The organism is Sneathiella sp., from assembly GCF_002694385.1.
Lineage (GTDB): Bacteria > Pseudomonadota > Alphaproteobacteria > Sneathiellales > Sneathiellaceae > Sneathiella.
Map to the genome: position 1 here is coordinate 1 of NZ_NZMB01000005.1, position 461,373 is coordinate 461,373.

The 461,373-nt window shown below is 57.2% G+C and carries 407 protein-coding genes, 2 tRNA genes, 1 other RNA gene and 10 pseudogenes (1 of these 420 only partly in view); 297 read left to right on the plus strand and 123 right to left on the minus strand.

Annotated elements, in window-relative coordinates:
- Positions 1-285 precede the first annotated feature (285 nt).
- From fabI to CMN55_RS01375, 12 genes are all read left to right on the plus strand, one after another.
- Positions 286-1,059: an enoyl-ACP reductase FabI gene (gene fabI / locus CMN55_RS01320; RefSeq protein WP_293947730.1), complete on the plus strand. Its 774-nt coding sequence runs from the start codon at positions 286-288 to the stop codon at positions 1,057-1,059.
- A 1,180-nt stretch (positions 1,060-2,239) separates the two neighbouring features.
- Complete coding sequence (locus CMN55_RS01325) at positions 2,240-3,451, plus strand: CaiB/BaiF CoA transferase family protein (RefSeq protein ID WP_293947731.1); 1,212 nt, start codon at positions 2,240-2,242, stop codon at positions 3,449-3,451.
- Complete coding sequence (locus tag CMN55_RS01330) at positions 3,448-4,293, plus strand: IclR family transcriptional regulator (protein ID WP_293947732.1); 846 nt, start codon at positions 3,448-3,450, stop codon at positions 4,291-4,293. The genes CMN55_RS01325 and CMN55_RS01330 overlap by 4 nt, the downstream gene beginning before the upstream one ends.
- Positions 4,294-4,582: 289 nt before the next feature.
- Positions 4,583-5,731 carry a TAXI family TRAP transporter solute-binding subunit gene (locus CMN55_RS01335; protein WP_459253635.1) on the plus strand — a complete coding sequence of 383 codons (1,149 nt, stop codon included), beginning with the start codon at positions 4,583-4,585 and terminating at the stop codon, positions 5,729-5,731.
- Positions 5,732-5,820: 89 nt separating this feature from the next.
- Positions 5,821-7,821 (plus strand): TRAP transporter permease, encoded by a 2,001-nt coding sequence (locus tag CMN55_RS01340; protein WP_293947734.1) that lies wholly within the window; start codon positions 5,821-5,823, stop codon positions 7,819-7,821.
- A gap of 133 nt (positions 7,822-7,954) precedes the next feature.
- A complete protein-coding gene (locus CMN55_RS01345) occupies positions 7,955-9,223 on the plus strand; it encodes a serine hydrolase domain-containing protein (protein WP_293947735.1) in 1,269 nt (422 codons plus the stop codon).
- 410 nt (positions 9,224-9,633) lie between these two features.
- Positions 9,634-10,257: a TetR/AcrR family transcriptional regulator gene (locus CMN55_RS01350; RefSeq protein ID WP_293947736.1), complete on the plus strand. Its 624-nt coding sequence runs from the start codon at positions 9,634-9,636 to the stop codon at positions 10,255-10,257.
- Between the two features lie 336 nt (positions 10,258-10,593).
- The gene (locus tag CMN55_RS01355) at positions 10,594-11,685 is read left to right on the plus strand and encodes an ABC transporter permease (protein ID WP_293947737.1); all 1,092 of its coding nucleotides are present in this window, start codon (positions 10,594-10,596) and stop codon (positions 11,683-11,685) included.
- A gap of 38 nt (positions 11,686-11,723) precedes the next feature.
- A complete protein-coding gene (locus tag CMN55_RS01360; RefSeq protein WP_293947738.1) occupies positions 11,724-12,713 on the plus strand; it encodes a sugar ABC transporter substrate-binding protein in 990 nt (329 codons plus the stop codon).
- Between the two features lie 88 nt (positions 12,714-12,801).
- Positions 12,802-14,943, plus strand: a complete 2,142-nt coding sequence (locus CMN55_RS01365; protein ID WP_293947739.1) for an ABC transporter permease — start codon at positions 12,802-12,804, stop codon at positions 14,941-14,943.
- 2 nt (positions 14,944-14,945) lie between these two features.
- Positions 14,946-16,010 (plus strand): SMP-30/gluconolactonase/LRE family protein, encoded by a 1,065-nt coding sequence (locus tag CMN55_RS01370; RefSeq protein WP_293947740.1) that lies wholly within the window; start codon positions 14,946-14,948, stop codon positions 16,008-16,010.
- Positions 16,007-17,506: a sugar ABC transporter ATP-binding protein gene (locus CMN55_RS01375; RefSeq protein ID WP_293947741.1), complete on the plus strand. Its 1,500-nt coding sequence runs from the start codon at positions 16,007-16,009 to the stop codon at positions 17,504-17,506. Before CMN55_RS01370 ends, CMN55_RS01375 begins: the two co-directional genes overlap by 4 nt.
- A gap of 77 nt (positions 17,507-17,583) precedes the next feature.
- Here the strand turns inward: CMN55_RS01375 and CMN55_RS01380 are convergent, their stop codons facing one another.
- From CMN55_RS01380 to CMN55_RS01405, 8 genes and pseudogenes are all read right to left on the minus strand, one after another.
- Positions 17,584-18,534 carry a hydroxymethylglutaryl-CoA lyase gene (locus CMN55_RS01380; protein WP_293947742.1) on the minus strand — a complete coding sequence of 317 codons (951 nt, stop codon included), beginning with the start codon at positions 18,532-18,534 and terminating at the stop codon, positions 17,584-17,586.
- Entirely contained in the window at positions 18,531-20,546 is a 2,016-nt protein-coding gene (locus CMN55_RS01385) for an acetyl/propionyl/methylcrotonyl-CoA carboxylase subunit alpha (RefSeq protein WP_293947743.1), read from the minus strand. Before CMN55_RS01385 ends, CMN55_RS01380 begins: the two co-directional genes overlap by 4 nt.
- Before the next feature lie 11 nt (positions 20,547-20,557).
- Positions 20,558-22,165, minus strand: coding sequence for an acyl-CoA carboxylase subunit beta (locus CMN55_RS01390; RefSeq protein ID WP_293947744.1), 1,608 nt, complete (start codon positions 22,163-22,165; stop codon positions 20,558-20,560).
- Positions 22,166-22,246: 81 nt separating this feature from the next.
- Positions 22,247-23,407, minus strand: a complete 1,161-nt coding sequence (locus CMN55_RS01395) for an acyl-CoA dehydrogenase family protein (RefSeq protein WP_293947745.1) — start codon at positions 23,405-23,407, stop codon at positions 22,247-22,249.
- A 154-nt stretch (positions 23,408-23,561) separates the two neighbouring features.
- Positions 23,562-24,218, minus strand: coding sequence for an enoyl-CoA hydratase/isomerase family protein (locus tag CMN55_RS01400; protein WP_293947746.1), 657 nt, complete (start codon positions 24,216-24,218; stop codon positions 23,562-23,564).
- Positions 24,215-24,448 (minus strand): acyl-CoA dehydrogenase family protein, encoded by a 234-nt coding sequence (locus CMN55_RS16950; protein WP_366931933.1) that lies wholly within the window; start codon positions 24,446-24,448, stop codon positions 24,215-24,217. Before CMN55_RS16950 ends, CMN55_RS01400 begins: the two co-directional genes overlap by 4 nt.
- A pseudogene (locus tag CMN55_RS16955) lies at positions 24,339-25,415 on the minus strand (acyl-CoA dehydrogenase family protein). The gene CMN55_RS16950 and the pseudogene CMN55_RS16955 overlap by 110 nt, the downstream one beginning before the upstream one ends.
- 305 nt (positions 25,416-25,720) lie before the next feature.
- Positions 25,721-26,485 (minus strand): glucose 1-dehydrogenase, encoded by a 765-nt coding sequence (locus CMN55_RS01405; protein WP_293947747.1) that lies wholly within the window; start codon positions 26,483-26,485, stop codon positions 25,721-25,723.
- A 588-nt stretch (positions 26,486-27,073) separates the two neighbouring features.
- Here CMN55_RS01405 and CMN55_RS01410 point away from each other — a divergent pair.
- The 8 genes from CMN55_RS01410 (at position 27,074) to CMN55_RS01445 (ending at position 36,179) form a co-directional block, all read left to right on the plus strand.
- The gene (locus tag CMN55_RS01410) at positions 27,074-27,964 is read left to right on the plus strand and encodes an SDR family oxidoreductase (protein WP_293947748.1); all 891 of its coding nucleotides are present in this window, start codon (positions 27,074-27,076) and stop codon (positions 27,962-27,964) included.
- A 51-nt stretch (positions 27,965-28,015) separates the two neighbouring features.
- Positions 28,016-28,807: an ABC transporter ATP-binding protein gene (locus CMN55_RS01415; protein ID WP_293947749.1), complete on the plus strand. Its 792-nt coding sequence runs from the start codon at positions 28,016-28,018 to the stop codon at positions 28,805-28,807.
- 4 nt (positions 28,808-28,811) lie between these two features.
- A complete protein-coding gene (locus CMN55_RS01420; RefSeq protein ID WP_293947750.1) occupies positions 28,812-30,737 on the plus strand; it encodes an AMP-dependent synthetase/ligase in 1,926 nt (641 codons plus the stop codon).
- A complete protein-coding gene (locus CMN55_RS01425) occupies positions 30,738-31,625 on the plus strand; it encodes a branched-chain amino acid ABC transporter permease (RefSeq protein WP_293947751.1) in 888 nt (295 codons plus the stop codon).
- A gap of 3 nt (positions 31,626-31,628) precedes the next feature.
- Positions 31,629-32,702: a branched-chain amino acid ABC transporter permease gene (locus CMN55_RS01430; RefSeq protein WP_293947752.1), complete on the plus strand. Its 1,074-nt coding sequence runs from the start codon at positions 31,629-31,631 to the stop codon at positions 32,700-32,702.
- Positions 32,703-32,710: 8 nt separating this feature from the next.
- Positions 32,711-33,535, plus strand: coding sequence for an ABC transporter ATP-binding protein (locus CMN55_RS01435; protein ID WP_293947753.1), 825 nt, complete (start codon positions 32,711-32,713; stop codon positions 33,533-33,535).
- Positions 33,536-33,573: 38 nt separating this feature from the next.
- A complete protein-coding gene (locus CMN55_RS01440) occupies positions 33,574-34,836 on the plus strand; it encodes an ABC transporter substrate-binding protein (protein ID WP_293947754.1) in 1,263 nt (420 codons plus the stop codon).
- A 146-nt stretch (positions 34,837-34,982) separates the two neighbouring features.
- Positions 34,983-36,179, plus strand: a complete 1,197-nt coding sequence (locus tag CMN55_RS01445; protein WP_293947755.1) for a phenylacetate--CoA ligase family protein — start codon at positions 34,983-34,985, stop codon at positions 36,177-36,179.
- Positions 36,180-36,240: 61 nt separating this feature from the next.
- Here the strand turns inward: CMN55_RS01445 and CMN55_RS01450 are convergent, their stop codons facing one another.
- Positions 36,241-36,660, minus strand: a complete 420-nt coding sequence (locus CMN55_RS01450) for a carboxymuconolactone decarboxylase family protein (RefSeq protein WP_293947756.1) — start codon at positions 36,658-36,660, stop codon at positions 36,241-36,243.
- A gap of 110 nt (positions 36,661-36,770) precedes the next feature.
- Positions 36,771-37,388, minus strand: a complete 618-nt coding sequence (locus CMN55_RS01455; protein WP_293947757.1) for a TetR/AcrR family transcriptional regulator — start codon at positions 37,386-37,388, stop codon at positions 36,771-36,773.
- A gap of 202 nt (positions 37,389-37,590) precedes the next feature.
- On the opposite strand from CMN55_RS01455, the gene CMN55_RS01460 reads away from it, so the two are divergent.
- The 15 genes and pseudogenes from CMN55_RS01460 (at position 37,591) to CMN55_RS16980 (ending at position 52,598) form a co-directional block, all read left to right on the plus strand.
- Positions 37,591-39,150 (plus strand): long-chain-fatty-acid--CoA ligase, encoded by a 1,560-nt coding sequence (locus CMN55_RS01460; protein ID WP_293947758.1) that lies wholly within the window; start codon positions 37,591-37,593, stop codon positions 39,148-39,150.
- A 29-nt stretch (positions 39,151-39,179) separates the two neighbouring features.
- A pseudogene (locus tag CMN55_RS16960) lies at positions 39,180-40,362 on the plus strand (lipid-transfer protein).
- A 65-nt stretch (positions 40,363-40,427) separates the two neighbouring features.
- A complete protein-coding gene (locus CMN55_RS16965; protein ID WP_366931934.1) occupies positions 40,428-40,871 on the plus strand; it encodes a MaoC family dehydratase N-terminal domain-containing protein in 444 nt (147 codons plus the stop codon).
- An 11-nt stretch (positions 40,872-40,882) separates the two neighbouring features.
- Complete coding sequence (locus tag CMN55_RS01465) at positions 40,883-41,302, plus strand: MaoC family dehydratase (RefSeq protein ID WP_293947759.1); 420 nt, start codon at positions 40,883-40,885, stop codon at positions 41,300-41,302.
- Between the two features lie 35 nt (positions 41,303-41,337).
- Entirely contained in the window at positions 41,338-42,162 is an 825-nt protein-coding gene (locus CMN55_RS01470; RefSeq protein WP_293947760.1) for an SDR family NAD(P)-dependent oxidoreductase, read from the plus strand.
- A 15-nt stretch (positions 42,163-42,177) separates the two neighbouring features.
- Complete coding sequence (locus CMN55_RS01475; RefSeq protein ID WP_293947761.1) at positions 42,178-42,942, plus strand: enoyl-CoA hydratase-related protein; 765 nt, start codon at positions 42,178-42,180, stop codon at positions 42,940-42,942.
- 284 nt (positions 42,943-43,226) lie between these two features.
- Positions 43,227-44,394, plus strand: a pseudogene (locus CMN55_RS01480) (acyl-CoA dehydrogenase family protein).
- Positions 44,395-44,466: 72 nt separating this feature from the next.
- Positions 44,467-46,017 (plus strand): annotated as a pseudogene (locus CMN55_RS01485) (class I adenylate-forming enzyme family protein).
- 164 nt (positions 46,018-46,181) lie between these two features.
- On the plus strand, positions 46,182-47,231 hold the full coding sequence (locus CMN55_RS01490) for a TRAP transporter substrate-binding protein (protein WP_293947763.1): 1,050 nt from the start codon (positions 46,182-46,184) through the stop codon (positions 47,229-47,231).
- Between the two features lie 8 nt (positions 47,232-47,239).
- A complete protein-coding gene (locus CMN55_RS01495; protein ID WP_293947764.1) occupies positions 47,240-47,758 on the plus strand; it encodes a TRAP transporter small permease in 519 nt (172 codons plus the stop codon).
- Entirely contained in the window at positions 47,751-49,064 is a 1,314-nt protein-coding gene (locus tag CMN55_RS01500) for a TRAP transporter large permease (RefSeq protein ID WP_293947765.1), read from the plus strand. The genes CMN55_RS01495 and CMN55_RS01500 overlap by 8 nt, the downstream gene beginning before the upstream one ends.
- Positions 49,065-49,149: 85 nt before the next feature.
- Complete coding sequence (locus tag CMN55_RS01505) at positions 49,150-49,956, plus strand: enoyl-CoA hydratase/isomerase family protein (RefSeq protein ID WP_459253636.1); 807 nt, start codon at positions 49,150-49,152, stop codon at positions 49,954-49,956.
- Between the two features lie 22 nt (positions 49,957-49,978).
- Positions 49,979-50,773: an SDR family NAD(P)-dependent oxidoreductase gene (locus tag CMN55_RS16970; protein WP_366931935.1), complete on the plus strand. Its 795-nt coding sequence runs from the start codon at positions 49,979-49,981 to the stop codon at positions 50,771-50,773.
- A 100-nt stretch (positions 50,774-50,873) separates the two neighbouring features.
- A complete protein-coding gene (locus CMN55_RS17425) occupies positions 50,874-51,455 on the plus strand; it encodes a TetR/AcrR family transcriptional regulator (protein WP_459253632.1) in 582 nt (193 codons plus the stop codon).
- 51 nt (positions 51,456-51,506) lie between these two features.
- Complete coding sequence (locus tag CMN55_RS16980) at positions 51,507-52,598, plus strand: CaiB/BaiF CoA transferase family protein (protein ID WP_366931936.1); 1,092 nt, start codon at positions 51,507-51,509, stop codon at positions 52,596-52,598.
- Between the two features lie 58 nt (positions 52,599-52,656).
- Here the strand turns inward: CMN55_RS16980 and CMN55_RS16985 are convergent, their stop codons facing one another.
- From CMN55_RS16985 to CMN55_RS01530, 6 genes are all read right to left on the minus strand, one after another.
- Positions 52,657-52,875 (minus strand): formate dehydrogenase subunit delta, encoded by a 219-nt coding sequence (locus CMN55_RS16985; protein ID WP_366931937.1) that lies wholly within the window; start codon positions 52,873-52,875, stop codon positions 52,657-52,659.
- Positions 52,865-53,686, minus strand: a complete 822-nt coding sequence (gene fdhD, locus CMN55_RS01510; RefSeq protein WP_293947767.1) for a formate dehydrogenase accessory sulfurtransferase FdhD — start codon at positions 53,684-53,686, stop codon at positions 52,865-52,867. Before fdhD ends, CMN55_RS16985 begins: the two co-directional genes overlap by 11 nt.
- Before the next feature lie 2 nt (positions 53,687-53,688).
- The gene (gene fdhF, locus CMN55_RS01515; protein ID WP_366931938.1) at positions 53,689-56,574 is read right to left on the minus strand and encodes a formate dehydrogenase subunit alpha; all 2,886 of its coding nucleotides are present in this window, start codon (positions 56,572-56,574) and stop codon (positions 53,689-53,691) included.
- Positions 56,571-58,088, minus strand: coding sequence for a formate dehydrogenase beta subunit (locus CMN55_RS01520; RefSeq protein WP_293947769.1), 1,518 nt, complete (start codon positions 58,086-58,088; stop codon positions 56,571-56,573). Before CMN55_RS01520 ends, fdhF begins: the two co-directional genes overlap by 4 nt.
- On the minus strand, positions 58,085-58,561 hold the full coding sequence (locus CMN55_RS01525; protein WP_293947770.1) for a formate dehydrogenase subunit gamma: 477 nt from the start codon (positions 58,559-58,561) through the stop codon (positions 58,085-58,087). Before CMN55_RS01525 ends, CMN55_RS01520 begins: the two co-directional genes overlap by 4 nt.
- A gap of 90 nt (positions 58,562-58,651) precedes the next feature.
- Positions 58,652-59,539 (minus strand): LysR family transcriptional regulator, encoded by an 888-nt coding sequence (locus tag CMN55_RS01530; protein WP_293947771.1) that lies wholly within the window; start codon positions 59,537-59,539, stop codon positions 58,652-58,654.
- A gap of 530 nt (positions 59,540-60,069) precedes the next feature.
- Here CMN55_RS01530 and CMN55_RS01535 point away from each other — a divergent pair.
- From CMN55_RS01535 to CMN55_RS01545, 3 genes are read left to right on the plus strand one after another with little or no spacing between them, the layout of a single operon-like run.
- On the plus strand, positions 60,070-60,831 hold the full coding sequence (locus CMN55_RS01535; protein ID WP_293947772.1) for an SDR family oxidoreductase: 762 nt from the start codon (positions 60,070-60,072) through the stop codon (positions 60,829-60,831).
- An 11-nt stretch (positions 60,832-60,842) separates the two neighbouring features.
- Positions 60,843-62,048, plus strand: coding sequence for an acyl-CoA dehydrogenase family protein (locus tag CMN55_RS01540; RefSeq protein WP_293947773.1), 1,206 nt, complete (start codon positions 60,843-60,845; stop codon positions 62,046-62,048).
- 41 nt (positions 62,049-62,089) lie between these two features.
- Positions 62,090-62,776, plus strand: coding sequence for a TetR/AcrR family transcriptional regulator (locus tag CMN55_RS01545; protein ID WP_293947774.1), 687 nt, complete (start codon positions 62,090-62,092; stop codon positions 62,774-62,776).
- A gap of 135 nt (positions 62,777-62,911) precedes the next feature.
- On the opposite strand, the gene CMN55_RS01550 is transcribed toward CMN55_RS01545, so the two are convergent.
- Together CMN55_RS01550 and CMN55_RS01555 are read right to left on the minus strand one after the other, a co-directional pair.
- Positions 62,912-63,703, minus strand: coding sequence for an enoyl-CoA hydratase/isomerase family protein (locus CMN55_RS01550; protein WP_293947775.1), 792 nt, complete (start codon positions 63,701-63,703; stop codon positions 62,912-62,914).
- A 30-nt stretch (positions 63,704-63,733) separates the two neighbouring features.
- Positions 63,734-65,314 (minus strand): AMP-binding protein, encoded by a 1,581-nt coding sequence (locus tag CMN55_RS01555; protein WP_293947776.1) that lies wholly within the window; start codon positions 65,312-65,314, stop codon positions 63,734-63,736.
- A gap of 463 nt (positions 65,315-65,777) precedes the next feature.
- Here CMN55_RS01555 and dctP (CMN55_RS01560) point away from each other — a divergent pair, with 463 nt between their 5' ends.
- The 9 genes from dctP (CMN55_RS01560) (at position 65,778) to CMN55_RS01600 (ending at position 75,628) form a co-directional block, all read left to right on the plus strand.
- The gene (gene dctP / locus CMN55_RS01560; RefSeq protein WP_293947777.1) at positions 65,778-66,815 is read left to right on the plus strand and encodes a TRAP transporter substrate-binding protein DctP; all 1,038 of its coding nucleotides are present in this window, start codon (positions 65,778-65,780) and stop codon (positions 66,813-66,815) included.
- Between the two features lie 116 nt (positions 66,816-66,931).
- Complete coding sequence (locus CMN55_RS01565) at positions 66,932-67,450, plus strand: TRAP transporter small permease subunit (RefSeq protein WP_293947778.1); 519 nt, start codon at positions 66,932-66,934, stop codon at positions 67,448-67,450.
- Positions 67,447-68,787, plus strand: coding sequence for a TRAP transporter large permease (locus CMN55_RS01570; RefSeq protein ID WP_293947779.1), 1,341 nt, complete (start codon positions 67,447-67,449; stop codon positions 68,785-68,787). The genes CMN55_RS01565 and CMN55_RS01570 overlap by 4 nt, the downstream gene beginning before the upstream one ends.
- A gap of 456 nt (positions 68,788-69,243) precedes the next feature.
- A complete protein-coding gene (locus CMN55_RS01575) occupies positions 69,244-70,005 on the plus strand; it encodes an SDR family NAD(P)-dependent oxidoreductase (protein ID WP_293947780.1) in 762 nt (253 codons plus the stop codon).
- A gap of 11 nt (positions 70,006-70,016) precedes the next feature.
- Positions 70,017-70,796, plus strand: a complete 780-nt coding sequence (locus tag CMN55_RS01580) for an enoyl-CoA hydratase-related protein (protein WP_293947781.1) — start codon at positions 70,017-70,019, stop codon at positions 70,794-70,796.
- A 46-nt stretch (positions 70,797-70,842) separates the two neighbouring features.
- On the plus strand, positions 70,843-71,601 hold the full coding sequence (locus CMN55_RS01585) for an enoyl-CoA hydratase/isomerase family protein (RefSeq protein ID WP_293947782.1): 759 nt from the start codon (positions 70,843-70,845) through the stop codon (positions 71,599-71,601).
- A 142-nt stretch (positions 71,602-71,743) separates the two neighbouring features.
- Entirely contained in the window at positions 71,744-73,906 is a 2,163-nt protein-coding gene (locus CMN55_RS01590) for an oxidoreductase (RefSeq protein ID WP_293947783.1), read from the plus strand.
- A gap of 97 nt (positions 73,907-74,003) precedes the next feature.
- Entirely contained in the window at positions 74,004-75,458 is a 1,455-nt protein-coding gene (locus CMN55_RS01595) for an AMP-binding protein (protein WP_293947784.1), read from the plus strand.
- Entirely contained in the window at positions 75,410-75,628 is a 219-nt protein-coding gene (locus CMN55_RS01600; RefSeq protein ID WP_293948163.1) for a hypothetical protein, read from the plus strand. The genes CMN55_RS01595 and CMN55_RS01600 overlap by 49 nt, the downstream gene beginning before the upstream one ends.
- Before the next feature lie 15 nt (positions 75,629-75,643).
- Here CMN55_RS01600 and CMN55_RS01605 read toward each other — a convergent pair whose 3' ends face one another.
- Entirely contained in the window at positions 75,644-76,144 is a 501-nt protein-coding gene (locus CMN55_RS01605; protein ID WP_293947785.1) for a MarR family winged helix-turn-helix transcriptional regulator, read from the minus strand.
- 179 nt (positions 76,145-76,323) lie between these two features.
- Between CMN55_RS01605 and CMN55_RS01610 the strand changes: the two genes are divergently transcribed.
- The 4 genes from CMN55_RS01610 to CMN55_RS01625 all read left to right on the plus strand — a co-directional run bounded on the left by CMN55_RS01610 (position 76,324) and on the right by CMN55_RS01625 (position 79,891).
- On the plus strand, positions 76,324-77,298 hold the full coding sequence (locus CMN55_RS01610; protein WP_293947786.1) for a type 2 periplasmic-binding domain-containing protein: 975 nt from the start codon (positions 76,324-76,326) through the stop codon (positions 77,296-77,298).
- A 65-nt stretch (positions 77,299-77,363) separates the two neighbouring features.
- A complete protein-coding gene (locus CMN55_RS01615) occupies positions 77,364-77,864 on the plus strand; it encodes a TRAP transporter small permease (RefSeq protein ID WP_293947787.1) in 501 nt (166 codons plus the stop codon).
- Positions 77,861-79,189, plus strand: coding sequence for a TRAP transporter large permease (locus CMN55_RS01620; RefSeq protein WP_293947788.1), 1,329 nt, complete (start codon positions 77,861-77,863; stop codon positions 79,187-79,189). Before CMN55_RS01615 ends, CMN55_RS01620 begins: the two co-directional genes overlap by 4 nt.
- A 9-nt stretch (positions 79,190-79,198) precedes the next feature.
- Positions 79,199-79,891 carry a nitroreductase gene (locus CMN55_RS01625; RefSeq protein WP_293947789.1) on the plus strand — a complete coding sequence of 231 codons (693 nt, stop codon included), beginning with the start codon at positions 79,199-79,201 and terminating at the stop codon, positions 79,889-79,891.
- A 55-nt stretch (positions 79,892-79,946) separates the two neighbouring features.
- Here CMN55_RS01625 and CMN55_RS01630 read toward each other — a convergent pair whose 3' ends face one another.
- Positions 79,947-81,104, minus strand: coding sequence for an acyl-CoA dehydrogenase family protein (locus CMN55_RS01630; protein ID WP_293947790.1), 1,158 nt, complete (start codon positions 81,102-81,104; stop codon positions 79,947-79,949).
- Positions 81,105-81,473: 369 nt separating this feature from the next.
- Here CMN55_RS01630 and CMN55_RS01635 point away from each other — a divergent pair, with 369 nt between their 5' ends.
- From CMN55_RS01635 to CMN55_RS01685, 11 genes are all read left to right on the plus strand, one after another.
- Complete coding sequence (locus tag CMN55_RS01635) at positions 81,474-82,154, plus strand: hypothetical protein (RefSeq protein ID WP_293947791.1); 681 nt, start codon at positions 81,474-81,476, stop codon at positions 82,152-82,154.
- 36 nt (positions 82,155-82,190) lie between these two features.
- Positions 82,191-83,414 carry a hypothetical protein gene (locus tag CMN55_RS01640; RefSeq protein ID WP_293947792.1) on the plus strand — a complete coding sequence of 408 codons (1,224 nt, stop codon included), beginning with the start codon at positions 82,191-82,193 and terminating at the stop codon, positions 83,412-83,414.
- Positions 83,415-83,423: 9 nt separating this feature from the next.
- The gene (locus CMN55_RS01645; RefSeq protein ID WP_293947793.1) at positions 83,424-84,920 is read left to right on the plus strand and encodes a tetratricopeptide repeat protein; all 1,497 of its coding nucleotides are present in this window, start codon (positions 83,424-83,426) and stop codon (positions 84,918-84,920) included.
- Positions 84,907-86,913, plus strand: coding sequence for a PEGA domain-containing protein (locus tag CMN55_RS01650; protein ID WP_293947794.1), 2,007 nt, complete (start codon positions 84,907-84,909; stop codon positions 86,911-86,913). Before CMN55_RS01645 ends, CMN55_RS01650 begins: the two co-directional genes overlap by 14 nt.
- Positions 86,910-87,050, plus strand: a complete 141-nt coding sequence (locus tag CMN55_RS01655; protein ID WP_293947795.1) for a hypothetical protein — start codon at positions 86,910-86,912, stop codon at positions 87,048-87,050. The genes CMN55_RS01650 and CMN55_RS01655 overlap by 4 nt, the downstream gene beginning before the upstream one ends.
- The gene (locus CMN55_RS01660) at positions 87,051-87,824 is read left to right on the plus strand and encodes a MotA/TolQ/ExbB proton channel family protein (RefSeq protein ID WP_293947796.1); all 774 of its coding nucleotides are present in this window, start codon (positions 87,051-87,053) and stop codon (positions 87,822-87,824) included. It begins immediately after the preceding gene.
- Between the two features lie 58 nt (positions 87,825-87,882).
- Positions 87,883-88,902, plus strand: a complete 1,020-nt coding sequence (locus CMN55_RS01665) for a vWA domain-containing protein (protein ID WP_293947797.1) — start codon at positions 87,883-87,885, stop codon at positions 88,900-88,902.
- Positions 88,899-89,852, plus strand: a complete 954-nt coding sequence (locus CMN55_RS01670; protein ID WP_293947798.1) for a hypothetical protein — start codon at positions 88,899-88,901, stop codon at positions 89,850-89,852. Before CMN55_RS01665 ends, CMN55_RS01670 begins: the two co-directional genes overlap by 4 nt.
- Positions 89,853-90,457: 605 nt before the next feature.
- A complete protein-coding gene (locus CMN55_RS01675; RefSeq protein WP_293947799.1) occupies positions 90,458-92,797 on the plus strand; it encodes a TonB-dependent hemoglobin/transferrin/lactoferrin family receptor in 2,340 nt (779 codons plus the stop codon).
- An 80-nt stretch (positions 92,798-92,877) separates the two neighbouring features.
- A complete protein-coding gene (locus tag CMN55_RS01680) occupies positions 92,878-94,602 on the plus strand; it encodes an ABC transporter ATP-binding protein/permease (protein WP_293947800.1) in 1,725 nt (574 codons plus the stop codon).
- Between the two features lie 16 nt (positions 94,603-94,618).
- The gene (locus CMN55_RS01685) at positions 94,619-95,473 is read left to right on the plus strand and encodes a ChaN family lipoprotein (protein WP_293947801.1); all 855 of its coding nucleotides are present in this window, start codon (positions 94,619-94,621) and stop codon (positions 95,471-95,473) included.
- 56 nt (positions 95,474-95,529) lie between these two features.
- On the opposite strand, the gene CMN55_RS01690 is transcribed toward CMN55_RS01685, so the two are convergent.
- The gene (locus tag CMN55_RS01690) at positions 95,530-96,966 is read right to left on the minus strand and encodes a helix-turn-helix domain-containing protein (RefSeq protein WP_293947802.1); all 1,437 of its coding nucleotides are present in this window, start codon (positions 96,964-96,966) and stop codon (positions 95,530-95,532) included.
- Between the two features lie 457 nt (positions 96,967-97,423).
- On the opposite strand from CMN55_RS01690, the gene CMN55_RS01695 reads away from it, so the two are divergent.
- Positions 97,424-99,043 (plus strand): isocitrate lyase, encoded by a 1,620-nt coding sequence (locus CMN55_RS01695; protein WP_293947803.1) that lies wholly within the window; start codon positions 97,424-97,426, stop codon positions 99,041-99,043.
- 80 nt (positions 99,044-99,123) lie between these two features.
- On the opposite strand, the gene CMN55_RS01700 is transcribed toward CMN55_RS01695, so the two are convergent.
- A complete protein-coding gene (locus tag CMN55_RS01700; protein WP_293947804.1) occupies positions 99,124-100,545 on the minus strand; it encodes a short-chain fatty acyl-CoA regulator family protein in 1,422 nt (473 codons plus the stop codon).
- 160 nt (positions 100,546-100,705) lie between these two features.
- Here CMN55_RS01700 and CMN55_RS01705 point away from each other — a divergent pair, with 160 nt between their 5' ends.
- From CMN55_RS01705 to CMN55_RS01740, 8 genes are all read left to right on the plus strand, one after another.
- Positions 100,706-101,161: an acyl-CoA thioesterase gene (locus tag CMN55_RS01705; protein WP_293947805.1), complete on the plus strand. Its 456-nt coding sequence runs from the start codon at positions 100,706-100,708 to the stop codon at positions 101,159-101,161.
- A complete protein-coding gene (locus tag CMN55_RS01710) occupies positions 101,148-102,692 on the plus strand; it encodes an MmgE/PrpD family protein (protein ID WP_293947806.1) in 1,545 nt (514 codons plus the stop codon). Before CMN55_RS01705 ends, CMN55_RS01710 begins: the two co-directional genes overlap by 14 nt.
- A 2-nt stretch (positions 102,693-102,694) precedes the next feature.
- Entirely contained in the window at positions 102,695-103,861 is a 1,167-nt protein-coding gene (gene prpC, locus CMN55_RS01715; RefSeq protein ID WP_293947807.1) for a bifunctional 2-methylcitrate synthase/citrate synthase, read from the plus strand.
- A gap of 10 nt (positions 103,862-103,871) precedes the next feature.
- On the plus strand, positions 103,872-104,783 hold the full coding sequence (gene prpB, locus CMN55_RS01720) for a methylisocitrate lyase (RefSeq protein WP_293947808.1): 912 nt from the start codon (positions 103,872-103,874) through the stop codon (positions 104,781-104,783).
- A 477-nt stretch (positions 104,784-105,260) separates the two neighbouring features.
- Positions 105,261-106,358 (plus strand): TRAP transporter substrate-binding protein DctP, encoded by a 1,098-nt coding sequence (gene dctP, locus CMN55_RS01725; protein ID WP_293947809.1) that lies wholly within the window; start codon positions 105,261-105,263, stop codon positions 106,356-106,358.
- Between the two features lie 31 nt (positions 106,359-106,389).
- Positions 106,390-106,887: a TRAP transporter small permease gene (locus CMN55_RS01730; protein WP_293947810.1), complete on the plus strand. Its 498-nt coding sequence runs from the start codon at positions 106,390-106,392 to the stop codon at positions 106,885-106,887.
- A 2-nt stretch (positions 106,888-106,889) separates the two neighbouring features.
- Positions 106,890-108,209: a TRAP transporter large permease gene (locus CMN55_RS01735; RefSeq protein ID WP_293947811.1), complete on the plus strand. Its 1,320-nt coding sequence runs from the start codon at positions 106,890-106,892 to the stop codon at positions 108,207-108,209.
- Between the two features lie 125 nt (positions 108,210-108,334).
- Positions 108,335-109,288 carry a LysR family transcriptional regulator gene (locus CMN55_RS01740; protein ID WP_293947812.1) on the plus strand — a complete coding sequence of 318 codons (954 nt, stop codon included), beginning with the start codon at positions 108,335-108,337 and terminating at the stop codon, positions 109,286-109,288.
- A gap of 138 nt (positions 109,289-109,426) precedes the next feature.
- On the opposite strand, the gene CMN55_RS01745 is transcribed toward CMN55_RS01740, so the two are convergent.
- The 3 genes from CMN55_RS01745 to CMN55_RS01755 are packed head-to-tail and all read right to left on the minus strand — an operon-like array spanning position 109,427 to position 112,495.
- The gene (locus CMN55_RS01745) at positions 109,427-110,866 is read right to left on the minus strand and encodes an aldehyde dehydrogenase family protein (protein WP_293947813.1); all 1,440 of its coding nucleotides are present in this window, start codon (positions 110,864-110,866) and stop codon (positions 109,427-109,429) included.
- Between the two features lie 26 nt (positions 110,867-110,892).
- Positions 110,893-111,213 (minus strand): 2Fe-2S iron-sulfur cluster-binding protein, encoded by a 321-nt coding sequence (locus CMN55_RS01750; protein ID WP_293947814.1) that lies wholly within the window; start codon positions 111,211-111,213, stop codon positions 110,893-110,895.
- A 37-nt stretch (positions 111,214-111,250) separates the two neighbouring features.
- Entirely contained in the window at positions 111,251-112,495 is a 1,245-nt protein-coding gene (locus CMN55_RS01755; RefSeq protein ID WP_293947815.1) for an NAD(P)/FAD-dependent oxidoreductase, read from the minus strand.
- Positions 112,496-112,650: 155 nt separating this feature from the next.
- On the opposite strand from CMN55_RS01755, the gene CMN55_RS01760 reads away from it, so the two are divergent.
- The 21 genes from CMN55_RS01760 (at position 112,651) to CMN55_RS01860 (ending at position 136,614) form a co-directional block, all read left to right on the plus strand.
- Entirely contained in the window at positions 112,651-113,826 is a 1,176-nt protein-coding gene (locus tag CMN55_RS01760) for a thiolase C-terminal domain-containing protein (protein WP_293947816.1), read from the plus strand.
- Entirely contained in the window at positions 113,826-114,254 is a 429-nt protein-coding gene (locus CMN55_RS01765; protein WP_293947817.1) for a Zn-ribbon domain-containing OB-fold protein, read from the plus strand. Before CMN55_RS01760 ends, CMN55_RS01765 begins: the two co-directional genes overlap by 1 nt.
- Positions 114,255-114,264: 10 nt before the next feature.
- Complete coding sequence (locus CMN55_RS01770; RefSeq protein ID WP_293947818.1) at positions 114,265-115,476, plus strand: CaiB/BaiF CoA transferase family protein; 1,212 nt, start codon at positions 114,265-114,267, stop codon at positions 115,474-115,476.
- A 74-nt stretch (positions 115,477-115,550) separates the two neighbouring features.
- Entirely contained in the window at positions 115,551-116,798 is a 1,248-nt protein-coding gene (locus tag CMN55_RS01775; protein WP_293947819.1) for a cytochrome P450, read from the plus strand.
- Positions 116,799-117,032: 234 nt separating this feature from the next.
- Positions 117,033-117,557 carry a hypothetical protein gene (locus tag CMN55_RS01780; RefSeq protein ID WP_293947820.1) on the plus strand — a complete coding sequence of 175 codons (525 nt, stop codon included), beginning with the start codon at positions 117,033-117,035 and terminating at the stop codon, positions 117,555-117,557.
- A gap of 693 nt (positions 117,558-118,250) precedes the next feature.
- Positions 118,251-118,949 carry a GntR family transcriptional regulator gene (locus CMN55_RS01785; RefSeq protein ID WP_293947821.1) on the plus strand — a complete coding sequence of 233 codons (699 nt, stop codon included), beginning with the start codon at positions 118,251-118,253 and terminating at the stop codon, positions 118,947-118,949.
- 10 nt (positions 118,950-118,959) lie between these two features.
- Positions 118,960-120,246 carry a CaiB/BaiF CoA transferase family protein gene (locus tag CMN55_RS01790; protein WP_293947822.1) on the plus strand — a complete coding sequence of 429 codons (1,287 nt, stop codon included), beginning with the start codon at positions 118,960-118,962 and terminating at the stop codon, positions 120,244-120,246.
- 2 nt (positions 120,247-120,248) lie between these two features.
- Positions 120,249-121,802, plus strand: coding sequence for an acyl-CoA carboxylase subunit beta (locus tag CMN55_RS01795; RefSeq protein WP_293947823.1), 1,554 nt, complete (start codon positions 120,249-120,251; stop codon positions 121,800-121,802).
- 25 nt (positions 121,803-121,827) lie between these two features.
- Positions 121,828-122,049 carry an acyl-CoA carboxylase biotin carboxyl carrier protein subunit gene (locus tag CMN55_RS01800; protein WP_293947824.1) on the plus strand — a complete coding sequence of 74 codons (222 nt, stop codon included), beginning with the start codon at positions 121,828-121,830 and terminating at the stop codon, positions 122,047-122,049.
- Complete coding sequence (locus CMN55_RS01805; RefSeq protein WP_293947825.1) at positions 122,031-123,641, plus strand: acyl-CoA carboxylase subunit beta; 1,611 nt, start codon at positions 122,031-122,033, stop codon at positions 123,639-123,641. The genes CMN55_RS01800 and CMN55_RS01805 overlap by 19 nt, the downstream gene beginning before the upstream one ends.
- Positions 123,642-123,712: 71 nt before the next feature.
- Positions 123,713-124,693 (plus strand): TAXI family TRAP transporter solute-binding subunit, encoded by a 981-nt coding sequence (locus tag CMN55_RS01810; protein WP_293947826.1) that lies wholly within the window; start codon positions 123,713-123,715, stop codon positions 124,691-124,693.
- Between the two features lie 177 nt (positions 124,694-124,870).
- Positions 124,871-126,865, plus strand: a complete 1,995-nt coding sequence (locus CMN55_RS01815; RefSeq protein WP_293947827.1) for a TRAP transporter permease — start codon at positions 124,871-124,873, stop codon at positions 126,863-126,865.
- Positions 126,866-126,904: 39 nt separating this feature from the next.
- Complete coding sequence (locus tag CMN55_RS01820; protein ID WP_293947828.1) at positions 126,905-128,260, plus strand: acetyl-CoA carboxylase biotin carboxylase subunit; 1,356 nt, start codon at positions 126,905-126,907, stop codon at positions 128,258-128,260.
- 357 nt (positions 128,261-128,617) lie between these two features.
- Positions 128,618-129,832: a CaiB/BaiF CoA transferase family protein gene (locus tag CMN55_RS01825; RefSeq protein WP_293947829.1), complete on the plus strand. Its 1,215-nt coding sequence runs from the start codon at positions 128,618-128,620 to the stop codon at positions 129,830-129,832.
- Between the two features lie 5 nt (positions 129,833-129,837).
- A complete protein-coding gene (locus tag CMN55_RS01830) occupies positions 129,838-130,539 on the plus strand; it encodes an enoyl-CoA hydratase/isomerase family protein (protein ID WP_293947830.1) in 702 nt (233 codons plus the stop codon).
- Between the two features lie 39 nt (positions 130,540-130,578).
- On the plus strand, positions 130,579-131,667 hold the full coding sequence (locus CMN55_RS01835) for an aromatic ring-hydroxylating dioxygenase subunit alpha (protein WP_293947831.1): 1,089 nt from the start codon (positions 130,579-130,581) through the stop codon (positions 131,665-131,667).
- 132 nt (positions 131,668-131,799) lie between these two features.
- Complete coding sequence (locus tag CMN55_RS01840; protein ID WP_293947832.1) at positions 131,800-132,864, plus strand: C4-dicarboxylate TRAP transporter substrate-binding protein; 1,065 nt, start codon at positions 131,800-131,802, stop codon at positions 132,862-132,864.
- A gap of 199 nt (positions 132,865-133,063) precedes the next feature.
- Positions 133,064-133,588, plus strand: a complete 525-nt coding sequence (locus CMN55_RS01845; RefSeq protein WP_293947833.1) for a TRAP transporter small permease — start codon at positions 133,064-133,066, stop codon at positions 133,586-133,588.
- 1 nt (position 133,589) lies between these two features.
- A complete protein-coding gene (locus CMN55_RS01850; protein WP_293947834.1) occupies positions 133,590-134,903 on the plus strand; it encodes a TRAP transporter large permease in 1,314 nt (437 codons plus the stop codon).
- A gap of 40 nt (positions 134,904-134,943) precedes the next feature.
- On the plus strand, positions 134,944-135,903 hold the full coding sequence (locus tag CMN55_RS01855) for a PDR/VanB family oxidoreductase (RefSeq protein ID WP_293947835.1): 960 nt from the start codon (positions 134,944-134,946) through the stop codon (positions 135,901-135,903).
- Between the two features lie 18 nt (positions 135,904-135,921).
- Positions 135,922-136,614 (plus strand): hypothetical protein, encoded by a 693-nt coding sequence (locus CMN55_RS01860; protein ID WP_293947836.1) that lies wholly within the window; start codon positions 135,922-135,924, stop codon positions 136,612-136,614.
- Positions 136,615-136,666: 52 nt separating this feature from the next.
- Here the strand turns inward: CMN55_RS01860 and CMN55_RS01865 are convergent, their stop codons facing one another.
- Entirely contained in the window at positions 136,667-137,344 is a 678-nt protein-coding gene (locus CMN55_RS01865; RefSeq protein ID WP_293947837.1) for a GntR family transcriptional regulator, read from the minus strand.
- 716 nt (positions 137,345-138,060) lie between these two features.
- Here CMN55_RS01865 and CMN55_RS01870 point away from each other — a divergent pair.
- The 13 genes from CMN55_RS01870 to CMN55_RS01930 all read left to right on the plus strand — a co-directional run bounded on the left by CMN55_RS01870 (position 138,061) and on the right by CMN55_RS01930 (position 154,011).
- On the plus strand, positions 138,061-139,122 hold the full coding sequence (locus tag CMN55_RS01870) for an amidohydrolase family protein (RefSeq protein ID WP_293947838.1): 1,062 nt from the start codon (positions 138,061-138,063) through the stop codon (positions 139,120-139,122).
- Between the two features lie 48 nt (positions 139,123-139,170).
- Entirely contained in the window at positions 139,171-140,226 is a 1,056-nt protein-coding gene (locus CMN55_RS01875) for an ABC transporter substrate-binding protein (protein ID WP_293947839.1), read from the plus strand.
- Complete coding sequence (locus CMN55_RS01880) at positions 140,223-140,624, plus strand: RidA family protein (RefSeq protein ID WP_293947840.1); 402 nt, start codon at positions 140,223-140,225, stop codon at positions 140,622-140,624. The genes CMN55_RS01875 and CMN55_RS01880 overlap by 4 nt, the downstream gene beginning before the upstream one ends.
- Positions 140,625-140,688: 64 nt before the next feature.
- Positions 140,689-141,972 (plus strand): homogentisate 1,2-dioxygenase, encoded by a 1,284-nt coding sequence (hmgA, locus tag CMN55_RS01885; protein ID WP_293947841.1) that lies wholly within the window; start codon positions 140,689-140,691, stop codon positions 141,970-141,972.
- Entirely contained in the window at positions 141,969-142,823 is an 855-nt protein-coding gene (locus CMN55_RS01890; RefSeq protein WP_293947842.1) for an ABC transporter ATP-binding protein, read from the plus strand. The genes hmgA and CMN55_RS01890 overlap by 4 nt, the downstream gene beginning before the upstream one ends.
- Positions 142,824-142,834: 11 nt before the next feature.
- Entirely contained in the window at positions 142,835-143,683 is an 849-nt protein-coding gene (locus CMN55_RS01895; protein ID WP_293947843.1) for an ABC transporter permease, read from the plus strand.
- Positions 143,684-143,914: 231 nt separating this feature from the next.
- Positions 143,915-144,961 (plus strand): ABC transporter substrate-binding protein, encoded by a 1,047-nt coding sequence (locus CMN55_RS01900; protein ID WP_293947844.1) that lies wholly within the window; start codon positions 143,915-143,917, stop codon positions 144,959-144,961.
- Positions 144,962-144,995: 34 nt separating this feature from the next.
- Positions 144,996-146,324, plus strand: a complete 1,329-nt coding sequence (gene fahA / locus CMN55_RS01905; RefSeq protein WP_293947845.1) for a fumarylacetoacetase — start codon at positions 144,996-144,998, stop codon at positions 146,322-146,324.
- Between the two features lie 12 nt (positions 146,325-146,336).
- Positions 146,337-147,524 carry an FAD-dependent monooxygenase gene (locus CMN55_RS01910; RefSeq protein ID WP_293947846.1) on the plus strand — a complete coding sequence of 396 codons (1,188 nt, stop codon included), beginning with the start codon at positions 146,337-146,339 and terminating at the stop codon, positions 147,522-147,524.
- 129 nt (positions 147,525-147,653) lie between these two features.
- On the plus strand, positions 147,654-148,136 hold the full coding sequence (locus CMN55_RS01915; protein ID WP_293947847.1) for a MarR family winged helix-turn-helix transcriptional regulator: 483 nt from the start codon (positions 147,654-147,656) through the stop codon (positions 148,134-148,136).
- Positions 148,137-148,303: 167 nt separating this feature from the next.
- The gene (locus CMN55_RS01920; RefSeq protein ID WP_293947848.1) at positions 148,304-149,326 is read left to right on the plus strand and encodes a YeiH family protein; all 1,023 of its coding nucleotides are present in this window, start codon (positions 148,304-148,306) and stop codon (positions 149,324-149,326) included.
- 210 nt (positions 149,327-149,536) lie between these two features.
- Entirely contained in the window at positions 149,537-151,258 is a 1,722-nt protein-coding gene (locus tag CMN55_RS01925) for a cation:proton antiporter (protein ID WP_293947849.1), read from the plus strand.
- Positions 151,259-151,299: 41 nt separating this feature from the next.
- Positions 151,300-154,011: a cation-transporting P-type ATPase gene (locus CMN55_RS01930; RefSeq protein ID WP_293947850.1), complete on the plus strand. Its 2,712-nt coding sequence runs from the start codon at positions 151,300-151,302 to the stop codon at positions 154,009-154,011.
- Positions 154,012-154,049: 38 nt separating this feature from the next.
- Here CMN55_RS01930 and CMN55_RS01935 read toward each other — a convergent pair whose 3' ends face one another.
- The 8 genes from CMN55_RS01935 to CMN55_RS01960 all read right to left on the minus strand — a co-directional run bounded on the left by CMN55_RS01935 (position 154,050) and on the right by CMN55_RS01960 (position 162,459).
- Positions 154,050-154,805, minus strand: coding sequence for a sulfite exporter TauE/SafE family protein (locus CMN55_RS01935; RefSeq protein WP_293947851.1), 756 nt, complete (start codon positions 154,803-154,805; stop codon positions 154,050-154,052).
- Positions 154,806-154,986: 181 nt separating this feature from the next.
- Positions 154,987-156,012 (minus strand): LacI family DNA-binding transcriptional regulator, encoded by a 1,026-nt coding sequence (locus CMN55_RS01940; RefSeq protein WP_293947852.1) that lies wholly within the window; start codon positions 156,010-156,012, stop codon positions 154,987-154,989.
- Between the two features lie 132 nt (positions 156,013-156,144).
- A complete protein-coding gene (locus tag CMN55_RS01945) occupies positions 156,145-157,089 on the minus strand; it encodes an NAD(P)-dependent oxidoreductase (protein ID WP_366931939.1) in 945 nt (314 codons plus the stop codon).
- Positions 157,086-158,399 (minus strand): phosphopyruvate hydratase, encoded by a 1,314-nt coding sequence (gene eno / locus CMN55_RS16990; protein WP_366931940.1) that lies wholly within the window; start codon positions 158,397-158,399, stop codon positions 157,086-157,088. The genes CMN55_RS01945 and eno overlap by 4 nt, the downstream gene beginning before the upstream one ends.
- Entirely contained in the window at positions 158,392-159,393 is a 1,002-nt protein-coding gene (locus CMN55_RS16995; protein WP_366931941.1) for a phosphotransferase family protein, read from the minus strand. The genes eno and CMN55_RS16995 overlap by 8 nt, the downstream gene beginning before the upstream one ends.
- A gap of 12 nt (positions 159,394-159,405) precedes the next feature.
- Complete coding sequence (locus CMN55_RS01950; protein ID WP_293947854.1) at positions 159,406-160,749, minus strand: TRAP transporter large permease; 1,344 nt, start codon at positions 160,747-160,749, stop codon at positions 159,406-159,408.
- A gap of 34 nt (positions 160,750-160,783) precedes the next feature.
- Positions 160,784-161,344 carry a TRAP transporter small permease gene (locus tag CMN55_RS01955; RefSeq protein WP_293947855.1) on the minus strand — a complete coding sequence of 187 codons (561 nt, stop codon included), beginning with the start codon at positions 161,342-161,344 and terminating at the stop codon, positions 160,784-160,786.
- On the minus strand, positions 161,344-162,459 hold the full coding sequence (locus tag CMN55_RS01960) for a C4-dicarboxylate TRAP transporter substrate-binding protein (protein WP_293947856.1): 1,116 nt from the start codon (positions 162,457-162,459) through the stop codon (positions 161,344-161,346). The genes CMN55_RS01955 and CMN55_RS01960 overlap by 1 nt, the downstream gene beginning before the upstream one ends.
- 195 nt (positions 162,460-162,654) lie before the next feature.
- On the opposite strand from CMN55_RS01960, the gene CMN55_RS01965 reads away from it, so the two are divergent.
- From CMN55_RS01965 to CMN55_RS01975, 3 genes are all read left to right on the plus strand, one after another.
- A complete protein-coding gene (locus CMN55_RS01965) occupies positions 162,655-163,569 on the plus strand; it encodes a fumarylacetoacetate hydrolase family protein (RefSeq protein ID WP_293947857.1) in 915 nt (304 codons plus the stop codon).
- Between the two features lie 32 nt (positions 163,570-163,601).
- Positions 163,602-164,420, plus strand: a complete 819-nt coding sequence (locus tag CMN55_RS01970) for a polysaccharide deacetylase family protein (protein WP_293947858.1) — start codon at positions 163,602-163,604, stop codon at positions 164,418-164,420.
- 142 nt (positions 164,421-164,562) lie between these two features.
- Positions 164,563-166,116: an acyl-CoA synthetase gene (locus CMN55_RS01975; RefSeq protein ID WP_293947859.1), complete on the plus strand. Its 1,554-nt coding sequence runs from the start codon at positions 164,563-164,565 to the stop codon at positions 166,114-166,116.
- Between the two features lie 51 nt (positions 166,117-166,167).
- Here the strand turns inward: CMN55_RS01975 and CMN55_RS01980 are convergent, their stop codons facing one another.
- From CMN55_RS01980 to CMN55_RS01990, 3 genes are all read right to left on the minus strand, one after another.
- The gene (locus CMN55_RS01980) at positions 166,168-166,950 is read right to left on the minus strand and encodes an enoyl-CoA hydratase-related protein (protein WP_293947860.1); all 783 of its coding nucleotides are present in this window, start codon (positions 166,948-166,950) and stop codon (positions 166,168-166,170) included.
- Positions 166,951-166,991: 41 nt separating this feature from the next.
- On the minus strand, positions 166,992-168,188 hold the full coding sequence (locus tag CMN55_RS01985) for a CaiB/BaiF CoA transferase family protein (protein ID WP_293947861.1): 1,197 nt from the start codon (positions 168,186-168,188) through the stop codon (positions 166,992-166,994).
- Between the two features lie 71 nt (positions 168,189-168,259).
- Positions 168,260-169,078: an IclR family transcriptional regulator gene (locus tag CMN55_RS01990; protein ID WP_293947862.1), complete on the minus strand. Its 819-nt coding sequence runs from the start codon at positions 169,076-169,078 to the stop codon at positions 168,260-168,262.
- Between the two features lie 510 nt (positions 169,079-169,588).
- On the opposite strand from CMN55_RS01990, the gene CMN55_RS01995 reads away from it, so the two are divergent.
- From CMN55_RS01995 to CMN55_RS17000, 4 genes are read left to right on the plus strand one after another with little or no spacing between them, the layout of a single operon-like run.
- Positions 169,589-170,659, plus strand: a complete 1,071-nt coding sequence (locus CMN55_RS01995) for a C4-dicarboxylate TRAP transporter substrate-binding protein (protein WP_293947863.1) — start codon at positions 169,589-169,591, stop codon at positions 170,657-170,659.
- Complete coding sequence (locus tag CMN55_RS02000; RefSeq protein WP_293947864.1) at positions 170,647-171,198, plus strand: TRAP transporter small permease; 552 nt, start codon at positions 170,647-170,649, stop codon at positions 171,196-171,198. Before CMN55_RS01995 ends, CMN55_RS02000 begins: the two co-directional genes overlap by 13 nt.
- 5 nt (positions 171,199-171,203) lie before the next feature.
- The gene (locus CMN55_RS02005; protein ID WP_293947865.1) at positions 171,204-172,544 is read left to right on the plus strand and encodes a TRAP transporter large permease; all 1,341 of its coding nucleotides are present in this window, start codon (positions 171,204-171,206) and stop codon (positions 172,542-172,544) included.
- Between the two features lie 34 nt (positions 172,545-172,578).
- Positions 172,579-173,520 (plus strand): crotonase/enoyl-CoA hydratase family protein, encoded by a 942-nt coding sequence (locus CMN55_RS17000; RefSeq protein ID WP_366931948.1) that lies wholly within the window; start codon positions 172,579-172,581, stop codon positions 173,518-173,520.
- Between the two features lie 27 nt (positions 173,521-173,547).
- Here the strand turns inward: CMN55_RS17000 and CMN55_RS02010 are convergent, their stop codons facing one another.
- The 7 genes and pseudogenes from CMN55_RS02010 to CMN55_RS02035 all read right to left on the minus strand — a co-directional run bounded on the left by CMN55_RS02010 (position 173,548) and on the right by CMN55_RS02035 (position 179,069).
- Entirely contained in the window at positions 173,548-174,705 is a 1,158-nt protein-coding gene (locus tag CMN55_RS02010) for an acyl-CoA dehydrogenase family protein (protein ID WP_366931949.1), read from the minus strand.
- 145 nt (positions 174,706-174,850) lie between these two features.
- Positions 174,851-175,113, minus strand: a pseudogene (locus CMN55_RS17005) (MaoC family dehydratase); the annotation flags it as partial.
- A 4-nt stretch (positions 175,114-175,117) separates the two neighbouring features.
- On the minus strand, positions 175,118-175,504 hold the full coding sequence (locus CMN55_RS02015) for a hypothetical protein (protein ID WP_293947867.1): 387 nt from the start codon (positions 175,502-175,504) through the stop codon (positions 175,118-175,120).
- 8 nt (positions 175,505-175,512) lie between these two features.
- The gene (locus tag CMN55_RS02020; protein ID WP_293947868.1) at positions 175,513-175,914 is read right to left on the minus strand and encodes a Zn-ribbon domain-containing OB-fold protein; all 402 of its coding nucleotides are present in this window, start codon (positions 175,912-175,914) and stop codon (positions 175,513-175,515) included.
- A gap of 2 nt (positions 175,915-175,916) precedes the next feature.
- Positions 175,917-177,068 (minus strand): thiolase family protein, encoded by a 1,152-nt coding sequence (locus tag CMN55_RS02025; protein ID WP_293947869.1) that lies wholly within the window; start codon positions 177,066-177,068, stop codon positions 175,917-175,919.
- A 13-nt stretch (positions 177,069-177,081) separates the two neighbouring features.
- On the minus strand, positions 177,082-177,897 hold the full coding sequence (locus tag CMN55_RS02030) for an enoyl-CoA hydratase/isomerase family protein (RefSeq protein WP_293947870.1): 816 nt from the start codon (positions 177,895-177,897) through the stop codon (positions 177,082-177,084).
- 35 nt (positions 177,898-177,932) lie between these two features.
- Positions 177,933-179,069: an acyl-CoA dehydrogenase family protein gene (locus tag CMN55_RS02035; RefSeq protein WP_293947871.1), complete on the minus strand. Its 1,137-nt coding sequence runs from the start codon at positions 179,067-179,069 to the stop codon at positions 177,933-177,935.
- 185 nt (positions 179,070-179,254) lie between these two features.
- Between CMN55_RS02035 and CMN55_RS02040 the strand changes: the two genes are divergently transcribed.
- The 4 genes from CMN55_RS02040 (at position 179,255) to CMN55_RS02055 (ending at position 183,816) form a co-directional block, all read left to right on the plus strand.
- Positions 179,255-179,788, plus strand: coding sequence for a TRAP transporter small permease (locus CMN55_RS02040; protein WP_293947872.1), 534 nt, complete (start codon positions 179,255-179,257; stop codon positions 179,786-179,788).
- Complete coding sequence (locus tag CMN55_RS02045) at positions 179,781-181,088, plus strand: TRAP transporter large permease (protein ID WP_293947873.1); 1,308 nt, start codon at positions 179,781-179,783, stop codon at positions 181,086-181,088. The genes CMN55_RS02040 and CMN55_RS02045 overlap by 8 nt, the downstream gene beginning before the upstream one ends.
- 115 nt (positions 181,089-181,203) lie before the next feature.
- The gene (locus CMN55_RS02050; protein WP_293947874.1) at positions 181,204-182,343 is read left to right on the plus strand and encodes a C4-dicarboxylate TRAP transporter substrate-binding protein; all 1,140 of its coding nucleotides are present in this window, start codon (positions 181,204-181,206) and stop codon (positions 182,341-182,343) included.
- A gap of 333 nt (positions 182,344-182,676) precedes the next feature.
- Positions 182,677-183,816 (plus strand): C4-dicarboxylate TRAP transporter substrate-binding protein, encoded by a 1,140-nt coding sequence (locus CMN55_RS02055; RefSeq protein WP_293947875.1) that lies wholly within the window; start codon positions 182,677-182,679, stop codon positions 183,814-183,816.
- A 40-nt stretch (positions 183,817-183,856) separates the two neighbouring features.
- On the opposite strand, the gene CMN55_RS02060 is transcribed toward CMN55_RS02055, so the two are convergent.
- A complete protein-coding gene (locus CMN55_RS02060; RefSeq protein WP_293947876.1) occupies positions 183,857-184,651 on the minus strand; it encodes an IclR family transcriptional regulator in 795 nt (264 codons plus the stop codon).
- Between the two features lie 382 nt (positions 184,652-185,033).
- Between CMN55_RS02060 and CMN55_RS02065 the strand changes: the two genes are divergently transcribed.
- The 7 genes from CMN55_RS02065 to CMN55_RS02095 all read left to right on the plus strand — a co-directional run bounded on the left by CMN55_RS02065 (position 185,034) and on the right by CMN55_RS02095 (position 192,178).
- Positions 185,034-186,023, plus strand: a complete 990-nt coding sequence (locus tag CMN55_RS02065; RefSeq protein ID WP_366931950.1) for a thiamine pyrophosphate-dependent dehydrogenase E1 component subunit alpha — start codon at positions 185,034-185,036, stop codon at positions 186,021-186,023.
- Between the two features lie 2 nt (positions 186,024-186,025).
- Positions 186,026-187,000, plus strand: a complete 975-nt coding sequence (locus tag CMN55_RS02070) for an alpha-ketoacid dehydrogenase subunit beta (RefSeq protein ID WP_293947878.1) — start codon at positions 186,026-186,028, stop codon at positions 186,998-187,000.
- A gap of 16 nt (positions 187,001-187,016) precedes the next feature.
- Positions 187,017-187,802 carry an enoyl-CoA hydratase/isomerase family protein gene (locus CMN55_RS02075; protein WP_293947879.1) on the plus strand — a complete coding sequence of 262 codons (786 nt, stop codon included), beginning with the start codon at positions 187,017-187,019 and terminating at the stop codon, positions 187,800-187,802.
- A gap of 2 nt (positions 187,803-187,804) precedes the next feature.
- Complete coding sequence (locus CMN55_RS02080) at positions 187,805-189,037, plus strand: dihydrolipoamide acetyltransferase family protein (RefSeq protein WP_293947880.1); 1,233 nt, start codon at positions 187,805-187,807, stop codon at positions 189,035-189,037.
- 14 nt (positions 189,038-189,051) lie between these two features.
- Entirely contained in the window at positions 189,052-190,224 is a 1,173-nt protein-coding gene (locus CMN55_RS02085) for an acyl-CoA dehydrogenase family protein (RefSeq protein WP_293947881.1), read from the plus strand.
- Positions 190,225-190,253: 29 nt separating this feature from the next.
- The gene (locus tag CMN55_RS02090; RefSeq protein ID WP_293947882.1) at positions 190,254-191,744 is read left to right on the plus strand and encodes an AMP-binding protein; all 1,491 of its coding nucleotides are present in this window, start codon (positions 190,254-190,256) and stop codon (positions 191,742-191,744) included.
- 182 nt (positions 191,745-191,926) lie between these two features.
- On the plus strand, positions 191,927-192,178 hold the full coding sequence (locus CMN55_RS02095; protein WP_293947883.1) for a GlsB/YeaQ/YmgE family stress response membrane protein: 252 nt from the start codon (positions 191,927-191,929) through the stop codon (positions 192,176-192,178).
- A 143-nt stretch (positions 192,179-192,321) separates the two neighbouring features.
- Here CMN55_RS02095 and CMN55_RS02100 read toward each other — a convergent pair whose 3' ends face one another.
- The gene (locus tag CMN55_RS02100) at positions 192,322-193,353 is read right to left on the minus strand and encodes a TRAP transporter substrate-binding protein (RefSeq protein WP_293947884.1); all 1,032 of its coding nucleotides are present in this window, start codon (positions 193,351-193,353) and stop codon (positions 192,322-192,324) included.
- Positions 193,354-193,501: 148 nt separating this feature from the next.
- Between CMN55_RS02100 and CMN55_RS02105 the strand changes: the two genes are divergently transcribed.
- From CMN55_RS02105 to CMN55_RS02140, 8 genes are all read left to right on the plus strand, one after another.
- Positions 193,502-194,305, plus strand: a complete 804-nt coding sequence (locus CMN55_RS02105) for an IclR family transcriptional regulator (protein WP_293947885.1) — start codon at positions 193,502-193,504, stop codon at positions 194,303-194,305.
- Between the two features lie 403 nt (positions 194,306-194,708).
- Positions 194,709-195,590: an HpcH/HpaI aldolase/citrate lyase family protein gene (locus tag CMN55_RS02110; protein ID WP_293947886.1), complete on the plus strand. Its 882-nt coding sequence runs from the start codon at positions 194,709-194,711 to the stop codon at positions 195,588-195,590.
- Positions 195,590-196,861: an acetyl-CoA hydrolase/transferase family protein gene (locus CMN55_RS02115; RefSeq protein WP_293947887.1), complete on the plus strand. Its 1,272-nt coding sequence runs from the start codon at positions 195,590-195,592 to the stop codon at positions 196,859-196,861. Before CMN55_RS02110 ends, CMN55_RS02115 begins: the two co-directional genes overlap by 1 nt.
- 64 nt (positions 196,862-196,925) lie before the next feature.
- Positions 196,926-198,116: a CaiB/BaiF CoA transferase family protein gene (locus CMN55_RS02120; protein WP_293947888.1), complete on the plus strand. Its 1,191-nt coding sequence runs from the start codon at positions 196,926-196,928 to the stop codon at positions 198,114-198,116.
- Between the two features lie 20 nt (positions 198,117-198,136).
- Entirely contained in the window at positions 198,137-198,901 is a 765-nt protein-coding gene (locus CMN55_RS02125) for an enoyl-CoA hydratase/isomerase family protein (protein ID WP_293947889.1), read from the plus strand.
- Between the two features lie 35 nt (positions 198,902-198,936).
- The gene (locus CMN55_RS02130) at positions 198,937-199,464 is read left to right on the plus strand and encodes a TRAP transporter small permease (protein ID WP_293947890.1); all 528 of its coding nucleotides are present in this window, start codon (positions 198,937-198,939) and stop codon (positions 199,462-199,464) included.
- Between the two features lie 9 nt (positions 199,465-199,473).
- Positions 199,474-200,760 carry a TRAP transporter large permease gene (locus CMN55_RS02135; RefSeq protein WP_366931951.1) on the plus strand — a complete coding sequence of 429 codons (1,287 nt, stop codon included), beginning with the start codon at positions 199,474-199,476 and terminating at the stop codon, positions 200,758-200,760.
- A gap of 64 nt (positions 200,761-200,824) precedes the next feature.
- Positions 200,825-201,940 (plus strand): nitronate monooxygenase, encoded by a 1,116-nt coding sequence (locus tag CMN55_RS02140; RefSeq protein WP_293947892.1) that lies wholly within the window; start codon positions 200,825-200,827, stop codon positions 201,938-201,940.
- 144 nt (positions 201,941-202,084) lie between these two features.
- Here CMN55_RS02140 and CMN55_RS02145 read toward each other — a convergent pair whose 3' ends face one another.
- Together CMN55_RS02145 and CMN55_RS02150 are read right to left on the minus strand one after the other, a co-directional pair.
- A complete protein-coding gene (locus CMN55_RS02145) occupies positions 202,085-203,335 on the minus strand; it encodes an acetyl-CoA C-acetyltransferase (protein WP_293947893.1) in 1,251 nt (416 codons plus the stop codon).
- Positions 203,336-203,355: 20 nt separating this feature from the next.
- On the minus strand, positions 203,356-204,132 hold the full coding sequence (locus CMN55_RS02150) for an SDR family NAD(P)-dependent oxidoreductase (protein ID WP_293947894.1): 777 nt from the start codon (positions 204,130-204,132) through the stop codon (positions 203,356-203,358).
- A gap of 302 nt (positions 204,133-204,434) precedes the next feature.
- Between CMN55_RS02150 and CMN55_RS02155 the strand changes: the two genes are divergently transcribed.
- The 16 genes from CMN55_RS02155 to CMN55_RS02230 all read left to right on the plus strand — a co-directional run bounded on the left by CMN55_RS02155 (position 204,435) and on the right by CMN55_RS02230 (position 220,421).
- The gene (locus tag CMN55_RS02155) at positions 204,435-205,718 is read left to right on the plus strand and encodes an acyl-CoA dehydrogenase family protein (RefSeq protein WP_293947895.1); all 1,284 of its coding nucleotides are present in this window, start codon (positions 204,435-204,437) and stop codon (positions 205,716-205,718) included.
- Between the two features lie 23 nt (positions 205,719-205,741).
- On the plus strand, positions 205,742-207,163 hold the full coding sequence (locus CMN55_RS02160; RefSeq protein ID WP_293947896.1) for a phosphotransferase family protein: 1,422 nt from the start codon (positions 205,742-205,744) through the stop codon (positions 207,161-207,163).
- 170 nt (positions 207,164-207,333) lie between these two features.
- Complete coding sequence (gene hemP, locus CMN55_RS02165) at positions 207,334-207,507, plus strand: hemin uptake protein HemP (protein ID WP_293947897.1); 174 nt, start codon at positions 207,334-207,336, stop codon at positions 207,505-207,507.
- An 82-nt stretch (positions 207,508-207,589) separates the two neighbouring features.
- A complete protein-coding gene (locus tag CMN55_RS02170; RefSeq protein WP_293947898.1) occupies positions 207,590-209,623 on the plus strand; it encodes a TonB-dependent hemoglobin/transferrin/lactoferrin family receptor in 2,034 nt (677 codons plus the stop codon).
- A complete protein-coding gene (locus CMN55_RS02175) occupies positions 209,617-210,459 on the plus strand; it encodes an energy transducer TonB (protein ID WP_293947899.1) in 843 nt (280 codons plus the stop codon). Before CMN55_RS02170 ends, CMN55_RS02175 begins: the two co-directional genes overlap by 7 nt.
- Before the next feature lie 32 nt (positions 210,460-210,491).
- Positions 210,492-211,583: a hemin-degrading factor gene (locus CMN55_RS02180; protein ID WP_293947900.1), complete on the plus strand. Its 1,092-nt coding sequence runs from the start codon at positions 210,492-210,494 to the stop codon at positions 211,581-211,583.
- Positions 211,573-212,181, plus strand: a complete 609-nt coding sequence (locus tag CMN55_RS02185) for a MotA/TolQ/ExbB proton channel family protein (RefSeq protein ID WP_293947901.1) — start codon at positions 211,573-211,575, stop codon at positions 212,179-212,181. Before CMN55_RS02180 ends, CMN55_RS02185 begins: the two co-directional genes overlap by 11 nt.
- Entirely contained in the window at positions 212,178-212,609 is a 432-nt protein-coding gene (locus CMN55_RS02190) for an ExbD/TolR family protein (protein WP_293947902.1), read from the plus strand. Before CMN55_RS02185 ends, CMN55_RS02190 begins: the two co-directional genes overlap by 4 nt.
- Complete coding sequence (locus tag CMN55_RS02195) at positions 212,606-213,442, plus strand: heme/hemin ABC transporter substrate-binding protein (RefSeq protein ID WP_293947903.1); 837 nt, start codon at positions 212,606-212,608, stop codon at positions 213,440-213,442. Before CMN55_RS02190 ends, CMN55_RS02195 begins: the two co-directional genes overlap by 4 nt.
- An 86-nt stretch (positions 213,443-213,528) precedes the next feature.
- Entirely contained in the window at positions 213,529-214,482 is a 954-nt protein-coding gene (locus CMN55_RS02200; protein WP_293947904.1) for a FecCD family ABC transporter permease, read from the plus strand.
- On the plus strand, positions 214,479-215,243 hold the full coding sequence (locus CMN55_RS02205; protein ID WP_293947905.1) for a heme ABC transporter ATP-binding protein: 765 nt from the start codon (positions 214,479-214,481) through the stop codon (positions 215,241-215,243). Before CMN55_RS02200 ends, CMN55_RS02205 begins: the two co-directional genes overlap by 4 nt.
- Positions 215,244-215,369: 126 nt before the next feature.
- Complete coding sequence (locus CMN55_RS02210) at positions 215,370-216,614, plus strand: NAD(P)/FAD-dependent oxidoreductase (protein ID WP_366931952.1); 1,245 nt, start codon at positions 215,370-215,372, stop codon at positions 216,612-216,614.
- 10 nt (positions 216,615-216,624) lie between these two features.
- Positions 216,625-217,626 (plus strand): 4-hydroxyproline epimerase, encoded by a 1,002-nt coding sequence (locus tag CMN55_RS02215; protein WP_293947907.1) that lies wholly within the window; start codon positions 216,625-216,627, stop codon positions 217,624-217,626.
- Positions 217,627-217,634: 8 nt separating this feature from the next.
- On the plus strand, positions 217,635-218,738 hold the full coding sequence (locus tag CMN55_RS02220; RefSeq protein ID WP_293947908.1) for a cis-3-hydroxy-L-proline dehydratase: 1,104 nt from the start codon (positions 217,635-217,637) through the stop codon (positions 218,736-218,738).
- A 112-nt stretch (positions 218,739-218,850) separates the two neighbouring features.
- Positions 218,851-219,744 (plus strand): alpha/beta fold hydrolase, encoded by an 894-nt coding sequence (locus tag CMN55_RS02225; RefSeq protein ID WP_293947909.1) that lies wholly within the window; start codon positions 218,851-218,853, stop codon positions 219,742-219,744.
- Positions 219,745-219,746: 2 nt separating this feature from the next.
- Entirely contained in the window at positions 219,747-220,421 is a 675-nt protein-coding gene (locus CMN55_RS02230) for a transglutaminase-like domain-containing protein (protein ID WP_293947910.1), read from the plus strand.
- 6 nt (positions 220,422-220,427) lie between these two features.
- Here the strand turns inward: CMN55_RS02230 and CMN55_RS02235 are convergent, their stop codons facing one another.
- Positions 220,428-221,231, minus strand: coding sequence for a DODA-type extradiol aromatic ring-opening family dioxygenase (locus tag CMN55_RS02235; RefSeq protein WP_293947911.1), 804 nt, complete (start codon positions 221,229-221,231; stop codon positions 220,428-220,430).
- Positions 221,232-221,390: 159 nt separating this feature from the next.
- On the opposite strand from CMN55_RS02235, the gene CMN55_RS02240 reads away from it, so the two are divergent.
- Positions 221,391-223,124, plus strand: a complete 1,734-nt coding sequence (locus CMN55_RS02240) for an AMP-binding protein (protein ID WP_293947912.1) — start codon at positions 221,391-221,393, stop codon at positions 223,122-223,124.
- A gap of 73 nt (positions 223,125-223,197) precedes the next feature.
- Here CMN55_RS02240 and CMN55_RS02245 read toward each other — a convergent pair whose 3' ends face one another.
- The 3 genes from CMN55_RS02245 to CMN55_RS02255 all read right to left on the minus strand — a co-directional run bounded on the left by CMN55_RS02245 (position 223,198) and on the right by CMN55_RS02255 (position 228,636).
- On the minus strand, positions 223,198-224,271 hold the full coding sequence (locus CMN55_RS02245) for a saccharopine dehydrogenase (RefSeq protein WP_293947913.1): 1,074 nt from the start codon (positions 224,269-224,271) through the stop codon (positions 223,198-223,200).
- Between the two features lie 101 nt (positions 224,272-224,372).
- A complete protein-coding gene (locus CMN55_RS02250; protein WP_293947914.1) occupies positions 224,373-225,317 on the minus strand; it encodes a response regulator in 945 nt (314 codons plus the stop codon).
- A complete protein-coding gene (locus tag CMN55_RS02255) occupies positions 225,301-228,636 on the minus strand; it encodes a hybrid sensor histidine kinase/response regulator (protein ID WP_293947915.1) in 3,336 nt (1,111 codons plus the stop codon). The genes CMN55_RS02250 and CMN55_RS02255 overlap by 17 nt, the downstream gene beginning before the upstream one ends.
- A gap of 235 nt (positions 228,637-228,871) precedes the next feature.
- Here CMN55_RS02255 and urtA point away from each other — a divergent pair, with 235 nt between their 5' ends.
- From urtA to CMN55_RS17010, 7 genes are all read left to right on the plus strand, one after another.
- Positions 228,872-230,140, plus strand: a complete 1,269-nt coding sequence (urtA, locus tag CMN55_RS02260) for an urea ABC transporter substrate-binding protein (RefSeq protein ID WP_293947916.1) — start codon at positions 228,872-228,874, stop codon at positions 230,138-230,140.
- A gap of 98 nt (positions 230,141-230,238) precedes the next feature.
- A complete protein-coding gene (gene urtB / locus CMN55_RS02265) occupies positions 230,239-231,165 on the plus strand; it encodes an urea ABC transporter permease subunit UrtB (protein ID WP_293947917.1) in 927 nt (308 codons plus the stop codon).
- Between the two features lie 10 nt (positions 231,166-231,175).
- Entirely contained in the window at positions 231,176-232,318 is a 1,143-nt protein-coding gene (gene urtC, locus CMN55_RS02270; protein ID WP_293947918.1) for an urea ABC transporter permease subunit UrtC, read from the plus strand.
- Positions 232,319-232,329: 11 nt separating this feature from the next.
- Positions 232,330-233,076 carry an urea ABC transporter ATP-binding protein UrtD gene (gene urtD / locus CMN55_RS02275; RefSeq protein WP_293947919.1) on the plus strand — a complete coding sequence of 249 codons (747 nt, stop codon included), beginning with the start codon at positions 232,330-232,332 and terminating at the stop codon, positions 233,074-233,076.
- Between the two features lie 11 nt (positions 233,077-233,087).
- Positions 233,088-233,777 (plus strand): urea ABC transporter ATP-binding subunit UrtE, encoded by a 690-nt coding sequence (gene urtE, locus CMN55_RS02280; RefSeq protein WP_366931953.1) that lies wholly within the window; start codon positions 233,088-233,090, stop codon positions 233,775-233,777.
- Between the two features lie 28 nt (positions 233,778-233,805).
- The gene (gene fmdA, locus CMN55_RS02285) at positions 233,806-235,038 is read left to right on the plus strand and encodes a formamidase (RefSeq protein ID WP_293947921.1); all 1,233 of its coding nucleotides are present in this window, start codon (positions 233,806-233,808) and stop codon (positions 235,036-235,038) included.
- 60 nt (positions 235,039-235,098) lie between these two features.
- A complete protein-coding gene (locus CMN55_RS17010; protein ID WP_366931942.1) occupies positions 235,099-235,434 on the plus strand; it encodes an FmdB family zinc ribbon protein in 336 nt (111 codons plus the stop codon).
- A 17-nt stretch (positions 235,435-235,451) separates the two neighbouring features.
- Here the strand turns inward: CMN55_RS17010 and CMN55_RS02290 are convergent, their stop codons facing one another.
- On the minus strand, positions 235,452-236,483 hold the full coding sequence (locus CMN55_RS02290; RefSeq protein WP_366931943.1) for a lipid A deacylase LpxR family protein: 1,032 nt from the start codon (positions 236,481-236,483) through the stop codon (positions 235,452-235,454).
- A gap of 207 nt (positions 236,484-236,690) precedes the next feature.
- Here CMN55_RS02290 and CMN55_RS02295 point away from each other — a divergent pair, with 207 nt between their 5' ends.
- Positions 236,691-237,506: an enoyl-CoA hydratase/isomerase family protein gene (locus CMN55_RS02295; RefSeq protein WP_293947923.1), complete on the plus strand. Its 816-nt coding sequence runs from the start codon at positions 236,691-236,693 to the stop codon at positions 237,504-237,506.
- Positions 237,507-237,515: 9 nt separating this feature from the next.
- On the opposite strand, the gene CMN55_RS02300 is transcribed toward CMN55_RS02295, so the two are convergent.
- The 7 genes from CMN55_RS02300 to CMN55_RS02330 form a co-directional block, all read right to left on the minus strand.
- Entirely contained in the window at positions 237,516-238,505 is a 990-nt protein-coding gene (locus CMN55_RS02300; RefSeq protein WP_293947924.1) for an NAD(P)H-dependent flavin oxidoreductase, read from the minus strand.
- A gap of 1 nt (position 238,506) precedes the next feature.
- Positions 238,507-240,081, minus strand: a complete 1,575-nt coding sequence (locus CMN55_RS02305) for a class I adenylate-forming enzyme family protein (protein ID WP_293947925.1) — start codon at positions 240,079-240,081, stop codon at positions 238,507-238,509.
- A gap of 116 nt (positions 240,082-240,197) precedes the next feature.
- Entirely contained in the window at positions 240,198-242,435 is a 2,238-nt protein-coding gene (locus CMN55_RS02310; protein WP_293947926.1) for an arylsulfatase, read from the minus strand.
- A 55-nt stretch (positions 242,436-242,490) separates the two neighbouring features.
- Complete coding sequence (locus CMN55_RS02315; protein ID WP_293947927.1) at positions 242,491-243,666, minus strand: acyl-CoA dehydrogenase family protein; 1,176 nt, start codon at positions 243,664-243,666, stop codon at positions 242,491-242,493.
- Positions 243,667-243,693: 27 nt separating this feature from the next.
- Positions 243,694-244,785 (minus strand): NAD(P)H-dependent flavin oxidoreductase, encoded by a 1,092-nt coding sequence (locus tag CMN55_RS02320; RefSeq protein ID WP_293947928.1) that lies wholly within the window; start codon positions 244,783-244,785, stop codon positions 243,694-243,696.
- Between the two features lie 19 nt (positions 244,786-244,804).
- The gene (locus CMN55_RS02325; protein ID WP_293947929.1) at positions 244,805-245,644 is read right to left on the minus strand and encodes an IclR family transcriptional regulator; all 840 of its coding nucleotides are present in this window, start codon (positions 245,642-245,644) and stop codon (positions 244,805-244,807) included.
- A complete protein-coding gene (locus CMN55_RS02330) occupies positions 245,641-246,852 on the minus strand; it encodes a CaiB/BaiF CoA transferase family protein (protein ID WP_293947930.1) in 1,212 nt (403 codons plus the stop codon). Before CMN55_RS02330 ends, CMN55_RS02325 begins: the two co-directional genes overlap by 4 nt.
- A gap of 105 nt (positions 246,853-246,957) precedes the next feature.
- On the opposite strand from CMN55_RS02330, the gene CMN55_RS02335 reads away from it, so the two are divergent.
- From CMN55_RS02335 to CMN55_RS02350, 4 genes are all read left to right on the plus strand, one after another.
- Entirely contained in the window at positions 246,958-248,202 is a 1,245-nt protein-coding gene (locus CMN55_RS02335; RefSeq protein WP_293947931.1) for an acyl-CoA dehydrogenase family protein, read from the plus strand.
- A 13-nt stretch (positions 248,203-248,215) separates the two neighbouring features.
- On the plus strand, positions 248,216-250,117 hold the full coding sequence (locus CMN55_RS02340) for a TRAP transporter permease (RefSeq protein ID WP_293947932.1): 1,902 nt from the start codon (positions 248,216-248,218) through the stop codon (positions 250,115-250,117).
- A gap of 38 nt (positions 250,118-250,155) precedes the next feature.
- Positions 250,156-251,187 carry a TAXI family TRAP transporter solute-binding subunit gene (locus CMN55_RS02345; RefSeq protein ID WP_293947933.1) on the plus strand — a complete coding sequence of 344 codons (1,032 nt, stop codon included), beginning with the start codon at positions 250,156-250,158 and terminating at the stop codon, positions 251,185-251,187.
- Between the two features lie 77 nt (positions 251,188-251,264).
- Positions 251,265-252,245: an NADPH:quinone oxidoreductase family protein gene (locus tag CMN55_RS02350; RefSeq protein WP_293947934.1), complete on the plus strand. Its 981-nt coding sequence runs from the start codon at positions 251,265-251,267 to the stop codon at positions 252,243-252,245.
- A gap of 6 nt (positions 252,246-252,251) precedes the next feature.
- On the opposite strand, the gene CMN55_RS02355 is transcribed toward CMN55_RS02350, so the two are convergent.
- The gene (locus CMN55_RS02355) at positions 252,252-253,967 is read right to left on the minus strand and encodes a flavin-containing monooxygenase (RefSeq protein ID WP_459253633.1); all 1,716 of its coding nucleotides are present in this window, start codon (positions 253,965-253,967) and stop codon (positions 252,252-252,254) included.
- A gap of 161 nt (positions 253,968-254,128) precedes the next feature.
- Between CMN55_RS02355 and CMN55_RS02360 the strand changes: the two genes are divergently transcribed.
- Together CMN55_RS02360 and CMN55_RS02365 are read left to right on the plus strand one after the other, a co-directional pair.
- Positions 254,129-254,830, plus strand: a complete 702-nt coding sequence (locus CMN55_RS02360; RefSeq protein ID WP_293947936.1) for a transglutaminase-like domain-containing protein — start codon at positions 254,129-254,131, stop codon at positions 254,828-254,830.
- 154 nt (positions 254,831-254,984) lie between these two features.
- On the plus strand, positions 254,985-256,337 hold the full coding sequence (locus tag CMN55_RS02365) for a TetR family transcriptional regulator (RefSeq protein WP_293947937.1): 1,353 nt from the start codon (positions 254,985-254,987) through the stop codon (positions 256,335-256,337).
- Between the two features lie 13 nt (positions 256,338-256,350).
- Here CMN55_RS02365 and CMN55_RS02370 read toward each other — a convergent pair whose 3' ends face one another.
- From CMN55_RS02370 to CMN55_RS02420, 11 genes are all read right to left on the minus strand, one after another.
- Positions 256,351-256,869 (minus strand): class I SAM-dependent methyltransferase, encoded by a 519-nt coding sequence (locus CMN55_RS02370; protein WP_293947938.1) that lies wholly within the window; start codon positions 256,867-256,869, stop codon positions 256,351-256,353.
- A 229-nt stretch (positions 256,870-257,098) separates the two neighbouring features.
- Positions 257,099-258,787, minus strand: a complete 1,689-nt coding sequence (locus CMN55_RS02375; RefSeq protein WP_293947939.1) for an N-acyl-D-amino-acid deacylase family protein — start codon at positions 258,785-258,787, stop codon at positions 257,099-257,101.
- A 137-nt stretch (positions 258,788-258,924) separates the two neighbouring features.
- Positions 258,925-259,980 (minus strand): acyl-CoA dehydrogenase family protein, encoded by a 1,056-nt coding sequence (locus CMN55_RS02380; RefSeq protein WP_293947940.1) that lies wholly within the window; start codon positions 259,978-259,980, stop codon positions 258,925-258,927.
- Positions 259,977-261,128 carry an acyl-CoA dehydrogenase family protein gene (locus CMN55_RS02385; RefSeq protein ID WP_293947941.1) on the minus strand — a complete coding sequence of 384 codons (1,152 nt, stop codon included), beginning with the start codon at positions 261,126-261,128 and terminating at the stop codon, positions 259,977-259,979. The genes CMN55_RS02380 and CMN55_RS02385 overlap by 4 nt, the downstream gene beginning before the upstream one ends.
- Before the next feature lie 97 nt (positions 261,129-261,225).
- Positions 261,226-262,779, minus strand: coding sequence for a DHA2 family efflux MFS transporter permease subunit (locus CMN55_RS02390; protein ID WP_293947942.1), 1,554 nt, complete (start codon positions 262,777-262,779; stop codon positions 261,226-261,228).
- Positions 262,776-263,957 carry an HlyD family secretion protein gene (locus tag CMN55_RS02395; RefSeq protein WP_293947943.1) on the minus strand — a complete coding sequence of 394 codons (1,182 nt, stop codon included), beginning with the start codon at positions 263,955-263,957 and terminating at the stop codon, positions 262,776-262,778. Before CMN55_RS02395 ends, CMN55_RS02390 begins: the two co-directional genes overlap by 4 nt.
- Entirely contained in the window at positions 263,957-264,454 is a 498-nt protein-coding gene (locus CMN55_RS02400; RefSeq protein ID WP_293947944.1) for a MarR family winged helix-turn-helix transcriptional regulator, read from the minus strand. The genes CMN55_RS02395 and CMN55_RS02400 overlap by 1 nt, the downstream gene beginning before the upstream one ends.
- A gap of 171 nt (positions 264,455-264,625) precedes the next feature.
- Positions 264,626-266,773, minus strand: a complete 2,148-nt coding sequence (locus CMN55_RS02405; RefSeq protein WP_293947945.1) for a 3-hydroxyacyl-CoA dehydrogenase NAD-binding domain-containing protein — start codon at positions 266,771-266,773, stop codon at positions 264,626-264,628.
- Positions 266,774-266,784: 11 nt separating this feature from the next.
- Positions 266,785-267,993: an acetyl-CoA C-acetyltransferase gene (locus tag CMN55_RS02410; protein WP_293947946.1), complete on the minus strand. Its 1,209-nt coding sequence runs from the start codon at positions 267,991-267,993 to the stop codon at positions 266,785-266,787.
- Between the two features lie 167 nt (positions 267,994-268,160).
- A complete protein-coding gene (locus CMN55_RS02415; RefSeq protein WP_293947947.1) occupies positions 268,161-269,156 on the minus strand; it encodes a 2-dehydropantoate 2-reductase in 996 nt (331 codons plus the stop codon).
- 2 nt (positions 269,157-269,158) lie between these two features.
- Positions 269,159-270,763 carry an AMP-binding protein gene (locus CMN55_RS02420; protein WP_293947948.1) on the minus strand — a complete coding sequence of 535 codons (1,605 nt, stop codon included), beginning with the start codon at positions 270,761-270,763 and terminating at the stop codon, positions 269,159-269,161.
- Between the two features lie 170 nt (positions 270,764-270,933).
- On the opposite strand from CMN55_RS02420, the gene CMN55_RS02425 reads away from it, so the two are divergent.
- From CMN55_RS02425 to CMN55_RS02540, 24 genes are all read left to right on the plus strand, one after another.
- Entirely contained in the window at positions 270,934-272,451 is a 1,518-nt protein-coding gene (locus tag CMN55_RS02425) for a thymidine phosphorylase family protein (protein WP_366931955.1), read from the plus strand.
- Positions 272,448-273,341 (plus strand): ribose-phosphate diphosphokinase, encoded by an 894-nt coding sequence (locus CMN55_RS02430; RefSeq protein ID WP_293947950.1) that lies wholly within the window; start codon positions 272,448-272,450, stop codon positions 273,339-273,341. The genes CMN55_RS02425 and CMN55_RS02430 overlap by 4 nt, the downstream gene beginning before the upstream one ends.
- Entirely contained in the window at positions 273,338-274,921 is a 1,584-nt protein-coding gene (locus CMN55_RS02435; protein WP_293947951.1) for an MBL fold metallo-hydrolase RNA specificity domain-containing protein, read from the plus strand. The genes CMN55_RS02430 and CMN55_RS02435 overlap by 4 nt, the downstream gene beginning before the upstream one ends.
- Before the next feature lie 197 nt (positions 274,922-275,118).
- Complete coding sequence (locus CMN55_RS02440; protein WP_293947952.1) at positions 275,119-276,096, plus strand: HlyD family secretion protein; 978 nt, start codon at positions 275,119-275,121, stop codon at positions 276,094-276,096.
- A complete protein-coding gene (rbbA, locus tag CMN55_RS02445; protein ID WP_293947953.1) occupies positions 276,093-278,837 on the plus strand; it encodes a ribosome-associated ATPase/putative transporter RbbA in 2,745 nt (914 codons plus the stop codon). The genes CMN55_RS02440 and rbbA overlap by 4 nt, the downstream gene beginning before the upstream one ends.
- A gap of 2 nt (positions 278,838-278,839) precedes the next feature.
- Positions 278,840-279,973: an ABC transporter permease gene (locus CMN55_RS02450; protein WP_293947954.1), complete on the plus strand. Its 1,134-nt coding sequence runs from the start codon at positions 278,840-278,842 to the stop codon at positions 279,971-279,973.
- Positions 279,974-280,117: 144 nt separating this feature from the next.
- Positions 280,118-280,525, plus strand: a complete 408-nt coding sequence (locus tag CMN55_RS02455) for a hypothetical protein (RefSeq protein ID WP_293947955.1) — start codon at positions 280,118-280,120, stop codon at positions 280,523-280,525.
- 7 nt (positions 280,526-280,532) lie between these two features.
- On the plus strand, positions 280,533-281,276 hold the full coding sequence (locus CMN55_RS02460) for a beta-ketoacyl synthase chain length factor (protein WP_293947956.1): 744 nt from the start codon (positions 280,533-280,535) through the stop codon (positions 281,274-281,276).
- Positions 281,269-282,042, plus strand: a complete 774-nt coding sequence (locus CMN55_RS02465; RefSeq protein WP_293947957.1) for a lysophospholipid acyltransferase family protein — start codon at positions 281,269-281,271, stop codon at positions 282,040-282,042. The genes CMN55_RS02460 and CMN55_RS02465 overlap by 8 nt, the downstream gene beginning before the upstream one ends.
- The gene (locus CMN55_RS02470) at positions 282,035-282,304 is read left to right on the plus strand and encodes a phosphopantetheine-binding protein (protein WP_293947958.1); all 270 of its coding nucleotides are present in this window, start codon (positions 282,035-282,037) and stop codon (positions 282,302-282,304) included. Before CMN55_RS02465 ends, CMN55_RS02470 begins: the two co-directional genes overlap by 8 nt.
- Positions 282,301-282,546: an acyl carrier protein gene (locus CMN55_RS02475; protein ID WP_293947959.1), complete on the plus strand. Its 246-nt coding sequence runs from the start codon at positions 282,301-282,303 to the stop codon at positions 282,544-282,546. The genes CMN55_RS02470 and CMN55_RS02475 overlap by 4 nt, the downstream gene beginning before the upstream one ends.
- On the plus strand, positions 282,506-283,108 hold the full coding sequence (locus CMN55_RS02480; protein WP_293947960.1) for a COG4648 family protein: 603 nt from the start codon (positions 282,506-282,508) through the stop codon (positions 283,106-283,108). The genes CMN55_RS02475 and CMN55_RS02480 overlap by 41 nt, the downstream gene beginning before the upstream one ends.
- A 3-nt stretch (positions 283,109-283,111) precedes the next feature.
- Positions 283,112-284,479 (plus strand): AMP-binding protein, encoded by a 1,368-nt coding sequence (locus CMN55_RS02485; protein ID WP_293947961.1) that lies wholly within the window; start codon positions 283,112-283,114, stop codon positions 284,477-284,479.
- Positions 284,480-284,491: 12 nt separating this feature from the next.
- Positions 284,492-284,872 (plus strand): ApeI family dehydratase, encoded by a 381-nt coding sequence (locus tag CMN55_RS02490; protein ID WP_293947962.1) that lies wholly within the window; start codon positions 284,492-284,494, stop codon positions 284,870-284,872.
- Complete coding sequence (locus CMN55_RS02495) at positions 284,869-286,575, plus strand: glycosyltransferase family 2 protein (protein ID WP_293947963.1); 1,707 nt, start codon at positions 284,869-284,871, stop codon at positions 286,573-286,575. The genes CMN55_RS02490 and CMN55_RS02495 overlap by 4 nt, the downstream gene beginning before the upstream one ends.
- The gene (locus CMN55_RS02500) at positions 286,572-286,979 is read left to right on the plus strand and encodes an acyl-CoA thioesterase (protein WP_293947964.1); all 408 of its coding nucleotides are present in this window, start codon (positions 286,572-286,574) and stop codon (positions 286,977-286,979) included. Before CMN55_RS02495 ends, CMN55_RS02500 begins: the two co-directional genes overlap by 4 nt.
- The gene (locus CMN55_RS02505) at positions 286,976-287,587 is read left to right on the plus strand and encodes a LolA family protein (RefSeq protein ID WP_293947965.1); all 612 of its coding nucleotides are present in this window, start codon (positions 286,976-286,978) and stop codon (positions 287,585-287,587) included. Before CMN55_RS02500 ends, CMN55_RS02505 begins: the two co-directional genes overlap by 4 nt.
- Positions 287,584-289,908 (plus strand): MMPL family transporter, encoded by a 2,325-nt coding sequence (locus tag CMN55_RS02510; protein WP_293947966.1) that lies wholly within the window; start codon positions 287,584-287,586, stop codon positions 289,906-289,908. The genes CMN55_RS02505 and CMN55_RS02510 overlap by 4 nt, the downstream gene beginning before the upstream one ends.
- 1 nt (position 289,909) lies before the next feature.
- The gene (locus CMN55_RS02515; protein WP_293947967.1) at positions 289,910-291,142 is read left to right on the plus strand and encodes an NAD(P)/FAD-dependent oxidoreductase; all 1,233 of its coding nucleotides are present in this window, start codon (positions 289,910-289,912) and stop codon (positions 291,140-291,142) included.
- A complete protein-coding gene (locus CMN55_RS02520; protein WP_293947968.1) occupies positions 291,133-291,636 on the plus strand; it encodes a DUF3261 domain-containing protein in 504 nt (167 codons plus the stop codon). The genes CMN55_RS02515 and CMN55_RS02520 overlap by 10 nt, the downstream gene beginning before the upstream one ends.
- Positions 291,633-292,808, plus strand: a complete 1,176-nt coding sequence (locus tag CMN55_RS02525; RefSeq protein WP_366931944.1) for a beta-ketoacyl-[acyl-carrier-protein] synthase family protein — start codon at positions 291,633-291,635, stop codon at positions 292,806-292,808. Before CMN55_RS02520 ends, CMN55_RS02525 begins: the two co-directional genes overlap by 4 nt.
- A gap of 3 nt (positions 292,809-292,811) precedes the next feature.
- Complete coding sequence (locus CMN55_RS02530) at positions 292,812-293,231, plus strand: ApeP family dehydratase (RefSeq protein WP_293947970.1); 420 nt, start codon at positions 292,812-292,814, stop codon at positions 293,229-293,231.
- A gap of 18 nt (positions 293,232-293,249) precedes the next feature.
- Positions 293,250-293,975 (plus strand): 3-ketoacyl-ACP reductase FabG2, encoded by a 726-nt coding sequence (locus tag CMN55_RS02535; RefSeq protein ID WP_293947971.1) that lies wholly within the window; start codon positions 293,250-293,252, stop codon positions 293,973-293,975.
- Positions 293,975-295,207, plus strand: coding sequence for a beta-ketoacyl-ACP synthase (locus CMN55_RS02540; protein WP_293947972.1), 1,233 nt, complete (start codon positions 293,975-293,977; stop codon positions 295,205-295,207). The genes CMN55_RS02535 and CMN55_RS02540 overlap by 1 nt, the downstream gene beginning before the upstream one ends.
- Here the strand turns inward: CMN55_RS02540 and CMN55_RS02545 are convergent.
- Positions 295,202-295,567 carry a PilZ domain-containing protein gene (locus CMN55_RS02545; protein ID WP_293947973.1) on the minus strand — a complete coding sequence of 122 codons (366 nt, stop codon included), beginning with the start codon at positions 295,565-295,567 and terminating at the stop codon, positions 295,202-295,204. The two genes, CMN55_RS02540 and CMN55_RS02545, sit on opposite strands and share 6 nt — an antisense overlap.
- A gap of 348 nt (positions 295,568-295,915) precedes the next feature.
- Between CMN55_RS02545 and CMN55_RS02550 the strand changes: the two genes are divergently transcribed.
- The 4 genes from CMN55_RS02550 to CMN55_RS02565 all read left to right on the plus strand — a co-directional run bounded on the left by CMN55_RS02550 (position 295,916) and on the right by CMN55_RS02565 (position 303,738).
- Positions 295,916-297,808, plus strand: a complete 1,893-nt coding sequence (locus CMN55_RS02550) for an autotransporter assembly complex protein TamA (protein ID WP_293947974.1) — start codon at positions 295,916-295,918, stop codon at positions 297,806-297,808.
- Between the two features lie 2,639 nt (positions 297,809-300,447).
- Complete coding sequence (locus CMN55_RS17430) at positions 300,448-302,157, plus strand: translocation/assembly module TamB domain-containing protein (RefSeq protein WP_459253637.1); 1,710 nt, start codon at positions 300,448-300,450, stop codon at positions 302,155-302,157.
- Positions 302,158-302,298: 141 nt separating this feature from the next.
- Positions 302,299-302,856 (plus strand): RT0821/Lpp0805 family surface protein, encoded by a 558-nt coding sequence (locus CMN55_RS02560; RefSeq protein ID WP_293948164.1) that lies wholly within the window; start codon positions 302,299-302,301, stop codon positions 302,854-302,856.
- A gap of 90 nt (positions 302,857-302,946) precedes the next feature.
- Positions 302,947-303,738 (plus strand): enoyl-CoA hydratase-related protein, encoded by a 792-nt coding sequence (locus CMN55_RS02565; protein ID WP_293947976.1) that lies wholly within the window; start codon positions 302,947-302,949, stop codon positions 303,736-303,738.
- 18 nt (positions 303,739-303,756) lie between these two features.
- Here CMN55_RS02565 and CMN55_RS02570 read toward each other — a convergent pair whose 3' ends face one another.
- Entirely contained in the window at positions 303,757-304,167 is a 411-nt protein-coding gene (locus CMN55_RS02570) for a lipocalin-like domain-containing protein (RefSeq protein ID WP_293947977.1), read from the minus strand.
- Between the two features lie 99 nt (positions 304,168-304,266).
- On the opposite strand from CMN55_RS02570, the gene CMN55_RS02575 reads away from it, so the two are divergent.
- Positions 304,267-304,674 (plus strand): VOC family protein, encoded by a 408-nt coding sequence (locus tag CMN55_RS02575; protein WP_293947978.1) that lies wholly within the window; start codon positions 304,267-304,269, stop codon positions 304,672-304,674.
- A gap of 31 nt (positions 304,675-304,705) precedes the next feature.
- Positions 304,706-305,311 carry a DUF2238 domain-containing protein gene (locus CMN55_RS02580; protein ID WP_293947979.1) on the plus strand — a complete coding sequence of 202 codons (606 nt, stop codon included), beginning with the start codon at positions 304,706-304,708 and terminating at the stop codon, positions 305,309-305,311.
- 9 nt (positions 305,312-305,320) lie between these two features.
- Here the strand turns inward: CMN55_RS02580 and CMN55_RS02585 are convergent, their stop codons facing one another.
- Positions 305,321-307,630 carry a mechanosensitive ion channel domain-containing protein gene (locus CMN55_RS02585; RefSeq protein WP_459253634.1) on the minus strand — a complete coding sequence of 770 codons (2,310 nt, stop codon included), beginning with the start codon at positions 307,628-307,630 and terminating at the stop codon, positions 305,321-305,323.
- Between the two features lie 97 nt (positions 307,631-307,727).
- Between CMN55_RS02585 and CMN55_RS17015 the strand changes: the two are divergent.
- Together CMN55_RS17015 and CMN55_RS02590 are read left to right on the plus strand one after the other, a co-directional pair.
- Positions 307,728-307,841: pseudogene (locus CMN55_RS17015) on the plus strand (DUF2238 domain-containing protein); the annotation flags it as partial.
- 19 nt (positions 307,842-307,860) lie between these two features.
- Positions 307,861-308,811, plus strand: coding sequence for a DUF5677 domain-containing protein (locus tag CMN55_RS02590; protein WP_293947981.1), 951 nt, complete (start codon positions 307,861-307,863; stop codon positions 308,809-308,811).
- Between the two features lie 68 nt (positions 308,812-308,879).
- Here CMN55_RS02590 and CMN55_RS02595 read toward each other — a convergent pair whose 3' ends face one another.
- From CMN55_RS02595 to CMN55_RS02605, 3 genes are read right to left on the minus strand one after another with little or no spacing between them, the layout of a single operon-like run.
- Complete coding sequence (locus CMN55_RS02595; protein ID WP_293947982.1) at positions 308,880-309,368, minus strand: GNAT family N-acetyltransferase; 489 nt, start codon at positions 309,366-309,368, stop codon at positions 308,880-308,882.
- On the minus strand, positions 309,365-310,000 hold the full coding sequence (locus CMN55_RS02600; protein WP_293947983.1) for a LysE family translocator: 636 nt from the start codon (positions 309,998-310,000) through the stop codon (positions 309,365-309,367). Before CMN55_RS02600 ends, CMN55_RS02595 begins: the two co-directional genes overlap by 4 nt.
- 1 nt (position 310,001) lies before the next feature.
- Complete coding sequence (locus tag CMN55_RS02605; protein ID WP_293947984.1) at positions 310,002-310,388, minus strand: YybH family protein; 387 nt, start codon at positions 310,386-310,388, stop codon at positions 310,002-310,004.
- 183 nt (positions 310,389-310,571) lie between these two features.
- Here CMN55_RS02605 and CMN55_RS02610 point away from each other — a divergent pair, with 183 nt between their 5' ends.
- The 3 genes from CMN55_RS02610 to CMN55_RS02620 are packed head-to-tail and all read left to right on the plus strand — an operon-like array spanning position 310,572 to position 313,435.
- On the plus strand, positions 310,572-311,615 hold the full coding sequence (locus tag CMN55_RS02610) for a TAXI family TRAP transporter solute-binding subunit (RefSeq protein ID WP_293947985.1): 1,044 nt from the start codon (positions 310,572-310,574) through the stop codon (positions 311,613-311,615).
- Between the two features lie 4 nt (positions 311,616-311,619).
- Positions 311,620-312,609, plus strand: a complete 990-nt coding sequence (locus tag CMN55_RS02615; RefSeq protein ID WP_293947986.1) for a PAS domain S-box protein — start codon at positions 311,620-311,622, stop codon at positions 312,607-312,609.
- Entirely contained in the window at positions 312,602-313,435 is an 834-nt protein-coding gene (locus CMN55_RS02620) for a sensor histidine kinase (protein ID WP_293947987.1), read from the plus strand. The genes CMN55_RS02615 and CMN55_RS02620 overlap by 8 nt, the downstream gene beginning before the upstream one ends.
- A gap of 2 nt (positions 313,436-313,437) precedes the next feature.
- Here the strand turns inward: CMN55_RS02620 and CMN55_RS02625 are convergent, their stop codons facing one another.
- Positions 313,438-314,076: a LysE family translocator gene (locus tag CMN55_RS02625; protein WP_293947988.1), complete on the minus strand. Its 639-nt coding sequence runs from the start codon at positions 314,074-314,076 to the stop codon at positions 313,438-313,440.
- Between the two features lie 130 nt (positions 314,077-314,206).
- Between CMN55_RS02625 and CMN55_RS02630 the strand changes: the two genes are divergently transcribed.
- Entirely contained in the window at positions 314,207-315,592 is a 1,386-nt protein-coding gene (locus tag CMN55_RS02630; RefSeq protein WP_293947989.1) for an aminotransferase-like domain-containing protein, read from the plus strand.
- Between the two features lie 17 nt (positions 315,593-315,609).
- On the opposite strand, the gene CMN55_RS02635 is transcribed toward CMN55_RS02630, so the two are convergent.
- Entirely contained in the window at positions 315,610-316,002 is a 393-nt protein-coding gene (locus CMN55_RS02635; RefSeq protein WP_293947990.1) for a YbaN family protein, read from the minus strand.
- A 296-nt stretch (positions 316,003-316,298) separates the two neighbouring features.
- On the opposite strand from CMN55_RS02635, the gene CMN55_RS02640 reads away from it, so the two are divergent.
- The 3 genes from CMN55_RS02640 to CMN55_RS02650 are packed head-to-tail and all read left to right on the plus strand — an operon-like array spanning position 316,299 to position 321,437.
- Positions 316,299-319,796, plus strand: coding sequence for an indolepyruvate ferredoxin oxidoreductase family protein (locus CMN55_RS02640; RefSeq protein WP_293947991.1), 3,498 nt, complete (start codon positions 316,299-316,301; stop codon positions 319,794-319,796).
- Between the two features lie 58 nt (positions 319,797-319,854).
- Positions 319,855-320,820: an AEC family transporter gene (locus CMN55_RS02645; RefSeq protein WP_293947992.1), complete on the plus strand. Its 966-nt coding sequence runs from the start codon at positions 319,855-319,857 to the stop codon at positions 320,818-320,820.
- 44 nt (positions 320,821-320,864) lie between these two features.
- On the plus strand, positions 320,865-321,437 hold the full coding sequence (locus CMN55_RS02650; RefSeq protein WP_293947993.1) for an AAA family ATPase: 573 nt from the start codon (positions 320,865-320,867) through the stop codon (positions 321,435-321,437).
- Between the two features lie 63 nt (positions 321,438-321,500).
- On the opposite strand, the gene CMN55_RS02655 is transcribed toward CMN55_RS02650, so the two are convergent.
- Positions 321,501-322,484, minus strand: a complete 984-nt coding sequence (locus CMN55_RS02655; RefSeq protein WP_293947994.1) for a hypothetical protein — start codon at positions 322,482-322,484, stop codon at positions 321,501-321,503.
- A gap of 235 nt (positions 322,485-322,719) precedes the next feature.
- On the opposite strand from CMN55_RS02655, the gene ettA reads away from it, so the two are divergent.
- From ettA to CMN55_RS02670, 3 genes are all read left to right on the plus strand, one after another.
- The gene (gene ettA / locus CMN55_RS02660; RefSeq protein WP_293947995.1) at positions 322,720-324,399 is read left to right on the plus strand and encodes an energy-dependent translational throttle protein EttA; all 1,680 of its coding nucleotides are present in this window, start codon (positions 322,720-322,722) and stop codon (positions 324,397-324,399) included.
- Positions 324,400-324,491: 92 nt separating this feature from the next.
- The gene (locus tag CMN55_RS02665) at positions 324,492-325,541 is read left to right on the plus strand and encodes a DUF2157 domain-containing protein (protein ID WP_293947996.1); all 1,050 of its coding nucleotides are present in this window, start codon (positions 324,492-324,494) and stop codon (positions 325,539-325,541) included.
- The gene (locus CMN55_RS02670; protein ID WP_293947997.1) at positions 325,538-326,218 is read left to right on the plus strand and encodes a DUF4824 family protein; all 681 of its coding nucleotides are present in this window, start codon (positions 325,538-325,540) and stop codon (positions 326,216-326,218) included. The genes CMN55_RS02665 and CMN55_RS02670 overlap by 4 nt, the downstream gene beginning before the upstream one ends.
- Here the strand turns inward: CMN55_RS02670 and CMN55_RS02675 are convergent.
- On the minus strand, positions 326,215-326,835 hold the full coding sequence (locus CMN55_RS02675; protein WP_293947998.1) for a glutathione S-transferase family protein: 621 nt from the start codon (positions 326,833-326,835) through the stop codon (positions 326,215-326,217). The genes CMN55_RS02670 and CMN55_RS02675 overlap by 4 nt on opposite strands.
- A gap of 401 nt (positions 326,836-327,236) precedes the next feature.
- Between CMN55_RS02675 and rfbC the strand changes: the two genes are divergently transcribed.
- The 17 genes and pseudogenes from rfbC (at position 327,237) to CMN55_RS02760 (ending at position 343,869) form a co-directional block, all read left to right on the plus strand.
- A complete protein-coding gene (gene rfbC, locus CMN55_RS02680; protein WP_293947999.1) occupies positions 327,237-327,806 on the plus strand; it encodes a dTDP-4-dehydrorhamnose 3,5-epimerase in 570 nt (189 codons plus the stop codon).
- Positions 327,803-328,858, plus strand: a complete 1,056-nt coding sequence (rfbB, locus tag CMN55_RS02685) for a dTDP-glucose 4,6-dehydratase (RefSeq protein ID WP_293948000.1) — start codon at positions 327,803-327,805, stop codon at positions 328,856-328,858. Before rfbC ends, rfbB begins: the two co-directional genes overlap by 4 nt.
- Positions 328,855-329,706 (plus strand): dTDP-4-dehydrorhamnose reductase, encoded by an 852-nt coding sequence (gene rfbD / locus CMN55_RS02690; protein WP_293948001.1) that lies wholly within the window; start codon positions 328,855-328,857, stop codon positions 329,704-329,706. The genes rfbB and rfbD overlap by 4 nt, the downstream gene beginning before the upstream one ends.
- 15 nt (positions 329,707-329,721) lie before the next feature.
- Positions 329,722-330,147: an acyl-CoA thioesterase gene (locus CMN55_RS02695; RefSeq protein ID WP_293948002.1), complete on the plus strand. Its 426-nt coding sequence runs from the start codon at positions 329,722-329,724 to the stop codon at positions 330,145-330,147.
- A gap of 90 nt (positions 330,148-330,237) precedes the next feature.
- The gene (ehuR, locus tag CMN55_RS02700; RefSeq protein ID WP_293948003.1) at positions 330,238-331,629 is read left to right on the plus strand and encodes a MocR-like ectoine utilization transcription factor EhuR; all 1,392 of its coding nucleotides are present in this window, start codon (positions 330,238-330,240) and stop codon (positions 331,627-331,629) included.
- Between the two features lie 243 nt (positions 331,630-331,872).
- On the plus strand, positions 331,873-332,889 hold the full coding sequence (locus CMN55_RS02705) for a TRAP transporter substrate-binding protein (protein ID WP_293948004.1): 1,017 nt from the start codon (positions 331,873-331,875) through the stop codon (positions 332,887-332,889).
- A gap of 118 nt (positions 332,890-333,007) precedes the next feature.
- The gene (locus CMN55_RS02710; protein WP_366931957.1) at positions 333,008-333,550 is read left to right on the plus strand and encodes a TRAP transporter small permease; all 543 of its coding nucleotides are present in this window, start codon (positions 333,008-333,010) and stop codon (positions 333,548-333,550) included.
- Positions 333,551-333,559: 9 nt separating this feature from the next.
- A complete protein-coding gene (locus CMN55_RS02715) occupies positions 333,560-334,843 on the plus strand; it encodes a TRAP transporter large permease (RefSeq protein WP_293948006.1) in 1,284 nt (427 codons plus the stop codon).
- 15 nt (positions 334,844-334,858) lie between these two features.
- Complete coding sequence (locus CMN55_RS02720) at positions 334,859-335,296, plus strand: universal stress protein (RefSeq protein WP_293948007.1); 438 nt, start codon at positions 334,859-334,861, stop codon at positions 335,294-335,296.
- A gap of 60 nt (positions 335,297-335,356) precedes the next feature.
- Positions 335,357-336,118 carry an ectoine utilization protein EutA gene (eutA, locus tag CMN55_RS02725; protein WP_293948008.1) on the plus strand — a complete coding sequence of 254 codons (762 nt, stop codon included), beginning with the start codon at positions 335,357-335,359 and terminating at the stop codon, positions 336,116-336,118.
- A gap of 23 nt (positions 336,119-336,141) precedes the next feature.
- Positions 336,142-337,170, plus strand: a pseudogene (eutB, locus tag CMN55_RS02730) (hydroxyectoine utilization dehydratase EutB).
- A complete protein-coding gene (locus CMN55_RS02735; RefSeq protein WP_293948009.1) occupies positions 337,149-338,141 on the plus strand; it encodes a cyclodeaminase in 993 nt (330 codons plus the stop codon). The pseudogene eutB and the gene CMN55_RS02735 overlap by 22 nt, the downstream one beginning before the upstream one ends.
- Positions 338,142-338,157: 16 nt before the next feature.
- Positions 338,158-339,339, plus strand: a complete 1,182-nt coding sequence (gene doeA, locus CMN55_RS02740) for an ectoine hydrolase DoeA (protein ID WP_293948010.1) — start codon at positions 338,158-338,160, stop codon at positions 339,337-339,339.
- Positions 339,340-339,343: 4 nt separating this feature from the next.
- Positions 339,344-340,333: a N(2)-acetyl-L-2,4-diaminobutanoate deacetylase DoeB gene (gene doeB / locus CMN55_RS02745; protein WP_293948011.1), complete on the plus strand. Its 990-nt coding sequence runs from the start codon at positions 339,344-339,346 to the stop codon at positions 340,331-340,333.
- An 18-nt stretch (positions 340,334-340,351) separates the two neighbouring features.
- Positions 340,352-340,825, plus strand: coding sequence for an Lrp/AsnC family transcriptional regulator (locus tag CMN55_RS02750; RefSeq protein ID WP_293948012.1), 474 nt, complete (start codon positions 340,352-340,354; stop codon positions 340,823-340,825).
- A gap of 155 nt (positions 340,826-340,980) precedes the next feature.
- Positions 340,981-342,471 carry an NAD-dependent succinate-semialdehyde dehydrogenase gene (locus CMN55_RS02755; protein ID WP_293948013.1) on the plus strand — a complete coding sequence of 497 codons (1,491 nt, stop codon included), beginning with the start codon at positions 340,981-340,983 and terminating at the stop codon, positions 342,469-342,471.
- 27 nt (positions 342,472-342,498) lie between these two features.
- Positions 342,499-343,869: an aspartate aminotransferase family protein gene (locus tag CMN55_RS02760; protein ID WP_293948014.1), complete on the plus strand. Its 1,371-nt coding sequence runs from the start codon at positions 342,499-342,501 to the stop codon at positions 343,867-343,869.
- 28 nt (positions 343,870-343,897) lie between these two features.
- Here the strand turns inward: CMN55_RS02760 and CMN55_RS02765 are convergent, their stop codons facing one another.
- Both CMN55_RS02765 and CMN55_RS02770 read right to left on the minus strand, forming a co-directional pair.
- Positions 343,898-344,890, minus strand: a complete 993-nt coding sequence (locus CMN55_RS02765) for a succinylglutamate desuccinylase/aspartoacylase family protein (RefSeq protein ID WP_293948015.1) — start codon at positions 344,888-344,890, stop codon at positions 343,898-343,900.
- Positions 344,891-345,035: 145 nt separating this feature from the next.
- Positions 345,036-345,488 carry an Hsp20 family protein gene (locus tag CMN55_RS02770; RefSeq protein WP_293948016.1) on the minus strand — a complete coding sequence of 151 codons (453 nt, stop codon included), beginning with the start codon at positions 345,486-345,488 and terminating at the stop codon, positions 345,036-345,038.
- A gap of 217 nt (positions 345,489-345,705) precedes the next feature.
- Between CMN55_RS02770 and CMN55_RS02775 the strand changes: the two genes are divergently transcribed.
- Positions 345,706-346,137 carry a DUF1465 family protein gene (locus tag CMN55_RS02775; RefSeq protein ID WP_293948017.1) on the plus strand — a complete coding sequence of 144 codons (432 nt, stop codon included), beginning with the start codon at positions 345,706-345,708 and terminating at the stop codon, positions 346,135-346,137.
- Positions 346,138-346,214: 77 nt separating this feature from the next.
- Here CMN55_RS02775 and rpmE read toward each other — a convergent pair whose 3' ends face one another.
- Positions 346,215-346,436: a 50S ribosomal protein L31 gene (rpmE, locus tag CMN55_RS02780; protein ID WP_293948018.1), complete on the minus strand. Its 222-nt coding sequence runs from the start codon at positions 346,434-346,436 to the stop codon at positions 346,215-346,217.
- A gap of 172 nt (positions 346,437-346,608) precedes the next feature.
- Between rpmE and CMN55_RS02785 the strand changes: the two genes are divergently transcribed.
- The gene (locus CMN55_RS02785) at positions 346,609-348,417 is read left to right on the plus strand and encodes an ABC transporter transmembrane domain-containing protein (RefSeq protein ID WP_293948019.1); all 1,809 of its coding nucleotides are present in this window, start codon (positions 346,609-346,611) and stop codon (positions 348,415-348,417) included.
- Here the strand turns inward: CMN55_RS02785 and CMN55_RS02790 are convergent.
- The 13 genes from CMN55_RS02790 to tkt form a co-directional block, all read right to left on the minus strand.
- Positions 348,406-349,473, minus strand: coding sequence for a glycosyltransferase (locus CMN55_RS02790; protein WP_293948020.1), 1,068 nt, complete (start codon positions 349,471-349,473; stop codon positions 348,406-348,408). The two genes, CMN55_RS02785 and CMN55_RS02790, sit on opposite strands and share 12 nt — an antisense overlap.
- On the minus strand, positions 349,470-350,405 hold the full coding sequence (locus CMN55_RS02795) for a glycosyltransferase family 9 protein (RefSeq protein WP_293948021.1): 936 nt from the start codon (positions 350,403-350,405) through the stop codon (positions 349,470-349,472). The genes CMN55_RS02790 and CMN55_RS02795 overlap by 4 nt, the downstream gene beginning before the upstream one ends.
- 1 nt (position 350,406) lies before the next feature.
- Positions 350,407-351,768, minus strand: a complete 1,362-nt coding sequence (locus CMN55_RS02800) for a peptidoglycan -binding protein (protein WP_293948022.1) — start codon at positions 351,766-351,768, stop codon at positions 350,407-350,409.
- A gap of 32 nt (positions 351,769-351,800) precedes the next feature.
- The gene (locus tag CMN55_RS02805) at positions 351,801-353,000 is read right to left on the minus strand and encodes a flagellar motor protein MotA (protein ID WP_366931958.1); all 1,200 of its coding nucleotides are present in this window, start codon (positions 352,998-353,000) and stop codon (positions 351,801-351,803) included.
- A gap of 2 nt (positions 353,001-353,002) precedes the next feature.
- The gene (locus CMN55_RS02810; protein WP_293948024.1) at positions 353,003-354,034 is read right to left on the minus strand and encodes an OmpA family protein; all 1,032 of its coding nucleotides are present in this window, start codon (positions 354,032-354,034) and stop codon (positions 353,003-353,005) included.
- A 279-nt stretch (positions 354,035-354,313) separates the two neighbouring features.
- A complete protein-coding gene (locus CMN55_RS02815) occupies positions 354,314-355,333 on the minus strand; it encodes an NADPH:quinone oxidoreductase family protein (RefSeq protein WP_293948025.1) in 1,020 nt (339 codons plus the stop codon).
- A gap of 98 nt (positions 355,334-355,431) precedes the next feature.
- Positions 355,432-356,235, minus strand: a complete 804-nt coding sequence (locus CMN55_RS02820; protein WP_293948026.1) for an inositol monophosphatase family protein — start codon at positions 356,233-356,235, stop codon at positions 355,432-355,434.
- Between the two features lie 48 nt (positions 356,236-356,283).
- Entirely contained in the window at positions 356,284-356,847 is a 564-nt protein-coding gene (efp, locus tag CMN55_RS02825) for an elongation factor P (protein ID WP_293948027.1), read from the minus strand.
- Positions 356,848-356,886: 39 nt separating this feature from the next.
- Positions 356,887-357,546 carry a thiamine phosphate synthase gene (gene thiE, locus CMN55_RS02830; RefSeq protein WP_293948028.1) on the minus strand — a complete coding sequence of 220 codons (660 nt, stop codon included), beginning with the start codon at positions 357,544-357,546 and terminating at the stop codon, positions 356,887-356,889.
- A gap of 6 nt (positions 357,547-357,552) precedes the next feature.
- Complete coding sequence (locus CMN55_RS02835) at positions 357,553-358,563, minus strand: class I fructose-bisphosphate aldolase (RefSeq protein ID WP_293948029.1); 1,011 nt, start codon at positions 358,561-358,563, stop codon at positions 357,553-357,555.
- A 25-nt stretch (positions 358,564-358,588) separates the two neighbouring features.
- Entirely contained in the window at positions 358,589-359,782 is a 1,194-nt protein-coding gene (locus tag CMN55_RS02840) for a phosphoglycerate kinase (protein ID WP_366931959.1), read from the minus strand.
- 24 nt (positions 359,783-359,806) lie between these two features.
- Positions 359,807-360,814, minus strand: a complete 1,008-nt coding sequence (gene gap, locus CMN55_RS02845) for a type I glyceraldehyde-3-phosphate dehydrogenase (protein WP_293948031.1) — start codon at positions 360,812-360,814, stop codon at positions 359,807-359,809.
- Positions 360,815-360,882: 68 nt separating this feature from the next.
- Entirely contained in the window at positions 360,883-362,886 is a 2,004-nt protein-coding gene (gene tkt / locus CMN55_RS02850; RefSeq protein ID WP_293948032.1) for a transketolase, read from the minus strand.
- Positions 362,887-363,291: 405 nt separating this feature from the next.
- Between tkt and CMN55_RS02855 the strand changes: the two genes are divergently transcribed.
- The 21 genes and pseudogenes from CMN55_RS02855 to CMN55_RS02960 all read left to right on the plus strand — a co-directional run bounded on the left by CMN55_RS02855 (position 363,292) and on the right by CMN55_RS02960 (position 381,100).
- Complete coding sequence (locus CMN55_RS02855) at positions 363,292-363,555, plus strand: hypothetical protein (RefSeq protein WP_293948033.1); 264 nt, start codon at positions 363,292-363,294, stop codon at positions 363,553-363,555.
- A 1-nt stretch (position 363,556) separates the two neighbouring features.
- Positions 363,557-363,871, plus strand: a complete 315-nt coding sequence (locus CMN55_RS02860; RefSeq protein ID WP_293948034.1) for a cell division protein ZapA — start codon at positions 363,557-363,559, stop codon at positions 363,869-363,871.
- 9 nt (positions 363,872-363,880) lie between these two features.
- A non-coding RNA gene (gene ssrS / locus CMN55_RS02865) (6S RNA) lies at positions 363,881-364,039 on the plus strand.
- Positions 364,040-364,189: 150 nt separating this feature from the next.
- Positions 364,190-365,008, plus strand: a complete 819-nt coding sequence (locus CMN55_RS02870) for a TIGR00282 family metallophosphoesterase (protein ID WP_293948035.1) — start codon at positions 364,190-364,192, stop codon at positions 365,006-365,008.
- A 90-nt stretch (positions 365,009-365,098) separates the two neighbouring features.
- Positions 365,099-365,851: a YebC/PmpR family DNA-binding transcriptional regulator gene (locus CMN55_RS02875; RefSeq protein WP_293948036.1), complete on the plus strand. Its 753-nt coding sequence runs from the start codon at positions 365,099-365,101 to the stop codon at positions 365,849-365,851.
- 28 nt (positions 365,852-365,879) lie between these two features.
- Positions 365,880-366,395 carry a crossover junction endodeoxyribonuclease RuvC gene (gene ruvC / locus CMN55_RS02880; protein ID WP_293948037.1) on the plus strand — a complete coding sequence of 172 codons (516 nt, stop codon included), beginning with the start codon at positions 365,880-365,882 and terminating at the stop codon, positions 366,393-366,395.
- Positions 366,392-367,018 (plus strand): Holliday junction branch migration protein RuvA, encoded by a 627-nt coding sequence (gene ruvA, locus CMN55_RS02885; RefSeq protein ID WP_293948038.1) that lies wholly within the window; start codon positions 366,392-366,394, stop codon positions 367,016-367,018. The genes ruvC and ruvA overlap by 4 nt, the downstream gene beginning before the upstream one ends.
- Positions 367,015-368,062: pseudogene (ruvB, locus tag CMN55_RS17020) on the plus strand (Holliday junction branch migration DNA helicase RuvB). Before ruvA ends, ruvB begins: the two are co-directional and overlap by 4 nt.
- A complete protein-coding gene (gene ybgC, locus CMN55_RS02900; RefSeq protein ID WP_293948040.1) occupies positions 368,055-368,543 on the plus strand; it encodes a tol-pal system-associated acyl-CoA thioesterase in 489 nt (162 codons plus the stop codon). The pseudogene ruvB and the gene ybgC overlap by 8 nt, the downstream one beginning before the upstream one ends.
- Positions 368,544-369,263 carry a protein TolQ gene (gene tolQ, locus CMN55_RS02905; protein WP_293948041.1) on the plus strand — a complete coding sequence of 240 codons (720 nt, stop codon included), beginning with the start codon at positions 368,544-368,546 and terminating at the stop codon, positions 369,261-369,263.
- Between the two features lie 2 nt (positions 369,264-369,265).
- The gene (gene tolR / locus CMN55_RS02910; protein ID WP_293948042.1) at positions 369,266-369,739 is read left to right on the plus strand and encodes a protein TolR; all 474 of its coding nucleotides are present in this window, start codon (positions 369,266-369,268) and stop codon (positions 369,737-369,739) included.
- Positions 369,740-369,757: 18 nt separating this feature from the next.
- Positions 369,758-370,714, plus strand: coding sequence for an energy transducer TonB (locus tag CMN55_RS02915; protein WP_293948043.1), 957 nt, complete (start codon positions 369,758-369,760; stop codon positions 370,712-370,714).
- Between the two features lie 5 nt (positions 370,715-370,719).
- Complete coding sequence (gene tolB, locus CMN55_RS02920; RefSeq protein WP_459253638.1) at positions 370,720-372,069, plus strand: Tol-Pal system beta propeller repeat protein TolB; 1,350 nt, start codon at positions 370,720-370,722, stop codon at positions 372,067-372,069.
- Positions 372,070-372,206: 137 nt separating this feature from the next.
- Positions 372,207-372,743, plus strand: a complete 537-nt coding sequence (gene pal / locus CMN55_RS02925; protein WP_293948045.1) for a peptidoglycan-associated lipoprotein Pal — start codon at positions 372,207-372,209, stop codon at positions 372,741-372,743.
- Positions 372,744-372,930: 187 nt separating this feature from the next.
- The gene (gene ybgF, locus CMN55_RS02930) at positions 372,931-374,019 is read left to right on the plus strand and encodes a tol-pal system protein YbgF (protein WP_293948046.1); all 1,089 of its coding nucleotides are present in this window, start codon (positions 372,931-372,933) and stop codon (positions 374,017-374,019) included.
- A 10-nt stretch (positions 374,020-374,029) separates the two neighbouring features.
- Complete coding sequence (gene tilS, locus CMN55_RS02935; protein WP_293948047.1) at positions 374,030-375,379, plus strand: tRNA lysidine(34) synthetase TilS; 1,350 nt, start codon at positions 374,030-374,032, stop codon at positions 375,377-375,379.
- Between the two features lie 129 nt (positions 375,380-375,508).
- Complete coding sequence (ftsH, locus tag CMN55_RS02940; RefSeq protein ID WP_366931945.1) at positions 375,509-377,434, plus strand: ATP-dependent zinc metalloprotease FtsH; 1,926 nt, start codon at positions 375,509-375,511, stop codon at positions 377,432-377,434.
- 9 nt (positions 377,435-377,443) lie between these two features.
- The gene (gene folP / locus CMN55_RS02945; RefSeq protein ID WP_293948049.1) at positions 377,444-378,334 is read left to right on the plus strand and encodes a dihydropteroate synthase; all 891 of its coding nucleotides are present in this window, start codon (positions 377,444-377,446) and stop codon (positions 378,332-378,334) included.
- 60 nt (positions 378,335-378,394) lie between these two features.
- Positions 378,395-379,744, plus strand: a complete 1,350-nt coding sequence (gene glmM / locus CMN55_RS02950; RefSeq protein ID WP_293948050.1) for a phosphoglucosamine mutase — start codon at positions 378,395-378,397, stop codon at positions 379,742-379,744.
- Positions 379,745-379,767: 23 nt separating this feature from the next.
- A complete protein-coding gene (gene thiD, locus CMN55_RS02955) occupies positions 379,768-380,571 on the plus strand; it encodes a bifunctional hydroxymethylpyrimidine kinase/phosphomethylpyrimidine kinase (protein ID WP_293948051.1) in 804 nt (267 codons plus the stop codon).
- A 40-nt stretch (positions 380,572-380,611) separates the two neighbouring features.
- The gene (locus tag CMN55_RS02960) at positions 380,612-381,100 is read left to right on the plus strand and encodes a DUF2059 domain-containing protein (protein WP_293948052.1); all 489 of its coding nucleotides are present in this window, start codon (positions 380,612-380,614) and stop codon (positions 381,098-381,100) included.
- A gap of 66 nt (positions 381,101-381,166) precedes the next feature.
- Here the strand turns inward: CMN55_RS02960 and CMN55_RS02965 are convergent, their stop codons facing one another.
- Positions 381,167-382,150, minus strand: a complete 984-nt coding sequence (locus tag CMN55_RS02965) for an aldo/keto reductase (protein ID WP_293948053.1) — start codon at positions 382,148-382,150, stop codon at positions 381,167-381,169.
- A gap of 4 nt (positions 382,151-382,154) precedes the next feature.
- The gene (locus CMN55_RS02970; RefSeq protein WP_293948054.1) at positions 382,155-383,294 is read right to left on the minus strand and encodes an aminotransferase class V-fold PLP-dependent enzyme; all 1,140 of its coding nucleotides are present in this window, start codon (positions 383,292-383,294) and stop codon (positions 382,155-382,157) included.
- Between the two features lie 297 nt (positions 383,295-383,591).
- On the opposite strand from CMN55_RS02970, the gene CMN55_RS02975 reads away from it, so the two are divergent.
- The 9 genes from CMN55_RS02975 to CMN55_RS03015 all read left to right on the plus strand — a co-directional run bounded on the left by CMN55_RS02975 (position 383,592) and on the right by CMN55_RS03015 (position 393,254).
- Positions 383,592-384,761 (plus strand): phosphoserine transaminase, encoded by a 1,170-nt coding sequence (locus tag CMN55_RS02975; RefSeq protein ID WP_293948055.1) that lies wholly within the window; start codon positions 383,592-383,594, stop codon positions 384,759-384,761.
- A gap of 21 nt (positions 384,762-384,782) precedes the next feature.
- Positions 384,783-386,360, plus strand: coding sequence for a phosphoglycerate dehydrogenase (gene serA / locus CMN55_RS02980; protein ID WP_293948056.1), 1,578 nt, complete (start codon positions 384,783-384,785; stop codon positions 386,358-386,360).
- 119 nt (positions 386,361-386,479) lie between these two features.
- On the plus strand, positions 386,480-387,619 hold the full coding sequence (locus CMN55_RS02985) for an ATP phosphoribosyltransferase regulatory subunit (RefSeq protein WP_293948057.1): 1,140 nt from the start codon (positions 386,480-386,482) through the stop codon (positions 387,617-387,619).
- A 29-nt stretch (positions 387,620-387,648) separates the two neighbouring features.
- On the plus strand, positions 387,649-388,941 hold the full coding sequence (locus tag CMN55_RS02990; protein WP_293948058.1) for an adenylosuccinate synthase: 1,293 nt from the start codon (positions 387,649-387,651) through the stop codon (positions 388,939-388,941).
- Between the two features lie 39 nt (positions 388,942-388,980).
- Positions 388,981-390,156 (plus strand): YbfB/YjiJ family MFS transporter, encoded by a 1,176-nt coding sequence (locus tag CMN55_RS02995; protein WP_293948059.1) that lies wholly within the window; start codon positions 388,981-388,983, stop codon positions 390,154-390,156.
- 79 nt (positions 390,157-390,235) lie between these two features.
- Positions 390,236-391,339 (plus strand): serine/threonine-protein kinase, encoded by a 1,104-nt coding sequence (locus tag CMN55_RS03000; RefSeq protein ID WP_293948060.1) that lies wholly within the window; start codon positions 390,236-390,238, stop codon positions 391,337-391,339.
- Complete coding sequence (locus tag CMN55_RS03005) at positions 391,305-392,285, plus strand: hypothetical protein (protein WP_293948061.1); 981 nt, start codon at positions 391,305-391,307, stop codon at positions 392,283-392,285. Before CMN55_RS03000 ends, CMN55_RS03005 begins: the two co-directional genes overlap by 35 nt.
- 3 nt (positions 392,286-392,288) lie before the next feature.
- The gene (locus tag CMN55_RS03010) at positions 392,289-392,783 is read left to right on the plus strand and encodes a hypothetical protein (protein ID WP_293948062.1); all 495 of its coding nucleotides are present in this window, start codon (positions 392,289-392,291) and stop codon (positions 392,781-392,783) included.
- A gap of 111 nt (positions 392,784-392,894) precedes the next feature.
- Positions 392,895-393,254, plus strand: coding sequence for a putative quinol monooxygenase (locus CMN55_RS03015; protein WP_293948063.1), 360 nt, complete (start codon positions 392,895-392,897; stop codon positions 393,252-393,254).
- Between the two features lie 70 nt (positions 393,255-393,324).
- Here the strand turns inward: CMN55_RS03015 and rpoH are convergent, their stop codons facing one another.
- Together rpoH and CMN55_RS03025 are read right to left on the minus strand one after the other, a co-directional pair.
- Positions 393,325-394,203: an RNA polymerase sigma factor RpoH gene (gene rpoH, locus CMN55_RS03020; protein WP_293948064.1), complete on the minus strand. Its 879-nt coding sequence runs from the start codon at positions 394,201-394,203 to the stop codon at positions 393,325-393,327.
- 113 nt (positions 394,204-394,316) lie between these two features.
- A complete protein-coding gene (locus CMN55_RS03025; RefSeq protein WP_293948065.1) occupies positions 394,317-395,288 on the minus strand; it encodes an RluA family pseudouridine synthase in 972 nt (323 codons plus the stop codon).
- Positions 395,289-395,330: 42 nt separating this feature from the next.
- Here CMN55_RS03025 and CMN55_RS03030 point away from each other — a divergent pair, with 42 nt between their 5' ends.
- From CMN55_RS03030 to CMN55_RS03040, 3 genes are all read left to right on the plus strand, one after another.
- Positions 395,331-395,735, plus strand: a complete 405-nt coding sequence (locus tag CMN55_RS03030; protein WP_293948066.1) for a hypothetical protein — start codon at positions 395,331-395,333, stop codon at positions 395,733-395,735.
- Positions 395,736-395,780: 45 nt separating this feature from the next.
- A complete protein-coding gene (locus CMN55_RS03035) occupies positions 395,781-396,821 on the plus strand; it encodes a threonine aldolase family protein (RefSeq protein WP_293948067.1) in 1,041 nt (346 codons plus the stop codon).
- A gap of 118 nt (positions 396,822-396,939) precedes the next feature.
- A complete protein-coding gene (locus CMN55_RS03040) occupies positions 396,940-398,130 on the plus strand; it encodes a mechanosensitive ion channel family protein (protein WP_293948068.1) in 1,191 nt (396 codons plus the stop codon).
- A gap of 8 nt (positions 398,131-398,138) precedes the next feature.
- Here the strand turns inward: CMN55_RS03040 and CMN55_RS03045 are convergent, their stop codons facing one another.
- Positions 398,139-398,378: a sulfurtransferase TusA family protein gene (locus tag CMN55_RS03045; protein ID WP_293948069.1), complete on the minus strand. Its 240-nt coding sequence runs from the start codon at positions 398,376-398,378 to the stop codon at positions 398,139-398,141.
- 177 nt (positions 398,379-398,555) lie between these two features.
- Here CMN55_RS03045 and CMN55_RS03050 point away from each other — a divergent pair, with 177 nt between their 5' ends.
- Positions 398,556-399,875 (plus strand): hypothetical protein, encoded by a 1,320-nt coding sequence (locus CMN55_RS03050; RefSeq protein WP_293948070.1) that lies wholly within the window; start codon positions 398,556-398,558, stop codon positions 399,873-399,875.
- A gap of 2 nt (positions 399,876-399,877) precedes the next feature.
- On the opposite strand, the gene rlmD is transcribed toward CMN55_RS03050, so the two are convergent.
- The 6 genes from rlmD to CMN55_RS03080 are packed head-to-tail and all read right to left on the minus strand — an operon-like array spanning position 399,878 to position 405,964.
- Entirely contained in the window at positions 399,878-401,140 is a 1,263-nt protein-coding gene (gene rlmD, locus CMN55_RS03055) for a 23S rRNA (uracil(1939)-C(5))-methyltransferase RlmD (protein WP_293948071.1), read from the minus strand.
- Positions 401,127-401,876, minus strand: a complete 750-nt coding sequence (locus tag CMN55_RS03060; protein WP_293948072.1) for a TlyA family RNA methyltransferase — start codon at positions 401,874-401,876, stop codon at positions 401,127-401,129. Before CMN55_RS03060 ends, rlmD begins: the two co-directional genes overlap by 14 nt.
- Before the next feature lie 9 nt (positions 401,877-401,885).
- On the minus strand, positions 401,886-403,811 hold the full coding sequence (dxs, locus tag CMN55_RS03065; RefSeq protein WP_293948073.1) for a 1-deoxy-D-xylulose-5-phosphate synthase: 1,926 nt from the start codon (positions 403,809-403,811) through the stop codon (positions 401,886-401,888).
- Positions 403,812-403,826: 15 nt separating this feature from the next.
- Complete coding sequence (locus CMN55_RS03070) at positions 403,827-404,717, minus strand: polyprenyl synthetase family protein (RefSeq protein WP_293948074.1); 891 nt, start codon at positions 404,715-404,717, stop codon at positions 403,827-403,829.
- Between the two features lie 31 nt (positions 404,718-404,748).
- The gene (locus CMN55_RS03075) at positions 404,749-405,006 is read right to left on the minus strand and encodes an exodeoxyribonuclease VII small subunit (RefSeq protein WP_293948075.1); all 258 of its coding nucleotides are present in this window, start codon (positions 405,004-405,006) and stop codon (positions 404,749-404,751) included.
- Between the two features lie 31 nt (positions 405,007-405,037).
- Positions 405,038-405,964: a histone deacetylase family protein gene (locus tag CMN55_RS03080; protein ID WP_293948076.1), complete on the minus strand. Its 927-nt coding sequence runs from the start codon at positions 405,962-405,964 to the stop codon at positions 405,038-405,040.
- A 242-nt stretch (positions 405,965-406,206) separates the two neighbouring features.
- Between CMN55_RS03080 and CMN55_RS03085 the strand changes: the two genes are divergently transcribed.
- The 5 genes from CMN55_RS03085 (at position 406,207) to CMN55_RS03105 (ending at position 409,769) form a co-directional block, all read left to right on the plus strand.
- A complete protein-coding gene (locus tag CMN55_RS03085; RefSeq protein WP_293948077.1) occupies positions 406,207-406,944 on the plus strand; it encodes an SDR family NAD(P)-dependent oxidoreductase in 738 nt (245 codons plus the stop codon).
- A 3-nt stretch (positions 406,945-406,947) separates the two neighbouring features.
- Positions 406,948-407,403 (plus strand): class I SAM-dependent methyltransferase, encoded by a 456-nt coding sequence (locus CMN55_RS03090; protein ID WP_293948078.1) that lies wholly within the window; start codon positions 406,948-406,950, stop codon positions 407,401-407,403.
- 157 nt (positions 407,404-407,560) lie between these two features.
- A complete protein-coding gene (locus CMN55_RS03095) occupies positions 407,561-408,238 on the plus strand; it encodes an amino acid ABC transporter permease (protein ID WP_293948079.1) in 678 nt (225 codons plus the stop codon).
- A complete protein-coding gene (locus CMN55_RS03100) occupies positions 408,235-408,942 on the plus strand; it encodes an amino acid ABC transporter permease (RefSeq protein ID WP_293948080.1) in 708 nt (235 codons plus the stop codon). Before CMN55_RS03095 ends, CMN55_RS03100 begins: the two co-directional genes overlap by 4 nt.
- 38 nt (positions 408,943-408,980) lie before the next feature.
- A complete protein-coding gene (locus tag CMN55_RS03105; protein WP_293948081.1) occupies positions 408,981-409,769 on the plus strand; it encodes a transporter substrate-binding domain-containing protein in 789 nt (262 codons plus the stop codon).
- A 73-nt stretch (positions 409,770-409,842) separates the two neighbouring features.
- Here CMN55_RS03105 and CMN55_RS03110 read toward each other — a convergent pair whose 3' ends face one another.
- A complete protein-coding gene (locus CMN55_RS03110; RefSeq protein ID WP_293948082.1) occupies positions 409,843-411,240 on the minus strand; it encodes an aspartate aminotransferase family protein in 1,398 nt (465 codons plus the stop codon).
- 186 nt (positions 411,241-411,426) lie between these two features.
- Here CMN55_RS03110 and CMN55_RS03115 point away from each other — a divergent pair, with 186 nt between their 5' ends.
- Together CMN55_RS03115 and CMN55_RS03120 are read left to right on the plus strand one after the other, a co-directional pair.
- The gene (locus CMN55_RS03115) at positions 411,427-412,323 is read left to right on the plus strand and encodes an alpha/beta hydrolase (RefSeq protein ID WP_293948083.1); all 897 of its coding nucleotides are present in this window, start codon (positions 411,427-411,429) and stop codon (positions 412,321-412,323) included.
- A gap of 76 nt (positions 412,324-412,399) precedes the next feature.
- The gene (locus CMN55_RS03120) at positions 412,400-413,413 is read left to right on the plus strand and encodes a glutathione S-transferase N-terminal domain-containing protein (protein ID WP_293948084.1); all 1,014 of its coding nucleotides are present in this window, start codon (positions 412,400-412,402) and stop codon (positions 413,411-413,413) included.
- Positions 413,414-413,421: 8 nt separating this feature from the next.
- Here CMN55_RS03120 and CMN55_RS03125 read toward each other — a convergent pair whose 3' ends face one another.
- Positions 413,422-414,849 (minus strand): NAD-dependent succinate-semialdehyde dehydrogenase, encoded by a 1,428-nt coding sequence (locus CMN55_RS03125; RefSeq protein ID WP_293948085.1) that lies wholly within the window; start codon positions 414,847-414,849, stop codon positions 413,422-413,424.
- A gap of 372 nt (positions 414,850-415,221) precedes the next feature.
- On the opposite strand from CMN55_RS03125, the gene CMN55_RS03130 reads away from it, so the two are divergent.
- Positions 415,222-416,850 carry a 3-(methylthio)propionyl-CoA ligase gene (locus tag CMN55_RS03130; RefSeq protein ID WP_293948086.1) on the plus strand — a complete coding sequence of 543 codons (1,629 nt, stop codon included), beginning with the start codon at positions 415,222-415,224 and terminating at the stop codon, positions 416,848-416,850.
- Between the two features lie 114 nt (positions 416,851-416,964).
- Here CMN55_RS03130 and CMN55_RS03135 read toward each other — a convergent pair whose 3' ends face one another.
- The gene (locus CMN55_RS03135; protein WP_293948087.1) at positions 416,965-417,378 is read right to left on the minus strand and encodes a DUF1801 domain-containing protein; all 414 of its coding nucleotides are present in this window, start codon (positions 417,376-417,378) and stop codon (positions 416,965-416,967) included.
- Between the two features lie 113 nt (positions 417,379-417,491).
- Here CMN55_RS03135 and CMN55_RS03140 point away from each other — a divergent pair, with 113 nt between their 5' ends.
- The 4 genes from CMN55_RS03140 (at position 417,492) to CMN55_RS03155 (ending at position 422,038) form a co-directional block, all read left to right on the plus strand.
- Positions 417,492-418,502: an NADP-dependent oxidoreductase gene (locus CMN55_RS03140; RefSeq protein ID WP_366931961.1), complete on the plus strand. Its 1,011-nt coding sequence runs from the start codon at positions 417,492-417,494 to the stop codon at positions 418,500-418,502.
- 88 nt (positions 418,503-418,590) lie between these two features.
- Entirely contained in the window at positions 418,591-419,826 is a 1,236-nt protein-coding gene (locus CMN55_RS03145; RefSeq protein WP_293948089.1) for a potassium/proton antiporter, read from the plus strand.
- Positions 419,827-419,939: 113 nt separating this feature from the next.
- Positions 419,940-421,529: a peptide chain release factor 3 gene (locus CMN55_RS03150; protein ID WP_293948090.1), complete on the plus strand. Its 1,590-nt coding sequence runs from the start codon at positions 419,940-419,942 to the stop codon at positions 421,527-421,529.
- A 23-nt stretch (positions 421,530-421,552) separates the two neighbouring features.
- Positions 421,553-422,038, plus strand: coding sequence for a YajQ family cyclic di-GMP-binding protein (locus CMN55_RS03155; RefSeq protein WP_293948091.1), 486 nt, complete (start codon positions 421,553-421,555; stop codon positions 422,036-422,038).
- A 73-nt stretch (positions 422,039-422,111) separates the two neighbouring features.
- Here the strand turns inward: CMN55_RS03155 and CMN55_RS03160 are convergent, their stop codons facing one another.
- Entirely contained in the window at positions 422,112-423,008 is an 897-nt protein-coding gene (locus CMN55_RS03160) for an MBL fold metallo-hydrolase (RefSeq protein WP_293948092.1), read from the minus strand.
- A gap of 214 nt (positions 423,009-423,222) precedes the next feature.
- Between CMN55_RS03160 and CMN55_RS03165 the strand changes: the two genes are divergently transcribed.
- Both CMN55_RS03165 and CMN55_RS03170 read left to right on the plus strand, forming a co-directional pair.
- Positions 423,223-423,390: a hypothetical protein gene (locus CMN55_RS03165; protein ID WP_293948093.1), complete on the plus strand. Its 168-nt coding sequence runs from the start codon at positions 423,223-423,225 to the stop codon at positions 423,388-423,390.
- Between the two features lie 131 nt (positions 423,391-423,521).
- Positions 423,522-424,148, plus strand: a complete 627-nt coding sequence (locus tag CMN55_RS03170) for a peroxiredoxin (RefSeq protein ID WP_293948094.1) — start codon at positions 423,522-423,524, stop codon at positions 424,146-424,148.
- A 43-nt stretch (positions 424,149-424,191) separates the two neighbouring features.
- Here the strand turns inward: CMN55_RS03170 and CMN55_RS03175 are convergent, their stop codons facing one another.
- From CMN55_RS03175 to CMN55_RS03190, 4 genes are all read right to left on the minus strand, one after another.
- Positions 424,192-424,629, minus strand: coding sequence for a hypothetical protein (locus tag CMN55_RS03175; protein WP_293948095.1), 438 nt, complete (start codon positions 424,627-424,629; stop codon positions 424,192-424,194).
- A gap of 496 nt (positions 424,630-425,125) precedes the next feature.
- Complete coding sequence (locus tag CMN55_RS03180) at positions 425,126-426,625, minus strand: alkaline phosphatase D family protein (RefSeq protein ID WP_293948096.1); 1,500 nt, start codon at positions 426,623-426,625, stop codon at positions 425,126-425,128.
- Between the two features lie 128 nt (positions 426,626-426,753).
- Positions 426,754-426,830 (minus strand) — tRNA-Pro (locus tag CMN55_RS03185).
- A gap of 124 nt (positions 426,831-426,954) precedes the next feature.
- A complete protein-coding gene (locus tag CMN55_RS03190) occupies positions 426,955-427,977 on the minus strand; it encodes a polyprenyl synthetase family protein (RefSeq protein ID WP_293948097.1) in 1,023 nt (340 codons plus the stop codon).
- A 122-nt stretch (positions 427,978-428,099) separates the two neighbouring features.
- On the opposite strand from CMN55_RS03190, the gene CMN55_RS03195 reads away from it, so the two are divergent.
- From CMN55_RS03195 to ppdK, 7 genes are all read left to right on the plus strand, one after another.
- A complete protein-coding gene (locus tag CMN55_RS03195; protein WP_293948098.1) occupies positions 428,100-428,318 on the plus strand; it encodes a putative signal transducing protein in 219 nt (72 codons plus the stop codon).
- Positions 428,315-429,124, plus strand: a complete 810-nt coding sequence (locus tag CMN55_RS03200; RefSeq protein ID WP_293948099.1) for a tRNA1(Val) (adenine(37)-N6)-methyltransferase — start codon at positions 428,315-428,317, stop codon at positions 429,122-429,124. The genes CMN55_RS03195 and CMN55_RS03200 overlap by 4 nt, the downstream gene beginning before the upstream one ends.
- Positions 429,125-429,165: 41 nt before the next feature.
- The gene (locus CMN55_RS03205) at positions 429,166-430,032 is read left to right on the plus strand and encodes a S49 family peptidase (protein ID WP_293948100.1); all 867 of its coding nucleotides are present in this window, start codon (positions 429,166-429,168) and stop codon (positions 430,030-430,032) included.
- 46 nt (positions 430,033-430,078) lie between these two features.
- Positions 430,079-430,297 carry a hypothetical protein gene (locus CMN55_RS03210; protein WP_293948101.1) on the plus strand — a complete coding sequence of 73 codons (219 nt, stop codon included), beginning with the start codon at positions 430,079-430,081 and terminating at the stop codon, positions 430,295-430,297.
- 87 nt (positions 430,298-430,384) lie between these two features.
- Positions 430,385-431,278, plus strand: coding sequence for a glycine--tRNA ligase subunit alpha (locus CMN55_RS03215; protein WP_293948102.1), 894 nt, complete (start codon positions 430,385-430,387; stop codon positions 431,276-431,278).
- Between the two features lies 1 nt (position 431,279).
- Positions 431,280-433,337, plus strand: coding sequence for a glycine--tRNA ligase subunit beta (gene glyS, locus CMN55_RS03220; RefSeq protein ID WP_293948103.1), 2,058 nt, complete (start codon positions 431,280-431,282; stop codon positions 433,335-433,337).
- Positions 433,338-433,416: 79 nt separating this feature from the next.
- A complete protein-coding gene (gene ppdK, locus CMN55_RS03225; protein WP_293948104.1) occupies positions 433,417-436,095 on the plus strand; it encodes a pyruvate, phosphate dikinase in 2,679 nt (892 codons plus the stop codon).
- Between the two features lie 52 nt (positions 436,096-436,147).
- Here ppdK and apbC read toward each other — a convergent pair whose 3' ends face one another.
- Entirely contained in the window at positions 436,148-437,269 is a 1,122-nt protein-coding gene (gene apbC, locus CMN55_RS03230; RefSeq protein ID WP_293948105.1) for an iron-sulfur cluster carrier protein ApbC, read from the minus strand.
- Positions 437,270-437,464: 195 nt separating this feature from the next.
- Between apbC and hflK the strand changes: the two genes are divergently transcribed.
- The 4 genes from hflK to CMN55_RS03250 all read left to right on the plus strand — a co-directional run bounded on the left by hflK (position 437,465) and on the right by CMN55_RS03250 (position 441,447).
- The gene (gene hflK, locus CMN55_RS03235; protein WP_293948106.1) at positions 437,465-438,559 is read left to right on the plus strand and encodes an FtsH protease activity modulator HflK; all 1,095 of its coding nucleotides are present in this window, start codon (positions 437,465-437,467) and stop codon (positions 438,557-438,559) included.
- A complete protein-coding gene (gene hflC, locus CMN55_RS03240) occupies positions 438,556-439,440 on the plus strand; it encodes a protease modulator HflC (RefSeq protein WP_293948107.1) in 885 nt (294 codons plus the stop codon). The genes hflK and hflC overlap by 4 nt, the downstream gene beginning before the upstream one ends.
- 59 nt (positions 439,441-439,499) lie before the next feature.
- The gene (locus CMN55_RS03245; RefSeq protein ID WP_293948108.1) at positions 439,500-439,688 is read left to right on the plus strand and encodes a DUF2065 domain-containing protein; all 189 of its coding nucleotides are present in this window, start codon (positions 439,500-439,502) and stop codon (positions 439,686-439,688) included.
- Between the two features lie 259 nt (positions 439,689-439,947).
- A complete protein-coding gene (locus CMN55_RS03250; protein ID WP_293948109.1) occupies positions 439,948-441,447 on the plus strand; it encodes a DegQ family serine endoprotease in 1,500 nt (499 codons plus the stop codon).
- Between the two features lie 91 nt (positions 441,448-441,538).
- On the opposite strand, the gene serB is transcribed toward CMN55_RS03250, so the two are convergent.
- Positions 441,539-442,444 carry a phosphoserine phosphatase SerB gene (gene serB, locus CMN55_RS03255; protein ID WP_293948110.1) on the minus strand — a complete coding sequence of 302 codons (906 nt, stop codon included), beginning with the start codon at positions 442,442-442,444 and terminating at the stop codon, positions 441,539-441,541.
- A gap of 20 nt (positions 442,445-442,464) precedes the next feature.
- On the opposite strand from serB, the gene miaA reads away from it, so the two are divergent.
- The 10 genes from miaA (at position 442,465) to CMN55_RS03305 (ending at position 453,267) form a co-directional block, all read left to right on the plus strand.
- The gene (gene miaA, locus CMN55_RS03260) at positions 442,465-443,439 is read left to right on the plus strand and encodes a tRNA (adenosine(37)-N6)-dimethylallyltransferase MiaA (RefSeq protein ID WP_293948111.1); all 975 of its coding nucleotides are present in this window, start codon (positions 442,465-442,467) and stop codon (positions 443,437-443,439) included.
- Positions 443,440-443,568: 129 nt separating this feature from the next.
- Positions 443,569-445,335 carry an acetolactate synthase 3 large subunit gene (locus CMN55_RS03265; protein WP_293948112.1) on the plus strand — a complete coding sequence of 589 codons (1,767 nt, stop codon included), beginning with the start codon at positions 443,569-443,571 and terminating at the stop codon, positions 445,333-445,335.
- 85 nt (positions 445,336-445,420) lie between these two features.
- Positions 445,421-445,933, plus strand: a complete 513-nt coding sequence (gene ilvN, locus CMN55_RS03270; RefSeq protein WP_293948113.1) for an acetolactate synthase small subunit — start codon at positions 445,421-445,423, stop codon at positions 445,931-445,933.
- A 50-nt stretch (positions 445,934-445,983) separates the two neighbouring features.
- Entirely contained in the window at positions 445,984-447,003 is a 1,020-nt protein-coding gene (ilvC, locus tag CMN55_RS03275) for a ketol-acid reductoisomerase (RefSeq protein WP_293948114.1), read from the plus strand.
- A gap of 441 nt (positions 447,004-447,444) precedes the next feature.
- Complete coding sequence (locus CMN55_RS03280) at positions 447,445-448,485, plus strand: rod shape-determining protein (protein ID WP_293948115.1); 1,041 nt, start codon at positions 447,445-447,447, stop codon at positions 448,483-448,485.
- Positions 448,486-448,532: 47 nt separating this feature from the next.
- A complete protein-coding gene (gene mreC, locus CMN55_RS03285; RefSeq protein WP_293948116.1) occupies positions 448,533-449,441 on the plus strand; it encodes a rod shape-determining protein MreC in 909 nt (302 codons plus the stop codon).
- Complete coding sequence (gene mreD, locus CMN55_RS03290) at positions 449,438-449,953, plus strand: rod shape-determining protein MreD (RefSeq protein ID WP_293948117.1); 516 nt, start codon at positions 449,438-449,440, stop codon at positions 449,951-449,953. Before mreC ends, mreD begins: the two co-directional genes overlap by 4 nt.
- The gene (gene mrdA, locus CMN55_RS03295; RefSeq protein ID WP_293948118.1) at positions 449,953-451,866 is read left to right on the plus strand and encodes a penicillin-binding protein 2; all 1,914 of its coding nucleotides are present in this window, start codon (positions 449,953-449,955) and stop codon (positions 451,864-451,866) included. The genes mreD and mrdA overlap by 1 nt, the downstream gene beginning before the upstream one ends.
- A complete protein-coding gene (rodA, locus tag CMN55_RS03300; protein WP_293948119.1) occupies positions 451,859-452,995 on the plus strand; it encodes a rod shape-determining protein RodA in 1,137 nt (378 codons plus the stop codon). The genes mrdA and rodA overlap by 8 nt, the downstream gene beginning before the upstream one ends.
- A 196-nt stretch (positions 452,996-453,191) precedes the next feature.
- Positions 453,192-453,267 (plus strand) — tRNA-Lys (locus CMN55_RS03305).
- Positions 453,268-453,563: 296 nt separating this feature from the next.
- Here CMN55_RS03305 and CMN55_RS03310 read toward each other — a convergent pair.
- On the minus strand, positions 453,564-453,827 hold the full coding sequence (locus CMN55_RS03310; RefSeq protein WP_293948120.1) for a hypothetical protein: 264 nt from the start codon (positions 453,825-453,827) through the stop codon (positions 453,564-453,566).
- A 381-nt stretch (positions 453,828-454,208) separates the two neighbouring features.
- Between CMN55_RS03310 and CMN55_RS03315 the strand changes: the two genes are divergently transcribed.
- Positions 454,209-455,543 carry a DUF2254 domain-containing protein gene (locus CMN55_RS03315; RefSeq protein ID WP_293948121.1) on the plus strand — a complete coding sequence of 445 codons (1,335 nt, stop codon included), beginning with the start codon at positions 454,209-454,211 and terminating at the stop codon, positions 455,541-455,543.
- Positions 455,540-456,418 (plus strand): annotated as a pseudogene (locus CMN55_RS03320) (ketopantoate reductase family protein); the annotation flags it as partial. The gene CMN55_RS03315 and the pseudogene CMN55_RS03320, both read left to right, overlap by 4 nt.
- A 213-nt stretch (positions 456,419-456,631) precedes the next feature.
- Here CMN55_RS03320 and CMN55_RS17025 read toward each other — a convergent pair.
- Together CMN55_RS17025 and CMN55_RS03325 are read right to left on the minus strand one after the other, a co-directional pair.
- Positions 456,632-456,973, minus strand: a pseudogene (locus CMN55_RS17025) (SRPBCC family protein); the annotation flags it as partial.
- Positions 456,963-457,280, minus strand: a complete 318-nt coding sequence (locus CMN55_RS03325; protein WP_293948122.1) for an ArsR/SmtB family transcription factor — start codon at positions 457,278-457,280, stop codon at positions 456,963-456,965. The gene CMN55_RS03325 and the pseudogene CMN55_RS17025, both read right to left, overlap by 11 nt.
- A 154-nt stretch (positions 457,281-457,434) precedes the next feature.
- On the opposite strand from CMN55_RS03325, the gene CMN55_RS03330 reads away from it, so the two are divergent.
- Positions 457,435-458,634 carry an MFS transporter gene (locus CMN55_RS03330; protein WP_293948123.1) on the plus strand — a complete coding sequence of 400 codons (1,200 nt, stop codon included), beginning with the start codon at positions 457,435-457,437 and terminating at the stop codon, positions 458,632-458,634.
- On the plus strand, positions 458,627-459,679 hold the full coding sequence (locus CMN55_RS03335) for a DUF2332 domain-containing protein (protein WP_293948124.1): 1,053 nt from the start codon (positions 458,627-458,629) through the stop codon (positions 459,677-459,679). The genes CMN55_RS03330 and CMN55_RS03335 overlap by 8 nt, the downstream gene beginning before the upstream one ends.
- Before the next feature lie 7 nt (positions 459,680-459,686).
- Here the strand turns inward: CMN55_RS03335 and CMN55_RS03340 are convergent, their stop codons facing one another.
- Entirely contained in the window at positions 459,687-460,421 is a 735-nt protein-coding gene (locus CMN55_RS03340; RefSeq protein WP_293948125.1) for an SDR family oxidoreductase, read from the minus strand.
- A gap of 160 nt (positions 460,422-460,581) precedes the next feature.
- Between CMN55_RS03340 and CMN55_RS03345 the strand changes: the two genes are divergently transcribed.
- Positions 460,582-461,373: the start of an FAD-dependent oxidoreductase gene (locus tag CMN55_RS03345; RefSeq protein ID WP_293948126.1), read on the plus strand. The gene runs 1,671 nt beyond the window's last position; 792 of the gene's 2,463 nt are visible here — the first part of the coding sequence; it begins with the start codon at positions 460,582-460,584; the stop codon falls past the right edge of the window.

Sequence of the window (461,373 nt, forward strand, 5' to 3'; positions counted from 1 at the left end):
GCCCTTAATGGGCTTCTGTTGATTACCTGGTCGGCGGCTTTCACCTATTTTGCCATTCAGAAAATGTGGGAGACCCATGGCATAGAAACAAAGTTTTTGTGTAAGTGAAACGAAAAACAATAAATAGGAATTGAAAGTTTTGAATTTCAGCAAAAGACTTAGCAACTTTCCGGAAAGCGAAGAAGTCTGGAAGAATACGGTAGGGAAATTAGATACAATTTTTCTCCGTCTAGAAATACGGATTTCACCAATTAATATAACGGTCTTCAAGATATCGAGGGCGAAATGTCAATAGATACACTCGCGGGAAAAAAAGGTTTGATTGTTGGTATCGCAAATGAGAAGTCGATTGCCTGGGGATGTGCCCGCGCTTTTCATGAAGCGGGTGCGGAGTTGGCTATTACGTACCTAAACGAAAAAGCGGAACCCTATGTGCGGCCGCTCGCAGAACAAATTAGTGCGTCGATTATTCACCCACTGGACGTAACTGACGAAACTGAAATGCTGAATCTGTTTCACTTGATTAGCGAAAAATGGGGTCGTCTTGATTTCCTACTCCATGCAATCGCTTACGCACCCTCCGAAGATCTGCACGGGCGTGTAACAGATTCCTCGAAAAACGGATTTCAGACTGCCATGGATATCTCTTGTCATTCCTTCGCTCGCCTAGCCCGTTTTGCTGAGCCGTTAATGAAGGATGGTGGTTGCCTCCTAACCACAACATATTACGGCGGTGAGAAAGTGGTCGAAAACTATGGTGTCATGGGACCTGTCAAAGCTGCGCTGGAAGGAATGGTAAAATACATGGCTTCGGAATTGGGCCAAAAGAGGATTCGCGTCAATGCTTTGTCACCAGGACCTGTGGCCACTCGCGCCGCTGGAGGGATCGCGCATTTCGATGATTTGTTAAAAATGGCGCGCGAGAAATCTCCGGCGCATGAGTTGGTCTGCATCGATTGCATTGGTGCATACGCCCGATTTTTAGTTAGCGATGAAGCGCATCTTGTAACCGGCAGCATTGCTTACATCGATGCCGGTTTCAATATTATGGCACCTTGAATACTGGAATATGCGGATCTGAGATTACCGTGTTACGGTGCTTTCAAACATTCTACAGAGACACAGAACGACAACGAAAAGACGCGGAGATATATTCTACTTAAGACACTATTGGCGGTTCAATACTCATTTTAGGCTGCTAGCGTAGTCAGAGTCTAATGTCAATGCACCGATGTCGCTCGCTGTCAAACGTAATGGATGGCGTTGTGCTTAGGTAACAAAAACAAAAAGCGTTCAAGAATAACTAAATTCTCCGACTTACAGCGGTGTTGCGTTCGCCGTGGACGGTTAGCTCCCATGAAGGACCTGCGATCGGCGAAGGCTAGGAGGATCGTAGAGAATTCGCTCAACATTTGCCGGATTGAAAGAACATTTTGTCATGGCCAACGATGACTTCTGGGGAAAGAATGTATATAATATCCATCCTTTTCCGTATGAATTTATTTAGCGGAAACTTCCTCAATAATTCGGACGGACTAGACGTTATGGTGTAGTTTCGTTTTGGCTGAGAATTTCGATGAATATGGGCTTCTTATGATTGAAACATATTTCCCTGTTTGCTGGTTTTAATTCCCTGCTCTTCAAATTATTTTCCCTGTTATCGTTAATAGGGAGCTTAGATAAAAACTTAATGAAAATAATAAGTTATGTCGTATCTGGGGCCAAAACCGGGCGAAATTGATCAAAAATCCCAGTATTTTCCCTGTTTATCAGGGAAATAGGCGGAGACGGGTTCGCTTCAGACTGCTTCCTCCACCATTCCCCTTTTTTACTCTGCGCTTTCTCATCTTATACACACCCGCCGGGCGCCGGCTGCGGCAGTGCTCGCGGTATGTGTCGAGGCCGCCGGAATGCATCACCCGGCCCATCAGCGGCGCGCCGATGATGGCCTCAAGGCGGCGGGTGGCGGTGATCAGCCCCTGAACCCTGCAGAATGGGGGATCGGCAATATATCCGTGATCAGAGACGACCTAATCAGAGAAAATCCGCCGCAACAGGATATTTATATTCGCGCCCTGTTTCAGCCTGAGGCAATGAAACATCCCCAAAGGGCTGCGCCTGATTTCTCCTGCAATTACCGATGCGGATGCTAAAATGACGAAATATTGTTGCATAAATATGATAATGTTTTAAATAATGAAATAATACATAAATTAATGTCAATTATTTGGAGGTTTCTATGTCGGCGAGCGAAGGGGAGGGGCCGCTGAAAGGGCTGCGTGTACTGGATATCGCAACGATTATTGCGGGCCCGATGGCGGCAACGATGATGGCGGATTTTGGCGCGGAAGTGATCAAGCTTGAACTTCCGGGGGTGGGCGATGGCCTGCGGGGCTTTCCGCCGTTTCGCGAGGGTAAATCGCTCTGGTGGAAAGTGACCAACCGGGGAAAATATTTCGGCACGCTGGATCTGCGAAAGGAGGCCGGGAAAGAGCTCTTCCTGCGCATGGTCGCGAAAAGCGATGTCGTGGTCGAGAATTTCCGCCCCGGAACACTGGAACGTTGGGGGCTCGATGTTGAAACCCTTTGGGCCGCGAACCCGCGCCTGGTGATTTTACGGCTGAGCGGTTTCGGGCAGGATGGTCCCTACAAGGAGATGTCGGGCCTTGCCCGTATCTTTGAAGCCATGGGCGGCCTGACGGAGATTTCGGGCAGCGAGGATGGCCCGCCGATGCATACCGGCTATCCGATCGGGGATCCGATTGGCGGCCTGTTCGGCGCTTTCGCCATCATGGCGGCGCTCTGGCGCGTGGCGCAAAGCGACCGGGAGACGGGGGAGGAAATCGATCTTGCCCTGACGGAGGCGCTGTTCCGTATCATTGAAGTTCTGGCAATCGAATATGACCAGCTTGGCGAGGTGCGGCAAAGAAGCGGCAACCGCAATCTCTATTCCGCGCCCTCTGATGTTTATCTTACTGCTGACAAGCGCTATGTTACGGTTGCGGGCAGCACGGCGCGTACTTTTTCCAACAATGCAAGAGCGATTGACAGGGCAGATTTGATTGATGATCCTCGATTTGCCGATAACGCCTCGCGGGTTACGAATGCCGTCGAGCTGGACCGGATATTCGGAAGCTGGATTGCGTCTCATACTCAGGAAGAAGCCGTTAATGCTTTTCGGGCCACCCATGGTACACTGGCGCCGATTTATTCGGTTGACCAGATATTCACGGACCCGCAATTTGTCGCCCGCCAGGCGATTACTGCGGTAGAGGATGAGGATTTTGGTAGTGTTCGGATGCAGGGCCTTGTCCCGCGCTTTAAACGCCATCCAGGGAAAATCCGCTGGGCAGCCAAGGGTATTGCGGCGGATAATGATCACGTTTTTAAGGAAATTATTGGTCTCGATGATTGGGAAATCGAAGAGTTCAAGGTGAAAGGCGTCATATGAGTAAAGCAGGGCGGAAGTCCAAAGACAAAGCCGTTGATGAATTGTCCGCAGAGTTGGCCGGGGCGATCGATGCCTCGCTGTCATCGACGCTTATTCGCGGGATCGAGATCCTGCAGTGTTTTTCATCGAGCGACAGGGCGCTCTCTAACGCTGAAATTGCCCGTCGTGTTGGACTGAAGCGACCGTCCGTTTCGCGATTATGCAAGACGCTGGCGCATCTTGGATATTTGCGTAAACATCCCAAGGGCGGGTTCCGCTTGACGCCGAGGCTGCTCTCGCTGATCTACCCGGTTCTGTCGGCCATGCCGTGGCGTTACGAGGTGCAGGGCCCCCTGCGTGATCTTGCCGAGCTGTGTTCGGGCAATGCGTCACTCGGCGTGATGTCCGGTGATTCCTTTGTTCATGTCCAGACAGCCGGCATCCCCCCCGGATGGCCGCATATCCCGGATATCGGACAGACAGGCCCGCTGCATCGCTCCGCGCTCGGCTGGTCACTTTTGTCGATGCTGCATGGCCTGGAATTCACAGATAAGTTGGATGAATTGCAGACCCTTCACGGAGAGGAATATGCCCGCTTCGAGGGGGCGATCAATACCGCTGTCGAACAATGCCGAAAAGAAGGGTTTTGCGTTTCCTACGGGGATTGGCGGCCGAATCTGGTGGCGGCCAGTGCCCCGCTTGGCAAGACGGAAGAAGGGCATTATGTGGCCATTGCCTGCGCCTTGCCGCGCTATCGTGTCGTCCCCGGTTATTTCGAAACCGATCTCGGGCCGCGCCTTGCCGAGGCGGCAGAGTCGATCCGTCTGTCAGGCACATTTCAAATGCCGGTGACCGCGGACTGACGGGCTTCCGACCGTCAATCTTCCAATCGAATATTTTCAACTCCGCCCCATAGAGGCGGAGTATGCCTGCTTTTGACCGGGGGAGAGCAACAGCGGGATTGGCTTTTTTTGGGGTCAATTTTTCCAATAATTCAATTATATGAAACAAATAATAAGAAAAATTATAATTTATAAAATTATAATTGAAAATCTGCGCGATTTATGTAAATCATATTTTTAACATTTGCACTTGATACAGCACATGCATTCGCATGAAGCTGATTGCAGCAGGGAGGAAAATATGCGGAAAATGTTATTCGCTGTGGCGATGTGCGCTATTGCACCCGCCGTTCAGGCAGCAGATTTCGACTTGCCGGACCAGATCACCTGGACGGCATATGGCACCGGATCGGCCGGTTATAACCAGGCTGTCGCCATTGGGGCGGCGTTGCAGGAAAAGTCGGAAGTCAATCTGCGGATACTGCCCGCGGGCAATGATATCGGGCGTATGGAACCATTGCGTCAGGGCAAGGTGCAGTTCTCGCTCAACGGGATTGGCGTCTATCTGGCGCAGGAAGGCGTTCTCGCCTTTGGCAACGAGAACTGGGGCCCGCAAAAGATCCGTGTGCTGGCGACAAATTCCGGCGGCGGCATCGCAATGTCGATCGGCGTCGCGCGGGAGGCTTGCGCGGATGCGGGAAAACCGGACTGTGAAGGTTTCACTTACGCTGATGTGAAAGGGCTGCGCGTCGCCTACATCAAGGGAGCGCCTGCGCTCAATACGAACACGACTTCCTGGCTCGCCTATGGCGGGCTTACCTGGGATGATGTTGAGAAAATTGAATTTGGCGGATTTGGCGCCGCCTGGAAAGGCATGGTTGAAGGGACCGTTGATGTGGCCTTTTCGGCGACGAATGCGGGTGTTGTCTATGAAGCCGCGTCCAGTCCCCGGGGCCTCTTCTGGCCGCCGTTTGACCCGAAAGACGAGGCGGCATACAAGCGCCTGACATCCGTCGCGCCCTATTACATCAAGGTACGCGCCACCGTCGGGGCGACTATTGACGATACGGACGGGCGAGATATGGCGGCCTTTCCCTATCCCATCCTCATCGGATATGACACGACCGACGAGGATGTCTCCTACAATATGACGAAAGCGATTTTCGAGCTTCTGCCTGATTATACCGGCAAGGCGCCCGGTATCGGGGGCTGGGCGATGGAATTCCAGCAGTTTGATTGGGTTATTCCATATTCGCAAGGCGCGATCCGCTATTACAAGGAGGCCGGGGTCTGGACCGATGCGGCGCAGGCCCACAACGACAAGTTAATCGCCCGGCAGGAGGCGCTGGCCGCCGCTTGGGAAGATTTAAAGGCAGAAGCGCCGGACAACTGGAATGAGGCGTGGCCGAAAAAGCGGCGTGAAGCCTTGGCGGCTGGCGGGTTCCAGGTCNCCTTCTGAACNTGTTCGAGNCGGGCGGGCTCCGGCGCGACCCGCCTTGAAGATCAAGAATGTAAAAAGCCCTTCCCCTATTTGGCGGATATCGCGGTATGATTGACAGTGACGAAATTGCCGGGCGCAAAAACAAAGCAATTGAAGCCGAACTGGCCGCTGAGACGACGGCCTTTTCCGGTGCGGCCCGCTGGCTGATTGCTCTCGCGACGGTTGGGGCAATTATTGTGGCGATCAATCAGCTGTTCAACTTCCGGATAGGGGGATATGCCATGCTGGAAGGGATGTATCTCTACATCCTTGCCGGTACGTTTCTCGCGATCAGCTTCTTGTGCTTCCGGATCAAAGGCGGCGTCTCGTCGCAAATTCCATGGTATGACTGGGCGCTTGCTCTCCTGGCGCTCGGTATCGCGGGCTACTTCGCGTTCACGCGGAGCGAAAGCCTGGACAATGGCTGGGAATATGCCGCCCCGCAGACCGCGATCTGGTTCTCGATTGCTTTTTACATCCTTATCCTGGAGGCGACACGGCGAACGGGGGGGCTGGTTCTCTTCCTGGTGGTTTTTCTGTTTTCGCTTTATCCCACCTTCGCCGAGGATATGCCAGACCCGTTGAACGGATTCACACAGCCTTTTACTGACGTTATCCCGTTCTTTATGATTTCGGCCGAAGCCTCTTTCGGCATTCCGATGCAGGCCTTCGGTAATCTTGTCATCGGCTTCATCTTATTCGGGGCGGTGCTGCAATATACCGGCGGCGGACGCTTCTTCAACGATCTCGCCATGGCTCTGGTCGGGCAGTATCGGGGCGGTGCGGGCAAGGTATCGATTTTTGCCTCCGGTTTTATGGGGTCGATGTCGGGCTCCGTGATCTCGAATGTCCTGACCACGGGCGTGGTTTCCATACCGGCGATGAAAAATAGCGGATTTTCGGCGCGGTTCGCGGCCGCGACGGAGGCATGCGCGTCCACCGGAGGGGTCCTGATGCCGCCGATTATGGGCGCAACCGCATTCGTAATGGCGTCATGGCTTGGGGTACCCTATGTGGAGATTATGATTGCCGCCGCGATCCCTTCGGCACTTTACTATTTCGGGCTTTTTATCCAAATTGATGCCTATTCGGGCCGACGGGGCCTGAAAGGGCTGATGAAAGCGGAGTTGCCACAGATCAGGGCTGTTTTGGGCCACGGCTGGGTTTACATTTTCGTTTTTGCCTTGCTGATTACTCTTATGGTGGCTTTCAGGTGGGAGACAACGGCGCCTTTTTATGCGGTTGTGCTGCTGCTGATTGTCAACCAGATCAAGAAAGGCTCCAGCTTCACCGTTTCCAGCTTCGTTGACATGATCGTCTCTGTCGGACGGACACTTGCGGAGATTGTGGCGATCCTGCTCGGCATTGGCATGATTGTGGGGGCGTTTCAGGCGACGGGCCTGACCGGACCGCTGGCGAATGAGCTGGTGTATATGGCGGGCAATTCGACGGCCATGCTGCTCGTGATGGGCGCCATCACCTCGTTTATTTTCGGCATGGGGATGACGGTGACGGCCTGCTATATATTCCTTGCCGTCATTCTTGCCCCGGCCCTCGTGCAGGCCGGTCTTAACGAACTTGGCGTTCATCTTTTCATCCTCTATTGGGGCATGGTCAGCTTCATTACGCCGCCGGTCGCGCTCGGGGCTTTTGCGGCTGCGACGCTTGCGGGCGCCAGCCCCATGGGATCAGCCTGGCAGGCAACGCGACTGGGGGCGGTGATCTACATTATCCCGTTCTTCTTTGTGCTTAACCCCGCTCTGATCGGGCAGGGACCCTTACCTGAGGTCCTGCTGTCCGTGGTTTGCGCATTTGTCGGCATATGGTTCATAGCCGCGGCCATGCAGGGATATCTCGCTTGCATCGGAACCATGGGGGCAGGCGTCCTGTCACTGATCATGAGGGGTGCTTTGATGGCGTCCGGCCTGTTGCTCGCGGCGCCATTTGGGGGACTGTTGGCGCTAAACCAGATTGAAATGTCACTCGTCGGCCTTTTGCTGGCGCTCATTCCTGCGGCCTATGCATGGCGCCTCAACCGCCGGAACAAGGAAGAATCAATCGTACTTTAGCGGTCATGCGCTCACGCTTGAGCGTTTCGAGGGGACGGATCGAAAGGGAGGCCCTGCCGCAGGAAGCTGGCGGCAGGAACGGCTGGTTCTGGCCGCCGTAGATAAATTTTGCAACGCAGAGGAGGACATCATCATGAGATTAGCGTTTTATTTCGCACTATGTGCCGTGACATTTCTGGCGACGGGCGCTGTCGCAAAAGAACTGCCCCGTGCCGAACCTGAAGCGGTTGGACTATCTGCCGAACACCTGCGTCAAATCGACTCTGTTTTTGAGGGAAAAATTGGCGCGGGCGAGTTTCCTGGCGCTGTCTTTATGGTGGCCCGTCACGGTAAAATTGTGCATTCGTCGGCGCTTGGTGCCCGTACCGAAGGGGGCGAAGCGATGACGGAAGATACAATTTTCCGTATCTATTCAATGACCAAGCCGATCACTTCTGTGGTTGCGCTGTCGCTCATTGAAGAAGGCAAGCTGGACCTGAGTGCCCCGCTTCATGCCTATTTGCCGGAATATAAGGAGATGAAGGTTGCAACCGGTAGATCCGCCGACGGTAACATCGAAAGCGAACCGGCGGCGCGCCCGATCAGGGTGATAGATCTCATGCGCCATACTGCGGGGCTGACATACGGATTTTTCGGAACCGGTGTGGCGCGCGAGGCGCTGAAGGAAAAGAACCCCGGAAACGGTCAGTATAGCAACCGCGAACTTGCCGAGATCATCGGGACTCTCCCCCTTGAATATCACCCCGGGACAACATGGGAATACAGCCGGGCCACGGATATTTTAGGGGCCGTTATTGAAGTCGTTGACGGCAGGCCGCTCAGTGAGGCTATGAAAGCGCGGGTATTTGATCCGCTTGATATGAAAAATACCGGTTTCTATGTCGAGGATGCGGCAAATTATCCGCGTATCGCTGAGCCAAATGCCGACGACCGGATGATCGGAAATATTGCTGTATTTGATCCGCGAAAATCGCGTGTATTCGAGACGGGTGGCGGCGGGCTGGTCTCGACCAGCCGGGATTATGCGCGGTTCATGCAAATGCTGTTAAACCGCGGTGAGCTTGACGGGGTCCGGATACTGTCGCCCTTTACCGTTGATTATATGCTGACGGATCAGCTTGGTTCCATCGGACCAGGGAAATACTATCTGCCCGGCCAGGGATATGGTTTCGGTCTGGGGGTTGCCGTCCGCAAGGAGGTGGGCGCTTCGCCCTTGATGGGAAGTGTTGGTGACTTTTTCTGGGGCGGCGCTGCCGGTACCTATATGGCGGGCGATCCCGAGGAGGACATGTTTCTGATCTACATGGTGCAGTCGCCGAAAAATGGCACAAAACTGCGGGCGACAATTCGCAATATGACCTATGGCGCAATAACAGAATTGAACAGGAAGTCCGCGCCCTGATCCTCAGCTTGTCATGAATGACCGCCTGATTTTGCTATGGGCAGAAGGGCGAAGGGGGGCGTTACTTGAATATCAAAAAATAAAACCACGACACCCATTATAAAGTCTTCACCTCCCTTGCCACCCCTTAACAGGGGTGGCTTTTTTTATGGCTAGCCAATATACCGGTCCATATATTGACTAATCCAGTAAATGAGGTCCAAAAGGGGAAGCGGGGGTGCAATGGTGATGACAAGCAGGCTATTGCAAATGGATACCCCTGAAGCGGAAGAATTATTTTCTGATCAAAATATTTAATTACCCGCTGTTCAACTTTTTTATGTTAGACATAAATCAGCCGTAAGAAGCATTGATACTGTTTGTATCTTTGGAAATATCATTTCAATTATGGAAAAGATGGGAAAAGCATCTTGAGTAGCCGTGCGGACAGGAATGTATTCGACAAGCGTCGCGACCACGATATCAAGCGAGAAGCGGTTCTGCATATAGCGGCGGAAATGTTCAATAAAAGAGGCTATGCGGCGACATCCCTCGACGAAATTGCAAAGCATTTTGGTATTTCGAAAACGGCCCTTTACTATTATGTGAAGAGCAAGCCGGTGCTGCTTCAGATGTGTTACGAGCTGACACTGAACCTCTGTGAAGAAATCATGCGCGAGGTGCTGGAGAGTGAGGCGACCGGTATTGAGAAAATCGAAGCCTATTTTCGCGGCGTCATAGGCGGAATTCTGAAAACGGGGCCTGTTGCAATCGTCCACGAATTCGCCACCCTGCCGGAAGCGGCATTTGACAGCATTCACAAACGCGCCCGCGGTCTGGACAGTGACCTTGCAAGTATCATAGAGGAGGGGATTGCGGATGGCTCAATCGCTGAAGTCCCGCCCAAACTGACCGAACTTATCCTGATGGGCGCCAATAACTGGATACAGCGCTGGTATAATCCGGATGGCGAGAAAACCACGCAAGAGGTTGCCGACTGCTTTGTATATCTCTTCATCAATGGCCTGAAGGCGCGTTCAAAAGACGATATATAGAGAGCCCCTCGTCTCAATTGCAGAATCCAGCTCTACGGATGCTTGTCGAATAGCACCATAGACACTGGCTGAGACTGCCCAGTTTCAGGTCCAGCGAGAGCGGGCATCACCGCCGCCCGGTTAATCCCGGATTGTATCATCCTACTTTCAGATAATTTATTTTGCCGCCCTTCGTTTGCGCGAAATACGTGCGTTTGTCCTGGCCGCAAAGAAGTAGATGTTGACAACCATATTTCCCACCAGTATTTTTATTTACTGAAGAGTAAGATGCGGTGAAATTGTAAAATAACAAGACATCTTAACGGGCTGGTTATGACAGGAAATCAGCCAAACTGAATGGATACCGGTTTGAAGCAATCGTCCAAATCCGCCCAAACAGGCAATGATCCCCTGCTGCAAAACCCGCGCGGTGAGGAGACGGATTCCTTTCTGCAGCAATGGCAGAATCGGTTCTCTTTTAAACAACATCCCCTGGAATATATTATTCTCGGGATATCACTCCTGGTCATCCTTATCTTTGCGGTGATGATTGACGGGTTTTTCACCTGGGGAAATCTTTCCATTATCGCGCGAAACGCGACCGCGCTCACCATTCTCGGCTGCGGCATGGCGGTTGTTATTATTTCACGCGGGCTGGATCTGTCACAAATTTCAGTCATGGTTGCGGTCTCGGCCGTGTTCGGATTGCTGTTGACCGCCGGTGCCGATTATATGATTGCCCTTCTTGCGGCGTTTTTACTTGCCATTGTCCTTGGCGCCCTGAACGGCTGGTTGATTGCCTATATCGAAATCCCGGCCCTGATGAGTACGCTTGCAACCGCCATGCTGATTGCGGGCTTCTGCCGCTGGGGTTTTTTGCAAGGGGAGTTCCTTGTCCTGATACCGAAAGAATTGCCGGAGGTTATTTTTTTTTCCACCGGGAAACTATCCGTCTTTCCCGTATCCGTCATAATTGGCATCGTTGTCCTGATCGCAACTTATGTGCTGTTGAGCCAGACGGTTTTGGGGCGAATGGTATATGCCATGGGCGATAATTATATCTCGGCCCGGCTGACCGGCCTGTCCGTCCGGACGGCGACCGTTTTCATTTATATATTTTCCGCGATAACCGCCTGTATCGCAGGCATTATCGTCTCCAGCGGCAGCGGAACCGTTGATTTTCGTATCGTGACGAACGGGACGTTGCTGTTTGAAGTCATCATGGTGGTCGTCCTTGGCGGTATCCGCCTTCGGGGCGGTCGGGGCGGCGTTTTCAACCTGCTGATCGGCGTCATACTGATAAGCGTCCTGCATAACGGTATGACGCTTATGAATTTGTCGGGCCAGGTCCAGAATCTGGTCAAGGGCCTGATACTGATCTCGGCTATTGTCATCGATAATTACATCAACCCCAGAGATGCCGAGACCGATACCCAGGGAGATCTTTAAGACAGAACCGGTTCATAACCATAATAGGGAGAATGAGTATGCTAAAATCTGTGAAGCGAAATATTTGCTTAGGCGTTGCGACACTGCTGACGGCCGGATTGATGTCCACCGCGTCAATCGCCAGCGCCGCCTCCGTCTATGAGGGAAAGAAAGTCATCTTCATTCCGATAGCGATGGGGATCACATTGACGGAGGGCTGGTCAAAAGGGATGGAAGAGCAGGCCAAGCTGAACGGCTTTGACTATGAAGTCCGGGATGCCGCCTTCAATATGAAAGCGATGTCTGAAATCTTTGCGAAGGCCATCAACGACAAGCCGGACATCATCGTTGCCCATAACCCGACAGTTCAGCTTCTTGCCCGCCTTATTCGTCAGGCTGAGTCAAACGGGATCAAGGTTTTGCAGATCAACCTGCAATCGAACCAGAAATCAACCGCTTTCGTCGGGGCGAACTGGTCCCGTATCGGCAGGGAGGTCGCCGAGGATATCGTCGCCGCCTGTGGTGAAGGCAGCGGAAAGTCGGGCAAGGTTGCGATTATCCCGGGGCAGCTTACGGCCGCGGACAGCGTGATGATGAACGAGGCGACAATGGCCGTCTTCGAGAAGCATCCTGAAATTGAAGTTGTGTCCAATCAGGCATCCGACTGGGAGCCGGAAAAGGCCCGCCAGATTACCGCGACAGTCTTGCAGCAGAACCCCGATCTCTGCGCCGTTTTCGGGCATTGGGGAATTCACACAATCGGCGCCGGTAACGCCGTCAAGGATGCGGGCAAAGCTGATGATGTGCTGGTCTATGCGACGGGCGGCGGCAATCGCGTGATCTGCAACAATATCGAGGCCGGGGTTATTGATCGCTACTGGAGCTATAACGCCGATGGCCAGGGCCGCGATGCCGGCACCATGCTGCGCCTGATGATGCAGGGGGCCGTGCCGCCGGAAGGGGGCATGCTGGAAGTTGAATCCCCCCTGATCGTTATCAAGAAGGAGAGCTTTCAGCCGCAGCAATGCTGGGATCTGCCCGCAAAATAACACAACAAAAAAGTTTTCCGTTTGGTGGGAGCAACAAAGCCAGGCACATTTTCCAGTGCCTGGCGATTGGGGCGTGAGGAAGGATCAGATGAGTTCCGGCGAAGACAGCAAATTCCTGAGTAGCCTGCATAAAGTCCCGAAACAAAGGAGTGTTTTCTCCTATCGGCGGATCACGTCAGATTTGCTGAACCGCAACTGGATTGAAGGGGCGATCCCCTTCATCACGTTTTTCCTGCTCACCACCGTTATATTGATGACGACAGACGGGTATTTCGCCCCGTCCAACCTCACCACCCTCGCGCAATATTCGTCAGATGCGGCCATCGTGACAATTGCCATGCTGCTCGTCGTTGCCATTGGCGGGATAGACCTGTCTGTTGGCTCGTCATTTGCGTTATCGGCATTTGTCGCCCTTTATTTGTTCCATATTGCGGGGCTGCCGGTGTATCTGGTTTTTCCGCTGACCCTTGCCTGCGGTGCGCTGGTTGGTTTGGTCAATGGATTTCTCACCGGCGTCCTTGGTTGTGGCGCTTTGCTTGCGACACTTGGCACAATGATTACCGTGCGCGGCATTTTTGTCATTGCGTCACAGGAATATCTTGTTGAAATCTCCAGCAGCGCCCGGTTCGACGAGACATGGGAATATATCGGCTATGAGAGTTTCATGGGCGTGCCGGTAAGCTTTCTGGTTCTGGCTGTTGTTGCCGTTGCCATATTTTTAATGTTCAAATACACCCGCTTCGGCTGGCATATCCTGGCCGTCGGCGGGAACCGGAAGGCCGCGCGGCATGCGGGTATCCCGTTAAAGCGCGTTATCCTTTTGTCCTATGTGCTGGGGGGAACTCTTGTCGGGCTTGCCGCCTTTCTGTTTGCCGCCCGCCAGAATAGCGCCGGCTCCGATACCGGTGTCGGACTGGAATTCTTTGTCCTGACAGGTCTGATCCTGGGTCTGGGAGGATTTACGCCGGGTCGGGGCAGCGTCTTCAGCACGCTGCTTGGCTTCGCCACCATATTCATTTTGGGGAATGTGTTGATAAACGCCGGTTTCCGGGGCGATTTTATAAATGGCGTCATGGGATTGATCCTGATCACCGTGCTTGCGATTGACATGAAGTATCGAAAAGAGCGGCACCGCATTCTGGCGCGCGCCTATCTTGATCCCAAACCCATGAAGATGGACCCTGTTCTTGAGATGGGAAAAATGGCGCCGGAGTTCGGCTCTGCAAAGCTGGGTGGCGCAACCCTTCTGGGCGTTGGGGAAGTGGACGGCCCGGAAGATGTCATTCTCGATCGCGCGGGCAACCTTTACTGCGGCACGCGGGATGGCCGGATCATGAAGCTTTTCGCGCCGGATCACACCCGTGTTGAGACTTATGTCAAAACCGGTGGACGCCCGCTCGGCCTCGCATTTGATGCAGAGGAGCGTCTTGTCGTTTGCGTGGCAGGCATGGGGCTGTACCGGATTGCCGGGCCGGGCCAGATAGAACGCCTGACAAGCCAGACAAAACGGAGCTGGACCTCTATAGAGGATGACCGGCAGATCCGCATGGCAGATGATCTCGACATTGCGCCGGATGGACGGATTTATTTCACCGATGCCACCAAGCGCTATGAAATGGAAACATGGGGCCTTGATCTGCTGGAAGGGCGCGGCAATGGCCGTCTCCTCTGCTATAACCCCGCTGACGGAACCACAAAAACAATTTGTGACAATATGGTATTCCCCAACGGGGTGTGCGTGACCCATGACGGGAAGCACTTGCTGGTGGCCAGCACATGGACCTGCGCCATCCTGATATTTGATCTGGCGCGGATGCAGGACGGACCCCGATATTTCCTGCGCGGCCTGCCGGGATATCCGGACAATATCAACCGTGCGTCAGATGGGGGGTACTGGATCGCCCTTGCCGGCATGCGTTCACCAGTCATTGATCTCGCCATGGAAGATCCCGGCTTTCGGATGCGCATGGCGAAACGTGTTCCGCCGACCAATTGGCTGTTCGGCAATCTCAACATTGGCGGCGTGCTGAAATCGGACAGAAATGGCACCATTGTCGATGCCTATTGGGATAAACCGGATGGCCCGCTTTATATGATCACTTCCATGCGGGAGCATCATGGCTCCTTGTTCCTCGGCGGGGTAACCAATAACAAGATCGGGAGGATTGATCTCGATGAAGCTGACAAGAGCTGGAATGGCCCTGACAGCTATTGGCCGAGGGAGACATAATCATGTTCGGGCTGAACAGGAAACAACCGGCACGGATTTCTCTCCTCGATGGTCCGCTGTGTCCGAATGATATGCTGGAACAGGCAGTTGCCCTGCCGATTGACGCGCCGGATGATATCTGTGTGGCGCCGGATGGCTCGCTCCTTGTCAGTAGTGGCAAAAGGGTTCTTCGCCTCAGGGATTGGCAGAGTGACAGCTTAACGGTCATCTCGGAGTTTAACCATGAGGTAACCGCCCTGGCCTGCCGCGCAGATGGCGTGATTGCCGTCGGTCTTAACGGCGGCGGTATCAGGCTGATCACGCAGGAGGGGGATGCGGCGCCCGGCTGGGAAGGTCAGGAGAATGGCGTTCAGGAGGCGACGGCCTGTACCTTCGCCAGTGATGGGACATTGCTGGTGGCTGATGCTGGTGGCATTGACGATCAAGCCTCCCGCCTTCATGACCTTTACAGCGAAACCGGTAACGGTCAGCTCATCCGGATGACGGAGACGGGCGACAGGAGTGTGATCGCCAGCGGATTGCGGCTACCTTATGGCGTCATTGAAACCGCGGCAAAAGAGGTGCTGGTTTGCGAAAGCTGGTCTGCCCGCATCAGCCAGTTGTCATCCGATGCGCCCCCCAAAGCGGTTCTGCAGGATGCGCCGGGATATCCCGCCCGCATCCATGCATTATCCGGCGGTGGCTATATCCTGTCACTGTTCGCGCGGCGGGATCCGTTGATTGAATTTGTGTTGAGCGAACCGGCCTTCATGAACCGCATGAAAGCGGAAATTGATCCCGCGCACTGGATCGCGCCCCGTTTTGCCGCCCGCGCGGACTATAGAGTGCCGATCCAGATGGGCGCGGCGCGCCTGTTCGGGGATATCAAGCCATGGGCCCCGTCGTTTTCCTACGGTCTGGTGGTTATCCTCGACAAAAACTTCCTGCCCCTTGCAAGCGCGCAATCACGCGCGAATGGCACGCGCCACGGCATTACCGCCGCACTGGAATGGCGCGGGGAGCTGATTGCCATCAGTAAGGGTAGTAATGAATTGCTGAAAGTCACTGCAATGGATCAATTGATATGACGGCCTCTTCCTTTCTTAGCTTACGAAATGCCACCAAAACCTATGGCGGCTTTCCGGCCATTAACGCCGTTGATTTTGATCTCCGTCCCAATGAAATTCACGCATTGGTCGGCGAAAATGGCGCCGGAAAATCCACCCTGTGTAAAGTCATTGCCGGTGTTGTCGCGATGGATAGCGGAACCTTCTCCTTCAAGGACGAGCCCTTTGAGCTGAAATCCCCGCGTGACGCTTTTGACAAAGGCATTTCCATGGTGTTTCAGGAGACGAGCCTTGTTCCCCAGTTGACCGTCGCGCAGAATATGGTGCTTGGACGCGAACGAGTGCTGAATTCCGCACGGGCCTTGAGCATTGAATGCCGCCAGCTTCTGCGTTCCCTTAATTTCAATATTGATCCGACGATGAAAGCCGGGGCCCTCGGGGCGGCGCAACGTCAAATGGTCGAGATTGCGCGTGCCGTCTACAACAAGTCCCGTATCATCATTCTTGACGAGCCGACGGCGGCGCTCACCCCGGAAGAAACGGATCATCTTTTCTATCTGATGAATGATCTTCGCCAGAAAGGCGTTGCGATGATCTTTATTTCCCACGCGCTGGAGGAGGCACTCTCCCATGCGGATCGTATCACCGTATTGCGGAACGGAAAGAAGATCGTGACGGATGATGCGCGTTCCTTTGATCGCGCCAGTCTGATCCGGCATATGGTCGGTGAGGAAATCGCCAGTGAAATGGCGGCAAGGCCCAACGTTTCGACGGCAACGCGGGCACGCAAGCCGATCCTGAAAGTTGAAAATATCCGGATGGGGAATATGGTCAACAATATGTCGTTCTCGGTTTTTCCGGGCGAAGTCACCGGTATTGCCGGACTGATCGGATCGGGCCGAAGCGAGGTCGCCAAAGTAATTGTCGGACAGATCAAACGCAATTTTGGCGGCGGGCGTATCTATCTCAACGACAGGGAAATTCGCTATCGTCTCCCCGCCCAGGCGATCCGGGACGGCATTGCCTATGTCACCGAAGACCGGAAAATTGATGGCTTTTTTGAAACCATGGGTGTTTTTGAGAATGTGTCTCTAGGCTGGCTGGCGAAATGGGCGAAAGGGAAGTTCTTTGTCAGCAAAAAAGCGATGAAACCCAAAGTAAAAGAGCTGGAGAAAAAACTAGCCATTCGCGGCATCGGAAAATTTCAAACGGTTCATAAACTTTCCGGGGGTAACCAACAGAAAGTGGTTATCGCAAAAACACTGATTCAGGAACCCAGCCTTGTCATCTTTGATGAACCCACACGCGGGGTTGATGTCGGCGCGATTGCGGAAATACGCGAAATAATCCGGAGTATTGCTGACAGCGGTGCCGGGGTAGTTGTAATCTCGTCTTACCTGCCTGAAATTCTGGATGTTTCTGATCGCATTCTCGTGGCGAAAGGCGGAACAATCGTCGCGGAATTTTCCCGCGATGAAGCGACCGCCGAGAAAATACTGCACGCGGCGATTCACTAATCATACGTCATAAAAACCGTTGTCAGGGCCAAGCGATTACAGGCCCCGATGATATGCCTGACTGAGCCGTGGCGGCGCTAGCGGTATTTGTCGAGGCCGCCGGAATGCATCACCCGGCCCATCAGCGGCGCGCCGATGATGGTTTCGGCGCGGCGGGCGGCGGTGATCAGCTTGTCGAGGTTAATGCCGGTTTCGATGCCGAGTTCATGGCAGAGAAACACCGCATCTTCGGTGCAGACATTGCCCGCCGCACGGCTGCTGCCATGATCGGCGAAGGGGCAGCCGCCGAGCCCGGCGACGGAGCTGTCGAACAGATCCACCCCCATGGACAGCGCCGCATGCAGATTGGCAATCCCAAGGCCGCGGGTATCATGAATATGCATGCCGATGCGCGCCTCCGGCGCAAGGTCGCGCAAAGCCCCGATCATCCGCTTGACGCTGTCCGGATTACCCCAGCCCATGGTATCGGCGAGCATCAGGTCAGGGACGGGGATATCCTCCTCCGCCGCGAGATCGAGGATAAAGCGGAAATCATCGAGAACGCGCTCTTGCGGGATGTTCCCTTCGAAATTGCAGCCAAAGGCCGCCATCACATAAGCCCGCTCGACCGGCCGCCCTTCCTGCTTGTACAATCGCACCCACTCGCGCTGCTTATCCCGCATTTCCGCGGCCGACAGATTGTTGTTCTTGCGGCTGAAACTGTCGGAGGCATAGAACAAAAGCTGCGTCTTGATATCGACATTCGGGGTGCTTTGCGCCTTGCGAAAGCCTTGCTCATTGAGCCAGAGCGCGGTGTATTTGACGCCCTTTTCGCGGCGGATGCGCTGGAACAGCTCCCCCGTATCCTGCATCTGGGGCACATATTTCGGGCTGACGAAGGAGCCGACCTGGATATGCTTAAGGCCCGTCTCGCTGAGCAGGTTGATCAGCTCGATGCGTTCCTCGATAGGATAGATCGTCTTTTCAATCTGAAAGCCTTCGCGCGGGCCCTCTTCATGGAATTCAACGAATTTCGGATAATCAGTCATGTCTCGGCCTCTTCCTTTTCCGCGATTTCAACGAGGACCTGCCCCCGGTCGACCATGGCCCCTTCGGTGACGGAGATATTGCGGGCACGCCCAGCAACGGCTGCCTTGATGGAGATTTCCAGCTTCATGGATTCCAGAATGGCGACGGTATCGCCAATATTCACCTCGTCCCCCTCCGCCACAAGCACCTTGATCATCATGCCCGTGAGCGGGGAGGTGAGCACGCGCTCCGCCCCCGCGTCGCCGGATGCGAAGGCAAGCGGCGGTGCCGCCTCAAAAAGATGGCAGGCGTCGTCCGTTTCGATCTCGATCAGGGCATTACGTATTTTCGCACGCACGGTCAGGCTTTCCCCGGCGTGACTCGCCCGCCAGGCCTCGGAACCGATTTTCTCGACAGACAGGACAAGCGGCGTGTCGTCGGCATCATAGACCGTAAAATGGCCGCCCCTGCGAATGGGCGTCACGCGGAGTTCGCACGCCGTCTCGCCGGGTCTCGCGAGATTGACGCGCTGGCAGGCGTCAGCCAGATCGTCGCCAAGCCCGAGCCGCCAGCCGGTGAAGACATCGCGGTTCCGCCAGGGATTGCCGTCATCGTCCTGCCGTCCCTGCATCACGTATAATACGGCCGCAAGCGCGCCATAGAACGCGGCGCGAGGGTCGGGGGCAAGTTGGGTCAGGGCCTCAAGATGTGCATCGATCCAGCGGGTATGAACGGTCATTGCCGCAAAATCCGTATGCGAGACAAGCGCCGAGAGAAAGGCGCGATTGGTCTCAACGCCCGCTACGGCAGTGCGGCGGAGCGCGCGGGCAAGCTCATTCAGCGCCGTTGCCCGGTCCGGGGCATGGATGATGAGCTTGGCGATCATCGGATCATAAAAGGGGCTGATGGTATCACCTTCCTCCACCCCGCTGTCGAGGCGGATATCGTCAGGGAGTGAAAGATGCGTAATGTCGCCCGTCGAGGGAGCAAAATTTGTGCCCGGATCCTCTGCATAAAGGCGGGCCTCAATGGCATGGCCGGTGCGCATGATATCCTGCTGCGCAAGCGGAAGTCCTCCTCCCTCGGCAATTTTGAGATGGAGGGCAACGAGATCGAGACCGGTGATTGCCTCCGTCACCGGATGCTCCACCTGCAGACGGGGGTTGACCTCAAGGAAGAAATAATCGTCTCCGGCGACGAGAAACTCGACAGTTCCGAGGCCCCGGTAATGGAGGCTTTCCCCGAGCCGGACCGCATCCGCCGCCATTCTCTCCACCAGTTCACGTGGCAAACCGAAGGCGGGGGCCTCCTCAATGACTTTCTGGTGACGGCGTTGCAGGGTGCAGTCACGCTCGAACAGATGCAGGACCTTGCCGTCGCCATCGCCGATGATCTGGATTTCCACATGCCGGGCATGGTCAAGAAAACGCTCAAGGATCAGCCCTTCCGAGCCGAAGGTCGAGCGTGCCTCGCGGAGTGCGCCCTCGATATCCGCGGTGAGCGTCGCCGCGTCGCTGACCAGTCGCTGGCCACGCCCGCCGCCGCCGCCGACCGCCTTCAATAAGACGGGAAGGCCCATGCGCAGGACTTCCGCCTGGATCGCGTCGGGATCGGAAAGGGCGCCCTCGCTCCCCGAGATGACGGGAATGTTTGCCGCAATGGCCGCCTCCTTGGCGCTTGCCTTGTCGCCAAAACGTTCCAGCGTTTCAGGCGTAGGGCCGACAAAAATCATGCCCGCGGCCTCCACGGCCCGGGCGAAATCGGGATTTTCGGACAGAAAGCCATATCCCGGATGGATGGCGTCGGCGCCGCTTCGTTTCGCGGCCTCCAGCACCGCGGCGATATTAAGATAGCTCTCGCTCGCCGGGCCTTTGCCGATCAGGATCGAGCGGCCGATCTCGCGTACATGACGGGCGGTTCTGTCTGCCTCGGAATGCACGGCAACCGGAGTAATGCCGAGGGCGCGGGCCGTTTTCGCAATCCGGCAGGCAATTTCACCACGGTTGGCAATCAGCAGGGTATTGATTTTCATTCTTTTCCCCCTCAGAAGCGGAAGACGCCGAAATTGGTGTCCACCTTCGGCCTGCGGCTCGCGATATCGAGCAGGAGGGCGAGGGTCTCGCGCGTCTCACCCGGTTCGATCACCGAATCAGCCCAGAGGTTGGACGCAAAGTTATAGGGATCCTGAAAGGTTTCATACTCTTTGCGGATCGGCGCCTTGAAGGCTTCTTCTTCCTCTGCCGTCCAGCTCGTTCCTTCGCGATCGTTGATCTGGCTGCGCACCTGGGCGAGGACGCTCGCAGCCTGTTCCGGACCCATGATCGCCGCCCGCCCGCTTGGCCAGATGAACATGGCGTCCGGCTGAAACGGCCGCCCGAGCATGGCGAGATAGCCCGCGCCGTAGGAGCCGCCGGTGATGACGGTGAATTTCGGCACCCGCGCCGAGGACATGGCGGTGATCATCTTCGCGCCCGCCTTGGCGATACCGGCCTGTTCTGCCTCCCGCCCGACCATGAAGCCGTTGACATCGGCAAGGAAGAGGAGGGGGATATCGCGCTGGACGCAGAGATTGATGAAATGCGCCGCTTTCAGCGCCGATTCAACGAAGAGAACGCCGTTGTTCGCAAGCACGCCGACCTCATGGCCGTGAATGCGGCCCCAACCGGTCATCAGCGTATCGCCATAGAGTGGTTTGAACTCATGAAATTCGCTGCCATCAAGCAGTCTCGCCACCACCTCGCGATTGTCGGTCGGTACTTTCGCATCACGGCTGACAATGCCGTAAATTTCCTCAATCGGGTAGGCGGGCGGCTTCGGCGTCGCAGGGGTTTTACGGGGGAGGGGCGGTTCGCCAAGATGCAGGACGATTTCCCGCGTGAGGGCGAGGGCATGAGCATCGTTCTCGGCGAGATGGTCGGTCACGCCGGACACGGAAGAATGCATCTTTCCGCCGCCGAGGGTTTCCGCGTCGACCTTCTCCCCCGTCGCGGCGAAGGTGAGTTCCGGCCCGCCGAGATACATGAAGCCCTGACCGCGCACGATCACTACTTCATCGCAGAGGGAGGGGATATAGGCCCCGCCCGCCGTGCACGGCCCCATGACGATGGCGATCTGCGGGATGCCGTCGCCGGACATGCCGACCTGATTATGAAAGATGGAGCCGAACTGCCCTTCATCGGGAAAGATATTCTCCTGGTCAGGCAGGAATGCGCCGCCGCTATCGACCAGGGTGATGACGGGCAGGCGGTTGTTCCAGGCAATGCGCTGCGCCCGTACATGTTTCTTTGTCGTCATGCCGAAATAGGTGCCGCCCTTGATCGTCGCGTCATTGGCGATGATCATGCAGTGACGGCCGGAAACCATGCCGATCCCCGTGATGATGCCTGCACCCGGCGGCACATCGTTATACTTGCCAAGCCCGGCCAGCTCCCCCAGCTCCAGAAACGGAGTGCCGGGGTCGATCAGCCGCTCGACCCGTTCGCGTGGCAGCATCTTGCCCTTCTCGGTATGACGGGCGCGGACCTTCTCTGGCCCGCCGATGCGCTGCGTGCGCCGCAACGCATGCAGCTCGTCGATCCGGCGGCGATAATGCGCGTCATTCTCGGCGAAATCCGTCGTCGCCGTATTGAGGGTAGTTTTCAGGATCGTCATGATTTGTTCGTATCTTCTCGCAAATGAGGGTGGCGCTTCACGTCCCGAAGGCGCCTGAACCCTGAAATCGTTTGTTTTATTCTAGTAGGAGCGCGGCAGACCCATGACCTTCTCGCCAATGAAGCTGAGGCATAGCTCCCGGTTGACGGGCGCGGTTCGCAAGAGCCGCACAAGCGGATACATCTCGTAGATGCCGGTGTCCTCCATAAAGCCGGATCCGCCATGAGCTTGCAAGGCCGCATCCACGGCTTCAACCCCGGCTTCCGCCGCCGCATATTTCGCCATGTTGGAGGAGCCGCCTGCAGGCAGGCCGTTGTCGAACTCCCACGCCGCGCGCCGTCCCATCAGGCTCGCCATTTCAACATTCGTATAGGCCTTCGCCAGCGGATGCTGCACACCCTGATGCCCGCCAATCGGCTGGCCGAAGACATTGCGTTCGGACGCATAGGCAACGGCTTTGTCAAGGGCGAAACGACCAACGCCGCAGCAGATGGCGGCGACCAGAATACGCTCGGGATTAAGGGTGTCGAACAGGATGGAAAAGCCGTTATCGACTTCGCCGACAACATCCTCGGGGCCGAGATCAACATCATCAAAGAACAGCGTCCATTGTTCCTCCGGCAGGGGGATGGAGATGCGGATGCGCTGCATATCGACGCCCTTCTTCTTGAGATCGACGGCGAAAAGCGTGAAGCCGTCCGTTTTTCTCGCCACCTGATCATGCGGCGTGGTGCGGGCGACGACAAGGCAATAGTCGGATAAATCCGCGCTGGTTATGAAGGTCTTTTCACCACTCAGGGAAAAGCGGTTGCCCTTCTGCTTGGCGATGGTCGTCATCTTCATCGAGTTGGACCCGGCGCCCGCCTCGGTTATGGCGAAGCAGAAGTTGATGTCGCCGCGGCAGGCGGCGGGCAGCAGTTCACGCCGTTGAAACTCCGAACCATGCTTGGCGAGATGCGAGAGCGACATGCAGGGGCCGACAACGATGCTGAGAAGCGGAATGCCGTGATTGGAGGTTCCCTCCATGAACAGGGCCATTTCCGTGAGGCCGAGCCCGGCGCCGCCATATTCCTCCGGCACCATCAANCCGAGGAAACCGTCTTCGGCNATCTTCGCGAACATTTCCTTNGGNAACGCNTTNCGGCGGGCATGNTCCAGCCAGTAGCCATTGTCGAATTTCTGGGCNAGNTGCCCGCCATATTCGTANATCTGCCGCTGCTCGTTANTCAGTGTNAANTCCATTTTCNTGNNCTCCTGCTAGCGGCCTNGNGGCGCCTGATTGAAATTGGGGGTGCGGCGNTTTTCAAAGGCATNCAGNCCNTCCGCNNNNTCNGCGCCCTGAAGNTGACGGACGNCNGCNNCNCGNTCCAGNTCCATNGCGTCGGCGAGCGGCAATTCAATGCCGCGTGCGGGCGAGNNGTTTCATGGCGGCAANGCCGTCCCGNGATCGNGTNGNCAGGGTNGCGGCATAGTCCTGGGCGCGCGCGCTGAGTTCCTCATCCGGNACCANATAATTGACAAGGCCCATATGGACGGCTTCCTCCGCCGTTAGCCAGCGAGCNGAGAACATCAGATCCAGCGCCCGGCGCAGGCCCAGGATGCGCGCCAGCCGCTGACTNCCGCCCCAGCCGGGAATCAGGCCGAACTGCGCATGCTGATCGCCGAATTTGGCGGATTTTGCAGCGAAGCAGATATCGGCGGCGAGNGCCAGCTCCAACCCGCCNGCAAGGCAGAGCCCCTGAACNGCGACGATGACGGGCAGCGGGCTNGCCTCCAGCCGCATCAGGACGTCCATNCCGNAGCCNATGAAATGATCGAGNTTTTCGGTATTGTTGCGGCTGTCTTTCACTTCGGCGAGATCNGCGCCGGTGCAGAAATGCTTGCCGGTGGAGCGGATCAGGATCGCNCGGACCTCCGGGTTCGCCTCGAACGCGGCGCGNGCNNNGTCGATCAGCTCATGNACTTCCAGCGACAGGCAGTTGAATTTTTCGGGGCGGCNNAGCTCGATAATGCCGACGGCCCCNTCGATCANTGTNGTTACGGGAGAGGTCACGCGCCGCCTCCTTTCGCNCGCTTGTCATATTGCAGGGCGACGCGGCCNACNTTNTCGCGGGCGATGACCAGCTTCTGAATCTGNGCGGTGCCATCGCCGATCTGTAACCCGAGCACNTCGTTATAGCGCTGATGAAACGGCAGGTCNGTNGTGTAGCCGTAATGNCCATGCAGGATCAGGCATTGATGGATGATCTCGCAGGCGGTTTTGGGCACATACCANTTGCACATGGCGGCNTCGGCNGTNTGNGCNTTGTCCGCNATCNCGGAGATTCAGNGTATAGTAGCAGAGCTGNCGCATCATGGTGAGCTGGGTTTCCGCTTCGGCNAGCGGNAAGGTCACGCCCTGATANTGGGCGAGGGGAGCGCCAAATGCCTCCCGCTCCTGGATATANGCCCAGGTTTCATCGACCGANGCCTGCGCCGGGGCNATACATTCCAGNCCGATCAGCGCCCGGCTGAAATCAAACCCGGCCATGATNGTNCCGAAGGCCCGNCCTTCCGTCGCCATCAGGCATTCNGNNGGNATAACAACATCGTCNAAGAANACCGATCCNCGNCCGACGGGNTTGGTGCCGATATCNTCNAAATGNGTGCGGNTNATGCCTTTNTCNGTNAGATCGACAAANAANGCNCTGACGCCGTTGGAACCGGTGGTGCCGTCTTCAGTGCGGGCGAAGATGACAGCGGCATCCGCNTGATCGGCGGCGCTCATGGAGGTTTTTTCGCCATTNAGCCGCCAGCCATTGGCCGTTTTNTCGGCTTTCAGCTGNAGACCCGCCGCATCNGAGCCGCCGCGCGGTTCGGTCAGGCCGAGNCCGATGATCTTTTNCCCNGCNATCACCTGCGGCAGCCATTCCTCGGCAATATCCCGCCCGGCNTGCTGCGCGACCATCCCGCCCATCAGGGANGCGAGAAGCTGGATATAGCTGATATTGAANTCGCCATAGGCGATGGCTTCTGTCACGAGACCGGCCGTTGTGTAATCCAGCCCCATGCCGCCGAATTCTTCCGGCAGGTCCGGNCCGATCAGGCCAAGCGNNCCCATTTCCCGCACCAGTTGNCTGTCGAGCNTATGAACCCTGGCGCGCTGNAGATANCTGCCCGTAAGTTTTTCNCGGGCAAANCGCGCCGCCGTATCACGGAACGCCAGTTGATCGCCGGTCGGTAAAAAATTCATGTCTGGCCTCCCTGCCATGAACGGTGGANCNCGTTCTTTTTTAAAAATCCTAACGAATGTTAGAAAATCTGGCAAGTNGGCAATATCGTCTTTTNCTAATTGTCNGAATTCCCGGATAAAGGGANAGGGGCNCTTGCCGGATGNTCNGGACAGNTNGTGCCCGGAAANTGGCGNNCGNGACCGNNAAATGGNAGGAGCGGNGCAGGCGGAGTTGGCGCGGGACTATCAGAGCTAGGGACAGGAAGGGGCGATGANGGNNTTATCCATCATCGCCGGTCGGTTCAGCTTATATGTGCGGATACCGGTGCTTATCCGTGCATGGTCTAGCCGTGCATGGTGAGGCCGCCGGAGACGGAAATCGTCTGGCCGGTAATGAAGCCCGCGTCGTCGGAGGCGAGGAANCAGACGATGCCCGGAAAATCCGANGGCTGCGCCAGCCGCCGCATGGGAATCGCCCGTTTCAGCCCTTCGGCGATTTTGCTGCCGCTTTCNCCGTCGCCGGCAATTTCAGCNAACAGCGGCGTGTCGGTCGGNCCGGGACAGACGACGTTCANCTGTATGCCGGAGCGGGCGAGCTCGCGCGCGGTTGTCTTGGTGAAGGAGATGAGGCCCCCCTTGCAGGCGGAATANACGGCCTCTCCCGAGGAGCCGACTCGCCCGGCATCGGAGCTGATATTAACGACGCGTCCGCCGCCGTTCTTCACCATGCCCGGCAGNACGGCNTGATGCATATGCAGCGGTCCATANAGNTTGATATCAATNACTTTTTTCCAAAGATCGACATCTGTCTGCAGGAAGGGGACAATNTTGTCCCAGCCTGCGTTATTGACGAGNACATCGACGGGCCCGCCCTTTTCGACCTCGGCNACAGCGGCATCGACGGANGCGCGGTCNGTGATATCGACGGTGTAGGCGGTGGCTTTGCCGCCNGCTTTTTCAATCATNGCCGCCGTTTCGCGGCCCCCGGTTTCATTCATGTCGAAAATGGCAACNTCGGCGCCTTCTTCGGCGAANCGNCGGGCAATTTCCCGNCCGATTCCNCTGCCGCTTCCGGTTATAATGACGCGTTTTCCGCTCAGTCCTCTCATGNTGCTCTCCTGTTTCNTTGTTCTTATCACCTAGTTTGTNTGATGTCGCCGGAACGGCGGCACAAAATCGAATGATTGTTAGATTTATCTCATTTGCCTTCCCTCTTGTCTAGGGCGAGGACAAGAATGATGTGNTCGATCCNCCTNATTTTAATCTCTTTGAAGTTGCGNNTGAGAAAATCCGNGCGGGNCCNTGCGGNGATTCTGCNCATGGCGGCCTGATGCGNCCGCCCGGTCCGCTGNGATCTGTCATNGNCCCGCTGCGGGNAGGGGATGCGGGAATGCCNGNANCNGTNATTNACNNNAGAGNNGAGNCGGCNAAGANGNTTGCNGATNACAGTATGTTCATGATTCAGTTGACAGTCCGGGTTGAAAAGGATCAGCTAGTCTTNAGCAAGTGACGTTCAATGATTGGGAGGAATCATGGNAAGGTCAAAAAAAGCTNNGGGCATCGCTCGCGTGGCCNCAAGGCAGTCTGACAGGGCGTTTGTTTTTATTAGTGCGGCGACATATACAGCTTGAAGAAAAATCTAACGGATGTTAGTTTTTTTTAACCAAAGACGNGAAAACATCGTCGGGAGGNNAGCTATGGGAGAGTCGTCATCNCGTGAATTCGGATTTTCCGAATCGCGGTTAAGGGAGAATCNGACAGTCTACAGATCGGACCTGTTCGCGGGGCAGACCGTCATCGTGTCNGGNGCGGGCAGNGGTCTTGGTCGCGCGATTGCGGTCTTGTTCGCGCGCCTCGGCGCCNATCTCGCCATCTGTGGCCGCAACNCGNAAAAGCTTGAGACGGCGGCGGCCTTTCTTTCAAGCTTTGGTGGAAAGGTCATGACGGCGCAGATGAGCATCCGNGACACCGATCAGGTCAACGGCTTCATTGATGATGTCCATGCCCGCTTNGGGCGGCTGGATATTCTGGTCAATAACGCCGGGGGCCAGTATCCGCAGGCGGCCCTTGATTTTACTCCCAAAGGCTGGAATGCCGTGATTGATACAAACCTGAACGGCACCTGGTGGATGATGCAGGCGGCGGCCCGCAAATGGGTGGCGCAAACAAGGCCCGGCGCCATTGTCAATATCACCGCCGATATTTGGCGCGGCATGCCGGGAATTGCCCATACCACGGCGGCGCGCGCCGGGGTGACCTATCTGTCCAAAACGGTCGCGGTGGAATGGGCACCATACGACATTCGCGTAAATTGCGTCGCACCGGGGTGCTGCGAGAGTACCGGCTTCGCCAATTACCCGCCTGAAGGATCAGCGACGTTCCACGAGTCCAACCCGATGCGCCGCGCCGGGGATGAATGGGACATCGCGGAGGCCGTGGTCTATCTGGCGGCGCCATCGGGCAAGTTTATTACCGGGGAAGTTTTGACGGTCGATGGTGGGCAGCAGATGTGGGGAGATCCCTGGCCGACAGGCCGTCCGGCATATTTTGATCTCAATAATCCCCGGGACGGAAAGCCGGAGGAATAGCTGGGACAAGGGGAGGAACGGATATGACTTTTGACAGGGAAAATAAGTAATATGAGTTCTAACAGGGAGAGTGAGCCGTTACTTGAATGCCGATCGGTTGAGCGTCGGTTCGGCGGTCTGGTTGCGGTGACCGGCGTTGATCTTGAAATACAGCGGGGTGAAATTTTCGGCCTGGTCGGCCCGAACGGAAGCGGCAAGACCACGTTGACGAATGCCATCACCGGCTTTTATCCGCCCAACAGCGGCAGCATCAGGCTGAACGGGAAGGATATTACGGGAACGTCGCCGCACAAGGTCGCGCGGCTCGGGGTTGCCCGGACATTTCAGAACCTTGCCCTGTTCAACGGGATGAGCGTTCTCGACAATATTCTGCTCGGCCGTCATATCCATATGCATCCCGGCGTCTTTCGCACGGTTTTATACTGGTGGCTAGCGCGGCCCGAGGAGATGGCCAACCGCGAGGTTGTCGAGGAAATGATTGAGTTTCTGCAACTCGAAAGCATCCGTCATGAACTTGTGGATGGCATTCCGATCGGGCTGAAAAAACGGGTTGAGCTGGCGCGCGCGCTTGTGGCGGAGCCGGATCTGCTCATCCTTGACGAGCCGATGGCGGGCATGAATCAGGAGGAGAAGGAATATATGGCGCGGTTCATTCTGGATGCGCGCGCCGAACGGGGGGTCAGCGTCCTGCTGATCGAGCATCATATGGATGTGATCGTGGGCATCTGCGACCGGATGCTGGCCCTGAATTACGGGGAAATGATTGCAAGCGGCGTGCCGAAGGATGTCATCAAGGATCCGAGGGTGATCAGCGCCTATATTGGAGATGGCCATGGGGAATGACAGGATGACATCACCCGCGGCATCGCTGGACCAGACCGCACTTGCCGGGAAAACACTGCCGCAACTGCTGATGCGGAATGCCACCGAACATGGGGCGGAAATTGCCATGCGCGAGAAGGATCGCGGCATCTGGCAGGAAATGACCTGGGCCGACTATGCCGAGGAGGTGATCAAATGCGCCGCCGGCCTTGACGCGCTTGGCGTTGGTGAGGGGCGGGCCATGCTGGTGCTTGGCGACAACCGTGTCCGGTTATATGCCGGGCTGACGGCGGCAGCCATGGTGCGGGGATTTGCCATGCCCGCCTATTCGGGGGCGACATTGGCGGAGCTGAAGCATTTCGCTGACGAGGCGCCGATGGCGGCCGCGCTGGCGGAGGATCAGGAGCATGTTGACAAGGTGCTGGAACTGCGCGCTGCCGGTTGCGACATTCCCTACATCATCTATGACGAGGAGCGGGGCCTGAACGATTATGAGGCGGCCGGTCTGCTGTCCTGGACCGAGTTGGTGCAAAAGGGAGAGGAAAATCTTGCAAAGAATCCGGATTTGCGGGAGCGGCTGATCCATCAGTCAACCCCGAACGATCCGGCGGTTTTCCTGCATTCCTCCGGCACGACAGGGAATCCGAAAGGCATTGTCCTGAGCCAGCGCAACGTCATTTCCGCAGCCTGGAGCGCCCATGCAGGCGGCAGCTACGGCGAGAAGGAGGATATTCTCGCCTATCTGCCGATGGCCTGGGTGGGCGATTACGCCCTGACCGTCGCGGCGGCCATCACCTATCGCTTTACGGTGAATGTGCCGGAACGTCAGGAAACGGTGCTGCGGGATTTGCGCGAGATCGCGCCGACCTATTATCTGGCCGCGCCGAGAAGCTGGGACAATATTCTGACGACCATCCAGGTCGGTATCGAAAATTCCACCAGGTTCAAGCAATGGCTCTATCATTTCTTTATGGACAAGGCGGTCGCTGCGGAACGGCGCAAGCTTGAAGGAAAAAATGCGGGCGGTTTCGAATGGCTGTGGCGACGCCTCGGGGAATGGACTGTCTTCGGCCCGATTAAGGATCAGTTTGGGTTGAGCCGCGTCGTCCATGCCTTTACCGGCGGCGAGGCGATGGGGGAGGATACCTTCGTTTTCTACCGCGCCCTCGGAATCAAGCTGCGGCAGCTTTATGGCCAGACGGAAAACAGCGCCTTTAACGCCATTCAGTCGGCGGACGAGGTGCAGCTGCATACGGTCGGTCGGCCGCTGCCCGGAATGACAATCAAAATTGCGGAAGACGGGGAAATCCTGATCAAGGGAAGCAGTGTTTTTGCCGGTTATTTCAATAACCCGGCGGCGACGGGCGAGGCTCTCAAGGACGGCTGGCTGCATTCGGGCGATGCCGGTTATCTTGAGGAGGACGGTCATCTGGTCGTGCTGGGCCGTGTTTCGGAAGTGGTGCGCACGGCGGCCGGAGAACGGTTCGTGCCGAACTATATCGAAAACCGGTTGAAGTTCAGCCCCTATATCCGTGATGCCGCCGTTGTCGGCGCGAACCGGGATGAACTGGTGGCCATGGTCTGCATTGATTTTGAGGCGGTCGGCCACTGGGCGGAAGTCAACGGGGTGCCCTATGTGTCCTATGCCGATCTGTCGCAGCGCAAGGAGGTGGCGGCGATATTGAAGGAGGCATTTATCCGCGTGAACGCGGCCCTGCCGGAGACATTGAAGCTGCATCGTTTTGTCAGTCTCCATAAGGAATTCGATCCGGACGACGGGGAGATTACGCGCACGCGCAAACTCCGCCGCAAGGTTGTCGAGGAGCGTTATGCGCCCGTCATCACCGCGCTGTATGACGGATCGAGCGAGGTGCATATGACAGCGATTGTGACTTATGAAACAGGGGAGACGAGCAGCGTGGAACGAACATTGCTTGTATGGGAGGTTTGAATGGACTGGATTTTTCTGGCTGAACTTTCAGTCAACGGCGCGCTGACAGGTCTGTTGTACTCATTGTTCGCGATCGGGCTTGTGCTGGTGTACAAGTCCTCCTCGGTGCCGAACCTGGCGCAAGGGGCGCTGACGATGCTCGGCGCCTATGTCGTGCTGGCGTTTTCGCTGAGCCTCGGCCTGCCATTGTGGGTGGCGATTCCGATCTCGATCGTCATCATGTTCTTCCTCGGCCTCGGGATCGAAAAAGTGGCTCTGCGCCGTCTTGCGGGTCGTCCGATCGTGATGATCCTGATGATGACGCTGGGGATAGATATCTTTATTCGCGGCACGACGATGGCCTTCTGGGGCGGCACGTCGCGGCCGATGGAGCTGGGGGTCAGCTATGATCCCTTCTTCGCGGGGCCGCTGTTGCTGAGCCGCATTCATATGATCGGGGCGGCGGTATCTGTCGTGCTGTTCATCGCGATTGTCTTTTTCTTCCGCAGCCGTCTCGGCATTCGTCTGCGCGCCATTTCCGACGATTACATGGCGTCCTGGTCGGTCGGGATTTCGGTGGAACGCGGGGTTGGGCTGTCCTGGGCGCTGGCCTCGGTCGTTGCTGTGATCACCGGCGTCATCTGGGGCGAAATCCAGAGCGTGGACCAGTCCCTGTCGCTGCTGCTGCTGAAAGGGTTGACGGTGGCGGTTCTCGGCGGGCTCGACAGCCTGTTCGGGGCCGTTCTCGCCGGAATCCTTCTCGGCATTCTCGAAAATGTCGGTGCGGCGTATCTCGACCCTCTGGTCGGCGGCGGCAGCCGCGATCTGGTGGTTGCAATTGTCCTGATTCTCACTGTTATGATCCGCCCGCATGGCCTGTTCGGCCGCCACGATATCGAGAGGGTATAGGCCATGTTCTATCGTCAGGCCGGTATCCGGCATCGTAGCTATGTTTCTGACAGCAAGCTGTTCCCCATTCCGACGGATCGGAACCTGATCTGGTTTCTGATTTTGCTGGGGATTGCGGCGCCGCTGTTCGTCAACAGCCTTTATCTGAACAGCTATGTGCTGCCCTGGCTGGTCTGGACGGCGGCGGCGCTGGGTCTTAATCTGGTGACAGGCTGGGCGGGACAGCTCCATCTCGGCTATGCCGCCATCATGGCGGTGGGGGCCTATTCCGCCGTTCATGCCGCCCGTTTCGGCATCCCTTGGGAAATCGCCCTGCTGATTGCCGGGTTTTCCGCCGCGGCCATCGGCACGCTTTTCTCCTTTGCGGCCATGCGGGTGAAGGGGCTCTATCTTGCGCTCACAACGCTCGCCATGCAATTTGTCATGGACTGGGTTCTCTCGCACGTCCCGGCGATTACGGGGGGGTCTCATGCCTCGCTGCAATCGCCGACCTTCAAGCTGCTGGGCCAGCCGATCACGTCGGATGCGGGGCTTTACTATGTCGCCTTTGGCTGGTGCGTGATCGTGACGGTTTTCATTCTCAACATGCGCCGGACCGGTCTCGGGCGGGCACTGGTTGCCGTGCGGGAAAAGGATTACGCCGCCGCCATTCTGGGGGTCAACAGCTTCTATTACAAGATTATCGCCTTCGCGACCTCATCCTTTATTGCCGGGATAAGCGGCGCCCTACTGGTCGCTACCTTCTTCTTTCTGGCAACGCCGGAACAATTTTCGGTCGCCGTTTCCATTCAGGTGCTGGCAATGGTCATCGTCGGCGGGCTTGCCAGCATTATCGGCAGTTATTTTGGCGTCGCCCTTATTCTGCTGATGCCGGGGATTACCAACAGCCTGTTTTCGGCCTTCGCCGATTATCTGGGGCTGCAGCTCAATCCGGAAACCCTCGCCCATATTCCGACGGCGGTTTATGGCGCGCTGATCATCATCTTCCTGATGGTCGAACCGTTGGGGCTGGGCAAGATTTACAACAATATCCGTGATTACTTCCTGGTCTGGCCGTTTGACCAGATGAAAAAATAGGGTCTGCCATGAACAGTACTAATGAGATAGCGACCGCCAAAGATCCGATCCTGACCCTCAACAGCGTCGAGGTGCTTTATGATTCCGTTCTGCTGGCGATCAAGGGTGTGTCACTGGAGGTTCCGAAAGGCGGCATGGTTGCGTTGCTGGGCGCCAACGGCGCCGGAAAGAGCACGACACTGAAAGCCATCAGCGGGCTTCTAAAGGCGGAGCGTGGCAAGGTCAGCCGCGGCGAAATCAGATTTGATGGCCAGGTTATCGGCGACAGCACGCCGCAGGATCGGGTTGCGCTCGGCATCTGCCATGTGATTGAGGGACGGCGGGTATTCGAGCATCTGACGCCGGATGAAAATCTCGAAGCAGCGGCGCCGATGTCCATGTCCCGACAGACCGTCAAGTCGGAGAAAGAACGCATATATGAGTATTTCCCGCGTCTGGCGGAACGGAAGTCGGCGGAAGCGGGCTATCTTTCCGGCGGGGAGCAGCAGATGCTGGCCATTGGCCGGGCGCTGATGACACAGCCGCGCCTGCTGATGCTCGATGAGCCCAGCCTCGGGCTAGCGCCTTTTCTGGTGGTCGAAATATTTGACATCATTCAGAAAATCAACCGCGAACAGGGGCTTTCGGTTCTGCTGGTCGAGCAGAATGCGGTCGCGGCGCTTAAAATTGTCAGCCATGGCTATCTGATTGAAAACGGCCGGGTCGTGATGCATGACACGGCGGCCGCCCTGAAGGCCAATTCGGATATTCAGGAGTTTTACCTGGGAGGAGGTGAAGCAAAGAATTTTCATGACATCAAGCATTACAGAAGACGCAAGCGCTGGTTGACCTGATCACTCGCGCCTGTCCAGTTACATCAATGGAGGATATAATGGTTTCGATAAGAAAATATGCAAAGGGATTGGCGGCAGGGGCTGTCTTGGGGATTGCGGCGCTTTCCCCGTTCACATCCACGGCGCAGGCTGCTGACCCGATTAAATTCGGCATATGCTATGATCTCAGCAAAGCGTACACTTTCGTGACCCCGCAAGTTGTACAGGGCGCCCGCGACCTGGCCGATTTGATCAATATGAAGGGCGGCATTGATGGCCACCCGCTCGAACTGATTGTTCAGGATCACGGGAATGAGCCGCAGCGCGGTATTGAATGCTATGAAAAGCTGAAGCGCGAAGGCGTGTTCATCTTTGACATGCTGTCAACGCCAGTGTCGCTTGCCGTGCTGCCGCGTGTCATGAATGACAAGAATATTCTTCTGCAGTCTCTCGCCGGTCGCGGTGATGCGATTGACGGCAGCGTATTCACCCAGATTTTCCCGATTGGCGCGACCTATTGGGGGCAGGCTGCCAATGATGTTGAATATATTCGTCAGCAGAATAATGGCTCTTTGGAGGGCGTTAAAGTTGCATTTGTCTATGTCGATTATCCTTTCGGTCAGGAACCGATTGAAATTCTGAAAACCCTGGCGGAAAAAGAAGGTTTCGAGTTGGGCCTGTTCCCCTATCCGCTACCGGGTAGTGATCAGTCATCCGCCTGGACGCAGGTTCGCCGGTTCCAGCCAGATGCCATCATCAGCTGGTCCCTGTCGAAAATGCATGTGGTGGCGTCCCGTGAGATGAAGCGGAACGGCATTCCGATGGAGAAGTATATTTCCGTCAACTGGCTCAATGAAACCGATATTAACAATATTGGTCCGGCGGAGGCCAAAGGGCTGAGGCGCGGCACGAACGTCGCGGGCGGTCAGGATATTCCGATCATCAAGGAAATCATTGCCGAACTTTATGACAAGGGTAAGGGAAATGGTGATCGGGCGACACTGAATGATGTGTATTACAACACTGGCGTTGCTATGTATTCTGTTGCCTTTGAAGGAGCCCGTCTGGCAGTTAAGGAAGGTGGCTGGCCGCTGACAGCGGAAACGATGAAAAAAGGCCTGGAAAGCATCAAGGATTATGATGCCAACGGCCTGTTCGCGCCGGTTACCGTGACGACCGAAGATCATGGCGGCGGCGGCAAGACCCGCATTGAAATGTGGGATGGCGAAAAATGGGTGCCGCAGACAGACTGGATCAGCGCCTATAAGGACATCGTTTGGGATGTTGTGAAAGAAAGTTCCAAGTCTTTCAAGACGGAGTAGTCGGACCGGATTGACCGAAGGAAGTCTTTTTCGGTGAAACGGCAATACTACCGGTTGCAGGAGGATATGGCGCGCCTATCCTCCTGCCGCATCTGTGAAAAGGCGGTTGTGCCATCGCAAGCGCCGGTTATTTTGAGGATGAAATCATGACTTTTTATGATGAGCTGGAAGTTCGTAGCGCCGATGAACGCGCCGCCGCCCAATCCCGGGCCTTGCGGGAAATTCTCTCCGGGCTACAGGGACGAGAGGCTGATCTGGAAAAAGCCGGACAGGTTCGAACCATAGAGGACCTGCCCCAATTGCCGGTCTTTCGTAAGTCTAACCTGAGTGGCCGACAGGCGCAGATGCCGCCTTTCGGAGGCATGTTGGTTACCAACGCAACTCATGTCTTTCAATCGCCCGGACCGATTTACGAGCCGGGGAGAGCCAACGGTGACTGGGCGCGTCTTGGCCGGTTTCTGCATGCCGCCGGGATTGGTGCGGGCGATATCGTGCAAAACTGTTTCGCCTATCATCTGACCCCCGCCGGCATGATGTTCGATAGCGCCGCGCAGGCGATTGGCGCCATGGTTCTGCCTGCGGGGACGGGGCAGACGGATTTGCAGGTACGTGCCGCAAAAGATGTGAAATGCACGGCCTATGCGGGGACGCCGGATTATCTGAAGATTATCTTGGATCGCGCCGATGAGCTGGGCGTCACGCTGCATTTCAAACGTGCCGTTGTCGGCGGTGGCGCCCTGTTCGCCTCCTTGCGGCAGGAATATGCGGATCGAGGAATTCTGTGCCTGCAAAATTATGCGACGGCGGATCTCGGCAATGTTGCCTATGAAACCGATGCTCAGGACGGCATGATTGTGGATGAACATGTGATTGTGGAAATTGTCACGCCCGGCACCGGAAATCCGGTCGCGGCGGGCGAGGTGGGCGAGGTTGTCGTCACCTGCCTGAACCCGGATTATCCGCTCATCCGCTTCGCGACCGGAGATCTGTCGGCAGTCCTGCCGGGGCAGAGCCCCTGCGGACGTACGAATATGCGGATAAAAGGATGGATGGGCCGGGCCGATCAGGCAACCAAAATCAAGGGCATGTTTGTCCGGCCGGAACAGGTGGCGGAACTGGTGAAGCGGTATCCGGAGATAAAAAAGGCGCGGGTCGTTGTCTCCCGTCAGGGGGAAAAGGATGAAGTCTCGGTGCTGCTGGAAGCGGACGATGGGAGTCTTTCCAGAACCCGGGAAGATATATCGGCCATATTGAAATTGTCTGTTGCCGTGGAGGTGGTCGCGCCGGGATCGCTGCCAAATGATGGCAAAGTCATTGATGATCAACGTGTTTATGACAGTTGAGTGAGCCGACCTATCCCAAGGGGGCGACCCGGTATTTTCATATCTTCTGCGGGAGGGGCGGTTATCCGTTTTCCGCGTCTTCTGCGCAGAAAATATCATAGGCAATGTCCATCGCATTTACAAAGGCGGGCATTCCCGCATAGGCGATCATCTGGAAAATAACCTCGCCGATTTCCTCCTGCGAGGCGCCGACATTCCGGGCGGCCGTGATATGGGTACGGAGCTGCTTCTCGGCGCGGGTTGCAGTGAGGGCCGCAATGGCGCAAAGCTCACGCTCCCGCTGCGTCAGCTTCTGCCGTTTATACATCCCGTCATAAAAAAACTCCGCGACCTTGATCGTCAGCTCTTCATCAAAGCCCGCCCATTTCACGAAATTGGATTTTTCCACATCATTCGGGCCGAATAACGCCTCCCGGATTTTATGGAGTTGCAAAATTCTTTCCCTGTTCTTTTCGCTGATTTCTTTGCTGGACCTGATCATTTTCCGGGTTCCTTAATGGTAATGGGCATCTTCCGGCATCATATTGCATATGACTCATTTTCAGGATTATTTTTGGCGGTCGAAACCATGGCCGGACCGCCTATCCAGCGTCAGACTGGCTGTTGCCGGAGGCCGCTTAGAAAAATTTCCATGAATTCATCGGCGATTTTGGCATAGGCCTGCCGATCTCCGGTCAGGTGCCAATGCGGCACCCAGTTGAAGGCGCCGAACAGCGCGGCGGCGGCAATCTTGGGTTCGCAAGGGGCGATGAAGCCCTCTTCCATGCCTTTGCGCAAGAGATCCCGGACCGCATGATCAACCTTGCGGCGGCCGTCGCGCAGGATCTTGCGGCTTTCCTCCGCCAAAACACGGTCCGTGGACAGGACAAGGCAGGCGCCAAATTCATTGGAGATCAGATCCATATAATTTTTCATGATCAGTTCAATGCATTCAAGGGGCGGCAGATCGCGTCTCTGACTGCGTTCAAGAGCGTCATGCAGAAACTCAAGCGCGAGGCGGCTGCATTCGAACAGGATGTCATCCTTGTTCTTCACGTAATAATACAGCGTCCGCTTGGAGACATTGAGTTCCGATGCGATATCATCAAGCGACGTGCGGTCAAAGCCACGTTCATTGAACAGGCGCGCGCCGGTACGCAGCACCGCCATGCGTTTCTGTTCCCGGGGATCATCCTGATCCAGAACCACGTCACTCCATCCGCTGGTCATTCCATAACCTTTCCTGCTGCTGCACGTCACCTAAACAACCCACGCCCTCATTGCAAGCTGCAACAGGAGCAGTATAAACCATTTTCATTGACATGTAACCCACCGGTGGGTTACTTTTTTAAAAACATGAGGAGACCGCCCGAAAGATGTCGTTCCGACGGGCGGATGGATGACTTCAGGGAAATGACAGGGAGATGATTTCATGCAGCTGACATCAGTGATCAGGCGGGTTGCGCAGGTAAATCCGAAAGGGATGGCTACCATCTATAAGGATCGCCAGCAGACCTGGCCCGAATTTGTGACAAGGGTGGCGAAACTCGGCGGAGCGTTACAGACGCTTGGCATGAAACCGGGGGACAGGGTGGCCATGCTGGCGCTCAATTCCGATCGCTATCTGGAGTATTTTTTCGGCGTTCTGTGGGGTGGGGGCGTAATCGTGCCCATGAACCTGCGCTGGTCGGCGCAGGAAAATGCCTACTCAATTGATGATTCCGGGGTCGAAATCATGCTGGTGGATGAGAATTTCGCCACCATGGTGTCGGCTATCCAGGAAAAGACAAGCTCTCTTAAAACCCTGATTTTTGCTGGCGAAGGCGCGGTGCCGGAAGGTATGCATGATTATAGTGCGATTGTTGCGGCGGCGGAACCTGTAGAGGATGCGGGGCGCAGCGGGGAGGATCTGGCCGGGATCTATTATACCGGGGGCACCACGGGATTCCCGAAGGGTGTGATGCTCTCCCATCGCAGCCTCTATGTCAGTAACCTGTCGTCCTGCCGTGAATTCTGCATGCCGGACGGGGCCCGCTATCTCCATGCCGCGCCGATGTTTCATTTGGCGGATGGCGCGGCATCGCTGGCCGCAACATTCGCGGGCGGCACGCATATCATGATCCCCGCCTTTACACCGGAAGCCGCGCTGAAAGCGATTGAGGCACACCGGCCGACAAATGTCCTGCTGGTGCCGACGATGATCCAGATGCTTGTCCGTTCCCCGGATTTTGCGAAATATGACACCACTTCACTGACAGCGATCATGTATGGCGCGTCGGCAATCAGCGAGGCCGTATTGGTCGAGGCGATGACCAAGCTGCCCAACGCGAAATTCGTGCAGGCCTATGGCCAGACGGAGCTGAGCCCTGTCGCGACCATTCTGCCGCCTGAATACCATGTGACGGAAGGGCCGAATGCGGGCAAGCTTCGCTCCGCCGGAAAAGCCGTTGGCTGCTGCGAGCTGAAGATCGTGGATGAGGACGGGAACGAACTGCCGACCGGAACTGTTGGCCAGGTGGCGGTCAAGGGACCGGTCACCATGCTCGGCTATTGGAATAAGCCTGAACAGACGGCGGAAGCCCTGCGCGATGGCTGGGTTTATACGGGCGATGGCGGCTATCTCGATGAAGAGGGCTTNCTGTTTATCGCCGACCGGATGAAAGACATGATTGTCTCGGGCGGGGAGAATGTCTACTCCGCCGAGGTGGAGCAGGCGGTGACCCAGCATCCNGCNGTNGCGGAGTGCGCCACCATTGGCATTCCGCATGAAAAATGGGGNGAAAGCGTNCATTCCATNGTCATTCTGAAGCCGGGNGCGAGTGCGACGGAGAAAGAAATNATTGATCACTGCCATACCATTATCGCCGGNTACAAATGCCCGCGGAGNNTNGANTTCAGANNTGANCCCATGCCGCTNTCCGCGGCNGGAAAGGTCCTGAANCGNGANCTNCGGGCGCCNTANTGGGAAGGCCTGGACCGGAACGTCAACTGAGTTTTNANTGAAATCNGGAANGAANCATTATGGGAAANAGAATTGTTGTTGCNGGCGTCGGCATGACGCCNTTCGTNAAGCCNGGAGAGAATGANGANTACCCTGTCATGGGGGCGAAAGCCATCAATATGGCGCTTCAGGATGCCGGGATCGGNTATGACAAGATCCAGCANGCCTATGCCGGTTACGTTTATGGCGACAGCACCTGCGGCCAGCGGGTGNTNTATGAAGTNGGNATGACGGGCATTCCGATTGTCAANGTNAACAANAANTGCTCGACCGGCTCAACGGCGCTGTTNCTGGCCCGTCAGGCGGTTGAAGCCGGGGTGGTTGACTGCGCGCTTGCCNTCGGNTTTGAGCAGATGGCGCCCGGGGCNCTNGCGGATGTCTGGACCGANCGGCCNAGNCCGCTTGGCAAATTCAATCANCTTGACGGANGANCTGACGCAGGATTTCACNTCGCCCATGGCNATCAAGATGTTTGGCGGGGCCGGNCTCGCGCATCAGNNGAANTATGGCACAAAGGATGAAACCTTCGCCAANATCCGCGCCAAGGCGAGCCGTCATGCNGTNCATAATGAAAAGGCAATTTTCCGCAAGGAGATTTCCGTAGAGGATGTCATGGGCTCCCCGCGCATGACCNCNCTGTTGACCCGNCTNCANTGCTGCCCGCCGACCTGTGGCGCGGCGGCGGCCATCGTCTGCAGTGAAGAATATGCAAAACGGCACGGGATTGATACCGGCGTGGTGATTGCNGGNCAGGCNATGACGACCGATTACAGCTCGACATTTGACATGAACGACATGATGCGGGTGGTTGGATATGACATGACGGCCGCCGCGGCCCGCAAGGTTTATGANCAGGCCGGTGTCGGCCCCGCAGANGTCGANGTNGCAGAGCTNCATGACTGCTTNACNGCCAATGANCTGATCACCTATGANGGGCTTGGNTTNGCAGATGAGGGCGGCGCTGAAAAATTCATCTGGGATGAAGACAATACCTATGGNGGCAAGGTNGTGACNAACCCGTCCGGNGGNCTNCTTTCAAAGGGNCATCCGCTCGGGGCGACCGGCCTTGCGCAATGTTTCGAATTGGTCTCGCAGCTTCGCGGCAATTCCGGNAANCGGCAGGTNGANGGNGCGAGAACGGCGCTTCANCATAACCTCGGCCTTGGCGGNGCCTGTGTCGTCACGATGTATCAGAAAGCATAAAGCTCCTCCCATGGCGTGCCCTGCTTCGGCGGGCACGCCTTTTTTTAGNNTGGAAATANTGAACNATGATTGATCGCAGNCATATCGGGCGTGAATTCGGCGTNCACACGGCAGATATTGANAAGGGCCGTCTCCGATTTTTCGCCAAGGCAACANGGGAAAGCAATCCCGTCTATTTTGATGAAGCGGCCGCGAAAGAGGCAGGCCATCCNACGCTTCCCGCACCGCCCACCTTCCTTTTCTCGATGGACATGGAAGTCCCNGAACCCTTCGGCATTTTGNANGTCATGGANATCGANCTCGGGAAGGTCCTGCATGGCACGCAGGAGTTTACNTANCATAAGCCTGTGTATGCCGGGGATGCCATTTCCTTCCGCTCCGTTGTCACGGATATCTATGAGAAGAAGGGCGGGGCGCTGGAATTTGTCGTNAAAAAGACNAGCGCCACGAACCAGAAGGGCGANCTGGTCGCCGAAATGACNCGCACNCTTGTNGTGCGCAACGGGTGAGGGGGACACACATGAGCACAATAAATTTCGACTCCTTGAATGTTGGCGATCAGATTCCGGGGCTGACAAAGCCGCCGATCACCCGCACGACGCTTGCGCTGTTTGCCGGGGCGTCCGGTGATCACAATCCGATCCATATTGATATCGACTTTGCAAAGGCCGCCGGGATGGAGGATGTCTTCGCCCATGGGATGCTGTCGATGGCCTATCTGGCGCAAACCCTGACAGGTTGGGTGCCGCAATCGGCGCTGCGCGGCTTCAATATCCGCTTTTCCTCCATCACCCATCTTCAGGACCGGATCTCCTGCGAGGGTGAAGTAACTGAAAAATTTGAAGAGGCGGGCGAGAAGCGCCTGCGTGTCACACTCACCGCCGTCAATCAGGACGGGGATGTCAAACTGGCGGGGGATGCGGTAGTCGCCCTTGCCTGAACCAAACATAAAAACACAAGAAGAGAGCTGAACAAATGAGCAAACTGCAGGGAAAAGTCGCCTATGTCACCGGATCGGGGCGCGGTATCGGCCGGTCCGTTGCGCTTAAACTCGCAAGCGAAGGGGCAAAGCTCGTCATCAATGACCTGGACGCCGCACCGGCAGAGGAAACAGTCGCTACCATCAAGTCGATGGGCGGGGATGCCATTGCGGTGCCCGGCAGTGTGACGGAAGAAGGCTTCGCGGAGCGGTTCATCAATAGCGGAATTGAAACCTTCGGGGCGGTGGATGTTATTGTCAATAATGCGGGCTATACTTGGGATGCGCTGGTTCACAAGATGAGCGATGAACAGTTCGATGCCATGCTGGATGTGCATCTGAAGGCGCCCTTCCGGATTATCCGCGCGGCGTCCGGCTTTATTCGCGGCGCGGCGGAAAAAGAGGCGGCGGAGGGACGCGAGGTTTTTCGCAAGATCGTCAATATTTCCTCCATCGCGGGGATTGGCGGAAATGCGGGGCAGATCAACTACTCCTCGGCCAAGTCGGGTATTCTTGGCATGACCAAGACGATGGCAAAGGAATGGGGACGGCACAAGGTCAATGTGAACTGCGTTGCCTTCGGTTTTATTCGCACCCGCCTGACCGAAGCCACAAATGAAAAGAAGACAATTGTCGTGGAGGGCAATGAAGTCGGGATCGGCATTCCGGAAAAACTTGTCGCCGGGATGGAAATGATGATCCCGCTTGGCCGCGCCGGAACGGCGGAGGAGGCCGCGGATGGCGTCTATCTCTTCTGTGCGCCGGAATCCAACTATATCAGCGGCCAGACGCTGATCGTGGGCGGCGGTCTCGTTATCTAGGAGAGGAGGAAAACCATGTCCTATGAAGATATTTCGCTTGAAATCGACGGTGGCATCGCGCGTCTGACTTTCCGTCGCCCCGACAAGCTCAATGCGCTGCGGGAACAGACCGGCGATGAAATGCAGGCTGCGTTTGATGAAATGGAGCAGAATCCGGATGTGCGCGTTGTCCTCCTGACCGGCGAGGGGCGGGCGTTCGGTGCCGGCTATGATCTGACCCGGGTCAAGCCGGGGGAGATCCCGGACATGGCGAAAATCCTGGAGGATAACTATAACCCGCTGACGCGCAAAATGCGGGCGTCCCGCCTGCCGATTGTGAGCGTGGTGAACGGGCCCTGTGCGGGCGCCTCCGTCGGGATCGCGCTCAGCGCCGATATCGTCATTGCCGCCCGCTCGGCTTATTTCTATGAACCCTTTGTCGGCCTCGCTCTTATCCCGGATGCGGGAAATACCCTGTTTTTGCCGCGGATCGTCGGCCGTATCCGGGCGGCCGGGGCGATGCTGCTTGCCGAGAAAATTTCCGCTGAGGAAGCGCTTTCCTGGGGCATGGTCTGGCGCGTCTATGAGGATGCAGAGCTGATGGGGGAGGCGGAGAAAATTGTGCAAAAGCTGGCGGGCTATTCGCCGACATCGGTGTCGCTGATCAAGAAGCTGATTTCTGAGGCGTCAGATCATGGCATGTCACATCAGCTTGACATGGAACGGGATGCGCAAGGAGAGGCCTGCGGCAGTGAGGAAATGCAGGCGGCGATCGCGTCTTTCTTTAAAGGCAAGCCGTAAAGGCAACCCTTTGGAAGGCGAGGCCACAGCAGGTATGCAAGATCGAAAGATCGGATAAATATCTGATGTTGCTCATATTTTTCTGTTGGTGGAAGATTGTTTTCCGCCAATGGAAAGTCTGCGATTTTTATAAAAATAAAAAATGAATCATAAATCATTATTTGTATTGACTCGCCCTGCTCCGCTCCCTAGAGTGGATTGCATACAGGGGATGTCCGGCGAAAACAGTTGCGATAGACAACAGCGTTAGAACGGTTTCGCATCGGATAGTTGATGAGGGAATAATGGAAATTTTTGAATCTCTGCCACAGTTGGCGGAGGATGAATTTGCACTCACGCGCGAAACGGCGCGCCGCTTCTTTGAAGAAGAGGCCGCACCGCATTATGCAGACTGGGAAAAACGCGGATATGTGGACCGTGACCTGTGGAAAAAAGCGGGCGGGCAGGGGCTTCTCTGTTCAATGATTTCCGAGGAATATGGTGGTATTGGTGGCAACTTTCTCCATGCCATGATTGTGGTTGAGGAGTTGGCGCGCAGTGAATGCGCCCTTCCGGGTCTGTTCACTCATTCCGATATTATCGTCCCTTATATCGCCCGCCTCGGAACGGAAGACCAGAAAAAACGCTGGCTTCCCGGTTGCGTCAGCGGTGATGTGATCGCCAGCATCGCGATTACCGAACCCGGCGCCGGTTCCGATATGAGAGGGGTCCGTCTGCGGGCGCGGCGTGATGGCAGCGACTGGATACTGGACGGTCAGAAAACATTCATTACCAATGGCTGGCTCGCCGATCTTATCATCGTGGTGGCNAATACCGATCCTGATGCGGGGTCCGCCAGCAAGAGTCTCTTCCTCGTTGATGCAAAAACTGAAGGGTTCCGGCGCGGCCGATTGCTCGAAAANGTCGGGCAAAAAGCGCAGGACACGGCGGAACTCTTTTTTGATGAGGTGCGNGTNCCGNCGTCCGCCATGCTCGGCGAAGANGGGGGTGGGCTCAAATATCTCATGCAGGAACTNCCGGTTGAGANGTCTGCTGGTNGGNGTNTGGGCGCAGGCCATTGCCGAGCGGGTGTTTGAGCGNACCGTTGACTATGTTTTTGAGCGCAAGGCGTTCGGGCAGANAATCGGAGATTTCCAGACCGCTAAATTNACCCTNTCNGAAGTTCGCACCGANCTGGAGGTCGGGCGCGCCTTCCTCAATGATTGCGTNGCGCGGCTGCTGCAANNGCGGCTCTCCGGNGANACGGCGGCAATGGCNAAATACTGGCTTTCCGATATGCAGGGGCGNGTGATTGACCGCTGTCTCCAGNTNTTCGGTGGCTATGGCTATATGTGGGANTANCCGGTNGCGCGCGCCTATGCGGATGCCCGGGCNCAGCGTATCTATGGCGGCGCCAACGAGATCATGAAAGAGATTATCGCACGCGGCATTCAGCAGCGNAACTGTGGTTAACTCATTGAAATTCAGNCTTAAACGGTATTGATCATGTCCGAGCANTGGAAGAAATACAAGTCACTGGCCGAGATGATCCGGGCACAGGCGGAAAAATCGCCGAACCGGCTGGCGCTGNTTGCCCGTTCGGCANCCGGGCAGGAANAGCGNCTGAGTTATGCGCAGATGGTCTGGCAGGGNGAGAAATTTGCGCANGGTCTGAAGCAGATTGGCGCCTCNGAGCGGGACCATATCGGGATCGCGCTCGATAACAAGTCCGCCTATGAGGCNATTGTCACGCTGCTGGCCTGTGCCTTTGGCGGTATGGTTTGCGTTCCCATCAATGCCCGGTTTGCGGAAGANGANTTTCTTCATGCCCTGACCCTTGCCGACATTCGCTTTGTCGTCTGTGATGGANTTACCGGCCCGCGGATAGAGGNGGTGCGCNNNAAGGCNCCGATGCTGGAGAAAATTCTGCTGGCGGGCGGCGCGCCCGGAGANNGNANNNTTCTATGGAATGATGTTTATGNGCNGGCGCAGAGGACGGAAGCGATCTGGCCNCAGCGGCANCATGAGGATATTTCCGAAATCCTNTTNACCTCCGGCACCACGTCGCGGCCCAAGGCGGCGCAGATGAGCCATCGCAGNGCACTGGCGAGCGCNTATGGTTTTGCAGACGCAATGAGCCTTAGGCAGGGGGATGTGTATCAGAGNTTTTTNCCTTTCTTNACNACGGCCTGNCTGCGCTGTGTGCTGTACCCGAGCTGGTTTGTCGGNGCGACGGCGGTCGTTGATCCGGAATTGAATGTGGCGGATATCCTGGGGCGGATGGAAAGGGAGAGGACGACAACNTATATCGGCGTGCCGTCCTTCTATATTTTCATGCTGGAGAAATATCAGGANCTCAACCGGGATTTGTCCGCCTTGCGGATCATCAATGCCGGTGGNGCGGCCATGCCGGCCGAACTGACGCGGCGCNTNCTTGNGGCNTTTCCCGATCTGGATGTGCGGCANACCTATGGCCAGACAGAGGGCGGNCCNTGCGGNACCGTTCTGGTCGGGGAAGAGGCGCTCGCNCATATCGGCTCCTCCGGCGTTCCNTGGNNNGANACGGANCTGCGGATAGTCGATGACAATGTCNAGGATGTTCNGGCGGGTGCGGTGGGAGAAATTGNCGTGCGCTCCCCGTCGCTTTTCTCGGGNTATTACAAGAATGAAGAAGCGACCCGCGANGCCCTCAAGGATGGCTGGCTGCTCTCCGGCGATCTCGGGAAACGGGATGAGGGCGGNTATCTCTATGTTGTTGATCGCAAGAAAGACATGGTCATTCGCGGCGGGCACAATATCGGTACACAGGAGGTGGAGGCCGTTCTGCTGCGCTANGAAGGNGTTGANGAAGTNGCGGTGATTGGCATTCCGCATGACAAGCTCGGNGANGATCTTCTCGCGGTCATGACAGTNGCACCGGGCGCGCAGGTTGATACAGACAAAATCCGTGAGTTTTGCGCTGACAAGCTGGCGGATTTCAAGATCCCGCGGCGCTTTGAAATTATCGCAGAAATGCCACGCTCTCCGATGGGGAAAATCCTGAAAACGGAGCTGCGGGCGACATACAAGAATTTGGTGATGGCGAAGGCGAGTTGATCGTCATGCCCCGTCATATCGGCCCTTGATCGGCTGTTGGCGGGGGTGTTCAGGAACTGTCAGGGAGGAGAGGTCTTCAAAAGAAACACTGGCACAAAGCCGCCCGGTCAAGAGGCGGTATAAAATGAAATATGAATCAATAAATATCTAACAAGGACGGTAAGATGATTGGGAAACTGAAACAAAATCTGACACTCGGGCTGGCGGCGCTGGCGCTCTGCTCCACGGCGGCTATCGGCACTGTCTCGGCGGAGGAATATCCATCGCTTAATCTGCGGCTGGCGCATTTTGTTCCGTCAAATACGGCGGGCGCGCAGTGGGAGCAATGGTGGGCGGATGAAGTTGAAAAACGTTCGGACGGCAAGATCAAGGTGAAGATTTTCTGGGCCGGAAGCATGGGTGGGCCGAAGGAAATTCTGAAACTCACCGGTACCGGTGCGGTGCAGCTTGGCGCCACGGCGCAAGGGTATTTCACGGCCGAACTGCCGGTTGCCGGTAATGCCTCGCATCTGCGTGTTCATGAAACGCCGCAGCAGGCGGTTGATACCTGGAAGCGCTGGCAGGAAGACCCGCAAACCCAGGCCGATCTTGAAAACAACGGTGTCATCGCGCTGTATCATCAGGGCAGCAACCCCTATCGTCTGTTCTGCACCAAGCCGGTCAAGACTGTTGCCGAATTGAATGGCCTGCGTGTGCGGGTGCCGGGCGCGCCTTACTGGCCGGAATATTTCGCGAAAGTCGGCGTGGTGCCTGTCTCCATCCCCTATAGCGAAATGTATGACGCCCTGCAAAAGGGAACGGTGGATTGTTCTCTTGCGGCTCATGAGCAGGCAATTTCCGGTAAATTCTATGAAGTCGCGAAATATGCGATTGACCTGAATTTCGGTGCGCAGCCGGTCTGGGGCATTTTTGTCAACCGCAAGCTGTTCAACGAATGGCCGGAAAATGTCCAGAAGCTGATGCTGGATGTCAGCAATGAGTTGATGGAAAAAGAGCCGAAGGAAGCTGCGGAACTGGCAGAGAAAACCATCAATGAGGATTTCCCGGCCCATGGCGTCACCTATGTGAAGTTCGAGGAAGCAGCGCAGCTTGACGAGAAAGCGGGTAGCATGATTGATATGTGGTCTGCTGATCTGAAGCAGCGCGGGTTTGGCGATGCTGTTGAACGCCTTCGTCCGGTCCTGACCGAGATGCAAGCAAAATTCCCGGACTGAGTGGGCTTATGAAAAGCTATTTCGAGCCATCTTTGCAGGTTATCTGCGCGCTCGCATTGGCGGTGATGATGTCGGTCGGGGCGATCGACATCATCCTCGGGCTGGCGTTTGATAAATACCTGCCCTTTAAAGTAGAGCTGAGCGGACTGCTGTTTGCGATTATCATCTTCGTCTCTCAGCCTCTGGTCACGATGCGGAATGAACATGTTGTTGTCGATATCATATCCGGCAAACTGACGTCCGGCTGGAAGTTGCTCAGCCTGGCGATTGCAAAGCTGACGGCGATTGGCGTTTTAACGCTTCTCGCCATCGCGGCATGGAGCCTTTTCCAGTCGAGCTGGAATATCAAGGAACGGTCATCCGACTTTCTGCAGATACCGATCTATCCGGTTAAATTCATGATTTTTGCGGGCTTTACTCTCGCGGCGCTGGTTTCTGTGATCCAGCTTGTCCGGCTTTTTATGAAATCTGAAACAGGCCCTTCCGACGCAGAGGAACAGGCCGAAGGGGAGCGGACCAATGGATAGCATCATTTCCGGAGTGATCGCGATTGTGGCGCTGCTGGTCCTGCTGGGCTTCGGCGTACCGATCGCCTGGGCGATGACCGCCGTGGCGATTATCGGGATGTGGTTGGTCATTGATGGCAATTTCGCCATGTCGATGCTGGAAACGTTACCGTATGACACGGGGGTGAATTTTACGCTTGTTGTCATACCGATGTTTATTTTGATGGGCGGATTTTCCTCTCGCGCCGGAATTATCGAAGGGCTGTATGAGGCGGTTCACCGCTTTACCGCCCGCGCCAAGGGAAACCTGATCTATGCCACAATCGTGGCTTCGGCGGGCTTTGCGGCCGCCTCTGGGTCCACTCTCGTTTCCTCTTCGGTTTTTACCCGGATTGCCATGCCGCAGATGTTAAAATTTGGCTATTCGCCGGGGATTTCGGCGGGCAGTATTGCGGCCTCGGGGACGCTGGCGGCGCTTATTCCGCCATCCGTTGGTATTATCCTGATTGCCTCGCTCACAAACCAGTCAGTCGGCGCGCTGCTGATTGCAGGGGTTCTGCCCGGGATTTTGACGGCAGGGGCCTATATTGTCGGCATGCGGTTGTTTCTGATCCGTTATCCGCAATGGGCACCTTCTACGAATGAGAGCTATAGCTGGCGGGACAAATTCGCGGGCCTGCGCATGGTATGGGGGGTTGTCCTGTTGGCGACGCTGATTATCGGCGGGCTGTATAGCGGGTTGTTTTCTCCTTCGGCGGCCGGCGCGGTGGGCGCGGCAGGTGCCCTGTTGATCGGGCTCGGCATGCGGCGCCTGTCGGGTAATGATATCTGGGAATCCTTCAAGGAAGGAACGCTGGTCTCCGGTCGCCTGCTGATGATCTTGATCGGCGGGCTGTTGATGGGGCGGTTGCTTCTCGTCAATGGCTTTACCGATGAAATCAATAATTTTGTCGCCAGCATGGGGGTGAGCCCCATGGAGCTGATGATTTATATTGCGATCATGTTCATCGTGCTGGGAATGTTTGTGGATTCGCTGTCGCTGATTGTCATCACGCTGCCGTTTCTCTTTCCGATATCCCAGTCTCTCGGCATTAACGAAATCTGGTTTGGTATCATTATTCTCAAGCTGATTGAAATTGCGGCGATCACGCCGCCCGTTGGCCTCAACCTTTTCGCGGTGATGGGGGCGGCGCCGGAGTTGAAGGCGAGCGAGATGTATCGCGGTATCGTTCCCTTCCTGATGATAGAGATGGTTGTGCTGATGTTGCTGTTTGCCTTTCCGGAAATCGCCCTTTGGCTGCCGCAGACAATGGCGACAGGCACATAAAAAGTAGAATGTAGCGCGGTATCACCAGAATACCGGCGGAAATGTATGGAGTCAGGTAAAGATGAGCAGTGATAACAAGAATAATATGGAAGAAGCCTATGTCAGAAAGGACTACTCAGCCATAAAATGGCGCCGTCGCGGACGTGTTCTGACGTTGGAAATGAGCCGCCCGGCCGCTTTCAACGCCGTGGATGAGGTTTTGCATGAGGAGCTGTCCCGGGTTTTCCGCGATGCCGATGCGGACCCGGATTCCGATGTCATCATTCTTACCGGAGCGGGGCAGGCTTTCTGCGCCGGGGGGGATGTGAACTGGATGCAGCGGGCCATAGACGAGCCGGAAATGTTCGAGCAAACGGTCACCGAAGCCAAGCAGATTGTGTTTTCCATTCTGGACTGCGAGAAGCCGATCATTTGCCGGATTAATGGCCATGCCATGGGGCTGGGCTGTACGCTGGCGCTGTTCTGTGATGTTACCTTCATGAGCGATGCCGTGAAAATCGGCGATCCGCATGTTCTGATGGGAATGGTCGCCGGGGATGGCGGCGCGGTTATCTGGCCGGCGCTGGTCGGGCTCTCGCGGGCGAAAGAATTTCTTATGACCGGTGATCCGCTGACCGCGGCGGAGGCAAAGGAAATGGGCCTCGTCAATCATGTGTGCAAGGCGGATGAGTTGGATGAAAAGGTCAATACCTTCGCCGACAGGCTGGCAAATGGCCCNNTGAAATCCATNAAATGGACCAAGGTGAGCCTGAATATCCATCTTAAGCAGGTTGCGCATTCNGTGATGGATGCCTGNCTTGCCTATGAAGCCCTCACCAANCAGAGCGCGGATCATCAGGAGGCGGTCAATGCCTTCCGCGAGAAGCGCAAGCCNGTCTATACGGGAAAATAATTNTTTAGGCGAGAATTGAAGAATGGATAAGAGTTCAGGCATAACGCTGGCCGGACGGCGTATTCTGGTGACCGGTGCAGGCGGCGGGATTGGTCTTGCCATNGCGGANAAGCTGNTTGGCGCAGGCGCNCANGTNNTCNTNAANGATATATCGGCAGCNCCGCTTCNGGANGCNAAGGAACGTATNGGTGCGNCGGGNGCTCTTGTCGGAGATGTGTCCGATGANAGCTCNGTCANNAAAATGTTNGCNGAGATGAANGAAATGCTCGGCGGGATCGATGGNCTGGTNAATAANGCCGGNATCGCCGATCCGCTGCGCGGCACCAAGCGCCAGACACTGGCGGATTGGCGCCGGGTTATGGATGTGAATGTNCAGGGGTGTTTTCTGATGNTGCGCGANGCCGCCTCTTACATGCNGCCGGGCAGCGCCATCGTCAATATNGCCTCTGTTGTCGGNCTGGGNGGTTTTGCCGCNTCNAANGGNTATGGCGTCAGCAAGGCGGCCATTGTNATGATGACCAAGACGACGGCGACTGATTTTGCCCGTTTTGGCATNCGNGTGAATGCGGTGGCNCCCGGNGTGATCGANGCGCCNATGGCNTCCGAAATTCTCGGTGGCGGGTCGCTTGGGACGGATCCTTATGTCCGGCGTATNCCCATGGGCCGTCTTGGCAAGCCGGAAGAAATAGGAAATGCCGTACAGTTCTTGTTGTCNGGCATGGCGGAATATATAACCGGGGTNACCTTGCCGGTGGATGGGGGCTGGATGGCGTTTGGCGGCGCNGGAGATGCCTCTCATCAGACCGCAGCCGGATGATCCCGGCGATCCCGAGATGATGTGATGTATAAAGAGGGCCTGTGTGAGGATGNTGAGACCGAAAAGGAAGAATAGACCTTCGCGGGAAGAAAANGCGGTNATGAANNGGGAGGCGCTGATNGACAGCGCCGCCATCTGCATTGGCAAATTCGGCTATAATGATGCGTCGATTGCCAANATCGCNGATGGGGCCGGGCTCGCACATGGAACCTTCTATAATTATTTCGAGGATCGNCAGGATCTGTTCGACCAGCTTTTGCCCATCAAGGGGCAGGAAATCCTCGCCTACATACGCACACAGGTCAGACCGGCCCAAAGCCTTNTNGANATGGAGCGTCTCGGTCTGNTGGCCTTTCAATCNTATGTCCAGAAAAACCCCTGGTTTTTCCGTNTGCTCCATGAAGGGCGNTTNGCNACGCCNAAAGGNCANGCCATNCATATGGANAATCTGTTCAAACCTTTTGTCCGNGCGTTGAAACGCTGGCAGGANAAGGGCGAGTTGAAGGGATATACGGAGGCGCAGCTTGAATCGCTNGCCTTCCTGATGATCGGCGCCCGTGATTATCTGTTTCTGCGNTCGACAGATACGGGAATGGCNTTCAAGCCGCTGGAAGAGGCGCAGCTTGACGCCTATCTGGATTTGCTTCGCNATGGCCTNCTGATCAANCCNGAAGAGGCGTGAGGCCNGNCAAACTAAAACAACAACNGTANATAACAGGGAGNANNACGGATCATGGGACCGTTAAAAGGCATTAAAATTATCGAAATGGCGGGCATNGGGCCGGGGCCGTTCTGCGCCATGATGCTCTCTGACATGGGGGCGGANGTCATCCGNATTGACCGGCCCGGNGGNCATAACCTGCTNGGCCTNGATTATGACATCCTGAACCGGGGCAGGCGATCCATTGCGCTTGATNTNAAAACNCCGGAAGGAGTTGAAACCGTNCTNAANCTTGTTGAAAAGGCGGATGGGCTGATNGAAGGCTTTCGCCCCGGCGTNATGGAAAAACTCGGCCTTGGNCCNGATNTCTGTCAGAAATCCAATCCGAAGCTGGTCTATGGNCGGATGACNGGNTGGGGTCAGGACGGGCCGCTGNCNAAGGCNGCGGGGCATGATATCAATTATGTCGCNCTGACCGGTGCCCTGCATGCGATCGGATCAAANGCAGGCGGGCCCGTCCCGCCGCTTAACCTGATCGGCGATTTTGGTGGNGGCGCCCTNTATCTCGGNTTTGGCATGGTCTGTGGCCTGCTTGAGGCAAAGTNCTCCGGCAAGGGGCAGGTTGTTGACGTGGCAATGACCGATGGGGCNTCGTTGCTGATGGCGGCNATCTATAATCTGCATGGCGCNGGGAAATGGTCCNACANCCGGGANAGCAACCTTCTCGATGGCGGNGCNCATTTTTANGGATGNTATGAATGCGCCGATGGAAAGTGGATATCCGTCGGCTCCATCGAGCCGCAATTTTATGCGGAATTGCTTGAAAAAGCCGAACTTGACGATCCGGCGTTNAAGGGCCAGATGGATACCGGCAACTGGCCTGNCCTGAAAGANAAANTGGCGGATAAATTCCGGACGAAAAGCCGCGATGAATGGTGTGCCCTGATGGAGGGGACAGACATNTGCTTTGCGCCGGTACTTGATTTGCAGGANGCGCCGCANCATCCNCATAACAAGGCGCGGNATACTTTTATCACGCAGGATGGTGTTGTCCAACCGGCNCCGGCCCCGCGNTTCAGNCGGACAAAGCCGGAAATTCAGGCNCCGCCGCCCAANCCCGGCCAGCATACAGAGGACATATTGCGTGACTGGGGTGTTGCCTGACAGCANCCCGGGNGAGGGGGTNNTANCAGNGAAGTGGGTGTAAAANNCNNAAAATGGNTCAGGCNGTNGGCATGCGGATAAGGTCTNTNGCCGCNCATACCAACGGGTCGAGNCCCTGTCCNCCCTGTGCCAAATACNTCAANAGCTGCTGACGCATNCGCGGTTCCCANAANTCATTGATATGGTCAGCCACATTCTGCGCCTGATCCGTATTCGGCTGGCTTTTGAAAAAAGTCGCAATCTGATTGGCCATTCTGACCATCTTGTCATCTTGCATCGGCAGTTCCTGTCAGGATGCGGCCCGGATGGGAATATATCTCGAACTGGCCATCGCGGGCAAAGGCCGCAAGGGTGAGTACGGCCTTTTTTGCGAGATCAAGCGCATGGGCGGTGGGGGCGGAGGCGGCAATCAATACCGGACAGCCGGAGATGACTGTCTTCTGCACCATATCAACGGAGATGCGCGACGTCAGGAGGATGGCGCCGCTTCCTGCCTCCATTCCCTGCCTTGCAAGGGCGCCGATCAGCTTGTCGAGGGCGTTATGCCGTCCGACATCTTCCCGCGCCATCACGATGCCCCGGCCCGGCAGCAGGAAACCGGCCGCATGCAGGGCATGGGTGAGGTCATGGAGCGGCTGAAACTGCCGTAGGCTGTCTGTTGCACGGGCGATGTCATTCTGGCTGAAGGCCGGGCCAATGCCTTCAAGGCGAGGCAGGGGGCGCAGCGCTTGCTCCAAACTATCGATGCCGCAGAGCCCGCAGCCGAGCGGGCCGAGCATATTGCGTCTGCGTTCATGAACGAAATCCAACCGGTCGGCATTCAGAAAAAAGCGTGCCTCCAGCCCCTGTGCGTGGGGGATGATTTCCAATGTCTCGATCTGGTCGGGTGTTTCGATAAAGCCTTCGGTGAGGGCAAAGCCAACTGCAAAATCCTCCAGATCATCGGGCGTTGCCATCATGACAGCGGCGGTGGTGCCGTTGAAGACGAGGGCGACCGGTTTTTCTTCGGGCAGGATGCGGGAAATATCCCGGCGGCCGCCCTCCCGTATTGCCAGGCCCTGAACTTCGGCTGTCGATTGCGCTGCCATGATCATTCCGCTGCGGGAAGAATGCGGCGGGCCCTTGCGGCCTGAGCCTGATACTCTTCCTGCCATTCCGTCGGACCGTTGGAGAGGGATACCTGAACCGCCGTCACCTTGTATTCGGGGCAGTTTGTCGCCCAGTCGGAATAATCGGTGGTGACCACATTGGCCTGTGTATCAGGATGATGAAAGGTGGTGTAGACAACGCCCGGCGACACCCGGTCCGTAATATGGGCATGAAGCGTCGTCTCCCCGGACCGGGAAGCAAGTCTGATGAAATCCCCGTCGCGGATACCGCGTACCTCTGCGTCATGGGGATGAATTTCGAGGATGTCCCTGTCATGCCAGAGTGCGTTTGCCGTCCGCCGGGTCTGGGCCCCGACATTATATTGCGACAGCACCCGACCGGTTGTTAGAAGCAGCGGAAAGCGCGGGCCGGTCTTTTCATCGGTCGCCACATATTCGGTGACAATGAACCGCCCTTTTCCGCGCACAAAACCATCCATATGCATGAGGGGCGTTCCATTGGGCGCGGCTTCGTTGCAAGGCCACTGCACCGATCCCTTCTCATCCAGCAGATCATAGGAAACACCGGCAAAGCTCGGCGTGGTCGCGGCGATTTCATCCATGATCTGGGACGGATGCGTGTAACCCCAGTCTGCCCCCATGGCCTTGGCCAGCATCTGGGTGATTTGCCAGTCCGCATAGCCGTTGCGCGGCTCCATCACCTTGCGGACCCGGTTGATCCGCCGCTCTGCATTGGTGAAGGTGCCGTCCTTCTCCAGGAAAGTGGAGCCGGGCAGGAAGACATGGGCGTAGTTAGATGTTTCGTTCAGAAACAAATCATGGACGATGACACATTCCATGGCGGCAAGACCGGCCGCCACATGTTTTGTATCCGGGTCCGATTGCAGAATATCCTCGCCCTGACAATAAAGGCCTTTGAAGCTTCCTTCGACGGCGGCGTCCAGCATGTTGGGGATGCGCAGGCCCGGCTCCGGGTCGATTTTAACATTCCAGATTTTTTCATATATCGCCCGCACATCATCATTTTTGACATGGCGGTAGCCTGGCAATTCATGGGGGAAAGACCCCATATCGCAGGAGCCCTGGACGTTATTCTGGCCGCGCAGCGGGTTGACGCCGACGCCCGGCCGCCCGATGTTGCCGGTCAGCATAGCGAGATTGGCAATGCCGATGACGGTCGTGGACCCCTGACTATGCTCCGTCACGCCAAGGCCGTAATAGATGGCGCCGTTGCCGCCGGTCGCGAATAATCGGGCGGCGGCGCGCAGGTCGGCGGCGGGAACGCCCGTCAGCAGTTCCGTTGCCTCCGGGCTGTGGCGGGGATCGCGAATGAAATCGAGATAATCCTGAAAAGCATCGGGATCGCAGCGTTCCTTGATAAACGCGTCGTCCATCAGCCCCTCACTGGCAATGACGTGGGCCATGGCTGAAATAACGGCGACATTCGTGCCGGGCCGCAAGGGGAGATGGTAAGCGGCGCCAATGTGCGGTGATTTCACCAGATCAATCCGTCGCGGATCAATGACAATCAGCTTTGCCCCCTGCCGCAGGCGCTTCTTCAGGCGGCTGGCAAAAACGGGGTGGCCGTCCGTCGGGTTGGCGCCGATGACGATGACCACATCGCTCTGTTCAACGGAATCGAAATCCTGCGTTCCGGCGGAAGTGCCAAAGGTCTGTTTCAGCCCNTANCCNGTNGGNGAATGGCAGACGCGGGCGCAGGTATCGGTATTGTTGTTGAGGAAAACGCCNCGCGCNAGCTTNTGCACCAGATANGTTTCCTCATTCGTGCAGCGCGANGAGGTNATCACNCCGATGGCNCGNCGNCCATATNTTTCCTGCANGCCANGNAGCCGGTTTGCCGCGAAGCTGAGCGCCTCCTNCCAACTCACCTCCCGCCAGGGATCGGTGATATTCTCCCGGATCATCGGGTTCAGNATGCGGTCCTGATGCGCGGCGTAGCCATAGGCNAAGCGGCCCTTGACGCAGGAATGCCCGCGGTTGGCCTTGCCCTGCTTNTAGGGCACCATCCGCACCAGTTCATCGCCATTNAGTTCTGCCTTGAANGAGCAGCCGACACCGCAATAGGCGCAGGTCGTGACCACGCTGCGGGANGGGGTGCCAAGTTCAATCACGGATTTTTCCTGNAGNGTNGCCGTCGGGCANGCCTGAACGCAGGCGCCGCAGCTNACGCAATCNGAGGTCATGAAGNTGTCNTCTGCTGTGCCNGCGGAGACCCGGCTCTCAAATCCGCGCCCTTCGATGGTNAGGGCGAAGGTGCCCTGCACTTCNTCGCAGGCCCGCACGCAGCGGGANCAGACAATGCATTTCTCCGGATCATAGGTNAAATAGGGNTTGGAGATGTCGGNGGCCTTATATTCCGGGTTTGGCGCCTCGGCNGTGCCCTTTGCAAAATGNGTTCTGACNGGNTGATANCGCACATCGCGCAGGCCGACCATGCCCGCCATNTCCTGCAATTCGCAATCCCCNTTGGCGGAGCAGGTGAGNCAGTCCAGNGGATGATCNGATATNTATAACTCCATNACGCCCTTGCGGATTTTNTTCACCTTCTGCGANTGGGTGGAGACGACCATTCCCTCACTGACCGGTGTGGTGCAGGAAGAGGGTGTGCCGCGCCGCCCTTCAATCTCCACCACGCAGAGACGGCAGGAGCCNAANGCCTCAACGCTGTCGGTCGCGCAGAGCTTGGGGATNGGNATNCCAGCNTCCATCGCCGCNCGCATGACGGANNTGCCTTCNGNNGCNNTNACCTCAAAACCGTCAATTGTCAGATTAACNGGTTTTCCGATTTTNNNNGGNGTNCCGAGGTCNNGATCATTCAGCGGGGAGANAGGGGAGATATCTGTCATTCTGCGGCCTCCCGCGTGGGGACAAAGTCATCGGGAAAATGGGTNAGGGCNGACATGACGGGAAAGGGNGTGAANCCGCCCAGGGCGCAGAGNGAGCCATCCTTCATGGTCTCGCAAAGATCNGTGAGNAGCGGGATGGCCGCCACCTCGCCCNNNNCGATGCGATCAATCGTCTCCACACCGCGCACTGCGCCGATGCGGCAGGGNGTGCATTTGCCGCAGCTTTCCACGGCGCAGAATTCCATGGCGAAGCGNGCCATTTGCANCATNTCGGCGCTGTCATCAAANACNACNATCCCCGCATGACCGATCAGGCTGTNTTCGCGGTCAAANTCCTCATAGCCGAAGGGGGTATCGAATTTTGAGGGCGGCAGATAGGCNCCGAGGGGGCCGCCNACCTGCACNGCNTTGACNGGNCGNCCCGTCGCCGTNCCGCCGCCNATNTCGTTNACNAGCTCGCCAAGCGGCNTGCCGAAGGCCGTTTCAAACAGGCCGCCATATCGGACATTNCCNGCAANCTGGATCGGCATNGTNCCTTTTGACCGGCCAAGNCCGAAATNCGCATAAAAGGCGGNGCCCTTTTCAAAGATGACNGGNACGGTTGCCAGGCTGATGACATTGTTCACAACCGTCGGGCGACCCATAAAACCTTCCAGCGCGGGNANGGGCGGCTTGGCCCGNACGACNCCGCGCTTGCCTTCCAGTGAATTGAGNAGCGATGTTTCCTCGCCGCAGACATAGGCGCCCGCGCCAACGCGGACTTCCAGATCAAAGGTTTTGCNTGANCCCAGCACATCCGCACCCAGCAGGTGATNTTTCCGGCNAANTTCAACAGCCGCCTGCATNACGCGNANCGCATCGGGATATTCAGAGCGGATATAGACATATCCCTTTGTTGCGCCAACGCCGATCCCGGCGATGATCATNCCTTCNATCAGGGAGAAGGGATCCCCTTCCATCAGCATCCGGTCGGCGAAGGTGCCGCTGTCGCCTTCATCGGCGTTGCAGACGATATATTTCTGCGTGGCCCCGGCCTGCATCACTGTCTGCCATTTAAGGCCGGTCGGAAAGCCCGCCCCGCCACGCCCGCGCAGGCCGCTTTCAGTCACTTCGGCAATGATTTCCTCCCCCGTGAAGGTGAGGGCGCGCCGCAGTCCTATAAGGCCGCCATTCGCCTTGTAATCATCAAGGTCGAGCGGGTCGATAATTCCGCATCGGGCGAAGGTCAGGCGTGTCTGCCGGGCGAGGAAGGGAATCTCTTCCGTGGGGCCAAGGCCTGTCCGCTTTCCATCCAGCAGGGCGGGCACGTCATCGGGGGTTATGGGTCCGAAGGCCTCACGTCCGCAGCCCCGGTCAATTTCGACAAGCGGTTCCAGCCAGATCATCCCGCGGGAGCCGTTGCGGATAAGCTCAATATCAATTGCGCGCTGCGCTGCTTCCTTCCGGATGGCCTCCGCCACCTCATCGGCGCCGAGGGCGCGGGCGGCGCTGTCCATGGGGACATAGATTTTCATTGCGCCGCCTCTTTGAGGGTGGAACTGATCCGGGCCGCCGTCACCCGGCCCATCAGCTTGCCATCGACCGTTGCGGCCGGGGCGCAGGCGCAGAGGCCGAGACAGAAGACCGGCTCCACCGTAACTTCGTTATTCCGGGCGGTTTCATACCAGGCAAGGCCGAGGCTGGACAGGGCTTCTTCGGCAAGCCGGTTGGCGCCCATTGACTGGCAGGCCTCCCCCCGGCAAATCCGGATGAGATGCTTGCCCGCCGGTTTTTCACGGAAATCATGATAGAAGGATATCACGCCATGCAATTCCGCCTTGGTGATATTGAGGGCGGCGGCAATCGGCGCCATAGCCTTATCCGGAATATGGCTATAGCGTTCCTGAAAGGCGTGCAGTATCGGCAACAGGGGACCTTCCAGCGTCATATGCTGATTGATGAGACGACTGATATCGGCATCGTCGGGGGTATGTATCGTTGTATCCATAAAGCAGGACCTCCACCCTACCGGCTTCATTATTGCCTTTCATGATTTGGAATCAATATTGGAATTCCGTTAAACGATAGAAAAATGCTATCAATCTAGCTCCGAAATTCGCCGTGCCTCATTCAGCAATTCCTGAAGGATCGGCGTATGCGGTTCCCGGTAGGGGGCGATCAGCCCGACACTCGGATTGCTGATGCTTTCCGAGAAGGGAATAAGGGCAAGGTCCTTGCCTTCGGTCAGGAAGGTGGCGATATCCGTCGGCAGGACGGTAAGCCAGCCGCCACTTTCCACCGCCGAGATCAGCACAACCGTTGAATTGGATTCGATCAGCGCATCGGCATTGACCCCGGCTTCATGAAAATGCCGGTTGATAATCCGCCGGTTCTGCATGTCGGGCGTCAGCAGGCAGAGTTTCTGGCCTTGCAACTCCTGCCAGCGGACGGAGGCGCGCCCGGCAAAGGGCGATCCGCTCGCGCAGACCAGTCGGTAGCTCTCCCGGTAAAGCGGCTCCGCGCTGACCTTGCCGGTCGGCTCGCTATCCAGATAGGTTATGCCCGCGTCGATATCGAGATTATCCATCATCGCGAGAATCTCGATCGAAGGGCGGGAGAGAAGGGTAAAACGCGCCTTCGGATGGCTTTCGCAAAACCGGGATGTCAGGCGAGCCGCCCAGGTCAATGCGGTCGGGATCACGGCGATGCGCAGTTGCCCGCTCAAACCATGTCGCTTGAACCGCATTTCCTCCTTGAGCTGGCGGGTGTCACTGACAATGCGGCGGGCCCAGTTGAGCGCGCTTTGCCCTTCCGGCGTGAGGCCGCCATAGCGGGAGCCGCGGAAGATAAGCTTGACGCCGAGCTGCTCCTCCAGATTTTTGATGCCGGTCGACAGGGTCGGCTGCGTGATGCCGAGTTGATCGGCGGCCCGCCCGAAATGCCCGACCTTTGCCACAGCGATAAACATTTCCAGCTTGTCGATCATGGGGACTCCTTATGATCTGAATATTATATCAATCCTGCATTCTGTAATAGAAAAAAGCAATGATATGCGGGTTTGCTTTTGCCATTCGCCTCTGCGTCTCCGGCAGTTTTCCGTCTTTGATTCCAGGGCCGATGCGGGCAGCGCCAGACTTTGTTGATACTTATGCCTTTGGCCCTGAGGGGCGTCAGAAAGAATGCGGGTGGGACGGTAAAAACGAGACCTGTGCGTATTATGATGGGGAAAATGATGGACCATGCGGACTGTCTGATCACCGATCCGATCCCGGCTTCATCCCCCTGTCCGGGCAGGTAAAGGCGACGTTCCGGGCGGAATTTTCGCAGACGAGACGCCGTAACAGGCAAATCTGATGGGTTTATTTTGCCATATTTTCAAACATAAGTTTAAAAATATATCATTTCAAAAATGGATTTATCGCTATAAATGATATAGCTTTACTATCTTGATGTTGATATTTTTTGAACACGTGTTAGAAATATAAAAGTGAAAATTTCATTGCGGGAGGAAGTCGGGTGGACAGACAAAAGCTGGTCATGGTTGTTGGGGGATCCCGCGGCATTGGACGGACGGTAAGCGCCCTTCTGGCGCACAGCTACAGCAATGTGGCCATCCTTTATCGTGCGGATCACCGCGCGGCGGAGGAGGCAGCAGAGATGGTCCGGCGGGAAGGGGCCAATCCCGTTCTGCTGCAGGCGGATATCTGTGACGCGGACGCCATTGCGCAGCAGATTGCCGATCTTTCGAAATCAATGGGGTCCCTGGATGCGGTTGTGCATTCGGCCGGGGCCAATTCAGACTGGAAAACGGTGCGGGAGCTGTCGGCGGCTGACTGGCGGCGGGTGATTGATATTGATCTGAATGGTTTCTTCAATGTGATGAACCCGGCACTCAGGATCATGCATGCGCAGCAGCATGGCAGTATCGTCGCGGTGACCTCCATTGCGGCGCGCGCCGGTTCACCCGGGGCGGCGCAGACGGCGGCGGCGAAGGCCGGGGTCGAAGCCATGATCCGGGTCATCGCCAAGGAGGAGGGGCGGTTCGGTATCCGCGCCAATGCCGTCGCCCCCGGCCTGACGGAAACCGATATGGGACAGGATGCCATTGATCACTGGGGCGAGAAGATGACCAGCAAGATCCTGGCCCAGTCCGCCATCCCGCGGATCGGGTTGCCCGAAGAGGTCGCCCGCGTCATCGCCTTTCTCCTGTCGCCCGCGGCCAGCTATGTGACGGGGCGGACCATTCCGGTCGATGGCGGACAATTTATCAGCGCCTGAGCGAGGAAATTATGCGAACGGGAATTGGCGAATATCGGAGTGGCAAGCAATTCGGGCTGACGGAAGAGCAGATCGAGATCTGTGCCCATGCGAGCGAACTTTTCAAGGAAAAACTCTATCCATTACAGCAGAAGATGGACGATGAGGACTGGTGGCCGGAGGAGGCATTCCGCGAGATTGCCGGAATGGGCTATCTTGGCACGACCATTCCGCCGGAATATGGTGGGCAGGGACTTGATTATCTGACCGCGGGGCTGATTTGCGAAACGATGGCCTACTGGAACCCGACGTTCGCCTTCAGCTGGTTGAACTCCGATAATCTCGTCATTGACAATATCTATCGCAATGGCACGGAAGAACAGCGCGAACGCTTCCTGCCGGCCATGTGCCGGGGCGAGATGATCGGCGCACTCGGCATGACCGAACCCGGCGCCGGATCGGACGCTCTTGGGTCCATGAAAACCAATGCCGTCAAAGAAGGCGACAGCTATATCGTCAATGGCTCCAAGATTTACATCACAAACGGACCGATTGCCGATGTGGTGCTGACCTACGTCAGGACAAGCCGGGACATGGGGCGGAGCAAAGGTATATCCGCATTGCTGGTGGAGACCGATCAGCCGGGCTTTCGCGTCGGACGTAAGCTCGACAAGATGGGGTTTCGCGGCAGCCCGACGGGCGAGTTGTTTTATGATGATTGCCATGTGCCGACCGCCAATCTTGTCGGTGAAGAAAATCAGGGACATATCATCATGCATTCGGGCCTTGATCTGGAGCGGGTGATGTCGGCCATGCTGTGCATCGGCCCGGCGCGCCGGGCACTAGACCTTGCCATCGATCATGCCAACCTGCGCGAGCAGTTCGGGCGTCCGATTGCATCATTTCAGATGATCCAGTCGAAAATTGCTGAAATGTATATTGCACTTGAGACAGCGCGCACCTTCGTTTACCGCGTCCTTGATGTTTGCTCCAAGGCACAGGAAGAGGAATACGGGCGCGGGCACATCCATATGCTCGCGTCCGCCGCTCTCTTTCAGGCAGCGAAAGCAGGGACCTTTATCATGGACGAAGCCGTTCAGATCCATGGCGGTTCGGGTTATATGCGCGATACGGAAATCAACCGCCTCTATCGGACGACGAAGGTGATGGAAATCGGCGCGGGTTCGCAGGAAATCCGACGGATTATTGTTGCGTCCGGACTGCTGAAGGGTCATTAAGGGTTGGTGATTGATAACATCAGAGAGTGGTAATCGCGGCATTGGCCAGAAACAAGAGTGTAAAAAGAAAGCAGTCGAAAGCAGATATCTCGCGCGACAAGGTGCTGGCGGCGGCCGTTCGGGTCTTTTCCGAAAAGGGATATGCGGGCGCAACCATGCGGGAGGTCGCGCGCGTTGCGGGTCTGAGTGCGGGGTCGCTTTACTATTATTTCTCGTCAAAAGAATTGATGATGGAAGCCGTCATCAACGTCAGCATCAACAATGTTTCCAAAACCGTGTTGAACGCCATTGCCGTGCAGCCCCCCAGCGCCTCCTATGCCGAGAAGATAAAGGTTGCCATCAAGGCGCATCTGCGCGGCATCCTGTCTTCTGGGGCGAATGCGGTTATTTCGCGATATCTCTGGGTGCAGATTCCCGATGACGTGAAGCAGAAGCATTTCATCGCCCAGTCCGCCTATGAGGAGTTCTGGCTGAACCTGCTGGCCGCGGCGCAAAACGCCGGTGAAATCCGCGCTGATCTGGATGCGCGCCTGACGCGGACCATTCTCCTTAGTGCCATCAACTCGGCGCTGGACTGGTATCGCCCGGATGGAAAGTCCGTCGATGAAATTGCCGATATCTTCTTCAAGATAGTGGAGGGGGGTATCCTGACTCCCGGATTGGCCGCCGACGACATATCCTCGCCGCAAGACCGGCTGCGAGACGATGATTCCGTCATTATAAAATAAAGTCGCCAGCAACGGCGCTTGCGTTCGATTGCGAGGTTAGGGCCTGTCATATGACATCTGAAAATCCGGACGGCCAAATTACGCCGTCCGGTTTTTTATGAAGGGGATGTCAAATGAATAGGAAGGCGCGCCGGGTTATTTCCCCGTGAAGTCCGGGCGGCGTTTTTCGCGCATTGCCTTCAGGGCTTCCCCGTGATCGTCACTGCGGCCCGTGGAAAATTCCGTGGCGAAGCTGGCATCCAGAACGGCCGCCGTGACCTGTTTCAGCCCAGCATTGACGGAAACCTTGGTGGCGCGGATCGCCATGCCTGCGCCGTTCACCAGCTTCTGCGCCCATTTGTCAACCAGCGGGTCGAGCTCTTCTGTCGGGACGGCAAAATTGATCAATCCCATCTCCGCCGCCTGCGGGGCATGGATCATGTCGCCGGTCAGGAGATACTGCTTCGCCCGGGCGTAACCGATAAGCTGTGGCCAGATGACCGCTCCGCCGTCTCCGGCCGACAGCCCGACTTTGACATGCGGATCGGCAATTCTGGCGGCGTTGTCGGCGATGATGATATCGCAGAACAGGGCAACAGTGGCGCCAAGCCCCATGGCGTCACCATTGAGGCGGCAAATGATCGGCTTGTCGAGATCGAGCAGGGAGTTAATCAGCCGTTTTCCTTCATTCAGCGTCGCCTGAAAAAGCTTCGCATCACTGCGGCAGCTATCCAGAAAATCAAGGTCGCCCCCGGCGCTGAACGCCTTCCCCGCGCCGGTCAGGATAACGACATCGGATTCCCGGTCTTCGGCAATATCGGAAAAAACCCGCGATAATTCGGTATGCAGCGGACCATTGGTTGCATTCAACCGGTCCGGGCGGTTCAGGGTAACGCGAAGGATGCGGCCGTTCCGGTCGAACTTGATGTGATTGTATCTGTCGAACATTCTCTCACCTGTTTCTTTGTTGTCTGAGGGTTATTTCGGCGGCGGGGAGGATTGCGCCTCATTCTCTCGCAGCAGGAACTTCTGCACCTTCCCCATGGCATTGCGGGGCAGGGCGGGGAGAAAGGCAACGAAGCGGGGAACCTTGAAGTTGGCCATATTCTCACGGCACCAGGCGATGAATTCCGCCTCATTCAAAGCAGCGCCCTCCCGCAGCACGACGAACGCCTTGGCGACTTCGCCCATGCGCTCATCGGGGACGCCGATAACGGCGACGGAATCAACGGCGGGATGGGTGCCGATGATGGCTTCGATCTCGGCGGGATAGCAATTGAAGCCGCCGACGATAAACATGTCTTTCTTGCGGTCCGTGATCGTCAGATAGCCCTCATCATCAATGATGCCGATATCACCGGTTTTGAACCATCCGTCTTCGGTAAAGCTTTCCGCCGTCCGTTCGGGGTCGTCGAAATAGCCTTTCATGATATTCAGGCCGCGGGCTTCGATTTCACCGGCGGTACCGCGGGCAACTTCACGCCCGTCGGCATCGACGCATCGCATGTCCATATTATCGACAAGCTGTCCGGCCGATGTGGAGATTTTCTCAACGCCGTCTTCCTTGCGGCTCATGGTGACCAGGGCTGTCGTTTCCGTCATGCCATAGGCGCTCAAGACAGTTTCAACGCCAACCGTGTCCCGGAGGGCGCGGATAAGCTCCGGCGGGATCATGCTGCCGCCGAGCACAATGCTGTTGAGGGATCTGATATCGCGCCCGGCCTTTTTATTGGCCTCAAGAAGGGAGGTGAAAATGGTCGGCGGGCCGCCCATGACCGTGATTTTTTCCTCTTCCACGGTTTTTAGCGTTGCATCTACATCGAAGGTCGGCACCGGATACAGGACCGCCCCATTCAGGATGGACACGATAACACCGGCTTTGAAGCCGAAGGAGTGAAACATCGGCGCGATGATGAGATAACGGTCCCCCGGCTTGATGTCGGCGCGATCCGCATAGAATTGATAGGCGCGGACAATCTGCCCCTGCGTGATCATGGCGCCTTTGGGAAAGCCGGTGGTGCCGGATGTGAAAATAACTTCCGCGAGATCGTCCGGAGAGATATTTTCCGCAATCTCCCGGGCCTTTGAAATCTGTTCCGGCGAGGTGGCGGCCAACGCCTGCTCCCATGCGCAGGCCTGATCTTCAAGCCGGACCCCGATAACGGTTTCGAGGGCGGGCAGATCAAGCGATTGCAGGCTGGCGACGAAGTCCGTGCCGAGAAAGTCGGTGGCGGCAATCGCCACCCTGGCGCCTGATTTCCTCAGAATATAGGCGGCCTCGGCCGGTTTCAGGCGGGTGTTGATCGGAACGACAATGACCCCAAGGCACATGGCGCCGAGCGAAGCCTCTATCCAGGCGGGCGAATTGGGCATCCAGATGGCGAGGCGATCCCCTTTGACAAGGCCGGTCCGGGCGAGGGCGCTGGCGGCCCGCAGGACCCGGTCGGTAAGTTGTGCGTAAGTGTCGCGGCGGGATTTGAAAACCAGCGCCAGGCGATCACCATGCTGTTGTGCGGTCCTGAACAAGGCCGATGGTATGGCCATTGCGCTTGTGGTCATGTGTTCCGCGCCTCCCTCACGCTGCTGATTGATATGATTATGAAAGCTGTCTATATTCGGCGTCATAATAAGTCAAACACTTGTTCAAAATTATGTTTGATAATGATAGCATATCTAATGAGAGTTTTCAGCGATATTATCAAAATATATTATGAATTTGTGCGATTTATCAGAAATTAGACCCTGTGATCGGCATGTGGAAAAGCGCAAAAATCACTTGCAATATTTGTACAGTTGTTTATGAACATGTGTTAGAAAAAAGACTAATTTAGGGGGTCCCGGCCGGGGCGGGGCCTGATCGGAAAAAACAGAAGAACCGGCTTTTGCCCGGCCGCCATTGGTGAGCCGCAGAAAATGTCGGGGCGGGCGGCTGATATTGCGGGCGCATTGTCATTCGCCCCGAACCTGTCGGCAGAAGCATGGTCAGGGCGAAGAAAATATTCAGGGCTAAGAGGAGGAGAACATGCCAGAAAAATTGACGAAATATCTATCGGTTCTAATGCTGACAATCGCGGCGACCTTTGCATCCTTTCAGGCGAGCGCCGATGACGGCAAGGTCTACACGCTGAAATATCATCATTCCTATCCGCCAACGCTTGCCTATTACAAGACGACGGGGCAGGGCTTTATCGAGCTGGTGGAACGCTGGAGCAACGGCAGAATCAAGTTCCAGGTTTTTGATGCGGGCGCGCTGGCCTCAGTCCCGGAAATGCTGTCGGCGGTGGACAAGGGGATCATTGATGTCAGCCATTCGTGGGGCGGCTTTTATTCCGGCACGGTGCCCGAAGCGGATGTCGAGGTTGGCCTGCCGCTTGCCTGGCAGGAGCCATGGGAGGCCTATGACGCCTATTATAACCGCGGTCTCGGCGAGGTGGTTTCCGAAGCCTATGAAAGCAAATTCAATGTGAAGCATTTCCCGGCCATCATGGGCCTGAAATACGGCATTTCAACGCGCCAGGACATCAACAGCCTTGATGATCTGAAGGGTCTGAAGATCCGCGCCATTGGCCTGTTCGGGAAAATCGCCACCAATCTTGGGGCGTCTGCGGTGTCCATTCCGGGGGCCGAGATTTTCTCTTCCCTGCAACTCGGCACCATCGACGGCCTGGTCTATGGCGTTGAAGCCGTCGTCGCGCAGAAATTGCAGGGCGAACTTAAAACCACAATTTTTGAACCGAACCTCAACTCGGGCGTCGGCCACTGGCTGATTAACCGCACGACATGGGAGTCGCTGCCCGAAGATTTGCAGCAGGTCATCAATGATGCCGTCCGTTATGGCAATTCGGCGCATGCGCTGGACTATGCGGCGTCCGAGGCGGTGAGCACCGGCGCAATGGAGAAGGCGGGCGTCAAGCTCCTGGCCCTCTCTCCGGAAGATCGCAAGACGTTGCAGGGGGCTGTCCTGCCGCTCTGGGACGAGATTGCGGCCAAATCCGATCTGGCGGCAAAGGCTGTCGAGATTGTCAAACAGCAGCAGCGCGATTACGGTCAGATGCAGTAAAGTAAGCGTCGGCATCGGCCAGTCACGGGTGTGGCTGGCCGGGCTGGCATCTGAAATAAAATCAACCTTCCATCAAAGGCCGCCGGTCATAGGCCGGGCGGCTGTGGTCAGAGGCGATGACATTACTAGGCTGGGCAGAGAAGATTTCAGAGTGGGCCAATAATGTGGCCTCGCTGGCATTGCTGCTGATGACGCTGATCGTGAGTTTCGAAGTCATCTCGCGGTATTTTTTCAACAGCCCGACAATCTGGGCCTGGGATATCAATGTCCAGCTTATGGTCCTGCTTCTGATGCTGGGGCTGTCGGAGGCCTCGCGCAAGGATCTGCATGTGCGGGTGGATGTTCTGGTTGCCAATCTTTCCGCCCGTGTGAAGGCCTTTCTGGATATCCTGTTCGCCCCTGTGTTCCTGTTTATTGCGGTGATGCTGGTCTGGTCCGGCTGGGATTATTTTTCCACCTCCTATTCCCATCTTGAAAAAGCGTCGACCGTTTTTGCGCCGCCGCTCTATCCTGTGAAATTCTTTCTGCCCCTCGGGGGGGCGCTGCTGATCCTCCAGGGGGTGCTGAAGCTGGTCCGTGATATCGGCATCCTGTGCGCCGCCGGTTCCAATCCGGATCAGGGAGAGGCGTCATGAGTGTGGAACTGACGACACTCCTGATTATCCTCAATCTGGTGCTGTTTCTTCTCGCGGGTTTTCCGGTCGCCTTTTCCCTGATCGGCGTGTCGATTATCTGGCTTATATCGCTGCACGGATTGACGGTGTTGTCGATCATCCCGGCGACGATTTTTGACACCGCGACAACGGAAATCTTCATTGCGGCGCCACTGTTTATTTTTATGGCCATCGCGCTGGAGCGGGCCGGTATCGGCACCCTGCTCTATGAGGCGATCCATAGCTGGACAACGGGCATTCCGGGCGGGCTGGCCGTTGGCACCGTCATTGCCTCGACCCTGATTGCGGCCATGACCGGGATTGGCGGGACGGCGGTGCTGGTTCTCGGCGTTCTGGCGGTGCCGGAGATGGTGCGGCGCGGCTATGATATGAAACTTGCCATCGGCGGGCTGCCGCCGGGCGGGGCGCTTGGCGTTCTCATCCCGCCGACGGTGGTGGGCGTGCTGCTGGGCGGCTTCGCCGGGATTCCGATTGGCTCGCTCTTTTTCGGGGCCGCCGTCCCCGGCTTTCTGATCGCGGGGCTGTTTTGCGTCTATATCATTGTCCGCTGCCTGCTCAATCCGGCATTGGCGCCGCGCGTTCCGGTGGCGGAGCGGCCGACATTCCGTGAACGGCTCTATGTGACGCGGCAGATATTTCTTCCCGGATTGTTGATCTTCCTCGTCCTTGGCAGTATCTGGTGGGGGGTCGCCACCCCGTCAGAGGCGGCGGGCGTTGGCGCCTTCGGAACCATTCTGATCGCCCTGTTGCAGCGCAAGCTGACTTTCCGCTCCTTTGCCGAAATATTGCAGACCTCGACGCAGGTGTCGGTGATGGTGATGACATTGCTGGCCGGTGGGGCGCTGTTCTCCCGCTTGCTGCAATTTTCCGGATCGGCGAGGCTGCTGTCTGAATATATCATCGGCATTGATGCCGGGGTTATGGGAACCATCGTGCTGTTCCTTGTGATCATTGTCATTCTCGGGATGTTTATCGACGGGGCGGCCATCATTTTCATCGCTACGCCCATCATGATGCCGGTGATTACGGCGCTCGGCGTGGACAGCGTCTGGTTCGGCGTCATGCTGATGGTCTGTATTGCCATCGGCTATGTGACGCCGCCGTTCGGGATGAACCTCTTTTACCTGCGCGGCATATTGGACCAGATCCGCACCCGCCCGGGGATGGAAGCGGTTGCCCGGGTCTCCGTCACGGATATCTGGGCCGCCTGCCTCCCTTATGTCTTCTTGATGGTCCTGGTCGTGGCGGCCATCCTGATCTGGCCCGAATTGGCGACCTGGCTGCCGAGCCATATGTAGGCCGGATATCGGGGAGACGGGGCCGCGTCCCGGTATCTGCCGCTCTCCGTAGCGGCATTGGGCAACTGCTTCTCACATCACATATTCTGGCCTCTGCCTGTCCTGAAGAAAGCCGCCTGCCGCAGGGGAGGAGGATACAGTCCCCCGGTGCGGCCCAAATTAAGGGGCTGAGAATTGCGGCGGGGGCAATACTGCTTATTGCTGGATGGTCTCATCATGCCCCCTTATGCGGGACTGCCATAGCAGACGATCCCCGCCTATCGTCATGACAAGAATGAATGATGCCCCCGCATTCGGGCCGCATCATGGCGGAATTGTCCGTGCCCCGGATTTTGTCATTCTCTGCTTTTCCGGCCGCGGAAACTCGTCACTCCCGAACAGGGAATAAAAATCCTTGCATTAAAATAAATGACAATATATTTACATAAATATTCAAAACGAGAACATGGAGAGAGCATGTCAAGACTGGCGATCGTAACAGGCGGAGCAGGAGGCATCGGAGCCGCAATCGCGGCGGAACTCGCCGCCCATGGGCACACTGTGGCAATTCTGGATATCAACAAAGAGGCGGCCGAGGCGACGGCAGAAACCATATCCGACGAGGTGGCGCGCAGGGCCGTTTTCGCGGTGGAGGCGGATATCGCCGATGATGCCTCATGCGCGGCGGCGCTCGAAAAAGTGACGGCGCAGGCGGGCCCGGCCTCTATCCTTGTGAACAATGTGGGCTGGGACCGGATCATCGGCTTTCTGGAAACCGACGCCGATTTCTGGGACAAGGTGATTGCGATCAATCTGCGCGGTCCCATCGGGCTGACCCATAAGGTTATCCCGATGATGGTGGCGGGAAAATGGGGGCGGATCATCAATATTGCGTCCGACGCGGGGCGTGTCGGCTCGTCGGGGGAGGCGGTCTATTCCGCCTGCAAGGCCGGGATGATCGGCTTTTCCAAGACCCTCGCCCGTGAATTTGCCCGCGCGAACATCACCTGCAACGCGGTCTGTCCCGGCCCGACGGATACGCCGCTTTTGAATAACCAGCTGGGCGAGGGGGAGGCCGGGCAGAAGATTTATGACGCGTTGAAGCGCGCCATTCCCATGAAACGGCTGGGCCAGCCGGAGGATCTCGCCGGAATGGTTGGATTTCTCGCCAGCGACAAGGCATCCTTTATCACCGGCCAGACCATCAGCGTCTCCGGTGGTTTGACAATGAACGGATAGGAAAAAGAAAAATGGACTATACAGATATCTTATATGAAGAGCGCGATCACGTCGCCCGCATCACCATCAACCGCCCGGACAAGCTGAATGCTTTTCGCCCCCGCACGGTGGATGAGCTGATTGACGCCATCAAGAATGCGGGATGGAACCGCGATATCGGCGTGATCGTCCTGACGGGCGTCGGCAACCGGGCGTTCTGCACGGGCGGTGATCAGTCGGATCATGACGGGCAGTATAGCGGCCGCGGCAGTGTCGGCCTCGCCATCGAGGAATTGCAGGGCACCATCCGCGATGTGCCGGTACCGGTGATTGCCCGGGTTAATGGCTACGCCATTGGCGGCGGCAATGTGCTCGCGACCCTCTGCGATCTGACGATTGCCGCGGAAAGCGCGCAGTTCGGGCAGGTCGGGCCGAAAATGGGATCGGTTGACCCCGGCTTCGGCACGGCGCTGCTGGCGCGCTGCGTGGGGGAGAAGAAGGCGCGGGAGATCTGGTATCTCTGCCGCCGCTACACGGCGCAGGAAGCCTGTGACATGGGCCTCGCCAACAAGGTCGTGCCCGATGCCGAGCTGGATGCCGAGGTCGATAAATGGTGCCAGGAAATCGTCGAGAAAAGCCCGACCGCCATTACGCTCGCCAAACGGTCTTTCAATCTGGACAGTGAAAATATCCGCGGCATATCCATGCTCGGGATGCAGGCGGTCAGTCTCTATTACGATACGGAGGAATCTCGCGAAGGTGTCGATGCCTTCATGAACAAGCGCAAACCCGACTTCCGGTCAAAGCGATAATAGTTGACTAGTAAACTAAATGCAGATGGTTGACTAGGAAACTATTATGACTGCGATGATCACGCTTGAATTCACGCCGCCGGTTGCGACGCTGGTCTTGTCCAGCCCGCCGATGAATGCCCTCTCGCCGGATCTGATCGGGGAGATTGAAACGGCCCTCGATCAGGTGACGGCGCGGGGTGACATCCATATTCTCCGGATTCGGAGTGACGGTAAGGCCTTTTGCGCGGGTGCCGATCTCGGGGTGGTCAGCGCCATTATGGCGGCCGACGATCCGGGGCAGGAGATGGCGCGCTTCGTCGGGGCGTTTCACCGCCTCAACCACCGGCTGGCGGCGCTGGATGCGATCACCATCGCCGAAATTGAGGGGGCCGCCGTCGGCGGCGGGCTGGAACTCGCCCTGGCGTGTGATTTCCGGGTCGCGACGGAGCGGGCCCGGCTCGGCCTGCCCGAAGCGAAACTCGGCCTGATCCCGGCGGCGGGCGGGACATTCCGGTTACGCCAGATCGCTGGACTTCCTCTCGCCCGTCGGCTGATCCTGAAGGGCGACATCATCGGGCCGGAGGAGGCCATGGCGCAGGGCCTGGTGGATGCCGTGCTGCGCGGCACGGAAGAAGACAATCGCGCGGGGTTTGAGGCATTTGCCGCGACGATTGCCGGAAATGGCACGGCCGCCGTCCTCGCCGCCAAGCGATGTCTTGCGGCCCCTCCCGAACACGGGGAGGAGGCGGAGATTGAAGCAATTTCCGATCTGGTCTCTGATCCGGAGACGCGAAAGAGAGTGAACGCCTTTCTCAGGCATTAATATTCCAGCATAGTAAAAGCGCTGACGGCAGCAGTTGTTGACAGCAGAAGCACAGGCAGCGGGCCGCACCGGTGCTGTGCTGACGCGTTGTTGACAAAAAATATAAGACAATATATTTATATAAAAGGGAGGGTGGATCAGCATGTCGAAAACGGGAATGGGATCCGGAACAGGAGCGGAAACGGGACAGGCGCTGGGAGCGAGAGTGGGAGCAGAAACGGGATCCGGAACGAGAGTGGGGGCAGAAACGGGAACGGGAACCGGTCCGGCCGGGGACAATATCGGCAAAAAATTTCCGCATTTATCTTCCCCCTTCAAGATCGGCTCCATGACGCTGGCCAACCGGATGATCATGGGGTCCATGCATACCCGGATGGAAACCATGGACCGCCCGCTTGAGCGGGAGATCGCCTTTTATGAGGCGCGGGCGCGCGGCGGGATCGGGATGATCGTGACCGGCGGTTTTGCGCCGAACAGCGAAGGGCTGATTGACCCGGGCTGCTTCGTCATGAATGCGGAGATTGACCGCGGTTATCATCAGGAACTGACATCCGCCGTCAAGCAGCATGATGTGCGCTTTGTGGCGCAGCTTCTCCATGCCGGGCGCTATGCGAAGATCGACAATTGCGTCGCCCCGTCGGCCATCAAGGCGCCGATCAATCCCCGCACTCCGCGCGGTCTGACAACGGTGGAGGTGTGGCAGACCATCGACGATTTCAGGCGGGCGGCGCTGATGGCGCGCGACTGCGGCTATGAGGGGGTGGAGCTGATGGGTTCGGAAGGCTATCTCCTCAACCAGTTTCTGTCGGCGCGAACCAATCACCGGGACGACGCCTTCGGAGGAAGCTGGGAACACCGCCGACGCTTTCCCCTTGAAATCGTGCGCGCCATCCGCGCCGCCGCCGGGGATGATTTTCCCATCATGTTCCGCATGTCGATGCTGGAACTGGTCGATGGCGGCATGTCACAACGGGAAATCTTCGACCTTGCGCACTGCTTGCAGGCGGCGGGGGTGGACAGCCTGACATCGGGCATCGGCTGGCATGAAGCCCGCGTGCCGACGGTGGCCCAGGTGACGCCGCGCGCCGCCTTTAAGAAAGAAATTGCCGCCGTGAAGGCGGTTGTCGATATCCCCGTCATCGCCACAAACCGCATCAATATGCCCGAGGTTGGCGAAGCCCTGCTGCGGGAGAAGGTGGCCGATGCGGTTTATATGGCGCGGCCGTTGCTGGCGGATGCGGATTATGCCCGGAAGGTTCTGGAAGGCCGGGATCATCTGATCAATACCTGCATTGCCTGTAATCAGGCCTGCCTTGATCATATTTTCGTCAGCAAGGTGCCGACCTGCCTTGTCAATCCGCGCGCCCTGCGGGAGCTGGAATTTCCGGAGGGCGCGACGCAGCACCCGGAAAACATAGCCGTTATCGGCGGCGGGGTCGCGGGCATGGTCTTCGCCATGGAGGCCGCGGCGCGGGGCCATCGCATCACCCTTTTTGAAAAGGCTGCAACGCTCGGCGGGTTGCTGAACCTTGCGCGGGTCATTCCGGGCAAAGGGGAGTTTAACGATTTTATCCGTTATCTGTCTGAACGGCTGGTGGAAACAGGGGTCGATGTCCGGCTTGGCGTCACCGCCGATCCGCCCCGGCTTTCCGGCTATGACAGGGTGGTGCTGGCGACAGGGGTGGTTCCCCGGCAGCTTTCGATAGACGGAATTTCGCATCCGTCGGTCGCAAGCTATGAAGAGGTGCTGAGCGGCAAAGTCACTGCGGGGGCGCGGGTTGCCGTTATTGGCGCGGGCGGCATCGGGTTCGATACGGTCGAATATCTGCTGGGCGATGGCGCAGGGCCCTATGCGAACCGCCCCGATTTTGAGGCGGAATACGGCTTGACGGAAGAGCCGGATGTGAGCGGCGGCTTCCGTCCGGACAGCGCCCGCCCGGGAAGGCCCGCGCGCGAGATTGTCATGCTGCAACGAAGTGAGGGACGGCTTGGCAAGACGCTCTCCATTACGACCGACTGGATCAAACGAGCAAAAATTGCCAAGGCCAATGTCCGGATGCTGGCCGGTGTCGAGTATCGCCGGATTGACGATGCGGGGCTGCATATCACGGTGAACGGCGCGGAGGAGACGCTGGACGTGGATACCATTATCATTTGCGCCGGGCAGATTTCCGACACATCCCTTGAAAAGCCGCTGCGTCAGGCGGGCCTGCCGGTCCATATGATCGGGGGCGCCCTCTTTGCGACGGAACTGGATGCGCAGCGGGCCGTGGATGAGGCGACGCGGCTGGCGTTGTCCCTCTAAGGGAAGGGGGGCCGGGCAGCCATCGTCCGGACAGAGATGAAGTTCAACAAAGGAGCACCCCCGCAGGGGATGCCGCAAAAGGAAAGCAGGGAGCATCATGTATAAATCACATATCGGACGGGCGGTAAATCTCACGCAGGAACGTATCGACGCCATGGTCAATAAAGGCGCCTGGCAGAACCGGCTGATTATTGACTATTTCGATAAATGGGCGGAGGAAACACCGGATAAAGCGGCGATTGTCGCCTATTCGGTGGAAACGGGGGAGCGGCAGGAAATATCCTATGGCGAGTTGCAGGCCCTGTCCTTCCAGATTGCCGCCATGCTGCAATCGCGGGGCGTCGGGCTTGGGGATATCGTTTCCTTCCAGCTTGTCAACCGCATTGAGTTTACGGCGATTACGCTTGCCGCCGTCCGGATCGGCGCCGCCGTCAACCCGCTGATGCCGGTCCTGCGCACGCATGAGCTGACGCATATCCTTGAGACAACGCAATCGCGCGTGCTGGTCGTTGCCGGGTCGTTTCGCGGTTTCAGCTATGAGGAGATGGCCCGCGATCTGCAAACGAAAATCGACACGCTTGAGCATGTCATCGTGCTGGAGGAGGAGGCTGCCTTTCAGCGGCCCGCAACCGGCCGGCCCGACGATCTGGTGAATGCGGTGCGGCCGGACCCGAACGAGCTGTTTGAAGTCATGTTCACCTCCGGCACCACCGGGCGGCCGAAAGGCGTGATGCATACGGCCAACACGCTGTTCGCCAATATCGCGCAGACGGCGGATCGCTTTCGCCTGACGGCGGCGGATGTGATTTTCTGCCCGACGCCGATGGCGCATCAGCTCGGCTTTCTGTTCGGCGTCCTGTCCCCGGCTTATTGCGGGGGGACGGCGGTGCTGCTCGATGCCTGGGTGCCCGATCTGGCCGTCGATATCATGGAGCGGGAAAAGGCGACCCTCTGCATGGGGGCGACGCCTTTCCTGACGGATGTCGCCAATTTCCCGGAGATCAGGACGCGCAATCTCGATGATTTCCGGCTGTTCATTTCTGGCGGCGCGCCGATCCCGTCGGCGCTGGTTACCCGCGCCATTGAAAATCTCAAGGCGGCGGTGATTTCCATCTGGGGCATGACGGAAGTGCTGGCGGTGACAACCGTGAAGATTGACGATCCGGCGGAAAAGGCATCAGGCAGTGACGGCTGTGTCACGCCGCATACGGAAATCCGCATTGTTGACGGCAATGGCGCGATTCAGCCTGTCGGAAAAGAGGGTATTCTGGAAACCCGCGGCGCGACCATCTGTGTCGGCTATCTAAACAGCCGGAAGCCTTTGTCATTCGCGATGGCTGGTTCGATACCGGCGATCTGGCGCGGCTGGATGCGGATGGTTATATCCGCATCACGGGCCGCAAGAAGGATATTATCATCCGCGGTGGGGAGAATATTTCCGTCGCCGAGATCGAGGGGCTGTTGTTCAAGCATCCGTCGATTTCCGCCGTGGCCATCGTGGCGATGCCGGATGAGCGGCTGGGGGAGCGTGCCTGCGCCTATACCTGCGTGACCCCGGGCTGCGAGCTGCGCCTTCAGGATATCACGGCTTTTCTGGCGGAGCAGGGGGTCGCCAAGGTGTATTTCCCCGAACGTCTTGAGGTGATCGAGCAGATGCCGATGACCGTCACCGGGAAAATACAGAAGTTTGAGTTGCGCGAATGGTCGAAGGCGCTGGCATAAGGCCATCGCCGCCCCCTATTTCAGAATGGTCCCGAGATTGCGCTGCAGCTTGTCGATAAAATACTGGAACTGGACGAGTTCTTCAGTTGTGAAGCTGGCGAGCGCGACATCGTAAAACTCGGAGATCCGGCGGATCAGCTGCCTCCAGAGGATCCATCCTTCGGGTGTCAGCTGAACCAGCTTTGCCCGGCCGTCCCGCGGATCGGCAACGCGCTGGCTGATGCCGTGCTGTTCCAGCCGCATCAGCAGGCCGTTCACATTCTGCCGGCTGACCATCAGGAATTTTGATAGTTCATTGACGCTGACGCCTTCCTCATATCCCGGGCGGGCCAGGGCGCCGACGACCGACCATTGCTGGCTGGTCATCTTGAGTTCAGAGGTCCATTTGGTCCCGGCCGTATGCATGATATTTGCCGTTTTAAAAAGGCGAAACAGCAAGCGGTTGCTTAAATGAAATCTTTCATCACTTGCAGGTGTGCGCTTTTGCGGCGGTGCCGTTCCTTCGGATTTCGACATGTTCACTCCATTGAATCTGTCAGGACACTATCGCCATGCCGTGTTTGCGTCCAGCAGAATGTCCCTCTTCGGCGATGTTAAAATTTGAGAATATATGTAAATATATTGACATTAAATGCCATCTTCTGCTAATCCTTTCGTCACAATAAGTGAAATATAACAGCGGAGGGACCATCAGAATGAAACAGTTTGGAAAAATCGCCATACTTGCCCTGATCGGCGGGATGTTATCCACACCGGCGAAGGCGGAGGTGGTCATCACCGGGGCAAGCTGCCTGCCGGAAGGATCCTATTTCTCAGAGCGGTTCGAGAATTTTATTGCCGATCTGAATGAACGGGGCAAGGGCGTCATCCAGATCAATTATATCGGCGGGGCCCCGGCTATCGGCGATCCCTACAGCGTTGGCCTGAAAGTTGCCAAAGGGGCCTATGATATCGCGAACTGCACCGACGCCTATTACCAGAGCGCCCTGCCCATCGCCGACGTCTGGAAGCTGCTGGAAGTGACGCCGACGGAATTGCGGGCGAATGGCGGCTGGGACTATATTACCGAGCTGCATCGCGAGGTTAATCTGGTGCCGATTGCGCGCATGCATTACGGCGTGCCGTTTCATCTCTATCTTGGCCCGGATAACAAGATCGACAAGCCGGACCTGACGGGGCTGCATCTTCGTGTGGCGCCGATTTATACCAACTTCTTCCAGGCGATGGGCGCGACAACCCAGCAGACCAACTCCACCGATATTTTCCCGCTCATGGAAAATGGCACGATCGTTGGCTATGGCTGGCCGATTACGGGGATGCGTCCGGGCTGGGAAACGGTCACCAAATATCGTGTGGACCCCGGCTTTTACGAGGTGGACTTCCAGCTTCTGGTGAACGCGAAGATGTGGGATGGCCTGCCGGAGGAGGCGAGGGAACTCGTTCAGAAAATCGCGCTGGAGCATGAGGCGAAGGCGGGTGAGCAGGATATGGCCGATATCGCCGCCGCACAGAAGAAACAGGTTGAAGAGTTCGGATTTGACATCATCCGGTTTGAAGGTGAAGACGCGGAAAAATGGCTGGCCGGTGCGCGGGATGCAGGCTGGGCCGGCATTGCCAAAATCAATGAAGAACAGGCGGCCAAGCTGCGTAAGCTGTTTGCCAAAGAATAATCATAACGAACAATCTTGCGTCGGGTGAGGCGGGCCTCACCCGGCCTAATCTGGAATGCGTTGCGATGATCAAGTTTATAGACGGTAGTCTTGGTCGGTTTTATGGGGTGATAGCGAATATCACCGGCATTGTGATCGGCCTGTTTGCAATTTTTATCGCCCTTGACCTGACATTGCGCAAGCTGGGCCTGCCCCTGATCGAAGGGTTGCAGGAGATAATTGAATATGCGCTTTACGTGGTTGTCTTTCTGGGCGCGCCCTGGGTGCTCCGGCTGGGGGCGCATATCCGGGTGGATATGCTCTCCGCACTGATCGGAGAGGGGAAATCCAGACTCCTCGATCTCTTCCTCAATCTTCTGGGGTTCGTTATCTGCCTGCTGCTTGTTTATTACGGACTGCGCAATCTTCTGGAAGCCTATGATTTCGGCTCCGCCCAGCGGCAGGTGTTCATTGTCATGGAATGGCATTTGCTGGTGGTGTTTGTTCTTTCCTTTCTCCTCTGCGCCTTTGAGTTTCTGCTTCGCATCTGGCGCGGACATCCCGTATCAGAGGAGGCAAGGCCATGATGATTATGGAATGGTACAGCGCCTTGCTGCTTCTGATCGGGGTGGTGGTTCTTCTGATGTTCGCCGGTTCCTGGGTCGCCTTTGCGTTTTTTGCGGTGAATATTATCGGCGTTTTCATCTTTCTGCGGGGCGAAATCGGGCTGTCAAGCATGCCGATGGAATTTGTCCTCTCCATTACCAAATTCAGCTTCGTTCCTGTCGCGCTGTTTATCCTGATGGGAGAGATCATGTTCCAGACGGGCGTCGCCTACCGCGCGATCCGGGCGATTGACCCGTTGATCCGGCGGCTTCCGGGCAGGCTGTCCATCGTGTCCGTGACATCGGGGACCGTTTTTTCCGCGCTGACCGGATCGACCATCGCCAATACCGCCATCATGGGAAAGGTGATGCTGCCGGAACAGCTGGAAAGGGGCTACAGTCCGACGCTCGCCATGGGGTCCATCATGGCGGTTGGCGGCATTGCCATGCTGATCCCGCCGTCGGCGCTGGCGGTTCTGCTGGCCAGCCTGGCGGAAGGGTCGATCAAGGATCTTCTGCTGGCCGGGGTCGTGCCGGGGTTGCTGATGGCGATCCTCTTTATTGCCTATATCGTCGTTCGCTGCTGGCTTGACCCGTCGTTGTCGCCTGCCGGTTCGGAAGAGGAGGAGATCATTGACAAGCGTCGCGCCTGGCGCGGGTTTTTTACCGATGTGGTGCCGCTGCTTCTGATTTTTGGTGTGGTGGTCGGCAGTATCATTTTCAAGATTGCGACCCCCGAAGAATCGGCGGCGCTTGGCTGTATTGCAGCGGTGATTGCCTGTCTCTGCTATCGGCAGCTGGATCTTAAAACCCTGATGAAAGCGCTGCGGGAGACGGCAAAGGTCAACACGATGATCCTGTTCGTCATCGCAGGATCGGCGACGTTCAGCCAGATATTGCAGATTTCCGGGGCGACGGGCGGATTTTTGCGGATGATCGGCACCTGGGAGCTCAGCACCCTGGCGGCCTTGATGCTGATTATTGCCGTGCTTCTGTTCCTGGGCGCGTTCATGGATCAGGTCAGCATGATGTTGTTGACCCTGCCGTTCTTCCTGCCGCTTGCGGCGGCGAGCGACATCAACCTGCTGGTTCTGCTGATTGTCATGCTGGTGGCGCTGGAGATTGGGTTGCTGACGCCGCCCTTCGGGCTGTTGTTATTCGTCATGCAGGGGGTCGTTCCCCCGTGGATCAAGCTCGGCATGATTTACCGGGCGGCCCTGCCGTTTCTCGGGATCGAACTGTTTGTCCTCGGGGTCATTGTCTTCTGGCCTCTGGCGGCAACCTGGCTTCCTCTCGCCTTCAAATAAGGGATCAAAATGAGCGTTGAAAATCTACCGGGTGATGTCCATTCCGCCCTTACAAGCAGGCGGTCCATTCGCCGCTATCTGCCGACCGATGTGCCGCAGGAGACGCTGGCCAGAATTCTGACAGGGGCGGGTTATGCGCCGAGCGGCCATAACTCGCAACCCTGGAAGGTTTATGTTCTGCGCGGCGCAACAAAGCAGCGGGTGACGGACGGGATCCTGAAGGCCGTCGCGACCGAGCCGGAGGCGGCGCATCAGCCGGAGTATGACTATTACCCGACGGAATGGTTCGATCCATATCTCACACGCCGTCGGCGCGTCGGGCACAGCCTGTACAGCCTGCTCGGGATCGAACGGTCGGACAAGGCGGCGCGTGACCGGCAGATGGCGGAGAATTTCAGCTTTTTCGGCGCCCCCGTCGGGATATTCGTGACCTTCGACAGGCGCCTTGCCACCGGCACTTTCATGGATATCGGCATGTTCCTTCAGAGCATCTTTGTCGGCGCGCGGGGGGAGGGGCTGGATACCTGCGGTCAGGCCGTTTTTACATGGTACCATAAGGTGATACGGGACATTCTGCCGATGCAGGATGAAGAGTTGCTGGCCTGCGGCCTGTCGATGGGCTATGCCGACCTCGCGGCGCCGGAAAACCAGCTTTTCGCGGAAAAGCTGGACCTGTCGGAATATTGCGTCTTTCTTGACTAGCGGTATTTCGACTATCCTCCCGGGGGAGGCCCGCAAGGGCCTCCCTTTTTTTGGCTTAAAGGTCGATTGATTTGCAGATCAGCTCTTTCATGACTTCGTTGGCGCCGCCGTATATCATCTGCACCCGGGCGTCGGCATATTGCCGGGCGACCGGCGTTTCCATCATATAGCCATAGCCGCCATGCAGTTGCAGGCATTCATGGGCGACCAGATTCTGGGTTTCCGTGCCCCAGTATTTGGCCATGGAAGCGGCCGCGGAATCGAGGGTGCCAAGATCCGCCCGGGCAATGCAGTCATTGATAAAGGCGCGCAGCATTTCAGCTTTTGTCTTAAGCTCGGCGAGCTTGAAACGGGTGTTCTGCAAATCCATCAACCGCTGTCCGAACGCCTTGCGCTCGCGCACATAGGCGATGGTTTCCTCCAGGGTGAAATCAATGGCGCCAAGCGCGCCGACGCCAAGCGCCAGCCGCTCCCACGGGAGTTGCTGCATCAGTTGATAGAAGCCCAGCCCCTCGCGTTCGCCGAGCAGGTTTTCAACGGGAATCGGGACATCATCAAAGAACAGCTCGCAGGTATCGCTGCCCATCAGCCCCAGTTTTTCGAAGCGTTCACTGCGGCGCAGGCCGGGCGCATCTCCGGTTTCCAGCATCACAAGAGAGATATCCTTGGAACGCTCACTGTTCCCCGCCTTCGCGGCCACAATCACGAGATCGGCCGTTGTGCCATGGGTGATGAAGGTTTTGGATCCGTTCAGCACATAATGGTCGCCCTGGCGGGTCAGGCGGCTGCGGATGGATTGCAGGTCCGAGCCGCATCCGGGCTCCGTCATGGCGATGGCCGCCACGGCGTCACCGGAGACAAGGCCGGGAATCCAGCGCTGCTTCTGCGCCTTCGTCCCAAAGGCGAGGATGTAATGAATGACGATGCCCTGGACGATATAGGTCCAGCTGGCATTGCCGCTGGCGGCGATTTCATAGAGGACGGTGGCATCAAAGCTCATGTCGCCACCCGCGCCGCCATAAGCGACGGGCACGGACCCGCCCATCAGCCCCTGTGCGCCGGCCTGTTGCCAGAATTCCCGATCAATAAACCCCTGTTTTATATAGCGCGGCATTTCCGGCGTCAGGGTATCTGCGAAAAATTTGCGGGCTGTTTCCGCAATGAGACCATGCTCATCGGTTTTCCAGCTTGCGGTATCCGTGAAGAGTTTCATATGTCGCCTTCTTGTCGTTATGCGGCCTGTTTGTTAGGACTGCATTAAAAATGCTTTTTAAAATAAAGTAAATATATTTACATAAAAACCATTTGTCGGATATGCCCGATCATAACTGTCCGGCGGCGGGCGGACCTGCCTGTTTATTGCGGTGCGGTGCTGGGACCGATCTGATTTCCGGCCCTGAAATAAACAAATAACGACGGATATTCCGCTCAATTGCGTATAACAGATGACAGAGTATCCGGTGACGGGAGAGTGGGATGTCCGGATATCCGGAAGGGGAAGTGTCTTTTCCTCAAATTGACCTTATGTTAGGGTCATATGGACATTCTGGGCATTGGTGTATTTCGATGAAAGTCAGATGCTATGAAGAAAATTCCTTCAGCAATCCTCTATTTCAGTCTGGCAACCCTGCTGGCGGGGGCAGGTTCGGCTGCTGCGCAATCGGCGCCAACGGGCACGGCCGCTGAAGATTGCAAGGAATATGGCGTTGACTACCGGAAAAATGAGGAACTGACCCAGAAGGAAATTCTGGAGCGGATGGATCAGGCGCTTTACAAATCCCTCAATAAATATGATGAGTGTTTGCAGCAATCCAATGCAGCGGCCGCCGCTTCAGGTGGCGGTGGTGGCGGCGCAAGCGGGGGCGGCGATGGCTCCGGCAGTGAAGGCAGCGGCGGGTCAGGTGCCGGGTCCGGCTCGGCCGCATCGGCGGCGGCTTCCGGCATTGCAGGCACAGAGAAAAGCGAATCGACTTCGACTAATAGCGCGAGTGGCGGCTCCGGTACCTCCGGGCAGATGGCAGGCGATGCGGCGCAGGGAAACCAGCAGGGGCAGCAGGGCGACCAGTCCCAGGGCGCGAACAGTCAGGGGCAATCGCCCGTGATAAGCGGCAGCGGCAAGACGCCTGAGGATATTCCTCCGGCGGATAATGATACGGTTTTGCAGCAGAAGGTGCGCGAAGCGGCGATGAATGAACCGGACCCTGAAAAACGGGCCAGACTGTGGAATGAATATCGCAAGCTGAAAGGGATGTCGCAGATTTAGATAATCTGGATTTGGCAGCGAATGGGGAATTTTGATATGACACGAATTATGGTGGGTTGGCTGATCTGCTGCTGTTTCCTGCTGACCAGCTGTGTAACGCCAGGCATGTCGTCGCGCGTGGGGCCGAAGGTGTCCAGCGAGATGATAGAAACGGCCAAGGTTGACCCGCGCGCGGCAAAGCCGAAGCTGGATATCATCATTCCGGCGTTTGATCCCGGCATTCCGGCGGATCCGGATGAGCAGGAAGAAGAGAGAATCTGGCCCGAACTTCGCCGGGCCGAGGCGGTTCGCTTCGCGCTTAAGCTTAAAGAGAAGCTGGAAGCGACGGGACAGTTCGGCGCGGTCCGCGTCACGCCAAGCAGCGAAGCGACGGGTGATTTGTATTTGATGGGTAAGATCATCGAATCGAACGGGCTGGATGTGGAAATCGGCGTTGACGTGTTCGATATCTCCGGTGTGCCGTGGTACAGCGAGGAATATGAGCATGAGGTGCCGAAAAACTTCCATCAGTCCATCCGCAACAAGGACAAGGATCCCTATGATCCGGTTTTTGAAGCGGCGGCACAGGATCTTGTTGAACGGCTGAAATCGACGGATGCCACCGAACTTGCCCTGCTGAAATCCGTGACCGAAATGCGCTTTGGTGCCAATTTTTCGGAGGAAGCCTTCGCCGAATATATGAAGGAGGATAACGGCCGGATCGAGCTTGTCAGCCTGCCGAGTGAGGCCGATCCGATGTTGCAGCGTGTGCGCGCCATTCGGGTCCGCGATCAGCTTTATGTGGATAACCTCCAACAACATTATGAAGCCTTCAATGCCAAGATGTCACCGAGCTATTCCGTCTGGCTGAAGCAAAGCCAGGAAGCGGAAATTGCCCTTGATGAAGCGGAATCCCGGCAGACGACCCAGGTCGTCGGCGGGGCGCTGCTGGCCATTCTGGGCGTTGGCCTGGCCGTTGCCAGCCAGAACAGCGGCAATGCGGGCCGTTCGGCCGGGGCCATGATCGGCGCAGGTGCCGCGGGCGTTGGATCGGTGATGCTGTTCTCCGAAAGTTTCAAATCCGGCAATGAGACGAAATTCCATGCGGAAACTCTCGAAGAGCTGGGCAAATCGCTCGATTCCGAGCTGGCGCCGCAGGTTGTCGAATTTGAAGGCCAGACCAAAGAACTGACGGGAAGTGCCGAGACACAGTTTTCCGAATGGCGCCATTTCCTGAAAGAAATATATGATCAGGAAAAAACGCCCGAAAAACAGTTGTAAGTCGCCGTCATGCTGGAAAAGAAGCTTGAAGAGGCTGCCCGCAAATCCCGTCAGCAGCTCATTATCCTGTTTACATCCGTCGTCATTCTGACGCTCGGCGCGCTGGCGGTTTACGTTATCCTGCAATATGATTTCCGGGCGTCTGCTCCCATGGTCGAAAGCGGCGGGGAGAAGGAAAGCAGTCCCGACAGGCCGGATAAGGGGGAGCAAATAACCGCCCCCGTCGTTCCCGAACAGCCCGTCCCCCCGCCTGCGGCGCCCGGGGAAACAGTTCAGGCGCATAGCCGTGATGAGGTTGTGCAGGCGCTCGGAGTGTATGAGCAGGATTTTGAACCGACCATTTCCGCTGCCGGCTTCGCGGCATGGAACGCGCCCCAGCAGGCCGAATTTACGGCCGCCAAGGACAGGGTGATCACCAGCCTTGCAAATGGTCAGACCGACCGGGCCTTTGATAAGGCGGGTCAGCTGCTCGCCAACGCCGCGACGGCGGTCGATGCGTTTGAGGCGGCCTTTACCGACGCAATGACGGCCGCCGAAGTTGCCTATCATGCCGATGATTATAATGGCGCCTTGGGCGCGGTGAACCGGGCGCTGGCCCTTAAAGGGGAGGATGCGGCGGCGAATACGCTCAAACAGAAAATCAGCAGTCTTCCGGAAATACTTGACCTTATTGAAAAAGCGCGCATCGCCAATGTGGAAAATGATCTTGAGGAAGAGCTGGCTCTCTCCCGGGAAATTCTGCGGCTGGATGACAGCAGGACAGCCTATCGGGAACGGATTTCCGAAATTGAAAGCGCCCTGCGTGAGCGGCAGTATGAACGCGCTCTCGCCATCGCGTTTGATGCCTTGAAGGCGGAGAATATTTCGAAAACCGAAACCGCCTATCAACAGGCGAGCGCCCTTTTCCCGGCGCGGGAAGAGACGAAAAATCTCGCGTCCCAGCTTAAAGAGCTGAAACGCAAGGTTACCTTCCGGGCCTTCGTGAAAGACGGGGATGCGGCCATTAAAAAGGATGACTGGCCGGCCGCCATGGGCTTCTATCAGAACGCCGCGGCGCTTTATCCTGACAATGCGCAGGTGCTGGAAACAATATCATTGATTGAGCAGATCCTCCGTCATGACGCAGAAGTCCGGAGTTTCCTGCAACAGCCGGAGCGGCTGTCGGCAGCCAATATTCGCAGCAAAGCGGAGCAGGCCGTCAAGGATGCCGATCTGTTCGGCACGATGAGCGCCTCGCTCGGCCGCAATGTTGAGGCGCTGGAAACGGCTATTGTCCGGCAGAACAGGGAAATTGACGTCTGGGTCCTGTCCGACAAGCAGACCAGCGTCAGTGTCCGGAGCGTGGGTCAGGTGGGGCAGGTGGATCGGTATAAAATCCGCCTGAAACCCGGGCAGTATATTTTTGAGGGGCGGAGAGAGGGGTATCGGACGAAATCCGTGTCGGTGACCATTACTCCCGAGGACAGTCAGGTTGAGGTAACGGTCATAAGCGATGAGCGAGTTTAAACAACAGATCGAAAAAGCCGCCCGCCGTCAGCGGCTTTTCATGCTTGGCTTTGCCCTGCTTGGTTTCGGCTTCCTGCTTGTCTTTGCAGGCGGCTTTCTGCTGACGAAGGTGACGCCGATACAGGTGACGCCGTCGGAAGCGGCGAGAGACGCCGATGTGTCGGTCAGCAAGGGGCTCGCCGTTTATTTTCAGGGATCGCTCTTTTCCTTCTCCCGCTATCCGGTTGTTGAGGCGAGGGCGCCGGGTTTCGCCGCGGCGGAGCGGGTGATTGAGCCGGCGGAAGAAGGATCGACCGTGCAGATTGCCCTGCGTGAGTTGCCGGCCGAACTGAGGGTGACTGTCACAAATATGGAAGAGCCAATTAACTGGTTCATAAATGGCAGTCCGGTTTCCACCGCCCCATCCCTGACCGCGGAACTCAAGGCCGGAACTTACCTGATCCGCGCGGAGCATCCCTATTTCAGGCCTGAAGAGAAAGAATATGATCTGGCGCGCGGTGATCAAGTGGAAGATGTTCTGACGCTTGAACGGGCATCGGGTGTTGTCCGGCTGGAGGTAACGCCAAAGGATGCCGCCGTCATTTTCAATGGCGTCGCGGTGACGGAACTGCCTGCCGAGATTGAGCTGGAGGCGGGCAAATATGAAGTCAGCGTGACCAAGGATGGCTACGCCCCGATCGAGGATGTCGTTGAGGTAACCTATCAACAGAGCGAGGTGACGCGGAACTACCGGTTGCAGATGAACCCGGCCTATGTGACTGTTTCGGCAAGTCCGGCGGGGGGGCGGCTCACGCTGAATGGCAAGTCGATCAGCGCCGACAAGCGATTGCAGCTTTCCGCCAGCCAGAAATATTACCTGCGCTACGCCAAAGACGGATACGGCTTTCAGGAGCAGGAAATCACCCTCAAACCGGATGAGACGCGCAAGGTCAGCTTCGACCTGTCCCTGAAAATAGGGGAGGTGCAGATCACGTCGGACCCGCCCGCGACCGTCATGATAGATGGCCAGCCTGCGGGGGAGACACCGCTCACGGTGCGTCTGCCTGCGAAGACGCATGAATTTGTCATCTCCCGCCCGGGATATCAGACGGTGCGTAAAACCATGGCGCTGGATGCCGATGCGGTCCGCCGTCTGGATGTGATATTGCAGACCGAGGAGGAAGTGAAGCTGGCGGCGGCAAAACCCGTTTACAGCAACAGCCTCGGCATGGAAATGCGGCTTTTTGAACCGACATCCCTTACGCTGGGCGCCCCCCGCAGCGAAAAAGGGCAGCGCGCTAATGAATTCCTGCGCGATGTGCAACTCACCCGGCACTTCTATGTGTCCGCGACGGAAGTGACAGAGGGGCAGTTCAGCCCGTTCGAAAGCAAGCAGAACAAGGGCGATACTTACCCGGTTACCAATGTTTCCTGGGCGGAAGCGGCCCGTTTTTGCAACTGGCTGAGCGAGAAAGAAGGGCTGCCGCCGTTTTACCGTTTCAACGGCGGCCGATATCAGGGGTTTAATGCGCAATCGACCGGCTACCGGTTACTGAGCGAAGCGGAATGGGAGTGGTTGACGCGCAAGGCCAACCGCAGTCGACAGACGATATTTCCCTGGGGCGATGACGCGGTGATCCCGAAAGGCAGCGGCAATATCGCTGATGAAGCCGCCAAGGGAAAAACACCGTTTTATGTGCCGGGGTACACGGATGGCCACGCCGAAGTCGCGCCGGTCGCCAGCTTCGCCAAAGACAAGAACGGACTGCATGATCTGTTTGGCAATGTGTCCGAATGGGTGCATGATTATTACAGCCTGATACCGCCGCCTGCCGGGCAGGTGCTGCGCGATCCGCTGGGCGGCAGCAGCGGCGAAAATCATCTGTATAAGGGGGCAAGCTGGGCATCAGGCACCCTGTCCGAAATCCGGCCCGCCTATCGTGGTTCCGCTAGTCAGGGGAGCGATAAAATCGGCTTCCGGCTGGCCCGCTATATTTATGGAGAGGCAAAATGAAACGGTTGAAATTCAGACGTCTGATGATCACCCTGCTGGCAATTCTGGGCGGGGCCGTCCTGTTGCAATATGCCTATGCACAGAGCAGCGGGAATATCTCTCTCAATTCTCCAGTCGCATTCCCGGTGGATATCTAGATGAAAAATTTTATTATCGCGACCCTCCTGCTGATCCTCTCCGCCGTTGTGGTGTGGGTGATTTATGAGATTTTCATCACGCCGGAGGCGGAGCGTCTGATCGCGGGGGCGAGAGCCGCCGGAAGCGCCGCGCCACAGGCGCTCCCCGTCATCCTGAAGGATTGGGAGCAGCAGGTTTGTATTACCCTGGCGTTGTGGTGCCTCCTTCTCCTGGGGGCGAAACTCTGGGGTATTTTCAATGATAATCATCTTTATGATATCGACTTTCTCGGCGCCATGCTGGAGGCGAATGAGGGAGAGGATGAGAAGCAGACCCTGCGTAAAACCATGCAGGAGATTGAGCAGCTTCCGGAAAAAATCACCGCATCACCGGTGGTGCAGACCCTGCTGGCCAGTATTCGCCGTTATCTGATGACCGATGATGTGCACAGCACGTCAGAGGCGATCTCGCTGAGTATTGATGGGCTGGCGCTGCGTCAGGAAACCGGAAATACGATGATCCGCTATGTGATCTGGGCTATTCCGTCTTTCGGCTTTATCGGCACGGTTCGCGGCATCGGGGCGGCGTTGACGCAGGCGGATGAGGCGCTGAAAGGCAATATCACCCAGATGACGGACAGTCTGGGCGTTGCGTTTAACTCCACCCTTGTCGCGCTCTGCCTTTCCATTCCGTTGATGCTGCTGCTCCATGCACTGCAACGCTTTCAGGATGGCGAGCTGATCAAGACACAGGAATATTGCGAGAAATTTCTGCTGAACCGCGTCAGCAAATAGGTGCCTCCTGCAAAAACGCCGTGAAACAGAAGGGGTCAGTCTTTCGTTCCTTGACATTATGTCATGCGGGCTGGGGGCGGCTATTCTCATTCTGATCCTGCTGAAGCTGCAACCGAACGAGTCGCCGGTTAATGTGGATGAATTGAAGAAGGAGCTGGAAATCCGCCATCAGAAGGTGGAGGAACGGGAAATCACACTGGAACAGGCGGAGCAGGATCTGGAGCAGCTCAAAAAACAGCTCGCCGCCCTTGCCGGGGAGAGCGATAATCTCACGGAATCCATTGCCGATTTCAAAAGCAGAACGGATGAGAAAATCGCCGAGATCAAGACCGTGACGGAGGAAATTGTCAAGAAGCCGCCGCTCCAGAAAAACGATCCGGTTGAAAATGATCAGGGCGGAGAGGAGGAATATCTCCTCGGCCTCAAGGTGGAGGGGCAGCGCATCGCCTTTCTGATTGATACCAGCGCCTCCATGACCGATGAAAAGCTGCTTGATATCATCGGCCGAAAGATCGGATCGGACGTGGATAAGAAGCGCGGGCCGAAATGGCAGCGGACAATTCGTATCGTCAAATGGCTCGCAAACCGCATTCCGAAATCATCACGCGCGCGTTTCATCGGCTTTAACGAAACGGCCTTCGCCATCGGCCCGAGCGGCTGGTTCACCGGATCCGACGCCAATGCCATTCAGAGTATCTTTCAGCGTATCGAGACAATCGTGCCGACGGGGGCGACAAACCTTGAAGCGGTGCTTGAAACGGTGAATGGCCATTCGGAGGCGCCGACAAATTACTATGTGGTGACGGACGGCTTGCCTACGGCGGGTACATCCAATTTCGCCTCCCTCAATCCTTTCTCAAAATGCAACGCCCTGTTTGGGCAATCAACCACGATTTCAGGCGAGTGCCGTCTCCGGTTGTTCCAGCATACGGTCAAAAAGCACGGGGTGCATCAGGGGCGGCCCGTCAATGTGATCCTGCTGCCGCTGGAGGGCGATCCGAAGGCGGCCCCGGCCTACTGGAACTGGAGCTATGCTACGAACGGGCTGCTGATCAGCCCGGCTGCGAGTTGGCCATGAGAAGACGTCGTAATCGCACATTGGAGATTTTCAGCCTCTCCTTTCTCGACCTGGTGTCCTGCGGTTTCGGCGCGGTGGTGCTGCTGATCCTGATCTCAAAACCGGGGGAGGGGGAATTCAGCGGCGGCATTGATGAAGCGCGGGAGATTATGGGACAGATTACCCGTGCCGAGCGGGTCATCAGCGATCTGGATGAGCAGATTGCGGCGGTTGAGGGTGAGAAGACAGCGAGCCGTAACCTGGTTGGTCAGATGCAGAACACCATCGAGCAGCTGGAGCAGGATAAATCCTCCGCCGAGCAGGCAGAGGCCAAGGCGCGCAATGATCTGGAAGGGCTGGTGCTGGTGGAGGAATCGCTGAACCGGGCGTCCATCCGGCCGAACACAGTGCCGGAAAAGCGCGATGACGAGGTCGGCGGCATTCCCGTCGACAGCGATTATATCATCTTCATTGTCGACACTTCCGGCAGTATGCAGGCCATCTGGCGCAGCGTCATGAAGGTGATGAATGACGTACTCAGCATTCACCCGACGGTGAAGGGCTTCCAGATCATGAATGATAACGGCATTCATCTCATCCCCTCTTACAAGGGGCAATGGATTCCTGATACGCCCGCGCGGCGCAGCGGCATGTTCAATGCCTTTTCAAGCTGGCGCAGCAATTCCAACAGCAGCCCCGTCGAAGGGCTGGAGGTGGCATTGAAGACCTATGCGAAACCGGGTCTTAAACTTGCCATCTATATTATCGGCGATGACTATACGGGACGGACCTATGACGCCGTCATCGAGCGGCTGGAGCAGGATAATACCAACCGGGTGACGGGGAAGCCGCTCGCCCGTATCCATGCCATCGGTTTTGTCGCCCGCGGCACGACGGACCGCTTCGGAACGCTGATGCGCGAAGTCACCCGGAGGAGTGACGGCACCTTCCTCGCCTTGCCCCGTCAGTAACAGCGAAAAGGGCAGGGGGGCACTTCCGGCTTTATCCGGTAGGACCAGAATTTGGTAAGACCAGACCCGGCATGATCTGTGTCGCGCAAAATCCGGCCAGATAAGAAAAGTCAAAGCCCGAAAGGCCGCTTTGGTAATGAGGTCCTTGCCGTGAATACCCGCAATTCAATACTGAATATACTTTCTAAGTATAATCGAAATAAGGTTCTTTTGATTTCCTGAGTGTTTTTTATCTGCTGAATCGGGTGATTCTCTGGCACGCAATAGTGCAAATGATTCGCATTATTAACAATATCCCGGGCGACTACCCTCTCATATAATCTGGCGTGCCCTGACTGTGGACTGCACCCTTCCAATCCTTTCCGGTGGTCGATTTATGGCAAAAATAGGGCAGTTTTTCTGCGGTTCCGCCGTATTTCCCCTTCATTCTGCACAGCTTCACCGGAACATATCTGGAAAGTCAGAGAATAATTTTTGGTAATTTTTCTCAAAAATCCTTGTAATGAGATTGAGAATCATTATTAACAACGGGCATAAATTGCGAATAGTTCTCAATAGCAGAAAGGCCAAGGCTCGAAACAGGGCCGGAAAATGGAGTTTATGTAATGCCAATATCTGTTCGGACGCTTGCCCTGACCTCAGTTTGTTATCTGGCTCTGATAACCGCCGCGCAGGCGCAATCAACAACCACCACATCAGATCCGAATAATCCGGGTCAGACACCTCGGGCAGCAGAGCAGGAGGGGGATGCGGCCGACAAATCCTCCGCCAATGTGACAACCTTGCCGCCGGTGACTGTTACGGCGGACCGCAAACAGAAGACTTTGCTGGAAACTCCGGCCAATGTCTCGACAGTGACGCGGGAGGATCTGGACCGGCGGATGGATAACGTCATCCAGGAAATCTTCCGTTACGAGCCGGGCGTTGAAGTACCGCAGCAAACATCCGGAACAGATCCCTTTGCGAGCGCGGGTGGTATCAGCATTCGCGGCGTTGGCGGGAACCGCACGCAGGTTCTGGTGGATGGCAACCGCACGATTGAGCGTATTACCGACTCCACGCGGGATATTGTGGAATCTTCCAATGTGAAGGCCGTGGAAATCATTCGCGGTCCCGGATCGGTTCTCTGGGGCAGTGATGCCCTTGGCGGGACGGTCAACTTCGTGACCAAAGACCCATCCGATTATCTGATGGGTGGCAAGGATTTTGGCGGATCGGCAAGCTTCAGCTATGGCAGCATCGACGAGGCCTATACGGAATCCGTGACCGGCGCCTTCCGGATCAGCCCGAAACTGGAGGCCATGCTCGCCTTTACGCGACGCGATGGCAAGGAAGCCGACCTCGATAATGCCCGCATTGGCGCGGATGCCCTTCAGAACTGTACGCGTAATCCCGAAGCGACCCCCTGTAACGAATTTGACCCGACCGTCAGCCAGTCAAATAATGTCCTGTCGAAGTTGGTTTATCATGTGTCCGACACCAATCAGCTTCGCCTGACCGGTGAATATTTCACCCGTCAGACACGGGTTGATCAGAATGCGGTTCTGGGATCCGACGGAACGTCCGACATTCATCTTTATCAGCATGAACAGAATGTCGAGCGCTGGCGCCTGTCCGTGGATCAGGACTGGTTGCTTGAAACGCAGGGCTGGCTGGATCGTGTGAAGTGGCAGGTCAGCTATTCGCCCCAGAGTATTGATCGTTATGGCGACCGGTACAGGACGGTTATTGCAAGCGGTGATCAGGAGCGTCGTATCAGCGATCAAGATTATGAAGAGACCTTTATTGAAGCGGATCTTCAGTTTGAATCCTCCTTCGATCTTGGCGCCACCACCCATGTCCTGACCTACGGATTCGATGGTGATTACGCCACAACCGATTATAACCGCGAAGATACCACCTATAACCTGACGACAGGGACCACGACGATTGCGCGGGCGGGCGGGTTCAACTTTGCTGATGCAGATACGACCCGTGCCGACCTGTATCTGCAGGATGAGATTTCCTTCATGGAGGGACGCCTCAGAATTACGCCGGGCGTGCGTTTCTCCAATTATATCATTGATCCCAAGACGGATGGCGATTACCAGCTTGTTCCGGGCGCCGAGCCGGAAAAGAAAACGGCGCATGATCTCCAGTTCAAACTCGGTGCCATCTATGACATTACGGATGTCTATTCGGTCTATGGCCAGTTTGCGCAAGGCTTCAAAATGCCGACCGCGCAACAGCTTTTCCAGTCACTGGATAGCCTGCCAGCTTTCGCGCTGGTTCCAAACCCCAATCTTGAACCAGAATCCGTTGACAGTTATGAGCTTGGTTTCCGGGGCGATTTCGGGAATAAGGGGTATTTCTCGATCAACGGATTTGTCGCCAAATACAAGGACTTTATCCAGAATTTCATAGATGCCAATCCGGTTGATTACGGCCTTCCCTTGGGGACCATGGTGTTGACCTATGACAATGCGGATTCGCTTAACCTCTGGGGTATTGAGGCGAGCGGCGCCTATCAGATCAATGACAATTTCTCAACCCGTGCCGCTCTGTCTTATCAGAAGGGCAAGATCGAGAATGATGGCGTTTCCACCACCTACAACGGTGCGCTTCCCCTGCAGCTTGTCACCGGCATCCGCTATATCGAGCCACAACACGGCTTCGACATCGAACTGGTCGGAACCTTCCAGGCAGGGGCATCTGATGTTGCCAATCCGGCAACCGAATTTCAGCCATCCGGTTATGCCGTATTTGACATCCTGGCGGGATGGAAACCGGTTCCGAACCTGACGCTGCGGGCCGGGCTGATGAATATCTTCGATACCCGTTACTTCGGGCCGGACACGCGTGGCTTCCCGATCAATGGCTCCGATGCCGTGAAACGGACCAACCCGATTGAGTTGCAGACGGCCCCGGGCCGCAGCTTCAAGGTCGGTTTGAGCTACGATTTCTGAGGGGGAACGTGTCCGCGCCCACCCCGACATTCCTGGCTGTCGCCGCGTTCTTTTAAGTATCAGTACCAGAAAGTTTCTACATGAAAGAACTCGGCAGACAGCTGTGGAAGATACTGCGTCTCAGCTTTTTCAATCGCGCCAACAGCCATAATGTATTTCTGTACATTGTGGTTCTGGCGCTTGATCTGGCGCAAATTCCAGTATCCGTCCGTCTGATCCAGTGGACCCGCGATTTTTACGGCGCGCTGGAGGAATTCAACGTGGCAGAGGCGACCCATCAGGTGGGAGTTTATGCCCTGCTGATTGCCGCCTATTCCGGGCTCGCGCTTGCCGGTGAATATCTTCAGAAATTCCTCGTCATGCGCTGGCGGCAGGATCTGACCGGAAATATCCTCACGAACTGGTTTTCGGACAAGATATTCTGGCGGCTCCAGAACGGTTATGGCGTCGAAAAAATCGACAATCCGGATCAGCGCATTGCCGAGGATTGCCGCCTCTTTGTGGAAGAGTTTGTCCGGGAGACGCTGGATCTGATTACCTCCGTGACGGGGTTGTTCACCTATATCGCTGTCCTTTGGTCTCTGTCGAATTTTGCTCTGTCTTTGACAATTTTCGGCTGGGATCTGGAGATTCCCCGCTATATGGTCTGGGCGGCTTTTCTGTATGTGTTTCTGGCCAGCGGTCTGACGCACTGGCTGGGATATCCCCTCAAACGCCTCAACTTTAATCAGCAGCGGCGGGAGGCGGATTTCCGGTATGAATTGGTCAAAACACGAGAGAATGCCGATCCGATTGCACTGTCCGGCTTCGAGAAGACTGAAAGGCGTCGCCTCGATTTCAAGTTTGACGGGATCGTTAATAATTGGCGCAAGCTGATCTTGCGGGAGTTTTACCTTGGCTGTTTCAAGGTCCCTTATTTCCGGACGGTTCTGCGTATCCCGCTGCTGCTCTCACTCCCGGCCTATTTCGCACGGCATGTGAGTTTCGGCGGCATGATGCAGATTGCCTCCGCTTTCCAGAATGTGGTGACAACGCTCTCCTGGTTTATCTTTGCCTATAACCGGCTGGCCGAGCTGGCGGCGACGACTAATCGTCTGGGCCAGCTGATTGAGGCGTTGGAGATTTGCAAAAACGCCACGGCGTCCGAAATCACGGTTACCAATCATGATAGCGATAGGGTGATCGTCAAGGGGCTGGAACTTAAAAGCCCGGCAGAAAAAACACTCGATATTCCGTCTGATTGGGAGTTTACGCCCGGCGAACATGTATGGATTTCCGGACCCTCAGGCCTTGGGAAAAGTACGTTCTTGAAATCGCTTGCGAATATCTGGCCCTATGGGAGAGGCGAGATCCTCATCCCCGAAGGTAAATCCAGCATCTTCATTCCGCAGCGGACGATTCCCAGCAACGCCGGCCTTTTTGAAAGCGCCGTCTATCCGCTGGCGCCGGACCGCATAAGCCCGGAAGAGGTGGCGGAGTATCTGGATATCGTCGGTCTCCCTGACTATGCACAAGCCTTGAAGAATGGCGAAAACCCGAGTGTCGCCGGCTTTTCGGGAGGCGAAATGCAGCGTCTCGCACTGGTTCGTCTGCTGATCGAACGGCCAGACTGGGTGTTTATGGATGAAGCGACGAGCGCCGTCGATATGGCAAGCGAGCATGACATATTCATGCGGCTGCGCGCGCAATTGCCGGAGACAACCTTCGTACTGGTCGCTCACAGAGCCCCCGGCGGTTTTGAAGATCTGCGTCATTATCCGTTGACGCGATCGCCCTTGCCAGAAATAACCAACCCCTCAGCCTGAAAAGGAAAAGAATAAAATGACGAAACAGTACCCACATCCAGCATCAAGCTGGCTTGATCCGAACAGCGGTGAACTGATCTCTCACCCCGCCTTGATGAAGGCGCTGGCGGGAAGCCGCGTTGTTCTGTTGGGGGAGACACATGATCAGTATGATATTCATCGTTGGCAACTTCATGTAACGGTGGCCATCCATGCCTATAACCCCAACATTGCTGTCGGTTTCGAAATGTTTCCGCGCAGCAAGCAGCCCGTGCTCGATGAATGGGTGGCGAACAAGCTGACCGAGGCGGAATTTCTGGAAAAAGTTGACTGGAAAACCGTCTGGGGCTTCCCGCCTGAACTTTATATGCCGATTTTCCGCTTTTGCCGGGAGTTTAGCGTTCCCATGCTGGCGCTTAACTGCTATCGCGCACTGGTAACGCGCGTCGGCAAGGAAGGCTGGGACGCCATCCCGGAAGAGGAGCGGGATGGCCTGACACCGGCCAAACCGGCCACGGCGGCCTATCGCGATTATCTGTTCAATCTTGTGAGCGGCCCGGATGGCGTTTTCCGGCAAGCGGGCGAAGAAGCGGACGCCCGGCGTAATCGGTTTGTGCGGGCGCAGCAGACCTGGGATCGCGCCTTTGCCTGCAATATTGCCGCGGCGCAGACAGGGGATAACCCGCCGCTTGTCATCGGAATTATCGGGCGGGGCCATCTGGAGTTCGGCCATGGAACGCCGTATCAGCTTGATGACCTCGGGGTTGACCGGGTGTCCGTCCTGCTGCCGTCCAATGACGAGGATGGGGGTAGGGAACAGCGGGCTGGCATTGCCCGCGCCTGCTTCCGTCTTCCCCCGGCATCGGAGAGTGAAAACCGGGCAGAGCGTTAGGACGACATGCGTCCCCGCAGGAATGGAGCGTAAAGGGGCGTCAGGCAGTTGCGCCCTTATTCTCCTTCAAACTGGAAAATGGCAAGGCTGCGCTCCCTCTCATTGATGGCGAGCCGCCGGTTGACGGGGGCATGGGCCCGCGAGGAGCAATTGGAGCGTTCACAGAGATAGCAGTTAAGGCCGATGTCCGTTGGCTCCACACGCTCCATATTGATGTTGTCCGAATAGATAAGGCGCGGCGCATAGGCGATGTCGCAGCCCAGACCGATGGCGAATTTCGGCGCAGGCTTGCCATGGGTGCCGCCGGATCTTGTGACGGTGCGGGCGATGGAAAAGTAACTCGCGCCTTCCGGCATCCGGATGACCTGGGTATGAACCTGATCTGGGGATTCAAAGGCCGAATGAATATTCCAGAGCGGGCAGGTTCCGCCGAATTTGGAGAAGGGGAAGCGCCCCGCACTGAAGCGTTTGGAGACATTGCCCGCGCGGTCTATTCTGACAAAGAAAAAAGGAATGCCGCGCGCTTCGGGGCGTTGTAATGTGGACATGCGATGCGCGGCCTGTTCATAGCTGGCGCCAAAGCGATGGCTGATCAACTCGACATCATAGCGTTCGGATTCACAGGCCGCGAGAAACGCCTGATAGGGCATCATCAGGGCGGCGGCGAAATAGTTATACAGGCTGACCCGGGCGAGGGCGAGCGTATCTTCTCCCTGCAAGCCGGACTGCAATAACACGTCTTCGACCAGATCATCATATTCCAGCTTGGCCAGCAGGACCGCCATCTGAAACCGACGGCTGGGTTGTTCCAGCAATTCGGAAAGCAGCAATTCATGGCTGTGCGGCTGATAGCGCCGCAAATACGGTCCCATGACATGGCTCGGCATAATGCGGATCCGGATTTTATGAGTGGCCAGCCGTTCGCTGAAGCGCAGGTTCGGTACGCCCCGGTTGAAGTTTAATACGTCCGCCATCTGTTCGGCCGCCCGATCCAGCGGATCAATATAATTGTGAATTTCATAAAACCACGCCCGCACCTTTTCGACGGGGCGGGAGGATTGCGCCAGCAGGTCAACCTTGTCGCGGTCGGTCAGCGGGTTGTCATCGGCCTGATCCCGAAGCAGGAGCTGGCTGTGCTTTTCATGCAGATGCACCAGTGCCGCCGCAATTTTTGGCGCTGATTCGAGTACAGATTCGATCTCTGCGGGGGTGATTCCCTCTGCCTCCAGAAGCGGATCTTTCAGGATTGAGGCGAAATCGGAAGCAAGCTGCACATTCGTGCTGGGTGCCAGCTCCGATATTTTGACATCAAATACCTCGGCCAGACGCAGTAGTAACTTTGCGGATACAGGACGTTGATTCGCCTCGATAAGAGTGATGTAACTCGGTGAAATATCAAGCTCTGCCGCCATTTGCGCCTGAGTCAGGCCAAGGGACTTTCTGAAGACTTTAACCCTCTGTCCAATAACGAGTTTTTCTTCCCTTTTGGGCATGTGACAAACCTTACATTTGACGGATTAACTTACTTACTGTTGTGACAGGGTGACGCTAATTCTACAAAAAATGGATGCGTTAAAAAATTACATTACTAATCTTACAAAAAATGATCAACCGGATAGGCAAGGATTGGGAAATGAGGGTGTCACGGGACAATGTCAGGATAGGTGAAGGCCGGAGGAAGTCCGTCTTTCGCATGATCTGTCAGATCGGGTCAGCCTTTTTACCGGGCGTCATGAAATATTCAGACGCATTGCCTGTCCGATTGGCGGTGTCCCCGCGGGGGCTTCGTGATATCGGGGACATGGGGTTGGGAGTATCGACGTCCAAGACCTGCCGCCCTTACCGTGAAAAACGAAGCCCCCACACCGTTATGCCTTTCCTTGCGGCGGGTTTCTGACCGGTCGAAATTTCCACTCAAAATTTTATTTCCCCACACAGAAAGGACTATTCATGCAACGCGGTAAGTCATATTCCGAAATCCGTGCCGAAGTTCTGGCGCGTTATCCCTCGGGCCAGACAGCAGGAGGCGTCAGTGTCGATGATATTGTACAGCTCCGCATCCAGAACAGCTTCGATACCCATCTTGATATTGCCCGCGCCATGGCAACGGTGATGCGGGAGGATATGGCAGCCTATGATGTAGATAGCTCGAAATTCACCCAGTCTCTCGGCTGCTGGTCCGGTTTTCATGCGCAGCAGATGATCAAGTCCGTCAAGCGTCTTCGGGGGTCGGCTAAAGGCGTTTATGTCTATCTGTCCGGCTGGATGGTGGCCGGTCTTCGTAACCGCTGGGGTCACCTGCCGGACCAGTCGATGCATGAGAAGACAGCGGTTGCCGAGCTTATCCAGGAGATTTACACCTCCCTCCGCCAAGCGGATGAAGTCGTACTCAATGATCTGTTCAAGGATTTGAAAGCGGCCCGTGCGGCAGGCAATGAACAGGCCGCTCAGAAGGCCATTGAGGCCATCGACAATTTTGAAACCCATGTAGTGCCGATCATTGCGGATATCGACGCTGGTTTTGGCAATGAGCATGCAACCTATCTGCTGGCGAAAGAGCTGATCAAGGCAGGCGCCTGCTGCCTGCAGATTGAAAACCAGGTCTCCGATGCCAAGCAGTGCGGCCATCAGGACGGTAAAGTAACCGTTCCACGCGAAGATTTCATCGACAAGCTGCGTGCCTGCCGCCTGGCGTTTGAGGAACTCGGTGTGGATGACGGTGTGATTGTCGCACGGACAGACAGCCTGGGCGCTGGTTTGACGCAGAAAGTGCCGGTCAGCTTTGAAGCAGGCGATCTTGCCGCAGACTATATTAAATGGCTGAAAACAGAGCCGATCACGGCCACGAATCCCATGCGGGATGGGGAGCTTGCTCTCTTCCAGAATGGTGAATTTGTCCGTCCTGTCCGGCTCGCCAATGGTCTTTTCCCGTTCAAGGAAGGGTCCGGCCGGGATCGTGTGGTGGAAGATTGCATTGCTTCCCTGACGCAGGGCGGGGCCGACCTTCTCTGGATCGAAACCGATACTCCGAATGTGGATGAAATTGCCTCCATGGTGGCAGACGTGCGCAAGGCGGTTCCGAACGCGAAGCTTGCCTATAACAACTCGCCTTCCTTTAACTGGACCCTCAATCTCCGCAAGCAGGTACGGCAGCAGTGGATAGAGGAAGGCAAAATTGCCGCCGATGAATATCCGGATGGTAATGAGTTGATGAAGGCTGACTATGATCAGACGGCGCTTGGTCGTGAGGCGGATGAGCGGCTGCGTGCGTTCCAGGGAGATATTTCTGCCCGCGCAGGCGTTTTCCATAACCTGATTACCCTGCCGACCTTCCATCTGACTGCGAAATCTGTCGACGAACTGTCCCGCGGCTACTTTGGCGAAGATCGGATGCTGGCCTATGTCGGCACTGTTCAGCGCGAAGAAATCCGCCGCGGCATTTCCGCCGTCAAGCATCAGCATGAAGTTGGCTCGGACCTTGGCGATACCTTCAAGGAAATGGTCGGCGGCAGCCGCGCCCTCAAAGCAGGTGGTGAAGCGAACACCATGAACCAGTTCGCCGCTGAATAATCAATATTCCGATATTGCTGTGGGAGGGGCGGGCTTTCGGGCCCGCCTTTCTTTTTTGCTCGCCTTAGGATGCGGAGGCATCATCCTTCCGAATAGGGAGTGAAGCTGCTGCGGTTATGGTCAATGATCAGTGATTTAATGGCGGGTGGGAAGGCCCGCTGCGGACAATGTGGCCGTTCACAAATCTTGCATCCGGCGCCAATGGGCGTACGGGCGCCAGGATCGTCCAGCAATAGTCCCTTTGAATAGACGAGCTTGCGGGCATGCTGAAGGTCGCAGCCAAGCCCGATGGCAAAAGATTTGTCGAGATCGCCATATCCGCCCGTGGAATGTTCGACCGTGCGCGCAATCCAGAGATAGGTGCGCCCGTCCGGCATTTCGGAAAGCTGTGTCAGGATTCGCCCCGGCTGGGTAAAAGCCTCATATACATTCCAGAGGGGGCAGGTGCCGCCAGTGCGGGAAAAATGGAAATTGGTCGCGGACTGCCGTTTGGAGATATTTCCCGCCCGATCAACGCGGATAAAGAAGAAGGGGACACCGCTGGCGCCATCCCGTTGTAAGGTGCTGAGGCGGTGGCAGACAGTTTCAAATCCGACGCCGAAACGATGTTCCAGCAGGCTGATGTCATAGCGGAGTTCTTCCGCCGATTTCAGGAAGGTGCCATAAGGCAGGATCAGCGCCCCGGCAAAGTAGTTAGCGATGCCGATGCGGGCGAGGGTACGGGCCTCGGCGGAACTGAAAAGCGCATGGGAAATTTCCGTATCAATCAATTCACCCAGCTCCAGAAAGGCAATCTGCGTTGCCATCTGGAAGGCCTGCTGGCCAGACGTCATTCGCGCAGAAAGATGCAGGCTGCGGTTGTCCGCCCGGTAATTGCGCTTGGCCTGGGGGGTGCTTTCAAACCTCTCGTAAATGACCCTAATGTCATGGGTCTCGGAAAGATACTGCTTCAGCCGGTCAGCACTATTCCCATGGTATAGATCAAGCTGGTCGGCCATGGCCTCGGCCCGGCGGTCGATGGCATCAATATAGTTGTTGCGGGCGTAGAAAAAGTCGCGAACCTCCTCAAAGGGGGCCGTCATCAGACCCCCGGGATCTCCCTGCCGTTCATCGCCAAGACGCAGGGCGAGGGCGGTGGATTGCTCGCTAGTACGATGCAGGCGTTTATGCAGGCTGACGATGGCACGGCCGATCGCCGGCATCCCGCTTGCCAGTTCTTGTAATTCGGCGATGGCGATTCTCTCGTTTATGGCGGGATCAAACAGGGCTTCGCGCAACTCTCCGATCAGACGCGCATCGGCCTCTTCTGAAAAGAGCTGGATATCAATGCCGAAGGCCGCATTCAGCTTGAGCAGGACCGAGATGGTGAGCGGGCGCTGATTGTTTTCCATCTGGTTAAGATAGCTGAGGGAAATGCCCAGGCTATCGGCAAGCGCCTGCTGCGTGAGTTGCCTTTCTTCCCGCAACTTCTTGATTTTCACACCCATGAACAGCTTTTTCATTTATCCATCTCGTTTCCCGCCAGTAAAAGCCGATGTTTTGTCTTCTCAAACTTTGCAAACTTTGCAATTTCACGACATTTGGCGCACAAAACTATGCATTATCAGTAGTTTACGAAGGTGATGATATGCGTATGTTGCAAATAGTAAAGAGTTAACTGGTGTGAATGAACGGGAATTTCAGGTGACATTACAGGCCGCGCCCACGGGGGAAATCAGCTTTTTCGAGCTGGTTCTGCCCGAGCAGACAAATCATTACGGCACGCTTTACGGGGCCAATGCGCTTGAGATGTTAGGCAAGGCCGCTTTCATCTGTGCCTCTCGTTATGTGCGCCGTGCCGTTGTGATGGCGCGGTCAGAAGCGGTGGATTTTGTCGCGCCGATAAAGCTCGGCAGCCTGCTGGAAATGAAGGCGTTTATCATAACGACAGGGCGCTCGTCGCTGACCGTGGAAGTGAATGCGGTGTCGGAGACCCTTTCCGATGGTGTCCGTATTACAGCGATCCGTGGTCGGTTCATCATGGTGGCTGTCGATGCAAACGGCCAGCCCCGTCCTTTGCCGCAGGATAACTCCGAGATCGTGATTAAAAAGGAAAAAGAAATCAATGAAACGGCATAGCGTTCGTACTTACAAATCCAGTGACATGTTGCCGCGCGAAGACCAGCTTGCCTGGAAAATCGCCGAAGTCGCCAGCGATAATGTTCCGCTTGATAACGACGTGGTGGAGATGATCGGCAACCGCATGATTGATAATGCATCAGTTGCGGTTGCCTCGCTGGCCCGTCGTCCGATCAAAAGCGCGCGGGCTCAGGCGATGTCCCATGAGCGCGGAGTCGGTGCGACCATCTTTGGTCTTGCTTCCAACCGGCGCTTCTCGCCGGAATGGGCCGCCTGGGCCAATGGTGTGGCTGTGCGGGAGCTGGATTATCACGATACATTCCTGGCCGCAGATTATTCCCATCCCGGCGATAATATTCCGCCGATCCTGGCGGTGGCGCAGCATTGCGGCCTGTCGGGGGAAGATCTTATACGCGGCATTGCGACCGGCTATGAAATTCAGATCAATCTGGTAAAGGGCATCTGTCTGCATGAGCATAAGATTGATCATATCGCTCATCTCGGCCCGTCCGCCGCAGCGGGTATCGGCACGGCCCTGAACCTGCCGACAGAAGTCATCTATCAGGCGGTGCAGCAGGCGCTGCATGTGACGACAACGACCCGTCAGTCGCGAAAGGGGGAGATTTCCTCCTGGAAGGCCTATGCCCCGGCTTTTGCGGGAAAAATGGCGGTCGAGGCGGTTGATCGTACCTTGCGCGGAGAAGGCGCCCCATCCCCTGCCTGGGAAGGAGAGGATGGTTTCATTGCCTGGCTGCTGGGTGGCCCGACCGCCGAATATTCCGTGCCACTCCCGGAAGCGGGTGAGGCAAAGCGGGCCATCATGGACAGCTATACCAAAGAATATTCTGCGGAATATCAAAGTCAGGCCCTCATTGATCTGGCGCGGAAAATGGGCGGGACCATTGCCGGGCAGGGGAGGAAACTCAAAGATGTGCAAAGCATCGTGATCCATACGAGTCACCATACCCATTATGTCATTGGGACCGGCGCGAATGATCCACAGAAGATGGATCCGAATGCGAGCCGTGAAACGCTCGATCACTCCATCATGTATATTTTCGCGGTCGCGCTTGAGGATGGCGGCTGGCATCATGAACGATCTTACGCGCCGGAACGGGCACAACGTCCGGAAACGGTTGCCCTCTGGCGCAAGGTCAGCACCCTTGAAGATCCGGAATGGACACGCCGCTATCACAGCCGGGATCCCGAAGAAAAAGCCTTTGGCGGGCGCGTTGTCATCACCTTTGAGGATGGCCGGATCATGGCGGATGAACTGGCGGTTGCCGATGCCCATCCGCTGGGCGCGCGGCCCTTTGCCCGACCGCAATATGTGGAAAAATTCCGCACCCTGGCCGAAGATATCGTCAGCCGGGAAGAGCAGGATCGCTTTCTTGAAACGGTTGAGCGTTTGCCTGTTCTCCGCCCGCGGGAGCTGTCGGGCCTCAATATTGCCGTCGACCCCTCAAAACTCGGCAGTCCGGCGAAACCCGGCATTTTTGATCGTGCGCTCACCAAGGAACAGGGAGAATAGATATGACTTTGCCAAAACCGAAAAAATCCGTATCTCTTTCCGGCGTTGTCGCGGGGAACACCGCGCTCTGCACTGTGGGACGTAGTGGCAATGACCTGCATTATCGCGGATATGATATTCTCGATATCGCGGAAAGCTGCACGTTCGAGGAGATAGCCTATCTGCTGATCCACGGCTCCTTGCCGACGGTTTCCGAACTCAAGTCTTATAATGAGAAGTTGCGCTCTCTGCGGGGTTTGCCGGATGCGGTAAAGCGGTCGCTGGAGTTGTTACCGGCGGCGACCCATCCGATGGATGTCATGCGCGCCGGGGTTTCCACGCTCGGCTGTGTGCTGCCGGAGGCGGCAGATCACAACCATGCCGATGCACGAAATATTGCGGATCGTCTGATTGCATCCTTAGGCTCCATGCTGCTCTACTGGTACCACTTCGCCCATCATGGACGGCGGATTGACCTTGAAACCGATGATGCGTCCGTCGGCGCTCACTTCCTGCATCTGTTGCATGGCAAGGCCCCGTCAGAGTCGCATATTCGGGCGATGCATATCTCTCTCATTTTGTATGCGGAGCATGAATTTAATGCCTCCACCTTTACGGCGCGCTCCATTGCTGGAACGGGGTCCGATTTCTATTCGGCCATTGCCGGGGCCATCGGCGCCTTGCGCGGGCCGAAACATGGCGGTGCCAATGAAGTCGCTTTCGATATTCAGAAACGCTATGCCTCGGCCGATGAGGCGGAGGCGGATATCCGTCGCCGTATGGCTGCGAAAGAGGTGATTATCGGCTTCGGTCACCCGGTCTACACGATTTCTGATCCGCGTAATGTCGTTATCAAACGGGTCGCGCAGGAGCTTTCGCAAGAAGCGGGATCCTTGAAGATGTTCGAAATCGCGAACCGTATTGAAGGCGTTATGGCGGAGACCAAGAAAATGTTCGCCAATCTCGATTGGTTCAGCGCCGTCTCCTACCATATGATGGGCGTCCCCACGGCGATGTTCACGCCGCTGTTCGTGATTTCACGCACAGCGGGGTGGGCCGCTCATATCATCGAGCAACGACAGGATAACAAGATCATTCGCCCGTCAGCCAATTACATCGGCCCTGAAAATCAAGCCTTTGTTCCGCTTGCGGAAAGGGGGCAGGCGGTGATCGGAAGCCACGTCGCATAAGGAGACTCATATGACTTATCTGCAAGCCGAAAACTACCCCGAAAAGCCCGCGGGCGAGCGGTTTAGGGAGCTGGTGGAGCGTGGCGGAATCCTGCAATTGCCGGGTGCGCACAATGGCATGGCGGCACTTCAGGCGAAGGCGGCGGGGTTCGATGCCGTGTATCTTTCCGGTGCGGCGATGACGGCATCCATGGGGTTGCCCGATCTCGGCATCATTACAGTGGATGAAGTGGCCTTTTTTATCCGGCAGATTGCCCGTGCGAGCGGCCTACCCATTCTGGCCGACGGAGATACCGGCTATGGCGAGGTACTGAATGTCATGCATATGATCCGCACTTTCGAGGATGCGGGGGCCGGTGCCGTCCAGATTGAGGATCAGCATCTGCCGAAAAAATGCGGACATCTCAATGACAAACGGCTGGTGGAGCCCACCGAGATGGCGATGAAAGTGGCCGCCGCCGCCAAAGCCCGTCGGCATTTGTATATCATTGCCCGCACTGACGCGGCGGCAAGCGAAGGCATCGACGCGGCTGTTGCTCGCGCCCGGCTTTATCTTGAGGCGGGGGCCGATGCGATTTTCCCCGAAGCCTTGACAAATGCGGAGATGTTCCGTGAGTTTGCCGCAAAAATGCCGGGTGTACCGCTTCTCGCGAATATGACCGAGTTTGGCCGAACGCCGGTATTTACGGCCAGCGAATTTGAAGAGATGGGCTATCGCATGGTGATCTGGCCGGTTTCTTCCTTGCGGGTGGCCAACAAGGCGCAGGAAAAGCTTTACGCCACGATCCGCAGGGATGGGTCGACAGCCGGGATGCTGGATGAGATGCAGACCCGGGCTGAGCTGTATGACCTGATCGGTCTTAATGAATTTGAAGCACTGGATTCCTCTATTGTGAAAAGCGTTGTCCCCGCCGACGCATAGGGAAGTCCGGTTGTTTCAATATGCCCGGGGCGGATTATTGCTGCGCCCCGGGCAACTGCCTTTTTATCCTGGGTTTTATGAAAAGGCGCCGTCGGCCTGTATCAACGGACGATTATCTAAATTTTCATGCCAGTTTTCCTGACATTGTGAACGGTTGCTGAATACGGCTCATTCCTGCCGATGTGACGGACTACGCGATACCTCTAATTGCCCCGCGCAGATTCTCGCATGTTATGACTGCGTATGCCATCTGTTGCGACAATCCCCTCAAAAAAACTCCTTCCACCCCATCAACATGGCTTCCCTTAAAGATGAGGGTCGTATTCTCTCCCTTAACTCCTTGTAGGGGAAGTATAATCCATATTCCGCGTGGATTTGATCAATCCCGAGTCACATTCATATTGCATAAATGATGTTATTGATATATCAATTTAATATAACTCATATTTGAAAACCCGAAGAATGGGGAGGTACCAGATGAAGAATATGCACAAATTTGTGCCGGGGATGTTGTGCGCGGCAGTCTTTTCCGTGGCTGTCGCAATTGGCGGGTCGGCAATGACCGCGAAGCCGGTTCAGGCAGCCGAAACCCTGAAAGTGGGATATTACATTGGCGAAAAACATCCGCTGGTCTCCCATGGCATCAATGTTTTCATGGAAGAGGTGAAGCAGGCCACAAACGGCGAAATCGACTTCCGTGTTTTCCCTGCCGGACAGCTTTTCAAGCCGCGTGATACGGTGCGCAGCCTGCAAACCGGTATTGCCGATATCGGCCTTGTCGTTATGCCGTATCACCGGGAGGAATTCCCGCTGTCGCAGGTTATCAATGTCCCGCATGGCTGGACTCCGTGGGAGCTGACGAACAGCTATATGCGGGCAAGTGTTTCGCCTGGCCTCATCAAGGATGAGTGGGAAAAGAATGGATTGGTGCCGCTGGTTTTCAGCTCAAATGCCGCCTACGAAATTCATACGGCTAAGTTGCCTCTGCCTGATATGGCATCGGTCAAGGGGATGAAGATTCGCTCTTCGGGCGGTGTTTTCGACGATATCGTCACCAGCATTGGCGCCGTTCCCGTCGCCATTAAAACGCCGGAAATTGTCGAGGCGATTGAGCGTGGCACCATTGATGCCACCGTGTATGCTTTCTCCAACTGGGGGAGCTACAAACTTGGCGAGGTGTTGAACCATACCACTGTCAATTCGGGCCTTCCGGGACCGTCCGGTCTGGTTTATGCCATTTCCAAGAAAGTGTTCGACAAGCTGACGCCGGAGCAGCGTCAGGCGGTGCTGGATGCGGGGCGCAAAGCCTCCATCACGGCGCAGACCCAGACGCTGGACATGAATGTCGAGGCTCTGGCGGAACTTAAAGCGAAGGGTTTGAAGACCTATGAGTGGCCTGCGGAAGATGTCGCCGCGCTTAAGAAAACGTTTGAGCCTATCCGTGCCAAATGGGTGAGCGACATGGAAGCCAGCAACCATCCGGGCAAAAAGGTCTTGGAAGAGCTTGAAGCTTTCCATAAGACAGCCGCAGAAGCTCCGGAAGATCTGCCGGCTCATACCCTCGGCGATAGCTGATCCTGCCAGCCGGAAGTATGAGGCGTAAACCGTGAATTTTCGGAACTCTCTGATCAATCTTGGTGATAAGTCCGCAGCCAGCTTTGCCTTAATGGCGAAGCTGGCCATGTGCCTTATCGTCATTGGCATCACCCTGGATGCGACAGGCCGCTATCTTTTCTCATCGCCCATTCTTGGAATGCAGGCAATTGTTGAGGGGATGTTGCAGCCGATTGTCGTGTTCTTTGCAATTGCGCTCGCCGCCCGTCATGACGGCCATATGCGGGTCGATATTATCCGGCTCGAAAAATGGCCGCTCCTGATGCGTCTCAGAGAAGCAATCTTTTCCCTGCTGATCGTTGTCTTCTGGTTACTATGTGGCTGGCAGGCGGGTCTCCGTGCTTATGATGCCTATGTGGAGGGCCAGTGGCCTGTCGGGCAGATAGAAACGCCCGCCGTTATCGCCTATAGCATTGTCGCCCTTGGTTGCTTCATGGCTGCCCTCTGCCACCTTATCCCCCGGCGTCCGTCTCAAGACGGAGGAGAGTAATAGTGTTTCTGGAATATCTTCCTATCCTGCTGCTGTTCATTTTTCTTTTTGCGGGCATGCCGGTTGCTTTTGCTCTGGCCATATCCGGCGCGATCGGCGCTCTTCAGATTCTTGGTTGGAGTGGCGCCATGGGTGCCTTGTCCAATATCCCCTATAGCACGACGGCGAGTTTTACCATTGTTGCCATCGGCATGTTTATCCTGATGGCGGAAATCGCGACCCAGAGCGGTATCACAACCCGGCTTTTCCGGGCTGCGAACAGCCTGGTTGGACATTATCGCGGGGGGCTTGCCGTGGCGACAATGCTGGCCTCGGCTGCCTTCGGCACGCTTTCTGGCTCCAGCATCGCGGCGGCGGCGACCATGTCCCGTATTGCTATTCCTGAGATGCTGAAGCGGGGATACTCGAAAGAATTTGCGGCGGGCACTGTCAGTATTGCGGGCACGCTTGCCATTCTTATTCCGCCCAGCATCCCCCTTATCATTTTCGGGATCATAACGGAAACATCCATTCGCAAACTTCTGATCGCCGGCATGGTGCCTGGTATCATTACCGTTGTGATCTATATGCTGACGATCACGATCTGGACCCGTGCGGATAAAAATGCGGCGCCTGTCATGGAAGTGGCAGCCACTCTCCGAGAACGGTGGGATGCAATACGCTACGTCTGGCCGTTTCTGCTGGTCATCCTGGCGATATTTGCGGCACTTTACACCGGTGCTGTGACAACCACAGAGGCCAGCGCCGTCGGTGTGATGGCGGTGCTGATCATCTGGCTGTTATTGTACCGGATACCGTCTGCCGGACTTGAGCCTTTTACCCTGTCGGGTTTCGGCGACTCGCTCAGCCGGGCGCTCAATTCTACAGTTATGATCCTGGTGCTGCTGATCGGAGCCTATATTTTCTCCTTCTATTTGATCCTGACGGGCGCCAGCAATACGGTGGAAAGCTACATTACCGGTCTGGACTGGCCGCCCCATGCAATTCTGGCGGTCGTGATCTTGCTTTATATCGTGCTCGGCATGTTCATGAGCCAGTTGGAAATCATGATCCTGACGTTGCCTTTTGTATTTCCGATTATCGTCAATCTGGGGTTCGATCCGATCTGGATGGGGATCATTGTCGTGAAAACGATTGAAATCGGGCTGGTCACACCGCCGGTGGGCATGAATGTTTTCGTTGTATCGTCGGCCTCAAAGGAAGTGTCGCCGGCGCAGGGCTTCAAGGGGATCACGCCATTTCTGATCGCTGAATTCGCCGCATTACTGTTGCTGATCATTTTCCCGGAAATCGTGACTTTTGTCCCGAATCTGATGCAATAGAAGGGCGGAATTCCGGATCTGCCTTTCAGTTTTTCTGCTTTGCAGTTAGCCCCGGCGGTTTCCTCTGGTAAGCAGTTGTGTGGCAGGAAAAGTAATGACCAGATATGGTTCTGGAGCGGAGTGTAATGGCGGCAAAAAAAGGCGGCTCGCGCAGCGATCTCGCGCTTATCGCATCGCGGGGATTGATTGATTCGCGGCGGTTATTCTACTTCTATCATGTGGCGAGAAGCGGGCGCTTTACAACGGCCGAGGCATTGCTGGGCGTCGCCCAATCCGCGATCAGCCGCCAGATTCAGGTGCTGGAATCGGACTTGGGCGTTCAACTGCTGGAGCGGACAGGTCATGGCGTGAAGCTGACGCCGCATGGAGAAATTCTGTATCGTCACGCCGCCGAGATACTGGATGAGATGGTCCAGACCATTTCAGAACTGGAAGCGCATTCCAACACGACGATAGAAAAGCTGTGCGTCGCCGGTCCGCCGAGCTTTATGTCGAGCTATATGCCGGACATCATTGCCCGGTTTTCGAAACTGTATCCCGACATCATGCTTTCCGCGGTGGAGGCATCCACGGGCAATGTCTATTTGCATCTGGCCAATGGCGAGGTGGATGTCGCCGTGGTCATACAGACGCCGAAGAACGCCAAGATCAGCCTGCAAAAGCTGATGGAGGAGCCTCTGTTCCTGATTGTCGGTAAAGACCATCCGCTGGCCCTGTCTCCCCAGGTGGCGCGCAAGAAGGTGGAGGATCTGGACATGATCCTTCCGGCTTCCCTGCTGGGGTCCATGGCGATCATCAAGAATTATTTTGATGAGGAAGGAATTTCACTCCGGCCAAGGCTGGAAGTGGACAGCTTGCCTCTGACCCGCCAGCTTGTGGCTCAGGGGCGTATGGCGACCATCTTGCCAAAATCCACCTGTACGGAAGAAATTCGCAAAGGGGAACTCGTCGCTGTACCGCTTGTCCCGGAGCCGAGGCGAACCGTCTATCTCGCAGAACTCAGGGAACGTCAATCCTCTCCGTATCTCCAGCAGTTTATAGATATTGCTATAGAAGTTGTTTCCAAATTAAACAAATAAACCGGTTAAAAATAATTTAATAGAAATTCAAACGGTTGGTTTAAATGCTCTGGAGTATATTTTAGTAAGCAATGGAACAGGGCACGCGCCCTGTTCCACCTGGAGAAAACCGGGCCGCATATGAGCCCGATGAAACTGTTAATTGCCGTGTTTGATGACCACGGTTTTTAGCGTTGCAAAGGCGTATAAGGCCTCGAACCCCTTTTCCCGGCCGTGACCGGATGCCTTCATCCCGCCAAAGGGGAGTTCAACGCCGCCCCCGGCACCGTAATTATTGATAAAGACCTGACCGGATTTTACATTAGCCGACAGGCGCATGGCGCGGCCGATGTCGCGTGTCCAGATGCCTGCGGCCAAGCCATAAGGCGTTCCGTTGGCGATGCGGGCGGCATCCTCTTCATCTTTCATGCGGATGGCGACAAGGACGGGACCGAAAATTTCCTGCTGCGCCAGCGGGTGATCCGGCGGCACATCGCCGATCAGCGTTGGCGTGACATAATACCCATTTTCCGGCGCGTTGGAGCCCATCTTTCCTTGCGCGAGAATGGGTAGCCCGTCTTTTTTCGCGAGTTCGATAAAGCCTTCAATCCGTTCTTTCTGGGCTTTGTTGACGACGGGGCCGAGATCGAGATCCTGATTGCCTGCGCCGACAGTCACTTTTTCGAAACGATTGGCAAGCTCCTGGGTGAAGCTGTCATAGATCGAGGCCTCAATCAGCGCGCGCGATCCGGCGCTACAGGTTTGCCCGGCATTATAGGTGATGCCCCGGACGATGGTTGTGGCCGCATCGTCCATATCCGCATCGGCAAAGACAATCTGCGGTGATTTGCCGCCGAGTTCCAGGGTGACCGGAATGACATTCTTCGCCGCAGCTTCCTGCACCAGCGTGCCCACTTCTGGCGAACCGGTGAAGCTGATGTGGGAGATGCCTGGATGAGAGGTGAGGGCGGCGCCTGCCTCCTCGCCAAGACCGGTGACAACATTGACGCTGCCTGCGGGAAATCCTGCTTCACGGAATAATTCCGCGAGGGCGAGGGCGGAGAGGGAGGTATCTTCCGCCGGTTTCAGCACGATTGCATTGCCAACGGCGAGGGCCGGCGCAATAGAGCGGCCGGTCATCTGCAGCGGATAGTTCCAGGGAACGATGTGTCCGGTCACACCATGAGGTTCATAAATGGTCATGACTGAAAAGCCATTCTGGAACGGGATTGTTTCACCGTGCAGCTTGTCAGCGGCGCCTGCGTAATATTCGAAATAGCGGGCGCAGACGGCGGCATCCGATTTTGCGACGCTGAGAGGTTTGCCTACATCCCGGCTTTCGATAGCCGCAAGTTTGTCGGTGTCGCGGCGGACAAGTTCGGCGAATTTATACATCAGGCGACCGCGTTCCTCGCCCGTCAGGCGGCCCCATTCTCCGTCGATAGCGGCTTGCGCTGCGGTGACGGCGGCATCAATCTCGGTGCGGCCGCCCCGGGCAATTTTGGCGATCTCGGTGCAGTCAGATGGGTTGACCACCGTGATGCTTTCCCGGCTTGCAACCCAGGTTCCGTTAATGAAATGCTTGTGTTCGGGCAACATATACAGCTCTTCCCTTGGTTCTAATTTTAAAGATTTGTATCGCTGGAAAGTTCCAGTTCGATCCCGTCAAAGGCGGGTTCCATGATGATCTGGCATGACAGGCGGGACGCGGGCCGCAGTTCGGCGACAAGCTCCAGCAAGGCTTCCTCATCTTCTGAACGGGGCGGGAGTTTGTCTGCCCAGTCATCGCTGACATAGACATGACAGGTTGCGCAGGAGCAGCACCCACCGCAAAGCGCGGCGATGGTAAGGCCGGAATCCCGGATGGCCTCCATTGCCTTGTCGCCCTCTTTAGCTTCGATATCATGTTGTGTGCCGTTGGTGTCGGTAACTGAAATCCGCATCATTCTTCCTCGATTGTCTGTTGTGTGCGTCGTTTCTGCGTTATGTTGCTGTCGCTGCTTCAATGGCCTGCTTGATGCTGACCGTGGCGTCCGAAAGATAATCCGGTGAGAGGGCGATGTTTTCATTTAATGCTTTTCGTGTCAGGACATGATCAAGCGGGCTGTTCACCGATTCCGAGCCGATAAAGATGCCACTTTTAAAAGAAAAGACTGAAAACTTCCCGTCTGCCGGAGACCCTTTGATTATTTGTGTATCCGCCTCGGAGATCAACCCGGCCATTTGCAGTTTATACTCATACTGATCGCTCCAGAACCAGGGGACCGCCTGATAGGGCGAGGGGGCCTTCATAATGACATATGCGGCATGCCTCCCCTGATCGGTTGCGTTCTGGACAGATTCGATGCGGGTGAGGTGGCGGCCCCCATCTGCCCGAACGCGGCAGCAATCACCGATCGCAAAGATATGCGAATCGGACGTCTGAAGGGCGTCATTCACAAGAATGCCGTCCTCAACCGCGAGCCCGGCCGCTTCGGCAATGCCACAATTTGGCAGGGCGCCGACGCCGATCATCACCAGATCAGCCGGAAACTCTTTGCCACTGGCAAGGCGTATGCCCTTTAGCTGGTTGTTTTCCGAAACTATCTCTGAAACGCCTTCATTGCAAATCACCGTCGCGCCTTTGTCGCGATGCGTCTTTTCAAAGAAATTCGATATCTCCGGGCTGACCGCGCGCATCATGACGCGGGAGCTTGCCTCGATCACGGTGACCTGTTTATCCAGCTCCCGGGCAACGGCAGCGAATTCGAGACCAATAAACCCCCCGCCAATAATCGCAATTTGTCTGGCGCCGCCCAGCAATCGGGCCAGGCAATCAGCGTCGGTGACTGTCCGCAGCATGACGACGCCCGGAAGGTTCGCCCCCGGTATGGATAGCGGGCGGCTGCGGGTGCCGGTCGCAAGGATCAGCCGGTCATAGGAAAGAGCCTTGCCCTCTGCAAGGAGCAGGCATTTTTTCTCCCGGTCAATGCTGCTGACAACCTCTCCAAGATGGAGATCAATGTTCCGCTCCGCCAGAAGCGCGGGTTTGGCAATCTGCAGCGCGTCACGGGTTACATTGCCTTTGAGATAGGCTTTGGAAAGCGGGGGGCGCTGATACGGCAAGAACGCTTCATCCCCGACGAGCGCGATCTTTCCGGTGAAGCCTTCGATGCGCAACGACAGCGCAGCCTGAACTCCGGCCTGACCGGCACCTGCAATAACGATTCTTTCAATTTCAGTCGACATAAGTCTTGATGAACTCTTCTGTTATGAGCGCTGCGACGCATATTTTTAACACATGTGACAGGTCGCTTTCGAGGCTCTTTTTATATTGCATTGATATTACTGATATGCAAGTATGATATTTCAAGAAACAAAATTTTAATGGGTAGCGGGAGTTCATGGGAACATCTAACAGAAAGCCTCATATCGTTGGCGTCGGACAGAGCGAATATACGAAATGGGGTGGTATCAAAGATAGAAGCCAGTTTCAGGTAACAGCGGAAGCGATAGTTTCCGCCGTTCGCGATGCCGGATTAAAAGTAACGGATATTGATGGCTTCACTTCCTTTTCAAATGATACAAATCATGCACCGCTGATGCAGGTTGCTCTTGGCGTGCCGGAGTTGCGCTATTCCGCCATGGTCTGGGGCGGAGGCGGTGGTGGCTCCTGCGGGGCAATATCATTGGCCTGTGCGGCAATCGAATCTGGTCAGGCCGATGTTGTCGTTGCCTATCGCGGCCTGTGTCAGGGGCAGGGGCAGCGCTTCGGCCTTTTTGGCGGAGATCGTCCGCACAGCAGTTTTATTTTCCCCTATGGGCTGTTTGCCCCGGCCCAGATGTTGGCGCCACTGGTTCAGCGGTTCATGCATGACTATCCGATCAAGCCGGAGCATCTGGCGGAGATCGCCCTGAATGCGCGCGCCAATGCCAACCGGAACCCGAATGCGGTGATGGGGGGTAAGGAACTGACGAAGGAACAGTATTTCGCCTCCCGCTGGATTGCCGAACCGCTGCGGCTCTATGACTGCTGCCTTGAAACTGATGGGGCGGCCGCCGTTGTGATCACCACGAAGGAGCGGGCGCGGGATCTGGAGAGTAAATCCGTTGAAATTCTGGCGGCGGCCCATGGCAGCGGTACGGGATGGGGGACGGGTCCTCTTGGCAGTCACAATATGCCGACAGAGACCTATTGTTCCACCAATAACCGGCGGATTGCAAAGGAGCTCTTTGCGAAGGCGGGGCTTACCCCCGCAGATATAGATGTCGCACAGATTTATGATCATTTCTCCGGTCTCGTTCTGATGGCGCTGGAGGATTTCGGCTTCTGCGGCAAGGGCGAGAGCGGGGCCTTTGTTGAGGAAGGAAATATCCGCTGGAAGGGCGGAAAGCTGCCGATCAATACTTCCGGCGGCCAGCTTTCTGAGGCCTATGTTCATGGCGTCAACCTGATGATTGAGGGGGTGCGCCAGCTTCGCGGGCAGTCCACGTCACAGGTTGAGAATGCCGAAACCTGTCTTGTTACGTCCGGCCTCGGTACCTCGCCGTCAGGCGCCATCATTCTGGGGAGGTCATAATGCCCTATTTTCCTGAGACAATGCCGCAACCAACGCCGGTCATGTATGAAGCCGATTTCTGGAACGCCTGCAAGGAGAAGCATCTGCGCTTTCAGTCTTGCGCCGATTGCGGTCAGCTCCGGCATCCGCCAACACCGATCTGTCCGCACTGCCATTCAACGAATATCAAATGGGTCGATGCACCGGAGGAAGCGGAAGTTTTTTCCTTCACCGTTGTCCATCACGCGAGCCATCCGGCGGTAAAGTCAAAGCTCCCCTATGTTGTTGGCATTCTGACTTTCGAGGGGATGGACGGGGTTCGTCTGGTCAGCAATGTGACGGACATTCCGACCGATCAGGTGAAAATCGGCATGAAAGTGAAAATCTGGTGGGATGATATTGGCGATGGGAATTTCGTTCCCCGTTTTCGCCCTGTAGAGAGCAAGTGAGAAACTGTTTATGAGTGATAATAATAGTAATAAAGGCCCGCTTTCCGGCATCCGTGTCCTCGATGTCGGGACCATGATCGCGGGGCCTGTCGTCGGGACATTGCTTGCCGATTTTGGGGCCGAGGTTATCAAGGTGGAGCAGCCGGGAAGCGGCGATCCGCTCCGTGGCGTGGGACCGCAGGTCAATGGGGAAGGGCTCTACTGGCATGTGGAAAACCGCAACAAGAAATCGGTGACGGCCAACCTGCGTGTGCCGGACGGGCAGAAAATCCTGCGCGGTCTTGCCCGGCATGTGGATGTCGTGGTGGAGAATTTCCGTCCCGGGACCATGGACCGCTGGAACATCGGTTATGACGCGCTGGCCAAGGAAAACCCGAACCTGATCATGCTGAGCGTGTCAGGCTTTGGGCAGACGGGGCCCTATTCCCAGCGGCGCGCCTATGACCGGATTGCCCTTGCCATGGGTGGTTTGCTCAATATCACCGGCTATCCGGATCGCCCGCCGGTTCGTCCGGGCACGGCAATGGCGGACTATCAGTCAGCCATTCTGGGCGCCTTTTCAGTGATGGTTGCGATTTACAATCGCGATGCAAAGGGCGGGACGGGGCAGCATATTGACCTGTCGCTATTTGAATCAATCTTCCGTTTTACCGATATTCTCGCGACGGCCTGTGACAAGGTGGGGATGAACCGGCAGCGTAATGGCAATATGCATTTTGCCGCCGCGCCTGGCGATCATTTCGAAACCAGTGACGGGCGCTTCATTGTCATCACGGTGTCCGCCAATTCGGTTTTTGAAAGCCTGGCGAGCGCGATGGAGCGTCCGGACTTACCTAAAGATCCCAAATTCACCAGCCATGCGGCGAGGTGGGAGAATATTGTCGAAATAAACGGCATTGTCCGTGACTGGATAAAGAATACGCCGGTTGAAGAGGTTGCCTCTCGGCTGGACAAATTCAATGTCGCCTATGCCTTTATATATTCTGCGGAAGATATTCTGGCTGATCCGCATTATGCCGCGCGGCAAAGCATGATGGAAATAGAGACGGAAAAAGCAGGTTTAATAAAGATACAGGCGCCGCAACCGAAGTTCAGCGCGACACCGGCTCCGCCACTTAAGGCGGCACCGACGCTTGGTGCAGATACAGATAGCCTGCTCAAATCCCTTCTCGGGATGTCAGAGAGGGAACTTGATGACTTACGCAAGGCAGACATCATTTAACAGTTGGAAGAACTCGCGCTACGGCCTCCCGAAAATACTCCGTAGCGTATTTTTAATAGAACTGGAGAACAGCCATGACAACGGATACATTGGATGTCGATAAGACGGATTTCGTTAATCCGGAATTCACGGAAAATCCGCTGAGTTATCTCAATCGCATCCGCGAGCAGGAGCCCATTCATTGGAACGACCGGCATAAGGCATGGTTCGTGACCCGTTTTGACGATGTGACGGACGGCTTTAAGGATGATCGCCTGTCGGCCAACCGGATCAAGCTTTTCCGGGAGCGGAGACTGAAGGAATCCCAGCGGGATACCATTGGTCGAACCATTGGCATTCTGGAGACCTGGATGGCGTTTCAGGACGAGCCGGAGCATCGTCGTCTGCGCAGTATCGTTCACAAGGCCTTTACGCCTCAGGTAGTGGCGCAGATGGATGCCAGCATCAAGGAACTGGTGCGGAGCCGCGTTGCTGCTGTGGCTGAGAAATTGGAAAAGGACCCGACGACGCCCATTGACCTGATGCAGGAAGTGGCCTTTCAGGTTCCGGGACCTGTGGTGTGCAGTATGCTGGGCGTTTCCGTTGATGATCAGGATAAGTTCATGGCCTGGTCTGAAGAAATCTCGTCGGTGATCGGCGGTTATGTCGCTGACGACAACCGTCTGGAAAAGGCCCATAAGGCGATTGAGGCGCTGGAAGAATATCTGACCGCCGTGATTGAAAGCACCTCATCCGACGAAGATAATCTGATGGCGCGCCTTGTTGCGGCCGAAAGCGAGGGCGACAAGCTATCCCGTGAAGAGGCCATCGGAACGGGTATTCTCGTTCTTTTTGGGGGCAACCGGACGACGGTGGGCATGATCGGCAATGGTCTTCGGGCATTGATACTCAACCCCGATGCGCGGGCGGAATTTGAAGCCAATCCGGCGCTTGTCTCCAATGTGGTGGAGGAAATCATGCGCTGGGAGTCCCATACGAAAGTCACGGTTCGTGTCGTCAAGGAGCCATTTGAATGGCATGGCAAGAAGATGGAAGTCGGACAGCGGATTTTTCTTTCTCCCATGGCGGCTAATCACGATCCATCGGTGTTTGAAGAGCCGGGTAAATTTGACATTTCCCGGGAAAATTCCCGTCGCCATCTGGCGTTCGGGACAGGCATCCATAGCTGTTTGGGTTCCACTCTTGCCCGGATGGAGATGAAAATCGTTTTCTCTGAAATGCTTCCGTTGCTTGGCAAGATGAAAATGGTCAATCCGACAAGCAAATGGGTTCCGGCGATTGTCAACCGCGCGCAGGAGGAAATGCTCGTAGTTGCGAAATAAGCGGGATAGGGGCTGACTTTTCAGTTGGTTATATTAGACGAGCCCTGAAGCCCATGACTTCAGGTGATGCCGTCGGTGCCTTGCTGTATTGGGCGCCGACGGTTTTTTTAATTTATTCCCTGTCCATAGTAAGATGTTTTTATGAAAATGCCTCCATTGAGCAAAAAAGATGTTGCAATTGCGAATGATTATCATTATTAAAATGATATGACGACTTTTAAACATACCCAAACGATGAATTCTGAAAAATCCGTGCCGGACAGCCTGACGGATCTGTCCTGGTCAGAGCAGCTCACATTATGGAGCATGCGCTACTGGTCGGATGGCTTCAGGCAGAATTACTCTCCCTATGAAACGTTGCGGGAAGCCTATTCGCGGACCAGATGTCCGGGGGCATTGATGGCGCTGGATAACTTTTTATCGCTTGTGGTTGCCGGACATAGCCGGGTGATTGATATCCGCTGCCTGTGCTGTGAGGGGATTTCAGAAGACGAATGGTGCCTGTTACAGTCTCTCGCACTTGCCCAGTCCGATTGTGGCGGGCAGATCAAGGAAATGTTGTCGGGTTTTCTTGAGCCGGCAACAGCGCGGGTCGCGCAGTCGGTGATCATAGGCTGGGCAAAGGAGTTGCGAGAGGGCGGGTTGATCTTGCCGCTTCGCTCAAGAGTGCTCGAAACGATCCCATTAACGCATGTGGTCGAGGGGAGGGGGATAACGCTCCGTGTCTATACAAATCCGCAGACAGCGACACTCCACTGAGAATGTCGAGGTCGCGCAGGAAGCGAAATTGGACTGGTGGCGGATGTTGAGTATGAGTGCCGACACCGAGCAGGCCGGATTTGCCGACATGTACTGGCGGGAAGTCTGCAAGGATTTTGAGAAAGTAAATAAGTACCCAAGTTGAATAAGATCCTGCCGGATCAAAATTTTTTACAGGATATTTTTCCTGCTTGCAGGGAAAATTATAGAGACGGGTTCGTCTGGGACTACAACCTCCACCATTCCTTCCCAGGCGGGCCCGGATCTATCTTCTGATCCTCTTCTTTCAGAGCCCAAATATTTCCTTATCCATATCTTCCCCATCACCTCCGGAAAGCTGGTATCGCGTTCGGTTTTCATGACGCGGATGTATGCCAGCCTGACTTTCTGGTGATGCTGTATCTTTCTGGCGCCTAAGTGCTTGCCGTCGGAACGGAGGCTTGTCGCGTATTAGGTGACCGTTTTTCCTTCGAGCGTGGATTGCCGTTCGCTGTCCGCCTCTTGTTGCAAAAATCCTTATATTCTGAACGGGAGAATCAAAGGGTCTGACGGTTTTCAAAAATCAAGATCGTATAAGATAATGTAAAATATGATAAAATTACATATCCAAAATTAAATCAAAATTGCAGAATATATTGTTGACAATATTATCGGCAATTTATATCGTTTTTTCAACAGGGAGAAATAGCCAGCATGAGCGGCAATAATATAACCAAGCTATCGACAGGTGTATCCGGCGTAAAAACCACCGTTTCCGATACGGATCGGCTGGTTGCAGAATTGCGTCGGCGTATTGTGAATAACCAGATGCCGCCCGGGTCCCGTCTCAGGGAATATGAGCTTGCCGAGGAATTCAATGTCTCCCGTTCCCGTGTCCGCGATGCTTTCGGGGTTCTGGAAGAACGCGGTCTGATTGAGCGCATCCCCAACAAGGGCGCGGTTGTCATGCGTCTGGAGGCGGACAGTTTTCTTGAGCTGTTCGACCTGCGTGAGGTTCTAGAAGGGCTGATGGTTCGTCTCGCGACGGAAAATGCGGCGCCGGAATATTGGGATGAACTGATTGACCTGTTTGGCCCTGAACTTGCCCAAGCGGTTGAGAAGAATGATTTTAATGCATATCTCGCTGCCATCGCCAAATTTCGCCAGACCTGCATAAATGCGGCGGGCAGCACCATGCTGGCCGGTGTTCTCGATGATCTATACGACCGAGTTCTTGCAATGACGCGTCGGCTGATGCTGGTGCCGGGACGGGCAAGTGAAGGGTTTCGCCAACACCAGGAAATCCTGCAGGCAATGAAGGCCGGTGATGTCGTTCTTGCCGAAGAGCTCAAGCGCGCGAATATCCGCAGCGCTCGCAGCTGGTTCATGAAATACAGCGATTTCCTGTTGTGAAAGTGCGGTGATGATGAGCAGCAACGCAGAAAGAGGAACAAGGTCGGGGCCGCTCGCGGGAATGCGGGTGATCGAGCTTGGATCGACGGTTGCCGGTCCCTTTTGCGCGCGGCTGATGGCCGACTTCGGCGCCGATGTCATCAAGGTCGAGCAGCCTGAAGGGGATGCCGTCCGTTCCATGGGATCGCGGCGCAACGGTCATTCCCTCTACGCCGCTTCCATTCTTCGCAACAAGCGACTTGTTTCCATCGACATGCGAGAGGAGGAGGGACGCGCGTTGGCCCGCCGACTTTGCGCAGGCGCCGATATTATTGTTGAAAATTTTCGCCCCGGCACACTGGAGCGCTGGGGGCTGGGGTATGATGATCTGAAGGTGGAAAATCCGGGCCTGATCCTTGTCCGTATCAGTGGCTTCGGGCAAACCGGTCCCTATAGTGATCGCGGCGGCTATGGCGTTGTTGGGGAGGCGGTCAGCGGTCTGCGTGAAATTACCGGCGATCCCGACCGGCCGCCCCCGCGCGTCGCTACATCATTGACCGATTACATCACCGGCCTTTATGCGGCTTTTGGTGCGATGATGGCCGTGATTGACCGGCAGAAAACGGGCAAGGGGCAGGTGATAGATGCCTGTCTTTATGAGTCCGCCTTCAGCTTCATGGAGCCGCACGTCCCGGCCTATCAGCAGCTTGGCATTGTCGCCAAGCGCGCGGGGTCGCGTCTCCCAGGCAATACTCCGAATTCCATATATCCGACGCTGGATGGCCGCTTCATTGTCATTGCGGCGGCGTCCGATCCGGTGTTTATCCGCCTCGCCACGGCTGTCGGTCGGCCGGAACTGGCGGATGATCCGCGTTTTAAAACAGCAATCGCCCGGGCCCGGAATGAAGATGAGTGTGACCGCCTTGTCAGTGATTGGACAGCGACCTTGCCGGTCGCGGAAATTGAAGAGAGGCTGCTGGAGGCGAAGGTTCCCGCGTCCCGCATCTTCACAATGGAAGATATTTTCTCCGACCCGCAATTTCAGGATCGCGACATGCTGGTTAATATCACTGATCCATATCTTGGCGAGGTGACTCTGCCGGGGCTGGTGCCGAAGCTTTCTGAAAATCCGGGCCATATCTGGCGGGCGGGCGGTGAGCTCGGGGAAGATACAGAGGCTGTCCTCAAGGATGAGCTTCGGCTCTCGGCCGATGACATTGAAAAGCTGTTCCGAAACAGGACCGTTCGAGGAAGCGGCCCTGTTGTGGGAGAGATGGAAAAGAATGACAAGACGCGGCAGAACGGGCTGACGAAATGAATATGGAACAAAAAACCGAAACGCTGGAAGAACGTATTGATCTGTTGCGGCAGCGCGAAGCCCAGGCGCGCCAAATGGGGGGCGAAGAGAAAATTGCCCGCCGGGACGCCGCCGGGCTGATGAATGCCCGTAGCCGCATTGACGCCCTTCTTGATGCGGGCAGTTTTTCGGAAACCGGTTTGCTTGGTGTTTCCACCTTCTCCGATGCGGATCGGAAAACGACGCCGGGCGATGGCAAGGTCGCCGGTTTCGGGCTGATTGATGGTCGTATGATCGGCATTGTCTCCAATGATTTTACGGTCAAGGGTGCTTCGTCGAGCCTGACGAACATGAAAAAAATCGGCCATGTCAAACGGACCGCAACGGATCGCGGCTTTCCGCTGGTATTTCTTGGCGAATCCTCAGGGGCGCGGATGCCAGACAATATGGGCGCCGAAGGAATGGGCACCATGCTCGGCAATGACCCGCATCAATATGTGCGGGAGAGGGAAACTCCGTGGGTTTCCGCAATTCTGGGACAGTGTTTCGGATCTTCCGCCTGGTATGCCTGCCTCTCCGACTTTGTTGTCATGCGAAAAGGCGCCATCATGGCGGTTGCGAGCCCGGCGCTCGCCTCCCTTGCGATTGGCCAGAAAGTGGAACCGGAAGATCTCGGTGGCTGGAAGCTGCATAGTGAGGAGACCGGCCTCATTGATCGGGTCGCTGAAACGGATGAGGAGGCGCTTGCCGAAATCCGGCAGTTTCTTTCCTATATGCCCTCCCACAACGCGGAGACGCCGCCGGTTGCCGACGTCCCCGCTGGTAGTGACGAGGCGGCGGAGAAGATACTCCAGATCCTGCCTGATAGCCGCAAACGGGGCTATGACGTGCGCAAGATTATCGAATGTATTGTCGATCAGGGAAGCTTCTTCGAAATGAAACCCCGGTTTGGTCGCCCGGGCGTGACCGGGCTTGCCCGACTGGAGGGGCAGGTTGTCGGCATTGTCGCCAATAACCCCATCGTCAAGGCAGGCGCTCTGGATGTCGCAAGCTGCGAGAAAATCACGCGTTTTCTGATAATGTGCGATTCGTTCAACATCCCGATTATCATGCTGGTGGATACGCCGGGCTTTGTGATCGGCATTGAGGGGGAGCGTAAAAAGGCCCCCGGCAAGATCATGAACTTCATGGTCGCTTTGCAGATGTGCACGGTGCCGAAGCTTTCCGTCATCATGCGCAAGAGTTACGGACAGGCTTACCTCAATATGGGCGGCGGGCGAAATTCCGACTCTGTCGCCGTCTGGCCGACAGCCGAAGTCAGCTTTATGGACCCGCAATATGCCACCGATGTGGTGACTTGGGGGAAAGAGGCAAGCGAAGAGGAAACCAGAGACATCCGGGAAGAGATGGAACGCAACAGCAGCTATCTCGGACTGGCAGAAATCTTTGCAGCTCAAAGTGTTATTGCGCCGCAGGACACCCGCAGATACCTTGTCGAGGAACTTAATGTTCAGAAGCTGCGACGTAGCCGCGGAATTGGCCGTCACAGGCTGGCCAACTGGCCGACAACCTATTGAATGCGAAATCTGGAGAAACGCAATAATGACAACGACAAATGTTACTTCTGAAGTCATCGGTTCCGTCTGGAAGGTGGAGATGAATGTGGGCGATACGGTGCAGACCGGCGACGTCATCATGATCCTGGAATCGATGAAAATGGAAATTCCCGTAGAAGCGCCGACAGATGGCAAGATTGCCGACATTCTGGTGAAGCCGGAAGACTCGGTGGATGAGGATCAAATCTTATGCACAATAGAGAGCTGAACACCGAAAAATCTGATTCTGACGGCGGGGCGGAAGCCCCGCTGCATGAGGAGTTACGCTTTCGCCGTCTGGCCGCCCTTGAAATGGGGGGCAAGGAGGCGGTAGATCGCCAACATGCTGCAAGCCGACTCACTGTCCGCGAGCGGTTATCGAAGCTGATAGACGTTAAGAGCTTTCGGGAAATAGGCACTCTCGCCGGTTCTGGCGAATATGATGAAAACAACAAGCTGGTCAAGGTTACCTCGGCTCCGTATGTCGCGGGCCTCGCCCGGATAAATGGACGGCCTGTCGCCATCGGCGGTGAGGATTTCACTGTCCGCGGCGGCACCACATTCGGTTCTGCCCGTCGCAAGGGCGGGCAGGGCGGATTTATCGAAGACCTCGCCCATTATTATAAAATTCCCCTGGTCAATCTGATTGATGGCGCTGGGGGAACGGTGACCTCTGCCAAGCGGCGCGGCTATGTCGCGTTTCCGGGCGTTCATGGATTTGAACGGTCAGTTCAGCTTCTGGGAGAGGTGCCTGTCGTCTCCGCTGTGCTCGGGACTGCTGCGGGGGGGCCAGCGGGACGCGCAATTCTGTCGCATTTTTCAGTCATGGTTCGCGGAACGAGCCAGGTCTTCGCGGCGGGGCCACCGGTTGTGAAGCGATCACTTGGCCGGGATATTGAAAAAGAAGAGCTGGGCGGCGCGGCCGTTGCCGTGGACAAGGCGGGCACCATCCATAATGCCGCCGACAGCGAAGAGGACGCTTTCGAGCAGATGGCGCGTTTCCTGAGCTATCTGCCGCAAAATGTCTGGGAAATGCCGCCGGTCACCGAATGTGACGATCCGGTTGATCGATGCGAGAATGAACTTCGCACCATTGTGCCCGAAAGGCGAACCCAGCCCTACAGCATGCACCGGTTGATCGAGCTGGTTGTTGATAAGGGATCGGTCTTTGAAATCCAGCCGACATATGGAAAAGCGGTGATTACGTCGCTGGCGCGGCTGGATGGCCGTCCCGTCGGGATCATTGCCAATAATCCGAAATTTTACTCCGGCGCCATGGATGCCAATTCCGCGCGCAAGCAGATCCATTTCATGGAACTGTGCGATACCTTTCATATTCCGCTCGTCTTTCTAGTGGATGTGCCGGGTTTCATGGTTGGTCTGAAAGCGGAGCAGGAAGCAACGTTACGCGAAGGCATGCGGGCCGTCTATGTGGCGGGACAGCTTTCCGTGCCGACGCTGACACTGGTGATCCGCAAATGCTACGGCATGGCGGGCATGGCGACCTGTAACAAGAATGATATTGATCTCAAGCTGAGCTGGCCGACGGGGGAATGGGGATCATTGCCGGTGGAAGGCGGCGTCGCGGCGGCGTTCCGCCGGGAAATCGCCAATGCACCGGATCCCAAGGCCAGAGAAAAGGAACTGGAAGAAGAGCTGAATGCCTATTCTTCGCCGTTCCGAACAGCGGAAGCCTTCGCGGTCGAGGAAATCATCGACCCGAGTGAGACCCGTCCAATTCTTTGCGAATTCGTTGAACTGGCCGAGGGGCGGCTCCGGGTCAATCTGGGGCCTAAGGGGAAAGCGGGTGTTTCACCCTGACAATTGCTTCGACATCTATGGCTTTGGGAGAATGCCGGAGGAGCAAATCAATTCTAATGGGGAGATAAACTATGAAAATACGTACAAGTTTGATTGCGCTATGTGTCTCATTTGTCATGGCGGGCGGCGTACAGGCCGCTGACCGGATTGCTTTCGGCACAACCGCGCTTAAATCCGTTCATTACACCTATGCCGCGGCGGCGGCGAAGGCAATCAATGAAAAATCCGCAGATAAGGTGGACATCACCGTCATTTCTACCGGCGGCGCCGTTGATAACCTCAACCGTATTGGTCAGGGGCAGATCAATATGGGGCTTGGCACCTATGCGACGATCTATCAGGCCTATAAAGGGCTCGGCAAGTTTGAGGGCAAGGCCATGCCGAAACTGCGCGGGCTGTGGCTGCATTCCCCGGCATTGCAGGCATGGGTCGTGAGGGAGGATTCCGGTGTTAAGACAGTCAATGATCTGAACGGGAAGCAGTTTATCCCCGGTCAGCGCGGCTCTGCGACCGAACAGCTTGTCATCCAGATGCTGGAAGCCATTGATGTGAAACCGGACCTTTATCGGGCAAGCCTCAGCGATGCGACAGCGGCGGTGAAGGATAATCGGGCAATTGGCTATGCCAAGGCGGGCGGTACGGCCGTTCTTGACGGGACGACGCTGGAGCTGATGGCCTTTACGCCCATCCGTCTCTTGAGCTTCACGGATGAGGAAGTTGCAAAGGTGAAGGAAAAATTCCCCTTCATCAGCTTCCAGAAATATAAGGATAAGGAAGTGCAGGATTTCCCGGCCTTCACCTCTCCGGTTCAGGTTATTGGCCAGTTTGCCCTGTCGGACAGCCTGACGGACGAGCAGGTGATCGCCATCCTCGAAGGTGTGGTGGATAATCCGGAGCCGCAGGTCGCCGCCTTTCCGTCATTTGGCAAGCTGGATGTGATGCAGGATTCTGTCAATCTGATCAGTATTCCTCTGCATAGCGGAGCGGTAAAATTTTACCGCTCTCGCGGTATTGATGTCCCGGACCGTCTTATCCCGCCAGAAATGAAGTAACCAAAGGCTATCCGCAGATGGGTCGGAGGCAGCCGCCACCAGCCCATCTGCGGGGGTGCCTCATTGCAGTATATCGGCCGGAGGTTGGGCTGCCAGGGATGACTTCGTTGTCAGGTGATCGCTGTTTACCAGGCGCCTTCCCATACGAAGCTCATAAAATCAAAAGGGAGCAGTGGGATGAGCTTGGGAGAAGCATTTAAGGAAATTGAGAGTGACCAGGATCAGGGGCTTGACGATCTGCCCAGGATCTATCGTCCTTTGATGTGGATTTTGTGCAGCGGGCTTGTTCTGTTTCATATATATACGGCCGGGTTTGGTCAGATGCCGCCGTTATCTCAACGTACGGTGCATGTTGGTCTTGGGCTGATGATCGTTTTTCTGGGATTTTCCCGGCTTTATTTCGACAAGGGCAGGCAAGGGCGGGTAAAGCTTGTCATAGATGCCGTCTGTGCGATCCTGGCCCTGATCACAACTGCTTATATTCTGATGGAGGAACAGCGGATTACCGAATCTTTCGGGATCGTTGTGTCGCCAACTGAGCTTGTTTTCGGCTCTGTGCTGACCATCCTGTTGATGATTGCGGCCTGGCGCACGACGGGGCCGGCCTTGCCCATTCTGGCGTTGCTGATGCTGTCCTACACTTTGTTCGGGCAGTATATTCCCGGCACCTGGGGGCATCCGGGATTTGCGTTCAAATATCTTCTTGAGCATCTCTATCTGGGGACCGAAGGCATCTGGGGGACAGTGACCGGGCTATCTGCAAACCTGATTGCGATTTTCATTATTTTTGGCGCCTTTCTGATGGCCACGGGCACGGCGCAGACATTTATGGATCTGGCCCTGCTGGTGGCGGGGCGCTTTCCCGGTGGGGCGGCGAAGGTGGCGACAATTTCAAGTGCGATGTTCGGTATGTTGAACGGCGCCGCAGTCGCCAATGTGGCCAGCACCGGAGCCTTTACAATCCCTGCGATGAAGCGCCTTGGCTATAAATCGAAATTCGCGGCGGCGGTAGAGGCAACGGCGTCCTCAGGCGGGCAGATCACGCCGCCCATCATGGGCGCCGGTGCCTTTGTCATGGCCGAGCTGCTATCCGTGCCGTATCTAGACATTGTTTATGCGGCAGCCATTCCAGCGCTGCTTTTCTATGTCTGTGTCTGGATGTCTGTCGATGTAGAGGCGCGACGTGAAAATATGCGGGCCTTCAATGCGGCGGAACTGCCGACCCGGCAGCAAGTGTTGACAATCCCCCGTATGGGATCGCTGGTGCTGACACTTGGTGTGCTGCTGGGCAGTATGTTTATGGGCTATACCCCGACACTTGCCGCTTTCTACGCCATTTGTACAAATGTTGTCGTTTACCTGCTGATTGGCCTGTTTCAGACAAAGGACGTCCTGATACGGCTGGACAATCTGCAAAAGGGTGTGATTTCGGCCGCATTCGGGATTACCGGAATACTGGCGCTGCTGGTGACTTCGCAGATAGCCCTGTCCCTGATTGGTCTGACAGGTGCGGGGATCAAGCTGTCGGAGATGATTGTCAATCTGGGGGGCGGGGACCTTCTCATCGGTGTTCTGCTGGCCATGGGTGTTGCTTTGATCCTCGGCATGGGAATGCCGACAACGGCGGCCTATCTGCTGGCGGCTGCTGTGGCGGCGCCCGCCTTGATCAGCCTTGGGATTGAGCCGTTGATCGCGCATTTTGTTGTTTTTTATTCGGCACTTCTATCCGCTCTGACACCGCCCGTCTGTACAGCAGTCTTTACGGCGGCGGTGATCGCCAAGACAGATTGGTGGTCCGTCTCGCTTGTTTCCATCCGTCTTGCTCTTATGAAATATATGATGCCGTTATTCTTCGTTTTCCGCCCCGCAGTCCTGCTGGAGGCGGAACCGGCGGACATAATCTGGTCGCTCGTGATGGGATTTGTGGCATCGATGTTGATGGCCATAGGAGGCGGTCGTTTCTATCGGCAGAAAATTTCTTTGCCCTTTGCCGGTTTCCTTGTAGTTCTGGGTGGATTGGTTGCCGCTAATCAATGGTGGCTGGACCTGATCGCTATTTTGGTTCTTGTAACACTTATCTTTGTTCATCGACGGGCAGAAGCCGTCCGGGCAAAGGCCAAGGCAGACGCATTTTCACCTGCAGGCGGTTCGGTATCCGGCAACCGGAGTTGATCTTTTCATCAATGCAGGAAAACAAGGAAGAAAAATAAAATGAAGTCTGTTGAAAAGCTGTTGATTGCCAATCGCGGAGAAATCGCCTGCCGGATCATTCGGACATGCCGAATTATGGGAATACCTACCGTCGCCGTCTATTCAGAGGCGGACAGGGAAGCCTTGCATGTCCGCAGCGCCGATGAAGCCTATGAAATTGGGCCCGCGCCGGTCAAGGAAAGCTATCTCAGGATCGAAGCGATTTTGAATGTCATGAAGAAGAGTGGCGCCAATGCCGTGCATCCGGGCTATGGCCTGCTTTCTGAAAATGCCGGTTTCGCGCGGGCGGTGCAGGCGGCTGGACATATCTGGATTGGTCCTGCTCCAGACACGATTGATGCCATGGGGGATAAAGAACGGGCGCGTGAGCTTGCCATCCGGCTTGGTGTGCCGGTGGCGCCCGGCAGTGCCCGCTTCAAGCCCGGTGAGACAATTGATAAAGCAGCCGTCACCCGTGAGATCGGCTACCCGCTTCTGGTGAAGGCCGCGGCCGGTGGTGGGGGCATCGGCATGCGGATCGTCAATGATGAAAATGCTCTGGAAAACCAGATCGAAACGACGCAAAAGCTGGCAGAGCGCACCTTTGGCGACCCGTCGGTCTTTATGGAAAGATACGTCGCCAATGCCCGGCATGTGGAGTTGCAGGTTTTCGGCTTTGGCAATGGGGAGGGTATTCATCTTTTTGATCGTGATTGCAGCATCCAGCGTCGCTTCCAGAAGATAATTGAAGAGGCGCCCGCGCCCGCGCTATCGGACGAAATCCGCCAGAATATGCGCGAAGCGGCTCTCAAGCTGATCCGCCATCAGTCGTATCTTGGGGCGGGGACGGTCGAGTTTATCTATGACTGTGACCGGAACGAGTTTTACTTTCTTGAAATGAACACCCGCATTCAGGTGGAACATGCCGTTACCGAAATGGTGACGGGCGTCGATCTGGTGAAATGCCAGATCGAGGCCGCAACTGGAAACTTCAACAGTGCCCAACAGGAAGGCTTTGCGCTGACCGGACATGCCATCGAGTGCCGTATTTATGCGGAACGGCCCGAGAAGAAATTCATGCCGTCTCCCGGAACCCTCAAAACGCTGCGGTTTCCGGCCCCTGATGACAGCCTACGGATTGATACCGGCGTTGCGGAAGGGGACAAGATTACCCCCTACTATGATCCGATGATCGCAAAAATCATCAGCTATGGCGACAATCGCGACGCTGCAATCGCGAGAATGCGCAAGGCGTTGCAGGAGATGGAGATCGACGGGCCGGGAAATAATGTGGCCTTTTTACTGGATGTTCTGGGCGATCCTGATTTTGCCGCGGTTAATATCACAACCAGCTATGTGGAGAAGCGGCACGCCTGATCTGACGGTCGCATTTTGATGTCTCTATTCATTAAATCGGTTTGAAATATTGAACAAGGCGTCTTCGGGCGCCTTGTTTGCTTGTGTCTAAAGCTGCTGCCCGTAACCTCGGATATTTTGATCCAATTAAATCCGCACGCCGAACCATGCGGGTGACTTTCTCACGTCGTTCGCAAATATTGCTTCCTTTTCCAATCAGTTTTACCGCGTAGCCGCTTGATGCCTGAAATCCGGCGTTATCATGGGGCAGCTTTTTATATATTAGAACTTTTTGAAGCCTGTTGACTCCAATGCATATTGAATTTATCATAAATTCAAATTGAAGAAGAGCGCTGCGCTCGCAACAGGTGAGACTGCATGAATTACCAACAACAAGAAATGCATGAAGCCCAGATGGATGAGAGTGTCCCACTGGCGGGGGTTCGGGTTCTGGAATTCGGGCATTTTGCTGCTGGACCATTCGCAACCATGCTGCTTGCGGACTGGGGGGCGGATGTCGTCAAGGTGGAACCCCCGGGCGGAGAGCCGATGCGTCACTGGCCGCCGGTGGTTGGCGACAGCGGGGCGAGTGAGGGCTTTGGAATGAATTTTGCGGTCCTCAATCGTAATAAACGCTGTATCAACCTGGATTTGAAAACCCCGGAAGGGCTGGGGCAGGCGAAAGATCTCTGCCGGGGGGCGGATATTATTCTTGAAAATTTCCGCCCGGGCGTCCTTGAAGGTCTGGGGCTTGGGTATGAGGAAGTATTGAAGCTGAACCCCAAGGTGGTCTATTGCTCACTGACCGGTTATGGCCAGACGGGGCCGCTGCGGGATAAGGGAGCCTTTGACGTCGCCATTCAGGCTGTCAGCGGCGTGATGAGCGTAACTGGTGAGGAAAACGGGCCGCCCGTCAAATGTGGTGTGGCCCTGGCTGATTATGGGACGGGTGTTTTTGCGGCGCTTTCCTGTGTCACGGCACTCCGCCGGGCGGAGCGGACAGGAAAGCCGGGCCGTATTGATGTTTCCATGCTGTCCTGCATGCTGTCGCTCGCCAATCTGCAAACCAGTGAATATTGGGGCCGGGGAACAGTGCCCAAGCGTCTGGGGTCCCGCCATCCGAAGGCATCCCCCTATCAGGCCTATCTGGCGGCGGACGGCAAGTGGTTCATTCTCGCTGCGGGGAGCGATCGCCTCTGGCATCGCGTTTGCGATGTCATCGGGGCACCGGAACTGGTGGAGGATCCGAGATTTAAGACGGCAGGCACCAGAGCCGAGAACCAGGTGGAGCTTGAGGGGGTGCTTGCGGGCATATTCTCCGAAAGCTCCGCCTCGGTTTGGCTGCAAAAATTCGATGCGGCTCAGGTGCCGGCGGCGCCAATCAATGATTATGCGGAAGCGCTCGCCTCAGAGCATGTGCAGGCCACAAACCTTGTTCATAAAATGACCTTGCCGGATGGCGGTCAGGTGCCGACGGTCGGTAATCCGGTTTCTCTCAGCAATTACGATTTCCATATCTTCCACGATCCGGCAGGGGCGGGGATGCAGGTTGGGGATGTCGTGGCGGAATGGATCGGAAAGGGCGGCCGGTGAGTGCTATGGCGTCAGATACGGTTCAGGTGGAATGGCGGGAGGAAGGCGTCAAATGCCTCTATCTCAATCGGCCAGACATTGCCAACGCCATCAACCAAGATTTGGTCGCCGATCTGGCCCGTGAGATTGTCAAAAGTTATAATGATGAAACAAAATTGCTGGTGATCCGGGGGCGGGGGCGCCACTTTTGTTCCGGTTTCGACCGTTCCATGATGGCACAGGCGCGCAGAGAAGATCATGGCCTGCTGGGTATGGAGATTGAGGCAATGCTGCAAACCGTCGCCAGCGCGCCTTTCGTGACGCTTGCCTATGTAGAGGGCGGGGCCATTGGCGCAGGCGCGGATTTGGTTGTCGCGTGCGATTATCGCACCGCGGCCAGAGATGCCAAATTCGCCTTCCCGGGTTTTAATCTCATGGGCGTCTCGCTTGGCAATAGCCGCCTGTCCCAACGGATCGGCCCGGATGAGGCGATGAAGATGATCCTGCAATCGCGGCGCATCGGCGCGGAGGAGGCATGCCGCCTCGGACTCGTCACGCAGATTCTTGATACGGCAGAGGCGGAGTTGTTCATAGACGAACTCGCAGCTTCGGTGGCGGCAATACCGAAAGCGGTTGTGAAACAAATCAAACAGTCAGTTCAACAGGGAAATAGCAGATCATTCTCAACCGGCGGCTGGCCGGGAGATGGTCGAACTTTCGTGACCTGAATGGTCACTGAATAAAAGCCATAGGAGGAGGCAGTTACAATGAGTGCGCGCGAACCAAAGGCAGTGGATATCATGATCCTCAACGCATGGTACAAGGTCGGCTTTTCCGAAGACTTCAAGGCCGAAGTGCTGCAACGCCATGTGATTTGCGAAAAGGTTCTGGTGTTCTGGAGGACGGCGGAGGGCGAGGTGGTTGGCTTTGATGATCGCTGCTGCCACAAGCGCATGCCGATCTCGGCGGGTCGCTTTCTTGAAGGGGGGCTTGTGGAATGCCCCTATCATGGCCTTGCCTTCAATTCCGAAGGGCAGTGTGTGAAAGTTCCTTCCGCGCCCGGTGCGCCAATCCCGAAACGGGCGCGATTATTGCCTTATAAGGTGATCGAGCAGGATGGCGTTGTCTGGGTCTGGCCGGGCGATGCAGAAAAAATCGGAGATATCCGTCCTCCGGCCACGCCTGAAATCGTATCTCCCGACTGGGAACGGATTACGGGGGAACTGCATATCAAGGGCAATTCAATTTTGATGATCGAAAATGCGCTGGATATCACGCATTTCTATCCGCTGCATGGCAACACAATAGGTCAGAGCGCCGACAGCAATATCGAGTTTGATATGACAACTGGAGAGACCCGTGGATGCGAGAGTGTGACGGTGACGCGACAGGTGGATGATTATCCGCAGTCCGACGACTTTGCCGATATTCTCACCCACAAGATGGCGGACAGCTACAGCATCCAGACCATGGTGGGGCCGGGCATCATCATTGCGGGAAGAACGCTTTGGCCCGCAGGGGGCAGGAAAGACAACAAAGACCCCAAATGCCTGAAAAACTATCATTTCCTGACGCCTATCGACCGGCGTTCACATAAATATACCTATGTTGTCAACATGCCGAAAGGGCAGATGAGCGGACGGGATCCGTCGGTCAGGGCGGTGGACCGGGCGAAGGAATTGCTTAGTGTCGTTTTTGCGGAAGACATCTGGGCCATAGAAATGCAGCAGGAGATGTGCGAGCTGCCGGATGGTGACTATCGTGAGGTTTTGCTGAAATCGGACCTGCCGCTCGCGCAGGGACGTAAAATACTCGATGCGATGTATCAGAAAGAAATAGGCGAGCATTCAATATAAACAAAAACGGCCTCGTTGGGAGGTGGCTCACAGCATCGGGTGCGGGCCCTGTTCTAACTGTGCAGGGTGACGGATCAGGGGACCGGTGCGTGGTCATAGAGATAAAGCGATAAAAAAGATTGGGAGAGACATATGCAGAATAAATTGGCGTCAAATTTTGGCCGTCTTGCGGGCGCGGCGGCTATTGCATTTTCGGTGATGTTTTCCGCCGCCTCCGCGGAGGATTACCCAAAAATGAATATGAAAGTCGCCCATGCTCTGCCGGAGACCTATGTCTGGTCGGAGCAGGTGGATAAATGGTTCTTCAGCGAGCTTGAAAAACGCACCAACGGGCAGGTCACTGCCCAGATTTTCTGGAATGGATCACTGGTCGGGCCGAAACAGGTATTTGATGCCGTGGGCAGTGGCGCCGTGCCGATGGGAGCGGATGCGCAAGGCTATTACCCGGCGGCGCTTCCCCTCAATACCATGCCGAACTCCCTGTTGGGGACATTGACCTATGCAAATTCGAAGCAGGCGTCTACCCTGACACGGGAAGTTTTCGAAAAATTTCCGGAAATGCAGGAGGAATGGAAGGCACTTGGTATCTGGCCGCTCTATTTCAATGCTGTGCCAAGCTTCCGGGTCGCCTGTACCGAACCGGTGGCCAAGGTGGCAGATCTGAAGGGCAAGAAAATCCGTCAGTTCAGCGCCTATCATCCGAAAGTTTGGGAGGCAGTCGATGCTGTCGGAGTGACGGTTCTGCCCGCGGAAATTTATGAAGGATTGCAGCGGGGAAGAATTGACTGCGTTTTCTATAACTATTCGGCGATCGTCAGCCAAAAAATGTATGAGCAGGCCAAATATGTAAGCAAAGCGAGCTTTGGTGCGGGTTCCACCTGGCCTCTGGTCATAAATTATGATCTCTACTTCAACAAATGGCCTGAAAGCCTGCGGAATGTCGTTGCGGAACTGGCTAAGGAGGCGGAGCAGAGAAGCGTCGAGGTTGCCGAAAGGGAAGAGGTCAAGGCACTTGAAGCCATGAAGGAGCGGAATGTCAATCTAGTTGAGTTTTCCGATGAGGAACAGGCCAAGCTGGAAGAAATGCTCCCGGATTTCATTGACATCTGGGTTGAACAGCAAAAGGGAACCGATCGCTACGAAGTCGCCCAGCGGGTCGGTGAATATATTAAAAAGCGCTCGGAAGAGCTGAAATAAAATATCCTGTTTGCCAATCAGGCAGAGGAGCGCCGATGGAGGGAATGTTCCCGGGTTCCGTCCGTCGGCCGTTTTCCTGCGGCCAAAAAGATAGGCAACCAGGGCGTGACGTTTGCAATACGCGACTACGCAATCAATCGGGGCAAATGGCGGGTTGTGAAGCCCTGTTCGTATAAGGTGTTCAAAAGCGGAAGTAGAGATGAAAAACGGATATGGCAATCTGCTGTGGAGTGCGCTGATCATTTCCGGGCTTTGTATGTTCCTCATGCTCTCTGTCAGTACGGCCGATGTTCTCGCCTATCTGCTGATCGGCAGACCCTTTCCCGGAGCCAATGAGATTGTTGAGATTGCGCTGGCGGTCTGTGTTGCCATGGCAATCGTTTATGCACATTATTCACGCAGTCATGTGCAGGTGGATATCATTTCGGAGAGATTTTCACCAAGCTTGCAGCGGATCATGAAGATCATGACCTTCGCCTTATCTACGCTCTGCACCGGATTTCTGGCCTATGGCAGCTGGCTTTTGGCGCTGACCAGCCTGCAGGAAAAAGAAACGGCCATCACGCTTCACAGTTTTCCGATTTATCCCTGGAAGCTCTTGTTTGCGATTGGCCTGACCCTGGCGGCAATTGAAGTATTCAGGCAGTTTATTCTCGCCTGTCTCGGGCGGCCGCACTGGCTGGGTGGTCGCATGAAACCCTCAATGGATGAGGGGGAAAGCTGACATGTCGGAAGCCATTTTTCTGGGGCTTGGCGGTATATTGTCGGTTCTTTTTATCGGCGCGCTTGGCGTGCCGGTCGCCTATGCCCTGATGACCGTGGGGATCGTAGGTATGTGGTATGTCGGCGGTTTCAGTTTTCTTGAAACAACCGTCAAGATGCTGCCCTATGCAATATTGAGCAATTATTCCTTCGCGGTTATTCCAATGTTTCTGCTGATGGGGGCGCTGGCGTCGGCGGCGGAAATCACAACGGAGCTTTATGCTTTCGCCAATCGGCTGCTGGCACGGGTGCGCGGCGGATTGTTGATGGCAACGGTGGTGGCCTCGGCGATTTTTGCGGCCATTTCCGGATCAACCATTGTGAATGCCAGTGTCTTTACCCGTATTGCCCTGCCGGAGATGCGTAAATTCGGGTATGATCTGGGCGTGAGTGCCGGATGTATTGCCGCGGCCGGCACATTTGCCGCGCTTATCCCGCCGTCAATCAGTCTGGTCATTGTCGGTCTGCTGACTGAAGCGTCGATAGGCGCTCTGTTGATTGCGGGTATCCTGCCGGGAATTTTGACGGCCGTTATGTATATCATCGGCATTGGTATTCTTGTCCGGGTCAGACCCGGGCTCGTTCCGACGGAGCGTCCCCCTGTCAGCGGTATATCGCATTTACAGTCGCTGCTCAGCATCGGGCCTGCTATTCTGCTGATGTTTATTGTATTGGGCGGGATATATACCGGGCTGATGTTTCCATCTTCGGCCGGAGCAGTCGGGGCGGCGGGCGCCCTTCTGATCGCCATCATGCGGCGCAAGATCAATTTTGAAAAACTGTGGTATGTCATCCGCTCCTCGGCCGGATCGACAGCAACGCTGTTCTTTATCGTGATTGGCGGGCTATTCTTTTCGCGCTTCCTGACGTTTGGCGGCTTTATCCATGAAGTGACGGCGCTTGTCTCTGACTGGCAGCTCACGCAGGTGCAGTTTTTGATAGCCCTGTCCATTCTGTATCTGATTTTGGGGATGTTTCTGGATACATTGTCGATCCTGCTGGTGACGATCCCCTTTCTTTTCCCCGTGGCGGTAAGTCTCGGAATTGATGAAATCTGGTTTGGTATCCTTGTTGTGAAGCTGATAGAAATTGCGGCGATTACGCCGCCGGTCGGCCTCAACCTGTTTGCGGTGATGGGCGCATCGGAGAAGCGGATCCCGTCGAAGGTCATCATGATCGGTGTTATCCCCTTTATCGTCATTGAGCTGTTTACTCTGGGGCTGATTATTTATTTCCCGGCGATTTCGACCTGGCTTCCTTCACATATGATGAATTGAAAACTGCATTGTAAAAATGAAACGACGTGTATGGGCGTAAATGATGTCGAGAAATAAGCAGGATTTATATGTCCATTCCATCACTTATGAGGCAGAGGAGATTTTCAGGATCGAATTGCGATCTCCTGTCGGTGATAGTCTCGCGGAATTTACAGCGGGAGCGCATATCAATTTGCATCTTGCTGACCGGCTGGTCCGCTCCTATTCCCTTGTGAATAACCCGTCGGAGCGGCATCACTACATTATCGCCGTCCAGAAAGAAAAAGACGGGCGCGGCGGCTCGAAATGGGTTCATGAAACGCTGCGGGTCGGACAGCGGGTAGAGGTCAGCGCGCCGGGAAATGCCTTTCCACTCAATGAGGGCGCCGAGCATACGGTGCTGGTTGCCGGCGGAATCGGCATCACGCCTATCTGGTGCATGATCCAGCGGCTGGAAGCGCTTGGCAAAAGCTGGGAGCTACATTACCGGACAAGGTCACGTCAGCGGGCGGCCTTTCTTGAGGAGGTTTCCTCCGGCCAGCGGTCGGGTCATGTCCATCTGAGTTTCAGCAATGAAACGCCGCGAGCGGGATACGATCTGCAAAGAATTATCGCAGACGCGCCGGAAAAGACAGAGTTTTACTGCTGCGGGCCTGCGGAGATGATTGCCCGTTTTGACGAAGTAGCCGCAGGCATGGATGCGACACGCTTTCATAGGGAGCGGTTCCAGACGGAGGGCGAGGCCAGCGGTGAGGGCGGCTTTGTCGTCAGGGCCGTTAAAAGCAATCTGGATATCCCGGTCAGGGAGGGGCAAACCATCCTGCAAGCCTTGCGGGAGGCAGGGCTGGATCCGCCTTATTCCTGCGAATCCGGGTTATGCGGTGAATGTGAAACACGCGTGATAGCGGGAGAGCCGGATCATCGGGATTATTTCCTGACGGAAGCGGAAAAGAATTCCGGAGAGGTGATCATGATCTGCTGCTCCGGTTCCTGTTCCCCGGTGCTTGAAATCGATCTTTGAAAAAGACGGGAATGACAGATGGCGCCGCGAGAGGGAGTTGCAACATATCTTGAAACGGAACTGAAGGAGGAGACGATCCTAACGATCAGACTTCCGGGTGTCCTAGCTTCCGGGACATCGGATCACATGTTGACTAGACTCTGTCAATTATTGATAGGGCAGTATGAAACTACCGTCAAACTGGTGATTCTGGAATTTATGGGAACTCAAAACGCAGCGGGAGATGGGAAATATTACACCGGCACAACAGACTCAGTTCTGTCGGCAAACAGGCTTGAATTGTTTCATAATATCCTTCTGGATGCGCCTTATTTCTCGGTCGCATCCGTGAGGGGGGATGTGCGCGACCTGAGTGCGGCATTAGCCATTTTCTGTGACTGGCGGCTCCTTGCCGAAGAAGGAAGCTTGAAGTTCACGCTGGCCGGGGAGGGAGATTTGCGAACCGGTGCACGGCTGGCAGAGCTGACGGGCAGCTTTTCAGCTCTCGACAGTCTGATAAGAAGCTGTGCAATCCCGCGTAATCGCACGGTCCGTCTCGGTCTTGCACAATCGGAAGGACCGGAATTGATCGAATTGATTGGCGATCATGCGAAAGGGCGGGACAAGGAAACCATTCGGATCATGCGTCAGGCCGTTCGCAAACCAGTGGGGAGCGATCAATCTATAGCGAGGATTCTTGCCTCTCTCGCCTCGGCGAATGCAAAACAATGAAACGCGCGGAGATTTCCCTTTTGCGATGCTGGCTGTGGTTGGTGAATGATCTTTACTGATAAGGGTTGACCATAAATTTCAGGACATCTTCAGTTGCCCGAACAATATGGTTGCGTGCGGCAATTTCCGCCCGTTCCGGATCTCGTTTTTCAAGGGCATCGATAATTTCCATATGCTCATGCAGGCGGCGCATGGAGATTTCCCGCTTCTCGGCGGAATCACGCCAGATTTCCCATCCCTTCAGCTTGATCCTCGAAAAGGCAATGTCCAGATGTCGCCACTGGGCCTGAACTACCCAGTTGCCGCAGGAATCGGTGATCGCCTTGTGCAGCTTATGGCTGAGCTGGCTATGGATTTCGGTTTCCGCCATTTCGGGATTACTCAGCATAGGCTCAAATCTGGACCGTAGATCCTGAATAACCCCGTTCGGCATGAGTTTCGCCGACAATCTGGCGGCGAGCCCATCGACAATTTCACGCAGCTGGTTGATATTGCGGATCTCGTCAATATTGATCGGACGAATAATGGCGCCGCGTCCATCTATCAGATCGACGAGAAAGTCTCGCTCAAGAGTGCTGAGCGCTTCCCTGACCGGTGTACGGCTAACGCCAAGGTCTCTTGCAAATTCCGATATCTGGACGAGCTCGCCCGGCGCGTATTTTCCTTTGATTATCGCTTTTTTTAGGCGTTCATAGGTGTCGGAACGAACGGCGCCAGATTTGTTTTTCATATATACATCTCGAAAATATCAGACCATGTCAAAAATCGGTTGCTTTGGGTGAGTCTCGGAGAAGCTCGCATGCGGGTATCTCTGCATGTGAAGCATATGTCCGCAGGGAAGTTAATGTTGCCAGACATTTTCCATGCCAAATTGATTGATTTCGATTCCGCCAGTGATCCACTGCCGAAAATAAAAAGCATTTTGAACTCATCCTGAATTAAAGGTTAGCGTCAAACAGTATTCATGTAAAGCATCCACGGGTGAATTGCCGGGCTGTCTCGGGGTTGCCGTTAAAGATTTCGAAAGAGATGCCGGAAGGTGATCTTCTGATAATTGTCTGGCGTCATTTCTGGGCTGGGAATGCGGGATGTGAAGAGAGTGCTGCGTTATTGTCGGCCCAAAATCTATCTGAAAATATACCATCAATATCAATATTATATCCGAATTTTTGTTCGTCAGACGTGACCGGCACGAGGTTTTCCCTGTTTTCAGAAAGCGAAAATCCGGCGCGCTCTCATCGAGACAGTTGCCAGCCGCGGCGCGCCACATCCGGCTTTTTTGGATTCTTACTTGAAAATTATTCTAATTAATGTTTTAATTAGATTCATAATAGTATAAAATGTTACAAATTAGGAACAGATACGGACGGCGGCGGCAACTGTCTCCATCTTTAATAATTCTGAAGGTAGAAAATGATGCGTGTTTTTGATTCCGATGCACATATAATGGAAAATGAACTGGCCTGGCAGTTTCTGCCCGACGAGTTTCATGCCCGGCGCCCTGTTCCGATCGAACTGCCGGAAGATACCTCCTTGACGGTATTTAACGCCGCCTGGCTGATTGATGAGAAAGTCCGCCTGTTCGGCGCGTCACCGCCCATCGGAGCGCGGTCTGTTGGAAAACGATACCCGATTGAATCCCAGACTTTGGAATCCATTCCGGCACGGCTTGCGGATATGGATCGGGCCAATCTTGATATTCAGGTTATCTACCCGACATTCGGCCTGACGAACCTGTGCGAGGATGTGACGCTCGAAGCAGAGCTGATGAAAAGCTATAACAGTTTTGTTGCGGGGCAGGTCAAACAGTCCGGCGGGCGCATGCTCTATGCCGCGATGGTGCCGTTCCGTAATCCCGATGCGGCGGTCAAGGAAATCCAGCGTGTTGCCGAGATGGGCGGCGTTGCTTCCATCTTCATGCGCGGCCTTGAATGGGACCGGCCGATCAGCGATCCGTCCTTCTACCCCATCTATGCAGAGGCCGAAAAACATAATCTGCCGATTGGTGTGCATATTGGCTCCGGTAGCCCTGCGTTACGTGAGATGTTCCGCTATCAGAAGCGCATACCGGGTGAAGAGCCTTTCTGGCCGGGACGGATGAAACGCCTGATCGGGCCTATTGTTGTCCAGTTCGCCTTCTATAATCTGATGGAAACGCCGCTTGCGTCGGAATTTCCCAAGCTCCGTTGGGGCTTTCTGGAGACGACAGGGTCCGATTGGCTGATGGGGGCCGTTGGGGCACTGCGCCGGAAAGGTAACAAGGCGGTGGACAAATTCCTTGATGAAGGCCGTGTCTTTGTCTGCGCGGAGCCGACCGAAGATATCGAGTATATGGCCAGCAAGATCGGCAACGATATTTTTATGGTTTGTACGGATCTGCCGCATTTTGACGATGCCGCTCATGAGAACCCGCTGGAGGAGTTCGGTGCCCGGAACGACATCAGGCCGGAGACCATGGAAAAATTGCTCTGGAGCAATGCATCGCGGTTTTACGACTACGCCGGATAAGGGGGAGCGTTCGGTGTTTCGGGTCAGCAGAGAACAGGGGTAGAGATCATGAGCCAGAAGTCATCGGTTATATGGTACAGCCGCTGCCCTCTGCCGACTGCGACGGGCATTGCCATTGATTCAGGGCATTTGCTGAATGAATTCGAACGGGTAGGCAGAGAGCTGAAATCTATTGCCGAGATGACGACAGAGGCGGAGCGTAACTCCCATTTCTCCCACAATGTTGGGGAGATGTTCCGTCAGGGAGGGAATATTCCTCCCATCTGGTCGCGTTCCCGCGGGGGCAATACGGCACTTGTCGGGATTGCCTGGACAAAAGAGTATCAGTCGTTGCTTGTCCGTTCGGATTCATCTATTGAAAAACCCCGGGATTTGGCGGGTGCAAGGCTTGCCGTGCCAGTCCGCATTCATGAGAAAATCGATTTCTGGCGCGTCATGTGCCTGCGCGGTTATCAGGCCGTGCTTGCCAAGGCCGGACTGACCTTTGATGATGTTGAGCTGGTCATGCTGCCGGTGGAAGACCCCTATATCGAGACAAAGACTGAAGCGGGGGTGAAGGAGCCATCTCTCTGGTCCGGAAAGGCGAGGGCCCAGCGCCAGAGCGAGGAAACGCTCGCCTTTATCCTCGGCAAGGTCGATGTCATCTATACCTCCGGCGCGCTCGGGCTTCAGTTGAAGCATCAGGTCCGTGCCCGCGAACTTGTCAATATGGGGGGCTGGAGTGGGGCCGACAGGCACATTAACAACCAGTCACCCAATATACTGACGGTGGACCGTGATCTGGCGGAACGGGAGCCGGAGATTGTCGGCGCCTTTATTCGCGCTATCAATAACGCCGCCGGATGGGCGATGAAGCATAAAGAGAGCGCCGTTCGGAGCATCGCCAATGATGTGGGCTGCTCGGAAGACTGGATTGCAGCATCATACGGCGAAGAAATCTGGTCCAGCCTGAATGTGGGACTTGCGTCGGAGGCAATCGATGCCATCCGCGCGCAAAAGGATTTCCTGCTGGCGCAGGGCTTTATTAATGATGACTTTTCCATTGATGAATGGATCAATGAAAATCCGATGACATATGCACAATCTGAAAGGCAGGGGATATGAACAAGTTTCTAAATCCGGATAATCTGGCGACGCCGAGCGGCTACAGCCATGTCGCAGTTTCAACCGGTTCCCGGATCATTCATGTTTCTGGCCAGGTGTCCTATGACTCTGCTGGAAACATCGTCGGTGTTGGCGATCTCAAGAAACAGACTGAGCAGGTCTATGAAAATATCGGCCGGGCGCTTGAGGCCGCGGGCGCCACTTTTGCGGATGTGGTGAAGTCGATCATCCTCATCAAGCAGATGACGCCGGAAAAGGTCATCACCGTGCGGGATGTCCGGCAGAATTACCTCACGGATACGCCGCCGACCAGCACCTTGATCTCAGTTGACACGCTGATCAAGCCTGAGCTGCTTGTTGAGATTGAGGTTGTCGCTATCCCGGCGGACGATCGGTAGGCAAGGGTGGCCCCGCTGGAGTGCATAATCCGGCGAGCATCCCGATGAGTATGGAGAGATAAACGTGACAGACTGCATGAGTGGCTTTGGCAATCATTTTTCGTCGGAACTTGTACCGGGAATTCTGGTGCCCCGGCAGAACAACCCGCAGAAAGTCAAAAGCGATCTTTATGCCGAGCAGCTTTCAGGAACCGCCTTCACCGCGCCGCGCGGTGAAAATCGCCGCACCTGGATGTATCGCGCGCTACCCTCAGTCTCTCGCGAAATGGGGCAGGAACGGGTTGCGTTCGAAAATTTTGCCGCGGATGCGGAAATTCTTGATGCGGGGCCGGTCCCCATGCGCTGGAGCCCGCGCCCGGAGCCACACAAGGCATGCGACTTTCTGGACGGGCTGATAACCCTTGGCAAGGATGGCGAGAGCTTTGATTCCACCAGCCTTTCCGTGCACAGCTATGTTCTGAACCAGAGCATGGAGAGGCGCGCGCTCAAAAACCATGACGGTGAACTTCTGATTGTTCCATATGCGGGCGAAATCGATATTGTCACCGAGCTTGGCTCCCTCCATCTGACGCCAACGGATATTGCCTTGATTCCGCGCGGGATGATCTTTCGGGTGGATCTGCTGAAAGGGCCTGCTGCCGGATATATCTGTGAGAATTATGGCAAACCGTTCCGCCTGCCGGATTTGGGACCGATTGGTGCTAACGGGCTTGCCAATCCGAAAGATTTTATAGTTCCCTCTGCCCGCGTCGAGGAGGCCGAGGGCTATGATATTTACAGCAAGTATCGTGACAGGATATGGGTGACGCGAGGCACGCCGACGCCATTTGATGTTTATGGCTGGCAGGGCAATCTGGTGCCTTACAAATTCAATCTGGCGAATTTCGTGACTTTCGGGTCTATTTCGGTAGACAGTCCCGATCCTTCAATCAATACCGTGCTGACGTCTCCCTCCCATGAGCCCGGTACGGCCAGCATTGATTTTGTTGCCTTCTGTCCGCGCTGGCAGGTTATGGAAACAACATTTCGGCCGCCATACTTCCATCGCAACGTGATGAGCGAGTTCATGGGCAGCATCCAGGGGGTTTATGAAGGCAAGGCCACCGGCTTCGTGCCAGGTGGGGCAAGCCTTCATAACCGGATGGTGCCTCATGGTCCTGATGTGGATACATACCGGAACGGCACGACGGCGGATCTTGCGCCACATAAGCTGGACAATACCTATGCCTTCATGTTCGAGAGCCGGTTGCCGATCCTGCCGACGAAATGCGCGGTGGAAGCGGTCTGGCGCCAGAGCGATTACCTGCGCTGCTGGGAAGGTTTTGAGAAAAGGATGACGGTTAAATGAAATCATCGGCGACAGGTATTGAGAGAATATTTCCACATACTGATGCGACAGGGCAAAAGCAGCCTGAACATGCCCGTATCTCGATGGAGTTACGCGGGCTTGGAAAGAAGTTTCTGGTCGGGGCGGGTGAGTTTCAGGCTCTCAAATCAATTGATCTGGATGTGGCTGTTGGGGAGTTTGTCTGTGTTCTTGGCGCATCGGGTTGCGGGAAGACAACGCTTTTACGTATCCTTGGTGGGCTGGAAAAACATACAGAAGGCTCGCTGCGTTTCTATCAGGAAAAATCGGGGCAACCGCCAACCTCTATCGTTTTTCAGGAAGTCTCCATTTTTCCGTGGCTTAGCGTCTGGGATAATGTGGCGTTTGGCCTTCGTGCGCGCCATGCCTCAAAGGCCCTGATAAAGGAGCGTGTGTCCTTCTATATCGAGAAAGTCGGGCTGACCCCTTTCCGCGATCATTATCCACACCAGCTTTCCGGCGGCATGAAGCAGCGTGTGTCCATCGCCCGCGCCTTTGCCAATGACCCGGAAGTGCTGCTGCTGGATGAGCCCTTCTCCGCGCTGGATGAGCGTAACAAGGCAACCCTTCAGGATGAGCTGCTACGGATTTGGGAAGAGACAGGCAAGACAATCGTCTTCGTGACCCATTCCATTGATGAAGCCATCTATCTGGCGGACAGGATCCTTGTGTTCGCAGGACCGCCCGGACATATCACGCAAATTCACCGGCCTGATTTTGTACGTCCGCGAAATCTGACGGCGCTGCGGGCAACCCCGGAATATAAGCGGCTTGTCGGTGCCATCCTGGAAGGGCTGGGAATATCCGGCGAGCCTTCGGATGCCATTGAGTGAAGGGGGACAAGATGAGCATTCAGGAAAATCATAGCGATCAGATTGGCCGGATGGTTGAGATACAGCCGTCAAAAGATATCGGGCAGGCGGAGAGATTCCGGCGGCGGCGGGATCGGTTTCTGACAGTTGTCAGCCCCTTGATACTCTTGCTGATCTGGGAAATCGTCATTCAGCTTGGTCTGCTGGATAGCCGTCTCTTCCCGGCGCCGAGCATGATTGTCGGGACCTTTTACGATCTGGTTGCAAGTGGCGAGCTCTGGCGGCATCTATCGATTTCTCTCATCCGCATTGCCGTTGGCTTTTTCTTCGGCGCCATTGCCGGTGTGACGGTCGGAACCCTGATGGGGGTCATGCCGGTTGTTGGCGCCGTCTTGTCCCCGATTGTCGCGTCCGTTTACCCAATCCCGAAAATTGCGATTTTTCCGTTGATCATGGTGCTGTTTGGCCTTGGGGAAATGAGTAAATTCGTCGTCGTCGCCATTGCGGTCTTCTTCTACATGGTGATCAACACGGTTGCCGGTGTTTCAAATGTGGAGCGGATCTACCGGGATGTCGGGCGGAGCTTTCGGGTCTCCCGTCTGCGATCCGTCTTCCAGATTACTCTCCCGGCGGCCATGCCGATGATTATTGCGGGCCTGCGTGTGAGTGCGGGCGTGTCATTGCTGGTTCTGGTCAGTGCTGAATTTGTTGGCGCGGAAAGCGGGATCGGTTTTCTGGTGTGGAATTCCTGGCAGGTCTTTGATGTTCGTTCGATGTTCGTCGGAATTATTGTCATCGGCTTCCTTGGCTGGGCGTCTTTTACCCTTCTCGATGCGATTGAGCGGGTCTGCCTGCCCTGGGCACCAAAAAACAGGCGATAGAGATGTGATGTCTTCTCTGTTTTCCAAGCAGGCAATAAACCGGTTTGAGAGTGATCTAAATGAAATGGAATTATGATATAAGTATAATAATATCAGAATGTTATAAATATTTTATGACCTAAAATATAAAACCCAGACGGGCTGTGCGGTGTCCGGTGGGAAAAGTTCCGGGTTGCAGCCTGGGACGAACAATAATGACCGCCACGCCCACAACAGAGAAAGGTTTGTTCAATGATGATGAGGAAGATTGCTATTGTTACCGCAACATGCACCGCCATGTTATCGGGCATCATGTCAACGGCCGCGCTAGCGGAAGAACTTGTGCCGGTCAAAGTGGCGGCCCTGCGCAGCATCGCGGCCAGCCCGATTGTGATCGCCAAGGAAAAGGGATATTTTGAAGAGGCCGGTCTTGATGTCGAAATCGTCAATTTCCAGAACACGGCAACCATGGTTGCGCCGCTGAGCGCGGGCCAGATTGACGTCGCCGCCGGTGCGCCGACCCTTGGTTTTTATAATGCCAAACTCAATGGCCTCAAGATGAAGCTGGTTGCCGATCTCGGTCGTAATTCCGCGGGGCATGGTTTCAATGCGCTGGTTGTGCGGAAAGATCTCTATGACTCGGGTAAGGTCAAATCCGTGAAAGATCTGAAAGGTTTGACGGTCGGGTCCGTGTCGCCCAACTCACCAATGGATATCGAGCTTGACCTCGGCCTCAAGCAGGTTGGCATGACGCTGGATGACGTGGAACTGAAAGTTCTATCATTCCCGAATATGCTGGCGGCTCTTGCTTCGCAAAATCTCGATGCGGCAATGCTGGTTGAACCTTTTGTGGCGATCGCAGCCAAGCAGGGCGCGGGTGTACGCATTGCCGGGGCGGATGAAATGAGCCCGGATTTCAATGTGTCCGGTGTGATCTATGGTGAAGCCTATATGAATGACAAGCCGGAAGCGGCGGCGAAATATCTCGAAGCCTATGTGCGGGGTGTTCGTTTCTATCTGGATGCCATTCAGACCAAGGAAGGCAAGGATGAACTGTTCGCCATTGTTGGTGAGTATGCCCGCCTGAAAGATCGGGCCATTCTTGATACCATTGCCTTCCCCGGGTTTGACCGTGATGGCTATTTCAATATTGATACGATCAATCTGACGATGGACTGGTTTGCCGACAAGGGCATGCTGAAAGAAAAGCCGGCCATGAAGGACATGGTAGATTTCAGTTACCTGAATGCGGCGCTTGACAAGATCGGCCGGACGGGTCCGCGGATCGACGTTGAATAATTCATTTAGAATGACTGGGATATAGGGGGCATTTATGCAGTCTCTTGATGAAACACATGACGCCAGTGTTGAAAGCTGGATTGATGAGGCAAATAGGGAGGGCAACCCGTTCCCGTTGCAAAACCTCCCCTATGCCGTGTTTCGTCGAAAGGGTCAGGATGAGGCATTCCGCATTGGCGTGGGTATCGGCAACATGATCCTGGATCTCGCCGCTGTCCGCCGGGCTGACGCCGCCGGAATGCTTCGTTCTGATCTCCCTGAAAGTCTGGATGATCCTACTTTAAACCGTTTTATGTCGGAAGGGCGGGATGTCTGGCAGAGCGCGCGGAAGGCCATCTTCACTCTGTTGAAGCGGGGCGGCCCAGGCGAGGAGGAGTTTAAAAATTGTCTGGTCAGTCAGGAGGCGGTGGAATACGCGCTGCCCATGAGCATTCCGGATTATACGGATTTTTATGCCTCCATTGATCATGCGAGGAATATCGGCAAGCTGTTCCGTCCCGATAATCCGCTGATGCCAAACTATGAATGGGTGCCGATTGCCTATCATGGCCGGTCGTCTTCGATTGTCATCTCGGGAACATCTGTCACGCGGCCACAAGGGCAAATTCGCCCTGATGCCAACCAGCCGCCTTTCATGGCGCCCTCCCGGCGGCTGGATTATGAAATGGAAGTCGGTCTTGTGATTGGCGGTGGTAATGCGCTTGGTGTGCCCGTATCCATTGAGGCCGCGGAGGATCATCTGTTCGGCCTGTGCCTGCTCAACGACTGGTCGGCGCGGGATATTCAGGCATGGGAATATCAGCCGCTGGGCCCGTTTCTTGGCAAGAATTTTGCGTCCAGCATATCCCCCTGGATCGTAACAATGGAAGCATTACGCCCGTTTCGGACAACATCGAGCATCGCAGAAGGGCGCAACATTATCCCCTATCTCAGGACAGAAGATGACGGATGCAATCTCGGTGTTGATATGGAGCTGGAAGTTCTCCTTCAGTCGGAGAAGATGCAGGCAGAAGGCTTGGGGCCCGTCCGGCTTGGTCATAGCAATTTCAGCTATTCCTACTGGACGCCCGCACAGATGATTGCGCACCACACGGTGAATGGCTGCAATCTTCGGCCGGGCGATCTTTTTGGCAGCGGCACCATGTCCGGCCCCGGTGAAGATCAGACCGGCGCCCTTATCGAAACTACGCGGGGCGGTCAGGATCCGGTTGCCATTAGCACAACGGAACACAGAAACTTTCTGGAGGACGGGGACACCGTCATCATGACGGCCTGGTGCCGTCGGGACGGATACCGATCCATCGGCTTCGGAGAATGTACTGGTACAATATTGCCCGCGGCGCAGCCCGTCCGCGGCAACTGAGAGGAGAGTAACGTGAAGATAGCAATTATTGGCGGCGGTCTTGGCGGTTTGTCTGCGGGCCTCGCGCTGCATGGCAAGGGTTTCGATGTCGAGATTTACGAGCAGGCCCCGGAGCTTGGCGAAGTGGGCGCAGGCGTCCAGCTCACACCGAACGGATCACGGTCGCTGATAGCACTTGGCCTTGAGGAGGAGATACTCCGCATAGGAACCGAGACAACAGGTAAGACGATTTATCTCTGGGATACGGCAGAGACCCGCGACTTCATGCGTCTTGGGGAGGAAAATAAATATGGCGCGCCTTATCTGACATTCCATCGCGCCGATCTTCTCGGGCTGTTAAAAGACGCCATGAATGCGCGTAAACCGGGCGCGATCCATCTGAACAAATGCTTCGCCAGTCAGAAACAGCTTGGCGATCAGGTGGAAGTGACGTTTGTAGACGGGACGACGGTTACGGCCGATGTGGTGATCGGCGCCGACGGCATCCATTCGTCCGTCCGCCGCAGTCTTTTCGGGCCGGATCAGGCGGAATTTACCGGCTGTATGGCATGGCGCGGGCTGGTGCCGGCGGATGCGATAGAAAATGAAATAGATATGAAGGGTGGGTCCATGTGGCTCGGCCCGAATGCTCACATCGTTACCTATCCGGTTCGCAAGGGCAAGCTGCTCAACTTTATTGCCATGGTTGATCGGGATGACTGGAAGCTGGATGGCTGGAACCAACAGGGCACGACCGAAGAAGCGATGGAGGATTTTGTCGGATGGAGCGAGAAAGTGCATCTTGTGGTGCAGAATATCAGCACGCCCTTCAAATGGGCACTGATCGTCCGCAAACCGCTGGAAAGCTGGAGCAAGGGCCGCATCACCCTGCTGGGGGATGCCTGCCATTCCACACTGCCGTTCCTCAGCCAGGGCGCCAACATGTCCTTCGAGGATGGCGTTGTGCTGGCCCGCTGTCTTGAGACATCGCGGGACAATGTTGATGTGGCATTCCGCCTTTATGAAAAGGCCCGCAAAGAGCGCACAACAGGTATTGTCGAATTGTCAGCAAAGCAGTTGACGCGAGTCCATAATCCCAAGCTCAAGGAACGGAGCGAGGGACTTGAACATATCGATCGTGAGTATGAACCTGGTCGCGTTGACACCCGGTATCGCTGGATATATGGATATGATGCAGCAACGGTCGATCTTATGAAATAATCCAAATAGTTGTATTATTTCAGGTTAAAAACTTGCCGATTAAACAGGGTTACGGTAGAGGCGGGAAGAAAAATGGATTATGCTTCCCTTGTCGACTTCACCATGCCAGACATTTCGATAAAGGGGCCCATGACAAAAAGAAAGCTAATCCTCGCAAATTTTACGCCCTATCGTGTTTCGCGGCTGGATAATGAAATCAGTGCGGTTTTCCAGCGGATGTATGCGTCGGTTTTCAAGTTGAGTGTTCCCCAATGGCGTATGCTGGCAGCTTCTCATCAGCTTCAGCCGACCACCGTGTCCGAACTGACGCAATATTCGGCCATGGAAAAGATGACAGTCGCGCGGGCAATCACCGACCTTGAAAGCAATGGCCTTGTCAGCCGCAGCGTTGATAAGGAAGATCGGCGGCGAACCCTGATCAAGCTAACAGGGCGGGGAGCGGAAGTATATGATCAAATTTCCGAGCTTGGGCTGCAATTTGAAGATGAACTTCTGTCTGTCCTCAGCGAGGAGGAGATTGAGCGGTTTAAGGATATTACTAGTCGACTTGTTGATAAGATTGCCCTGATGCGCAACGGCAGCGAGGCGATTTTTGCAGAGCCACGCCGATAACCCACTCTGGTTGGGATCGTCGCAAGATCAAATATCTCTGACCAGTCCCGACAACTGCGTCAGCCTTTCAGAACGAATTGGTTGATTATTCCGGTGAAGGCTCACTTCGGCGGGAACATTTATTATGATTTTGTATCTGGATAAAATAAAAGGGGCGGGGGCCTGCTATGACATTTCTATCCGGTCAGAAAAAGCACTTTGGCCAGTTTTATCATAAGGGCGCGGGCCTGTTTCCCGGCCTGATCCTGTGTCTCACCATTGCCGCCGCGGCACAGCTGCTGGCGGAACATTACGCGGCGCCGCAAATGCTGTTTGCCTTGCTGATCGGCATGGCATTTCATTTTCTGGCCGATGAAGTTAAATGCGCCCCCGGCATCCAGTTTTCATCCAAGACATTACTGCGCTTCGGGGTGGCGCTGCTCGGGATGCGCTTGACGGTTACGGATGTGCTGTCCCTCGGTTGGGGCACGATTGGATTGATTGCCGGCGGGGTCGCGCTGACCATTCTTGTTGGCATTCTCCTCTCGCGCCTGCTCGGGCGGCGGGCCCGGTTCGGCCTGCTGACGGGTGGGGCTGTCGCTATTTGCGGGGCATCCGCGGCGCTGGCGATCTCTGCCGTTCTCCCCAAGACGAAAACCAGCGAACGGGACACGATTTTTACCGTTATTGCCGTTACTGCTTTCAGTACGCTTGCGATGATCCTCTATCCGGTACTTGTCAGCTTTCTTGAGCTGGATGATGTTTTCGCAGGTATTTTCCTGGGCGGCACCATTCATGACGTGGCGCAGGTTGTCGGAGCCGGTTATGCCGTCTCACCGGAGGCAGGCGATGTGGCAACCGTGACCAAGTTGATGCGCGTTTCCCTGCTGGTTCCGGTTGTGCTGATCATCTCACTCTGTTTCAAGACACGAGAGGGCGGTAAGTCAGATGCACTGCCTCTTCCGTTGTTTGTTATTGGTTTCTGCTTCTTTGTTGGGCTGAACAGCCTGCAGATCGTTCCCGACATGATCCGGGACGCGCTGATCCTTCTATCCTCCTGGTGTCTGGTCACGGCCATTGCCGCCCTGGGCGTCAGCACTTCGCTAAAGGATATGACGAATATCGGTTATCAGCCTTTGCTGCTGGTTCTGCTGGAAACCGTTTTCATTGCTTCCTGGGTTCTGTTGGGCGAATCCTTCTTCCTCAGTTGAAAATTATTCCACCAAACCGCACGTTACGTTATTCACAGAAAAATTCTGTTATTCTAGCATGGGCATGTGCAGTCATTATCAGACGTCCGGCGGAACAGCTACTCATGTCACTGCCGGGTTCATCTGATCGGCTGCTGTGCAACCCTGCCTTTTCCGGCTGGTACGGAGGGGCGGAGATGCTATAAAATATAATCAGCAAGGGATAGTCGGTTGATCGAAATCGTTGCACAGTCGGTTTTTGGGGAAGTTGCCGCCCTGCTGGTTCTTGCCGCCGTCATCGGGTTTTTTGGTATCATCCTGCGTCAGCCTCTGATTGTCAGCTTTATCGCAGTGGGGCTGATCGCGGGCCCGTCGGGTTTTGATCTTGTCCGCTCCAATGAACAGATCAGCTTGCTATCCGAGCTTGGGATTGCTGTGCTGCTGTTTCTGGTTGGAATCAAGCTTGATGTGCAGTTGATCCGCTCGCTCGGTCTGGTTTCCCTGATGACAGGCATCGGACAGGTAGCATTCACCTCCACCTTTGGGTTCCTGATCGGACTTGCACTCGGCCTTGACGCGATCACGAGCCTTTATGTGGCTGTGGCGCTGACATTCTCCAGTACGATCATTATCGTCAAACTGCTGTCCGATAAACGGGAGATTGATTCACTTCACGGGCAGATCGCGCTCGGTTTTCTGATTGTTCAGGACCTTGTTGTTGTGCTGGCGATGATTGTTTTGTCCGCTATCGGCATTGGGGTGAGTGAAGGGCATAGCAGCGGTAATATTCTGATGGTCCTGATTGCGGGTGTCGCCATGGTCGGGCTGGTGATGCTGTTTGTGCGCTATGTGGCAAACCCGCTGACCGAACGGCTGGCGCGGGCGCCGGAATTGCTGGTCATATTTGCCATGGCGCAAGCCGCGATGTTTGCTGCAATTGGCGATTTCGTAGGGCTTGGCAAGGAAGTCGGCGGCCTGCTGGCGGGGGTGTCGCTTGCCTCGACGCCGTATCGGGAAACCATTGCCGCTCGTCTTGCGCCGCTGCGTGATTTTCTGCTGCTCTTCTTCTTCATCGCGCTTGGTTCGGGATTGGATCTCTCGCTTCTCGGCGCGCATATCTCGGGTGCGATACTCTTTTCCGTCTTTGTATTGATCGGCAATCCGCTCATCGTCCTGATCATCATGGGGGCCATGGGATATCGCAAGCGGACAGGATTCCTTGCAGGCCTGACGGTTGCGCAGATCAGTGAGTTTTCCCTGATCTTCATTGCCATGGGCATTGCGCTCGGGCACATCAGGGAGGAGGCGCTGGGGCTTGTTACGATGGTTGGTCTCGTCACCATTGCCATCTCGACCTATATGATCACCTATTCACATCGGCTTTATAAATTGTTTGAACCGCTACTGGGCGTTTTTGAACGGAAAAATACCTTTCGCGAACCGACCGATTATTCCGGAGCAGGGGAGCAAAAATATGATGTGGTCATATTCGGGCTTGGCCGGTTTGGTACAGCCATCGGCATCCGCCTGAAAAAGCGGGGCGCCCGGGTGCTCGGTGTTGATTTTAATCCTTATGCGGTTCGCCGCTGGCGAGAGCTCGGGCTTGAGACGGAGTTTGGTGATGCAAGTGATCCTGAATTTGTCAGCGGTCTGCCTTTGCGTCAGGCTCAGTGGGTTGTTTCCACTATTCCCCCGCATCCCCGTGGTCTTACGTTCGAAGATACGCAGCTTACCCTGGTCCAGCTTGTGAGGTCTGCAGGGATTTCCGGGCGCGTAGCGGCAACAGCCCTCTCCGCAAAGGATACGGAGGATCTGATCGCAGTGGGGGTTGATATCGTGCTGGAACCTTTTCAGGACGCAGCCGATCGGGCCGTTGACCTCCTGTGTGGTGCGGGTGAGGAGGAACGGACGGAGTTTCCCTTTATTGAAACAGAAGAAAAACAGGCTCCATAGCAATATAAAGGTATATGATACGGAATTCCCACAGGTGATGCATGGCGGACAAGTCGTCAGATTTCAATTTTCATTCTGTCCCGGCGGTGGAGGCTCTGCATAAAGTAGGAGGAGATGTGGCAGGTCTGTCGACGGCTGAAGCCGCCCGGCGACTTGAAAAATATGGTGCTAATCGATTACCCGAACAGGCGCGCCGTCATCCTGTTTTGAGATTTCTGAAGCATTTTCACAATATCCTGATCTATGTGCTGCTGGCCGCAGCGGTGATCACCGCAGCGCTCAATCACATTGCCGATACGCTAGTTATCCTGGCGGTTGTTATCGTCACGGCGATTATCGGTTTCGTGCAGGAGGGTAAGGCGGAAAAGGCAATGGATGCCATCCGCCATATGCTGGCGCTCAAAGCAACGGTAGTACGTGACGGGGCTCGCATGACCGTGGAGGGGGATACGCTCGTTCCGGGGGATATTGTCCTGTTGGAGGCGGGAGACAAGGTGCCTGCGGATTTGCGCCTGTTGCAAATGAAGGGTCTACAAATACAGGAAGCCATTCTGACTGGGGAATCCGTCCCGGTGGACAAGAATCTTGATCCTGTTGCCGCCGCAGTACCACTTGGTGACCGGAGTTGCATGGCCTATAGCGGTACGCTGGTGACCAGTGGAACCGGCCGAGGCATTGTTGTTGGAACGGGGGAGAATACCGAAATTGGTCGGATCAGTGGCATGTTGTCCTCTGTTGAAACATTGACAACGCCTCTGTTGCAGCAGATGAGCGCCTTTGCCAGATGGCTGACCCTGCTTATTCTGCTGGTCGCGGCTATACTTCTCGTGTTTGGCTATTTTGTTGAACATCTCGCGTTCACGGACGTATTCATGGCGGTTGTCAGTCTTTCCGTGGCGGCCATTCCGGAGGGCCTGCCTGCGGTCATGACCATTACACTGGCGGTCGGGGTACAGGCTATGGCGCGGCGCAATGCCATTGTCCGCCGCCTGCCGGCAATTGAAACCATAGGTTCGGTTTCGGTGATCTGCACGGACAAAACGGGCACCCTTACCCGCAATGAAATGATGGTGGTTTCCGTTGTCACCTCGCGTGATTTTTATAAGATTGACGGGACGGGTTATGAGCCGAAAGGGGCGATCCGGCTGCAAGAATGTGACATTGTGCCAGCAGATCATTCAATCCTGTCAGGTCTTGGCCGTTCCGCCGCGCTTTGCAATGACGCCTCTCTTGTGGATCATGATGATATCTGGAGCGTCAATGGCGATCCAATGGAAGGGGCATTGCTGGCGTTTGCGGGAAAGACCGGATTTGATCTTGCCCTTGATGCGAAAGAATGGCAACGCACCGACGTTATCCCTTTTGATGCGAAGCATCGCTTCATGGCGACCCTGAACCATGACCATGGGGGGCATGCGGTCATCACCGTGAAAGGAGCGCCAGAGAAGATATTTTCCATTTGCCGGGAACAATATGCACCGGATGGGTCGGTTGACGCCTTTGATGAAAATTACTGGAATGACCAGGCGGAGAAAATTGCCGCAGAAGGGCAGCGGGTACTTGCCTTTGCCCTGCGTCCCGTGGCGCCAGAGCGGACAGTTCTTGAAATGACCGATGTTGAGGGGGACCTTGTCTTGCTGGCGTTGGTCGGGATGATCGATCCGCCCCGCGCCGAGGCCATTGCCGCTATTGGGGAGTGTCATGAGGCCGGTATTCGCGTGAAAATGATTACAGGGGATCATAAAGGAACAGCCTCAGCCATTGGTCGCCAGATCGGCTTGATGAACCCGGACAGGGTGCTGACCGGGGCGGACCTGGATGTGATGGATGATGCCTCGCTGGCCGCTGCGGTTCTGGAGACCGATATCTTTGCCCGTACCAGCCCGGCGCACAAGCTTCGCCTCGTCATGCAGTTGCAAAGCCATGGCATGATTGTCGCCATGACCGGGGATGGGGCGAATGATGCCCCCGCCCTGAAGCGCGCCGATGCCGGGATCGCCATGGGTCACAAGGGAAGCGACGCAGCGAGGGAGGCGGCGGAACTGGTGCTGGCCGATGATAACTTTGCTTCCATAGCAGCGGCGGTCAAGGAAGGGCGCACCGTTTATGACAATATTAACAAGGTAATCAGCTGGACTCTGCCGACCAATGCCGGGGAAGCGATGACGATTATTGTTGCGCTTCTTTTCGGTATGACACTGCCTATTACGCCGATCCAGATCCTGTGGATCAACCTTATCACCACAGTGACGCTCGGCATTGCGCTCGCGTTCGAGCCGACCGAAGCCAATACCATGCGCCGTCCGCCGCGTCTTAAGAATGAGCCTTTATTGAACGGCACCCTGGCATGGCATATCATATTGGTTTCCGTCCTGTTCGTGGCTGGCGTTTTCGGTATCTATTCCTATGCCATCGAGCGGGGCTACCCGGTGGAGCTGGCCCGGACCCTTGCCCTCAACACATTGGTAGTGATGGAGATTTTTCACCTCTTCTTTATCCGGAATATTCATGGCACATCTTTGACATGGCGCGCTGTGAGAGGCACCAAAGTGATCTGGATAACAGTTGTGACCGTTGCGGCAGCGCAATTTGCGATCACCTATATTCCCATATTGCAGACGCTGCTGGGAACGGTTGCCATTGCTTTCTGGGATGGTGTGATTGTCATCGCGATCGGAGTGATCCTGTTCGCAATTATTGAGCTTGAAAAGCAAATCCGTCTGGGTATCCGCCGCATGCGAAGTGCGCAATGAAGAGGGGGAAAGGCAGCCTCTACGCGGTATCAGCAGCTTCAGACAATATTTTGCCAGAAAAAGACGGCACTCATGGTAAAACCGATCAGGGCGACAATGGCTCGGATAACTGTCCGGGGCAGGGCGCGGGCAATTGGGGCGCCAACATAGCCACCGATGATGGCGGCGATCATCATGATGACTGCCTGATACCATAGCACAAGGCCGCCGACCGCAAATATGACAACGGAAATTGCCGACAGGACGAAGGAAAGACCATTTTTGAGGCCATTCATCTGATGCAGGTCAATCATGCCCCAGAGCGCGAAGATGGCCAGCAGAACAATCCCGAGACCGCCGTTGAAATAGCCGCCATAGACGCAGGCGAAAAACAGGCTGACGGTTTGCAGGCCAGATCCCGAGCGGCTGTGACGGGCGGCCCAGTTGCTGATTTCCTTTCCAAACAGAAAAACGAGGGTTGCGCCCAAAAGAAGAAACGGCACGATCAATGAAAAGGCTTCATTGGAGGAAACAAGCAGAAGAAGCGAGCCGACAAGGCCACCTGCGAGGGTGATCAGTATATGGCTCACAAGTTCGCGCCTGGAGAAGCGGGCGATTTCTTTTCGAAAGCCGAAGGCGCCGCCAAGATAGCCCGGAAAAACGGCAACGGCGCTGGTGGCATTGGCGATGACGGGGGGAACACCGGTAAAGACAAGAGCCGGGAACGTCAGAAAAGTGCCGCCGCCGGCAATTGTATTCAGGATACCGGCGCCAAAGGCGGCAAGGGTGACAAGTATGATATCCGCAAGGGGCATGTCGGTTTTTTTCAGGGCTTCCGTTGACGGGGCGAATGGCGGAATACAGAAGTATTTTGCGATATGCCCGGTTTATACCCTTCAACTCAGAATGTCATTGAATTCTTTTAATGCGTGTCGAAGGAGCCGGGCCTCGTGGAGGTTTTCAGCTCTGCGAAGAGAGTATCCGGCAAAATGACTGCTATCGGTCCAGAGCGGCCGTGCTGCCGCGGATGGTAAGCGTCGCCTTGGCGACGGAGGAATGCTGTTGATTGGTATGTTTGCCGGAATCGATATGATGCAGGAACCATAATCCGCAGGTCGTCGCCAGATCCTCGATCGGCATACAGAGGGTGGTGAGTCCCGGTCCCCACCATTTGAATTCCGGTGCGTCACCAAAGCCGACAAAGGAGAGGTCGTCCGGCACCGAAATTTTCATCTGATGCAGTGTTTCCAGAATGGCCTGGGTGACGCGGATTGTTCCAGTGATGATAGCGGTTGGCGGATTGGGGCGGTTCAGAAGCTCCTGAATGGCGTTGGCGCCATATTGCGTATAGGATGGCGGCCCGAATATCTCGATTGCCTCACTGCGGTCGATGCCCATTTCCTGAAAAGCGCGGCGAAAGCCGGTCCGCCGGGCGCTGCCCGTTGACAATTCCCGCGAACCGCCAATATAGGCAATGCGCCGGTGACCGAGCTCCAGCAGGTGCTTTGTCCCCTCGCACAGGCATTCTTCGTCATTGATGCCGAACCAGGCGGAGTTGTAGTTGTCGATCCGGCGGAGAAGCTGGACATGCGGGAAGTTATTGAGCAGATCCCGGGTCTCCCGCTTGGGCTGGGCGGTCGAGACGATGACAATCCCGGCGGCGCGGGCGCTGATCAGCTCGGTAACATGCCGGGCTTCCGTCTCCGGGTCGTTGGCAATGGAAAGCGCGAGCTGATATCCGTTTGTGCTGCAGCAGTCGGACAGGGCTTCGGCAATGGTAGCATAGAAATGGTTGCGGATATCGGGGAGCATCAGCCCGATCAGGTTGCTTTTTGCGCCGCGCATCTGGCGGGCCGGCAGATTGCCGACGTAGCCAAGACGGCTGGCCACTTCCTTGACACGTGATTTCGTTCTGGCGCTGATCCTCGGGTCATCTGCAAGGGCGCGTCCGACGGTCGAGACAGAGACATTTGCTATCTCCGCCACATCGCGCGCGGTCACCATTCTAAAGGATTGCGTCATATTTCCTGTCGTTCACCTTCAACATATTCTTCGGCTCAGATAGCACATTATTTCAACCAAAAAACAGCGATCTGCCATTATGCATTCAAGATGACACGATTTTCGAAATTTTGCAGCCATTGGCGTTCCGGTTCAGACAATCTTGTTCAGCACCGGCGAGCCATTCTGGATCCGGCGGCAGTTTTCTTCGATGACGACAAGGCTGCGGTCAATCGTTTGTGGTGTCAGCCAGGCAATATGCGGCGTCATGACAACCGTGGGAAAATCCGCCAGCGGTCCGGTATCGATTTTCGGCTCGATCTCGAAAACATCGAGCCCGGCGCCTGCAATCCTCCCCGTCGCGAGGGCGGCGGCCAGCGCGGTTTCATCGATGAGTTCGCCGCGCGCCGTATTGACAACAATCGCCCCGGGTTTGATGCGTCCGATGGTTTTACGGTTGAGAATATGATGGGTTTCGGGTGTTGCGGGAATATGCAGCGAGAGAATATCGCTGCTTTCCAGCAATTCATCAAATGAGCGGGCCCGCGCCGCGGCATTCGTCTTGACGGACCGGCTCCAGTATTGCACGTCGGCGCCAAGGGCCTTGAGCAGCGGCGCCAGCCTTTCGCCAACCGCGCCGTAACCGACAAGGCCGACAGTGCTGCCGTTGATTTCGCCAATGGCTTCCGCNTCGTTCGGGGAAAGCTGCCAGCCGACCCCCGCCCGTGTGGCGGAATTGAACGTCCCAATACGNCGCAACGTCGCCAGCATCAGGGCAAGGGTATGCTCGACCACGGCGGTTGTGTTNGTGCCGGGCATATTGGCGACGGCNATGCCGGCTTTTCTCGCCGCNTCAAGATCAATGGTGTTGACCCCGACACCAATCTTCTGAATGAGNTTCAGTTTTGGNCCCATGGCAATCATNTCNGCTGTCACCGGTTTCAGNCAATGCAGAAACACATCAGTATCAACGATTTCACGGGCGAANCCTTCTTCATCCTGTTCATTGACAACGACNATATCCANCCCTTCAACAGAGGCAAGACGGTTNNTCAGCCGATCACTGGCGGAAAATTGCAATAGGGCCTTCACNCTCACTCTCCTGCGGCACGTTNTGNTATTTCTGTTGCGAAGACCAGCCCGTCGCGTCCGGCAAATCGGGCGCGGGGGCCGAGAGNCTCCTCAATNCTCAGNCATTCGTTCCATTTTGCCATGCGTTCGGAGCGGGCGAAAGANCCGACTTTGAATTGTCCGGCATCCCANCCGGTTGANAGATGCGAAATGATGACATCNTCCGTTTCGCCGGAGCGGGCGGAGACAATNGTGCCGAGCCCGGCGGCCTTGCCNGCTTCAAGNGCCTTNCGGGTTTCNGTGATNGTGCCCGCCTGGTTNGGNTTGATNAGNACGGCNGTCANNGCCNTTNCCNCNGCNGCNNTGNTNACNCGNGCCGCATTGGTNACNAGNTAATCATCGCCAATGATCTGGCANTTGGCNCCNTAAAGCCGTGTGAANNTCTGGAAGCCTTTCGTATCATCCTCGCCAAGCGGATCTTCGACGGACAAAATNGGATAGTCGCTTAACCATTGCCCAAGGATNGCGATCCATNCGTCAGTGTCATATTTCTTGCCACCGAGCGCGAGGGTGTAAATGCCATCCTTGCCGAANTCCGAGGCGGCAATATCAAGCGAGATGCCGANCTGTTCGCCNGCCTTGAAACCGGCCCGTTCAATGGCGGTGACGAGAGTTTCCAGAACTTCNTCNTTCGAGCCGAAGGCGGGCCAGTATCCGCCTTCATCGGCNACGCCCTGGAGGATTCCACGCTCCTTCATAAGCGCTCCGGCGGCAANATAGACTTCCGCCGTCCAGTCAAGCGCTTCGGCAAAGGAGGTNGCGCCGGGGCACATAATCATGAAATCCTGGATATCGACGCGGCGGGCNGCATGGGCGCCGCCGCCAAAGATCTGGATTTCCGGCAGGGGCATNCGGATATCCCGGCCCTGNGCCAGATNCTGCCANAGNGGCAGTTTTTCGGCAGCGGCGCGGGCCTGGAGGACAGCCATGGANGTGGCGACGATTGCATTTCCGCCAAGTCGGCTGCGATTGGGNGTGCCNTCAAGCNGGATCATTGCNTGGTCNATTTCTTCCTGATTGTCCGCATCAAGTCCGATCAGCCGCGCGCCTATCTCTTCATTGACGGCGGNAATTGCNCGCCTGACATCAAGCCCGCCAAATGTTTTCCCGCCGTCGCGGAGATCAACNGCNTCNCCNCTGCCCATNGAGGCACCGGCGGGCGCAATGGCCCGCCCACGTGCGCCGCCGCCNAGNTCAATATCGACTTCGACTGTNGGTCGGCCACGGGAATCCCANACCCGGCGTCCNTAAACAGATTTAATCGTTGTATCAATCATTTGCTAAATTCCTTGCCCATGCGGTGCGAATATCGGCCAGTTGCNTTGGCGGTTCNTTGATAAGGGGCAGGGCTGTTTTCCGGACTTTTTCTTTNTCTGTTTCATTCGTAATATACTCAACNGGTGATTTNCCATCAATNCTTGCGAGGAAAANNGCAGGAAGCAATCTNGCTGTGCGNGCTTCAAGTTTTNTGGCGGCTTCCCACTTCACTTCTTTGAAATAGGCGTCTTTCAANTGGTCAAAGGCGGCGAGAAGATCGTCCNTTTTTCCTGGAACATNNACGCATTTCAANAGCAGATGGTTNAGGCAGAAGGCAAGNTCNAAGGCCGGTTCCCCNTACCANGCGCATTCCGCGTCGAGAAANATGGGNCCGTCCGTATCCATCAGGATATTTTTCGGGCTGACATCGCCATGGACNAGGGNAATCTCAGCGGCAAGCGTGTCTTCAGCGAGNNNGAGCAGCCGATCCGCGACGGNATTATGTATCTTTGCNGTTGCNTTTAAATATGGCTCGACCCGGAGNGCATCNAAGGTTTCNGGCACCCGGAANTTTTCNGCAATNCGNGGCNTNTTTGCCGTTGCCTGATGNATGCGGCCAAGGGCGGCCCCCACCTTCGCCGCAAAGGGGATATCCACNTCTCCGGCCATCAGCCGGTGTTTCCAGGTCGGCCGCTCCACAAATGCCATGGCAAAGAGTGAGGCATCNGCTTCGCAATAGAGAATTTCCGGAACNACNNCGGGACTNATCTGCATGACTTCGCGGATCCAGTTGACCTCATTGNNATTGCGCGAAAGCGGCGCNGCCCAGTGCTGGGAAACCCGAAGCTCGGGCAGCGCACGCTTAAGCACGAAACTGCGTGCCGTTGTGTCAATTCTCCAGATATCGGACGAGATGCCGCCAGTGAGGCGTTCCGCGCGAATGTCGGAACTGCCGCCTGTCAGACCACTCCGGTCAAGGAACTCTCTTGTTTCCTGATCAAGTATGGTTGTCACGACACCCTCTCGTTAAAACATCGTATTTGGCAGAAACAGCGAAATTTCTTCGAAGTTGATGATCAGATACAGCACCACCAGATCCGCAAGGATGAACAGCGCGGCCCCCTTGAATATCTGATTGATCGGCACAGCGTCTCCGACAACTGACTTGATGACAAAGACATTGATGCCGACAGGGGGGGTCACCAGCCCGACCTCGATGAGCTTCACGATGACAATGCCGAACCAGATCAAGTCATACCCCAGATTTTCAATGATCGGAATCGCAAGCGGCAAAGTCAGCAGAAGGATGCCGATGGCGTCCAGGAAAGTGCCCAGCACCAGATACAGCACGCAGATCATTAACAGGACGAGAGCCGGAGAGAAATTCTGGGCATTTGTCCAGGCGACAAGATCACTGGCAATATTGGTGATGCCGACAAAGGAAACCATCAGCTTGGCGCCAATGGCGAGCACGAAGATCACCGCGCATTGAAAGGATGTCTCACGCAGGGCTTCGCAGAAACCTTCCCAATCGAGACGCTTCAGGCCAAAACCGATGAGAATTGTAATGGCAGTCGCGGCGGCGGCCGATTCTGTGGCGGTCAGAAACCCGCTGTAGATACCCCCGATGACGACAATGGCGATGACAGCGATCGGCCAGGTGTTGAGAAGCGCCTTGATCTGTTCGCCAGTCGTTGTGGTGATATGATTTTCGGGCGCCGCACCCGGCCGGATTTTCACCCACATCAGGATCAGGATCACATAGGCAAGGACGCTGACAATGCCGGGCAGAATTCCTGCGACAAACAGCTTGCCGATGGACTGCTCGGTAAAAACGCCATAGAGAACCAGAACCAGAGAAGGCGGGATCAAAGAGCCGAGGGTGCCGCCTGCCGCGACGGAAGCGGTTGCGAGTGGTTTACTGTAACCGAACTTGAGCATTTCGGGGACGGCGATCCGGCCCATCGCGGAGGCGCAGGCCATACTGGATCCGGAGATGGAGGAGAAACCGGCGCAGCCGATCACCGATGCAATCGCAAGGCCGCCGGGCAGGCGGGGGAGCAGAATACGGATGGCGTAGAACAGGTCCGTTGTAAATCGCGCCTTATGCGCCACATGACCCAGCACGATAAACAGCGGAACCATGGTGAAGGTGTAGGTCTTGATAAAAGAAAACGGATCCGTTCCTAGAAACGCCTGCACGGGGCGCATGGCGCGTGCCGGATTGAACGCCCCGCCCGGAGGCCAGGCGAAAATGAAAAACATGCCGATGATGGATACGGCGCAGAGCGCGAAGGCAATGGGTACGCGTAGAAACAGGAGGATCAGCAGCCCCACCAGCACGGCAATCGCAAGGGTAGTCGGGTCCATTGTTATTAATACCTTTCTGGGACGGTTTTTGCGGTTACGAAAGAGGATCAGCGGTGGCGTCCGCATGAATGATGCGGGTTTTCAGGCCGAGATCCTCAAGCAGGTTGAGCAGCAGACGAATGCAGAACAGAGCGAGCGCAATCACGAAAACCAGCTTTGCGGGCCAGACCGGCAGATACAGCTCGCCTTCGTAATACTGACCGCTGTTCCAATCCTTCAGCACACCGATCCAGACACACCAGAGAATCGTGGAAAAGATGATGAGCGCAATCAGATGCGCAAAGGCGTTTAGCGGTTGGAAAAATCTTTCCGGAAGCCAGGAAGTAAAAACCTCGACCTCGATATGCCCTCGGCGCGCTGTCGCATAGGCGAAGGGCAGGGCAACGATGATCGGCATCATGTTTTCCGCCAAGACGACATCATCCGGAATTGGAAGGTTAAAAAAGGTTCTGCCCACAACGGAAAGACAAATCAGGGCGAGCAGAATGATTATCGACAGCATCGAAAATCTCAGAAAGGCGCGTTCGATGCCGCCGAGAAAGCGTTCGACAGGATTTTGTCCTGCCGAACGATCATCAAATTTGTAGCGAACCATCAGCTCTTGCCTTTACCGGCTTCCCACGGATATCCGTTCTTGTCGAAATCAGCCTGATATTTGTCGATCAGCTTTCTGTAGTGATCGGCAACTTCCTGAGCGGGCAGGCCTTTCTTGGTAACGGAGGCAATCCATTCATCCGCCAACTCGGCACCGTATTTCTTGATTTCGTCCAGCATCCCGGCCGGGGGCGCGGAATAGATAACGCCAAACTCGCCACCCGGTGCGGAGAGTTCCGCCTTTGCCTCGACGACGCGCTCAAGATGGTCAGAGACGACACGGGCGTTCAGATCATCGGAGACCCCTCGGATCAGCGCCTTGCGCTCATCGCTGAGATCATCCCAGAAATCCTTGTTCATAATAATGCCATATGCCATGACGAGACCGAAATCGAGTTCGATCACATGCTTGGCGACCTCATACTGGCGGTAGCCCTTGATGGCCAGATGATAGATCTGGTTGCATGCCACCAGGCCGGTCTGAAGTGCCTGATAGACTTCCGTCTGCGGCATGGCGATTGTGGTGGCGCCCATTCGCTTCAGAACATCGGTGTAGGGGCCGCCAGTACGGATTTCCAGACCGTTCAGGTCTTCCAGAGAGTTGATAGGTTCCTTGCAGATAAGCTGCACATTACCGGCATTGAAATTGGCGATATATTGAATGTTGTTCCGGGCGAACTGCTTCTGTACATCCTCGTTGGTTGTCGCCAGTTCATAGATCGCCTGCTGCGCCACCCAGAGATTCGACGGACCAACAAGCAGATTTCCGACTTCATAAAGATCAAGAACACCCGGTGTGTAGGAAGAGACGATCGAGCCCATATCGGCAAGACCTGAGCCGACGATACGAGGAATATCGGCCGGAGCGCCGAGGGAGCCGCCCCAGTGAATATCGAGAACAATATCACCCTTGGAGCGGGTCTCGATCTGCTCCTTGAACCACATGATGTTGTCGCCCATGCCGCCGCGGTTGGCGCCAAAATGCGCGTAGCGGATAGAAATGGGGTCGGCCATCGCGCTGAGCGGTGCGGCGACAAGCGCTGTCGCCGTGGCGACAATGCCCGCAAACAGACATGTCGCCCGCCGTGAAGAATGCCAGAATGCTTTGATTTTCATGATTAAATCTCTCCCTTGATTGATGGTTATGCTATTTTTATGCAATTGATAGCACAAGCGAAAAAAGGCGTCAATTCACAAAATATCCATGATTATATTGAGAGAAAATATAAAATAGTTGACATAATGCGGCTTCAATTGCATAAAAATGCAAACGAAAGCATTATAATAACTGAATAAATCGGGAGTATCACGATGACCGCGCCGACGCGTTATGCGCTTTGTACAATTCAGACGGAATCCGGGGCAAAACCGGCAATTGCAGTGGGGGGCAAGCACTGGTTCCTGACCAAGATTGCGCCGCAGATTGATCTTGGGGCAGGGCTGATGAGCCTGTTCGGTGACTGGCAGAAAAGTGAAAAAGCGCTGTCATCTGTTGCTGATGAGATCGCGGCGGGCAAGCATGGTGATGGTTTCGATGTTGCCGATGACAAGTTTCTGCCGCCGCTGATGTATCCCGGAAAAGTGGTCTGCGCGGGCACCAACTATATTGACCATATTCATGCGGTCGGCCGCACCAGTTTCAGCAAGGAAGAGAATATCCCCGCGATGTTCATGAAGCCGCCGACAACGGCGCTGGTCGGGGGCGGCAAGACGGCGAAGATTCCGGCCGCCTGCACGATGTATGATTGGGAAATCGAACTTGGCGTCGTGATGGGGCAGCGGATATCTGTCGGCACGCCGGTCAGCCGGGAGCTGAATGAGGTTGCTGGTTACATGCTGACGCTTGATATGTCTGCGCGGGATTTTCAACGGAATCCGAAGCATTTTGCGAAATCTGACCTGTTTATGGGCAAGGCATTTGATGCGAGCTGTCCGGCGGGACCATATTTTGTTCCGGCTAAATTTATCAAGGATCCGCAGGATCTTGATATGAAGCTCTGGCGCAATGGAAAGATTGAACAGGATTCGAACACCAAAAACATGATCTGGTCCGTTTACGAACTTCTCCAGACGCTGACCGAGAATGTAACGATGGAGCCGGGGGATCTGTTCCTGACGGGAACACCGGCCGGGACCGGCATTGAGAGCGGTGTCTATGCCGACCGGGGCGACAAGATCGAGGCGGAGATCGCGGGACTAGGTCGTCTCAAGGTGGAAATCTACTGACCGTAGCATCACACTTCCCGGAGGGAGGAAACATGTTGAACCAGTTGAATGGATGGGGGCCAGACGGTAAACGGGCGGCCATCAGCATAACCTTCGATAACATGGGGGAGGCGTCCGAACTTGAACGCGGCCTCGATCCCGTGATGGGGGAAAGTGGCAAGCATTCCTCGCTCGAAATTCTGCCGGACCTGCTGCGTATACTGGAAGGCTCAAAAATCACTTATTTTGTCGAAGGGCTGAACTGCGAAATGTATCCCGATGTGGTCAAGGCCGTGCAGGCCGCGGGCCATGAGATCGGGGTGCATGGCTGGCGGCATGAAAACTGGGGGACGACGGACGCCGCCCGGCGCGGGGATGCTCTTAAACGGTCAACCGATGCCTTCCGGGCTCTCGGTGTGGATGTCAAAGGCTTTCGCCCGCCGGGAGGCAAAGTCGATGCAGCGGCGCTGCGCAAGGAATGTATGGCGGTCGGCCTTAATTTCGCCTCCCCCCTTGGGGAGATCGGGGACGACACGGAAGAGGGCGGTTTTACATCCCTGCCTTTCGCCTGGCAACATGTGGATGCCTATATGCTGCATCCCGGTCTCGGAGCGCTCCGGCAGATGTTCGGGGACCCGGAAGAGCCCGTTTCCCTCGACCAGTGGGGCAGAGTGATTGATGATCTGTTGCAAAAGGTAAAGCGTGAAGGCAGTCATGCAACGCTGATTTTTCATCCTTCCATGCTGGTCACAAGCGAAAAGGCGGTTGATATATTCGCTGGTTTCGTCAAATCTGTCCGGGAGGATGAGGATGTCTGGGCGCCGACCTGCAGTGAGCTGGTGGGCTGGCTTGAACAGAACGGACAAGGCTGAATAGAACAGAAGGCTTTCCTTCTCCCACCCGGCGTCGTATCTTCAGGAAAGCGGTGCCGGGTATTGCGTTCTCGACCGGGTCAAGCAATCTGTCCGCACTGCAAAGAATAAGAAAAAGAACAAGCTGAGGAGTTTTTTCAATATGTCAGGTGCGGGAAATCCGTTGTTGTCTGGCGGTGTGGCCGTCAATGACCGTTTTATATCCTTTGAGGCGATGGATGAGCGTGTAAAACGCGTTGCCGGTGGATTGTCCTCTCTTGGGGTGACGGCGGGCGATTGTGTCGCCCTGCTTCTGCGCAATGATACCCCCTTTCTGGAGGTCAGCTACGGCGCCATGTTGCTGGGTGCCTATGTTGTGCCGATTAACTGGCATTTCATGGCGGATGAGGTGCTTTATATCCTGGATGATTGCGCCGCGAAGGTGCTGGTGGCGCATAGTGACCTGCTTGTGGCGCTGGATGCCGAACTTCCGAAAGGCGTAGCGGTGATTGAGGTGGATACGTCCTTTGATATCGTTGCCCGCCCTGTCGCAGACGGACATCGCCGTGATAAAAATCCGAAAATTCTGGAATATGAACGCTGGATTGGGTCGCAACAGCCTTATGATCGGCCGGCGATTCCGGCGCCACAAAGCATGATTTACACCTCCGGTACAACGGGTCGTCCGAAAGGCGTGCGCCGGGAAGTGCCATCCCCCAAACAGATTGAGGCTGTCGTCAATATGCGGGCGGATGTATACGGGCTTGTCTCCGGTATTCGTGCCCTGCTCGCCGGGCCAATGTATCACGCGGCGCCGAATTCATTTGGCACACGGGCGGGACAGATTGCCGATCTTTTCGTGATTGAACCCTATTTCGATGCGGAACGCTTCCTGCAGATTGTAGAGGCGCAGAAAATCGATACCACTTTCATGGTGCCAACCATGTTTATCCGCCTGCTGCGCCTGCCTGAAGATGTGAGGGCAAAATATGATGTTTCCTCTCTGAAGCATGTCATTCATGCGGGCTCTCCCTGTCCGGGGGATGTAAAAAAGGCAATGATCGACTGGCTGGGGCCGATCGTGCATGAATATTACGGGGGGACGGAATCCGGCGCTGTCACCTTTATAACTGCTGAGGAATCGCTTAAAAAGCCGGGCTCCGTCGGGCGGCCATACGGGGATACCATTATCCGCATTTATGATGATGCGGGGAAAGTCCTCCCCGCCGGGGAGGTTGGTCATATCTATGTCCGCATGCCGGATTATCCGGACTTCACCTATCACAATGCGCCGGAAAAACGCAAAGAGGTTGGCCTCGACGGGCTGATCACCTGCGGGGATATGGGATATCTGGATGAAGACGGGTATCTTTTTATACGGGATCGCAAGAATGACATGGTGATCTCCGGCGGGGTAAATATTTACCCGGCGGAAATCGAGGCTGTGCTGATCCAGCTGCCGGGTGTGAAGGACTGCGCTGTCTTCGGCATCCCGCATCCGGAATTCGGGGAAACTCTGATCGCGTTTATCGAGCCACTGGAAGGGGTGGAGCTTGATATTGGGACCGTGCGCGAACAGATGGGCAAGCAGCTTGCCGGTTACAAGGTGCCGCGGCGCATGGAAATTCGCCACAACCTGCCACGGGAAGACAGCGGCAAGATCTTCAAGAAGCATCTGCGTGCGCCCTTCTGGGCGGAGGCCGGACGCCAGATCTGAACATAAAAAAGCCCGGGAAAACCCGGGCTTTTCGCATTTGTTCTAAAATAATTATTCGCCTTTGAAAACCGCCTGGCGTTTTTCCAGAAAGGCGGCAACACCTTCACGGGAATCATAACAGTCCCGCAGCTCCGCGTTGATTTCCAGCTCCCGGCGGAACTGGGTCTTGAAGTCGTTGTCCACGCTTTCATCAACCGCCTGGCGGGTCATATGCAGGGCATAAGTCGGCCCGTCCGCCAGTTTGGTCGCGAGGGCCTTTGCTTCCGTCATCAGCTTGTTATCATCAAAAACATCGCTGACCAGTCCCCAGTCGAGCGCCTTTTCCGCCGATAGCGGTTCATTCGTCATCATCAGGCGGAGAGAGCGGGAGCGCCCGATTGCCTGTGGCAGCAGATAGGTGGATCCGAGGTCGGGCGCGAGGCCGATGCGGCTGAACACCTGAATGAACTTGGCGGAGCGGGCGGCGAGCAGAATGTCCCCGGCAAGGGCGAGGGAAAATCCGCCGCCTGCGGCCACGCCATTGACTGCCGTAATCACGGGGACGCGGCAGTTGCGAATACCGTTGATGGAATCGAAATAGCAGCCGGTGTAAAGCTCGACGATGTCCGCATCTGCGGGCGGCCGGTTGCGCAGGTCCTGTCCGGCGCAAAAACCACGCCCGGCCCCGGTCAGGATCAGGGCACGGATATCCTTATTTTCGTCAATGATCTTCAGGGCATCCTGAATTTCATACATCAGATCGAAGGTCATCGAGTTTAATGCTTCCGGCCTGTTCAGCGTCAGTGTCGCCACCTTGCCGTCGATTTCAAAAGTGGTGTTCGTAAAGTTTCCCATGTCAAACTCCCGGGACATTCAGTGCGGTTTTTTTAATGTTGTTATTTCGCCTGTAGCGTGACTTTCTTTTCAAGCAGCCGGTCGATTTCATTCTGATCCAGCCCTGCCTCAAGGAGGATTTCAACGCTTTCCTGTCCGAGATGCGGCGGCATTTTGCGGATTTCTGACGGTGTCTTTGAAAAGCGGATCGGCGGGTCGATCATCCGCAACTTGCCTTCCGTCGGATGGTCAACAAATTTCCAGAAACCGGAGGCATTGAGTTGTTCATCATCCAGCAGCATTTCCTTGGTCATGACGGTCTGGACGGGGATATTCTTCTCATCCAGAATCTGCTGCCACTCGGCGCAGGAACGGGTCGCGATAATATCCGCGAGGGTGCCATAAACCGTTTCGGAGTTGGCAATACGGGCCCCGAAAGTCTTGAAGACCGGATCTTCCTTGAGTTCCGGCCGACCGGCAATATCAAAGAGGTCAAACCAGTTGCGATCCGTGTAGGGAAGAACAGCGAGATAGCCGTCCGTTGTCGCATAGGGCTTGCGCATGGTGTTGAGCAGCCGTTCATATCCCATCGGGGCAATCGGCGGCTCGAAGGTCGCGCCATAGAGATGCTCGACCATTGAAAAGTCGACCAGCGCTTCAAACATCGGCACCTCGATGGCCTGTCCGCCCGTGCCGCGTTCCCGCCCGACCAGCGCCGAAAGAATGGCCATGGCAATGTTGTAGGAGGAGGTCTTGTCCGCCATGATTGTCGGAACATAACGCGGCTGGTCGGAGGCGATGGTCATCAGATCGGTAATGCCGGAGGCGGCCTGAATGATATCGTCGTAGGCGGGCTTGTCCGCGAGCGGCCCGTCGGCACGGAACCCGTAAGCGGCGCAATAGATCAGATCCGGAAATTCCTCCTTGAACTTGTCATATTCGAGCCCGAGCTTGCTGCAAACCTTGGGCCGCAGGTTATGGACGAAGACATCCGCTGTCCGGATGATCTTGAACAGGGCTTCCCGGCCGTCCGGCTGGGTGAGGTCCAGTACGATGCTGCGCTTATTACGGTTGGTTGACAGAAAGAGTGATCCCATGCCCGGGTTTCGCTTCGGGCCGGAGGCGCGGGTTGTGTCGCCCTGCGGCGTTTCGACCTTGATAATATCTGCGCCCATATCGCCGAGAATCTGGGTCGCCCAGGGGCCCATGATAACCGTCGTCAGTTCCACCACGCGAATGCCGTCTAACGTGCCTGCCATTTCTTATTTTCCTGTTCGTTTTTTAGTCTGGTGATCATTGTCGGCGACGCGGCCCCATGACCGGGAGTCGTTCAGACCGTGTCGCTGTCTGGAAGTTTTCCGCCCAGAAGCCGAGTAGCCTCCTGAGCGGCTCTTATTACGAGCGCCTCATTTTTTTCCTTGTTCTTTCTCATCCGCTCTGTCGGACCGGCGAGCATCATGGCGGCCAGAACCTCTCCGCTTGCGGAGTAGATCGGGGCCGCCAGCCCGCTGGCGCCGCTTAACCTTTCATCATGCGTTCGGGCAATACCTTCCCGTCGTATGGCTGAAATGGCCGTACGCAATTCGGTTTTGCCCGTCAGGGTCTGCTCCGTAAATCGCTTGCGCGGGCAGTTGGCCAGATAGCTTTCAAACTGTTCCGGCTGAAATCCGGCGAGGAACAGTTTCCCGGCCACCGTGCAATGCAATTCGCGGCGCTCCCCCAAGGTTACTGTGTAGCGGATTGAGTTGGGACTTTCAACTTTATCGAGGAAGGGGACGAGATATTCATCATGCACCAGGCTGGCAATGATGGCGGTTTCCCCGGTTTCCTGGACAAGGTTGACAAGAATGGGGTGCAGAAGAGGAACAAACTCCTGATTTGTCACGACTCTCATGGCAAGCGCAAGGAAGCGCGGGCCGAGAATATAGCGCCCTGTATTGTCCCGTTTGAGGCATTTCTGATCGGTCAGTCCGCCAAGTAATCCAACCAGGCTGGACTTCGGGATAGTTGCGGACTTTGCAATCTCCGACAGTGTGAGCCCGGCGCTGGCATTCGTTAGCGCTTCCAGGATGGCCATGATGCGTTCTATGGACCGCGGCCCCTTGTCCGACGAAGACGCGGCTGTGTTCATTCGGGAGGCATTGTCCATGTCTTTTCCTGATTTAAATATTGCCAACTGATTCCACTCTATCTCAGCCGCCAGGTAAGGGCTGTTCTGCAGGCGAGATTACCATAAAATGTTCGTATATATGAATAATAAAACGAATATATGAACAAAAATTGAAACCGAAAATCCAAGTAACGCCAGTTTTCTGCATTTGTCAAGAATGCGGACCGGTCAGAGAGAACGTCCGCTCACGATAAAAAAATAAATTGACAGCCGGAGCAATTATCATATCATCGTTCGAATATAAGATTAAATGTTCGAATATACGAACAAAAAGACGTTTCGGAAAAAAAAGATACGTCGCGGAGGTGGGTATCCGAAAATTGCCGACTGGACGACGACAAGGGGGCGCCGGGCGCATTATCACTTAAATCAGGGGGCCGCGAGATGCGGTTAAACGCGAAGATATCAATCAAAAAGTCAATCAATGCTTCGCGGCTGTTCAGGGCCACAGCGAGAGAAGATTGGTCCGGGAATAACATGGAGAGGAATATGAAAAAGCTATCCACATTTAATATCCTGCTCAGCGCCGGACTGATCGGTGTTTTGCTGGCGGGGTCGGCGCAGGCTGAGCAAATACTGACCTGGACTGACGGGGCGCCCAATCGCGGCACGCGGGTTGAAGCGACGATCTGGCTTGGAGATCAGCTTGCAGAGCGGACGGATGGGGCGCTCAAGATTGATTATCACTGGGGCGGGGCGTTGATGAACTTCAAAGCCGCGACAAAGGGCATTGGTTCCGGTGCCGCTGACATGGGGCTGATGGTTGGCGCTTATAACCCGACACTGCATCCGGGATATTCGCTGGCGGATCTGCCGATGCCCTATTCCGATCCCTGGGTCGGGAACCGCGCGATTTACGATCTGGTGCAGGGCAATGCCGATTTGCAGGCGGAGTTTCACAAACTGAATCTGCAATATATCACCAATATCACGACCACTCAGATCGAACTCATATGCAAGGACAAGACCGTCAAGTCACTTGAGGATATCAAGGGCCTGAAGGTCCGTGGCACGGGCGTTTACATGAAGGTGTTCGGCGACCTCGGCGCGACCCCGGTCAATATGAGCTCGGCGGAGGCTTATCAGGGCATTTCGACGGGATTGCTCGATTGCACGCAGATCTATGGATATGCGATCCCGGCGTTCAAGCTGGAAGAAGTCGCGAATGAGGTGACCAAGCTGGACTGGGGCGCACTGATGGGCATGGCCTTTGTCATGAACAAGGATGTTTATGATGCCCTGCCAGACGACCAAAAGAAAACTCTGAACCAGCTCGGCTCCGATTTCATTGATCATTATGCGGAAAAAATCATGGAAGGGAATGCCAAGGCATATGAAAATATCGCGGCGGGCAAGGATGGCAACAAGGTCAATATTTCTGATTTGCCGGATGCCGAGAAAGCCAAGCTGGTTGAAGCAAGCGCCCCTTATATCGAAGAATGGCGTGCCGCGGCGAAGGCGTCCGGCCTCGATGCGGACGGTATCTATGACCAGTATATGGCGCTGCTTAAAAAATATGATGATGAGCGCAAGGCCAAGGGATATCCATGGAACCGATAGGCGACAGGGAGGTCGCGGCGGCGGGGCCGCGCTTCCTTTTGAAACTGGAAGGGGCGCTCGTCGCCCTTTCGATTTGTTGCACTTTGCTCATCTGTTTTATCATCACCACAACGATTATTGGCCGGACCCTGTTTGGTATTGCCGTACCCGATGACGTCATCATGGTGCGGGAATTGATGATCGGGGCGGTCGTCCTGCCGCTCGCAAGTGTCGCGGCGCATCGCATGCATATCATGATCGAAGTCTTTACCAGCATGCTGCCGGAGAGTTTTCAACCCTGGCTCAATCTGCTGGGATCTCTGATTGGCAGTATCATGCTCCTGCCCGTCCTCTATGGCGGGTATCTTGGTTTTGTCAGTGTTGTCTCGGAAGGGGCGTATTTTTTTGGCGAACTTGATTTGCCTGAATGGCCTGGTCGTCTGATCTTTCTGCTTGGATACAGCGTTTTTATGCTGCGTCTTTTTGTTTTGAGCTGGCAGGATTTGGCGGCGGCAGTACAGTCCGTTTCCCGCTCATCTTCTCACCGTCATCAGGGATAGTCTTCATGGATCCGACAACCATCAGTCTGATCGGCCTGATCATTACTATTTTGCTGTTTTGCCTGCGGGTGCCAATCGGTTTTGCGCTTGCGGGCCTTGCCATTACCTGCACCTACCTTTTCTACGGTTTCCGCTTCGGTGATGAGTTTCAGGCGGGAAGAGCGCTCCATCCGACACTGACCTTGATATCATCGAATGTGTTCGAGTTTCTGCACTCCTATCCGCTCAGTATGGTGCCGCTGTTCATTGCGCTTGGCCATATTTCCTATCATGCCAAGATCACCACGGATATATATTACGCCGTCCGTGTCTGGCTTGCGCGGGTTCCGGGCGGGCTTGCCATGGCGTCGGCGGTGGGCTGTACTGGTTTTTCGGCCATTACCGGGTCGAGCCTCGCCTGCGCCTCTGCCATGGGGCGCATCTGCATCCCGGAGATGCTGCGCTATAACTACAGTCCGCAGCTTGCCACCTCGACGGTTGCAATCGGGGGCACGCTTGGCGCATTAATCCCGCCCAGTATCCTGTTCATCATGTATGGGCTGTTTACCGAGCAATCCATCAACAAGCTGTTTCTGGCGGGCGTTATTCCGGGGCTGTTGTCGCTTGCCGGCATACTGGTCGTTATCTTCATCTGGTCGAAGCTGAAGCCGGACGCGGCGCCGGTTGTCGATACAACGGTGAGTGCGTCGGAGCGCTGGCGTGCGACATTTCGCGCCTGGCCTGCCTTTACACTGTTTCTGCTGATTATCGGGGGTATCTACGGCGGAATCTTCACGGCGACGGAGGCGGCGGCGGTTTCCATGTTCTTCGCGCTTGTCTATGGCACTCTTAGCCGCCGTTTGTCATGGAAGGATTTTGTCTCCTCCATGAAGGATACGGCCTTGCAGACCGCAACGATTTTCTTCATTGCTGTCTGCGCGAAGATGTTTGTCGCCTTTGTTTCGCTCACCGGCCTCACGCATGAAGTCATCGGATTTATAGATGCCCTTGGTCTGCCCAACTGGGCGATCCTTGTGATGATTGCGTTGGTCTATCTGGTGATGGGGATGTTTCTTGATCCGCTTGGCATCATGCTGCTGACCCTGCCATTTGTCATTCCGTTGATTGAAGGGATGGGGATGGATCTCATCTGGTTCGGCGTCATTGTCGTCAAGCTGCTGGAGATCGGTCTGATCACGCCGCCGGTGGGCCTCAATGTGTTCGTCATCAACGGTGTCGTCAATAACGCCATTGCCGTGCATACGATTTTCCGGGGTGTGATCAATTTCCTGGCCATGGATCTGGTCGTGCTCGGCCTGCTGCTCGCCTTCCCGATTTTATCATTGCTGCTTCCGAGTTCACTCTAAGGGTGGTGGATCTGACAAATCCGGTTTCAAAAAGATAAGGAAAAAGAAAATGAAGGAATTTGAACATATCATTTATGAACCTGTCGATGGTCGGGCCCGGATCACGCTGAACCGGCCGGAAAAACGCAATGCTCTGTCCATTCCTTTGTTGCAGGAGCTGAGCGAGGCTNTGTGGGAGGCGGANAATGATACGGCGGTTCATTGCGTTATTTTGCGGGGNGCNGGCAAGGCATTTTCNGCNGGATATGACCTGACGCCCAATCTNAATGCCCCGGCAAGCGGGGCCGGAAGCGACCGCAAATACCGCGATGGCGGNATATATGCGGATAGTCCGGCGATTGATGATGATATCTGGCGGNTGGAATACAGNCAGCGNCTGCGCATGGTCATTTTCGATATGCACAAGCCCGTGATCGCCCAGATNCANGGNCATTGNCTTGCGGGCGGNGCGGATATCGCCCTGCTNTGCGATATGATCATCGCGGCCGATGANGCNGTGATCGGCTTTCCCCCGGCGCGGGATCTGGGATCGCTGCCCAATCAGATGTGGGTCTANCANTGCGGCCCGCAATGGGCGAANCGGCTCGTTCTCACCGGCGATACCATNACNGGCAAGGAGGCGNCGCAGATCGGTCTTGTCATGAANTCGGTGCCGCCGGAATATCTGGAGCGGGANGTNGANACGCTTGCGGACCGGCTNGCNAAAATCGATGCGGATCTNCTGTCCGCCAACAAGCGGATTGTCAATCTNGGNCTTGAGTTGATGGGNGCGCGCACGCTGCAACGGCTGGCGGCGGAAAATGACGGCCGGGCGCANCTGGCNCGCGGNACACGGTTTTTCCGTAAAACGGCNAAAGAGCAGGGGCTGAAGGCGGCCCTCGCCGATCGGGATGTCGGCTTCGGCGAGGGCAGCGTCCGNGTNAATGGNCCGGAANTNCGNGANGAAAACGGNTTTCTGATNGANCCTTCAGAATAATNANNGNTTTCTCCGGGGGTGCGCAGGTTATTTGCCGGTTGGCANAATNCCCATTTCCTTGCAGATNACCTGCAGCATCACCTCATTNGCGCCGCCGCCGACGGCGGTCTGGCGCGCTTCGCGATAAATGCGGGTGATATAGCTTTCATTCATGAAGCCNTGACCGCCCCAGAACTGNGTCAGNTCNACCGGNATTTCCATGGANANNCGGCCNATCAGATATTTNGCCATACTGGCGAGTTTCGTCACATTCTCNCCGGCGACATATTTCTCCGTCGCCTGATAGAGCAGGGCGCGAACGGATTCGATCTTGGCCTGAAACTCGGCAATCTTGAAATGGATGATCTGNTTATCGAGCAACGGTTTACCGAANGCAACGCGCTGCGACAGATAGGCGATGGTTTCCTCAATCGCCTGNTCCAGAAAACGGATNGAGCGGGCGACAACGAACAGCCGNTCTTCCTGNAACTGCTGCATCTGATAGATAAAGCCTCGGCCTTCTTCGCCAATCAGGTTGCGCTGTGGNACGCGCACATCATCAAANAAGAGGAGGGCNGTATCCGATGATTTATATCCCACCTTGTCGAGCTTCTGGCCGACCGANACNCCCTTGGCTTTCAGGGGAACGATGATCAGNGATTTGTTCCTGTGCGGACCATTNTCGGTGGAGGTGTTGACGAGCAGACAGATCCAGTCACCCTGCACGCCGTTGGTNATCCACATCTTGGAGCCGTTGATGATGTAATCATCGCCNTCNTTNCGGGCNNTGGTCTTGAGGCTGGCAACGTCCGATCCTGCGCCCGCCTCGCTCACNCCGATACAGCCGACNAGATCACCNGCGATGGTGGGGGCGAGATATTCACGCTTCAACTCNTCAGAACCAAAGCTTGTGAGCGCGGGCGTGCACATATTTGTCTGCACACCAATGGCGGAGCAGATNCCCATGGTGCGAAGATTGCCAAGTTCTTCGGCAAAGGCGACTTCATAGGAGAAATCGAGCGCCGATCCGCCATATTCGACCGGNTTGCCGATCCCGAGAAGNCCGGCATCGCCNAGTTTNTTCATNACCTGATGGGCGGGGAAAATNCCTTCTTCCTCCCACTGGTCGATATAGGGGTTGATATGTTCNTCGACAATCCGCCGGGTGACGCGGCGGATTTCNTCATGTTCATGNGTCCAGATCATTGTTGGTGCCTTTATATTGGANAGGTCAAATGAGACAGCGGAAGTTNAGANNTCCAGCCAGCCTTTGATGACCACATCGTCATTCTGGGTTTTGACATANACGTCATAACGGTTCGGGTTATCCGCAGNCTGCNCTCCGCCTGCNGTGACCGTATCGCCATTGCGGACCGGTTTTGAAAAGCGGACATTCATCTTTGCCNNNGCAACGGCNTCTTTNCCGANGGTGCGGGTNGCGGATTGCCAGATCAGCGACAGCGACATGGTGCCATGGGCGATGACATCGCCGAAGGGCGTATTTTTCGCAAATTCCGGGTCCATATGGATGGGGTTGAAGTCATTGGTGATGGCCGCATATTTGGCGATGGCGGCCGGATCGACCGCGAGACTGCTTTCAATGAGTTTTCGCATATTCTCACCCTCCCCAGATGACGCCCATAAGACCTGTGAACAGCAGAGTGCCGTTCTGGTCGCAGGACCGTGTTTCGAAATGGATCCATCTGTTATTCTTGCGCATTTCCTTCTGCTGACAGATCGTCGTGGTGATGATCTTGTCACCAAGTTTCGGGAGTTTATGCACCGTAAATTCCTGCGTACCGTGAATATTGCCCTTTGGTCGTGGCTCTACAGTGGCAAGAAAAGCACGCATGGTGATGGCGGAAATCATGCCGGGGGGCAAATCCGGCAATTGATCCCTGTCATCGGGAAAGAGGTCAAGAAACTGCTCCATCACCTCGTCATTGAAGTGCTGGATATTTTCGCCGATCATCTGGCCCGGCTGTAATGTGTCGAATGTGTACATCCTGATGATTACCCCGCTGCCTTTGCCTGCGGGATTTTCTGATCACCGCGGGTTTCAAAGGTAAGCTCGATATCCATGCCGATATGAACGTCCTGCACATCGCAGTCGATGACATTCATCATCGTACGAACGCCTTCTTCAAGGTCGATGAGCGCCAGGACATAAGGCAGGTCTTCCTTGAAGGCGGGGCTGGGCGCATGGTTGACCACCGTAAAGGTCGCGACTTTCCCGCGACCGCTGGCCTGCCGCCATTTCAAGTCGGAGCCATTGCAGTGTTTGCACAATGCGCGTGGATAGAATTGTGTCTTGCCGCAGGAATTGCATTCCTGAAGCAAAAATTTCTCTTCATTACAGGCTTCCCAGAAGGCAACCGTGTCGGGATTGGGGGTTGGGATCGGTTTCATGGTCATTGTTATTGTCTCCCGAGGATGATGGAACAGTGAGCGGATAGAATACCGCCATCACCATGGACAAAAGCGATTTCGCTATCCTCAACCTGACGGCCTGTGGCCTCCCGCCGAAGCTGACGGACCGCTTCGACCACATGGAACATGCCGCCCGCCGCCCCGGAATGGGCGTAGCTCATCAGGCCGCCATGGGTATTGCAGGGCAGTTTGCCGCCGAGTTTGAGGGCACCGTCCAGGCAGGCCGGTCCAGCTTCGCCTTTTTCGAAGAAACCTATAGATTCCAGCTCGACCAGCAGGGTGATGGTGAAGCTGTCATATATTTCCGCAACATCGACATCTTTTGCCGTAATTCCGGCACGCTCAAAGGCGTTGCGCGCCGCGCTTTTGCATCCGAAGTCGACAAGGGAGGGAGCCGCCATGATATGCTCATGGGTATGGCCCTGGCCGGTGCCCATGATCTCGATTGCCTTCTTGGGGCGGTCGGCGGCAGCATCTGCGGCACTTACCACAATGGCCGCGCCGCCATCGGAAATCAGGCAGCAATCCATAACATGCAGAGGGGAGGCAATGATCCGGCTGTTGACCACATCATTGATGGTGATCGGTTCCTTGCGATGTGCCTTGCTGTTCATGATGGCATATTCACGGGCCGTCACAGCGATGGAAGCGAGATGTTCAGACGTTACGCCATACTCATGCATGTAATTTTGAGCGACCAGCGCATAGGCGGCCGGGACAGACATGCCATAAGGATGTTCGAACTGGGCATGGCCAACTTTGGCAAGGGTGGCAACCGCGCCGCCCTTTGGCATCCCGGTCATACGGTTGTCACCGGTAACCACCAGCACATGTTTGCACATGCCGCTTTCAACAAGAGCCGCCGCCTGCATGACCATGACGCAGGCGGTCGCACCGCCGACTTCAATGGCGGCGTTAAACTTGGGCTGGATATTCATATATTCACAAAAGACCGAGCTCAGCATCAGATGCGGTTCGGTAAAGGAATAGGCGCAGAGAACGCCATCGATATCCGCCTTGGTAAGACCCGCATCGGCAAGGGCGCCGAGCGCGGCCTCGGCATGCAGGGCCATGCAGCTACTGCCCGGAAGTGCACCGACATCCGTGTCGTACACACCGGTAATCATTGCTTTTTTCATATATAGAGACCTCTTACTTTATTTGTTCTTTATCCCAATTGAAGGTGAGGGGTTTCTTATCAAGGAAGCGGGCGACGGCGTCGTGATGATACTGCGATTCCATGCACATCGCCTGCGCATAACTTTCCATTTCGGACAGGGCCCGCTGATCCAGCTCAAAGGATTTGTTGAGAATGGTCTTGGACATGCCGATTGCCTCACGCGACGCATTTCTGAACTGTCCGGCGAAGGCAAGGGCGTGATCAAGCAAGTCATTTTCGGGAATAATATCCCGGATCATGCCGAGGGATTTGGCTTCCTCCGGCTCAAGGGTGCGTGCCGTGAAGATAATATCCTTTGCCGCCTGTAACCCGACAAGGCGGGGCAGGGTGAAGAAACCGCCAAGATCGGGGACGAGACCAATGCGTCCGAACACAGCGCAAAAGCGCGCCCGAGGGGAGGCGAAAATGAAATCCGCCGCAAGGGCAAGGTTGAAACCGGCGCCGAAGGCCGGGCCATCAACCGCCGCGATGACGGGAAGTTCCAGATCGACGAGCTCGCGGAACCACAGATGTAAATCCTGAATGCGGGTGCGGTTGTCAGTGATCGGGCGGCGGTTTTCGCTGAGCGACTTGAGGTCGCCGCCCGCACAGAAGGCGCCGCCTGAACCGGTGATTACCAGCGCCGCCAAATCCTTGTCCTGGCGGATTTCCAGGATGATTTCTGTCAGATCCGCCCGCATCTGCAAATTCAACGCATTTCGGGCATCCAGTCGACTCAAGGTTATGAGGCCAACCCTATCTTTGATTTCATAAGTCAGCGTTTCGAGTTTTTTTGTTTTCCCGCTCATTTTCTTATACTCCCAGGATTTCTTTATGGTGTTTTTTATAGGTCGAGGCTACGGGCAATGATATTCCGCTGGATTTCGCTGGTTCCCTCGCCGATGACGTAGACGAAGGCGTCCCTGTGGAAGCGGCCGACAGGATACTCCCGCATGATACCGGCGCCGCCATGAATGCGGATGGCGTGTTCCGATGCCTTTAAGGCGACCTCGGAGGATATCAGCTTTGCCTTAGCGGCGATTGCGTTGGTCAGGGTTTCCTGATCGACGCACCAGGCGGCATGATAGACAATCCATTTCGCGGCTTCAATATTGGCCGCCATGTCGGCCAACTTGTGGGCGATGGCCTGAAAATCGCTGACTTTCCGGTTGCCGATCTTGCGATCGCGGGCATAGCTGACGGAGGCATCCAGCGCGGCGCGAGCAATTCCAAGCGAATTTGCGGCAACCCCGACGCGATTTTCGGTCAATGATTCGAGGATAACCGGATAGGTGCCGGTCTCCCCGCCCAGTAAGCAGTCATCAGGGACAAAAGCATCATTAATGAATATGAGGCCGGTTTCAGAACTGCGGATCCCTTCTTTTTTCAGCTTGTGAATCTCGAAACCCTTGTTAGGCATTTCAACTATAAAGAGACTGATGGATTCAGGGCGCTGCTCCGGTGCGGTGCGGGCCGCCACCAGAATAAAATCGGCAATCGGGGCATTGGTGATATACATTTTGGAGCCGTTCAGCTTCCATCCGCCATCGACTTTTTCAGCCCGCGTTTTGAGGGCGCGAATATTCGAGCCAACATCCGGTTCGCTTAGTCCGAAAGCGGCAATCTTGTCCCCGCGGATTGCCGGCTTGAAGAATCGTTCTTTCTGTTCTTCGGTGCCGGTTTTCCAGATTGGCCAGATGCCAAGGTGGGAATGGGCGGACATGCTGGAGGCAAATGCCTGGCTGATGTAGCTGAGCTCCTCCCGGATGATGCAATCGCTGATTTTGTCCATGCCGGTTCCGCCGCTTTCTACCGGATACCGGGTTCCGAGGATACCAAGCTCTCCCCATTTTTTGAACATTTCCCGGGGAAAAGATTCTGTCTCTTCCGCTTCAAATACGAGAGGTTTTATTTCTGTTTCGCAAAAACGCTTGATCGTTTCACGAATTTGTTGTTGTTCCTCTGTGAAGGTGAAGTCCATCAAGTGGCTCCCTTTGTTGCCGGAGTTATTAAAAAGGATATCAGATATCGTGTTGGACTGGTGCAATCCAAAAACATATTGCATTCTTTATAAAAAACGATATTCTGTAAAGAGAATTTTTGAGACGCTGCGGCACTTGTGAAACAGTGTCCTGATAATTTATAAAGTTCTATTCGGGAGGGTAGATGATAAAGCGGTTTCTCGATCGTATCACCTCGAGTTTTACAATACTGTCCGGCCTGGCGCTGATCTTTATGTTGTTGCAGATCAGCGTGGACGTATTTTGTAAATATGTTTTCAACACTCCATTGCTGTGGACGATGGATGTGGTTGCCTCCTATATGATGGTGGCGATTGTATTCCTTCCGTTGGCGGAGGTGGAGCGTAAAAACAGTCATATTCGAGTTGAGCTGCTGATCCAGGGTATGAGTTACCCGGTTCGGCGTGTAATGGTGGCTTTCTCCACAATTGTTTCAATTGTTTACTTTGCTGCGCTGACCTGGCGCACCTGGGGCGATGCCATCGATAAATTTCATATTGGCGAATATGTGATGGGTGAGGCGCAGGTAACTGTGTGGCCGAGTCGTTTCTTCTTGCCCATTGGCTGTGCCGTACTGGTGCTATTGCTGCTGTACAAGCTGTGGCGCTACATCACGGACAAAGAGTTTCTAGAAGAAGAAGAAAAGCTTGCAGCCTCGGGAGAACTTTTCGATGAGTGATATTCAGATTGGTTTTCTTGGGCTGGCCATCATGGTCGTGCTCATGCTGCTCTATGTCCCGGTTGGTGTGGCATTGGGGCTTGTCGGGGCTGTCGGTATCTTTTTCGTGCTTGGCAGTGGCGCCATGTGGGGGATTATTACGGCAATTCCCTATGACTTTGCTGCTCACTGGACGTTGAGCTCGGTGCCGATGTTCCTGTTGATGGGATATGTGGCTTATCATGCGAACCTGACGGACGGACTGTTCCGGATGGCGCGTCTCTGGTTATCGGCTTTGCCGGGCGGACTTGCGATTGCTTCCATCGGCGGCGCTGCAGGTTTCTCCGCAGTGACGGGATCAAGCCTGGCTTGCGCGGCGGCGATGGGGCGGATTGCAGTTCCGGAAATGCTGCGCTACAACTATGATAAAGGGCTCGCTTCCGGTGTTGTTGCGGCGGCCGGTACGATCGGTTCGATGATCCCGCCCAGCATCATGCTGCTTATCTATGGCGTTTTTGCGGAAGTCCCCATCGGCAAGCTGTTTGTGGCCGGTGTTATCCCGGGTCTTCTGACGGCTCTCATGTTCGCCCTGATGGTTGTCGCGCGCGTCAAGATAAACCCGTCGCTTGCACCCTCACTTGATGCGCGGCCGACCTGGGGCGAACGGTTTATGTCGCTCAGCGAAACCTGGCCGATTATGGTGATCATCATTTCGGTGATCGGCGGGTTGTTCCTGGGTGTCTTTACCCCGACGGAAGCGGGCGCCGCCGGTGCCTTCATGGCCTTTGTCGTTGCCGGGCTGCGGCGCAAGCTGAATGTCGATCTGATCAAGAAATCCGTATCGGAAACGCTGGTCAGTACGGCGTCAATCTTTGTGATTGCAATCGGGGCGGCCATTCTGACGCGCTTCCTGGCGTTGACCGGCGTTCCGGACTTCCTGTCAGACTTTGTTCTGGATGCGGCGGTCAATCCGTTCACTATTCTGATGGGAATGGCCGTTGTCTATCTGATCCTGGGGATGTTCCTGGATCCGATCGGCATCATGCTGCTGACACTGCCGATTTTCCTGCCGGTTGTCGAGGCGGCGGATATCAACCTGATCTGGTTCGGTATCCTGATTGCCAAATTCCTGGAAATCGCGCTGATCACGCCACCGGTCGGACTTAATGTTTTCGTTATCAAGGGGATTGTGGGTGACGCAATATCCACGGTAACGATCTTTAAGGGGATCGTGTGGTTCCTGGTTGCGGATCTGGTCACTATGACTTTGCTGATCGTGTTCCCGCAATTAAGCCTTTGGTTGCCGGCCCTGATGGATTAGATACGGCGGTAGTATAAGAAGAAAAACGGCGGCCTGCAGGGTGTGTATTGCGACTGTGTCACAAGTTGATCCTGCGGGTCCAAAATAAAGAATCAAAAAGGAGAGGATGAATATCATGAAAATTGAATTTTCTAAAGTTTCACTGGTTGCGGGACTGGCGCTGGCTGCGTCGGTATCCTTTACCAGTGTGTCGTCGGCGGACGAAGGGCGCTTTGCGTCGTTCGTTTCTCCGAAAAACCCGGTCGTTGAATATGGCGCGGTTCCGTTTATTGAGCGGGTTAGCAAGGAAACCAATGGTGAGCTGACCTACAAGATGTTCTCGGGCGGCTCCCTGCTGGGCGGCAAGAACATGGTTAGCGGGCTTGCCGATGGTGTGGCCGATATCGGTCAGATCGTGTTCGGTTACTATCCGGCAGAGTTTCCCTATGCCAGCCTGATCGCCGATATGGCCATCTATGGTAAATATGCACCGGCTGTGGCCGCTGCAGTCACGGAATTCAACTTCCTTAACTGCGCCGGATGTCTGGAAGACTACAAGCGTAACAGCCTTGTTATCCTTGGCTCCACCAGCACCTCGGCCTACCAGCTGCTGGCCAAGGAAGATGTGAGCTCGGTTGAGTCTCTGAAGGGCAAGAAGATCCGCACGGCGGGTGCCCTGTGGTCGCGTTGGGCAACCTCTGTGGGTGCCGTTCCGGTTTCCGCACCGTCCAGCGAAATGTATGAGCAGATGTCCCGCGGCATGGTGGAAATTGCTATTCAGCCGACAGGCGCCCTGAAAAGCCACAGCATCTGGGATATTGGCAAAGATGTTGTCATGCTGAACCTCGGTACCTATCCATCATGGGGTGTCTTCTCTGTCAGCGCCAAACATTGGGCCTCGCTCTCGAATGAATATCGTTCAATTCTGATGAAGAATGCGGCGATTGGCGTGATTGATTCCGCTCTCGGTTACATGGCCCTCGATGAGGAAGTGGAAGCCGTAGCGGCAGAGAAGGGTGTTAACCTGATTGAACCGTCTGAAGGCCTCAAGAACTCCGTTACCGAGTTCCTCAAGAATGACCGGGCAACCGTGATTGAGATGGCGAAGACCAAGTACAAAATCGCCGATCCCGAGCCGTTGATGGACAAGTATGTCGAGCTCATCAACAAGTGGGAAGCGAAGTTCGAGCCGATCCGCGGCGACCGCGACGCCATGGCACAGATGCTTTGGGACGAAGTGATGTCCAAGGTTGATGTGGCAACCCTCGGCAAATAAAGCGAAATGAAGAGCCGGGCAAATTGTCCGGCTCTTTTCTTTTTTCCTGCGATCTCCGGGAGGTGCTCGAAAGAGCAGGGATCAATCCGTATCGGGAAAAATGAAGGAAGGCGTCGGCTTTCGTCGGCACAGGAATACGGAATGAAGATCTGATCGGCGGGCTCGCCCGACCGAACATGATCGGCGACATTGTTTTTTATCACAAGGAATAACAGGCACAAACGGCGAGGTCGTCTCGCGGTACGGGATCCGCTGTGCGGATAAGGCAAGCAAACATGGTTTCTTGCGCAGCTTGAAAAAGCTGATTTTACTCACAATAAAAAAGGGAAGAAAATGCGAAAATTACGAACAATGGCACCAGTTGTTGCGGCATTTACGCTCATTGCATCAGTGGCTGTTTCAGGAAATGCAACAGCGGAGGAGGCACGCTACGCCACGTTTCTGCCGCCGAAAAATCCGGCTGTCGAATATGGCGCGGTTCCGTTCATGGAGCGTGTTGAAAAGGATTCGAACGGGGAAATGAGCTACAAGCTCTTTGCCGGCGCCTCCTTGCTCGGCGGCAAAAACATGCTGCATGGACTACGGGATGGCGTTGCGGATATCGGCCAGATTATCTTCGGTTATTTCCCCTCTGAACTTCCTTATGCGGCCCTTGTTGCCGATATGGCCATTTATGGCAGCTTCCCTCCGGCCGTGACGGCGGCTGTGACAGAATTCAATTTTCTCCACTGTCAGGGCTGTCTGGATGGATATAAGGAAAATGGCATTGTCGTTCTTGGCTCGGTCAGCACATCTCCTTATCAGCTTCTTGGCAAGGAAGACCTGAGCACCGTTGAAAGCCTGAAGGGCAAGAAAATCAGGACAGCGGGCGCCTTGTGGTCACGCTGGGCCAGCTATGTGGGCGCCGTTCCGGTCTCCATTGCCGGTGATGGGATGTATGAAGCCCTTTCACGCGGCCAGGTGGATGTGATCATGCAGCCGGTTGGCGCGCTGCGCAGTTACAGCTTCTGGGATATAGCCCGCAAGGCAACGCTGCTGAACCTCGGCACCTATCGGTCCTGGGGTATTTATTCCATCAGTTTGAAATACTGGAACAGTCTGACAGTCCCGCAACGTGAAATCCTGATGCGGAATGCCGCTATCGGCCTGATCCAGACATCCAAGGGCTATATGAAGGCAGATGAAGAGGTTACGGCGCTGGCCGATGAAAAGAAGCTTGAGTTCTATGAGCCATCAGACGAGTTGAAAAAGTCGGTTGAAGAATTCCTCAAGGCGGACCGGGCAACCGTTGTCGAAACCGCTAAAATCAAATATCAGATCGCCGATCCTGAGCCGCTCATGGACAAGCTGGTCGAACTGATCGGCAAGTGGGAAAAGCAGTTTGAACCCATCAAGAATGACGAGGCGGCCATGGCCGACATGCTGTGGGATCAGGTTCTCTCTAAGGTTGATGTCCGGACACTCGGGCAGTAAGGCGCAAGGGGTGGACGGCGCGGCGCGTCGTCCACCTTTTTTAAGCCGCCGTGCCGTCCGCGCGTGTGCCCTGTATGGCGGCGGTCACCGTTGCCGCGGCTTTGATGACGGAATTGATGACCCTTTCGCGCTTGGCTGGGTCGAGCTGGGCTGAAACCGCAACGGCGCTGATGGTCATCAGCGGCATCCCGTCCGCTCCGAATACCGGGGATGAGATGGTCGTAAATCCTCTTGAAAAATTTCCTTCATCAACCGCGCACTTGCTCTTGCGGACTTCTTCCAGGCTTTCATACCATTCGTCGAAGGGGGCGGGATTTTCAATGCGTATTCTTGAATAGGCGGATTTGAGCTGTTGCTTCGACATGCCCGAAAAGGCCGCAAAGCAGCGTCCGAGAGCACCCACAAAATAGGGCAGGCGCTGGCCGATGCTCATATGAATGCTGATCACGCCGCCAGATCCGGCATTGGCGATCAGCATGACGCGCTCCCCGGGAATCTTGTGCCACAGCGTCATAGTGACCTGATTTTCCTTGGAAATATCGTCAAGAAGCGGCTGGATCATACGCACAAGGCTGGCGCTGTTCAGCGCGGAATGGGCAATCTCCACCAGGCCGAGCCCGATCTGATAGGTTTTTGTTTCCGGTGTGAAGACAACCAGCCCTTCATGAACCAGGGTACGCAGCAGATTGAAGCAGGTGCTCGGGTTGATATTGAGGTCGCGGGCAACCTGTGTAACCCCGAGAGGGGACTTGTTTGCACTTAAGTATCTGAGGACACTAATACCGCTAACCAGTGCGCCCACGAGCTTGGGCTGAGTGTTGGAATCGCTCTCCATATGATGTCGCTGACTATCCATTCATCAAAAATACGATCTGCCCGAAACAGCTGTCCGCCGGGCGGAGAAACAGACATGTAAACCCTTTATTTCTCGTGAATGGCTCATTATAGCATAACGCCCAAGCAGTGAAACACCAAAGGCTCTATTCCTTGAAATGTTTTGTCAGAACAAAATATTCCCATGTTCTGTTGCTCCTTCGAGAATTTACGCTTAACGTTCAACAGATGCTTTGAAAGCGTCGGAATACGCGACAGGCCAGACGATCTTCGGGGTTGTTTGCCTCTCATGAAATGGTTCGTAATTCTCTTGACAGAAAAGTATTCTCATATAGAAATATATGCAAGATAATTATTGCAGCCCCTACACTCAGGATGGCATGATGAAATCAAGAAAAGCGGGAAATACAGCCGCCAAATCACAGTTGCTGGAATTTTATGAGCGGATGCTTCTGGTGCGGGAGGCGGAAAACAAGTTGTCGGCCCTTTTTGCCGATGGTGAAGTGCCGGGATTTATCCATCTTAGCGTTGGGCAGGAAGCGGTATGTGTCGGTATTACCTCGGCGCTGGAGGCGCGGGATACGCTGGCCTCGAACCACCGGGGACATGGCCATGCCCTGTCCAAGGGAGTTGATCTGGAGACATTTTTCCTTGAGATCATGGGCAAGGAAGAGGGTATCTGTGGCGGCCGCGGCGGTTCCATGCATGTGGCGGATATGTCCGTTGGCATGCTGGGCGCGAATGGGATCGTCGGCGCGGGCATCCCGCTCGCGGTTGGCAGTGCATTGGCTCATCAGGTGCGGCAGAATGATGCTGTTGCCGTTGTTTTTTTCGGGGATGGCGCGCTGGCCGAAGGCGTTCTGCACGAAAGCCTCAATCTTGCCGCCCTTTGGAAACTGCCGGTGCTGTTCGTTTGTGAAAATAACGGATGGTCGGAATTCTCCCCGGCCAGCAAGCAATTCATCGCCAATGTCCGGGATTTGGCGACGGCCTTTTCCATTCCCTCAAAAAAGGTGGATGGCAATGCGGTTCTTGAGGTTCATGACGCAGCGGTCGGGCTTGTGAATGCGGCTCGAAATGGTGAGGGACCGCAGCTTCTTGAATGCATCACGCATCGCTGGCGCGGGCATTTTGAAGGCGATCCCCAGAAATATCGCAGCGAGGACGAGATGTCCGGCCTGGCCGATCATGATCCCATCGCCGCTTTCGAGGCGCTGCTGGAAAAGAAAAAAGTCAGCAAGGCCGATATGCAGGAAGTACGCGACAGGATTGAGGAACAGATTACCCGCGCCGTCGAGGCGGGCAGGGCAGGCAGCGCCCCGGATTTTGAGCGGGCAAAAACCGATGTATACACCGTGCGGGAGGCTGTCTGAATATGGCTGAAGTGAGATTTGCCAAGGCCATCAACATGGCGCTGGACGAGACTCTGACGAAGGATCCGTCCGTTGTCGTTTTTGGGGAAGATGTGGCTCATGCGGGGGGTCCGTTCGGGGTGACTCGCGGACTGCTGGATACCCACGGCGAATTGCGGGTCCGGGATACTCCCATTTCGGAGGCAACCATCGTCAGTGCCGCCGTTGGCGCCGCGATGAGCGGCCTCAAACCGGTTGTCGAGATCATGTTTATGGACTTCGTGGCGATTGCTATGGATGGTCTCGTCAATCAGGCGGCGAAAGCCCGTTTCATGTTTGGCGGACAATGCTCCGTGCCGATGGTCCTGCGTACGCCCCATGGCGGCGGGGTCAATGCCGGGCCGCAGCATTCGCAATGTCTGGAAGCCTGGTTTGCCCATATTCCGGGACTGAAAGTTGTTGTGCCCAGCAATCCATCGGATGCCTATCAGCTTTTGAAGGCGGCCATTCTGGATCCCGATCCCGTTATTTTTATCGAGAACAAGGCAATGTACTCGATGAAGGGCGATCTGGATGAAGCAGCCCCGGCGATCGAGATCGGTAAAGCCCATATCGCGCGTGCCGGGGATGATGTGACCATCGTTTCCTATGGCGCGGCTGTCAATACGGCGCTTGCGGCGGCCGCCACCCTGGCGGAGCGGGATATCGAGGCGGAAGTCGTTGATCTCAGGTCCATTCAGCCGTGGGATGAGGAAACGGTCCTGCAATCGTTGTCCCGGACCCATCGTCTGGTTATCCTGCATGAGGCCGTGACGAATTTTGGTGTCGGGGCGGAAATTGCGGCCCGCATGGCGGATATCGGCTTTGATGAGTTGGATGCGCCGATTATTCGCGTTGGCGCGCCCTTTATGCCGGTACCTTTTGCGAAATCCCTTGAAAGCCGTTATCTGCCGGATGCCGATGATGTCATCGCCGCCGTAGAGAAGGTTCTAGCCTGATAATTGGAGAAATAAAATGGCCGAGAAATCTATCCTGATTGACAAGGACGGACCCGTTGCAACGCTCACGATCAATCGTCCCGAAACGCTGAATGCGCTGGATGTTCCAACCCTGCTGGAAATGGAAAAGGCGCTGGGCGAGCTGGAGCGGGATGACGATGTCCGGGTGATCGTCTTTACCGGCGCCGGTGAGCGGGCCTTTGTCGCGGGCGGGGATATCAGTGACCTCAATTCCCGTCAGGGGCTTGCCCATTATCAGGAATTCGCGGAAATAATCCACCGGGTCTTCCGGCGGATTGAATCCTGTGACAAGCCGACCATTGCGGCAGTCAATGGCTGGGCGCTGGGCGGTGGAACGGAGCTGATCCTTGCTCTCGATATTCGCATCCTTTCCGAAAAGGCCCGCCTTGGCCTTCCGGAAATCACGCTTGGTCTGTTTCCGGGGGCAGGTGGTACACAACGTATCATCCGGCAGATCCCGCTTTGCCGGGCGAAGGAGATCATGTTCACGGGCGACCAGATCACGGCGCAGGAAGCTGTCGATTATGGTCTTGCCAATAAGGTGGTTCCGGCGGATGAACTGAAAAGCCACGTCAAGGAACTGGCCGATAAAATTGCCCATAAATCACCGCTTGTCCTGAAGCTTCTGAAACGGGGGCTGCTGCATGGTGCGGATATGCCGCTTTCAGCGGCGCTCCCCTATGAACAGAGCCTCATCGGGCTGGTGCTGGATGCCGAGGATTCCCATGAAGGCTGCACCGCCTTTCTGGAAAAACGCCCCGCCAGTTTCAAAGGGAAATAAGCATGTCAAACGGCACCGAGCTGATCATGCCGAAGCTGGGCCTGACCATGACGGAGGGAACCATCTCCGAATGGGTCGTCGCGCCCGGCGATAAGTTCAGCAAAGGCGATGTCATTCTGGTGGTTGAAACGGAAAAGATCGCCAACGAGGTAGAGGCGCCTGCCGATGGTGTCTTTGAAGACATTCTTGTCCCCGCCGGCGAGACGGTCCCCGTAGGGGCCGCCATCGCCCGCTGGAATATTGGCGCGGCTGGGGCGACGGATAAAATGCCGAAGGAGGGCTCCCCGGTGACGTCAGAAACACCGGAAAAACAGCTGGCTCCCGCCGCTCCGGCGGCGTCTGCTTCCGCACCCATTGCACCTCCGGCGCGTGAGGCGGGAACCCGCATTGTCGCAACGCCGCTTGCGCGGCGTATCGCCCGGCAGAATAGCATTGATCTGGGGCAGGTGGATGGCTCCGGTCCGCGCGGGCGGATCAAGGCGGATGATGTCCGCGCTGCCATTCCGGCCCTTGCCGCAATGCCGCGAGAGGGTGCAAGACAGATTGCCAATCCGGCACGGCGCGCGCCCACCTCATATGAGGCCACTGTCGCCCGCCGTCTGAGCGAAGCAAAGCGGGAAACACCGCATTTTTATCTGGCAACGGAAGTGGACGCAGGCCGTCTGCTGGACCTCAAGGACCAGCTTAATGATGAGATTTCGGGCGTTAAAATCAGCGTTAATCACCTGATTATCGCCGCGGTTGCCAAGGCGCTTGCCGAAAATGAAAAGGCAAATTCCGTCTGGCAGGAGGGCGAGATTGTCACATATGACAGCGTCGATATCGGCGTTGCGGTTAATACGGACAACGGGCTTTTTGCGCCGGTCCTGAAAAATCTGGGCGGGCTTGATATCGTCTCGATCGCGGCAGCCGCAAAAGCGATGGTGGAAAAAGCGCGCAGCGGCAAGCTTGCCGGTGATGACCTGGCGGGCGGGGCAACGACCATTTCCAATGCGGGGATGTTCGATGTCACCTATATGAGTTCCATTATCAACCCGGGGCAGTCTTCCATCCTCGGAGTGGGCAGTATCCGCGAGACATTCCGGCCCAATAAAAAGGGCAAACCCGTTTTGAAACAGGAAATGGGGCTGGTTCTCTCCTGCGATCACCGCATTTTCGATGGTGTCAGCGGCCTTACCTTCCTGAACGCCATCAAATCATATCTTGAAAAACCGCTTAAGCTGCTGGTCAAATAGAAAAGGGAAAGAAAATGGATTTCCGGCTAACTGAAGAGCAAAGGATGATTGCCGAAACCGCCTTTAAGATTGGCGATGAATTCGGGTTGGACTACTGGCGGGAGCTGGACGCCAAGAAGGAATTTCCGAAGGAACTGTGGAAAGCCGTCTGTGATGCCGGACTTGCGGGCGTTGCGCTTCCCGAAGAATACGGCGGGGCCGGGTCGGGCATGCTGGAAATGGCGCTGATTGTCGAAAATCTGGCGGCCAGCGGCGGCGGATCAACTCTCGGCCAGCTTTTCATGATCAACCCGATTTTCGGCGGCGTGACCATTTCAAAATATGGCACGGACAAGATGAAGAAAGAGCTGCTGCCGCGCCTGATCAGCGGGGAAATCAATTTCTGCATGGCCTTGACCGAGGCGCGGGCAGGCAGCAACAGCCTTGAACTCAAGACATTCGCCGCGGAAGATGGCGATGGCTGGCGGTTGAATGGTGAAAAAATCTGGATCACCGCCGTCGATCAGGCCGAAAAGATGCTGGTCATTGCCCGCACCAAGAAGGTTGAGGATGTGCAGAAGCGCACGGACGGCCTGTCCATGTTCATGATTGATGTGAAGCGGGAAGGCCTCACCTATCATCCTATTGAGAAGGTGGGCACGAAGACACTGTCGTCCTGCACCGTCTTTTTCGATGATGTCCGGATCGAGCCGGAGGAGCTCGTCGGCACGCTGCATGGCGGCTGGAGGGAACTTCTGGATACGCTGAATACGGAACGGATTGTGACGACGGCGGGTCTGGTCGGGGCGGGGGATCTGGCCCTTCGTCTTGCCGTGAATTACGCCAATGACCGTAAGGTTTTCGGGGATCGTCCGGTGGGTTCCTATCAGGGCATCCAGTTTCCGCTGGCCCAGGCCAAGGCGGAAATCGAATGTGCGCGGCTTATGAATTACAAGGCGGCGGCGCAGTTCGATGCGGGGGAATCGTTCGGCAGTGAATCCAATGCCGCCAAGCTGATCGCGGCGCAAGCCGTCGCCGATGCGACGGAGCGGTCCATGCAGGCTATGGGCGGAATGGGCTACGCGACCGAATCCCATCTGGAGCGGCTCTGGCGGGATGCGCGGCTGTTCCGTTTCGCGCCGGTTTCCGAAGAAATGATCCTCAATTTCATCGCGATCCATGATCTCGGGATGCCGCGCTCCTACTGATCGTTGCGGGAGAAAAAAGGAGGAAGAGGATGGTCAATCTCGGCAGTTTCCTGAAATATCACGCAACACGCTGGCCGGAGAATACCGCCATCGTCTATGAAGATGTCCGCATCAGCTATGGCGAGCTGTGGGAACGTGTGCGACAGCTCGCCCGATTTTTGAAAGAGCAGGGCATCGGCAAGGGCGATGTGGTCGCCGTCTTCATGAAGAACAGCCCGGCATTTATAGAAGTGGCCTGCGCCACCAGTTACCTTGGCGGCGTCTTCCTGCCGATAAATTATCGGCTGGCGAGGGACGAGATTGCCTATATCACCGGCAATGCCAAGGCGAAGCTGCTGGTTGGAGATGAGGAGTTTTCACCTATCCTGAAACTGGATATGCCGATCATCCTGCTCAATGAGGCGATGCAGAAAAATCCGCTTGTCCTGACGGGCGGGAATAAAGCCGTTCCATCGCCTGAATTCATGCGCCCGGATGATCTTTTCCGCCTGATGTATACGTCCGGCACGACCGACCGGCCAAAGGGCGTCATGCATAGCTATGATAATTTTTACTGGAAATGCATGGAGCATGTGGTGGTCCTCGGGCTGTCGCAGCAGACCCGCCTGCTGGTCACGGGCCCGCTCTATCATGTGGGAGCGTTTGATCTGCCGGGGGTGGCCGTCCTGTGGCTTGGCGGGATGCTGAAAATTCATCGCGACTTTGATCCGGCAGACGTGCTGCAGGCGATCGAGGCGGAAAAGCTGACCGGCGCCTGGCTGGCCCCGATCATGATGGCAGGTGTGCTGAGCTATCCGGAACGGGATAAATTCGATGTCAGCAGCCTTGAATGGTGCATCGGCGGCGGCGAGAAAACGCCAGAGGGGCGGATCGTCGAATTTCAGGAATACTTCACCAACGGTCGCTATATCGACGCCTATGGGCTGACCGAATCCTGTAGCGGGGATACCTTTATGGAACCGGGCTGGGAAATTGAGAAGATCGGCTCCACGGGGCGCGCCACTCCCCATGTTTCTATCGCCATCGCCAATGACGAAGGCGCCTTCCTTGAACCGGGGGAAGAGGGGGAGATATGCCTGCGCGGCCCGAAGGTCACGGAAGGCTACTGGAATGATCCGCAAAAGACGGCGGATACCCGGTTCGGAGACTGGTTCCGCACCGGCGATGTGGGATATCTCGATGAGGATGGCTTTCTCTATCTGACCGATCGCAAGAAGGATATGATTATCTCCGGCGGGGAGAATATTGCCTCTTCCGAGATTGAACGCGTTATCTATCAGATGCCGGGGGTCATGGAGGCCGCCGTCATCGGCATGCCGGACAATCGCTGGGGCGAAGTCCCCGTTGCGATTGTCGTGCCGAAGGAGGGGATAACAATCGATGAGGCCGCGTTTGAGGCTCATTGCCGCAAGCATCTGGCAGGCTTCAAGGTTCCAAAACGCCTGATTTTACGGGACAGCCTGCCAAGAAATCCATCCGGAAAAATTCTGAAGCGGGTGCTGCGCGAAGAGATCGTCTGACCCGTCTTAGAGCAGGGGTAACGCGGGCTTTGAAGATGGATCGTTTCTGCTTCCGGACGGGCTGCGCTTTAAAAGTCACAGGGACAATAACCTGTATTGCCTTCAATCTGACATAGTTTGCAATGACACTATATTTATGAAAATCATATAATGTTGGTGTTTACTTTTGAGGAGGACTTAACATGGGCGAAGCAGGAATAGGCTGGTTAGCAGCCATTATCATCGGGGGAGTAGCCGGCTGGATTGCCTCAATTCTGATGAAAGCGAATACCGGGATATTCTTCAATATTATTCTGGGGGTTATTGGCGCCGCAGTGGCGAGCTTTCTGTTCGGCTTGCTCGGGATCTCCTTTGGCGGCTGGCTTGGGTATCTGGTGGCGGGCATCATTGGCGCCTGCATTCTTGTCGGGATCGTCAGGGCAGTTAAAAATTAGCAGTCAGATGACAGAATAGCCAAAACGGGAGGGATAACCCTCCCGTTTTGCATTTGCAGATGGCCATAGAAAAACCCGCCGGTAGACTTACCGGCGGGTTTTCTGTTGCAGATAACAGGGTATCTTATCCTGCTATTTGTGTATTACTGCTTGGCGAGCGCATCCCGGAACTGCTTCAGGACTTCGCTGCCGGGCTTGCCGCGGCCATCGAGGTCTTTCGCCCATTCATCCGCGACTTCATCAGAATGTTTCGCGAAGGTTGCGAGGTCTGACTCGCTGAGCGTATAATATTCAACGCCTTCCGCTGTCATTTCCGCAACGGCCTTGTCAACGCCTTCATCGATGTTGTTGCACATGGTCGTGACCATTTCCTCGCTGGTTTTGGTCATCACGTCCTTAACGTCATCCGGCAGTTTCGCCCAGGAAGCTTCATTGATCACGAAGCTGACAATGAAGCTGCCGAAGTTGCCGCCACGTGTGCCGTACTTCAGCAGGGAAACAAGGTCATAGGAGATCACGCTCTGGTTCGGGAAGATCAGCCCATCCAGAGTGCCGCGGGAGAGGGATTCACGGACTTCCGTTGCCGTCATGCGAACCGGAACCACACCGATCTTGCGGGAAAAGATATCCATGGCGCCGCCGGTGCTGCGCAGCTTGAGACCGCTTGCATCCGCCGCCGTCTGAACTTTCTTGTTGGCGGTGTAGATCTGATAGGGCTCAAGCACAAAGGCAAACAGAAGATGAACATTGTTGGCCGCAAACTCTTGGCTCTTGATCGGGTCCTGATTGGCGACTTCCCAGAAGGCTTTTGTCCCAATACAGGAGGTCGGGAAGCTGCCCGGAAGCTGAGCCACACCGGCCAGCGGCATTTTGTCAGAGACATAGGAAACGCCGACATAACCGATATCCGTCACGCCATTCTGGGTGAGGGTCAGCATGTCTTTTGCCTTGCCGAGCTGTTCTGCCGGAAAATGCTCAAAAGTGACGCGACCATCAGTGCGTTCGGTCACCTGCGCCATCCAGGGTTCAACGGCCTGAACCTGAATGAAATGCGCCGTGGGGAAGGAATGGGCAAGCCGGAGCTTGATCGCGTCCTGCGCCAGTGTTGTTGCCGGTAAACCGGCAACAAGTGCTGCCACAGCTGTAAGTACTAATTTTGAAATGGTTTTTTTCATTTCTCTCCCTTTCTGTTGCGCCCGGGTTCTTATTGAATGTGTTTGAAACACAGAGATATACTGGCGCGACGTATCCTGTTACTTTTTACTTGTTCCGTTATGAGTATGATATACCATATTAAGAACATATCAAGTCAAAGGGAGGGCTATGACAAAAAATAATCCGAAAGGGCCGCGGTCTCCTGCGCGGGTGATGCAATTGCTGGAAGTGCTGGCATCAAGTACGGAAGGATTGACGCTGGCCAAGCTGAGCGCGACGCTGGAAACACCTAAAACCAGCCTGCTCAGCCTGTTGCGGTCACTGGAAGCCGAGGATTATATCGAGGTTCAGAACAAGGCTTATCAGCTCGGCGCCAGGGCGTATCGCCTTGGCAATATGATCAATGCCCGAATGAAGGCGCAATCCTCCTTTCCTTCCGCGGTCCGTCCGTTCCTGCTGGCCCTGTCGAAGGAGAGCGGGGAAACCATTTTCTCCGGCGTGCTGGCAGAGGAAGGCACGCATGGTGTGTTCATTGATATGGTTGAAGGAAACGGTGTACTGTATCTTTCATCTGTGATCGGGGCGCAGCGGCCGCTATTCTGTTCTTCATTCGGCAAGTGCCTCTTGGCATTTCAAAGCGTCAACTTCATCCAGAGCTATCTTGAAAAAGTCGATCCTGTTTCGCCGCTGACCGGCGAAAGATTTGAAAAAAGCGCCATCCTGCATGATCTGGAGCATATCCGCAGAACCGGCGTCAGCGTCACCATGGGAGATACGGTGGAAGAGGCCGGCGGGGTGAGCGTCCCCGTGTTTGGGGCGGAAGGACGGCTGACGGGCAGCATCACTCTCGCGGCGCCGCTGGGGCGTCTCAAACTTCATTTGCCAAGATATTGCGAACTCGCCCATGCAGTGGGGGAACGGGCGTCCCAGTTTATGGGGTATGCCCTGCCGTATCCCGGATCAAAGGAATAGGAAGGCCCAACCAACCCACGCACCGTTTTATGGCTGCTTGCCATCTGATGAGCATTTCAAAGCCCTCTTGTGCAGGGCAGTCATTCTGATCCCTGCCGATTGCCTGTGACCTTATTTTGCGTATTTGATTGATGCGCCCCATGTTTTTCTTAACCAGGTCCGACGTCTAACTATCTTGTGATCGGGCGGACGGCTTTCTTCTGAAAATTGCGGCTTGACACATAAATAGCGCCCCGATATTTTGGTCTTAAATAAGAACGATATTCAAATATCGGAACAAAAAGGCATCAAGACGCAAAATCTGACCCGAACTTATCAAACGATCTGCCTTTAAGGGGGCGGGGTCGGTTTTGCATATGGTGCCTGCTTTTCCGCCAGGACTTAAGAACTGGGAGGTTCAATCATGTTGTTTAGAAGTCTCTTTTTTGCTCCCGCCAACCGGCCCGACTTGCTTTCCAAATTTCCGCGTTTCTCTGCCGATTGCTATGTGATTGATCTGGAGGATGGCACGCCGCCCGGCGACAAGATTGCCGCGCGTGAGGCGCTCGCCGGGAATATGGACATGTTGCGCAAGGCGGAGGTAAAGGGGCTCCTTTATGTCCGGGTTAATGAACCGGGGTCGGAATTCTATCTGGATGACATCGCCGCGGCTGTTGCCTGCGATATTGATGGCATTGTGATCCCCAAGCTGGAAACGCCGGATCAATGTGAACCGATCATTTCCGCCGTGAAGGAAGCAAACGGCAAAAACCCGGGCAAGCGCCCGGTTCGCATTCTGGGCGGAATCGAATCCATGCTGGGTGTCGTGAATGTGAATGAACTGTGCCGGGCAAACGATCTGATGAGCGCGGTCTTCTTCGGGGCGGAGGATCTTGCCTCCGATATGGGCGCACGCCGCACCAAAGAGGGGGACGAGGTGCTTTATGCCCGCTCCCGCGTCGTGCTCGGGGCAAAGCTGGCCGGGATTGTCGCCATTGACCAGGCCGTAATTGACGTGCGCGATGACGAACAGTGCCGCCGCGATGCGAACAAGGGGCGGGACCTTGGCTATGAGGGCAAGATCTGCGTCATCCCGCGCCAGATTGATATCTGCAACAGCGTGTACGCACCGACAGAAGATGAAATCACCGAGGCTGCGGAGGTTGTGGCCGTTTACAATGAAGCGATGTCGAAGGGCATCGGCACCATCGACTTCAAAGGCAAGATGATTGACGGTCCGCTGCTCAAACGGGCCGAGCAAACCCTTGCCGTCGCCGAAGTGATCCGTCAGAGGGAGAAGGGTTGATGAAAGAACTGGATATTACCGAGCTGGACCTTGCCAGCCTGATTAAAAAATCGGAAACGGTGACCTGGGGCAATGCCTGTGCGGAGCCGCTGACCCTGACGGAAGCCCTCGTCGCGCAGCGTAAAAAACTGGATGATGTTCATGTCTTCTTTGGTTCGGCTTTCTCCAAAACATTCTCGCCGGAACATGCGGAAGATCTGACCTTCATGTCCACAGGGGGGGTCGGCACGGCGGGCGTCCTCACCAAGGCAGGGGTGTGCGATGTCATCCCCTGCCATGTGTCCCAGGTGGCCGGATATATTGCGGCGGGCCGGATTCCCTGCGATGTCGTGTTTGTGCAGGTCAGCCCGCCGAATGAGCGGGGCGAATACAGCCTTGGTGTGACCAGCGACTTTATCTACACCGCCGTCAAGAAGGCACGGCTTGTGATCGCGGAAATCAATAGCCAGACACCGCGCAGCTTCTGTTCAGAGCCGCTGACGGCGGCGGATATCGACTATTGCATTTATTCCGACCGGCCGGTCGTTGAATTGCAGGCTGCGCCGATTACGGATATCGACCGCACGATCTCCTCTTTCGCGGAAGGCTTCATTCCCGACCGGGCAACCTTGCAGGTCGGGATCGGCGGTGTGCCGGAGGCCTTGATGGCGGAACTCAAATCCCGCAAGGGGCTTGGCATTCATTCGGGGATGATCGGGGATAGCGTGGTTGATCTCGCCGAATCCGGCGCGTTGACCAACGAATTCAAGGAAACCGATCCAGGCATCACCATCACGGGCGCGCTGATCGGCACCAAAAGGCTTTATGATTTTGCTCATGATAATCCGGCGCTGCGTATGGATCCCGCATCGGTGACCCATGACATCCGCGTGCTGGCGGAGCTGTCCAACTTCATTTCCCTCAATTCGGCGCTTGAAGTGGATATCACCGGTCAGGTGAATGCAGAAGGCATCGGCCCCAATTATTTCGGCAGCGTTGGCGGTCAGGTCGATTATGTGCGGGCGGCCGGTCTTTCAAAGGGTGGTTGCTCCCTGATCGCGCTGCGCAGTTCCGCCAAGGGCGGAGAGGTCAGCAAGATTGTCTCCAAACTCTCCGGCCCCGTCACGACCGCCCGCAGTGATGTGGGGGTCGTGGTAACCGAATTCGGCGCCGCCGATCTGCGCGGTCTGCCCCTCACCAAAAGGGTGAAGGCCATGATTGATATCGCGCCGCCGGAACATCGCGAGCGGCTGGAACGCGAAGCCCATGACGTTGTGAGAATGGTTTCCTAGTAAACTATCTGTTGGTGAGATGATGGACCCGTCGCAAAGTAAAAAGTCAGGCCCGCTTTCGGGTATGCGGATCATTGATCTGACATCCGTCGTGATGGGACCTTACTGCACGCAGATCCTCTGCGACCTTGGTGCGGAAGTGATCAAGATCGAGAATGCCGATGGCGATCCGACCCGTCATCTCGGCCCGACGCGCCGTCCGCTGCAAAGCGGCATGTTCATCAATATCAATCGGGGCAAGAAAAGCGTTGTCATTGATCTGAAGCAGGAAGAGGGGCGGGCGCTCTGCCTCAGGCTGATGACAACGGCGGATGCGGTCGTGCATTCCATGCGGCCCGCGGCCATAAAGCGTCTTGGCCTCACCTATGAGGATGTCCGCCAGCATAACCCTGAAGTTATCTACGCCAATCTCTATGGCTTTGGCCGGAAGGGACGCTATGCCAACCTCCCCGCCTATGACGATACCATTCAAGCGGTCAGCGGCATGTCGATGCTGCAATCCCATATGGTGGGGGAGCCGCAATATACGGCGACGGTGATCGGCGACAAGCTGTGCGGCGTGGCGGGCGCCTATGCGATCATGGCGGCGATGATCTTCAGGCTGCAAAGCGGCAAGGGGCAGGAAGTCGAAATCCCGATGTTTGAGACGATGGCATCCTTCCTGCTGGTCGAGCATATGTCAGGCGCGGTGTTCAATCCGCCCCTGGGCCCGCCCATGTATGAGCGGGTGATCCTGCCCGACCGCAAGCCATTCAAGACGCAGACAGGATATCTTGCGGTGATCATCCATAACGACAAGCAGTGGCGGAATTTCACGAAAGCCCTGAACCGGGATGATCTTGCGAATGACGAACGGTTCAGGACGCAGTCGGGGCGGAGCAAAAATACCCGCGCCTTTTACGAAATTACCTCGGCTCTCTTCCTTGAGAAGACCGCGGAGGAATGGAAAGACCTTCTGGAAAAGGCGGAGGTGCCGGTCGCCGAGCTTAACAGCCTCGAAGATCTGTTCAGCGATCCACACATGGAAGATGTTGGTTTTTTCCGGGAGGTTGATGATCATCCCGACGGACCGGTGCGTCTGCCTGTATTTCCGATTACTTTCTCTGAGAGCCCTGCTACATTCAACGCCATCGCGCCGGAGCTGGGCCAGCATACCCGCGAGCTGCTGGATGAGCTCAAAATAAACAATGAAGAAATAACGGCCCTGAGCCAGAAAAACATCATTCAGTTCGGCCATCTCAATGCGGCTGAATAAACCGGAAAGGGAGTCCACATATGACAGACGCCATTTTGTTTGATGTCCAGGATGACATCGTCATCATCACCATCAATCGGCCTGACAAGCTCAATTCAATCAACAAGGATGTGCGCGAAGGCTTGCGCGCGGCACTGGAACGGTTTGAGGCAACGCCGGAGCTGAAAGTCGCTATTCTGACGGGCGCCGGGGAGAAGGCATTTTGCGCCGGAATGGACCTGAAAGAGGCGGCGGACAGCATGCTCGGCGTTCCGGCCCGTGATTTTATTCCCGTCGTTGGCGACAGCGTGACGCTCACCAAACCCATTATTGCGGCGGTCAACGGGTTCGCTTTCGCGGGCGGCTGGCTGTTTGCCCAGATGTGCGATATCTGCCTTGCCTCAGATAATGCGGTTTTCGGCATTACCGAGGCCAAGGTCGGGCGCGGCATGCCCTGGGCGGCGCCGCTCGGCAACATGATCCCGCCGCGGGTGATGATGGAACTGCTGCTGACGGGCGATTCACTATCGGCGCAGCGGGCGCTGGAAATCGGCTTTGTCAACAAGGTGCTGCCGCAGGCGGAACTGCTTCCAGAAGCGATCAGCATGGCGAAGAAAATTGCGGGCAATGCGCCCCTGACGGTCAAGGCAGCGAAGGAGCTTGTCTATCTGTCATCGGAAATGGGCCGGTCTGCGGCATTGCGGGCCGCCTATCACCTGTTTGAACCGGTTTATAAAAGCGAAGATGCGCTGGAGGGGCCATTGTCCTTCCGGGAAAAGCGGCCGCCGAAATGGCAAGGTAAGTAACCCGTATAAGAATTCATTGGGAGGGACTGAACATAATGGAGAAGATAGACAAGGTCATAACCCTTGTTGAGAAAGCGGTGATATCGCTTTCCGGGGTTTGTCTGACGGCCATCATGCTGATTGTCACGGTAGACGTGGTGATGCGGTATCTTTTTGCATCGCCGCTGAGCTGGTCTTTCGACCTGATATCCATGTATCTGGCGACATTACTGTTCTTCGCCGCCGTTTCGGACACTTTCCGGCGCGGCAGCCATGTGAAGATTGATCTGTTCGACAAGCTCGGGTCCGTCCGGATACGCGCCGTCATGGAGAGTATCGGCTATATTGGCGCGCTTGTGCTTTTTTTCATCATGTTCCGGGTGAGTTGGGAAGATGGCATTAAAAGCCTCATGGCCGGCGACGTGATCGCCGGGGCCATCCCCTGGCCGACCTGGATTCCCTATATCATCGCGGCGATTGGCTATGGTCTTCTCACCGTCAGGATCCTGTTCACGGTTTACGAACGGATCAGGGTCGTTATTACGGGCGTTGCGAGCGAGCGCGTCGTCGAGCATCTGGAATAGGGAGAGCAGATTATGATGTTTCTTGGTGTAGTTGTTCTGCTGCTGATGCTCGTATTCGGGATGCCGGTGGCCTTTGCGCTGGGTATTTCCGGGATGGTCGGTCTTTATACGATTGGCGGCCTGCCGATGGTGGAGGGGATCCTGAGGACGGTCTCGCTCTCGACTACGGCGTCCTATGAGCTGTTGACCATTCCCATGTTCATTTTGATGGCGGAATTCATTATCGTCAGCCGCATTGCCAATGAACTCTTCGACAGCGCGAAAACCTGGGTGGGGCGCACTCCGGCGGGGCTTGCCATTTCAACGGCACTGGCCGGTGCAGGGTTCGGCGCCATTTCCGGCTCCAGCACCGCCTCCGCCGCGACCCTTTCGGCAACGACCATTCCGGCGATGCTGGAAAATAACTATAATCCGCGTTTTGCCTCCGGCGTTGTGGCGATATCCGGACCGCTCGCCATGCTGATCCCGCCCAGTATTGCGCTGATCCTGTATGGCCTGATTGCCGATATCAGCATCGGCAAGCTGCTGATTGCCGGTATTGTCCCCGGCATTCTGGTGACCTGCGTCATCATTCTGACGTCGGTCGGTCTGGTGACGGTATTCCCTAATCTGGCGCCGCCCGGACGGGCCTACAGCATGGGGGAGAAAATCCGTTCGCTGAAGGTGATCGGGCCGATGCTCATTCTGATCACCCTGGTGACCGGCTGTATCTATCTCGGTATTGCGACGCCGACAGAATCCGCCAGCCTTGGGGCCTTCGGGGCGTTCTGTATTGCCGTTTTCCGTCGGCGTATGACGCTGGAGACATTCTATACCGCCCTGCGCAAGGCCGCCGCGACAAGCTGTATGATTGTGCTGATCATCATCTGCGCCCATATCTTCAGCTATTACTTTACCCTGACAGGCGTGACGCAGGCGCTGGTTGCCATGGTGGGTGATCTTGAGGTTGATCGCTGGGTCATCCTGATGCTGATTATCATCATGTATCTGATTCTGGGCTGCTTCATGGATCAGATTGCCATCCTGTTCCTGACGGTTCCCATCACCCTGCCGATCATCCTGCATCTTGGATATGATCCGTTCTGGTTTGGTGTCGTTGTTATCATTACGGCGGAAATCGGTCTTGTAACGCCGCCCATCGGGCTGAATGTGTTCGTTGTTTCCGCCTATTCCAATGTGAAGGTGCAGGACATTTTCATCGGCGTCTCGCCGCATGTGGTGGCGCATATTCTGGTGATTATCCTGCTTGCCATTTTCCCGGCAATCGTCACCTGGCTGCCGGAAACCGTCCGATGACGCTCATCATTGAAACCCGGCGGATGAAGTGAAAATTTCTTAAAGTTAGGAAGGAAGGTCTAAAATGAAAAACAAACTTTGCGAAATGTTCGGTATTGATGTGCCCATATTTGCATTTTCGCATTGTCGGGATGTCGTGGTGGAAGTCTCCAAGGCGGGCGGCATGGGCGTGCTCGGCATGGCGCGCATGGATCCGGACCGCCTGGAGGAAGAACTCAACTGGATTGATGAGCATATCGAGGGCAAGCCCTACGGCATTGACGTTCTGATGTCCGGTAATGTGACGGATTCCGGCGATCTGAAATATGAGCCGGAAAAGCTTCTGCCGAAGGAGCATGTTGATTTTGTCCGCCGCATGCTCGATGAGGCAGGCGTTCCGCCGCTTCCCGAAGGGGAGGAGGAGACAATCCGCCGCGAGATTGTGAAAGGCATGAACTTCACGCCCCGTGAAAGCCTTGACATGATCAATCGCGCCATGAAGCATCCGATCAAGCTGATCGTCAATGCCCTTGGCACGCCTCCTGCGGCTCTGATTGAGGAAGCGCACAGCAAGGGGATCAAGGTGGCGGCGCTGGCCGGTAAGCCGCGTCATGCCATCAAGCACAAGGAAGCGGGCTGTGACTTCGTGATTGCGGTCGGCACGGAAGCGGGCGGTCATACGGGCGACATCTCCTCCCTTGTTCTGTGGCCGAGCATTGTCGATGCGGTCGATCCGATGCCGGTTCTGGGCGGCGGCGGCGTCGGCCGGGGCCGTCAGCTCGCCGCGGCGCTGGCGCTCGGCTGTGAAGGGGTGTGGTGCGGCTCCATTTGGCTCAAAACCGTTCAGAGCGAAGTGCCGCCGGAAATCAAGCAGAAGATGTTTGAGGCCGAAGCAGGCGATGCCATCCTCACGCGCAGCGTAACGGGCAAGCCGTGCCGGACGCTGAACAACAAATTCTCCCAGGCCTGGAATGCGCCGGGCGCGCCGGACTGCCTGCCCGCGCCGCTACAGAATTATCTGTGGTGGCAGGAAGGGCGCTCCCGCGTTGAACGGGTGCGGGCCAAGGACTTCCTGACCTATCCGGTCGGCCAGATCGTCGGCCAGATGCAGGAGGAAACCAGCGTCAAGGAAGTGGTTTATGATTTTATCAACGAACTTCTTGAATCGAAAGAGCGCATGGACAGCATGCTCAACGAATAGCATTGGCGCTTTATGGCTCCAATGCCAGTCCCCTGCAACTCGTCAATCTCCCTCCCACTGATTGCGGATTGCAGGGGACAACTTTTCAAAAAGAAAAGGCCCGGACAAATCCGGGCCTTTTTGATTTAGCGAATACCGCCGGGATCAGCGGTTCAGATTTTCGACGATAATTGCCGGGGCCATGCCACCAGCCGCGCACATGGTGACGAGACCGTAGCGTTTGCCCTGCCGTTCCAGCTCATCAACAATGGTGCCGATCAGGACGGAGCCTGTCGCTCCGATCGGATGGCCGAGGGCCATGGCGCCGCCATTCACATTGACCTTGTCGCGATCGAGCTTCAGATCACGGATGAATTTTTCCGCAACAATCGAAAAGGCTTCGTTGATTTCCCACAGATCAATGTCATCGGTTGTCAGCCCGGCGCGGGCCAGAACCTTCTTTGCGGCCGGAACCGGGGCATTCAGCATCAGTGTCGGGCAATCGCCGATATTCGCGGTCGCGACGATGCGGGCGCGCGGCTTCAGATTATGCTTCTTCACATAATCGGCGGAGGCAAGCAGCACTGCTGCCGAACCATCGACGACGCCGGAGGAATTGCCGGCATGATGCACATGGTTGAATTCCTTGATCTGGGGATATTTGTTCTTGATCAGGCTGCCATAGGTATCGCCCGTCTCCGTATCAATGACAATATCACTGAACATGTTGAAAACGGTCTTGAGACCGGCGAGGCTTTCCATGGTCGTGCCGGGGCGGGGGAATTCCTCCTTATCGAGGGCGATGGAGCCGTCCGGATTTTTAACCGGAATGAGGGAGCGGTCGAAACGCCCTTCGCGGATTGCCTTGTCCGCCCGTTTCTGGCTTTCGACGGCGAGGGCATCGACGGCCTGCCGGTCAATCCCCTCAAGGGTGGCGATGGCGTCGGCGCAGACGCCCTGATGCGCCTGAGGGTGTTTTTCGCGAAGTTCGAGGTTGCCCTGATCGAACAGGTTGGGAACCGGTGGCGTCGGCAGAGAACCGGTAAAACTCATCATTTCCGTGCCGCCTGCAATGACCAGATCCTCCATGCCGGACATAATCTGCGCTGCGCCGAGGCTGACAGAGCTGATACCGGAACCGCAGAAGCGGTCAATGGTGATGCCGGAAGCCCGGATGTCATAGCCTGCCGTCAGGGCGGACATGCGGCCAAGGTCGGAGGATTGCTTGCCGACCTGTGTCGAGGTGCCCCAGATGATATCATCCACTTCCGAGGTATCTAAGCTGTTCCGTTCAGCAAGGGCTTTGAGCACGGTGGCGCCAAGCTGCTGCGGATGAATATGGGCGAGGGATCCTTTGCCCACCTTGCCAACGCCGCGCGGGGTGCGGCAGGCGTCAATTATAAATGCGTTAGACATGTTGTTTCCTTTGTTTTCTGTTAGCGGGGCGCCATGCGGATGGCGCCATCGAGGCGGACATCCTCACCGTTGAAATAGCCGTTGCGGATCATTTCCAAGGCAAGGGAGGCGTACTCCTCCGGCTGTCCAAGGCGGGACGGGTTGGGCACCTGCGCGGCGAGAGCGGCCTTCACCTTTTCCGGTGCGCGTTGCAGCAGCGGGGTGTCAAAAATGCCGGGGAGGATGGTGTTCACGCGGATCAGTTCCTGCGCGAGGTCGCGGGCGACGGGAAGCGTCATGCCGACCACGCCGCCCTTGGACGAGGCATAGGCCGCCTGACCGACCTGGCCATCTTCCGCCGCGACAGAGGCTGTATTGATGATGGCGCCGCGTTCCCCATCAATGGGGTCAAGGGTCAGCATCCCGGCCGCCGATTTGGCAATACAGCGGAAGGTGCCGATCAGATTGATCTGGATGATCATTTCATAATCGGCAAGCGGATAGTGCTTGATTTCGCCTGTTTCGCGGTCGCGGCTCACTGTCTTGCCCGCCTTGCCGGTCCCGGCGCAATTGACGAGGATTCGTTCCTGTCCCAATTTCTCGCGGATCGCGGCGAAACCCGCGTCGACCTCGGCTTCGGAGGTGACGTTAACCTTTGCAAAAGCGCCGCCGATTTCCTTGGCAACGGCCGTCCCCAATTCCTCATTCAGATCAAAAATGCCGACCTTGACGCCATTTTCCGCCAGTTTGCGCGCTGTCGCGGCGCCAAGGCCCGATGCGCCGCCCGTGATGATGGCGGTTACTCCGTCCAGTTTCATTGTCTGTGTCTCCTTCTCAATCCCGTGGTTGGTTTTATTATTTCCCGGTCTGGTTCTTCAGGGAGCGGGGTGAATGTTTGGTCTGTTTTTAGCCATTAATATCGCTTTTCGCGCCATTTCAAGGCGGGCCGGTCACAATGACAGGCCGTTTTTTCAAATAATATGGCGTGTAACGACGCTGTTGGCAAAGGCTAATATCGGGCGCGGTTAAACCCCTGTCCGCATTTCATTTTCTATTGAGTTCTGCGTCGATCAGTTTAGTCTGATATACAATCAATAAGATAAAAATGAAGGGGAGGGGCATGGCGGGAACAACCAACTTCAATCTGCCGCAGGATCTGCTGGATTATCTGAAAGTGCTGGATGATTTTATTGAAACGGAGATCCGCCCGCTGGAGCGTCAGGACGACAATATCCGGTTTTTCGATCATCGGCGGGAGGATGCGCGGACGGACTGGGATCGAGACGGTCTGCCGAACGAGGAGTGGGAGGAGTTGCTGTTCGAAGCCAAGCGCCGCGCCGATCGGGCCGGGCACTTCCGTTATCCGCTGCCGAAGGAATTTGGCGGGCAGAATGGCTCCAATCTCAGCATGGCAGTGATCCGGGAACATTTCGCCACCAAGGGACTCGGCCTGCATAATGATCTGCAAAATGAGCATTCCATCGTCGGCAACAATGTCGGCGTTCTGCTGATGCTGGCCTATGGCACGGAAGCGCAGAAGGCCGACTGGGTGGAAGATCTGCTGCAGGGGCGGAAACGTTTCTCCTTCGGAATTACGGAACCCGATCATGGCTCCGACGCCACCCATATGGAGACAACCGCCGTTCGGGAGGGGGATGACTGGATCATCAATGGCGAAAAGACATGGAATACGGGCATTCACAAGGCAAGCCATGATCTGATTTTCGCCCGCACATCAGGCAAGGCGGGCGATGGCTTTGGCATCACCTGTTTTCTGGTGCCGACCGAGACGGCGGGCTTCAAGGTGGAGGAATATCTCTGGACCTTCAATATGCCGACGGATCACGCGCATATCTCCCTTAAAGATGTCCGGGTGCCGCATTCCACGATCCTCGGAGAAGAGGGGCGCGGGCTTCAGGTGGTGCAGCATTTCTTTAACGAGAATCGTATCCGGCAGGCCGCCTCCAGCCTGGGCGCAGCGCAGTATTGCATTAACGAGGCGGTTCAATATGCGAAGGAGCGCAAACCCTTCGGCAAGGCGCTCGCTAGCAATCAGGGGATCCAGTTTCCGTTGGTGGAATTGCAGACGCAGTGTGAAATGCTGCGGGCGCTGATCTATAAAACCGCCTGGATGATGGACGAATATGGCGCCTTCAGCGTGTCCGACAAGGTATCCATGTGTAACTACTGGGCGAACCGGCTGTGCTGCAACGCTGCCGATCAGGCGATGCAGGTTCATGGCGGGATCGGCTATTCCCGCTACAAGGCGTTCGAGCATATCTACCGCCATCATCGCCGCTACCGTATCACCGAAGGGGCGGAGGAAATCCAGATGCGGCGGGTCGCGGGCTATATGTTCGGCTTCATGTCGCAGAAAGCGCCAAAGGGTGTCCGCGAAGACTGAGGACGGAGCGAGAGGAGGGAGCCGTGGAGGAGACGTCGCCCGCGACATTTCACGCCTTGCTTGAGACCGCTCTGGGACGGCATATCGAGGGATTCAAGCGTCTCAAAGCGGCCGAACGGCTGTCCGGTGGGGCCAGCCAGGAAACCTATCGCCTGACCATCGAGACGGCAGCGGGCGCTGAAACGCTCGCCCTGCGCCGAGCGCCTCCCGGTGTCGGTGAAAATGACACCGGCCCCGGTCTGGCAATAGAGGCGGAGTTGTTTCGGGTCGCGCGCTCCGTCGGTGTGCCGGGCCCGGAAATTCATTATGTACTGGAGGCCGAAGATGGCCTTGGCGCGGGCTTCATCATGGAATGGATTGATGGCGAGACATTGGGGGCGAAAATCGCCCGCAGTGAAGACTTTGCCGAGATCCGCCCCCGGCTTGCCTATCAGTGCGGCCAGATCCTCGCCCGCATCCACGGCATGGATGTTTCTGCCTGTGGCCTTGACCGGCATTTGACGCGCCTGACGCCGGAGGCCTATATCCACCAGACATGGGATAATTACAAAAAGCTGGACGCGGCGGAGCCGATGATCGATTACACGGCGCGCTGGCTGCTTGAAAATCTGCCGCCGGAACTGACGCCGCAGCTTGTCCATAATGATTTCCGCAATGGCAACCTGATCGTCTCGAAAACGCAAGGGGTGGTTGCTGTGCTGGACTGGGAGATTGCCCATATCGGTGATCCAATGCGGGATTTGGGCTGGATCTGTACCGGCTCCTGGCGGTTTGGGCAGAATGACCATCCCGTCGGCGGTTTTGGGAGGCGGGAGGACCTTTTCGCCGGCTATGAAGCGGAAAGCGGCCGAAAAATTGACCCCGATCATGTGCGGTTCTGGGAGGTGTTCGGCTCCTTCTGGTGGGCGGTTGGCTGTCTCCGGATGGGGGAACGTTACCGACAGAATCCATCCGTGGGCGTCGAATATCCGGCCATCGGGCGGCGCAGTTCGGAATGCCAGGTCGATTGTGTCAATCTGCTTATCCCGGGTCCGGTCAGCGTTCCCGAAGCGGATGTTCGCAGCCTCACCGCCGATCTGCCGGGAACGGATGAGATTTTGAAGAGTGTGCGCGATTTTCTGCGCCAGGATGTCATGGCCGTTACGGAAGGCCGCAACCGGTTTCTGGCCCGCGTCGGGGCGAATGCGCTTGATATTGTTCTCAGGGAAGTCACGCTGGGGGAGCGGCACCGGTTGGAAATGCAGCAGAGGCTTGCCTTTCTACTTGGATGTGAAGGCGCTCTCGGGGAGCTCAAAAAACGTCTGGTTGACGCGTTGAGACAGGGAAAAATGCCTCTCAATACGCCGGGCCTCGCCGAATATCTGCGTGATAGCGTTGTCTGGCAGGCGGCCATTGACCAGCCCTCCTACCCGGGATATCGGCAGGCAATAGCCTTTCACGACTGATCCGCCGCAGTCTCCACGCAGGCATTCCCGGGTGTATCCAGAGAGCCACTTATTTTCTTTCAATGATAATCATTCGCAAAATGCTGGTTGACAGTATACGGCGCTATTGATAATCACTACCAAAAGGTAGCCAATTTATTGTAAATACTCATCTAAAGAATGGTCCGAGAATGTTGGATAATCAGCCCGGCGGCAAAAGCAGCAAACGGATGATTATGCTGGAAGATGAAACCTTGCAGAGTAGCGATCTGTTCACGCAGGGCAAGGAACTGACGATCATTCACAACAGTGAGGCTTACAAGTTACGGCTGACCGGTAATGGAAAACTGATTCTAACAAAATAAGCTATTAGCCCGCCACCCAGCCAACAGGTCATCCTGAGAGCCAGGCAGCAAGCAAACGCGTTCACGAATAGAAAGTGTTGAAATGCGTCGAATTCTGCCGCTCGCCTGTACGAGCCTGCTTCTGTCAAGCACGTTCCTGACCCCTGCCTTTGCCCAAGAGGCAAATGAACAGCCGAGTGTTTCCCTGGATGCCATAACTGTTTACGCGACGCGGACGCCGCAGTCATCGTTTGAGGTTCCGGCCTCAACATCCAGCATTGATACGGAGGCGCCAGGCAATGCACTGGCAGGAGATACGAGCGATTTGCTGAAATACACGCCGGGCGTTGAAGTGGCCAACGGGCCGCGCCGCAACGGCCAGACGGTGTCGATCCGCGGGTTTGACAATGACGCCATCATCACCCTGATGGATGGCCGTCGGCAGAATTTTGAAGCGGCGCATGACGGACGCTTCTATATTGATCCGTCTCTGCTGAAGCGTGTTGAAGTCGTGCGTGGTGCGTCTTCCGCTGTTTATGGCGGGGGTGGAATTGGCGGCGTTCTGGCGTTCGACACGAAAGATGCGGCGGATATGCTGGCGCCGGGCGATGACTTCGGCGTTTACAGCGCGATGGGCTATCGCTCCGGCAATGAAGAATATGCGCCGGTGGTTTCCGCTTTTGGACGGACCGGGGCGTTCGATGTTATCGGGATTGCCTCCTACCGCAATGCCGGGAATATTCGTCAGGGCGGTGGATCAGAATTGCAGACGGATGACGAGCTGCTTTCGGGCCTTTTCAAGGTCGGTTATAATTTCAACGATTTCAATAACCTGAAATTCATCTATCAGGGTCTTCGCAATGACGGGTCGGAACCAAACAACGGCGGTGGCGCCGTTACAACGTCGAACCCGATTGTGCAGAAGAAGGTGACGGATAACCAGTTCGGCCTGAAGTATGAATTTGAAAACCCGGCCAACGATTGGCTGAAGCCCAAGCTGCATGTCTATTACAATAACACCGATGTGCGGGAAACGGATATTTCCGGCTCCAACACAGGGCGAGTTCAGGTTCGTGAAATTGAAACTATTGGCTTCAATGCCGATAACCAGACGATCCTGAACGTCAATGAAAATCAGAAGCATACGCTGTCCTATGGTTTTGAAATCTATCATGATGAGCAGACCGGATCGACCACCAACGGTGGCACGCGGCCGGGCGTCCCGAATGCCGATGCGACTAACTATGGCGTGTATGTGCAGAATGAGTTTGACTGGCGGACAGATTATGGCCGCTTCCTGATCATTCCGGCGGCCCGTTTCGATTCCTATCGCAGCAGTGACGATGCCGGTAATTCGCAGGATGAAAGCCAGGTTTCGCCGAAATTTTCCGTCAGCTACATGCCGAATGACAATTTCATGGTCTATGGTAGCTATGCGCAGGCTTTCCGGGCGCCGAACCTGACGGAACTGTATTCGTCCGGCCAGCATTTCCCGGCTGTGCCGCCTATGTTCCCAGCCAACTTTTTTACGCCCAATCCGAACCTGAAGCCGGAAACGGTCACCACCTATGAAATCGGCGCGGGCTTCGATTTTGCCGGTATTCCCGGTCCCCATGACCGTGCATATATGAAGGGGTCCTGGTTCCTCAGCTATGGCGATGATTTCATCACCCAGAATGTTGATATTTTCGGCGGCACCACGACCATGACCAACGTGCCGGAAGCCCGCCTGAGCGGTTTCGAAATTGAGGCGCTTTACCAGATCAATCCGGTGACGGCGAAGCTCGGCCTTTCCTATGTCGAGGCAGAGGATGAAACCACCGGTGCCTATCTTGATAACAACGTGCCGATGACGCTGGTTGCCGACCTTTCCTACGATGCCACCTCGATCGAGAGCATTTTTGGTGTCCGCGGCCGTTTCGCGACTGAAAATGACAAAAACAGCACAGGTGTGGCAACGTCGGGCTATTCCGTTTTCGATCTTTACTATCGCTGGATGCCGAGCATGAAGCCGCTTGACACCCTGACGGTTGACTTCGGCGTATCCAATATTTTCGACAAGGAATACACGACGGCTTATTCCGGCCTGTATGAAGAAGGCCGCAGCGTCAATGTAAGGGTGGCATATCAATGGTAGGGGCGGCGTTCGCACATCCGATAGATCATGGCAAGAGAAAATGGTTGATGTATCTTGCCCTGTCGGTCTGTGCGAACGCCATTCTCCTGTCCATGGTCCAGCTCAATCCAAATGTGGACCAGATACTGGAGATGCCGGTTATCAAGGTTAACCTGATGTCGATGGCCCGACCGGCCCCGAAGGCGCCGCCGCAGATTGTGAAGGCGGAGGCCGCGCCGCAGGCGGCGACGCCCGCATATATTACGCCGGTTGAAACAGCTGCGGTCGCGCCGAGAAAAATGACGACCATTGCCGAAAAGGTAATGAAGCCCGAGCCCGAGCCGGTGGTCATGGCAAATGTGAAGCCCGCGCCGAAACCTGCTGTTCGCCCGGTGAAGCCGCTCGCCGTTCCGCCGAAACCAACGCCGGTGCCGCAGCCCATAGAGCAAATAGCGAAAGCCGAGCCGGAGCCTGTTAAGGAGACGGTGGTTCAAAAGACAACAGAGCCGCAGCCGACCGCTGATGTGAAGCAGGTGGCCTCCGAGCCAGTCGTTGCCGAAAATGCGGGGGAGGATGACTCAACCGTTGTTTATGATGCGCAGTACCGTTCCCAGATCGCGCCAGTCTATCCGCGTCGTTCGCTGGAGATGGGGCAGCAGGGCATGGTAACGCTGCATGCTGAGGTTTTGCCGAATGGCGATCCGCGTGAACTGAAAATCGCGCAGTCTTCCGGCTATCGCTTGCTTGACATGGCCGCGCTTGCCGCCGTCAAAAAATGGAAATTCGAGCCGAGGAATGTTGACGGGAATGCCGTTGTGAGCTGGGTCCGTGTCCCCGTCAATTTCGTCATCCAATAACAACTATCCAATGTAACGGACAGGAAATAGCAATGAATGAATCCACCTCTTTGAAATCATCCCTTTCTCCCGAAGAGATCCGGGCGCGATATGAAGCGATCCTGGCTGAAGGAGGAATGCGTGCCCGCAACGCAGCGGAAAAGATCGGCGTCACTGAAGGGGAGCTTCTGGCCGCGCGGGTGGGGAGTAATATCATTCGTCTGAAAAATGACCCGGAAGCCATTTTGAAAGAAGTTGAAGGCTTGGGCGAAGTGATAGCGCTGACGCGGAACGAGTCTTGCGTGCATGAGCGCAAGGGCGTTTACCTCAATGCCAGCTTCTTCTCTCATGGGCCGGTCCGGACCGGCATTCTCGTTAATCCCGACATTGATCTTCGTCTGTTTATGGGCAACTGGAAATTCGCCTTTGCGGAAATGGTGCCGACGGAAAATGGCACCCGCAAAAGCCTGCAATTCTTTGATGCCACAGGCCAGGCGGTGCACAAGATCTACCTGACCAACCACTCGACGGAGGCCGCCTATGATGATCTGGTTGCAAAGTATCGCGATGCTGAACAAACAGCGGGAATTGAAGTCGCAGACGCAGCGCCGCCAGCAGAGGACCTCCCGGATTCAGAAATTGACTGGGACGGATTCCGGGCAGCCTGGGAAAACCTCAAGGACACCCACGCCTTCTTCCCCATGCTCCGCAAATTCAAAGTCGGACGCGTCCAGGCGCTGAGAAAGATCGGCGCGGATTTCGCGGCCGAACTTGATAATACGGCCGCCCGCCGGGTGCTGGAGCTGGCGCGGGACAAGGAAGCCGAGATCATGGTTTTTGTCGGCAACAAGGGATGTATCCAGATTCATACCGGCCCGGTGAAAAAGCTGGTGGAGATGGGCGACTGGTACAACGTCCTTGATCCGAAGTTCAACCTTCATCTGAATGAAGCAGGGATCAGCCGCAGCTTTGTCACGCGCAAGCCGACGGCCGACGGTATCGTTACGGCGGTTGAAGTTTTCGATGAAAATGACGAAATGATCATGACTTTCTTTGGCAAGCGTAAGCCCGGCGCGCCGGAGAATGAAACATGGCGGGAGATTGTTGACGCCCTGCCGCAGAAGGAGATGGCGAATGTCGCCTGACGTTATGTCAGGGTTGCTTCCCGACTGGTTCACGCAGATGGGGCTGATGGCATGGCCATTGGCCCTCTGCTCCATTCTGGCGCTGGCCATCGGTTTTGAACGGCTGGTGTTCATGGTGCGGTCGATATCCGGTGCCAAGGAGCGTTACGGCCAGCTTGCCGGATATCTGAAGGACAATCAGAATCAGCCGAAAGCCGTGCGTGACGAACTGGTTGGCGTTGCATTGAATGATCTGCGCAGGCCTTACTATAATGGGATCAAGATGCTGCGGCTGATCGGCATGATCAGTCCGATCCTCGGCCTTTTGGGAACGATCCTCGGAATTATCGCCGCGTTCAAGGTGATTGCCGTTCAGACGGGCCCGGTTTCCCCGGCGCTGATCGCCGACGGGCTGTGGGAGGCGATGCTGACAACAGCGGCCGGGCTGATCATTGCCTTGCCGGCCCTGTTGATGGCGCATCTGTTCAGCAGCTTCAGTGACCGGCAGCTCGAAGGCTTCTGTCAGGAGCTCAATCGTCTATCACTTACTTTCGAGATCGCCAAAAATGACATCAAGGCGAATGTTATCGGAATGACGCCCGAGGCGCGCCGCTCATGATCAAGCTCGACCATGATGATCCGCACAGCGGTACGCTGCGCGATCTGGCGCCGGACCTCACGCCGATGCTGGACATCCTGTTTATCCTGATCGTCTTTTTCCTGCTGACGGTGGGGACAGTGTTGCGGTCTCTCGACCTGCAGCTCCCCTCGACGGTGGAGGAGGAGACGGCACAGGTCAACACGCCGAAGCATATCATGCTGGAAATCAGGGAAGGCTCCTATGCCATTGATGGCAGAACATTTTCCAGCTTTGAAGATTTTAAGGCCGGGCTGCATGATAGTATCACCGCCAAGCCGGGCCATGATGTCATCGTAGCGGGAGATCGTCGGATTTCCATTGAAGAGCTGCTGAAAGTACTGACCTATCTGCAATCGCAGGGGGTCGATGCCGCAAATATCCTTATGCATAAAGAACAGACACAATGATCAGAATTCTCTCCGTTGCTTTCCTCCTACTCACGGGCGCTGCCCAGGCGGCGGACGCCCCGGCCCGGGTTATTTCCGTGGGCGGCGCGATTACAGAAATTATATACGCTCTTGGCGCTGGTGATCTTGTTGTTGCCAGCGATACAACAAGCTATTACCCGCCCGAAGCCGCCGAAACCCCGAAAGTCGGGTATATGCGCGCGTTGAGCGCGGAAGGGGTCCTGTCCATGAGCCCCGATCTCGTTATCCTTGCCGCTGATGCCGGTCCGCCGCCGGTGATCGAACAGCTGGATACGGCGGGTGTTAATCTTTTGAAAATCGGTCCTGCCCGCACGATAGAGGATGTCAAATCCCACATCGAAATTGTTGCCAAAGCCCTGCACAGGCAAGCGGAAGGGACTGCGCTGATTGAGCAAATCACTGCACAGGAAGAAAAGCTGAAAGAACGTATCGCGGGTCAAGGAGAGGCAAAGCGCGTCCTGTTCATTCTTCAACATGGCGGCGGTGCGCCGATGGTGGCGGGAAATCTGACGTCTGCTGACAGTATTATTAAACTGGCGGGGGCGGTCAATGTCGTGGATGAGTATGACGGGTACAAGCCGTTGTCCCCGGAAAGCGCCATCAGCCTCGCCCCGGATGTCATTCTGGCAACCGATCAGGGAGTGCAGCAGGCAGGGGGGGAGGCATCCTTCCTGTCGGCGCCCGGCATTGCGCTTACCCCGGCAGGCAAGAACGGCCAGCTTATCGCGATGGATGCGTTGCTGCTTCTCGGGTTTGGTCCGCGCGCGGTTGATGCGGCGTTGGAGCTGAACGACCGATTGAACACGCAATGACGGTTATTCGAAAATCTGTTTCCGTGCCGGTATTTCGCAGGCGTGTGAATATACCGGCCTTGTTTTTATTGGCGGTTCTTTTGGTTATGGCTGCCTTGACGGCCGCGTCCATTGGCGCCGTTTCCATTCCGCTTGGCGATATCCTCAGCTTCAATTTGTCAGAACAACAGCAGGCGGTGCTGTCTTCCATCCGGTTTCCGCGCGTTCTGCTGGCGGTGATCGTCGGCGCATCGCTCGCCATTTCCGGTTCTGCCATGCAGGGGCTGTTTCGCAACCCGCTGGCCGACCCTGGCTTGATCGGAATTGCCGCGAGTGCGGCACTTGCCGTTGCCATTGTTATTGTCCTGGCCGGTCCTATCTCCGGATTCTTCGGTTTATATGGTCTCAGCTTTGCCGCATTTGCCGGGGCGCTGATCGCCTGTTTTCTGATTTTCCGGCTGGCCCGCCTGACCGGCGGTTTTTCGGTCACCTATATGCTGCTGACCGGGATTGCCATTAATGCGCTGGCCGGGGCAGGGGTTGGTGTTCTCACCTTCCTGAGCGATGACCAGCAGCTCCGCACCCTGACATTCTGGACCATGGGCAGCCTCGGCGGGGCGCTTTGGCCATCCGTAATTGTTGTTTCCACCATTGTCGTTCCGGCGAGCATCATCCTGATCCGCAACGCGCGGGAATTGAATGTCCTGCTGCTGGGGGAGAATGAGGCGAAGTATCTCGGGGTCGATGCGGAACGGCTGAAGCGGACCATTGTCATCTGTACGGCGCTGTCGGTGGGCGCGGCCATTTCGGTGAGCGGGATCATCGGCTTTGTCGGGCTGGTGGTGCCGCATCTGATCCGTCTGACGCTGGGGCCGGATCATCGGTTGCTGATTCCGGCATCGGCCCTGCTCGGCGCCATATTGCTGCTGCTGGCGGATACGCTGGCCCGCACCGTCGTTGCTCCGGCAGAGATGCCCGTCGGCGTCCTGACCAGCCTGATTGGCGGGCCGTTTTTCCTCTGGCTCCTGATCAAGCAATATTCGGGGAGGTTCGGTCTGTGATTGACGCGGAAAATATCACTTACGTCATCGGCGGAAAACATATCCTGGCGAATGTGCATGCCTCATTCGAGGCGGGCAGGATCACGACCATTCTGGGTCCCAACGGGGCGGGGAAATCCACCCTTCTCAAATGCCTGACAGGGGCCATCAACCCGACGGAAGGCCGTGTGTTGATCGACGGGCGGGACCTTGGCGAGTATACGCTGGATGAGCTGGCGCGCTGCCGCGCCGTGCTGTCGCAGGCGACGCCGATCAGCTTTCCCTTTACCGCCCATGAAATTGTCGCGATGGGCCGTAATCCCTATTCGAATAACGAGAGTGTCGCGCGCAATTCTCATATTGCTGATGAGGCGCTCAAACTGGTGGACGCCTGGCATCTCAGGGATCGTTCCTTTCCCACCCTGTCCGGCGGGGAGCAGCAGCGGATCCAGTTTGCGCGGGTCATCACGCAAATCTGGGAGACGGATGGCGCCAGCCTGCTGCTGGATGAGCCGACCTCTGCCCTTGATCTGAAACATCAGCATCAGCTTCTTGACCTTGTGCGTGATCTTTGCACGGCGCGGCGACTGACGGTAATTATTGTCATGCATGATCTCAATCTCGCCTATCACTGCACCGACAATTGCTATTTCATCAGGGAAGGCCGCATTGAGGGAGGCGGGGCCAGCCGCGATTTGCTGACGCCCAAGAAAATTGCGGAAATCTTCGACCTGCCCGAGAAGTATGCCGCCCAGAGGTTTGGCGTATCCCTGCCGGGCTGAGATCCATCAAATGCCAGGCGTTCCTGCTGCCGATATGAAATTGTTGCGATAGCCCAATGATGGATTAAGATGTTCTCGTCTTATCTTTACCAGGGCGGGGCGATGAGCAAACAATCTGACAACCGGATGGACGGCCCGGATATCGTCGTAATCGGTGCGGGCATTATCGGGATCACGGCAGCGATTGAACTGCTCTCGCGCGGCGCGCGGGTGACGGTGATGGACCGCACTGGTGTTGCAGCCGGTGCCTCGCAGGGAAATGCGGGCGCCTTCGCCTTTTCCGATGCCTCGCCTCTCGCTTCTCCCGGGATCATACGCAAGGCGCCGAAGTGGTTGTTTGACCCTCTCGGCCCGCTTTCCATTCCATTGCCTTACGCCGTCAGGATCGCCCCCTGGATGTATCGTTTCTGGAGAGCGAGCCGTGCGGATCAGGTGGCGCGAGGAACAGAGGCATTGACTGCTCTCATGCGGGTTTCGCGCGATCATCTGGAAAATTTTATGGAACGGACGGGCACCCGGCATATGCTCCACCATCACGGCAATCTGCAGCTTTATGAAGACAAGGCCGCATTCAAGGCCGTTCTCCCCCTTTGGCAGCGACGGGCGGAACATGGCGTTGACTATACGGCACTTGAAAGCGTTGATGCCATCAAAGAGGCGCAAGCGGGCATTCATCCGCGCTTTTCCCGCGCGATCCTGACGCCTGCGTGGCTCGGTATCTCTGATCCGAAGGATTATACCATGGCACTCGGACGGTATTTCGAGGGGGCAGGGGGGCGGATCGAGATTTCAGGTGTGAAGGCCCTTGAGGTTGCAGGGGACCGGGTATCCCTGCTGCGCGATGATGGCATGCGACGGGAAGCTGATCATATCGTGGTGGCCGCCGGGGCCTGGTCGCATTATCTGGCCCGCACACTTGGCGACCATATCCCACTGGAGACGGAGCGCGGTTACAATACGACGCTGCCCATTGGGGCTTTCGATCTGAAACGGCAGCTTTCCTTTGAGGAGCATGGATTTATCGTCTCACCGCTGACAACCGGAATTCGCGTCGGCGGGGCGGTGGAGCTTGGCGGGCTTAAACTGCCACCCAATTATTCCCGTGCGGATGCCATGTTACGCAAGGCCAAGATGTTCCTTCCCAAGCTTAAAATTGCCAATGGCCGACAATGGATGGGGTTTCGTCCCTCGCTTCCTGATTCGGTGCCTGTTATCGGCCCCGCTACGCAGTCGAGCCGTGTCACCTATGCCTTCGGCCATGGTCATCTTGGCCTGACCCAATCTGCTGGGACGGCGAAGCTGGTGGCGCAGCATGTGATGGGAGAGACGCCGGAGGTTGACCTTTTCCCTTACCGGGCGCAACGCTTCTAGGAGACCCGGTATGGCGCGCCATGAATTTCATTGTATTGACGGGCATACGGCCGGAAACCCGGTGCGGGTGGTGACCTGCGGCGGCCCTGATCTCAACGGGGCGACGATGCTGGAAAAGCGGGCGTATTTTCTCGCCCATTTTGATTGGGTCCGTACCGGCCTGATGTTTGAACCGCGCGGTCATGACCAGATGTCTGGCAGTATCCTCTATCCGCCAACACGGGCCGATTGCGATCTTGGTATCCTGTTTATTGAGACCTCCGGCTGTTTGCCCATGTGCGGGCATGGCACGATCGGCACGGTGACGCTTGCCATTGAAAGCGGGCAGGTCACCCCGAAGGAGCCGGGACGTCTCCGTCTGGATACGCCTGCCGGGGTGGTAATCGCCGATTATGTTGAGAAAGACGGCTTCGTGACCGAAGTGCGGATTACCAATGTGCCTTCCTTTCTGCTGGCAAGCGGGCTCAGTGCCTATTGTGAAGGGCTTGGGGAAATCACTGTCGATGTGGCCTATGGCGGGAATTTTTATGCGATTATCGAGGCGCAGCAGACTTTCAGCGATATGGATGAGTATGCCGTCCAGGATCTTTTGACATGGAGCCCGCGTCTTCGCACTGCCCTTAATGAGAAATATGAATTTACACATCCGGAGCAGCCGGGTATCCGGGGACTGACCCATATCATGTGGACGGGAGCAGCGAAAACGCCCGGGGCGACGGCCCGCAATGCGGTCTTTTACGGGGACAAGGCCATCGATCGTTCGCCTTGCGGCACAGGCACTTCGGCGCGGATGGCGCAGTGGCAGGCGCGGGGACAGTTTTTACCCGGGGATGAGTTTATCCATGAAAGCATTATCGGTTCCTGCTTCACGGGAAAAATCGAATCCATGACAAGGGTTGGCGAAAGGCAGGCAATAGTCCCCTCCATCGGGGGCGCGGCCTATCTGACCGGATTTAACCGGATTATCATTGACGAACGCGATCCCTTTGCCCATGGTTTTGTTGTGCAATAAGGAGTGATATGAAAATCACGGCGATAAATGTCTGGCAGGCCGACCTGCCCCTGAAAGAGGGGCGCTATAGCTGGTCCAACGGCAATTATGTCGAGGTTTTTGATAGTACCATCGTCGGCATTGAAACGGATGAAGGGCTCTCCGGTTATGCGGAATGCTGTCCGCTCGGCTCGGCCTATCTGCCGTCATTTGCCAAGGGCGTCCGGGCGGGATTGCAGGAAATAGCCCCGCATCTGATTGGCGCCAATCCACTGGCCCTTCATGACATCAATCAGCGTATGGATCGCGCCCTGAAGGGGCACCCATATGCCAAGGCGCCGGTCGATATCGCCTGCTGGGACGTGCTGGGCAAGGCGACGGGACAGCCAGTCTATATGCTTCTGGGCGGGGCGATGCAGAAGGATATCGCCCTTTACCGCGCCATTTCACAAGAAAGCGCGGAGGAAATGGCGGCGCGTGTCTCCCGATACCGCGCGGAAGGATACCGCAAATTCCAGCTTAAAGTCGGTGGCGATGCCAATGAGGACATTGACAGGATCATCGCTGCGCGGGAGGTTCTATCGCCTGAAGATATTCTGATTGCCGATGCCAACACGGGCTGGACCCGGCATGAGGCAGCGCGGGTTGTGGCCGCAGTCGCGCATCTGGATGTCTATATCGAACAGCCCTGTCCGACATTCGATGAATGCCTGTCGATCCGGCGACGCACCGCGCGCCCCTTTATTCTGGATGAAACCATCGACGGCACGGAAATGCTGGTCCGTGGCATCAATGAGGATGCGATGGATGTCATCAATCTCAAAATCTCGAAAGTGGGAGGGCTAACGCGGGCGCGGCTGATGCGCGATCTTTGCGTGGCCTCCGGTATTCCCATGACCATTGAAGATACCTGGGGAGGGGATATTACGACAGCGGCAATTGCCCATCTTGCGCTTTCCACGCCGGAAGAATTCTGTTTTTCCGCCACGGATTTCAATTCCTATGGCACGAAATCCATCGCCCATGGCGCCCCGCATCGAGTGGATGGCCGTATGACCGCTTCTGACGCGCCGGGGCTTGGGATCACGCCGGATTTTGACATTCTGGGCGAGCCGTTATTCATCATTTGCTAGGAGAAGGGGCTTGCGCGGTTCGCGCTTTCCCTGTCAGATAGGGAGAGAGTGCTGTCGGCTATGGCTGGGCAGAATAAACAAGAAAAATCAATGCACATCGGGATAAAGCAACATGACAAAAATTTCCGCAAACGGAATTGAGTTTGAATATGAGACCAGGGGCGATAAAGCCGGCGAACCTCTTGCCCTGATCGGGGGGATCGGTGTGCAGCTTACCTCTTGGAATGAGGTATTCGTGGATGCGCTGGCCGATGCCGGGTTTTATGTCATCCTCTTTGATAACCGGGATAGCGGCAAATCGACCAAATTTGACGACTGGGGCCCGGCAGACATTCCCGCCGCCTTTGGGCAGGCGCGGGCCAAGGAAAAAATCTCCGCGCCCTATACGCTTGAGGATATGGCCGATGATGCGGCGGAGTTGATCCGCGCCCTTGGTTTCAAGGCAGCCCATTTTATCGGCAGTTCCAATGGTGGTGCCATTGCCCAAACGCTCGCCTGGCGTCGGCCGGAATGTGTCAAATCCCTTGTTTCCATTATGGCAACATCAGCCCGGCGCGGCCTACCACGTCCGGAAGGGGCCGCCGCCAAGTGGTTGACCAGCCCGCGTAATCCGGCAGGCACCCGCGAAGGAGCGATGGCGGAGGCGGTGGAAACCGCAAAAATCATCGGCAGCCCGGCCTTCCCGGTGTCTGAGGCCATCCTGCGGGAGAAAGGAGCGGCCCTTTATGATCGCTCATTCTGTCCAGATGGCAACAGCCGCCATCTGCTGGCGAGCCTCGCCTCGGGGGATGCCCGTGTTGCGCATCTTGGGGAGATTACGGCGCCGACCCTCGTCATCCACGGTCGGAATGATCCGCTGGTCCCGCTTGGCTGCGGGGAGGATGTGAAGAATTCCATTCCGGGGGCGGACATACTCGTGATCGATGGCATGGGCCATGATATCCCGAGTGAGGCAGTCCCGGAAATGGTGGCCGCCATTGTCAAAAATGCAAGGCGGGCAGGGTGATCATGATGATGCAGGATTATCTCACTCCCGGGCCGATGGTGGATAGCGATAATCCGGATATAGTCGCCTTCACAGAGGCCAACAAAGGCAGCGGCAAAACGGAAAAGGAAAAGGCGATCCGCCTCTATTTCGCGATCCGGGATGGCGTGCGCTATGATCCATATTCATCGACCCTGGAGCCGGACAGGCTGAAGGCAAGCCATACGTTGAGCGAGGGGCGCGGTTATTGCGTGGCCAAGGCGGTTCTGCTGGCGGCGGCCTGCCGGGCCGCCGGAATACCGGCCCGTCTCGGATTTGCCGATGTCCGTAATCATATGTCGACCGAGAAAATGCGCGAACGCATGCAGACGGATATCTTCTACTGGCATGGCTATACGGATATCTATCTTGAAGGCAAATGGGTCAAGGCAACGCCGGCTTTCAATGTTGAGCTCTGCGATAAGTTTGGCCTGAAAGCCCTTGATTTTAATGGGGAAGAGGATTCCATTTACCACCCATTCGATACATCAGGTAACCGGCATATGGAATATATCCTGTATCGCGGAGAATATGCCGAGCCGCCGGTCGAAGAGATTATGAAAACCTATGTCACTCACTATCCGCACTGGCGGGACCGGCGTAATTCGGCCACCGGCAATTTCGATGCCGAAGTGGCGGCGGAAACCGCAAAAAGCTGAGCGGCCCTAACCGAACTGGTAGGCCGAGATGGGTGCCCCCATGGCAATATCCCGGAATGTTTCGCGCCCCTGATCAGTATTCGCCGCCCCGGCCACCACATGCAGCGGGATGAGATGCTCCTCCCGTGGATGGGCGAAGCGGGCGCCGGGGGCGGCATCCCAGCCCGCCAGCAAGCGGTTGCGAACCTCCGGATCGGGATGAGTGGCGGCGTCCCGCAGCCAATCATCGAACAGGCTCATCTCCGGAAGCGGACGGCCGCCGCGCTCACGGGAACTCATCAACATGCGCATATTGTGAAAACTCATGCCACTGCCAATGATCAGCACATTTTCATCGCGAAGCGGGGCAAGGGCCTGGCCTGCCGCCAGATGCGCGGCGGGATCGAGATCACTTCGAAGTGAAAGCTGCACAATGGGGATATTGGCATCCGGATAGGAGAGCAGGAGCGGAATGAACACACCATGATCGAAATCACGGCTGCTGTCTTCTGCGGTGTCGATGCCATTTGATTGCAACAGCATCTTTATGCGTGCCGCCAGTTCCGGGGCGCCGGGCGCGGGATATGTCAGTTGGTAAGTATGCGGCGGAAACCCGTAATAATCGAACAGAAGATCGGGCGCTGGCGTGCTCTGGACGGTTATTCTCTTCTCTTCCCAATGGGCGGAGACGAGGATGATAGCTGCGGGCGTCTTGCCAATATCCTCACGGAGATTACGGAGATACGCCGCCATCCGGTCCCATTCATGCGGGGGATCCCAGTCCATGAAGAAGCAGGGACCGCCGCCATGTGGAATATAGACAGTCGGCATTCTTTTCATAATCGATCTCGCGCTTGCGATAACAATGGTTCAGGAGCTATTTTTCTTTAAATAATGCAATGTTGGTAAATGACCATGGGGAAAATGATTTTATGTGACAAAAGTGCTGCGCTGACGTAAAACGAGAATAGCAGGATTTTGGAGGAAGCGATGTCATCTGCATCTGAAAAAGACGCGCAAGGGCGTGTTCCGCCGCGGGTCGCGCCGGTTGGAAATCGTTCCTATGTCGCAGGTGAGACTCACGCAGCGCTTAGGCGGCAGACAATACCGCAAATGCTGAAGGAAACTGTCGCTCACTACGGGTCGCAGGATGCGGTGATTTTCCCGTTAAACGGGATTAGACTTACCTATTCGGAGTTTGATCGGCGTGTTGACAGGCTCGCGGCGGGTCTGCTCTCTCTCGGCCTGGAGAAGGGGGATCGGATCGGGATCTGGTCGCCGAATAATCTGGGCTGGGTGCTGGCACAATATGCAACCGCGCGGATCGGTCTGATTCTGGTCAATATCAATCCGGCCTACCGCCTGTCGGAGCTGGAGTATGCGCTGAACAAATCGGGATGTCGGGCGCTCATTCTTGCAGACAGCTTCAAGACCTCGGATTATCTGGCGATGATCCGCAGCCTTGCGCCCGAGCTGGAGACGGCGGAACCGGGAAAACTCAAATCCGCAAAACTGCCGCAGCTTGAAATCGTTATCGGCATTACGGATAACCCGGGCTCGGGCATTTATCCATTCGCCGAAGTGGAGGCGATGGGCAAGTCAGCGGACCTGGCGAGACTGGATGAAATCACGGCCTCCCTCTCCCCGGATGATCCGATCAATATCCAGTTTACATCCGGAACCACGGGCGCGCCGAAAGGGGCAACGCTAACCCATTACAACATTGTCAACAACGCCGCCCACACGGTCGGGCGCATGAACTTTACCGAACAGGATCGTCTCTGCATTCCGGTGCCGCTCTATCATTGTTTTGGTATGGTGATGGGATCGCTCGGCTGTGTCAGCACCGGATCGGCGATGATTTTTCCGGGAGAGGCTTTCGATCCCGATGACACCCTGAAAGCCGCGGCGCTCGGTCGTTGTACCGGTCTTTACGGCGTGCCGACCATGTTTGTTGCCATGGTTGATAACCCGTTGCTGAAAGAGCTTGACCTGTCCAGTCTGAGAACGGGGGTTATGGCCGGAGCGCCCTGTCCGATCGAGGTGATGCGGAAGGTGATTGATCGCCTTCATATGTCGGAGGTGACGATCTGCTATGGCATGACGGAGACAGCACCTGTTTCCTTCCAGAGCAATGTGGATGATCCGCTGGAAAAGCGGGTGTCCACGGTCGGGCGCATACATCCGCATGTGGAGGTGCGTATTGTCGATGAGAATGGAGAGGATGTTCCCGTCGGCGGACAGGGAGAGCTGTGGACGCGCGGCTATTCCGTCATGCGCGGCTATTGGGAGGATGAGGAAAGAACCCGCGACGCGATCACGGAAGACGGCTGGATGCGCACGGGGGATCTTGCCGTGCTGGATGAGGAAGGTTATTGCCGGATTGTCGGGCGTCTCAAGGATATGATTATTCGCGGCGGAGAGAATATCTATCCGCGCGAGATCGAGGAATTTCTCTTCACCCATCCGGATATTCAGGAAGTGCAGGTGTTTGGTGTTCCTCATGAAAAATTCGGAGAGGAAGTCTGCAGCTGGATTGTCCGCCGGGCAGGTTCCAGTCTTGATGAGGAGGGGGTGAAGGCCTATTGCCGGGACCAGATCGCCCATTACAAGGTCCCGCGTCATATCCGGTTTGTGGACAGCCTGCCGATGACGGTCACCGGAAAGCCGCAGAAATTCATCATGCGGGATGAAATGATCAAAACTCTGAATAAATCAAATTAACCGGTTAAATAAAGAAGATGTTTGTTCGCGCATTAGGTTTGCTTTGTAATCTAACAGTTTGATATATAATAAATCATAGTGCCGATATGTGGGTGTCGTAAATCTCTTTGGCGCGGCCCCAGACACCGCTTTCCATATCCTGAAGGGTGAGAAGCGACGGAAGAAGCTGGGCCGCATAGTCTTCGCTGCTTTCCACCGGCAGCATGGAGGGCAGATTGTCGATAGCCATGACATCAAGCGGCGGCGGGCCGCCCACCACTCGGATCACCGGATCATCGAAGGAGGTGGCGTGATCATAGAGCGGCACTGGATTGAACGGACTGCTCGGATCACAGGACACATCGGCGATGACGGACAGGCGGCGCGACGCAGTCAGCGCCGATTTTGGAACAAAAACGGGAACCCCGTCCTGTGCCAGGATGCAGTTGACAAACAGGCTGTGGGTGAGAATTTCCGGAAACGGTCCACCATGGGCGGTTTCGGCCAGATCCCATCGGGTTACATTGAGCCCTAATGATTGCAGGCAATCACAGGCACCGCTGCCCACCCGGCCGAGGGCGCCAATTACAATGGCGTTGGGGAATGCCGCACCAGCCTCACTGGCTTTATCGAGCCCGGCCTTCAGTTCCTTGACCAATACATCCCGCCCCGGATAGACGCCGACGGACTGCGGCCCCGGCCCGCGCCCTGTCTGCTGCGCGATCCAGACCATCAGCCCCACGGCGGCCCCGGCAAATCCGGCCCAGTAACCGAAGGCGGCAACGCGCCGCCCGGTCTCATCCGTCAGATACTCAAGATCATAAAGAGCCCCGCCTCCCGCCTTGAAGCGGCGCAGCAGGGCAGGCCCGTCGGCCTGGCCCTTAAAGGCATGGCCGAACATGATGTGACGATGCGGCAGCGGGCTGTCACTTATGGGGAGTTCCTTGAGGCCGAAGATGATGGCGTCGCGAGGCGCATCCGGCCAGCTTCCTTCCGGTGCAATGGTGCAGCCCGTCTCGCGATAGGCGGCAATAGGCAGCGCACGACAGGACGAGTCTTCCACCGTGACGGTCATGCCTTTGGCCATCAGGGCCTTGACTCCTTCAGGCGTAATGCCGACGCGCTGTTCATGCTCGCGCTGTTCGGCGCGGACCCAGACATGTGTCATTTCTTAATCCTTACGGGCAGGCCGTTCCAAAGAGATAAAAGCACCCTTTTTCTAGCGTTATTTTCGCGCGGTGAAAAGGGCAGGCCGACCACCTGACCGTATCAGGTGGGATTATTCCCTTGGCGGCAGATACGATCCGTGATGACGGCGGCCGAGGTCCGGTTGTCGACGCCGAGTTTCTGGAAAATCTGTTCCAGGTGCTTGTTGACGGTGCGGGCGCTGATGGACAGGATATCCCCGATATCCCGATTGGTCTTGCCGCGAGAGAGCCAGATGAGGATTTCCGCCTCCCTTGCGGTGAGGGAGAAGGCCGCCATCAAGTGCTTCTTCGGATCTGCATTCGTGAGCTTTTCGATGGAGAGCAGGATTTCCCGATCGGGATGGATGCCAAGCGGACTGATCACATGCTGGTTATCGTTCGTGCCGAGCCGAAAGGGTGCGGCTTCGGACAACGGTGTTTTGACCAGACCCGCGATCCATTCACATATTTTCACATCGGTGAGATGGCTGTGCGCATCCAGTATGTCCGGATGCTGGTCCAGCAGTTTGCGCGCCTCGGGCGAGGACCAGATCAGACTGCCATCCGGTGTGACGGCCATGACCGGCCGCCCGCCCGCATCGAGGGCGTTTCTGGCGCTTTCAATCAGCCGGGCATTGGTCAGATGGATGGAAAGGCGGGCAATCAACTCATCAGGATTGACCGGTTTCGTCACATAATCCACACCGCCCACTTCCAGCCCTTTCAGGATATGCTCTGAAGAGCTGAGGCCGGTCATGAAAATCACGGGGGCGGCAATCATGCCGGGCCCCGATTTGAGGCGGGCGCAGGTTTCAAACCCGTCGAGACCGGGCATGACGGCATCCATCAGGATCGCATCCGGTTGCAGCCGTTTGACGAGATCGAGCGCCGTCTGCCCATCGCGCGCGACGAGAACGGTCATGCCGGCTTCCTCGATTGCGGTAGCGACCATGGAAAGTGATTCCGGGCTGTCATCGACAACCAGAACGATCTGCCGCCGCGTGTCGAAATCAGACGGCTGCATCATGCGTTTCCTCCAGTTCCCGGATCAGGCCGGGCAGGTCAAATTCCGACAGCCGGTGACGTAGCGGTTTCAGACTTGCTTTGAGGTCCGGTCGTGCCATCTCCAGTGCATCGAGACGGCGACGGATTTCACTTGCATTGCCGATCCGTGCGAGAGAGATGATGTCATGACGGTCTGTGTCGGAGAGCGGCGGACCAACCCGTTCCGCCTGTGGTTGCCGGATATCTTTCGTCCAGTCGATTTTCAGCAAATTGCGGACCTGTTCCAGCAGGATTGAAAAGCTGACCGGTTTGGCGATGAAGGCATCATGCAGCGCATCTTCGGGGCCGCTGCTCTGGTTCCGGCCTTCAAGAGCATGGGCGGAAACCATCACAATCGGTGTCGCGCGATGGACATCACGGCGGAGCTGGGCGGCAAATTCCCAGCCTGAAATATCCGGCAGATCGATATCCAGAAGGAACAGGTCCGGCTTTGCGATCTGCAGCATTTCATTGGCAACAATGTGATTAGATGCCAGATAGAGCTTGAAGCCCAGCGGGGCCAGCAGGGTTTCCATCAACTGCAGATGATCCGTTTCGTCATCCAGAATCAGGATGCTTTTGCGCGGACCGGCATAGCCGGTGATGCGCGCCTCTGCCATCTCATCGGGGCGGCTTGCCCGATGCAGGGAGGGGAGCATCATGCGTAGGTTGAAGTGACTGCCCTGACCATAGACGCTGTCCACCTTGATCTCCCCGCCCATCATTTCAACAAGCAGCTTTGTGATGGTGAGGCCGAGGCCGGTGCCGCGCACGGTTTTCATGCCCGCCCGTTCGAACGGCTGCCAGATTTTGTCGATCTGTTCCGCCGGAATGCCGACGCCGGTATCGCTGACCTCGAAATGGGCGACTTCATTGCGATAGGAGAGGGTGAGGCGGACTTCGCCCCGTTCCGTGTAGCGGATGGCGTTGGAGAGCAGGTTCATCAGGATTTGCCGCAAGCGCTTTTCATCCGTGGTGATCCAGGAGGGGAGGGTGGAGGTTGCCTCATAGATGAATGTGAGGCCCTTTTCCGCCGCCTGCATTTCAAAAATCCCGGCAAGCTGCGCCATGAAAACGGGAAAATCGACGCGGTCGCGATAAATTTCAATTCGCCCGGCCTCAATCTTGGAAATATCCAGCAGCCCTTCGATAAGGCCGGAGAGATGTTCAGCCGAACGGCGAATGGTGGCGACGGCTTCCTTGCGATTGGGCGGGGTGTTCGGATCCTTGTAGAGAATCTGCGCATAACCGAAAATAGCGTTGAGCGGGGTGCGGAGTTCGTGGCTGAGACCGATCATGTAGCGGCTTTTCGCCTGACTGGCCGCTTCGGCCTTATCGCGGGCATCCTGAAGCTCCGCATCGGTCCGCTGATGGGCGCGAACCTCCCGCATCAGCCGTTGCGATTGCAGGTTTGATTCCCGCCACGCGGCCCGCTGACTTTCATGGGCCAGAATGAACAGCCAGACCGATACCCCGACAATGAACAGCAGGCCGGAGAAGATCAACGTCAGCGTAATTTCAAAATGGTTCGTGCCAGCCTGTTCATAAATGATCCACAGAAGTATGCCGATCAGCCCCGAAATCAGCGATGTCAGGAGGAGAAACTGTACCATCCGGCTTTGCAGAATCTGCACCATATGGGCAGGAAGCAGCCATTTCAGGAAATGGCTGGTTTGCGCATCGATACGGGCGAAGGGCTTGCAGGCATCGCGACAGACGGAATCGAGTGAGCAGCAGAGAGAACAGATAGGCCCTTCATAAAAGGGGCAATCGGCCATGTCTTCGGGATCGAAACGGTATTCGCAGACACAGCAGGTGCCCAGAGCTTTCGGCATTTCGGGCGCTGTCCGGGCGATGTAATACCGCCCCTTTGTGCCATAGGCGATCAGCGGTGCCGCCAGCATGGCGGTAAACAGCGCGATAAAGGAGGAGAGAGACATGGCCGTCTCACCAAACAGTCCGAAGTAGGCAAGGAAGGAGACGATGCAGGCGGCGCCCATAGCGCCAAGCCCGACGGGATTGATGTCATAAAGATAGGCACGGCGGAACTCGATATGCGGCGGGCTGAGGCCGAGCGGCTTGTTGATGACAAGATCGGAGACAATGGCGCCGATCCAGGCAAGGGCGACATGGGAATAAAAGGCGAGAGTGGCCTCGAGCGCGCCGAACACGCCGAGATTCATCAGCATCAGCGCAATTGCCACATTGAACACCATCCAGACAACGCGGCCGGGATGACTATGGGTCAAGCGGGAAAAGAAGTTCGACCAGGCGATGGAACCGGCATAGGCGTTAGTGACATTGATCTTGAGCTGGCTGAGGATCACGAAGGCACCGGTCAGCGACAGCACGAAAACCGGGTTGTCAATCACTTGGCTGAAGGCGGCGAAATACATCTGGTTGGGGTCGGCCGCCGTCTCGGGCGCAATGCCCGCGCCAATGGCGATGGTCAGCAGAAAAGATCCCAGCAGCATCTTGCCCGCGCCGATAACAGACCAGCCCGGTCCGGCGCACATCAGGGATGTCCACCATTTGACCCGCTCGCCACTGGTTTTCGGCTCCGGCAGAAAGCGAATGAAATCAACCTGTTCGCCAATTTGCGCAATGAGGGAAAAGGCAACGCCCGCCGCCGCGCCCAGCATGATCAGGGTCATGCCGCCGGCCTCCTGCGGGCCGATACCTTCAAATGCCTGCCAGTCGGTGATGCCATATCCTGCGAAGGCCAGCAGCACAAAAGGCAGGATATGCAGGATAACCCAGAAGGGCTGCGTCCAGGCCTGGAACTTTGAAATCTTGGTAAAGCCGTGGGTGGCAAGCGGGATCACCACCAGCGCATTCAGCAGATAACCGAGCCAGACGGGAATGCCGAAACAAAGCTCCAGGGCGAAACTCAGAATGGCCGCTTCCAGCGCGAAGAAGATAAAGGTGAAGCTGGCATAAATGAGAGAGGTCACCGTCGATCCGATATAACCGAAGCCCGCGCCACGGGTCAGCAGATCAATATCAACGCCATATTTTGCCGCATAATAGGTGATGGGGATGCCCGTCAGGAATAGCAGCAGGCCGACCAGCATGATGGCGGTGATGGCGGTATCGAAGCCGTAGCGCAGGGTGATTGCCCCGCCGATCGCCTCGAGGGCGAGAAAGGAAATGGAACCGAGAGCGGTATTCGTGACCCGCAGATAGGACCAGCGGCGCGCGCGCCGGGCGGTGAAGCGAAGCGCGAAATCCTCCAGAGTTTCATTCGCGACCCATTGATTGTACCGCCGACGCTCTCTCATGACGCCAAAAATCGGTTTCATCCGGTGTGTCCTGCAGCAAAGGCCAATGTCATTGTTAAATCCTTGTTGCGCCCCGTAATCCGTTGTTTCCCTTTTACTGCCTCCTGCTTGTTCCGTTTTTATGCACCGTCAAAAGGCGCATGCACATACGTTAAACGACGTATGTTGCAATGCAACATTTTTCTCCAGTCTTTTTTGCGAAGCAGCGATATGCGCTGTGATCTGGGAAAGACAGGCAGGTTCAAAGGAGAAAGCAATGTCCGATACACCAAAGAAACCCTCACTCTCAATGGAAGCGTCACGCCGCTCGTTTCTGATGGGTGGAACGGCGCTTGCCGCCACGCTTTTTGCCCCCAAATTTCTGCGGGCGGCGGATTACCCGACTGCGGCGGTCAATACAACCGGTCTCGCCGTGACTGATACCGACGTAACGGTCGGTATCCTGCATTCGGTCACCGGCACCATGGCGATTTCGGAAACCGGATCGGTGCAGGCCGAAAAGCTTGCGATTGAGCAGATCAATGCGCAGGGCGGGGTTCTAGGGCGCCAGATCAAATTCATTCAGGAAGACGGCGCCTCTGACTGGCCGACTTTTGCCGAAAAGGCCAAGAAGCTGCTGGTCAACGACAAGGTCGCCTCGGTCATGGGTTGCTGGACATCGGCGAGCCGCAAAGCCGTTCTGCCGGTGTTCGAGCAGTATAACGGCTTCCTCTACTACCCGACCTTCTATGAAGGGCTGGAAGAATCTCCCAATGTCATCTACACCGGTCAGGAAGCAACGCAGCAGATTATCGCCGGTATCGACTGGGTGACCCAGACCAAGGGGGCGAAATCCTTCTATCTCCTCGGCTCCGACTATATCTGGCCGCGTACCTCCAACAAGATCGCCCGCAAGCATATCGAGAAGCTGGGCCTCAAGGTGGTTGGTGAGGAATATTACCCGCTTGGCCACACGCAGTTCAACTCCGTCATTAACAAGATCCGCCTCTCCAAGCCCGATGTGATCTATGCCATCGTCGTGGGCGGTTCCAACGTTGCATTCTACAAGCAGCTGAAGGCGGCCGGTATCGATATGACGAAGGAAAAACCGCTGCTACTGACCATTTCGGTGACCGAGGACGAAATCCGCGGTATCGGCGGTGAAAACATCGTCGGCGCCTATGCCTGCATGAAATACTTCCAGAGTCTCGATAATCCCAACAACGTCGAATTTGTGAAAGAATTCAAGAAGATGTGGGGCGATGACATGGTCATCGGCGACGTGACGCAGGCCGCCTATCTCGGCCCATGGCTGTGGAAGGCGGCGGTTGAAAAGGCCGGATCCTTCGATGTGGACAAGGTACGGGAGGCGAGCCCCGGTATCGAACTCACCACCGCGCCGGAAGGTTACGTCAAGGTCCATGAAAACCACCATCTCTGGTCCAAGACCCGTGTCGGCCATGCCAAGGCGGACGGACAGTATGAAGTCGTCTTCGAAACGGCGGAGCTGGTCGAGCCGGATCCGTTCCCGGAAGGATACCAATAGGCTTTGCGTAGGAGGTCGGTCGCAAACCGTCACCGGGGAGCGGCCGACCGACATCAACTCTTTCATGGCATTGAAATACAAGAGGCAGGAGACAGCATATGTTTGCCGATTATACGATGGGAGAGCTTGGGGCCATTTTCGCCATGCAGGGTTTTGCCGGTCTCATTCTTTTCTCGGTTTTTGTTCTCATGGCGCTCGGGCTGGCCATCATTTTTGGTCAGATGGGGGTGATCAACATGGCGCATGGCGAGTTTATGATTCTCGGCGCCTATGTCACATATATTACCTCCAACCTGTTCGCCGATTACCTGCCATCGCTGTTCAGCATCTATTTCTTTATTGCGATGATCCTCGCGTTTTTCGTAACGGCGGCCCTCGGTATGCTGGTGGAATGGAGTCTGATCCGGCATCTCTATAAACGCCCGCTGGATACCTTGCTGGCTACCTGGGGGCTCAGCCTTATCCTGCAGCAGATATATCGCTCCGTTTTCGGCGCGCGCGAGGTGGGGGTGACCATCCCGGACTGGATGATGGGGTCTTTGCCACTCACCGATTTGATCGAAGTTCCCATTAACGGTATTTTCGTGATGGTCCTGGCCATCAGTATTTCCGTCGCTGTCTATTTCATGATGTATCGCTCCTCCTGGGGCAAGCAGGTGCGCGCGGTGACGCAGAACCGGGTCATGGCGGGCGCGGTCGGCATTAATACGGAACGAACGGACCGTCTCACCTTCGGGATCGGCTGCGGCGTTGCCGGTGTGGCTGGTTCCGCCTTTACGATGATCGGTTCCACCGGCCCGACGGCAGGTCAGCTTTACATCGTGGACACCTTCCTTGTCGTCGTCTTTGGCGGCGCGGCCAGCCTGCTCGGAACGATTGCTTCGGCCTTTTCGATCTCGCAGGCGCAATCGATCATGGAATTTTTCCTCTCCGGCTCCATGGCCAAGGTGCTCACGCTCCTCACCGTTGTCGGCATTCTGATGCTGCGTCCCCAGGGGCTGTTCGCCCTCAAACTCAGGAAGTGAGGTGACCGAGATGTTTGCAAAAGATAACAAGCTTTTCTCCACGGGCGATATCGTTGGCTTTGTCGTCCTGGCCGTGCTGATCTTCATCGTCCTGCCGGCCGGCCTGGATACCTTCCGTCTCAATCTGTTCGGCAAATATCTGACCTATGCTTTCGTGGCGATCGGTCTGGTCCTCTGCTGGGGCGCGGGTGGTATCCTGAGCCTCGGGCAGGGGGTGTTCTTCGGCCTTGGCGGCTACTGCATGGCCATGTTCCTGAAGCTGGAAGCGTCAACGCCGGAAGCGACCAAAATCCAGTCCACCCCCGGCATCCCGGATTTCATGGACTGGAACCAGATCACCGCGCTCCCCATGTGGTGGGAGCCCTTCAACAGCCTGACATTCAGCCTTATTGCCGTGGTGCTGGTGCCGGTCATCTTCGCCTTCATTATCGGGGTGGCCATGTTCCGGCGGCGGGTGGGTGGTGTTTATTTTGCAATCATCACACAGGCGATTGCCGCCATCATGACCATCCTGATTATCGGTCAACAGGGCTATACCGGCGGCGTCAACGGCATCACTGACCTGCGGACCCTGCTTGGATGGGATATCCGCACCGATGAAGCAAAGGTTATTCTCTATTTCGTGAATGCGGTGCTGCTGTTCGTTTGTCTCTTTGTGGCCCAGTTCATCCGCAAATCGAAGCTTGGCCGAATTCTGATTGCCATGCGCGATCAGGAAGACCGGGTCCGCTTCTCCGGATATGACGTGGCCAATTTCAAGATTTTCGTCTTCTGCGCCGGGGCGGCTTTCGCGGCCATTGGCGGGGCTATGTTCACGCTGCAGGTGGGGTTCATGTCCCCCAGCTTTGTCGGCATCGTGCCATCCATCGAAATGGTCATTTTCTGCGCCGTCGGCGGGCGGCTCTCGATCCTCGGGGCGGTTTATGGCGCGCTGCTTGTCAATCTGGCGAAAACCACCTTCTCCGAAATGTTCCCGGAACTCTGGCTGCTGGGTCTCGGCGCCCTCTTTATCGCGGTGGTGCTGGCGTTCCCGAACGGCCTTGCCGGTCTCTACAAGGATTATGTGGAGCCGCGGCTGATGGCCCTGTTCAAAAAGAAGGCCGATGACGGGGGCGGACGTAATTTCGATAGCATCAAGGCCCCGGCTGAATAGGAGGAAAAAAGATGAACGCAAGACCTGATTTCCTGCTGACCGTTGAAAATCTGACTGTTTCCTTCGACGGGTTCAAGGCGGTCAATGGCCTCAGCTTCTATGTAGAACCCAATGAGTGCCGGGTGATCATCGGCCCCAACGGAGCGGGGAAGACAACCGTTCTCGATCTGATCTGCGGCCGCACCAGGGCGACCGATGGCAAGGTCGAATTCAAGGGGCAGGATCTTCTCAAGATGCGGGAAGACCAGATCGTTCATGCCGGGGTAGGGCGCAAGTTCCAGACGCCCACCGTTTATGAAGATCTGACTGTCTTTGAAAATCTGGAGATTTCCTACCCTAAGGGACATGGCGTTTTTGGCGCCCTGATGTTCCGCCGCGATGATCCGGTGAAGGAGCGTATCCATGAAATTGCCAGCGTGGTTTTTCTCGACGATCTGCTGGATATGAAAGCGGCCTTTCTCAGCCATGGGCAGAAGCAATGGCTGGAGATTGGCATGCTGCTCATCCAGGATCCGGAATTGCTGATGCTGGATGAACCGGTTGCAGGCATGTCGGTGGCCGAGCGCAAGCAGACGGCGGAACTCTTAAATCGCATTATCCAGGACCGTTCGGTGATCGTGATCGAACATGACATGAAATTTGTCGAGGATATCGCGACCCGCGTCACCGTGCTGCACCAGGGCAAGGTTCTCTCCGAAGGGTCCATGGCGCATGTGCAGGCGGACCCTAAAGTCATTGAAGTTTATCTCGGCCACTAAGGGAGGAAATGATGCTGAATGTAGACAATCTTCGTTCCGCTTACGGCGAATCCGAAGTGCTCCACGGCCTCGATTTTAGTATTAATCCGGGGGAGATCGTCGCCATCATGGGCCGCAATGGCATGGGCAAGACGACGCTCATGAAAACCCTGATGGGGGTGGTTCCGACCAAGTCGGGCCATGTGACGATCGATGGCAACTCGATCGAGGGGCTCAAATCATATGAGCGTGTGGCCAAAGGCCTCGCCTATGTGCCGCAGGGAAGGCAGATCTTCTCGACCATGACCGTAGAGGAAAATGTTGAGACCGGACTCATTGTCACGGGCGACAAGAAAGTCAGCCCCGATATCTATGAACTTTTTCCGGTTCTGGTTGAAATGAAATCCCGGCGCGGCGGTAATCTCTCTGGGGGTCAGCAGCAACAGCTTGCCATCGCCCGCGCTCTGGCATCCAAGCCAAAGGTCCTGCTGCTCGATGAGCCGACAGAGGGCATCCAGCCGTCCATCATCCGGGAAATGGCGCGCACCCTGCGCCGTATCCGCGATGAACGCGGGCTTTCGATCATCGTATCGGAACAGGTTTTGAGTTTCGCCCTCGATGTTGCGGACCGCGTTCTGGTGCTGGAAAACGGCGAATTTGTTCATGAATCACCCCGCACCGGGATCGACGAAGCAAAAGTCTCGAAATTCCTGTCCGTCTGACAATTCATTACTAGCTTGAGGAGGCAAAATGACTGATACCCTTATTGAAGTGAATCTGGGCGAAAGCCCGCTCACGAACGAGAAAATTCACAATCGCTGGCATCCGGATATTCCGATTGCCGTCTGGGTCAAGCCGGGAGATGATTTCAAGGTGGAAACCTATGACTGGACCGGTGGCCAGATCAAGAATAACGATGATGCCTCCGATGTTCGCGATGTGGAGCTGGCGCAGGTTCATTATCTCTCCGGTCCGATCGGCATTGAGGGGGCGGAGCCCGGCGATCTGCTGGTTGTTGATATTCTGGATATCGGCGCCAAGGAAGAGAGCATGTGGGGGTTCAACGGCTTCTTCTCCAAGCAGAATGGCGGCGGCTTTCTGACTGACCATTTCCCGGAAGCACAGAAATCCATCTGGGATTTTGAAGGCATGTTCACAAAGTCCCGCCATGTGCCGGGCGTCCGTTATGCCGGCCTGATCCATCCGGGGCTGATCGGGTGCCTGCCGGACAAGAAGATGCTGGATATGTGGAACACACGAGAGACGGAGCTGTTCAATACGGACCCTGGCCGCGTTCCCGGCCTTGCCAACCTGCCGGATGGCGGCCCGACCGCGCATATGGGCAAGCTGACCGGGGAGGCCCGTGACAAGGCCGCCGCCGAAGCCGCCCGCACCGTGCCGCCGCGCGAACATGGCGGTAACTGCGATATCAAGGACCTGTCCCGTGGATCAAAAGTCTACTTCCCGGTCTATGTCGATGGGGCGGGGCTTTCCATGGGCGATCTGCATTTCAGTCAGGGGGATGGTGAAATCACCTTTTGCGGTGCCATTGAAATGGCGGGCTGGCTGCATATCAAGGTCGATCTGATCAAGGGCGGGATGAGCAAATACGGGATCAAGAACCCGATTTTCCGGCCCTCTCCGATTGCGCCGAAATATGACGACTTCCTGATCTTTGAAGGCATCTCCGTCGATGAAGCAGGCAAGCAGTATTATCTGGATGTGCATATTGCCTATCGGCAGGCCTGCCTCAATGCCATCGAATATCTGAAGAAATTCGGATACACCGGGGCGCAGGCCTACGCCATCCTTGGCACCGCGCCAGTGCAGGGGCATATCTCGGGCGTGGTAGACGTTCCGAATGCCTGTGCAACCCTGTGGTTGCCGACCGATGTGTTTGAATGGGATCTGATGCCGAATGCCGATGGGCCGACGAAATATCTCGACGGTTCCATTGATGTGCCGCTGGCGCCCGATCTCTGATCTTTAATCTTGTTGCGAATTGGGCGGGGGGAACCCCGCCCGCCTCTAGAGGATACCCCGATGCCGATCTATCAGTATTGTTGCGATGACTGCGGTCCGTTCAGCGAACTTGCGCCCATTTCAGAATATGCCGATCCCAAATGTTGTCCATCCTGTGGAGCGCAGGCGCCGCGGGCAATCGCCGCGCCGCGTCTGGCGGTGATGGACAGTTCTGCGCGTCAGGCGTATCAGACGAATGAACGCAGCGCACATGAGCCCAAAAAATCATCCCACGGCCATGGACCCGGCTGTGGCTGTTGCGGCGGCAGTTCGAAGAAAATCAATTCTGGCACACTGTATCGCCCCGATGGCTCGAAAAGCTTTCCGGCCAAGCGTCCGTGGATGATTTCCCACTGATCGCGACGGGCAGGCGGTCAGAACGGAACCGAGACACTGATGGCGCCAAACTCATCCTTGCCGTCCTGCCCTTCATATTCGCGGGAGCGGAAGACATGGGTAAAGGCAATGCGGGCATCGCGTATGGTGAGCGCAAGGCCGAGCTGGGCATCGCCGACGATTGGTTCCTTGTTGACGCTGCGGCTGTCGCGGAAACTGTTGCCATCAAGAAAGATATTGCGGGCCACCGCGCGGGCGTCCAGCCCGGCGAAGAAGTATAGCCCGATATCGTCGGTCGGTTCGAAAAAGCCCGACCCGGGGAGCCCGGGCTGAATGCGCGGGGGTCCATAGTCATTGGGTAAATTCCATCCCATGCGCATAGTTGCCCCGGCATTGACATAGGTATGGACATTACCAAGCGCGCCACCCAGATGCGGCGTCATATCAATCGAAAAGCCGTTGAGTTTTGCTGATACCAGCGCCCGCCAGCTTCGCTGATAGGTGAGGACAAGGCCCGGCTCGTCTTTAAGCTGCGTATCCCAGCCTTGTGGCTTGGGGGAATCGATCACCTTGTGAACGAAGGTTTGCGACTGCTCGCCAAGGGCGGAGGGGCCAACGACGCCGAGTTGGAGCTGAAGCTGATCAAGCTGTTTCTCACCCGTTTCCACAACAATGCCGACCGCCCCGTAGAGCCAGCCCGCATAAGGCCGTTCATTTGTCGGCGGGGTGGGATCCTGAATATCATTGGGGGTATACATATTCTGTCCGATGGCATAGGTGGAACGGACCAGCCCGTCTTTCGGAAAGAAGGGCAGCAGCCGCGCAGCCCGCAGCGCCCAGGCGGGGGCATGATCGGGTTCCGACATCCAGGCGAGCATGATCCCATTGGTGTAATCCCGGTCGAGCCCGAAAAAGAGATCATTTTCAAGCACGAAGGTAAAGGTGCCGGTATCTTCTTCCTCAACCTCGACTTTTTCTGGGTCCGCCACGGCCGCCTCTTCCGCGACGGCGGGCGCAATAGAGATGAAAGACGCCAATAGGGTCGCTGTAAAGGAAGGTCGGAAATTCATAATGCGGATATAACTCTTTGAAAATGACTTTAATTTGTTCTGAATACAGCAAAAATTGGTGCGATCTCAAGAAATTGGAGTTTGTTGAATGAAACGGGCTGCAGGATGAGTGCCCTGATCCTGGTTGCGCCCCGTCCTCCATGATGAAAGGATATGGGGAGGGTAAGGAGGCCGACAAGTAAAAACGACAAGGAAAGGGAGAGGGGAATGGCACGATTGACAATGGAGCAACAGCAGGATGTTGCCATCATCCGTTTCAGCAATCCGCCGCATGGCTTTATGGACGGGGAGACGGAGGCGGAACTCGCGGCGGCGCTCGACCGCATAGAGGCGGATGACAGCATTCACGCGGTTATCCTCACCGGCGGCGAGGCGGATGTTTTCATTCGTCATTATGATGTGGGCATTCTGTATGAACGGGGCAGGGCGTTGGCCGACCGCGGGATGGTGTTTGATGCCGCGCGCCCGGTGCCGGAATCGCCCATTCATGTCTGCTTGCGGCGTATCGTTGAAATGCCGAAGCCCTTTATTGCTGCCATCAACGGCACTGCCATGGGAGGCGGGTTTGAACTTGCGCTTGCCTGCGACATCCGCCTTGTCCAAGAGGGGGAATATGACCTCGGTCTGCCGGAAATTAATCTCGGTATCCTGCCGGGCGCGGGGGGCACGCAGCGCCTGACCCGGCTGATCGGAGAAGCGAAAGCACTGGAGCTGATGCTGCTGGGGCAGACAATGCGCCCGCGTGAGGCCGTTCGTCTGGGCCTCGCCAGTTTTCTTGTCGAGGGTGAGGTGATGGATAAGGCTCTGGAGGTTGCCCGTCGTCTTGCAGCCCGGTCGCCCCGCGCCGTTGGTCACATTAAGGATCTGGTGCGCGGCATTCCTGATCGCTCGCCGGAGGAGGGCTTTGCGCGCGAACGCACGCTGTTCTGCGACCTGATGGTGAGCGAGCGCGGCCTGCAGGAAATGGGCGATATGGTCGTCGGCCGCCGCGATATCCTGCGCACGAACGGTGAGGGGGACTAGTCTGAGCCCTCAGCCGCAGTTCAATCGCGCCGTCGCCTCCATTCGGGCCTTGTCATATTCCGTCTGGATTTCATCAATCAGATCATCGACGCCGGTAATGGCGGAAACGCCGGACACGGAATGCCCGGCGGACCAGATATCTTTCCAGCGTTTGGGGGCGTTCTTCTTTGCCTCCGGATTGATATCCTTGGCGATATCGATATCGCCGCGCAGGGGCAGGTTGTCAGGATCGAGACCGGCCCGCTCGATTGACGGGCGGAGCATGTTGGCATTCAGCCCGGTGAAAGCCTTTGTCAGCAGGATATCATCGGCGCGGGAGGTGATCAGCATCTCCTTGTAGGCATCCTTGGCGAGGCTTTCATCCGTCGCGATAAAGCGCGTGCCCATATAGCCGAGATCGCAGCCCAGCATTTCCGCCATCATCAGGCTGTGACCATCCATGACGCCACCCGCCAGCACGATGGGACCGTCAAAGAACCTGCGGACTTCCCGCACAAAGACAAACGGGTTGATCCAGCCGGTCTGCCCGCCAGCGCCCGCCGTCAGCAGGACAAGGCCATCCGCCCCCGCCGCAACCGCCTTTTCCGCATGAAGCACGGTGGCGACATCCGAGAAAACCAGCGCGCCGATATCATGCAGCGGGGCGAGGACCGGCGTTGGCGGACCGACACTGGTGATCACGATTTCCGGTTTATGCCGAAGGAGAACGGCTACATCTTCCGCCAGCCGGGGATTGGATTTATGGACAATGAGATTGGGGCACCAGGGCGCGGGCTCTCTTTCGTTTTCCGCTTTCGCGGCGGCAAGCTGTGCGTCGATTGCCGCAATCCAGCCATCCAACTCCTCCGGGGATCGGCAGTTGGCGGTGGGAAAGGAGCCGATAATACCGGCGCGGCAACAGGCGGAGACCAGATCGACGCCGGAAACCAGAAACATCGGCGCCGCGATCAGCGGCAGGCGGAGACGGTTTTTAAGCTTTGTAAAATCATGTTGTGTCATGTCAGATTCGTACCTCCCGGTCCTGCCAGTATTTCGCCCGAAGTTCTTTTTTAAGAACCTTGCCGACCGGGCTGCGGGGGAGTTCAGCAATAAAATCAATGGATTTCGGTGCCATCACGCTGCCGAGCTGCGCCTTGCAGAGGGCAATAAGCTCGGCCTCCGACACGTCCTGACCGGGCGCGCGTTCAATAACGGCCTTGACGGCTTCACCCCATTTTTCATCCGGCACCCCGATCACTGCGCAATCCTGCACGGCGGAGTGCGTGACCAGAACCTGTTCAATTTCCAGCGGAAAGACGTTGAAGCCGCCACTGATGATCAGATCGCGCTTGCGGTCACTGATATAAACATAGCCATCCGCGTCGCGATAGCCGAGATCGCCCGTATGCTGCCAGCCGTTCTTGTGAATGGCGCTTGTCGCGTCCGGATCATTGATATAGCGGAACATGACGGTCGGGCCGCGGACGACGATTTCCCCCACCTTATCGGGGCCGAGGCTGTTACCGTCTTCATCGAAAACCTGGATATCGCCGACGGTGGCGACCGGTCTGCCGACGGATTTGAGACGATGCCTGAGACGCTCGTCCCGCAAGGCTTCGCTGACCGCGCCGGGGGAGATGAAGGTCAGGGGGAAGCCGGATTCCGTCTGGCCAAAGGACTGGCAGATGACGGGTCCGAAAATTTCATGGGCGCGGGCAATCTTTTCAACGGCAAAAGGTGCCGCGGCGGCAATCAGATATTGCAGGCTTGAAAAATCCGTTGTCGGGCAATCGGGATGGTTCATCAGCACATAAATAAGCGTCGGCGGCAGGAACAGCAGGGAGATTTTATGTCGCTCGATATTCTTGAGGATCGCGCCGGGTTCGGCAACCTGCATCATGACAACGGTACCACCGAGGCTGAGTGTTGACATGGCAACCATGCCGCCCGCGTGAGTGATCGGCGCGACGGCCAGATTGACCGGCGGGTTATCAAGGTCGAACTTCTGAAATGCAGTCATAAAGCCCAGCATGTTCCAGGTGAGGAAGCTCTGTCCGCCCTGCGTGATCTTGGGCGCGCCGGTGGTCCCGCCCGTGGTGCCCTGAAATCCGACGCCTGTATCCGGCAGGTGGATATTGATGTCGGTATCCGGCGCATTCTGGATAAATTGCTCAAGGGAGGGTATATCGCCGATCTGACGGTCGAGACAGACAACGATCCGGATTGACGGCGCGCCCGCGCGCATGGCCGGGATTTGATCCTGAATGGAGCTGTGAAAGAAAATCGCCCGGCAATTGCCGCGATTGAGAACATCGGTATTCACATGCACGCCGGAGCGGAGGTTGATATTGCTCCAGGCCCCGCCCGCTCGCATGCCGCCGAGAATGGCCGCGAGCGCATAATTCGTATTGGGGCTGAGGATGGCGAAAGGATCTTCGGGCTCAAGACCGTTCGCGATCAGGGCGTGGGCGATTTTTCTCGTGAGAAGGCCCAGGTCTTTGTGGCTTAGCGTGCCCGTATCGTCGATCAGCGCCGGACGCGACAAAGAGGCTTTGCCCGCCCTGTCGAGCAGGTCAAGGTAATTGATGCCGTGCATGTAAATCCTCCCTTGTTTTTTATTGGGCGCAGGCTCAGGAGGTTAATTTGATGTCGCATCGGAGCGCATATCAAGTGAAAAATGCGCTCCGAGGCCTGTCAGGGAAAATGTGAGTGTTATTCCCGGGCGAGTTCCGCCTTGCCGACGCCTTCGCCATCGAGGGTTTGTGTTGACATATGCACCGTCACCTTGCGCAGGAAGCCGTCAAATTCGAACGGGGCCGGGTAATCGCCGACCGGATTACCCCGGTCCCGCCCGATATCGAGGCCGGACCAGGAAATCAACATGTAGAATCCGAGATTGCTCTCCGCCGATCCGACATCCTCTCCGTCGATGGTGAGGGTGTAGCGACTTTGCCCCATGCCGGTGCCCATCTTCGGCTTTGCCTCCCGCGTCAGCCGGTCAACCCGGAGGCCGAGCAGGCGGCGCCCCGGCGTAACCTTGCGGTTTGACTGGACCACCACATGTTCGCCGCCGATGTTGAGATCGTGATAAAGATATCCGTTCTTCATATAGAGGCTGTAACCGGAGGTGGTGTCCCCATGGGCGATGAGGACGCCGTTGCTGGCCTCGCTCGTAACGTCGGCATCCGCCTCGATCCGGTATTCGCGGCTGCGCAGGTCCGGGGCGACATCGGAGGGGATATGCCCGACCCCCCGATGAAAAACGGCGATTGTCCGGCCGCCCTGCACCCGTTCGGCATTTTCGGCGAAGCGGGCGGCGAAGCGGTCATCAAGGGGGAGAACCTTGTGTTTCTCCGCCTCTTCCCACCAGGCGTCGATCATCTTCTGGAGCTGTTCGGGCCTGTCATTGGCAAGATCATGATTTTCTGAGAAATCCTCATCCAGATGATAAAGCTCCCATGTGTCATTTTCAAAGGGCGTTCCCATGGGATGGTAGGCGACGGCCTTCCAGCCATCCTTCCAAAGGCCGCGATGGCCGAACATTTCAAAATATTGCGGCGCGTTGCGGGAGGGAACATCCGCCTTGAACAGGCTTTCCCGGAAGCTTTTCCCCTCGATCGGCTGTTGCTCGATGCCATTGATATGGCTTGGCGCCTCCAGTTTCAGCAGATCGAGAAGCGTCGGCACCACGTCGGAGCAATGGGCGAACTGGTGACGCAGTTCCCCGCGCGCCGGGATGCCCTTTGGCCAGGAAATGATCAGCGGATCGCGAATGCCGCCGCCATGGGTGTTCTGCTTGTAGCGTTTGAGCGGGGTGTTGGACGCCATTGCCCAGCCGAGCGGGAAGTTGGTGTGGGTGTCCGGGCCGCCGATATCGTCAATCCGGGCGATTTTCTCCGCCATCGACTCAGGACGCAGGTTGAACGGGCCCATGGCATTGACAAGCCCGTTGCGGCCGCCTTCCTGACTGGCGCCGTTATCCGAGAGGATAAGGATCAGCGTATTGTCCATCTGCCCCGTTTCTTCCAGGAAGTCGATCATCCGGGTGATATGACGGTCCGTATGATCCAGCATCCCGGCATAGGCCGCCTGCATCCGGGTATAGAGCCGGTGTTCATCGGCGCCGAATTCATCCCATGGCTTCACCCCGTCATTATGCGGCGGAATGGCCGCATTTTCAGGAACGATGCCCAGTTCTTTCTGGCGTTTGATCCGACGCTCCCGCTCCTTGTCCCAACCGCCTTCGAACATCGGATCATAGCTTTTGATGATATCTTTCGGCGCCTGATGCGGCGCGTGGCAGGCGCCGAAGGCGCACCACAGGAACCACGGGTTGTTTTCCGCGCCGGCCTTGTGTTCGGCCAGCATCTGGATGGATTTATCCACCAGATCCTCAGTCAGGTGATAGCCGGTCTCATAAGTGCCGGGCGGGTCGATATGGCTGTTATCTCGGATCAACTCCGGCGCATACTGGTCTGTTTCTGCATCGAGAAAGCCATAATACCGGTCAAACCCCCGGGCCAGCGGCCAGCCGTCAAACGGTCCGGCGGGGCCACTTTCATGAAGCGGCGTCACATGCCATTTGCCGATCATATAGGTGCGATAGCCATTGGGGCGCAGCATCTCGGCGATTGTCCCGGCGGACTTGGCGATCTTGCCGCGATAGCCGGGGAAGCCGCTGTCGAAATTGGCAAGGCAGCCGACACCGACGGAATGATGGTTGCGCCCGGTCAGCAGCGCCGCCCGTGTCGTGGAGCACATGGCGGTCGTGTGAAAACCGGTATAGCGCAGGCCGTTTGCTGCAATCCGGTCGATGGTCGGCGTCTTGATGGTTGATCCATAGCAGCCGAAATCGGAAAAGCCGACATCATCGAACAGGATGACCAGAATATTCGGGGAACCTTCCGGTGGCCTTGGCGGTTCTGGCCAGAAGGGTTTGTTATCTTTCATCTATTTTCTCCCTGTTCTTTTCGTTTTTTGTCTTTGTATCAGCGCTGCGTTGCGGCTACAGCCTGACGCTCCCTGTTTTTGCGATTTTATCGAAAGTCCGCCGGGCGATATTGAGCTGATGGATCTGACTGGTGCCCTCATAAAGGCGGAACAGCCGGACATCGCGATAGAAACGCTCAATGTTGCTGTAATCAGCGACATAGCCCGAACCACCAAAAATCTGCACGGCGTGGTCGGCAATACGGCCGCACATTTCGGTCGCGAAATATTTGCACATGGAGGCTTCCAGAGTGATGTCGAGGCCTTCATCGCGTTTGCGTGCAGTATCCAGGATCAGGGTGCGGGCGGCGGCAATATCCACATGGCTGTCGGCGATCATTGCCTGGATAAGCTGGAAGTCGCCGATCGGCTGGCCGAATTGTTTGCGTTCCTGCGCGTGTTTTGCCGCATCATCGAGCATCCGCATGGCCGGGCCGGTGCTGAGGGCGGAAAGATGAATGCGCTGCTTGTTAAGCGCTTTCATCGCGGTGCGGAAGCCGACGCCTTCTTCGTTGCCGAGTAGGCAGCTCGCCGGGATTTCGCAATCCTTGAAATAGACTTCCGAGACCGGAGAGCCGGACTGCCCCATCATCTTATAGGCCGGGCCGACACTGAGGCCGGGGGTGTCCAGATCGACCAGAAAGGCGCTGATGCTGCGGTGGCTGTCATCGTCGGGATCAGTGCGGGCGAAAACTGTGAACAAATCGGAAATCGGCGCATTGGTGATAAAGGCTTTTGATCCGTTCAGGATATAATGATCTCCCTTGCGGATGGCAGTGGTCTTGAGGGCTGTTGCCTCCGATCCGGCCTCGCGCTCGGTCAGGGCGAAGCAGCCGACGATTTCGCCTGATGCCAGGCGGGGCAGGTATTTCTGTTTCTGTTCCTCCGTGCCGTCAACGATCAGGGATTCGCTCCCGATCCCGGTGTTGGAGCCGACGCGGGCGCGATAGGCGACGGAGCAATAGGACAGCTCGAACGCCATCAGAACCAGTTCCTCCGTGGTCAGGCCGAGCCCGCCATAGGCCTCCGGTATGGCCCAGGCGAAATAGCCGCGCGCCTGCATATCCTTCACGATATCTTCCGGTACCTCATTCAATTCGGCGACGCGGTCCTCATTGGGAATGGCGACTTTTTCCACCCACTCCCGGACTTCCAGGCGCTGCTTTTCCAGTTCTTCCCTATTGCGTATCATCGGTGTCTCGTTCGAAAAATGGTTGGGTTAGCTCGCGAGCTTATTGTTCATGGCTGTGAGGGCCGCCTCGCTCTCGCCGACCAGCCGTTGCATGATCCCGTCAACGGTCATCAGCTCATTGAACCAGGCGATGCTCTGTCCCGTCGCTTCATAGATCAGCGGCTCGACCTCATGCTCATTGACGCCCGCCACGATATCGGCGGTCAGCACCTGCTGATAGGGCATCTTGAGGGGTTTTGGCGCATCCGGGCTGTCCCACTCGTCGGACCATGCGGATTTGATCAGGCGGCAGGGCTTGCCGCTATGGCTGAGGGAAATGGTGGTGTCCAGGCTGTCCGCTTTCAGAAGCTTGTTAAGCAGAGCCTCAGAAAGCGCATGTTCCTTGGAGGCAAGCCAGGCGGTGCCGAGCCAGACGCCTTGCGCGCCAAGGGCGAAAGCCGCCGCAATATGCCGTCCGTGGCCGACGCCGCCCGCCGCCAGAACCGGAATATCGTCCGCCACATCGACAACTTGCGGAACCAGCGAGAAAGTACCGATGGGGCCGGTATGGCCGCCCGCGTCATAGCCCTGCGCGACGATGATATCAACACCCGCCGCTTTTGCCTTTTCCGCATGGCGCGGCGCACCGACGAGGGAGAATGTGACTTTGCCGTGTTCGCGCGCGCGTTTGATCATTTCCGGCGGCATGCCAACGGCGGAGGCAAAGCTGTGCGCCGATGATTCCAGCGTCGCCGCAAGCTGATCTTCGAATAGCTGCTGCGAGCGGATTTGCGATGAGAAAAATGTCGGTTTTGTCGCAGCGGGAACCTTGTACTTCTCGGTGAGATGGCGAACGAAATTCTGATGTTCCTGAGGAAGATCAGCTTTGGAGCCTTCCCGGTCCGTCTCATCCCCGACATTGGCGGGCAGCATCAGATCAATGCCGAAGGGCAGGTCGCCCAGCTCTTCTTTCATGATCCGGGCGACATCGGCGATTTCTTCGGGCATGCTGCGGGCGGCACCGAAAACCGGATACCCGCCCGCTTTTGCGAGAGCGATCATGACATCGATGTTATGGGCAAGCCCGAAAATGGGATAGCGAATCCCCAGCTTTTTACAGAGCGGTGATGTCAAAGGCATGACGCAGTCCCTTTCGTCTTTATTCAGTTCCAAAAATATTGAAAAGCCTGAGATTCTGGGCGACTGAAGCCAGACGCGGACCAAGATCTTCTTCAATCTCCTCCTTGCGGGCGCGATAGGCGGGAATGCCGCAGGAAAGAGTGACGCACAGCCCGTCCGCAGATCGTCCGAGAGGGGCGGAAATGGCGTAGATATTCGGCCGCCACTCCCCATAGGCGGTGCAGAAGCCGTTCTTTTTGCAACTTTCCATGCCCCGGGCGATGCGGTCGGCATAGCGTTCCAGCGCGCCGGGATAGGCCTGTTCGATCTCGATATATTTCTCCGCCAATTCCTCCTCGCTCAGCATGGAGAGCAGCGAGCGTCCGGTTGCCGTTCCAGGCACCGGCATGGTCATGCCCACTTCGGGTGTATGCGGGAAATTACTGATATCGCCGGCTGTCTGGATATAGACCGTATGCGGCCCGTTGAAGACGGCGAGGGAAGCATTTCCCTTGGCGAAATCCGCATAATCGCGCATCAGTCCGATGGCCTGCTGCCGCCACTTCATGGAGGAGAGGATCGGATAGGATAGCGCCAGAAGGCCGGGCGCCAACCGGAAACCGCCATTGGGGTCGCGGCGCAGATAGCGCATGGAGATAAGCGTCTTGCACAGGCGCGAGACAGTTGCCTTGTTGATGCCGAGTCGGGCGGCAATTTCCGCATTGGTGAGCGGACCTTCATCCACCTTGAAACAGCCGAGGATTTCCAGCCCGCGAATCAGGGTGGAGGAGAGGGAATTGTCCCGATCCTCATTTGCTTCGGGTCTGCGTCCGGGGGTTCTGGTGCCCGACAGGTCCGGATCTAGATGTTCGCTGGTCATATAATTCCTCGGCTCCGGCAATCCTCTATCTCTTCCTTGCTCAATCCCAGATATTTCTCAAACACAGCATCGCTATCCTGCCCCAACTCTTTTGATGTCCAGCGGACCTTCCCCGGATTGCGGGTCATCTTCGGGACGACATTCTGCAAGCGTACGCTGCCGAAATCATCATCGGGAACGGTGGTGATGGCCTCGCGTGCCTGATATTGCGGATCGTTGAAGATCTGCTCGATGGAATAGATGGGCGCTATGGTGCCGCCTGCGGTATTGAAGGCGTCGAGCACCTCGTCCAGCGTATGGGTGGAGATAAATTCGCCGAAGATCCGGTCAAGCTCCTGGCCATTTTTTACCCGCAAGGCATTATTCTCAAACCGCGGATCTTTTGCAAGCTCGGGCCGGCCAACCGCCGTGGCATTGGCAAGGAAGGTCGTATTGGTGCTGCCCGCAAGGGAGACATATTTCTTGTCGCTGGTGAGATATACATCCGACGGGGCGGAATACTGGTTCTTGTTGCCGCTGCGCTCCCGCACATCGCCAAGCTGGTCATACTCGATTGCCAGGAAATCGAGTAGCCGGAAGGTTGCCTCGGTCAGCGCCAGATCGATTTCCTCGCCTTCCGTCCGCTCACTATTTGCGACCTTATAGAGCGCCGCAAGAATGGACATGGCGCCGAAGACGCCGCCAAAAGCATCCGAGATGGGGTATCCCGTATGGACGGGTGGGCGATCCGGATCGCCGGTGATGTGGGTGAGGCCGCCCATTGCCTCAAAAATGCGGGCGAAACCGGGCCGGTCGATATAGGGGCCGTCCTGCCCGAAAGCGGTGACCCGCAAGATCACCAGTTTCGGATTGGCCTTCCACAGCGTTTCCTTGTCCAGCCCCCAGCGATCAAGGGTGCCGGGGCGGAAGTTTTCGATCAGAACATCGAACTGCGGCAGCATCTTGAGCAGCAGATCGGCGCCTTCCTTTTTACGCAGATCCAGCGTACCGAACTGCTTGCCGCGATTGGCCGCCTTCCACCAGAGGGACTTGCCCTCTTTAAAGGGCGGAAAGCCGCGCATGCCGTCACCAATGCCGGGAAGCTCAAGCTTGACAACATCCGCGCCGAGATCGGCCAGTAAGGTGCCCGCAAAGGGGGCGGCGATGATTGTCGCGATATCCAGTATACGCAGATTTGCAAGGGGGCCGAATTGGCGACTGTCGGTCATTTCACTTCCCGTTAATTTAGTTTTTATTTTATGATGTTGACATCATGTGTTACTATATATAAAACAATTCAGTCAAACAAATAAATAAATAAAACAGCAGGGACTATGGATTTCAATTTAAGCCGGGAGGGCGAAGAAATCCGGCTGCGTGCCGAGGATTTTTTCGGAAGGGAAGTGCTACCGCGTCACCGCGAATGGGTGCGCACCGTTTGTCATGAGCGCAAGCCGCCGCATTTCATCAGGGAAATTCAGGAAAAGGCGAAAGAACAGGGTCTTTGGAACCTTGCCTTGCCCAATCTGGCGCCGGATGAGCCTGGAACGCGGCTCGGCAATCTGGAGTTCGCGCCGATTGCCGAGATACTGGGGCGCCTGCCCTGGGGATCGATGGTCTTCAACTGCCATGCGCCGGAAGTGCCGAACATGGCGATGCTTCAGGCGCTGGCAACACGGGAGCAGAAGGAAAAATATCTTAACCCTCTACTGAATGGCCAGACCCGCTCCTCTTTCGCGATGACGGAGCCGGATGTCGCCTCCTCCGATGCGACGAATATCGCCACCGTTATTCATGAAGACGGGGACGAGCTGGTCCTCAATGGCCGCAAATGGTTCGCGACCGGAGGCGCTCACCCCGATTGCTCCTTCCTGATCGTCATGGGGGTATCCGATCCGGATGCCGGTCGCACCTCCCGCCACAGCATGGTTATCGTTCCCATTGATACGCCGGGCCTGACATTGGTCCGGCATTTGCGTTTTATGGGCTGGGAGGATTTCGTCGCGCCCATCGGGGAATTCCGTCTTGAGAATGTCCGCGTGCCGAAAACCAATCTGCTCGGGGAGCGGGGGCAGGGGTTCAAGGGCGCGCAGGTCCGCCTTGGCCCGGCGCGCATCCATCATTCCATGCGCTGTATCGGCATGGCGGAAATGGTGCTGGCCCAGATGGTCGCCCGCGCCCATGAACGCAAGACTTTCGGCCGTCCGATTGTGGAATATGATACGGTCCAGAAATGGATCGCCGAAGCCCGCATAGATATCGACATGAACCGCCTGTTCATTCACAAGGCGGCCTGGCTGCTGGATAACAGCGATGAAAGAAATAGCTGGCGTATCGTTTCCCAGATCAAGGTTACCGTTCCGCGCATGCTTCAGAAAGTGACGGATCGCGCCGTGCAGCTTTTCGGCGCCATGGGGGGCACCGATGATACGCTGATCCATCATGCCCATTCCTACGCCCGTTGGTTCCGGATCGGCGATGGCCCGGATGAAGTGCATCTGCGGCAGATTTACAAGACAGAACCGGTTCCGGAGTGGACAATCGCAGAATGTCCCTATATCGCGCCCGACGGATTCTAGGAGGTATGTAACGGTGAATGCCAGTATCAAAAATTTCGTCGCATGGCCCATTGCCCTGATCTGTGCCGCTCTTGCCGCGCAGGCTATCTATTCCGCTATTTCCGGCGGGTGGGATCTGATTTACGGCCGGGCCTGGATTTTGTGCGCGGCCGTTGTCGTTGCTCTTTTAAGCAGTCCGCTGGCCGATAGCCGGGAAATGCCGCAATCGCGACTGAGATATGTGCCCGTCTGGCTGTTATGGCTGTTCGATGTGCTGCTGGTCGGCATTTTCGTGCTTGGAACAATCCGCTTTATCGATATTCAAATACTGCTTGAAGAGACCATGTTCGATTTTGCGGAGGTTGATATCTGGATCGGGCTGGCAGCCGTTATCGTCCTACTGGAGGCGACGCGACGGCTGTTTGGCATGCCGATCGTGATCATTGCGCTACTCGGCCTTCTCTATTGCCTTTTCGGCCAGTATCTGCCGGGTTTCCTTAATCATTCCGGCTTTACGCTCAGCCGGTCCATCGAAACCATCTGGTACAGCCTGCAGGGCGTTTATGGTATGCCGATGGGCGTTGTCTTGCAGGTGGTGCTGATTTTTATTGTCTTCGGCGTCCTGCTGGAAGGGACCGGGGCCAGCGATGCCCTGATTCGTGCATCCGTCGCCCTGACCGGCCGCACCCGGGGCGGACCCGCCCATTCCGCCGTGGTCGCCAGCGCCGTTTTTGGTAGCATGTCCGGCAGCGTGACGGCGAATGTCGTGGGGACGGGCAGCTTCACCATTCCCATGATCAAACGGAGGGGGTTTTCGCCCGCCATGGCAGGCGGGGTCGAGGCCGCAGCGTCAACCGGGGGTCAGATTGTCCCGCCCGTAATGGGGGCGGCGGCCTTTCTGATGTCGGACCTGACGGGTCTTCCCTATACCACCATTTGCATTGCCGCCCTTGTCCCGGCGCTTTTCTATTATGGCTCGCTGTTTGTCTCGATCGCCGTTCAGGCGGGCGCCGATGGGATCGAGCCGCTGCCGGAATCCGAGCGTCCCCCCCTCAATCGCAAGGACCTGCTGGCCTGCCTGATGTTCATAATTCCGATAGCGGTCATCGTCTTTGTGCTGCTGATGGATCGTTCCCCTGCGCAGGCCGGATTCTGGGCAATTGTGGCCGCCGTTTTTGCCGGGGCATTCAGCAAGCGCAACCGGGAAAATCCGCGCGTTATCTGGGAGGCGCTGGTCAAGGCCGGGCGATCCTGCGCCTGGATCATTATCGCGGTTGGCTGCATCGGGGTTATCCTTGGGGTGCTCAGCCTGACGGGGCTTGGAATTTCCTTCGCCTCCACTGTCGCGGAATTCAGCGAGGTCTCGTTGCTGGCTGCACTGGTCACAACGGCGCTCGCGGCACTGGTCCTTGGCATGGGAATGCCGACACTGCCAGCCTATTTGATCATCATTCTGGTATTGGGGCCGGTGATGCAGCGGATGGGGGCGGAATTGCTGGCGACCCATATGTTCGTCTTTTACTTCGGTGTGCTGTCAGCCATCACACCGCCCGTGGCCATTGGCGCCTTTGCGGCGGCGCCGATTGCCAATGCGCACCCGTTTTCAACGGCTGTGATGGCGGTGCGACTCGCACTCGTCGGCTTCATCATTCCCTTTATCATCGTATATGAACCATCCCTTCTAATAGTGGGGACGTTTGAATTGACCAATTTCCTCCGGGTGACGATTTGTCTCGGGCTGGCCATCTGGTTTATCAACACGGCGCTTATCGGGTTTGAGCGACAGCATCTGTCGATGGCGGAGAGAGTAATCCGGGCCGGGGTCGGCGCGGGGCTGCTCATTCAAATTCCGTCAATACAGTTTACCCTGATCGCCGTGGCCCTGATTGTCATCACTTACGGGAAATTTCGGGCAAGGCGCAAGCTGGCAGGGTAGAAATCAATATATCAACCATACACAACAGGGAGTTACTTATGGGAAAACATTCAATTCTTAAATCAGTCGGGGCCGTTGTTGGCCTGTCGGCCATGCTGGCAGCCGTTCAGCCTGCCGCCGCAAAAGACAGCTTTACAATGGCGTCGCTCGGATCCTCGTCCCCGACGACTACTTTTTCCATTGCAACAGTTGAAGTTCTGAAAAAGGCACATGGGTACAAGGTTCAGCTTTCCACCGGAACGGCCGCCGTCCGGCAGGCTGTGGATTCCGCCAAAAATGAACTGGACCTTTTTGTGACAGCCGTCTCGATCCATGGCTTCATGAAAAGAGGCGAGCGGATGTATGCAAAGATGGCAGATGCGAAAGAACTGTCTGAAAATCTGCGCGGCCTCATGAATTACCCGCTCGGCGCTTATCAGTGCATTGTCTGGGACGACAGCGGCATCAAGGAATTTTCAGACTTGAAAGGCAAGACTGTCTTCACTGGACCGCCGTCTGGTGCGGCCCGGGTGGTTGTCGAACAGATTATCGAAGGCGTAACGGGTTACAAGCCGAAGCAGGATTTTGATTCCCCCAATTTCGATTGGGCTGCTGGGTTGCAGGGCTTCCAGGATAAGCAGATTGACGTTTATTGCACACCGGAAGCAATTCCGAGCGCCGGCGTGGCACAGCTTGCCAGCATTGGAGAAATCCGCGTTCTCGGTATTCCGGAAGAAGCCCTTGACAGCCCGGCCCTGAAGGCCCTTGCCAGTGTTCCGGGACGTGAATTTGTGATGCTGCCGACCGGGCTATATCCGACTCTTGTCAATGAAAAGGAAGTTCGGGTGGTGAACTCTGTGGTGGGTCTTGGCACCAACAAATGGATGAGCGAGGAAGATGCCTATAACATTACCAAAGCCATCTATGAAAATGTCGATGATCTTACCCGGGCGGCGGCCTGGATGAAGGTGATCACGCCGGAAAATGGCCTTAACCAGATGAACATGCCGCTGCATGTCGGCGCCTATAAATACTATAAGGAAGTTGGCGTTGATGTGCCGGAGGATCTTATTCCGCCGGAAGCAAAGTAAGCATGATCTGAAAACTTGCGCCGCTGTCTTCCGGGACGGCGGCGCTTTTTATTTTCATCAACAGTCAGAGGGTTATCATGATGCGCGCGCTTATCTGTTCGGAAGATTTCAGCGGTCCGGCCGGGCTTAAGACTATGGAGGTTTCAAAGCCGGTTCCCGGCGCGGGAGAAGTGCTGATCGAAGTCATGGCGGCGGGTGTCTGTTTCGCTGATATGCTGATGAGCCGTAATAAACATCAGAACAAACATCAACCGCCTTTTTCAACGGGGATGGAAGTGGCGGGTACGGTTGCTGCCATTGGCTCCGGGGTTGAGGGCTTCGCGGTCGGTGACCGGGTTGCGGCCCTTGTCTATGATGGCGGGCATGCGGAATATGTTTGCGCAAAAGTAACAGAGATATTTCCTCTGCCCGAGAGATGCGATCCGGTGCAGGCGGCGGCGTTGCTCTCGGTCGCGCTGACGTCAGAACTGGCCCTTGTGGAAAAAGGGCAGCTTCGCGCCGGGGAGACGGTGCTGATCGGCGGGGCGGCGGGCGGCGTCGGTATTTCCGGTATTCAGCTTGCTAAATATCATGGTGGACGTGTGATCGCGGTTGTCAGTGATGAGGCAAAGCGCGACGCCTGTCTTGCCGCCGGTGCCGATGCGGCGCTGCTCTATTCCGATGATCTGCGGGCGGCGGTGCAGGCGGTCAATGACGGGCGAGATGTGGATATTGTGCTGGATCCGGTGGGTGGCGACTTCGCCGATCAGGCGGCCAATTGCCTCGACTGGAACGGACGCTATCTCATTATCGGCTTCGCGGCGGGCGGCATCCCCAAATTCGCCGCCAACCGACTGCTGGTCAAGAACCGCGCGGCCATCGGCATGGTGCTCGGCTATTACCGTTGGCGTGACCCGGCGCGTCTTAAAGTCGCGGCAACGGCGGTTCTGGCGGCAATCGGGGAGGGCGCGCTCAATGCGCCGGTTGATCTGATCGAGCGCCTCGAAGATATTCCCGCCGCCATGGAGAAAATCGAAAGCCGACGCATGATCGGCAAGGCCGTGGTTCGGCTGCGCTGATAACCTTTACGTGCCGGATGAGGCGGCGGCCTGTGTCGATGTCGCCGCTTCTCCTTCAAACTTGAGGCCGTCATATCCGCTGGCGGCGACGGCCCGTATGCGCGCATTATATTTGGGCGTGCCGCCGTTATAGACGAAATAACGCACCCGTCCGGCCTCATGCCCCTTCACATTGGAGTTATATCCGGTGAACCAGGATTTGGCCTTGCGCATCAGCATGTATTTATACATCTCGGCCACCTCGTTGACCCAGGCCGCTTCTGCCTCTTGCGTCGGTTCCGCCCGCGAATAGCCTTGCTGCCAGATATGGTTCAGCAGATCCATGCACCAGTTGACGCCGCTTTCAATGCCGCGCGGATAATTGGTGGAGGCGGAACCGCTCTGCGGACCGTTGGGCATCAACAGGTTGGGGTAGCCGTTTATCATCATGCCGAGAAATGTTTCCGGCCCTTCCTGCCATTTATCTTTCAGTTTCGCGCCGCCGATCCCGCGGATGTCGATATGATCGAAGGCGCCGGTCATGGCATCGAAGCCGGTGGAATAGATGATCACATCCAGATCATGGTCCGCTGCTGCCGTTTGGATGCCCGTTTCCGTGATCCGCCGGATTGGGCTTTCGCCGATATCGACAAGATGCACATTATCGCGGTTGTAGGCTTCGAAATAACGGGTTTCAAGGGGGACGCGCTGGATCCCGAAGCCATGATCCTTCGGGATCAGCTTGTCCGCCGTCACCGGATCCTTCACCCGTTCGCGGATACGCCCCGCAATATAGTCTGAAAACTCTGCATTGGCCTTCTCATCCATGAAGATTTCACGGAAATTGCTGAGCCAGATGCCGAAGCCCGGCTCATCATAAAGCCGATCCCAGAGGGCGATTCTTTCCTCCCTCGGGACATCATAAAAGGACCGTTCGTCAATGCGATGGACAAACCCGCCGGGGGAGCGGCTGCAAAGATCGAAAATCTGGTCATAACGGGCCCGGATATCCGCCATTTCCCCATCCGAAATGGGGCTGTTGTTAAGCGGTGCGCTCCAGTTCGGGCGGCGCTGGAAGACGTAGAGCTCATCGACTTCCTCGGCAATCACCGGAATGATCTGGATGGCGGTTGCGCCAGTGCCAATGATGCCGACCTTTTTCCCCTTGAGATCTATGCCTTCATGCGGCCAGTCATAGGTATGAAAGGACGGGCCTTTGAAATCATCCATACCCTCCAGAAGCGGCAGGGTCGGCTGTGACAACAGGCCGATGGCCATGACCATGAAACGGCATGACAAGTCGCGTCCATCACTGGTNCGAAGNCGCCAGCGATCCGCCGCCTCGTCGAAATGGGCGGCCTCGACCTTGCAGTTGAACTGCATATGCTCCCGCAAGGAGAATTTATCGGCCACNAAATTCAGATAGCGCAGATTTTCCGGCTGGCTGGAAAAACGCTCCTTCCAGTGCCANTCNTCAAGCANCTCGCGGGAGAAGGANTAGCCATAGGTATANCTCTCGGAATCGAANCGACACCCCGGATAGCGGTTATTGTACCATGTCCCGCCGAGATCGCCGCTGCCTTCCAGCAATATGNCCGATATGCCCTGATCGACAAGCCGCTTGATCTGATAGATNCCGGCAACGCCCGCGCCGATGACGATCACTTCATAATCCGTNTTTTGTGCCGTTGCCATTTTCCCGCTCCTGCCCTTGTTTNTTCTTGCGCCGGTCAGCATTTTCATCAGCAGATGTTCATATTAGGGGTATTTCAGGGNATGNCACAAGTATCTTTATACGCCCCGTTCAGCCAGAGCGCGGATTGACAGCNTCNTNGNGACATATTAACTGATAGGGAAGGGAGCGCCTATTCCTGCTTCCGCTGCCAAATAAAGGACGATAAAAGATGGCGCCTGAACATAATATTCCGANTGATGCGCGGAANTATCTTGAACCTGCCGATTATGTGNANAGCGATGCGCCAGAGGTGCAGGCNTTNGTTGNGCAAGCCCTTGCGGANCTGCCGTCAGATGCCTCAGANCGTGATAAGGCGATCCGACTGTTTGAGGCGGTGCGNGACCGGTTGCGCTATGATCCCTATNGNACNTCNCTGGATCCGGAAACCTACCGTGCAAGCCATATTGCGACCAGNGAGAGCGGCTATTGCGTGCCGAAGGCAATCCTGCTGGCGGCNTCNCTCCGGGCGGCGGGNATTCCGGCGGCGATCGGTTTTGCCGATGTGCGTAATCATCTCAGCACTGAAAAGCTGACGGAGCTCATGGGCACGGATCTGTTTATCTATCACGGCTATGTCCAGCTCTGGCTCGGGGACGAAACCTACAAAATCACTCCCGCCTTCAATATGGAGCTTTGCGAGAGGTTCGGTGTCAAACCGCTGGTGTTTGACGGCTATTCCGATGCCCTGTTTCATGAGCATGACATGCAGGACCGGCGGCATATGGAATATGTCAATGATCGCGGGATTTTTGTTGATATTCCGATAGATCAGTTTCTCGCGGAATTCCGTACAACCTATCCGAAGCTGTGCGCCAATCTGGATAACGACGATATAGCCGAAGTAAAAGACAAATTTACGGCGTCAAGCTGACCGAAGATATCGGCGGTTCTTCTCGCTCCGGCATTCTCCGGCGGCGGTCACATTGCCGTGCGCAATATCAAAACCGGTTGATTTGAAAGGGCGTTCCCTTACAACACAGGGTATATGACCGCGCAGGCCATTCGGTGATTGGGAGTAAGGCTCCGTGACATACAGTCAGAATATACGGCAGAACGCGAAACATGCAGGCAGCGCCCCCCGGAAAGGGCGGGCGGTGGCGACGCGGCAGCTTCTGTTGGCGGAGGCGGCCCGTCGGTTTCGACGGCACGGCTACACTGCTTCCTCTCTCAAGGATATCGCCGCCGGGGCGGGGATCGGCGCGGGCAGCCTTTATTATTATTTTTCCTCCAAAGAGGAGCTGCTCGACGAGGTGCTGGAAAAAGGCTGTCGGCAGATTGTCGATTTTGTCTCCCAGGCCCGGCGACAATGCGATGATGGGGGCGGAGATTTCCGGGATGTTTTCCGCGCCATGATCTATGCGCATCTTTATTATATTCTCTATGCCGGGGATTTTACCGCCGCCGGCATCCGCAATTTCTCCATGCTGCCGCCGGCGAACCAGGCCCGTCATCGCCAGGTGTTCGAAATTTACGGCAATGTCTGGGAGGACGCGTTTGAAAAGGCCCGGCAGACAGGCGAATTGAAGCCGGAACTGGATCCGGCGTTCCTTCAGCGTATCATTATCGGCGCCCTTAACTGGGCTGTGGAATGGTTTGATACGGAGCACTATTCCATCCATAAATTCGCTGACCGGGCGGCTGATCTGCTGCTTGACGGGATGCTGAAGCCGGGAATGTCATGGCAGGGAAAAAAGGCGGCGTGCATTCCGGTTGAACCTCTGGAGGTGATGGCGGCCCGTCAGCCAAAATTCGGCAAGTCCCGTCTCGGAATCCTGATTGCGGCGGCCCGTGTCCTGCGCGAACGCGGCTATGAAGGGGTGACGTTACGGCATATTGGCGAAGTGGCGGGCATGGAAGCGGGCAGCATCTACTATCATTTCTCCTCGAAGGAGGAAATTATTGATGAGGTGCTGGCGCGCGGATTGCGCGAAATCGCGGATGGTGTCGCCTCGGTGCTGGAAAACCGGGATAAATTTCCGGGTCCCGTGGATTGCATTGCGGCCGCTGTCCGCACGCATATGCTCTATCTGTTTGTCCGCAATGATTTCGTGGCGATGAATATCCGTATCTATGCCCAGCTCCCGCAAGCAGTGCAGGAACGGCATCGGCCGGTCCGACAACGGCTGGCCACTGTCTGGAGTGAATGCCTTGGCATTATCGGGGAGGCAGAGGAGTTTCGCGATAATATCGAAATTCTGCCAACGCGGCAGCTCCTGTTGGGGGCGCAGAACTGGACGGCGCTGTGGTTCAAACCCGGTCGGGCGCCGGCGTCGGGAAACCGGACGGTGGACGATCTCGTCAATATGCTGCTTGTGATGTTTCTGGATGGTATCGGGGGTGAAAAATTGAAAGACCGCGGCGATATCACGGAACGCTAGTTATATCGCCCGGTCAGTTAAGGGGGCGCGAATATTTCCACACCCGGGCGGGCGGCAGATTTCGGATCACCGTTGCGGCGCGCATACCCGTAATGCCAAGCTCCCGCGTGAGATTCTCCGACAGCGGCGGCCGCGCGGAATAGCTATATTGGATCAGTATACCCCGTTCGTCCAGCAAGGCCAGAATCTGGGTCAGTATGCTGTGTTTTTCGCTTTTCTTCATATTGAGAAGCGGCAGGCTGGAAAAAACGATATCAAAGGGTTGCGGTTGTTCCGTTTCGAGGATCTGCTCAAGAAACCGCGCGTCACCGGTTATGACTTTGAGGTCGGGGAATTTGCTGGCTAAATTTGACGCCAGCCGACAGTCCCGCTCCAGCAGGGAAAGCTGCTCCGGCTCGGCACCCGCATCGAGCAGGGCTTCGGTAATAACGCCGGTTCCCGGGCCAATCTCAAGAATACGCTTGCCACCAAGCTCCGCCGCCGTTGCCATGGCACGCGCGAGGGGACGGCCACTTGGTGCGAGGGCTCCCATTCTTCGGGGGTTGCGTAAAAATGCGAATATAAAAGACTGATCCATATGAACATATGGCCATGCGAGGCCTGATTATCCTTTGGTGATAAGGTCTCTTCTGTTTTGGAAGCCTGCCAGATTTAATCACATTTTTGTGACAAGTAAAACGGCTTTTGCGGTCTTTTTTGTGATGTCAAAAAATGGGGCTGCCGTTTTAAGGCAGCCCGGAAAAATATGGCCTTCACCTGTTTCAGGCGGCAAGGCCGCTCCGCAGCAGTTTGCCGGGCAATGCGGTTTCGATCTCTGGCGTTGTTGTATTGCGATCAATCAGCAGCTTGCCATTGACGATGACCGATTGAATGCCGCTGGCCGGGGAGATCAGCCGGTCGCTGCCATCCGGCAGATCATAGACGCGCTGAAGTGTGCCCGCCGCAATTGTCGCCGGATCGAAGATAACGATATCGGCCATGGCTCCTTCGGAAAGGACGCCACGCCCTTCGATGCCGAAAATCTGTGCCGGTTTCTGGGTCAGCATATGGATTGCCTGCTCCAGCGTGAGGGTGCCGCGTTCGCGCACCCAGTGGCCGAGCAGATGGGTGGAATAGCAGGCGTCGCACAGCTGGCTCGCATGTGCCCCGGCATCGGAGAGACCAAGGACAAGATTATCATCGACCAGCAGCTCGGCCACTTCTTCCTCATCATAATTGACGATGGGGAAGCGGAAGCGGGCCACAAAATCGGTTTCCAGCGACAGATCGAGTACAAAATCGACCGGATCCTTGCCGACGCTGTCCGCAACCTCGCGAAGCGGCCGTTCGTGCCATTCCGGATTATTCGGCGCCATGGAGATGACGCAGCGGTCCACCCAGCCCGCCACGGCATTCTTGGCGTCCGCACCGGTATCCTTGCGGAAGGCATCGCGGAATTCGGGGTCGCGGTAGATCGCCTTGCGGCCTTCCGTATCCGTCTCCATGATCTGTTTGAACAGCGGTCGCATCTCGAAGGGGAAGGGTTCGTTGAATTCGAAATCGAAGTTGATCGGTCGGCAGGCGACCTGCGGATAGATTTTGACGCCTTCGGCACGGAGCTTGGCAGTGGTTTCCTGATGGCGGCGGTGGGAGCCGGGGCCGGACATGCCCGAGAGCAGTGCGGTCCAGCTAATCGCCATATCGTGTTTTTTGGAGAGGGTGGCGAGCTGATCATGGAACAGGGTCGGGCCGACGGTCGCCTGAACAATTTTTCCGCCGCCTTCGCGCGCGGCGCCGACCAGACGGTCAATCTCGATCATATCGGCGAGGCGGCTCGGCACCGGTTTGCCGCCATAGCCATGATGGGTTGTCGCCTGCGATGTGGAGAAGCCGAGGGCGCCCGCCTCCATCGCCTCGCGGACAATGTCGGCCATGCTTTTCATCTCATCTTCGGTCGCTTCACGTTCCACCGCATCTGTGCCCATAACATAGGTGCGGATGGGGGTATGGCCCGCCAGAACGGCCAGGTTGATGGCGCTGCCCCGTTCCTCAATGGCATTCATATATTCGCCAAAGCTCTCAAACGGCCATTCGGAGCCGAGCCCTTTGGCAAGCGCATCAAAGGCCATGCCTTCCACCTTTTCAAGGGTACGCATGATGTTTGTCCGGTGTTCGGGCCGTGTCGGGGCAACACCGAAGCCGCAGTTGCCGATGACGGCGGTTGTGACGCCATGCCAGGGGGAGATGGACAGCATTTTGTCCCAGATGACCTGCGCATCATAATGGGTGTGGATATCGACAAAGCCGGGGGAAACGGTCAGGCCGGTGGCGTCGATTTCGCGCGCCGCGTCTTCCGTGACCTCGCCAAGTGCCACGATGCGACCATCGCGGATGCCGATGTCGCCCTTGTAGCCGGGAGCACCGGTGCCATCGATGAGGTTTCCGCCGGTGATTTTAAGGTCGAGTGCCATTCCATTCCTCCTTGTTGTTTAGCCGGAAAATATGCTTCCGGCCATTCGGGCGGCGTTGTTGCCGCTTCTTGATCTTTGGGCATGGCCGCAATCGCGGGGGCGGCCATGCCGAGAGTGTGCCTTTGCAGTCAGACTGATCAGGTTGGCCGGGTCGTCAGCCAGGACCAGATATCGTCCGCTTCCTTCTCCAGGATCTGCGCACCGATCCAGTCCGACCAGTAGCTGTCGGAGCCGAACTCATCCCGCCAGGACCACAGGCGGCGGGTTCTGAAATGCAGATCGTGTTCATAGGTAAAGCCGATGGCGCCGTGCACCTGATGGGCGTGGGAGCAGATAATCCCCGCGGCCTCGCTGACGCGGGTCTTGGCGGCGGCTGTCTCAAACCTGCCGTCAAAATCATCGGAGGCAGCCAGATCCGCCGCCTGAAACGCGCCAAGCACGGCGGCGGTGGACGCCGCCGTATGACCCGCCATTTCGGCCAGATTCTGCTGGATAACCTGCAACTTGCCGAGCGGGCGGCCGAACTGGACGCGCTCATTCGCATATTGCACCGTCGCCTCCAGCACCCATTCTATGGCGCCAGACATCTGCGATGCACGCATCATGGCGCCGAGGGTAAAGATGGAATGCATCGTCATTCCGGTGGGCAAGGGGGCTTTTTCAGCGGGCGTGGCGCCGTTGAATTCCAGCGTATCACGGGGTTCTGTCGCGATATTCTGGTTTTCCGTGACGTCATAGTCTCCCGCCTTGAGGAGGGCGATGCCGTCTTCGGTGATGACGGCCACATGATCGGCGCGGCGACCCCACGGAATGCGCGTGGCCGTCCCGGAGACGCCATCGGAGCCAAGCGTCAGCTTTTCATCGGGCCGCACCGGGGCAAACACTGTCACGCCGTCCGGCGGCGTGATACCGGCGGCGGCGAGCAGATGATTGGCGAGGATGGCCTCAACAATGGGGAGCGGCACGGAATGACGTCCCGCAGCGCGGGCAATGACTTCGGCGTCCGCGAACTGACCGCCGACGCCCCCCATATGTTCCGGTGCAAGGATATGCAGCAGGCCGTTCTCTGCGACCGCCTGCCATAATTTTTCCGGAAACACATTGGTTTCGGCGGTTTCCTTCAGATTCTTGGTGACCTCGGCCGAAAAAAGTTTTTCCACCGTATCGGCCATGATTTGCTGTAGTTCATTCATCGTAGACCAAGCCCCCGTGCAATGATACCGCGGAGAATTTCGCGTGTGCCGCCCCGGAGAGAGAAGGAGACGGCGGCCTGTGTGATATAGGCGCGGACTTGCTCGAAGTCGGTTGTCGCACTCATGCTGGCTTCGCCATTTGAATAGCGGTGGGCGATTTCCGGCAGATCCTGCTCATATACGGCGCCGAGATCCTTGACGACCGAGGCTTCCAGCGCCGGATTGGCGCGGCTTTCCAGCTTGCCCGCGACCGAGATGGACATGCGGCGCAGCGTTGCCAGATGGGCGATCAGGCGGCCGATTTCCCGCTGGGCGCGGCGGCTCGGGTCCAGCTTGGCCTCCCGGATCATCTCGATCAGCAGCTGGATGGAAGACATATAGCGTTCCGGGCCGGAGCGCTCAAAAGCAAGCTCCGCCGTCACCTGTTTCCATCCGTCGCCCTCTTCGCCGATGCGATCTTCATCGGGAACAAAGAAATCCTCGAATACCACCATATTGAAATGGTTTTCCCCGGCGATATTCTTGATCGGGCTGACCGTGACGCCCTTGTCTTTCTTGAGATTGATGAGGAACTGGCTCATTCCGGCATGGCGGTTTTCCGATGGCGGGCTGGTGCGGACCAGCGCGATCATCCATTCGCAGTGATGGGCCGCTGTCGTCCAGACTTTCGTTCCGTTGATCAGATAGCCGCCATCCACCTTGTCCGCCTTGGTGCGGATGGAGGCGAGATCGGAGCCGGTGTCCGGTTCACTCATGCCGATGCAGATATAGGTTTCCCCGCGGATAATGCCGGGCAGGATGCGGTGACATTGCTCATCGGTGCCGAAGCGCAGGATTGTCGGCCCGCTCTGGCGGTCGGCGATCCAGTGGCTGCCAACGGGCGCACCGGAGGCAAGCAGCTCCTCCAACAGGGCGTAGCGTTCAAAAAAGCTGCGCTCCGCCCCACCATATTTCTTGGGCCAGGTAATGCCGATCCAGCCTTTTTCTCCCATCTTGCGGGAGAATGCGGGGTCGAGGCCGGCCCAGGAGCGGGAACGCAGCACCGCCGGGTAATCCGCCAGTTCCTTTTTCAGGAACTCGCGCACTTCCAGACGCAGCGCTTCCGCCTCTGGTGGCAGGCTGTAGGGATCAAAATTGAAATACTGCATGAAAAACGGCATCCTCTCGTCGATAGCCTACGACATTGGCTATGTTCTTGTCTTTATTACAGCCTATTTTGGGCTTAATCGCCCGACCTGGCAATGGCTATTCCGACATAGCGACGGGAGAAGGCGCATTTTTACCGGGCCTTTTGAGAAACAGTAACAGCGGTGCCGCCGCCAGCATGACCCACATCATCAGGGTAAAATCATTGAGATAGGCAATCATCGACGCCTGGCGTGTGACCTCGCCGTTTAGCGCGGCAAGGCCCGATGGAATGTGATAGTTCCATGCCTGCGGCAGCCAGGGTGACTGCATGGCATCGTGGAAGGGGGTCAGGTTTTCGGATAGGGTGGCGTGATTGATCTGCGTATTCCGGCTCAGCATTGTGAAAACGATAGAAATCCCGATGCTGCTGCCGATATTGCGCACCAGGCTGAACATGGCGGTGCCGTCATTGCGGTAATGGGCGGCGAGGGTTGAAAAGGTGAGGGTGCTGAGCGGTACGAAAATGAATCCAAGCCCGACCCCCTGAATGATCCCGGTCCAGACAATGGCGGCAATGCTGACATCCATGTTGAAACGCGACATCTCATAGAGAGACAGGGCCGTCATGCAGATGCCGAAGAAGATTAGAAAACGGCTGTCGATGCGGCCGATAACCCGGCCGATAAAGACCATGGCGATCATCGTGCCGATGCCGCGCGGGGCCAGCACATAGCCGGTGGTGAGGGCGGGGAATTCAAGCAAGCTCTGCAGAAATGGGGGAAGCAACGCCATGGTCGCCAGCAGGATGATGCCGACCATAAAGATCAGCATGAGGCCGATGGCGAAATTACGGTCGCGGAACAGGCCGGGCTCGATAAAAGGCGCCTTCGCCGTGAACATATGCACGAGGAACATATAGAAGCACAGCCCGGCGACGACAGCCTCGATGATGATCTCCCGTGAGGAGAACCAGTCCTGAGACTCCCCGCGATCCAGCATCAGTTGCAGCGAGCCGATGGCGAGGCTGAGCAGGGCAAAGCCGATATAGTCAAAATGCCGCGCCTTGTTGCGCACGGTTTCGGGGACAAAGGCGAGAATGCCGAGCAGGGCGAGAATGCCGAAGGGGAGATTGATATAAAAAACCCAGCGCCAGTTATAATATTCCGTCAGATATCCCCCGAGCGTGGGGCCGAGGATCGGTCCGACCATCACGCCCATGCCCCAGATGGCCATGGCCGATCCGTGCTTCTCCGTCGGATAGGTGTCGAGCAGAATAGCCTGCGACAGCGGCACAAGCCCGGCCCCGAACACACCCTGTAACAGCCGGAAGACGACAATCTCGGTGAGGGAGGCCGCCGCGCCGCAGAGCATGGAGGTAATCGTGAAGCCGATCACCATGATGAGGAACAGCCGTCTGCGGCCGAGGCGGGCCGCCAGCACGCCGGTCGGCGGCGTCATGATGGCGGCGGCAACGATGTAGCTGGTCAGTACCCAGGAAATCTGGTCCTGCGTCGCCGACATGGTCCCCTGCATATGCGGCAGGGCGACATTGGCGATCGTGGTATCCAGCGCCTGCATGATCGTCGCCAGCATGACGGAGGCGGTGATCATGGCGCGGCCGAAGGGGGTTGTCTCCTCCCCCGGGGCGGGACTGGCCGTAATGATGCTCATTTGCTGCGTGGCGCCTCATCTGCGGTCGCCAGCGGTGTTTCGCCGATCCAGCCAAGCGCCGTGCGGATCACGTCCGGCATCGGGCGGCTGTAGCCGGTATCAATCTCGACAAGGCTGCTCATCCCGGCACGCAGGGGCAGTTCCTCTTGGCGCGCGTCGAGCCGGACCCGCACGGGAATACGCTGTACGACCTTGACCCAGTTGCCCGTGGCATTCTGCGGCGGGATGACGGAAAATTCCGCGCCGGTCGCCTGGGAAAGGCTTTCGACCGTGCCGTCCCATGTCTGGTCCGGATAGGTATCGACGGTGACCGTCACCTTTTGCCCCGGCCGGACATGGGTCAGGTCGGTTTCCTTGAAATTGGCTTCGATCCAGATGTCCCGGTCGGAGATCAGGCTCATGACCGCGCTGCTGAAGGCGCCGTTGCCAATCACCTGCTGGCCGATTTGCGGGGTATTGCTGGCGATGCCGTCAAAAGGCGCGCGCACGACCGTGCGTTCCAGATCGAGCAATGCCTTGTCCTTGTCCGCCATGGCGGCAAGATAGAGGGCATGTTCCGCCACCGGAATATCCGGATTGCCGCCAAGCTGCGCCGTAATCTCGGAAATTTCCTGCTTGATGACATCGAGCTGCTGGCGCGCAACATCAAGATCATGGCGGGTGGCGTCCAGCTTGCTGCGCGAGACGGCGCTACTGGCAATCAGCTTTTCCTGCCGCCCATATTCTTTCTGTGCGAAGGCGATATTGGTGCGGGCGAGGGCAAGTTCCCCCTGTTTCTGGCGATAATTGGCTTTCAGGCTGGCGATTTTGTCGCGGGCGTTGGCCAGGCCGGCCTCCGCCGCCGTGATGGCGATCCGGTAGGGGCGGTCATCAATACGGAACAGCTCGTCCCCCTTGGCGACATGTTGGTTCTCCCGGACAGACACACTGGCGATGAGGCCCGACACCTCGGCGGCAATTGAAACCTTGTCCGATTTCACATAGGCATTGTCGGTTTCGACGAACCGTCCGCCGGTGAAATAGAGATATCCGCCGACAAGAATCACCAGCAGCGGGCCCAGCAACAGCAGGGTATTACGAATTACCCGGGGTCTGTTTTTTACGATCGGCCGTGTTTCACTGGGCAATGAGGCCTCTTTCGTCTCGCTCATTTGTCCGTTATCGGTCTTGTTTTCCATTAATAGGCTCTCTTCTTGGTATTGCTCGCGGAGTCGGGAAGGCTGTCGGCCTCTCCTTCAATCTGACTCTCGGCGCACAACAGGCTCTGCTTGACCTGCTGCAGTGTGGCGATGAATTGATTACGCGCGTCATCGGTCAGGGCCATTGTCGCCTGCCGCTTTGTTTCTGCGGACATTTCCTGCATCTCGCGCAGCAGGGGCTCGGCCTTGTCTGTGAGATATAGCCGGATCGCGCGGCGGTCATTCGGGTCGGGCTGGCGGGAGACAAGGCCCGCTTCCTCCAGCCGGTCGATCAGGCGGGCGAGGGTGATGGGCTGAATTTCCAGCGTATCGGCCAGGGTGACCTGTTTCACCCCTTCCTGACGGCGCAAATAGGCGAGGGCCTGCCACTGGGCTTGCGACAGGCCGAGGTTCTGCGCCCGGCGATTGAAGTTGCGACGCATCAGGCGGGCAACATCATTGATCAGAAAGCCGATACTCTCTTCCGGATTTTGCATATATGCGTTCCTTATATTAAGGTTCATATATAATAAGTATAGTATACTATATTGCAAGCCGGCATAATGTAATGCCGGTCACATTTTCTCATAGTTCGCAGACGCAAAAGGAAAAGCCGCCACGGGATGACCCGGCGGCGGCTTTGGTAGGTTTTTATAATATAATCAGAGCTATGCGGCTTTTTCTTTATCTTCCCGCAGCTTATCAAGCGCCGCGCTTGGCAAGGCGAAACGGTCGCCATAGGCTTCAGTGAGTTCGCCCGCACGTTTTGCGAAAGCCTCAACCCCGACACCCTGCACGAATTGTAGCGCGCCGCCCGTATAGGCCGGAAAACCAATCCCGAAAATGGAGCCGACATTGGCCTCCACTTCGTTGCGCAGAACCCCTTCGTTATAGCAGCGGAGGGTCTCGATCACCTGGCGGTAGATCAGCCGGTCTTCGACATCCTGCAAGGGGATGTCGCTGTTGCCGCGCGCAAACTGCCGGATGCCTGGCCACAGACTTTTGCCGCCGTCCGCGCCATAGTCGTAGAAACCGCCGCCATACTGACGGCCGCCGCGCTCCATTTCGACCATTTTGTGAGTGACAGCGACGGTCGCGGTCATGTCCGCGGGATAGCCGTCTGTCACGCCGAGACGCTGATCCAGCACCTGATGGGTATCATAGACCTTCTTCTGCAGGATCAGGCTGACTTCATCGGAAACGGCGAGGGGGCCGACCGGCATCCCGGCGAGCCAGGCCGCCCGCTCGATCAGGACCGGATCAACCCCGTCGATGACGAGGCTCGCCCCTTCGTCGGTATAGGTGCCAAACACGCGGGAAGTGAAGAAGCCGCGGCTGTCATTGACGATGATCGGGGTCTTGCCGATCTGCATGACATAGTCATAGGCCTTGCGCACCGTTTCCTCGCTGGTTTTCTCACCAACAATCAGTTCAACGAGTTGCATCTTGTCGACGGGGGAGAAGAAATGAATGCCGATGAAACGGCTCGGGTCCGGACAGCTTTCGGCCAGCAGGGAAATCGGCAGTGTCGAGGTGTTGGAGCCATAGATACCCGTGTCCCCGAGCTGTTTGAAGGTGGCGGGAATGACCTTTTCCTTGAGGGCGATATCTTCAAACACCGCTTCGATGATGATGTCGGCTCCTTTGTAGTCGGCATCATTTTCCGTCGGCTTGATCCGGTCGAGAAGGGCTTTGCCTTTCGCTTCATCCATCTGGCCGCGTTTGATGCCCTTGGTCACCAGCCCTTCGGAATAGGCCTTGCCTTTTTCCGCCTTGGCGATGTCCATATCCTTCAGCCAGGCGGGCAGGCCGCGTGCGGCATGGGCGAAGGCAATTCCGGCACCCATCATCCCGGCACCGAGGATAGCAGAGGAGCCTGCCTGCCAGCGATCTCCCGCGGGGCGATGCTTGCCGTTCTTGATGCCGTTCAGGCCAAAGAAAAAGGTTCCGATGGCGGCCCGCGCCTCCGGCGTCGTGATCAGCTTGCAAATTCCCCGACTTTCGGCGCGCAGCGCGCTATCGAAACCCATACGCATGGAGTTGACGGCGATATCGAGGATTTTTTCCGGCGCGGGCATCCGTCCGCGGGTTTTCTTGTAAAGCAGTGTCGGGGCGACTACAGTGGTCATGCGCACATTCGGCGCATCCGCATTGCCGCCCGGATATTTGAATCCCTTGCGATCCCAGGGCTGCGCCGCGGCATCGGGGTTTGCCTTGATCCAGGCTTTTGCCGCGGGAACCAGCTGTTCTTCCGCCCCGACCATCTCATCAACCATGCCTTCTTTCAGGGCGTCGGCTGGTTTGGCGGGCTTGCCTTCCAGCAGGCGCGGCAGAGCTTTTTCAAGGCCGAGCAAAGCGGTCAGGCGCACCACACCGCCCGCGCCCGGCAACAGACCGAGCGTCACTTCCGGCAGACCGACAATGGCCTTCGGATTATCCACAACGATGCGCCGGTTGCAGGCGAGGCAAAGCTCATACCCGCCGCCGAGCGCCGCGCCGTTGATCGCCGCGACAACGGGGACCGGCAGTTTCTCGATCCGCCGGAAATAGCCTTTCGACTTTTCGATATAGACGAAGAAATCCGCGCTCGTCGTGCCGGTATCGAGGATGGAGTTAAGGTCCGCCCCGGCAAAAAAGGTATTCTTGGCGGAGGCGATAACAACGCCGGTCAGTCCGTCTTCTGCCTCCAGCCGGGAGATGGTCTCACTCATGAAGCCGTCATAGGCGTCGCTCATGGTATTTGCCGATTGACCCGGCATGTCCATCGTGATGGTGACAATGCCGTCGGCGTCTTTTTCATAAATAAATCCGGTCATTTCGTGTCCCCCTACACACGTTCGATGATGGAGGCGATGCCCATGCCGCCGCCGACACACATGCAGATCAGCGCCCGCTTCAGCTTGCGCCGCTCCAGCTCGTCGAGCATGGTCGAGACGAGACAGCCGCCGGTGGCGCCGAGCGGATGGCCCATGGCGATGGCGCCGCCAACCACATTCAGCTTCTCGTCCGGCACATTGAGGTCCTTTTGCAAGCGCAGCGCGACGGAGGCAAAGGCCTCGTTGATTTCCACAAGGTCGATATCGTCCATGGTTAGCCCCGCTTTGGCGAGCGCCTTTTTCGACGCCGGGCCGGGGCCGGTCAGCATGATGGTCGGGTCCGTCGCGGTGAGGGCGATGGAAACAACCCGCCCGCGCGGGTTAAGGCCAAGATCCTTGCCCGCCGCCTCGTTCCCGAGCAGGATCAGCGATGCGCCATCCACAATGCCGGAGGAATTACCCGGCGTATGCACATGGTTGATCCGCTCCACATGCGGATAGCGGGCGAGGGCGACGTCATCATAGCCCATGGCGCCGGGCCCCATGAAGCTTGGCTTCAGACTGCCGAGCGCCTGCATATCGGTGTCGGGCTTGATGAAGTCATCCCGCTCCAGAATGACGAGGCCGTTTTCATCACGAACCGGCACGACGGAGCGATCGAACCAGCCGTTATCGCGCGCCTGGGCGGCGAGCTTCTGGCTGCGGACGGCGAACTGGTCCACATCATCGCGGTTCCAGCCTTCGATGGTGGCGATCAGGTCGGCGCCGATGCCCTGCGGCACGAAACCGGTTTTGAGCACGGTTTCCGGATCCTCCGCGAAGGGGCCACCGTCGCTGCCCATGGGCACCCGGCTCATGCTCTCGAAGCCGCCCGCGCAGACAAGATCTTCCCAGCCGCTGGCGATTTTTGCCGCCGCCGTGTTGAAGGTATCAAGGCCGGAGGCGCAGAAACGGTTGAGCTGCGCGCCCGGGACGCTTTCATCCCATCCGGCGGCCTGCAGGGCGATTTTCGGTAGCACGGCCCCCTGTTCCATAACCGGTGCGACACAGCCCATCATCACGTCATCGACACGCGCGGTATCCAGATCATGGCGCTGCTGCATTTCATGAAGCAGGGTGGTGACAAGCTGAATGGGTTTGACTTCATTAAGCGATCCATCCGCCTTGCCCTTTGAGCGGGGCGTGCGAATGGCGTCATAGATATAGGCGGCTTCGGCCATTGATGTTCTCCTGAGGGGGGTTCCCGCGACCTGTTAGTTCTGATGATTGTGTTATGTGATCGTACACAAGTTTATGCCCGGCGCCCGGATGGCGTCAATGCACATAAACGAATGCTGATGTATGCCGCATCGGTCCGCGAGAAAGCGCCCGGTCGGAGGTGTGATGTCTATTCCCCGGAAGGATAGAGGCCGAGCATGCGCGCCTTCTGACGTAGCAGGGTTGCCACAACATCAATGGTGGGCGTTTTCCGGTCCGCGAGGATCGCAAGCTCCTGCAGGGCGGTCAGCAGCGTATCAATCTCCATCTGCCGCCCGTTTTCCAGATCGACCAGCATGGATGTCTTGTGCGGACCGACCTTGGAGGCCTGATCAAGACGCGTATCCACATCAATGTCGAAGCGGGTTCCGAAGGCTTCGGCGATGCTCTGTCCTTCGATCATCATCTGGCGGGCGAGGGCGCGCACTTCCGGCTCCCGCGTGATGCGGTCAAGGGTCGAACCGGTCAGCGCCGAGATGGGATTGAAACTGAGATTGCCCCACAGCTTGACCCAGATGTCGGAGCGGATGTCAGGCCGCACCGGCGCATCGAGGCCCGCCGATTGCAGCAGACGCGAGAGCTGCTCCGCCCGCTCGGTTATTTCTCCCGTTGGCTCCCCCAGCAGAAAGCGCAGCCCGTTCATATGGTCGATCACGCCGGGTTCGCGAATGGCGGCCGCCTGATAGATAACGGCGCCGATCACCCGCTCGGGCCCGATCCCCTGCCACAGCAAGTCGCCGGGGTCGGTCGCGGGAATGCGCCGGTTGCTGAGCGCGCCCTCAAGCCCGAAGCAATACCACCAGGGAATGCCGTTCTGCGCCGTCACCACCACCGTTTCGGAATGCAACAGATGCTGGAGCTGATCGAGGATTGGCGCAACGGAGTAGGTTTTGAGGGCGATGATCACATAATCCTGCGGCCCGAGGTCGGCCGGATTGTCGGTCGCGCGGATGTCCTTGATGGTGAAATTACCGGCGACACCCTCGATGCGAAGCCCCTTTTCCCGGATCGCCGCCAGATGCGGCCCGCGAGCAATGAGGGAAACGTCCGCTTCCCCTTTTTTTGCCAGCAATGCCCCGGCGATGCCGCCGATGGCTCCGGCGCCATAAATACAGATTTTGGTCATTTTCAGCCTCTTTTTTCTGCCTCGATGGCGGGCAGGCGTGTCCGCAATTCATTCTTGGCGATTTTTTCAAGGGTTGACCTTGGGAAATCTTCAACGACGATTACCGAGCGCACAACCTTGAAATCGGCAAGGTTTTGGCGGCAGACATCGATGATCTGCGTTTCAAGATCATCCGGCGCGCCCGGATTGGGGCGGACAAAGACGACGGGCACTTCATCCAGCATATAATGCTTCTGCCCGACGACGGCGCATTCCTTGACCCAGCCGGTTTCCATAATTACGGTCTCAATCTCGGAGGCGGCGACATTCTCCGCGCCGATTTTCAGCATGTCCTTTTCCCGGTCCCCGAAGAAGAGATTGCCATTTTCATGCATGCGCACGTAATCGCCGGTCTCGAACCAGCCGTCCGCATCGAAGGATTTGGCATTGGCTTCGGGGTTTTTGTAATATTCCTTGAACAGATTGACCCCGCGCGTCCCCCGGATATAGAGAAGGCCGCGCTCGCCCGGTTTGATATGCGCCCCGGTTTCCGGATCGCGGATGTCGATTTCAAAACCCGGGGAAACACGGCCGATTGTCGCTCCCGTTCCCGGATGGTCCATATCTGTGACAATCCCGTGCGTGATGGTTTCCGTCATGCCCCACCAGCCAAGCATCTTTATTGAAAATTTTTCCATGGCGGCCGGAATGCGGGTGCCGGCGCCCCAGACGCGGAAGCTATGTTCTGCCGGTGGCTCCTGCGCCAGCAGGGCGTTGACGCAGAAATGGATGATGGAGGCCCAGCTGCATTTGTTGCGGATGGCCACATCCCAGAATCGGGAGGCGGAAAATTTCGGCTGCAGGACCAGAGTTCCGCCGATCCAGAGGCTGCTCAGCATGGAATAGCTTTGCGCGTTGGTGTGAAACAGCGGCAGAAAGCATTGGCAGATATCTTCATGTCGCAGCCGGATATGGGCAACATTCATCTGTGCGCCCCAGAGGGCGTTGGCATGGGTCCATAGAACGGCCTTCGGGCGCGAGGTGGTGCCGGACGTGAACTGGACCCCAAGATCGGCGAAGGGCTCGACCGGCCGGTCGGGGCAGGGGCTCTGTTCCGCCAGCATCTCGGCAAAGGGGACATGGGCGATATTCTCCGGAATTTTCGCGTCCTCTCCCGCGTTATTGTCCGTGAGGACAAGAAACTTGATGTTCGGTGCGGAGGAGGAAACCAGCTCCGCGAAGGACGGTTGCGTAATGGCGGCGACAATCTCCGCATGATCGGCGAAATAGATCATGTCGCGGGCGACCGACCGGGTATTGGTGGACACTGCCACGGCGCCGATACGGGCGCAGGCGAACCAGGAAATCATAAACTCGGGGCTGTTATCCAGATGCAGCATCACCTTGTCGCCCTTCATGACGCCGCGTGTGTGAAGGGCGGCGCCGACACGTTCCACCTCGGCGCTGAAGCGTGCATAAGTATAGGTTTCGGGTGCCTTGTCAAATGCCTCCCAGATCAGGAACGGCTTGTCGGGGCAGCGCTCCACCCACTGGCGCAGCAGCCAGGGAATATCCCGCCCTTCGATCATGGCTTTGTGTGATTGTTCTATTTTGCTGAATAAGGTCATGCCGGCTTCCCCTGTTTTTATTTTTGCCGATCATAAAAAGGAACGGCGGCAAATACCAGCATCCGTTAAAGGCCATGTGCGTTTTTACCGATATCACGAAGACGGGGATGAAGGGCGCATAGTGTCGCTTGACACTCATTCATCAGCCAGAACAAACTGCGGAAGGAGACATAGCAGCGGGGTCCATCACGAAGATGCTGAAACTGAAAAGGATCGCCATCGATACCTATCGCGATAATGTCGCGTTTCTTGCCCGGAACTGTCATCACTATCGTCCGGAGGAATTTCAGGCTCTGCGAAAGATCGAGATCAGCGGAGACAATCGTCATTTGCTCGCAACATTACTGGTGACGGATGATGAAGCTATCGTCGGACCGGATGAGCTGGGCCTGTCAGAGCAGGCCTTCCGACGGATGGAGCTGAAAGAAGGATCGACCGTTACAATCATGCCCGCGGAACCACCGGAGAGTCTGGAGTTTCTGCGGGAGAAAATACATGGCCACACCCTGGATATGGGGCAGATCCGCAGCATTATCACGGACATTGCCGGGTATCGTTATTCGGAGCGGGAAATCGCTGCCTTTCTGGTTTCCTGTGCGGGCTTCATGACGACCCATGAAATGCTTTCCCTGACCCGCGCCATGGCGGAGGCGGGAACCCGGCTGCATTGGGACGCCCCGGCCGTTGTTGACAAGCATTGCATTGGTGGTATTCCCGGCAACCGCACCTCCATGATCATTGTGCCGATTGTTGCGGCCCATGGGCTGAAGATCCCGAAAACATCGTCGCGGGCGATTACCTCTCCGGCGGGGACGGCGGATACGATGGAGGTGCTGGCGCGAGTGGATTTGTCGCTTCCCGAAATGCGACGGGTGGTCGAGGAATGCAACGGCTGCATTGTCTGGGGCGGGCATGTCAACCTGTCCCCGGCGGATGATATCCTGATCTCGGTGGAGCGGCCGCTTGCCATTGATACGCGGGAACAGATGGTTGCCTCCATCCTGTCAAAGAAGCTGGCGGCCGGGTCCACCCATCTTCTGATCGATATGCCGCTCGGCCCGTCGGCCAAGGTGCGTGACCACGCGGATGCCCTTCGCCTTCGCAAGCTATTTGAATTCGTCGGCGACCAGATCGGCCTGGCGATTGAGGTGATTGTCACGGATGGAGAACAACCGGTCGGCCGCGGCATCGGCCCGGTACTGGAGGCGCGGGATGTAATGCAGGTCTTGCAAAATGATCCTGCGGCCCCGGCCGATTTGCGGGAGAAATCCCTCCGCATGGCGGGGTCTCTGCTGGAAACCGATCCGGCGCTTCGCGGCGGCGCGGGCTATGCGCGGGCGAAAGAGCTGCTGGCAAGCGGGGCGGCCCTTGCCGCGATGGAGCGGATCATCACCGCCCAGGGAAAGGCGGCGGGCGATGTCTGTCCCGGCAATCTTACTCATGACATTCTGTCCCCCCGCGATGGTACGGTCCTGGCGATCGACTGCTACCGTCTCGCCCGTCTCGCCCGTCTTGCGGGGGCGCCGATGGACAAGGGGGCGGGCATCGACCTGTACCGCAAAATCGGTGATGTGGTCAGCGCAGGCGAGCCGCTTTACCGTATACATGCCTGTTTTAATTCCGACTATAATTTTGCGGTCAAATTCGCATCCGAGGGAAGCGGATATGTGATTGGAGGCGCCGCATGAAAACAGTTTCGCTGCACTTCCTGCCGGGTTATCGGGAAATCGCCAAAGGGTTGTCCATGAGCCTCGGGGTGGATGCCTATCCCATTGAAATTCATAAATTTCCCGATGGCGAAAGCAAGGTGCGGGTGGAGCCATCGACAGGCACCGTCGTGATTTACGCCAGCCTTGATCACCCGAACGAGAAGCTGCTGCATCTCGCCCTCGCCGCCGCCACATTCCGGGAGTTGGGGGCGAACCGGCTGGTTCTGGTGGCCCCCTATCTTTGCTATATGCGACAGGATATTGCCTTTACGCCGGGAGAGGCGGTTAGCCAACGTCTCATCGGCCAGTATCTGGCCCGTTATTTTGACCGGGTTGTCACGGTCGATCCGCATCTGCACCGCATCGACAACCTGCAGGATGTCTTCGGCAACTGCCGCGCCGATGCCCTGACGGCGACGGGGGTGATTGCCGAAACCCTCAGTAAAGAAGATCTGACGGAGGTGATCCTCGCCGGACCTGATGCGGAATCAGAACAATGGGTCAAGGCCATTGCAACGCCGCTTTCGCTTCCCTATCTCATCGGCGCCAAGCGGCGAAGCGGGGATCGCGAGGTTGCGGTGGAGTTCCCGGAGGGCGGCGACCTGGCTGGGCGACGGATTATTCTGCTTGATGATGTGATGTCGAGCGGCATGACCATATGCGAGGCGGTGAAGACGCTGAAGGCCCGCGGCGCCGGGAATATTGACGTCATCACCGTTCACATGCTGGCGCGGCGGGAGGATCTGGAGGCCGTGCGGGCGTCGGGTGTCCAGAGGATACGCGCCACGGACAGTATTGCACATGAAACCAGTGATATTCCCTTGCATGAGCTGCTGCTCGTGCCGCTCAGAGAGGAGCTTTCCAGATGACGATCAGCATCCGTTTTTGCGGCGCGGCGGGGACAGTAACCGGCTCCTGTTACTGGGTGCGCACAGGCAAGTGGCAGTTTCTGGTGGATTGCGGGTTGTTTCAGGGCACCAAGACAGTGAAGGAGCTGAACTATGGCTCTTTCCCTTTTGACCCGCGCAAGATTGATTTTGTGCTGCTGACCCATGCCCATGCCGATCACGGCGCGATGATCCCGAAGCTGATCCGGCAGGGCTTCGACGGGCCGGTCTATGCGACGGCGGCGAGCCGTGATCTGCTCGGCTATATGCTGCCCGACAGCGGCTATATTCAGGAAGTTGAGGTGGAGCGTCTTAATCGCCGCAATCAGCAACGGGGCAGGCCGACAGTTGAGCCGATCTATACCAGGAAGGATGCGGAGGCCGCGATTGATCAGATACGCGCTATCGCGTTTGAGAAATGGCTGACCCCCGCAAAGGGTGTCCGGGCTCGCTACTGGAATGCGGGACATATTCTCGGTGCGGCGTCGATCGAACTGGAAATTGCAACAGAAGGTGAGACATTGAGGTTGCTCTTTTCGGGGGATATCGGCCCTGAGAACAAGCTCTTTCACAGCGGGCCCGATGCCCCGGCCGGATTCGATTATGTGATCTGTGAATCCACCTATGGCGGGCGCCAGCGCGCGCCGGTAAGCCCGGCCCGGCGACGCGAGATACTGGCCCGCGAGATTACGGAAGCGATGGACCGCGGCGGGGCGCTTGTCATCCCGTCCTTTGCGGTGGAAAGAACGCAGGAACTTTTGCTGGATATGGATTATCTGATGGATAAGGGGGAGATCAGCAGCACCGCCGTTTTTCTTGATTCTCCCCTTGCCATCCGCATCACATCGGTCTTTCGGGAGCATCTTGACGAACTGACCGATGCAGAAACAGGCGATCACCCGTTTGAAAACCCACGCTTTCATTTCACAGAAACGGTTGATGAAAGCAAGGCGATCTCCCGTTTTGCAGGACGGGTCATCATTCTTGCCGCCAGTGGAATGTGCGATGCGGGCCGGATCCGACATCATCTGAAAAACCATCTCTGGCGGACGGAATCGACCATTCTGCTGGTGGGATATCAGGCCGAGGGAACGCTCGGCAGGCTGCTGGAAAAGGGGGTCAGAAAAGTCAAAATACAGGGCGAGGAAATTATAGTCCGGGCGCAGATCCATTCCATAGATGTCTATTCCGGACATGCGGACGGGGCGGAGCTTGTGCTGTGGATGAAAGCGCGACAGCCGGTCCGCCAGTCGGTTTTCCTGACGCATGGGTCGGAGGAATCGCTGGCGGCGTTTCGCGATGATCTGGTCAAAAGCGGATTTGACAGTCAGCAGATCATCATTCCGAATTTGGATGATGAATTTGAACTTCCGCTGAAGGGCGGGGCGTTACAAAGGCCGGAAGTCCGTCCGCGTCTACCCTCGGAAGCCATTGGGCGACCTGACTGGCATAATGAATATGCCGAACTGAGCCTTGATATCCGCAGTGAACTGGAGAGCAAGACAGATGCGGAACGAAAAGAACTTTTGAAACGCCTCAAGTCGGCACTTTACAAGTCCTGATAGCTGTTGTTTCAGCCATAAGTTGCGAATTCTCTCTGTCGGCGCTTTGAGTCGCGACGTTGGCCATGGTAAAATCGTCCATCTTGCAGGATTGTCTTGATCCGTATCAATGCCCCGCTTCCGGGCCGAGGATAGGGTTGGGTCAGGGCGACGTTCCGTTCAAGGCAGTTCCATATTTGCAGGAAAGCAACAGAGATATGAAGAAATGGATCGTTGTTCTCGTTCTGCTTCTGGCACTTGTGGGTGGTGGTTATGTTTATTGGCAGAAAGAACTGGCCTCCCGTCTGCCGGACGGAATTGTCATGAGCAACGGCCGGATCGAGGCGACACAGATCAATATTGCCGCGAAATATGCCGGACGCCTTGCAGAAGTACTCGTCAGGGAAGGCGATATGGTAGAAACCGGTCAGCTTCTCGCCCGATTGGATGCCAGAGAAGTGACCGCACAATTACGGGCGGCGGAGGCGGATGTGCGTCGGCTGGAACAAAACCGCGCCGATGTGGAGGCGGCGGTCAAAAGTAGTGAAAGCCAGTTAAAACTCGCCAGGCAGATGCTGGAGAGAGCGCAAACGCTTGTCAAGGACAGCTTTGCCAGCAAGCAGACCCTCGATCAGCGAATGACAGAATATCAGGCGGCGCAATCGGCGAATACCTCGGCCCGGGCCCGTGTCGCCGAAAATGAGGAAATGATCGGCGCAGCGGAACAGCAGGTGGCGCGTATCCGCGCCCAGCTTGAAGATCTGGAATTGCGGGCCCCGGTGCGCGGCCGGATCCAGTACCGCCTTGTCGAGCCGGGGGAAGTGATCGCGGCGGGTGGCAATATTTTAACGCTTCTCAACCTTGCCGATGTCTATATGACGATATTCCTGCCGGCGGCGGATGCGGGCCGTCTCGCGATCGGCAGCGAGGCGAGGCTGATCCTTGATCCGGCGCCTGAATATGTCATTCCGGCGCGGGTGTCTTTCGTGGCGGCGGAAGCGCAATTCACCCCGCGCAGTGTCGAAACCGCTGACGAGAGGCAGAAGCTGATGTTCCGGGTCAAGATTAGCATTTCCCCGGAACTGCTAGTACAATATGAAGATCGTGTCAAAACAGGCATTCGGGGGAATGCCTATGTCATGCTCCCGCCTGCGGTTGACTGGCCGGATGCCTTGCAGATCAAGCTGCCCGAATGAGCGAACCGGCCGCATTTTCTGTTCGGCTGCAGGGGGTGACCCATCGCTATGGCGATATTCATGCTCTTGATGATGTTACGCTGACATTGCCAGCGGGGCAAATGGTCGGGCTGATCGGCCCGGATGGGGTCGGTAAATCGACATTGTTGGCGCTGGCGTCGGGCGTGCGGCGGATCCAGTCGGGCCGGGTTGAGGCGTTGGGTGGCGATATGGCGGACCGGGCGCATCGCCAGCGCTCCGTCTATCGCATTGCCTATATGCCGCAGGGGCTCGGTAAAAATCTTTATCCGACTCTCAGCATTGATGAAAATCTCAGCTTTTTCGGGCGTCTGTTCGATCAGGGCCGGGCGGAGCGCGAGAGGCGCATCGACAGATTGCTTGCGGCAACCGGCCTGGCACCCTTTCGCAAAAGACCGGCGGGAAAGCTGTCCGGCGGGATGAAGCAGAAGCTCGGTCTCTGCTGCGCGCTGATCCATGATCCGGACCTGCTCATTCTCGATGAACCGACAACCGGAGTGGACCCGTTGTCCCGCCGCCAGTTCTGGGACCTGATCGGGGATATCCGCCGGGAACGGCCGGAGATGAGCGTCCTTGTCGCCACCGCCTATATGGAGGAGGCGGCGACCTTTGATTTCATAGCCGCCATGGATGAGGGCCATGTCATCGCCGCGGGGGCGCCTCGGGAACTGCTGGAGAAAACCGGCGGCAAAACACTGGAAGAGGCCTTCATCCGCCTGTTGCCGGAAGAAAAGCAGGCCCGGCATCAGGAGGTTGTCGTGTCGCCGCGTCCCGAAACCGGAGGCGGGATTGCCATTGAGGCCATCGGTCTGACCAAGAAATTCGGTGATTTCACCGCCGTCGATCATGTGGAATTTGCCATTGAGCGGGGGGAGATTTTTGGCTTCCTTGGCTCCAACGGTTGCGGCAAGACAACGACCATGAAGATGATGACGGGCCTCAGCCCGGCGACCGAGGGGGAGGCGCGGCTGTTCGGCAGGATACTCAACGCCGGTGATATGGAGACGCGTCGGCGCGTCGGTTATATGTCGCAATCCTTTTCGCTTTATGGCGAGCTCACCGTTTATCAGAATATCGAGCTGCACGCCCATCTGTTCGACTTGCCGAAAGCGGAGATGTCCGCACGTATCGACGCGGTGCTGGAACGGTTCGGCCTCGCGGCGGTTCAGGACGCCAGTCCGGTTAGCCTGCCACTCGGGGTGAAGCAGCGTCTCCAGCTTGCCGTGGCAGTACTGCACCGGCCGGAAATACTGATCCTTGACGAGCCGACATCGGGTGTTGATCCCATCGCGCGGGATGATTTCTGGCGTCTGCTGATCACGCTGTCGCGGGAGGAGGGGGTGACAATCTTCATCTCCACGCATTTCATGAACGAGGCGGAACGCTGCGACCGTATCTCCCTGATGCATGCCGGGAAAGTGCTGGCCGTCGACACGCCGGAGGAGTTGAAAGAGCGCCGTGGCGCGGCCAGTCTTGATGACGCCTTCGTCGATTATCTGAAGGAGGCGAGCGGCCTTGCAAGCGATGAAGCAGAAGACGGGCCGTCCGGTCTTGCGGATGCCGCCGCCGTCGGTGGTCCCCCCGCACATAGGGGCAGGTTCCGCCTCCGCGCCATGCTGGCCTATGCAAGGCGCGAGACGAAGGAGTTGATCCGCGATCCGATCCGTCTGGCTTTTGCGATGCTGGGGCCGATCCTGCTGATGATTACCTTCGGCTATGGCATTTCCTTCGATGTGGAGGATATGCCCTTTGTCGCCCTGGATCAGGACAGAAGTATCGAAAGCCGCCAGCTTCTCGAGAATTTTCGTGGATCCCGTTACTTTTCAGAGCAACCAGCTGTCGCAACGCCTGAAGCGGCGGAGCAGATGCTGAAACGCGCCGAAGCGCAGGCCGTCATCGAAATCCCATCCGGCTTTGGACGGGATCTGCTGACGGGCCGCCATCCGGAAATCTCTGTGGAAATTGATGGGGCAATGACCTTTCGGGCCGAGACAATGCGAGGCTATGTGGAAGGTGTGGTGCAACAATATGTGATTGATCTTGCTCGCCGGACATATGGCGTTGAACCGGCGGCCGGGGTTGTCGATACCAATATCCGTTATCTTTATAACCAGGCATTCAAAAGCACCTATGCCATCACGCCGGGGGTGATCATGCTGCTCTGCGGGCTGATCCCCTCGATGCTGACGGCAGTTGCCATCGTGCGTGAGAAAGAACTCGGATCGATTACCAATTTTTACGCGACACCGGTTTCCCGAAGCGAGTTCCTGCTGGGAAAGCAGCTTCCCTATGTGGTTATTTCCTTTCTCAGCTTTATCACGCTCACCCTTGTTGTCATCGGGGTTTTTGGCGTTCCGCTCAAAGGATCGGTGGTCGCCTTGACGTGCGGAGCACTGATCTATGTCTGGACGACAACAGGCCTCGGGATGCTGGTTTCCACCTTCGTCCGCAGCCAGATTGCCGCCGTGTTCGCCGCGGCGATTGTCACGATGCTGCTGACCATGAATTTTTCCGGCTTCCTCACCCCGGTTTCCAGCCTCGGCGGTGGCGCAAAATTCATGAGCCAGTTTTTCCCCGCACCCTATTTCCAGCAGATCAGTGTCGGCAGTTTCACGAAATCGCTGGGGCTTTCCGAGCTCTGGACGGATATCGTCATTTTGATGCTGTTCGGCTTTGCCTTCCTGCTGCTCTCTGTGCTGCTGCTGAAAAAGCAGGAACGCTGATCATGTGGAAGCGGCTGCGCAATATATACCGCCTTGGAATAAAGGAGCTGCACAGCGTCCGGTCCGACCCGGTGATGATTTTCCTTCTGGTGTGGGCGTTTACCTTCATGGTTTATCAGGTGGCGCAGAATGCCAAGATGGAGGTGGCGAATGCGGCGGTCGGCGTTCTGGACGAAGACCGTTCCATCATATCCCGGCGGATTACGGATGCCCTTCTGCCGCCGTATTTCAAACCGGCGGTCGAGGTGGACGGGCGGGAGGTCGACCATCAGCTTGATACAGGCGGTTATATTTTCATTGTCAGCATCCCCCCGGATTTCGAGGCTGACCTGATTGCGGGCCGCCGCCCTGCGGTGCAGATTAATGTGGATGCCACCGCCATGGCCATCGCTGGAAATGGTGCCGCCTATATCCAGAGCATCATTCAGCGGGAGGCCGCGCGCTTTCTCGATCCGGCTGGAACGCGGACAACGGCTTCTCCCGTCAGCCTGGTGATCCGGACAGCCTTCAATCCCAATCTCAATTCCGCTTGGTTCATGTCAGTGATGACCATCATCAACAATGTGACGTTGCTGTCCATGATCCTGACCGGCGCGGCGCTGATCCGTGAGCGGGAACATGGCACGATTGAACATTTACTGGTCACGCCTGTGACATCGGCGGAAATCATGTTGTCCAAGGTCTGGGCGAATGGGCTGGTCATCATCCTTGCAGCCATGGTTTCCCTGGTTTTTATTGTCGAGGGAATGCTGGATGTGATGATTTATGGCTCGAAATCACTGTTTCTGCTGGGCGCGGTGGTCTATCTTTTCTCGGTAACGTCCTTCGGCATCCTGCTGGCCACGCTGGCCGGCTCCATGCCGCAGTTCGGCCTGCTGGTGATGCTGACCTATATGATTATGAATCTGCTGTCAGGCAGCACGACGCCACTTGAAAGTATGCCGGAATGGCTGCAGTTCGTTATGCAGTTCTCGCCCTCCACTCACTATGTCAGCTTTGCCCAGAGCGTCCTGTTCCGGGGGGCGGGGATCGACATAATCTGGCCGGAAATGCTGGCGATGGCCGCGATTGGGGCGGCTTTCTTTATGGCGGCCTTTTTACGATTTCGAAAAGTGCTCGACAGTGCAGGGAAATGACAGACGCCCTGTTGCAGATGGAATTACGTTAAAAAATCGGCTTTCGCTCTGGCCATTCGTTCAAAGGAAATGTAAATCTTTGTCGGGGACAATACCCGACCCGAAATGCGGGTATCGCTTGAACGCCTTTGGAGGGGCAACATAATGAAGAAGTTTTTCTATCTGGCGATGGTGGTGACCATGGCCCTTTTTGTCAGCGGTTGTTTCGGCCGCGTACAGCCGGTTTATAACGTCGATGCCGGTCATGTGCCGATGAAGCTGCAGGAAGGTTCCGTTGACCGCATTGCCATGGCCATCCGCACGGCGGCCATCAATCGGGGCTGGAGCATCGAAGAGGCGGGGGCTGGCCTGTTCAAGGCGACGCTGCACAACCGCAGCCATGTTGCCGTGGTCAATATCCGCTATTCCAAGACGACCTATTCGATCGAATATGTCAGCAGCCAGGATCTGCTGTATGAAAATGGCAATATCCATCGCAGCTATAACAAATGGGTCCGGACGCTGGAGAATGACATCAACAAGGAACTGAATAAGGCGTCGCTCACTGCCTGATCTGACAATGGGTGAGGTTGCATTGTCCTTCTCGCTTCAGCGTTGGTCCGCTTGGGCGCCGGGTCTGTATGACCCGGATGCCTGGCGGCAATGGGCGGAAGGCGAGGCGGGGTTGCCGACAGGGCAGGGGGAAATGCCGGATGTACGGGATTTGCCCGCTGGCCTCCGCCGTCGCCTGTCACGGCTTGGCAAGCTGGCGCTGAGGACGGCGATGGATATCGATCCTGGCCTTTCTCCGCGGCTTGTCTTCTCGTCGCGCAACGGCAATGTGACCCAGATGCTGGGGCTGCTGGAAAGCCTGGCGCGGGAGGAGCCCTTGTCTCCCACCGGCTTCGGCATGTCGGTGCATAATTCGCTGGCCGGAATGCTGTCCATCATCAGCAAGAACAGGGAAACCCATACGGCCATTGCCGCCGGTGGGGAGAGTTTCTGCCTCGGGCTGATCGAGGCACTCACAACCTTGCAGGAAGATCCGTCCTCTCCGGTGCTGTTCTTGCATGCGGATGAACCGCTGCCCGAATTTTATGAGCCATATGGTGATGCGGAGGTGCCGCTTGCCGCGCTGGCGTTGCTGATCGCCCCGGCCGATGAGGCGGCAGGGGAAATGTATCGCTTCGGTTTTACAGGCGCCGTCGGACGGGAGCATGGCGGTGATCCGCTCACCAGTTTTCTGCGCTTCATGCTGCGAGGGCAGGGGGAATGGCGCTGGTCGGGGGAGCAGGGAGACTGGTGGTGCCGCCGTCATGTTTGAGAAAATAAACTATGTCTGGCGACTGATCGGAACGGGTATTGCCTTTGCCTGTTTCAGTTTGGGCGGCGCACTCATGACGTTGTTCGTCTTTCCGCCCATCGCGCTGCTCACGAAAGATGACGAGACGCGCATCCGCCGGGTGCGCCGCGTGATCTATCATGCTTTCCGTTTCTTCGTTTTCATGCTGCGGATCGGCGGTATTATCGATTCCCGTTTTCATGGTGCGGAAAAGCTGTCGCAATTGCGCGGCGCGCTCATCGTTGCCAATCATCCCGCGCTGCTGGATACGGTTTTCCTGATGTCGCGCATGCCCGATGTGCAATGCATCGTCAAGCATGAGCTGTGGGACAACCCCTATCTTGGCGGGGTGATGCGCGCCGCCGGATACATCCGTAATGACGGCGATGCGATGAGCATGATGACGCAATGCGAAAAAGCCCTGGCCAAAGGGCAGAATATCCTGATTTTCCCGGAAGGGACGCGGTCCGTCCCCGGGCAGCCGATCCGGTTTCAGCGCGGTTTCGCCAACATAGCAACCCATTTCGAAACGCCGATCCAGCTTGTCACCATCCTCTGCGATCCGCCGACGCTGGCGAAGGGAAGCCCGTGGTATGCAATCCCTCCCCGTCAGTCGCGTTTTGATATATCATTCGATGAACTTCTGGACATGTCCGGCTACTTGAGGCATGAACCGAGGTCAATTAAAGTGCGACGGCTCACCCGGGAGTTGGAGCAATATTATATTGGGAAGCTTTGCCATGAGTGATTTTGAACTCGAAATCAAAAAGCTGGTGATCGATACTCTCAATCTGGAGGATATCACGCCGGAGGAGATCGACAGCGAGGAACGTCTGTTTGTGGACGGGCTTGGCCTCGATTCCATTGATGCGCTGGAACTGGGCGTCGCCATTCAGAAGACCTATGGCATCAAGATCAGCGCCAAGAATGATGATTTGAAAGATCATTTCTCCTCCATTCGCAATCTTGCAAACTTCATCACCGCCGAGCGGAAGGAGATGGGCGCATGACCCGCGAAGACATCTATAACAAGCTCAGCGAGTATCTGGTGGAAATGTTTGAGGTGCCGCCGGAGCAGATTTCTCCCGACGCGCAGCTTTATGAGGATCTTGACCTTGATTCTATCGACGCGGTGGATCTGGTGGTCAAATTGCAGGATCTGACCGGCAAGAAAATCCCGCCGGAGGAGTTTCGCACCGTGCGTTCCGTAGGTGACGTGGTGGACCGCGTTCATGCCCTTCTGGCGGCGTAAAGTCCGGCCGCTGGATCTGCTGCTTGTCCTGATCAGCCTGGCCTACCCGTTTGTCGTCTATTTCGGATTGATGAAATTTTCCCCGCTCGTCGTGGGGCTGGCGCTGGTTGCCTTTCTGCTGCTGCGCATCGCCCTGCAACGGGGCCGCCGCATCGGCGGCAGGTCTGAAGCCGGGCTGTATCTGTTTATCCTTGGTGCCGTTCTGCTGCTTCTGCTGCTTGATGAATTGCTGGCGGTCAAAGCCTATCCGGTCCTGATCAGCCTGTCCTTCGCGGCACTGTTCGGATTTTCCCTTATTTCGCCACCGCCAATTATCGAGCGGATCGCCCGCGCGATGGAAGGCGAGCTGGATGATCACGCCATCCGCTATACCCGCCGGGTGACGGAGGCCTGGGTGGTTTTTTTCCTGTTGAATGCAGCCGTCTCCCTCTGGACGGCGTTTTATGCCAGTCTGGAAATATGGACCCTCTATAACGGATTTGTATCCTACCTTCTTATCGGTCTGATGTTCGGCGGTGAATATCTGCTGCGCCAGTATGTGAAGCGCCGGAAAGCGGGGTGAGAGATGTTTGTTCCCGCCTCAAAACTGCTGACCTCGGACCGGGATGGAAAGACGCCTGTCGCCTGTCTGGCGGCGGGGCATGTCAAAAGTTTCGCTGATCTTCATGCCGAAACGGCGGACCTTGCCGCGCGGATCGTGGCACGCGGGCGGCCCCGTCTGGTTCTAGCCTGCCACAGCGGCTATGCCTTTGTCTGCGGCATGCTGGCGGCTTTTCAGGCCGGTTGTCATGTCATTGTGCCGCCGAATGTGTTGCCCGGGATGCTGGATCTGTTCGTCAGCGGGGATAGCCCGCTTCTTTCCGATATTGTGGAACAGGACGGGCCGCAGCAGATGGCGATTGACGGGCGCAGGGGGCGGGAATTTGCTTTCCGCCCGCTCGATCCGGCCGATTGCCGGTTTGATTTCTATACCTCCGGGTCCACGGGGCTGCCGAAACAGGTCCCCAAAAGTTTGAAGCAGATTGAGGATGAACTGGTTGTCCTGCATGGCTGCTTTGGTGATCGGCTTGCAGGGTCGGCGACCCTCGGTACGGTCAGCCATCAGCATATTTTCGGCCTTTATTTCAAATGCCTGCTGCCGCTTTGTGAGGGACGGCCGTTTTTTCCGGGCATCTTCGAGATATGGGAGGAGTTGCTGGCCGCCGCGCCGCGCGCCTGTTCTCTGGTGACCAGCCCGGCGCATCTGACGCGCATCCCGCCTCTCGATCCATTGAGAGGGGAGGACCGCATGCCGGTCATTTTCGCGGCGGGCGGGCCGCTGCCCTTTGCGGCGGCGGCGCAGGCGGCGCGGCTGTTTGGGCCGGTACCGACGGAAATTTTCGGCAGCACCGAGACCGGCGCCATCGCCTGTCGTCAGCAGATGACAGAGGCAACGCCGTTCCGTCCCCTGCCGGGGGCCGAAACCCGGACCGATGCGGAAGGGCTGCTGCATGTCCGCGCCGCCTATACGGCAAAAGGCGAGTGGGAAGCGATGAACGATCTCGTCACGCGCTTTGACGATGGGGGATTCCTGCTCACGGGGCGGGCCAGCCAGTTCGTCAAGATTGAGGGGAAGCGTATTTCCCTGTTGGAAATCGAACAGCATCTCACCAATTCCTCGCTTGTTCGCGATGCGGCCGTTTTCATCCTTCCGGGTGTGCGCGATACCCTGGTGGCGGTGGTTGAACCGACTACGGCGGGATGGGAGATGCACGCGACACTGGGGGCGTTCCGGCTCGGTCGGGAGTTGCGCAAGGCGCTATCCGGACATCTGGAAAATGCCGCCCTGCCGCGCCGCTGGCGCTTCGTTGCGCAGTTGCCGCTGAACGCGCAGGGCAAGCGTCAGCAGACGGTTCTCAATGAACTGTTTGCAGAGGAAGGGCGGGATAATTAGACTGAGAAGACCATGCAGAGCACCTCAGAAATAACCTGGTCGGCCAGCCCGACGGAACCCCGCCTCACAATCGTGCGGCAGGATGGGGATGTGATCGAACTTGCCTTCATGGTGACGGAGGATCTGTTCCAGCTTCAGGGGCACTTCCCGGGGGAGCCGGTGTTGCCTGGCGTTGCGCAAGTTGACTGGGCGGTGAAATTCGCCCGCCGCTATCTCGGGATGACGGGGGATATCGCCCGCCTCGGCCAGCTTAAATTCTCGCAATTGATCGTCGGAGGCAGCCATATCGGACTCAATCTTGATTGGCAGCGGGAGGCGGGACGGCTTCACTTCTCCTACCACAAGGGGGAGGAAGTCTGCTCTTCCGGCTTTTTCGAGCTGACATCCCCATGAGTTTCTCCCTTGCCGCCATTGTCCCGAGCTATAACCACTATCGCCATATCGAGACGGTAATCGCGGCGCTTCGCAGACAGAATCTGCGGGTTTTCATTATCGACGATGGCAGTGCGGAACCGGCAAAGTCCGCGCTTGCCGCGCTGCATGATCCGGAGAGGGGCATCACCGTCCATCGTCAGGAGACAAATGGCGGCAAGGGCCAGGCGGTGATGGCGGGCTTCCGCCTTGCCGCGTCGGAAGGTTTCAGCCATGCGTTGCAGATTGATGCGGACGGGCAGCATGACCTGCATGCCCTGCCGGCGATGATCGAGATTGCGAAGATCCATCCGCACTCCCTGATCAGCGGCGAGCCGGTTTACGATGACACCATTCCGCCCGCGCGGAAATTCGCCCGCTGGATCACCCATGTCTGGGTCTGGATCGAGACCCTGTCGATGGAGATCACGGACAGCATGTGCGGCTATCGCATCTACCCTCTCGCGCCAACCCTCGGGCTGATGGAGAGCGAGCGCATCGGCCATTATATGGATTTCGACACGGAGATCATGGTGCGGCTTCACTGGCGGGGCGTCAAGATGCGCATGCTGCCGGTGTCGGTCACCTACCCGCCGGATAACAGCTCGAACTTCCGGATTGGCATGGATAACTGGCTGATCACCAAAATGCATACCCGTCTTGTCTTCGGGATGTTGTGCCGCTTGCCGATGCTGATACGGCGACGGCGCCGGCGCCGGATGGACGCGGACACGCAGCATTGGGGGCGGATTGACGAGCGGGGCATGGCATTCGGCCTTAACTTCCTTCTGGCAGCTTACCGGTTGCTGGGGCGTCGTGTCTGCTGGGCCCTGATGCAGCCGGTGCTGCTCTATTTCTTCCTGACGGGCACTGCTTCGCGCCGCGCCTCCCGCGATTACTGGCGACGAATCTTCTCGATGAAGGCAGAGGCGGGGGAGGTCAGCCTGTGGCAACTCTGGCGGCATTACCGGTCATTCGGGGCGATGGCGCTGGACCGGCTGGCCGCCTGGCTTGGCCATATCCGGCTTGCGGATCTGGACCGGGACGATCTTCTCCGCCTTGATGGCCTTGGCACAGAGGGGCAGGGCATCCTCGTCGTTACCTCGCATCTTGGCAATGTCGATGTGCTGCGGGCGGTTGGCGCCGCGCGGGGCATTGATAATGTCACCGTCTTTGCCCATACCCGCAATGCCGCCCGCTTCACCGAAATTCTTAACCGCGCCAATCCGGCGGCGGCGGTCAATGTCCAGGAGGTGGAGGATATCGGCCCGGCCACGCTGATCGAGCTTCAGGAAAAGCTCCAGGCTGGCAACTGGATTGTGATTGCCGGGGACCGCATCCCGCTTGGCGAATCGAAACGTATCCGGGTGATGGATTTTCTGGGCGCGCCCGCGCCTTTTTCCGAAGGGGCCTGGCTGATTGCCTCCCTGCTTGGCTGTCCCGTCTATTCGCTGCATTGCCTGCGCGAGGACGGGAAATTCCGCATCCTGTTTGAAAAGATCACGGACAGGGTTGTGCGCGGCCGTCCGCCCCGCGACGGCCTTGCCGCGCCGATGGCGGCCTATGTGCAGCAGCTTGAGCAGGGGTGTCTTCGCTATCCCGAGCAATGGTATAATTTTTATGATTTCTGGGCGCTCCCCGGGCAACGCCTGCGGCCGGAAGAAAAGAATAAGGAAACCCCATGATTGCGGCTGAAGTAACCGTCAAATGCCAGTTTTATGACCTCGACCCCATGGGCATTGTCTGGCATGGCAATTACCCGCGGTTTTTTGAACTGGCGCGCTGCGCCCTGCTGGACAAGCTGGATTATAACTATCAGCAGATGAGCGACAGCGGCTACGCCTGGCCGATTGTCGATATGCGTATCAAATATATCCGCTCCATCCGCTTTGCCGAGGAAGTGCGGGTGCGGGCGATCCTTGCTGAATATGAAAACCGCCTCAAGATCAACTATGAAATCAACCATAGGGACACGGGCGAGAAAATCACGCGCGGCTATACCATTCAGGTTGCAGTTGATCAGCGGACGGAGGAAATGCTATTTCAATCACCACCCGTCCTTTATGATAAAGTGGGATCCCTTTTGTGAAACGTCTTTTTTGTCTGCTGCTGCTGTTCCTTGTGAGCGGCCCCGCCGGTCTGGCCCCTGCTGCGCCGCAAACCCTCAAGGAAGGGGAGGCGTTGATGGGCCGTTTCGAACAGGCGCGGTATCTGCGGGGGTTTGAAAAACCGATCCTGTCAGAAGGTGTTTTTTTTCTGATGCCGAAATCGTCCCTGATCTGGCAGACGGAAACCCCCTTCTTCAGCCGCATGGTGATTGATGACGAGGGGCTCAGCCAGTCCGTCGGCGGCGCCGAGGTGACCCGCCTCGGTTTCAAGCAGTTTCCCGGTTTCAAATTGCTGCGCGAGACATTCGAGAACAGTCTCGGCGGTAACTGGCAATCGCTCGAGGAGCTGGCGGGGGCGAAGCTGATACCGGCGGCCGATGGCAAATTCTCCTTGCGCTTCACGCCCCAGGCAAGCGGGCTGAACCTGCCTTTTGCCTATCTCAATTTCTCCATCGGCGACTTTCTCGAAATGGTGGAAATTGTCAAAAGCAATGGCGATCGGGATGTGATCAGCTTCTCTGAGCAGCGCATCGCCCCGGTTGAAGAGGTGAAGGCGGCGGCGCAGAGCGCCCGGAGTGCGCAACCGTGAGCCGGGTCGGCCTCTGGGTCTATCTCGGGCTGTTGATTGCCGCCGTTATTCTCATCGGCTGGCGGCTGAAGGATGGCCTGCCGCTCGATACCAATGTCGTCGCCATGCTGCCGCAGTCGGAAAGCGCGGAGTGGGTTGTCCGGGCTGAGGCGGCGGAACGGGCGCAGGGGACGGATCAGCTGATTGTGCTGGTGGGCAATGCTAATTTTGAAACGGCGCGCGCCGCGGCGCAGATGCTTGGCAAGACGCTGGTGGATGGCGGCGTTCTCAAATCGCTGCAAAATCATACGGGACAGTCCACATTTCGGCATATGAGCGAGACGCTTTTTCCGCATCGCACCGGCCTGCTGTCGGAAAGTGATCGCCGGTTGCTGATGGCCGGTCAGGGGCAGACGCTGATTGACCGGGCGATGGTGCAAATCGTCTCGCCGCTGTCGCTTGCCGATGCGGAAGTCATTCGCCGCGATCCGTTTCTGTTGCTTCCCAACTATCTGGCGGCGGGGGCGGAAAACAGTTCGAAACTGCAAAGCCGCGCCAATGTGCTGGCCGTTGAGGAAAAAGGCGTCTGGTATGTGCTGGTGCGGGGGCGGCTCGCGGGAAATCCGTTCGACAAGGGGTTTCAGACGCGCGCTCTCAAGTTGTTTGATGAGACGACGCAGCAGCTTGTGAAAGCGCATGGCGATCTGAAAATCCTCAAAACCGGTGCGGTTTTTTACGGCGAACATGCCTATCGTCAGGCGGAGGATGAGGCCGGCTTTATCGGCGTTATTTCGCTTGTCGGCATCATTCTCCTGAATTTTCTCGTGTTCCGGAGTTTCCAGCCTCTGGCCCTCATCCTGGTGGCAATTGCGTCGGGCATAACCGGCGGGCTGGCGGTGACGCTGCTGTTTTTCGGCTCCCTGCAAATGCTGGCGCTGGTCTTTGGCGTGGGGTTGATCGGTATTTCGGTTGACTATGCCTTCCATTATTTTTGCGAAAAATTCGGCAGCGGCGCCCCCACGGCGGCGTTGCGGGCGCGGGCCGTGCGGTCCGGCCTCACGCTCGGCCTTGTCAGTTCCGTTCTCGGCTTCATCACCCTGGCGCTCACGCCGTTTCCGGGATTGCAGCAGATTGCGCTGTTCTCGGCCTCCGGGCTGACGATGGCCTATCTCTGCGTTCTGTATCTCTTCCCCTATCTGGATCGGGCGACGCCCTTCAGCCATGGCGAGAAACTGCTTGCGGCTTCCATGAAGCTGCATGATTTCTGGTGGCGGAAAGAGCTGCGCGGCGGACGGATTTTACTGATCGGGATGCTTGTCCTCGTCGGACTGTTCGGCGCCACGCGCATCACGGCGGATGATGATGTCCGGCGGTTGCAATCGCTGCCGCAGGAGTTGCAGGCCGAGGAACAGGCGATCCGTTATCTTGCCGGGGTGGACAACCAGACATACCGCTTTTTCGTGCGCGGTTCGGGGGCGGAAGAAGTCTTGCAGGCGGAAGAGGCGCTGGCGCTGGATCTGGAAGCCCTGCGGGCGAGTGGCGCGATTGGCAACTATCGTATGATTTCCCAGTTTATTCCGTCGAAAGCGCGGCAGTCTGAGAACCGGGCGCTGGTTGACAGGGCCCTGATGCCGCAACTTGAACAGCATATGGCCGCCCTCGGCCTGGCGGGAGAGCAACCCTATCCCCGCGTCGATCAACCCCTGACCCTCGATCAGTTTACCGGCGAGGGCATGCCCGAGCTGATCTCGCAGCTCCGGGTTTACGGGACGCCCGGCATTGTCGTGCATGCGGTGATGCTGTCCGGCGTCAAGGACCGGGAGGCGCTGGCCCGGCTGGCGGACAAATCCGGTCATATCGCGCTGGTCAGCCAGGCGGACAGCCTCAGCAAGACATTCGGTGCCTATCGGGTGCGGGCCCTGATCATGCTCGGCATTGCCTATGGGGTCGTGCTGGTGTTCCTGTCGCTCCGTTATGGGGTTATGGGGGCGCTGAAAGTGATGCTGCCGTCCATGAGCGCGGTGGCGCTGGCGCCCTGCCTGCTCGCCCTGATGGGGGAGCCTTTCACCTTTTTCAACGCCATGTCGCTGATGCTGATTTTTGCCATCGGCCTCGATTATGCGCTGTTCAATCGCGAATCCGCAGGCCACCGGCAACGCCGCGCCATGTTGGCCAATGGTCTGTCGGCCCTGTCCACCCTGCTGGCCTTCGGGCTGCTGGCGCTGAGCGACACCTTCGCCATCCATGCCTTTGGCCTCACCATTCTGGTTGGGATCACCCTTGCCTACCTGCTCGCGCCGATTGCGGCGGATACGAAAAACCCCATGACGGAGCCGCTCTGACATGTCCATTGCCACAGAAGATTGTGATGTTGTGATCATCGGCGCGGGGCCTGCGGGCTCGCTGGCGGCGACCTTGCTGATGCAGCAGGGGGTGAAGGTCTTGATGCTGGAGAAGGGCAATTTCCCGCGCTTTGTGATTGGCGAGAGCCTGCTGCCGCAATCCATGGTTTTCATGGAAAAGGCGGGATTGCTGCCGCGGCTGGCGGCGGCGGGGTTCCAGTTCAAGAACGGCGCCGATTTTGCGGATGACCGGCGCTTCACCTCCATTGATTTTTCGCAGAAATTTTCCGCCGGTCCCGCAACAACCTATCAGGTGCAGCGCGAGCGGTTCGATCAGCTTCTGGCGGAGGCGGCGCGCGATGCAGGCGCGGATCTTCGTTTCGGGCAGGAGGTGACCGGCGTTGAAATGACGGATCACGGCGTCAGGCTGTCCGGCGCGAATGCGGACGGGCCATTCGAGATATCGGCGCGCTTCGTGGTGGACGCCAGCGGATATGGCCGGGCCCTGCCGCGCCTCATGGATCTGGATGCGCCGTCCGACTTTCCGGTGCGCCATGCGCTGTTCACTCATATCGATGACCGGCTGGAGGGGCGCAATTTCGACCGCAACAAGATCCTGATCACGGTGCATCCCGCCTGCAAGGATATCTGGTTCTGGCTTATCCCTTTTCCGAACGGGCGCGCCTCGCTCGGCGTTGTGGTGCCACCGGCGGAACTGGCCAAATACCCCGGCACCAATGAAGAAAAGCTGTGGAAGATCATTTCTGAAACACGGGATCTTCAGGCGCTGCTGGAAGGCGCGGTCGCCGTGCGTCCGGTCGCGGAGATGTCCGGCTATTCGACAAAGGTAAAGCAGCTTGCCGGGCCGCGGTTTGCGCTGCTGGGCAATGCCGGAGAATTTCTCGATCCGGTCTTCTCCTCCGGCGTCACCGTCGCCTTCAAATCCGCCGATTTACTGGTTGATCCGCTGCTGCGACAGCTTGCCGGGGAAACCGTGGACTGGGACGCCGATTTCTCCCGCCCGCTGAAAGTCGGTGTGGATTGTTTCCGGATCTTTGTCGAGGCATGGTATCGCGGCGATTTGCAGGAAATCATCTTCAACCCGCCCGCAGATGACAATCCGATCAAGCAGATGATTGTGTCTATCCTTGCGGGTTATGCATGGGATGAAAAAAATCCCTTTGTCTCGCAAGGGCGGAAATATCTTGATATGGTGGCCCTGCAATGCGCGTAAAATTTATCTTCATTCTGGCCTTCCTCACTCTTGGCGCCTGCGCAAGCACGCCGGAGGAGGGGATTGAATTCGCCGCCTGGCAATTGCCGGAGGGGCAGCCGCGCGAGGTGGTCCAGATGCTGAATGGCCGGTATGGAGAGCAGCAGTTCGGATTGCAGGTGCGCCTCAGCCTGAAGGAGGAGCGGATGCAGATCGCCGCGCTCGATGCGCTGGGGCGGCGGGCATTTGATATTCTCTGGACCGGGAAGGGGGTCGAGGCGACGCGGGCGGACTGGATATCGGAAGAACTCAACGCGGTGGATATCCTGAAAGTGATTGTTGCGGCTTACTGGCCCGCGGATGATCCCATGCAGGCGCGGGTGGCGGACCGGGCCGAAACGCTCGACATTACCTATCAGAGTCTGCGGGCAAACGCCTGGAACGAACAGGTCCATATTCGCGATACCGAATTGCAGTATGAAATGACCATCATTTCCTACGAACTGGCGCCATGAGGGAGGCCGTGTATCTCAACAGTCTCGGCATTATCAATGCGCTGGGCCAAGGCAGGGCGGCGGTGGCGGCGCGGCTTTTTGCCGGTGATGCGGGCGGGATGAAACCGATGGCGGGGTTTCTGGACGGGCGCACAGTCATGGCCGGGGCCGTCGACGCGTCGCTGCCGGAGGTGCCGCCGGAACTCCTTCGCTTTGATAGTCGCAACAACCGTCTGCTGCTTGCCGCCGTGCAGGAGATAGAAGACGATATCCGCGCCGCCATTGAGCGGTACGGCGCGGATCGCGTGGCGGTCATTCTCGGCACCAGCACGTCCGGCATCAGCGATAATGAAGCCGGGGTGGCGGAGAAGGTCCGGACGGGGCGGTTTCCGGAGGGGTTTGACTATGACCGGCAGGACAATGCCTCCCTTGCCCTGTTTTTAAGGCGTTACTTCGGCCTGTCGGGCCTCGCCATGACCATTTCCACGGCCTGCACCTCCAGCGCCAAGACCCTCGCCTCGGCGCGGCGGCTGATGGCGAGCGGTCTCTGCGATGCGGCCATTGTCGGCGGGGCCGATACGCTCTGCCGTCTCACCATGAACGGCTTTGCCTCGCTTGAGCTGGTTTCCGATGCGCGCTGTAATCCTTTCAGCAAGAACCGCGGCGGTATCAATATCGGCGAGGGAGCGGCCGTCTTTCTGATGAGCCGGGAAGAGAGAGGCCCGCGCGTTGCCGGGATTGGCGAAACATCCGACGCGCATCATATGAGCACGCCTGATCCGGACGGGACAGGCGCCCATGCCGCCATGGCCCGCGCGCTGGATGACAGCGGGCTTAACGCCGCCGACATCGGCTATCTCAACCTGCATGGCACGGCGACGGAACTCAATGACAGCATGGAGGCGAAAGCCGTCCATCAATTGCTCGGGGCCGTGCCCAGCAGCTCCACCAAGCCGCTGACCGGCCATACGCTCGGCGCGGCGGGCAGCACGGAGCTGGCCTTTCTCTGTCTCGCCCTTGAGAGCGGGGAGGGGCTGTTGCCGCCGCATGTCTGGGATGGGGTGGTGGATCCTGATCTGCCGCCGGTCCATCTGGTGAAGGCGGGGGAGCGGCGGGAGAATGCCCGCGCGATGATGAGCAATTCCTTCGCCTTTGGCGGCAGCAATATCAGCGTCATCCTGACGAAGGACTAGCCCATGGAACCCTGCCCCTATGATGTCACGGAAATCCTCTATCACGCCCCGCCGATGATCCTGATCGACCGGGTGCTCAGCTATGATGCGGAGACGGTGACGTCGATTGTCGATATCACGGAGCGGACGCCGTTTCTGGCGGCGGACGCGGTTCCCGCCTATGTCGGCATTGAATATATGGCCCAGTCCATCGCCGCCTATAGCGGCATCATGGCGCGCAATGCGGGCGGAGAGGTGAAGATCGGCTATCTTGTCAGCACGCGCAATATGAAACTCGGCTGCCCGTCCTTCGCGATTGGCGAGCGGCTGAAGATCACCGTCAAGCTGGTCTATAACGAAGCGCCGATGGCCGTCTTCGATGGCCGCATCGAACGGGATGAAAAGCTTGTCGCCGAAGCGCGGCTTAATGTATACCAACCCTGAATTTTCGGGTGAAAGCGGATGCGAAAAAGAATGTTGGTCACAGGGGCGAGCGGCGGTATCGGCCGGGCAATTGCCCTCCGGCTTGCGAAGGATGGCTTCGAGATTGTCGCCCATTGCGGCCGTAACCATGCGGCGGGGATGGAGACGGTCAGCCTGATCGAGGCGGCGGGCGGCGCGGCGCGGCTTGTCCAGTTCGATATTGCCGATCGCGATCAGTGCCGCGATATCCTGGAGGCGGAGACGGAGGATTTCGGCGCCTTCTACGGCGTTGTGCTGAACGCCGGAATCACCCGCGATACCGCCTTTCCCGCCATGATGGATGATGAATGGGACGCGGTGATCCACACCAATCTCGATGGCTTCTACAATGTGCTGAAGCCGCTGACCCTGCCCATGGTGTCGGCGCGGCGGGGCGGACGGATTGTCGTCATCTCGTCGGTCTCCGGGGTGATGGGCAATCGCGGGCAGGTCAATTACAGCGCATCGAAATCCGGGCTGATCGGCGCGGCGAAGGCGCTGGCGCTGGAGCTGGCGAAGCGCAAGATCACCGTCAACTGTGTTGCGCCGGGCCTGATAGAGACGGCGATGAGCGAGGAACTCCCGCTCGATGAAATCATGAAGATGATCCCGTTGCGCCGCCTTGGCGAGGCGGAGGAGGTGGCGGCGACCGTTGCCTTCCTCTGTTCGGACGGGGCCGGGTATATCACGCGGCAGGTCATCTCGGTAAACGGAGGCATGGCGTAATGAAGCGGGTTGTGGTGACGGGGATGGGCGGGGTGACCTCGCTCGGTGAAGACTGGGCGGCGATCTCGGCCAATATGCGGGCCGGAAAGACCGGTATCCGCCGCATGGAAAGCTGGGATTTCTATGACGGCCTCAACACCCGCCTCGCTGGCCCGGTGGAGGGCTTCGATGTTGATGGACGCTATCCACGCAAGGCGCTGCGCAGCATGGGTCCGGTCTCGAAAATGGCCGTTTACGCAACGGAAAAGGCGCTCACCATGGCCGGCCTGCTGGATGATCCGGTGCTGAAGTCGGGCCGGATGGGGGTTGCCTATGGGTCTTCCTTCGGCAGCACGAAGCCGGTTGTCGCCTTCACCGACCTGATGCGCGATGGCCATTCCCGCGATCTCACCGCCACCAGCTATGTGCGGATGATGAGCCATACGACGGCCGTTAATATCGGCGTGTTCTACGGCCTGTCCGGGCGCGTGATCCCGACATCGAGCGCCTGCACTTCCGGCAGTCAGGGCATCGGCTATGCCTATGAGGCGATCAAATACGGGTTGCAGGATCTGATGGTCGCCGGCGGGGCGGAGGAACTCTGCCCGACCATGGCGGCGGTGTTTGACACCCTCTATGCGACCAGCACGAAAAATGACACGCCGCATCTTTCCCCGCGGCCGTTTGACAAGGACCGCGACGGGCTGGTGATCGGCGAAGGGGCGGCGACGCTGGTGCTGGAATCCTATGATCATGCGGTGGCGCGGGGCGCGCCGATCCTGGCCGAGATTGTCGGCTACGCCACCAATTCCGATGGCCGCCATATCACCAACCCGACGCAGGCGACGATGGAGGTGGCCATGCAATCCGCCCTCGACAATGCCGGGCTCACCGCGGCCGATATTGATTTTATCAGTGGCCACGGCACGGCGACGGAGCAGGGCGATGTGGCCGAATCCCACGCGACGCGAAAAATCCTCGGACCCGATATCCCCTTTCATTCCCTGAAAAGCTATTTCGGGCATAGCCTTGGCGCCTGCGGCTCGATCGAGGCCTGGCTCGGCATCGAGATGATGCGGGAGGGCTGGTTCGCCCCGACGGCCAATCTCGACAATGTGGATGCGGCCTGCGCCGAACTCGACTATCTGATGGGCGCGGGGCGCGAGATCGGCGTCCGGCATCTGATGAGCAACAATTTCGCGTTCGGCGGCATCAACAGTTCGCTGATCTTCCGCAACGCGGCGGAATTATAAGGATATATTCTGCGGGTTGGGATCGAGGGAGATGCCCGGCAGCGCCGAAACTATGGCGTTATAGATAAACTCCGGTGGCTCGACAAAGCTGAGACCGACGATTTGTCCTTCCTTCCAAATGAGATGGCAGTTGAACGCGCCGAAGCGCGGCAATTCCAGCACCACGTCATCCGTCGGCTGGAAATCATGCCGGGTCTGAAAGCGCGCGCCGCTGACCGACAGGTCGCGGACGACGCCCGGGACGCTCTGCGCCCTGTCCAGTAGGCGGGCGCCCCATAGCAGCGACAGCGTGCCGCTCCACATGACGGTCTTGCGGCGATATATGCGTTTTTCCACGCCGGGGGAACCGGCCTCTGTCATCTGACTAATTGTTCCGCCCATCCTGCTCTATGCATAACATTCCTCATGGGTGAGCGGGCACTCTAGCAAAAAGAGATTAATTCTGTATAAAGAACTGACGGCAATTTTTACGAAAATCGCTTCATTCCGGTTGCATAAAGCGCGGCCTGACGCGCAGGGGCAGGTCTGGCGAAATTGTCGGGCGCGATGTCATTCATCCGGATTTTATGCGGATAAAGGACATGTGAACTGGACTCCGGCGGAACGGGGCATTACTTAACGTTCAATATAAGATATTTGATGTTTCGAGTTATATTATATGACGTATGTCCGGGGTGCATGTCCGGGCCGCTTCCGGAGAAACGACCCTTGTCGTCACGATATTTTCCATCTGTGCATCTGATGCCGGCACTGGCCCTCCTGGCGGGGTTGGCGGGGGTGGTTCCCCTCGCGCCGGTCCGGGCGGCAGAACCGGCAAAGACCGCGGCACCGGCGGCAGAGACAAAGACGGAGACAGCCACAAGGGCAGAGGCAGAGACAGAGACGATCCCCGCCGCGCCGGAATATCGCTATGAAGTGAAGATCAACGGCGCCCCGACCGAGGAAATCGGCGATCTGCTGGAAGAATCGTCGCGTCTTCGCCAGCTTGAAGGCAAGCCGCCGCCCAGCCTCGCCTCGCTGCGCCGCCGCGCCGATGTCGATGTGGAAGGATTTATGAAGGTGCTGCGCTCGGAAGGCTATTATGGGGGAGAGGTCGCCTATAAGCTGGAGGCGCGCGATGATCTTCATGTCATCACTTTTGAAATCACGCCAGGCCCACTTTTCCGCCTGACGAAATTCGATATCAACTTCAAGGGTGCGGGTGAACTCCCTGAAAAACCGGCGCTTTCCGATATAGGTATTGAAAGGGGCATGCCCGCCCGATCCGAGCCGGTGGTCACTGCGGCAAGCGATGTCATTGCCGATCTGGCCCATCATGGCTATCCCGATGCGGCCATCGAGAAACAGGACGTTGTCGTGGATTTCGCGACCGACGCCATGGAGGTGACGCTGAATGTCAATACTGGCGCGCGCCTCTATTTCGGCGATCTGCATATCGAGGGCCTCAAACAGGTGGAGGAGGAATATATCCGCCGCCTCGCGCGCTGGCAGCCAGGCATCCTCTATGATACCCGCGTCATCGACGATCTGCGTCGCCGCTATCTTCGCTCCGGCCTGTTCGAGAGCGTGCATCTGAAACCGCGCGGCGAGATTATTGACGGGAAGACCGTCCCGATCACGCTTGCCTTTACCGAGCGGGATCACCGGTCCGTCGGCCTCGGCGCCAGCTATTCGACGAGCGAGGGCTTCGGTACCCAGTATTTCTGGGAGCATCGCAATTTCTTCGGCAATGGCGAGAAGCTGCGCACTGACCTCACCATCGCCCAGATCAAGCGCGAGCTGTCGGTGAAATTCGTCAAACCGAACTTCATCAGTCTGGATCAGAATCTGAACGCCAATTTTGATATCCGTCAGGAAGAGACCGACGCCTATGATGAGGACGCCGTAGCGGCATTTGTCGGGCTGGACCGGCGCTGGCGTAAACGCTGGGTGATCGGCGCGGGCGGCTCGCTCGAATATTCGCGGATTGACGAAGATGGCGTCACCAACAACTACGCGCTGGCCGGATTGCCGCTGACGGCGCGCTATGACCATACGGATGACCTGCTCGATCCCACCAAAGGGCGGCGGTTCAGCTCCACTTTGGTACCCTATATGGGGCTGAACGCCAATACGCCCGATTTCCTCCGGCTGGAGATGGACGGCTCTGTCTATTATCCGGTCGTGGGGGAGGGTCGGGTGGTGCTTGCGGCGCGGGGCAAGCTTGGGATGATGGTGGGGGATGACGCGAGCGACATCCCCGCCAGCAAGCGGTTCTATTCCGGCGGCGGCGGCTCCATCCGCGGCTATAAATTCCAGAGCGTCGGACCGCTGGATGCGGATAACGATCCGCTCGGCGGCCGCTCCCTGCTGGAGGTCGGGTTCGAAGCACGCACCAAAATCACCGACAGCATCGGCCTTGTGCCCTTTATCGAGGGCGGCAATGTCTATGACAGCATGGCGCCGGATTTCTCGGGCGATTTTCTCTGGGGTGCGGGCCTCGGCTTTCGCTATTATACGGCCATCGGCCCCATCCGTTTTGATGTGGCGCTGCCGCTCAATCGCCGCAAGAATGTCGATGACGCCTATCAGTTCTATATCAGCATCGGGCAGGCGTTCTGATGTCGCGGCGGGCAAAAATCATAACGGCGGCGGTGGTCTCGCCCCTGCTTCTGATCTTGCTGCTGATCGGCGGGGCGTTTCTATTCCTGCAAACCGACAGCGGGCGCGGTTTGCTCACCTCCCAGATCGAGGGCGCGGCGAGCGATCCGGCGGGTCTGACCGTTGAGCTCGGCACGCTTGAGGGCAATATATTCGGCGACTTCACGCTGTCCGATGTCCGTCTCAGCGATCCCAAAGGCGAGTGGCTGACGATCGGGCAGATTGCCGCCTCCTGGTCGCCGTTTGATCTGCTGGCCGGCCGGCTCACGCTCAATGCCATCACCGCCGAGACGCTCAGCGTTGCCCGCAACCCGGAGCTGCCCCCGGCGGAGGAGGAAAACGAGCCTTCCACGGGTCTGCCAAAGCTCCCCATCGCCATTCGCCTTTCGAAATTCGCGATTGAGAATATCCATCTTGCCGAGCCGGTGATCGGCCAGAGCGCGGATTTGCAGCTTCTGCTCAATCTGAATGCCGAAATTGACGATGTGATCCATAGCGAAATCCGCCTGACGGAGCGGGACGATAAAAGCCGTCTCCTCGGCACCGTCGATTTCCACCCCGTCGAGGAAACGCTGGCCATTGATATCAATCTGGAGGAGCCGGAGGGCGGGCTTATCTCACGGCTGCTGGCGTTGCCGGGCTATCCGGCGATCCGCGTCAATATGGTGGGCGACGGGCTGCTTAACGCCTGGCGCGGGCAGCTTGAGGCGGGCGCGGGAAAGCTGTTCGATGCGGATTTCGCCATTGCCACCAAGGGCGATGAAAAGATCGCCCTGGATCTGAACGGCGGCGCGTCGCTCGATGCGGCGCTGGCGAAGGATATCCCGCTCGTTGACGACTCCCGTATCAGTATTGACGCGGCGCTGAGTTATGACCGGGGGAATTCGGACATCGTCCTTTCCGGCCTCAATGTGGAAAATGCGGCGCTGCGCGCAGGCTTGAGCGGTTCTGCCAACCCGGACCGGCAGACGCTGGACCTCCGGTTCACCACCAATCTTCGCGATACGGCGGAGGTCAATGAGCTGATTGCCCCGGCCCGCCTTGCATCAGGGGACATCACTCTCGATCTCAAGGGCACGTTCGAGAAGATGGTGGCCAGCCTGCTGCTCAATCTTGGCGGCCTTGAGGTAGAGGATAGCCTGACCGCGCGCGAGGTCACCGGCACATTTACTTCCGATCTTGACTTGGCGGAATTGACGGATATTCCGGTCCGCGGTTCGGCGGCGCTGGTCGGGATTGACAATCTCCCGGCGGAGGCCGCAAAGCTGGTCGGCGAGACGCTGGATGTGGATTTTGATCTGCTCTATGGCGTTGACAGCGAGACGGTGACGCTCAACTCCCTGCGGTTGCTCGCCGCCCATCTGGGCGCCAGCGGCTCGGGCGCGGTCAATGTTTCGAGCCTGGAGACAACGGCGGATCTCTCCCTCACCCTCGATGATCTGGGGCAGGCCCTGCCCATGGGCGGCCGGCTGATCGCCGATCTGCATGTCTCCGGCCCCGATATCAGCAAGGAGATGGCGGGCACGCTCAACGCGCATGTGGAGAATTTCGATTTCCGCGATCCGGCCCTGCAACCGCTTGTGGGCGCGGCGCCAACGCTGGACGCCCGCTTCGCTCTGAAGGAGGAGCGGCTGTCCCTTTCCGATATCCTGCTGAAAATCGCGAGCGGGCAGGTGGCGGGCACGGCCACCCTGCCGATGACATTCGAAACCCTGAACGCCGACTTCACCGCGACGTTGCCGCGGCTTGCGGCCCTCAATGCGCTGGCCGGGGTGACGCTTGGCGGCGATGCAACGCTCGCCACCCGCTTCTCCGGCGCGCTCACTGATCCGGATATCGCGGGCAAGCTGATCGGCAACAGGCTGAAGGTGAATGACATGCCGCTCGGCCGTCTTGTCACCGATTTCAACCTGGCGGCGCTCGCCACCTCACCAGCGGGAGAGGTTGCCGCAACGCTTACCCATGATCAGCTCAGCGCCGATCTTCGAACGAAGATCGCCCTGCCGGACTATGCACGGCTGGACCTTACGGCGCTGACCCTGCGGGAGCAGGATAATCTGCTCAGCGGCGATCTCCGCGTGCCCTTTGACGGCGCACCGATGACCGGGGAATTTACGGGCAGTATCCCCGATCTGGCCTCCTTTGCGGCGCTGGCCGGGCAGGATATGTCGGGCATTGTTGATCTGACGGCGCGGCTGCAGGACCGGGGCGGCGCGCAGGCCATTGACGCGACGGTCACCGGCAAATCGGTCAATCTTGCGGGCGGCAGCGTCGGCATTACGGATATCACGGCGACGGCGGCCATCACGGATGCCTTCGCCAATCCCGCCATTGATGCGACGGCCACGGCCCGCAAGATCATTGCGGGCGGACAGAAAATTCAAGAGCTGACGGCAGAAGTGGACGGCGGCCTTGCGGCGCTGGATTACCGCTTTGACCTCACGCGGGGGGAAGAACCGGACCTCACCCTCACCGGCAGCGGAGAGGTGCAGCTTGAGGAAGCGGAAACCCGCATCCGGCTCACCGCCCTTGACGGCAATTTCGCCGAGCGGCCCCTCCGCCTGACGGAACCGCTGTCGCTCCGCCTTGCCGGGGAGACGATGGAGCTCGCCAGCTTCGGCCTGTCGCTAGGCGAGGGGAATATCCGGGGCAATGCCCGGCTGACCCCGACCGAGGCGGCCGCCGGTCTTGATATTGCCGCGCTGCCGCTGGATCTGCTGGAACTGGTCAGTCCCGATCTGGCGCTGGACGGCGCGCTTAACGGCGCAGTCAAGCTGGCCGCCACGAAAGGCGCGCCCGCCACCGGCACGGTCGTTCTCACCGTGTCGGACATCCGCTTCGACGGGGAGGAATATGGCGAGCTGCCCACCTTCGCAAGCGCGGTCAATGCCGAATTGAAGGACGGGGAGTTGACCTTCAATGCCGATATCACCGGCCTTGAGGCGACCAGCATAAAGGCCAGCGGCAGCCTGCCGTTCGATATCGCGCTGGACCCGGCCGCCGTTCTTCTCGATGACAATAAACCGGTTAAGGCAAGTTTGAATATTGACAGCGATGTCAACAAGATATGGCCGCTTCTTGCCCTTGATACGCAGGTTTTGCGCGGCCTTCTGAAGGCGGATTTCACCGTTGCGGGAACGATCAACGCGCCGCGCCTTGAGGGGCAGGCGACGCTGCGCGATGGCTATTTTGAGGAAACCGAACAGGGCACGATCCTCAAAAACCTGACGCTGGACGCCGATCTTGCCGATGGGGAGACGCTGACCATCAACCTTTCCGCCAATGACACTCAGGGCGGAACGCTCAAGACATCGGGCAGTATCGGGTTTGAAACGCTGACCAATCCGGCGGTTGATCTGAAGATCGCACTCGCCCGCTTGCAGCTTGTCAATCGCGACGACATCATGGTGATCAGTGATGGCGACATCGCGATTAAGGGCGCGGCGCTCGATCTTGATGTGACCGGTGACATCACCACGCAGGAGGTGGAGTTGAATATCGGCGGCTCCGTCGCGCCGAGTGTCGTCGATCTCGATTATCAGGCGGTGAACAAGCCGGGCGCGCCGGTGAACGGGGCGGCGGAACCGCAGGAGCCGTCGAAAATAGCGCTTGATCTCGCCCTGAATATGCCGGCCCGCGTGTTTATCCGCGGCCGCGGCCTCGATTCCGAGTGGCAGGGCAATTTCACCATCACGGGCACGGCGAGCACGCCGCGCATTGAGGGCAAGCTGAAGCCGGTGCGGGGGCAGTTCACCTTCGCGGGCAAGGCGTTCGTGTTGCAGGAAGGGGAGATATCGCTGCTGGGCGGCGATACCATCAATCCGGAACTCGCCCTTTCCGCGCAATATGTGGGCGCCAATGTGACGGCGATTGTCTCCATCACGGGCACGGCGACAAATCCGAAGATCAGCTTTACCTCGCCCGACGGATTGCCGCAGGATGAGGTGCTGGCGCAGGTGCTGTTCGGCAAATCCTCGGGCAAGCTGACGGCGATTGAGGCGGTGCAGCTTGCCGAAACGGTGGCGACCATNTCNGGCAAGCTNGGCAGTGGCGGCGGCATCACCGGGTTCGTTCGCGATACCCTTGGCGTTGATGTGGTCAGTGCCCGCACCAACGAACAGACCGGGGAGGCGGAAGTGAGCGTCGGCAAATATGTGACCGATAATATCTATGTCGGCGTCGATCAGGGGGCGCAGTCCGGCACCCGCGCCAAAGTGCAGATCGAGCTCACCCCCAATATCTCGGTCGAAAGCGAGATGGGGCAATCCACGGACAGCAGCGTCGGTATTGTCTGGAAATGGGATTACTGAGGCCGCGCGTCGGCACGGCCCGCTGCCCCTATTAGAACATAATTCAATTTTATCTTCGATCTTTATTAAAGTGTTTATTGATGCGAGGTTGGCATGTCATTGATTTATCACGGGAAACGGAAGTTCAGGCCATTGAAGACAATGTTTGTCGGCGCGCTGGCCCTCGGCTTTACTGTTGTGGACATGACGCCGGTGCAGGCGGATCCGCCACCCTGGGCGCCCGCGCATGGCTATCGCAACAAGCACAAGGGCAAGAACCAAAATTATGTCGTTGCGCCCGTGCCGTTCGGTATTGATGTGGGGCGCTGCAATCGCGAGCTGCTGGGCGGCGTTCTCGGCGCGGCGGCGGGTGGCGCGGCCGGTTCGCAAATCGGCAAGGGGGATGGCAAGCTTGTCGCCATTGCCGGGGGCACGATCATCGGCTATCTGCTGGGCGGGGCCATCGGCCGGTCCATGGATGAGGTGGACCAGAACTGCATCGGCCAGATTATGGAACATGCCGACGACGGGCAGGAAATCATCTGGAACAATCCGCAAAATGGCGCCGTCTATGAAGTGCGCCCGCAAGAGACCTGGCAGCAGAAAAATGGCGAATACTGCCGCGAATATACGGCCGAGGCCGATATCAACGGCAAAAAGCAGCAGACCTACGGCATCGCCTGCCGTCAGGAGGATGGGAGCTGGAAACTGAAAAGCTGACAGTTGCTTTTTTTCCGATAGGCATCGCCTTCGCCCCTGCTATGATGGGCGGAAGAAGAACATGCCATACATGTCAGGGAGGCGCGCGCCATGAGCTATGACTTCATTTCCGTCACGACGGACAACCATATCACCCGCATCACGCTCAACCGGCCGGAGGTGATGAACGCCATCAATCCGCAAATGCATCAGGAGTTGCAGCAGGCCCTCGATGCCTTCGCCGCCGATAATGACCAGTATATCGGCGTCCTGACCGGCCGAGGGGAGCGGGCGTTCTGCGCGGGCAGTGATCTCAAAGCCATCGCCGCCGACAAGTCCCGCGACATGCGGAAATATCCCAAAAACGGCTATGCCGGGCTGATCGAACGCTTCGATCTCGACAAGCCGCTGATCGCGGCGGTGAACGGCGTCTGCATGGGCGGCGGGTTCGAGGTGGCGCTCGCCTGCGATCTCATCATCGCGTCGGACAACGCCCGCTTCTCGCTGCCCGAACCGTTGGTCGGCGCGGTGGCGCTCGGCGGCGGACTGCACCGGCTGGCCCGGCAAATCGGCCTTAAAAAGGCCATGGGCATGATCCTGACCTCCCAGACCGTTTCCGCGGAGGAGGGGGAGCGCCTCGGTTTTGTGAATGAGGTGGTGCCGGCGGCGGAGCTGGACGACGCCGTGAACCGCTGGTGCGCCAATATCCTGCGCGCCGCGCCGCTGTCCGTTCGTGCGTCCAAGGCGACGGTGATGCAAAGCCTGGATGAGCCGTCCCTTGCCGCCGCGATGCAAAATCAGGCGGGCTATCCCGCCTTTGCGCGCTGGTATCAGTCAGAAGACCGCGTCGAAGGGCCGCGCGCCTTTGCCGAAAAACGCAAGCCCGACTGGAAGGGGCGGTAACGCGCCCTTCCGGACCTCTCAGCCCTTCACGCGCCGCCAGAACAGGTGATGTTCATAGACATTGCCCGATGAGGTTGTCTCGGGCCGGGTTTTCAGGATCATATCATCCCCCTGCGGCACCACGGTGCGGATCAGCGGATGGCCGAGCCAGTGGGCGATGGTCGAATACATCACATCGTGATAGACCTCATCCCCTTCCAGTCGGAAAGTGCCGCCATAGGCGAGGCTGGTGTTCGGGTCCGGGTTCGCGCCATGGGGCGCATCGCGAAAATCATTGCGCATCAGAAAGCCGCTCATCCGCCCGTCCGGCGAATAGATGACCTGGCCCTGGGCGTCCTCCCCCATGGGATAGCCGATACGCTCCCCGTTCTTGAAGCCCTGCCAGCTTACCAACTCCCAGCTTCCAATCAGATCTGCGCGGGTAACCATTGGAAATCTCCTGTTCTTGTTCTTATTTCAAAGGTAGGCTGACGCTTGGCGCAGCCGTCAAATGTTGTAAAATCAATCGTCAGGCAAGGGAAGGGAAATATGTTCAAAATCAGGAATATCGACCATATCGTGCTGCGGGTGAAGGACCTCAAGACGATGATGACCTTCTATCAGGANGTTCTCGGCTGCCCGGTCGAGAAGGTGCAGGAGGGCATCGGCCTCTATCANCTGCGCGCCGGANCGGCCCTGATCGACATNGTGCCNGTTGANGGNACGCTGGGNCAGATGGGCGGCGCNGCNCCGGGCAAGGAGGGGCGCAATCTCGATCATTTCTGCCTCCGGGTNGAGCCGTTNGATGANGNNGNNATCCGCNNNCATCTTGCGANCCACGGCATCGACGCCGGGGAGCTTAAAAGCCGCTANGGCGCGGAGGGGCAGGGCCCGTCCTTCTACCTCAATGATCCCGANGGCAATGTGGTGGAGCTGAAAGGCCCGCCCGCAGCATAAAAGACGCTCATCGGCAAAGGGGGCAACAGGCATGTGGAAAGCGATCTGGCTGGGCATTTATTTCATCGTGCTGATCTGGAGTGCGATCGAACCCAAGGGCTATTTCATCTGGATACTGGAAGTTGGCCCGGCCCTGATCGGTTTGGCTATCCTCGCCCTGGCCTATAAAAAATTCCCTTTAACGCCGTTGCTTTACGCCCTCATTCTGATCCATTGCATCATCCTGATGGTGGGCGGGCATTACACCTATGCCGAAGTGCCGCTGTTCGATACCATCAAGCCGTGGTTCGGGTTTGAGCGGAACCATTACGACCGCCTCGGCCATTTCGCGCAAGGCTTCGTGCCCGCCATTATCGCCCGCGAAATCCTCATCCGGCTGGAGGTTGTCAGGGGGGCGAACTGGCGCAATGTCATCATCGTCTCCATCTGCCTCGCCTTCAGCGCCTTTTACGAGCTGATCGAATGGTGGGTGGCCGTCCTCACCGGTTCCGCCGCCGATGAGTTCCTGGCGACGCAGGGCGATGTCTGGGATACGCAAAGCGACATGGCGATGGCCCTTACCGGCGCCATATTGGCGCTGGTCCTGCTTTCCCGCTGGCATGACCGGCAGCTTGCGAAGCTCAACGCACCGCGATAGCCGCCGCGGTTAGCGCTCGTCGCCCGGTTTGGCGGGGGTGGGGAGGCCGGCGGCATCCTCGATGGCCGGTTGNGCGGCGCCGACGATGGCTTTCTTGCGNTCCTCCGACATCGNTTGCGGGCCGNTNCCGGGCGCATCCTCCGCGACGCGGACGGTCACCTCGCGATGGGCGAAGCGGATNTCGTTCGCNTCAAANAGCGCGCGGATGCGGGCATAGACCTCTTTNCGCACCACGAACTGATCGCCCGGCCGGGTCATGAATTTGACGCGCACGATCATGGCGCTGTCCTCCATCGTGAANACCCCCTGCGATTTCAGCGGCTGCATGAATTTNTCGCCGATTTCCGGATGNTCCATCAGCTCCTGCCCGAGCTTCTTGATCAGCTTGCGGACCTTCTCCACATCNGTGTCATAGGTNAGGCGNAGCGGCAGCTTCATCATCACCCAGTCGCGCGAATAGTTGGTGATCTGCNNNANCTCGCCNAAGGGNACCGTATTGAGCGGGCCGAGATGGTGACGCAGCTGCATGGAGCGGATGGAGATCCGCTCGACCGTGCCCTTGACCGAGCCGAGGCTGATATATTCGCCGCGGCGGAAGGCATCGTCGATCAGGAAGAAGGCGCCGGAAAAGATATCGCGGATCAGCGCCTGCGCCCCGAACCCGACGGCGAGGCCGATCACGCCCGCGCCAGCAAACAGCGGGCCGATATCGACGCCGAGTTCCGACAGCATGATCATGCCGCCGATGACGACAATCACCATCAGCAGGAAATTGCGGAACAGCGGCAGCAGGGTGGCGAGGCGGGACGCGCCGCCGCGGCCGCCTTCCTCTCCGGGTTCCGCCGTGCCGAGCTCCATCAGCCCTTCATCCTGCATCTTGCGGTCAATGGCGATCTTCACCGCCTCATAGGCGAGATAGCTGAGGAAGAAGATCAGCAGGATTTCCCAGAAGCGATTGAGCAGGCCGCCATCTTCCATCAGGTCGATGCCCCAGAGGCGGTAGATCCACCAGACGACGATGGCGGTGATGGCGACCCCGGCCGCCTTTTCCGCCAGCCCCTTGAAGGATTTGCGCAGCATCATCGGCGGCTCGCCCTCGCTCCCGTCCTCGGGATCATTTTCTTCCCGGATTATTTGCGGGCGCGGGGCGGCGGCCCCCTCCGGCTGCCGGTCAAAGACATATTCGATCAGCAGCAGCGCCCCGCCATAGGCGGCGATGCCGCAGAGAATGGCGATGATCGGCAGGTTGGTCTGGCTGAGCGCGTTCGGCTGGCCGTTGGCGATCCAGGCGATGGTCATGAAACCGGCGATGATGAAATACAGAATGGCGAGGCCATGCCAGATGCGCGAGATCAGCAGGCGCGGTTTCCACACGGTTGCCGGGTCATTATGGCCGAGGATGATCTGCCCCACCTCGCGGCGGCGGGTGAAGACGAAGGCCGACTTGGTCAGGATGGTGGCGAGCGTCAGCCCGATGGAACAAAGCTGCGCCGTCTGCGGGTCGAACTTCAGGCTTTCCGACCAGATATTGAGTGTGATCAGCACGGCGACCAGGGCGGCCATCCCCATGCCGGTCCGGTACAGCCGCGTTGCCGCCGCGGTATTGAGGGCGACAAGGCGATGGCGCGGCTTGTCCGGGGCCAGCAGATTGTTCATGAAAACCAGCATCAGCCGATAGGAGACAAAGCCGATGATGGTGATGCCCTGCAGCAGCCGGTAAGTCTCGTTCCCGCGGTCGAAGATGATCACCAGCAGGATGGCAACCGCGCCCTGCAGGGCGAGGCCCGCCGCCTGCATCAGCCCGCGCAGGAGAAGATAGCCGATGCTGTCTTCGCGGCGTCTCGGGTCTTCCGTGGTGATATAGCTGAAATGCGGCGCGGCCCAGCGGCGGAACAGCCATTCGGCGATATATCCGGCGATCAGGAACAGGAGGGTGGTGCCGACGGCGGCAAAGGGCCAGTAAAAGGCAAGCGCACCGCCGCCATGGGGATCGAGCGCGCGGATGGTGGCAACAAACCGCTCCGGAAACTCGGGGATTTCGGCAATCACATTCAGGATGTTCTGGCGTGTGGCGAGCGCCCAGCTTTCCATGTCCGGCGCCGCGGCGGCGGGCGGCGGCGTCTCGGGGCCGCCGATCACGACAATGGTGGCGCCGTTGCTCTTTGCCTGATCAATAAGCTGCTCCAGCGTGGCGGCGTTGGTTTCCGCCTTGCCCTCTGCCGTCTGCGCATGGGCCAGCGGGCTGATCAGCAGCGAGACCAGCAGACCCAGGACCAGAGACCGAATAGAATTCCCCACGAACGTCCCCCCGCTACACATAAACCCGCCCCAGAATATCCACTCTCCGCGCTTTTCTCAAACTGAGTTTGCGAGTGAATGAAAATGCGTTGAGGAGGGGGCTTTTGTGTGAGAACTTAAGGGCGATATCTGGGATACCCAGAGCGATATGGCCCTCGCCCTCACCGGTGCGATCCTCGCCAATCTCCTGCTCTCGCGTTGGCATGACCGGCAGCTGGCGAGGGTGGGGTGAAACAGGAGGTAGCAAGAGAATGAAGGATTTAAAAAATCTTACAGCGGAGTTTGAGGAGATAAAAGGTGCTGTCAATAAGGATTTAGCAAATCCAATTGGCCGTCATCAGGATTTGCTTTTCATGCTTCTATGTTCCTCCGCTGTAAAATCTATCGAATTCAATTTGAAAATTCAGACTGCCAACGAGATCAATTGTTTTTTATACCAACCTCTACTAAGAGGGCTGGCGGAAGATTTCATATACTTGAGTTATTTGAGTTCCATTCATGAAGCCGATCGTCATGAGCTGATAAACGCACTTGCTAGTGCCGATTTATGTAGTGCGTTGGAAAAACAGCAAAAATTCTTTCAAACTATGAGGGAGAATCAGCCAATTCTTATTCCGCAGATGCTCACTGAAAAAATGAGAAAACGCAAAAAGGAACGGAAAAGAGAAATTAGGGATATATGGAAGAAACTAGGCTGGGAAAAGCCAAATGTTACAACTAGGGACATTGCGGAAAATGTCGGCTTGCTTGACTTTTATGATTACATTTATTCTGCAACTTCACGTACAGTTCATTTCAATCCACTGACACTATTTAGACAGGGTTTTCAGACAATTACCAAAGAAGAGTTTGATAAACTTGACGGTTCGCAAAAATTAAAAGAGGCTGAGAAAGTAAATTTCTCACTCTCAAATCTGGCAAGATATCATACCCATTTTACAAGATTTTATGGGGCGTTCATTTTCATTCTATTTTATCGGCGTTTTAGAGATTATTTTCCCGCGGATAGCAAAATAGAAGAGGCTGTTTCAAATATAGATAAAGCAACTTATGATCTCGCCAGATGGCCTGAAATTGTCACTTTCGAAGAGATGAATATCGGATTAGATTTTGGAATACACATGTTTGAATTTCTTAAAAATCCGATTAATACGGTAAAGCTTAAGGGTTTTCCAAATAGCTCAACGAAACCAGAAAATTAGGTTGAAAACTAGAAGATGTAGTGCTTGTTGATGATTTTCGGCTGCGCCCTATTTCTATTACCTGACATTCACCCCAATTCCCCGAACGCGTCGGCGTAGATAACCTCGGCGGGGTCTGCTTTTTCGGCGGTCAGTTCTAGGGCCATGAAATAGTCCCCCGCATAAATGCACTCATACGGCGCGGCGGTCTCAACGGAGAAGCCGAAGCGGGTGTAGTAGGCGGGATCGCCGAGGACGAAGATAAGCGCTTCACCCCTCCGGCGGGCTTCCTCGGTGGATTTGCGGATCAGCGCGGCGCCGATGCCCTCTCCCTGCCGGTCCGGTGCGACGGAGACGGGCGCGAGGGCGAGGGCGTTTTTGGGGGATTTCAGCCGCGAGAGCGCGATATGGCCGATAATCTCCCCGTCCGCCTCGGCAACAAGGGAGAGGGTGAGATCGCCCGCGAGGCGGAGCGCATCGACAAGCCCGGCCTCATCCCTCTGGCCAAAGGCGGCCCTCACCACCGCATGGATGGCGGGGGCATCGCCGTCACGCTCCTGCCGGATATGCCACTTCATGGTGTGAGGGGGTTGCGCGCATCGAGCAGCAGCCGGCCGCCGATGGCGACGAAGCAGACGCCTGCCGCACGCTCGATCAGATGGCGGGCATGGGCGAAGCGGCGCATCACCGGGCCGGAGGAGAGGAGCAGGCTGACCAGCACAAACCAGACAAAGGCGCTGGCGAACACCAGAAAGATCATCATCAGCAGCAGCCAGGCGGGCGTTTCTGCGGTCACGGCGGTTGCAAAGACGCTGGAAAACAGGACAATCGCCTTCGGGTTGGTCAGCGTCACCAGAAAGCCGAACAAGAGCGGATTGCCGCGCGCCCGCGGCAGGGGATGCTGATCGGCGGCGATGCCGGACGGGCGGCTGAACAGCAGCCGCAGGCCGAGATAGATGAGATAGCCGGACCCGGCGATCCGCACCGCCCAGGCGAGCCATTCATACTGCATCAGGATGGCCGACAGGCCGAGCAGGCTGAGGCTGGAATACAGCAGCAGCCCGAAGGCAACGCCGAGCGCCGTCAGCATGCCGCTCCGCGCGCCGCCGGTCAGGGTGGAGCGGACAACGCCGATGAAGTCCGGCCCCGGCAGGATCAGCGCCGGAATGAAAATGCCAAAGACGGACAGCAGAACAAAGGCGGCGTCCATGCTATCCCCGCCGGTAGGTGGTCTTGCGGACCAGCCGGTCGCCGTCGAAATGCAGCAGGTCAAGGCCGAGCATGGCGCTTTCCTTGTCCGCGCCCTCGCCCATATGCATGGCGAGCGTCCAGCTATCCATCACCTTGCCCGCGGCGGCATCGATGAAACGATCCTCGCCGCTGAAACGGATCTTGCCGAGGCGGCCGCCGACCACCGGCTCGAACGCCTTGCGGATGGCGGCGGTTCCCTCATGGGTCTTGCCATAGGCGTCGCGATAGACGGCATCATCGGCAAAGAAGGACATGACAGCCTCCAGATCCTGGCGGTTGAAGGCCGCAACGAAGCGGTCGGTGAGGTCGGAAAGCGCCTGTCGGCGGCTTGTTGGCGTCTCTGTCATGTTTTTCTCCCTGTCCGTTTGATGCCTTGATAAGCCGGTTTTCAGGCGGCGAAACCGGCCGATAATTATCGCGGCTGTTTACCGCTCATTAACATGCCGATGCTAGTCTGGCGGGCAGAAACCCATCTTACAGTGCGCGCCGATCCGGGAAAAGATAAAATACGGATTGGTGAAGGAGGCGGAATGCGCGTTCAGCTTTTGGCGAAGATGCTTGGCATGCTGGCGCTGGCGGCCCTGATTATCGCCCCTCCCGCCGTCCGGGCGGAGCCGCCGGTCAGCCTGTTCAGAATTGGCACGGGCGGCACGGGCGGCACCTATTACCCGGTCGGCCAGGCGCTCGCCCATGCCATTTCCAACCCGACGGCGGCAACGGACTGCGCGCCCGTTCCCTGCGGCGTACCGGGCCTGCTGGCCGTCGCCCAGACAGCCAACGGTTCCGTTTCCAATATCGAGGATGTCCAGGACCGCCAGATCGAAAGCGGATTTAGCCAGTCGGACGTGGCCTACTGGGCGCTGTCCGGCACCAATGTTTTCGAGGATGCCGGACCGCAGCGGGATATCCGCGGCATCGCCAGCCTGTATCATGAGGATGTGCATGTCGTCGCGCGCAAGGGCTCGGGCATTTCGCGGATCACCGATCTGCGCGGCAAAAGGGTGTCCCTGGACGATCCCGGCTCCGGCACGCTGGTTGGCGCCCGCCTTATCCTCGACGCCTATGGCCTCACCGAGGCGGACCTCAAGGCGCAATATATCAAGGCGTCGGATGCCATCAAAAAAATCCGGAGCGGCGAACTGGACGCCTTTTTCTTTATTTCCGGCACCCCGTCCCCCGCCATATCGGAGCTGAGCGAGGAGGGGCTGGTCACGCTAGTTCCCATCAGCGGCCCCATTGCCTCGCGCCTGACATGGGAAAACCCCTTCTTCACGCCGTCCGCCATCCCGGAGGGCAGCTATGCGGGGGTCGAGGCTGTCCGCACCCTCGGCGTTGCGGCGTTGTGGGTCGTCAGCAGCGCCCAGAGCGACGCGCAGGTTTACGAGATTACCAAGCGATTCTGGGAAAATCTGCCGGATTTGAAAAGGCTGGGTCTGCATCCCAAAATCGACAAGATTACATTGGCGACTGCCTTTTTCTCCATGAGTGTGCCGTTGCATCCCGGCGCCTTGAAATATTATCAGGAATCGGGTCTGCTGCTGGCGGATTCCAAGAATAACAGACGGACTAATTGATCTGATGCTCTTTGGCTGGCCCTCAAAAATTGCAAAAAAGCTGCGCCTTGACCGGTTCTTGAAGCGGCAGAACAGCTATATCCTGGCCATCCTGGCCCTGACCCTGTTCGTGGCCGGAACCGTCCGCTATGTGCAGGTGACGCTGGCCGATATCGAGGAATCCATCCCGCTGAAGGTGATCGAGGATTCGCAGGCGATGTCGGCGATCCTGTTTGATATCAATGAAATCACGCAAGGGTTGGCGGTTGCCAAGCTGGCCATCGGGATGGAGCGGGAGCGCAAGCTGGCGGCGGTGCGCGACCGGCTGGCCAATGTTAATACGGCTCTTGAAGAAAAACGGGTTGAATACGGCTTTGACAATCTCATCGGCACGGCCGCGATCTACGGGGTTCTGAGCCCGGCGCTGTTCGATATGAGGGGATGGATACAGGACGGCATCAGCGGCCTGCCGCCGGAGAATGATATCGTCGTCAATGCCTTGCTCGACCGCGCGCGCGGCGCACTTGCCAAGGCGGACAGCCTGCATGATCAGGCCAACGGGGTCGCCGTTGAACTGCTGCGCGTGCAGGCGGAAAAAATCTCCGACTTCCGTCAGGCGGTGCTGCTGGTTCTGCTGGGGCTGGCCGGTCTGGCGGCGATCCTGATCTATTACATCTATAACCGCCGCGCCTCCGAACTCGCCTTGCAGCAGAGCGAATGGAAATACCGCCGCATCTATGAAAATGCGAGGGAGGGGATCTTTCAGGCCCATGGCGACGGGACGCTGATTGATGTCAATCCGGCGATGGCCTTTTTCCTCGGCTATAATTCGGCTGAGGAAATGAAACGCCTCGTCTCGCTGCTGCAAAGCAGTGTCTATACGGATATGGAAATCGCCAGGAAGCACTTCATGCTGCTGACCAAACGGCAGTATCTGATTGACGAAATATATCAGTGGCGGCGCAAGGACGGCACCCTCACCTGGGGGGGCGATCAATGCCCATGGCGTGTTTGATGCGGCCGGCCGCCTGCTCTATTTCGAAGGCACGCTGACCGATATGAATGATCGCGTGCGGGCCGAGGTGACCTTGCGCAAGGCCAAGGAAATGGCCGAACTCGCCAATCGCGCGAAATCGGAGTTTCTCGCCAATATGAGCCATGAACTGCGCACGCCGCTCAATGCCATCATCGGCTTTTCCGAATTGCTAAGCTCCGAGGCGTTCGGCAAGCTTGGCCATCCCAACTACAAGGAATATGTCGGCGATATCCATGGCGCGGGCCGTCATCTGCTCGGCCTGATCAATGACCTTCTCGATGTCGCCAAGGTCGAGGCGGGGCATCTGCAACTCTCCGAGCGCAAGATCGACCTGGCGGCGGTGATCCAGTCCTGTTTCCGCATGATTTCTGTCCGGGCGCTGGAGGCGGGCATCACTCTGGAAACCGACCTGCCCCCCCGGATTCCGACGTTTCTCGGGGATGAAACCCGCACCAAGCAGATTATCGTCAATCTCCTGTCCAATGCCGTGAAATTCACCAACAGCGGCGGGACGGTGACGGCGGCCGTTGAAATTCGCGACGATTACGGCCTGACTGTCCGTATCCGCGATACCGGCATCGGCATCGCCGAGAAGGATATTCCCCGCGTGCTGGACCGCTTCGGGCAGGTGCAGACGAATTACGCCCGCAATAACGAGGGGACGGGCCTCGGCCTCACGCTGGTGCAGATGCTCGTCGATGTGCATGGCGGCACCTTCACGCTGGAAAGCGAGGTTGATGTCGGCACCGTCTGCACCGTCATGTTCCCGCCCGAACGCACCCTCCGCCTTGCCGAGGCGGGGTAGCCCTACTGCATTCCCGCAGCGCGGAGCGGGGCGATAAAATCCGCCTGCATCAGGGCGATGCCGACGGCGACCAGCATCAGCAGGGCGAGGGTGACATTGATCAATCGCATCAGCCGCGGCGCGGTGACCAGCCGCCGCAGCAGGTTGCCGCCATAGCACCAGAGGGAATTGAACGGCAGCCCGATCAGGGTGAAAATCACAATAATGACAATGACTTGTGTCGTATAATCCGTGTCCGGCGAAATGAATTGCGAATAGGCGGCGATGACCGCCACCCAGGCCTTGGGGTTGAGCGGATGCAGGATCAGCCCGGCGAGATAGCCCGGCCGGTCCGCGCTTTCGACAATCTCCGGGTTGGAGGTGGCGATGCGGTAGGCGAGATAGAGAATATACAAAAGCGAGACGCCGAGGAAGACAAGCTGTAGGACGGGGGAGGTCGTAAACAGCGTGCCCAGCCCCAGCGCCGTCGCCAGACAGACGAGAAGAAACCCTGAAATGCAGCCGAGCAGGAAGGGCAGCGAGCGGCGAAAACCGAAATTCGCGCCACTCGCCATCAGCAGCATGTTAACCGGTCCCGGGGACGCCACCATGGAGAAGGCGAACAGGGCAATCACTGCCATTTTTCCGGGATCCATCAGCATCGCTTCACCGTCTGAAACCACAATGTGACAATTTACAATGTATCAATATTGTTTTATTATTGTCCCCGTCAAACCCTATATTGTCACTGTGACAATATAGTTTTCGCCGATCGCCGGACCGGGAGCCGCTGTGAAAAAATTCGAAGAGATTGCCACGCATTTTATCAAGCTGGTGCAGCAGGGCGGGTTTGAGCCGGGGGAGAAATTGCCGACCCATCGCGAGCTGGCCTATGAATTTAACTGCTCCATCGGCACCGCCACCCGCGCCTATGCGGAGCTGGAGCGGCGCGGCTATTGCTATGGCCGGATCGGGCAGGGGACGTTTGTCTATGGCACGCCGGGCGATGAGAAGGCGATCGGGCGCGGCGCCTTCTTCCCGGAGGAAAGCTGGAGTGAGGGGGTCCACGGCGTCACGGATTTATCGAAAAACAGTTTCTTCCATACGGAAACGGAAGACCGGCTGCGCGATGCGGCGCAGCGGCTTTTGAAACGCAACGAGCCGGAGACCTATTTCTCCTATTCCGACAGCCGCGGCCGCCCCCATGACCGCGAGGTGGCGGCGAGCTGGCTGTCGAGCCTGATCCGTTATGTGGATCTGGATAACATCATCCTGACCCAGGGGGCGCAGTCGGGGCTGTATCTGGCGATGGCGACACTGGCGAAACCGGGCGAGGTGATCGCGACGGAGGCCTTCGGCTATCCCGGCATCCGCGCCGCGGCCTATGAGCAGGATCTGCGCATTGCCCCCGTCGCCATGGACGGGGACGGGCTGATCCCCGGGGCATTCGCCGATATCTGCCGCCGCGGCACGGTCCGGATGCTGATCACGGTGCCGACCAACCATAACCCGACCGGCGTGACGCAGCCGCAGTCGCGGCGGGAGGAGATCATCCATATCGCCCGCCGCCACGGGGTGATCATCGTTGAGGACAGCGCCTACGCCCCGCTGCACAGCCACCGCATCCCCGCCTATTACGATCTCGCCCCGGAGATGACGCTGTATCTGGCAACCTTTTCCAAGGTGATGAGCCCGGCGCTGCGCTTCGGATACATGATCGCGCCGGAAAACCTGATGCCGCGCCTCGCCACCAAAATGACGACGATCAACTGGATGACCTCCCCCATTATCCGCGACATGACGAATTTCCTGATCCAGTCGGGGCAGGTGGCGGCGCAGGCCCGGCTGCTGATCGCGGATTGCACCCGGCGCGAGCAATCGGCGCGGGAGATCCTGGGCCCCTGGCTTGCCAGCCCGCCGACGGCGGCGGGCTCCCCGCTCGCCCATTTGTGGCTGCGCCTGCCGGAAGGGCAGGAGATGTCCGGCTTTGTCGCGGCGGCGCGGCGGGAGAATATCATCGTCGTCGCCGGGGATACCTTCGCCATGAGCAAGAGCGTCCATGCCCATCACATCCGCATCTGCCTGATGGCGGAACCGCAGGAGGGGCGGCTGCTGCGCGCGCTGGAACGGCTGGCGACGCTGCTGTCGCAGAAAAATCCGCCGATTATGGTGACCTGACGCCGCATCAGGCCATATCAGGCCGGATCATCTTCTTTCGGGCGGCTTGGCCGGGACAGGATGAAACCCGCGCCCACACCCATCAGAAGGATCATGGCGGCGAGGCCCCAGACGGGCGTTTCGGTGAACAGGATGACGGCGCCCGCGCTTACCGCCATGGTGGCGAGGGCGACAATCTTGGCACGCAGCGGGATCACCCCGTGGCGGGACCAGTCCTGAAGCGGCGGACCGAACAGCCGATGGGTATAAAGCCAGTTGTGAAACCGGTCCGAACTCTGCGAAAAAGCCCAGAGCGCGATCAGCAGAAACGGCGTCGTCGGCAGCACGGGAAGAAACAGCCCGATGGTGCCAAGGGCGACGAAAAACCAGCCGGTCAGCAGCAGAAGTATCTTTTTTGTCTGATTTTTCATCCGGCCGACATTCATAAACACGCAAAATCTGCGCCGACTATAACGGAAAATGCCAATCCGTCGTCAGTTAAGTTGGCGCGGCGCGTCATCGCCTGACGGCGGATCGCCTCTCGCGTCTGCCGGGGGGTCGGAAATTCGCCGTTACAGTGTATATTTTACATTGCGTTCCTGTAATGGAACATGGTCATATGCTATATGAGGAAGTGCCTGACAGGCGGCAGACCCGATAAGAAAAGCCAAAAGAAGGGGATCGGCGGCAGGCAGAAAAAATTATTCCCGGGGCGCGGGAGGTGACAATGAGCGAGACAACAGGCGCGATCAAGGTCAGTCTTGACGATAAATATGAGCTGGAACAGGGGCAGGTGTTCATCACCGGCACGCAGGCGCTGGTGCGTATTCCCATCATGCAGCGACAGCGCGATGCGGCGGCAGGCCTCAAGACCGGCGGATTTATCTCCGGCTATCGCGGATCGCCCCTTGGCCTCTATGACCAGAGCCTGTGGAAGGCGAAGCCCTTCCTTAAAAACAACGATATCCATTTCCAGCCCGGCGTGAATGAGGATCTGGCGGCCACCAGCATCTGGGGCACGCAGCAGCTTCCCATGTTCGGCAAGACCGATTTCGATGGCGTTTTCGGCATCTGGTACGGCAAGGGGCCGGGCGTTGACCGCTCGGGCGATGTGTTCCGGCATGGCAATATGGCGGGCACGTCGGAGAAGGGCGGCGTTCTCGTCCTGATGGGCGATGACCATATGGCCAAATCCTCCACCGTTGCGCATCAGAGTGAACAGGCCATGGTTGCCGCCATGATTCCGGTGCTGAACCCCGCAACCGTGCAGGAATATCTCGATTATGGCCTCTATGGCATTGCCCTGTCGCGCTACAGCGGCGCGTGGGTCGCCATGAAATGCCTGACCGATACGGTCGAAAGCTCCGCCACCGCCCATGTCGGGCCGGACCGGGTTGAGATTGTGATACCGGAGGATGTTGAACCGCCCGCGGGCGGGGTGCATATCCGCTGGCCCGACAGCGCGCTGGAGCAGGAGGCCCGCCTCCTCCGGCATAAGCTGCCCATGGTGAAAGCCTTCGTGCGCGTCAATGGCCTGGATCGGATCACCCATGATTCAGCAAACCGCCAGTTCGGCATTGTCACGACCGGCAAGGCGTGGCTGGATGTGGAACAGGCGCTCGGCGATCTTGGCATCGGCGCGGAGGAGATCGAGGAAATCGGCCTTTCCGTCTATAAGGTCGCCTGTCCCTGGCCGCTGGAGCCGGAGGGGCTGGTCGAATTCGCCATTGGTCTCGATGAAATTCTGGTGGTGGAGGAAAAACGCGGCCTGATCGAGGATCAGATCGCGAAAATCCTTTACGGGATGGAGGCGCATCCGCTGCTGGTCGGCAAGGAGGATGAGGAGGGGGAGATGCTGCTCCCCTCCGATGGGGAGCTGACCCCGGCGCTGGTGGCGCGGGCCATTGCCTCCCGCCTTAAAATGCGCGATGTGCCGGAGGCCGTGCTGGAAGGCATCGCAGTTGCCGAAGCGCGCGATGGGGGCAACGCCATGCCCGCCGCGCCGGTCACCCGCTCGCCGTGGTTCTGCTCCGGCTGTCCGCATAATTCCTCCACCAATGTGCCGGAGGGAAGCCGCGCCATGGCCGGGATCGGCTGTCACACCATGGCCGTCTATATGCCGAACCGGCGCACCCAGACTTACACCCATATGGGGGCGGAGGGGGCCAACTGGATCGGCCAGTCGCCCTTCACGAATGAGAAGCATATCTTCCAGAATTTGGGCGATGGCACCTATTTCCATTCCGGCCTGATGGCCATTCGCGCCGCCGTTGCGGCCAATGTGAACATCACCTACAAGATCCTGTTCAATGATGCCGTCGCGATGACCGGCGGGCAGCCGTTCGACGGGCCGCTCTCCCCCTGGCTGATCAGCCGTCAGGTGCATGCCGAAGGGGTGAAACGGATTGTCGTCGTCACCGACGAGCCGGATAAATATGCGCGCGACACGGACTGGGCGCCGGGGGTGACGGTGTTCCACCGCGACGATCTGGACAAGGTGCAGCGGGAACTGCGGGAGATTGAAGGGGTGACGGCGCTGATCTATGACCAGACCTGCGCCGCCGAGAAACGCCGCCGCAGGAAGCGCGGGGCCTTCCCCGATCCGGCCAAGCGCGCCTTTATCAACGAGCTGGTCTGCGAGGGCTGCGGCGATTGCGGCGTTGCCTCCAACTGCGTGTCGGTGAAACCGCTGGAGACCGAGTTCGGCCGCAAGCGGGTGATTGACCAGTCGAGCTGCAACAAGGATTTTTCCTGCGTCAAGGGCTTCTGCCCCAGCTTCGTGACCGTCGAGGGCGGTGGCCTTAAAAAGCCGGAGAAGAAGGAAATCTCCACCGGCAGCATTGATATCCTGAACCCGGCCGCGAACCTGCCGGAACCGGCACTGCCCGCCATTCATGGCACCTACAACATTCTGGTGACCGGCATCGGCGGCACCGGCGTGATCACCGTCGGCGCGCTGCTCGGCATGGCGGCGCATCTGGAAGGGAAGGGCGCCTCGATCCTCGATCAGACGGGGCTTGCCCAGAAGAACGGCGCGGTGATGAGCCATGTGCGCATCGCCAATTCCGCCGATGAGCTGGCCGGCACCCGCATTCCCGCCCGCCAGAGCGATGTCGTCGTCGGCTGTGACCTGGTCGTGGCGGCGGGCAAGGAGGCATTGCAGACCTATGATCTTGGCCGCACCAAGGCCATCATCAATGACTATGTGGTGCCCGTCGCGGCCTTCACCCTCACCCCCGATCTTGCCATGGATCGGGACAGCCTGACCGGCCTCCTGAGTGAGGCGATTGGCCGCGAACAGTCGGACTTTATCGACAGCACGACGCTCGCGACCGCGCTGATGGGCGATTCCATCGCCGCCAACCTGTTCCTGCTCGGCTATGCCTTTCAGCAGGGCGTCATCCCGCTCTCCCTCGCCTCGATCGAGCAGGCGATTGAACTGAACGGCATCGCCGTGGAGATGAACCGCCGCAGCTTCGCCTGGGGCCGCAAGGCCGCCGCAGACCGATCCGAGGTGGAGGCGATTGCCCTGCCGGAGGCGCCCGCGGCAATCAAGCAGGCCGAAACGCTGGAGCAGATGATCGAGAGGCGGCGGGAGTTCCTGAAATCCTATCAGAATGACCGCTACGCCCGGCGCTATCTCACGCTGGTTGAGAAAATCCTTGGCAAGGAGCAGGCTGTCATGCCCGGCTCCCGCGCGCTGTCCACCGCCGTCGCCCGCTATTTCTTCAAGCTGATGGCCTATAAGGATGAATATGAGGTGGCGCGGCTTTACACGGATGGCAGCTTCGCGAAAAAGCTCGCCGACCAGTTTGAGGGGGATTTCAGGCTGAAATTCCATCTCGCGCCGCCGGTGATGGCGAAGCGGCATCCGGAAACCGGCCATCTGGTGAAGCGGGAATTCGGCCCCTGGATGATGACGGCGTTCGGAATGCTCGCCAAATTGAAGGGCTTGCGCGGCACGCCCCTTGATCCCTTCGGCCGGACAGCGGAACGCCGGGCGGAGCGGGCCCTGATCGGGGAGTATGAGAAAACCCTCACCGAGATAGCGGAGAAACTCACCCGCGAGAACCACGCTCTCGCCGTCGAGATCGCCTCCGTGCCCGAGCATATCCGCGGCTACGGCCATGTGAAGGAGCGGCATCTCGCGGCCGCGAAGGCGGAGCGGCAGAGCCTGCTCTCCCGCTTTGAGGCGGGCGATGTGGACGCCCTCGCGGCGGAATAGGGCGCGGGGCAGGGCGCCGGGACGGCAAAGCAGGCGAAGCAGGTAAAGGTAGCGTACCATGGTGGAAATCGCGGGTCTTGTCTTTCCCCTGTTCGGGCTGATCCTGCTGGGCTATCTCACCGCCCGCATCACGAAACAACCGGCGGAGGCGATGGGCTGGCTCAGCACCTTCATCATCTATATCTCGCTGCCCTGCCTGTTCTTCAAGCTGCTCTCCAAAACGCCCATTGAAAAGCTGACGAGCTGGGAATTTATCACCACCAACATCCTGACGACGCTGGCCGTTTTCTTCCTCGTCTATGGCATTGCCCGGCTGCTGGCGAAGGCGAGCATGCCGGAGGCGACCATTCAGGGCCTCGCGGGGGCCTATGGCAATATCGGCTTCATGGGGCCGGGGATTGCGCTGCTCACCTTCGGGGAGGCGGCGGCCATCCCCCTCGCGCTCATCTTCTGTTTTGAAAATGCGCTGCATTTCATTGTCGCGCCCACCATGATGGCGCTTGCCAGCGATAACCGGCGCAATGTCGGCGCGCTCATCCTGTCCATTGCGAAACGGGTGTTCCTGCATCCCTTTATCATCGCGACGCTGGTCGGCGTCGCCGCCGCCATTTTCGAATATACCCCGCCCGCGCCGATCGCGCGGCTGATCGACTATCTGGCGCAGGCCGCCGCGCCCTGCGCGCTCTTTGCCATGGGGGTGACGCTCGCCCTCCGCCCTTTAAAACGCGTGCCGCGAGAGCTCGGATTTATCATTCCCTTCACGCTGCTGCTGCATCCGCTGCTGATGTATGTAAGTTTAAGCTTCTTCGGCGATTTCGATCCCGTCTGGGTCTATACCGCCGTGTTGCTCGCCAGCCTGCCGACGGCGACCAACGTCTTCGTCATCGCGCAGCAATATGGCGTCTGGGTGGAGCGCGCCTCCGCCACCATCCTGCTCAGCACCACCCTCTCGGTCTTCACCGTCACCGCGCTGCTCTACCTCATCACAACGGGACTGCTGCCTGCGGATCTGTTCCCCGGCTGAGCTTTCATTCATCCCGATAACTATATGATTTTCAAAGGATTATCATGTCCCGAAAAACCGCGCCGGAGAGGCGCTGCGTCATTTTGTCCGGATGCTCCGGCGGCGGGAAATCCACCCTGCTGGAGGAACTTTCCCGTCATGGCCTGCATACCGTAAGGGAGGCGGGCCGGCAGATCGTTCAGCAGGAATTGGCCGTTCAGGGCACCGCCCTGCCATGGCAGGATACCACCGCCTTTGTGCGCAAAGCCGTCGCGCTCAGCCAGCATCAGATCGCGGCGGAACAGGCGCGGGCGGGGGAAGGGCTTGTCATAACTGACCGCTCCGTTGTGGATACAATCTCCTATCTGGATTTTTGCGGGCTTGAGACGCCACCGGACCTCGCGGAAATCCTTGAGACGAGCAACTATAACCCCACCGTCTTTTTTACCCCGCCGTGGGAGGCGCTGTTCACATCGGACAGCGAACGGCCGAAAAATTTCCCGGCGGCGGTTTCCGAATATCGACATCTTGAGAAAACATATGCCCGCCTCGGCTATCACATCATAGAACTGCCCAAAACATCGGTTGCAGAACGTTGCCGATTTTTTAAAGAACAACTCGAAAGCATCGCGCTTTAAGCGGGTTCTTCGGGTGACGGTGAATTAATTGTGGGGGTCAGTCGAGTGTCATTATGTATATAATTATAGGAACTTAGGGGGCTCATCTGAACTTTCAGAAGAAGATACGAGTAAACTCGTAATTTCGTGATCAGTTAATGGATCAGAAATATGATCGCCATTAAATTCTAGAACTCTAAGGACTCTAATGTTAAGCCGTCTACTTCTTTCTTTGATAAATGCCCATTGTACTTTCAATCTATCTACAGCGTGCAAACTCAGTTTCTCTATTTTTACCCTAAGCCAAAAATTTTCATCTTCTATGCGAAAATATACAGCTCTATTATGCTGATCTTTGGCTTTCCAATCTCGTTGTTGATCCTTCCTGTCCCAATTGGGAGATGTCACTTTGATGTAAGCTATTTCATGTGACCATACTTCCAACTCTTCTTTAGACGGAGCAGGAGGGACGTCTACAATAAAATTTGGAAAATCGCGTCTTGGAGTCGGAAACTGGTCTGAATTGTCAAAGCCAATTGACTCGATTTCAGGGTTGTTGATGCATGTGTTATAGAATTGATTCCTTGCAATAAATGCATCTCTAAATTCTGTGGTGCTGATGCCGATTGATCTTAATTCATTGTTGTCTTTTGAAAGGAAACCTTTTGCAGATTCAGATAAGAGATTCGCAACACATTTTTTCTTTTCTTGATCAGACGCCTCCCGTTCATCCATGCTGAATATATCTTCTATTTCGTCGCCAAATATAATTCCCCATTCCTTGGGGTCTTTATTGGTAATACCCTCAATGAAGCCTTTCGTAAAATCTGATACGATCTCATGAAAGACAACGGCGCTAGAGAGTATTACAAAGCCAATGAAACTTTTAAAAGTACCTTGTTCCGGTGGAATGACTAGAAGCTGATAATCAAGTTTTCGATCAAAATACTTAGCATTAAAAGCGTCAATTATTATGGCCGCGTCTTTGGCTGTTTCAATAAAATCGTCAAGAGGCAGATAATGGTTTGGCACATTGAAATGAATAACAAATGTCTCGTGTGTTTCCATTTTCACACCTTTACAGAAATAAGGTAGAATAGAAATAAAATTGTTCTCTAATATTATGGTATTCATTAAATTGAAAAAATGAAGAATTAATTTATTTTTAGTAGAAATTTATATATGAGGATGCGCACTATCAGCTAATGCTTGCCCCGCCCCCCATCACAGCAATTGCTTAATTCCCGCCGCTTCGCTACAAGGGGCGCAGCGAAGAATTTGTGGAGCAGGAGCGGAAATCCCCATGGCGTCGTATCAGTATATTTATGTGATGAGCGGTCTCTCTAAGACCTATCCGGGCGGCAAGCAGGTGTTGAAGGACATCCGGCTTTCCTTCTTCCCCGGTGCGAAGATCGGCGTGCTCGGCCTCAACGGGTCGGGTAAATCGACGCTGCTCAAAATCATGGCGGGGATCGAGACGGAATTTCAGGGGGAGGCCTGGGCCGCCGATGGCGTCAAGGTCGGCTATCTCGCGCAGGAGCCGGAGCTGGATGCGGCCAAGGACGTGCTCGGCAATGTCATGGACGGGGTGGGTGAGAAGAAGGCGCTGCTCGATAAATTCAACGAGGTGTCGGCCCGCTTCGCCGAGGAGCTGACCGACGATGAGATGAATGATCTGATCGCCGAGCAGGGCGAGCTGCAGGAGCAGATTGATGCGCAGAACCTCTGGGATCTCGACCGGGAGGTGGAGATTGCCATGGACGCGCTGCGCTGCCCGCCTGCCGATGCGGATGTGACGAAGCTCTCAGGCGGGGAGCGGCGGCGCGTCGCCCTTTGCCGTTTGCTGCTCTCGCAGCCCGATATGCTGCTGCTCGACGAGCCGACCAACCATTTGGACGCGGAAAGTGTCGCCTGGCTGGAGCGGTTCCTGCATGACTATAGCGGCACCGTGGTGGCCGTCACCCATGACCGCTACTTCCTTGATAACGTCGCGGGCTGGATTTTGGAGCTCGATCGCGGCCACGGCATCCCGTGGGAAGGCAACTATTCAAGCTGGCTGGAACAGAAGGAAAAGCGGCTTGCCCAGGAAGGCAAGGCGGAAGATGCGCGGCGCCGGACGCTGGACCGCGAACTGGAATGGATCCGCCAGGGTGCAAAGGGCCGCCAGACCAAATCCAAGGCCCGGATCAGCGCCTATGAGGATCTGCTGTCGCAGCAGGCCGAGAAGCAGGCCGCCGATATGCAGATCTATATCCCGGCCGGGCCGCGGCTTGGCGATCTGGTGGTCGAGGCGGAAAATGTCAGCAAGGGCTATGGCGACCGGCTGCTGATTGAGGATATGTCCTTCAAGCTGCCCGCGGGGGCGATTGTCGGCGTCATCGGGCCGAACGGCGCCGGTAAGACAACGCTGTTCAAGATGATCACGGGGAGCGAGCAGCCCGATAACGGCAGCTTCCGCGTCGGCCCGACGGTGAAGCTCGGCTATGTCGATCAGGACCGCGACACGCTGGACCCGGGCAAGAATGTGTGGGAGGAAATCTCCGAAGGCAACGAGGTGATCTATCTCGGCAAAAAGGAGATTAACAGCCGCGCCTATGTCTCGGGCTTCAACTTCAAGGGCTCGGACCAGCAGAAGAAGGTCGGCCAGCTTTCGGGCGGGGAGCGCAACCGCGTCAACCTTGCCAAGATGCTGAAATCAGGCGCGAATTTCCTGCTGCTCGACGAGCCGACGAACGATCTTGATGTCGATACGCTGCGCGCGCTGGAGGAGGCCTTGCTGCAATTCGCGGGCTGCGTCGTGGTCATCAGCCATGACCGCTGGTTCCTCGACCGTATCGCGACGCATATCCTCGCCTATGAGGGCGACAGCCATGTGGAATGGTTCGAAGGCAATTTCGAAGCCTATGAGGAAGACAAAAAGAAGCGCCTCGGCAAGGAAGCGACGGAGCCGCACCGCATCAAATACAAGCCGATCAAGCGGTGACAATCGGCCCTTCCGCCCGGCATATAGCGGTTGAGGCGGCGCGCCGGGCGGGCTAGAGTGACGACCGGTCAATCAACGAGCAGGGGCGCCGGGTGAACAAACGCGAAGCAGAGCGGCGGGCGCGGCGCATCCGCGCCTTTCGGGAAGAACTCTCCACCCTTGAGGTGGAGGGGGTGCTGCATCTGCCTGCGGGGGAGGCGGCGCGCGTTTCCGCCCATCATGACGATCTGCTGGCCCGTTTCTCGGATGCCTTCGATACCGATCTCAATGAGGGGGAGGCGCGGCTGTCCTGGGGGATGCGGCTGGTCTCCTTGATCGGGGCGGTGGCGCTCTGCCTTGCGATCTTTCTCTTCTTCAACCATTACTGGGATGATTTTTCGACGGGGCTGCAGATCGCGCTGGTGACCCTTGCGCCTTTCCTCGGCTGGGGCATCACGGAGTTTGTCGCGCGGCGCTTTAAGACCCGCTATTTCACCCAGCTAGCGGCGCTGGTGGCGATTGCCTGCTTCGTTCTTAATCTTTATCTTCTGGGTGAGATTTATAATATAACACCTTCCCCTTACGCCTTTTTGGTCTGGGGTTCTTTCGCGCTGTTCCTTGGCATCCGGCATGATCTTGACGTCATTCAGGGGCTTGGGCTGGCAAGCCTCGGCTTGTTCCTTGGCGCGTTACTGACAAAATTTGCCGGATTTTACTGGCTGCATGAAGTGATAGCGGAATTTTATCTTGCCGCTTTTGCGCTGATCCTGCTGGCGCCGCTGCTGCCGTTTGGCTGGCTGAAGGAACGGCGGTTGACCTTCTATTATATCGGGATGCTGGGGATATTCCTGCTGTTGCTGTCGCTGGTCACTTTGTCGCCGGACAGCCTGCTGCCGTTTGATGGCAAGGTGGTGGGCTGGATTTATCTCATCGTCGCGCTTGCCGCGGGCGGGGGTGCGCTCGCCCTTTGCCTTCGGGCGGGCTGGGGACAGGGGGCCTATCTCGCCGCCGGGTTCCTCATTGTCTTTCTGCTACTGAAATATTTCGACTGGTTCTGGGACAAATGGCCCGCCTATGTGTTTTTCCTCGTCCTTGGCCTGCTGGCCATTGCGGTCATTGCCGCCTTGCGCAAATTGCGCCTTAAGGGGAGGGCACGGGCATGACATGGATGCGGGTCCTGCTGCCGCTGGCGGTGCTGCTGGTCACGAATGTCTGGCTGTTCGGCGGCGTCTGGTGGAACCGGAGCGGCGCGCCAACCGGGGAAATCAGCTTCGATCAGTGTCATTTCGGCGGGCCCGGCGGCCATTATCTGCGGGAAGAGGGACGCTATTTCACTCTGCAGATCGCCTCGCCGTCCGTTTCGATTGATATGGGAGAGGCGCGGGCTCGGCGGCGGGCGCAGGAGGCGGTTGTGCTGATCGAGCAGGGCGTCCCGGCGTGGGAGGCGTATCGCACCCAACGAACGGAAGAGGGTGAAACAGGGACGCCCCCAAAATTTATCAGCCGCAACCGGCTTGTCTATGCGGACAGCGCCGAGAAAGCCGCAGGGCTGAAAGCGCCCGACCCGGACGTTCCGGGCCATGCGATTATGCGGGGCTATGTCCGCAGCTATGAAAATGGGCAGGGGGAGAGTGTGTCCTATCGCCATGCCAGCAGCCGGCGCATCGCCATCCAGAGTGAGTATCGCGCCCTGTTCAAAGAGATGCATAAAAACAGGTATCCGGCGGGCCATGCCCTTCCCGATGCGGCCTGCACACCGCAATACCGCATTACCCTCACATTCGGGGCACGGTTCGAGCCCTGGATCAGCAGCGTCGAGCGGATCGGGGCAGGCGGTTAGCCCCCCAGCTCTGCCAGCACCCGCTTGACGGCGGGGCGTTCCTGCATGCGTTTGATAAGGTCGGCCAGCTTGGGATAGTCATTGATATCCACCTTGTCCCCCTCCAGCCAGCGATAGATGGCGAAGAAATAGCAATCGGCGACGGTGAAGGTCTCCCCCATGATCCATGGGCCTTTATACATATCCGACTGGATCAGGGTGAGGCAGGCTTCCATATTGCCTTTCACCTTGCGGCGCATATCCTCGAACGAGCTTTCCTCGCTCGCCCAGCGTGGGCCGCGCATGCGATGGGCATGATTGACATGCACGGTGGAACAGAGATAGCTGTTGAAGGCCTGCATTTCGGCCAGGCGATGAATATCATCGAGCGGGGCGAGGTTTTTTTCCGGATAGCGCTGCGCAATATAGAGAAGGATGGCGGGCGTCTCGGTAAGAATACCGCGTTCGGTGACGAGCGCAGGCACGCGCCCCTTCGGATTGATGGCGAGATAGTCAGGCTTCGTCTGGGCGGCGTTCGCGAAATCCACCTCGATCGCCTCATAGTCGGCCCCGGCTTCGGCCAGCGCGAGATGCGAGGCGATGGCGACCGTTCCCGGCCCATAGTAAAGTTTCAGCATTTCTTCCCTCCGCAGTTTTGACCAAGTCTATCCTGCCGCGCGCCTGTTGTGCGATATTTTTATGCGCCGGATAAGGATTATGCCGTGATATCCCGATTTTTTTCCCATCCCGCCGGATCGGGGCGGGGAAGGACAAAAAAATACCACAAAGCCGTTGAAATAATGCCAACATCATGTTCGGGGGAATTTTACGAAAAATCTCTGTAATGTTATGCTCGGCAGGAGAGGCCCGCGGGCCACATGCGCCTTCGAGTGGGTTTTGTCCGCGGGCCCCCGATTTTGTGGTTGCGTCAGATGTATTTACGGTTAGTTATTCAGGGAAATTACTTTATAACGACCGTGCTGTTACCAATTACAATCAGCGCCATATTGTTGCATAACCGGTAAGGACAGAGGTAACGATGCAGATCGAACAGACGGCCATTGCCGATGTGAAAATTATCTACCCGCGCAAATTCGGGGATGAGCGGGGTTTTTTCTCCGAAGTCTGGAATGCCAACAGCTTCCGGGAGGCGGGGCTGGACATCAATTTCGTTCAGGACAATCACGCCTTTAATGCGGAGGCGGGGGTCCTGCGCGGCCTGCACTATCAGCTTGAACCGAAGGCGCAGGGCAAGCTGGTGCGGGTGACGCGCGGCGCGGTTCTTGACGTGGCGGTGGATATCCGCGTCGGATCAAAGACCTTTGGCCAGCATGTGGCGGTCGAGCTGTCCGCCGAGAATTGGAGGCAGCTCTGGATTCCGGCCGGATTCGCGCATGGCTATTGCACGCTGCTCCCCGATACCGAGCTTCTCTACAAGGTCAATGATTTCTACAGCCCGGAAAATGACTGCGGCATTTTCTGGAATGATCCGGCGCTCGGCATTAATTGGCCGGTTGCGGCCGAAAAAGCAATTCTTTCAGAAAAAGATAAGACTTTGCCGCTATTAAAGGATCAGACGCGACTTTTTGAATACAGGGATACCAAATGACTGTTTTCGTAACCGGAGGGGCGGGGTTTATTGGCTCCGCGCTGGTCCGGGATCTGATCCGGCAGGACAAGGAAGATGTTCTTGTCATCGACAAGCTGACCTATGCGGGCTCGCTGGAGAGCCTGAAACCGGTCAGCGACAGCCCGCGCTATCATTTCTCGCAGACGGATATCTGTGATTCCGCCGGTATCAAGGCCCTGTTCGCTGAGTATAAGCCGCGCGCCGTCTATCATCTGGCAGCCGAGTCGCATGTGGACCGCTCCATCGACGGGCCGGCCGATTTCGTGCAGACCAATCTGGTCGGCACCTTCACCATGCTGGACGCTGCCTATCAATACTGGCGGGAACTGGATACGGCGGGGAAAGACGCGTTCCGTTTCCTGCATATCTCGACCGATGAGGTTTATGGCGAACTGGGCCCGGACGGGCAGTTTTCCGAGACCAGCCCCTATGATCCCAATTCCCCCTATTCGGCGAGCAAGGCGGGCTCCGATCATCTGGCGCGGGCCTGGCACCGCACGTACGGGCTGCCGGTGCTGGTGACCAACTGTTCCAACAATTACGGGCCGTATCAGTTCCCCGAAAAGCTGCTGCCGGTCGTCATCCTGAATGCGCTGAACGGCCGCGACCTGCCGGTCTACGGCAAGGGGGAGAATATCCGCGACTGGCTGTATGTGGAGGATCATGCAACGGCGTTGCAGCAGGTCATCGCCGATGGCGCGGTCGGGGAGACCTACATGATCGGCGGCCGGGCGGAACGCACGAATATCGACATGGTGCGCAGCATCTGCCGGATCATGGACAAGAAATTCCCGGGCAAGGCGCCGCATGAAAACCTGATCCGCTTCGTCACCGACCGGCCGGGCCATGACGCCCGCTATGCGGTGGATTGCTCGAAGATCGAGGCGGAGCTGGGCTGGAAACAGTCTCTGACGCTCGAAACCGGACTTGAAAAAACCGTCTCCTGGTATCTTGATAATCTCGATTGGGTCAAGGCGGTGTCGAAGGATTATTCACAACAACGCCTCGGGCTCGGGTCCGGCAAGAAATGAAAATACTTGTAACGGGCGCAGGCGGGCAGGTCGGCACGGCGCTTCAGGCCCGCGCCCCCGCCCATGGGCTGGACATTATCGCGCTGGATCGTCAGGCGCTTGATATTACCGACGCGTCCGCGGTGGCGGCGGCGGTGCGGGATAACCGCCCCGATCTGGTGATCAACGCCGCGGCCTATACGGCGGTGGACAAGGCGGAAGCGGAGACCGAGAAAGCCTTCGCCATCAATGCGGACGGCGCGGAATATCTGGCGCAGGCCGCGAAAGCGGCGGCGATCCCGCTGTTGCATATTTCCACCGATTTCGTCTTTGATGGCCGCAAGACCGGCGCCTATGTGGAAACGGATGCGATTGCCCCGCTCAATGTCTATGGCGCCAGCAAGGCAGCGGGGGAGGCGCGCATTGCGGCGACCCTGGAGAAGCATATCATCCTCCGCACCGCCTGGGTGTTCGGCGGGGTGCAGAATTTCGTCAATACCATGCTGCGCCTTGGGGAGACGCACAAGGAACTCAGCATTGTCGATGACCAGCGGGGCGGCCCGACCGCATCGCACGATATCGCCGATACGCTGCTGCGCATTGCCAAGCAGGTGCAGGCGCCGGGGTTTGACGATTTCGGCCTCTATCATTATTGCGGCGCGCCTGCGGTTACCTGGTTCGGCTTCGCCGAGGCGATTTTCCGCGGACGGGAGACACCGAAACTCACCCCCATCCCGACGGAGAGCTATCCGGTTCCGGCGACGCGGCCGAAAAACTCGGTTCTCGACTGTTCACGCATCAAGCGGGTTTTTGATATTGACCAGCCGGACTGGCAGGCGGCATTATCCAGGATACTGGACCAACAATAATAAAAGGATGCGCCGGTGGCCCGTCAGGATTTTCGCTTCTTCTTCCCCTTTCGCGTGCGTTATTCGGAGATAGACGGGCAGGGGGTGGTCTTCAACGCCCATTACCTGACCTATTTCGACACCACCATCACGGAATTTTTCCGCCAGCTTGGGTTCCGTTCGCAGGATTATCTGGCGGAGACGGGCAATGACTTTCACCTCGTCAAATCGCTGGTGAATTACGAGGCGCCGATCCGCTTCGATGCCGAGATCGAGGTTGGCTGCCGGGTCTCCAATATCGGCCGGACCTCCATGACCTTCCAGCTTGAAATTTTTGCCAAGGGGGAGGAGAGGCGCTACAGCTCCGGCGAGGTGATCTGGGTCAACACCGACCAGAGCACCCATAAATCCACCCCGCTGGATGATGATACGCGGGCACTCTTCATGCCCGAACTCGCCTGAGCGCAAAGCTGCGGCAAGGCGCGGATCAGATGACATCCGCGCGGTGTGAAATTCTATTGCAGTTGTCCTGCGATTAACTACTATTGTTGCATGACAAAATGGATCCCCAAGCGCGAGGCACTGGATCGCCCACTGCATATCGGCATTGCCAATATGCTGCGAAATGCCATTTCGGAGGGCGAGTTGCCGATCGGCGCGCGCCTGCCGCCGCACCGCACCCTTGCCGATGTTCTGGGCGTCAGCGTGCATACGGTCAGCAAGGCCTATGACGAGCTGACGCGCGCCGGTCTGATCGGCGGCCAGGTCGGTCGCGGGACCTTTGTGCTGGAGCCGCCGATGCTCTCCGGTCAGCCGTATCTGATGGAGCGTGCGGATCAGGGGCTGATCGACCTGTCCATCGCCCGGCCGCTTTACGATACGCTGCACGCCAGCCGGATGCGCCGGGTGCTGGAAGGGCTGACGGCGGATATCGACATGAATGTCTATCTTGCCTGCCGCCCCAATGTCGGGCTGGAGAAACACCGTCAGGCCGGGGTGAAATGGCTGGCGCGCTGCGGGCTTGAGGTGGCGGCCGGGAATGTCGTCATGACCAACGGCGTCTGCCACGGCATGGCGACGGCGCTGTCGTCGGTGGCGCGCCCTGGCGATATCGTCGTGACGGACAGCATTGCCCATCACCTGATCATCTCGCTCTGCTCCTATCTTGGCCTGCGCCTTCAGGGGCTCAAGATGGATGAACAGGGTGTCCTGCCCGAGGCCTTTGAGGAGGCCTGCAAGCATCAGGATATCAAGGTTTTCTTCACCGTTCCGACGCTCGCCGGCCCATCCGTCAGCCTGATGTCGGCGGCGCGGCGGGAGGCGCTGGTCCGAATCGCCCGGCAGTATGATGTGCTGATCGTCGAGGATGACGTTCTCGGCCCGCTGCCGGAGGATCGCCCGCCGCCCCTTGCCGCGCTGGCGCCGGAAAGGGCGATTTATCTCACCTCCTTCACGAAATGTCTGATGCCGGGGCTCCGGACCGGGTATCTGGTCGCGCCGACCCCTCTGCTGCCCGCCATTACGGGCCGCCTGGTCGTGTTCAGCTGGATGGCGACGCCGCTGGTGTCGGAAATCGCCAGCCGCTGGATTGACGATGGCACGGCCGAGGAGCTGATGCTCTGGCAGCGCCAGAAAATTGCCGAACGGCACGCCATCGTGGCGGAAGAACTGGCGGAATTCGACTGGACGGGACATCCGTCCGCCCTGCATTTCTGGCTCTCGCTTCCCGGGCAATGGAGTGCGCAGAGCATGGTGGAACATGCCCGCGCCCATGGCGTCGCGGTTGCCCCGCCGCAACCTTTCATGACCGCGCAATCCGCGCCGATCAACGCCGTCCGCATTGCCGTCGGCGGGGTGGCCGCGACGGACAGGTTTCGCCAGGGTCTGGTTCTGATCCGGGAATTGCTGAAGCGCGCGCCCGAACCTTTGCCGCAACTCCTGTAATTGTACTGCGTCAATATAGTATTTGACATACAATACAATTGGGGGCCAGACTTTTGGCAATAAGAAAAGGGCGGGTTGTCTTTCGCCAAATCCTGCAATCAACAAACTATCTGGACGAGCATTCACAGGGGACCCTCGTTGCTTTGACGGATATTGTTGCGTTTCGGGGCCAGGGGCCATTAGACGCCAGAAGGTCAAATCCCGCCGGTAATTGCCACTAATTAAACAGGAGGTAAGGCACATATGACTTTTAAGAAACGCGGCTTGATGGGCTGTTTGACAGCCGTAGCGACGATCGCGGCGGGACTGGGTGCCGCGCAGGCGGATAACTGGAAATATGCCTTTGAAGAGTCCCTGACGGAAGTGCAGGGGGTCTATGCGACCAAGTTCAAGGAAGAAATCGAGAAAAATTCCGATCACACGATCCAGCTTTTCCCCTATGGCACATTGGGCGAGTCCGCCGATCTGATGGAACAGACGCAGGCCGGGATTCTTCAGTTCGTTGACCAGTCTCCGGGGTTTACCGGGGCGCTGATCCCGGAAGCGCAGGTTTTCTTTGTTCCCTATCTGCTGCCGACGGATCAGGAGCATCTGGCGCGCTTCTTCCGGGAAAGCAAGGCCATCAACGAGGATTTCAAGGGGCTGTATGAAAAGCAGGGGCTTGAACTGCTGCAAATGTTCCCCGAAGGCGAAGTCGCCATGACGACCAAGGAGCCGGTCGAAACCTGCGCCGATCTGGACGAGGTGAAGTTCCGCGTCATGACAAATCCGCTGCTGGTGGAGGCCTATCAGGCGTTTGGCGCAACACCGACGCCGCTGCCCTGGGGCGAGGTTTACGGCAGCCTGCAAACCAACATCATTCAGGGGCAGGAAAATCCGACTTTCTATCTCTACTCAACCAAGCTTTACGAGGTGACGGATTACATCACCTATACCGGCCACAGCAACTTCACGACGGCTGTCATGGCCAACAAGGAGTTCTATGACGGCCTCAGCGATGCCGACAAAAAGGTTGTTCAGGATGCCGCCAAGGCCGCGTTTGAGCATATTGTCGTCTATCAGCAGGGACTGGCCCAGCAGGAGCTGGAGAAGATCAAGGAAGCCAAACCCGAGATAACGATTACCGTCCTCAATGAAGAACAGCGCAGCTGCTTCAAGGAGGCGGCAAAGACTGTGGAAGCCAAATTCATCGAAATGACGGGTGACAGCGGCGAAGCGATCCTGAAGCAGTTCAAGGCGGACCTTGAGGCGACAAAATAGGGCTGCATATTCCGTAAAATGCCGGGCGGTTTGATCATAATCGCCCGGCGCGGGATGCCGCATATTTCGGGTTGGTAAAGACAGGGGTTGTCCCGTGACAGAAACAGATCAGAAATCGATGCTGCCTGGTTTCCTTGGATGGATTGACACCCAGATCGGTCGGGTGGAGGCGGTTATACTGGCAGTCGGCGTCTTGCTGATGGCCGTGAACACAGTCGGCAATGTTATTGGCCGCTTTATCTTTCAATACAGCTTCTTCTTCACGGAAGAGGTGAACAGCATCATCATCATCCTGATCACCTTCGCGGGCATCGGCTATGCGGCGCGCCACGGGCGACATATCAGAATGTCCGCCATCTATGACGCCCTGCCGACGCGGACGCGGAAAATCATGATGATCCTGATTACAATCATCACCGCGATGACGATGTTTGCGCTCTGTTACTTTTCGATCGGCTATATCATGAAAGTCGCGGCGTCGGGGCGCGTTCTGCCGGCGCTTCAGATCCCGGTTTACATGACCTTTCTCTGGGTTCCCGTCGGTTTTGCGGTCACCGGGATCCAGTATGCGCTGACAACGGTCAAGAACATCCTCGAAAAAGACGTCTATCTCTCCACCTACATGCTGGAAGGATATGACGACAGCGAGATCGAGATTTAGGAGGGGACGATGGCGATTAAAATTACAACGATCATGATCGTCCTCCTGCTGGCAGGATTTCCCATGATGATCCCGCTGCTGCTCGGCTCCTTCTACGGATTTTACGAGCTGTTCGGCGGCATTTCGAAAATGGATTTCATGGTCCAGCAGATGCTGGCCGGCATTCGCCCGGCGTCCCTGATTGCGGTTCCGATGTTCATTCTGGCGGCCGAAATCATGACGCGCGGCCAGTCGGCAACCCGGCTCATTGATCTTGTGATGCAGTTTATCGGCCATGTCCGGGGCGGCCTTGCGGTCAGCACGGCGGTTGCCTGCACCCTGTTCGGCGCCGTTTCCGGCTCCACCCAGGCGACGGTTGTCGCGGTTGGCTCGCCATTGCGGCCGCGCATGTTGCAGGCCGGATACAAGGATTCCTTCGTTCTCGCCCTCATTATCAATGCCAGTGATATCGCCTTTCTGATCCCGCCCAGCATCGGCATGATCATTTATGGCGTGATTTCCAGCACCTCCATTTCCGAGCTGTTCATCGCCGGTGTTGGCCCCGGCCTGCTGCTGATGGTGCTGTTTTCCGCCTACAGCATGATCTATGCGACCATCAACAAGGTTCCGACGGAGCCGAAGGCAAGCTGGTCGGAACGGTTTGCCGCGACGCGAAAAGCCATTTGGCCGCTGGGGTTCCCGGTGATTATCGTCGGCGGTATCTATGGCGGAATTTTCAGCCCGACCGAAGCCGCCGCGGCCTGCGTGCTGTACGCCCTTATTCTGGAGATCGGTATTTTCCGCTCCCTGAAGCTCCGCGATATCTACCAGATCGCTAAATCCACCGGGCTGATTACGGCAGTGGTGTTTATTCTGGTGGGCGCCGGGGCGGCCTTTTCCTGGGTGATTTCCTTCGCCCAGATCCCGCAGGAAATTCTTGGCGCCATCGGCATAACCGACATGGGGCCAAAAGGGGTTCTGGCGGTTATTTCAATCTCTTTCTTCATCGGCTGCATGTTCGTGGATCCGATTGTGGTTATCCTTGTTCTGGTGCCGATTTTTGCACCGGTCGTGCAAAGTGTCGGGCTGGATCCAGTGCTGGTCGGGACGATCATCACCCTGCAGGTGGCCATTGGCTCGGCGACGCCGCCCTTCGGCTGCGATATTTTTACGGCGATTGCCGTCTTCAAGCGACCATATGCCGATGTTGTCAGGGGTATCTTTCCGTTCACGGTCATTCTGGCGGCGGTTTCTGTGGCGCTGATCTTTTTCCCGCAGATTGCCCTGTTTGCCCGTGATCTGGCATTTCGATGATGAACAGGAGGTAACATGTTTAAAAAAATCCTGATCCCCGTCGATGGGTCGGAGCCATCCCAGAAAGCCATGGAAATGGCCGTCAATCTACAAAAATCCTTCGACTGTGAGCTTTATATCCTGACGGTATTCCGGCATCACAGCCTGCTGGAGGCATCCCTTTCCATGGTCCGTTCAGCAGAACCCGAGGTGATGGACGATATCCTGCGCAAGCATGCGAGCAGCGTGGCGGAGAGCGCGAAAAAGGCGGCTCAGGAACTCGGCGCCGAAAAAGTGCGGGCGTTCGTGAAGAACGGCCCGCCCGCGCGCACCATCGTCTCCTTTGCCAAGGACAAGGATGTCGATCTGATCGTGCTGGGCAGCCGGGGGCATGGCGATGTGGAAGGCTTCCTGCTCGGCAGTGTCTCGCATAAGGTGACGAGCCTCGCAAAATGCCCGGTCATGGTGGTCTAGATGCCGTGTCGGATCTGGCTCCCGGCTTTATAACGCCTCTCTTTCATACGGAAAATTTGCATGGAAGCATCTGCGCTGCCCGCATCGGTCCTGCCTTCGGAACTGGATGCCGCTCCGGTCGCGAAAAAGATCGGGTTGATTGCCCTGGCGACGGATTTTACCTCGGAACTTGATTTTGCGCGCATCTGCGATCCGGCGGAGGTGGGCGTCTATGTCACCCGGATTGCCTATGATAATCCGACAACGCCGGAAAGCCTGCGGCGGACGGGGCCGCGTCTCACGGACGCCGCGTCGCTGATTTTGCCGGACGAGACACTGGATGTCGTGGCCTTTGGCTGCACGGCGGCGAGCGTGGTTCTCGGCGATGAGGCCGTTGCGGACTATATCCAGCAGGCCAAACCGGGGAGCAAATGCGTCACGCCGACCTCGGCCGCCTTCGCCGCCTTCACGGCGCTGGGGGTGCGCAAGGTCAGCGTTCTGACGCCCTATTCCCCGCAGGTGACGGAGGAACTTGTCGCCTATTTTTCCCGCAATGGCCTGGATGTGGTCAATTGGAACTGCTTCGGACTGGAGGATGACAGGCAGATGGCGCGTATCTCCCGCGCGAGCCTCCTTGCCGCCAGTATCGAGACGATGGATGACGCCGCCGATGCGCTGTTTATCTCCTGCACGGCGCTGCGCGCGGCGGCCTGTGCGGCGGAGATTGAGCAGGCCATCGGCAAGCCCGTGGTGACCTCCAATCAGGCGGCCGTCTGGCGCAGCCTGCGTCTTGCGGGCATTGACAGAAAAATTCCCGGCTTTGGCCGACTCCTGCAAATTTGACCACCTATCATGAGGGTCGCAAGATGGCTTCAGTAACGTTGGCGGCGATTGAAACGGCGCGCGAGAGGATTGCCCCCTTGATCCGGCAAACGCCGGTCATCCCGTCCGCGTCGCTGTCGGAGCGGAGCGGCGGGGATATTCACCTGATGCTGGAACAGCTTCAGATCACCGGAAGTTTTAAACTGCGCGGGGCAATGAACGCCGTGCTGTCCCTGACGGAGGCGCAGAAGGCGCGGGGCGTTGTCGGCGTTTCAACGGGAAATCACGGCCGGGGCCTTGCCTATGCCGCCCGCAATGCCGGGGTGAAATGCCTCATCTGCATGTCGGAGCTGGTGCCGCAGAACAAGGTGGCGGGCATCCGCGCGCAAGGCGCGGAGGTGCGCATCATCGGCCGGTCACAGGACGAGGCGCAGGAGGAGGTGGACCGGCTGGTCACGGAGGAAGGCATGACCATGCTGCCGCCGTTTGACCATGAGGACATCATCGCGGGGCAGGGAACGCTTGGCCTTGAACTCCATGAACAGCTACCAGAGCTTGAGACCGTGCTGGTGCCGCTGTCCGGCGGCGGGCTGATTTCCGGCGTCGCGCTGGCGCTGAAAGCCAGAAACCCGGCGATCCGGATCATCGGCATCTCCATGGACCGGGGCGCGGCCATGTTTGAAAGCCAGCGGGCGGGNAAGCCCGTGCAGGTGCAGGAATANCCNTCNCTNGCGGATTCACTCGGCGGCGGCATCGGGCTCGATAANCGCTATACCTTCCAGNTNGTCNGNGANCTTGTGGAGGACATNNTTCTGGTNACGGAANNCGANATTGCCGACGCCATCCGCCACGCCTATTGGCANGAAAAGCTGGTCATTGAAGGCNCNGGCGCGGTCGGCATTGCCGCCCTGCTGGCCGGGAANATCAAANNCCCCGGCACCTGCGTCAGNNTTCTCAGCGGCTGCAATATNGATATGGANNTNCANAANCGNCTGATCNACGGNGAGACGCGTNGATGTCAGNCAGCTNTAGCCGGAAGTGGACGCCNGANATGCCCGAAATTTCTATTCTGACGGAAACTGAACTGCGGCAGATCCTGCCNCTCGANACNGCGGCGGTGGACTGCATCGAAANNGCNTTCCGGCTGCTNGCCACAACCGATGTGGTNATGCCGCCCATCCTCAGNTTTCATATCCCCGATCATAACGGCGAAATTGATGTCAAGACGGCCTATGTNCCNGGNATCGAGAGTTTCGCCGTCAAGATGAGCCCCGGCTTCTTCGATAATCCGAAGCTGGGCCTACCGAGCCTTAACGGNCTGATGGTCCTCTTTTCTGCGAGAACGGGNATTGTTGAAGGGGTGCTGCTCGATAACGGCTATCTGACGGATGTCCGCACCGCCGCNGCNGGGGCNGTCGCCGCCAAATGGCTGTCGCGGGANGATGCNCGNANNGCNGGCATTGTCGGCACGGGCACGCAGGCGCGGNTGCAGNTGAAGGCNCTCTCCCTNGTGCGGGANCTCAAGAAAGCCGTTGTNTGGNGCCGNNATGANGCGAANGCNAAACAATATGCCAGGGAATTATCTGACGAGCTGNCGCTGGANATCGAGGTGGCGTCTTCCCTTGATGCCNTGATGGCGGAGGCTGACATCATCGTCACGACGACGCCNNCGCAAANNCCGCTTATTTCCGCNCGCCAGCTTCGGCCGGGTCAGCATATCACGGCGATGGGNTCGGATGCGGACTATAAATGCGAACTGGCGGCGGATGTCATTCCGGCGNCGGATCTGTATGTCTGTGACAATCTGGCGCAATGCCGCAAGCAGGGGGAGNTGCGNNNCGCGCTGGCCGCGGNGCAGGTGAANAGCGCCNCCNNTTTNCCCGAACTTGGCAGCGTTATTGCNGGTCAGCACCGCGGCCGCCCGGCCGATGACAGCATCACGATCTGCGACCTGACCGGGACGGGCGTTCAGGATACCGCCATTGCCACCCTGGCCCGGGAGCGCGCCCGCGCCGCCCGCGCCGGAACGATTTTCAGCAGCTAACGGGTTTGGAGTTATAATGTCTGGACTTGATTTACCTTTTACCGTTTCGGAATATCAGCAGCGTCTTGGCAAGGCCCGGGCGTCCATGGCGGAGAAGGGCATTGATCTTCTCATCGTTACGGATCCGTCCAACATGGCCTGGCTGACGGGCTATGACGGCTGGTCTTTCTATGTGCATCAATGCGTTATCCTGCCGATGGAGGGGGACCCCTTCTGGTATGGCCGCAAGCAGGATGCCAACGGCGCCCTGCGCACGGTGTTCATGGGCGACTCCCACGTTCTGTTCTATCCGGAAACCTATGTTCAATCCACGGAATGCCATCCGATGGATTATCTGAGCTCTCTGCTCATTGACCGGGGATTTGGCGGCGCGGTGATCGGCGTGGAGATGGATAATTACTATTTCTCCGCCGCGGCCTATATGGCGCTGGTCAACCATCTGCCCAATGCCCGCTTTGCCAATGCCAATGCGCTGGTCAACTGGTGCCGGGCGGTGAAATCGGAGCAGGAGCTGATCTATATGCGGCGGGCAGGGCGCATTGTCGAGGAAATGCACAAGCGCATCTTCGAGAAGATCGAGCCGGGCCTGCCCAAAAACCTGCTGGTGGCGGAGATTTACGACAGCGCCCTGCGCGGCGCGGACGGATTTGGCGGCGACTATCCCGCCATTGTGCCGCTGCTGCCGTCGGGCGCCGATGCGGCGGCGCCGCATCTCACCTGGGACGATAAACCTATGAAAGCCGGGGAGGCGACGTTTTTCGAAATTGCCGGCTGTTACCGCCGCTATCACACGCCGCTATCGCGCACCATTTACCTTGGCAAGCCGTCGCAGACATTCCGGGATGCGGACAAGGCGGTGCAGGAAGGCATGGAGGCGGGCCTCGACAAAGCGCGGGCGGGCAATAGCTGTGAGGATATTGCGCGCGCCTTTTTCGCGGTGCTGAAAAAGCACGGGATTTTCAAGGACAGCCGGACCGGCTATCCCATCGGGCTGAGTTATCCGCCGGACTGGGGCGAGCGGACCATGAGCCTGCGGCTTGGCGATAAAACCATGCTGGAGCCCGGCATGACCTTTCATTTCATGTCCGGTCTGTGGATGACGGACTGGGGTCTCGAAACAACAGAAAGTCTTGTGATAACCGACGGCGCGCCCGAACTGCTGGCATCCGTTCCGCGCCATCTGATGGTCAAGGAGTGAGCCCATGCGCGTAAACCCCATTACAGCGACAGTCGATTACAATGAAGACGGCGTTCAGCACGGCTTTCTGAAGCTGCCCTATTCCCATGACGGGTCCGCCTGGGGGTCGATCATGATCCCGATTACCGTGGCGCGCAACGGGGAGGGGCCGACGGTGCTGCTGACCGGCGGCAATCACGGCGATGAATATGAAGGGCCGGTGGCGCTGTATGATCTGGCCGGGACGATCAAATCCGAAGAGATAACGGGCCGGGTCATCATTGTCCCCGCCATGAATTATCCGGCCTTCCGGGCGGCGCGGCGGACGTCGCCCATTGACAGCGGCAATATGAACCGGACATTCCCCGGCAATCCAGCCGGAACGGTGACCGAGAAAATCGCGGATTATTTCCAGCGCACCCTGCTGCCGCTGGCCGATTATGTGTTGGATATCCATTCGGGCGGAAAAACCCTGAAATTCGTGCCCTTCTGCGCAGTGCATTTTCAGGAAGACAAGGTGCAGGAAGAAAAATGCGTCGCCGCCATGCGGGCCTTCAACGCGCCTTTTTCCGTGAAGCTTCTGGAAGTGGATTCGGGCGGCATGTTCGACACGGCGGCAGAGGAAATGGGCAAGATCTTCATCTCCACCGAGCTTGGCGGCGGCGGATCGACGACGGTGCGCAGTGTCGCCATCGCCAAAAGGGGCGTGAAGAACCTGCTGCATCATGCGGGTGTCCTTGCGGGGGATCCGGAAATGGAGCCATCCGCCGATCTGTATATGCCGGATCACCGCTGCTTTATTTCCAGCGAAACCACGGGTTTGCTGGAACTCTGTGTGGATCTGGGCGACTCCGTGTCGGAGGGGCAGCTTCTCGCCCGCGTCTATGATATGGAGCGCACGGGAAGAAATCCGGTGGAATATCTCAGCCCGCTGGACGGGGTTTTTGTCGCCCGCCATTTCCCCGGCCTGGTCGGCATGGGGGATATCGTGGGCGTCGTTGCGGTAGAGGGATAGAAGCGGTATATCATCCCCATGATCAAACTCGATGAGCGTGACCTCAAAATCCTGGCTGTGTTGCAGCAGGATGGCCGTATCCCGAAGAACCAGCTTGCGGAAAAGGTCCATCTGTCGCCCACGGCCTGCTGGGAGCGGCTGAAACGGCTGGAAGAGACCGGCGTGATCGAGGGGTATGGCGCGCGGCTGTCGCACGCCAATCTCGGCACGCCCGCCGTCATCTTCATGCAGGTCGAGCTGGCCAGTCACCGGGCCGAGGATTTCGCACGCTTTGAGGACGCCGTCAGCGCGATTGATGAAATCACGGAATGCTGGGCCGTTGGCGGCGGCGTTGACTATTTCCTGAAGCTGGTCTGTACCGGCGTGGATGCCTATCAGCGCCGGGTGGACGAGATGCTCGCCGCGGAGATCGGCCTCAGGCGCTACTATACCTATGTGGTGACGAAATCCGTCAAAAACGTGGGCCAGATACCGCTTTCGGCCTTGCGGTGAATACCGCAGGAGGAAGTGAAACCGCCACTTTCCGAAGAACTCTCGCCTTTTCCGGCATCGAGGCGAATTCCTCTCTGAAATCCCTGCCGACTATAAACGCACCTTCCGTTGCTTTTTTCCTATACTCGCCCTCACACCATCTGGCGGAGGTACGTATGAGCAAAGCGCAGCACACTCTCTCCCGGATCACGGAGCTGGACCGGCTCGGGGATCCCCGACTGTTCAAGGAGTTTGCTTATTGTGGCGGGGCATGGCAGGCCGCGTCCTCGGGCGATGTTATTGCCGTGACCAACCCGGCGGATGGCGCCTGGATCGGCAATATCCCGTCGCTCAGCCCGGCGGAAAGCCGTGCGGCCATTGACGCCGCCCATCAGGCATTTGCAGGCTGGTCCGCCCGCCTGCCGCAGGAACGGACCGCCATCCTGCAGAAATGGCACCGCCTGATCAGTGAGGCGCAGGAAGATCTCGCCCTGATCATGACGCTGGAGCAGGGCAAGCCGATTTCGGAATGCCGGGGCGAAATCGACTACGGCCTGTCCTTCATCGAATTTTTCGCCGAGGAAGCCAAGCGCACGGATATCATGGGCGTGACCTCCCATCTTCATAATGCGGAGCTTGAAGTCTGGCTGGAGCCGGTCGGCGTTGCCGCCCTCATCACGCCATGGAATTTCCCGAACGCCATGATCACCCGCAAGGCGGCGGCGGCGCTGGCAGTCGGCTGCCCGGTCATCGTGCATCCATCGAAAGAGACGCCCTTTTCCGCGCTCGCCCTCGCCGAACTGGCGGAGCGGGCGGGCTTCCCCGCCGGGGTTTTCAATGTCATCACGGGGGAACCTGCGGAGATCGTCGGAGAATGGACGAAAGATACGCGGGTCCGCGCGCTCTCCTTCACGGGATCGACGGAAATCGGGCGGCTTCTCTATACGCAATGCGCACCGACCATCAAGCGCCTCAGTCTGGAGCTTGGCGGCCATGCGCCCTTTGTCGTGTTCGCCGATGCGGATATGGACAAGGCCGTTGAGGAGGCCATCAAGGCCAAATTCGCCACCTCCGGTCAGGATTGCCTCGGCGCCAATCGATTTTATATTGAACAGCCGGTCTATGAGGAATTCTGTCAAAAATTTGCGGAACGGACGGCCGCCCTCACGCTCGGCCGCGGGCTTGATGATCCGGATATCGGACCGCTGATGAATGAGCGGGCGGTCGCCAAGCAGATCGAGCATACGGAAGACGCGATGAGCCAGGGCGCGGCGCTGCTGACCGGCGGCAGGATCCACAGGCTCGGCCCGCTCTATTTCGAGCCGACGGTTCTGAAAGACGTGCCCGAAACCGCAAAGATCATGCGCGAGGAAACATTCGGCCCGGTCGCCGCTCTGACCCCGTTCACAACGGAAGAAGAGGTGATCCGCCGCGCCAATGACACGGAATACGGGCTGATGGCCTATGTGCATACGAAGGATCCCTATCGCATCTATCGCCTCAGCCGGGCGCTGGAATTCGGCATGGTCGGCGTCAACCGCACGAAAGTTACCGGCGCGCCCATTCCGTTCGGCGGCATGAAGCAATCGGGCCTTGGCCGGGAGGGCTCCCGCCACGGGATTGAGGCGTTTGCCAATATAAAATATATCTGTCGGGACTGGGCATAGGCCCGTCCCTTATCTCAGGAGGATTAAATGCTTACCAATGATCAGCTCAGCCAGTGGGACCGGGAGACTTTCCTGCATCCTTCCACGCATCTGGCGCAGTTCGCGCGCGGGGAAATGCCCAACCGGATCGTTACCGGCGGGTCCGGTGTTTTCATCGAGGATCGGGACGGGAACCGGCTTCTGGATGCCTTTGCCGGGCTCTATTGCGTTAATGTCGGCTATGGCCGTCCGGAGATCGCCGAGGCCATCGCCGCCCAGGCGAAGGAGCTTGCCTATTACCATTCCTATGTCGGGCATGGCACGGAAGCCTCCATCACCCTGTCGAAAATGATCATCGACCGGGCGCCAAAGAACATGAGCAAGGTCTATTACGGCCTGTCCGGATCGGACGCCAACGAGACGAATATCAAGCTGGTCTGGTACTACAACAATGTCCTCGGCCGGCCGGAGAAGAAAAAGATCATCTCCCGCTGGCGCGGCTATCACGGCTCGGGCCTGATGACCGGCTCCCTGACCGGGCTGGAACTGTTTCACAAGAAATTCGATCTGCCATTGATGCAGGTTATCCACACCGATGCGCCCTATTACTATCGCCGGGAGGACGCGGGCCAGAGCGAGGAAGACTTCTCCCGCCAGTGCGCCGACAATCTGGAGGCTCTCATCCAGAAGGAAGGGCCGGACACCGTCGCCGCCTTTATCGGGGAGCCCGTGCTCGGCACCGGTGGTCTGGTGCCGCCGCCCGCCGGCTACTGGGAGGCAATTCAGAAGGTTCTCAAAAAATATGATATCCTGCTGATTGCCGATGAGGTGGTGACCGGCTTCGGGCGGCTGGGCTCCATGTTCGGCTCCGATCATTACGGTATTGAGGCGGATATCATTACCTCCGCCAAGGGGCTGACATCGGCCTATGCGCCGCTTTCCGCCTCCATCGTCTCGGAAAAGGTGTGGAAGGGGTTGGAGCAGGGGACCGACGAATTCGGCGCCATCGGCCATGGCTGGACCTATTCCGCCCATCCGGTCTGCGCCGCCGCAGGGGTTGCCAATCTGAAGCTGATTGACAGCCTCGGGCTCGTCGCCAATGCCGGGGAGGTGGGCCCTTATTTCAGGGACGCCATGCGGCAGGCCATCGGCCATCATCCGAATGTTGGCGATGTGCGCGGGGAGGGGCTGATGCTGGCGGTGGAGCTGACGGCGGACAAGGAAACGCGTCGCTTTCTCGATCCCGCCCTTCTGACGGGGCCGAAGCTGGCCGCCGCCCTGCTGAAGCGGGGGGTTATCGCGCGGGCCATGCCACAGGGCGATATCCTCGGCTTCGCGCCGCCGCTCTGCCTGACGAAAGGGGAGGCCGACATCATCGTCAGCGCCATGGCGGAGGCTGTAACGGAAGTCTTCGGTTAAAGCGGCACCAGTTCCTGCGTCATATCGGTCAGCCGCTGATTTCCTGCTGACCGATATGATAGAGGCAATCACCGCGAAGGACGCGCGCGCCCTGCCGCTTGGCAAGGATCATCCCGTCCGCCTCGAACAACAGCTCGACGGGCGGGCATCCCGGCGTCTCCGGCCGGTGGATCAGCGCCGCGGGCTGTCCCGCTTTGATATCCTCCCCCGGATCGGCCAGCGGCTCCCACAATCCCGGTTCGCTCGCGAAGAGATGGTTTTCCTCCGCAAATATGCGCGGTGTGACAGGGGCGGGGGGAATGGCGGCTTTCACTGCGCCGATATGATGAAGCACACGGAGGAGGCCTTCGCCCGCAGCCTCGGGCAGGCCCTTGGTGACCGATCCGCCACCCGCCAGTTCCGTGGTGGCGGAGCAGACCCCCTGACGCAGCGCCGCCGCCGAGGAATATCCACCATACTCATCGCGGTCGGTCAGCAGGATGTTGGGCAGGCCGAACTTGCCCATGATGTCGCGTTTTATCGCGCGGTGCGGATCATCCTCCTTCAAAGAGATCAGCAGCGTCGGCTCATAGATCAGCGAACTGCCGCCGGAATGCAGATCAAACAGGTAATCGGTGCCGGGCAGCAGGACATGCTCGATATAATAGGCGATCTGCTCGGTCGGCGTGCCGCGCGCCACGCCCGGAAAGGCGCGGTTGAGATTGCCGTCATCGAGGGGGGAGGTGCGAAGGCCCGCTTCCGCCGCCGGAAAATTGGCCATCGGCAGAATAATGATCTGTCCGGTCACCTGATCGAGCGGCAGGGTTCGGATCAGGCTGGACAGAATCACCTGCCCTTCATATTCATCGCCGTGGGTGCCGCCCATCAGCAGCACGCGCGGGCCGTCCCCGTTCTTCAGGCTGGCAATCGGGATCGGGATAAAACCATAGGCCGAGCGATGCACCGAATGCGGCAGGCGGAGATATCCCGTCTGCATGCCGTCGCGGTCAAGGTCAATCGTAGGGGTGATGAGTGAGGACATGGGATTCCTGTTATTGGCGGACGATTTTCCCATTATAGGCCGCTTTTCCCTTTTGACCATGGCATCGGGACAGAGCTGTTGAGGGGCAGGCAGAATAAAAATAGCCCGCGACGGGGCGGGCTATTCTTGTGGGGCAGAGCTTGGGTTAGGCTGCTTTATTTTCGATCAGCTTTTCCTTGCCCGTCGCAATCTCAATGGTGCGGGGCTTGAGTTCTTCCGGAATTTCCCGGACGAGATCGATATGCAGCAGGCCGTTTTCCAGATTGGCACTGAGAACCTTGATGGTTTCGGCAAGCTCGAAATTCTGCACGAAGGAGCGGGCGGCAAGGCCGCGGTGCAGATATTCCACCTCATCTTTTTGTTCCGCCGATTTGCCGCTGACTTTCAGGGAGTTGCGGGTCGCGACAATTTCTATCTGATCTTCCGTGAAACCGGCGACCGCCATGGTGATGCGGTAGTTATCGGCATCCTTTTTCACAATATTATAAGGCGGGAAGCCGCCCTCTGCGGAGGCGCGTTCCAGCCCGCGAAAAAGATGTTCGATGCGGTCAAAGCCGACGGTGGAGCGTAGAAGCGGGGAAAAGTCATAAGTACGCATGGTTATATTCTCCTATGAAGCAATATATCTCTATGGGCTGCCAATCTGGCCAAGCCCTTGATTTCAGGCCCGTAAATGGCGCCTGACTGCTCATATGTGTGGCCTTTTTCGGCCATTTCAAGAGGCCAGGGGGTGGAAAATTAACTTTTGCGGGTTAGGTTTTAGAGAGAATTCAGACGTATAGGCCCCAGATGGACGGGGTGAGGAGCAACAATCCATGACAGCGCGCGAGACGGGCCAGGATTCAGGCGGCAAGACAGTCTTTTTCAGCCGCAGCTATGACGAAGCGCTGGCGCTGGTGCGGGAGGCGCGGTCCTACCTTGCCGGGCCGGGGCAGCTTGCCGTTCGAAAACTGCCGCCGGAAGTCGGTTATGCCTATGCGGCGGAAAGCCTGCGCCTGACCACACGGCTGACCGAAAGCATGTCCTGGCTGATGTTTCAGCGGGCGTTGCAGGAAGGGGAGATGACCCCGGAAGAGGCCCAGCGCGAGGAATGCCACCTTCAGCATTTCAAGGTTTGTCTGGAGGATGAGACGCTATGCGATCCGGCGCTGCTGCCCGACGGGTTGGTCTCCCTCCTGGAACGGAGCGAGCGGCTGTATCGTCGGCTTGTCCGGCTGGATGAGCAGTCCATTGCCGCCTTTCAGTAAAGCCGGGCCTGACGCAGGCATATAAAAAGGCGCTCTTGCGAGCGCCTTCAAATCCGTGCGACAGGACTTTCGAAACCTTATTTCAGGCCGAAATTCGCAAAACGCTTCTTGAACTTTGCGACCTGTCCGTCATCGCGGAGATGCTGCTGACCGCCGGTCCAGGCCGGATGGGTCTTGACGTCGATATCCAGCTTCAGAACGTCGCCTTCCTTGCCGTATGTGGAACGGGTTTCAAAGGTCGTGCCGTCTGTCATTTCGACGATGATATTGTGATAATCGGGATGTATGTCTTTTTTCATGTCGGCTCACCCTTCGGGGGACGCTAAATTTCACTCAGCGGGCCTTATATAAAAGCTTTTCCTGCATGGCAAGCAAAGATGTGTTTTTTGGCGTTTTTTCTTGCATTCTTCGCCATGGCCGTTACACCCGGAAGACGGAAATCATTATGGTTTAACAGGCAAGGCCCGTCCCGTGACAGAAGCAGATCAGACTTCCTCGCAACCCGCTGATACATCAAAACAGAAACGTTCGCTGAAGGGCTTGTGGCGGCTGTGGCGATTCGTCCGGCCCTACAAGTTGCAGATAACAGGCGCCCTGATCGCGCTGGTTTTTGCGGCGGCGGCGACACTGCTGATCGGGCAGGCCATCCGGATCATGATCGATAAGGGCTTTTCCGCGGGAACCGTCAGTCTTGATAAATATTTCATTGCCCTGATGGGCGTGGTTGTCCTGCTCGCCATTGCGACCTTCGGGCGGTATTTTCTGGTCACCTGGATCGGGGAGCGGGTGATCTCCGACATCCGCAAGGCGGTGTTCAACCATGTTCTGAAACTCGATCCCGCTTTTTTTGAAGTGACCCGGACGGGAGAGGTGCTCTCCCGCCTGACAACGGATACAACCCTGATCCAGACGGTGATCGGCTCCTCCGTGTCGGTGGCGCTGCGCAATTTCCTGATGTTTCTCGGCGGCCTGGCGCTGCTGATCTACACCAGCCCGATTCTCACCGGCATGGTGCTGCTGATCGTGCCGCTGGTCATGGTGCCGATCATCGGCTTTGGCCGCATGGTGCGCCGCCTCAGCCGCGCCAATCAGGACAGCATTGCCGCCGTCAGCGCCCGCGCCGACGAAACCCTGCGGGCGATCCAGACATCGCAGGCCTATACCCATGAGGAGTATGACCGCCGCCAGTTCGGCGAGGATGTAGAGGTAAGTTTCCGCATCGCCGTCCGGCGCATCAAATGGCGCGCGTGGCTGACGGCGATTGTTATCCTGTTCGTCTTCGGGGCCGTTGATCTCGTGCTGTGGAGCGGCGCGCGCTCCGTTGTGGATGGGGAAATGTCGGCGGGAACGCTGGCGTCCTTTGTTTTCTACGCCATCATCGTTGCCGGAACCATGGGCTCCCTCAGTGAAGTCTGGGGCGATCTGATGCGCGCCTCCGGCGCGTCGGAGCGGCTGCTGGAACTGCTGGAGGAAGAACCCGCCGTCAAGATCACCCATAATCCGCAGCCCATCGCCTCCCGCATCGAAACGGGGCTGAGTTTCGAGACGGTGACCTTTCACTATCCCTCCCGACCCGACAGTGCCGCGCTCAACGATTTTTCACTGGATATCAAAAAAGGGGAGACGGTTGCCCTTGTCGGGCCAAGCGGGGCGGGCAAGACAACCGTTCTGCAACTCCTCCTGCGGTTTTATGATCCGCAAGTTGGCCGGATTGTCATTGATGGCGTCAATATCGCCGATGTCGATCCGGTACGCCTGCGCGCCCTGATGGGGCTGGTCCCGCAGGAGCCGGTGATCTTCGCCGCCTCCGCCCTTGAGAATATTCGCTATGGCCGGCCGGAGGCGAGCGATGCGGAGGTGAGAGCCGCCGCCGAGGCCGCCGTTGCCACCGAATTTATCGACCGGCTGCCCGAAGGGTTCGCGACGGAGTTCGGGGAGCGGGGGGTCAAGCTGTCCGGCGGACAGAAGCAGCGCATTGCCATAGCCCGGGCGATCCTGCGTGATCCTGAAATCCTGCTGCTGGATGAGGCGACATCGGCGCTGGACGCGGAGAGTGAGCGGCAGGTGCAGATCGCGCTTGAGCATCTGATGCAGAACCGGACAACGCTGGTCATCGCCCATCGGCTGGCGACTGTCCTTAATGCGGACCGGATTATCGTGCTGGAAAACGGACAGATTGTCACGCAGGGCACTCATGCGGAACTGATGGCCGAAGGCGGGCTGTATGCCAAACTCGCAAAGCTGCAATTCGACGCGGGGCGGAGTGCGCTATCCGCCTGAGACCGTTTCCAGAACGGTCGCAAGCTGGGCGCGGATGCTGCCCATGCTGAAATGCCGGTCGTAATAGTTTCGCGCTTCTTCCCCGCGCCTGTTTAGATCTTCGCGTTCAGTGGCAAGACGCGTGATGACATCGGCGAGGGCGGCCGGATTTCCCGGCGCAATTTCGATCAGGCCATCATTTTTCGGCGCGGGATAGGCGCCGGACGCCCGGCTGACCACTGTCCGGCCAGAGGCGAGGGACTGGTAGACTTTGTTGGGGATGACCCGCGCCGCCTTGTCGCTTTCCCCGAACACGCCAAGCAGGATATCCGCCTGATGGATGCGGGCGGGCAGGGCGTCATAGGGGAGATAATCCTCAAAAGCAATATTTGGCTGCCCCTCTGCCGCGCGCGCGCAGGCGGCTTTTAAAGGACCGTCGCCGAGCAGCACCCAGCGTATCGGTGCGGCGCAGAGCCGGGCCGCCTCGACAATGACTTCCGGCGCTTGCAGGCCAATGAAACTGCCATAAAAAAGCGCCTCAAGAGGCGTGTCTGCAGGTTTGGCCGCTCGCGGTACAGAGGGGAACATCGCCTCTTCGGCACCGAGTGCAACAACATGCAAACGATCCGTGGCAACCCCCAAAGTTGCGTGAAAGAAATCGGCGTGCCCCGCCGTGTCGGCGATGATATGATCGGCTTTTGCAAAGAGCGCCCGTTCTGCCGCGAGCAGGGATTTCGCCCTATCGCTGTCCGCCTCGAATTTCTGTCGTTCAAAGACTTGCTTGTCATAGGTGGAGATCATGGGATCGAAGACAAGCGGGGCGTTATGCGCCTTTGCAAAGGCTGAGGCCGCAGCCATGTCCCGCTGCCGAAAGGCGGGCAGCCAGACCAGATCGGGGCTTTTAACCTGCCGCAGCGCGGCCTCCAGATGACCAAGGCGGCTGATTTTGGGGTGGAAATCCGCGATATGCCAGCCGAGCGCCTGAAAGGCCTGCCGAAGGATACGGTTGCGGGCATAATCCGGATCGAAACGCCCCCACCAGAGCACAGTCTTCTGCACCTTTTCCGGCGCGTTCATGTGGCGAGATCCAGCTCGCCAATGACCCGGTTGAGCGGCAGATCAGCGAGGTTTTCAACCTGCAGCACCCGGACATCCCGCCCGCGCGGGCGGGACATATCGGGATTGGAGGCGCGGGAGAACAGCACCACCGTCTTGCAGCCAACGGCGGAAATAAGATGCAGGGGGCCGGTATCATTGCCAACAGCCAGCATTGCGCCCGCACCAAGGGCGGCCAGATCGCCAAGTTCGGTTCTGGCGGAAAGGTCGATGGCGTCGGGGCAGGCCGTGCGGATTGTTTCGATGGCCTCGGATTCGGCCTTGCCGCCGATCAGGACGGGCGTGACGCCCTGCGCATTCAGATAGTCCGCCAGTTCGGCAAACCGAATGGCGGGCCAGCGTTTTTCCGGGCGGTGGGCCGACCCGCCAGGCACCAGCAGCGCATAGCGCGGCGGCAGGTCGAACTTTTCGATATCCGTCATCGCCCAGTTAAAATCGGGCGCGGGAACCTCGTTGATACCGGCGACGGCAAGCTGATCCATATGCCGTTCGATCGTATGGACTTTCGTGCGTAGCGGGCTGTCATGGGGATGGGAGCAACCCTTTGCGATGCCGTTCCATTCCGGCTTTTTCCGGCGCGGGAAAAAGTTGAAATAGGAGGTGCTGCGCGTCGAGGTCTGCAAATCATAAACCCGGTCGAAATTTCCGCGTCGTAATTTCCGGATCAGCGGGATCAGTTTGGTGAGCTGCCAGAGCTTTGGCCGTTCATCGATCCAGATTTCATCAAAGAGGCCGGATTTTTCAAGGAAGGCCGCATAGGGCTTGGTGGTCAGCAGGATGATACGCGCATCGCCATGATGGGCGCGGATGGCCTGAAACGGGCCTTGCGCGAGAATGATATCGCCAAGCGCGCCATGCTTGATGACCAGAATATTCCGTCCTTTTCCTGCCACGTCAGCGCTCCGTCAGCTTGAGCTCGATGCGGCGGTTGCGCAGATAGCCGATTTCATCATCCCGCGGATCAATGGGTTGAAACTCGCCAAAGCCGGTGGCCGCCAGCCGACTGGGCGGAATGCCCTGACTGATCAGGAACTTGGTGACCGACACAGCACGGGCGGTGGACAGCTCCCAGTTGGAGGGAAAGCGCAAGGTATTGATGGGCTGTTTGTCCGTATGGCCGTCAACGCGCAGGATCCAGTCGATATCATCCGGGATATCCTGTGAAATTTCCCGCAAGGTGGCGGCGAATTTGGCCATGTCCTCCCGCCCGGCAGGGCCCAGCTCGGCGCTGCCTGCATCGAACAGGACTTCCGACTGGAAAACGAAACGGTCGCCGACAATGCTGATACCGGGCCGGTTTTTCAATACTTCCCGCAGTTTGCCGAAAAATTCGGAGCGATATTGCTGCAACTCCTGCACCTTGGCGGCGAGAGCCTGATTAAGCCGTTTGCCGAGATCGGCAATCTGCGCCTTCTGCTCGATATCGCGCGCTTCACTGGCGTCAAGAAGCTGGTTGAGTTTGGCAAGCTCGGCCCGCAGCGCATTGATCTGGGCATTGAGTGCGGTCACCTGCGCGGTGGCGGCGGCGGAGAGCTCCTCCTCCTCCGTCAGCTTGTCCTGTGTCTGAAGATAGAGTGTCTGCAACTCGGCAAGGCGGGTTTCCCGCTCCTCGATATCCTTCTGGGCGAGGTTGGTGCGCTCTTCCTGTTCCGCGAGGCGGCTTTCCAGCTCCTTCGAACGGTCACGCAAATTGCCGATTTCCACATCCCGCTCCGCGATTGTGAGGGCGAGGGTGCCAACCTCTTCTTCAAGGGTCTTGCGGGTTTCCTCAAGGGCGGCAATATCACGTTTCAGACGCTCAAGCTCTGCCAGGCTGGCTTTCAGGCTGTCTTCGCTGACCGACAGTTTTTCTTCCTGTTCGGCGCTTTTCTCCTCGGCTTCGCGCAGCAGCACCTGTAACCGGTCGCGATCCTCCTCCGCCGAAAGGGCGCGGCTCGTCAGGGTGTCAAGCTGGATGATCACGCTGTCCCGCTCTTCCTGCACTTTCGTCATATCGAGATTAAGCTGGGTGATCTGGTTTTCAAGATCAGCGCTGGTTTTCCGTTCGATGGCAAGCAGATCGGCCAGTTCGTTGACTTGCTGATTTAGCTTTTCCAGCGCCGCGTCCCGGCCTGAAAGCGCTTGCGAGAGGAAAAACTGCGCCAGTGCGAAGACCACCAGCAGAAAGATGATGACCAGCAGCAGCGTCGTCAGGGCATCGACGAAACCGGGCCATATCTCGTATGGAGCGCGTTGTCCGCGACGTCTACGAGCCATCTGTCACTCCGTTTATCATGCGGCCTGATGTGTCAGCCACGGCGGCTTTCTTCCGCAATGGCGGCGATGGTCCGGGTCAGCAGCTTGATGTCGCTGCGGATATCCTGAACCGTCTGTTCGCGGCCATCGGCGCTTTCTTCGAGAAGCCGGACCATATGCACATCCAGATTGCGCAGGTGATTGCGGCTCGCCTGATCGAGACCGGCGCTTTCCGCCGATTTCGCGAGGCGCTCCAGCAGGGGTTTCAGTTCCGTCTGCCCTTCGGCGAGCTTGACCAGCAGGTCCTGCTCGGTCCGCATCTGGTCGGTCAGGGCCGCCAGCCGTTCGCTGAGATTGATGAGGGAATTTTCGGCGGAACCCCGCTTGTCCTCATTGCGGGCGAGGGTGCGTTGCAGGTTGTTGAGGCTTTCCGCCGTCTGTTCCAGCAGGGCCTGAACATAGATCGGCACGCTCTGATCGCCCTCGGAAAGGGTCACCGGGCTGCTGCTGGTAAAGCGGGTGAGGGAGCCGAGCCATTCTTCCAGATCGCCATAGAAGCGATTCTGCGCCTGTCCGGCCTGCATATCGAGGAAGCCGAGGATCAGGGAGCCGGAGAGCCCGAAAAGGGAAGAGGAAAAGGCAATCGCCATGCCGGAAAGGGGCTTTTCAAGACCGCCTTTCAGGTCATCGAAGATACGCGCGAAATCCTCCCCGCCGCCGACATTGAGCGCGGAAATGGTGTTGCCGATCGAGCTCACCGTTTCCAGCAACCCCCAGAAGGTGCCTAGCAGGCCAAGAAAGACCAGCACATTGATGAGATAGCGCGAGATATCGCGGCCTTCCTCCATCCGTGCGCCGATGCTGTCGAGCAGGGTATTCATGGTGACCGTATTCAGGCGCACCGGTCCGCGGCTTTCACTGAATATGGACGACAGCGGCGCCAGCAGGCGCGGCGGGCGCGCCGTCGGCTGGCTGGAATCAAGCCGCCGGAGGCCATGCGTCCAGTTGATCTCCCCCGACAGCATGAGAACCTGACGGAAGATGAAGGCGATGCCGAACAGCAGCACCAGGATGATCAGCCCGTTCAGTAACTTGTTTGCAAGAAAGGCGGATTGTATCTGGGGAAAGAGAAAGGCGGCAATGGCAAGGGCGACGCCGACAAAGATGGTCATCCGGATCAGATAGCGGCGCGGTTTCTTGATATTGGGCGTTCCGGCCAGATTATGGGTTTCGACGTGGCTGTAATTTGACATGGTCACCGTGTAATCAGTAGAAGGTCAACGCGGTTGGGTGGGCCGTCGCCCTGCGGCTCCCCAAGGGCCCGCACCTCAATCTGTGTGTTATCGACGCCGAGCTCCATGAGACGGGCCCGTACAGCCAGCGCCCGGCCGAGCGAGAGGCGGCGGGCGGCGCTGACACTGCCACCGGTCCCATAGGCGAGAAGCTGGATATTTTCCCGCTCACTGGCGGATAACTGGCGGGCAATTGCCTGCAATGTTCCTTGCGTCTCACTGGAAAGCTCCGTCGCGCCATCGGCAAACAGGACACGGGTCAGCCTGTCCGATGTTGCGGTGGCCGGGGTCGAACTGCCGGAGGTGGCGGCGGTATCGGGGGAGATTGCGGCGACAGTCATCTCTTTGGAATCCGCGCGTTCCGTTACCGCATCCGCGGGCTTTGCGATTTGCATAGCGCCTTTGTCATCGGTTGCCGTCAGGGGTTCGGTGATCTTTTCCGCTTCTTTCTCGACTTTCGCAAGCGGAGCGCTGGTTTCCATGGCCACGCTTTGCGGCGGTGTCGGTATTTCCGTTTTCTGCTCCGTCACTCCGGCTGTCTCAGAGACGGCTTGCGGCGGCGTAGGAGGGGAAGACACATCAGCCGCCGTGTTATCGGCGGCGTTGCTGACAGGGGGCGGTGCATCCTCCGCAGATGGGCTGGCTGACTTCTCGGCGCTGGTAACCGGTTTTGCATCGGCTTGGGATGGCGGCGGCGTCGGGACTTGCGGCGTTGCCGTTTCCGGCAATGCAAGGGACGGCTTGACAAGTGGCGTCACGATTTTTTGCGCCGGTTTCGGCGGTTGCAGGTCAGGCGGGGTCAGGATAATCACTGTCTCGCCGTCCATGACCCGGATGGGTTGCCGGTCCGCGGAGGCACCGGAATTCAGAACATGAAGGTTGATTTCAACGGGGGAGCGGGATGTCTCCTGCGTCGTCGCACTGCTCGCGGCGGACGCAAAAATCAGGGGGACAAGCAGGGAAAGAGGAAATAAAGTCGCCGTAAAACTGGTCATTGGCTCCCTCCCATTCTCCTCATGCAAATCATAACTGGACTATCAAACGCGCCGCAAATGTTGCAGGCCGCCCACAGAAACGGACAATATAACGGCGTTTCCCATTGGGCATAGCACCATAACTTAGCGCGTCGCCCGCCACAATCCTTTAGTTTTATATGGGGCTATCGTCTGGAGATACAATTAGCGGGAGGTTTCAAGGGGCCTGCCGTTAAGACAGGAGCCGACATCCAGAAAAGCGATCGGCCTTGCTGGATGCCGGGTGCTCGTGTGTGACGGTTAGACGTAATCCGCGTCGCTCATCTCGACGACGCATTTGCCGTCAACCTGCCGGTTGATCACGGCGTCCAGGGCGTCGTTGAAGCGCTCCAGCGGGAAGCGCGCGCCGACTTCGGGGTCGATCTTGCCTTGCGAATAGAGTTTCAGCACACCGTTCGCCATTTCATCGAGCGCGTCAATATACTGCGCCCGGCTGCCGCCCGGCGACCAGCCGAAGAAATGACCGAGGTTGAAGCCCATGGCGGAGGCGTTTTTCAGCAGCAGCGTATTGGCCGCGATGTTCGGGATTTCGCCGCAGGCATAGCCGATGGTGAGCAGACGGCCTTCCCACGCCAGCGTGCGGATCGACTGGATCGTCACATCGCCGCCGATGCTGTCATAGATCACATTCACGCCCTTGCCATTGGTGAGGTCCATGACGACATCGCGGAATTTTTCCTTGCGATGGTCGATGACATGATCCGCGCCGTGGCGCTTGGCGGTTTCGCAATGTTTCTCCCCGCCTGCAACGGCAATGACGGTGGCGCCCATGGCCTTGCCGATCTCGACGGCGGCCATGCCGACGGCCCCGGCCGCACCATGCACCAGCAGGGTTTCCCCGGCCTGCAGGTTAGCCCGGCGGGTCAGCGCGCCATAGGAGGTGTTGTAGGAGGTGATGATGGCGGAACCAACGCCGAAGTCCATATCTTTCGGAATGACGAAGCAGGAGACTTCGGGGATTTTGCTAAACCCGGCTGCGCCGCTGTCATCAACGCTGCACATCACATGATCGCCGACCTTGACACGGGTGATATTCTTGCCGACGGCATGGACGATCCCGGCTGCTTCCGGCGCGGGAATATAGGGGAGCGGGGCCTTGCGCTGATACTTCCCGGCGATATTGAGAGAGGCGGCGAAGCTCACCCCGGCAGCCTTGTTTTTGACGATAACGTCATCGGGGCCGGGCTCGGGATTGGGAAGCGTTTCCAGCTTTGCCACGTCTTTGTAATGGCCGAATTCGCGAACGACTATTGCGCGCATGTCACGTTGATCCTGACTTGTTCTTGTTGAAAAAACTGATAAAAATCACGCCTACTATAATCAAGCGCGGCCTGATAACAAGTCAAGATACGGAAAAACTAGCGGCCGAGGCGGAGTTTGCGGAATATTTCCAGCATGGCGCTGTTGATGCCGGAATTTGTCGCGAGGATATCGCCTTTTTCCAGCATCTTCTCCCCGCCGTCGATCTGCGAGACCAGCGCGCCGGCCTCGCGAGCGATGATAATGCCCGCCGCGATGTCCCATTCCTGAAGATTACGTTCCCAGAAGCCGTCATAGCGTCCGGCCGCAACATAGGCGAGATCAAGGGAGGCCGCGCCGAAACGGCGGACGCCTGCGGACATATCCATAACCTGTTCCAGCTCTTGCAGGAATTTGCCGTGATCGGCCTTGCCGACAAAGGGGATGCCAGTGGCAAAAATGCATTCGGTCATCCGGGTGCGGCTGGAGACACGCAGACGGCGGTCATTCATATAAGCGCCGCCGCCCTTTTCGGCCCAGAACAACTCATCCTTTACCGGATCGAGAATAATGCCCGCCGTGATTTCCTTGCCCGTCTTGATGGCGATGGAAATGGCGAAATGGGGCAGGCCGTGAAGGAAGTTCGTCGTCCCGTCCAGCGGGTCGATGACCCAGTAATGCAGGCCGTCTTTCGCCTTGATGGCGCCGCCCTCTTCGGTGATGAAACCGAAATCGGGGCGCAGGCGGGAGAGTTCTTCCTTGAGGGTCGCTTCCGCGCTCAGATCCGCCTGGGTGACGAAATCCGCCGGGCCTTTTTTGGAGACCTGAAGATGCTCGACCTCGTTGAAGTCGCGAAGAAGCTTGCGCGCCGCCTTGCGGGCGGCCAGCTCCATTGCGTTGATATCCGCGGATTTTCTCGCCATAGGTCCAGCCTTGTTTAAGTCTCGGAAACGGGGGAATGAGCCAGGTGCTCAGTCCGCCCGCTTGAGATACTCGTATGTTTCCGTATTGACAACGATTTTCTCGCCGACGCCGCAGAAGGGCGGCACCATGACGCGGACGCCGTTCTCCATGATGGCAGGCTTGTAGGAGGAGGCGGCCGTCTGGCCTTTCACCGTCGGTTCCGTCTCGGAAATCTCCAGCACCACCTGTTCCGGGAGAATCACATTGAGCGGGCTGTCCTCATGGAATTCGATTTCCACATCCATGCCGTCTTTGAGAAACGCCGTGCGCTCGCCAATCATATCCTTGGCGATGGAAACCTGTTCATAGCTGGCGGTATCCATAAAGGTCAGCATATCGCCATCTTCAAACAGGAACTGGTGCGGCTTCTGTTCCAGCCGGACCTTCTCCACAGATTCGGAGGAGCGGAAACGCTCGTTAAGCTTGGTGCCGTCGCGGAGATTCTTGAGTTCCACCTGCAAATAGGCGCCGCCTTTGCCGGGCTGGGTATGCTGGATTTTTACGGCGACCCAAAGCCCGCCCTTATGTTCGATCACGTTTCCGGGGCGGATCGCATTTCCGTTAATTTTCATGGTTGTCTTGCTCTTTAAAAAAAATCTGGCGGGAAACTATCAGCTTGTCATCACCTTATCAATCACCTGATTGAAGGCCTTGACCGCTTCTGCGGGCCCTTTTTCATATTTCCATACCCCGCCGCCCACAGCGAGGAAGTCCGCACCGCTACGCAGCAGAGTCTCGCAATTCTCGACGGTGATGCCGCCGATGGCGACGGACGGGATGGTGGCGACATCGCTCCACCATTTGAGAATTTCCGGATCCGCCTCGGTCGTATCCGACTTCGTACCGGACGGGTAAAAGGCGCCGAAGGCCACATAGTCGGCTCCCGTCTCACCTGCGGTCATGGCGAAATGCCGGGAATTCTTGCAAGTCACGCCAATGATCGCATCGGGGCCGAGAATGTCCCGCGCCTGCTGATAGGGCATGTCATCCTGTCCCACATGCACGCCGTCGGCGACCAGCGTCCGGGCCAGCTCGACATTGTCATTGAGGAGGAAGGCGACATCCGCCGCCATGGCAATCGGCATCAGGCGACGAACGGCGGCGATAATCTCTGCGTCCGGCCGGCCTTTCAGCCGGAGCTGGAAACAGGCGACATCGCCCCCGGAAAGGGCTTCGCGAAACGCCTTCTCAAACGTATCGAGATCAAAAGTCGCCGGTGAGATAAGATAGAGACGGGGACGCTCCCGTCCGGTGTCCGGTGTCGTCCCCATGCCGTTTTATTCCATATCCGTGCTGTATTCGCCGTCGCGGGCGGCGCTGGTGAGCTTTGCCCGGTGCAGGAAAGCTGCCTGCGCGGCACTGACATTTTCCGCCTTGCCCTGCCAGGTCGCAAGAGCGGATGCCTGCAGGGCGCGGCCGAAGGAATAGCTGATTTCCCAGGGGTGCTTGCCCATCTGGTTCATGGCATTGAGATGTTCCGTCGCCTGCTTCTCGCTCTGTCCGCCGGAGAGGAAAACGATCCCCGGCACGGCGGCGGGCACCGTCTGTTCAAAGCAATACATGGTTTTGGAGGCGACTTCCTCCACATCGGCCTGAACGGGGCAATCGGTCCCGGAAATGACCATATTCGGTTTGAGAAGCATTTGTTCCAGCACGACACGCTGTTTATAAAGCTCGTCAAACACGGTTTTAAGCGCGGTTTCGGTGACGGCGTAGCACTCATCGATATCGTGATCGCCATCCATCAGAACTTCCGGTTCGACAATCGGCACCAGACCGGCTTCCTGACAGAGGGCGGCATAGCGGGCGAGGGCATGGGCGTTCACATTGATGCAATATTCGCTCGGGTTGCCATTACCGATGGAGATGACAGCGCGCCATTTGGCGAAGCGGGCGCCGAGCTGGCGATATTCGTTGAGACGGTCGCGCAGGCCATCCAGCCCTTCGGTCACGAGTTCCCCGTCAGCAAAGGCGAGGGGTTTTGCGCCCGTATCCACCTTGATGCCGGGAATAATGCCCTGATCCATCATCAGCCGGACAAGCGGGCGTCCGTCCTTCGCCGTCTGGCGGAGAGTTTCATCATAGAGGATAGCACCGCTGATATAATCGCCGACACCCTTGGCGGAGAACAGAAGCTCGCGATAGTCGCGGCGGGAATCGGCCGTGCTGACAGTGTTGATCGTGTCAAAACGCTTTTTGATCGTCCCGGTGCTTTCATCCGCGGCGAGGATCCCTTTGCTGGGGGCCACAAGCGCGAGTGCGATATCTTCAAGTTCCAGATCGTCCATAGTTATTCTCCCGTGTTAAGGGTTGTCAGCGGGTGAGGGCGGCAACGCCCGGAAGGGTTTTGCCTTCCATCCATTCGAGGAACGCCCCGCCCGCCGTTGAAATATAGGTGAGGCTTTCCGTGACACCGGCCTTGGCGAGAGCGGAAACCGTATCGCCGCCACCGGCGACAGAGATCAGCTTGCCCGCTTTCGTCAGTTTTTCAACTTCCTTCGCAATGGCGATGGTGCCGTCGCCGAAGGGATCAATCTCAAAGGCGCCGAGCGGTCCGTTCCAGATCAGCGTCTTGACGGAGGCGAGGCGGTCTTTCAGGAGGGCAACGGATTCCGGCGCGACATCAAGGATCATCTCATCCGCCGCCACATCGGCAACGCTGGCGGCGCGGTTGGCCGCGCCCGCCTTGAATTCCTTAGACAGAACCACATGATCGGGCAGCAGGATATCGCAGCCGACTTTCTCCGCCTTGGTGAGAATTTCAGAAGCCGTCTCCGCCAGATCATGCTCGCACAGGGAGGCACCGACATTGACGCCCTTGGCGTTCAGGAAGGTATTGGCCATGCCGCCGCCAATCAGCAGGACATCGACCTTTTCGATCAGGTTGAAAAGCAGGTCCAGCTTGCTGGAAATTTTGGCGCCGCCAACAATCGCCATGACCGGCCGGGCAGGCTTTTCAAGGGCCTTGGAAAGCGCCGTCAGCTCCGCTTCCATATTCCGGCCGGCATAGGCGGGCAGGAGATGGGCAATCGCCTCAGTCGAGGCATGGGCACGGTGGGAGCAGGAAAAGGCGTCATTGACATAGACATCACCTGCGGCGGCGAGGGCCTTTGCAAAATCGGCGTCATTCTTTTCTTCACCCGCATGGAAGCGGACATTTTCGGCGAGCAGAATATCGCCGGGTTGTGCCGCCGCGACGGCCTCCGCCACGGAACTGCCGATGCAATCGTCAATGAAGGTGACGGGCCGTTTGATATGGGAAGACAACCCGTCCGCAATGGGACGGAGCGACATATCGGGAACCACTTTTCCCTTGGGCCGTCCGAAATGGCTGAGCAGCAGGACCTTCGCGCCCTTGTCCGACAGCTCGGTCAGGGTCGGAAGGATGCGGTCAATCCGGGTGAAGTCGGAGATTTTTCCCCCTTCGATCGGCACGTTCAGATCGACGCGGGCAATCACAGTCTTGCCGCCCGCGTCCAGATCATCAAGCGTTTTGAAGTCAGCCATCATGTCACTCCGTCGGATGCCGAATTAATCGGCGTTCGCCATGGCGATTGCGGTGTCGCTCATCCGGTTGGAGAAGCCCCATTCGTTATCGTACCAGCTCAGGACACGGACAAAGGTTCCATCAATCACCTGCGTCTGGGTCAGATCGAAGGTGGAGGACGCCGGGGCGTGGTTGAAGTCGATGGAGACGACCGGATCGCTGTTGACAGCAAGAACGCCTTTCAGGCGACCGTTGGCAGCCTTGGTAATCGCGGCGTTGATCTCTTCCGCTGAAGTGGAGCGACCGGCAACGAAAGTCAGGTCGATCATGGACACATTCGGTGTCGGTACACGGACCGAGGTGCCATCGAGCTTGCCCGCCAGTTCCGGCAGGACGAGGCCGACAGCCTTGGCCGCTCCGGTGGAGGTCGGGATCATCGACATGGCCGCCGCACGGGCCCGGCGCAGATCGCTATGCAGTGTGTCGAGAACCGGCTGATCGCCTGTATAGGCATGAACCGTTGTCATGAAACCATGAACCAGCCCGACGCTTTCATTGAGAACCTGCGCGACCGGAGCGAGGCAGTTGGTGGTGCAGGAGGCGTTGGAAACAACGGTGTGTTCTTTCTTCAACTTGTCATGGTTGACGCCGTAAACGACGGTCAGGTCAACATCGGTGCCAGGGGCGGAGATGAGAACCTTCTTTGCGCCTGCTTCCAGATGCTTGGCGGCCGCGTCGCGCTTGGTGAAGATGCCGGTGCATTCAAAGGCGATATCAACGCCGAGCTTGCCCCAGGGGAGGTCGGCGGGATTGCGCTCTGCCGACACCTTGATCGGGCCGCGGCCAAGATCAATTGTGTCGCCATCGACAGTCACGGTGCCGGGGTAGCGGCCATGCACGCTGTCATATTTCAGCAGGTGGGCATTGGCGTCAACGGAGCCGAGGTCATTGATGCCGACAACCTCGATATCCGTGCGGCCTGATTCATAAATCGCCCGCAAAATATTCCGCCCAATGCGGCCAAATCCGTTAATTGCAACACGAACAGTCATTTTTCTTTACTCCTGATTCCCGAATTACGCCGCGCCCGCGACGCCTGTCTTCAAAATTAAAAGCCTGTTTAAAGTCTCTTTTTTGCCGCGGCAACGAGGGCCTCGGCGGTAATGCCAAAATGCGTATACAGCTCGCCCGCCGGAGCGGAGGCGCCAAAGCTGTCGATGCCGACGAAGCCACCTGCCTCGCCGGTGAATCTTTCCCAACCCATGGAGCAGCCCGCCTCGATGGCGATGCGCACAGTATCGGGACGAATGGTTTCTTTTTTGTAAGCAGCGTCCTGTTTTTCAAACAATTCCCAGCAGGGAACCGATACAACGCGAGTGCCGATGCCGTCATTTTCCAGTTTTTTCTGGGCGGTGAGGGCAAGGCCGACTTCCGATCCGGTGGCGAACAGGGTGACCTGCGCTTCCAGATTGGCAGCGGAGAGCTCATAAGCGCCACGGGCGCAGAGATTGTCCGCCGTATGGGTCTTGCGCACCAGATCGAGATTCTGGCGGCTCAGCGACAGGATCGACGGTGTTGATTTCGCCTGCAGGGCAAGCTGCCAGCATTCCATCGTCTCGATCGCATCGGCAGGACGGAAGACGTTGGCATTCGGCATCGCCCGCAGGGAGGCCAGATGCTCGACCGGCTGATGGGTCGGACCATCCTCGCCAAGGCCGATGGAATCATGGGTCATGACATAGATCACCCGCTGCTCCATCAGGGCGGACAGGCGGATCGCCGGACGGGCATAGTCGGTAAAGACCATGAAGGTGCCGCCATAGGGGATAAAGCCCCGATGCAGGGCCATGCCGTTCATGAAGGCGGCCATGCCGAATTCGCGCACGCCGTAATAGACATACCGGCCCGAGAAATCATCAGCCGAGACGGGCTGCATCTGCGGCGTCAGGGTCAGGTTGGAGCCGGTCAGGTCCGCCGAACCGCCGATGGTGGTGGGCAGATGGTCGTTGATGACCTTGAGGGCCTCCTGGCTGGATTTGCGGGTTGCCCAGTTCGGGGCCTCTTCGGAAATGCGGCGCTTATACTCCAGGATGGCATCTTCCAGATCGGCAGGCAGGCTGCCACTCACGGCCGCCTTGAAGTCTGCCTGCTGATCGGCGGGAAGGGCGTCGAGAGCATTTTCCCAGGCAACGGAGTGTCGGGCGCCTTTGGTTCCCACTGTCCGCCATTTGTCGAGAATGGCTGTCGGAATTTCGAAGGGCGGGTAGGGCCAGCCCAGTTCCTTGCGGGCAAGGGCGATTTCCTCATCGCCAAGGGGGGAACCATGCACACCGGATGTTCCCTGCTTGTTCGGCGCGCCGAAGCCGATGGTCGTGCGGCAGGCGATCAATGTCGGCTTGTCGCTCTCGCGGGCCAGATGAATGGCTTTCTCGATCTGTTCGGCGTTATGGCCGTCAACCGCGTGGAAGTCCCAGCCCGCCGCTTCGAACCGGCGTTCCTGATTTTCGGAGACTGCCAGGTTGGTCGCGCCGTCGATGGAGATGGAATTATCGTCCCATAGCACGATCAGCTTGTTCAGCTTGAGATGCCCGGCGAAGGAAATTGCTTCCTGGCTGATCCCTTCCATCAAACAGCCGTCTCCGGCAATCACATAGGTATAGTGATCGACGACATCCTTGAAACGCGCGGCCTGCAACCGTTCGGCAAGCGCCATGCCAACGGACATGGCGAGACCCTGCCCGAGCGGACCGGTGGTGGTTTCAATGCCGCTGGCGTGGCCGAATTCGGGATGACCTGCAGTCTTCGCGCCAAGCTGGCGGAAATTTTTGATCTCATCCAGCGTCATATCCTTGTAGCCGGTGAGATAGAGCAGGGAGTAGAGCAGCATCGAGCCATGACCGGCGGACAGGACAAAGCGGTCCCGGTCGGGCCAATCGGGTTTCGCCGGATCGAATTTGAGAAATTTGGAGAAGAGGACGGTGGCGACATCGGCCATCCCCATCGGCATGCCGGGATGGCCGGAGTTGGCGGCCTGGACGGCGTCCATGGACAGGGCGCGGATGGCGTTCGCCATGTCGTTATGCTGGGTCGGGTTCGGTGATGACTTGGGCCCGTTTGTGTTCATACCTGGTTCTTCTCCATCCACCACCATTCCGCGCGTTCCGCAGGCTGCGGAAACAGAGACTGGCGCATCAGTTTGCGCTGTCGGAGTGCTGGCGCCCTGTATTCGGGTCAGTTGCAAAATAAAACATACGAAAACGTCAGGTCATTCCGGCCCGGATTTCCGTCCTTGTCAGGGGAGGGAGAGCGCCTTGAAACGCGAAGCCGGAGGGCTGCCCTGTCGGGTTCGGGGGGAAGATGCCGCCCAAACATCTGCGCGTCAACCGCTTAGTGCAGGAAACGGGCGGGAAACCCCTAAAAAATGGCGCAAGCAATTGGGTTGACGAGTCTCGGGCCATGATCGTATTGTCCCGATTGAGGGTTTTCCGGAAACTGGCCTTGTTCAGCGCCGAATAGTCGGAAGGGGAAGATGGGAAACAGCGAATCGAGAATGGACGCGGCAATCGCACGGCTGGAAAAGGCCGCAAGTGAAATTGCGCGGGAACGCCAGCAGGGCCGCCATGAGATGAAAGCCGCCGCTGTGAGTTCCGATCTGGCGGCGGAAAACGCTGCGCTCAAGGCCGAACTGGAGGCCCTGCGCGGCAAATATGAAGCGCTTAAGAAAAAGACCGAAGCCGTCTCGGGCCGTCTCGACCGGTCAATTGATCAACTCAGCCTGATATTGGAGCAATGAAATGGGATCGGTAACAGTTAATGTAAACGGTCGCGCCTATCCCATCGTCTGCGGCGATGGCGAGGAACAGCATCTTGAATATCTCGCGGAATTCGTCGACAAGAAGGTCCTCGACCTCAACAACTCGGTCCGCAATGCGAGCGAGGGACAGCTTCTGCTGATGGCCTGCCTGCTGATCGCCGATGATCTGTCGCAGGCCTATGAAACGATCGAGCAACTCCGTGACGAGACAGAGCAGAAGGATGCCTCGGCAGCGCCGCAACAGGATTGGGCGGAAAAGCTGGAAGCTATTGCACAACGGCTTGAAAACGCTTAAATGAACAACGCTGCACTGGCTTGTGCGTTTGGCAACTGATATCCTGGGGCCAATAAAGAAATCTAGGGAGCCGTTCCCTGATTGGACCGTGGTCCGGATATATCGGCGCCCACCTGACTTGTCAGGCCACAGAGATTTCCACCTGCCGACGGCTATGCTGGTGCAGCACTCTTTGTAAAATCTTCTCTGCATATCCCTTCATTTACGCATGCCGGAGATCCAAGGCATGGGTGGCACGGCGGTATTGAAGCCTCGGCTTGCCTTTGCCGCAAGAGGCGATAGACTGCAGGTTCAACTGACGAAAATAAGGAAACTGACGTGAAAGTCCTGTATCTGGGCGACGTGGTGGGACGGCCGGGTCGCGATGTCGTTATTGAACGTCTGCCGGAAATCCGCGAGCGGCTCGCGCCCGACTTTATTGTTGTCAATGGCGAGAATTCGGCGGGCGGCTTCGGCATGACGGAAAAAATCGCGGAGGAGTTCTTCGCGGCCGGTACCGACTGCATCGTGCTTGGCAATCACAGTTTCGACCAGAAGGAGATCATGCCGGTTCTGGAGCGGGACGGGCGCATCCTTCGGCCTGCCAACTATCCGAAGGACACGCCCGGCAAGGGCATCGGGGCGTTCAAGACGCGACGTGGCAAGACCATTCTTGTCATCCAGCTCATGGGGCGGCTGTTCATGGATCCGCTGGATGATCCCTTCGCCATGATCGAACAGCAGCTTTCCGGCAATCCGCTGGGGCGCAAATATGACTTCATCCTTGTCGATCTGCATGCCGAGGCGACATCGGAGAAAATGGCGATGGGGCAGTTCTGCGATGGCCGCGTTTCCATGGTTGTCGGCAGCCATACCCATGTGCCGACGGCGGATACGCAGATCCTGCCCAAAGGGACGGCGTATCAGACGGATGCGGGGATGTGCGGCGATTATGATTCCGTTATCGGCATGGATAAGGAGGAGCCGCTGCGCCGTTTTATCCGCAAGATACCGGCCGGTCGTTTCACCCCGGCGGCGGGGCCCGGCACGGCCTGCGGCGTCTTTGTAGTGAGCGATGATAAAACCGGCCTTGCCACCTATGTTTCCCCGCTTCGCATTGGCGGGCGTCTGATGGAGATCTGGCCATCTGTCACATAACCGCGCGCATTTGCAAAAAGGGGATGCGGGCGGACGGCGGATCGGTTAAAAACGGGCAACCAGAATTTACAGCGGGATCAAGAGTTACCTATGGCAGGACATTCACAATTCAAGAACATCATGCACCGCAAGGGCGCGCAGGACAAAAAGCGCGCCAAGATTTTCGCCAAGCATATTCGCGAACTGACCGTCGCGGCGAAATCCGGACTGCCTGATCCCGCCATGAACCCGCGCCTGCGCAGTGCCATGGCTGCCGCCCGCGCTGACAATATGCCCAATGACAATATCGACCGGGCGATCAAGCGCGCCTCCGGCGAGGCAGGCGCAGAGAATTACGAGGAAATGCGTTATGAGGGCTATGGCCCCGGCGGCGTCGCCGTCATTGTTGAAACGCTGACCGACAACCGCAACCGCACCGCCGCCGATGTGCGCGCCGCTTTTACCAAGGCGGGGGGATCAATGGGGGAGACGGGGTCCGTTTCCTTCATGTTTGACCGGATCGGGCAGGTGATCTATGCGGCCGAAGGGATTGACGCCGATACGATGTTCGAGGCGGCGCTTGAAGCGGGCGCCGAAAATGTCGAGAGTGACGCGCAGATCCATGAAATCACCTGCGCCATGGAAGATTTCAACGAGGTGCGCGAGGCGCTGGAACAGAAATTCGGCGCGCCGCAGGAAGCCGGGATCGTCTGGAAACCGCAGAACAGTATCCCGGTAGAGACCGAGGATCTGGCCAATTCGATTTTCAAGCTGGTGGATGTGCTCGAAGATCATGACGATGTGCAGAAGGTGTCGGCCAATTTCGATATTCCGGAAGAAATCATGGAGAAGCTGGGCGGTTAGGTCCGNCTGAAAGGACTGCTGTTAAATCATGCGTTTACTGGGGCTGGATCCGGGTCTTCGCCATACCGGNTGGGGGATCATCGAGGCAGAGGGNAANACCCTCCGGCATCTGGCCAATGGCGCGATTTCCTCGGANGGATCGGGCAATCTGTCTGAACGGCTGGTGGAGCTGTACAANGGCATAGAGGGCGTCATCCGGGATTGGCANCCCCAGGAAGCAGCNGTGGAGGAAACTTTCGTCAACAAGAACCCGGTTTCGACCCTGAAACTCGGCCAGGCCCGCGGNATCGCGCTGCTGGTGCCNGCGCTGCATGGGCTGACGGTCGAGGAATATGCCCCCAACAAGATCAAGAAATCCGTTGTCGGGGCGGGNCATGCAGGNAAGGANCAGATCCATGCCATGGTCGGCATGTTGCTGCCCGGCTGNGTGATTGCCAATGAACATGCGGCGGACGCNNTGGCGGTCGCCATCTGTCATGCCCATTATGCGNGCAGTAACCGCAANCTCAAAAAAGCCACCATGATGGCGGGACGGGCGTCATGATNGCACGGCTGACCGGCAANCTCGACAGCGCNGGCGAGGACTGGGTGATCCTCGATGTCGGCGGGGTCGGCTATCTGGTGTTCTGTTCGGCNCGCACCCTTCGCANCATGCCGGAGNNGGGNGGCNTTGTATCNCTGCATATCGAAACCCATGTGCGNGANGATCATATCCATCTCTATGGCTTNGATGGCGCGGCGGAGCGGGCGTGGTTCACACTNCTGCAAACNGTGCAGGGGGTGGGCGCGAAGGTCGCGCTCGCTATTCTNTCTCTCTACAGCGGNGANGANCTGACGCAGATCGTNGCGGCGGGCGANAAGACGGCACTGACACGGGTGTCGGGCATNGGGCCGAAAGTGGCCGGACGTATCACGGCGGAANTGAAAGACAAGGTNGCGAAAATGAACCTCGGTCCTGTCGCCTTCGCGGCCGCGACGGGGGTCGCNGTGAAACCGGCGGCGCAGCCACAACAGGCCGCGGCCGGGGACGCGGTTTCGGCGCTGGTCAATCTCGGNTATGGCCGGGCGGAGGCCTTTGGTGCGGTGGCGGCGGCGGCNCGCNNCCTNGGACCGGATGCCACCNTTGAGGCGCTGATCACCGCCGGGCTGAAGGAGTTGGCNGCATGAGCGAGGAGAGGCTGGTAGGNGCAAGCGCCTCGTCGCAGGATGATCTGGAAGCGCATTTCCGNCCGCAGGTTCTGGCCGATTTCACGGGCCAGAAGCANGTTCGGGAAAATCTCAGCATCTTNATNCAGGCCGCGAAGTCGCGCGGNGAAGCCCTTGATCATGTGATGTTTTTNGGCCCGCCGGGCCTTGGCAAGACAACCCTGTCNCAGATTGTCGCGCGTGAACTTGGTGTGAATTTCCGGGCAACGTCCGGGCCGGTNATCACCAAGGCGGGNGATNTGGCNGCGCTGCTCACCAATCTGGAAAAGAACGATGTGCTTTTCATTGATGAAATCCATCGCCTGAGCCCGGCGGTGGAGGAAATNCTNTATCCGGCGATGGAGGATTTTCATCTTGATCTGATNATNGGNGANGGNCCCGCCGCCCGCTCTGTCCGGATTGACCTGCCGCCNTTTACCCTGATCGGGGCGACGACCCGNTCCGGNCTGATCACCACGCCGCTTCGCGAACGTTTTGGCATTCCGCTGCGCATGAATTTCTACGANCCGGAGGAGCTCAAGCTTATTGTGGCGCGCGGNGCNCGGGTGCTNGGCTTCAGCCTGTCCGATGACGGNGCNATGGAAATTGCNNGGCGCAGCCGGGGAACNCCNCGNGTNGCCGGGCGNCTGCTTGCGCCGGGTNCGGGATTTTGCGGCGGTGGCNGGGGCCGANCTGGTGGANGCGGTGCGCGCCGATGCGGCGCTGAACCGGCTGGAGGTGGACAAGCGCGGACTGGACGCCATGGACCGGCGTTATCTTTCAAGGATAGCGGAGGATTTTGGCGGCGGCCCGGTTGGGGTCGAAACCCTGTCCGCGGCCCTGTCCGAGCCGCGCGACGCCATCGAGGATATTATCGAGCCCTATCTGATCCAGCAGGGCTTTCTGCAACGCACGCCGCGCGGGCGGATGCTGACGCGGGCCGCGTTCGATCATCTGGGGCTCGCCTTTCCAAAGGTGCTGCGCGAACAGCTTTCCCTGATCGAGGATGAGGGGCAGGATGAGTGAGGCAAGAATGCTCGGCCGGTTCGAGCGGGAAGAGGCAGGCGTGCGCCATATCTTCCCCCTTTCCGTTTACTGGGAGGATACGGACGCGGGCGGCATTGTCTATTACGCCAATTATCTCAAATTCATCGAGCGGGCCCGCACCGACATGCTGCGCGGTCTTGGCATCAACCAGCAACGGATGATGACGGAAGAAGGTGCGAATTTTGTTGTCCGCGCCTGTGAAATCGAGTATCTGCGCCCCGCCATCATGGAAGACGAGCTGGAAATTATCACCCGTGTCACCGATTTGCGCGGGGCGTCCTTGCGTATGGCGCAGGATATTTGCCGCGATGGGGTGCGACTGGTGGAAACAAAGGTGCGAATTGCCTGTCTGGATGCGGATGGACGGCCACAGCGTCTTTCTTCTGCCATAAATGAAAAGTTTAATGCAATGATCGGGCAGGGGGCCTTGCCCGCGAAGACTGTAGCCGGGGAAGAGTAAATGGAAAATGATCAGATTGTCGCCACCCAGATGGGGGGCGGGGCTCACGATTTATCTATGGTTGGCCTGTTTGTTCAGGCCGACATTGTTGTGCAGATTGTCATGATTGTGCTGGTGCTGGCGTCCTTCTGGAGTTGGGCGATCATCATTGACAAGATTATCCGTTATCGTCGGGTCAGCGCCGATGCGGATGAGTTTGAAAATGAATTCTGGTCCGGCGGCAATCTGGAGGATCTGTATCGCCGCGTGGGCACCAGCCCGGACAATCCGCTGGCCATGCTGTTCTCGGCCGCCATGAAGGAATGGTCCCGCTCGACCGAGAAGGGCCTTGGCAAGCATACCCATACCGGATTGCAGGCGCGGATCCATCAGGTAATGCGCGTCACCATCGACCGCGAGGTGGAGCGGCTTGAGAAGTACCTCGGTTTCCTTGCAACGGTTGGCTCAACGGCCACGTTTCTGGGCCTGTTTGGCACGGTCTGGGGCATTATGAACAGCTTCCAGTCCATTGCCGCCACGAAAGACACCAGCCTTGCCGTTGTCGCGCCGGGTATTGCCGAGGCGCTGTTTGCGACGGCACTCGGGCTCGTCGCCGCCATCCCGGCAGTAATCGCCTATAACAAATTCTCCAACGATCTGCAGCGGATTATTACCCGCCTTGAAGGATTTGCGGGGGAATTTTCGGCGATCCTGTCCCGCCAGCTTGATCTGAGTGACTGATCATGGACAGCAATCATTATAAAGCGTTCACGGGCAAGGGCCGCCGCCGTCGCCATACCCAGATGTCGGAAATCAATGTGACGCCCTTTGTCGATGTGATGCTGGTGCTGCTGATCGTGTTCATGGTGACGGCGCCGCTGCTGACTGTGGGCGTCCCACTCGATCTGCCGACCACGAAGGCGGAAACCGTACAGGGCAACGATGAACCCCTGGTCATCAGCGTCAATGCAGAAGGGCGGGTCTTCCTTGAGGATACGGAGGTACTGCTGGAGGATCTGGTGCCGAAGCTGCGGGCGGTGACCGGCGCGAAGCAGGATCAGCGGATTTTTGTGCGGGGCGATACCAATGTGAATTATGGCCGTGTGCTGGCCGTGATGGGGGAAATCCATGAGGGCGGCTTTAACCGCGTCGCCATGATATCCGCCGGACCGGGCCGGGCGCCTGCTTCCGGCAACAGCCAGAACAGTAACGAGTAACAAGAGGTTCTCCGACTGATGAGAGTGCCAGCCCTAGCTTCGGCCGTTTTGCATATGTTGATCCTCGTGATCATGTATACGGGGCTGCCCTTGTTCACGGATCCGAAGGAGTTTGAGCCACCGGCCGTTATCAATGTCGAGATTGTTGATATAGCGGATATCACCAATCTGCCGAAACCGGCGCCGGAACCTAAAAAAGTGGAACCGGAAGTCAAGCCGGAAGCAAAGCCCGAACCCAAACCGGCGCCCAAGCCGGAACCGGCACCCGCCCCGACACCAGAGCCTGAACCCGCCCCGAAAGCGGAGCCGGAGCCCGCACCACAGCCGCAGCCCGAACCGGAGCCTGCCCCGAAGGCGGAGCCGGAACCGGCAGCCAAGGTTGAGCCGGAGCCTGCGCCCAAACCGGTGCCGAAGCCCGTTGTGAAACCGACGCCGAAGCCGGCACCGAAGGTGGAGCCGAAACCGGAACCCAAGCCGGAGCCCAAACCCAAACCGAAGGAAGAGCCGAAGAAACCTGCGTTCGATATGAACCAAATGAAGGCGCTGCTGGACAAGAAAAAGCAGGAGCAATCGCCGCAGACGAGCGAGCCATCCGACATAAAAAAGCCCGATTCCGGTGAAAGGGTGCCGAATTCTTCAACCAAGGCGGCGGACGCCTCGCTGCCGATGACCATCAGCGAGCTGGATGCGCTCAAGCAGCAGGTGCAGAAATGCTGGAATGTGCCGACAGGCGCCGTCAATGCGGAAGACCTGGCGATTACGATCGAAGTGCGGTTGAACCAGGATGGAACCTTGATGGGACAGCCGCAAATTGTTAATCAGGGAAGATATAAAAGCGACTTCCACCGGATTGCGGCGGAAAGCGCAAAGCGGGCTGTTCTGCAATGCCAGCCCTACAAGCTGCCGCCGGAGAAATACGAACGCTGGCGTGAGATTACGATGAACTTCGACCCCAGGGAGATGTTTGGGCAATGAGGATGATGGAAATGCGTAAAGCCCGGTTTGGGGTGATGTTGATTGCGGCCTTTGCCGCGAGCCTGATAACGGCGTCGCTGGCGCGGGCCGAACTGGTGATTGATATTACCCAGGGCAATATCGAGCCGATGCCGATTGCCGTAACCGATTTCTTTGCCGATAACGAGGCGACGGACAAGATCGGTAAGCAGATGGCGGCCGTCATCCGCGCCGATCTGGAACGCTCGGGTCTATTCGCGCCCATTGATCCACGCGCCTATCTGCAGCAGCCGAAAGATTTGCAGGTCACGCCGGTCTTTGCAAACTGGCGTAAAATTGCGGCCCAGGCCCTGTCCACCGGTCTGGTGCGGGCGCTGGGTGACGGACAGATCAATGTGCAGTTCCGGCTCTGGGATGTCTTTGCCGAGCAGTATCTGACGGGTATCCAATATACGACTCCGCCGTCCAACTGGCGCCTTACCGCGCATCTGATTGCCGACGAAATATATAAGCGACTGACGGGAGAACAGGGTTATTTCTCGACCCGGGTTGTCTATGTATCGGAAAGCGGGCCGGCGGACCGGCGCATCAAACGTCTCGCGGTTATGGACCAGGATGGGGAGAACCATCAGTTCCTGACATCCGGGAACGAACTGGTGCTGACACCGCGCTATTCACCGACCCAGCAGGTGCTGACCTATCTCTCTTACTTCAATAATCGGCCGCGGGTTTATCTCTATAATCTGGATACGGGGCAGCAGGAGATTCTGGGCGATTTCCCTGGAATGACTTTTGCGCCGCGCTTTTCTCCGTCCGGTAACCAAGTTGTGATGAGCATGGCACAGGACGGAAACTCGGAGATTTACGTCATGGATCTGCGGACGCGGGAGATCAAGCGCCTGACCAATCATCCGGGCATTGATACCGCGCCGTCCTTTTCACCGGATGGGACGCAGATCACGTTCGAATCCGATCGGGGCGGGCGTCAACAGATTTATGTCATGGGTGCCGATGGCTCGAATGTTCAGCGGATCAGCTTTGGCAGCGGTAACTACGGTACGCCCGTTTGGTCTCCGCGGGGGGACCTTATTGCCTTTACGAAGCTGACGGGCGGCAAGTTTTCCATCGGGGTGATGCGCACCGACGGATCACAGGAGCGCATCCTGACGGAGGGTTTTCACAATGAAGGGCCAACCTGGGCGCCAAATGGCCGCGTACTGATGTTTTTCCGCCAGATTCCGGGAAAAAATGATGGCCGGAGTGATAAAGTCCGCTTGTGGTCCATCGACCTTACAGGATATAACGAGCGGGAGGTTTTAACGCCGGGGGACGGATCGGATCCTGCGTGGTCGCCACCGTATAACTTGAATAGGTGAGGCCAAACCTTTATAGTTCGGTCGATTATTATCAGTCGGGGATATATTATTTCGTTTTTCAGAGATGTCACAGACGCCCTTGTCAGACGTTATGATACCCAAAGTTCAGAGATTCCAAAAGGATGGGAGTTAAGTACATGCGGTTCAATCTAGGCCTTAAGACCTTAAGTATTTTCGCGGCTCTGCTTCTTGTCGCAGCTTGCGAAACGGCACCAACAGAAACCGGCGACAGCTCGGGTGGGGGCGCAGCGACCCAGACCAGCGGATCGGGTTCCTCTTCTTCAACCACAACCGCAACGACGACCACGACGGTCCAGCCTGGCAGTCAGGAAGATCTGGTTCTCAATGTCGGTGATCGTGTCTTCTTCGGTTTCGATCAGTATGATCTGACGTCTGAAGCTCAGGCAACGCTGCAGCGGCAGGCCGCCTGGCTGAACGCCAATCCGGCAGTTACGCTTCAGATCGAAGGCCATTGTGACGAGCGCGGTACGCGGGAATACAACCTCGCCCTCGGTGATCGTCGGGCGACGGCCGTAAAGAACTATCTGGTGACCCTTGGCGTTTCTGCAGACCGTCTGTCGACGATCTCCTACGGCAAGGAACGTCCGGTAGCGCTCGGCCATAACGAAGCCGCCTGGAGCCAGAACAGACGTTCGGTTTCGATGGTAAACTGATCAGAACTCATAAACCATCCGAGGCCCGTTGCCGCGCTAACTTGTTAGCTGCGACAGCGGGCTTTTTCGTTTGATAAATGTCAGGACGCGTTTTGTTGCGCGGGCCATTATCATAAAATTGCCAATATTTCGGGCAAAATTGGACTGTTGAATAACGACCGAAGGATCGGAGAAAGGGCGTACCGCAATGATGTGGAATGTTTCGAATGGCGGTAAGGCTTGGGGCCGGATTCCGGCCGGAGCAGGATATATCACCGGCATGGCGCTGTTTGCCGTGATATTGCTCGGCAGCCCTGTCCTTTCGATGGCCCAGAGCAACAGCGAGGTCAGGGCGCTGGTGGATCGCATCAACCGTCTTGAAAAAGACCTGACGGATATGCAGCGGCAGATGTATGGCGGCGCATCGGCGCCGCGTCCGGCGCCATCAACGGGTGCGGCTACCCTGCCGTCCGGTTCCGGTTCGGGCAATATCAGCCCCGACGGTCTCAACCTTCTCATGCAGCGCATCAGCGCTCTGGAAGAAGAGCAGCGCAGCCTGACCGGCGCGCAGGAAGAAAATTCCCATAAGCTGAACCAGATCTCCACCCGTCTCGACAAGCTGGTGAAGGATGTGGATTTCCGCCTTTCTGAAATAGAAAGCCGTCTTGCGACATCCGGCAGCGTTTCGGGCGCAGAGGGGTCGGCGATCGGCGGGGCGTCTGCCGGGGCCGGGACGGGCCCGACTATTATTGACGGTAGCAGCGGCCAATCCGCCTCGTCCGCACAAGGCAGCGGGACTCTTGGAACCCTGTCCACAGGCAGCGGTACAGCCGGAACATCTGAGAGCGGGAACACGGCCTCTCTATCCGGTGACGCGACTACAGCTCCAGCCGCCGGGCAGCTTCCGAGCGGGTCGGCAATGGAGCAGTATAACTATGCCATCTCTCTCATCCGCGATGACCGTTATGCCGAGGCGGAAGTGGCGTTCAGTGATTTTCTCAAAAATCATAAGGAAAGCGAACTGGCCGGAAATGCGCAATACTGGCTGGGTGAAACCTTCTATGTGCGGGGCGATTATCCCAATGCCGCCTCCGCCTTTTTTGAAGGGTATCAGAATTATCCCGACAGCTCCAAGGCGGCGGATAATCTTCTGAAACTGGCCATGAGCCTCGGGCGGATGGATCAGAAGGCGGAAGCCTGCGCGACCTTTGCCCAGATGGACAAGCAGTTTGCCCAGGTTCCGGCGCGCCTGCGGCAGACGGCCGACCGCGAGAAACAGAAATACGGCTGTAGCTGACAGAAGGCCTGTGAAGTCCTCCCATAATGCCGATAAATTACTAAATGCCTTCGCGGCGGAGATGACAGCCCTGCTGCCATTGCCGCCTGCTCGCGTGGCGATTGCCGTTTCGGGCGGTTCGGACAGCATGGCCCTCGCGCTGCTCACACAAGAATGGGCAAGACGGGCGGGCGTTGCTCTGCTGGCTTTCAGTGTTGATCATGGCCTGCGGCCGGAAGCGGCCGCGGAGGCCCGACAAGTGCGGGATTGGCTCGCTATGGCCGGGATTGAAACCGTCATTCTGACATGGACCGGACCGCATCCGCAAAGCGGCGTGCAACAGGCGGCGCGGGAGGCGCGCTATGCCTTGATGACGACGGAATGCCGTGCGCGCGGGATTTCCCATCTTTTGCTTGGCCATCAGCTTGAAGATCAGCTTGAAACCTTTCTGATGCGCCTTTCCAAAGGCAGCGGGCTGGAAGGCCTCGCCGCCATGGAACCGGCCCGCGAACGGAATGGGATCAAATTATTGCGTCCGCTGCTCGGCATACCGCGGGAGCAGCTGCGACAGTATCTTCAGCAATGCGGGCAAGACTGGATTGATGATCCGGGCAATGACAATCCCGGCTTTACCCGTACGCGGGTGGGGGGCATCCTTGCGGCGCTGCAGGCGCTGCCGGGGAGCGGGCAGGACAGCATTGCCCTTGCACTTGCCCGGTTACAGCGGGCCGATGACAGTCTTGAACAGCTTGCGGCGCAGTTTTTGTGGGCAGAGGCGGAGATTGACCCCTTCGGCGCCATTAAAATTGCGGATGCAGCGCTCTGTGCCCTGCCGGAGGAAATTGCGCTGCGTGCCCTGGCCGCCTCCTTGCGCGCGGTTGGCGGGGGCGCTCATATCCGTCTGGCGGCCGTCGAAGACCTTTATCAGCGGATGCAGGCAAGCGAAGCAGCCGGTGCGGCGATGAGTGCAACGCTCGGCGGTGCTTATGTGACGCGTAAAAATCATCACTGGTATTTCTGCCGTGAAACGGGGCGGCAGGGCCTGCCTGAAGTGCCGCTTCAAGATGGCGAAACAGGCTGGAGCTGGGATCAGCGGTTTTATATTCATGATCTGGCCCCGTCGCGAGAGCGTTCTGATAATCTTACGCTGCGCGCGCTCGGCCCGGCGGGAGGGAGAGAGGCGGTTCGGCGCGCATTGCTGCCCGCCGAAGCGGCGATGACAGCGAAACAGCGCAACAGTCTGCCGGGAGTATGGCGGGGCGATCATCTGCTGGCCGTGCCGCTTCCGTCTCGATATATATCCGGCGAAACGTCTGGAAATCAGCGTTTTCGTCTCGATTTTCGGGCATTTTACTGGATACCCCGCGGGAATTCATGCTAAAGATGGCGTTAAAATTATTGCCCTATTGGAACTTGATGTTAACAGATTATATTTAGATGTAATCCAGTTCGGCATGCCAGCAAGCGGCGATCGGGCCCGATGGGTCCGCAATGTGAAGGAAACGAATACGTGAATCTTTTCGGCAAAAATATTGTCCTTTGGGTAATCATTGCATTGCTCGTTGTGGCCCTTTTCAACATTTTCAATGATCCGTCCCCGCGTAATACGGGGATGTCAATGCCATATTCCACCTTCCTTGAGGAAGTGAAGAGCGGCCGGGTCAAGAATGTCACCATCCAGGGGCCGAATATCAAGGGCATGACCGATGACGGCCGGGCCTTTACGACATATGCGCCTGAAGACAGTACGCTGGTCAGCAACCTGACCGATCACGGTGTGGTCATTAACGCCGCGCCGCAGGAAGAAGGCAGCATGCTGATGGCGACGCTGCTGTCCTGGTTCCCGATGCTGCTGCTGATTGGCGTCTGGATTTTCTTCATGCGCCAGATGCAGGGCGGTGGCGGCAAGGCCATGGGCTTTGGCAAATCGAAAGCCAAGCTGCTGACGGAAAAACATGGCCGTGTCACATTTGAAGATGTCGCCGGTATTGAAGAGGCGAAGGAAGAGCTGGAAGAGGTTGTCGATTTCCTGAGAAATCCGCAGAAATACCAGCGCCTCGGCGGCAAGATTCCGAAAGGTGTGCTGCTGGTCGGCCCTCCCGGCACGGGTAAGACGTTGCTGGCCCGCTCTGTCGCGGGTGAAGCGAATGTGCCCTTTTTCACCATTTCCGGTTCTGACTTCGTTGAAATGTTTGTCGGTGTCGGCGCCAGCCGCGTCCGTGATATGTTCGAACAGGGCAAGAAGAATGCGCCCTGCATCATCTTCATCGACGAAATTGATGCGGTCGGCCGTCATCGCGGTGCCGGTCTCGGCGGCGGCAATGACGAGCGTGAACAGACCCTCAACCAGATGCTGGTGGAGATGGACGGGTTTGAAACCAATGAAGGCGTGATCCTGCTGGCAGCGACCAACCGCCCGGATGTGCTGGACCCGGCGCTGCTGCGCCCCGGCCGTTTCGACCGTCAGGTGGTGGTCCCGAACCCGGATATCATTGGCCGCGAAAAAATCCTGAAAGTGCATATGCGCAAAGTTCCGCTGGCGCAGGATGTGGACGCCCGCACCATCGCGCGCGGCACGCCCGGCTTCTCCGGTGCGGACCTTGCGAACCTCGTGAATGAGGCGGCGCTGCTGGCGGCGCGCAAATCCCGCCGTCTGGTGACCCATCAGGAGTTCGAGGAAGCGAAAGACAAGGTCATGATGGGCTCGGAACGGCGCTCCATGGTCATGTCGGAGGAAGAGAAAAAGCTCACTGCTTATCATGAAGGCGGCCATGCGCTGGTCGGCATGCATATGAAGGCGTCCGATCCGGTGCATAAGGCCACCATCATTCCGCGCGGCCGCGCCCTCGGCATGGTCATGCGCCTGCCGGAGAAGGACAGCTATTCCCTGCGCCGGGATCAGTGCCTCGCCCATCTCGCCGTCGCCATGGGCGGCCGTGTGGCGGAAGAGATGATCTTTGGTCATGATGCGGTCACGACGGGCGCCTCCGGTGATATCAAGATGGCGACCGATATGGCCCGCCGTATGGTTACCGAATGGGGCCTTTCCGACAAGCTGGGGCCGCTCATGTATGGCGCCAATCAGGAAGAGGTTTTCCTCGGCCATTCGGTTGCGCAACAGAAGAATATGTCGGACTCCACCGCGCAGCTCATTGATCAGGAAGTGCGCCGTTTCGTCGAGGAAGGCGAAGCGACCGCCCGCAAGATCCTCAATGATCATGTGGAGCAGCTTCACCGCATCGCCAAAGGGCTTCTGGAATATGAGACGCTCAGTGGGGAAGAGATCAAGATCCTGATGGAAGGCGGCGACATCAACCGTCCGGAAGATATTGATCGGCCGGTTGACAAGGGGCCAAGCTCCGCGGTGCCGGAAGCGGACGGGCACAAGAAGCCCGGCGGTCCCGGACTGGAACCGGAACCGCAGCCCGGCGCGTAAGGACGCTTCATGAACGATACAACAAAAGGCTCCGCTTTGGTGCGGGGCCTTTCTTCTTTTGCCGATATGAGGACGCCTGAGCAGCGCGCCCGTCCGTTCCGCCGGCCGCAGATCATGGGCATTGTCAATGTTACCCCGGACAGCTTCTCCGACGGCGGGGTCCATGATGACGCAGCCCGCGCCATTGCTCATGCCCGCAAGCTGGTGGAGGAGGGGGCGGATATCCTCGATATAGGCGGGGAGAGTACGCGCCCCGGCTCCGACGCGGTGAGTGCGGAAGCGGAGATTGCCCGTATCATTCCGGTGATTGAGGGGTGCCGCGATCTGGGCGTCCAGATTTCCGTTGATACGCGAAAGCGCGCGGTGATGGCGGCGGCCGTTGCGGCGGGCGCGCATCTGATCAATGATGTGAGCGCACTGGAATATGACCCGGAGAGCCTTGCCTATGTTGCCGGAACAGACCTTCCGGTCTGCCTGATGCACAGTCTGGCGGATCCAAAAACCATGCAGAACAACCCTGTCTATGACGATGTGCTGGCGGAGGTGACGGATTATCTGGCGGAGCGTGTCCGCATATGTGAAGCGGCGGGTATCGGCCGCGACCGGATCATCATCGACCCGGGCATCGGCTTTGGCAAGACGGTTGAGCATAACCTGACCCTGATCCGCGGGCTTGCCAGTCTTCATAGTCTTGGCTGCCGGGTGCTGCTCGGGGCCTCGCGCAAGCGCTTTATTGGCACCCTTACTGGCGAGCCGGTGGCGGATCGTCGCATATCCGGCTCCGTTGCCGTTGCCCTGTATGGCGCGATGGCGGGGGTGGATATCGTTCGTGTCCATGACGTGCGGGAGACGCGCGAGGCACTGGATGTCTGGCAAGCCATTGAAAGCGCCTCTTTTTAGCCATCTTTTAAAATTTATCTGTTAGAGTGCAGTCCGATCTTTCAAGCTATGAGTACACCGATGACACGCAAGTATTTTGGAACCGATGGCATTCGCGGCACCGCCAACAAGGAGCCGATGACCGCCGATATTGCCCTGAAAGTGGGAAAGTCCGCGGGCCGTAAATTTGCCGGGCGCGGTGATTTTCGCCACCGTGTTGTCATTGGCAAGGATACCCGCTTGTCCGGCTATATGGTGGAACCGGCGCTGACGGCGGGTTTCACCTCTGTCGGGATGGATGTGATTCTGGTGGGGCCCATGCCGACGCCCGCCATTGCCATGCTGACCCGGTCGCTCCGCGCGGATCTCGGGGTGATGATTTCGGCGTCCCACAATTCCTTTCAGGACAATGGCATCAAGCTGTTCGGCCCGGATGGCTACAAGCTTTCCGATGATGTGGAGCTGGAAATCGAGGCGGACATTATTGACGACAGCAATATTGTGCTGGCAGAACCGGCGAAGCTCGGCCGGGCGCAGCGGCTTGATGATGCGCGCGGGCGCTATATCGAATTTGCCAAAAGCAGTTTCCCGCGCAAGCAGCTTCTCAAAGGCCTCAAAATTGTCGTCGATTGCGCGAATGGCGCGGCCTACAAGGTGGCGCCAACAGTCCTGTGGGAGCTGGAGGCGGAAGTGATCGCCATGGGCGTTGCGCCCAACGGGTTTAACATTAACGATGGCTGCGGCTCTACCTCGCCGGAGGCAATGTGCGAACGGGTTGTGAAGGAAGGCGCCGATCTCGGCATTGCCCTTGACGGGGATGCGGACCGGCTGCTGATCTGCGATGAAAAAGGCCGCCTCATTGACGGTGACCAGTTGATGGCGCTGATCGCCCGCACCTGGCAGAGCCGGGACAAGCTGCGTGGGGGTGGGATTGTCTCCACCGTCATGTCCAATATGGGGCTTGAAAAATATCTGGAGGGCCACGGCCTCACACTCGCCCGCACCAGTGTCGGCGATCGTTATGTGGTGGAGCATATGCGTGAGCATGGCTTCAATGTGGGTGGGGAACAGTCGGGTCATATCGTGCTTAGTGACTACGGTACAACGGGGGACGGGCTGATTGCCGCCTTGCAGGTCCTCTCGGTGATTGTCGAAAAAGGCCGTCCTGTCAGCGAAATCTGTTATAACTTCGATCCCTTCCCGCAGATACTGAAAAACGTCCGTTATGGTTCGCATGATCCGCTTAATATGGAATCCGTGAAAAAGGCGATCCGCGATGGTGAGGCCCGTCTTGGCAAGGAAGGGCGTCTGCTGATCCGTAAATCGGGAACAGAGCCACTCATTCGTGTGATGGGAGAGGGGGTCAATAATGCCCTCGTAAATGAAATCGTCGATAATATCGTGGATGAAGTGACCGCTTCGGTTGGATGATGCGGATTGAGGGTGAGGGAAGAATGCAGGGACGCGTACTGATCATTGCCGGATCTGATTCCGGCGGCGGCGCGGGTATACAGGCAGATATCAAGACGGTGACGGCGCTCGATGGTTTTGCCATGACGGCGATCACTGCGCTGACGGCGCAGAATACACTGGGCGTTGAGGGGATTGCTGAGGTCGCCCCGGAATTCGTGGTCAAGCAGATCGACATGGTACTGTCGGATATCGGCGCGGATGCCATCAAGATCGGCATGCTGCACCGGAAAGAGGTGGTGGATGCCGTTGCCGCCTATTTCGATGAAACCGAAGATCTGCCGCCTGTGGTGCTCGATCCTGTGATGATTGCGAAGGGCGGGGCCAACCTGATTGCGGCGGAAGCGGGGGAGGCCATCAAAAACCGTCTGATTGGCCCACATACATATCTTCTTACTCCTAATATCCCGGAGGCGGAGCAGCTGACCGGCATGACCATCCGGAGCCGGCAGGATATGGAAAAGGCGGGGCGCCGGTTACTCGATCTTGGACCGGTCGCCGTCCTCATGAAGGGCGGTCATGCGGAAGGGGAAACGGTCACCGATCTGCTGATCTCGCCGCAAGGCGTGGAGACCTTCAGCCATCCCCGGATTGACAGTAAACATACGCACGGGACGGGCTGCACGCTGTCATCGGCCATCGCAACCGGGCTTGCGCAAGGGCTGTCGGCCGCTGCGGCCGTTGACCGTGCCATTCGCTATGTGGAGATTGCCATCAGACAGGCCCCGGGATACGGGGCGGGGCATGGTCCCATGGATCATGGCCATCCTGTCATGCCGTTTAACTAGAATACCGCCCAGGCATTTGTACCAACTGGAAGGAATTGTTATGAAGTTGAAGTCCGGTCTTATTGCCATTGGCATGATCTTTACGCTCGGCATTGGGAATGTCATGGCGGACCCGGCGCGGGAGAAAGCTGTCACGGAGCTTCTGGAAATTACCCGCACGGCAGAACAGATCAAAGCCGTCACAATCCAAAGCATCCGCCTGTTTCTGGATCAGGGGTTCCGCTCTCATCCCGATATTGCGGAGGAGGCAAAAGACCGTGCCTACGAGATTATGGTGGAGACCCTGCAGGAAAATATCGATGGCCTTGTTGATCCATTGAAGAAAGTCTATGCCGACACCTACAGCCTTGAAGAACTCAATGCGATGATTGATTTCTACAGCAGCGATATCGGCCAGAAAGTGGTGGAAAAAACCCCGGTTATCGCGCAGCAGGCCGTTGTTATCGGCAGCCAATGGGGCATGACAGTCAATCGCCAGGTGATGGAGCGTATCCACAAGGACCTCGCCGACAAAGGCTACAAGCTTTAACGGTTACTGCCCGTAACACCATGCAGCTTTGTTTGGCCCGCCATCTCTATTTTCGGGTATCCGCGTTTAGCGATGCCCGGCGACGGCATGCGGGACATAGGCCTCATTCAGCCGGGCGAGATCATCCATTTCCAGCGAGATATCGAGCGCGGCGACGGCCTCTTCCAGATGGCTCATCTTGCTGGCCCCGACAATGGGGGCGGTGACATGCGGGCTGTGGCAGACCCAGGCGAGGGCGATCTGCGCGGGACTGAAACCCCTCTCCTTCGCGATATCCTGCACCACCGACAGCACGTCATAATCTGCATCCTGGCCGATTTTCATGGATTTGATCATGGCGTCAGAGCGTGATCTTGTCGTTGCCCCATCTTCCCCTTTCTTGCGGTTGCCGGCAAGGAAACCGCGCGCGAGCGGCGACCATGGGATGACACCGATGCCCTGATCCGCACAGAGGGGAAGCATTTCGCGCTCCTCCTCCCGATAGACGAGATTATAGACATTCTGCATGGAGACGAATTTCGCCCAGCCGTTCTTTTCCGAAATGGAAAGCGCCTTCATAAACTGCCAGGCGAACATGGAGGAGGCGCCGATATAACGCGCCTTGCCCGCCCGGACAACATCATTGAGGGCTTCCAGCGTCTCCTCAATCGGGGTGTCATAGTCCCAGCGGTGAATCTGGTAGAGATCGATATAATCGGTGCCGAGACGACGGAGGCTGTCGTCAATGGCATGCAGGATATGCTTGCGGGACAGGCCACCGCTGAGCGGGCTATCGCTCATCCGGTTGAAGACTTTGGTGGCGATGACAATCTCGTCGCGTTTCGCATAATCCCGCAGGGCGCGTCCGACTACCATTTCCGACACGCCAAGGGAATACATATCGGCGGTATCGAAGAAATTGATGCCGAGTTCCAGCGCCCGGCGGATGAAGGGGCGGCTTTCCTCTTCGGGCAGGACCCAATCCCGCCATTTCGGATCGCCGTAGGTCATGGTGCCCAGGCAAAGTTCGCTGACTTTGAGGCCGGTTTTTCCCAAACGCTTCAGATTCATTGTCTCATCCCCTGATATGTTTTTTGAGCGCCGTGACCAGTTTATCCGTATCCGCGTCATTATTGAAGAGGTGGGGTGTAATCCGCATGCTGGAGCCGCGCACCGAGATATGGATATTCTCCGCGGTCAATTTTGCGGGAAGGTCGGCGGGCAGCCCGCCGGTGCATCTGAGCCCCAGAAAATGCCCGGCGCGAAAGGATTCGGGCAGGGACGTGAAGCCGAACTCCGCGGTCCTGTCCGCGATCTCGCGGGTTTTCGCCGTCAGGGTTTGCTGAATTTCCAGAACGCCCCAGTCGAGGATTTGCTCAAGGGCGGCGATCGCGGCGGGCATCAGGGCGAAATTCGCCCGCTCTCCCATATCGAAGCGGCGGGCCCCGGCCTGATAGCCATCGGCATAATCGACCAGCCCGGCAAAATCTTCGGACCCCTCGCGGTTGAGCCAGTTATATTCCAGTGGCTCGCCGTCATGATATTCCGGGGCGATATACATGAAACCGACGCTATAGGGGCCGAGCAGCCATTTATAGGCGGCGGCCACCATGAAATCCGGCTTGACCGCCGCAAGATCGAGCGGATTGGCGCCGAGCGACTGGGTGACATCAAGGACCAGCTTTGCCCCCTGTTTGCGCAAGGCGTCCGCGATAGCAACAAGGTCGATCAGGGCCCCATCGGTCCAGTGATTATGGGGCAGGGCGGCGATGGCCACATCCTTGTCAATGGCGGATAATATGGCGGCGGTCCAGTCCTGATCAGCGGGTGTTTTAACAGTCAGGATTTTGCCGCCTTTGCGTCTCGCCAGCTCCCTCCAGCAATAAACATTGGAGGGAAACTGATCTTCCAGCAGCAGGATTTTCTGGCCCCGCTCGAAGGGTATGTTCTTGGCGGCGGTGGCAAGACCGTAGGAAGCGCTGGAGACGATCGCGATATCGTCAGGGCGCGCGCCAACCAGCGTGGCGAAGAGCGACCGCGCCTTTTCCGATTCGCTGAAAAAATCGGCCGGACTAACCATCCAGGGCAGGGACTTGCGATCAATCCCCATATGTCCGGCGGCCCGGACCGTTTTCAGAAATGGCCCCATATAGGCGCAGTTGAAATAGGCGACATCATCAGGGATATCAAACAGGGGGCGCTGGCTGGGAATCATCGCATGACCTTTGCAAGACAGGAATATATTCCATTGTCCCGCTCCCGGCCGGTTTTGGCCAGTTCTTTATTGTCACAGGGACAATCCGGGCGGGTAAAGTCCATGGAGAGGATCGCCGGAAATGGCGCGCCGACGGTTGTTCGGGAGAGGCGAAGCGGTGGGATTTCCCGGTCACAATGGCCGGCAAATTGTCGCAGTGCATAAATATCCCGTTGACAGAATATCGCAAATCCTGTCTATGGACGGCGGGCCACATCCCCCCACCGGGATGCTCTAGACTGGAAGGTTTAGTATATTATGACAGTAGAAATGCGTCCGGAGAGACGCCCTAACTCTCCCCTATTTTCATCCGGCCCCTGCGCAAAGCGCCCCGGATGGTCCCTCGAAAAACTCGAAGATGCCTGCCTCGGCCGCTCTCACCGTTCCGGTGAAGGCAAAGCCAAGCTGAAAGCCGTGATCGACAAGCATCGCGCCCTTCTCGGCATCCCTGATGATTACAAGATCGGCATTGTGCCGGGCTCCGATACCGGCGCGGTTGAAATGGCGCTGTGGTCGATGCTGGGCGCGCGTCCCGTCACCATGCTCGCCTGGGAAAGCTTTGGTTCGGGCTGGGCGACGGATGTGGTCAAGCAGCTCAAGCTGAAAGAAGCTGAAGTTGTTACCGCACCTTATGGTGAAATTCCCGATCTCGCCGCCATTGACTGGACCCGCGATGTGGTTTTCACCTGGAACGGTACAACCTCCGGCGTTCGCGTGCCGAATGGCGACTGGATTTCTGAGACCCGCGAAGGCCTCGCCATCTGTGATGCGACGTCCGCCGTTTTCGCCATGGATATGCCTTGGGACAAGCTGGATGTGGTCACCTGGTCCTGGCAGAAAGTGCTGGGCGGGGAGGCGGCGCACGGCATGCTGGTCCTGAGCCCGCGCGCTGTTGAACGGCTGGAAAATTACACCCCGGCATGGCCACTGCCCAAGGTCTTCCGCATGACCAAGGGCGGCAAGCTGATTGACGGTATTTTCAAGGGCGAAACCATCAACACCCCGTCCATGCTGGCGGTCGAAGATGTTCTGGATGCGCTTGACTGGGCCGAAACGATTGGCGGTGGCAAGGGCATGATCGAACGGACGGACGCCAACGCCAAGGTGATATCCGACTGGGTCAAAAAGTCCAACTGGGCTGATTACCTAGCGGCGGATCCTTTGATCCGCTCCACAACGTCGGTCTGTCTCAAGATTACGGATGACTGGTTCACAGCACTCTCCGCGGAGGATCAGCCGAAAGCCGCAAAAGCACTGGTTACCCTGCTTGAGAAAGAGGGAGCCGCACTTGATATCGGTCATTACCGGGATGCCCCGGCAGGTCTTCGTATCTGGGCGGGCGCGACGGTCGAAAAATCCGATCTGGAGGCGCTGATGCCCTGGCTCGACTGGGGATATGCCCAATTGAAAGAAACATTCCAGAAATAATCCTGAAGAAGGATCACGAAAATGGTTAAAGTCCTTATCTCTGACAAGATGAGCCCGCGCGCGGCTGAAATTTTCCGTGAACGCGGCGTTGAAGTTGATGAAATCACCGGCATGACGCCGGAAGAACTGAAAGCCTGCATCGGCGACTATGATGGTCTGGCCGTTCGTTCCGCCACCAAGGCGACAGCCGAGATTATCGCTGCGGCGACCAATCTCAAAGTCATCGGCCGGGCCGGTATTGGCGTTGATAACGTGGATATCCCGTCGGCGACCGCGGCCGGTATCTGTGTCATGAACACGCCGTTCGGCAATGCCATTACAACGGCGGAACATGCCATTGCCATGATGTTCGCGCTGGCCCGCCATATCCCGGCGGCCAATGCCTCCACCCATGCCGGAAAGTGGGAAAAATCCTCTTTCATGGGGGTTGAACTGTATGGCAAGACGCTGGGCGTGATCGGTTGCGGCAACATCGGGTCCATCGTTGCGGATCGCGGTGTCGGCCTCAAGATGAAGGTGGCCGCCTATGATCCCTTCCTGTCGCCGGAGCGGGCGCTGGAGATCGGCGTTGAAAAGCTGGAGCTGGACGAGTTGTTCGCCCGTGCCGATTTCATCACCCTGCATACGCCAATCACCGAAGGCACCCGCAATATCATCAACGCGGGCAATATCGCCAAGATGAAGAAAGGCGTGCGCATCATCAACTGCGCGCGCGGTGGTCTCGTGGTTGAGGCGGATCTGAAGGCGGCGCTGGAATCCGGGCAGGTTGCCGGGGCGGCCCTCGATGTGTTCGCCGTGGAACCGGCCAAGGAAAATATCCTCTTCGGGTTGGAAAATGTCGTGGCGACGCCGCATCTCGGGGCCTCAACCGATGAGGCGCAGGTCAATGTCGCCATTCAGGTGGCCGAACAGATGGCCGATTACCTGCTGGTTGGCTCCGTGACCAATGCGCTCAACATGGCGTCGGTCTCGGCCGAGGAAGCGCCGAAGCTGAAGCCCTATATGCAGCTTGCAACGCAGCTTGGCAGCTTTGCCGGGCAGGTAACGGAAAGCGGCATCAAGAGTGTCCGCATCGACTATGAAGGCCATGCCGCGAGCCTGAACACCAAGCCGCTGACCGCGATCATCATTCAGGGGCTGCTGGCCCCTCTGATGGACAGCATCAACATGGTCAATGCGCCGGTTGTTGCCAAGGAACGGGGCATTGACGTGACGGAAAGCGTGAACGACCGGGAGGAGGATTACCAGACCCTCATCCGTGTCACCATCACGACGGAAAACCAGACCCGCGATATCGCCGGCACGCTGTATGGCGATAACCGGCCGCGTATCGTCAATATCAAGGGCATCAATATGGAGGCCGAACTGGGTCGGCATATGCTCTATGTCACCAACAAGGACAAGCCGGGCTTCATTGGTGCGCTGGGCTCGGTGCTCGGCAATTCCGGAGTAAATATTGCCACCTTCCATCTGGGCCGCCACGATGCAGGCGGGGAGGCGATCGCCCTGATTGAGATAGATTCGGACCTTACCGCCGAAACCCTGAATGCGGTCTGTAATCTTCCCAATGTGGAGAAGGTGAAACTGCTTAAATTCTAGGGCATCTGCTAACAAAAACGCGCCTTTCAAGGCGTTCGGGAAAGCGGCTGTGAAAATCAGCCGCTTTTTCGTTGTTCTGGTTGGCGGCGCGGGGGAAATGTGCTTTATAAGCCCATGTGATGAACGACTATTCTGAAAAAGGCCTGTTGCCTGCCGGTCTCGCTGACATGTTGCCGCCCGCCGCGGCGCGGGAGGCCCGCATTAACCGTACCCTCATGGAGGTGTTCGCGGGCAATGGCTATCAGCAGGTCAAGCCGCCGCTCATCGAATTCGAAGAACATCTTCTGGAAGGTGCCGGGGCGGCGCTCGCGTCCAAAATGTTTCGCGTGATGGACCCGGTGTCCCACCGAATGATGGGCATTCGCACGGATATGACGTTGCAGATCGCCCGTGTCGCCACCACCCGCATGAAGATGGATCCGCGCCCTTTGCGATTGTCTTATTCGGGGCAGGTGCTGCGGGTGCATGGCTCGCAGCTCAGGCCCGAGCGGCAGTTCGCCCAGACCGGGGTGGAATTGATCGGGACGGAAGCGACCGCTGCCGATGCCGAATTGATTCTGCTGGCGAGTGAGGCGTTGAACGCGCTGGAAATTGACAACTATTCCATTGATCTCACCCTGCCGACCCTGGTCCCGACTATTTGCGAAGGGCTGGGAATTGCCCCTGATGTGGCGGCGTCAGCGCGGGAGGCGCTTGATCACAAGGATGCGGCGGCGCTGGAAAGCTACAAGGCGCCGCTTTCGGATATTCTGATTGCGCTGCTGAAAGCGGCGGGTCCGGCGGAAGCCGCTCTTGCCGCACTGGAAAATCTCTCGCTGCCCGATGCGGCGGCGGCGCAGGTGGCGGCGCTGAAAGAGGTGGTGGCGCAGCTTCATACTGCTGTTCCCGATTTGCGCTTGACCATTGATCCGGGTGAATATCGCGGCTTTGAATATCAGACCGGCCTCAGCTTTACGGTATTTGCCCGTGGTGTGCGGGGTGAACTCGGTCGTGGCGGTCGTTACCGACTGATGGACGGGGAACCCGCATCGGGTTTTACCCTGTTTCTCGATAGCCTCATGCGGGCCGTACCCCGGCGACCGGCGGATGATCGCCTGTATCTGCCATATGGTACGGATCTCAAAACCGGCTTTGCCCTCCGTCAGGAAGGGTGGAAAACCGTTGCGGGCCTGGCGCCCGAAAAGGATGTCGAGGCCGAGGCAGGACGGCTTCACTGCGGGCAATATCTCGCGGCCGAAGGCGTCAAGAAACTCTCCTGATTTAAAAAGACACTCAAGGACAGGATAAAATGGCGAACGTTGCGGTGGTTGGTTCCCAGTGGGGTGACGAGGGCAAAGGCAAGATCGTTGACTGGCTGTCACAGCGCGCCGATGTTGTTGTGCGTTTTCAGGGAGGGCATAACGCAGGTCACACCCTCGTCGTTGATGGCAAGGTCTATAAACTCAGCTTGCTGCCTTCTGGTATTGTGCGGGGCGGCAAGATGTCGATCATTGGCAATGGCGTTGTCGTCGATCCCTGGGCGCTGATGAAGGAAATAGAGACAGTGCGCGCGCAAGGGGTGATAGTGGATCACAACACGCTGAAGATTGCCGAAAATGCGACGCTGATCCTGCCGCTGCATGGGGAACTCGATGCACTGCGCGAGGATGCCAGCACCGCTGTTAAGATCGGCACCACACGCCGTGGCATCGGTCCGGCCTATGAGGACAAGGCGGCGCGGCGCGCCATCCGTGTCTGCGATCTGACTGACGAGGCGCTGCTGAAACGCAAGATTTCGACCCTCCTCGATCATCATAATGCGCTCCGCAAGGGGATGGGCGCGGAGTTGGTGGATGGTGATAAGTTGCTCGCGCAACTTATTGAAATTGCTCCGAAGGTGCTCGAGTTTTCCGATATTGTCTGGCGCCGCCTTGATGAAGCGCGGAAGGATCGCCGCCGGATTCTGTTTGAAGGCGCGCAGGGCGCGATGCTGGATAACGACCACGGCACCTATCCTTTCGTGACCTCTTCCAACACGCTGGCCGGACAGGCGGCGGTCGGCAGCGGTATCGGCCCCGGTTCGGTCAATTATGTGCTGGGCATTACCAAGGCCTATACCACCCGCGTGGGGGAAGGGCCGTTCCCGACGGAACTGTTTGATGACATCGGCGAAGGTCTGGGCGCCCGCGGCCGCGAGTTTGGGGTTGTTACGGGGCGCAAGCGGCGCTGCGGCTGGTTTGATGCGGTAATGGTGCGTCAGGCCGTCAAGACCGGCGGCATAACCGGCATTGCGCTGACTAAGCTGGATGTGCTCGATGGCATGGAAGAGCTTAAAATCTGCGTCGGCTATGAGCTGAACGGCCAGAAAATAGATTATTTCCCCGCCAGTATGGCCGATCAGGCGGCGGTCAAACCGATTTATGAAACCATGGAAGGATGGAGCGACAGCACCTTTGGCGCACGGACATGGGCGGACCTGCCTGCCGCCGCCGTCAAATATATCCGCCATGTGGAAGAGCTGATCGAGGCGCCGGTCGCGCTGCTGTCCACCAGTCCGGAACGCGAAGACACCATTCTGGTGCGCGATCCGTTCGAAGATTAGAATAGTATCATTCTCCGGCGGGCGTGCTAGTTTAGCCGGATGACAAAGGCATCCATCCATATAATGCAGCTTGCCATCGGCGGGCTGCTGGCGCTGGCCATCGGCCTCGGCATCAGCCGGTTTGTCTTTACGCCGATCCTGCCCTTTATGGAAGCGGGGCTCGGCCTTGACAAGACGCAGGCGGGGCTGATTGCCTCAGCAAATTTTCTGGGCTACCTCGTTGGTGCCCTGCTGGCAATCCGGCAGTCTCTTCCGGGATCGCTGCGGCTCTGGTTTCTGTCCGCCTTGATGGTCTGCGCCCTGACGACAATCCTGATGGGGCTGTCGGACAGCATTGGGGTATTTCTTTTTCTGCGGTTTGTGGGTGGAATTGCCTCGGCCTTTGTCATGATTTTCGGCACCACCCTGATCCTCAACCGCTTCGCGGAGCAAGGGCGTTCTTCTCTTTCGGCGCTGTATTTTGCCGGAGTGGGGGTCGGTATTTCCCTCTCCTCGCTGCTGATCATGTCGCTGATTGCAATCGGCACAGACTGGCGGGAAATGTGGATTTGGACCGGCTGCCTCTCGGCGGCGATGCTGCTTCCGGTTTTCTGGCTGGTGCCTGGGGAGGGCAAGGCCGTTGTCATTGTAGAGAGCCCGCCGAAAATGAGTTTCAGCAACCCGCTCAAAGCATTGATCCTGTCCTATTTCCTGCTCGGCTTTGGCTATATTATCACGGCGACCTTTATTTCGGTTCTGGTGCGGCAAATTCCCGGCTTGCAATGGATGCAGACGCTGGTTTGGCTGGTGGTCGGTCTTGCCGGAATTCCTTCGGTGGCGATTTGGTCCTGGGTCGGGCGGCGGATCGGCAATCATAACAGCTATGCTCTTGCGAGCCTTTGTCTCGCCATCGGTGTGGCCGGTAGCGTATATGCCGCGAGTGCGGGCGCGGTTCTTGCGAGTGCAGTGCTGCTGGGCGGCACTTTCATGGGAATGTCCGCCGTCGGGCTTGTTCATGCCCGTGAGATGTTGCCGGGTAATGCCCGGCAGATTCTGGCCATCATGACACTGGCCTTTGGCCTTGGTCAGACGATCGGGCCGGTTTTTGCAGGCTATATTTACGGCATTTTCGGGGATTTCGTTGTGGCATCGCTTATCGCTTCGGCCGGACTGGGGATTGCCGCCTTGCTGACGGCCCTTGGCAAGACCTCAGCTTTGCAGAATCCGGGGCGGTAACCCGCAAGAGTTTAACGGCATCTTAACGTCATTTTGCGAATGTTGGCCCGGATTTGAGGTAACTGACAGAGCCGCTCGCATGAGTCTCGCCGAAAAACTGGAAACACCGACTGACGCCGCTCCTGCGGAACGCGGCGCGCTGCTGGCTGGCCGTTTCCGGATAGACCTGTCGCGGCCTGTTGATTTCCTTCAGCAGGGGGCAAGCATTGCCGTTGAAGCGGCCGATATTCAGGACCCGACTAACGAACTTGTGGCTGTAATATCAAGCCCTTACAGCTATTACCGCAAACCGGTTGCGGACGCCATCAAGAACAGCCGTAACGGCGGAACCCTTGATCTTCTGGCGCATGGCGTCGTGCGTTTTTCCTCTCTCGATATCCGCTACGCCACAGTGTTTGAACGCCCCCGGGGCGGACCGGTTCATAAAGACGGTCATGGCGGCATGTCTGAGAATCTGATTCTGGAAAAGGTTTTGCCACCCATTGCCGCCTGCCTTCTCGATCTCCATCAGGGGGCAATGACGCATCGTGCCATTCGCGCCGACAACCTGTTCTACAGCGATAGCGAGCGTCAGACTATCGTGTTGGGCGAGGCGATCAGCCAGGCGCCGGGACTGCTGCAACCGACTGTTTATGAACCGCTTGAAAGCATGATGGCGCATCCGGCGGGCCGTGGGGACGGCGTGCCGGCCCATGATCTCTATGCGGTGGGCATCCTGTTTCTGCATCTGCTCGGCGGGGAAGCGCCGGGCGGTGGAATGAGTGATGAAGAGCTTTATCGCGGCAAACTTCTGAAGGGCAGTTTTTCCTTGCTGGCGGAAAAGCTGAGCCTGTCGCCGCGGATGTCCGATATCCTGGCGGGCCTGCTGCATGATGACCCGGCGCGCCGCTGGAATGCGGAAAAGCTGGCAAACTGGCGCGATGTCATCAAGGAGACGCCGCGCCGCGGACGCGGAGATACGCGGGCGCTCGACAAGATCCTGTTCGAGGAAGTGGAATATGGCTCGCCCCGGCTGCTGGCGCACAATATGATCAGCAAGCCCAAGGCGGCGCTTGATCTTCTGCGCAGTGGCCGACTTGCGAAATGGATAAAAAACGCCCTGCGCGATGAGGCAACAGCCACAGAAATCTCCCAAATTCAGGGAAGCATTGGGGGGGGCGGCCCATGCACAGGCGCGCAGTGAGACCACGGCTGTCACCCATATGCTGCGCCTGCTCGATCCGAAGGCACCACTCTGGTATCGCAATATCTCCTTCTCCCGCAATGCAATCGGTATGCTGATGCTGGAGGCATTTCGGCAAGACAATATGGAGATGAAAAAGTCCATCGCTGAATTGTTCGAGAGTGGTCTCTTGCTGAACATCGCCATGACCGAGTTTCGCGACAAGCGGGAGCGCCGCGCCGACTGGCTGCCCGAAGCCTCGATCACCGGATGTCAGGGTTATATGAAAAATGGCGGCGAGCTTGGCTATGGGCTTGAACGCTGTCTTTATGAACTCAGCCCGGAGACACCCTGTCTGAGCACGCTTGTGCTGGGGTCGCATGTGCGTAATATTTCGGAATTTATTGAAGTTGCGGAACAGAAGCTGCTGGCGTCGAATGGGCATGGCAACCCTTTTGACCGTCATGCGGCGGCCTTCATCGCGACAAAATCACGCGGGCTCGATAAGTTTCTGATATCGCTGACCCTGTATCCGGCGGGCAGTGTTGAACACGTGCTGGTGGAACTCAAGCTGTTTGCAAAGCTGCAAGCGCTCAGCCATCCTGGACCACTGCCCGGTTTTGCCGCTTGGGCGGAAGAGATGCTGAAACCGGTCTTCCTGAAAATCCGCTCCCGATTGCGCCGGGAAGTGGTCATACAGCGATTTCGCGAGGCCCGGAAAAGCGGCGACCTTGGCATGATCCTTGAGGCAACCGACCTGGAGCGGCAACTTGCGCAGGACCGCCGGGAATATGAAGAAGCCCTTGCCGCCGCCGGAGAGGCGGATCGACTGGCCATCTTCCTGATGAATGGCACAGACGCGCGGCGGGCCGCCGCTGAAGGATATGGCGCCTGGATTACATCTGTTCTTTCAGTTACGGCATTACTGGCCAGTACGATTCTTTCTGTCTTGTATTTTATGGAATAGACAATGGCGAAGCAGAAAAAGCAGCCTGCAAAAATGGCGGAAAACAGGGTCGGGCAGGGCATCGCCCTGTTTTGGGTGATGGTCTTTTCCGGGCTTGGAATTGTATTTATTCCGCCAACCATGCTGATTCTCTTTGCCGGATTGATCCCGAGCCTTGTGGCAATTCTATTGAACACCGGCCGCATTGGCAGCATTGCCACGATGCTTGCTTTCAACCTTGCCGGTATCATCCCGGTTATCGGCATCCTGTGGGATCGGGGCCAGACGTTCAACGAAGCGTTCCGGATGCTGACCGATGTTTACATGTGGCTGGCCATGTTTGGCGGGGCGGGGCTGGCGGTTTTTCTGTCCTGGGCCGTGCCGATTGTTGTTTTCTCCGCGTCTGAATTGCAGGCGAAGGCGATGATCGCCAAACTTCAAAAGCGGCGCATGAAGCTGGTCGAAGAATGGGGCGGGCAGTTTGTTGCCGATATGAAAGACGGCGCCAGTGGCCGCTGATCGCCATTATCAAAGCATTCTCGCCATTCGAACTTTCTATAACGGCTGGCGCATTGGGCCGCATTTCGGCATAGTGCGGGGCACGAACAAATCATAAAAAAGGAATAAAGAATGACAGGCCATGTCTACTGGATCTACGAGCTGGAGATCAAATCCGGGCAGTATGAAAAATTCGCCGCTTTGAAAGATGAAATGATCGCGGCAACGAAAGCGGATGAACCGGGCACACTCAATTATGAATGGTCGGTGAATGAGGACAAGACGGTCTGTCATGTATTGGAGCGATTTGAAAATTCCGATGCGGCACTTGTTCACATGGGCAATTTCGGCAAGAAATTCGCGGCCCGTTTTCTGGAAGTGCTGACGCCAAAAGTCATGACCCTCTATGGCGATCCGTCAGAGAAGGTGCTGGGTGCGCTGGCCCGGGTCGGGGCGGTGCAGATGCCCTCTGTCGGCGGGTTCTCACGCTAACCCCTTCTGAGGGAACAAAAAAAGGCGCCTGAGATAATCCGGCGCCTTTTGCTGTTGGTTGATATGTGGATCAGCCGATCCGTTCTTCCAGGACTTTTGCCTTCATGGCCCGTTGCAGCTTTTCAAAGGCGCGCACTTCGATCTGGCGCACCCTCTCGCGGCTGATGTCATAATGCTGGCTCAGCTCTTCGAGTGTGAGTGGTTCATCGCGTAGCCGCCGTTCGGTGAGAATATGCTTCTCCCGCTCGTTCAGGACATCCATGGCCTTTTCCAGCATGGTGCGACGGCGCTTCAGCTCTTCATTCTCCGCATAAACGGTTTCCTGGTTCGGGCTGTCATCTTCCAGCCAATCCATCCATTCGCCTTCACTTTCGGCGCGCATGGGGGCGTTGAGGCTATGATCCGGCGCCGTCAGGCGGCGGTTCATGCTGACCACTTCCTCCTCGGTCACGCCGAGTTTTTTCGAAATGGTCTTGACCTGATCGGCCGTCATGTCGCCTTCGTCAATGGCCTCAATCTGCCCCTTGATCTTGCGCAGGTTGAAGAACAGCTTTTTCTGGGCGGCGGTCGTCCCCATTTTAACGAGCGACCAAGTGCGCAGGATATATTCCTGAATAGCGGCGCGGATCCACCACATGGCGTAGGTGGACAGGCGAAAGCCCTTCTCGGGTTCAAATCGCTTGACCGCCTGCATCATGCCGACATTGCCTTCGGAAATCAGCTCGGCAATCGGCAGGCCATAGCCGCGATAACCCATGGCGATCTTTGCCACAAGGCGCAGATGGCTTGTCACCATCTTGTGCGCGGCATCGGTATCGCCGTGATCTTTCCAGGCCTTGGCCAGCATGTATTCTTCGTCCGCTTCCAACATAGGAAATTTGCGGATTTCCTGCAGGTAGCGGGACAGGCCGCCTTCCGGCGTCAATACGGGTAAGGATGATATGCTCATATTCAGGACCCTCTCTCTTTCTGGCGCCTGTCTTTCGTCATTCAGGATGCCCGAAAAACAAGCCCGACAAACTCCTGTCTAGGGGATAATCATGGCGATTTGATGTTGTCGTTCTAACCCCTCAGCGCCGCGATCAACTCCCTCAGATCAGATGGTAAATCTACCTCAAACTTCAAGGGCTTGTCTGTGACGGGGTGCACAAATCCGAGGGTTTCGGCATGCAGCGCCTGGCGGGAGAAAGCGAGGATCACCGCCTGACGGGATTCCTCAAGGGAGCTGACGCGGCTTTTTTTCTGGCGGCTGTAGAGTGGATCGCCAAGCAGCGGATGGCCGATATGAGCCATATGAACGCGAATCTGGTGGGTGCGCCCGGTCTCCAGTTCACAGGTGACAAGAGCCGCGATGTCGGAGAAATTTTCTTCCAGCCGATAGCGGGTGAGGGCGGGTTTCCCGCCTTTTGTGACCATTGCCATGCGTTTGCGGTTATGCGGGTCGCGGCCAATGCTGCCTTCAATCTCTCCCGTTGGCGGGTAAAGGCGGCCCCACACCACGGCCTTGTAGCGCCGTTCGATATCATGGGCGGCAAACAGGGCGGCCAGGCCCTGATGCGCGGCGTCATTCTTCGCCGCCACGAGAAGACCGCTGGTCTCCTTGTCGATCCTGTGGACAATTCCGGGCCGTTTTACCCCGCCGATACCGGACAGGCTGTCGCGGCAGTGATGCAGCAGGGCATTGACCAACGTGCCGGACCAGTTTCCCGCCGCCGGATGCACCACCATGCCGGCGGGTTTGTTGACAACGATCAGATGCTCATCCTCAAACAGGATTTCGAGGGGAATATCCTCGGGTTCCGGATCGCCTTCCGCCGCTTCCGGGAGGTGAATTTCATAGGACTCTCCCGGTTGCACCCGACGGGACGGATCGGTGACGGCGACGCCCGCAAGGGTGACCATACCCCCCTTAATCAGCGGCTTGATGCGGCTTCTGGAAACATCCGGCAGCGCGTCCGCCAGCAGCCGGTCGAGGCGCGCACCGCGAACGTCTTCTGAAACTTCAACTTGATGTAACCCCGCATTGAATGGCATACACAGGAACCAGTGTTATTTGCAATCGCCCAAGGTGCCGTCATGACAGATGAACCGGACTATGAACCCGGCCCGAATCTTACCCTGCTGAAATGGATTGTCGGGATTCTCGGCTTTCTGATCATCCTGTTTGTCGGCATTATCGGGGTTACGTTATATATGCGGATAACGGGATCGAAAAGCGCTAATCCGCCCGCCACGGCGGAGGAAAGCCGTCCGGCCCCCGCAACCGTGGTTGAGGGGAGCGGTCTTGTCCCGTTGTCCGGCTTCGGCGATGTCGCTATCACGTTGCCCGAGGATATGGATGTAATCAGCCTTTCCTCCGATGGGGCGAGGATGTTCCTGACCCTTGGAACCGAAGGTACCGCGCGGCGCATACTTGTCTATTCATTGGCCGACGGGCGGGAACTTGGCAGATTTATCCTCGACCGGGCAGTCGTTGAGTAGCGCAGCCTGTGATTTTCACAGACCCGGAAAAAGGGAGCTCAACAGGTGTTGAAAAACGGAATGCCCGTCAATTTCGCCAGTGACAATGCGGCGCCGGTCGCGCCGAAAATCATGGCGGCACTGCAACGGGCGAACAACGGGGCGGCTCCCAGCTACGGTCATGATGGCCTGACCCGGCAAGTGGAGGACAAACTTCGCGATCTCTTTGAATGCGACCTCAGGGCTTTTCCCGTAGCGACGGGGACCGCCGCCAATGTGCTTGGTATCAGCAGCTTCTCGCCGCCCTATGGCGCGGTTTTCTGCCATCCCCTTGCCCATATCGATAATGATGAATGCGGCGCGCCGGAGTTTTATACAGGCGGAGCGAAACTTGTGCCGGTGGCTGGTGCGGATGGCAAGATTGATCCGCGGGCGCTGGAAGAGGCTGTTCTGGAAGGCGGGGGCTCCGTTCATCATGTGATGCCATCGGTCATTTCCATCACGCAGGCGACGGAATGCGGGAGTGTCTATCGCCCGGATGAGATTGCCGAAATCGGTATTCTGGCGCAGAAGCATGGCCTTGCCTTGCAGATGGATGGCGCGCGTTTTGCCAATGCGCTGGCGTTTCTGAACTGCCATCCTGCTGATATCACCTGGCGGGTCGGGGTCGATGTTTTATCCTTCGGGGCGACCAAGAACGGCGCCATGGGGGTGGAGGCCGTGGTATTTTTCAATATGGAGAAGGCGAGAGAGTTCGAATTTCGCCGCAAGAGAAGCGCGCATCTCTTCTCGAAAATGCGCTATCTGTCGGCACAGCTTGATGCCTATCTCGAAGCTGAATACTGGCGGGAACTGGCCACCAATGCGAACCGGATGGCAGAACGCCTTGCCGATGGCATTCGCGGTATTCCGGGCGCGACGATCTGCTATCCGGTGGAGGCCAACATCATCTTTGCAAAGCTGCCCGAAGCGGCTCTGGAATGTCTCGCGGTTTCCAACATTCTCTATCACCGCCGCGCCAATGATACGGATGGGAAAATTCGTCTTGTCACATCCTGGAACACGACGGAGCAGGATATTGACGCTCTCCTCAATGTGATCTCCTGACGCGCGTTATTCCCGGAATTTTATCTCCCGAGATTTGATTTTACCGCCATCCCCCGTTATTGATGAGTGGAATTTGGCGGCTGTTTGCCGCCGTTTGAATGTATAGGGCTGATAAAAAGTGCAGAATATAAACGATTTATGGGAAATTGTTAAAGAAGTCTGGAAAGAGGGTTATGCGGGGTTCGACTTCAGTTCCCTGATCATCGCTCTCGGAATCATCGCGCTGACCTTACTCATTCGCGGTATCTTCACCCGCTTTGCCATCAACCGGGCGCTGGCCTATGCGTCACGGTCGAGTAACCGGATTGACGATGCGCTGATCCTGTCCATGAAGGAACCGATCCGCTTCATTCCTATTGTGATCGGTGTTTATTTTGCGCTGTCTGTAGCGGATTTTTCCGATGATCCGGATTTTACGGCATTCATCGGGCGGATTGTCCGTTCCCTTATTGTTTTTAATATTTTCTGGGCGCTTTACGCCGCCATCTCGCCGATGACGTTTCTGCTGGGCAAGCTGGAGCGGATATTTTCCGCCGAGATGGTGGGGTTTCTGGTCAAGATCATGAAGGGGATTGTCATCGGTCTTGGAGGGGCGACGGTGCTGCAACTCTGGGGCATCCAGGTCGGGCCGATCATTGCCGGTTTCGGTATTGTTGGTGTTGCCGTGGCCCTTGGCGCCCAGGATCTTTTCAAAAACCTGATCAGCGGCTTTCTGATTCTCGCGGAAAAGCGCTTCAAGGTGGGCGACTGGGTGCTTGTCGATAGCGTGGTCGAGGGCACGGTTGAGAAGATCGGCTTCCGCTCGACTGTTATCCGACGGTTTGACAAGGCGTTGACCATTGTCCCGAATGCGACCTTCGCTGACAAGGCTGTTACCAACTTTTCCGAAATGACCTATCGGCGCATTTACTGGAAAATCGGCGTTGAATATTCCACCTCCGTTGCACAGCTTCAGGAGATTACCGGGAAGATCGGCAGTTATCTTGCGGACAATCGGGATTTCGCCCAGCCGGGAGAGGCGTTGCAGTTTGTCTATACCGACAGCTTTAACGACAGCAGCATCGATATCATGATCTATTGCTTCACGCGGACAACCAACTGGGGTGAATGGTTGCAGATCAAGCAGGATTTTGCCTATGCGATCAAGGGCATTGTTGAGCAGGCGGGAACCGGCTTCGCCTTTCCGTCTGTCTCTGTCTATCGGGGTATTGGCGGGGCGGAACCCGACCCATTTGTGCCGCCTGCCGATTTCAAGGAGGGGCAGCGAGGCCCGCTTGCCGTTGGGGACGGGCCGAGTGACGTGACCTGATGTGGTGATCAGCCCGTCACGTTCTTGATGATGATATACTCGAATTTTCCGTCATTTTCTGACGCTTTTTCAAGCAGATAGCCGGTGACATTGCAAAAGTGACGGAAGTCGATGACGGACGCCGGATCGGTGGCAATAACACGCAGCCGGGCACCTGGCGCAAGGTCGCGCAGCGTCTTTTTTGCACGCAGCACAGGCAGCGGGCATTGCAGGCCGGATGTATCAAGGAAATGGAGCTGGTCCGTCATCGCGCCCTTTTACGGATTTTTATCTGTCAGGTTTGCGGCAAGATAGCTCTCCGGTTCGCGCTGCGCAATTGCTGATTTCTGCCATTTTATAATTAGACCACATGTCTGATTAACGATTTATATACTCTGATCTGCGATTATGATGCGCGAAAACACTCCCATTGGAATGTGGATTGGATGGTTGTAGCGAAAGACATGGGACGGGCCGACAGTGGTTCGGAAGATACGGCGCAAATCAGCCCCGATTTCTACAATCAGGGCCGCCGGACCGGCGATGTAAAGCCTTATCCTGCTGCCCGCGAAGTGAAGCATTACGAAATTGGCGAAGCGACAAGCTTTCTGCGCCCCTTCGGAAAAACCTATCGGGAAGCCCTTGAAAACCTTGTTACCGGCAGCATCCAGATCATCGGGCTTGATGAGGTCAAGACACGCTATAAGGAGCGATGGGGCGAAATCCGTGAAAATATTGTAGAAATCGCCGAATCCTACATTGGCCGCAAGCTGGGCAGACATGATATTTTCGTGCCGCTGGATGATGGGCATTTTGCGCTGCTGTTTGCTAATGCCTCCCGTCAGGAAGCGTTGCAGCGGTCCCGGGCGATTGCCAATGATCTGGTCAACAAGCTGTTTGGCGAATTGCCGGGCGGGGAGCTGATTTCCGTCGAGGCGGCGATGCTGACGATTGAGGATTTCGAGGGGCTGGACAAAATCCGCTCCCTTGAAGGGCTGGTTTCCTGTTTCCACACGGCCATTCTGAGGGCGCAGGAGCGCGAAACCCGGGAAGTAAAGTTGCGCGAAGCCGATGTCGGTATTCGTTTTCGCCCCCTGATCAATCGCCGCAAACGCTTTGTCGGGCTGTATGAGGCGCTGGATGCCAGTCGGGAGGGGGACATCGCCGCGACGGCGATGCCGGAAGACTTGCGGCAAAGCGGTTCCCACCGGACCCGCGCCGAGCTGGATTGCGTGATCCTGACAGAACTTGGCAATATTATCGAAAAGCTGGACATTCAGGGGCGGCGGCCCGCCTTGCTGTTGCCGGTTCGCTTTGAAACGCTGGCAAACAGTTATTTCCGCAGCAAATACGCCCGTCTGTTGGCAACCCTGCCAAACTATACGGACCGGCATCTGATCCTCAATGTCCAGGATGTGCCGGATGGCGTACCGAACAGCCGTTACCGGCAAATTCTTGGTGCATTGCGACAGCTCGTTCTGGGATTTGCATTTGAAGTGGATATCCGCTGGAAGGATTTTGCGGCCATTAATGACCTGCCGGTTTTCGCCATTTCACTTGTGGGCCATGAACGTCTTGATCTGGGGCAAATCTCCGCGTTGTTTACGGCAGCGAAAGAGCAGGGGCTTAAGTGTATCTGGCGATCTCTGGATAATGACGAGCTGGCGCGGGCGGCTTTTAAAATGCAGGTTGACTATGTGAGCGGGCCGATTTTTGGCAGTGCACAGAACGCGCCGGCAAAACCCTTCTCCCTGCCTGAAAAATAGTCTTATGCGCGGGTCAGTACCGCGGCCATCTCCACATGGGGAGAGAAGAGAAACTGATCCACCGGTTGTATGGGGCCGAGTTGATATCCGCCGTCGAGAAGTAGGGCAATATCGCGGGCGAAGGTGACCGGATTGCAGGAAATGGCGACCACAACGGGGATATCGGATTTCGCAATTTCGAGGGCCTGTGCCTTTGCCCCGGCGCGCGGCGGATCGAACAGTAACCCGTCAAAGGCATTCAGCTCATCTTTCAGAAGCGGTCGCTGGAAGAGATCACGGCATTCCGTCGTGACAGGGCGAATGGCACGGTTGGCAGCCATTTGCAGGCCTTTGACAAGCTCCGCATCCCCCTCGACGCCGTGGACAGGGGCAAGGGCGGAAAGCGGCAAGGTGAAGCTGCCGACCCCGGCGAACAGATCGACAATGCGCTTCGCCTCCCGAAGGGCATCAAGGGCAAAGGCGCCAAGGGCTTCCTCACCAGCTTTGGTTGCCTGCAGGAAGCTGCCGGGCGGTAGTATGGCAGGAATGCCGCCCAGCCGGACTTCCGCGGGGAGGCGGGCGGCGATCGCTTCGGGCGTATCCTGGGGACGGGCGCGCCAGGCAATCCGGGCAAGGGATTGTTCCGCAGCAAAGGCGGACAGCATCTCCCGCTTGTCCAGATCCATCGTGAGGTCAGCCGTGATCAGCAGATCGACGCCATTTTCCGTTTCGGTTGCGAGCAGGCGGGCTTCACTGTTGCGGGGTAGCAGTTCAGGTAGCAGGCTTCGCAGAGGTTTGACGAGGGCGAGCAGGGCGGGGACAATCACCGGGCAATCTCCGATATCGAAAATCTGGTGGCTGCGGCGCAGATGAAAGCCGACCATGACCCCTTTCTTGCGTTTTGAGGCAATAAATTCCACCCGCCGCCGACTGCCGGATGGGCTGGTTATTGTTGGCCGGACATGGGCATCTGTTATTCCCGCCCGCTCAAGGCAGTCGAGAATGCGTTGCCGCTTCCATTCTGCGGTGAAGTCCGGGGAGAGATGCTGCATCGCGCATCCGCCGCACTGGCTGAAATGACGGCAGGATGGTTTGACCCGTTCCGTGCTTTCCTCAAGGATTTCCACGATGGTGCAGACATTGCCGTCGCCCTTTACATCTTCGGGGCGCGCTGATACCCGCTCTCCGGGGGCGGTGAAGGGGATATAGTAGGTCTTACCCCGATGGGTGGCGATGCCATCGCCGCCCGATCCGATATGGCTGATGGTAAGTTCAATTGCCGACATGCCGCGCCCCCATCAGAAATTCCCGATTGCCATCACTGCCGAGGATGGGGCTCGCCATAGTGCCGAGGGAGCGCCAGCCGGGACGGGCATTGATCCAGCTTTCCATCTCCATTGGCACCCGGTCCGCGAGGGCCGCGTCCCGGACAATGCCGCCTTTGCCGACATTTCCCTTACCGACTTCGAACTGTGGTTTGACCAATGCGACAAGATCCGCCCCCGGCGCCGCGAGATCAAGGACGGCGGGCAACGCCTTGGTCAGCGAAATAAAGCTCACGTCCGCGACAATCAGGTCAAGGGCATCGGGGATGAGTGCGGTGTCGAGATCCTTGGAATTGGTTTTTTCCAGATTGACGACGCGCGGATCCTCCCCAACGACAGGATCAAGCTGGTCATGCCCGACATCGACGGCATAGACGCGCCGCACATCCCGCGACAATAGAACTTGCGTGAAACCGCCGGTGGAGGCGCCGATATCGGCAGCAATGCGCCCCTTCACGGAAAGGCCGAAATGATCGAGGGCGGCCAGCAGCTTGACGGCGCCCCGCCCGACCCACTGCATATCGGGGATATCGAGTGTGATATCCGCCGTTTCCGTCACCTTGCGATTGGCTTTATCGGCAATTTCGCCATTGACGCTGACGCGCCCCTCCGCGATCAGGCTTTGCGCGCGTGCCCGGCTTTTCACCAGATCGCGGGCGACCAGCGCCAGATCGAGCCTTTGCGATGTCTCTGTCATGCGAGCGGTCTAGACGGCGGAAATATTGGGCCGTTTTGCCTTTCCGCCGCCAAGCGCATCGAGGGCTGTCTTGACAATCTGGTCATGATTGATGCCCGCCTCTTCATACATATCGTCAATTTTCTGCTGGTCTATGAAGACATCCTTCATGCAGAGAGGGCGCATCTTCAGCCCGTCGTCCAGTAGACCGTTCATTGCCAGGAACTGCATGACATGGCTGCCGAAGCCGCCAACGGCGCCTTCCTCGACCGTGATCAGCACTTCATGGGAGGCGACAAGATCGCGGATCAGGGCTTCATCGAGCGGCTTGCAGAAACGGGCATCGGCAACGGAGGTTGAGATACCCTTTGCCTCCAGTTCCTCCGCTGCGATCAGCGCTTCTTTCAGGCGGGTGCCGAAGGAAAGGATGGCAACACGGTCACCCTCCCGGATCATACGGCCGCGGCCGATTTCCAGCACTTCGCCCTTTTCCGGCAAGTCAAGCCCAACGCCTTCACCGCGCGGATAACGGAAGGCGCAGGGCCCTTCATTATAGGCGGCGGCGGTGGCAACCATATGTTTCAATTCCGCTTCATCGGCAGGCGCCATCACCATCATGTTGGGCAGCGTTGCCATATAGGTAATGTCGAAGGAGCCCGCATGGGTTGCCCCGTCCGCCCCGACAAGTCCCGCCCGGTCGAGCGCAAATCGTACCGGCAAATTCTGAATGGCAACATCATGCACGACCTGGTCATAACCGCGTTGCAGAAAGGTGGAATAGATCGCAACGAACGGCTTCAGCCCCTCCGTCGCCATACCGGCGGCAAAGGTGACGGCATGCTGCTCGGCAATGCCGACATCAAAGCAGCGGTCGGCGAATTCCCCTGCGAACTGGTCAAGGCCGGTGCCATCGGGCATGGCAGCGGTCACGGCGACGATCTTGTCATCATCGCGGGCCTCCTGAATGAGGCTCTGGGCAAATACCTTGGTGTAGGAGGGGGCGTTGGGCGTCGCTTTCGCCTGTGCGCCCGTGATCACGTCGAATTTTGAAACCCCGTGATATTTGTCGGCAGCGGCTTCGGCGGGCGGATAGCCCTTGCCTTTTTGCGTGACGCAATGGATCAGGATCGGCCCCTGCTTGGAATCCCGGGCATTCTTGAGAACGGGGATCAGATGTTCCAGATTATGGCCGTCGATTGGCCCGACATAATAAAATCCCAACTCCTCAAACAAGGTTCCGCCCGTGACCATGCCGCGGGCGAATTCCTCCGCCCGCCGCGCGGTGCGTTCCAGCGGATCGGGCAGGAGAGAGGCGAGCTGCTTCGCCATTTCCCGCAGGCTGCGGTAGGGCTTACCAGATAGCAGGCGGGAGAGATAGGCGCTCATCGCGCCGACAGGCGGGGCGATGGACATATCGTTGTCATTGAGGATGACGATCTGCCGCGCATCCATGGCGCCGGCATTGTTCATCGCTTCATAGGCCATACCGGCACTTAAGGCCCCGTCGCCGATGACCGAAATGACATTGTTCTTGCGGCCCAGCAGGTCACGCCCGACCGCCATGCCCAGACCGGCGGAGATAGAGGTGGAGGAATGCGCCGCGCCGAAGGGGTCATATTCGCTTTCCGCCCGTTTGGTGAAGCCGGAAAGGCCGCCCGGCTGACGCAGGGTGCGAATACGGTCCCGCCGTCCGGTCAGAATCTTGTGCGGATAGCATTGATGCCCGACATCCCAGATCAGCCGATCTTCCGGCGTGTTGAAAACATGGTGCAATGCCACGGTCAGTTCGACCACGCCGAGGCCCGCGCCGAGGTGACCGCCGGTGACGGAAACGGCGCTGATTACCTCCTGACGCAATTCCGCGGCAAGCTGGGTGAGCTGCGGCAGGGTCAGTTTTCGCATATCCTTCGGATATGTGATGGTGTCAAGCAAGGGTGTTTGCGGTGTCGTCGTCATAATCTGAACCCGTCTTCAGTTGCGGCGGTGAATGGCAAAATGCGCCGCATGTCGTAACAGATCTGCTTTCGGCCCGAAAGGATCGAGATGATCGATTGCCTGATCGACCAGAATGGCGGCATGGACACGGGCATCTTCCAGTCCCATGAGAGAAACGAAGGTGGCCTTTCCTGCCGCGGCGTCCTTGCCGGTTGCCTTGCCCATTTCCTCCGCCGTTCCTTCTTCGTCCAGTATGTCATCTGCAATCTGAAAGGCCAGCCCTAAATCATGGGCGTAAGCTTTGAGCGCCTGCAACTGTGGCGGGGATGCATGCCCGAGGATGCCGCCCGCCACACAGGCAAAGGAGATGAGCGCGCCGGTCTTCAGCCGTTGCAGGCGCGTAATGGTGGCCATATCGATGGGGTTGCTTTCCGCGTGGATATCCATCACCTGACCGCCAACCATGCCCTGTCCGCCAATGGCGCGGGCAAGCCGGGCGGCGAGCTGGATGCGCACCTCGGCGGACGGGTGGGTATCCGCATCGCTGACAATTTCGAAGGCGAGCGATTGCAGCGCATCACCGGCGAGAACGGCCGTCGCCTCGTCAAATTTTTTATGGACCGTCGGCAGGCCGCGACGTAGATCGTCATCATCCATGCAGGGCAGATCATCATGGATGAGGGAATAGCTGTGGACCATCTCCAATGCCGCCGCCACACGCACGGAATGCAGGCGGGGGACAGCAAACAGGTCGGCGGACTGGATCAGCAAAAAGGCGCGTAGCCGCTTGCCGGGGGACAGGACGGCATAGCGCATGGCGTCAAAAAGCCGCTTTTCCAGCCCCTCGCTTACCGGCAGCAGGGTGCGTAATTCCTTATCCATCAAATCTGCGGTCTGACGGAGGGCTTTGCTGAAATCATCTTCCATAGAACTGTTCTTGACCCCGCCTGAGGCATGTCTAGTCAATATTCGCCGGTTCGACCGACAGATTGCCGTTGCGGCCGACAATTTTGTCGACCCTTTCCTGGGCGTTTCTAAGACGCGCTTCGCAATGCGCCTTCAGAAGCGAGCCGCGGGTGTAAATATCAATTGACTGGTCAAGATCGACCTGGCCCGAATCGAGCTTTTCGACAATCTGTTCCAGTTCTCTCAAGGCCTCCTCGAAGGACATCTTGGCGATATCGTCAGGGACTTTCTGGCTATTGGGATCAGACATGATTTCTCCTTTGCCGTCTTATAACGCTCTCTCAGGCCTGGAGCAATGCTTTCACATGAGCATCGACACCTTCCGCCAGCCCTTCAAGATCATAACCGCCTTCCAGTAACGACACCACGCGTCCCTTGGCGTGCAGATCGGCAACGGCCATCAGGCGACGGGTGATCCAGCGGTAATCCTCACCGGTCAGGTTGATATTGGCGAGCGGATCCTTGATATGGGCGTCAAATCCGGCGGAAATAAGGAGCAACTCCGGCCGGAAGGCGTTCAGAGCCGGCAGGATAACCATGTCATAAGCCTCGCGGAATTCGCGGGAGCCGGCCCCGGCCGCCAGCGGGACATTGACGATATTGCCAACCCCCGTTTCGGTGACCGAGCCCGTGCCCGGATAAAAGGGCGCCTGATGGCTGGACGCATAGAAGACATCTGGGTCATGGGCGAAGATTTCCTGCGTTCCGTTCCCGTGATGAACATCAAAATCGACAATGGCAATACGTTGGAGACCGTGCGCCTTCTGGGCATGACGCGCGGCGATGGCGACATTGTTGTAAAGGCAAAATCCCATGGCGCGGTCCGTTTCCGCATGATGTCCGGGCGGACGGATGGCGCAGAAGGCATTTGTATTCGCTTCACCCATCACAATATTGACGGCGGCAATTGCCGCACCGACGGCTCGGAGAGCCGCAATCTGGGAGCCCGGAGACATAACCGTATCAGGATCAAGATTGATGATCCCCGCCATAGGCGCGCTGCTGGCGATATGCTTGATATGCGCGGCGGAGTGGACGAGGGCGATATCCTCCGTTGTGCCGAGCGGTGCATCATGACGGACGAGTTCGGGGAAATTATCGCTATCGAGCTGATGCAGCACGGCGCGCAGGCGATCCGCCCGCTCCGGATGGCCGGGGCCGGTATCGTGAAACAGGCAATCGCGGTGGCTGATGAGATGGGTTGTCATGGTTCCCCGACCGGGTTTTCTGGTTGACGGCTGCCTATTATGTGCAGAATTTCGCACCGTATTTCAAGCGTTGCGGCGCCATTTGCCATTACTCTCAGGGTATGAAGGCAAAGATATGGGGTAAAAAGACTGATCACGGGATTTTTTATGCCCGGCCGTAATCATTGTTTCAACATGACGTCGGGGCGGCTATGATACCGCGCTTGGGGCTTCTTCGCTGCACATGATAAGGGAATTGGGGCATGGCGGACACGCAGAAGGTTTTATTGCTGACCGGGGCGAGCCGGGGCATCGGGCATGCCACGGTCAAGCGCTTCAGCGCGGCAGGGTGGCGGGTGCTGACCGTTTCCCGGCAGGCGTTTTCCGAATATTGCCCGTGGGAAGGGGGCGAGAAAAATCATCTGCAGATCGATTTGGCAGATATCTCGACGCTGCCAGCCGCCATTGACAATATCCGCGAGCGGCTGAACGGCGGCCTTCTCCATGCCCTTGTCAATAACGCCGGTATTTCGCCGAAAGGGCCGGATGGCGCGCGCTTTAACACATTGAATTCCGGATATGACGACTGGCTGCATGTCTATAATGTCAATCTGTTTGCGCCGCTGATGCTGGCGCAGGGGCTGTTCAATGAACTGGTGGCGGCGAAGGGGGCGATTGTCAATGTTACCTCCATCGCGGGAAGTCGGGTACACCCTTTCGCGGGCTCCGCTTACGGGACATCGAAAGCCGCGCTATCGGCGCTGACGCGGGAGATGGCGGCGGATTTCGGGCCGCATGGCGTGCGCGTCAACGCCATTGCACCGGGGGAGATTGATACCTCCATCCTGTCACCCGGCACGGAAGAGATGGTGAAAGACATTCCGCTGCGCCGCCTTGGCCGACCGGAAGAGGTGGCCTCCACCATCTATTTCCTGTGCGATGCACCGTCTTCCTACGTCACGGGGGCGGAGGTGCATATCAATGGCGGTCAGCATGTCTAGGGTATGACCGAAGGACCCGTGATCCTGATACATCCGGCCTGTGCCGGTTATGAGAAAATGGCGGCAGAACTGACAGGCCCATACGAGGCGCTTGCCTTTGAAGACGTTCATGCAGCCTGGATTGACCTGATCCCCGAGCAGCCATCCGACATTCTGGATATCGTCGCCGGTACCGGCCGGGACGCCGCACATCTGGCTTTCCGGGGACATCGCGTCATGGCTGTGGATCCGACGCCTCATCTCGCCGGGCTACGGCGGCGGGGCGGACGGTTGCTGATATCCCTGCGGCATGGGCCGTCACCGGCGGTGCGGCCGATGTATGCGGTAGCGGCATCGGACGTTATCTCGGGTGGTAAGGCTGCCGGGCTTACACTTATCAGAAGAAAAAAGATGGAATCGATTCAGTCCGGCAATCGAGCATTGGGCATCACCTGGACCATGCTTGCTTTTTCAAGCTGAACGGTTGTTCCATAATGTAGAAAAAATAGGCAAAAATTAAGAAAAGCATAAATTTTGAACATCTTTCCGCTGGATGGACACAAGAATAGGTTGGATTCAGCCAAATATAGGTGGCACTGTTTTTGCTGTGGTCTGGGGGAACAGCAGGGAAGGTGCAGTGGAATTCAGATTTTTTGAAATTTACAGGAGTCCGGAATATCTGTCCTTACTGGCGGAAGGTGCGGGGTTAAGTGCGGCCCTTGCCATTGGCGGCGGTATCATGGGGCTGCTTCTGGCGACGCTTCTGGCGTCCTTCCGATATTCGAAACTTCCCGTGCTCCGGCAGATATCCGCCTGCTATACGGAATTCATCCGCAATACGCCGCTGATCGTGCAGCTTTTTATCGTTGCCTTTGGCCTGCCGTTGCTGCTCGGCTATCAATGGCCCTTCTGGGGGCATGCGCTGCTGGCGTTGACCTTGAATTTCTCGGCCTATTTCTCGGAAATTCTGCGGGCGGGGCTGAATGCGGTGCCGCATGGCCAAATTGAGGCGGCTTCTGCCCTTGGCCTTAAAAAGACGGTGATCTTCCGCAAGATCATTTTCCCGCAGGCGGTGGCAATGATGTATCCGTCGCTCAACAGCCAGTTCATTTTCCTGTTTCTCACAACCGGCATCATTGCGGAGGTTGGCGTGCGCGATCTGATGTATGCCGGGCTCTATATTGACAGCCGGACCTTCCGTTCATTCGAGGTCTATTTCACCCTGACCGTGATCTATATCCTGATGGCGCTGTTGTTCAAGACGCTGCTGCAACTATTGCATCGCGGCCTGTTCAAATGGAAGGCGCCGCGATGAGAGATGTCTTTATCAGCCTGCTCGGCAAACCTTACGGCATTGTTCTCTATCAGCTTCTGGAGGCGACGCAGTTCACTATTTATCTATCGCTGATTGCCTTTATCGGCGGCGGGATTCTCGCCCTTTTTATTACCCTTGTCAAAACCTCGCCGTCAAAAATCGGCAAACAGGTTGCGACCGGCTATATCTGGACCTTCCAGTCCGTACCACTGCTGCTGATGCTGTTCCTGCTCGGGCTTGGTGTTCCGCGGCTGTTCGACATCGACATGGACCCCTGGCTTGCCGCCGGAATTGCACTTGTTCTTTATGCGAGCGCTTATTTGTCCGATGTGTGGCGCGGCGCGGTGGAGGCGGTGCCTGCGGGTCAGTGGGAGGGCGGGCGCTCCCTCGGGTTCAGTTTTTTGCAGATTATCCGCTTGATCATCCTGCCACAGGCGTTTCGTCTGTCACTCGCGCCGACCGTCGGCTTCATGGTGCAGATCATCAAGGGAACCTCCCTTGCCTATATCATCGGGTTTCATGATCTGATGAATGTCGGCAAGCGCTGGGCCAATGCGCCGGTGCAGGGGACGGAGCCCTATATCATCTTTCCGATCATGGCGTTGATCTATTTCTGCCTGTGTTTTCCGCTGTCGCACTGGTCGCGCGTGCTGGAGCGGCGGCTCGGCAGCGTCTCGAAGCGGAAGCTTCCGACACCAACCTAATACTGACAGGATTTGTATAACAGAGAAGGAGTGAATTCATGCTGAAACAACTGAAAGCGGGCCTTATGGGGCTCGCGCTGGCGGCAACGGCTTTCATCGGCCCGGCGTCGGCGGATCTTTCGGAAATTCTGGCGGCCGGCAAGGTCAAGATCGGTATTCCGGAAAACTTCCCGCCTTTCGGCGCATTGGGGCCGGAAGGGGACTATGTCGGTTATGATGTGGATGTGGCAAAGATGATCGCGGAAGACCTTGGCGTTGAACTGGAACTCGTGCCCGTCACCTCGAAGCAACGCATTCCATTCCTTGAAACCGACCGGGTGGATCTCGTCATCTCCTCCATGGGGGCAAACCCGAGCCGCGCAAAATCCATCTGGTTTTCAAGCGCTTATGCCCCTTTCTTCTCCGGAGCTTTTGCGCCTGCCGCGATGGCGATTGAGTCAATGGCGGATCTTTCCGGCAAGAAAATCGGCGTGACGGGCGGTACACTCGAAGATCTGGAGCTGTCCGAGAAAGGCCCGAAAGATATGGAAATCATCCGCTTCGGTGATAATGCGGCGACATTGTCCGCCTATCTGTCCGGTCAGGTTGAGGTGCTGGTTACAGGCAACACGGTGGCGGCGCAGCTTTCCGCAGACAACCCGAACCTTGATGTGGAAACCAAATTCATCATCAAGGAAAGCCCGGCCTTTATCGGCATCAAGAAAGGCCAGATGGACCTATTACAATGGGTAAATGTCTTTATTCTGCATAAAAAAATGGGTGGTCAGCTCGGCGAACTGTCAGAGAAATGGCTGGGGCAGGAACTGCCGCCGCTGCCGTCTCTGTAGGTTAAACGGTCAACAGCCGTTAAGAGGGGGCTCCGGACCCCTCTTATTCTGTTTTCAGTGACAGCAGGCGGGATCAATCCCAGTTTTCGGCCCTGGCAATGGCGGCGACGGTGTCGAGCCCCTTGGTGAAGCGGTCGAACATCTCGTCGATTTCCGCCTCCGTAATGATGAGCGGCGGGCAGAGGGCGAGATTGTCCCCGGCGACAGCGCGGCTGATCACGCCCGCATTCTGCATGGCCTCAGCCGCTTTCGGTGCCGCCTTGCGGGCCGCATTGAAGGAACGCCTGGTTTTCTTGTCGGCGACCAGTTCCACCGCACCGATGAGCCCCGTGGACCGGACTTCGCCGACCAGTGGATGATCGGCAAGGGCATGGAAGCGGTCATTGAACCGTCCCGCCACTTTTTGCACATGGCCGACGAGATCCCGTTCCTCCATCAGTTCCATGGTGCGCAGGCCGACGGCGGCGGGCACCGGATGGCCGGAATAGGTGAAGCCATGGGCGAATGCGCCGTGCTTTTCGCTCTGCTTAACCATGCCCTGGAAGATCTCGTCGGTGATCATGACGGCGGAAATCGGCAGATAGGCGGAGGACAGGGCCTTCGCGCAGGTGAGGATATCGGGCTGAATGCCGAAGCTTTGAGAGCCCCACATCTTCCCCGTCCGGCCGAAGCCGCAGATCACCTCGTCAGCAATCATCAGCACGTCGTATTTCTTCAGCACCGCCTGCATCTTCTCGAAATAGGTGGCGGGCGGGATGATGACGCCCCCTGCGCCCATGACCGGCTCGGCAATGAAGGCGGCAACCGTCTCCGGCCCTTCTTTCAGGATCAACTGCTCCAGATCGGCGGCGCAGCGGGCAGCGAACTCTTCTTCCGTCTCGCCGTCCTTGCCGAAGCGATAATAATGGGGGCAGGAGGTATGCAGGATATTCTGGATCGGCAGATCGAAGTCGTTATGCAGCGGTGGCAGCCCGGTCAGGCTGGCCGCCGCGATGGTCACGCCATGATAGGCCTTCTGGCGGGAGATGATCTTCTTCTTATGCGGCAGGCCGCGGCTGTTGTTGTAATACCAGACGAGCTTGATAACAGTATCGTTCGCCTCTGATCCTGAATTGGCGAAGAACACCTTCGAAAAAGGCACTGGCGCAATTTCGAGCAGTTTCTCGGCAAGTCGGATGCTCGGCTCCGTCGATTTGCTGGCGAAGGAATGATAGAAGGGCAGCTTGCGCATCTGGTCAATGGCGGCTTTTATCAGTTCTTCTTCGCCAAAGCCGAAGGACGCGCACCACAGGCCTGCCAGTCCTTCAATATATTCCCGGCCTTCCTCGTCATAGACATGGACGCCCTTGCCACTCTGGATGATGAGGGGGCCGTCCTTGAGATGGGTGGACAGGTTGGTATAGGGGTGAATCATGGTCCGCACATCACGGGCGGAAAGGGAATTGCCTTGCTGAAGGCTGGGGCTGGACATCACAATTTCCTCGAATATGAATGGAACATGTTTACTATTTGTAGGCCCATTCCCGACGGGCTGTCAAAGATGTTTCTCACTGTTCTAATATTCTTGTCTCCGCTTACGCGCCGTGGCTTAATGGAGTGGGATTAACGGGGATGCATGGCTATGGGGGAGCACTTCAGGTTTGTCGGAGCGGGGGGCATGTCCTTGCAGGCCCGCCGCTGGGCACGCGCGAAAAAACCAAAGGCGGTTATCCAGATCGTTCATGGCATGGCGGAGCATTCCGCCCGTTATGCCCGCTTTGCCGAGGTATTGAACGCTTTCGGCTATCTTGTCTATGCCCATGATGTGCGGGGGCACGGCCTCAATATTCCGGCGGGGACATCGCCCGGTCATCTCGGGGATGAGGATGGCTGGACATCGGCGGTGGAGGATATTTATCTGCTGAACCGGCATATCGCCGGACATTATCCGGACCTCCCCATCCTGCTGTTCGGTCATTCCATGGGCTCCTTCATGGTGCAGCAATATATGGCATCCCACGGCAACAGCATCCGGGGTGTCATCCTTTCAGGCACCAACGGTCCGCAGAGGGGCCTCTCCACTCTCAAGGCGCGGCTTGGCCTCAGTTTTGTCCGGCGCCAGAAACACAAGCTCGGTCCCCGTGCGACCCTTCCGGAACTCGGCCGTATCTTCAAAAGCTTCAACAAACCGTTTGCCCCGAACCGGACGGAGTTTGACTGGCTCAGCCGTGATGAGGCGGAGGTGGATAAATATATCGCCGATCCATTATGCGGTTTTGACTGCTCCCTCGCGACCTGGGAAGGGGTGATGGCGGCATTGCTGCAGATTGCCTCTCCTGCGGCACTTGGCCGGATGAAGAAAGACATGCCTGTTCTTGTCTTCAGTGGCAGCGAGGATCCGGTTGGTGAAAATGAAAGGGGGGGCCGACGGCTTCTCAGTGCCTATGCCCGCCAGGGATTTACAAAGGTTGATCATAAATTCTATGCGGGCGGGCGGCATGAGATGCTGAACGAGACCAACCGTGACGAGGTGATGACAGATATTGTCGTCTGGGCCAATGGTGTCGTCGACTGACAGGGGACAGGGCCGCAGGACACAAACGAATATCTGACAGAAACAAATATAATCGCTCAACAAAAAGGAAAAACAGATGAGCCGGAGCAGCGGGGAAAGATATACACTCATTGGCGGTAACGCCTCACCCTATTCGATGAAAATGCGGGCGCTGATGCATTACCGGCGACTGCCCTATGACTGGATATTGCGGTCACTCGCCACCGATCATCTGATTGCCGATATGCGGCCGGTTCTGGTGCCTGTTCTTATGTTGCCCGATGGCAGCCGTCACCTCGACAGCACATATCTTATCTATTTGCTTGAAGAACGGCATCCACGCGATCGCTCTGTCGTGCCCGACGAGGCGGCGGTGGCTTTTCTTGCCCATCTCGTGGAGGATATGGCTGACGAATGGGTGACCAAGATGATGTTTCATTATCGCTGGGCCTATGAGCCGGATATCCACTATGCCAGTCACTGGATCGCCGATGACCGTGCCGCGGATAAATCAGCGGAGGAGCGCGAGAAGTTCGCCCGTTTCTTTGCGGAGCGGCAGATCGGCCGGATGCCGCTGGTTGGCTGCACGCCTGAGAATGCCCCGCTGATCGAGGCTGGCTATCATTTTATCATCGGCTTGCTGCGAGATCATATCGGCAGTGCGGGTTATCTGTTCGGGACACGCCCGTCCATGGCTGACTTTGGCCTCTATGGACAGCTCCGCACATTATCACAGGACCCGACGCCGCAATCCATCCTGCGGCGGGAGGCTCAGGCCACAGAAAGCTGGCTGCGGCAGCTGGATGACGCCTCCGGGATTGAGGGAGAATGGCGGGGGATAGACGATCTTTCCGTCCCGGCAAAAGAGCTAGTCGGCTATGCCGCCCGCATTTACCTGCCGTTTCTTGCCGCGAATGAAGCCGCCACCAAAAAAGGGGCGGAGAAATTCACGGTATCGCTCGACGGACGGCCTTATGCACAGGGCGTCTTCGGATATCAGGTGAAATGTCTTGAGGAACTGCGACGGCGCTATGCCGCACTCCCCGATGCGGATCAGCAGAAAATCGATCCGCTGCTCGGGGAGGGGGCCATCGCTATTCTCAAGGGTTAGGTCAGCCTCTAAACAGAGAAGCCGCCAAGTTTGGTTTCAAGATATTCCATGATCCCTTCCTTGGCGCCTTCCCGACCTAGTCCGCTGTCCTTCATGCCGCCGAAGGGGGCGGCGGCGCTGGTCGGGTTAATGTCATTGATGCCGATAATGCCAAAGCGCAGTCCTTCAAACATCCGCATGGCGCGGGAGATGTCCCGCGTATAGACATAGGCGGCAAGGCCATATTCGGTGTCATTGGCGCGTTCGAGCACTTCCGTCTCATTATCAAACCGGATAATCGGCGCGACGGGGCCGAAGGTTTCCTCGCGATAGATCAGCATATCTTCCGTCACATCGGCGAGCACTGTCGGCGCGTAGAAATAGCCCTTGTCGAGACCATTGGATTTGAGCGGAGCGCCGCCTGTGATCAGCCGGGCGCCTTTTGAAAGGGCGTCCTGGACCTGCCGATCCACCTTATCGACAGCCGTCTGGTTGACGAGTGGGCCGATGGCGACGCCGTCCTCGAACCCGCTGCCCGCCTTCATGGTGGCAACGCGCGCAGCGAAGGTATCGACAAAGGCGTCATAGGAGCCGTTCTGCACAAAGAAGCGGTTCGGGCTGATGCAGGCCTGACCGGTGTTGAGGAATTTGACAAGCGATCCGCCCTTTGCCGCATGGGCCGGGTCAACATCCTCAAACACGACAAAGGGGGCGTGGCCGCCAAGTTCCGCCGAGACGCGTTTCATATTGGCAGCGGCCTGACCGGCCAGCATCTTGCCAACCTTGGTAGAGCCGGTGAAGGTCAGCTTGCGCACTGCGGGGTGATGGGTGAAAACTTCGCCGACCGGCTTCGGGTCGAGCGCGGTCACGAGATTGACAACTCCTGCCGGAATACCGGCGGCCTCGAAAATCTCGAACATGGCAATGGCGCAAAGCGGGGTCGCCTCCGCCGGTTTCATAACCACGGTGCAACCGGCGGCGAGGGCCGGACCGACTTTGCGCGTAATCATGGAGATGGGGTAATTCCACGGGGTGACCGCCGCGACCACACCCACCGGCTGCTTCAGGACCATGAAACGCTGATCTGCGCGGGAGGAGGGCAGGATTTCCCCGTTGATGCGTTTGGCTTCCTCTGCATACCAGAGCAGGAAGTCGGCGCCATACTGCACTTCGTTGCGGGCTGCCTTGAGGGGTTTGCCCTGTTCTTCGGTCATGGTGCGGGCGAGGTCCTCTTTTCGCTCCATCATGATCTCGTAGGCTTTATAGAGATAGGCCGATCGCTGATAGGCGGTTGTCTGTGACCAGTCGCGGAAGGCCGTATCCGCCGCCTCGATCGCCTGTGTGGCTTCTGCCGCGCCGCCGTCGGGGACCTGCCGGATCACGTCTCCGGTTGCAGGATTGAGGACATCAAAGCTGCCGCCGCTTGATGCGGCGATCCATTTTCCGTTTATAAACATTGGTTTGTCTGAACCCTTTCAGGGGAAATGTTATGTATTCATGATTGTTTACGCAGCAGTCTAATGAAATCTGCGGGGCAGTCAAAGTACTTCAGCCATAGCCGTGACCTCTGTCGCGTCACTGATTTGTGCATCCGCAGCATAATGGATCCTAGAAGCGTTTGATTCGCAACGGGATTTACCCGGCTGCTAAAACTACATGGGTTTTGCGTGAAAAGTAACATTCCAGGCTTCCCGTCACGGGTGAATGGCGCATGGAATGGGTGCGTAATGCAGATGGCTGCCGGGTCCCTGCGAATAGGCTTTACGTGAAGCGAGGGCGGTTTTATGCTTCAGGAAATGTCTAATATATAAACTAACATGGGATTTAATATGCTGGGGCTTATTCAGGATCGGCCATTGCTGATTTCTTCACTAATCGAATATTCCGGTCAATATCATGGGGATGTCGAAATTGTTTCGCGCACTGTTGAGGGGCCCATTCACCGGACCAATTATCGCAATATAAACCTGCGGGCCAAGAAATTGGCTCAGGCGCTGGAACGGCTGGGCGTCAAACTGGGCGACAGGATTGGGACGCTGGCCTGGAATGGCTATCGTCATATGGAAATTTATTTCGGGGTCTCCGGCATGGGGGCGGTTTGCCATACCATCAATCCGCGGCTCTTTCCCGAACAGATTGCCTATATCGTCAATCATGCGGAGGATAAATATATCTTCGTTGATCTGACCTTCATTCCGCTGCTGGAAGCACTCAAGGAGCATCTGACAAACGTCAAGGGGTTTGTTGTGATGACGGATAAGGCGCATATGCCCGAAACCTCTCTTCCCAATGTCATCTGCTATGAAACGCTGGTCGAGGCGGAGGATGGGAATTACAACTGGCCGCAGTTTGATGAGATGACGGCTTCCTCGCTCTGCTACACCTCCGGCACGACGGGTAATCCGAAAGGCGTGCTCTATGCCAACCGCTCGACGATGCTGCACAGCTATTGTGTCTGTGCCAATGATGGTCTTGGTGTCTCCAACCGGGACAGCATTCTTGCCGTGGTGCCGATGTTCCATGCCAATGCCTGGGGGCTGCCGTACGCGGCGGCCATGTGTGGCGCCAAAATGGTGATGCCGGGCGCGGCCATGGATGGCGCTTCCCTCTATGAACTGATGGAGGCCGAAGAAGTCACCCTTGCCGCTGGGGTGCCAACCATCTGGATGATGCTGCTCGGCTATGTAAAAGAGAATAAGCTCAAATTCTCCACCATGCAGCGGACGGTAATCGGCGGTTCCGCCGCGCCCCGCTCAATGATTGATACCTTTGTGCAGGAGTATGGCGTCGAGGTGATCCATGCCTGGGGCATGACCGAAACCAGTCCGCTCGGCACCACCGGTAATCTGCTGAAAAAACATGCGGATCTTTCGGAGAAAGAAAAAACCGACATCCGGGTCAAACAGGGCCGCGTCATTTTCGGCGTCGAACTCAAGATTACCGGCGATGACGGCAAGGAATTGCCGCGCGATGGCGTTGCCTTTGGCGATATCAAGGTGCGCGGGCCCTGGATCACCAGCGGTTATTTCAAGGGCGAGGGCGGTAAAGTGCTGGATGACGACGGCTGGTTCACAACCGGCGATGTGGGTACGCTCGACGCCGATGGCTATATGCAGATCACGGATCGGTCGAAGGATGTGATTAAATCGGGCGGGGAGTGGATATCCTCCATTGATGTGGAGAATGAGGCGCTCGGCTGTCCCGGCATTGTCGAGGCGGCGGTGATCGCCGTACCGCATCCGAAGTGGGACGAGCGGCCACTGGTCATCGCGGTCAAGGAAAAGGGCCATGCCGTCACCAGGGATGATGTGATCCGCCATCTGGAGAACAGCTTGGCCAAATGGCAGCTTCCGGATGATGTGGTGTTTGTCGATGAATTGCCGCACACGGCGACGGGCAAGCTGCTGAAGACCAAACTCCGCGAAGAGTTCAAGGACTACAAGTTGCCGGGTACCTGAACGGAACGCTTGGGGCTTATTTGAACAGTCTGACATTTCGTTCACGACGAGGTGTCAGGCTTTCAGTCATTTGCAAGCAGGTGCGATCAGCAGCAGGCCCGTGCAATATGTTCGTTAAAATTTCACGCCGGGCAATAGGCTTGCCTGCTGGATCCAGTCTGTAATCTGGGCCTTATTCCAATCATCATTCTCATGGATGTTGACGTAGCGCGTCCCCTCGACTTTTGATGCGACCGGTGGAACGGGGGTTAGAGACGTTCCGCGGGTGAAGGTGAGCTGGACGTATTTTTTGTAGCAATACATCGCAAAAAACCAGCCATCCGCATTGCCATAAAGCGGTGTGTTCCATTTGACGGCCTTTTGTACGTCCGGGAATACCTGCTCGACAATGGCATCTAGCTGTTTGCCAATGTCCTGTTTCCATCCCGGCATGGCGGCAATATAGGCCTGCACCGGCATATCCCCGTCGCCCTTTGGGATTTGCGGATTGCCGCTCGAAAGCAGTTTCGGCTTGTCGGTTTCGCTCATCTTATTCCTTTAGCATTAATCTCGGGTGCTGTCGAACGGCAGCCTTGCATTCTGTTCCACGATCCGCAACTCTGTTACAGGCGCGGTTTTAACATAAAGGAACACTCATGACGATCATCAACAAGCAGTATCGTCTTGCGGCGCGGCCTCACGGCATTCCAAAGGACAGCGACTGGGCCTTTACAACGGAGGCGTTGCCGGAAATCGGGACCGGGGAGGTGTTGGTCCGAAATCATTACTGTTCGCTTGATCCGGCGATGCGCGGCTGGATGAATGAGGGACGGTCCTATATCCCGCCGGTGAAGATTGGCGATGTAATGCGGGCCGGAACTGTCGGAGAGGTGATGGCTTCGAACAGCCCCGAATTCCGCGCGGGTGATTTCGCCCTCGGGACGCTTGGTATCCAGCAATATGGCAAGGCGGCGGCCAAGGATCTCACAAAGGTGGATCCGTCTCTTGCGCCGATCGAGCATTTCCTTGGCGGGCTTGGTATGCCGGGGCTGACAGCTTATTTCGGTTTGACGGATGTCGGCGCGGTGAAATCGGGGGATACAGTGCTTGTCTCCGGCGCGGCCGGGGCGGTCGGTTCCATCGTTGGCCAGATTGCAAAGATCAAGGGCGCCCGGGCCGTTGGTATTGCGGGCGGGGCAGATAAATGCGCCTATGTGACGGAGGAGCTCGGCTTTGAAGCCTGTGTCGACTATAAGTCTGACCGTTTTCTGGATGATCTGAAAGCCGCCCTTCAGGGGGGCATAGATGTGTATTTCGACAATGTGGGCGGTGAAATTCTCGACATTGCCCTTGCCCGTATTCGCCGTCACGCCCGTATCGTCATCTGCGGGGCAATTTCGCAATATAACAACACTACGCCTATGCGCGGACCGCAGAATTACATCAATTTGCTGGTTCATCATGCCCGGATGGAAGGCTTCGTCGTATTTGACTATCTGTCCCGCTACGGGGAGGGGACAGAAAAGCTGGCGGCATGGTATTCGGAGGGTAAACTCACATTCCGTAATCATATTGAGGATGGCATAGAAAATTTCCCGGGGGCGCTGCTTAAGCTGTTCTCCGGCGAAAATAACGGTAAATTGCTGTTGAAGGTAATCGAGACGCCGACATAATTTAACCGGATTTGCCGGTTAATGGGCGGCGCGTCGAAGATCATCCTGCTGGTGATCAAGCCAGATATGAAAGAGGAAAGAACCGCCGATGGCGTCATTGAGTCTGTTGTTGATTTTTGTGTCCGTGCTCTTTGTCATCGGTTGCCTTTTAACGCCAGTTGCCGCCCGCCTCGGGGCTCCTTTCCTGCTTCTCTTCCTCTGTATCGGCATGCTGATGGGAGAGGATGGTCTTGGCGGTATCCGCTTCGATGATTTTCCTCTTGCTTATGAGATCGGCTCTGTCGCCCTTGCCCTGATCCTGTTTGCCGGCGGGCTGGATACGGACCGGAAAACCCTGAAGCTCGCAGCCGCGCCCGCCTTTGTGCTGTCCATTGGCGGGGTTGTGGCCACCTCGGCGATCGTCGGCATAGTGATTTATATGTTTTTCAGTATCTCGCTCGCCGAGAGCCTGCTGCTGGGGGCGGTGGTCGGTTCGACAGATGCGGCGGCCACTTTCCTGCTGCTCGGACAGCGGAACATCAAGCTGAAGCATGACCTGAGTGAAACCCTGATGGTGGAGGCCGGTATCAATGATCCCATGGCGATCTTCCTCACCATCACCATGGTGGCCATCGTCGATAACAATCTGCCTTTCACCATACCGACGCTGGTCTCCTTCCTGCCCGAGCTGGTTATGCAGCTTGGGTTGGGCTTGCTGCTGGGCGGGATTGGCGGCTTTATTGCGTCGGTCCTCATCAACCGTGTGAAGATGCCGGTCGGGCTGTTCGCGCCATTTGCGACGGCGGCGGCGTTGCTGATTTTCGGCACTACCGCAATTTTCGGAGGAAGCGGCTTTCTTGCGGTTTTCATTGGCGGGGTGGTGCTGCGGGATCGCATGGCGCATCAGATGGAACGGGTGAGACAGTTTCATGACGGTCTTTCCTGGATCAGCCAGATTGTCCTCTTCCTCATGCTCGGGATGCTGGTTGCGCCGCGCGATCTGCTGGATCATATCGCCCTTGGCCTTGGCGTTGCGGTCGTGCTGATGTTTATTGCCCGGCCAGTGGCGACGGTCCTTTGCCTGGCGCCGTTTCGGATCGGCTGGCGTCAGCAGGCCTTTGTCGGCTGGGTGGGGCTGCGCGGGGCGGTGCCGATCTTTCTTGCCATTATCCCGGTGATCAGCCCGGGACCCGTCGGCTCCGGATTTTTCGATGTGGTTTTCGTGGTTGTGATTGCCTCCCTGTTTGTGCAGGGCTGGACAATCTCACTGGTGGCGCGCTGGTTGGGGCTGATCGCCGAGCCTGAAGACGGGCCGGAGTTGCCGCTCGGTAAAGCCAAGGATTGATTTTTGCCCCTGAACGGCTTAATTAAACGCGAGCCTGCGAGACGGTTTGTGATCGTGGGTGTTTGAGATTTACGCCCGGAGACCCGCGTGGGATCCGGCCATCAGGACCTACCATGACGATGCTGGAAGAACGGGTTGCCAACCGGCGGACCTTTGCAATTATCGCCCATCCGGATGCGGGCAAGACGACGCTGACCGAAAAGCTGCTGCTGTTCGGCGGCGCCATTCAGCTTGCCGGTGCGGTGAAAACCCGCGGGGAACAGCGGCGCGCGCGGTCCGACTGGATGAAGGTGGAGCGGGAGCGGGGTATCTCTGTTGCCTCCTCCGTCATGACTTTCGATTATCGCGGCAAGACCTTCAATCTGCTGGATACGCCGGGCCATGAGGATTTCAGCGAGGATACTTATCGCACCCTGACGGCGGTGGACAGTGCGGTGATGGTGCTGGATGGCGCCAAGGGTATTGAAAGCCAGACCCGCAAGCTGTTTGAGGTGTGCCGCCTGCGCGATATGCCGATCACCACCTTCATCAATAAATTTGACCGGGAGGCGCTGGACCCGTTCGATCTCATTGACGATATAGAGCAGACGCTGGCGCTTGACGTGGTGCCAGCGAGTTGGCCCATCGGCATGGGGCGGAATTTTCTTGGATGTTATGATCTGTTCAATGACCGTCTGGTCCTGGTTTCAAAGGGCAAGGAAAATCATACGGATGAAGGGGTGACCTGTAATGGCCTCGATGATCCGAAGCTGGACGAGCTGTTGCCTGCGGAGGCGGTCGCGAAGCTGCGTGAGGATGTGGAAATGGCCCGCGGCCTCTGCCCGGAGTTCGATATGCAGGCGTTTCTTGACGGGACGCAGACGCCCGTCTATTTCGGCAGTGCCGTCAATAACTTCGGAGTGGAAACGCTGCTGAACGGTTTGACCGATGCGGCGCCAAGCCCGCGCGCGGCCCCGGCAGGGGGGCGGCAGGTTTCTCCGCTTGAAAGCAAGGTCAGCGGATTTATCTTCAAAATCCAGGCGAATATGGACCCAAAACACCGGGACCGTATCGCGTTCATGCGGCTGGTGTCGGGCCATTTCAAACGCGGCGCCAAGCTGAAACATGTCCGGAGCGAGAAAATTCTCAATATTCATAACCCGGTGTTGTTTCTGGCGCAGGACCGGGAGTTGGCAGAGGAGGCTTGGCCCGGCGACATCATCGGCATTCCCAACCATGGCAACCTCAGGATCGGCGATGCGCTGACGGAAGGGGAGGAAATCCGCTTTACCGGCATCCCGAGCTTTGCGCCGGAACTGCTCCAGAAAGTGCGCCCTGTCGATCCGATGCGCGCCAAGCATCTCGGCCGTGCGCTTGTCCAACTGGCGGAAGAAGGGGCGGCCCGCACCTTCAAGACACGGCTTGGTTCCGAATGGGTGGTGGGCGTTGTTGGCGGCCTGCAATTCGAAGTGCTGGCCGATCGTATCCGGACGGAATATGATATCCCGGTGAATTTCCAGCAGACGGAGCTTTATACCGCCCGCTGGGTCGAATGTGATGATACGCGAGAGATGAAAAAATTCATCGACGCCAATCAGGCCTCACTTGCCGAGGACCATGATGACGCGCCGGTATTTCTCGCCCGCAACAGTTGGCATCTTGAACGGGCGGAAAAGGACTGGCCCGCCATCCGCTTCCTCAAAACGAAAGAACAGTCCGCATAGGGACATAGCCGAAGGAGAGAATCATGCCCTCATTTGATATTGTCTCAAAAACCGATTTGGCGGAGGTGGATAACGCCCTCAACAACATCCGCCGGGAGATCGAGACCCGCTACGATTTCAAGGGCAGTAATTGCCGCATTGAGCGGGCGGAGGAAGTCATCACCATCCATGCGGATGATGATCTGAAGCTCAAGCAGATGCATGAACTTCTGGCGGCGCATCTGACTCGCCGCAAGATTGATGCGGGCGTGCTCGACTATAAAACCCCTGAAACAGCAGCCGGGCAGAGTGTGCGGCAGGTGGTTGTTGTTCGTCAGGGAATTGACAAGGAGCTGGCGAAAAAGCTGGTCAAGGAGATCAAGGGATCAAAGATCAAGGTTCAGGTCGCCATCCAGGGGGATGAACTCCGCGTGACCGGTAAAAAACGCGATGATTTGCAGGAGACCATCGCCTTTTGCAAGGGGCTGAAACAGGAATTGCCCCTGCAATATGTAAATTTCCGCGACTAGCCCATCGTGACAGGGGCAGGGGAGAGGGACAGGATTAGTCTCTGCACTCGTGCTTTAAGGTGAAATGCCCGGATCAGCCGAGAGAATAAAGCGCGGATGAGGTTGCGGGGCCATCGGATTTCACTTCGCCCGTATTGATCATATGCAGAATATGAGCGTAGACGGAACGCCCCGCCGCGCCATGCAGATGTTCCGGCACGTCTTTATACATACGCCGCACCATGTCCGGGATATACATCGGCCCGGATTTGAGACAGCCGCGGATCTGGTCCATCCGCTCCTGCCGGTGGGCAATCAGCGCTTCGACGAAAGGCTTCGTTTCGGTGATTGCCGGACCATGAGTTGGCCAGTAGACGTCATAGTCAAATTGCAGCAGCTTTTCCAGGCTCTGCATATAGTCGCTCATATTGCCATCGGGCGGTGAGACGACGGTGGTGGACCAGCCCATCACATGATCGCCGGTAAAAAGGGTTTTTTCCTCGCGCAGGCCGAAACAGACATGGTTGGACAGATGCCCGGGCGTATGGATGACATCAACGGTCCAGCCATTGCCAAGAATGACGTCGCCATCCTCCAGCTTGACATCGGGCATAAAGTCCGTATCGCCGCCTTCCTCCAGCTTGAACTCAGAGACGCCGCCACCATGCGGGCCGAAGCCATAGGTGCGCGCGCCGGTAAGTTGCTTTAGCGGTTCAGCGGCCGGGGAATGATCGTGATGGGTGTGGGTGATCAGAATATGGGTCACCATCTCGCCTTTCAGCGCCGCCATCAGCGCGCCGACATGCGCACCGTCGAGCGGCCCCGGATCAACCACGGCCACTTCCCCGTGACCGATGATATAGGTGCCGGTGCCATGAAAGGTGAAGGCGCTGGGATTACGGGCAATGACCCGGCGGATGTGGGGACTTAGAGTTTCCGAAGTCCCGTATTCGAATGCCAATTCTTTCTTGAAGGGGATCGTGACCGCCATATTCCTCTTTCCGGTTTTTTGAAGATTGTAACCATATGAGCGGGAGCGGCAACAGGAATGTTATCTTATGTGAATTTTGGCGGAAACTGTCAATTAAACTGTCAAGACAGGTGTTTTTATGATCAGAATGTGGTATTCCCGTTTCTGTTGCGGTCGTCATAGGGTCGCAGCCTTCCGATCATTCGGTGGTTCGGCGATATGTATATGTGGGAGAATGCCGGATGAAAAAGTTGATTTCGTTGTTCAAGAAGAAGGCGCCGGAATGGGCGTTTCTGCGGGTGGAGAAGCAACGAAACGGGAGATTTCCGGAAACCGGAATGGTTTCCTTCGCAGGCATGCCTGCGGAAGTCGCCCGATATTCTGCATTTTATTTACAGTATGAATAAATCTTACATGCCATAGGGGAGCGCTTTTCGCTGTCTTGAGTCCCATGGGATTCATTTGATGTGAACCCGTTTTCCGGGCATTCCACCGGCTTGCCGTTCAAGCCAAATCGACAAAGAGGAGTATGAAATGACATTGAGAATTGGTGATATCGCCCCTGATTTTGAAATCGAGACAACCAAGGGGAAGATCAGGTTTCATGAATGGGCGGGGGATAGCTGGGTTTTCTTCTTCAGCCATCCGGCCGATTTTACGCCAGTCTGCACGACGGAACTGGGCCGTACTGCAAAGCTTTCCCAGCAGTTTGCCGATCGCAATGTAAAGGCGCTTGGCCTGTCCACGGATACGGTTGAATCTCATCTGAAATGGATCGGCGATGTCAACGAAACGCAAAATGCCGATGTGCAGTTCCCGATCGTTGCCGACTCTGAACTCAAGGTCGCCCGGCTATACGACATGCTGCACCCTGAGCAGAGTGAAACCCAGACGGTCCGATCCGTATTCATAATTGATCCGAACAAGAAAATCCGTCTCATGCTGACTTATCCAATGAGCGTCGGCCGGAATTTCAACGAAATCCTGCGTGTGATCGATTCCATGCAGGCGGGGGACAAAAATACCATCGCGACACCGGCGGACTGGACGCCCGGCGAGAAGGTCATCATTCCGCCATCCGTCAGCAACGATGCGGCCAAGGAGAAGTTCCCGCAAGGATGGGATGAGGTGCGGCCTTACCTGCGCTATACCGAAGTCTGATAGAAGTCCTGTGAAGGTCGTGTCGCTCCTTCGCGCGCGGCCTTCACTGTTCTGCGGCGAGTTTTTCAATCTCCGCAAGGAAGAACTCCTCCGCCTCGTCGAATTTTGTGGTCGACATGGCGTGCATGGCTATGTTTTTCGTCTCGGCGATTGCCCTGATCAGCTTGATGATATTGCCATATCCCGGATCGTTGGTGACAACAGCGTAGATAACGCGGCGGATGCCATGGTCTGCGAGAATATCGGCAAAATAGACGATATCCTCTCCCGTGAGAGAGAGTTCCTGGCCTTTGCGATTATCAAGCAAGCAGAGGTAGCTGTCTGAACGTGTGAGATCCAGCGTTGCCTGATACACAGGAAGCCGATCCTCCCGCGTCAGGGCACCGGCAGGCGTAATGATATGTAGATATTCGCCTTTATACTCCCTGGTTTCAAAAGAAATATTTTCATATTCCCCGGAACCAACTTGCCTCCACGTCATCGGCAAATCCCGCAAATTCCCTGCTTTTTGCGGCCTCCCTGTCCTTTACTACAACTTCAAGCAATGAATCTTAGACCTGAAAGTTGTCAATAACAAGTGTCAAACCCGGCAGGATTGGGAAATATATATGATTTTTCTGTTTCACGCATTAATAGAATTTTATTAAAATTTATCCTTTTTAGGTGCAATGGAGAGAAAATGTGAGAAAACTGCCGTTTATACTGATAAAGGTTTTGGGGTGCCTCATTTTTGCGGCGGTACTGCCATATACCGCAGGCGTGTCGATGGCGGGCATGGAGAGAATCAGCGTCCTGCAGATCGAAGCCGAGACACCGGCGCACGGCGGGGGATGTCGCAAAAGTTCACCTCCCGGCCAATGCTGTCACAAAGACAACAGGACCGGAGAGGTGCATTGCCATTAGGCGATACTGCCGATCAGATGAGGGGGCGGGCGAAGAAGCACTAGGTTCTTCCGCGCCTGCTCTCTAATGCGAGATTACTGGATTGGATAACAGGGGGTGTCTTTCCCCTCACTCTGCCAGTTGATCCAGAGTTTTTTATCCGTGCCCATGTTGAGTGTAACGAAATTACGCTGGCGGATATATTTGTCCGAAGCAAAGGGCGTCAGCATGGAAATGCGGATATTCTGATCCTCATCGAGAAATTCCGTATTGTCATTGGTGACCGTCATGATGCCGATCCATTGCAGACGGCTTGGTGAGGGATGGACGATGCCCGATGAGACCACCTGGTGCACCTTGCAATTGCGCTTGCTGTCATGAATGACGCCGATACAGCCGATATGCACATCGCCCGACAGGATCACGGTCTTATATTTTTCTCCCATCTGCCCCGCGTTGCGTATCTGCGCATTTTCCAGCAGCCAGTGAATGAGCCGGGCGCGTTCTCCTTCATGGTTTTTTGACCGCCAGTGATCCTTCAGATCATCCGTCAGTTCTTCTTCCCAAGGCGTTGCATCGAATGCTTTTTCCGCGGCTGAAAAATCGCGGTAAACGACCGGCACGGCGGAGAGGACGAGCAGATGCGCCTTTGTGTCCTCCTTCAGGCAGGCGATGACTTTCTCCCACTGCGCGCTGCTCATCACCTGCTGCAGAGTGCGCTCCGCCCGGTTGTCGAGGGCGAGAATGCGATAGCCGCGAAAATCCGTCTTGAAGGCATAATGCGCTCCGTCGGGTTCCAGCAGGCTCTTGTTAAAGCGGGAGCGAATCTGGAATGTCTCGAAATATTTCTTTGCGGTTTCGAAGATATATTGAAAAACCTCGCAGTCCTGCATCGTCTCGGGGAAGCTGCCCCAGCCATCGAAAATATCGTGATCATCCCACATCATGACAGAAGGGACGCTGGCCAGCATCAGGCTCATGGACGGATCAGTCCAACGGGTCTCGTAAAGTTTTTCGAAGAACAGGTCGATCTGATTGCGGGTCGTCGGCGGGATCTTGTAGGCTTCCTTTTCCTTCTTTGAATATTTGTTCCAGGTGGCGAGGCCCGCCACCTCGGTCCAGATACTGTCCGCATAAAGCTGATCTCCGCCCATGAGGAGGAGGGAGAAGGGCGTCTCATCCTTAGCAAAATGCGTTTCCGCCATTTCCTGCCAGAGGCGGTAGGGCTCTTCCGTCTTGTGCATGAGGTCGAGGGAGGAAAAGCCGTTGCAGGAGCCATAGGCGAAGCGCGCTTCTTCCGTCTTGCCGGGAACATAGAAGCCCCATTCATCACGGCGGTTCCGGTCGCTCGCCGCCGCCCCGTCAATGATAATCTGATAGGGAACCTGCTTGCCGCCATCACCGCTCGGCACGGTAATTTTCTGCTCCCCCCGCCAGACCCGCGAATTGGGTGTCTCGGCTATGATCCGGCATTTGGCGCTTTTGCCGCCAAGCTGCCACGTGGTCTCCGCCACCTCCAGTGCCGTTGAGAAACAGACCGTATATAGATCTTCCCCCTCAAGCCCCAGAACGGGTCCGACTTTCAGCGCCGCCATATAAACCTCCCCCTGTCTTATAAGCTACAATGACAGCAGGGATTTTAGGCGTCAATGCACGCCGCCGCAAGGCCGCATAAAGCCAGCCTTTTGCGCGTAATTCATTCAAATTTTAGGGAATTTTTAAATGGTCGGGGCGAGAGGATTCGAACCTCCGACCCCATCGTCCCGAACGATGTGCGCTACCAGGCTGCGCTACGCCCCGACCGGTGCCGGGCCCGTGGAATGTGGGTCCGGCGAAGCAGATGCGTTATAATCACCTTTGCCTGCCTTCTGCAAGGGCGAAATGAGGGGTGGGCGGATTTTTCCTGAAAAAGCGGAGAGCCGCGTCAGAAAGCCCGCTCGATTGAGAAGTCAACGGCCTCCAGCAAGGCGGATTTGATTTCGCTGTCCTCAAAAATCCCGAGGGCATCTTTTGCCATGGCGCCATAATGGCGGGCCCGCTCTATTGTATCTTCCAGCGCTGAATGGCGGTTGATGATCTCAATTGCGCGTTCCAGATCGTCGTCTTGCTGGTCATGGTCTTCGACCACCCGTTTCCAGAAAGCGCGTTCCTCCGCATTGCCACGGCGAAAAGCGAGGAGGATTGGCAGCGTCACCTTGCCTTCGCGGAAATCATCGCCGATGGATTTACCAAGGGCCTGCTGCTCTGCCGAATAGTCAAGGGCGTCATCGACAAGCTGGAAGGCGATTCCAAGATTGCGGCCATAGCTCTCCAGCGCCCGCGCTTCCGTTTTGGGCCGCTCGGCCACCACCGCGCCGACCTCGCAGGCGGCGGCGAACAGCGCGGCGGTCTTGGAGGAAATAACTTTCAGATAGCTGTCCTCTGTGGTGTTGGTATCGCCCACATTCATGAGCTGCATGACTTCGCCCTCCGCAATCACGGCGGAGGCGTTAGAGAGAATCGCCAGCACTTCGAGCGAGCCATCCTCGACCATGAGCTGGAAAGAACGGCTGAACAGGAAATCGCCGACCAGCACGCTCGCCTGATTGCCCCAGAGGACATTGGCCGTTTCGTTGCCGCGGCGCAAATCGCTCTCATCCACCACGTCGTCATGCAGCAGCGTTGCCGTATGGATAAACTCGACGCACGCGGCGAGTTTTTTTGCCCGGTCGCCCTCATAACCGCAGAGTTTCGCCGCTCCGAGGGTCAGGACAGGGCGCAGCCGCTTGCCGCCCGCCGCAATCAGATGACGCGCCAGCGTCGGGATGAGATCCACTTCGCTGTGCATACGATCCAGAATGATATCGTTGGTGTCCGCCAGATCCTGCTCCACAATCTCCATCAGACGGGAGATGGAGGCTTTGCCGTTGCGGTCCTTGCGAGCATCGAGATTTACGATAATAGCCACTTTTTCCTCATGAGGCCGGTTGGTTTGCCGACGAGCATAGCTTAAGATTGCGAAGGGTCAAGTAAGCGCGATATATTCCCGCCTGGCGCGCGGAATGTGAGAGAGAACCTGATGGAGGATATGTGAAAGAACTGATGCGATGCAATGATCCGGTGCTGATTTCCTATCTGACGGCGCTGCTGGAAGACGAAGGGATAACGGCAATCCTGCTCGATGAGCATACCTCCATACTGGAAGGAAGTATCGGCGCGATCCAGCGGCGGATCATGGTGGCGGATGAAGATTTCACGCGTGCCGAGCAGCTTCTTGAAGATATCGGCGAAGGGAAGGCGCGCGAATGACGACGGCGGTTCCTGATGTCGCAGAGCGGGAGGAAGAGCTGAGCCGCGATGAGTTTCTCGGTGGGGCGCTGAAGATATGGCAGCCGCGGCGGGGATTCCGCGCCGGCTCCGATGCGGTGCTGCTGGGCGCTGCGATTGAGGCGAAGGCGGGCGAGTCGCTGCTGGATGTCGGGGCAGGGGTTGGTACGGCTGGATACTGCGCGCTGCATCGGCTGGCGGGCACGGCTCTCTGGAGCATTGAGATACAGTCAGAACTTGCCAGCCTTGCCCGGCAGAATGCGGAGCAGAATGGTTTCGCAGACCGGTGTCATATCCTTGAAGCCAATATCGGGGCGCGGCAAAGCTTCGCCGGTCTTGTCGGGCCGGGCGGAAAACCCCTGCTGGAGGCGGGGTTTGATCATGTCTTCACCAATCCGCCCTTTTTCGAGCGTGACAGCTCGCAGGCTGCGGGGACGGAGGCCCGCACCTTGGCACGGCGCGAAGCGGATGTACCGCTCGCCGACTGGCTACGATTTTCCATTGCGCGGGCGAGATCAAAGGGCACGGTGACGGTCATCCACAGAGCCGAGAGGTTGGGCGAAATTTTGGCTGTGATGGAAGCCCGCTGCGGTCGCCTTCGCGTCATCCCTCTGTGGGCGGATGAGAAGAGCCCGGCCAAAAGGATCATTGTGCAGGGGGTAAAGGGCGCGAAAAGCCCGCTGCGTCTGATGCGCGGGCTTGTCCTGCATGGCGCGGACGGGCGGCCGAGCGAGGCGTCGGAAGCCATTCATCGCAACAGCGCGTCACTTGCCCGTTATCTTGATTGAAAAGACTTGTACAGGCCGGTTAAATCCTTACCTTGAGAAACATGAAAATAAAGCAACTTATGATGAAAACGCCGCTGAAGCGGTTTTTTGATACAACGCCGGTGGTGGCTGTTCTGCCGCTTTATGGTGTCATCTCGCCGGGCGGCAACAAGCTCCGGGGGGAGCATCTCAATCTCGCCGGGTTGGCCGAGCAGATCGAGACTGCTTTTTCAACGAAGCATCTGGCCGCCGTGGCACTCGCCATCAATTCACCGGGCGGGTCGCCCGTGCAATCGGCGCTGATCTTCGACCGTATTCGCCAGCTTGCCGAAGAGAAGGATATCCCGGTTTATGGATTTGCCGAGGATGTGATGGCCTCCGGCGGATACTGGCTCGGCCTCGCTGCCGATGAAATCTATATCAACAAAAGCTCGGTTATCGGCTCCATCGGGGTGGTGTCGGCAGGCTTCGGCTTTCCGGGTCTGATGGAGAAGCTGGGCGTGGACCGGCGGATCTATACGGCCGGGGAGAACAAGGTGAAGCTGGATGCCTTCAGCCCGGAAAAGAGCGAGGATGTGGAGTGGCTGCTGAAAATACAGGGCGATATTCATGAAAACTTTCGGGAGCTTGTAAAATCTCGCCGCGGCGAGAAGCTGAAGAAGCGCAAGGATAAGGAGTTGTTCTCCGGCGATGTCTGGATCGGCGAAAAGGCGGTTGAGCTTGGCCTTGCCGATGGCATTGGTGATGTGCGTTCTTTCTGTCGTGAACGGTTTGGCGAAAAGGTGCGCTTTACCCGGGTTGAAGGCAAGCAGGGTTTCCTTGCGAAAAAACTCGGCTTGGGGGCTTCTGCTCATGCTGGCGGAGATGCCGTGCAGGCCATGCTTGAGGCGCTGCAGAGCCGGGCTCACTGGGCGCGGTTTGGCCTGTGACAGATTTGTGATTCGGTCTCATTAACCGACGAAACGGGAGCAATTGTTGTCACCATTCAAGATCATTCTGCTGCTGCTGGCGATCCTCGGCGTTTTTCTGGCCCATCGCGTTTATCGCCGCTATATCGAGGACAAGCTTGGTAAACGCCCGAAAAGCGGCGCTTTTAAGGAACAATCGGCGGATAAGATGCTCGATCTCGACCAATGCCCGCGCTGTGAGGCGTTCGTTGCCGATCTGGCCGAGCACCGCTGTCAGGATAAATAGTAAAAGCCGCCTGTGGCCGGTTGACCCGCCCGGTACAGCGCTTTATGTTGCAGCGCAATTATTCTAAAAGCAGTATGGTCTGTAATCATGGCGGGTAATCTGGCCTCCGCGCCATCCAATTCCTTTCAGGATCTGATCCTGACCTTGCAACATTACTGGGCGTCGAAAGGATGTGTCATCCTGCAACCCTATGACATGGAGGTAGGGGCAGGGACTTTTCATCCGGCGACAACGCTGCGGGCGCTGGGGCCTGAGCCCTGGAAGGCCGCCTATGTCCAGCCGTCCCGTCGTCCGACTGACGGCCGATATGGGGAAAACCCGAACCGGACACAGCATTACTACCAGTTTCAGGTCCTGCTCAAACCGTCGCCTGACAATATTCAGGAACTTTATCTGGAAAGCATCTATGCCCTCGGCATTGATCCGAAGAACCATGACATCCGCTTTGTCGAGGATGACTGGGAGAGCCCGACGCTGGGCGCCTGGGGTCTTGGCTGGGAAGTCTGGTGCGACGGGATGGAGGTGAGCCAGTTCACTTTCTTCCAGCAGGTCGGCGGGTTCGAATGCAGCCCGGTTTCCGGCGAACTCACCTATGGTCTGGAGCGTCTCGCCATGTATGTGCAGGGCGTGGACCGGATGTTCGATCTGAAATGGAACAGCGAGGGCGTCACCTATGGGGATGTCTTCCTGCAGAATGAGAAGGAATTCTCCGCCTATAATTTCGAACATTCCAATGTCGAAATCCTGCTCCGTCATTTTGAGGATGCGGAAATCCAGTGCCAGGAGATACTGGACGCGGGCCTTGCGCTGCCCGCCTATGACCAGTGCATGAAAGCGAGCCATCTCTTTAACCTGCTGGATGCGCGTGGCGTCATCAGCGTGACGGAACGCGCCGCATATATTGCGCGCGTGCGCGCGCTTGCCAAGGGCTGCGCCACCCAATGGCTGAAGGGCCGCGGTCACCTGCCGGAGGGGGCGTAACATGGCTGAATTGCTGCTGGAGCTGTTCTCCGAGGAAATTCCTGCGCGTATGCAAAGCAAGGCGGCGGCCGATCTGGCCCGTCTGGTCGGGGAGGGGCTGAAAGCGGCCGGATTGGATTTTGACCGCTTGGAAGGATTTGCCACGGCCCGGCGTCTTGCTGTTGTTGTGGATGGCCTTCCGGCGGCCCAGCTCGATACATTCGAGGAACGTCGCGGCCCCCGTGTCGGCGCGCCGGATAAGGCGATTGAAGGCTTCCTGAAAGGCGCGGGCATCACCCGCGACAAGCTGGAAGAGCGGGAAACCGACAAGGGCAGCTTTTACTACGCGGTGATTGAGACAAAGGGGCGGCCCACCCTTGCCGTTCTGCCGGAGTTGCTGAATGCGGCCATTTCCGCGCTCTCCTGGCCGAAACCGATGAAATGGGGTGCTTATTCCGCCCGATGGGTGCGGCCGTTGCACAATATTCTTTGCCTTTTTAATGGCGAAACAGTGCCGTTGAAGTGGGAACATCTGACGGCCAATAACCAGACATTCGGTCATCGCTTCATGGCCCCGGCGGCATTTGCCGTCAAAGATTTCGCGGACTATCGTGCCCGCCTGAAATCTGCCTATGTGGTGCTGGATTCGAAAGAGCGGGAGCAGATTATTGCCAAGGATGCTGCCCGACTTGCGAGTGTCGAAGGGTTGAGCGTCATTGACGATCCGGCCCTGTTGAGCGAGGTGGCGGGTCTGGTGGAATGGCCCGAAAGCCTGATCGGCTCTATTGATACAAGCTTCCTGAGCGTGCCGGAGGAGGCACTGATCTCCGCCATGCGCAGCCATCAGAAATATTTCTCGTTGGCCGGGCCGGACGGGAAAATGGCGCCGCGCTTCATCGTCGTTGCCAATCTGCGCGCTGAAGATGGCGGCAAGGCGATCACCGCAGGAAATGAACGGGTTTTGAGTGCGCGGCTTTCCGATGCGCGCTTTTTCTGGGATCAGGATCGCAAACGGACGCTGGAAAGCCGGGTACAGGATCTTGAAAAAATCATCTTTCATGCGCGTCTTGGCACCGTGCGCGAAAAGGTGGCGCGTCTGATGGCGTTGACGGCGGAAATCGCGCCGTACGTTCCGGGGGCGGACGCCGCGCTGGCGGCACGGGCCGCGCTGCTTGCAAAAGCCGACCTCACGACCGAGATGGTGGGTGAGTTCGCTGATCTGCAGGGGTTGATGGGCCGCTATTATGCGGAACATGATGGCGAAAATCCCGAGGTTGCCAAAGCAATCCAGGAACATTATTCCCCGCTTGGCCCCGGAGACAATTGCCCGACGGATCCGGTGAGTGTGGTTGTTGCCCTTGCCGACAAGATCGATACGCTGACCGGCTTCTTCGCCATTGATGAAAAACCGACGGGATCGAAGGACCCTTACGCGCTGCGCCGTGCTGCGCTGGGTGTGATCCGGCTGGTGCTGGAAAACAAAATGCGCATGCCGCTGCTCACGCTGTTTGAGAAATCGGGCGAGTTACATAAGGGCGCGGGGATGCTGGATGCGGCAGAACTGCTTGCCTTTTTTGCCGATCGCCTCAAAGTGCATCTGAAAGAGCAGAATGTCCGCCATGATTATATCTCCGCCGCTTTTGCGCTTGAAGGTGAGGATGATCTGGTCCGCTTGATGATGCGGATAGAGGCCCTTTCGAACTTTCTGGGGACTGACGACGGGGCAAATCTGCTGACTGCCTATCGCCGCGCGGCCAATATCCTGCGGATCGAGGAAAAGAAAGACGGACATTCTTATGATGCGCCAGCGGATAAAAGCCTGCTTGAGGATCCGGCCGAAATTGCACTTAATGATAAGATTGAGGAAATTTCGGGCCTCATCAATGGAGCTATCACCTTTGAGAAGTTTGCGGAGGCGGGAAGTGCCATGGCAACTTTGCGCAAGCCGGTCGATGCTTTTTTCGAGCAGGTAACGGTGAATGCGGATGATCCGACGCTGCGCGCCAACCGGTTACGGCTATTGTCCTCCATTCGTAATTTACTGGATCAATTGGCGGATTTTTCAAAAATTGAAGGTTAATTTTTACCTTTTTCGCGTATGAGCATTTGTATAACGCAAACAAAGCGACTGAATTTAACATCAGAAGGGCTAATTTGAGATGACGAAGTGGGTATATTCTTTTGGTGATGGAAAGGCGGACGGCACCGCCGATATGCGTAATCTTCTTGGCGGCAAGGGCGCAAACCTCGCCGAGATGAGCAACCTCGGTCTGCCGGTCCCCTCGGGCTTTACCATCACCACGGAAGTCTGCACGGTTTATCTTGAAAATAACAAGACCTACCCGGAGGCATTGTCTGGCCAGGTGGATGCCGCGATCAAGGGGATCGAGGCCTCGGTCGGCGGCCGCTTCGGCGATCCGGCGAAGCCGCTTCTCGTCTCTGTTCGCTCCGGCGCCCGGGCGTCCATGCCGGGCATGATGGACACCGTTCTCAATCTCGGCCTGAATGACGAGACCGTAAAGGGGCTGGAAGCGCAGAGCGGGGACAAACGGTTTGCCTATGACAGCTACCGCCGCTTTATCCAGATGTATTCCGATGTTGTGCTGGGTGTCGATCATTTCCATTTCGAAGAGCTGCTGGAAATCCTGAAAGAGGAAAAGGGCTTTCTTCTTGACACGGACCTTGCGGCGGATGACTGGGAAAATCTGGTCGGCCAGTATAAGGCAAAGGTGGCGGAGGAACTCGGCCGTCCCTTCCCGCAGGATGTGCAGGATCAGCTCTGGGGCGCTATCGGTGCGGTATTCAACAGCTGGACCAACCAGCGCGCCATCACCTATCGCCGTCTGCATGATATTCCGGCAAGCTGGGGCACGGCCGTCAATGTTCAGGCCATGGTGTTCGGCAATATGGGCGACGACAGCGCAACCGGCGTGGCCTTTACACGTAACCCTTCTACGGGTGAGAAAATTTTCTACGGCGAATTTCTGGTGAATGCGCAGGGCGAGGATGTGGTCGCCGGTATCCGCACGCCGCAGAATTTGACCAAGCAGGCCCGCCTTGAATCAGGTGCTGACGCGCCGTCGATGGAAGAGGTTTTCCCGGGCGTCTTCCAGCAGCTTGTCGATGTCTATAAGAAGCTGGAAGCGCATTACCGCGACATGCAGGACATCGAATTTACTGTGCAGCAGGGCAAGCTGTGGATGCTGCAGACCCGGTCTGGCAAACGGACGGCGAAGGCCGCCCTTAAAATCGCTATCGACATGGTGCAGGAAGGTCTGATCACCAAAGAGGAAGCCATCAAACGGATTGATCCGGCCTCTCTTGATCAACTCCTGCATCCGACGCTGGACCCAAAGGCGGCCCGTAATGTCATCGCGCGCGGCCTGCCGGCAAGTCCGGGCGCGGCCTCCGGCCAGATCGTTTTCAATAGTGACGAGGCGGAAAAGCTCGCCGGGGAAGGCAAGGCCGTCATTCTGGTGCGGATCGAGACCAGCCCCGAGGATATTCATGGCATGCATGCGGCAAAAGGTATCCTGACCAGCCGCGGCGGCATGACCAGCCATGCGGCCGTTGTCGCCCGTGGCATGGGCCGGGCCTGCGTGTCCGGTGCCGGGTCGCTCAACATCGACTACAAGAATGAAACCTTGAGCGTCCTTGGCGAGACTTATAAGAAGGGGGATATCATTACCATCGACGGCGGCACAGGTGAAGTCATGCTGGGCGCGGTCGAGATGATCATGCCGGAACTGTCCGGCGAGTTTGGTGAGCTGATGTCCTGGGCCGATGAAACCCGTCGCATGAAGGTGCGGTCCAATGCGGAAACCCCGCTGGATGCAGAAACCGCCCGCAAGTTCGGCGCCGAAGGCATCGGCCTTTGCCGGACGGAGCATATGTTCTTCGATGCGGAACGGATTGTCTCCGTGCGCCAGATGATCCTCGCGGATTCGACAGAGGAGCGGAAGGCCGCCCTTGACAAACTGCTGCCCTATCAGCGCGGCGATTTTGTCGAGCTGTTCCGGATAATGGCCGGCCTGCCGGTGACGGTGCGCCTGCTCGATCCGCCACTCCACGAGTTCCTGCCGAAATCCGATGAGGAAATTGGCGATCTGGCAAAGGCGCTGGGTGCGGACCCGGCGAAGCTCCGCCATCGGGCGCAGCAGCTGCATGAATTCAACCCCATGCTGGGCCATCGCGGCTGCCGTCTTGGCATTTCCTTCCCGGAAATCTACGAGATGCAGGCCCGGGCCATTCTCGAGGCGGCCGCCCTTGTCAGCAAGGATCTCGGCGAGACCGTGATCCCGGAAATCATGATCCCGCTCGTTGCTACCAAAAAGGAGCTGGAGATCCTGAAAGGCAAGATCAAGAATGTGGCGGCGGCCATCGCTTCCGAGACCGGCAAGGAGATCGAGTATCTTATCGGCACCATGATCGAGTTGCCGCGCGCAGCATTGCAGGCAGGCGAGATTGCCCATGAGGCGGAATTCTTCTCCTTCGGTACCAACGATCTGACCCAGACCACCTTCGGCATCAGCCGCGATGACAGCGGGTCCTTCCTTGAGGATTATATCACGCAGGGTATTTACGAGACCGATCCCTTTGTCTCCCTTGATCAGGAGGGCGTGGGCGAACTTGTGAAGCTGGCGGCGGAGCGCGGACGCGTGACGCGGCAGGAGATCAAGCTCGGTATCTGCGGCGAACATGGCGGCGATCCGGCCAGCATTGATTTCTGCGAACGCGTCGGGCTCGACTATGTGTCCTGCTCACCCTATCGCGTACCGATCGCAAGGCTTGCCGCGGCTCAGGCGGCGCTTGGCCTCAAGCGCGTCTCCGAAGCCTGATGGTTCGAAATTGAGATAACAAAAAAGCCCGGAATTTTCCGGGCTTTTTTTATTATTCGATCACGATTTTGGGGCCACTGTTTACTCCCAGTCCCGCTTCGATCTTCTCCTGAATTTTTTCCGCCAGAGCGCGATAGATTTTGGCATGGGCGCTGTCGGGTTCGCTTGCCGTGATGGGCGTACCGGCGTCGGATGTCTTGCGGATATCCATATGCAGCGGCACTTCGCCGAGGAAATCGGTACCAAGCTCATTTGCCGTTTCCCGGGCGCCGCCATGGCCGAAAATATCCGACCGCTCCCCGCAGGAGGGGCAGAGGAAATAGCTCATATTTTCGATGATGCCGAAAACGGGGACATCGACTTTCCGAAACATGTTGAGGCCCTTGCGCGCATCAATGAGGGCAATATCCTGCGGCGTTGAGATGATCACCGCGCCCGCCAGAGGCACCCGCTGGGCGAGGGTGAGCTGCGCATCGCCGGTGCCGGGCGGCATGTCAACGACCAGCACATCGAGTTCCCCCCATTCCACATCGAACACCATTTGCTGCAATGCGCTCATGATCATCGGGCCGCGCCAGATCATCGGCGTGTCTTCCTCCACCAGAAAGCCCATGGACATGACCTTGAGGCCCCAGTTTTCCATCGGCATGAGCTTCTTGCCATCTTTCGATTGCGGCTTGCCTTTGAGGCCAAGCATCCGCGGCAGCGACGGACCATAGACATCGGCATCCAGCATCCCGACCTTGAGGCCGAGGGATTTAAGGCCAAGCGCAAGATTAACCGCGCAGGTGGATTTGCCGACACCGCCCTTGCCCGACGCGACAGCAATAATGGCGGCGACGCCCGGCACATCGGGCTTCTGGGCAGGCTGCTGTTGCGGTTGCTGCGGCCGCGCCGGGCGGGAGGAGGCCGCTTGTGCGCCTGCCTGTTCCGCCGTCAGAACGACGCTCGCGGATTTCACGCCGGGCAGATCGAAGACAGCCTGCTCACATTTTTTGCGCAAGAGTTCCATCTCATTTGCCTCCGCCGGATTGATTTCGAGGGCGAAGCCGACATTGCCGTCCTTGATCACCAGCCCGGTCACAAGCCCGAGCGCCACCACGCTTTTGCCCGATTTGGGATCAATCACCCGGTCAAGACAATTGAGGATGGTTTGCTCATTTATTGGTGACATGCTTGAAAACTCCACTTCGGGCACAAAATAGTAGGCATCAGATCACAAAACTGCGAGCCCCGGCATTTTGGCGTGAAATTGCCCCTTTCTCATGCCTGGTACATTGCAGAATTATGCTGGGTGTCATATAACGCGACTGAACAGGTTAAGCAAACGCGCAAAAAGCAGCGCGGATAATGAAGGAGATGCTATTCTATGCCTTGGAGTAATCAGGGTGGTAACGACGGAGGCTGGCAGGGTGGCGGTGGCAATCGCGGACCTTGGGGGCAGGGGCCAAGCGGTCAGCAGCCCCCTAATCTGGAGGATATCATAAAAAAGGGGCAGGAGCGTCTGAAAGATGTGATCCCCGGCGGCGGTGGCGGCAAACTCGGCATCATGATCCTGTTGCTGGTCCTTCTGGTCGCCTGGCTGATCAGCGGGTTCTACAAGGTTGAGACCACCCAACAGGGTGTTGTCCTGCGTTTCGGTAAATGGGTTAATACCACGCAGCCGGGCCTCAATTATCATCTGCCTTACCCCATTGAAACCGTTCTGACGCCCGAGGTAACCAAGGTCAACAGCCTTGAGGTCGGCTTCCGTCCGACGCGCGGCGGCGGTTCCACGGCGGTGGAGGCGGAAAGCCTGATGCTGACGGGTGATGAGAATATCGTCGATATCGGCTTTACGGTTCTCTGGCGCATCAAGGATGCAGGGCTGTTCCTGTTTAATGTCGAGCAGCCGGAACTTGCCATCAAGAATGTGGCGGAAAGCGCCATGCGCGAAGTCATTGGTCGTACCAACCTGACCGCGGCCATCACCGAAGGGCGTCTGCTGGTCGAGACCGAAGTGCTGAAGCGGCTTCAGGAAATACTCGATGGATATGGCGCCGGTGTGCAGGTATTGCAGGTACAGCTTAAAAATGCCGAGCCGCCCGCGCAGGTGATTGCCGCCTTCCGGGATGTTCAGGCGGCCGAAGCGGACAAGGAGCGGGCACAGAACGAGGCGCTGGCCTATGCCAATGACATCATTCCGCGCGCCCGCGGTGAGGCGGAGCGTATCCGTCAGGAAGCCGAAGGTTACAAGCAGCAGGTGATCGCCGAGGCAGAAGGTGAAGCCGCGCGTTTCCTCTCCATCTATGAGGAATATGCCAAGGCGCCTTATGTGACGCGTCAGCGTATCTATCTTGAAACCCTGCAGGAAGTTTTCTCAGGCAAGAACAAGATTATTATCGATGGCGGCTCAAGCGGGACAAGCGGTGTCGTGCCCTATCTGCCGCTCAATGAACTCCAGAAGGGGGGAGCCTCCAAATGAACAAGACTTTTCTGACTGTTCTTGCCGTTCTTCTGGTGGTCATCGGCTTTGTTGCTGGTGGGTCGCTCTTTACCGTGCAGCAGACGGAGCAGGCCATTGTCATGCAGTTTGGCGAGCCGAAACGTGTGATCCAGGAGCCGGGCCTCAACTTCAAGCTGCCCTTTGTGCAGGATGTGGTCTATGTGGACAAGCGCGTCCTGTCCGTCAGCACGCAGCGTGAAGAAGTCGTCACCCGTGACCAGAAGCGTCTGATGGTGGATAGCTTTGCCCGTTTCCGCATTGCCAATCCGCTGCAATATTATCAGTCCTATGGTAATTTGCAGATTGCCTATCAGCGGCTCGAAACCATTCTCAATTCCCAGATGCGGCAGAACCTTGGCCGTCAGATCCTCAATAGCATTGTGTCCGGGGAGCGTTCCAACCTGATGAACCAGATCCGCGAGCAGGTTAATGCGGAAGCCAAGGCAACGGGCATTGACGTGATTGATGTGCGGATTGTCCGCGCGGACCTGCCGAAGGAGAACAGCGAAAAGGTGTTTGACCGGATGCGGTCCCAGCGTGAGCAGGAGGCGAAGGAAATCCGGGCGACGGGTGCGGAAATCGCCCAGCGGATCAAAGCCAACGCCGATCGTGAGCGGACGGTTCTGGTCGCCAATGCCCGCAAGGATTCCGAAATCCTGCGCGGTGAAGGCGACGGGGAGAAAAACCGTATTTTCGCCGATGCCTTTGGCAAGGATGAGGACTTCTTCGCCTTTTACCGCTCCATGCAGGCCTATCGCGGTTCCATGTCCGACAGTGATACATCCATGGTACTGTCGCCCACATCGGAGTTCTTCCGCTATTTCGATCAGCAAACAACAGGTGATCGGGCAACCAACTAGGCAGAATAAAACGGCTCGCAGCATCATCTGCGGGCCGTTTTCCTTCGGGGGAGTATCGCGTGTTAAAGGAAATTCTGCTGGCGCTGGCGCTGGTCCTGTTCTTTGAGGGCGCGCTGTATGCGCTGTTTCCGGATGGAATGAAAAGAATGATGATTTCGGCCATGAATACGCCCAGCCATATTTTACGCATATTTGGACTCGGGGCGGCTATAATCGGTGTCATTTCGGTCTGGCTGATCAGGCTGTAATCTGATTTGGCCTCTGAAATAAAATGCCTTTTTCATTTAACCCATTTTTCTTTTGAAACAGGTTTGATTTGCACATTTTTGCCTTAATTGATTTCTAGGTACATACAGCGGGATGTCGCTGCAGGATGTTGCGGCGATTAAATGAGGGGGCTCATATTGTCAGTTGATCCTCTGCTGATCGATCCCCGAGTGATGGCAGAGAGTCGGAATTGGAAGGAACACGAAGTTGTATAACCGATATTCAGCAATGCCCGAACCGGTGACAAAAGATGCCCGGCCCGTGGCGGCGCCCGCGCCGGTTTTCCGGCAATATGGTGCCATTATCATATCGACCCTGACAGTTATCGCCTTGATGACAGTCTTTGCCTTCAATGCGAAGGCGCGTGGGGCCCCCGACAGCTTTGCCGATCTGGTGGAGAAGCTGTCGCCAGCGGTTGTCAATATCTCGACAACCCAAACCGTAAAAACGCCGCAGGGCGGCCTGTTCCCGAACCTTCCCGAAGGACATCCGTTTGAGGATTTCTTCAAGGAATTCGGCAACCGGGGACAGGGCGGTCAGGAGCGGGAGCGCAAGGCGACTTCGCTCGGCTCCGGCTTTGTCATTGATGCGGATGACGGCTATGTGATCACCAATAACCATGTCATTGACGGTGCCGATGAAATCAAGGTGATTTTCAAGGACGGCGAAAGCCTGGCCGCAACACTGGTCGGTACCGATCCCAAAACGGATATTGCCGTCCTGAAGATTGATCCGAAAGAGCGCGATCTGGTTGATGTTAAATGGGGTAGCAGCGATGATGCCCGCGTTGGCGACTGGGTGGTTGCCATTGGCAATCCCTACGGTCTTGGCGGTACGGTGACGGCGGGGATTATTTCAGCCCGCGGTCGCGACATCCGCTCCGGTCCCTATGATGATTATATCCAGACCGACGCGTCTATCAATAAGGGGAACTCCGGCGGTCCGCTCTTTAATATGGATGGCGAGGTGATTGGCATCAATACGGCCATCTTTTCCCAATCTGGCGGTAGTATCGGAATCGGATTTGCGGTTCCTTCCGGATTGGCGGTCCCGGTGGTTGAACAGCTTATCGAGTTTGGTAAAACAAGCCGTGGCTGGCTCGGCGTTGTCATTCAGCCGGTAACGGAGGAAATTGCCGAGGGGCTGGATCTCAAAAATACCGACGGTGTTCTGGTCGCCGGTGTTCCGGAAGATGGTCCTGCCTTTAAGTCCGGGATCAAGGCCGGGGATGTGATTTTGAAATTCAACGGCGAAAAGGTCAGTGAACCGAGAGAGCTGTCCCGTCTGGTCGCGGAATCGAAAGTCGGTTCGGAAGTGACGGTCGAACTCTGGCGCAGCGGCAAGACGGTGGAGTCCAAGGTTGTTCTCGGCGAGCTTGAGAAGGCTGAAATCGCCATGGCGGAAGGAACGTCTTCGGAACCGGTGGTGGGCAAGAGCCTTGATGTGCTTGGCATGCAGCTGTCACCCATCAATGATGCTGCGCGCGAACAGTTCGGTATCGGCGAAGATGTGAAAGGCGTCTTGGTAACCGATGTGCAGCAAAATTCCGAAGCGGCCGAAAAGGGCATCCGCCCGGGAGATGTCATCACGGAAGCCCAGCTTGAACCGGTGACGACGCCCGATCAGATCAAGGGCCGCCTGGCTGAAATTGAAAAATCCGATAAAAAGTCGGTGCTGCTGCTGTTAAAGCGGGGCGATAATTCCCGCTTTATTGCCCTGAAGCTGGACAAGGAAAGCTGATCGCTTTGCCGAACTCACGGATATGAAACAGAAAGTGGCGCCTCTCGGGGCGCCATTTTTCATGCGGGTCGCATCAACGCGATCCTGTGCATCAATCAACAAATTCGCTATGCCGGTAGCCCTGATAATACAGCAGGGTGGTAAGATCGCCATGGCGGATATTGGCATCCGCTGCCTTTGCCGCCTTTTCCTTGGCATGAAATGCAACGCCGAGGCCCGCCGCTTCGATCATCGGGATGTCGTTGGCGCCGTCGCCGATGGCGGTCGTCAGGCTGCGCGGGATGCCTTTTTCCTGCATCAGCCTTTCCAGTGTTGCCAGCTTGGCGGAGGAATTGAGGATCGGCTCTGCCGCGACACCGGTGAGCGCTCCATTCTCAAAAAGAAGCTCGTTGCTCATATCCATATGAAAGCCCAACGCTGCGCGCACCCGGCTGGTGAAGAATGTGAAGCCGCCGGAGACCAGCGCCGTGTAGACGCCATTCGCCCGCATTGTCTGGACAAGGGTGCGGGCGCCTGCCGTCATGACAACCCGTTCCTCAAATACCCGTTGCAGGACATCCTCCCGCAGTCCTTTCAGCATGGCGACGCGGGCGCGGAAGGCATCGTTGAAATCGAGCTCGCCGTTCATCGCGCGTTCCGTGATGGCGGAAACTTCCGCTTTCAGCCCGGCAAAATCAGCGAGTTCGTCAATACATTCGATCGTGATCATGGTGCTGTCCATGTCGGCAAGAAACAGTTTCTTGCGCCGGTCCGCGCTGTGTTGCAGGCAGTAATCAACACCGGCTGGCACGCCCGCCGCCTCTAATGCCGTCTCTGCCGCGGCCAGGGAAAGACCACGAAAGGCAATATCAACCGCGTGATCTTCTTTCAGCCAGTCCAATACCGCCACATCCGCCCCGCTGGCCCGTAAGGCGTCCGCCAGGCTATCGGAAAGATTGCGCAATGGCGTGCCGACTGTATGATCGGCGACAAGGGTGAGAACCGAATTTTGTGTCATGTGTCGAGGCAGCAGTCCCTATGGATAATAACGTAACGCCAGCTCGCGAGGCGGCGGGAACGGTCCTTCTGGCCGGGCCAACCGCCAGCGGCAAATCCGCAGCAGCCATTGCCATAGCAGAGGAATTTGACGGTGTCATCATCAATGCGGACAGTATGCAGATTTATGACGGTCTGCGTGTCCTGACCGCGCGGCCGAGTGCGGAGGAGGAGGCGCGCGTGCCGCATCGTCTTTACGGCGTCCTCGATCCGGCCGATGACTGTAATGCCGCTCGCTGGCGTGATATGGCGCTGGCGGAGATCGCCAATGTGAAGGCCGCGGGCAAACTTCCCATTATTGTCGGCGGGACGGGGCTCTATTTCGATATCCTGATCCGGGGCATTGCGGAGATCGCCGAAATTTCCGAAGGTGTAAGGGCACGCCTTCGGGATTTACAGGCGCGCGAGGGCACCGCAGTGATCCATAATATGTTGCGGGAGAAGGATCCGGAGATGGCTGCGCGGTTGAAACCGGGGGACAGCCAGCGTCTCCTGCGCGCCCTTGAGGTGGTGGAGGAAACGGGCATCCCTCTCGGCGAATGGCAAAAGCGGGCGCCGACCGGAAATATTCTGGAGGGACCGCGTCTGCATCTGGCGCTCAACCCGGCGCGGGACTGGCTCTATGCCCGCTGTAATCAGCGTCTCGACTGGATGATTGATGGAGGCAATGCCTTGCAGGAAGTTGCCGCCCTGAAGGCGCGGCGGCTTGATCCGGCCCTGCCTGCCATGAAGGCGCTCGGCGTGCCGGAATTGATCAAGGTGCTGGAGGGGGAGATGGATTTGGAGGCGGCGCGGGAGCGAATCAAGATGCTCACCCGACGTTATGCCAAACGGCAGATGACCTGGGTGCGGAATAAGATGTGCGAAGCAAATTGCTCTTCTGCGCAAGATTTGGAAAGTTTGAAAGCTGATTTCTTTCCATTTATTCGTCGATTTTTGTTGACGGAGCGGAATTGAAGGTCTAGTTTCCCAAATTGCAGCCATGTCCGCATGGATTGCTGATGCCGCCCGGTATTGTGCCGGGCGCTTTTTTTCCATTGGATTTATTTTTGAAGACAGCCCGTCAGAGAGATTAGGAACAGGCAAATGGCGAACCAGGAAATGACAGGAGCAGAAATCGTAATCAAGGCGCTGAAGGATCAGGGCGTCGAGGTGATTTTCGGGTATCCTGGGGGCGCTGTGCTACCGCTCTATGACGAGATTTTCAAGCAGAACAGCATTCGCCACATTCTTGTCCGTCAGGAAGGTGGCGCGGTTCACGCGGCGGAGGGGTATGCCCGTTCCACCGGCAAGCCGGGCGTCGTGCTCGTCACCTCCGGTCCCGGCGCGACGAATGCGGTCACCGGCCTTGCCGATGCACTGATGGACAGCATTCCGATCATCTGCCTGACGGGGCAGGTGGCGACCCATATGATCGGCAATGACGCCTTCCAGGAGGCGGATACCGTCGGCATCACACGTCCGGTCACCAAGCATAATTATCTGGTAAAGGATGCGAATGATCTCGCCCGCACCATGCATGAGGCCTTTTTTGTGGCCACCAACGGACGGCCCGGCCCGGTCGTGATCGATTTGCCGAAGGACGTCCAGCTCAGCAAGGGCGCCTATCTGCCTCCGGCGCTCGTCAAGCACAAGAGCTATGTGCCGCAGGTCAAAGGCGATTTGAAAGCGATTAAGGCGGCGGTCAAGCTGATTGCGGGCGCGAAGAAACCGGTCTTCTATACCGGTGGCGGCGTCATCAACTCGGGCCCCAAGGCGTCAAAGCTGCTGACCCAGCTTGTCCGTCTGACCGGATATCCCATCACTAATACGCTGATGGGTCTCGGCGCCTATCCGGCCTCCGACAAGCAGTTCCTCGGCATGCTGGGCATGCATGGCACATTTGAAGCCAATAACGCCATGCATGACTGCGATGTCATGATCTGTATCGGCGCCCGCTTCGATGACCGGATTACCGGCCGTCTGGATGCTTTTTCGCCCAATTCGAAGAAGATCCATATCGACATCGACCCGTCCTCCATCAACAAGAATGTGGCGGTCGATATCCCGATTGTCGGCGATGTCGCCCATGTTCTGGAAGATATGATCAAAGTCTGGAAATCGGAGTCGCACAGGAGCGATAACAAGACCGCCCTCAAGAAATGGTGGGCAGAAATTGAGGGTTGGCGTGGTCGGGACTGTCTTAAGTTCGAACAGAAAGGCAAGCTGATCAAGCCGCAGTACGCGCTTTCGCGCCTGAACGAGCTGACCAAGGATATGGACCGTTACTTCACCACCGAAGTCGGGCAGCATCAGATGTGGGCAGCGCAATATATGCAGTTTGACGAGCCGAACCGCTGGATGACATCGGGCGGGCTCGGCACCATGGGTTATGGCCTGCCGGCGGCGATGGGCGTGCAGATCGCCCATCCCGATGCGCTGGTTGTGGATATTGCAGGTGAAGCCTCCACCATGATGAATATCCAGGAGCTGTCGACCATCCTGCAATACCGCCTGCCGGTGAAGGTGTTTATCCTCAACAATGAATATATGGGCATGGTCCGTCAGTGGCAGGAGCTGTTGCATGGCGGGCGCTATTCGGAAAGCTATATGGAAAGCCTGCCCGATTTCGTGAAGCTGGCGGAGGCCTTCGGTTCCACGGGCTTGCGCTGCTCCGATCCTGATCAGGTCGATGACTGTATTCGCGAGATGATCGCCATCAAGGGGCCGGTTGTTGTTGATATGCTGGTGGACAAGGCGGAGAATGTCTTCCCCATGGTGCCCTCTGGCGCGGCGCATAATGAAATGCTGCTCGGCGGTGAGGAGGAGGGAGCCGGACCAAAGGTGACCACCGATGGGCTTTCGCTGGTCTGATCGCGCAGTTTTCCTTCGAAAAGCTATGGATTTAACGCTAATGCTGGTTTACAAGAGACCCGCGCTGCAAGGGGATGTCTGAGTAATGACTGAAGATACCGAAATATTCCGCCACACCATTTCCGTTCTTGTCGATAACGAGTTCGGTGTGCTGGCGCGTGTGGTCGGCCTGTTCTCCGGTCGCGGATATAATATTGAAAGCCTGACGGTGGCCCGCGTGGATCAGGAGGAAAACCTCTCCCGTATTACCATCGTCACCTCCGGTACCGCCATGGTGATCGAGCAGATCAAGGCCCAGCTTGGCCGTCTGGTGCCGGTGCACAAGGTCGCCGATCTCACCTCCGACGGGCCAAGCGTGGAACGGGAAATGGCGCTGGTGAAAGTCATCAGCAAAGGCGAGAAGCGGGTGGAGGCGCTGCGCATGGCGGATATCTTCCGCGCCCGCGCCGTCGATACCACGGAGGATTCCTTTGTTTTCGAAGTGACGGGCGTGCCGGACAAGGTGCGGGCCTTCATTGCCCTGATGGAACCTCTCGGCAAGGCCGAAGTCTGCCGGACCGGCGTTGTCGCGCTGCGCCGCGGAACTGATGTGATCTGACCAACAAACTGACTGAATGCTAGATAGTTAATCGAGAAGGAAGAGATAAAATGCGGGTTTATTACGACAGCGATGCCGATGTTAATCTGATCAAGGGCAAGAAAGTTGTCATCGTGGGATATGGTAGCCAGGGCCATGCCCATGCCAACAACCTGAAGGATTCCGGTGTCAAGGAAGTGGCTGTCGCGCTGCGGGCGGGCTCTTCTTCGGCGGCGAAGGCGGAAGCCTCCGGTCTCAAAGTGATGACCCCGGCCGAGGCCGCAAAATGGGGCGACGTTATCATGATGCTGACGCCGGATGAGCTGCAGGCCGACATCTATGAGGAAGAGCTGGCCGCGAATATGAAAACCGGTGCCGCGCTCGTTTTCGCTCACGGCCTTAATGTTCATTTCAACCTGATTGTGCCGCGCGATGATATGGATGTGTTCATGATCGCGCCGAAAGGTCCGGGCCACACCGTGCGCGGTGAATATCAGCGGGGCGGCGGTGTTCCCTGCCTTGTTGCCGTGCATCAGGATGCATCCGGCAATGCCCTCGATATTGCGCTTTCCTACGCCTCCGCTATCGGCGGTGGCCGTGCGGGCATCATCGAGACCAGCTTCAAGGAAGAATGTGAAACCGACCTGTTCGGTGAGCAGGCCGTTCTCTGCGGCGGTCTGGTGGAGCTGATCCGCGCCGGGTTCGAGACGCTGGTTGAAGCCGGTTATGCGCCGGAAATGGCCTACTTCGAATGCCTGCATGAAGTGAAGCTGATCGTTGATCTGATCTATGAAGGCGGCATTGCCAACATGAACTACTCCATTTCCAATACGGCGGAATATGGCGAATATGTCACCGGCCCGCGCATTGTGACATCGGAAACCAAGGCGGAAATGAAACGCGTCCTCGACGATATTCAGAGCGGTAAGTTCACCCGCGACTGGATGCTGGAAAACAAGGCGCGCCAGACGAGCTTCAAGGCGACGCGGGCTCGTAACGATGCGCATCAGATCGAGGAAGTGGGCGAGCGTCTGCGCGCCATGATGCCGTGGATTGCGGCGAACCGTCTCGTTGACAAGTCCAAAAACTAGGTCGGAACGGGCGTTTCGAACAGGAAAACATGCAAAAAGCCGACGGTTCCGTCGGCTTTTTCATTTTTGGCCCAATGTCCGGCGGCTTATATATCAGATAAAAATTATCCTTTATTCATCAAAATTTATGGTTAATCATATTTGCCTATTTGCTGCGTCTGCTTTACAAATCAGTTGCCTGCAAGAGGCAAAAAATCGTATTTGTCGGCGGATGGTGGGAAAATGTTAACTATCTTCTGCCATAACGGCAGAACGCTGTCCAGTTTGGGTTTTTGATCCGTTCGAACAGCGGCTTGGTCGGCATGATGGCATGAGGCAGGCGCGGGAGTATTCTGAACTTGGTTCGGTCCTGACCCGCTATCGGATGTCGGACGTGCATTCTGTGGTAATTCCGGAGCCCGTAGGACGGGTTCCCAATAAACGGGTATGTGAGGCAGTTTTATGTTGAACGGATTACTCGGCTGGATGTCAGCCGACATGGCCATTGACCTTGGTACCGCAAATACGCTGGTTTATGTCAAGGGTCGCGGTATCGTCCTGAATGAGCCGTCTGTCGTGGCGATTCTTCACAGCAAGGGGAAGAAGCAGGTTCTCGCTGTCGGGGACGAGGCGAAGATGATGCTGGGCCGGACCCCCGGAAATATCGAGGCAATCCGCCCGCTTCGCGATGGGGTTATCGCTGACTTCGAAATTGCCGAGGAAATGATCCGTCATTTCATTCACAAGGTGCATCGCCGCCGCAGCTTTGCGCGGCCGCTGATCATCATCTGCGTCCCCTCCGGCTCCACGGCGGTGGAACGCAAGGCCATCAAGGAAGCCGCGGAAAATGCCGGCGCCCGGCAGGCCATTCTCATTGACGAGCCGATGGCCGCCGCAATTGGCGCCGGGCTCCCGGTGACCGAACCGACGGGCTCGATGGTTGTTGATATCGGGGGCGGGACGACGGAAGTCGCGGTCCTCTCCCTTGGCGGCATTGTCTATTCAAAAAGCGTGCGCGTTGGCGGCGACAAGATGGATGAGGCCATCATCGCCTATATCCGTCGCAATCATAACCTGCTGGTTGGCGAAAGCTCGGCCGAACGGATCAAGAAGCTGATCGGGTCGGCCTGCGCGCCGGAAGACGGGGAGGGGGAAACCCTCGAAATTCGGGGCCGTGATCTGATGAACGGCGTCCCGAAAGAGCTGATCATCAGCCAGCGCCAGATTGCTGAAAGCCTGGCGGAGCCCGTCGGCGCGATTATCGAGGCGGTGAAAGTCGCGCTGGAGCATACCGCGCCGGAACTCGCCGCCGATATTGTCGATAAGGGCATTATCCTGACCGGGGGCGGCTCGCTGCTCGGAAATTTCGATCATGTGCTGCGACAGGCGACGGGCCTGCCCGTTTCCATTGCTGAGGAGCCGCTTTCCTGCGTCGCCATTGGCACCGGTCGGGCCCTTGAAGAAATCAAGACGCTACGGCATGTCCTGAGCGGGGAGGCCTGAGAAACCCGCGCATGGCCCAATTGCCCATTGTGAAGAAGAGGATCTGAATGGCGCCAAGGCAGGGAAATGTCTTCAAGTTGGCATGGCCGCTGAAAACCATTATTCAGCGCTCCGCCTTCCTTGCGCTTGTCTCCCTGGCTGTTGGGCTGCTGTTTCTGGGCAAGGCCAATATTGCCGCTGTTGACCGGTTACGCATGGCGACAACGGATTTCCTTGCCCCGGTTCTGACAACCATATCCGAACCCGTCAGCGCCTTTCATCGCGCCGTCGCCCGCGTACAGAGCCTGACCAGGCTGATCGAAGAAAATGAACGCTTGAGAGAGGAAAATGCCCGTCTGCTCAAATGGCAGGCGGCAGGCCGGGCGCTGGAACAGGAGAATGAAAACTTCCGGCAGTTGTTAAACGCGCTGTCTGATCCGTTGGTGCTGCCCATCACCGCGCGGGTCATCGGTGATAGTGGCGGGCCTTTCGTTCGCACGCTGCTGCTCAACGCCGGTCAGCGTGATGGCGTGCGCGTGGGGCAGGCGGTCGTTGCGCCGCTCGGGCTGATCGGCCGCATCGCGGAGGTCGGAGATCGTTCCGCCCGTGTCCTGCTGATTACCGATATCAACTCCCGCATTCCGGTGGTGCTGGAAAAATCCCGTCAAAAAGGCATTCTGGTCGGTGACAATTCGACCCTGCCGCTTCTTGAATTCCTTCCGACCACGTCAACAGTGGCGCCGGGTGACAGGCTTGTAACGTCTGGAGATGGCGGCATGCTTCCGGCCGGACGGCCGATCGGCTTTGTTTCCTCGGTCGGGGAGCGGGACATTCGTGTGCAGGGCTATGCGGACTGGAACCGCCTTGAATATGTCAGTATCCTCCGCTACGACCTGCCGGGCATGAGTGGCCCGGAGGACAATCCCGGAGACCTTGGCGAAAGCAGGCTGGGCGAAAGCAGATTGGATGCGCAGTGAACCCGACTCTTGCCTATCAGTTTAACAGGTTTCTGCGCGGCAGCGTTCCCTTCGCGCTTGCCTGTCTGATGGCGTTGTTGGGGGTCGTGCCGACAGGGATCAGCGGCTTTGGCATTATTACTCCGTCTCTTCTCACCATCGCGGTGTTTTACTGGAGCATTCACCGGCCCTATCTGATGGGGGCGCCGTTATGCTTCCTGCTTGGCGTCCTGTCGGATTTCCTGACCGGGGCACCGCTCGGCCTGACCTCATTGCTGCTGCTGGTGGTGCATGGGGTGACGCTGTCGCAACGTCGGATATTTATCGGCAAGTCCTTCATTCTCTCCTGGTTTGGCTATGCCCTGATTGCGCTGCTTGCGGCGCTCGTCGGCTGGTTGCTCTCCTCGCTTTATTCGCTGGCCGTTCTGCCGTTCCTGCCGGTGATGCTGCAATATGCGCTGTCACTTCTGGTCTTTCCACTGTTCGCTTTCGGCTTCGGAATATTACAGAACAATCTGCTGAGGCTGACCTGATGGCGGGCGATCAGCATAAGGAGAAGGGGCGTACATTCTCACGCCGCGCGCTGATGCTCGCGGGTGGGCAGGCGGCGCTGATGTCGGCGCTTGCTGGTCGGCTTTACTATCTTCAGGTCCTGCATGCCGATCAATATGCCATGATGGCGGATGAAAACCGTATCAACATGCGCCTGCTGCCGCCGTTGCGCGGGCGTATCGTGGACCGTTTCGGGCTTGAGGTGGCGGGGAATAGGCATAACTACCGTGTCGTGCTGATCCCGGAGCAGACCAAAAGTATTGAGGCAACACTCGATGCGCTGGAGGAATTTATCCCTGCCGAGATGATTGATCGCGAGCAGGTGTTGACGGATGTAAAGCGCAAGCGCAGTTTCGTCCCCATTCCCGTGGTTGATAATCTGTCGTGGGAGCAGTTCGCCCGGATCAATGTGAACAGCCCCTCACTCCCCGGTATCCAGATGGATGTGGGATCGACCCGCGATTATCCATATGGCAATCTGTTTGCGCATATCGTCGGCTATGTCGGGGCGGTATCGGAAAGGGATCTGCAAAATCAGGAATATGATCCACTGCTGGAGCTGCCGGAATTTCGGATTGGCAAAAGCGGGATCGAGAAATATTACGACCGGACCCTGCGCGGCAAGGCAGGCCTGAGCCGGGTCGAGGTGAACGCCTACGGCCGCGTGATCCGCGAGTTGACCCGTCAGGAAGGTATTCCCGGCAATGACACGGTGCTGACCATCGACCGGCAGCTTCAGGATTTCGCCGTCCGCCGAATGGGCAAGGAAAGCGCGGCGGCCGTTGTCATGGATATCCATACGGGGGATATCCTCACGATGGTTTCCGTGCCATCCTTTGATCCCAACACATTCGCGCGTGGCATCAGCTCTACAGAGTGGAAAACGCTGATTGAGGATCCCAAGCGGCCGCTGGGCAACAAGGCGATCGGCGGACAATACCCGCCCGGATCGACCTTCAAGATGATCGTGGCCCTGGCGGCACTGGAAGCCGGAGTCATTTCCGAAGAACACAGGGTTTTCTGTGGCGGCCATACGGAACTTGGCAGTCATCGCTTTCATTGCTGGAAGCGCGGTGGGCACGGCTGGATGGATATGGAAGAGGCGATCGCCCAGTCCTGCGATATCTATTTCTATGAAATCGCCCGCAAGGTAGGCGTCGACAAGATCGCTGAAATGGCGCACCGCTTTGGCCTTGGCGAAACGCTGGAGATTGATATCCTGGGTGAGCGCAAGGGCCTGATCCCGACCCGCGCCTGGAAAGAGGCCGTGCAGGGCGTGTCCTGGCAGCTGGGGGAAACCTATAATACCGGCATCGGTCAGGGGTATGTGCTGACCACGCCGCTGCAACTCGCCGTTATGACGGCACGGCTTGCCAATGGGGGCAAGAAAGTTGTTCCGCGCCTTGTTCGCTCCGTCACCGGGGCCGCGCAGGAGGGGGCTGTTCTGCCCCGTGAGAATCCGGGCGGTGAGGCGTTCGACCTCGGCATCAGCCGGAAGTCATTGCAGCTTGTCCTGAGCGGCATGAACAAGGTGATGAACGGCGCCCGGGGTACGGCCCGCGCGGCCCGTATCGAGGTGGAGGGCTGGGAAATGGCCGGCAAGACCGGCACAGCGCAGGTTCGGCGGATCAGCCGCAAGGAACGTCTTGAAGGGGTGCGCAAAACCGACGAAAAGCCGTGGGAGGAGCGCGATCATGCCCTGTTTGTCGGATATGCGCCTTATACCGACCCGCGCTATGCGGTATCGGTGATTGTGGAGCATGGCGGCAGCGGATCGAGTGTCGCCGCGCCCATCGCCCGCGATCTGTTACAGGAAACCTTGCGTCTTGATCCCTTGCGCAAGCCCAGCTATGACATTGCGATCCGACGTCAGAACGGGGGCGGGGATGTATAGGGAACTGGGGCAGAAAAGCGTTACCATCCCCCTCACGCGTAAATTATGGGATATCAACTGGGGCTTTGTCCTGTTGATTTGCGCCACTGCTTCCATTGGTTTTCTCATGCTGTACTCGGCGGCCAATGGTAATCTTGAGCCCTGGGCCTCGCGTCAGATGGTCCGCTTTGGCGCCGGGCTTCTCCTGATGTTCGCCGTCTCGCTTGTGGATATCCGCATCTGGCTGCAGCTTGCGTATCCCGCTTATTTTGTCGCGCTGGGGTTGCTGGGCGCCGTTGAAATCATGGGCGATATCGGCATGGGGGCGCGGCGCTGGATCGATCTGGGTCCGTTCCAGATCCAACCTTCGGAAGTGATGAAGATTGCCATTATCATGGCGCTCGCGCGCTATTTTCACAATATCGGGCTGGAGGATGTGCGGCGTATCCGCTGGCTGATTCCGCCGCTTCTGCTGGTGCTGATGCCTGCCGGGTTGGTGCTGCGCCAGCCGGACCTTGGCACCGCCCTGATGCTGATCGCCGGGGCGGGGATCGTTTTTTTTGCGGCCGGAGTGCGGCTGTGGAAATTTGCGCTGCTGGTCGGCACGGCCATACCGGGCGGTTTTTTTGCCTTTCAGTTTCTCCATGACTATCAGAAAAAGCGGGTTCTCACTTTCCTCAATCCGGAGAATGACCCGCTTGGCGCCGGATATCATATCATGCAGTCGAAAATTGCCCTGGGGTCGGGCGGGGTGTTCGGCAAGGGGCTGTTGCAGGGAACACAGAGCCATCTCAACTATCTGCCCGAGATGCGCACCGACTTTATCTTCAGCATGCTGGCGGAAGAGTTCGGCATGGTCGGGGCGCTGCTGCTGTTTGCGCTCTATATCCTGCTGATCGCCTATGGCTATGCCATCGCCTATCGTTCGCGCAACCATTTCGGCAAGCTGCTGGCGCTCGGGTTGACCGGCATCTTCTTTCTGTATGTGTTTATCAATGTGGCGATGGTAATGGGGCTGGTGCCGGTGGTGGGGGTGCCGTTGCCGCTCATCTCCTATGGCGGCACGTCGATGCTGACACTGATGATCAGTTTCGGTCTGATCATGAGTGTCTATATTCACCGCGACATTGATATCCCGGGAAAACGCTAGCGATAACAGAAGATTGGCATGCGTCTCTGTCAGCAGGCAAAAGTCTGTAGCGGGAGATGATTTTATGCGATCTCGGTACTTGTCGGCCCGTTCTTCCTGTGTTAAACAATCGCACCCACGGGAAGGCGATCTGCTTTCCTGACCAATGCCGGTCGGTTGAACATCGCCTGGCAACCACGAGGGATTATTCCTCTGTGGGCGCTTAGCTCAGTTGGTAGAGCAGCTGACTCTTAATCAGCGGGTCACAGGTTCGAATCCTGTAGCGCCTACCATTTCCCCCTATAAATTTGCCAAACGAAATGCGCCGGCAAAGGGTGAGTTCTATTCTTGCGTGGCACACCAGATGATTTAAGCTATGCCTGTTACCAGTAAAGTGATTTTTGTTGCGGGTTGCGCACTCCTAGATGAACAAAGCGGGAAGTGGGTCAGGCGGTTTGAGATTAACGTCTGACCTGTTTCTTTATGGTCGGGGATGTCGCCCGGCGGGTGCCATCCGCATCGTTTCTGCCTTTATGGAGAATGCGGCCATCGACGGTGACGTGCAGCCGCGCCAGGCCACGCGGGCCAATCACATTGATGCTGACATGATGTTGCGGACCAGCGCCCGGATGCGCAGCTTGCGGCGTTCGCGGTTACGCCGGGCGCGGCGGGCCCGACGGCGGATTAGCGCCTTGCTGTCCCCGATATGGCCAGGGGAGGACGGCTCCCGCCCGTCGGGGAAAAGACGGACACCGCCGTCGAGAGACGCGACGATGTCGCCTTTTTTATCAATTCCATAGGCCCACCAGCCGAGGCCGTTACAGCCTATTTCCATCCCGAGTGACCATTTCATCCAGCTCTCCCCGTGACGGCCGTCTTTTGCAAGCTGATTATGCAAAAAAGATTACTGTAAATGGTAGAAAAAAATGCTATAATAATCCCGCTTAAATCATCTGTTGGGGTGTGTCCTCTCGTTAACCAGGTTTCATACCACCAAATTGGAAGCTTCGGTGCGCCGGAGCTTCTTTTTATTTTAAAACAATAACTTAAAGATATTAATAGAACCGGCTTCAAAATGGGGCAGGGGCCCCCGCGATCTATTTTCGACTGGCCATCATGGGGCCGGTTAGCGATTGGCGGCAGCAATTGCCGGTCCGGGCTTGCGGGTTGCATATGACAGTAAATGAATTACTCTCGACCCTGGCGCAGATAGTCTGCACAGTGGGGTGGCCGGATGTTCGATCTTAAGTTTTTACGCAAGCCTTTTGTCGTCTTGCTGACGGTTCCGGCGGGGGTTGCGCTATCTATTGCCTGTTGGGCATTGATTCTGGTCTTTCTGGAGCGTTATCTCGATCCATCCATCGGCGAGAGCATTTTGTCGTTTATGTCGGCGGATACGGCAAGCAGCATCCTCTCACTGATTGCGGGCGGTGCGATGTCGGCCTTGACGCTGACCTATTCCATTGTTCTGGTGGTTTTTACGCTGGCGGCGGGAACGCTCGCGCCGCGTATGTTGCAGCGCTTCACCACCGATCTTGTCAATCAGATGACGGCCGGAATTTTCGGCGGCACGTTCTTGTATGCGATGGTGGCCTTGAGCTTCATCGACGACGAGTTTGTGCCGGATATCGCGGTTATCGGAGCGGAGGTGCTCGCGGTTATCTGCGTGATGCAGCTCATTTACTTCGTCCGTCACGTTTCACGTAGCGTCACAATCGACGACGAGATTGCGGGCATTACCGCGCGGCTGAAAACAGCCCTCGATTCGCGGGAGCGGGGCAAGGATCGCAATGACAGTGATGCAGTGCGCGAGGCTGACCGCCTCGGGGAATTTGACTTTGAGATGGTTGCCGGCTGTCCCGGGTATCTGGTATCGCTTGATGAAGAGCGTCTTATCGCCCTTGCGCGCAAACATGATACGGTTTTCCAGCTGCAAAAGCCGAAGGGCGTTTATACCCTGACCGATGATGTGCTGATCAAGGCAACGAACTCCCTTGACGACGAAGCGGTGGAGGCGGTGCAGCGGGCGCTTGATATCCAGCCTTCCCGTTCGCAGAACAGCCCGGTGGAATTTTCCATCAACCTGCTGGTGGAAATTGCCCTCCGGGCGCTGTCGCCCGGTGTCAATGATACCTTCACGGCGATTGCGACGGTCGACAGCCTCTCCAGCGCCCTTGCCGAGACGAAAACATCGGAAGATCGCACGGCCCTGATCCGCAAGGATGACGAGGGGAAAATCCGGTTGCTGGTGCCGGAGCTGTCCATGCGCAATTTGATTAATCAGGCCTTTCATCCGCTGCGTCAGGCATCCGGAGGCAATATCCTGATGGCGATCTGTCTCGCCAATGCCTATGCGCGGCTCTATACGTCTGTCCGGCCGAGGAACCGCGAACTGCTGAAGGAGCATGCCCGGCTGCTGATTTGCGAGATTGAACGGCACGGTCATCTGGAGGAGGATGTGGACAGTGTGATCGAGACGCTGCCGTCTGAATTCCGCAACGCGGAACGCAAACGCCGTCGCGCGGCTGCAACGCCTGAGGGGGCGGAAACTGGAAAGGAAAAGACATGAAGCTATTGATCGTTGGCGCGGGAGGTGTCGGCGGATATTTCGGCGCCCGGCTGATGCAGGCAGGCGGAGAGATCACCTTCCTGCTGCGGGAAAAGCGGCAGAAGCTGATTGCGGAAATGGGTCTTGTTATCGAGACGCCGGGGGAGAAGTTTACGGTTTACCCTGATACCGTCACCAAGGAGACGGTGACGCCGGACTATGATCTGATCATCCTTGCGCCCAAGGCCTATGACCTGGAAGACTCTCTTAAGTCCATTGAAAAGGCAAGCACCCACGGGATATTACTGCCGTTTCTTAATGGCATGGATCAGATGGAAGTACTCGATAAACGCTTCGGGCGGGAGCGGGTGATGGGCGGCGTTGCGCAGATTGCGGCGACAATCGCGCAAAATGGTGCCGTGCAGCAGCTCCGGCCGGGCGCGGGCCTTGTGGTGGGGGCGCGATCTGCGGCGCAGACGCGTCTGCTCGGCGAGTTTTCAGCGCTCGCAACCGCGGCCGATTTCAACTATGTGGAAAGCCCCGATATCGAACAGGCGCTGTGGGACAAATGGGTGATGCTGGCGACGCTGGCGGGCATGACGACCCTTTGTCTCGGCACGGTTGGCGAGATTGTGGCGACCCCCTATGGCGCGGAGCTTTCCGCGCGCATGCATGCGGAATGCTGCGCCATTGCGGCGGCCAATGGTCATGAGATTGCAGACAAGACAGCGGATGCGCAGCGGACCCTGCTGACCAATCGNGATTCCAATTTCGCCGCNTCCATGATGCGGGATCTTGTCGGCGGGCTTCGGACTGAGCATGAGCATATTCTNGCGGCATTGATCCGCCGGGGCAGGGCGGGCGNGATCGACTGCCCNCTCCTGAAAATCGCCTATACCCATATGGCNGTCGTGCAGGANCGNTANNCGNTCAGGCGGGCCTTGCCAGAAATTCGTCGAGCTGNTCGAAAGTGCCGGTCCAGCCNTGNGNCATNTCNCNGGCGCCGTTTTCGAAGGTCTGCNTTTTCNNNNTCCGTNGCNTCGATNGGCNGNCCAGNGNACNGTNATGCGGGTTTTGTCGCCATCCTCTGCGAAGGTGATGGTGCTGAGAATTTGCANCGGCCAGTTTTTCTGCATTGGATGTTCGATCAGCTTTTCCCCGCTGTCGTCNGTAAANCTGACNATGGAGACGATCCTGGTGGGNTCCGTGATCTCAATATATCGCCACAGNCCCCACATTGACAGGCCATCAAGCTCNACCAGAAAGCGGCATTTGCCGCCGGGGCGAAAATCCACCGTGAAATGCGAATTNGTGCCGCCTTTNGGCCCGAACCATTGNCGGAACTGGTCGCCNTCGCTCCAGGCCTTCCAGACGCGATCAATCGGCGCCTTGAAGCTGCGNGAGATGGTGAATTCAAANTCNTTGAGATGNTNNNNCTGNTTAANNGTCATTTTTNTCCTCTTCCGCCAGAAATTCTTCAAGCGCGTTGAATTTGGTGTNCCAGAAGCCGCGCANGCGNCCCAGCCATTCCCACATTTCGTCCACCCCGTCGGGGTTNAGGCTGTAGATACGCTGCTGCGCCCGCTTCTCGACCCGCAGGATTTCCGCCTCCCGCAACACTTTGAGATGCTGCGAAACGGCAGGCGCNCTGATNTGAAAATAGCTGCTGATGGCGCCGGAGGTGAGGCGCCCTTGAGAAGCGAGCAGTTCAACAATACGCCGACGGTTGGGGTCGGAAAGNGCGGCAAATTTATCCATGCNTCNTATTTTAAGTATNTANTTAATTAAGTNAATAATTAANTANNTNCNGCCANNTTTTGGAGGNANGGAAAGATCGCGGNCAGATGATTATTGCGGCGGCGGCGCATTTTGTCGCTAGGTTGCGGCGANCACATTTGCTATTCTGCCGCAGATGGAAAAAACAACAATAAAACAGCCATTCCCNCTCTGGGCGCTTATTTCACTGGGNACCGCCTATTTTATCGTGGGAACCTCNAGNCTTTCNGTGATTGCGCTGACCTGGCAAATCTCCAGCGGACTGGATGTTCCGCCCGCCGATGTCGCCTTTCTGGTGATGGTGTTTGCCTTCGCCTTTGTTGTGGCGGCGCCGCTGATGCAGGTTTTTTTCAGCCGGTTCTCGCGCTTTTCCATCCTGTCGACGGGTCTGCTGATCCTTGCGGTCGGGCTTATATTATCGTCGGTTTCCCCTGATTATGGCACGCTGTTCGCCTCGCGTGCGCTGATGGGGCTGGGGGCCGCCGCCATCAGCCCCATGTGCTCCGCCATCGGGGCGGGCCTCGCCGCTCCGGCGCAGCAGGGCCGTGCCATGGGCATTGTCTTTGCCGGGCTGACGTTCGCGGCCGTCCTTGGCACGCCGATCTCCGCCTGGCTCGGTACATTGATGGATTGGCGGTTGGTGATGGTTGTTCTGGCCTGCGTGACGCTGGGCTGTCTTGCCGGGGTGCGGCTGCTGGTGAAGGACCGGCAGAAGGGCGCGCCCATCTCCCTCATTCACATCGTCGAGGCTTTGACATCCCTGCGGTCCGGATCGGCCATCCTTGTGACGTTTTTGCAGATGACGGCCACTTTCTGCACCTATGCGCTGATTGCGCCGCTGGTTTCCCATAAATTCGGCATGGCCGAAACTCTGATCGGGCTGGTGCTGCTGGTCTATGGCGTGCATGGGGTGCTTGGCAATGTGATTTCCGGCTGGCTCAGCGATCGCATGGGCTCTGAAAAGATCATCACGATCAGCCTGATCGGTATCGGCTTTGGCTATTTCGCGCTGTTCGCAAGTCCGCCCCTTGTCTGGCTTGCTTTTGTCAGCGTGGCGATCTGGGCGGTCTTCGGCATGATGTTCCACTCGCCGCAGCAGCAGCGCATNGCCAATATTGACCCCGACCGGCGGAGCCTGCTGCTTGCCCTGCATGCGGCGGCGCTGTACCTTGGTATCGCGGTCGGCTCTTCCATTTCCAATTTCGTGGCGGTGAACTGGGGATATGAATGGACGCCGCTCGCTTCCTTGTTTGTACTGCTGCTTTGCCTTGCGGTTTTTCTGCTGTCATTGACATTGACGAAGGGAGCGGGCGGAAAGGGACGGGACCATGGCTGAAATGTCGGTGCGGGATGCCTTTTTGCAGCAGGCGGCGGCCTGCGCGGCGCTGGAATCCCCCTTCACCGCGCAGCTCTGCCGCCTTCTGGGGGAACGGCTGACGATGGGCAATGCGGTGGCGGACCGCATTCTGAACTGGCCGGGAGATGCGTCGGCAGTGGGAGATTCCGTTCCCCTGCGTCTTGCGGGCGCACTTCATGCACTGGTGCTGGAAGGGCGGAGTGAGGCGCTCATTGCCCGATATCCGCCACATCAGAGGGAGGAGGATGAGGCGCTGTGGCAGGCGGTCGAAAGCGCCCTGATCGCGGAGGAGACGTTCATTCTGCACCGCCTTGACGGACCGCCGCAAACCAATGAGGTGCGGCGCTCTGCCGCCACATTGCCGATGTTTCTGGAGGCCGCGCGGCGGTTCGGCTTGCCGCTGGCCTTGTCAGAAGTGGGGGCGAGCGCCGGTCTCAATCTTCATTTGGATGGCTACCGTATTACTCTTGGCGATAAAAGCTGGGGCGAGGCCACATCGCCAGTGCAGATCCGCCCCCGATGGCACGGCGCCCCGCCGCCGGATCTGCCGCTGAATATCCTATCGCGGGCGGGATGTGACCTGCTGCCTGTCGACCCGTCTCGGGCGGAGGATCGGGAGCGGATGCTCTCCTTCATCTGGCCGGATCAGCCGGAACGGATGGTGCGGACCCGCGCCGCCCTCGATCTGGCGGCAAAGTCGGATATCCGGGTTGAGCGGTGCGATGCTGTCGACTGGCTTGCCCGGCGTCTTGAAACGCCAATGCCGGGCGTCGCCCAAGTCATTTACAGCACCATAGCCTGGCAGTATTTCCCGGCAGACAAACAGCGTGAGGGGGCGGCGTTGATCCATGCCGCTGGCGCACAGGCAACAGAGGAGGCTCCGATCATCTGGGCGCGGATGGAAGGGGACAGTGGCCGCCCCGGCGCAGCCCTGACGATGACTTTCTGGCCGGGTGGAGAGACGCGCCTTGTCGGGCGTGCCGATTATCACGGCCGCTGGATTGACTGGAAAGGTATTTCCTGATCAGGACTTAGGCCATCTTCTCCATCCATGGCCGCAAGTCTGTTTCGAAACTCCAGGCGCTGCGATGCTGGCGATGAATTTGCCAGTAAGTTTCGGCAATTTCCTCCGGTTGCAGGATGCCGTCATTTTCGCGCAGGGCATAGCGCTCCGGAAAGCGTTCCTTGACAAAGGCCGTGTCAATGGCACCGTCGATAATGATATGGGCGACATGAATGCCTTTCGGGCCGAGTTCGCGCGCCATGCTCTGGGCAAGGGCGCGCAGCGCATGTTTGGCCCCCGCGAAGGCGGAATAGCCTGCCCCGCCGCGGATGGACGCGGTCGCACCGGTAAAGAGGATGGTGCCTTTGCCGCGCGGGGTCATGGCCTTTGCAGCTTCCCGCCCGGTGAGGAAACCGGCGAAGCAGCTCATTTCCCAGACTTTCCGGTAAACACGTGTCGTCATCTCGGCGATTGGAAAATTCACATTGCCGCCGATATTGAACACCACGGCACCAAGCGGGGCGATATCGGCCTCGATTTTGGCGAAGAGATTGACCATTTCTTCCTCTTCCCGCGCATCGACACCGAAGGCATGGGCGCTGCCGCCGGCTGTGCGGATGCTGTCGGCGAGGACATTCAGATCATCAAGATGGCGCGCGCGCCGCACAATGCAGGTTTCAAACCCTTCACGGGCAAATCTTCTGGCAATGGCGCCGCCGGTCGCATCCCCTGCGCCGATGACGAGACAGGATTGTTTTTGCATTTTATTATCCTTCTTCCCTGAATATGCCCCTTGCAAAGGCTAGGCCCGGCGCTCATGCAAGTCAATCATGGTATTCCCTTTTGCAATGTCCCATATTCCCCTGTAGCGAAAGCCATGCCCCATCTGTTAGAAGAAGGGGAACGGATGAGGATGAGTATCAATGGCGCGTATCTGGCCATTTACATATTTTACGCAAAAGACAGTGGACGAGAAGCCGCCGCGTAAGTTGGCGGCGAATCGGAAGACGCTGCGTTTCCGGTTTAACGGGCGGCGTTATCTTGGGGGGACGGGGGATACGCTGGCGGCGGCGCTGCTCGCGAACGGCCGGTCGCTTATGGGCTGGAGCGCGCATTATCATCGCGCGCGGGGGATAGATGCGCCGGTGCGTCTGATCCGGCCAGGCAGGCTGCCGATAACCGCCCCGGCACAAGACATTGAACTCTATGATGGCCTGATCGCGCAAAGCGCCTTCTGGCCGTTCCCGCTTTCCGTCAGCTGGGGGCGGCTGGCAGAACGGGCGGTGCGACGGCTGCCTGGCAAGCATCGAAGGACGGAGCGGTCCAAGAAATCTCCGTCCCCTGAACTCGCCGTCGAACATCTTTATCTTTATACGGACCTGCTGGTGGTCGGCAGTGGCCCGGCAGGCCTCACGCGGGCGCTGGCGGCAGCGCGCGAGGGACGGCAGGTGATTATCGTCGAGCAGGATTTCATCATGGGCGGCAGCTTGCTGTATGATGCGGCGCCGATTGATGGAATGAGCGCGGCCACGTGGCGGCAGACCGCTATCGAGGAATTGTCCGCGCTGCCCCATGTTCAAATCCTGATGCGCACAAAAGCGCTTTCTCGCGATGGGGAGAGGCATATCTTTTGTCGTGAACGGGTGCCGCCGCCGCCGGGGCGCTTCAATCCGCTTTTGCCGGAGCAGCGCGACATTGATATCACGGCGCGGGAG

Excerpts from the sequence above, each read along its gene's own strand:
- fabI (WP_293947730.1), top strand. The coding sequence starts at position 286 with ATGTCAATAGATACACTCGCGGGAAAAAAAGGTTTGATTGTTGGTATC.
- CMN55_RS01325 (WP_293947731.1), top strand. The coding sequence starts at position 2,240 with ATGTCGGCGAGCGAAGGGGAGGGGCCGCTGAAAGGGCTGCGTGTACTG.
- CMN55_RS01330 (WP_293947732.1), top strand. The coding sequence starts at position 3,448 with ATGAGTAAAGCAGGGCGGAAGTCCAAAGACAAAGCCGTTGATGAATTG.
- CMN55_RS01340 (WP_293947734.1), top strand. The coding sequence starts at position 5,821 with ATGATTGACAGTGACGAAATTGCCGGGCGCAAAAACAAAGCAATTGAA.
- CMN55_RS01345 (WP_293947735.1), top strand. The coding sequence starts at position 7,955 with ATGAGATTAGCGTTTTATTTCGCACTATGTGCCGTGACATTTCTGGCG.
- CMN55_RS01355 (WP_293947737.1), top strand. The coding sequence starts at position 10,594 with ATGGATACCGGTTTGAAGCAATCGTCCAAATCCGCCCAAACAGGCAAT.
- CMN55_RS01360 (WP_293947738.1), top strand. The coding sequence starts at position 11,724 with ATGCTAAAATCTGTGAAGCGAAATATTTGCTTAGGCGTTGCGACACTG.
- CMN55_RS01365 (WP_293947739.1), top strand. The coding sequence starts at position 12,802 with ATGAGTTCCGGCGAAGACAGCAAATTCCTGAGTAGCCTGCATAAAGTC.
- CMN55_RS01370 (WP_293947740.1), top strand. The coding sequence starts at position 14,946 with ATGTTCGGGCTGAACAGGAAACAACCGGCACGGATTTCTCTCCTCGAT.
- CMN55_RS01375 (WP_293947741.1), top strand. The coding sequence starts at position 16,007 with ATGACGGCCTCTTCCTTTCTTAGCTTACGAAATGCCACCAAAACCTAT.
- CMN55_RS01380 (WP_293947742.1), bottom strand. The coding sequence starts at position 18,534 with ATGACTGATTATCCGAAATTCGTTGAATTCCATGAAGAGGGCCCGCGC.
- CMN55_RS01385 (WP_293947743.1), bottom strand. The coding sequence starts at position 20,546 with ATGAAAATCAATACCCTGCTGATTGCCAACCGTGGTGAAATTGCCTGC.
- CMN55_RS01390 (WP_293947744.1), bottom strand. The coding sequence starts at position 22,165 with ATGACGATCCTGAAAACTACCCTCAATACGGCGACGACGGATTTCGCC.
- CMN55_RS01415 (WP_293947749.1), top strand. The coding sequence starts at position 28,016 with ATGAGTTCTAACAGGGAGAGTGAGCCGTTACTTGAATGCCGATCGGTT.
- CMN55_RS01420 (WP_293947750.1), top strand. The coding sequence starts at position 28,812 with ATGACATCACCCGCGGCATCGCTGGACCAGACCGCACTTGCCGGGAAA.
- CMN55_RS01425 (WP_293947751.1), top strand. The coding sequence starts at position 30,738 with ATGGACTGGATTTTTCTGGCTGAACTTTCAGTCAACGGCGCGCTGACA.
- CMN55_RS01430 (WP_293947752.1), top strand. The coding sequence starts at position 31,629 with ATGTTCTATCGTCAGGCCGGTATCCGGCATCGTAGCTATGTTTCTGAC.
- CMN55_RS01435 (WP_293947753.1), top strand. The coding sequence starts at position 32,711 with ATGAACAGTACTAATGAGATAGCGACCGCCAAAGATCCGATCCTGACC.
- CMN55_RS01440 (WP_293947754.1), top strand. The coding sequence starts at position 33,574 with ATGGTTTCGATAAGAAAATATGCAAAGGGATTGGCGGCAGGGGCTGTC.
- CMN55_RS01445 (WP_293947755.1), top strand. The coding sequence starts at position 34,983 with ATGACTTTTTATGATGAGCTGGAAGTTCGTAGCGCCGATGAACGCGCC.
- CMN55_RS01450 (WP_293947756.1), bottom strand. The coding sequence starts at position 36,660 with ATGATCAGGTCCAGCAAAGAAATCAGCGAAAAGAACAGGGAAAGAATT.
- CMN55_RS01455 (WP_293947757.1), bottom strand. The coding sequence starts at position 37,388 with ATGACCAGCGGATGGAGTGACGTGGTTCTGGATCAGGATGATCCCCGG.
- CMN55_RS01465 (WP_293947759.1), top strand. The coding sequence starts at position 40,883 with ATGAGCACAATAAATTTCGACTCCTTGAATGTTGGCGATCAGATTCCG.
- CMN55_RS01470 (WP_293947760.1), top strand. The coding sequence starts at position 41,338 with ATGAGCAAACTGCAGGGAAAAGTCGCCTATGTCACCGGATCGGGGCGC.
- CMN55_RS01475 (WP_293947761.1), top strand. The coding sequence starts at position 42,178 with ATGTCCTATGAAGATATTTCGCTTGAAATCGACGGTGGCATCGCGCGT.
- CMN55_RS01490 (WP_293947763.1), top strand. The coding sequence starts at position 46,182 with ATGATTGGGAAACTGAAACAAAATCTGACACTCGGGCTGGCGGCGCTG.
- CMN55_RS01495 (WP_293947764.1), top strand. The coding sequence starts at position 47,240 with ATGAAAAGCTATTTCGAGCCATCTTTGCAGGTTATCTGCGCGCTCGCA.
- CMN55_RS01500 (WP_293947765.1), top strand. The coding sequence starts at position 47,751 with ATGGATAGCATCATTTCCGGAGTGATCGCGATTGTGGCGCTGCTGGTC.
- fdhD (WP_293947767.1), bottom strand. The coding sequence starts at position 53,686 with ATGGCAGCGCAATCGACAGCCGAAGTTCAGGGCCTGGCAATACGGGAG.
- CMN55_RS01525 (WP_293947770.1), bottom strand. The coding sequence starts at position 58,561 with ATGGATACAACGATACATACCCCCGACGATGCCGATATCAGTCGTCTC.
- CMN55_RS01530 (WP_293947771.1), bottom strand. The coding sequence starts at position 59,539 with ATGATCGACAAGCTGGAAATGTTTATCGCTGTGGCAAAGGTCGGGCAT.
- CMN55_RS01540 (WP_293947773.1), top strand. The coding sequence starts at position 60,843 with ATGCGAACGGGAATTGGCGAATATCGGAGTGGCAAGCAATTCGGGCTG.
- CMN55_RS01550 (WP_293947775.1), bottom strand. The coding sequence starts at position 63,703 with ATGTTCGACAGATACAATCACATCAAGTTCGACCGGAACGGCCGCATC.
- CMN55_RS01555 (WP_293947776.1), bottom strand. The coding sequence starts at position 65,314 with ATGACCACAAGCGCAATGGCCATACCATCGGCCTTGTTCAGGACCGCA.
- dctP (WP_293947777.1), top strand. The coding sequence starts at position 65,778 with ATGCCAGAAAAATTGACGAAATATCTATCGGTTCTAATGCTGACAATC.
- CMN55_RS01565 (WP_293947778.1), top strand. The coding sequence starts at position 66,932 with ATGACATTACTAGGCTGGGCAGAGAAGATTTCAGAGTGGGCCAATAAT.
- CMN55_RS01570 (WP_293947779.1), top strand. The coding sequence starts at position 67,447 with ATGAGTGTGGAACTGACGACACTCCTGATTATCCTCAATCTGGTGCTG.
- CMN55_RS01575 (WP_293947780.1), top strand. The coding sequence starts at position 69,244 with ATGTCAAGACTGGCGATCGTAACAGGCGGAGCAGGAGGCATCGGAGCC.
- CMN55_RS01580 (WP_293947781.1), top strand. The coding sequence starts at position 70,017 with ATGGACTATACAGATATCTTATATGAAGAGCGCGATCACGTCGCCCGC.
- CMN55_RS01585 (WP_293947782.1), top strand. The coding sequence starts at position 70,843 with ATGACTGCGATGATCACGCTTGAATTCACGCCGCCGGTTGCGACGCTG.
- CMN55_RS01590 (WP_293947783.1), top strand. The coding sequence starts at position 71,744 with ATGTCGAAAACGGGAATGGGATCCGGAACAGGAGCGGAAACGGGACAG.
- CMN55_RS01595 (WP_293947784.1), top strand. The coding sequence starts at position 74,004 with ATGTATAAATCACATATCGGACGGGCGGTAAATCTCACGCAGGAACGT.
- CMN55_RS01600 (WP_293948163.1), top strand. The coding sequence starts at position 75,410 with ATGCCGGATGAGCGGCTGGGGGAGCGTGCCTGCGCCTATACCTGCGTG.
- CMN55_RS01605 (WP_293947785.1), bottom strand. The coding sequence starts at position 76,144 with ATGTCGAAATCCGAAGGAACGGCACCGCCGCAAAAGCGCACACCTGCA.
- CMN55_RS01610 (WP_293947786.1), top strand. The coding sequence starts at position 76,324 with ATGAAACAGTTTGGAAAAATCGCCATACTTGCCCTGATCGGCGGGATG.
- CMN55_RS01615 (WP_293947787.1), top strand. The coding sequence starts at position 77,364 with ATGATCAAGTTTATAGACGGTAGTCTTGGTCGGTTTTATGGGGTGATA.
- CMN55_RS01620 (WP_293947788.1), top strand. The coding sequence starts at position 77,861 with ATGATGATTATGGAATGGTACAGCGCCTTGCTGCTTCTGATCGGGGTG.
- CMN55_RS01625 (WP_293947789.1), top strand. The coding sequence starts at position 79,199 with ATGAGCGTTGAAAATCTACCGGGTGATGTCCATTCCGCCCTTACAAGC.
- CMN55_RS01630 (WP_293947790.1), bottom strand. The coding sequence starts at position 81,104 with ATGAAACTCTTCACGGATACCGCAAGCTGGAAAACCGATGAGCATGGT.
- CMN55_RS01635 (WP_293947791.1), top strand. The coding sequence starts at position 81,474 with ATGAAGAAAATTCCTTCAGCAATCCTCTATTTCAGTCTGGCAACCCTG.
- CMN55_RS01640 (WP_293947792.1), top strand. The coding sequence starts at position 82,191 with ATGACACGAATTATGGTGGGTTGGCTGATCTGCTGCTGTTTCCTGCTG.
- CMN55_RS01645 (WP_293947793.1), top strand. The coding sequence starts at position 83,424 with ATGCTGGAAAAGAAGCTTGAAGAGGCTGCCCGCAAATCCCGTCAGCAG.
- CMN55_RS01650 (WP_293947794.1), top strand. The coding sequence starts at position 84,907 with ATGAGCGAGTTTAAACAACAGATCGAAAAAGCCGCCCGCCGTCAGCGG.
- CMN55_RS01655 (WP_293947795.1), top strand. The coding sequence starts at position 86,910 with ATGAAACGGTTGAAATTCAGACGTCTGATGATCACCCTGCTGGCAATT.
- CMN55_RS01660 (WP_293947796.1), top strand. The coding sequence starts at position 87,051 with ATGAAAAATTTTATTATCGCGACCCTCCTGCTGATCCTCTCCGCCGTT.
- CMN55_RS01665 (WP_293947797.1), top strand. The coding sequence starts at position 87,883 with ATGTCATGCGGGCTGGGGGCGGCTATTCTCATTCTGATCCTGCTGAAG.
- CMN55_RS01670 (WP_293947798.1), top strand. The coding sequence starts at position 88,899 with ATGAGAAGACGTCGTAATCGCACATTGGAGATTTTCAGCCTCTCCTTT.
- CMN55_RS01675 (WP_293947799.1), top strand. The coding sequence starts at position 90,458 with ATGCCAATATCTGTTCGGACGCTTGCCCTGACCTCAGTTTGTTATCTG.
- CMN55_RS01680 (WP_293947800.1), top strand. The coding sequence starts at position 92,878 with ATGAAAGAACTCGGCAGACAGCTGTGGAAGATACTGCGTCTCAGCTTT.
- CMN55_RS01685 (WP_293947801.1), top strand. The coding sequence starts at position 94,619 with ATGACGAAACAGTACCCACATCCAGCATCAAGCTGGCTTGATCCGAAC.
- CMN55_RS01690 (WP_293947802.1), bottom strand. The coding sequence starts at position 96,966 with ATGCCCAAAAGGGAAGAAAAACTCGTTATTGGACAGAGGGTTAAAGTC.
- CMN55_RS01695 (WP_293947803.1), top strand. The coding sequence starts at position 97,424 with ATGCAACGCGGTAAGTCATATTCCGAAATCCGTGCCGAAGTTCTGGCG.
- CMN55_RS01700 (WP_293947804.1), bottom strand. The coding sequence starts at position 100,545 with ATGAAAAAGCTGTTCATGGGTGTGAAAATCAAGAAGTTGCGGGAAGAA.
- CMN55_RS01710 (WP_293947806.1), top strand. The coding sequence starts at position 101,148 with ATGAAACGGCATAGCGTTCGTACTTACAAATCCAGTGACATGTTGCCG.
- prpC (WP_293947807.1), top strand. The coding sequence starts at position 102,695 with ATGACTTTGCCAAAACCGAAAAAATCCGTATCTCTTTCCGGCGTTGTC.
- prpB (WP_293947808.1), top strand. The coding sequence starts at position 103,872 with ATGACTTATCTGCAAGCCGAAAACTACCCCGAAAAGCCCGCGGGCGAG.
- dctP (WP_293947809.1), top strand. The coding sequence starts at position 105,261 with ATGAAGAATATGCACAAATTTGTGCCGGGGATGTTGTGCGCGGCAGTC.
- CMN55_RS01740 (WP_293947812.1), top strand. The coding sequence starts at position 108,335 with ATGGCGGCAAAAAAAGGCGGCTCGCGCAGCGATCTCGCGCTTATCGCA.
- CMN55_RS01745 (WP_293947813.1), bottom strand. The coding sequence starts at position 110,866 with ATGTTGCCCGAACACAAGCATTTCATTAACGGAACCTGGGTTGCAAGC.
- CMN55_RS01750 (WP_293947814.1), bottom strand. The coding sequence starts at position 111,213 with ATGATGCGGATTTCAGTTACCGACACCAACGGCACACAACATGATATC.
- CMN55_RS01755 (WP_293947815.1), bottom strand. The coding sequence starts at position 112,495 with ATGTCGACTGAAATTGAAAGAATCGTTATTGCAGGTGCCGGTCAGGCC.
- CMN55_RS01760 (WP_293947816.1), top strand. The coding sequence starts at position 112,651 with ATGGGAACATCTAACAGAAAGCCTCATATCGTTGGCGTCGGACAGAGC.
- CMN55_RS01765 (WP_293947817.1), top strand. The coding sequence starts at position 113,826 with ATGCCCTATTTTCCTGAGACAATGCCGCAACCAACGCCGGTCATGTAT.
- CMN55_RS01770 (WP_293947818.1), top strand. The coding sequence starts at position 114,265 with ATGAGTGATAATAATAGTAATAAAGGCCCGCTTTCCGGCATCCGTGTC.
- CMN55_RS01775 (WP_293947819.1), top strand. The coding sequence starts at position 115,551 with ATGACAACGGATACATTGGATGTCGATAAGACGGATTTCGTTAATCCG.
- CMN55_RS01780 (WP_293947820.1), top strand. The coding sequence starts at position 117,033 with ATGAATTCTGAAAAATCCGTGCCGGACAGCCTGACGGATCTGTCCTGG.
- CMN55_RS01785 (WP_293947821.1), top strand. The coding sequence starts at position 118,251 with ATGAGCGGCAATAATATAACCAAGCTATCGACAGGTGTATCCGGCGTA.
- CMN55_RS01790 (WP_293947822.1), top strand. The coding sequence starts at position 118,960 with ATGATGAGCAGCAACGCAGAAAGAGGAACAAGGTCGGGGCCGCTCGCG.
- CMN55_RS01795 (WP_293947823.1), top strand. The coding sequence starts at position 120,249 with ATGGAACAAAAAACCGAAACGCTGGAAGAACGTATTGATCTGTTGCGG.
- CMN55_RS01800 (WP_293947824.1), top strand. The coding sequence starts at position 121,828 with ATGACAACGACAAATGTTACTTCTGAAGTCATCGGTTCCGTCTGGAAG.
- CMN55_RS01805 (WP_293947825.1), top strand. The coding sequence starts at position 122,031 with ATGCACAATAGAGAGCTGAACACCGAAAAATCTGATTCTGACGGCGGG.
- CMN55_RS01810 (WP_293947826.1), top strand. The coding sequence starts at position 123,713 with ATGAAAATACGTACAAGTTTGATTGCGCTATGTGTCTCATTTGTCATG.
- CMN55_RS01815 (WP_293947827.1), top strand. The coding sequence starts at position 124,871 with ATGAGCTTGGGAGAAGCATTTAAGGAAATTGAGAGTGACCAGGATCAG.
- CMN55_RS01820 (WP_293947828.1), top strand. The coding sequence starts at position 126,905 with ATGAAGTCTGTTGAAAAGCTGTTGATTGCCAATCGCGGAGAAATCGCC.
- CMN55_RS01825 (WP_293947829.1), top strand. The coding sequence starts at position 128,618 with ATGAATTACCAACAACAAGAAATGCATGAAGCCCAGATGGATGAGAGT.
- CMN55_RS01830 (WP_293947830.1), top strand. The coding sequence starts at position 129,838 with ATGGCGTCAGATACGGTTCAGGTGGAATGGCGGGAGGAAGGCGTCAAA.
- CMN55_RS01835 (WP_293947831.1), top strand. The coding sequence starts at position 130,579 with ATGAGTGCGCGCGAACCAAAGGCAGTGGATATCATGATCCTCAACGCA.
- CMN55_RS01840 (WP_293947832.1), top strand. The coding sequence starts at position 131,800 with ATGCAGAATAAATTGGCGTCAAATTTTGGCCGTCTTGCGGGCGCGGCG.
- CMN55_RS01845 (WP_293947833.1), top strand. The coding sequence starts at position 133,064 with ATGAAAAACGGATATGGCAATCTGCTGTGGAGTGCGCTGATCATTTCC.
- CMN55_RS01850 (WP_293947834.1), top strand. The coding sequence starts at position 133,590 with ATGTCGGAAGCCATTTTTCTGGGGCTTGGCGGTATATTGTCGGTTCTT.
- CMN55_RS01855 (WP_293947835.1), top strand. The coding sequence starts at position 134,944 with ATGATGTCGAGAAATAAGCAGGATTTATATGTCCATTCCATCACTTAT.
- CMN55_RS01860 (WP_293947836.1), top strand. The coding sequence starts at position 135,922 with ATGGCGCCGCGAGAGGGAGTTGCAACATATCTTGAAACGGAACTGAAG.
- CMN55_RS01865 (WP_293947837.1), bottom strand. The coding sequence starts at position 137,344 with ATGAAAAACAAATCTGGCGCCGTTCGTTCCGACACCTATGAACGCCTA.
- CMN55_RS01870 (WP_293947838.1), top strand. The coding sequence starts at position 138,061 with ATGGAAAATGAACTGGCCTGGCAGTTTCTGCCCGACGAGTTTCATGCC.
- CMN55_RS01875 (WP_293947839.1), top strand. The coding sequence starts at position 139,171 with ATGAGCCAGAAGTCATCGGTTATATGGTACAGCCGCTGCCCTCTGCCG.
- CMN55_RS01880 (WP_293947840.1), top strand. The coding sequence starts at position 140,223 with ATGAACAAGTTTCTAAATCCGGATAATCTGGCGACGCCGAGCGGCTAC.
- CMN55_RS01890 (WP_293947842.1), top strand. The coding sequence starts at position 141,969 with ATGAAATCATCGGCGACAGGTATTGAGAGAATATTTCCACATACTGAT.
- CMN55_RS01895 (WP_293947843.1), top strand. The coding sequence starts at position 142,835 with ATGAGCATTCAGGAAAATCATAGCGATCAGATTGGCCGGATGGTTGAG.
- CMN55_RS01900 (WP_293947844.1), top strand. The coding sequence starts at position 143,915 with ATGATGATGAGGAAGATTGCTATTGTTACCGCAACATGCACCGCCATG.
- fahA (WP_293947845.1), top strand. The coding sequence starts at position 144,996 with ATGCAGTCTCTTGATGAAACACATGACGCCAGTGTTGAAAGCTGGATT.
- CMN55_RS01915 (WP_293947847.1), top strand. The coding sequence starts at position 147,654 with ATGACAAAAAGAAAGCTAATCCTCGCAAATTTTACGCCCTATCGTGTT.
- CMN55_RS01920 (WP_293947848.1), top strand. The coding sequence starts at position 148,304 with ATGACATTTCTATCCGGTCAGAAAAAGCACTTTGGCCAGTTTTATCAT.
- CMN55_RS01930 (WP_293947850.1), top strand. The coding sequence starts at position 151,300 with ATGGCGGACAAGTCGTCAGATTTCAATTTTCATTCTGTCCCGGCGGTG.
- CMN55_RS01935 (WP_293947851.1), bottom strand. The coding sequence starts at position 154,805 with ATGCCCCTTGCGGATATCATACTTGTCACCCTTGCCGCCTTTGGCGCC.
- CMN55_RS01940 (WP_293947852.1), bottom strand. The coding sequence starts at position 156,012 with ATGACGCAATCCTTTAGAATGGTGACCGCGCGCGATGTGGCGGAGATA.
- CMN55_RS01950 (WP_293947854.1), bottom strand. The coding sequence starts at position 160,749 with ATGGACCCGACTACCCTTGCGATTGCCGTGCTGGTGGGGCTGCTGATC.
- CMN55_RS01955 (WP_293947855.1), bottom strand. The coding sequence starts at position 161,344 with ATGGTTCGCTACAAATTTGATGATCGTTCGGCAGGACAAAATCCTGTC.
- CMN55_RS01960 (WP_293947856.1), bottom strand. The coding sequence starts at position 162,459 with ATGAAAATCAAAGCATTCTGGCATTCTTCACGGCGGGCGACATGTCTG.
- CMN55_RS01965 (WP_293947857.1), top strand. The coding sequence starts at position 162,655 with ATGACCGCGCCGACGCGTTATGCGCTTTGTACAATTCAGACGGAATCC.
- CMN55_RS01970 (WP_293947858.1), top strand. The coding sequence starts at position 163,602 with ATGTTGAACCAGTTGAATGGATGGGGGCCAGACGGTAAACGGGCGGCC.
- CMN55_RS01975 (WP_293947859.1), top strand. The coding sequence starts at position 164,563 with ATGTCAGGTGCGGGAAATCCGTTGTTGTCTGGCGGTGTGGCCGTCAAT.
- CMN55_RS01980 (WP_293947860.1), bottom strand. The coding sequence starts at position 166,950 with ATGGGAAACTTTACGAACACCACTTTTGAAATCGACGGCAAGGTGGCG.
- CMN55_RS01985 (WP_293947861.1), bottom strand. The coding sequence starts at position 168,188 with ATGGCAGGCACGTTAGACGGCATTCGCGTGGTGGAACTGACGACGGTT.
- CMN55_RS01990 (WP_293947862.1), bottom strand. The coding sequence starts at position 169,078 with ATGGACAATGCCTCCCGAATGAACACAGCCGCGTCTTCGTCGGACAAG.
- CMN55_RS01995 (WP_293947863.1), top strand. The coding sequence starts at position 169,589 with ATGAAAAAGCTATCCACATTTAATATCCTGCTCAGCGCCGGACTGATC.
- CMN55_RS02000 (WP_293947864.1), top strand. The coding sequence starts at position 170,647 with ATGGAACCGATAGGCGACAGGGAGGTCGCGGCGGCGGGGCCGCGCTTC.
- CMN55_RS02005 (WP_293947865.1), top strand. The coding sequence starts at position 171,204 with ATGGATCCGACAACCATCAGTCTGATCGGCCTGATCATTACTATTTTG.
- CMN55_RS02015 (WP_293947867.1), bottom strand. The coding sequence starts at position 175,504 with ATGTACACATTCGACACATTACAGCCGGGCCAGATGATCGGCGAAAAT.
- CMN55_RS02020 (WP_293947868.1), bottom strand. The coding sequence starts at position 175,914 with ATGACCATGAAACCGATCCCAACCCCCAATCCCGACACGGTTGCCTTC.
- CMN55_RS02025 (WP_293947869.1), bottom strand. The coding sequence starts at position 177,068 with ATGAAAAAAGCAATGATTACCGGTGTGTACGACACGGATGTCGGTGCA.
- CMN55_RS02030 (WP_293947870.1), bottom strand. The coding sequence starts at position 177,897 with ATGAGCGGGAAAACAAAAAAACTCGAAACGCTGACTTATGAAATCAAA.
- CMN55_RS02035 (WP_293947871.1), bottom strand. The coding sequence starts at position 179,069 with ATGGACTTCACCTTCACAGAGGAACAACAACAAATTCGTGAAACGATC.
- CMN55_RS02040 (WP_293947872.1), top strand. The coding sequence starts at position 179,255 with ATGATAAAGCGGTTTCTCGATCGTATCACCTCGAGTTTTACAATACTG.
- CMN55_RS02045 (WP_293947873.1), top strand. The coding sequence starts at position 179,781 with ATGAGTGATATTCAGATTGGTTTTCTTGGGCTGGCCATCATGGTCGTG.
- CMN55_RS02050 (WP_293947874.1), top strand. The coding sequence starts at position 181,204 with ATGAAAATTGAATTTTCTAAAGTTTCACTGGTTGCGGGACTGGCGCTG.
- CMN55_RS02055 (WP_293947875.1), top strand. The coding sequence starts at position 182,677 with ATGCGAAAATTACGAACAATGGCACCAGTTGTTGCGGCATTTACGCTC.
- CMN55_RS02060 (WP_293947876.1), bottom strand. The coding sequence starts at position 184,651 with ATGGAGAGCGATTCCAACACTCAGCCCAAGCTCGTGGGCGCACTGGTT.
- CMN55_RS02065 (WP_366931950.1), top strand. The coding sequence starts at position 185,034 with ATGAAATCAAGAAAAGCGGGAAATACAGCCGCCAAATCACAGTTGCTG.
- CMN55_RS02070 (WP_293947878.1), top strand. The coding sequence starts at position 186,026 with ATGGCTGAAGTGAGATTTGCCAAGGCCATCAACATGGCGCTGGACGAG.
- CMN55_RS02075 (WP_293947879.1), top strand. The coding sequence starts at position 187,017 with ATGGCCGAGAAATCTATCCTGATTGACAAGGACGGACCCGTTGCAACG.
- CMN55_RS02080 (WP_293947880.1), top strand. The coding sequence starts at position 187,805 with ATGTCAAACGGCACCGAGCTGATCATGCCGAAGCTGGGCCTGACCATG.
- CMN55_RS02085 (WP_293947881.1), top strand. The coding sequence starts at position 189,052 with ATGGATTTCCGGCTAACTGAAGAGCAAAGGATGATTGCCGAAACCGCC.
- CMN55_RS02090 (WP_293947882.1), top strand. The coding sequence starts at position 190,254 with ATGGTCAATCTCGGCAGTTTCCTGAAATATCACGCAACACGCTGGCCG.
- CMN55_RS02095 (WP_293947883.1), top strand. The coding sequence starts at position 191,927 with ATGGGCGAAGCAGGAATAGGCTGGTTAGCAGCCATTATCATCGGGGGA.
- CMN55_RS02100 (WP_293947884.1), bottom strand. The coding sequence starts at position 193,353 with ATGAAAAAAACCATTTCAAAATTAGTACTTACAGCTGTGGCAGCACTT.
- CMN55_RS02105 (WP_293947885.1), top strand. The coding sequence starts at position 193,502 with ATGACAAAAAATAATCCGAAAGGGCCGCGGTCTCCTGCGCGGGTGATG.
- CMN55_RS02110 (WP_293947886.1), top strand. The coding sequence starts at position 194,709 with ATGTTGTTTAGAAGTCTCTTTTTTGCTCCCGCCAACCGGCCCGACTTG.
- CMN55_RS02115 (WP_293947887.1), top strand. The coding sequence starts at position 195,590 with ATGAAAGAACTGGATATTACCGAGCTGGACCTTGCCAGCCTGATTAAA.
- CMN55_RS02120 (WP_293947888.1), top strand. The coding sequence starts at position 196,926 with ATGCGGATCATTGATCTGACATCCGTCGTGATGGGACCTTACTGCACG.
- CMN55_RS02125 (WP_293947889.1), top strand. The coding sequence starts at position 198,137 with ATGACAGACGCCATTTTGTTTGATGTCCAGGATGACATCGTCATCATC.
- CMN55_RS02130 (WP_293947890.1), top strand. The coding sequence starts at position 198,937 with ATGGAGAAGATAGACAAGGTCATAACCCTTGTTGAGAAAGCGGTGATA.
- CMN55_RS02140 (WP_293947892.1), top strand. The coding sequence starts at position 200,825 with ATGAAAAACAAACTTTGCGAAATGTTCGGTATTGATGTGCCCATATTT.
- CMN55_RS02145 (WP_293947893.1), bottom strand. The coding sequence starts at position 203,335 with ATGTCTAACGCATTTATAATTGACGCCTGCCGCACCCCGCGCGGCGTT.
- CMN55_RS02150 (WP_293947894.1), bottom strand. The coding sequence starts at position 204,132 with ATGAAACTGGACGGAGTAACCGCCATCATCACGGGCGGCGCATCGGGC.
- CMN55_RS02155 (WP_293947895.1), top strand. The coding sequence starts at position 204,435 with ATGGCGGGAACAACCAACTTCAATCTGCCGCAGGATCTGCTGGATTAT.
- hemP (WP_293947897.1), top strand. The coding sequence starts at position 207,334 with ATGTTGGATAATCAGCCCGGCGGCAAAAGCAGCAAACGGATGATTATG.
- CMN55_RS02170 (WP_293947898.1), top strand. The coding sequence starts at position 207,590 with ATGCGTCGAATTCTGCCGCTCGCCTGTACGAGCCTGCTTCTGTCAAGC.
- CMN55_RS02175 (WP_293947899.1), top strand. The coding sequence starts at position 209,617 with ATGGTAGGGGCGGCGTTCGCACATCCGATAGATCATGGCAAGAGAAAA.
- CMN55_RS02180 (WP_293947900.1), top strand. The coding sequence starts at position 210,492 with ATGAATGAATCCACCTCTTTGAAATCATCCCTTTCTCCCGAAGAGATC.
- CMN55_RS02185 (WP_293947901.1), top strand. The coding sequence starts at position 211,573 with ATGTCGCCTGACGTTATGTCAGGGTTGCTTCCCGACTGGTTCACGCAG.
- CMN55_RS02190 (WP_293947902.1), top strand. The coding sequence starts at position 212,178 with ATGATCAAGCTCGACCATGATGATCCGCACAGCGGTACGCTGCGCGAT.
- CMN55_RS02195 (WP_293947903.1), top strand. The coding sequence starts at position 212,606 with ATGATCAGAATTCTCTCCGTTGCTTTCCTCCTACTCACGGGCGCTGCC.
- CMN55_RS02200 (WP_293947904.1), top strand. The coding sequence starts at position 213,529 with ATGGCTGCCTTGACGGCCGCGTCCATTGGCGCCGTTTCCATTCCGCTT.
- CMN55_RS02210 (WP_366931952.1), top strand. The coding sequence starts at position 215,370 with ATGGACGGCCCGGATATCGTCGTAATCGGTGCGGGCATTATCGGGATC.
- CMN55_RS02215 (WP_293947907.1), top strand. The coding sequence starts at position 216,625 with ATGGCGCGCCATGAATTTCATTGTATTGACGGGCATACGGCCGGAAAC.
- CMN55_RS02220 (WP_293947908.1), top strand. The coding sequence starts at position 217,635 with ATGAAAATCACGGCGATAAATGTCTGGCAGGCCGACCTGCCCCTGAAA.
- CMN55_RS02225 (WP_293947909.1), top strand. The coding sequence starts at position 218,851 with ATGACAAAAATTTCCGCAAACGGAATTGAGTTTGAATATGAGACCAGG.
- CMN55_RS02230 (WP_293947910.1), top strand. The coding sequence starts at position 219,747 with ATGATGATGCAGGATTATCTCACTCCCGGGCCGATGGTGGATAGCGAT.
- CMN55_RS02235 (WP_293947911.1), bottom strand. The coding sequence starts at position 221,231 with ATGCCGACTGTCTATATTCCACATGGCGGCGGTCCCTGCTTCTTCATG.
- CMN55_RS02240 (WP_293947912.1), top strand. The coding sequence starts at position 221,391 with ATGTCATCTGCATCTGAAAAAGACGCGCAAGGGCGTGTTCCGCCGCGG.
- CMN55_RS02245 (WP_293947913.1), bottom strand. The coding sequence starts at position 224,271 with ATGACACATGTCTGGGTCCGCGCCGAACAGCGCGAGCATGAACAGCGC.
- CMN55_RS02250 (WP_293947914.1), bottom strand. The coding sequence starts at position 225,317 with ATGATGCAGCCGTCTGATTTCGACACGCGGCGGCAGATCGTTCTGGTT.
- CMN55_RS02255 (WP_293947915.1), bottom strand. The coding sequence starts at position 228,636 with ATGAAACCGATTTTTGGCGTCATGAGAGAGCGTCGGCGGTACAATCAA.
- urtA (WP_293947916.1), top strand. The coding sequence starts at position 228,872 with ATGTCCGATACACCAAAGAAACCCTCACTCTCAATGGAAGCGTCACGC.
- urtB (WP_293947917.1), top strand. The coding sequence starts at position 230,239 with ATGTTTGCCGATTATACGATGGGAGAGCTTGGGGCCATTTTCGCCATG.
- urtC (WP_293947918.1), top strand. The coding sequence starts at position 231,176 with ATGTTTGCAAAAGATAACAAGCTTTTCTCCACGGGCGATATCGTTGGC.
- urtD (WP_293947919.1), top strand. The coding sequence starts at position 232,330 with ATGAACGCAAGACCTGATTTCCTGCTGACCGTTGAAAATCTGACTGTT.
- urtE (WP_366931953.1), top strand. The coding sequence starts at position 233,088 with ATGCTGAATGTAGACAATCTTCGTTCCGCTTACGGCGAATCCGAAGTG.
- fmdA (WP_293947921.1), top strand. The coding sequence starts at position 233,806 with ATGACTGATACCCTTATTGAAGTGAATCTGGGCGAAAGCCCGCTCACG.
- CMN55_RS17010 (WP_366931942.1), top strand. The coding sequence starts at position 235,099 with ATGCCGATCTATCAGTATTGTTGCGATGACTGCGGTCCGTTCAGCGAA.
- CMN55_RS02290 (WP_366931943.1), bottom strand. The coding sequence starts at position 236,483 with ATGAATTTCCGACCTTCCTTTACAGCGACCCTATTGGCGTCTTTCATC.
- CMN55_RS02295 (WP_293947923.1), top strand. The coding sequence starts at position 236,691 with ATGGCACGATTGACAATGGAGCAACAGCAGGATGTTGCCATCATCCGT.
- CMN55_RS02300 (WP_293947924.1), bottom strand. The coding sequence starts at position 238,505 with ATGACACAACATGATTTTACAAAGCTTAAAAACCGTCTCCGCCTGCCG.
- CMN55_RS02305 (WP_293947925.1), bottom strand. The coding sequence starts at position 240,081 with ATGCACGGCATCAATTACCTTGACCTGCTCGACAGGGCGGGCAAAGCC.
- CMN55_RS02310 (WP_293947926.1), bottom strand. The coding sequence starts at position 242,435 with ATGAAAGATAACAAACCCTTCTGGCCAGAACCGCCAAGGCCACCGGAA.
- CMN55_RS02315 (WP_293947927.1), bottom strand. The coding sequence starts at position 243,666 with ATGATACGCAATAGGGAAGAACTGGAAAAGCAGCGCCTGGAAGTCCGG.
- CMN55_RS02320 (WP_293947928.1), bottom strand. The coding sequence starts at position 244,785 with ATGCCTTTGACATCACCGCTCTGTAAAAAGCTGGGGATTCGCTATCCC.
- CMN55_RS02325 (WP_293947929.1), bottom strand. The coding sequence starts at position 245,644 with ATGACCAGCGAACATCTAGATCCGGACCTGTCGGGCACCAGAACCCCC.
- CMN55_RS02330 (WP_293947930.1), bottom strand. The coding sequence starts at position 246,852 with ATGACCGACAGTCGCCAATTCGGCCCCCTTGCAAATCTGCGTATACTG.
- CMN55_RS02335 (WP_293947931.1), top strand. The coding sequence starts at position 246,958 with ATGGATTTCAATTTAAGCCGGGAGGGCGAAGAAATCCGGCTGCGTGCC.
- CMN55_RS02345 (WP_293947933.1), top strand. The coding sequence starts at position 250,156 with ATGGGAAAACATTCAATTCTTAAATCAGTCGGGGCCGTTGTTGGCCTG.
- CMN55_RS02350 (WP_293947934.1), top strand. The coding sequence starts at position 251,265 with ATGATGCGCGCGCTTATCTGTTCGGAAGATTTCAGCGGTCCGGCCGGG.
- CMN55_RS02370 (WP_293947938.1), bottom strand. The coding sequence starts at position 256,869 with ATGGGAGCCCTCGCACCAAGTGGCCGTCCCCTCGCGCGTGCCATGGCA.
- CMN55_RS02375 (WP_293947939.1), bottom strand. The coding sequence starts at position 258,787 with ATGGCACTCGACCTTAAAATCACCGGCGGAAACCTCATCGATGGCACC.
- CMN55_RS02380 (WP_293947940.1), bottom strand. The coding sequence starts at position 259,980 with ATGAATGAACTACAGCAAATCATGGCCGATACGGTGGAAAAACTTTTT.
- CMN55_RS02385 (WP_293947941.1), bottom strand. The coding sequence starts at position 261,128 with ATGCAGTATTTCAATTTTGATCCCTACAGCCTGCCACCAGAGGCGGAA.
- CMN55_RS02390 (WP_293947942.1), bottom strand. The coding sequence starts at position 262,779 with ATGAGCATCATTACGGCCAGTCCCGCCCCGGGGGAGGAGACAACCCCC.
- CMN55_RS02395 (WP_293947943.1), bottom strand. The coding sequence starts at position 263,957 with ATGGAAAACAAGACCGATAACGGACAAATGAGCGAGACGAAAGAGGCC.
- CMN55_RS02400 (WP_293947944.1), bottom strand. The coding sequence starts at position 264,454 with ATGCAAAATCCGGAAGAGAGTATCGGCTTTCTGATCAATGATGTTGCC.
- CMN55_RS02405 (WP_293947945.1), bottom strand. The coding sequence starts at position 266,773 with ATGACCGGATTTATTTATGAAAAAGACGCCGACGGCATTGTCACCATC.
- CMN55_RS02410 (WP_293947946.1), bottom strand. The coding sequence starts at position 267,993 with ATGGCCGAAGCCGCCTATATCTATGACGCCATTCGCACGCCCCGCTCA.
- CMN55_RS02415 (WP_293947947.1), bottom strand. The coding sequence starts at position 269,156 with ATGACCAAAATCTGTATTTATGGCGCCGGAGCCATCGGCGGCATCGCC.
- CMN55_RS02420 (WP_293947948.1), bottom strand. The coding sequence starts at position 270,763 with ATGACCTTATTCAGCAAAATAGAACAATCACACAAAGCCATGATCGAA.
- CMN55_RS02430 (WP_293947950.1), top strand. The coding sequence starts at position 272,448 with ATGAAAACAGTTTCGCTGCACTTCCTGCCGGGTTATCGGGAAATCGCC.
- CMN55_RS02435 (WP_293947951.1), top strand. The coding sequence starts at position 273,338 with ATGACGATCAGCATCCGTTTTTGCGGCGCGGCGGGGACAGTAACCGGC.
- CMN55_RS02440 (WP_293947952.1), top strand. The coding sequence starts at position 275,119 with ATGAAGAAATGGATCGTTGTTCTCGTTCTGCTTCTGGCACTTGTGGGT.
- rbbA (WP_293947953.1), top strand. The coding sequence starts at position 276,093 with ATGAGCGAACCGGCCGCATTTTCTGTTCGGCTGCAGGGGGTGACCCAT.
- CMN55_RS02450 (WP_293947954.1), top strand. The coding sequence starts at position 278,840 with ATGTGGAAGCGGCTGCGCAATATATACCGCCTTGGAATAAAGGAGCTG.
- CMN55_RS02455 (WP_293947955.1), top strand. The coding sequence starts at position 280,118 with ATGAAGAAGTTTTTCTATCTGGCGATGGTGGTGACCATGGCCCTTTTT.
- CMN55_RS02460 (WP_293947956.1), top strand. The coding sequence starts at position 280,533 with ATGGGTGAGGTTGCATTGTCCTTCTCGCTTCAGCGTTGGTCCGCTTGG.
- CMN55_RS02465 (WP_293947957.1), top strand. The coding sequence starts at position 281,269 with ATGTTTGAGAAAATAAACTATGTCTGGCGACTGATCGGAACGGGTATT.
- CMN55_RS02470 (WP_293947958.1), top strand. The coding sequence starts at position 282,035 with ATGAGTGATTTTGAACTCGAAATCAAAAAGCTGGTGATCGATACTCTC.
- CMN55_RS02475 (WP_293947959.1), top strand. The coding sequence starts at position 282,301 with ATGACCCGCGAAGACATCTATAACAAGCTCAGCGAGTATCTGGTGGAA.
- CMN55_RS02485 (WP_293947961.1), top strand. The coding sequence starts at position 283,112 with ATGTTTGTTCCCGCCTCAAAACTGCTGACCTCGGACCGGGATGGAAAG.
- CMN55_RS02490 (WP_293947962.1), top strand. The coding sequence starts at position 284,492 with ATGCAGAGCACCTCAGAAATAACCTGGTCGGCCAGCCCGACGGAACCC.
- CMN55_RS02495 (WP_293947963.1), top strand. The coding sequence starts at position 284,869 with ATGAGTTTCTCCCTTGCCGCCATTGTCCCGAGCTATAACCACTATCGC.
- CMN55_RS02500 (WP_293947964.1), top strand. The coding sequence starts at position 286,572 with ATGATTGCGGCTGAAGTAACCGTCAAATGCCAGTTTTATGACCTCGAC.
- CMN55_RS02515 (WP_293947967.1), top strand. The coding sequence starts at position 289,910 with ATGTCCATTGCCACAGAAGATTGTGATGTTGTGATCATCGGCGCGGGG.
- CMN55_RS02520 (WP_293947968.1), top strand. The coding sequence starts at position 291,133 with ATGCGCGTAAAATTTATCTTCATTCTGGCCTTCCTCACTCTTGGCGCC.
- CMN55_RS02525 (WP_366931944.1), top strand. The coding sequence starts at position 291,633 with ATGAGGGAGGCCGTGTATCTCAACAGTCTCGGCATTATCAATGCGCTG.
- CMN55_RS02530 (WP_293947970.1), top strand. The coding sequence starts at position 292,812 with ATGGAACCCTGCCCCTATGATGTCACGGAAATCCTCTATCACGCCCCG.
- CMN55_RS02535 (WP_293947971.1), top strand. The coding sequence starts at position 293,250 with ATGCGAAAAAGAATGTTGGTCACAGGGGCGAGCGGCGGTATCGGCCGG.
- CMN55_RS02540 (WP_293947972.1), top strand. The coding sequence starts at position 293,975 with ATGAAGCGGGTTGTGGTGACGGGGATGGGCGGGGTGACCTCGCTCGGT.
- CMN55_RS02545 (WP_293947973.1), bottom strand. The coding sequence starts at position 295,567 with ATGACAGAGGCCGGTTCCCCCGGCGTGGAAAAACGCATATATCGCCGC.
- CMN55_RS02560 (WP_293948164.1), top strand. The coding sequence starts at position 302,299 with ATGTTTGTCGGCGCGCTGGCCCTCGGCTTTACTGTTGTGGACATGACG.
- CMN55_RS02565 (WP_293947976.1), top strand. The coding sequence starts at position 302,947 with ATGAGCTATGACTTCATTTCCGTCACGACGGACAACCATATCACCCGC.
- CMN55_RS02570 (WP_293947977.1), bottom strand. The coding sequence starts at position 304,167 with ATGGTTACCCGCGCAGATCTGATTGGAAGCTGGGAGTTGGTAAGCTGG.
- CMN55_RS02580 (WP_293947979.1), top strand. The coding sequence starts at position 304,706 with ATGTGGAAAGCGATCTGGCTGGGCATTTATTTCATCGTGCTGATCTGG.
- CMN55_RS02590 (WP_293947981.1), top strand. The coding sequence starts at position 307,861 with ATGAAGGATTTAAAAAATCTTACAGCGGAGTTTGAGGAGATAAAAGGT.
- CMN55_RS02595 (WP_293947982.1), bottom strand. The coding sequence starts at position 309,368 with ATGAAGTGGCATATCCGGCAGGAGCGTGACGGCGATGCCCCCGCCATC.
- CMN55_RS02600 (WP_293947983.1), bottom strand. The coding sequence starts at position 310,000 with ATGGACGCCGCCTTTGTTCTGCTGTCCGTCTTTGGCATTTTCATTCCG.
- CMN55_RS02605 (WP_293947984.1), bottom strand. The coding sequence starts at position 310,388 with ATGACAGAGACGCCAACAAGCCGCCGACAGGCGCTTTCCGACCTCACC.
- CMN55_RS02610 (WP_293947985.1), top strand. The coding sequence starts at position 310,572 with ATGCGCGTTCAGCTTTTGGCGAAGATGCTTGGCATGCTGGCGCTGGCG.
- CMN55_RS02615 (WP_293947986.1), top strand. The coding sequence starts at position 311,620 with ATGCTCTTTGGCTGGCCCTCAAAAATTGCAAAAAAGCTGCGCCTTGAC.
- CMN55_RS02625 (WP_293947988.1), bottom strand. The coding sequence starts at position 314,076 with ATGCTGATGGATCCCGGAAAAATGGCAGTGATTGCCCTGTTCGCCTTC.
- CMN55_RS02635 (WP_293947990.1), bottom strand. The coding sequence starts at position 316,002 with ATGAAAAATCAGACAAAAAAGATACTTCTGCTGCTGACCGGCTGGTTT.
- CMN55_RS02640 (WP_293947991.1), top strand. The coding sequence starts at position 316,299 with ATGAGCGAGACAACAGGCGCGATCAAGGTCAGTCTTGACGATAAATAT.
- CMN55_RS02645 (WP_293947992.1), top strand. The coding sequence starts at position 319,855 with ATGGTGGAAATCGCGGGTCTTGTCTTTCCCCTGTTCGGGCTGATCCTG.
- CMN55_RS02650 (WP_293947993.1), top strand. The coding sequence starts at position 320,865 with ATGTCCCGAAAAACCGCGCCGGAGAGGCGCTGCGTCATTTTGTCCGGA.
- CMN55_RS02655 (WP_293947994.1), bottom strand. The coding sequence starts at position 322,484 with ATGGAAACACACGAGACATTTGTTATTCATTTCAATGTGCCAAACCAT.
- ettA (WP_293947995.1), top strand. The coding sequence starts at position 322,720 with ATGGCGTCGTATCAGTATATTTATGTGATGAGCGGTCTCTCTAAGACC.
- CMN55_RS02670 (WP_293947997.1), top strand. The coding sequence starts at position 325,538 with ATGACATGGATGCGGGTCCTGCTGCCGCTGGCGGTGCTGCTGGTCACG.
- CMN55_RS02675 (WP_293947998.1), bottom strand. The coding sequence starts at position 326,835 with ATGCTGAAACTTTACTATGGGCCGGGAACGGTCGCCATCGCCTCGCAT.
- rfbC (WP_293947999.1), top strand. The coding sequence starts at position 327,237 with ATGCAGATCGAACAGACGGCCATTGCCGATGTGAAAATTATCTACCCG.
- rfbB (WP_293948000.1), top strand. The coding sequence starts at position 327,803 with ATGACTGTTTTCGTAACCGGAGGGGCGGGGTTTATTGGCTCCGCGCTG.
- rfbD (WP_293948001.1), top strand. The coding sequence starts at position 328,855 with ATGAAAATACTTGTAACGGGCGCAGGCGGGCAGGTCGGCACGGCGCTT.
- ehuR (WP_293948003.1), top strand. The coding sequence starts at position 330,238 with ATGACAAAATGGATCCCCAAGCGCGAGGCACTGGATCGCCCACTGCAT.
- CMN55_RS02705 (WP_293948004.1), top strand. The coding sequence starts at position 331,873 with ATGACTTTTAAGAAACGCGGCTTGATGGGCTGTTTGACAGCCGTAGCG.
- CMN55_RS02710 (WP_366931957.1), top strand. The coding sequence starts at position 333,008 with ATGCTGCCTGGTTTCCTTGGATGGATTGACACCCAGATCGGTCGGGTG.
- CMN55_RS02715 (WP_293948006.1), top strand. The coding sequence starts at position 333,560 with ATGGCGATTAAAATTACAACGATCATGATCGTCCTCCTGCTGGCAGGA.
- CMN55_RS02720 (WP_293948007.1), top strand. The coding sequence starts at position 334,859 with ATGTTTAAAAAAATCCTGATCCCCGTCGATGGGTCGGAGCCATCCCAG.
- eutA (WP_293948008.1), top strand. The coding sequence starts at position 335,357 with ATGGAAGCATCTGCGCTGCCCGCATCGGTCCTGCCTTCGGAACTGGAT.
- doeA (WP_293948010.1), top strand. The coding sequence starts at position 338,158 with ATGTCTGGACTTGATTTACCTTTTACCGTTTCGGAATATCAGCAGCGT.
- doeB (WP_293948011.1), top strand. The coding sequence starts at position 339,344 with ATGCGCGTAAACCCCATTACAGCGACAGTCGATTACAATGAAGACGGC.
- CMN55_RS02750 (WP_293948012.1), top strand. The coding sequence starts at position 340,352 with ATGATCAAACTCGATGAGCGTGACCTCAAAATCCTGGCTGTGTTGCAG.
- CMN55_RS02755 (WP_293948013.1), top strand. The coding sequence starts at position 340,981 with ATGAGCAAAGCGCAGCACACTCTCTCCCGGATCACGGAGCTGGACCGG.
- CMN55_RS02760 (WP_293948014.1), top strand. The coding sequence starts at position 342,499 with ATGCTTACCAATGATCAGCTCAGCCAGTGGGACCGGGAGACTTTCCTG.
- CMN55_RS02765 (WP_293948015.1), bottom strand. The coding sequence starts at position 344,890 with ATGTCCTCACTCATCACCCCTACGATTGACCTTGACCGCGACGGCATG.
- CMN55_RS02770 (WP_293948016.1), bottom strand. The coding sequence starts at position 345,488 with ATGCGTACTTATGACTTTTCCCCGCTTCTACGCTCCACCGTCGGCTTT.
- CMN55_RS02775 (WP_293948017.1), top strand. The coding sequence starts at position 345,706 with ATGACAGCGCGCGAGACGGGCCAGGATTCAGGCGGCAAGACAGTCTTT.
- rpmE (WP_293948018.1), bottom strand. The coding sequence starts at position 346,436 with ATGAAAAAAGACATACATCCCGATTATCACAATATCATCGTCGAAATG.
- CMN55_RS02790 (WP_293948020.1), bottom strand. The coding sequence starts at position 349,473 with ATGAACGCGCCGGAAAAGGTGCAGAAGACTGTGCTCTGGTGGGGGCGT.
- CMN55_RS02800 (WP_293948022.1), bottom strand. The coding sequence starts at position 351,768 with ATGGCTCGTAGACGTCGCGGACAACGCGCTCCATACGAGATATGGCCC.
- CMN55_RS02805 (WP_366931958.1), bottom strand. The coding sequence starts at position 353,000 with ATGTCAAATTACAGCCACGTCGAAACCCATAATCTGGCCGGAACGCCC.
- CMN55_RS02810 (WP_293948024.1), bottom strand. The coding sequence starts at position 354,034 with ATGACCAGTTTTACGGCGACTTTATTTCCTCTTTCCCTGCTTGTCCCC.
- CMN55_RS02815 (WP_293948025.1), bottom strand. The coding sequence starts at position 355,333 with ATGCGCGCAATAGTCGTTCGCGAATTCGGCCATTACAAAGACGTGGCA.
- CMN55_RS02820 (WP_293948026.1), bottom strand. The coding sequence starts at position 356,235 with ATGGCGAGAAAATCCGCGGATATCAACGCAATGGAGCTGGCCGCCCGC.
- efp (WP_293948027.1), bottom strand. The coding sequence starts at position 356,847 with ATGAAAATTAACGGAAATGCGATCCGCCCCGGAAACGTGATCGAACAT.
- thiE (WP_293948028.1), bottom strand. The coding sequence starts at position 357,546 with ATGGGGACGACACCGGACACCGGACGGGAGCGTCCCCGTCTCTATCTT.
- CMN55_RS02835 (WP_293948029.1), bottom strand. The coding sequence starts at position 358,563 with ATGGACGATCTGGAACTTGAAGATATCGCACTCGCGCTTGTGGCCCCC.
- CMN55_RS02840 (WP_366931959.1), bottom strand. The coding sequence starts at position 359,782 with ATGGCTGACTTCAAAACGCTTGATGATCTGGACGCGGGCGGCAAGACT.
- gap (WP_293948031.1), bottom strand. The coding sequence starts at position 360,814 with ATGACTGTTCGTGTTGCAATTAACGGATTTGGCCGCATTGGGCGGAAT.
- tkt (WP_293948032.1), bottom strand. The coding sequence starts at position 362,886 with ATGAACACAAACGGGCCCAAGTCATCACCGAACCCGACCCAGCATAAC.
- CMN55_RS02855 (WP_293948033.1), top strand. The coding sequence starts at position 363,292 with ATGGGAAACAGCGAATCGAGAATGGACGCGGCAATCGCACGGCTGGAA.
- CMN55_RS02860 (WP_293948034.1), top strand. The coding sequence starts at position 363,557 with ATGGGATCGGTAACAGTTAATGTAAACGGTCGCGCCTATCCCATCGTC.
- CMN55_RS02875 (WP_293948036.1), top strand. The coding sequence starts at position 365,099 with ATGGCAGGACATTCACAATTCAAGAACATCATGCACCGCAAGGGCGCG.
- ybgC (WP_293948040.1), top strand. The coding sequence starts at position 368,055 with ATGAGTGAGGCAAGAATGCTCGGCCGGTTCGAGCGGGAAGAGGCAGGC.
- tolQ (WP_293948041.1), top strand. The coding sequence starts at position 368,544 with ATGGAAAATGATCAGATTGTCGCCACCCAGATGGGGGGCGGGGCTCAC.
- tolR (WP_293948042.1), top strand. The coding sequence starts at position 369,266 with ATGGACAGCAATCATTATAAAGCGTTCACGGGCAAGGGCCGCCGCCGT.
- CMN55_RS02915 (WP_293948043.1), top strand. The coding sequence starts at position 369,758 with ATGAGAGTGCCAGCCCTAGCTTCGGCCGTTTTGCATATGTTGATCCTC.
- tolB (WP_459253638.1), top strand. The coding sequence starts at position 370,720 with ATGGAAATGCGTAAAGCCCGGTTTGGGGTGATGTTGATTGCGGCCTTT.
- pal (WP_293948045.1), top strand. The coding sequence starts at position 372,207 with ATGCGGTTCAATCTAGGCCTTAAGACCTTAAGTATTTTCGCGGCTCTG.
- ybgF (WP_293948046.1), top strand. The coding sequence starts at position 372,931 with ATGATGTGGAATGTTTCGAATGGCGGTAAGGCTTGGGGCCGGATTCCG.
- folP (WP_293948049.1), top strand. The coding sequence starts at position 377,444 with ATGAACGATACAACAAAAGGCTCCGCTTTGGTGCGGGGCCTTTCTTCT.
- glmM (WP_293948050.1), top strand. The coding sequence starts at position 378,395 with ATGACACGCAAGTATTTTGGAACCGATGGCATTCGCGGCACCGCCAAC.
- thiD (WP_293948051.1), top strand. The coding sequence starts at position 379,768 with ATGCAGGGACGCGTACTGATCATTGCCGGATCTGATTCCGGCGGCGGC.
- CMN55_RS02960 (WP_293948052.1), top strand. The coding sequence starts at position 380,612 with ATGAAGTTGAAGTCCGGTCTTATTGCCATTGGCATGATCTTTACGCTC.
- CMN55_RS02965 (WP_293948053.1), bottom strand. The coding sequence starts at position 382,150 with ATGAATCTGAAGCGTTTGGGAAAAACCGGCCTCAAAGTCAGCGAACTT.
- CMN55_RS02970 (WP_293948054.1), bottom strand. The coding sequence starts at position 383,294 with ATGATTCCCAGCCAGCGCCCCCTGTTTGATATCCCTGATGATGTCGCC.
- CMN55_RS02975 (WP_293948055.1), top strand. The coding sequence starts at position 383,592 with ATGACAGTAGAAATGCGTCCGGAGAGACGCCCTAACTCTCCCCTATTT.
- serA (WP_293948056.1), top strand. The coding sequence starts at position 384,783 with ATGGTTAAAGTCCTTATCTCTGACAAGATGAGCCCGCGCGCGGCTGAA.
- CMN55_RS02985 (WP_293948057.1), top strand. The coding sequence starts at position 386,480 with ATGAACGACTATTCTGAAAAAGGCCTGTTGCCTGCCGGTCTCGCTGAC.
- CMN55_RS02990 (WP_293948058.1), top strand. The coding sequence starts at position 387,649 with ATGGCGAACGTTGCGGTGGTTGGTTCCCAGTGGGGTGACGAGGGCAAA.
- CMN55_RS02995 (WP_293948059.1), top strand. The coding sequence starts at position 388,981 with ATGACAAAGGCATCCATCCATATAATGCAGCTTGCCATCGGCGGGCTG.
- CMN55_RS03000 (WP_293948060.1), top strand. The coding sequence starts at position 390,236 with ATGAGTCTCGCCGAAAAACTGGAAACACCGACTGACGCCGCTCCTGCG.
- CMN55_RS03010 (WP_293948062.1), top strand. The coding sequence starts at position 392,289 with ATGGCGAAGCAGAAAAAGCAGCCTGCAAAAATGGCGGAAAACAGGGTC.
- CMN55_RS03015 (WP_293948063.1), top strand. The coding sequence starts at position 392,895 with ATGACAGGCCATGTCTACTGGATCTACGAGCTGGAGATCAAATCCGGG.
- rpoH (WP_293948064.1), bottom strand. The coding sequence starts at position 394,203 with ATGAGCATATCATCCTTACCCGTATTGACGCCGGAAGGCGGCCTGTCC.
- CMN55_RS03025 (WP_293948065.1), bottom strand. The coding sequence starts at position 395,288 with ATGCCATTCAATGCGGGGTTACATCAAGTTGAAGTTTCAGAAGACGTT.
- CMN55_RS03030 (WP_293948066.1), top strand. The coding sequence starts at position 395,331 with ATGACAGATGAACCGGACTATGAACCCGGCCCGAATCTTACCCTGCTG.
- CMN55_RS03045 (WP_293948069.1), bottom strand. The coding sequence starts at position 398,378 with ATGACGGACCAGCTCCATTTCCTTGATACATCCGGCCTGCAATGCCCG.
- CMN55_RS03050 (WP_293948070.1), top strand. The coding sequence starts at position 398,556 with ATGGTTGTAGCGAAAGACATGGGACGGGCCGACAGTGGTTCGGAAGAT.
- rlmD (WP_293948071.1), bottom strand. The coding sequence starts at position 401,140 with ATGTCGGCAATTGAACTTACCATCAGCCATATCGGATCGGGCGGCGAT.
- CMN55_RS03060 (WP_293948072.1), bottom strand. The coding sequence starts at position 401,876 with ATGACAGAGACATCGCAAAGGCTCGATCTGGCGCTGGTCGCCCGCGAT.
- dxs (WP_293948073.1), bottom strand. The coding sequence starts at position 403,811 with ATGACGACGACACCGCAAACACCCTTGCTTGACACCATCACATATCCG.
- CMN55_RS03070 (WP_293948074.1), bottom strand. The coding sequence starts at position 404,717 with ATGGAAGATGATTTCAGCAAAGCCCTCCGTCAGACCGCAGATTTGATG.
- CMN55_RS03075 (WP_293948075.1), bottom strand. The coding sequence starts at position 405,006 with ATGTCTGATCCCAATAGCCAGAAAGTCCCTGACGATATCGCCAAGATG.
- CMN55_RS03080 (WP_293948076.1), bottom strand. The coding sequence starts at position 405,964 with ATGACAACCCATCTCATCAGCCACCGCGATTGCCTGTTTCACGATACC.
- CMN55_RS03085 (WP_293948077.1), top strand. The coding sequence starts at position 406,207 with ATGGCGGACACGCAGAAGGTTTTATTGCTGACCGGGGCGAGCCGGGGC.
- CMN55_RS03090 (WP_293948078.1), top strand. The coding sequence starts at position 406,948 with ATGACCGAAGGACCCGTGATCCTGATACATCCGGCCTGTGCCGGTTAT.
- CMN55_RS03100 (WP_293948080.1), top strand. The coding sequence starts at position 408,235 with ATGAGAGATGTCTTTATCAGCCTGCTCGGCAAACCTTACGGCATTGTT.
- CMN55_RS03105 (WP_293948081.1), top strand. The coding sequence starts at position 408,981 with ATGCTGAAACAACTGAAAGCGGGCCTTATGGGGCTCGCGCTGGCGGCA.
- CMN55_RS03110 (WP_293948082.1), bottom strand. The coding sequence starts at position 411,240 with ATGTCCAGCCCCAGCCTTCAGCAAGGCAATTCCCTTTCCGCCCGTGAT.
- CMN55_RS03115 (WP_293948083.1), top strand. The coding sequence starts at position 411,427 with ATGTCCTTGCAGGCCCGCCGCTGGGCACGCGCGAAAAAACCAAAGGCG.
- CMN55_RS03120 (WP_293948084.1), top strand. The coding sequence starts at position 412,400 with ATGAGCCGGAGCAGCGGGGAAAGATATACACTCATTGGCGGTAACGCC.
- CMN55_RS03125 (WP_293948085.1), bottom strand. The coding sequence starts at position 414,849 with ATGTTTATAAACGGAAAATGGATCGCCGCATCAAGCGGCGGCAGCTTT.
- CMN55_RS03130 (WP_293948086.1), top strand. The coding sequence starts at position 415,222 with ATGCTGGGGCTTATTCAGGATCGGCCATTGCTGATTTCTTCACTAATC.
- CMN55_RS03135 (WP_293948087.1), bottom strand. The coding sequence starts at position 417,378 with ATGAGCGAAACCGACAAGCCGAAACTGCTTTCGAGCGGCAATCCGCAA.
- CMN55_RS03145 (WP_293948089.1), top strand. The coding sequence starts at position 418,591 with ATGGCGTCATTGAGTCTGTTGTTGATTTTTGTGTCCGTGCTCTTTGTC.
- CMN55_RS03150 (WP_293948090.1), top strand. The coding sequence starts at position 419,940 with ATGACGATGCTGGAAGAACGGGTTGCCAACCGGCGGACCTTTGCAATT.
- CMN55_RS03155 (WP_293948091.1), top strand. The coding sequence starts at position 421,553 with ATGCCCTCATTTGATATTGTCTCAAAAACCGATTTGGCGGAGGTGGAT.
- CMN55_RS03160 (WP_293948092.1), bottom strand. The coding sequence starts at position 423,008 with ATGGCGGTCACGATCCCCTTCAAGAAAGAATTGGCATTCGAATACGGG.
- CMN55_RS03165 (WP_293948093.1), top strand. The coding sequence starts at position 423,223 with ATGCCGGATGAAAAAGTTGATTTCGTTGTTCAAGAAGAAGGCGCCGGA.
- CMN55_RS03170 (WP_293948094.1), top strand. The coding sequence starts at position 423,522 with ATGACATTGAGAATTGGTGATATCGCCCCTGATTTTGAAATCGAGACA.
- CMN55_RS03175 (WP_293948095.1), bottom strand. The coding sequence starts at position 424,629 with ATGACGTGGAGGCAAGTTGGTTCCGGGGAATATGAAAATATTTCTTTT.
- CMN55_RS03180 (WP_293948096.1), bottom strand. The coding sequence starts at position 426,625 with ATGGCGGCGCTGAAAGTCGGACCCGTTCTGGGGCTTGAGGGGGAAGAT.
- CMN55_RS03200 (WP_293948099.1), top strand. The coding sequence starts at position 428,315 with ATGACGACGGCGGTTCCTGATGTCGCAGAGCGGGAGGAAGAGCTGAGC.
- CMN55_RS03205 (WP_293948100.1), top strand. The coding sequence starts at position 429,166 with ATGAAAATAAAGCAACTTATGATGAAAACGCCGCTGAAGCGGTTTTTT.
- CMN55_RS03215 (WP_293948102.1), top strand. The coding sequence starts at position 430,385 with ATGGCGGGTAATCTGGCCTCCGCGCCATCCAATTCCTTTCAGGATCTG.
- glyS (WP_293948103.1), top strand. The coding sequence starts at position 431,280 with ATGGCTGAATTGCTGCTGGAGCTGTTCTCCGAGGAAATTCCTGCGCGT.
- ppdK (WP_293948104.1), top strand. The coding sequence starts at position 433,417 with ATGACGAAGTGGGTATATTCTTTTGGTGATGGAAAGGCGGACGGCACC.
- apbC (WP_293948105.1), bottom strand. The coding sequence starts at position 437,269 with ATGTCACCAATAAATGAGCAAACCATCCTCAATTGTCTTGACCGGGTG.
- hflK (WP_293948106.1), top strand. The coding sequence starts at position 437,465 with ATGCCTTGGAGTAATCAGGGTGGTAACGACGGAGGCTGGCAGGGTGGC.
- hflC (WP_293948107.1), top strand. The coding sequence starts at position 438,556 with ATGAACAAGACTTTTCTGACTGTTCTTGCCGTTCTTCTGGTGGTCATC.
- serB (WP_293948110.1), bottom strand. The coding sequence starts at position 442,444 with ATGACACAAAATTCGGTTCTCACCCTTGTCGCCGATCATACAGTCGGC.
- miaA (WP_293948111.1), top strand. The coding sequence starts at position 442,465 with ATGGATAATAACGTAACGCCAGCTCGCGAGGCGGCGGGAACGGTCCTT.
- CMN55_RS03265 (WP_293948112.1), top strand. The coding sequence starts at position 443,569 with ATGGCGAACCAGGAAATGACAGGAGCAGAAATCGTAATCAAGGCGCTG.
- ilvN (WP_293948113.1), top strand. The coding sequence starts at position 445,421 with ATGACTGAAGATACCGAAATATTCCGCCACACCATTTCCGTTCTTGTC.
- ilvC (WP_293948114.1), top strand. The coding sequence starts at position 445,984 with ATGCGGGTTTATTACGACAGCGATGCCGATGTTAATCTGATCAAGGGC.
- CMN55_RS03280 (WP_293948115.1), top strand. The coding sequence starts at position 447,445 with ATGTTGAACGGATTACTCGGCTGGATGTCAGCCGACATGGCCATTGAC.
- mreC (WP_293948116.1), top strand. The coding sequence starts at position 448,533 with ATGGCGCCAAGGCAGGGAAATGTCTTCAAGTTGGCATGGCCGCTGAAA.
- mrdA (WP_293948118.1), top strand. The coding sequence starts at position 449,953 with ATGGCGGGCGATCAGCATAAGGAGAAGGGGCGTACATTCTCACGCCGC.
- rodA (WP_293948119.1), top strand. The coding sequence starts at position 451,859 with ATGTATAGGGAACTGGGGCAGAAAAGCGTTACCATCCCCCTCACGCGT.
- CMN55_RS03310 (WP_293948120.1), bottom strand. The coding sequence starts at position 453,827 with ATGAAATGGTCACTCGGGATGGAAATAGGCTGTAACGGCCTCGGCTGG.
- CMN55_RS03315 (WP_293948121.1), top strand. The coding sequence starts at position 454,209 with ATGTTCGATCTTAAGTTTTTACGCAAGCCTTTTGTCGTCTTGCTGACG.
- CMN55_RS03335 (WP_293948124.1), top strand. The coding sequence starts at position 458,627 with ATGGCTGAAATGTCGGTGCGGGATGCCTTTTTGCAGCAGGCGGCGGCC.
- CMN55_RS03340 (WP_293948125.1), bottom strand. The coding sequence starts at position 460,421 with ATGCAAAAACAATCCTGTCTCGTCATCGGCGCAGGGGATGCGACCGGC.